This is a genomic window from Arthrobacter sp. JZ12, assembly GCF_035189165.1.
Classification (GTDB): Bacteria; Actinomycetota; Actinomycetes; order Actinomycetales; family Micrococcaceae; genus Arthrobacter_D.
In genome coordinates this window covers 2798741-3252253 of sequence record NZ_CP045246.1, presented here as the reverse complement: position 1 = coordinate 3252253, position 453513 = coordinate 2798741, and the positions used below count along the sequence as shown (strand labels likewise).

Here is a 453513-nt window from a genome sequence, read left to right as displayed (position 1 = left end):
CGGCCTTCCCCCGTCCGAAGGAACACATCCTGATGCATCCACCGCACGCTATTGAACAGCTTTCGGTCACCCAGAAGATCACCATGATGGTGAACCGCTACGAGGTGCGCGCAAGCGGACCTGACGGTGGGCCCGGCCAGCTCCTCGCCCTCGCGCAGCAGAAACGCGCAGCCTTCAAGGAGGAGGTCCGGTTCTTCTCTGATGAGTCCCGTCGTGAAGTCCTGTTCTCGTTCAAGGCGCGTCAACGGCTGGACCTTGGTGCAACCTATGACGTGCTGGATCATCAGGGAGCGCCCCTAGGCAGCTTCCGGAAGAACTTCGGTGCTTCGCTTCTGCGCTCAACCTGGCACCTCGAAGCGCAGGGCATCCAGGCTGTGGGTAGCGAACGCAGCCAGGGGGTGGCGATCGCCCGCCGCGTGTGGGAGATCGTGCCGTTCCTGGACGCGATTCCGGCGCCGTTCCTGTTCCACTTCGATTTCCGCGATGCTTCGGGCCAGTTAGTGCTCAGCTCCGAGCGCCGTCCCAGCCTGCGTGACCGTTACGACGTCTCTATCCCGGGAGCGCGCCTGGACTGGCGGGTGGCCGCCGCCATGGCCGTAGCGCTGGACGCGCTGCAATCCCGCTAGCCCGATCAGAATTGCGGACAGGAGCTGTCCGCGACCATCTTCCTACCACTACTTCGAGTACCTAGGGTCGATCCCATGACTATCATCCAGGCCGAAGGTCTGAAGAAGACATACTCATCGAAAAGCGGCCCGGTGCATGCGCTCGCGGGGCTCAGCCTCTCGGTTCCCGAGGGTACGGTCAAGGCGCTGCTCGGACCCAATGGAGCCGGCAAGACAACCGCGGTCAAGGTACTTACCACGCTCATCAAGCCGGATGAGGGCACGGCACACATCGACGGCATCGACGTAGTCCGAAACCCGAAAGCTGCCCGTCGAATCATCGGCGCGTCCGGACAGTACGCCGCGGTGGATGAGAACCTCACCGGGTTCGAGAATCTCGAGATGGTGGGCCGGCTCTACCACCTGGGAGCCCGCACCGCCCGCCAGCGGGCCCGCGAACTGATTGAGCAGTTCGAGCTGACCGAGGCCGGCAACCGCCCGGTCAAGGGTTTCTCCGGCGGCATGCGTCGCCGGATCGACCTTGCCGGCGCCCTGGTCATCAACCCGAAGATCCTGTTCCTCGACGAACCCACCACCGGTCTGGATCCCCGAAGCCGCCTTGCGCTCTGGGACATCATCAATCAGCTCGTGAACGCGGGAACCACCCTGCTGCTTACCACCCAGTATCTTGAGGAGGCCGATCACCTCGCCGATGAGATCTCCGTGATCGACGGCGGCAAGGTTATCGCCGAGGGCACCTCGGACCAGCTCAAGGCGCAGATCGGCGGTCACCGCATCGTCGTGACGCTGGTTGACGAGGCCGACGCCGGTGCGGCCCGCGAGATTCTTGGCCGCCACGGCGACGGCTCGCCTTCTGTCAATGACCGGACGGTTGAAGTGGCGGTGGTTGAGGGGCCGCGCGCGCTGCAGTACGTGCTCTCCGATCTCGGGGCTGCCAACATTCAACTGCACGACGCCGGAATGCGCCGGCCCACCCTGGACGACGTCTTCCTGAAGCTGACCGGTCATAAGGCTGAGGCTGAGGCGGCGAGGACCAACGCTGAAATGGAGAAAGCCAAATGACCGCCGTCAGCCAGTCGGCCTACCAGAGTGTCGGCACACCCTTCACCCAGCTGTTGTCGGACGGCTGGATTGCCACCCGCCGGAACCTGATCAAGATCAAGCGCGTACCCGAGATCCTGGTATTCACCATCCTCCAGCCCATCATGTTCGTGCTCCTCTTCAGCCAGGTCTACGCCGGGGCAATGAACGTGCCCGACTACGTGAACTTCCTGATGGCCGGAATCTTCGCGCAAACTGTTATCTTCGGGTCAACCTTCTCCGGTGCTGCCATGGCGCAGGACCTGAAGGACGGCATCATCGACCGTTTCCGCAGCCTCCCCATGAGCCCTGCCGCCGTGCTGATCGGCCGCACCAACGGCGACCTGGTCATCAACAGCATCTCCATGCTCATCATGATGGGCACCGGCTGGCTGGTGGGCTGGCGGGTGACTACATCCCTCGGAGGCTTCATCAGCGGCGTCCTGGTCCTGCTGCTCTTCTCCTACGGATTCAGCTGGGTCATGGCTCTACTGGGCATGAGCGTCCGCAGCCCGGAGGTCATCAACAACGCCTCCTTCATGATCCTCTTCCCCCTGACCTTCATCTCGAACGCCTTCGTGCCGATTCACACCCTGCCGGAGGTCCTGAAGAACATTGCCGAATGGAACCCGGTGTCTGCGCTTGTGGAGTCAGCACGGCAACTGTTCGGGAACACCAACCCCGAGTTTCCCGAACCCACGGCCTGGACCCTGCAGAACCCGGTCATTACGGTGATTATCGGCATCGTGCTGATGCTCGCCATCTTCGTGCCGCTGTCGGTACGGAAATTCACCTCCATCAGCTCCCGATGATCAGCCTCGATGCCGAACCCAACCCCGCCGCGACGCTTCCGCGATAGCCGCCGACCGCGTGTCCACGTCCAGCTTCCGGTAGATGTGCATCAGGTGGGTCTTGATTGTGGTTTCGCTGATGAATAGCTGACGGCTCATTTCGCGGTTGCTGAGACCGGCGGTCAGCAGCTCGAGGATCTCTGCCTCGCGCGGCGTCAATGCCGAGTTGGGCTGCTGCATGCGTTTGAGCAGCACTGAGGCAACCGGCGCTGACAAGGCGGCCTGCCCCCGAGCGGCGGCATGGATAGCCGCGTAGAGCTCCGCCGGCGTCGAATCCTTCAGCAGGTATCCCGTGGCACCCGCATCGATCACCCGAACAATGTCAGCGTCGGAATCGTAGGTGGTGAACACCAGGATGCGCACCGAGGGCGCCTCGGCAACGATCCTGCGCGTGGCCTCGATTCCGTCCAGGCCGGATCCGATGGCCAGGTCCATGAGGACCACGTCGGGGCGGAGGTCCACGGCAGCCCGCACTCCTGCAGCGCCGTCCGCCGCCTCTCCGACCACCGTCAGATCGGACTGGGTCCCGAGTATCGCCCGCAGGCCAGCACGAACCACGTCATGATCGTCCACCAACAGCACCGTGGTCATGCGCCCTCCTGCAGTGGCAGCCATGCCGTCACCACGGTGCCGTCACCCGGTTGGCTCTCCACGGTGAAGGTCCCGCCGAGCTGCTCCGCGCGCTGGCGCATGGCGCGAAGTCCGTATCCGTGGGTTTCAGCGGCCGCGGGGTCAAAGCCCCGGCCGTCGTCGAACAGGTCGAGGCTCACGCCGTCGGACAGGTAGGAAAGGGTGAGGACCGCGCTCCTGGCGCCTGCATGCAGTCTTACGTTGGCAGCGGCGCTTTGGGCGATGCGAAGAAGCGCGTGGTTGATTTCCGGACTCAGCGGGTACTCAACGCCTGTGACGTTGAGGTGCAGGCCCGGGATGTCCGCGGTGGCTGCGCGGAGGGCGTCCGTCAGGCTTCGGTGGTCAAGCTGCGGCGAGGTGAGGTTGTGAACCAGGTTGCGTGCTTCCACCAGGCTGCGCCGAACCGAGCGCGTTGCCTGCGTCACGTGGGCACGGGACGACGCCGGCTCTGCATCCCACAACTGATCCGCTGCCTCGAGCAGGAGCACCGACTGGGTCAGGTCCTGGGTGACCGTGTCATGGATCTCCCGGGCGAGGCGCTCGCGCTCGGCCAGGGCACCCTCACGCTGCTTGCTGGTGCTGAGTTCCGCCTGCGCTGCCGTGAGTTCATCAACGAGCTTCTGCCGAGCCAGGCTTTCCTGTTCGATTCGGTTGTAGACCGCCAGCATCAACGCTGCAACGGCCACCGGCCCGACAATGAGGGCGACGTCGGGACCTCCCGTGAGCCGGGCTAGGGCCGCGACCATGACCAGGACCACCACGATCAGGCATACGCTCGCCTGCCACCCGCGGAGGAGGTGCCGGCATGCAAAGAACAAGGGAAAGGCACACCAGACAAAGCTGGGTGCCATGAAGGCGAGCAGTCCCCACAGGACCAGCACCGCCATCAACCAGGCTCCGGCGTATCGACCTTGAGCCAGAAGCATGCTCCCTCCGGCATAAACGCATGTCAGAAGCAAGGACAGAGCCAACAGGAGAACCCACTGCTCATCCAGTCCGTGTGAGAGGAGGTAGCGGACCGCGGAGGTGAGGAGCAGCAGGTAGAAACCGGCGTGCATCCACCGCAGAACGGCGGCCTTGCCGTGCAGCTGCAGAGTCATGGGGAACCGATCGCGTAGCGGGACTGCTGGGATCTTACCCGCTGGGGGCGGGGAGAACGTCGTACGAATGGATGAGGCATGCCGGTCCGCCGGTGCGACGCGCCGGTCGCAGGCCGGTTGGGACACTTGGGGGAGTTCTCAACTAAGCCCTTCCAAAAGGATCGTCATGGCCACATCCAAGTTCTTTTCCGTCTCCCTCGCCTTCGCATCTGCTGCTGTGCTCGCCCTCGGCGTCACCGCCTGTTCGTCCACCGAGACGGCCACCGGCCAGGAGTCCGAACCTCCCGCAACGACCGCACCGGCCGAAGAGCAGGCGTCGGGGGAGTCTACTGCTCCTGCCGGAGAAGACTCCGAACAGGGTGGCGAGGCGGTCCTCACCACGTCGCGGCTGAGTGTCCAGGCGGCGATGCAGGCGGCGGAGGCCGCGCTGGCGCAGTGTCAGTCAGATGACCTTCCCTTCGTATCCGTAGCCGTCGTTGACCGGTTCGGTCAGGTCCAGGCCCTGCTTCGCGGGGACAATGCGGCGCAGCACACCGAGGATTCGGCGCGACTGAAGGCTTACACCGCGGCGGCGTTCGGCGCGAACACCTCCGAGTTGAGCGAGCGTGCAACGGGTGACGGCGCAACCATCCGGGACATCCCGGGCACCCTGTTCCTGCCCGGAGGTGTCACGGTGAGGGCAGGAGAGGCTCCCATCGCAGGAATTGGTGTGGGCGGGGCACCTGACGGTGCCGCCGATGAAGCGTGCGCCCAGGCGGGTCTCGACGCTATCGCGGATTCCTTTGACGGGTAGGCTGCGCGGCATCCTCTCCATGCTGCTCCTTGTGCTCGTGATTGTGGCCTGCACCCCACAGTCGGCGCCGTCGTCTTCACCAGCACAGACGACGACGCCGGCTCCCTCCCGGGCGGGAAGCCCACCTACCGCCGTGCCGCCGTCGTCCGCGGCACCGGTATCCCCACCGGAGCCCGCGCCCTCCAAGGTCCCGGCGCCCCAACCATCCAATCCAGCGCTCATAGCCGTCACCGATGCGGCAGGCGACTCGCTTCTGCTGGTGGACCCGGGCGACGCGGAGGAGCCAGTGGTTGGGAGCATCACCGTCGGGCAGGCGCCATGGGACGTGTATGCCACAGAAGGCATGGCTTTTGTCTCCACTGCGGAAGGTGTTGCCGTGGTCGATGTCGGGAAGCAGCGTCGAACGGCGCTGATTCCCTACCTCAACGCGCCCCAACGGTTGGCATACGGGGAATACAGACCGGGCGGAACCGGGATCGTTGCAAGTGCCGACGGGACAACTGCCTACGTGGCGGTACTCCGGACAGACGGCACGTCGGTGTTGGAGAGAATCGACGTCACCGCTGGACGAGTGACCGGATCGGTGGAGGTGGGCCTGCGGCCCTTCGATATCCTCATGTCGCCCGACGGGTCCGAGGTCTACACCGTTGACCACGATTCATTCAGCGTGCACGTTGTCGACACTGAGACGCTGAAGGCGCGGCGCATCGAGGTGGCTCCATTCGGCACCGAGGGAGGGTTGGCGTCCTGGGAGAAACCCCACTACGCCGCACTGGACTCCCGCGGACGCCTCCTGCTGCCTTTCCAGGGCCTGGTGCTCGCCGTCGTCGATCCCTCCAGCGGTGCGGTGGCGGTGGAGGAGATGATTGCCAATTCGCACGAGCATGGAGCGGCGCTCGCGGACGGCAGGCTGCTGGTGGTGGGAACCGGCCCGTTCGGCTCCGCGACGGGACAGCCGAACCTGACTCTCCGCGACCTGGGCACCGGGGCCGAACGGGTCCTGCCGCTGGACCGGCTGCATGAGAACGCGCTCGCCTGGACGGACCCCGCGTCCGGGCGGGATTACGCCCTGCTCTCGGGCGGATACACCAGGGACGGGTACTGGTCCGGCATAACCGTCGTCGATCTGCAGACTCTGGAGCTCCGGGAAATAGAGGTACCGGGAAGGCCACAGGCGCTCGCCGCCGTCGGTCATCCTTTCGACTGACACGGACCGGCGCAGGATCATCCCGCCGATCGGTGACCCGAAAAAGGAATCTTCCTAGGCTTGAAGTATTCCGAAAACTCCTCCTTCCCCAAGGATGCCCACCATGATCGAGGCAGCAGCGCTGACCAAACGCTATGGCGCCAAGACAGCCGTAGACCACATCTCATTCACCGTTAAGCCCGGCCGGGTCACGGGCTTTCTCGGCCCGAACGGAGCCGGCAAGTCCACCACCATGAGAATGATCGTCGGACTGGACAATCCTTCCGACGGCGACGTCCGGGTCAATGGGAAGCATTATGCGCAGCACTCGGCCCCGCTGAGGGAAGTGGGCGCACTGCTGGACGCAAAGGCGGTGCACACCAAGCGCAGCGCCTACAACCACCTCCGAGCCATGGCCGCCACTCACGGCATCCCCAACAGCCGCGTGAGGGAGGTCATTGAGATGACCGGCCTCGGGCCCGTCGCGAAGAAGCGGGTGGGGGGATTTTCCCTAGGTATGGGACAGCGGTTGGGCATCGCCTGCGCACTGCTCGGCGACCCCCACACCGTCATCCTCGACGAACCCGTCAACGGGCTCGACCCGGAGGGCGTGCAGTGGGTCCGGCACCTAGCCAAGGGCCTTGCTGCCGAAGGACGCACCGTCTTCCTCTCCTCGCACCTCATGTCGGAGATGGCACTGACCGCTGATCACCTGATTGTCATCGGTCGCGGCAGGATCATTGCCGATGCGCCGATCAGCGAGATTCTCGCCAGCCAGGGGCAGTCACGCACACGCGTGCGGGCTGACCGCCCGGGTGAGCTTGTCCGCGCCCTTGCAGCCGACGGCGTTTCCAGCCAACAGCTGGAACCTGAACTTCTCGAGATCACGGGTGCCGACGCGCGCCGCATCGGCGAGGTGGCGCTGGCGAGCCAGATCCTCGTCTACGAACTGACCCCGCTCCAGGCATCTCTGGAAGATGCGTACATGCAGCTCACCAGCGACGAGGTCGAGTACCAATCCCACAGTCTTCCGCTGGCCGGCGTAAGTGCCGGCACCGGCGTCGAGGAAGGTAAATAACCATGGCACACACCGCTACCGCAAAGGCTCCCGAAACAACCGCAGTGCGCAGTCTGCCAACAAACGGTCCGGGCGTGAACTTCCTGCGCGTCCTGAAGTCCGAGTGGATCAAGGTAACCACCGTGCCGTCCACGGTGATCCTGCTGTCCATCACGCTCGTGGTGATGGTGGGGCTTTCGGCCTTGTTCGCGTGGTCCATGGCCACCAGCGCAGCGTCCGCGGAGTCCTTCACCTCGTCCGACCCCGAGATCGCGGCTCAGCTTGCTGCCACCAACTATGGCGAACTCGCCCTGACGGCGCCGAGCGCCGGAATTATTTTCGGGCAGCTCCTTATCGCTTCGCTGGCCGTCGTCCTGATTGCCTCCGAATGGGGTACGGGCATGATCAGATCCACCATGGTCGCCGTTCCAACACGGATCCCCGCGCTGCTCGCGAAGAACCTGATCATCGCGGTCATTGCCTTCGTGGTCGGAGCCGGTGCCGCCTTCATCTCGTACTTCGTGGCCCAGCCGCTGCTCGCCCCCGAGGGCATCGACTTCGCCATCACCACTGACGGAGTGCTGCTGAGCATCATCAACACCGGAGCGGTCCTGGCACTGATGGCCATCATCGCTATGTCGATCGGAACGCTCCTGCGGAACACGGCGGGCGGAGTGGTTACAGCCATCGGCCTGCTCATGGTCCTGCCGATCATCGTCCAGATCTTCTCCGGTCTCGCAGACTGGATCCCCGACGCCGCACGCTTCCTGCCCAGCAGCGCGGGGGAGCAGATGGTTGCCCTGACCATCGCCGAGGACGCCCTCAACCAGTGGCAGGGCGCCCTGGTCCTGGGTGGGTGGGCGCTGGTCCTGCTGGTGATCTCGTTGGTCGTGACCAAGAAGCGCGACGTCTGACCAGTTCAGCGTTGCACACCCCCTAAGCTCACTCCATGAGTGAAAAAGCCTCGGTGAAGGAGACTGCGGAGCGAACGGCCGCGGTCTCCTTCACCGAGATCAATGCACGTCGGCTTGGTCCGATTCGCCGGTACTTCCGGAATCATCCGCGGGAGATGGACGCCGTCGTCGTCCTGATCTTCCTGCTTGCCAGCCTGCCGAATGTCCTGCTGCCGGTCGACAACGCGTTCGACGCCCGGAACCTCATTCCCATTGCGGCGGCCGCATTCTTCCTGGTCTTTCGCCGTACCCATCCGCTGGTGGTCCTCGGTCTGCTCTGCCTAATCGAACCCATCGCGCTCAGCCTTTCGGACGCCAGGTCCACCGTGGGCATCAGCATCTGGTTCTCGCTGTACGCGGTGGCGGTCGCCTACCCGCTACGGATGGTCATCTGGGCCTACGTGGTGGCCCTGATCACCTCGGTTGTGCCGCTCGCCTTCATTCCGAACGAAATCACAGAAGAGGCGCCCTACCTCATCTGGGTTGTCATGGGCTTCGCGGCGCTCTGGTACGTGGTGGCCGTGAGCGTCGGCGTCACCATTCGGCGGGAACGGCTTCATGAGAACGAACTGAGGGAGTGGGCCGAGCGCAACGCCGAGCTCGCTTCAGCGAACGAACGCAACCGGATCGCGCGGGAAATGCACGACGTCGTAGCGCACTCGCTTTCCGTGATGATCGCGCTGTCCGACGGCGCCGGCGTCGTTCTGAAGCGGGACCAGGACCGCGCGCTGGAAGTGCTCACCGAACTCTCGGCGACCGGACGCACGGCACTGGCCGACATGCGCAGGGTACTCGGCGTCCTCCGCGAGGGACCCGATTCGGCACCGCTGGCACCGGTTCCGGCCGGTGGTTCGCTCGCTGGTTTGCTGGAAGGCTTCCGGGCCGCGGGACTGCCGATCAGGGTCCAGCTCAGCGGTCCGGGCCTGCCGGAGGACACGGCTTTCCAGGTGACGGTGTACCGGATCATCCAGGAGTCCCTGACCAACGTTCTCCGCTACGCGAAAGCCGTGACCACCGTTGACGTGATGATCGCCAGGTTTGGCGAGATGGTGAAGGTGCGGGTGGCCGACGACGGCCGTGGTGCGATGGACACCGAACCCTCGGTCGGTACCGGGCAAGGCATCGCCGGCATGCGTGAGCGCGCGGCCATCTACGGTGGAACCGTGCGGTGCGGACCCGCCGCCGCAGGAGGCTGGGTAGTCACGGCGGAGCTCCACATTCCACAACAGATCCCTGAGGAGAAATCAGCGTGAGTGAACCGACCAGGGTCCTCCTGGTGGACGACCAACCCCTGTTGCGCATGGGATTCCGGCTCATCCTTGAGGGAGAGGATGACATGCGGATCGTCGGTGAAGCATCCGACGGGGCCGAAGGCACCCGGCTTGCCGAGAGCCTGCGGCCGGACGTCATCCTCATGGACGTACGAATGCCGATCATGGACGGCATTGAGGCGACGAGGCGCATCACCGCGTCCACCGAGTGTTCCCGAATCATCATCCTCACCACCTTTGACCTGGACGAGTACGCCTTCGCCGGGCTGCAGGCAGGCGCATCCGCGTTCCTGCTCAAGGACGTCGCCCCGAACGAACTGGTTCAGGCCGTTCGGGTGGTGGCCAGCGGTGACGCGGTGGTCGCACCCCGCGTTACCCAACGCCTGCTCGAAACCTACGTTCGCTCGCGTCCGGATACACCGAAGCCGCCGCGGGACCCGCTGCTTCAGGAGCTGACGCCCCGGGAACTGGAGGTTCTCGAGGCGATCGCTGAGGGACTTTCCAACGCCGAACTCGCGCACCGCTTCTTCCTCTCGGAAGCAACGGTGAAAACGCACGTGCGCCGCATTCTAACCAAGCTGCACCTGCGCGACCGCGTGCAGGCGGTTGTCTACGCATATGAAACCGGTCTGGTCGTCCCAAGCCAGGGGCTCGACTTCTAGCGCTCGGCTGAGGAACGGTCCCGGCTAGGTGAGATCGATGACGATCTTCACTTTCCCGTGGCTTTGGTGGCGGGCGGCCTCAACGGCTTGGGGGAGGTCCTCGAGGGAATACTGTTCTCCGAGGCAGTAGTCGACGTCGATCCTGCCGGCGCTGATGTCCCGGAGGGCGTCGCGGAAGGAAACCAGGCCCGGTTCGGCCTGCGTTGCGCCCGCCCACTGGATTCTGGCGACCTTGCGGAAAGCGTCGTACTGCGGAAACGGTGCGTTGCCCAGCCGCTCGGGGAAGCCAAAGAAGCCGACAACCCCGAGCATCCGCACCGCCGCGATTGCATCGGCCCTGCACTGGTCGTATCCGGCGGCTTCTATGACCAGATCTGCGCCCTCGCCTCCTGTTGCGGCAGCGACTGCATCGACGATGGATTCGTTGGGAGCGTGGACGATGATGTCTGCACCGAGCTCCTTTGCCACCGAAAGCCTTTCGGGGCTCAGGTCGGAGACAAGGATCTGTGCGAATCCGATCCTTTTCGCCAACTGGATGAAGAACAGTCCGGCAGATCCGGCCCCGATGATTGCGCAAGTACCCTTGGACCTCCCCTCATCCGGCCAGAACAGGCGCATGGCGTAAAGGGTGGTTCCGTATTGCTGAGCCATCAGGGCCTTGGGAATTTCGACGCCGTCCGGTACCGGGAGCAGGTAGGCATCAGGGATCAGCTGGTATTCCGCGAAGCAGGCCCCGTCGCGACCCATGGGCACTGTCAGCACACGGTCACCGGGTTCAAAGAGGGAGGAACGGCTCTCCGATACGGTGCCGATGCCTTCATGTCCCGGGTAGCCGGGGCGGCCGATAGCGGCGGGATTGTGGAAGCCGTCGAAGATGTTGTGGATGTCCGAGCCGCATATGGAGGCGGCTTCCATCCGTACAACGACCTGCCCCTCGCCGCGCGCCTCCGGTACTGGGAAATCGCCGACCGCGATCCTTCCGGGTTCCGGCATATACGCTGCTCGCACGGGCGCTCCTTGAAGAGTCGGGGTTCACTCCGCATCCCATCTTGCCCTAGCTGTCTCGACTTCTGGCTAGGCTTACCGGCATGACTGTCGCTCACGCACACATTGCTGATCTCGGGGCCTACGTCAGCGCCTCACCGTCAAGTTTTCACGCAGCACATGAGGGCGGTCTTCGTTTGCGTAAGGCGGGGTTCACCCAGCTGAATGAGCAGGATGCCTGGGACGGCGGGCCCGGCAAGTTCTTCGTGATTCGTGACGGCGCACTCATCACCTGGAACACTCCAGCCACGGCAACCGAAACCTCGGGATTCCACATCCTCGGTGCGCACACGGATTCGCCGTCGTTCAAACTGAAGCCGAAGCCGACCATCGGCCGGCACGGATGGCTCCAGGCCGGCGTCGAGGTCTACGGTGGGCCGCTGTTGAACTCCTGGCTCGATCGCGAACTCGCGTTCGCCGGTCGGCTCGTAACGCACGACGGCGCGGAGCACCTCGTGCACACCGGTCCGCTGCTGCGTTTTCCGCAGCTTGCGATCCACCTGGATCGCGCGGTCAACGAGGGGCTGAAGCTCGACAAGCAACAGCACATGAATCCCGTCTGGGGCCTCGGCGATCCCGCCCGGTCTGACCTTCTGCAGTTGCTGGCCGTCGACGCCGACCTGGATGCAGCCGACATCGGCGGGTTCGACGTCGTCGTCGCTGACACCCAGGAGCCGCGCGTTTTCGGGGCTGACGGCGAATTCTTCGCCTCCGGCCGACTGGACAATCTCTCATCCGTCCATGCCGGCCTCACCGCGTTGATTCAGTCGGCAAGGCACGACGCCGGTGACGCACCGATTGCGGTTCTTGCTGCTTTCGACCACGAGGAGGTGGGCAGCGGCTCGCGGTCCGGAGCGAGCGGGCCGTTCCTTGAGGACATCCTGCATCGCATTTCGGACGGACTGGGCGCCGATGCCGAGCAGCGGAGGCGGGCGCTCGCGTCGTCGTTCTGTGTCTCTGCCGACGCTGGCCATGCTGTCCACCCAAACTACGCCGAGCGACACGATCCCGCGAACCACCCCGTCCTTGGGGGAGGACCTCTCCTCAAGATCAACGCCAACCAGCGTTACACCACGGATGCGCCGGGCGCGGCTTTCTGGGCCCGGTTGTGCCGGGAGGCCGGTGCCTCCTATCAGGAGTTCGTTTCCAATAACGTCATGCCGTGTGGGTCCACCATCGGCCCGCTCACTGCAACGCGCCTTGGAATCCGCACTGTCGACGTCGGCGTACCGCTGCTCTCGATGCACTCGGCGCGTGAATTGTGCTCGGTCGAGGATCCGTACCAACTCACCCGGGTGGTGCAGCGGTTCTTTTCGACGGCACTGTAGTGCGGTTGTCCACAGTGGGTTCGGGGTGACCTGCCAGTTCCGGTAGACTTGATGAGGCCGTGTCGCCAAGGAACCGTTCGAAGTGAGCGGAGTCGGGCACGGACCAGCGCAAAAGAACCTCCTGTTGCGGAAGGACCGTGACCGTTTAGCCCAGAGGAGGTGGGTTCACAATGCGTGCATATGAACTGATGGTAATCATCGACCCCGATGTCGAGGAACGTACCGTTGAGCCAACCCTTGAGAAGTTCCTGAACGTTGTTCGCAACGGCGGAGGAACCGTGGACAAGGTGGACATCTGGGGACGTCGCCGCCTGGCCTACGACATCAAGAAGAAGTCCGAGGGCATCTACGCCGTCGTCAACTTCACCGCTACCCCGGCAATCGCTGCTGAACTTGACCGCCAGCTTGGTCTGAACGAGACCATCATGCGCACCAAGATCATCCGCCCCGAGGAGCAGAAGGTTTCTGCCGAGTAATTTCGGCGATAAAACCAGGTCCACAACCGTGGACCAGTGACCGTAGGAGGCACCATGGCAGGCGAGACCACAATCACGGTCGTCGGTAATCTCACTGGCGACCCGGAACTTCGTTTCACCCCGTCAGGCTCTGCAGTGGCTAATTTCACCATTGCTTCGACGCCGCGGACCTTCGACCGACAGTCCAACGAGTGGAAAGACGGCGAAACGCTGTTCCTCCGCGCGTCGGTCTGGCGTGAAGCGGCTGAGAACGTCGCGGAAACCCTCACCAAGGGAACCCGCGTCGTTGCACAGGGCCGCCTCAAGTCACGCTCGTACGAAACCAAGGAAGGCGAGAAGCGCACCGTCATGGAGTTGGAGGTGGACGAAATCGGTCCGTCTCTGCGCTACGCATCCGCCAAGGTGAGCCGTACCCAGCGCTCTGGCGGTGGCGGCGGCTTCGGCGGTGACAACGGTGGGTTCGGCGGTGGTTCCAACCAGGGTTGGGGCGGCCAGCAGAACCAGGGCGCTTCCCAGGATCCCTGGGGTGCGCCGGCCGGGGGTAACTCCTCCGGATGGGGCAACGGCCCTGACTCCGAACCGCCCTTCTAGGCCCTTCCAACGGAACGGGGCCGCAGCGGCACCGTTCCCACATGTAATACCCATCCCGCAGAACCGTTCTGCGGGCTCCACCAGACATAAGGAGCACCACGATGGCTAAGGCTGAACTCCGTAAGCCCAAACCAAAGTCCAACCCCTTGAAGGCCGCTGACGTTACCGTCATCGACTACAAGGACGTAGCACTGCTGCGCAAGTTCATTTCCGACCGCGGCAAGATCCGTGCGCGCCGCGTTACCGGCGTGACCGTGCAGGAGCAGCGCAAGATCGCCCAGGCAATCAAGAACGCCCGCGAAGTTGCTCTCCTGCCTTACTCCGGCGCAGGCCGCGGCTAAGGAAAGGGAACACACCATGGCAAAGCTCATTCTGACCCAGGAAGTCACCGGTCTCGGCGCTGCCGGCGACGTTGTCGAGGTAAAGAACGGTTACGCACGTAACTACCTTCTGCCCCGCGGCTTCGCACTGACCTGGACCAAGGGCGGCGAAAAGCAGGTTGACTCGATCAAGGCCGCACGCGCTGCCCGCGAGCACGCGTCGCTTGAGGATGCACAGCGTCAGGCTGCTGCACTCCAGGCCAAGCCGGTCAAGCTGACCGTCAAGGCCGGCGAGTCCGGTCGCCTCTTCGGTACCGTTAAGGCCGAGGACGTAGCGAAGGCTGTAGAGGCTGCTGGCCTCGGTTCGATCGACAAGCGCAAGGTTGAACTTCCGCCTCACATCAAGTCGGTAGGCAGCTACCAGGCCAACGTCCGTCTGCACGAAGACGTTGCCGCTGTGATCGACCTGGACGTAGTCGCCAGCTGATTGATCGCACGCCAGTGCTGAGAAAGCCCCTGCTCCCACGGGAGCAGGGGCTTTCTGCGTTCCTGCAACAGGCATCGGTGGTGAAGTTCTCGTCCACCATGTATCGATGACCGACGCGAGGAATTCTGGAGGTGGGACCTTTGTCGGGACGGTTCTGTTCTGGCTATGAGCGGAAGTATCGCAGTGAACAAAACGGGGAAAGCCAGCGATGCTGCCCCTTCACCCTCAGAATGCTGCCAACTTGTGGATAGTGAGTGCATAATTGGCCGTGCGTAGGCCCCTTTCCGGCATCTGTCAACACGAAAGCTGGGGGTGAATGTTGGTGAGAAGAAGTTTTTCTCCACAGCCTGTTCGAGACGTTTTCCCATGTCAGAGGACCATCGGGGATAAGTTTGGAGGGAAATCCACACAGCTATCCCCAACCTGTGCACACAACACGCCGACTAATTCTCCACTTATTCACACCCCCTGTGGATAACTCGCTTGGCAGGGGGCTCCTGGGGCACTAGCGTTGCCGGGTATCCCATACCGCGAAGATTGTCGGTGGCGGCTGATACCTATTGATTTGTCAGCCCGGATCGACTGCTCGCATGGGGGCGTTCGGTGTTTTGATTCGGGAAGTTTCGGAAGAAAGGCCGCACTCCGTGTCTTTGGCTCACGCAGATTCAGCAGAGGACACACGAACCCCGGATTTCTCCCGCACACCGCCTCAGGATCTGGTTGCAGAGCAGTCGGTGCTTGGCGGCATGATGCTCTCCAAGGATGCCATCGCTGACTGCGTGGAGGTGCTGAGGGGCGTGGACTTCTACCGCCCGGCACACGAGAGCATCTACGAGGCGATCATCGACCTCTACGGTCGCGGTGAGCCTGCTGATGCCGTGACGGTGTCGGACGAGCTCACCAAGCGCGGTGAGATCTCACGAATCGGAGGGCCTGCCTACCTCCACACGCTCATCCAGTCAGTACCCACTGCAGCCAATGCTGGCTTCTACGCGGAGATCGTCCGCGAGCGGGCGGTACTTCGCAGGCTCGTGGACGCCGGCACCAAGATCGTTCAGCTGGGCTATTCGAATGACGGCGAAGTGGATGACATCGTCAACGCGGCCCAGGCCGAGATCTACGCGGTTGCGGAGCGACGCACTGCTGAGGACTATGTCCCACTGAAGGACATCATCGAAGGCACGGTTGATGAGATCGAGTCCGCCGGGCACCGTGGTGAGGGAATGACCGGCGTGCCGACCGGTTTCTATGAATTCGATGAGCTTACCCAGGGCCTTCATGGCGGACAGATGATCGTTATCGCTGCCAGGCCCGCCATGGGCAAAAGTACATTCGCATTGGACTGGGCCCGATCGGCCGCCATTAAGCACAACATGACCACCGTCTTCTTTTCCCTGGAAATGGGACGGAACGAGATCGCCATGCGCCTGTTGTCCGCTGAGGCCACCATCGGTCTCCAGGACCTGCGTAAGGGCACAGTGAAGGATGAGCAGTGGGGCAAGATTGCCACCACCATGGGCCGGATGAATGACGCTCCGCTCTTCATTGATGACAGCCCGAATATGTCCCTCATGGAGATCCGCGCGAAATGCCGACGTCTGAAGCAGCGGCACGATCTCAAGCTCGTGGTGCTGGACTACCTGCAGCTCATGTCCTCGGGAAAGCGAGTGGAATCTCGCCAGCAGGAAGTTTCCGAGTTCTCCCGTGCGCTCAAGCTCCTCGCAAAGGAGCTGGACGTGCCCGTGGTCGCGTTGTCACAGCTGAACCGTGGTTCTGAGCAGCGAACCGACAAGCGGCCGATGGTCTCCGACCTTCGTGAATCGGGCTCGATCGAACAGGATGCGGATATGGTCATCCTGCTCCACCGTGACGACGTGTATGACAAGGAGTCACCCCGCGCGGGCGAGGCAGATGTCATCGTGGCCAAGCACCGTAACGGTCCCACCAAGACGCTGGTTGTCGGTTTCCAGGGCCACTACTCGCGCTTCAACAATATGGCGGCCGACACCGGCGGGTTCTGATTTCCGGTCAGGGAAGGCGGCTCGGCTTTAATCGGTGAGCCAGCCCGGCCCGTTCAGGGTCAAGCTCAACCGGGCTGAGCAGCACCGCAGGCCCGCGGTGAAGGGTCCCCGAGGAAGTCGGCCGGCAGCGCACGCCTCCGCGACCCCGCATGGCAGCGTGCGCACCCGGAGCCAGCATCCGGTCCATCCACGCGCACGGGTGGGCGGGTCGTCCACCGTGGAGCGTCACGCTGGAGCCACGGGACTCTAGCGTGAACTCCTGCCCCAGCAGCGGCGCCAATTCGGCGCCCCGCAGGATGACGTTGCGGCGGGTCAACATCGGATCAAAGGGTTCGGCGCCTAGCTCGGCGGCTATCGCCTCGAGCGCCTCCACGGCGAAAACGGTCACCGCCGCATCCATGTGCGCAGCCTTGCCGAAAAAGCGGTCTCCCAGGATGCCCTTCCCCTCGACCACTTCCGCCCGATCCGCATCAACCGTCGGCACGTCGGCCGCACCGTCCCGCGCCCGACCGAAATATGCGTGTCCGGGAGAAACCAGTAGGTGGAGGATCTCGACGTCGTACCGGTAGGAAGGCATGCACCCCACCCTAGCGACGACAAGCGGCCCCGCTACCCGCCGGCAACAGACTGGACGATCATCACCTCGGACCCCGGTGCAACCGGCGTGGCTAGCCCTTCCAGGCGACGGACGTCCTCCCCGTCCACATAGATGTTGACGTAGCGGCGCAGGGCACCGGTTTCATCCCGAATGCGCCGGGCAAAGACTGGACGCCCGTCGGACAGCGTGTCCAGCACATCGGCGACGGGCGTCGGAGCGTCGAGCGGGACATCCACAGACATCCTGTCCTCCACCAACGGCCGCAGCAGGGTGGGGATCAGGACCTTGACCGGGCTCACGGCGCCGGGGCGGGTACTGAGCCGACGACGACGGCGGCCCGCACGCACAACACGTCGGGCAGGTGGGCGGCCACTTCGGTGAAGCTTCCACCCTCATCCGCGCTGGCGTAGACGGAGCCACCGCGGGTACCGAAGTAGACACCCACCGGATCAGCCGTATCCACTCCGGCCGCGTCGCGCAGGACTGCATTGAACTCACCCGACGGCAGGCCGTTGTCCAACCGCGTCCAGGAGGCACCGGCGTCGTCCGTGCGGTGTACCGCGAGCCGGGCGTCAGGCGGGATGCGCTCGCTATCGGCCTTCAACGGGATGACCCAGGCCGTTCCGCCGCGCCGCGGGTGGGAGAGCATCACGAAGCCGAAGTCAGCCGGCAGCCCGTCCGCGATCGACTGCCAGGTCTCGGCTCCATCGTCGGACCGATACACGCCGTGGTGGTTCTGCGCGTACAGGCGCTGGGGGTTCTCGGAGTCACGGGCGATTTTGTGCACGCACTGGCCGAACTCAGGATTAGGGTCCGGCATGAAGTAGGCCGAAATGCCTTTGTTCCGCGGCTCCCATGACTGTCCGCCGTCCGTGGAGCGATAGACGCCGCCGGTGCTCATGGCCACATGAACGGTGTCATCCGCGGGGCTCGGGATGACCGTATGCGCCGCGGCGCCGCCAAAACCTGCTCCCCACTCGGAGCGGTGGGGGTGGTCCCAGAGGCCGCGGTTCAACTCGAAGTGCTGGCCCCCGTCGGTGGACTTCCAGACCGAGATGGGCTCACAACCTGCCCAAACCACTCCCGGGCGGTCCTCGGAGTCCGGCTGCAACTGCCAGACTCGTCCCAGCGCCGTCTCGTCGGACTCGGCGAACTTGATGGCGCCCTGCTCGGGCTCGGACCAGGTAGCGCCGAGATCGTCGGAGTAGACGACGGTGGGTCCCCAATGCCAATCCATCATCCCCACGAGGATCCGGGTGCGCCCGCCGCGGGTGTCAATGCCGACGCTCGGGATTTCCGACATCAGGTGGTGGGGCTGGGAGAGGGTCCAGTTCTTCCGGTCGGTGCTGGTGGCCATCCAGAGGCCCTTCTTGGTACCGATGGCGAGGAGGGTGGTTTCCATTAGTACTCGATTCGGGAAGGAGAGTGCGCTCGCCGCAAGGGCTCCGTTCCATCGCGGCACCGCATGTGGACACCGTAAACAATGGCACAGCCGTACCCCGCTGTACAGGGTTTTTGCTGGGTATGCTTCTGTCCCATGGCCGTGTACATCGACCCTCCACTTTGGCCCGCACACGGCACCGTTTTCTCGCACCTCGTCTCTGACACGTCGCTCACGGAACTGCACAGATTCGCAGAGAACGCCGGCATCTCTTCCCGCGCTTTCGACGTGGACCACTACGACGTACCGGCCGGACGCTATGACCAGTTGGTGAGGCTGGGGGCGCGCGAGGTCGACGGCGGCAGCCTCGTAAGAATCCTGATCAACAGTGGGCTGAGGGTGCCTGCACGACGACGACCAGACAAGGTTCGGACCGCCCTTCTCACCCGGTGGGAGCAGGCGTTGCCTGGTGAAACGAACGTCGGCCGTAAGTTGATGACGCGCTGGAACGAGCCGCACCGCCGCTATCACACGGCTGTGCACCTGCTGGATGTCCTTGAAGCCCTCGACACCCTCTTCTGCGAGAGGGACGACGCCGCCACCCGTCAACACGTACGCCTCGCCGCCTGGTTCCATGACGCCGTGTACGAAGGCAAGGCGGGTGCCGATGAGGAGCGCTCCGCAGCGCTGGCGGATGCGGAACTACGCGGGCTGGTGGAAAACCCTGAGGAGGTCGCGCGCCTGGTGCGCCTGACGGCCGGACACGCACCCGAGGAGGGGGACCGGGCCGGGCAGTTGCTCTGCGACGCGGATCTTGCGGTGTTGGGTGGCAGCCGGGCGGACTACAAACGTTACGCATCAGCCGTCCGTGAGGAGTATGCGCACATACCGGACGCTGATTTCACGCGGGGGCGGACCGCCGTCGTCGAACACCTCATTGCCCTCGACCCGCTTTACCGGACCGCCGAGGGCAGGCAGCGGTGGGGCGAGTCAGCGGAACGCAATCTGCGGGCGGAGCTGGCCGCACTCCTTCACGCAGGGCAATGACGCACAAGAAGGTGGCGCAGAAGAAGCGTGCCACGTACCGGCATGGGGACCTGCAACGGACATTGGTTGCGGCCGGTCTTGAACTGGCGCGGAAAGGCGGCCCCTCCGCCGTCGTTCTCCGGGAGGTCACCCGGCGCGCCGGGGTGAGCCCGAATGCCGCCTATCGCCACTTTGCCGACAAGCGCGCCCTGCTGCATGCCGTGTCCATGGCTGCGCAGTCAGAGCTTGCCCGTTCCATCGAGGCCGAACAGGCCGGAATCGGATCCATGGCGGACGACGGCGAGACCGCGAGGGCCAGGCTGCGTGCGGTGGGCGCGGGGTATCTGAGGTTTGCCCAGAAGCAGCCCGGACTGTTTCGCACGGCGTTTGCAGAGCACGTGGACCTCCGCGATGCTGCGACGACGAATTCCGCGGGGGAGAGCGGATTGACGCCCTTCCAACTGTTGACCACCGCACTGGATGGGTTGGTTGATGCGGGTGTACTGCCGGCCGAGCGCCGCGTGGGAGCGGAACTTCTTGCCTGGTCGTCGGTGCACGGGTTGGCGATGCTCCTCATCGACGGGCCGCTTCAGGGCCTGGACCGGGAGCAGCGGAGCTACGCCTCCGAGCGTCTTCTGGAGATGGTTGAGAAGGGCCTGTAATCCATCTGACAAAAATGTGACTGTGGCTCTTGCCACAGACGGTGAGATGGGCCACACTATTAGTACGTTCATTGAATGAATAAGGCGTTCAAGAAATGAACAGAAACCTAAAGGATTACAAAAGCTATTCACCGCCCGTTGTTCAAGCTCGGCGACTCTGGCGTCACCGGTCATGGACACGGCATAAGGAGTCATCATGCGCAGCCTGCAGCACATCATTTCCACCGCCCTCACCTACCGCCTGCACCGGGAACTTCCGGGCCGCACCATCAGCTCCTACGCAGCTGCCGACTGCGGACCGTACGGCGCTTCCGGGCACCTTAACTGCGCTCCGTGGGAGGGCCTCTACGTCGATACGAACGAGTAGTCCCCCGCTGCCGCCCCATCCTTCAGGCCGCACCAGGCGCCATCGAGAGGTGAACATGCCAGTCATCAGAGGAGTCGTCGAGCACGGCGACGCACGAGGACGAGAACTCGGCTTCCCAACCGCCAACATCCCCATCATCGGTCCAGCGCACCTGGACGGCGTCTGGGCTGGGACGGTTGAGTATGCTCCCGGCCGCCTTGCAGTGGCGGCAGTGTCGATCGGGTACCGCACCACCTTCTATACCGAGCACGGCCAGCGGCTGCTCGAGGCGTACCTGCTCGACTTCTCGGGCGACCTCTATGGACGGGAACTGACCGTCAACCTGGTGAGCTACCTACGTCCGCAGGTTACCTACACCACCGCGGAAGATCTCATTGAGCAACTGCATGAGGACGTGGTGCAGGCCCGCCTGTGGGCGGCGAACTATTGGCCGACGCTTGCGGCGGCATCGCCCCGGCGTGAGCTTCAGGGGACCCCGGCATGACCAGACCAACCCTTGCACCTGCCCGGCACGCGTTGCCCGCATGGGCAGTCCAGCGGGTAACGGCGGTGCTCGCGGCAGAATACCGAGAGGGCAGAAAGGCTACCGACGCTGCCCTCCTTGCCAGGCGGGCCGGCCTGAGCAAAAGCCTGACCCGGCGGTGCCTCCGGGAGATCACCCGGTCCGTATCTACTCGCTGATGCGGTGATGCCGGGTCCGCTCCCGGTAGCGCAGCACGTGTCCGCGCGCGAAAAGCACGACGGCGGCAATCACCAGGGCAGCACCGATCGCCAACAACACCCCGGCACCGGGATCGACGGGCTCGCTGCGCACCGCAGCGGTGGCAAATCCCGACATGCCCTGGGGAATGAACAGAGTGCTGAGGATGACCAGCGCTCCTCCCGCGATAAAGTGCCCGACCCCAACCTTCACGAACGTCCTCTCTGCAATACACCTGTTCATAAGCCTAGCGATGCGTGGGGCAAGTTCTAGGCTGGATCCCGTGACTTCCACTGTCCCCGATCGACGGCAGCTGAGCCGGTCCATACTCCGCCTTGCCGTGCCGGCCCTCGGCGCTCTCATCGCCGAGCCCCTCTTCCTCCTGGCGGATTCCGCCATCGTCGGTCACCTGGGAGTCAATGAGCTCGCAGGGGTTGGCCTCGCCTCAACGGTCCTCCAGACTGCCGTCGGCCTCATGGTTTTCCTGGCCTATTCCACCACTCCGGCCGTGGCGCGCTTCCTCGGTGCTGGACGGATGCAGGACGCACTGGCAGCCGGGCGCGACGGCGTTGGGCTGGCCCTGTTGCTGGGCCTGGTTCTCTCGGTGCTCGGCTGGGTTTTCGCGCCCGGCCTCGCCGGCGTGATGGGTGCAGAGGGGCAGGTCCATCAGTTCGCGGTGGACTATCTCCGGTTCTCAATGCCCGGCCTGACTGCCATGCTCGTGGTCCTTGCCGCAACGGGGGTGTTGCGGGGCCTGCAGGACACCCGGACGCCTTTGGTTGTCGCCGGTGCCGGGTTCGGAGCCAACATCGTGCTCAATTACCTGCTCGTCTACGGGGCGGGCTTGTCCGTTGCCGGGTCCGCTTTGGGAACCAGCATCGCCCAGTGGGGGATGGCGTCGGTCTACCTGGTCATCATCTTCCGCTTCTCCCTCCGGCACGGCGTTCACCTCACGCCTACCTGGGCGGGCGTGCGGGCCACTGCACGGGTAGGGTCCTGGCTGATGCTGCGAACGGCCACCCTGCGCATCGCAATCCTCGCCACGGTCATTGTTGCCACAGCCCAGGGTCCGGTGTCGCTCGCTGCGCATCAGCTGGTGATGACGGTGTTCACCTTCCTGGCCTTCGCGCTCGACGCCCTGGCAATCGCGGCACAGGCGCTGATCGGCAAGGAGTTGGGCGCGGGCAACCGGCCGCTCGCGCACGCACTCACCCGCACCATGATCCGCTGGGGCGTCGGCTTCGGGGTGCTCACGGGGGTGCTGCTCGCCGCAGCCGCGCCTTTCCTCGACTGGATCTTCACGTCCGACGAGGCGGTCCAGGCAGCCTTCTCCATGGGTCTGTGGGTGCTTGCGGCCTCACAACCCATCTGCGGGTACGTGTTCGTTCTGGACGGGGTGCTGATCGGTGCGGGCGACGCGCGCTACCTGGCGATTGCCGGCGTCGTTAATCTTGCAGCCTACGTTCCGCTGCTGGTCCTGGTGCACGCGGCGGATCTGTCCGGGGCGGCCGGAATTGTCTGGCTTTGGGTTGCCTTCGGTGTCGGCTACATGGTCGCGCGTGCGCTCACCCTGGGGTGGCGGGTTCGGAACGATGCCTGGATGGTTACCGGTGCCGCCTAGGACTACACTTGCAACGTCCGAATGAGCCGGGAGGGGCGGAAGTGAGTACGGGAGCTGCAGGAATACCGGCCTCGCCAGGCCTGTGGCGTGCCTTCCTGCTGCATTCCGCGGCAGCGGCCTGCTTCGGTCTGCTGACCATCTTCTGGGGCCAGCCTTCGGTGCACGTCATGTCTGTTGCCGGCGGGTTGTACTTCCTGGCCCTCGCGGCGGTTGTCCACCTGACGGAGCGAAGCCTTCGGGAACAGTCCGCAGTCCCGGCAGGGATGACCCGCATTGTCCCTGCCATGCTCGCGGTCGCAGGAGTGCTCAATCTGTTGATCCATGCGGACGCGATGTTCGCGATAACGGGTGCCCTGGCGCTGCTGCTGATGGGGGCAAAGGACGTTGTGGTGTGGTGGAGAATCCGCTCCGATCACGCCGCCGCCAGAGATTTCCTGTTGCTGGGCGTGGTGTCGGCTGTGACCGGCGGGCTGTTACCCGTGTTTCAGGCGCTGGGGGCGCACGCGCTCCTAGGCGTCGCCGGCGGTGGAGCTGTGATCACCGCCGTCGTCCTGGCCCTTGCCGCGCTCAGCTATCGGTACGATTCGCGTACCACCACCGGTCCAGCACCCCGCAGCAAGCCCGTAAACTAGGTTTCTACTGTTCGTAGAAGCCATGGAGGAGAAGGAACGTGTCCACGCAGCCCAAGGGCGTTAAGGGTCCGCTGATCTTCTCCGCCGTGCTCGCAGCCATCGCGGGAATCGCAACGATGGTCTTTTCCACCGGCGGTGGTACCCGGGAGCTCCGCATTGATCTGGGCCTGACCGCGGCCGGGATTGCTTTCATTGCGTCCCTCCTGATCAGCGCCCTTCTGCTGATGACGGAGAAGCCCAACGACGAGCACCTTGGAAAGGGGACGGGTATCAACCGCTCGTCCGCGAAGATCCGCGGCGGTGCGTCCAATCTGGACGAGCACGGCAGGCCGCGCGGTACCGACGCCAAGAACAACGACGACGACGCCCGCCCCTAGCAGAGGAGACTCGCCTTGGCCGTTCCGGAGATCAACGTTCTCGCCGTCATTTTGGCTGCGCTGTCAACCATGATCGTGGGAAGCGTCTGGTACGCGCCGAAGGTGTTCGGGAACTACTGGATGCGGGTCGCGAAGGTGACCCCTGGTGAGTCAAAGGATGCAGTAAAGCCCCTCCTTGTCACGCTGGTGGTCAGCTTCGTCAGCGCATGGGTGCTCGCCGGAAGCGCGGCCATCGCCCAGGAGTTCTACGGCGGCAACTTCCTCGCCAACACGCTCATCACCGCGTTGATCCTGTGGGCAGGTTTCACCGCCGCACGCTTCATCACGCACGACGCATTCGAGGGACGCCCGGTTGGCCTGACACTCCTCAACTGCGCGCACGAGTTGGTGACCTTTGTGGTGATGGCCTTGGTCATCGGCCTGTTCGGAATCAGCGCCGCCTGACTCTCCCTGGGGCTGGTCCGGCCCTCGCTAGCATTGATCCATGGCGCCGAACGTAAACATCACCGCAGATCCCGAAGCAGACCAGCTCCTGTCCGAAGATCCGCTCGCACTTCTGCTCGGAATGCTTCTGGACCAGCAGGTGGCCATGGAGACCGCCTTTGCCGGGCCGGCCAAGATCAAGAACCGTCTTGGCGGGTTTGATGCCGGGCTGATCGCCGGGTACGACGCCGATGCCTTCATTGAGCTCTGCCGTACACCGCCCGCTGTGCACCGGTATCCCGGAAACATGGCCGCCCGCATCCAGGCGCTCTGTCGAGCGATTGTCCAGGACTGGAACTCGAATGCATCGGACATCTGGACCGCCGGTGAGCCGGACGGGCCGGAGGTGCTGCGCAGGCTGAAGGCCCTTCCCGGTTTCGGGGAGCAGAAAGCGAAGATCTTCCTCGCCCTGCTTGGCAAGAGATACGGCTTCACGGGTAACGGCTGGCGTGAGTCAGCCGGCGCTTACGGGGAGGAGGGCAGCTACCGATCGGTGGCTGACATCACCGACCCTGAATCTTTGGCCAAGGTGCGGGAAACCAAGCGGGCGGCGAAAGCTGCCGCCAAGGAGAACAAGCGCTGATGTCATGAGCAACAGCCATGTTGACTCATAACGCCGCTACCCTCTAGCGTCATGACCATTAGTGGGGTTTGGTTATGACGTGAAGGGAAGCCGAATGAGAAGCGGCAGCACCATGGGATTGTGGATTGCTTTGACGTCGGCGGCCGCCTTCGGCCTGTCCGGGCCCTTTGCCAAATCCCTCCTGGAGATCGGGTGGAGCCCGGGAGCCGCCGTCGGCGTCCGGATCGGCGGCGGCGCCCTGGTGCTTCTGATCCCCGTGCTGCTGGGCCTGCGCGGTCGGTGGAGAACCCTCCGCCGCAACTGGCTGACCCTGGCCATCTACGGGGCAACAGCCATCGCGCTGTGCCAGTTCTTCTATTTCAGCGCCGTGCAAAGAATGTCCGTCGGGGTGTCCCTGCTGCTTGAGTACATTGCTCCCGTGCTTATTGTCGGCTGGCTCTGGCTGCGCACCAAGAGGACCCCGAGCACGTTCACGATCGTCGGGTCCGTCATCGCAATGGTCGGGCTGATGCTGGTCCTTGATCTCAGCGGTGACCAGCGGCTTGATCCACTTGGCGTGGTTTTCGGACTTGCAGCCGCTGTGTGCGTTGGAGTGTTCTTCGTGATGTCCGCGAAGGCGGACGATGACCTGCCACCTCTGATCATGGCGGGCGCGGGCATGGTGGTCGGCGCGGTTGTCATCCTGATTCTCGGCGTCGTCGGGGTGATGCCGTTCGCTTTCGAATTCCGTAATGTCCACCTGGCCGGCTGGCAGACGCACTGGATGGTTCCGATCCTTGGCCTGGTCCTCGTCTCGACGGCCTTCTCCTACGTCACCGGAATCTTCGCAGCGCGCAGCCTGGGCTCGAAGGTTGCCTCATTCGCCGGGCTAACTGAAGTGATGTTTGCGGTCCTGTGGGCCTGGCTGCTTCTCGACGAACTGCCCTCCGGGATCCAACTCCTGGGCGGTTCGCTGATCGTCGTGGGAGTCATCCTGGTCCGGATCGACGAGGGACGCCGGCGAACCGGTGCGGCTGACCCGCTCGACCAGCCCAACGTCGTCGAGCCCCTGCCGTCCGGCCCAGGCTCCTGACGTAACCGGCGAATTAACGGGATCAGCCCCCTCAACGGAACGTGGAGGGGGCTGAGTGGCCGTCGGGATTACTTGCCGAAGCGGCGCAGGCGCAGCGAGTTCGCCACCACCAGCACGGAGCTTGCAGCCATCGCGGCACCGGCCACCATGGGATTCAGCAGCCCGAGCGCGGCAACCGGGATGCCGATGGTGTTGTAGAAGAACGCCCAGAACAGGTTGGTCTTGATCGTTCCCAGCGTCTTCCGCGACAGTTCGATTGCCTGTGCAACCTGCTCCAGGCTGTTGCCCATCACAGTGAGATCCGCAGCCTCGATGGCGACGTCGGTGCCCGAGCCCATCGCGATGCCGAGGTCCGCCTGGGCCAGCGCGGCGGCGTCGTTCACGCCGTCCCCGGCCATGGCGACCGTGGCGCCTTCGGCCTGAAGCCGCTTCACGGCGTCCACCTTGCCCTCGGGCAGGACATCGGCCATCACGTCCTCGGGAGCGATCCCTACCTCCGCGGCAATCTTCCGCGCCACGGCGGCGTTATCGCCGGTGAGCAGCATGGGCCGCAGGCCGAGCTCCTTGAGCCGGGCGATCGCGCCGGCCGAGGATTCCTTCACGGTGTCCTGCAGGCTGACCAGCCCGGCCACCTCCCCGTCCACGGCCACCCAGATCGCGGTTGAACCCGCTTCCTGCTCCGCGGCCAGCGCGGCACGCTGCGCGTCGGTGATGACGACGTCGTTCTCTTCCAGCCAGCCGGCCCTCCCCGCGAGGACCGTGGCGCCCTGCACCGTTCCGCGAACGCCACCGCCGGAGGAGCTTACGAATTCGGTCACGGGAGGGTGGCCGGGTGCGGCGGCGGCGATCGCGTGCGCGATCGGATGCTCGCTGGCCGACTCAACCGCTGCCGCCAGTGTGAGCACCTCGTTGCGGCTGCGCGAACCCAGCACGACGACGTCGGTCACCGCTAGCCGTCCGCTGGTCACGGTGCCGGTCTTGTCGAGCACGATGGTGTCGACGGTGCGCGTGTCCTCCAGCACCTGCGGTCCCCGGATGAGAATGCCCATCTGGGCACCGCGGCCGGTACCGGTCAACAGGGCGGTGGGGGTTGCCAGGCCAAGCGCACAGGGGCAGGCAATCACCAGGACCGCGACGGCAGCGGTGAACGCGGCCTCCACGTCGCCGGTGAAGGCGATCCAGGCAACAAACGTGAGCAGCGCGAGAACCAGGACCGCCGGAACGAAGACTGCGCTGATCCGGTCTGCGAGGCGCGCTATGGGCGCCTTGCCGGTCTGGGCCTGGCTGACGAGTCGGCCCATCTGCGCGAGGGTAGTTTCACTGCCAACGCGGGTTGCGCGGACGATGAGGCGGCCCGAGGTGTTGATGGTTGCACCTGTGACGGTGCTGTCGGGGCCCACTTCCACGGGCAGGGACTCACCCGTGATCAGCGAGGTATCCACGGCGCTTCGCCCTTCGACCACAAACCCGTCGGTCGCGATCTTCTCCCCGGGGCGGACAACGAACTCGTCTCCGTGTACCAGGGACGACGCCGGCACCTTCACCTCGACCCGCTCACCATCGCGCTCGCGCAGCACGGTGGCATCCTTCGCGCCGAGGTTCAGGAGGGACTTCAACGCATCGCCAGCCCGTTGCTTGGCGTTCGCTTCCAGGTACCGGCCGAGCAGGAGGAAGGTTACGACGACGGCGGCGACCTCAAAGTAGAGCGCATGGCCGCCCATGTCCATCCCGACATGTTGGGTAATCATCGGGTCGGCGAGCAACTGGCCGAGTGAGAAGAGGTACGCCGCAATCACCCCGATGGACACGAGAGTGTCCATGGTGGAGGAGAAGTGCCGGGCGTTGATGGCTGCAGCCTTATGGAATGACCAGGCCGACCAGGTGACAACGGGGGTGCTCAACGCGAGCACAACCCATCCCCAGTGCGGAAACTGGAGGGCGGGAATCATGGAGATGAGGAAAACCGGCACCGTCAGGATTGCCGCCGTGATGAGCCGGGGGCGCAATTGGGAGGCCGTCCCGCCGTGGGACATGTGGTCGTGGGACTCGTCGTGTCCGAGGCCGTCGGCGGCCGGCTCGCCATCGACGGACGGCCCCGGCTGGTGCTGCGGCTTTTTCAGCTGCGCGGTGTAACCGGTGGCATTGACCACGTTGACGATTTCCTCGTCCGAGACGTGAGCGGGAACCGTCACGACCGCCGATTCGAGGGGCAGGTTGACGCTGGCCTCAACGCCGTCCAGTTTGCCGAGCTTGCGTTCCACGCGCCCCACGCAGGATGCGCAGGTCATTCCCTGGATGTCCAGTTCGATGGTCCGGGTAGCGTTTTGAATTCCGGCGAGCTGCGGTTCAGTGGTCATGATGGTCCTTCCATGCCGGCTGCGCGCCGGCGTCGTGCACTATGCGTCGTTGGAGACGACGACGTAGCCTGCTTCGGCGACGGCCTCGCCGATCTGCTCCGGATCGAGTTCGGTTTCGGATGTGACGGTCGCGGTGGAGATGCCGCCCTTGTTGAGGTCGACGGTGACGTTCTGGACGCCTTCGATCGCCGAAATTTCTTCAGTGACGGAAGAGACGCAGTGGCCGCAGGTCATACCGGAGATGCTGACAACGGTGGTGCTCATGGTTTCTCCTTCAAATTGGTGAGGGTTGGGCTGATGGCGGCGCAGTCAGCGCAACAGGCGGCTGATGGCGGCCGATGCTTCCTGCACCTTGTCGTTGACCGCCCGGGGGTCCCCGGTGGCCTGTGATTCGTTAGCGGCACCTACAACGCAGTGTGCAATGTGCTCCTCAAGGAGCCCGATGCTGACGGCGTGGAGAGCCTTGTTGACCGCTGAAACCTGCGTGAGGATGTCGATGCAGTACTTGTCTTCCTCGACCATCCGCGCAATTCCGCGGACCTGTCCCTCAATGCGCTTGAGTCGGCGCAGATAAGCTTCCTTGTCCGCCGTGTACCCGTGGTCCGTGGTTGTTTGCGTCATGAGTTCCTCCTCGATCACACTCACAAAGATATACCCATGGGGGGTATGCCGTCAAGTACCCCTAGGGGGTATCTTCGGGAACGCCCTAGTTAATGCCTTACGTTAGGTAGGACGACTGGAAAGGCACTTCATCAATGACTCTCAACCTCGAGGCCTGGCAGAAGCGTGTGCTGTTCGTCCTCTGCCTGGTAGCCATCGCAGGCCTGTTCGCGCTCGCCTTCACTGCGGGACGAGTAGCGGCCACCCCTCAGCAGCCCGGAACAAACAGCGCTGAGGCGGGTTTCGCCCGCGACATGCAGGTTCACCATGCACAGGCGATTGAAATGTCGCGCATCGTCCGTGACCGGACTGACGACGTCGTCATCCGCACGATCGCTTATGACATCGCGATGACCCAGCAACACCAAATCGGCCAGATGTACGGTTGGCTGGAGGAGTGGGGGCTGCCGCAAAGCACCGATGCCGAGCGGATGGCATGGATGGCTGGCAGCCACGGTGGACATGGAAATGGCCCGGAAAACATGCTGACGCAGGACGGACTGATGCCCGGCATGGCAACTCCTGAGGAGATGCAGGAGCTTTCCGAGGCGACGGGGGAGGACGCCGAGCGGTTGTTCCTGGAGCTCATGATCGATCACCATAGGGCCGGCGTCGACATGGCGCAGGCCGGCGTCGACCTGACCCAGGATCCGGAGGTACGCGCACTCGCGCAGAAGATGGCGGACGGACAGCTCATCGAAATAGTCGAGATGGAAAAGATGCTTGAAGGGCTCTAGCCTTACGGCCCGGTAGATTTAGACCCGAAACCTCGGAGAACAGAAGGAACAAGCGCGTTGAACAAGAAGCGAGCCCAGGAAAATGCGGACCGTCGGGCACGGTTGGCTGCAGTGCAGGCCCAGCAGCGGTCCAGCGAACGCAAGCGCAACAGCCTGATCTTCGGTGGCATCGCGCTCGTGATCGTGGCCATCATCGTCGCGGTGACCATCGTCATCGTGCAGCAGGTCCAGGAGAACAACCGCCTTGACGCGCTCGCCGAACAGGACATCGAGGGTGTCCAGACCATTGAGGTGACGTCCTTCGAGCATGTTCCGGGCACGGTCGAGTATGAGCAGGCGCCGCCGGTCGGTGGCGACCATAACGCCATCTGGACCAACTGCGGCGTGTACACGGAGCCAATCCCCAATGAGAACACTGTGCACTCACTGGAGCACGGGGCCGTCTGGATCACATACCAGCCGGACCTGCCCCAGTCTGAGATCGATGCCCTCACCGACCTCGTGGGAGACCGCAGCTACGTCCTCCTGAGTCCGTACGAGGGTCAGGAGTCCCCGGTCATGGCAAGCGCATGGGGCCTGCAGCTCGGCGTCGACTCGGCTGAGGACGAGCGGCTCGAGGCATTCCTGACCAAGTACATCCAGGGTGAGCAGACCCGCGAGCCAGGTGCATCCTGCAGCGGTGCCCTGGATCCCACCGCCTGACACCCCGCGCTCATTCGACACGCCCCTTATCCGAGCGGATAAGGGGCGTGTCCTGCTATTTGGACGACGCCGGGCGGAGACTCCAGTAGGCCAGCGTGGCCGCAGCCAGCATGAGTACCGATCCGATGCCGGAGGTGATCAACACTCCGCTGTCGAAGGCCGAGAAGGCCGACTCAAGAAGGGCTGTGCCGGCGGGCGCGGGAAGCTCTGCGGCCACGTTCACCGCCCCGCCCAGGGTTTCCGCCGCCGTCGTACGCTGCTCGCTGCCCAGCCCGGCAGGCAGGGCTAGGTGTTCCTGGTACGAGGCGAGCAGGATGCTTCCGAGCAGGGCCGTGCCGAAGACCGATCCCACCTCGTAGGCCGTTTCGGAGATCGCCGAAGCGGCACCGGCCTTTTGCGCGGGGACGCTGGACAGGATGAGGTCGTTCGAGACCGTCTCGGACGCGCCAACCCCCGCTCCCAGCAGGACGAATGCGGCGAGGAGGGAGCCCGCAGAGGCACCCTGCGCTGTCACCGCGACGAAGGCATAAGCGGCCGCCGAAAGCAGAAGCGCGGCCGGAACCACAACATGGGGCGCAAACCGTCGGGAGATGCGCACCACTGCCAGCCCCGCGGCGATCGTCACGAGGAGACCGGGCACGAGCACCACGCCGGCTTCGAGCGGACTATGGCGCAGCACCAGCTGGAGGTGCTGGGAAACGAAGTACAGGAAGCCCACCAGTGAGAAGATCGCCAGCAGGTTCACAAGCACGGCTCCCGTGAACGGGCGCACGGCGAAGAGCCGCACATCCAGCATCGGGTTGGACCGACCGAGCTGCCTCCGCACGAAGGCGGCACCCGCCGCAAGGCCAACGACGACGGCGGCGGCTACCAGCGCGGCCGGCTCACCCTTCGCGAAAGCTTTGATGGCGAAGACGATGGGCAGCATGGTGCCGACCGAGAGGATGATGCTCACGTAGTCGACGCGTCCCGGGTTCGGGTCGGATGATTCCGGCACGAGCATCGGGGTGACGGCGAGGAGGACAAGCAGCACGGGCACGGCCAGGAGGAATACCGACCCCCACCAGAAGTGCTCCAGCAGGACGCCTCCCAGTAGCGGGCCCAGGGCGGCACCTGCAGAAAAACCGGCTGCCCAGATCGCTACGGCGAGGCGGCGCTGGTGGCGGTCCAGGAAGATGTTGCGGATCAGGGAGAGTGTGGAGGGCATCAGCATGGCTCCGAAGACGCCCAGTCCAACGCGGGCTGCGACGAGCATCTCCGCGCTCTGCGCAAAAGCCGCCACCACGGAGAACGCCGCGAATCCCGTAGCGCCGATCATGAGCAGGCGGCGGCGCCCGTACCTGTCACCGAAGCTGCCCATAGCAACCAGCAGTCCAGCCAGCACGAGGGGGTAGCTGTCGATGATCCAGAGGAGCGTGGTCCCGCTCGTGTTGAAGGCAAGCGAGATCTCAGGCATGGCGAAGCTGAGCACCGTGTTGTCCACGGCTACCAGCAGTACCGGCAGCATGAGCGCGGCCAGCGCTATCCATTCGCGGCGTCCCGCCCGGGTATGGGAAGGCGCCTGAATGTTCAGGATGGGAGCAGTGTTCTTCTGGGTCACTCACCCAAGCTATACCGTCCAGCCGGTACAGTAAAGCGGCGGACAGCCCGTATGATGAACGTCATGGCCAGTGCCCGTGAGCGAATCTTGGACAGCTTCGAGAACATCCTGATCGAGGAGGGTGAGCGAAGTGCAACTATGGAATCGGTCGCGGCCGCAGCTGAGGTGTCCAAAGGCGGGCTGCTTTACCACTTCCGCTCCAAGGAGGCCCTGGTGGATGGGCTCGCAGATCGGCTTCAGGCCCTCGTTGCCAGGGACCGGGAAGCGATGGCTGCAGATCCCGAAGGTCCAGCACGCTACTACGTACGGACTTCCATGTATGAGAACAGTCCGCTGGATCGTGCCCTTGTGGCTATGGCACGACTGGCCCAGCAGGGGCACCCCAAGGCGCAGGGCACTTTCGCACTCATTCAGGAACAGTGGTTGGGTGCGCTTGAGGCCGAGTTGGGAAGCCGCGCCGTCGCACGCGCAGTCAAGCTGCTGGGGGATGGCCTCTACTATGACGCCGCTTTCTTCGCCGGGATGGCATCGGTGCGGCAGAGCGGCAAGGAGCTCCAGGAGGTCCTCGCGATCGTGGATCTGATCGTTCGGGAGGGAGCGCGGGCGGAGGGCTAACCTCTGGAGCGTTGTAGGTCTACGATGCTCCCATGACTCAGCGCCAATGGGCAGGACACGTTTTTGTCGGCATGAGCGTCGACGGAATGATCGCCAGGGCGAACGACGACATCGACTGGCTCACAGGTGATGCGGCGGGGGACGCCGAGAACCCGGACGAGTCGGGCTTCACTGAGTTCATGGCGTCCGTCGACCACATGGTGATGGGCAGGAGCACCTACGACATCGTCCGGGCAATGGATGAATGGTTCTACGGCGACACACCGGTCATGGTCCTCAGCACCACCTTGCAGGTGGATGATCCCCGGATCCGTATCATCCGTTCCCTCGATGAGGCAGTCTCCGCCCTGGATAATGACGGCGCACGCAAAGTGTACGTGGACGGCGGCAGGACAGTGCGGACCTTCCTTGCCGCCGGGATGATCTCGACCCTGACGCTCACGCATCTGCCTATCCTCATCGGAGAAGGAAAGCCCCTGTTCGGCGCCCTTCCAGGGGACGTCCGCCTGCGCCTCGACGGCGTCAAGAGCCTTGGCGGCGGGGCGGTGCAGACGCGGTACAGCGTTCTCTGAAACACCCTTGACGTAATGCGCCGTCAGGCATAACCTACAACCAAATGGTTGTACGTAAGCTTCCAGACCTCGAAGTCGACCGGCTGTTCCATGCCTTGGCCGACAGCACCCGCCGGGACATCGTCGTTCGGACTATTGTCGGCGAGCACTCGGTTTCGGCCCTGGCAGCGCATTACTCCATGAGCTTTGCGGCAGTCCAGAAGCATGTCGCTGTGCTGGAGCGGGCATCACTCGTCCGCAAGGAGAAGCGGGGAAGGGAGCAGATCGTGCGCGCCAACCGGGACGCCGTGGGGAAGGCGCGTCAACTGCTCGAGGAGTACGAGAACATCTGGCGCCAGCGGGTCGACCGCATAACCGACATTCTGGCAGAGGAAAAAGAACAGAAATGACGAACAGGAAAGGGCACCATCATGGCTGTAATAAGCAGCGAAAAGAACGTTGAGGCGCTGAGCCTGACGATCGTGGCCGAGTTCGACGCTGGCGTCGAACGCGTCTGGCAGATCTGGGAAGATCCGCGTCAGCTTGAGCGCTGGTGGGGCCCGCCGACCTGGCCGGCGACTTTCGAGACCCACGAGTTCCGGCCAGGAGGTGCGGCCGCCTACTACATGACCGGTCCCGAAGGGGAGAAGGCCCACGGCTGGTGGAAGTTCACCGCGATAGATGCACCACGGCGTCTGGAGTTCGACGACGGATTCGCCAACGAAGACGGTTCGCACGACGAGTCGATGGGTGAGACCCACGCCGTCGTAACTCTCGACGAACTCGACGGCAGCCGCACCCGGATGACTGTGATCTCACGTTTTGAGAGCGCCGAGCAGCTCCAGCAGATGGTCGACATGGGTATGGAGGAGGGGATGCGGGAGGCGATGGGCCAGATCGACGGCATCCTCGCGGAGCGTGCCAGCGTCTGAGCCCGTTTTGTGCCTTGCGCAGCGGTATTGGAAACGCTACGGCCCGGTCCCGCGGGACCGGGGCCGTAGCCGTTCTCACAGTGCCCGGTGCTGCTCCGCCTTGACGGCCAGCACTGCGCATGTCGCCTGTAACAGAATGCGCTGAGCCGTGCTTCCCATGATCATTTTTCCGACGGGTGACCGTTTACGCAGGCCGATGACAATAAGCTCCGCTTGATAGTTCTCGGCTGCTTCCAGAACCTCCTCGGCGGCATCGTGCCCACGCAGGGGCTGCACCAGCTCGTACCTGACCTTGGCTTCCTGAAGGCGTTGTTCGAGCGCCGCCACTTGCTCGGGTTGTGCATACCGGTTGTCGACAAGTGACTCACCGCGGGATGAGTTTAGGACAATGAGCTTCTCGTCCCGGCGGGATGCCTCTTCAATGGCGCTTGCGAAAGCTGCTTCACCTTCGGCCGTGGGAATGTAGCCGACAAGAATGCTCATGATAATTCTCCATCCTTTTTTCCGGTGGAAGAGTGCCTCGTCAGTGACGAGTCACTGTCAACGCGGCGAGAAGAGGAAGATCCAACGCTAGCTTCGTGGGCTGCCGAAGTTCTCGGTGTGACCATTGAAGCTTGAGTCTTATTGCTCCGTCCACGCTTCCACAGACGGGCAATGAAGGGCCAGACGAGCACGAGGAGGATGATGATGTACGTGCCGATGGCGATGGGCTCGCTCCACAGGCCGGAAATGTCACCGGCGCTCAGCTGCAGAGACTTCCGTAGTTCCTCCTCGACGCGGGGGCCGAGAATCAGACCAAGCACCAGGGGCAGAATGGGAAGACCGTAGCGACGCATAGCGAAGCCCAGTAGGCCCAGTACCAGCAGGATGACAAGGTCGAAGGCCTGCATATTGACGGCGTAGGCACCCAGCGTGGCAAAGAACAGGATGCCTGCGTATAGGTACGGGCGCGGAATTTGAAGCAACTTGGCCCAAAGGGGAGCTAAAGGCAGGTTGATCAGGAGGAGGAGCGTATTGCCAATAAACAGACTGGCAATGAGCGCCCACACGAGCTCTGGTTCACTATCAAAAAGGAGGGGCCCAGGCTGGATCCCATACTGAATGAAGGCAGCAAGCATGACCGCTGCCGTGGCATTGGTGGGCAGGCCCAGTGCGAGCATGGGGGTGAGGGTACCGGCTGCTGATGCATTGTTCGCCGCTTCAGGACCCGCAACACCCTCGATAGCTCCATGGCCGAACTCTTCGGGCCGCTTCGAAAGACGCTTTTCCGTCACATAAGACAGGAAGGTCGGAATTTCGGCTCCACCGGCGGGCAGAGCACCGAACGGGAAACCGTAGGCGGTGCCTCGGAGCCAGGGCTTCCAGGACCGCTTGAAGTCGTCCTTACCCATCCACGGGCGACCGACGGGAATGGTCTGCATCGGGTTGCGCCGAAGGTGGGCCGCAATCCACAGGGCTTCTCCAATGGCGAAGATCGCTACTGCCACTACAACAATATCCAGCCCGTCGCTGAGCAACGGTTGGCCGAAAACCAGCCGCTGCTGTCCGGAGACAGGATCGATACCGACGAGACCGATTGCCAGGCCGAGGCCGAGTGCTGCGAACCCGCGCAGTCTGGACTTGCCGAGCACCGCAGTGACAGCCAGCAGGGCGAGCAGCATAATGGCCAGGTAGCTGGGGGCGCCCAGGGAGACTGCGAAATCCACCACGACGGGCGCGAAGAAGACCAGGAGCGCAGTGCCGATAGTTCCAGCCACAAATGAGCCGATAGCGGCCGTAGCTAGCGCTTGGGCAGCTCGACCGGCTTTTGCCATCTTATGGCCCTCAATGGCGGTGATGACCGTCGAGGATTCACCGGGGGTGTTGAGCAGAATCGATGTGGTGGAACCGCCATACATGCCGCCGTAATAGATGCCGGCGAACATGATGAATGCACTCGTTGGCCCTAGGGCGTAGGTAACGGGAAGCAGCAGTGCTACCGCCATAGCCGGACCGATCCCTGGCAGCACGCCCACTGCTGTTCCAAGAATCACGCCGATGAAGGCATACAGCAGATTCATGGGGGTCGCAGCGGTCGCAAACCCCTCCATCAGAAGGTTGAGGGAGTCCATTTAGAGCACTCCTTCCAGTAGACCTGCGGGCAAGCGGATGCCAAGCCCGACGTAGAAGCCGTAGAACGTCCCCAGCGCGAGCAGGAGACTGACAATTCCATCTCGGATGTAGTGGCGGCTTCCCAGTGACCACGCGCTTCCCCAAAACAGGATGGTTCCCGAAATGACCCACCCCGCAAAGTCAATGAGCACGATATTGAGGATGAAGAAGGCCAGAAGAAGCAGGATGGTGCGCCAGTCACTGGGATGTGAGAGGTCAACATCCTCACCGCCCTCGGCCTCCCCCCGCCCGCCGCGGATAACGTTCACCGCGAGCAGGACTGCGCATACCAGGAGCAGGCCGCCGACGATGAAGGGGAGGGTCCGGGGGCCGACCGGATCGGTTTGCGAGACGGGAACATTGAGGCCCACTGCGTCAAAAAGAACAATGATGCCGACCGCCCCGAGCAGGGCAGCTATGCCCAGCTCGGAGCGGTCCACAGTCCGTGAGTGCAATGAGCTCACGCCAGGCCCAGTTCGCTCAGGACGTCAGAGACGCGCTGATCCTGCTCAGTCAGGAAGGCATCAAACTCCTCGCCGGTAAGGAAAGCATCGGTCCATCCGTTCGTCTCGAGAGCTTCCTGCCACTCGGGCGAAGCGTGCATTTCTTCCAGCGCTGCTATGAGTTCGTCACGGTCTGCCTCGGATACCTCAGGGGGAGCAACGATGCCGCGCCAGTTGGTGAAGACAAGGTCGATATCGGACTCCTGCAAGGTAGGCGCATCGACGCCCTCGAGCCGTTCCTCACCGCTCGTCGCCAGTACCCGGACTTCGCCGGAGGCGATCTGGTCCAGGAACTCGCCGGCGCCGGAAGCTGCGAAACCGAGCTTGTTCCCAAGGATTGCGGGAAGAAGGTCACCGCCGCCGTCGTAAGACACGAAGTTTACGTCCTTGGGGTCGATGCCGACGGCCTGCGCCAGCTGCATCGGAAGGAGGTGATCCGGGCCGCCCGGCGATGAACCTCCGCCGACCGCAACCTGCGAGGGGTCCTTCTTCCATGCTTCGACCAGATCGTCGATGGTCTGATAGGGCGAATCCTTCGAGACCATGATGGCTCCAGGCTCCTCGATGAGCTTGGCCAGAGGAGTCGTGTCGGTGAGCTTGGCTTCGGATTCGTTCGCGTAGCTCGCGCCGACAACGCCAAGTCCCATCAGCATCGCTAGGTCACCATTGCCCCGCTCGTTTACCGTTCGGGCAAGTCCCACCGTGCCGCCGGCGCCGGCAAGGTTGAATACCTCGATGCTTGACGCTATGTCGGTCTCTTCCATGACCTTAGCTGCCACTCGGGCTGTGGTGTCGTACCCACCCCCCGCTGTGTTGGGGACGAGTATGCGCAGGTCAGTGATCGGGCCGGCGCCCGCCTCACCCGAAGTACCAGCGCTCTGGTCGCCTCCGGTCACACCGCAGCCGGAGGCTACGAAGGCGAGTCCCGCTGCTGAAGCGAGCAGGCGAGCTTTCAAGGATCGACGCACGGGGTTCCTCTTCGTTGAGTAGGTATGCATGAATACAAGCTTGGGAAGGAGTGTGATGCGTGTCTCTCTTTTGTTCGCTGAATACATTGAGTTCATTGAGTACATGCCTGTTCAGGGTCTGCGGGCGGTTACCGTAGATAGCACGCCTTCCGCTTCCGGTCCTGGAAGCGAGAGGTGGAGGGCTCCAGCTTTCGAAAGGGCGTTCATGCAGCGGGCACCCATCAACAAACTTCTGAATGGGCGGGGCACGTCTCTTGCCAGCCAGTTCTTGGTGCTCCAGCTTGCGATTGTTTTCGCAGTGCTTATTGGTGTCTTGGCGATCTCTCTGGCCCAGTCAGCAGAGACGGTTGAAAGGGTGGAGGCAAGGCGCGCGCTCGCCGCTGCCGAAACGCTGGCGGCCCTTCCAGCTGTCCGGTCGTTGTTGCCGGCAGCTGAACCTCGAATGGGAGCAGCCCTTCCGGCTGCGGCTGAGTCGGTGCGCTCTATTTCCGAATCCCAGTACGCAATCTTGACCAAGCCCGACGGAACAGTCCTTACATCCCAGGATCCAGGGCAGTTGGGGTCGCCTCTTGAGCTGGGGGAAAGCGATGTCCGCGATGGGAGATCCTGGACGGGATTGGTCAAGCTCGGTGGCACTACATCCGTCGCGGCTCATGTACCGGTGCTGGACGAAAGGGGGGAGATAGTGGGTATCGCAGTTATTGGACGACGGTACCCTTCCCTTCTGGACCGGTTGGGGCAAGCAACTCCAGGCCTGATCACGTATCTGGGCGTTGCGAGCATCGTCGGCCTGGCCGGTTCGCTGCTGCTAGCCAGGCGCGTCAAGCGTCAGACACTCGGTATGGAGCCGGATGAGATAACAGGGCTGGTCGAACATCGGGAGGCCATCCTCTACGGAGTGAAGGAAGGCATCGTCGCCCTCGATCGCGATCACCGGATAACTCTCGCCAACGACGCTGCCAGAAGGCTTCTCCATCTACCGGCAGACTGCATCGGCCGCAACGTGGACAAGCTTGACATTCCACCCGACCTCCGGGTGATGCTCACTCAGGATCAATCAAGGCCGGACCAACTGGTTCTGGTCGAGGGAAGGATGGTTGCCTGCAATACGCTCCCTATTAGGACTCAATCCCGTGTGATCGGTTCTGTAACCACTCTTCGTGACCGTACTGAGCTCTCGAATCTTGAGGACGAACTTGGGGCGACGCGCATGATTACGAATACGCTGAGGGCGCAGACCCACGAATTCGCCAACAACCTCCATACCATTTCCGGTCTGATACAGCTGGGTGAGTATGACGAGGTGATCCGTTTCGTTGAGGGCGTCCGCCACAGTCGGACACGATTGCACGACGACGTCACTTCCGCCATCAAGGACCCGGCGGTGGCAGCGCTATTCATAGCGAAGGCAAGTCTTGCCACAGAGCGAGGCGTCAGTCTGAAGCTTTCGGAGGAGTCCTCCCTGTCCAAGATGGAGGAGGAACTGTCTCGGGACGTCAATACGGTCATGGGCAATCTCATCGACAACGCGATGGACGCGGCTGGCGCACTCGAGGGCCCGGTTGTGGAGGTCCTGATGGTGGAGGAGGCCGATCACATCTCCGTGACGGTACAGGATTCAGGGCCGGGGGTGCCCGCCGAACTCAGCGAGTCCATCTTCAGCCCCGGTTTCTCTACCAAAACATCGTCGCTGGAGCCCCTGAGAGATCGCGGGTTCGGGTTGGCGCTGGTGCGCCTCGTCTGTCGGAAACGCGGCGGGGACGTGCAACTCTACAATGACGGCGGCGCTGTCTTCGTCGCGACCCTGGGAAGGTAGGCCTCCGCATATGATCAAAGTGCTCATCATCGATGATGACTTTCTGGTAGCGAAGGTCCACGCCGGCTTCATCAAAAGAATCGCCGGCTTTGAGGTGGTCGGCGTAGCACATACGGGGAGTCAGGCTCTCATCAAGGTACGGCAGGAGCCTCCGGACCTGGTTCTCCTGGACATTCATCTGCCGGACATCAACGGCCTTGACCTGCTTCTGCAGTTGCGTGCAGCCTATCCGGAGCTGGATGTAATAGTTATCAGTGCAGCGCGTGAGGCGGAGACCGTGCGGAGGGCATTGCGGGGAGGCATTGTTCACTACCTCATCAAGCCCTTTTCCGACCATGAGCTGCTTGAGCGGCTGCAACATTACCAACTGACGTATCAGAGCCTCGACGAGATGAAGAAGGAGGCCGAACAGGCTGATGTCAACCGAATCTTCGGGGTCAGGCAACAGGGCCACCCCCTTCCGAAAGGGTGCAGCGCAGAGACGCTCCACCTCGTGGAAGGCCTTCTGCAACGGGTTGGCGCGGATCTGTCGGCGGCGGAAACAGCTGAAGCGCTCGGTACCTCGCGAGTCAGCGCCAGGCGATACCTCGAGTATTTAAGTGAGGAAGGAAGGGTCGTGGTACAGCTGCGCTATGGGGGCGTCGGGCGTCCTGAGCGACGATACCAATGGCGGTCCTCCCGTGCTTGACGTCATGCGGAAACGGTAGGGAACCGGCAGCAGCATGGACAGTGTGGAGCTTCTTCTTGAGGATTCCGTGGAGGAACGTCTCCGCGCAGACTGGGCCACCCTCCTGGAGGCCAACCTGCCCTCGCAGGCACGGCATGCTGCTGAATCCAACCGCCCGCACATCACCCTGTTGGCAGCGCCGGCAATCCCGGCCGATGCGGACGAGGTGCTCGCCGGCATTGCGCACTCACTACCCTTACCCATGGCCGTGGCGGGCCTGGTGATCTTCCGGACGGGACGGGGGCACGTTCTGGCGCGCCTCGGCGTCGTCAGTGCGGCGCTGATGCGCTTCCACCGGGAAGTCCACCAGGCGCTTGGTGACGTCCCACACATCGCCCCCAACTGCCTGCCCGATCGCTGGGTACCGCACATCACGCTCGCCCGCGGGCTCAGCGGGGAGCAGATCAGCAGGGCGCTCGACCTGTTGCCGGCGGAACATGGCCGTGTGGCGGTTACTTCACTGAGGCGGTGGAACAGCCGTGACAGAACGACGACGGCGCTCACCTCACGCTAGCAACGCTGTAACGCCAATCAGTGCGGGCACCGAAAGTGCCGAAGTAAGCACCACCACGTCGCGTGCCAGCGGGATACCCCGCTTGTAACGGCTCGCGAACAGGAAGGTGTTCTGCGCCGTTGGGAGCGTGGCCATCACGACGGCGCCGAACAGCTGGTCGCCTTCCAAGCCGAACGCGAATCGGGCCAACAGATAGGTGATCAGGGGCATGAGCAGCGTCTTGATCAGCGTTGCGACGATCACCTCAGTGCGCACGTCCCGGGCCCCCAGGGGACGACTGCCCCGCAAGGACATCCCGAAGGCAAGCAGAACCAGCGGAACAGCGGCGCCGCCAAGCAGGACCAGCGGCTCGTACACCGGCTCGGGAATTTCGACGCCGGTCAGCGCTACGAGCACACCTAGCAGGGAAGCGATGATCATTGGGTTCCGCACCGGCTGTGTGGCAATACGCGTGAACGATGCCTTCCCACCGGAGGCGATGTCCAGGAATCCTAGGTAGAAGGGAACGAGGAGGAGCAGCTGCACCAGGAGAACGGGCGCCACCGGTGTTGCATCCCCCAGCGCATAAACGGCTAGCGGGATACCGATGTTGTTGGCATTGACGAAAGAGCTCGTCATTGCTCCGACTGCCGTTTCCGCAGCTCGACGCCGGAACCAGATCCGGCTCAGCAAAACATAGACGAGGGCGGAGGACACCGCGGCCAGTAGCGCGATCGGTGCGAAGGCGGAGAAAACCGCCTCCAAATCCGACGTCGCGAGGATGGTGAACAGCAGGGCCGGGTTGGTGATGAAGAACGCCGTACGGCTAAGGACGCTGCCTGCGTCCCGGCCCGCAAGTTCAAAGCGACCGGCCAGATACCCCACAAAGATGACGGCGCCCACGATGGCAAAGCCGATCAATACCCCTGCCATCGAGGGACCCCGTCCTTCCGGGCGCTGCGCCCTGTCTTAGCTGAGGTGGTCCACCAGGGTGTCCGCGATGCCCGTGTAGCTCGCGGGAGTCAAAGCGAGCAGGCGCTCCTGCGCTTCGTTTGACAGCCCCAATCCGAGCACGAATTCCCGCATCCGGGCTGCATCTACCCTGTGGCCGCGCGTGAGGTCCTTCAGCCTTTCGTACGGATCCTCCATGCCGGGTGTGCCGGCGATCGCCTCTGCCCGCATGACCATCTGGATCGCCTCGCCCAGCACTTCCCAGTTCGCGTCGAGGTCCTCGGCAAGCACCGACTCTGCAACATTAAGTCGCTCCAGGCCTTTCGACACATTGGAGATGGCCAGCAGCGAGTGCCCGAAGGCCACACCGATGTTGCGCTGCGAGGAGGAGTCGGTGAGGTCGCGCTGCCAGCGGGAGGTCACCAGAGTGGCGGCGAGGACATCCAGGAGCGAACACGAGATCTCGAGGTTTGCTTCGGCATTCTCGAAGCGGATGGGGTTCACCTTGTGCGGCATGGTGGAGGAACCGGTGGCCCCCGCCACCGGAATCTGGGCGAAGTAGCCGATCGAGATGTAGCTCCAGACGTCCGTGCAGAAGTTGTGCAGGATCCGGTTGAAACGGGCTACATCGGCGTACAGTTCCGCCTGCCAGTCGTGTGACTCGATCTGGGTGGTCAGGGGATTCCAGGTCAGGCCCAGACCCTCCACAAAGTCGCGTGCAATTCCTTGCCAGTCAGCACCCGGTACCGAGGCCACATGGGCGGCGAATGTTCCGGTGGCGCCGTTGATTTTCCCGAGGTACTCCGTGCGGCGGATCCGCTCCAACTGGCGGCTCAGCCGATGCGCTACGACGGCGAGTTCCTTCCCAAGGGTGGTTGGGGTTGCCGGCTGGCCGTGAGTCCTCGAGAGCATCGGAACGGAACGGCTTTCTTCCGCCATGGTCTTCACCTGGTCAACGAGTGCCGATGCTGCCGGGAGCCAGATATTCTCAACGGCGCCCTTGACCCCGAGCGCGTAGGACAGGTTGTTGATGTCTTCGGACGTGCAGCCGAAGTGTACGAGCGCCTTCAGGTGACTGATGCCGATTGCCTCGAGGCGGCTACCGATGAAGTACTCCACGGCTTTGACGTCATGAACGGTGACCCGCTCGATCTCGGCAAGTTCGCTGACTGCGGTTCCGTCGAATGAGGTGACGATCTCGCGAAGGGCGGCTTCCTGTTCAGCGGTGAGCGGTGCCGTCCCCGGAAGAACGTTATTGCGCGTCAGATGAATGAACCATTCCACTTCCACGTGGACGCGGTCACGGTTGAGCGCCGCCTCCGACAGGTAGTCGACCAGGGGAGCAACTGCCGGGCGGTACCTTCCGTCCAGCGGTCCCAGGGCGATGGGGACCTGGTTTTCACCCTGGTGGAACAGAACGGACGCAAGGTTTACCCGGGAAGAAGGTGTGTGTGGCATAGGACCAATCATTCCACGGCCGCCACCCATTCCTACTTGCATGACCTTCCGCTCAGGGTCTCGATCCGCAGAGGGTTTTGCACATAGCAAGGGATGCGTGCGCCTCACCGGATGCTGGGACCTAGCGTTTCAAGGGAAACAAAAACCAGTGGAAGAGGTTGGGACATGTACTCCCGGGTGCCGGCGGCCCTGACTGAAGGGCAGGAATCCCTTGACTTGGTAGCTGGCTTCGCAAGGCAGCTGCACATGCACTCAGAAGCCATCGACGCGGTGCGGAACAGGCTTCGGGGGGCTGAGTACCTGGACTGGCAGTCCCCCGCTGGGCGCAACTTCTCCGGCTATCTTGCAGAACGGGGGGCGATGCTGGCGGCAACAGCAGCGGCGTTGAGGGAAGCAGCCTTATCGGTGGAAGCCTATGGAGGCGCTCTTGCTCAAGCCGAGAATCAGCGGGCGCTCGGCTGATGGGCTGGCAGCAGGATCTGGCGCCCGTTCTCACTCCGGTGGACGTGCCGGGAATCGCCTCCATCACCGGAGGCGCAGGCGGAATCCGATTCCAGTGGGAGGAGCTGGACAAGGGAGCGCACATCGTCGATGAAGCTGCTGCGGAACTGAGGCGAATCGAGGGCAGCGTCTCCCTGATAGATGCACAGTTGGGCTCGCTTCAGACAACATTGAATGGGGCGTTTCCGGCATTCCCGGGAATCGCGGCATCTTCGGGGGTCGCTGCACTCGAGGGACTCGGTGCAGTACGGCAGCGCATAGCCCAGGACAGCTCCGAACTTGTTGGCGTCGCGGACAAGATCCGGCTGAGCCGTTTCGGATATGAGCTGACGGAAGCGCTTGTATCTGAGGTTGTGGGTCGTGCCCGCAGCAGCCAGGAACTCTCGTTGCCCTTCATCTCGCCGCCGCTTTCCTTGCAGCACACGAGGACAGAGGAGACGGAGCTGGACGGCACGGTGGACAATCTGCTGGAACAGGCGGCACACGCCGGTGCTGAACCGGGAGCAGCACTGGAGGTGATCGAGGTGAACCGGGAAACGGGGGCGTCCTATGTAGTCGTGATTCCAGGTACAGAGGACACAAGTTGGGAGAATCCATTCAGCCCCGTGGGAATCGGCGAGGCCGCGCTGGGACAGAGCGAGCATGTCAACGACGCGGCGGTTCGTGCGCTCGAACAGGTGGGCGCCGAGCAGGGCGCCAACGTCATCCTGCTGGGATACAGCCAGGGCGGGATGCATGCCATGAACCTGGCCAACAGCGGTCCTCTTCAGGAGAAGTACTCCGTTGAGATGGTCGTGACGGCGGGGTCACCCGTAAGCCTTGAAGCAACCGCGGAGGAAACGCTCTACCTCCACCTTGCCCATGAGGAAGATGCCATCCCAAACCTCGATCCTCGACCTGCTCAGGACCGCACAAATCAGGTTTCCGTTGTTCTCGACCACAACGTTGAACCGCCGGTAGGAGAGCAGCCCCTTCTGGGTGCTTCCCACCGTTTGGGCAGCTACCAGGAAGGGGCTCGGGCAGTCGATGCCAGTGACCATCCCTCATTGGTGCCTATCACGTCCGCACTGGGTTCCGCTGTGGCCGGCGCATCCGCAAAACGCCACGTCTTCGAGGTGACCCGTCCACCCCTTATCGGCTCAGGACATCCTGGCGGGCAGCAGAGCCCCGGAGTCCCACAGGGCCCGGGCTCCCCGCAGGCCCCGGGGCCGAGATCTGCGCCGAGGGCGAAGACTAACGCTTCGTTCCTGTGACCGCTCCGACAACCATGGAAACCAGGCTGATGATGATCGCGCCCAGGATCGCGGTCCAGAAGAAGTCGTTCACGGTGAAGCCGATCGGAGTGAAGGACGTGAGCCAGGAGGTCAGCATCAGCATGGCCGCGTTGATGATGATCGTGAAGAGGCCCAGCGTCAGGATGGTGAGGGGAAGGGAAAGCAACGAGACGATCGGGCGGACCAGTGCGTTGACAAGGCCGAATATGAGGCCAACAAAACTGTAGGAAAGCACGTTCCCCACGGCGTCATTGCCGGAAGCCTCCACCGCGGCCTCCGAGCCGATCTCAATTCCCGGCAACAGCCAGGAAGCAACCCACAGGGCAACTGCATTGATTCCAACCCTCACAATGAACCGAAGCATGTCAACATGCTCGCACAATCCCGCCGGTAGGAGCCCAGCGGTTCAGCATCACGTTGAAGCCCGGTGCCGGCGCTTCGCCAGTACGCTTGAGCCCATGAGTGCACCGGACAAGCCCATCAACATTGCGGACGAAACTGCTGGGGACATTGCAGGCAACGAAGCCGTCGGCATCCACCCGCGCAGTGTCCTGGGACGCCTGCCGCGTTACGCCGCCGGGAAGCCGCCTGTAGTGATTGAGGGGCTTAGGAGCTACAAGCTCTCCTCTAACGAGAATCCGCTTCCCCCGCTGCCTGCAGTGCTTGAAGCAATCGGGAACCAGACTGCGGTCAACCGGTACCCTGACCCTCTCACCACAGCACTGCGAGGGGAGCTGGGCGCTTTCCTGGGCGTTCCTCCCGAGGACATTGTCACCGGGGCAGGTAGCCTGGGCGCCCTGAACCAGATCCTCGCTGCCTTCGCGGGGCAGAACGACTATGACGCGCCGGACGAAGTAATCTACCCTTGGCGCTCCTTCGAGGCGTACCCCATCTGCGTTGGACTGGCCGGCGCAATGGGCGTACAGATTCCGCTCTTGCCCGACTCTGCACACGATCTTGACGCAATGGCGGATGCGATCACTGAACGTACCCGCGTAATCCTCCTGTGCACGCCGAACAACCCGACCGGACCGGCCCTGACAGACGATCAGGTCCGCGGCTTCCTTGAGCGCGTTCCGTCTCATGTGGTGGTGGTGCTTGATGAGGCATATGTCGAATTCGTCCGGAAGCCCGGGGCGGTTGACGGGATTCAGCTCTATCGGGACTACCCCAACCTCGTGGTGCTGAGGACCTTTTCGAAGGCGCACGGACTTGCCGGCCTTCGGGTGGGTTATTCAATCTCACAGCCGGCACTTACCCAGCACCTCAGGGTCAGCGCCACTCCTTTTGCCGTCTCGCAGATCGCCGAACACGCGGCCATCACCTCGTTAAGGCACATCGAGGAGGTCCGGGAGCGGGTTCAGGCCATCGTCGACGAACGTACCCGGGTAGTCGAAGCGCTCCGCGGATGCGGCTGGGAGGTTCCGGAGGCCGAGGGGAACTTCATCTGGCTGGAACTCGGCGACACCACTCCTGAATTCGCCGCGCTCGCCGATCAGCAGGCGCTTTCGGTGCGCGCGTTCGGGGTGGAGGGCATCCGGGTCAGCATCGGAGAACCAGAGGCGAACTCACGCTTTATCGCGCTATGCAGGGCGTTCGTGGAGGAGCACGGGGCCCCTGGAACCCCGAAGAACTAGGTGCGGGGCAGCGTCCTCGCTACTCTTTAACGAGGCGCATGCACCTTAGTGCATGGAGGCGCCCTGTTTATGCTTCATTCGGAATATTACCTGTGAGGGACCAGAGTATGGGAACACCGCGCCTTCCGGCCGCCGAGTTTGACGCCGAGGAGCAGTCCGATGCGCGCCATCTACCGGATTTCGCGCGGGATCCTTCCGGGATGGTGCAGATGCTCACGGCGGACGGTGAGCTCCGGCAGTCAGACTTCGGCGGGTTCGCTCCGGCGGAGGATGAGCTTGCCGCGCTCTACCGCGATATGTACCTGATCCGTCGGTTCGATCAGGAAGCAACAGCCCTCCAGCGGCAGGGGGAGTTGGCGCTCTGGGTGCCGATGCGTGGCCAGGAGGCAGCCCAAATCGGGTCCGGTAGAGCTATGCTCCCGCAGGACTATGCGTTTCCCACCTACCGGGAGCACGGCGTCGCGGTTACCCGCGGTGTGGCGCATTCGGATCTCCTGAAGCTTTTCAGGGGCACCACGAACGGAGGATGGAACCCCAAGGATTCCAACTTCCACCTCTACACGCTTGTCCTTGCGGCACAGTGCCTGCACGCGGTTGGGTACGCGATGGGCATGCAGCGGGACCAGCGCGCCGAGGAGGCCCTTCCCAAAGCCGCAACCATGGCGTACTTCGGTGACGGTGCCAGTTCGGAAGGCGACGTTCACGAGTCCATGGTGTTCGCGGCGTCGTTCCATGCGCCCGTTGTGTTCTTCTGTCAGAACAACCACTGGGCCATTTCGGTTCCAACGGAAGTCCAGTCGCGGGTTCCGCTGGCCCACCGTGCACACGGGTACGGCTTCCCCGGCATCCGCGTGGACGGTAATGACGTGCTCGCAGTCCAAGCGGTCACGCGGTGGGCCCTCGAACGGGCGCGGAATGGTGGCGGGCCGGTCCTCATCGAGGCCTTCACCTACAGGATGAGCGCGCACACAACGGCTGATGACCCCACCAAGTACCGGCTTGCCGCCGATGAGGAGCAGTGGGTGTCGCGCGATCCGTTGACGCGCGTGGAGCGGCGGTTGCGCAATTCAGGCGTTGGGGAGGACTTTTTCGAGAGCCTGGAGCAGGAGGCAGTCGAGCTCGCGGCAGGTCTTCGCGCCGCCGTGCTTTCCATGGAAGCGCCAGGGCTCGAGCACCGCTTCGCGACCACGTACGCGGAAGCGCACCCGCTCCTTCAGGAGGAGCTACAGGCCTGGAAGGACTACGAGGCAGGTTTCGAGACGCAGGCAGGGGCGCACTAATGGCCGTCATGACCATTGCCAAGGCAATCAACGAAGGCCTGCGGGCCGCCCTCAATGCCCACCCCACCGCGCTGCTCATGGGTGAGGACATCGGCGACCTCGGCGGTGTCTACCGCGTCACGGAAGGGCTGAAGGCAGAGTTCGGGGCGGACCGTGTCGTTGACACGCCGCTTGCGGAATCGGGGATCATCGGGACGGCGATCGGCCTGGCCTTGCGCGGCTACCGCCCCATCTGCGAGATCCAGTTCGACGGGTTCGTCTTCCCGGCGTTCAACCAGATCACCACCCAGTTGGCCAAAATCCATGCACGCAGCGACGGACTCCTCACAGCGCCTGTTGTCATTCGCATCCCCTACGGCGGGGGAATCGGCAGCGTGGAGCACCATTCGGAGTCGCCTGAAGCGCTCTTCGCCCACACCGCCGGCCTGCGCATCATCACGCCGTCCAACCCCCACGACGCCTACTGGATGATCCAGCAGGCCGTCACGTGCGCCGATCCGGTCATCGTCTTTGAGCCGAAGCGCCGCTACTGGCTGAAGGGAGAGGTTGACGATGCAGCCGTTCCGTCGAGCCCCTTCCAGGCCGAAGTGCTGCGTGAGGGAAGCGACGCCACCATCGTGGCGTATGGTCCGCTGGTTCCGGTTGCGCTCGCTGCCGCCAATGCAGCGGCCGACGACGGCGCAAGCGTTGAAGTCATCGACCTGCGGTCCATTTCGCCCATCGATTTCGACACGGTCACCCGGTCGGTAGTGAAAACCGGGCGGCTGATTGTGGCGCACGAGGCTCCGACGTTCGGCGGAATCGGCGGCGAGATCGCCTCCCGCGTGACCGAGCGGGCTTTCCTGTCGCTGGAAGCGCCCGTGGCTCGCGTGGGCGGTTTCCATCTGCCTTATCCCACGGCGCGGACGGAGGAGCATTACCTTCCGGACATCGACCGCATCCTGCACTCCCTCGATACGGTGCTGGCCTACTAGAAGGACTCCCATGACGCTGAACACCTTCAACCTTCCCGACGTCGGCGAGGGCCTTACCGAGGCCGAAATCGTTCGGTGGCAGGTCCAGCCGGGCGCCACGGTCAAGGTCAACGACATAATCGTGGAGATCGAAACCGCCAAGTCGCTGGTGGAACTGCCCTCGCCCTATGCGGGGACAGTCGCCGAACTGCTCGTCCAAGAGGGCGAGACCGTGGAGGTGGGAACACCCATCATTTCGGTGTCCGACAACGCCGCCGATGCCTCCGGAAATACTGTCGACAATCCGCCGTCGGACGATCACATCCCCGGAGAACTGGTGACCCCGCCGCCGGCGGACGCTTCGCCGTCGTCAGCTGGAGAGAGCGCACCGCTCGTGGGCACCGGCCCGAAAGCCGACGCCGCCCGGCGCCGTCCTCGCAAGGACCGCGGACTCCGCATCCCCGCCGTGCCCTCCGCCGCCACCCCAACGACGACGGCGCCCGCCCCGTTGGCTGGGAAAGTCGCCGAAGTGCCGGCCCCCGGCACCCCCGCGCCAGCGTCCGGGCCGGCACGACGCGCCCTGGCGAAGCCCCCGGTCCGCAAGGCCGCCCGTGACCTCGGCATTGACCTGGCGGACGTTCCGGCCACCGGCGTCTCCGGGGAGGTCACCAAGCAGGACCTCCTGAGCTACCAGGCACAGCGTGACGCGGAGAAGGACCAGGCCCCCGGTTTCTGGGGTTCGCCGGCCCGCCCGCAGGAGGAGCGGATCGAGCGCATCCCGGTGAAGGGTGTGCGCAAGGCTACCGCCCGCGCGATGGTCGAGAGCGCGTTCACGGCTCCACACGTCAGCATCTTCGTTGACGTGGATGCCTCGCGCACCATGGAGTTCGTGAAGCGCCTGAAGACGTCGCGGGACTTCGAGGGCATCCGGGTTTCGCCACTCCTGATTCTGGCCAAGGCGGTCATCTGGGCGGCGGCTCGCAACCCGTCGGTCAATGCCACGTGGACCGACCAGGAGATCCTGGTGAAGCACTTCATGAACCTGGGTATTGCCGCCGCTACGCCGCGGGGCCTCATGGTGCCGAACATCAAGGATGCCCAGGACCTTTCCCTGCGGGAGCTTGCTTTGGCGCTCAACGAGCTTGCAACGCGGGCCCGCGCCGGGAAGACGCAGCCCGCTGAGATGCAGGGCGGCACCCTGACCATCACCAATATCGGTGCATTGGGAATCGATACCGGAACGCCCATCATCAATCCGGGCGAAGTGGCGATCGTGGCGTTCGGCACGATCAAGCAGAAGCCGTGGGTGCTCGACGGCGAGGTCATTCCGCGCTGGATCACCACCCTTGGTGGGTCCTTCGACCACCGCGTGGTCGACGGCGACCTCAGTGCCCGCTTCATGGCTGATGTCGCCTCGATCCTTGAGGAGCCGGCACTCCTCCTGGACTGATGCGTCAGTTCCGGGAGGAGCGCTCCTCGATGGCGGCGCGCAGGATGGGGGCCAGCCGGCGGATGCCTTCCTCGATCTCCTCGGGCGACACTGCGCTGAAAGCAAGCCGCAGCTTGTTGGAGGGTTCATCCGAGGGGGTAAAGGCCGCCCCGGGGATGAAGACGACGCCGGCGTCGATCGCTTGGTAGAGCAGAGGGTAGGTGTCCACTCCCTGCGGCAGTGTCACCCAGACAAAGAATCCGCCGTCCGGGCGGGTCCATGACGCGCCGTCGGGCAGGTGCTGTCCCAGGGCGCTGAGCATCGACGCGCAGCGCTCGCTGTACAGTTCACGGGTCTTGACCAGGTGGCCCTGCCAGTCGTACTCGGCCAGGTAGGCGGAGACCAGCATCTGCGTGAGCGGAGACGGGCAAAGAACCACGGCCTCACAGGCGAGGTAGAACCGTCGGTGGAGGTGGCGCGGCACGAGGGCCCATCCGAGGCGGACGCCTGGAGCGAAGATCTTCGAGAACGATCCGAGGTAGAGGACGTCGTCAGGGTGTCCGGCGCGCATGGGCGGCAGGGGGTTGCCGTCGAACCGCAGGAGGCCGTAGGGGTTGTCCTCGACGATCAGGATGTTGTTCTCGCGGCAGATCTCCACAATCCGTTGCCGGCGCTCGGCAGCCATGGTGATTCCGCTGGGGTTGTTGAAGCTCGGGATCGTATAGAGCAGTTTGATCCGGCGGCCCTCGGACAGCAGCTGCTTGATGCGTTGCTCCAGGCGGTGCGGATCGAGGCCTTCCTCATCCATCTCGATTGCCTGCACGTCGACCTGGTAGGCCTCGAAGGTGTTCAGCGCCCCCACGTAGGTGGGGTCTTCACAGAGGACCACGTCGCCGGGGTCGCAGAACACTTTCGCCGCAACGTCCTGTGCTGACTGGGAACCGGTGGTTACGACGACGTCGGCCGGGTCGGCGTCGAGGATCCCTTCGGCGGCCATTACGTCGCAGATCTGCTGGCGCAGCCGCTCCATGCCTTGCCCGCCGCCATATTGCAGGGCCTCGAGGCCGTGCTCGGCAATGATGCGCTCGGCTGTACGCCCCAGGTCATCAAGGGGTAGCGACTTCAAGTAGGGGCTGCCACCTGCGAGCGAGACGAGCCCCGGACGAATGGAGATGTCGAAGACGTCCCGCACTGCCGACTGCTTGATATTGGCTGCGCGCTCCGAAAACAGCAGCTCGTGCCGGTGAGCTGACTCTACGGCGCGTTCGAGGGCGGCTTCAGTTTCCGCGGGGAGCTGTGTCGATTCCAGTTCGTCCTGAGAAGTCACGCCTCGAGTCTAAGGGGCCGGTTGTCTAAGGGGCAACGAATGTTGTCTATATCCAGCCGGCCTGATGAGCCTTGTAACCGGCCTGGAACCGGCTTTCAGCGTTGAGCGCATCAAGCATCCCGGCAATGTGCCGCCTGCACGTGCGGACGTTGATATCCAGCCGCCGGGCAATCACCTCATCGGAATAACCTGCTGCGAGGCCCTTCAGGATGGCCTTCTGCGTGCTGTTCAACGGCGATGCTGTTTGGTCGTCCACCAGGAACGGCTCGCTCAGCTCCCAGGCGAACTCGAATAGCTGGGTGAAGATGTGGATGAGATGGGGATCGCGCACCACCAGGGCTGCTTTGTCATCATGCCTCAGTTGCCGAGCCACGAGGGCGAGCTTCCGGTCGAAGATCAGCATACGGAGGGGGACGCGGGGCAGGGCGCCGAACTTCCCTCCGCCTGCCGTGATGGCAGCGACCGCTTTCCGCGTAGGCACATGGTCCCGCGTGCTGATGTCGTAGAGCGTCTTGCGCTCAACGCCCTGGCCAAGCAACTCCAGATCCTTGCGGATATTTTCTTCCTGAACGTCCGCCGTCGACCCTTGTCCCGGTTGGGCGATGAGAACCTTCTCGGTGACGTCCCGCCCGTAATCTATCAATACGCGGTGGATGAGATGCGGATCCTCAAGGGTCTCCACAGACGAACTCGTGATGACGTTCTTCCGCGCTTCCAGGTAGGTGGGAACGAGAGTTGACAGTTCCCTTCTCCGCGCACTTATGCGGGCCTTCAGATCCTGCACGGCCCGCTCGTCGGCATCAACCAGGTCGGCGAGGGCAACGTCAGGCGAGACCGCCACAAACCCCTGACTGGAGTCACCCTGTTCGCTGAGAAGCTTCCGTTGAACCAGCGCTTCCATCGCCGAGTCGATCTCCCGTAGGGTGTACCCAAGCGCCTCCGAGGCTTCAGGCCTGCTCCAGCCTGGATGGCCCACTGCGTAGCGATATAGCTCAATGGATAAGCCGTCGAGCATCGGGTTTCCTTCCCGGGATCCGCCGTATTAGGGGTAGCCTACCCACCGGCGAACAGACGCCGTATCAGCCGGCTGTCCGGCTGCGCGATTTCTACCCCTGAAACCGCCGTGTAAAAACATGACATGTCCTATTAATGACACACACCTCCAGGCAGCACTGAATCTCGCGACTCATCGCAGTTAAATAGCGGAACTACGCGCTTTGGTAACCACTCGGGAGCCCCCCGCGCGCCGTGCCTTTTTGTGCTCCTGTCCTCATTAGGCCATGTCCTGAATAGGGCATCTCCCCAGCTGGACAAGCTCAGCCTCCGGCACAGATGCTGGATTCACCGGCTCGACGGAGAGCGGGACCGCGTCTCTTGAACCTGACGGAAGGGAACGTCTAAATGAAGAAGATCATCGGCGCAGCCGCCGGCCTCCTTGTCGCAGCAGCAGCTCTTGCGCCCGCAACTCCTGCTGTCGGGGCAGCGAGCTGGGACTGGCCGAAGACCATCTCCGCTAGCTGGGACTGGCCCAAGTAGTCATAAGCCCCTCAACGGTTCGGTTCCCCGACGCAGTGGAGCGCGAATCAACCCAAGACTCGCCCCAGCGGGTGTAACCAAAGCCTGAAGGAAGGATCCCATGAGTCAGCTGGCTGCAGTTCGAACCGCCTCACGAACAGCAAGCGGCACTCAATGGTGGCATCTCTCCACTCAAGCAGGCGGCTTCGATGTAGCGGACGGCATCATCGGAGACCTGGTTACCCCGCTGGTGGCGCAGGCCCGCGTACTGCGAGCCGACCGATGGTTCTACACGCGAAGTGTGGAACCGACTGCGGTTCAGGTGCGTCTGCACATCCTCGCCGAACCCGCCACCATCGATCGCCTGCAGGCAGTCCATCGGGTATTGCTGAAGCGGAACGAGTGCTCCCTCGCTTCCTTGCAGTCCAGACAGTCCGTATCAACCCCGGCAACGAACGGCTATTACCTGCGTGGGGTAGAGGAAGCTGATCCCCAGCTTGAGGCCGAACTTTTCAAGTACGGTGGCGTCGAAGGGCTGCAGTTGGCAGAGGAAGTATTTGAGCTTTCCTCCGAACTTGCTGCCTGGGGCACCCAACGCTTCGCGAAAATGCATAACCGCTCGGCGTTTGCCTCACTCCTTCTCTTTGACTCCGCCCGCAGCATGGTGAAGGGACCCCGCTCCGCCAGCTGGCCGGACCGCCGGCGGATCTCCTGGGACTATTACTGGGATAGCCATCTCAAGACCTGCACCCCAGACCTTGGAACCAGGGGTCAGGCAGTCCGGGAGGCGATGGCCAACCAGGTCAGCGCCAAGGCGCCGGCTTTCCAGGGCCTCATGGCTGCGACGGCTGCCGAATCCGCGGTTCACAACTGGCGCAGGCGCTGGTTCCGTGCAATCGATACTTACCTCTACCGGGCAGACAAAGCCCGCGTGAGCCGCAGCGCCCAGCATCTGACGGTGCACCAGGCACACATGACCTTGAACCGACTCGGGTTTACTTCCCGCGAGGAAGCAGTACTGGGGCTTTATGCCCGGACTTGGAGCGCTGAACGCGAGCGGGAATTGTTCAACCGGAATTGACCCTCCCACACGCACCGTCGTCAGACCAGGACGGGAAAGGAAAGTCCAGCATGGCACACAACAAGGACGTCATTCTCGCCGCTGACGAGCAGGACCTCAGCGAAGCCCTCGGCTGTTCGCCGGATACCGTCGAAAACCTACGTGGAATGGGCGTGATCGCCTCCCAAGGTGAACTGTGGGAAGTGGGCGCTGCACGTGATTACCTGCGGGACGCGGCATGGGCGGACAACCTGTGGCGCTGACGCTGCCGCCTACTTCGCGTCGAGGACGCCTCCGTCACGCAACCTGCTGATCAGGGCACTCAGCTCCAGACGCAGGGTCGTGCTTTTCTCCGCGAACAGGTCGTCCTCAAGCTTCCGGGCTTCGGTAAGGACCGCGCGCCCGGCTCCGGTCAGGGAATACTCACCCGCAGCCGCTGCTACAAAGCCGGGGACCTCGAGCTCCGCGAGTGTTCCCTCCGTTGTTGGAACTGACAGCAGGCACTGGCTGGCCAGCGCCGGTGCCGATGCTCCAGGCAGTTCGGCCAGACCACTGAGCACGGAGAGGCCGAGTGGGGTGAGGCCGAGGCCAGCGAGTTCAGACTCAAGGTGCTGCTGGATGAAGTGCGCCGCCGTCGTAAGCATGAGACGTGTTGACTGGGTGTCCACCGGCGCATTGCCGGGCGTCTGGACGCCAGGTACAAGGTGGGCGGCAGAAACGGAATGGGAGGAGGCGGTCGGGTCCAACGGGCTGGCCATGGTGTCCTTGGGTGCGAGGATTCAGAGGCCGCTGCTTGACCGATCCACGATCATATTACGGCGCGGCAACCCTACAAATTCGGCTGAAAACACCGCTGGCTGTCAGGACAATCGCTTGGGCACCTAGGGTTGGAACATGGGAGAGATACGCACCGCGCTCATCGGGTTCGGCTTGGGAGGCCGGGTTTTTCACGCTCCGTTCGTGAACTCGAATCCCCGCTACGTGCTCAACGGAGTCGTTACGTCAAATGACGACCGCATCGCGCAGGTGGAGGAGCGCTACCCCAATGCGCGGATCTTTCGGACGGTCGATGACCTTTGGGGAAAGATAGGCGACTTCGACCTGGTGATCGTCAGCACTCCTCCGAGCAGCCACACGCAACTGGCAGAGCAGGCCTTGAGGCTGGGGGTCGCCGTCGTTGTCGACAAGCCCTTTGTGGTGAGCGCGGCAGATGGCGAGCGGCTCATCAACCTGGCGCGCGAAGAGGACAAGCTGCTGACCGTGTTTCAGAACCGCCGCTGGGACGGCGACTTCCTGACCGTCCGGAAGCTGCTGGAGGAAGGCAGGCTGGGCACCGTTCGACGGTTCGAGTCACGTATGGAGACTTACAAGCCGCTGGTCACCAAGCCCTGGAAGGCAAGTGCAGGACCGGCGGAAGGCGGGGGAATCCTGTTTGACCTCGGGCCGCATCTGATCGACCAGGCGCTGCAGCTCTTCGGCGATGCCGAACTTGTGCACGCCGAAAGGGCAGCGCACCGGGAGCAGGAGGGGCCGGACGACGACGTGTTCCTCGCCCTTCGCCACGCGTCAGGGGTGATCAGTCACCTCTGGATGAATACCCTTGCCCCGCAAGCGGCCCCCCGCTTCCGGGTCACCGGGTCCGCTTCCGCCTACACGAAATGGGGCACGGATGTGCAGGAGGCCGCCGTCGACGCCGGGATGCTGCCCACCGACCCCGGATACGGGGTGGAGGACAGGCTGGCCTGGGGCCTGCTCGGCTTCGATCATGAAGCAACCAAGTTGCCCACCGAGAAGGGCAACTATCCCGCCTTCTATGACCTGCTGGCATCAGCACTGCAGGACGGCGGCCCGGTACCGGTGGATCCGGTCGACAGCCTGCGCGCGCACCGGATCATCGAGAAGGCGCACTCGCTCCAGGCAGGCTAAACCAGCTGCCGCCAATCCTCATTGAGCTCCAGGCCGTGTGCTTCTGAAACCGAACGGTGCGTCACCGCACCACCCGCGATATTCAGTCCGTGGGCCAGTGCGGGCATGGTCTCAAACGCCTCCCGAACGCCGCGGTCGGCGAGGGCCACCGCATACGGCAGGGTGACGTTGGTCAGGGCGTAGGTGGACGTGTTCGGAACGGCACCGGGCATGTTGCCCACGCAGTAGAAGAGCGACTGGTGCACCGTAAAGGTGGGGTCCTCGTGCGTTGTGACGTGGGAATCTTCAAAGCAGCCGCCCTGGTCGACGGCGATGTCCACCAGCACGCTGCCCGGCTTCATGCGCGCAACCATGCTGTTGGTGACCAGCTTCGGCGCCCGCGCTCCGGGGATGAGCACCGACCCGATCACGAGGTCCGCATCGAGCACGGCCCGCTCGATTTCGAAAGCATTCGAGATGATGGTCTTGATCCGGCCCGCATAAAGCGCGTCCAGTTCACGCAAACGCGCAATGTTGATGTCCAGTACCGTGACATCAGCTCCTGTTCCTACCGCCATGGCAGTGGCATTGGTGCCGGCAACGCCCGCGCCAAGCACCACCACCTTGGCCGGCCGTACGCCAGGCACGCCTCCCAGGAGCAAGCCGGGACCGCCCGACGGCGCGGTCATCACCTGTGCGCCGACCTGCACCGAGAGCCGGCCTGCGACCTCTGACATCGGCGCCAGGAGGGGCAGTGCCCTTCCGTCCTGAACTGTCTCATAGGCGACGGCGGTGACGCCTGCTTCCAGCAGCGCGTGTGTCAGTTTCGGCTCGGCCGCGAGGTGGAGGTACGTGAACAGGATCAGGCCCTCACGGAAACGGGGGTATTCCTCAGCAATCGGCTCCTTGACCTTCATCACCATCTCAGCCCGCGACCACAGGTCGTCGGCGGATCCGACGATCTCGGCACCCGCCTCTACGTACTCTTCATCGGTGATGTTGGAACCGACACCGGCAGATTTCTCCACCAGGACAGTATGTCCGTGGGTACGGAGCTCATGGACGCCGGAGGCCGTGATAGCCACGCGGAACTCGTTGTTTTTCACTTCTTTGGGAACACCGATGATCACGGTTTTCTCTCCCTCGGTCAGAACCGGCTTGTGGCCGGTTGCGCTAGGTGGAGCCTGATAAGTACAGGATACGAGGATCGCAGGTGGCGCAAGTCACAGCTGTTCGCTCCCCGATCGTCGCTGGCCGGCGAGCCACTCCTCGATCGCTTCACGGCGGATGCGGCGGTGGGTTCCGCGGTATTCCACTGGGATGACGCCGGCGTCCGTCAGGTTTCGAAGGTAGGTGTGGGAGATTCCAGCGGCTTCAGCCGCCTGGGAGGTGGTGAGGGTGTCCGCGACGGACGCGACGGTGACCGCATCGCCGGCCGCCATTCGCTGTAAGAGGTCGACGACGGCGTCGCGCACCTCGCCCGGAAGCTTCACCGCGGTGCCGTCCACGAAAACCGTGACGTCGTCACTCTCACCCAGCGCGCGCAGAAGGCTACTGCGCTGCGACTCGGGAAGGGCGGAAGCGGAGCGGGATCGTGATCGGGTCATAGCGCTAATTCTGCCGAGATCGGGACCAATCCGCGCGATTTACGATACGGAGAACTTCCGTTATTCGAATTCCAACGGTATCGTTATGGAACCTTAACTAAGTCACCTTAGTTGCTGCTTACCAAAAGTATCGCGGTTGGACGGTGGACAAACAATGACGATTATCAATCCGGACCATCGAAGTACCACGCGGCCTTCAACCGGCCAGTTGGCCGAACGAGACAGTGCAATGCCGTGGTGTGAACGGTGTGGAACCGACGAGTTCCTGATCTACGAGGACTTTGTTCCGGCCCGCGTTTCCGCCGAAGGACGTGACCTGATTCCAGCCAGTGTCAGCTACTCCTGCTCGGTCTGCGGATCATTCAACGGACACCAGGTTCCTCCGATGTGGAGCCCGCCGCACTGGTTCTGGTACAGCTGACCAGGCTAGTACGAAACAAAACCCCCGCCACTCGCGGGGGTTTCCGCTTTAAGACCGTTTGGCTCGAGTCCAGGCTAACAAATCGGCCAGCGGCCAGGTTGTGATGATGCGCTCCGCCGGCACCCCGTTCCGCTCGGCGCGTTCCGCGCCGTACTGCAGGAAGTCCAATTGTCCGGGCGCATGTGCATCGCTGTCGATGCTGAAGAGGCAGCCGGCGTCGAGGGCGAGTTGGATCAATTCATCCGGCGGATCCTGGCGCTCCGGCCGCGAATTGATTTCAACCGCAACATCATTCTCTGCGCAGGCCGCGAAGACACGCTTGGCATCAAATTCCGACGGCGGACGCTGGCCACGGGATCCCTGTACTAGACGGCCTGTGCAGTGACCCAGAACGTTGGTGTGCGGATCGTGGATGCCTCCCAGCATCCGCTTCGTCATGGTCCGGCGATCGGACCGCAGCTTCGAGTGGACGCTGGCCACCACGACGTCCAGGCGATCGAGCATCTCGGGGGACTGGTCGAGGGTGCCGTCCTCCAGGATGTCCACCTCAATGCCGCTGAGCAGGCGGAAACCGTCGTCGTTGTTGATCTCCTCGACCACCGTGAGCTGCTCGGTCAGGCGCTCCGCGCTGAGGCCGTTGGCGATCTTCAAATTGGGTGAATGGTCCGTGAGGGCCAGGTACTCGCGCTTGAGGGCGCGTGCGGCGTCGGCCATCAGGGCAATGGGACTGCCGCCGTCGGACCAGTCACTGTGGCTGTGAAGGTCGCCGCGGAGGAGGGCGCGGAGACCGGAACCGGCGAGCTCTCCGGAGGACCGCTCACGGAGATTCACAAGGTAGGAGGGAACACCTCCCTCCAACGCCTCGGTGATGACCTCGAACGAGCGGGCGCCGATGCCCTTCATGCGCTTCAGGCGGCCGTCACGGGCCCGCTGTGCCAGGTCATCCGGGTCAAGGTCGGCGATGGTGGCGGCAGCGCGCCGGAAAGCCTGCACCTTGAAAGTAGGCGCCAGTTCCCGTTCCAGCCAGAAGGCGATCTCGTTGAGTGCGTCTACGGCATCCATAGGCCTATCTCACCACGATCAGGGAGTCCGGGCTCCCGTCATGCAGTCCTGATACTGACGGGTCCGGCGTCAGGCTGTCGCCTCGTCCGCATCATCCTCCGACTGCCCGCCGGAGGCAGTGAAAACCACCTTCTCCATCAGTTCAGCAATCCTGTCCCAGTGATGGCGTTTCATCAGCCGGTGCAGCTCAGCGGAGGCCGGCTGACCCGCCCGCCCCTGCAACTTCCTGCAGGCTGCAGCGAAACCTTTTGCATCATTGTTGAGGTCGACCACGGAACCGAAATCGGTCACGACATCCGGCACGCGCGTTGACACCACTGGAAGACCTGCGGCCAGGTACTCAAGGGTCTTGGTGGGGCTGATGGATTTTGTCGACTCATTGAGGGCGAAGGGCATGAGGGCAACATCGAGTTGGGACATCTGGTTGGGCAGCTCCCTATAGGGCTGCTGACCGAGATAGCTTATGTTCGGTGCCTGTGGCAGGTCCGACTCGCTGATCTTGCAGACGGGTCCAATCATGCGGATCTCCCAATCGGGCAGTTCCGCCGCGAGGTCTGCGACGAGGCCAAGGTCGAGCCGCTCATCGAGAACTCCCACGTACCCCGCCGTGGGCCGCCCCCGCCCTGCCTGCGCTCCTGAACGGGCAACGGCGTAGTGCTCAGTCGCCACGCCACTGGGTACAAGATGGGCATCTTCCCTCCCTTGTTTCACGACGGACCGGTGGAGCGACCTGCCTCCGGCAAAGACGACGTCGGCCTTTCTCAGGGCCTGGCGCTGGCGCACCAGAAGTTCAGGGGCTGCGTCCTTGAATGCTGCAAGGTCGTCCATGACGTCATAGACCAGAACCGTGGGCTGGAGAGCCAGTGCTGCTTCCAGCGCAAGCGGCGTATAGATCCAGACCACCCGCTCGCCCTCAGGCTCACCAATAAGTCTGGGAAGCTGCTCCAGGTAGTAGGGCATGACCTCGTCGAAGAATCCCACATGCCTGCCCTGCTCAGGGATCTCCAGCCAGACCCTGGTCAGTCCGTCAACCTCACGGGTGTTGAACCGGATCTCACTGGTTCCGCCCGCAGGGGTGAGCGGTTCTTCGATGAACCACGTTTTCCGGGTGGCAGTACCTCCCAGGCGTGACACGAGTTGCTGTGGCCGCTGCCAGACCCAGTCCCACCTAAGGTGTGACAAGACGATGAGTTCACTTTGCATCGACAATCCTCAGTTCCATTCGGGTGGTTGTTCGGGGGAGGCTGGCGCCGATGTCGGTGGCGGGGGGTTCAAGCCACTCCCAGTGCGCCATTTGGGGAAGATACCCCTCGAGCCAGGTGGCGACCGGTTCCTGTAGCCGGTAAGCCGGAAGGTCCAGTGACCGGGCGCCGCCTGCTGCCAACGAATATGAGGTGGCCATCACCGATGCGCGCCGCTCGAGGTTGTCGTCGAGCCAGTAGACCCCCACGGGATCGACATGTCCCTCGCATCGGAACAACAGGGAGTTCCAGTCAGTGGAATCGATCACGGGGAACCAGCACAGGCCCTCCAGTGGCACCCCGCGCGCCTGTGCGGTCTCGCACTGTTCAAGGACGTATTTGAACCAGGTTGCGCGGTCGGAGGTATGGCCCCTGACGTTCGTCTCGGAGATCATGCAGGGAAGCCCATAACGTTCCCAGTACTGTTCAATCTGGTCGGCCAGGGCGACGGGCGTGCGAGTAGGAGTTGAGCCGCCCTCGATAGAGAAGTTCCACTGGCAGTGCGCGTAGTAATCGAGGCCAAGAACGTCGACGAATCCCGGCGTCATGCCTTTCAGAGCCGCGCCTCCCATAGGTTCGAGGTCGCGCCCGAGCTGGCTGTCGTCGTCGTAATCCCTACCGAGGAAGGCATCGAGGACCATGAAGCGCCGCTGGTTCGCCATCGTGGCGTAGAACTGTCCCGGCGCGTCGGAGCCGGTATGGAACTCGCAAGTGTCCACCCAGACATGGCGGGCATGCGGAAGCAGAGTGCGGTACACCCGGCTCGCTTCGGCTACCGCCGGCAGTACGTTGGCGATGAGGTTGACGAAGCTTTGGAGCCCCGAGTGGTAGGGCGGCCAGATGCCCTCGTGCCCGCAGAGGAAAAGCGTGGAGAACGGCTCATTGAAGAGGGTGTATTCCTCGATCCACGGATATCGCCGGGCAAAGGCCTCGGCATACCGAAGATACGCCTCTCCGAACCGGGGATCGGCGAACCCTTCCGAGAGCCAGCTGGGGTAGCTCGTGTGGTGGACGAGGTCGACGATGGGGCGGAAGCCCTTCTCCCGGAGGTGGTGGAGCACTTCGTCTGTCGAGGACCAGTCATAAGTGCCCTCCGTCTCCTCGATCCGGTGCCACCGGATGGGATACCTCAGGCGAACGATCCCGCAGTTGCTGAGCAAAGCAAGGTCTTCGCGCCACCTGAGGTCGTGCTCCGTGGTTTCGAAGATGTCCCGGTTGTGGGCAGGGAGGAAGGTGCTCTCAAAGCCACCGATTATTTCGATCGGCGGGAATTCGTCAGTTTTGGACACTTTGCTTCCCCAATTCCTCGTAGACGATGTCGAGCAGCTCCGCGGCGCGCAGGTTCAACCGTCGTGATTCGTCGAGGTCGGCGTCTAGGCGCACCATCTCGGTCTTGAGTGCCTGCAGTTCCTGTCTTAACTCGGAAACCTGGCTCGCGATGTCGCGTTCTCTGCTCCTCCCGACCCGCAGTTTTTTCATTGCTTCTCCTTCCGCACGACGACGCGCTGTCGTATCTGTCCTGTTCCCTGCGCGTGCCGGGAGTCCTCGGGGGCAACCCTTTCCTCGTGCTCGACCGCCAGTCCGTAACGGTGAAGTTGAGCTTCGAAGCGGTTCCAGTCCACAGTCTCCGAAAGGGAATCAGCTGACGGATCTCCTGGATCGCCCGTCGTTACCTCGAAGATTCCTCGGCTTTCATTGCTACGCAGGAGATGGCTGACCAAATCAAGCGTCGTATCCCAGCCCAGTGGGCTCAGGGCATCGAAGAGGGAGTTCGCATAGACGTTGACCGCCTCGTCGATCGCGGCACACTGCTTTCGCAAGTTGAGGGCGTTACGTGCCATGTTCAGGTTCGCGAGCTCGAACCTGAGGGAACCTGCGGTAGCAGGCTGGTGTGTCCGGGCATTGTGGATGGCCGGGCGGCTGAAATCCACGGCAAGAACGTTCAGTCCTGAAGCAGCGAGGAATCTTGCGTCAGATCCCAGCCCGCAGCCCAGTTCAAGGACTGCCGATCCTGGCCGGAAGACCTCGAGTGCCCGATGGCTGAGTCCGGACTCCTGATTGGCCAATCCCGCATCGATGGCTGCGCGGTGGCGGTCTTCCCAGTTCTCCCGGTTGACGTCGAAATGGTTGAGCCACCAATAGAACCGGCGGAAGGCAGGCGGTGGCGTGACAAAGGTGAATGTGGGATCGGGAATTCGCCAGCCCGGTCCGTAGATTGCCTGCAGCAGTTGTTCGGGCTCCGCGGGACCGGGAAGCATGCGCCCATTCACTGACAGCTGCCTGACAGGAAGGATCTTAACCTGATCTGCGCGCTCCCTTGCATGGAAGGTGCCGTAGAACCATCCCGAGCAGACGAAGTAGCTGAAGATATCAATGTAGAAACGATCGGTGATCGCACCTCCCGGAAACATCAGCTGTAAGTGGCCGCTTGAGTGCCGTACCACCTCATATCCTCGGGAGAGCAGCGTCCGTTCCATCCTGAAACTCTCGAGGGCGACGTCGGACGGGTTTTCGTGACTGCTGAGGTAGGCGAGATCGGCGTCGTCGTCGTTCGCCATGATCCTGCCGTTGCGAACCGGGCCCAACAGCGTCCCACCGGTTACGAACAGGTCAATGCCCAGGGTGTCGCGAACGACAGCGATCAGGTGTTCGACCTCGTCAAGGACCTCCTCCACCAAGGCGGCGTCCCTGCCCTCGAAGGAACGGGCAACCCGGCCCCATTTGTTGACCACCTGCGGCAGGCCGGTTCCTGGTTCAGTGAGGTAAAGCTCCTCGGGATTGTCATCGAAGCTCACCAGCCGCTCATTGATCAGGGGGACGCCGTTGCGCTCGACGGCCAGCGTTGCCCGTCCGGTGAGCCGTTCCGCCAACGCAGGGGGCCACTCAACCGACCAACTGTGAGCCGTCGCTGCTTCATCCGGTGCCTTGAATGTCCAGATCCGTCGACCTGCAAGCAGGAGTGAGAGCGGTTCCCCTTCGGGAACCACCACATTCGAGATCATCAACCGCTGCGAATCTGCCGCCAACGACCCGTTCAAAGGACGGATTCCAGTTCGGCCGATAGTGGATCCGTTGCCGGCAGGCGCACGTCGAAAACCTGACCTGTTGACTCGGAGCCCAGTACCTTCAGGGCCGATCGCGCCACCGTAGCCGCCTGCACCAACGTGCCCTCCTCCTCAATCCCGAACGCCTTCTCGCGCATAGGCGTCGCCGTTCGGCTGGGACTGATGCAGTTGACCCGGATCAGGTCTGGTCCCCATTCGTCGGCCAGCGCCTGGGTGAGATTCACCAGGGCGGCCTTGGTGGCGGAGTAGACGGTGTATTTGGCACGCCCGCGGGTATAAGAGCTTGATGAGAAGAGCAGAAGTGAGCCGTGCGACTCACTCAGGTAGCGGTGAGCCTCTTGAGCTACCACGAACGCCGCCATGAGGTTCACGCCAACGTCATGCTGCAGCTGATCATCACTCAGCGTGACCAGTTCGCCCACGGTCAAAACGCCGGCTGTAAGCACCACGTGGTCGATCTTCCCGAAGCGGGCCGCTGCTGCAGCCAGCGCCCGCCGCACCGAAGCCCGGTCCTCAACAAAGGTTCCGCTTCCGGTTCGGCTATGGCAGATGACGTTGGCCCCCTCCGCCTGCAACTGATCGGCCAGTTCGGCTCCGATGCCCGAGCTGCCGCCCAGCACCATCACTACAGCCCCATCAAGGCTCGAGGTGGGCAGCGGCACCGACCCGGCTTCCGTAGTTCGGTGCTTCAGTTGGAAGAGCTTGTCCGCCAGGTGTATGTCGATGGGGTGAGTGATTTTGATGTTCGCCTCGTGACCCGGAACCACGAAGATCGGGACTTCGGGCAGATATTTGAGAACAACGCCGCAGTCATCCGTGGCCGCGAAGCCGGGATCCTGGTGCGCCAGGTGGTAGGCACGCGTGATGGTGCCGTGCCTGAAAGCCTGCGGAGTCTGTCCTCGCCTCAGCGAGGCACGTGGTGGTATGGCTCGGACAATGTCGTGCTCGTCCACTTCGATGATGGTGTCGGCAGAGGGAATTGCGGTGTCGACGGCGGCGTAGGTGTCCAGGGCATCGACGCAAGCCTTGATGATGTCTGAGTCGATGAGCGGGCGGACGGCGTCGTGGAACACCACCTTGGTGTTCGGGTCACTGATCTGCTGAAGCGCGAGGAATGACGTTTCGTTGCGGTCGTGTCCCCCTGCAAGGATTTGGGAGATTTTGAGGTATGAGGCGCTGGGCAGCAGCTCTTTGGCCCGTTGGACCCAGTGGGGATCCATCATCACGATCACTTCGTCGATGAAGTCGCAGTTCTGGAAGATTCCGGCCGTGTATTCGAGGCTGGTTTTGCCCGCGATCGGAACAAACTGTTTGGGAATGTCGAGGCCCATGCGGGTCCCGATGCCACCGGCGAGGATGACTCCCACAGTCCGCACGGCAGTCACTGGCCGGCCAGGTTGCTCCTTCGAGAGAGCTTCAACGTCTGCCATGGTTCCACCCTCCTCCAGATGACCTAGAGAAGGTAAGGATACTTATCAACTCGGTGGTGCACCAGCAATCAGGCCCTTTTTATTTCATGCCCCGTTTACTTGATGTTTGGGAGACGTCCGCTTCTAATCGCGCGCGATCAAATCAGGTGTGTAGTGCATGACGGGCGGCCGTCTCGACCTCTTCCCAGTGCTTCTTCCACTCTTCGGCGGTGCGTTGCGGCATATTGGGATCGTTCTGGCCACGGCCGGTGGAGCCGTCAACGAGTTCGCGCAGGATATCGGCGTGGCCCAGGTGCTGCGCAGTCTCCACGCACATGTGGACCAGGATCTGCTGCAGGGTTACCCGGCGCCGTGCCGGGCTCCACCAGGGAACCTCTCCGACTGCATCAAGCGGCAGCGCTTCGATGGTTGCGTCGGTATGGGCAGCGGAGAAATGATGCAACTCGATAATGTCTTCCCGGCTCTCCTCGGCGGTGAGCCAGAGGTCGGCTTCGGGGGCAGCGTCGTCTTCGAACCAGGGAAGGTCCCGCCCGCTGGGCCTGCCGAAAACCTCGCCAAAGTAGCCCAACTGCACGCTGGCAACGTGCTTCACCAGACCCAGGAGATTGGTTCCCGTGGGGGTGAGGGGGCGCCGCGCGTCGTAGTCCCCGACGCCGTCGAGCTTGGCCAGCAGATCCTCGCGACGCAGGCGAAGGTAACGGTGCAGTACCTCTTTGTCATTCATGCAAGCACTCTACTTCGGCGTAATCTCGCGACGCATGATCCAGCGCACGCGGCCGGCACTCGTGGCTTTGGTCTCGGCGACCCTGTCGAAACCAACTTTCTCGAAGAGTGAGGTGGTACCGACGAAGGCAAGGGTGGTGTTCACGCGCGTGCCTTCAGCGTCCACCGGGTATCCCTCGATGGCAGGAGCGCCATAGGAAGCGGCAAACTCCACTGCACCCTCGAGAAGTCGGGTGGCAACCCCACGACGGCGGTACCCGGCCTTCACCACGAAGCAGATGACGCTCCAGACGGGAAGGTCATCCACCTGCTGGATGGTGCGGGAATGGGTCAGCCTTCCCATGCCGCTCCGGGGGCCGACGGCGCACCAACCCACAGCCTCCTCACCGAGGTAGGCAAGGAGCCCGGGTGGTGGATCTTCGGCGCACAGCTCTCGCATGCGGCCCTCGCGGCCCCCTGCTCCGAGCGCGGCGAGTTCGGAGGAAGCCAGACGTGCCGAAAGGCACCAGCAGGCGCCGGCTCCGGGCGTTTTCGGTGCCAGGAGGGAAGCGACGTCCTTGAACCTGTCCGCGGTTGCGGGATGGACCTCAAGGGTCATGGACGCATGATACGCCTCGCTGCTACTTCGCGGTCCGGCGAGGACCGTTGAGCACCGTTAGGACCGGCGGGCCCCTGCACCGATCCTGTAGCCGCTGCCCTTGTGCTCGTCGGGAAGCTTATCGCCTCTGCCGAACAGCTTGTTCCGGAGAGTCCCGGGTGCATATTCGGTCTGGTAGGCCCCACGCTTCTGCAGTTCGGGCACCACGAACTCCACGATGTCCTCGAAGGTGCCCGGAGTGATGGCGTAAGCGAGGTTGAAACCGTCGACGTCGGTCTCGTCGACCCAGGAGATAAGCTCCTCAGCGACTTCAGCACCGGAGCCCACCATGCGCGGTCCCAGCCCACCGATGCTCGCGGATTCGGCGATGTCACGCACAGTCCAGGGCCTGCCGTCGTCGTTCGCCTTCTGGAAGTTTGCGACTGTCGACTGGATCGCGTTCGACTTCACTGACCCAATAGGGTCGTCGAGGGAGTATGCCGACAAGTCGATACCCATCCAGCCCGACATCAGGGTCAGCGCGCCCTCGTTGCTGGCGTACTGCTTGTACTCCTCGTGCTTGGCGTGGGCCGCTTCGCTGGTTCCAGCGGTGATGACGGTCAGCAGGGTGTAGATCTTCACTGCGTCCCGCTCCCGCCCTGCTGCTTCGACGGCGTCCCGGATCTTCTGCACCGTTTCCTTGAGGATGGACTTGGTTGGCGAGGCTACGAAGATGGCTTCTGCGTTGGCCGCCGCAAAGTTGATTTCACGGGCGGAGGCGCCGGCCTGGTATATCACCGGTGTGCGTTGGAGGGATGGTTCGCTGATGTGAATCCCGGGGACTTTAAAATACTTTCCCTCGTGCCGGATCTCGTGAACTTTTCCTGGGTCGGTAAAGGTGCCGCTCTCTCGGTCGCGGATTACGGCGTCGTCCTCCCATGAACCCTCGAGCAGCTTGTAGACCACCTCAAGGTACTCGTCAGCATGGTCGTACCGCTCGTCGTGCTCGAGCTGGTCCTCGTTGCCCATGTTCCGCGCCGCAGACGGCAAGTAGCCAGTCACCACGTTCCAGCCGAAGCGGCCGTTGGTTATGTGGTCGAGAGTCGAAAGACGGCGGGAGAACGGGTAAGGGTGCTCATAGGCTGTGCCTGCCGTGACCCCGAACCCGAGGTTCTCCGTGACCAGGGCCATCGCCGACACCAGGAGGAATGGATCATTGACCGGAACCTGGGTGCCCTCGCGCAGGGCCGAGGCGTTGGAGGATCCGTAGGTGTCGTAGGTGCCCAGTACGTCAGCGATGAAAAGGCCGTCGAACAGACCCTTCTCCAGTGTCTGCGCCAAATCAACCCAGTAGCGGATGTCCTTGTACCGCCATGACTGGTCCTCGGGGTGGCGCCACATGCCGGGGGACTGGTGTCCCACGCAGTTCATATCGAACGCATTGAACCGGATGTGCCGGCCCTGTCGGTCGGTGGTTGCCATGGTTCTCCTTCGAAGCTGACGCCTTTTTCCCAGTATGGGTGCCGGTCGGAGAGACGCAGAAAGATGCGCAATGTGAGGTAAGAAATGGATACGGCGCTCGAGGCAGGAAGCGCTCGAGCGAAGAACTTTCAGGCCGTACTCTGCACGACATGCCGTTCCCACTTGGGCCTACGCTTCATTCGGCTGGGTGGCTGTCAAAATTTTCCCTGGAAGCACAGCCAAGCGGGAGGTTCCTCACATGACTGCTCTAGACAACACAGCAAGCCGGCTCAAGGCCATTCTTTCCGTTCTGGCCGAGCGGCCGGGCGAGTTCCTGAAGGGCGCGGACGTGCTGGCCGCCGCCGTCGATCGCGTACCGCTGAGCGAATGGGAAAGCGAACCGCTGAGCGCGGGAGTGCCCCGCGGCGTGAAGCGCCTGTCCGCGGCGACCGCCACCCTGGTCAAGGACGGACTGCTCCTCAAGAGCCGCGCCGGCTGGAGCCTCACCGAACAGGGCATGCGTGCCGCGGCCGCTCCCGCAGCCGTCGCGATCGCCGGCGACTTCGGGCACCGCCTCGGCGCCGAGGACTGGGAGCCTGCGGCCGACCAGGTTCAAATGGCCTACAGCCCCGTCTCCCAGCGCTGGGAGCTGACGGTTCAGCTTCCTGCCGGCTTCTACCAGTACAAGATCGCAATCGACCGCTCGTGGGAAGAAAACTACGGCGCATTCGGCGAGCGGAATGGAGCCAACCACGAGCTGCACCACGCCGGGGGCGTAGCGACCTTCCGCTACGATCACGCCTCGAAGAACGTCGAGGTCTCCGTCCTGGACGGCGCCCTCATCTAATTTCCGCTGCCCGGGGGCGAGCCGTCAGCTCTCCTCGTCCCCGGGTTCCCGCACAGGGTTTTCGCGGCCGAGTTCATCCCAATGGCCCGAGTTGTCAGCAGCGTCCTCGGGCTTGTCAGCGGAATCATTTCCGCCAACGTAGGCAGCCGGAACTGCACCCGCAGCGTGCGTTCCCTGCTGTTCCCGGATGTTCGCAGCTCCACCTGCCTGCGGGCCTGACTCCAAAATGTCCTCTCGGGGATCGTCGTTCTGCAGGTCACTATCCTCGCGGTTTCCATCAGTCATGCCTTCCATTGCACACCATGGGACCGCCAAGCGAAACCCGGCTGGAGACAGAGGGCGACGTCGTCGAGCAGGTTAGTTGCGCGGCGCCAGTGCTCCCGGAGAGAGGGAGATAGGACTTCCCCTCTCGGCTCCGAACGACGCCTAGAGGCTACTGGGCTAGACGGCGATAGAGATGTACTGCTTCTTGAAGTCCTCGTGAATTTCCCAGACGCCGCTCCAGCCATTCGGGATCAGGACCATGTCCCCGGCCATGTGGTCAACCCGTTCGCCGGTGTCGGAGACCAGGGTTCCCCTGCCTTCCAGGACCAGGATCACCTCGTTGACGCCATCCCGCGCAGTCTTGAAGCTTCCAGGCGAGCACGCCCAGAACCCGATGTCCACACTGCTGCCCTTGACCGTCAGGGCGTTGTCCGTGGCGTCCGCGGGTTCGGTGCCGTCGATGGCTGTTGGTTTGAGCACCAGATCCGCCAGCGACAGGTTGTCGACGGACCGGAGGACTTTTACTTGAGGTGTGGTCATGACATCGAACATACAACGATCGTTCTGAGGGGCAGTAACGGCCGTTGCGCTGCAGTGAAACAGAGGAACATACCGGGCGCTGTCGTTGTTATACATAGCAATGACGATGCCCCAGGAACTCGACCTGACCACCATCTCTCCTACCCGTCTCTGGGTCCCCAAACACGTGATGATCACGCGGGCCGCAGCCGATCTTCCACACACCGCTGAGATCATCCGGCGTTGCGAAAACGCCGGCGTCGACGACATCCGGATCCTTCCCGGCAATGCGCTCACCGGCCTTCGCGGCGCCACCGAGCGCGAAACTTACGCGGCTGCGAAGAACACCCTCGCCGTCGTCGTTGCCCCACCGAGCGCCCTCAAGCCGCAGCCGATTCCGCCGAGCGCCGACTGGCGCATCGACCTGGCCAAGGGCTGTCCCGCGCACTGCCAGTACTGCTACCTTGCGGGATCACTGCAGGGCCCGCCGGTCACGCGCGTGTACGCCAACATCGACGACGTGCTGGAGGGCATACGCACCCACGCCGACCGAGGTTCCGTCACCCGCGGCACGCTCGAGCGCGGGGGTGAAGGCACCACCTTTGAGCTGTCCTGCTACACCGACCCACTCGGTATCGAGAGCGTGACGGGATCCCTCGCCGCCGCGATCTCGCGCGTTGGAGCAGGTGAGTTCGGCCCGGACGTTTCCCTGCGCTTCACCACCAAGTTCGACGACGTCGGTGAGCTGGTGACGCTCGATCACGGCCGTAGGACTCGCATCCGGTTCTCGGTCAACGCCGCTGAGGTGGCCAACCGGTTCGAGGGCGGCACGGCACGCATGCCCGCCCGCCTCGCCGCTCTCCGCGCGGTGGCGGAGTCCGGCTACCGCGTGGGTCTGACGATCGCTCCCATCATGCCCGTGCCCGGCTGGCAGGAACAGTACGGCGCACTGCTTGACGACGTCGCCGCGGCCGTCGCCGGGATCAGCAACCTCGACCTCACGGCGGAGATCATCACCCACCGCTTCACCCCGGCGAGCAAGGAGGTGCTGCTGGGCTGGTATCCCAGGACCAAGCTCGAGATGGACGAGGACTCGCGAAGCCAGAAGCGCTCGAAGTTCGGCGGCGTGAAGTACGTGTACCCGAAGCAGACCATGAACGAAATGCGGGCGTGGTTTACCGCGGAGCTGGAACGGCGCCTGCCGGCCGCCCGGCTCCTTTACTGGACCTGATCAGCTACTGGGCGTGACCGGGAGCTCTGTTGGTTCGCGGTTGGTGGTCCGGCCCTACGCCAGCACGTCCTTGGTGCTGAATCGCCCATAAGCAAGTGCACCGAACACCACGATGTATCCGGCCTGCAGCAGCCCGTTCGCAAGGAACGAATCCCACACGATCGGATCCCGCAACAGGTCGGCGAACCCGAGCCAGTAGTGGCTGAGCAACCACGGGTGAATCCACTCAAGCTGCGGTAGTTGGTCCACGACTTGACTGACCACGGACACCACAACCGTGGCCGCCATGGCTCCAACCGGCACATCGGTGAGTGTGGAGATGAAAAGTCCGACGGCGCACAGCCCCAATAGCGACAGCGTCACGTACAGGCTCACCAGGGCCACCCGGCCGATCGCCTCGGGCACACCGATCGTGGTTCCGGAGAGCAGGGTAACCGGACCGATCGGGAACAGCAGGGACCCCATGATGATGCCCACGAGAGCCACGGTGAACGTTGCCGCCAGACAGAAGACGATAGCGCCGATGTACTTCACCAGCAGCAGTCGCGCCCGCGCCACCGGAGCCATGAGCAGGTAGCGCAACGTCCCCGTGCTGGCCTCACCTGCGACCGTGTCTCCCGCAACCACCCCTATTGTGAGCGGCAGGAACAACGGGATGGCCACTATGGTGGCGACGACGGCCACGAAGAGTCCGTTCTGGCTTACCTGGTCCAAGAACGCCGGACCCCTCCCGCGCGGAGGCCCGGAGGACAGCTTCACGGCCACCGCGATCAGTATGGGAATGGCGGCCAGCGCGGCCAGCATCGCCCAGGTACGACGACGGCGGAACAGGACCGACAGCTCCGAAAGCATGAACCGGAGTCCGGTAGTTCTGCTGCGACCAGGCGCTCGTGATGCCGGAGAGGATTCAGCGGCTGGGGGAGCGCTGTCACTGGACAACATCGAATCCCTCCCCGGTCAGAGCCACGAACAGGTCCTCCAGACCGGCCCGCTCAGTGGTGAAACCGTCCACTCGAACGCCCGACTCCACCAGCTCGCGCACCACCTGATTGGGAGCCAACGACGCCGGAAGGGTAGCGGTGACGGTGTTGGCCGGCGCGCCGTCGTCGTCGGGGTTCATACCCAGGCGGCTCAACACCGAATGCGCCTTGTGCGCGTCGGGAGTGGTCACGCGGACGCGAGGTTCGCCGGCCCGGCGGAGCTCGTCCAGGCTGCCCTGCGCCACCAGCGATCCAGCGCTGAGCACAGCGACATGCGAACACATCTGCTCTACCTCCGCCAGGAGGTGGCTGGAGACGAACACGGTGGTGCCTTCCTCGGTGAGGGAACGGACCAGATGGCGGATCTCGCGCGTTCCTTGCGGGTCGAGCCCGTTGGTGGGTTCGTCGAGGACAATGAGATCGCGGTGGGTAAGCAGCGCGTTGGCGATTCCGAGGCGCTGTTTCATGCCCAACGAGTACCGGCCCACCTTTTTTCCGGCGGCCTGCGACAGCCCCACCCGTTCGAGCGCTTTCTCCACCCGCTGGCGTCGCGTGGCCGGCGAGACGAAGCGGTCGGCGGCGTCGAGCCGGAGAAGGTTCGCGGTTCCGGAGAGGAAGGGATAGAAGCCGGGGCCCTCGACCAGGGCACCGACCCTCGGCAGCACCTGCTGACTCGCCTTCGGAATGGACTCACCCAGGACGCGGACGTCGCCTGAGGTGGGATAGGCCAAACCGAGGAGGATGCGGATTGTGGTGGTCTTCCCGGACCCGTTTGGGCCGAGGAACCCGAACACTGAACCGCGCGGGACCGCCAAATCGATGCCGTTGACCACGTTCCGTCCGCCCAACCTCTTGGTTAGGCCTGCGGTCTCGATGACGAGCTCTGCCGCCCCGCTCACTGCTGCGCGGCTACTGCCTGCAGACGTTCAGGGGTGACGGACCCCGCGAGGATCCTGCCGTCGTCGGTGATCAGCACGTTCACCAGCGTTGTGGACACGAGCCGCCCGCTTTCCACCGGGGTGCTGAGCTGCGCGAGCTCGTCCGGGATTTCCTGCTGCCCAGCGGCGAGGACGACGACGGCGTCCCAGCCTTCCCCGATCACGGTCGGCTTCTCGCCGTCCGGCTTCTGGTGCTCGTGCGAGCGCTGGTGCTCGCCGTGGTCCTCGGGCTCGATTTCCGTGACGGTCGCTCCCTCCGGCGGGGTGAAAGTGAAGAGGCCCGCGTCCGGTTCCGCGTAGCTGATGTCGGTGAAAGTGGAGCTGAAAGCGGGATCGCTGCTTCCGTCCGCGGTCACGGTGACACCGAGCGGGAGCCCCGTTTCGCCGTCGACGGCGACGCTCACCGCCTGCACGAGGGTATCGGCTGATCGGGGAGTAAGGACAAGATCGTAGACCGCGCGGCCGGCCACCATCCGGTCGGAACCAACCGTGACTTCGGTGGTGGGATCAATTTTGGCGAGCAGGCGGTCGGCGAGGTCATTCGGTGCGGAGGTGCCGGCGTCGTGCTCCTGGTGGTCCTCGATGACGGCGTGGAAAGCCTCGTTCTCGTCCGAGTTGTAGTACCAAAGCTCGTTGCCGTTGCGGATAACGTTGCGTTCGTCAAGCTGGTCGAGGACCTGCAGGCGGGCCTGGTCCTTGCCGCTGACGAAGACCTGCGCCGTGTGGGACCCGGTAAGAAGTTCGACGGCGGCGCTCGCGGGCGATGTTTCGCTGTCACCGTCGCTGTTGCTGCCGCTGCCGCCGACGCCGCCACCACCGACGCTCCCGCCGAGTGCGGACAGGTCGGGCAGTCCCAGGTTTGAGGTCTGTTCGACGGTGCCGGAGAAGGCGTCCACGCTCTTGTCCCGGACAAGTTCGAGAACTTCGGCAGCGGTCTTGTCGGGAAGGTCGACTGCCGCGTTGGCCGTGAGGGGCACAACCAGCGCCGCCGCTCCGATCGCCCCTGCTGCGACCGCCGCAGGCATCCACTGCCGCCACGGGTTCTGCCCTGTGCGAGTCATCGCGAACTTCCTCGTTCTGGTGATGCCGGAATGGGTTCTGCGCGCAACGGTACACCCGGAACCTGAGAATTCGGTCGGAGTTTGCGCGCGGGAAAGGGCTGACAGAGAGAGAATTCCTGCATGACCTTCTTCGGCAATCCGGACTTCTACAGGAGAAGAGCTGCCGTCTACGACAGCATGGTGGGTTCACCTCTCTACAACCGCGTCGCCTGGGGAACGAAGCCTGAGCAGTTCGTCGAATTCGCTGCACGGGCTTTCGGGTCCGCTGACGGCCCGTTACTGGAGGTTGCGGCCGGGACGGCGTCGGCAACGAAGGTGCTTCACGTCGCTAGCCGCCGAACCACGACACTTGTGGACGCAGCTGCGCCGATGCTTCAGATCGCCGAACGGGCAATCGCGGTTGCGGCCGGCGGAACGGTACCGGAACGCATCCACTTCGAATGCCGGGACATGCTTGAACCCGCGTCCGGAACGAGATACCAGACGATTCTCGGCCTTGGCCTGCTTCACCTGGTTGACGACGTCCCCCGGCTGATCGACGCGCTGCTTGATCAGCTCTCGCCCGGCGGAACACTGTTCCTTTCCAGTCTCTTCCGCGGTTCCCGTCGCTCGGCCGCGTATCTGTCGTTGCTGCACCGCTCCGGCGAAGTGGTCACACCGCGCTCACTGGAAGAACTGCGGCAGGAAGTTTCGCGTTCATCGGCGTCGAGCGCCCGGATAACCAGTGAGGGGAGCATGGCCTACGTGGAAGTGAGCCGGGAGTAGGCGAAAGCGCCACAATGCTAGCCTCCCGGGACGAACCGCTTAGCCAGGGCCTCTGAACCGCGGGCAAGCAGCGTGACGTCGGCGCCGACCAGGATGAACGACGCCCCACGGTCAAGGTAGTGCTGCGCCGTATCGGGATTGAAGGCGTTGACGCCGGCCGGCTTCCCGGCCCGCCGCGCGGCCTCAAGACAATATTCGACGGCGGCACGCACCTCCTCATGCTCCTGCTGACCCAGCAGGCCCATGGTCGCGGACAGGTCGGCCGGGCCGATGAAGATTGCGTCCACCCCATCAACTGCGAGGATGCCCGAAACGGCTTCCACCGCCGCAACGGACTCGATCTGCACTGTCACGCTGATCGTGTCTGCAGCGGTAACAAGGTAGTCCGGCACCCGGTTCCATCGGGCGGCGCGGGCCAGTGCCGAGCCGACGCCGCGGACCCCCTCCGGCGGGTAACGGGTTGCGGCAACGGCCGCCTCCGCTTCTGCAGCCGAATGCACCATGGGAATCAACAGGTTCTGCACGCCGACGTCCAGATACTGCTTGATCAGCACGGTGTCGTTGACCGGCGGGCGCACCACCGTGGACACCGGATAACCGTGAATGGCCTGCACCTGGGCGAGGACGGATTCGAGGCCGTTGGGACTGTGCTCGGCATCCACCAGCAGCCAGTCCAGTCCGGCACCGGCACATAACTCAGCCACCAGCGGACTCCCTGAGCACACCCACATACCGGCCAGGGGGCGGCCCGAGGACGCCAGCACATCGCGGAAGGTCGGCTCTAGCGGAAGTGGCATGTCACTGCTCCCAACGGTCCGTAGTCGGCGTGCACTGTGTCGCCCTTCTGCACCCAGAGCGGGCGCGTGAAGGATCCGGCGAGGATGATGTCCCCGGCGGCCAGGCCGTCGTCGTGCGCGGCGAGCTTGTTGGCAAGCCAGAAAACACCGGCAGCGGGGTGGTCCAGCACCCCGGCGGCAACGCCGGTCTCTTCCACGATCTGGTTCCGGTAGAGGATGGCGGCCACCCAACGGAGATCGACGGCGTCGGGCCGCACCGGCCGACCGCCCACCACCATGGCGCCCATGGCGGCGTTGTCGGCGATGGTGTCCACGATGGTCCGGCCCTCCATCTCGATCCGCGAATCGAGGATCTCAAGGGCCGGCACCACATAGTCAGTGGCGTTGAGGACGTCGAACAGCGTGCAGTCCGGCCCCTTCAGCCTGTGCTTCAACACGAACGCCAACTCGACCTCGACGCGCGGGTGGGTGTAGGCGTCCCACTCGACGTCGCAGCCGGTCTGGAACACCATGTCGTCGAAGATCGCGCCGTAGTCCGGCTCGGTGATGCCGGTGGCCGCCTGCATTGCTTTCGAGGTCAGGCCGATCTTGCGCCCCAGCAGAGTGCGGCCCGCTTCCTCATGACGACGCCGCCACAACTGTTGGACGGCGTAGGAATCCTCCACCGTCATCCCGGGATAGCGGGCGGTCAGCAGGGGAACCGGTGTCCGCGTGCGCGCGGCCTGGAGTAGCTCGTCGGCGATGGCTTCAATCGTCTGGGCATCCAGCATGGTCAGAGCTGCGCCCCCAACTTGAAACCCTGTCCGGCGTCGGACCCGCTACCCGCGCCGGGTTCACGCGTGTAGGAGAACCCGTCGGCGCCCACGGTGACCGCCATCTCGCTTTTCTCCTCGCGCTCGATGACCGGTTGCGGATTGCCATCGAGGTCCAGGACCAGGGATGCCTCGGTGTACCAGGAGGGGACCACTGGGTTGCCCCACCAATCGCGGCGCTGATTGTCGTGGACGTCCCAGGTGATGGTTGGGTTATCCGGGTCCCCGGTGTAGTAGTCCTGCGTGTAGATCTCGATACGGTGCCCATCCGGGTCGAGGATGTACAGGTAGAACGCGTTCGACACACCGTGGCGGCCAGGACCACGCTCAATGCGGTCGCTGATCCGCAGAGCACCCATCTTGTCGCAGACCTGAATGATGTTGTGCTTCTCGTGGGTGGCGAACGCGATGTGGTGCATGCGCGGTCCGTTGCCGCCGGTCAGGGCAGTGTCGTGAACCGTCTGCTTGCGGTGCAGCCACGCGGCGTAGGTGACCCCGTCGGAATCCTGAATGTCCTCCGACACCCGGAAGCCCAGGTCTTCCAGATACTTGCGGCCACGGGGCACGTCCGGTGTGACCTGGTTGAAGTGGTCCAGCCGAACGAGTTCGCCGGCCGAGTACAGGTCGTAGCGCTGGGTCAGTCGCTCCACGTGCTGCACCTCGTAGAAGAACTCGTACGGGAAGCCCAGGGGATCCTCGACGCGAACGGAGTCTCCGACGCCCTTGGTGAAGCCCTCCCGGCGGCGTTCAACACGGCAGCCCAGCTCGCGGTAGTAGGCCTCGGCGGCGTCCACCCCCTCCGGGGACCTCACCCGGTAGGCCAGAGCGGCGACGGCGGCGATCGGTCCCTTGCGAAGCACCAGATTGTGGTGGATGAACTCCTCCAGCGACCGCAGGTAGATCGCCTCGTCGTCTTCCTCAGTCACGTGGAGGCCGAGGACATCGACGTAGAACTCCCGGGAGCGGGCCAGGTCCGTGACCACCAGCTCCATGTATGCACATCGGACGATGTCAGGAGCCGGAAGGTTGGGGGTGGGTACATATTCCGTCATGGCGCCTCTCTCCTAGCCTTCGTTGCCGGCGGCGTCATCGATCCGGCCGAACCGTGGGGTGTGGACGGACCCAAGCGTGACGTGGACTGCCTGCTGGTCCGTGTAGAAGTCGATTGAACGGTAACCTCCCTCGTGGCCGAGGCCGGAGGCCTTCACCCCGCCGAACGGGGTGCGCAGGTCGCGCACGTTGTGGCTGTTGAGCCATACCATCCCGGCCTCAACGCTCTGGGAGAAGTTGTGTGCCCGGGTGAGGTCGGAGGTCCAGATGTAGGCGGCGAGTCCGTAGCGGGTGTTGTTCGCCAGAGCCAGCGCCTCGTCGTCGTTCTCAAAGGGAGTGATGGTCACGACTGGACCGAAAATTTCCTCCTGGAAGATGCGCGCCCCGGGGTTCACGTCGGCGAACACTGTCGGCGCAATGAAGTTGCTGTTGGTCAGCCCAAGGGGCAGGTTGTCCGGGCGCCCGCCGCCGGCCAGTAGCCGGCCCTCGGACTTCCCGAGCTCCACGTAGGAGGCAACCTTCTCGTAGTGCTCGGGGTGGACCAGCGCGCCGACCTCCGTCTTCGGATCCTGCGGGTCACCGACCACAATGTTCTTCGCGCGCGCTGCGTACTTCTCGCAGAACTCGTCGTAGATGGGACGCTCCACCAGGATCCGTGAACCCGCCGTGCAGCGCTCGCCGTTCAGGGAGAAGACACCGAAGAGTGCGGAGTCGATCGCGGCGTCCAGGTCGGCGTCGGCGAAGACCACGCAGGGGGACTTCCCGCCGAGCTCCATCGACAGACCCTTCAGGTTCGCCGCAGCGTTCCGGAAGATCGTCTGTCCGGTGGTGGTTTCGCCGGTGAAGGAGATCAATGGGACGTCGGGATGCCGGACCAGCGCATCGCCGGCTTCCTCCCCGAGGCCGTTCACGAGGTTGAAGACGCCCTTCGGCACACCGGCGTCCTCGAAGATCGAGGCCCAGAGGGTGGCGGACAGCGGCGTGAACTCGGCCGGCTTCAGGACAACGGTGTTACCGGTTGCCAGGGCGGGCGCAAGCTTCCAGGACTCCAGCATGAACGGCGTGTTCCACGGAGTGATGAGTCCGGCCACCCCGATCGGCTTCCGGTTGACGTAGTTGATCTGAGAGCCCGGAACCTTCATGGCGTCGTCGAACTGGGCGACGATCAGGTCGGCGAAGAAACGGAAGTTCTCGGCCGCGCGCAGAGCTTGGCCGCGGGCCTGCGTGATCGGCAGTCCGGTGTCGAAGGTTTCGAGTTCGGCGAGCCGGGCCTCCTGCGCCTCGACAGCGTCGGCGATCCGGTTCAGTATCCGCGAGCGTTCACGCGGCTTCAGCCTCGGCCAGGGGCCGTGGAGGAATGCCTGGCGCGCGGCTGCGACGGCGGCGTCGATGTCTTCCTTCCGGGCCGCCGCCGCAGTGGCGTAACTGGTGTTCGAAACGGGATCCAGCACGTCAAAGGTCGCTCCGCTGATGGAGTCGACAAGCTGGCCGTTGATGTAGTGCTGAAGGTGGGTGGGCAGGCTATGCGGCAGGAAGCGGGTGCTCTCAGGTGCTGGGGACGTCATCGTTCTCCTCCTGGCTCTCGTGCGGAATGTCCTGGCGGGCAGTCGAAGCCGCCTGCGTCAGGTAGGCGTCAAGGGTGGCGGCGCGGTGTCTCCGGGCGGCGCGTTCAATGATGTCCGCTTCGGCATGAGTTTCGATCAACTGCAGCAGTTCGTCGTGTTCGCGAACCGATTCGCGCGCCCGCCCGGGCACGAAGCGGAAGGTCGACGACCGCAGCGTGGCCAGCCGGTTCCAGCCGCGGTGCACGAGGTCCAGGATGTGTGGATTCGGGCAGTGCTCGAAGAGGACACTATGGAAGTCCTGGTTGAGCACGGTGAAGCGCACCGGATCGAAATGCTCAAGGCATTCGCGCATCTTTCCGTTCAGCTCACGCGCCCGGTCGATGGCCGCCGCATCCAGATGAGGTGCCGCCAGGGCGGTTGCCGCTCCCTCCACGATGCTGAGGGTCTGCATGGTGTGCAGGTACTCGGTGGGATCGATGCCGGATACGGTGGCGCCGATATTCCGCTCGAACGTCACGAGCCCTTCGGCCTCCAGCCGCCGGATCGCCTCCCGCACGGGTACCACGCTGCAGCCAAGGTCTACGGCGATTTTCGCGAGCACCAGGCGGTATCCCGGTGAGAAGGTGCCTTCCAGGATCCTCGCCTTGATTGAGGTGTAGGCCTGCTCGGACTTACTCGCAGCCTTTGCGTCATTCGCTTCCCGTACGATGGCGGAGCCCGCCACGGCGATGTCAGCCACCTGCCGGTCCTTCCGAATTTCGAGCTGCCGCCCACTCCCGGTACTTCGCGCGCCATTCGGCGTTCATCGGGAAGAGACCGTCCACGCTTTTGCCCTGCCGGACCATCTCGTAGATGAACTCCTCCTCCTTTTCCTGCTCGATGCCGGCGTCTGCTACCTCTTCCGCGAGTGCCGGCGGGATCACGACGATGCCATCGGCGTCGGCAACGATGATGTCGCCGGGCTGGACGGTGGTGCCCCCGCAGGCGATAGTTCCGTCGGTTTCCCAGGGGATGTGCCGGCGACCGAGCACAGCCGGGTGCGGATTCGCGAAGTAGACGGGCATATCAAGGTCGGCGACAGCTGAAAGGTCCCGGACGCCGCCGTCCGTGATTATGGCCGCCGCTCCGCGAACATGTGCGCGCAGTGCGAGGACGTCGCCCACAGTTCCCGCGCCCTTCTCTCCGCGGGCCTCGAGAACGAGGATCTCGCCGTCGTTCACGGAATCTATGGCACGCTTCTGCGCGTTGAAGCCCCCGCCGTGGGAGTCGAAAAGGTCTTCGCGGTTTGGGACGAAGCGCAGGGTGCGCGCCGTGCCGACCACCCGACGGTCGGATCGGGTGGCCTGCAGGCCGTCGATGGTTACGTTGTTCAGCCCGCGCTTGCGCAGTTGCGAGGACAGGGTGGCGGTAGCGACACTTCCCAGTCTCTTCCTGAGCTCCGGCGCCAGGGCCGGTTGGCGAGGGGGCAGTCCGGCCGCCTGCCGGGAGCCGTAGGCTTCCTCCCGCTGCGTGTCATCGGTCCTGGGCGTGGCACCGAAGGCGGCGAACGGCGTCGTTCCTTCCATCACCCGAGTGGTCAGCCTGCCGCTGCTGTAGCTGCCGGCGGTGACTTCGATTTCGATGACGTCGCCCGGCTGCGCCACGGACGCACCGGCCGGGGTGCCGGTCAGGATGATGTCGCCGGTCTCCAGCGTGAGAAGTTGTGACAGGTCGGCGACCAGTTGCGCGAAGGGGAAGAGGAGGTCCTCGGTTGTGTCATCCTGCGTGAGTTCGCCGTTGTGCCAGGTGCGGATGCGGATGGCCGAGGGGCCGACGTCGGCAGCGGGAATGAGCGAAGGCCCGACAGGGGTGAAACCGTCGCCACCCTTTGAGCGGAGGTTTGAGCCCTTGTCGGCATGCCGCAGATCATAGACGCCGAGGTCGTTGCCGGCTGTCACCCATTCAACGTGGTTCCAGGCTTCCTGGAGACTTACACGCCGGGCGGGAGCGCCGATGACGAGCGCTATCTCGCCTTCATACCCGAGCAGCTCGCAGCCGGCGGGGCGTTCTACCGTGCCTGGCGCGTCGGGTGATCCCAGTGCGAGCGACGACGGCGGCTTGAGGAAGTACGACGGCTGGTCGGGCGTGCGTCCGCGCTGGGCGGCGCGGCTCGGGTAATTGACGTGAACGGCGATCACCTTGCGGGTGCGTGCGAGCAGTTCGGCGCTAACGGGCGGGGCGGAGCCCATCGCGGTCATTGCTTCCTCATCTCGCGTCTTTGGGAGTTCGAGCTGGAAATGTACGAAATCGTATACGCTGAGTCTGGGGTGTGAGCTGGACCACGTCAAGCTCGTTGTCACTCCGGAACGCGGGTTTTACAGTTCTCGTGTACGGCTCGTGTGTCAGCTGTTCGAATCACAACGAAGTGAGTGAGCAACCGTGCATTTTCACCATCACGGATACGTCTCCGGAGACCCCCGGATTCAGCCGGTCTCGGGCACCGGCGTCGACCGGCCTGAGGAATTGCCCGCCGAGGTGGACGTCCTCATCGTCGGCACCGGCCCGGCAGGAATGCTTGCGGCGGCGCAGTTGTCGCAGTTCCCGAGCATCACCACCCGCATCGTGGAGCGGCGTTCGGGCCGGCTGGCCATCGGGCAGGCGGACGGAATCCAGGCCCGCAGCGTGGAGACCTTTCAGGCGTTCGGATTCGCCGAGCGCATCGCAGCGGAGGCATACCGGATCACCGAGATGGCGTTCTGGAAGCCGGACCCGGCCGATCCGTCCCGGATCATCCGCACCGCCCGTCCCGTCGATGACCCCACCGGGATCAGCGAGTTCCCGCACCTGATCGTCAACCAGGCCCGGGTGCTCGACTACTTCGCCGAGTTCATGGCGCATGCGCCTACCCGGATGACTCCGGACTACGGACTCGAGTTCCAGGACCTGACTGTTGCCGACGGCGGCGAGTACCCAGTCACTGTGCACCTGGTCCACAGCACCGGTCCCCGCGAGGGCACTGAGCGTACACTCCGCGCGAAATACGTGATCGGGGCCGACGGCGCGCGCAGCCGGGTGCGCAAGGCCATCGGCTGCACGTTGGCGGGAGACACCGCGAATCACGCCTGGGGGGTCATGGACGCCCTCGCTGTTACGGACTTTCCCGATATCCGGCTTAAGTGCGCCATCCAGTCCGGCGCCGGAGGCAGCATTCTCCTCATTCCGCGCGAAGGGGGCCATCTCTTCCGCATGTACGTGGACCTTGGCGAAGTGCACGGCCACAACACCCGCGACATCCGAAGCACCACGATCGGGCAGATCATCGAGAAGGCCAACAAGATCCTGCACCCCTACACCCTCGACGTCCGGAACGTCGCCTGGCACAGCGTGTACGAGGTGGGGCATCGGCTTACTGACCGGTTCGACAACCTCCTTCCCGAAGAGGTCGGAACGCGTACACCGCGGGTCTTCATCACCGGGGATGCCTGCCATACGCACAGCGCCAAGGCTGGGCAGGGAATGAACGTCTCCATGCAGGACGGCTTCAACATCGCCTGGAAGTTGGGCCACGTCCTGGAGGGCCGGAGCCCTGAAAGCCTGCTCTCCACGTACTCGGCTGAGCGGCAGGTCGTCGCCCGGAACCTGATCGACTTCGACCGGCAGTGGTCCTCGATGATGGCCAAGAAGCCCGAGGAGTTCGACGACCCGACCGAACTGGAAACGTTTTACGTCCGCACCATGGAATTTCCGGCCGGGTTCATGACGGAGTACGCGCCGTCGATGATCGTGGGTCAGTCCGTGCACCAGGAATACGCCTCGGGTTTCCCGGTGGGCAAGCGCTTCAAGTCTGCACCGGTGGTTCGCGTCTGCGACACCAATCCGCTGCACCTTGGACACCAGGCGACGGCGGACGGGCGATGGCGCGTCTACGTCTTCACCGACGAGCCGCTGCCGGGAAGGGATTCTTCCGCCTCCCGTCTCGCAGACTGGCTGGCGGAGTCGCCGGAGTCCCCGCTGGCCTTTACGCCGGAGAGTGCCGATCGGGACGCCTGGTTCGACGTGAAGGTGATTTACCAGCAGAACCACCAAAGCATTGATATCAATGCGGTGCCTCCAGTGTTCAAGCCGGTCGTCGGGCCGTTCAGGCTCACCTACTACGAGAACGTGTTCGCGCTCGATCCTAGCGCCGACATCTTCGAACTGAGGGGGATCGACCGCCGAGGGGCCGTCGTCGTCGTGCGTCCCGACCAGTACGTAGCCAACGTGCTGCCGCTGACTGCAACGAAGGAACTGGGGGCGTTCTTCGCGGGCGTACACGGCGCAGCCGTGACCGCCGGCAGCAGCTAGGCGGTCCCGGTTCCCATGGGAAGCACTTCGACGGCGGTGCGCTGGGCTGCGAGGCCGGCGCTGTAGCGGTCCAGATAGCTGCTGAAGCCGGCGACGTCGGCTGCGTCGGGTTCCGTGGTTTCGAACACTGCCTCGCCGAACACGTGCTTCCGCAGGTAACCGTCGAGGTCGAGTTCGTTGCCTGACGCATTCGCCGAGGCGTAGGACGCCAACACAGCGATTCCCCACGATCCGCCCTCGGAGGCCGTCGCGGCCACGGAGACGGGTGCGGCTAGGGCGCCGGCGAGGAACCTCTGGGCCACGCCGGCGGTGCGGAACATGCCGCCGTGGGCGAACATCTGGTCCAGTTCCACGCCCTCCTCAGCAAGCACGCGCATGCCCAGGGCCAGAGTGCCGAACACCCCGTAGAGCTGTGCGCGCATGAAGTTCGCGAGCGTAAATTCGCTGTCCGGCGTGCGCAGGAAGAGCGGCCTGCCCTCGGTCAGTTCGGCGATCGGCTCACCGGCGAGGTGGTTGTAGGCGAGCAGGCCGCCGGCGTCGGGAGCGCCGTCGAGCGCTTCACGGAAGAGGGTGCTGAAGACGGTGTCGGAGTCCACGGGCGCTCCGGAGGAGGAAACCGCGCCGGAGGCCGCAGCGAAGCGGCTGAACAGGCCTACCCAGGCAGCAAGTTCGCTGGCGCCGTTGTTGCAGTGGACCATCGCGACCGGGTCGCCGGCCGGGGTGGTGACCAGGTCGAGTTCGTGGTGAACGCGTTCCAGCGGACGCTCCAGCACCACCATCGCGAAGATGCTCGTGCCGGCGCTGACGTTTCCGGTGCGCGGCGCGACGGAGCAGGTCGCCACCATGCCGGTGCCGGCGTCGCCCTCCGGCGGGCACAGTAGGGCTCCGGGCTGCAGGGTGCCGGTCGGATCGAGGAGTTTCGCTCCCTCAGCGGTGAGGTCCCCGGCCGGTTGTCCTGCAGCGAGCACTTCCGGCAGCAGGCCCCTGAGCTTTAGGCCCGGCGCGCGCTCTGCCACCAGCTCGTCGTAGCGGGATAGCAGTTCGGCGTCGTAGTCGTTGGTGGCCGAGTTGATCGGGAACATGCCGGAGGCATCGCCTACGCCGAGGACCTTGCGGCCGGTCAGTTCCCGATGCACATATCCGGCCAGGGTGGTGAACGAACCGACCTGTGGAACATGCGGCTCGCTGTCCAGGATTGCCTGGTGCAGGTGGGCGATGGACCAGCGCAGCGGGATGTTCACGCCGAACAGGTCCGTCAGTTCCGCCGCAGCCGGGCCGGTGTTCGTGTTGCGCCAGGTGCGGAAGGGAACGAGTAGATCATCTGCTTTGTCAAAGGCGAGATAGCCGTGCATCATCGCAGAGACGCCGATCGCGCCAAGGCGCTCCAGCCGGGTGCCGTAACGGCGTTCGACGTCGGCGGTCAGGTCCGCATAGGCGGCCTGAATGCCTGTCCAGACGTCCTCGAGGGAGTAGGTCCAGAGTCGGTCGACCAGTTTGTTCTCCCAGTCGTGGCTGCCCACTGCCAGCACCACGGAGGGATCCTCGCCGATCAGGCAGGCCTTGATGCGCGTGGACCCGAGCTCGATTCCGAGGGAGGCACGGCCGTCGGCAATAACGTCCTTGGGATCGGTCATGAAAGGGTCTCCTTGGTCGAGGGGTCACGGCTATTTGTGCTGGTCAACTGCCTTGGAGGCGTGCGGCGTAGACCGATTTGTGCTGACCCTCACAGCTGTTGCTCCGTCGAGCATAAGGCGTGTGCCGCGAAATGTGACCGTTCTACAATGTTGTTTCTTTCTTTGACCGGAGCGAAATTTCAGCTTGCGCGTTGGGTAGCTCTATCGATGGCGAAGCGCTGGTCGCAGCGGTTAGATTGAGCGGGCAGGTCTGGGGGAAGCGACAGCCGAACGGTGGGGGGCGAAGGTTTGTCTGAGCGTGAAACTAAAGGTGGGGCTCGGCGTAGGGGAGAGCCACACCGAAAGCCCTATTACAAGCGCTCCGCGGAGCAGGAGAAGGCTCAACGCAGGCAGGCTGCGGCTGAAGGCAGCGGGCCGATCCTGAAACGGAGGGGTTACTACCGACGCGCCGTCGAGGAGGACGCCGCCCGTCAGGGACTCACCGTTGAAGAATACGGAGTCTACAAGGGGTCATCCGGCAGCCTCGTCAAGCCGGTCAATTCGGCCGGAGGGCTGCTCGCCATTTGCCTTCTCATGAGTTTGTTCACCCTGTTCTCGCTCGTGTCCGTAGTCATGATCTTTGTTACGGGCGACGATGTGGAGAGTTGGGGCGAGCTGATTTTCGGTCTGGTGATGGTTTCCATCCTCCTCCCCTGGAGTTGGCGGTACTACTACGTCGAACGTCGCGCGGAGCGGCTCCGCAGGGAGCACGGCAAGACGTTGATCCGGCCTGAATGACGCGCGCGAGTCAGCTCGCTTTGGTCGTTTCCCTGAACTGCCTCAGGACGCCATCGAGCACGTCGAGCTGTTCTTCGCGGAACAGCTGCTCTGGGCCGGCAGGGGCAAGGCTGTTGAAAGGGGACTCGTACAACTGACCGACGTCCATCACCCCGTTACGGGTGAGATGCTGGACGATCATGTTGACGAAGTCGAGCTGTGCCGCCGTGAGCGTGGTTCCGGCGATGAAGTCCGCCATCGCCTCCTTCACGGCGTCGGGTTCAAGTCCCACCAGCGAGCGTACGAAGTAGCCCAATCCTTCGGAGGCGGCCCGGTCCAGGTCTTCCCGGGATCCGGCGCCGCTTTCCAGCAGTAGACGTTCAAGCTCCTGAAGATCGAGTTCGGTCAACGGACGGTTTCTGCGGAGGCGTTGGATGGTGGCGTGGTCCATCTTGTCGGCCAGATATGCGCGCACCTTGTCGCTGTACCGCGCTATGTCCACGGGTCCCTGGACGTCAGGAAGGTCGACCTCACGCACTTCGCCGAGTACGTCCTCAAAGCGTGTGTAAACCACCTTGCGCCGCTTCTTCTCAATGAGGTGGACCAACGGGCGGAGCTTTCGGCGGATCTCCTCCAACCAGATGGGGGACGCAGCCTCCCAGTGCAACGGATTGAGGACCTCCTCGATCAGTGGAAGCTGCGCGGCAATCGCCGGGATGGTGGTTTGATCCTGTAACGCGGAGGCGATGTCGATGATCTTGCGTTGCAGCGAGGGAAGCTTCGCTGGTTCGGTGAGGAGCGCCAGTTGAGCGCTGAACAGGAGCTGATCGAACCGTTTTGCTTCCTCGGTGTCGGCCGGTGCAGTGATCACCGCGAGATCACTGACCTGTCCCTCAAGCACCTCGACGTCGTGCGGATCAAGACTCTCCCACGTCTCCTTCTGCGCGAATCGGTCCACCTGCTCCAGCCGGGGCCGCACCCGAAAATTCTCGCGGGGCAGGTCCCGCACTCCAGCGTGGAGTGCGTCCCGCAACGAGGTGACATAGTCGCCGTCGTACTCGCTGTACTGCAGTGCCTGAAGCAAACGGACGCGGGTTACAAAAGTGCGCTGCGCGAGCGGTTTGGCGAGTTGCCCTTCCGAGAGTTCAAGCCCGGCATTGAAGAATTCGGCGTTGCGGCACAGGTCGAAGATCAGGAAATCCTGCTTGTGCTCACCCGGGCCGTACAGATCAGGGGATAGCCGTGTTCCGCGTCCCACCATCTGCCAAAACTTGGTCTTGGATCGCACCAGCTTGAAGAAGACCAAATTCACTACCTGCGGCACGTCGATGCCGGTGTCCAGCATGTCCACGGAGATAGCGATGTCCGGCTTCCCATCGGTCTTCCCGAAGGACTCGATGAGCGTGGAGGCGTAGTTCACGTCGTACGTGATGACCTGGGCGAGCTCTCCCTTCTCGCCCGGATAATTCACATTGAAGCGTTGCTCGATGAAGCGGGCGTGATCGTTGTTCCGAGCGAAGATGATCGTCTTGCCGATTCGATCTCCGCCGGCCACGCGATGACCGCGTTCCATGAGCACCTGGAGCGCCTTGTCTACCGTGTCCTGGTTGAAAAGCCACTTGTTGACGACGGCGCGATCCACCTCGTCCGGTATCTCACCGTCTTCGTCCCATTCCTTGGAGTCCCACTCATCCTTTTCCTCCTCGCTCAGATCCTCGTAACGGATCCCCTCATAGGGAAATTTGAGCGGTACTTCAATGATTCGCGGAGGTACGAGCCAGCGGTCTTCGATCGCTTTATTCAACTCGTAGGCGAAGGTGGGGACGTTGTCCTCGATGCCGAAGAGGGCGAAGGTGTTGCGGTCGACGTCGTCGGTGGGTGTGGCCGTGAGGCCGATGAGGAAGGAGTCGAAGTAGTCGAAGATTGCTTTGTACTTCTGGTACACGGAGCGGTGTGCCTCATCGACAATGATCAGGTCGTAGTGTCCGATGCCGTACCGTTCGCGGTTCACCTTGCCATCACCCACGGTCTCATCGATCAGATTCATCATGGTGGGGTAAGTGGCGAGGTGAATGCGGCTGTCGGCGACTTTGTCCCGGCCGAGAACCTCCGGAGCTGAACCCGGCAAGTGAGTCTTGAACGCCTTGGCCGCCTGATCGACCAGCGCGACGCGGTCGGCGAGGAACAGTACTCGTTTCACCCAGTTGGACTTCATCAGCAGGTCGGCCAGCGCGATCACTGTACGGGTCTTACCGGTTCCGGTGGCCATCACCACCAGTGCAAGGCGCTCGGCGTCGTTCTCGAAGGCCTGCGTGACGGCGCGGATTGCCGCGTGCTGGTAGTCGCGCTCCACTATTGAGTTGTTGATGACAGCCTGCGCAAGCGGCTTCCGAGTGCTTCGGCGGTCCATCATGAGCTGCAACTGGTCGCGGGTATGGAAGCCCTGGACCTTACGCTCGGCGTAGAAGGCGTCATCCCAGATGTAGGTCTGGTAGCCGTTGGTGAAGTAGATGACCGGTCGCTGGCCGAAGCGGCGTTCCAGGCAGTCGGCGTAGAGGCGGGCCTGCTGCCTGCCGTTGTGCGGGTCCTTCGAGGTGCGCTTTGCCTCGACGACGGCGAGCGGGAGACCGTTGGACCCCCACAAAACGTAGTCAGCCGCGCCCTTGCCTGTGAGGGTTCCGGCTGCAGTTGGCATCGTGTCGACTGGAAATTCGCGTACGTCCGGGGCGGTCAGGTCCCACCCGGCCCATTCCAACTGCGGATCAATCAGATCCGTTCTGGTGATGCCTTCGTTGTAGTTGTGCGTGTCCGGTTCGTGCCGTCGCTGCGCGGTAACTAGCTTGATCTGCTCGCGCAGCTCCTTGAGTTCATCTTCGAGGCTGGCTGTCTGCTGGGTTGCCTCGGCCAGTTTGCGGTCGCGTTCTTCCAGATCCTTTGCCAGCTTCGCGACCTGCTCGGCGGTTTTGGGTACGACGTCGGTGGGCTGGCTCTCCGTCGCTTGTCCCGGTTTGGGTGGGACCGGCATTGGCCGGCGCTGCGGGCTGAGGAGTGCGCCGTCGAAGGTGAGCCCCGGCGTCGGGCGGTTTCGTTCTTCCCGGGAGTAGCGGTGCGCGAGCCAGAAGCAAGTTTGGAAGAGTTCCCTAACGATCGCGTCCGCCGTCTGTGGGCTCATGGGGACGTTGGTGTGGACAGCCTTATTCGCGACTTTCCGGATGGTGTGCATCTTGTCAAGGAGTCGCTCGCCGGCCAGCCGCTTGAAGGAGGGCTCATTGAGCATGCCGTTGAGGTCGTCTTTGTACGGCTGATTGAGGGAGGTATCTGCGGTGAAGATCCACTGCAGGGTGAACTCAAGCGTGCGGCGACAGTAGAGGAGAGAGGTGCGCGGGTCGATGCGGGCGAACCGTTCGGCGCTGTGTGCTTCCTTGGCGATGTCCGGCCATTCGGCGCGCAGGAACGCAAAGTTGCTCGGCGTCTTAGCTGCGTCCCCCACTAGCGCATCCTCTGTGACTCAGATGTAGGCATCGAACCCGGCCGACTCATTCAAAGCACGATGCTGAAACTGGCTAGCAAAGGTCGATAATGGTCGAGGTTCACTTGAAGACGATAGCAATTGGGGGAGAACCAGTGAAGAAGACGTCAACCTACCTGGCTGTTGCGACCGCCGTTGCCCTGGCTACAGGCGGGTGCGGAAATACCGAGAGCCTCGGTCCAGGATCTGAAAGGGATCCGGCTCCGCAGAGGGAGTCGGCCTCGGTTGCAGCGCCCGAAGAGGCGCAGGAAGAAGCAGCGGAGGAGTTGGAAGCGGACGAGGCGGAAGCTTCAGACGAGGAATGGCGCTTCGTGGAGGAGTTTGCGGAGCCGTTCGTCTGGGAAGAGGGAGGCGTGCGTCTCTCAGTTACCGGGATCGGAATCACCGACGCTACATCTCCGGAGGTGCCAGCAGAGGTGTCAGAACTCCTTGGTGAGGAAACCCAGGCCGTTGTCGTTCTCGAGATGACCGCTTCGAACGACACCGGTCAGGTTGTCAACTTCTTCCCTGGACAGGGTTCCATTCAATTGCTGCGCGAACAGGTTGATGCAGAGTTATTCCTAAGCGATTCAATCGCAGGAAACGATTGGCGGGATGGAGTGGATGGAGACGGCCAAGTCTTCTGGTCGCTGCAGAACACCCCGTTCAAGGAAGCGGTAGAGGCTGGGGAACTTACGTTCGTAGCCGGTGGGGCATCCTCACAGGAATTCGCGACCATTACCGACGATGTAGAAATAACTGTTACCTGGGGGTAACCGGCGCCGCTTGCGAGACTGCCGGAGACCCGAGCTTGTGCTCCTGATGTTGCCTACTGAGCCAGGAGCACAAGCCTCTTATTCGAAGTAGTCCTCGTCGAGGTCGACGACGTCATAGGTCTGCTTCACCTGGACGCCTACCCGGTACTTGATCATCAGGTTCACCAGTCTGACGCTGTCGATCAGGATCACGCGCGACGGAATACCTGCTGCATAGCTTCGCGCGTGGTCCGTGAAGCTGCTCGTTGTTATGAACACCCCTCTAGACGCACCCGCGCCGTGCAGTGCGCCGACGAATGCCTGGATAGTTTCACGACCGACGTTGTTGCCGTCCTTGTACCGCTTCGCTTGAATGTAGATCTGGTCCAGCCCGAGAGCGTCCTGGTCGATGACGCCGTCGACGCCGCCGTCGCCCGTACCGCCGATCCGCTTCCCGCGCTGTTCTGCTCCCCCGTAACCCATCTTGAGGAGCAAATCGACGACGGCTTGCTCGAAAAAGGCTGGGTGGCTGTCCCTCAGTCGCTGAAGCAATTCGTCACCGACCTTCGCATGAATCTTGTCTACGCTGTCTTCGATCTGCTCAACGGGGTCAAGGTCCTCGATGAGGCTGTCATCGGGCTGCTGTTCCCTCCCGGAAGACGCCTTTGCGGTCTTTGGCCAGAATGGAGCAAAGAACGCATGAGCTTGGGAATAGTCCATCCCGTTTGGGTGCTGCGCATACCACGCACGGCCAGCTTCATTAATCTCGTACTCACCACGAGTTGGACGCGATAGCAGTCCTGCTCTCATGAGGTGGCTGAGCACCCATCCCATCCGTTGCTCGTATCGCAGATTGCCCTTCTTGAGACGCTCCCCCCGAGCAGTCTCGCTCAAACCCGCAACATCGGCTGCTCGACTGAACAATTCCCGTCGGTGATAGCGCTTGCCGTCGGACAGAACCTCCAGCACCGGCGCTAGAAGCGCAGGCCAGATTGGGACCTCAGTGGTCTCTGAATCGGCAAATGGTTCGGTCATCAAAGTTCTCCTTTGAACGCGCGGTGTTGAAGAGAGGCGAAGAGAGCGTCTAGTTGTGAGAGTTGTGCGCGATGGTGCTCTTTCAAGCGCTCGACGGCGGTGACGCGGTCTGCGAATTCACGCTGCAGCTCTATTGGGGGCAAAAGGAGCGGAAATGCGCTCAGCTGAGTCTTGTTGATTGACGCTATTCCAGTCGTTTGTTTCGCCGATCGCAGGAAGTATGCCCTTCCGCGATCGCTTCCGGTGAGCCAGTTGAGGAACAGTGGGTGGAGACAGTCGCTATCGGTCACACGGACACGAAAGACGTGGTTTTGATGTATCGCGATGGGCAACTCTTCATTCCAGAGTGTGCCTCGCCCAAGTTTGTCGGGATCGCCACCCTCGGTGAGCAGAAGGTCGTGATGGCGGAGCTGAAGACGTTCGATCTCCTCGTCAGTCGCATCAATGGTTTTCACAGCGTTCAAATCCAAGCGTTTGTCCTGGACGTTCGAAACTGCGAGATAGGGAACCTTCCGGAGCTTTTCGGCCTTCGTGCGCCGTCCCTTTGTTATCCCGGAAACGACTTCAGCGAATCTTGAGAGTGGGCCCGCCCCCCAATCCGGTCGGCCGTTGTTCAGGTCCCCGAACATTTCATTGAAGATTGATTGACGGAGGGAGTCGAGGTGGGCGAGGGCTTCGTGGCGCTTAGCGCGGAGTCCATCGGCCTTGTCTAAGATCGCCGCGATGCGCTGCTGCTCGCCGAGAGGCGGAAGCGGGAGTCGTGAACTTAAGACGACACTGTCGGAGACTGCTGGATAGCTCGCGCCAGTTGCCTTCCGCACCATGTCATCGATGAACTGAGGGGATTTAACCCAGTGGAAGGCATAAGACGCTTCGAGTTGATGCGGGTTCGGCCGAACCACGCAAAAACCAGTTGAACCGATGGATCCGTCCAAGTCTGTAGGTACGCGAGCAACTCCATTCAGATTCGGTCGAACTGTGGATATGAGAATGTCATCAGTACGAAGAACTTGCCTGGCGCGGCTCGGTGCTTTCTGGCCGCTAAGCAATTGAGGGTTGACGATGGCCTTCGCTGACTGATCTACGGCGCCCAAGTCGATATAACAAAATGACTCTTGTGGGGATCCGGCTGGGTTCCTCCTTTCAACCTTGCAAACCACCTCGCCAAACGGAACCATCCTCACTTGAGCAGGTCCTTCAACTCGGTCAGCCCGTCGGCTATCTCCTTCTCGAGAACCTCAAGCTCCCCGATGATCTCCTCCGGTGCCTTGTGCTCGATCTCGTCGTACTCGACCTCCTTGTACCGGTTGAGGGAGAGGTCGTAGCCATTTTCAGCGATTTCTGACTTGGGAACGAGGAAAGACTGTTCAGTTCGCGCCCGCTCTGCTTCCGTCGTCGTGCGCTGCTTGTACCGCTCCAGGACGTCGGGCAGGTCGGAGGAAGCCAAGGGAGTGCGCTTGTCGTCGAGGCTGAAGCCGTCGGACTTCACGTCGTAGAACCAGACGTTTTCGGTGCCGCCGGAGTTGGTCTTGGTGAAGAAGAGGATTGCGGTCGAAACCCCGGCGTACGGCCTGAAGACGCCGGAAGGGAGTTTCACCACGGCATCGAGCTTGTGCTGCTCGACCAGGAGCTTGCGGAGGTCCCTGTGGGCCTTCGAGGAGCCGAACAGGACGCCGTCGGGCACAATAACCGCCGCCCGTCCGCCGGGCTTGAGCAGGCGGATGAAGAGGGCGAGGAAAAGCAGTTCGGTCTTCTTTGTCTTGACCAAGCTCAGGAGGTCCTTGGCCACATTTTCATAGTCGAGGCTTCCGGCGAACGGCGGATTCGCGAGGACCAGGTGGTACTTCTCTTCCTCGGCCGAATGCAGATCAGCCAGGGAATCGCGATATGTGATCACCGGGTTCTCAACGCCGTGCAGCAGCATGTTCATGGAGCCGATGCGGAGCATGGTGTTGTCGAAGTCGTAGCCGTGGAACTGCTCGTGGTGGTAGAAGTCCAGCTGCTGCTTGTTGGTGAGCAGGTCAGGGTTGCTCCAGAGATGCTCCGCTGCCCGGACTAGGAAGCCGCAGGTTCCTGATGCCGGGTCACAGATGACCTCCAACGGCTGAGGGTCGGTCATCTGCACCATGAGGTCGATGATGTGACGCGGCGTGCGGAACTGACCGTTGGTGCCGGCGGTCGCGATCTTGGAGAGCATGTACTCGTACAGGTCACCCTTGGTGTCCCGGTCCGTCATGTCGATGTCGTCAATGATGTCAATGACTCGCTCAAGGACGCCGGCATTCGGGATGGTGAAGCGGGCGTCCTTCATGTGATGGCTATAGGTGGAGTCCTCACCGCTCGATTGGCGCGTCAGTTCCTCCCTAAGGAAGGGAAAAATGTGCTCTGAAAAGAGGGTGTACTTCTCGTCCCGCGAGAAGTTCTTGAACCTGGTCCAGCGCAGATCTCGGTAGCTTCGGCCCCGAGCATCATTGCCTTCGGGGAAGATTGGCTTGGCAATCGGCTTGCCGGTCCTGTTGGCGCGGTTCTCGAGTGACGTCTGCTCCTCGTCCAGCCGCTTGAGGAACAGCAGATAGGTGATCTGCTCTATGACTTCGAGTGGGTTCGAGATGCCGCCCGTCCAGAACGTATCCCAAACCTTGTCTACCTGCGCGCGCACTGTCCCATTGATCACCGATCAAGCCTAAGTTACGTCTGCACATCTTCACCGGTAGCCCGCCGTGCCAAGCCAGTATCGTCGACATTGTGAAGCTCCGACTTCTGGCACCCGATGACGAAGCCGCAGCAACTGCTGCGCACGCCGAGCTCCTTCGCGAGAACTTCGAGTTCCTGCTGGCCTACCGAACAGGTATGGAGTGGCTGGACTACCTCGCTCAGACGGAGGATGCGCGGTTCGGAAGAAACCTCCCGGAGGGTTGGGTGCCGGCAACGTTTCTGGTGGCCGACGTGGACGGTGGTCTGGTTGGCCGGGCGTCCATTCGGCATGAGCTGAACCAGCACCTCTTCGAGGTAGGCGGGCACATCGGCTACGCTGTCCGTCCCCAGTTCAGAGGACGGGGCTACGCGACGGAAATGCTCCGGCTCGCGCTCGGGGAGGCGCGATCCCTCGGAATCGCCACCGCGCTGCTGACATGTGACCCGGACAACTTTGCTTCCCATGCTGTGATCGAGCGGAACGGCGGTGTCCGGGAGGTGAACTCTGCGCCAATTTCTCAGGACAAACTGCGCTACTGGATTCCCACCTGACATCGATTCCACGCGGTATCTCGCGCTCGCGCAGACTCCGTGATTGAAATGTGATTGCGAATTGCAGGATTGCAATACTCTCGGTTTTGGGTAAGCTTCATAGTCCAAACTTGGCTAGTGTCGATGAAGGAGTTGTAATGCAAAGCAAATTCACACTGACGCCGACCGAACAGTTCCCCGAGGACCTCGAGGTTCTGGGTGACGAAGAAGTTCACGTCCTGCACAGCAGGATCCGGCGCCAGATGGACGCCGAGTATGGGGCCGGGTGGTTCTCCTGGGAGACCGAGATGCGTCTCGACGAAGTCCGGGAAGAGCTGAATCGACGGGAAAACGGCGACGTTGCACGCATCGGATGGGAACAGCAGGCCAGGGTCCTGAACGCAAGCTAGCCGGAAAACCTCGCTGCAGTACGCTAAGGTATCCAAATCACGAAGTGGCAGGACACCGCTTTGGAACTACGGCGGTGCCGCTTGAGGAGGCGGCAGTGGAGAATAATATGGACCTTGCTAATTGGCCGACAAATCGACTTTTGAGTACCGCTGCACGACTAACCGAGAATACCGAGACAAACCAGTTCCGCAGTCTCGGTATTACACAGGCGGGCCTCACCGCCCTTCGGGTGCTCTCGCAAAGAAAAACCATGAGCCAATACGGACTGGCACGAAAACTTCGGGTCAGCCCTGACACGCTGATCAAAGTACTGGACCGGCTTGAACGAAGCGACCTCATTACAAGAGATGGAAGCCCGCATGATCCGGAGGGCCAACACCTTCGAATCACCGTTGATGGGCGCATCCTCCTAGAGCGCGCCGACCTTTTGGAGGAGGAGCAGGAGCGCACCCTGGGCTCTGATCAGCAGTTGCGCGCCGAACTCATTGCGCGCATTCAGGCATTGGGCATCGAGACTGCCCCCCAGCCGGCTAAGCCGGCGCTCAAGCTGGTGCCGAAACTCGAGGACGACGACGATTCCTCGCACTCATCCGCGGCCGGCTGACTCAGGCTGGTTCGCAAGAACCCCGCGTTTCCGTTAGCAGTTTTGCCATCCGATAGGGTTCGACCGCTATCGGATGGCAAAGCCGCTAACGCACGGCAGAAGCGCTCCCTTGCCACACATTGGGAAAGCGTTTACCGTCAAGGGCATGCCCTTTCAGCCGCCGGCCCTGTCGATCACCCATGCCGGATGGGACAGCCCGCTCACTCGGCCCCGCATGGCGAGCGACGTCGACATACGGCCCGGCCTCAGCCTCACCAATCGCAGCATCCTCCGCGATGGTGAGCCCTGGATCCCGATCACCGGCGAGATCCACTACAGCCGCCAGCCGAGGCATCGCTGGGAAGACGCACTCCGGCTGATGAAGGCCGGCGGAATCACCGTCGTGGCCACCTACGTCTTCTGGATCCACCACCAGGAACAGGAAACGGCTGAACCTAACTTCGAGGGCAACCTGGACCTCGCTGCCTTCGTTGAGTTGTGCCAGGACATCGGCCTCGACGCGATTCTCCGGCTCGGACCCTGGTGCCACGGCGAGGTGCGGAACGGCGGCCACCCGGACTGGATAGTTGAGGCCGACTACCCGGAACGAACCAATCACCCGGCCTACCTGAAAGCAGTGCGCACCTGGTTCGGCGCAGTCGGCCGGCAGGTGGCGCACCTCTGCGGCGATCAGGGGCCCATCATCGGCATCCAGCTCGAGAACGAGCTCTACGACCAACCGGACCACATCCTCGTCCTGAAGGACATCGCCCGAGAGTCCGGCCTCTTTGCCCCGCTTTGGACGGCGACCGCCTGGGGCAGCGCGGACGTCCCGGTGGGGGAGGTGTTCCCGCTCTACGGCGGTTATGCGGATGGTTTCTGGGTGGACAGCGACCAGGGCTGGGACGAGAGTTTCCAGGCCCACTTCACGTTCTCCCACCAGTGGGACGACCCGGGCATCGGCAAGGATCTGTCCGGAGATAAGTGGACCGGCGTCGTCGGCGCAAAACACCCTGACTTCCCGGCGGCAACCTGCGAGCTGGCCGGCGGCATGGCGAGCGCGTATCACCGCCGCCCCACCCCGACGGCACGTGACATTGCCGCCGTCGCCCACTGCAAACTGGGCAGCGGGTCGACCTGGCAGGGCTATTACATGTACGTGGGCGGCACTAACCCACGACGCGGGCTGCAGGAGTCGCAGGCCACCGGCTATCCCAATGACATGCCGGAGCTCAACTACGACTTCGGCGCACCCGTCGGAGCACACCTCCAGACTCGCGAGAGCTACCACCGGCTGCGGAACCAGCACTCTTTCCTGGCCGCCTTCGGTTCCCGGCTCGCCGCCATGAACGCCACCATCCCTGGAAACAACGACGACGGCGCGCTCCGCTGGTCCCTGCGCAGCGACGGTTCCAGCGGCTTCGTCTTCATGAACAATCACCGGCCATACGAGCCGCTGCCCGCGCGGGCCGACGTCCGCTTCGACATCACCCTCGATAACAGCAAGGTCACCTTCCCGCACCGCCCCGTCACGATCCCGTCCGGTGAGTTCATGTCCTGGCCGGTGGAGCTGGAGGTGGCAGGCGTCGTCGTGCGCTGGGCGACTTTGAACGTCCTCACGCTTCTCGAGGCCGAGGCCGAGGGCGAGGGCGAGACGCCCGTCCTGGTGCTGGCAGCCAATGACGGCGTCGACGCACACCTCGCCGTACCTGCCGGCTATTCCGTGTCGGGCCATGCGGCACATCCGGTCGACGGCGACCTCGTGTTGGAAAACCTCGGCCCAGGATTCGTCACGCTAACCAGCGACGAGGGCGCGCAGCTGCGTGTGTTGGTCCTGACTGCGAGCCAGGCTCTCCAGGCCTGGACCCCGGAAGCCGGAGGTCGACGGCGCCTGGTGCTGTCGTCCGCAGATGTGATCGAGCGTGAGGATTCGCTGACTGTACTCGCCGCGGAATCGGGATGCCTTTCGATCTTCCCGGCGGCAGGCACACCGGACGACGACGGATTCTCGCACCATTCGTTCGATGTCACCGACGAGGAGTGCGAGATCAGGCTCGAGCAGGTGGCTCCCGCGTCAGCTCCGTCCATCCGGCCAGTGCGTGTACCCGGAAGGGCCGCGGCGCCGGAGGCAGAGGACTTTGCTGAACGTGCGGCCCGTTACACGGTCACCATCGCAGGCACCGCCTCAGCGCTCGAGCGCTCGCTGCTCCGGGTCGAGATCGTCGGGGACACCGCGTCGTCGTCGTTCGACGGGCGTGAGGAGGACGTCTTCTGGACCGGCCAGGCATGGGATATTGACATCACTCCCTACGCCGCGACCGCCCGCAGGGAGGTGGCGCTGGCCGTCTATCCGTTGACGGACGCGACGCCGGTGTGGCTGCCACCGAAGGCAGCGTCAGTTCATGCCGCATTGACGCAGCCGACGGCGACTATCACGGGCGCGCGCGTGCTCACCTTCCGCGAGGTCGAGGTCCTGGGCGCCGATCGGTGGGTTGCTGTCTAGCGTCGTCGAGCCACGGTGCTCGTGCTTCCCCGCGAATCAGCAGGGAAGCGGGGTGATGTTCTGCGGCTTGGGATCGGAGGCCAGACGGGCGTGCGTCTCGACGTCGTACCGGTCCACCCCGTACCGGAGCTTCGCCCGTTCGATACCTTCCCGCTGGAAACCCGTCCGTACGGCGACCCTGCATGACGCAGGATTGTCCACGCGGTGGCTCAACTCGAGCCGGAAGAGTCCTTCGGAAAATGCCCACTCCGCGGCAGCGGACAGGCCCCTGGTCACCAGGCCGCGGCCACGGTAATCAGCGCTGAGCCAGTAGGAAACCCAGGCCGTGCCATGGTTAAACTCCATGGAGGTCACGCCGATGTCGCCGACGGCCACGCCGTCAACGGCAATTGCGAAGTGGCGCGCGGAGGCGCTTTCCAGTCCCACCTGGTTCTCGATGTACTGCCGACACGCATCGAGCTCGGAGAGGTCATCCTTCCCAAACTGAAGCCGGAGGTCGTCACTGGCGGCAACTGCCCGCTGGAGGGCAGGGGCATCATCCAGCGTCCAGCGTCGCAGGACTGCGTCTTCGGTATCTGGCACCTTTGTGTACTCCCTGCTGACTGTCGACTGGCGGGCGTCTCTGGACCGGTTGGCGACCCTTCACAAAGATAGCAAGCTTGCTTATGATCGTACTCACAGGTTCGCCTGTTTCTGCCGGACCTGTGCATTCGCAAGTCAATTACGCAGGAGGGGACTGAATCATGACAACAGCACGCGACATCATGACCGGCGGCGCTGAATGCATCGGTGAGAACGAAACCCTTGAACAGGCAGCGCGCAAGATGAAGGACCTGGACGTCGGATCTCTGCCCATCTGCGGCGAGGACAACCGCCTGAAGGGCGTGCTGACCGATCGCGACATCGTGGTGAAGTGCCTGGCGGAAGGCACAGACCCACGGCAGGTCAAGGCAGGGGAATTGGGCCAGGGCAAGCCGGTGACCATCGGGGCCGACGACAGCATCGAGGAGGCCATCAAGACGATGGCTGATCACCAGGTGCGGCGCTTGCCTGTGATCGACGGACACGACCTGGTGGGAATGCTCAGCCAGGCTGACATCGCGCGCAACTATCCCGAGGAGCGCGTGGGCGAGCTAGTCGAGCTTATTTCCTACTGACTGCCGCCCTTCAGGCTGACTCACATTGCCAAGGGAATTCGACGGGAAAGGCGCACCATGAGCACAGAGGGCAATGACATTTTCACGGCGAACGACGCCGACCGGCTTGAGCAGCAGGCCGAGGTGGCCGATGACTCCGTCGAGGAGGATACAGGGGAGACTCTGAATCCGGCGGCGCGGGAGGCCAACGAGGCGGACGTGGTGGAGCAGGCACTTCCCGTCTATGGGGACGAGGACTATCCGCGCGGACCCATCGACGAGGAGCCGGTATAGCCGCACCCTGCCTGCACCTCCCGAAAGCCGGGGTAGCTCGTCAGCTGCCGTCGACGTCGTACTGGAGGGCGAGCATGCCGTTCTCGAAGCGGCGGCTCCCCTCCAGACGCAGGTTAAGGCGCATATTGCTGGGGAAGAAGCTTTTCCCGCCTCCGATAATCGTGGGTACCAACAGCAGGTGGACGCAGTCGATCAGCCCTGCACGGAACGCGTGGGAGGCAAGCAGGGGACCTGCAATGTTGATGTCGGCAGTTGCGGTGCGCTTCAGGTTTTCCACGAACGCCGGGTCGAACGTTCTCTGCAGGATGGTCCTGGTGGTTTTCACGTCCTCAAGGCGCGTTGAGAAGACAACCTTGTCCGCAGCCTTCCAGATCCCGGCGAACTCTTGCGACTCCGGCGAGTCTGCGGCCGTCGGATCGTTCTCCCACGCCTCCATCAACTCGTAGATCCGCCGCCCGTACAGATACGTTCCTACGTCGCGTTCCTGATCATTGATGAAGGCGAGCACCTGCTCGTCCGGCACAGCCCAGTCGAAATTGCCTGATGTGTCGGCAACGTACCCGTCCAGAGAGCCGATCATGGAGTAGATCAAGCGCGCCATCCTGCCATTGGACATCAGCCCGAGCAGAAAGGGAAGCGATCGGCTACGTTAACCGCATGGAAAACGGGACGCGAGGGGGCGCCGCGGGAGATCGCACGAATCCGCACTCGGTAACCCTGCGATTCCTGGCCGCCCCCACGGATCTGGGGCACAGCGGTTCGGTCGACGCCGGCACGGTGCTGGAATGGGTGGACAAGGCAGCGTACGCCGCCGCCGTCGGCTGGGCGAAGACGTATTGCGTCACCGCCTATGTGGGCAACATACACTTCGCTGATCCTGTCAACGTCGGCGACCTTGTCGAGGTCGAAGCGACCATCGTGTATACCGGCAAGTCCTCCCTTCATATCCGCACCGTTGTGTCTTCCCGCGATGTCCAGGGCAGCGAGGCAACCATGCGCAGCCAGTGCCTGGTGATCTTTGTCGCCGTGGGGCAGGACGGTAAGTCCGTACCGGTGCCATCCTTCGAACCTGTCACTCTGGAAGAGATTGGATTCCGCGACCAGGCGGTGGCCCGCATAGCGGTGAGAGATGCCATCGTGGCTGAAATGAGCGGGCAGGAATACACCGACGCCGGAACTGCCGAACGTGTAGTTCTGCGGTTCCTCGCAGCTCCCACGGATGTGAACTGGGGCGGCAAGGTGCACGGCGGCACGGTGATGGACTGGATTGATGAGGCCGCTTACATCTGTTCCACGCGCTACTGCGGAAGGGACACTGTTGCGGTCTTCTCCGGGGGAGTCCGGTTCTATCGGCCGCTACTGATCGGCGACCTCGTTGAGGTGGAAGCCCGCTTGGTCTACACGGGCAACAAGGGGATGCATATTGCTGTGCATGTTCGTTCGGGCAGACCGACCGGACGTGAGATGCAGGTAACCACCTACTGCCTGACGGTGATGGTGGCCCGGGATGAAACGGGGACAGCGGTGCCCGTACCTCGGTGGGTTCCGCAGTCGGATGAGGACAAGCGCCTCGAAGCCCATGCCCGGACCCTGCTGGAGATTCGCGGGAGGGCCCCGGGCAGTACACTCCCAAGTCATCTCACCGGTGAAATTCAAGCTACCGGTCAGTAACCGAATGACGGTATGATGAATTACTCAATCCACTTCGCCCGGGGCCACCGCCACAGGGCACCCCTTATCACCGGTACCCACACCGCGGGCTTATCCGGTTCACGACGTGAAGGATGCTGATCCCGTGGGCAATTTTCCGGGCGCGCACAGGCCCCTCTACGAGGTAAAGGCCAATCTGTTCAAAGGCCTTGCCCATCCAGTGCGGGTGCGCGTGCTGGAACTTCTCTCCGCTTCGCCGGACGTATCGGTGACCGACCTCATCGCCGATATGGGCGTTGAGGCGTCACGTCTTTCCCAACATCTGTCAGTCCTGCGCACCCATCACCTGGTGGTGTCCGAGCGCCGCGGCAGCCAGGTCTTTTACAGCTTGGCTTATCCCCGTGTTGCGGACCTGCTGGCCACGGCTAAAGCACTACTGGCGGAGGTCCTCGAAACTACGCAGCAACAACTGCAGGATCCGGAATGGGGACCCGCAGGAGATGAAACGGTAAGTGCCGTGCCGGTTGCCGCCGTCGAAAGTTAAGCGCAGCTGGATCAAAGGGGCTGCGGTAGACGGGTGGGCAACAGGGCCAGCGGAAGTTAAGCCGAGAGGCGCTGCTTGCCGTAGCGTGCGTGGGAAACGCGGGCTACCGGCTCCGACATGTCGTGGATGTGGCCCGTTCCCGCGCTCTCGCGGACAGCCGTGATTGCTGATACGGCGTCGCCCTTGCAGCCATATCCAGCCGAAGTAACCAGAACCCGGCCGCGCTCATCCAGAAGCTGGAAGCGGTACAGCTTGTCGGAGCCCATGAAAATCTCGAAATTTCCCGCCATTTGTGTCTCCCCCCGGAGTGTAGAAGGTGCCTCGTTGCACCTTGATGAATTTAAGGTTTCATCAATCCGCTAACTTGGGAAGGAATGTGACGCAGAATAACTTTTCGGTTACGAGGCGGTTCTAGTCACATTGCGCTCCGACGGCTCGGAGCATCCAAAAGGTCCGCCCATCCCTGCCCCGCCAGCCACTGAGCGCATAGCGCGGTCCACTGCGCCGGTTCGGCTTCGTCACGCGCCAGGCCGAGACCGTGGCGGCCGTGCGGAAATACATGCACCTCTGCAGACACACCCTGCTGGGCCAGGGCGCCGGCGTACGCGTAAGTGTTCTGGACCGGGACGGCCTCATCGTCTGCAGTGTGCCAGAGAAAGGCGGGCGGCGTCGCCGCGGAGACGTTGAGTTCGGGAGACATCATCTTGAGCAGGTCCGACGACGGCGAGGGACCCAGCAAGTTGTCGATGCTGCCCTGATGTGCCGAGTGGGTGAAGGACACCACGGGATAGCAGAGAATCGACAGCGCCGGCACCGCGTCGAGAACGTCCAGGCGGCTGTCTCCGCACGGCACCGCCGTGGAGAGAGTAGCGGCAAGGTGACCCCCGGCCGAGAAACCCAGCACTCCCACCCGTGCTGTATCCACTGCCAACCCGTGCACACCGCCGCGAATCTGCAGCATCGCCTCTTTGGCGTCGAGGAGCGGAGCTGGGTGGGTGTGCGGTGCAACCCGGTAGTGCAGCACAAAGGCGTGAATGCCCAGGCCTGCCAGCCATTCACCCACGGGTTCCGCCTCGTGCGCTGAGGTCTTGCCGTAGCCGCCACCGGGCAGGACCAGCACGGCCGGGCGGGCCACCGTCGGGTCGCCGGCTGCGGGAAAGTAGGTCAGACCGAGGTCGTGGGATTCGGGCATAGGATCACCGTACTTCGTACCGGAAGCGCTATCGCGCAAGGAAGCCGGCAACTTCAGGCGCGAGGGAGGCGCCGACGTCGTACGGTGTCCGCTTGGTGCCCTTGACCGCGAAGGAGTGGTCTGCGTCGGGCAGGTAGTGAAGTGTGGCCTGTTCGCCAATCCTGCTCACTACGCTGTCCAGCAGGTCCTGCCGCGCGAAGGCGTCATTGCTGCCCTGCAGGAACAGCATGGGTACAGGGATGCCGTATAGGTGCTCGTCCCGGAGGTTCTCGGGTTTGCCCGGCGGATGCAGCGGGTAACCCAGGAAGATCAGGCCGGCAGATTCCATTCCTTCGGCAACAGCCATGGAGGCCATCCGGCCGCCGAAGGACTTTCCGCACGCCCAGAGAGGTTTCCCGTCCGCCCGCTCCCGTGCCTGGCGCATGACTTCACGCCAGGCGGCCACGGCCTTGGGCGGGCGATCCGGGAAGCGCCTGCCCTGCTCAACGTAGGCGAAGTTGAATCGAAGGGTGGCGTAACCCAGCCCGTTCAGGGCGTCACTGAATCCGACGAGGAAGGGGTGGTCCATGCCAGCTCCGGCACCGTGCGCGATTACTACGGTTGCCGCCGGCGAATCGGGCCGAGCGTACGCGGCCGAGATACTTGTCTCGTCGACCGGGACCGTGAAGCGTTCAGTGGGCGGGTTCATGGTGCCGTAATTGCAGCGCTCCTCAGCCTTCCTGCTCGCGCCGGTTCAGTTCGAGGTTGACTTCCTCAAGGCGCGCTTCGGTCTCAGGGTCGGGGAGGCCATCTGCATACTCGGCCTCCAGTTCGCGGTGGATCCGGCTGTTGAGTATCTCCACCTCAGTGTCGTTCAATGCGGTCAAGTCCTCCGGAAAGGGTTCTTCCGGGGATATCTTGTGGTTCGATTCCATGGGTGCCTTTCGGCCTACAGCGGTTCTCTCCGCAGTGTAACCATGGTCTAGCTTTTTTGCGCCACCGCGTACGAAGGAATTCGCAATGAACGCGTCCAGTCGTAAGTTTCGAGGCCGGCAGGAGGTCGCCCGACCGGGTCGAAGCGAATGTCGCCTCCCCGAGTGCCCCTCTCGTGAGCGTCGCTTACGCTTAGGCGCACGGTGGCGAACCGTGTCCACGGCCCGCGCAGGCGGCTGTAGTGCAGACCCCACTGAAGTTCGCCCGTGAAGTTGCGCAGTTGCGACAGTCGGGTGACTTCAGGTCCGGGGCCCTCCCGCCGGGCGGCGATCAGCACCGGCCCGCCCGCTCCCCTGAAAGGCATGATCGAGGTGAACGGGCCATCCAGTAGTGTACGCCGGGGCCGCAGCAGGAACCGGGTGGGAAAGCTGTACCCGGTGGTGGAGAGGAGGATGTCGGCGTCACCGACGCGCAAAGCCAGCCCCACGACGTCGGGCATGCTTTCCGGAAGCCCTACCGATCGCGAGATGCGGGCGGTCACCTCCTCGGTTCCGTTCGAATCCATCCAGTCCTCGCCGCTGAAGACGCGCGTGTGCACCAGTGTTCCCTGCAAAACTACGCCGCTGCGGTGGATGGGACGATCCGGCCGGAACAGCTTCAGGACAGCGAAGACCGACTTGAACGCCTGACCTCCAGCCCTGGCGGCGAGCGGCAGAAGTTTCATGAGCGCACCTGGGCCAGCAGGCCCTTCTCCTCAACCAGCGGAACGGACAGGGACTTGTACCCGTGGTCCCCGAACAGGACCGTCACGACGTCGTTCTCGTATCCCATCACCACGCCCTCGCCCCATTCGTCGTGCCGGACTGTGCTCTGCAGCGGAAACGGCTGGTGCCCGGCGTCGTCGTTCTGCTCGGCGGCGCGGCCGGATTCGCAGTTGTCACAGGCATCACACAGCCCTTCCCGTTCCTCACCGAAGTAGCCCAGCAGGAATTTCCGCCGGCACCCCCGCTGCTCTGCATACTGCCGCGCCATCTCGACGCGGGAGCGGTCCACCTCCTGCCGCCGCTTCTGGTGGTCAACGACGTCGTCAATCACCTTTCCGTCATCCTTCGCCACCAGACGGTAGGCCCCGCCGCGCTCGCGGACAGCGTCCACCTCAACCAGCTGGTTGAGCAGGCCGGACAGCTTGCGCTGAGTCATTCCGGCGGCTTCCCTGATGCCCGGTGCGTCGAGCGGACGATCGGCCTCGCGAAGCGCCTTGAGCACCGATCGCAGGCCCTCCTCCTGGACGGACTTCGCTGCGAAGTACCGCCGGATTCCCAGGTCCTCCGGCCGGTAGTGGAGTACGACCTCGGCCGGCTCGCCATCGCGGCCGGCCCGGCCCACCTCCTGGTAGTAGCTGTCCAGGGAGTCCGGAATGTCGGCGTGGACAACGAATCGCACGTCGGGCTTGTCAATGCCCATGCCGAACGCGGTGGTGGCAACCACGACGTCCAGCTCGCCCGCCTGGAACGCCTCGTGTAATGCGTTCCGGTCGGACTTGCTGCGGCCGGAATGATACGCATCAACCCGCAGCCCCGCTTCGCGGAGCTCCTCCGCGTAGCGGTCGGTCTCCTTGCGGGTGGCCGTGTAGAGCAATCCCTGTCCCTCCAGGGCGGTTACCTGCTCGACGACGGCGCGTTGCTTGTCCCGCGCGGACTCGTATTGCCGGACGCTAAGGTGCAGGTTGGGGCGGTCGAAGCCCTCCGCGACGACGACGGCGTCCTTCAACCGCAATCGCTCCAGGATCTCCTGGCGCACCGGCGGGGAAGCGGTCGCGGTCAGCGCGATAACCGGACGCTTCAGCCGCTCCACAAGCGAGCCGAGCTGGAGGTAGTCGGGCCGGAAATCGTGGCCCCACGCGGACACACAGTGCGCTTCGTCGATGACCAGGAAGGAAACGTCCAGTTTCTGCAGCCGCTCGGCGACTTCCTCCCGTGCCAGTTGCTCAGGTGCCAGAAACAGGAACTTCGCCCGGCGCTCCTCGTCGGGGTCCTCGGCAGCAGTCCAGGCTTCCTCAATCTCACTTTCTGATGCGGCGGAGTTCAGCACCCAGGCCCGCAGATCGCCCAGGGCGGTGTTGATCGCCTCAACCTGGTCGCGCTGGAGCGAGATCAGGGGAGAGACGACGACGGCGACGCCCGGAGCCGCCATTGCCGCCACCTGGTAGATTGCCGACTTCCCATAGCCGGTGGGGAGTACGCCCAGGACGTTCGCGCCGTCGTCGGCTGCTTGCAGGGCCTTGCGCTGTCCGGGAAGAAGCGTGTCCAGGCCAAAAAGCTCCCGGGCAGTTTCCGTCAGTGCTGCTCTCATGCTGCTTCCGCTTCCGCCCGGAGGTTGTTCCGCCTGGTCACGGCCGAACTGACGAAGTACAGGACCACGCCGACGGCGATCAGGATGGCCGCACGAAGCCAGATTTCCGCGGACTGCTGCGTCAACAGCACAACGCAGGACAGGACTCCCAGGACCGGAACTACCGCTGGGACCCGGAAGTGTTTGAGTTCAACAGTGTCCCTGCGCAGGACAAGTACAGCGACGTTGGTGCTGATGAAGACAACGAGGAGGAGCAGCACCACGGTCTCGGCGAGGGATGCGAGATCTCCGGTGAGCGTCAGGACCATTGCGACTGCCGTCGTCGCGATGATGGCCACCCACGGGGTGCGACGGTTGGGCAGCACCTTTCCCAGAGCGGAGGGCAGCAGGCCCTCTTCCGCCATGCCGAAGGTGAGCCTGCTGGCCATGATCATGGTGAGCAGGGCTCCGTTTGCCACGGCCACGAGGGCAATGAGGCCGAAGAGCCATGGCGGTACTCCGAAACCGGTGGCGTTCACGACATCGAGCAGGGGAGCGCTGGAGCCGGCCAGTTCATTTGCGGGTAGTGCCGCCGCTGATGCAAGACCGATGAGCAGGTAGACAGCTCCGGCCGTAGCGAGTGCTCCGAACAGCGCCTTCGGGTAGACACGGGCCGGTTGCCGCACCTCTTCGGCCACATTCGCGGACACTTCAAATCCCACGAAGGAGTAGTAGGCGATGAGCGACGCTCCCAGGACGGCAAGGCCGGGATTGACGCCCGTGGGAAATTGCGAAATCTGTGACGGGTTTCCGCCGCCCTGACCGAGGAACAGCGCGACCAGGACGATCACCAGCACCAGGCCGGAGACCTCGATGACTGTCATGACCACGTTGCTCCGGACTGATTCCTTGATCCCCCGGGCGTTCAGCAGCGCCAGCAGCACCAGGAAGACGACGGCGGCCCAGGTGGGAGGCACCGTGACGAACGAGGAGAGGTAATCCCCGGTGAAGGCGAGGGCAAGACCGGCAGCACTGGTGACTCCGGCTGCGAGCATGCAGAAACCCACCAGGAAGGATATGAATGGAGCCCGGAAGGCCCGCTTGGCAAAGACCGCCGCACCACCGGCCTTCGGATACTTGGTGACAAGTTCGGCGTACGACCCTGCCGTCAGCAGCGCCAGGGCAAGGGCAACGACGAGCGGTACCCAGATGGCTCCGCCTACTTCCGCTGCGATGACACCGACGAGCGCATATACACCCGCTCCAAGAACGTCTCCGAGTATGAAGAGATATAGGAGCCTGCCGGAGATTCCCTTCCGCAGCTTGGAGGGAGATGCAGTTTCGGTGGTGGTCATGCTCGGATCCTAACGGAATAGTAAGCCTGCTGTGCATTTCGGGCTAGGTGGGCTCACTGCCGGCCGGCGGAAGATCCGGGTTCAGTGGTTCAAGGCGTGGGTCTTCGGCGGTCCAGACCTGGAGCACCGCCCAGGTGACCGCGGCGATGGGCACTGAGAGTACCGCTCCCACGATGCCTGCGAGAATGGTTCCCGCTGTCAGCGCCAGCAGGATCACCAGCGCGTGCAGTCGAAGGGCATTTCCCATCACGATCGGCTGCAGAAGGTCACCTTCGAGTTGGTTCACAGCGACGACGACGGCGACCACAATGAGCGCGACAATCGGCCCATTCGCCACGAGTGCCACCAGGGCGGCGAGGATTCCGGCAACCGTTGCCCCGACGAGCGGAATGAAAGCGCCGATGAAGACGATCATGGCCAGAGGGATAGCCAGCGGGACCTGGAGAATCAGCAGGGCGACACCGATCGCAACCGTATCCACGAGCGCCACGATGGCCGTTCCCCGAACGTATCCGCCGAGCACCTCAAGCGTGCGGGTTCCCGAGCGTCGCAGCTTCCGCTCACGCTCGCCGCTGAAGGGCCTCAGGAAGAACTCCCAGATCTTATTGCCGTCCTTGAGGAAGAAGAACAGGATCACGATCATGAGGGTGGAGCCGGCCAGGAATTCGGCCACCACCGAGACTCCGGAGATCGCGCCCGAGCGGAACTGCGCGCTGGTGGCGTAATCAATGACGGCGGTGCGCGCCTCGTCGAGCTGCTCCGGTGCGATGGGGAATGGGCCGCTGGTGAGGAAAGCCTGCAACTCGTCCAGGCCCTCTGTCGCGGCGGTAATCAGTTCATCGGCCTGGTTGCGAACCGAAACCACAATGACGGTGATGATTGCGCCGAGCACAACGAGCAAGGCAAGGAACGCAATCGCGGTTGCCAGGCCCCCAGGGACGCCACGCCGTCGCAGCATGTTTACGAACGGGCCGATGGCGGCGGCAAGAATCAGCGCGATGATGACCGGGATGACCAGTAGGCGGATCTGGAGCAGGGCGTAGACGGCCACCACCACCAGGGTAAGTATCAGGAGGATCTGCGCCGCACGCGACGCCGTTCGCCCCAATCCGTCCCGCCAGGGACCGGATCGCTCTTGCATCGGATACCGGCTGGCCATGTGCTCCCCTTCCCGGTGCGGGCAACGTGGTGCTGCCGACACTAGCTGGTAAGCATACTGTGTATTTTTGCAGCCGCGCTTGGTGCGGGCCATCCGCGCTTCCCGTGAAGGGGGAGCGTACGCCTTGCCCTTGACGCTGCGTCAACCTCTACGGTGGTTAGCGGAAGGGAGATCGACCATGGACCGCTCGATCCAGGAAGTGTCGCGGCTTGCGGGCACCACCAGCCGCACGCTCCGCCACTACGACCGCCTTGGCCTGTTGCCTCCCTCCCGGATCGGCGGCAATGGTTACCGCTATTACGACGACGACGCGCTGGTCCGCCTGCAGCGGATCCTGCTGCTGCGCGACCTGGGGCTGGGGCTTCCTGCCATCGCGGAGGTGCTGGGCCGCAGCACCGAACCGGTGCGTGCGCTCAGGAAGCATCTGGAGTGGCTGAGACAGGAGCAGGACAGGTTGGCGCGGCAGGTGGCGTCCGTATCGCAAACGATTGAACGACTGGAAGGAGGTGAGGAACTAATGGCAGAAGACATGTTCGACGGTTTTGACCACACGCAGTACAAGGACGAGGTGGAGGAACGGTGGGGCAAGGAGGCTTATGCGGCTTCAAACCGCTGGTGGAACGGTCTCGACGCTGACGAACAAGGGAAGTGGAAGGCGCAGACCGCGCAGCTCGGCGCTGACTGGACCACGGCCGCACAGCGCGGCATTGCCCCCGACAGCCCGGAAGCGCAGGAGCTGGCACAACGCCACTATGACTGGTTGGCCGGTGTGCCCGGACTGCCGTCGTCGGGCAGCGGGCCCGGGAAGGAATACCTCGTAGGCCTTGGCGAGATGTACGTTTCGGACGACAGATTCGCTGCGAACTACGGTGGCCGACAGGGGGCGGAGTTTGTGCGCGACGCATTGCGCATCTTCGCTGACCGGTCCCTTCAGCGGAGACCGTAAGGTGCTGGTATGACGTTCATTTCCGGGCATGACCGCGCTTGGTCCGACGAGGCAATCCGGCGGATCGAGGCGGAGGGCAATCGTTCTGCAGACACCCACCTGCTGGCGCTGCCCGTCCCCGAGGGCTGGGGAATCGATGTCTACCTGAAGGATGAGTCGACGCACCGCACCGGAAGCCTCAAGCACCGGTTGGCGCGTTCCCTGTTCCTCTTCGGTCTGGTCAACGGGTGGATCCGCGAGGGGACGGTCATCGTTGAAGCCTCGAGCGGCTCCACGGCCGTGTCCGAAGCCTACTTCGCCCAACTGCTTGGGCTGCCGTTCGTTGCAGTGATGACGCGCTCCACGAGCCGGGAGAAGGTTGCGCTGATCGAGCAGTACGGGGGCACCTGCCATTTCGTGGACGATGCTTCCGCGGTGTACGACGCCGCGGAAGCGATCGCCGCGGAAACGGGCGGACACTACATGGACCAGTTCACGTACGCGGAGCGGGCCACTGACTGGCGTGGCAACAACAACATCGCCGAGTCCATCTTCCGGCAGATGGAGCATGAACGGTTCCCCGTACCCGAATGGGTAGTGGTGGGTGCCGGGACGGGTGGCACCAGCGCCACCATCGGGCGGTACCTCCGCTACAACCGTTATCCCACCCGGCTGGCCGTGGTGGATCCGGAGAACTCGGCCTTTTATCCAACCTGGGCGGGAGGCACGGCTGCGCTCGGGCGGCCTTCCCGGATCGAGGGAATCGGGCGCCCACGGCCGGAGCCGAGCTTCATTCCCTCAGTCATCGATTCGATGATCCAGGTGCCCGATTCTGCCTCTGTGGCTGCCTCCCGCCACCTTCGCGCGCTCACCGGCCTGTCTGCCGGTCCTTCGACGGGAACGAACCTGTGGGGTGTTTGGCAGATCGTTGCAAAATTAAGGTCCGCCGGTCGGCGCGGCAGCGTGGTCTCCATCCTGTGCGATGCGGGAGAGCGCTACGCGTGTTCGTATAACGACGACGGTTGGCTCGCTGACCGTGGTCTGGATCCGGCCGGGCCGCTCGCCGTGCTCGAGGAATTTTTCGAGACCGGGATCTGGCGCGGACATCCACCAACCGGCAACTAACTATCGAGGAGTTTCAATGGGGCAGCTACTCAGGGTCCAGAATTTCACAGTCTCCCGCGACGGGTTCGGCGCCGGCGAGAATCAAAGCTGAGCGGCCCTTCGGGGACGCTGATCCCTGGGCCCTGATGTGGTGGGCAGGAGACACGGCCAGCTGGCCCAACCGTACCGACCCAGGGGGAAGCAGGGGTCTCGACGACTACTTCACCCGCGACTTCACTCACAATATCGGCGCCGAAATCATGGGGCGCAACAAGTTCGGGCCCGTCCGCGGCCCCTGGGAGAACGAGGACTGGAGCGGATGGTGGGGAGAGGAGCCGCCCTTCCACACGCCGGTGTTCGTCCTGACACACTACGAACGGCCTTCGTTCACCCTTTCCGATACAACCTTCCACTTTCTGAACGCCGAACCGGCTGTTGCGCTTAAGAAGGCGCGGGCGGCGGCAAACGGGAAGGACGTACGGCTGGGCGGAGGTGCCTCAACTATCCGCGAGTTCCTCGACGCCGGCCTCGTTGACACGCTGCACGTAGCAGTTGTCGACGTCGAAATCGGTGCCGGAGTCCGCCTGTGGGAGTCACCGGAGGAGCTGTCCGACCGCTTCCACCACGAGATCGTGCCAAGCCCCAGCGGCGTGGTGCATCATCTCTTCTGGCGCCGCTAGGCGCTCTGCTGCCGCTCCCTTACCGCTCCTCCCCGCGCCCCACGGCTGTGCCGTACCGCTGTACCCTGAAAAGGCAGAAACTTGCAGGAGCAGTGATGTCAACGGACGAGAACTCTCTGGCACGGGAGGCCGCGGACATCGCGGAGAACGTGTCGGACCATAAGGCGCTGGATGTCGCAGCGCGCTTCGGGTTCGCCGTCCTTGCGGTAGTCCATATCCTCATCGGTGCCATTGCCCTGCAGATCGCGTTCGGCGGAAACGGCGAAGCCGAACCAACGGGTGCCCTCGAGCAGTTGGCCGGAGGTACCTTCGGCCCTTGGACCATGTGGGCCTGTGCGCTCGGGTGCTTTGGGCTGGCCGCTTGGCAGCTGAGTGAAGCAACCCTGCGGGCGCGGCACCTCCCCACCGGGGAACAAATCTCGAAGACGATCTCGTCCGGCTCCCTCAGCATCATCTACGGTTCGATGGCCTTCACGTTCGCACGCTTCGCCTTCGGCGGACGGAGCGACTCCAGCGAATCCACTCGCGACTTCACCCAGTCCATGATGGGCTCGCCGTTCGGTGTCTTTGTCATCGTCGCGGTCGGCGGAACCATCTTCGGAATCGGGGTGTACTTCGTCTTCAAGGGAATCCTTCGCAAGTTCCGGCCGGAGCTGCGGCATTTTGAGGACACCAGGCGCGGGGCGCTGATCGAAGTGCTGGGCGTGGTGGGGCATGTCGCCAAAGGTCTTGCACTCATCCTGGTCGGGATCCTGTTTGTTGCTGCTGTCATCACACATGACCCGGAACGGTCAACGGGCCTTGACGGCAGTCTCAAGGCGCTCACGGACCATCAATTCGGCATTCCGCTGCTTATCGTTATCGCCGTAGGCCTGATCTGCTACGGAATTTTTGCACTGGTGCGTTCGAAGTTCGGGCGGATGTAGCGCCGGGTCAATCAGGGCGGAGGCCGCCAAGGCGTAGAACGGCGCGGAGGCCGTCGTCGTCCCCTGTCCACAGGCGAGCCAGCAGTTCCGGCCCCGTGCGGCGGATGACTGTCCGGAGCGCAAGGGCGACAATAATGACGTCGTCGGCATAGCCAAGAACGGGAATGAAATCCGGCACGAGGTCAATCGGCAGGATCAGGTAGACCAGCAGGCCCGCAATGAGCAGCCGGACCCCGCCGGGTACCTCCCGGCTGGTCGCCAACGAACGGCAGAGGCGCAGAAGATCCGGAAGCAGGCGCATGGCGCTGCGCATACTCGCCGTCTCGGGATGCCGGCGGGCATACAGGAAGAGCGCGCCCAGCGCCACGGCGTACAGCAGCAGCAATCCGCCGAGGATGGCCAGCACTGGTTCCCACCACATGGCTCCAACCCTATGCTCCGCGCCAACGGGAATGAGCGGCGGTAATCCTCTCGCGGTCACCGAACAACCCGGGTGGCCACACCCCGTCTGGATAGCGAGTGCAACCCTAGTGCTGCCGCCTAGCGCTGCCTGACTCCGTCTGCCCAGACGCTCAGCACGTTGTATTCCTCGTTCAGTAGGACAAGGTCTGCAGCACTACCGGAATCGAAGCTCCCGAGATCGCGGCGGCCCAGCACGCCGGCCGGGGTGGACGTCAGCGCCTGGACCGCTGCTTCAGGAGAAAGATCCAGCAGGGTGATCGCATTCCTCAGCGCCGAGTCCTGGGTGAGGGTTGACCCCGCGATGGTGTCGGTTCCTGCGAGCATGGCGCGGCCCGCCTTCACGGTAACCTCCGCGGCGCCCAGGCGGTAGCGGCCGTCGCCCGCTCCCGTCGCCGCCATGGCGTCCGTCACGAGTGCAATCCTGCCGGGGGCGGCGTCGAAGGCCAACCGTGCGACCGAGGGGTCCACATGGACGCCGTCGAGGATGATCTCGAGGGCCGCGGACCGCTCACGGAACGCCGCCATGACCGGGCCCGGCGCACGGTGGTGTATCCCGGCCATGGCATTGAAGGCATGGGTAAGCAGCGTGGCACCCCGGGCGAAGGCTTCACGGGTGAGCTCGAAATCAGCATCGGTGTGGCCGACCGCCACCGTAACTCCGGCCGCTACGAACTGCTCGATGGCTGACAGCGCGCCCGGCAACTCAGGCGCGATCGTCACCTGGCGAAGGGTTCCCCGCGCTGCCTCCAGCAGCCCGGCGACGGCCGACGGGGTGGGGTCCAAAAGATGGGCAGGGTTGTGGGCGCCGCAACGTGAGGGTGACAGGAAGGGCCCTTCCAGATGAGAGCCGAGAATCAGGGGGTCCGCATACGTCAGTTCGGCGATCCTGCCCAGGCTGACGCGCAGTTCGTCCAGCGGTGCGGCGACAAGACTGAGCACGGATCGGGTGGTTCCGTGGGCGCGATGCACGGCAAGGGCCGCTTCGATGAAGCCGTGGTCCGTGTCGAACGAGTGGCCCCCGGCGCCATGGCAGTGAAGGTCGATGAAGCCCGGCAGCAGGACGCGGGCACTGCCATCGACTACTTCGCGTGCGGGGTAGGAGCGCCAGGCGGTGCCGGAACCGGAGGCAAGGATCCTGCCGTCACAAACCGCAACCCACCCGTCCTCCACCGTGGCACTGCCGGTGACGAGGCGGCAGGAATGCACGATGAGGTCGCAGTTCGGTTCCGCTGCGCTTCGATCCGGAGAAAGCTGGCTGTCGCCCTGCGTCATCTGGCACTTCCAGCCAGGGCCCTGGGGCGGATGGGAACCGTCAGTACCGCGAGGCTGACGATCACCAGGGCGATCCCGATCCAACCCGCAGCCGGCAGCCGCTCACCCACAATGACGACGGCGAGGATCGCCGCAACGACCGGCTCGGCCAGCGACAGGGTGGTTGCGGTACTCGCCTTCACCCGTGCCAGTCCGAGACCGAAGAACACGTACCCCAGGAACATGGGGACCAGCGCCATGTAGGCGCCGACGGCGAAGTTGTTCCACGATGCAAGCAGCGGGGCGCCGGTAACCAGGAGGACCGGCATCAGCAGCAGGCCGCCTACTCCGAAGATCCCACCCATAGCCACCCGGGAGGGAACGCCGCCCTGCATGGTGCGGTGGGCAGCCCACGAGTAGAGGGCATAAGTGGCTCCCGCGAGCAGTCCCAGCAGGATCCCGAGGGTGGGATTCCCGCCGTCGGCCGTTCCATATGCCGGTTCGGCTATGGTCAGCAGCGCCACGCCGGCGAGCCCGATGCCCGCCCCCACAACCCAGCGCGAACTCAGTATGTGCCGGTCGATCACACGTTCAATGACCGCTGAGGCGATTGGCGCGGAGCCGATGGACACCACGGTTCCCACGGCCACGCCGGCCAGGTGCATGGAACTGTAGAACGCCAGCGGGTAGATAGCCACGGACAGTCCGCCGAGCGCGACGATGGCCCACCGCCGTCGTAATCCATCCCAGGCGCGCTGAAGTTTCGGCCCTGCGATGGCAGCCTGCAGGAGGCCGCCCACCCCCATCGCTGCTGCGCCGATGGCCAAGGGGCCGACGTCGGGAGCGAAAGTGGCCGCCGTCCCGGTTGTTCCCCAGAGCACCGCCGCGATCAGCACAAAGATCGCGCCGAGTCCGGCGCCGGGGGATGAAGTCACACCAGAAGCCTAACGATTGGGCCGGCCCATCGGCGTGTCCGCAGGCGGAGTGGGCGGCTGCCGGAATTGCAAGCCCTACAGTTCAACTCGACGCATCATCGCCACCTTTCTCGTCTCCAGGGGGAACCGTGAAATCTGCTGCTCTTGTTGTGCTGCTTTCGGGCATGGCGATGGGTGTTTCGGGCTGTTATGTGCTGGACACCAGCGTCGTTGAACGTGACGAGGCCGGGCAGGTGACGGAAGCGACCGAATTCCACGCTTCTTCCATCAGCGTGGGCGATTGCGCGAACTATCCGGACGAGCGCCAGAACGCCGACGCGGAGGAGGGCTATAACTTCTCGGAGATCACCGTGCTGCCCTGCAGCGAGAAACATGACATGGAAGCGTACGCCGCAACGGACCTTCCCGACGGCGAATTTCCCGGTGAGACCGAACTGTGGGTGCAGGCCGACGAATTCTGTTTCGACGAGTTCGCCGACTTTGTGGGCGCGCCCTATGAGGAGTCCTCGCTCTACTATGAAATCTTCACATCCACCAAAGCCGCATGGGGGTTCGACGGCGACCGTGAGATCCTGTGTCTCCTGGCCGGCCAGGAGGGCGAACTGCTCACCGGCAGCATGAAGGATACGGGACGCTAGCGGCGCTCAGCCCGCGCCACTGCGACCCGGGCCGAGTTGAACCGCAGGGTTACCGGCTCGTCTCCGATCACGACGGCGTCAAGGGGAGCCAGCACCTCGCCGCCTGCCGTCTCGGCATTCCCGCTGATTACGACGACGGCCGCCACAGCCCTCCCGAAAGTCACCTCGCCGTCCAGCTCATGCACATCGAGGGTGCCGGTTCCGCACTGGCGGTTGATCATGAGGTTGATCGCGGTGGCCGGCCCCTTGGGCAGCTCGACCGTAACGTCGGCCTCCCCCGGGAACCTTTCCGGCCGCCTCGGGGCAACCTCGCGCGCTACGCCGTCGACGGTCAGGAGGACGGGCCCGGGCGTGGCGATCAGGAAGATCCGGTCCAAAGACGGGAACGTCGAGAAGGCTGCGTCCTCCGTCAAATCGGCCAAGCTGAGCCGCCACAGGCGGCCCTGTCCGGCGTCGAGCGCGGGGCCGGTTGTGATTTCGCGCGTGGTGCCTGCCCCGTTCTTCCAGGGAAGGCGAGGCAGGCTGTCCGTGCGGACCAAAGAACTGGATTGCATAACCAGCAGTGTGCCTCAGACCCGGTTCGGGGAACCAAGATCAACCGGCTCCTCGTCCATCAGGTAGGCGGCCTCGGAGTGTGCCGCCATGTCGATGCCCCGCAGTTCGTCCTCCTCCTGGATACGCAGTCCGACCGCCAGGTCGATGCCTTTCGCGATCATCCAGGTAACAGCAAAGGAGTACACGAGGACCGCAACGGTCGCCAGGGTCTGGACTCCTAGGAGCCCGATGCTTCCGCCGTAGAAGAGACCGTTGACGCCGTTGGGGGCCTGATCCGTCGCGAAGAAGCCGATCAGCAGCGTGCCAATGATGCCGCCGATGAGGTGGACACCGACGACGTCGAGCGAGTCATCGTAGCCCAGGCGGAACTTGAGTTCGATGGCCAGTGAACAGACGGCACCGGCGATAAGGCCGATTGCGAGTGCACCAAGGGGGCTGACGGCGCCGCAGGCCGGCGTGATAGCCACGAGCGCGGAGATCAGGCCGGAGGCTGCCCCCATACTGCTGGCACTGCCCAGCCGGATGCGTTCAACGAGGGTCCACGCGAGCAGGCCTGCGGAAGCGGCCACCGCAGTGTTGAGGAACACCACGCCTGCTGAATGCCCCGCCGTCAGCGCGGACCCGGCATTGAAGCCGAACCAGCCGGCCCAGAGCAGTCCGGCTTCCACCAGTACCAGCGGAGGGCTGTGCGGCTTGGCGTGACCGGTCGGCCAGCCTGCGCTGCGGCCGAGGACCAGGGCGAGAGCGAGTGCTGCGACACCGGCGTTCATATGGACGGCGAGTCCGCCGGCGAAGTCGACGGCGGCGAGATCGTTGACGATCCACCCGCCGATCACGGCACCGTCACCCGAGTCGAAAGCAAACACCCAGTGAGCGACAGGGAAGTAGACCAGCGTTGCCCACAGCGCGGCGAAGGTCATCCAGGTTCTCGGCATGGTTCGTGAACTCTATGTACTCAATGAATTCAACTTACTTATGGTTGTGGCCCTCACTCGATCTTGGAAGTCTTCAATTCGTCGGGCGATACAAGTCCCCGACTGACAAAGGAGTCGCATGAAAGACGTAAATCGGAGAACAGCTTTAGCCGGAATTTCTGCGGCGGCCGTCGCAGCCTCTGTCGCCCACGCCACGGCTGCCCACGCCACACCCGGTCGACCAGGTATGCCGAAAGAAGTGCGGATGACGTGGTTCGGCATCAGCAACTGGCATTACCAGATCGGTGAACTCGGTATCGTCCTGGATGGTGCGGTTGGATTCCCAGCCGCAGAACCCAACCCGGAAGTTGTGCAGAAAGTGCGCGGAGCACTGGAGCAGAAGGGGGCCATCCAATACGTTCTGCTTGGGCACCAGCACGGAGACCACTCAGTTGACACGCCAGAATGGGTCAAACAGACAGGCGCCACTCTGATCGCCTCCGCTAACGCCTGTGCAGAGGCGGCGGCCTACGGAATTCCGGCTTCTCAATTGCAGCCAGTGAAGGGAGGGGAGCGGTTTCAGCTCAGCCCCTATGTTGAAATGCATGTAGTGAAATGGGTGCACAGCGTCCGCGTCGGCGCAACGAGCCCGGCAGACGGAGGCATCGAGACGTTTGGATTTGTCTTCAAGGTGCAGACCCCCAGTAAAATCCTGACCCTTTATGTTTCGGACAGCGGCGCCGGGGGCCCGGAACTGACTAAAGAGCACGTCGTCAACGGGGAGAATCGGGGAGCGCCACTGAGCAACCTCGGCAAGGCAATGCGCGCGGCCGACCTCCAGACTTTCGAAGTGTGGCAGCCCGGCCCCGAATCCCGGCTCGTCACCCAAGCCCGCGTCCTCGTACCTACGTTCCGCCCGAAGTACTTGATGCCGCACCATCTGGGGGCACGAGGGGGATTCAACCTGTTCGGGGGCCTGCATTATGGCTTTCAACCGGAAGAGGTCCCGAAACTCATGTCCGTACTGAATGACTTCAATGTCCCCCTTGTGGCGCCCGTCAACTATTTTGACGCGTGGGCATATGATCGCGATGGGCTCCGCTCCGTCGACAACTCGGAGATGAAGATATCTTTGGGCCTACCGGCCTCCGGTCCAGGACCGAATCCCCAAGGACCTAACCCCCGAACGGGAGACATGGAAGGACCTGACGACTAAGCCGGCCTCCTGAGGTGTGATCGCTGTAGGCCCTTCGACCATCGCTGCGCGAGATTGCAGCTGTCTAAAGATCGCAACCGGTGCTCAGACAGTGAGTCCCATCATGAATCCCTCTGCAACCCGGTCCAGCGTCGATACCGTCTCCGGCCTGCTGGACAACCTGTCCGGCATCGGCAGGGACGTCCGGCGCGGCGGCTATACCCGTCCCGTCTTCTCCACCCCCGAGACCGACCTGCGCAGCTGGTTCATCTCCCAGGCCGAACAGCGTGGACTGGATGTAACCACCGACCGCAACGGGATCATCTGGGCCTGGTGGGATACGGACTCCGGGGTGCGCACCGACGCCGTCGCGACCGGCAGCCACCTCGATTCGGTACAGGGAGGCGGTGAATTCGACGGCCCGCTCGGCGTGGCTTCCGCACTGGTGGCTGTCGACATCCTGCGCAGCCGGGACATCAGGCTGCGCAGGCCGCTTGCCCTCGCCGTTTTTCCCGAGGAGGAAGGTTCACGCTTCGGCGTCGCGTGCCTGGGATCGCGGCTGCTCACCGGGGCGCTCGACCCCGATAAGGCGAGGAATTTGCGGGACCCGGACGGTAATACCTACGCCGACGTCGCTTCCGCGGCCAGCCAGGACCCCCGGTTCCTGGGCCGGGACCCCAAGACGTTGGGCCGGCTCGGCGTTTTCGTCGAACTGCACGTGGAGCAGGGCAGGGGACTGGTGAACCTGAACCAGCCTGTTGCCGTCGGATCTTCCATCCTGGGCCATGGCCGCTGGAAGCTGTCTGTCCACGGACAGGGAAACCACGCCGGAACCACGCTCATGAGCGACAGGCGGGACCCCATGATCGCGGCGGCGAAAATCGTGGTCGGCATCCGGGACACGGCACGCAACTACCGGGGAGCCCGTGCCACCGTGGGGCGCGTGCAGCCGGTCCCTGGCGGAACCAACGTGATCGCCTCACGCGTGGACCTCTGGATCGACGTCCGCCATCCGCGCGATGACATCACCGCCACCCTTGTGGAGTCGATCCACCTCAATGCACAGGTGCTCGCTGCCGAAGAGGACTGCACGGTGACCTTCGATACCGAATCGCTCAGCCCCACCGTGCACTTCAACCCACGGCTGGCCGACCGTCTCAGTTCGATGCTGCCCGGCGCACCGGTGCTCGATACAGGGGCCGGCCACGATGCGGGAGTGCTCGCCGCCCACCTGCCCACCGCGATGCTGTTTGTGCGTAACCCGACGGGCATCTCGCACTCCCCGGAGGAAGGGGTGGAGGACCAGGACGCTGGAGCCGGTGCACTGGCGCTCGCTGATGTCCTGGCCGGACTGCTGACGGAAGAGGGGGATGCGGCATCACCACGCTGAGGGCCATCTATGATGGCGGGACACCCGAAACTTCAGCTGGGTCGGCTGCGGGCCCACTCGCGGAAGCAACAGCGGAACCGGCTGCGGAAACGACTGCGGAAACGATTCCGGAAAAGAGAGGCATGACTGCGGAGAATCCCGAACCGGGCGGAGCGCCTGAAAAGCTTGAGCGCATCATTGCCGGACAGCTCCGTCACTACCGGACCGCGAACTCACTCTCCGCGGCCGAACTCGCTGCAAGGACCGGGCTGTCCAAGGCGATGATCTCGAAGATCGAGACGGCCAGCACCTCGTGTTCCCTCACCACCCTGCAGCGGCTTGCTGACGGCCTGCAGATCCCCGTCACCGCGCTTTTCCGCGGCGCGGACACGGACCGGGACGCAACCTTCACCCGCAGCGGCCAGGGCAGCCTGACTGTTCGCAGCGGTACCCAGCACGGCCATGAATACCGTGTGTTGGGTACCCTCAAAGGCCGCAGTGATGCCATCGAGCCCACGCTTGTGACCCTCACCGATGCGTCGGACGTCTTCCCGCTCTTCCAGCATCCCGGAACCGAGTTCATCTACATGCTCTCCGGGAAGATGGTTTACGGGCACGGCGCCTACGAGTACACCATGGAGCCCGGCGACTCACTGCTCCTGGACGGCGAGGGTCCGCACGGACCGCTGGAACTGCTGGATCTGCCGATCCAGTTCCTGGCGATCGCCGCGAAGTAACCCGCGCTGCCTGGGCCGGGAACTGAACCGGCCCAGGCAGCAACCTCCGGTTGGAAGCTACTCCGGCCTGGCCGCCTCGCGCAGCAGACCGAGGCGCAGCGTGCGCGCAGTCTCGATATGCCGGCGCGCGATGGCACGGGCTTCATCAACACGCTGGTCCGCTATGGCATGCACCATCGCCTCATGCTCATCCAGCGCGTCATTCCACCGGTTACCGACCGACAGCGTGGAGCGGGGAGTGTGAATCAGGTGGGTCGACATCCTGTCGAGCAGGTCCTGAAGAACCCTGTTATGGGCGGCCGAGCAGACCGCGGCATGGAATTCCATGTTGCAGCGGACACGCGTGGGATCGTCGGGTGAATCCAGTTGCCTGTCCCGCTCGACGAGCCCTTCAAGCTTGAGTATGTCGGCGGTGCTTCGGCTTCGCGCAGCCTGCCCCGCCGCTTCCTCTTCCAGCATGATCCGCAGGTCGTAGATCTGGATGACTTCCTGCGGATCGATCTGCGGCACCTGCAGTCCGCGGGCTGCCCGCTCCAGCAGGCGCTCGTGCTGCAGGCGGCTCAGCGCCTCCCGTACAGGTGTACGGGAGACGCCGAACCGCTCGGACAGTCCGACTTCGCGAAGCGCAGTCCCCGGCGGATACGTTCCGGCGAGGATTTCGCTACGGAGCACCCTGAAGATGGCCTCACCATCGACCCGAGCCGGCGCGTTGGTCAGCTCAGATTGCGGACTGTGCCCGGAGTGATGGGGGGTCACTTCGAGGCGAGCTGCCGCAGGACGTACTGCAGGATTCCACCGTTCCGGTAGTAGGCCGCTTCACCCGGGGTATCGATACGGAGGACAGCATCGAAGACGATGTCCTGTCCGCCGTCCGCCGGGGTGGCGGTCACGGTGACAGTCCGCGGCGACGGACCGTCATTGAGCGCGGTAACGCCCGACACCGCGAAGGTTTCGGTTCCCGTCAGTCCCAGGGAGTCGGCGTTCTGGCCCTCGGGGTACTGCAGCGGAAGGACGCCCATGCCGATCAGGTTGGACCGGTGAATGCGCTCGTAGCTCTCGGCAAGGACGGCCTTGACGCCCAGCAGTGCGGTGCCCTTGGCTGCCCAGTCACGGGACGAGCCCGAGCCGTATTCCTTGCCCGCCAGGACAACCAGGGGAGTGCCCGCCGCCTGGTAGTTCATCGCGGCGTCGTAGACAGCTGCCTGCGGCGCACCTTCCTGGCTGAAGTCGCGGGTGAAGCCGCCCTCTACGCCTTCGAGAAGCTGGTTGCGGATCCGGATGTTGGCGAACGTGCCGCGGATCATTACCTCGTGGTTGCCGCGGCGGGAGCCGTAGGAGTTGAAGTCCTTGCGGTCCACACCGTGCTCGAGGAGGTAACGGCCGGCCGGCGTGTCCGACTTGAACGAACCGGCAGGGGAGATGTGGTCGGTGGTGACCGAGTCTCCGAGCTTGAGCAGAACGCGCGCGCCTGCAATGTCCTCAACTGGTGCCGGTTCCGCCTGCATGCCCTCGAAGTATGGGGGCTTGCGCACGTAGGTGGACTCAGGATCCCACTCGAAGGTTGCGCCCTGCGGGGTGGGCAGCGAACGCCACCGCTCGTCGCCCTCGAAGATGGTCTCGTAGCTGGACCGGAACATCTCGTTGTCGATCGACGCGTCGATGATCTGCTGGACGTCGTTCGGGTTGGGCCAGATGTCGCGCAGGAAGACGTCATTGCCGTCGTCGTCCTGGCCCAGCGGTTCCTTCTCGAAGTCGAAGTCCATGGAACCGGCAAGCGCGTACGCAACCACAAGCGGAGGCGAGGCGAGGTAGTTCATCTTGATATCCGGGTTGATCCGGCCCTCGAAGTTACGGTTGCCGGAGAGGACAGCGGAGACGGCGAGGTCGGCGTCATGGATCGCCTGGGAGATCTCCTCCTCCAGCGGTCCCGAGTTTCCGATGCAGGTGGTGCAGCCGTAGCCCACGATGTAGAAGCCGAGCTTCTCCAGGTAGGGCACGAGTCCGGACTTCTCGTAGTAATCGGTGACCACCTTCGAGCCCGGTGCGACCGAAGTCTTCACCCAGGGCTTCGATGTGAGGCCCTTCTCGACGGCGTTGCGCGCCAGGACAGCGGCTGCCATCATCACCGACGGGTTCGAGGTGTTGGTGCAGGAGGTAATCGACGCGATGGTCACCGCACCGTGATCGAGCTGGAAGCGCCGACCGTCAGCCATTTCGACGTCGATTGGGCTGCTTGCCCGCGGCGACTCGACTTCGGTGTGGGTGACCAGGTGGTGCTCGGCGTCCTTGGTCTTGGTGTCGGATTCCGTGTAAGCGGGCGGGTCGGAGGCCGGGAAGGTCTCTTCAAGGGCCTCGTTAACCGTTGCGCCTTCGGCTTCCACGCTCTTGTGAACGTAGTCCTCAAGGTCGGAGCGGAACTGTTCCTTGGCGTTGGTGAGGTCCACCCGGTCCTGCGGGCGCTTCGGTCCGGCGATGGACGGAACGACCGTGGACAGATCGAGCTCGAGGTATTCGGAGTAGGACACCTCGCGGGAAGAATCGTGCCAGAGGCCCTGCTCCTTGGCGTAGGCCTCGACGAGGGCGACCTGTTCCTCGCTGCGTCCGGTGAGGCGCAGATACTCAACGGTGACGTCATCAATAGGGAACATCGCTGCGGTGGAGCCGAACTCGGGGCTCATGTTGCCGATGGTGGCGCGGTTGGCCAGCGGTACCTCGGCCACGCCCTCGCCGTAGAACTCGACGAACTTGCCGACGACGCCGTGCTTGCGGAGCATCTCGGTGATGGTCAGTACGACGTCGGTCGCGGTGGCGCCGGCGGGAATCTCACCGGTGAGCTTGAAGCCGACAACGCGGGGGATGAGCATGGATACGGGCTGTCCGAGCATGGCTGCCTCGGCCTCGATGCCGCCGACACCCCAGCCGAGCACGCCCAGGCCGTTCACCATGGTGGTGTGCGAGTCCGTGCCCACGCAGGTGTCCGGGTAGGCGCGGAGTACCTGGCCATTCTCGGTATCCACCGATCGCGTCATGACGGTGCGCGCAAGGTGCTCGATGTTGACCTGGTGCACAATGCCCATGCCCGGGGGAACAACCTTGAAGTCGTCGAAGGCGGTCTGTCCCCAGCGCAGGAACTGGTAACGCTCCCCGTTGCGCTGGTACTCGATCTCGATGTTCCGCTCGAGGGCTCCGGCGTTGCCGAAGAAGTCGATCTGCACGGAGTGGTCGATCACCAGTTCGGCCGGCGCAAGCGGGTTGACGCGCGTGGGGTCGCCGCCGAGTTCCTTGACAGCCTCGCGCATGGTGGCGAGGTCCACCACGCAGGGAACGCCGGTGAAGTCCTGCATGATGACGCGTGCGGGAGTGAACTGGATTTCGGTGTCGGGCTGGGCGTCAGCGTCCCAGTTGCCGAGTGCCCGAATGTGATCTGCGGTGATGTTCGCGCCGTCTTCGGTGCGCAGCAGATTTTCGAGCAGAATCTTCAGGCTGTAGGGCAACCGGGCGGAGCCATCAACAGCATCGAGACGGAAGATTTCATAGTCCTTGTTTGAGACATTCAGCGTGCTTTTGGCGCCGAACGTATTCACAGAGCTCATTGCGGTCCTCTCCTGTGGTTTCCTGCCGACTTATTCTAATCACATCAGGAATCTTTGTATACAAAGGTACACACTTGTACGCGGGAGGGTTCGCCTAGGCGTCCCAGATGCCAAGCCGACCGCACATGCCGAAGGCGCGCGGCTCCGGCCGCGGAACAGCGCGTACGACGGCGGCGGCCCTCAAATGCGAGGAGTCTCCGGCCGCCAGCGCGGCCAGCTGCGAGCGGGTGGTCTCGACGTCGGACAGCACGGTATCCGACCACAGGGCGGTCCACTGCTCCACCCGGGGCTGCACGAGAGCCGCCGCCGCGGCGTAGAACTTCTCAAGCGGTCCGCGGTCGCCCTCTTGCAGTGCGCCCTGCAGCACCTGGTAGCCCTCGATCGCGAGGTCGCGCCGTCGTCGTGCTGCTTGGGCGCGTTGCGCCTCGCTGCCGTCCGGGAGGGTGAAGGCTTCCCGGTAGCGGTCGACGTCGGACACTATGTCCAAGGGAAAGGTGAGGACCGCGTCCCCTGCTTCCGGCAGCCCGGAGTTCTGCATCACGGTGAGGATATGCAGGTCACCGTGGTTGATCAGGCGGTGTACCGTGCCCGGACTGAACCAGAGCACGGAGCCCGCGTTGAGGGAGTCCCTCGCGAAACCCTCCGAGGACAGCGTGTGCACCTCGCCCGAGCCGCCCACCACAACGTAGCCCTCGTTCGACACCGTGTGCAGGTGCGGGGTTCCGCCGTGGTGGCCGTCGCTGGTCTCCCAGTCGTAGACGCGGAGGTCACTGATGCCTACGGCCCCCGGGAAAGCCGTCTTGCCCGGACGGGGCGTGTTCACAGCGCGGCGCCCTTGGCAATCCGTTCAACCTCGTCGCGGCCGCAGATGCGATCCACGAAGACGTAGCGGTGCTGCAGGCGCAGGGATTCGCCCGGGGCCAGTGAGATCTCCTCGTCGAAAGCCGGCGAGGGGGCCAGCGCCGCGAACGGCTCGCTTCGTACGAACCACTTCAGCGGAACCGACGACGACGACGTGCCCGCCATCGCGACGATGGTGGCGCCGCCGTCGAGCTCGTCATGCTGCCCCGCCAGGGCAAGCCACGGGCCGGAGGTTCCCATCAGGGCTTCGCCCTCGCCGCCGTCCGGACCGAGGATGGTGCAGCCGGTCCAGCTGCGCGGGCCGCGCCAGAAGAACCCGGTGTAGCCCGCGTTCGGGCGGCCATGCGTGGTGGGGCTGCCCAGTTCGAGCTGACGGTCAGAGACGTTGGTCAGCTCAGTGCTGAAATCCAGTTGCCACGACTGCTCCTGCAGGTCGACGCCGGAGAACACGGTCTCCCGCTGTTCGGTGATCCACCGCTCGCCCGAGGAGTTGCGCCAGGTCAGCGTTTCCGCCACGGACACCCGGTCAGGCGCGGTGGAAAGGGTGGAGAACTCCTCGTGCTCGATGGAGCCAAGGTTGTCGCGCCACTGGTAGTCGGTCTCCGGAGAGAATGTCGGTCCACCCCAGAAGTTCTGCCCGGAGATGTGGGACCAGGTCATCTGCAGGCCCTTGTGCCAGCGGTGGTCCCACGGCCGGAAGCCCGTCAGGGGTGCTCCGCTCAGCGTGCGCAGGGGGTGCAGGTAAGGTTTCGGCGCCTCGGAGCGGGTCGCCGGCGGGATGAAGACGTAGGTGGCGAGGTCGACTGATCCGCAGGAGAGCACCAACTCGCTGTTGTTCGGACGTCTCAGCTGCAGCTCAGGCACCGGCTGTCTCCTTCAGGATGGGGGTAGTCCGGGAAATTTCGTGCGGTGAACCATTCATGGACCAGTAAAACGGATTCTCCCGGGTCAGGTCACCACGCTTCACGCGCCGTCCGGTGATTGCCGACTCATACAGCCCGGCAGCGAGCTCCAGAACCCGCCGCCCGTCGGAGCCCGAGGCCGCTGGGCGCTCTCCCCGCTCCAACGAGGATACGAGTTCCTCGAGCTGGACCTCGTGTGAACTGCCGAGGTCCTGGGTGGGTGCCCAGGCCGCAACCGACTCCGGGTTTGCGTGCGGCGCGGGCGTCCACTTCCAGTGCGAGTTGTTGTACCCGTACAGGTGCTCCACCTCAACGGTCGCGTCGGCGAAATCGAACCGGAGGTAGCTTGTTTCCCGCGGCGAGAGAACGCTGTTCACCACGGAGACGATGGCACCGTTCGCGAACGTCACGTGTGCGAAGGACACGTCCTCCGTCTCCACATCGCGGCCCAGCGTCCCCATGGTTGCGCTGACCTCGGTCCAGTCCCCCAGGAGGGACAGCAGCAGGTCCATCTGGTGTATGCCGTGTCCCATGGTGGGCCCGCCGCCCTCGGTTTCCCACTTGCCCCGCCACTCGACGTCGTAATAGGCGGCGTCCCGGTACCAGAGGGTGTGGCAGATGCCCACCAGCGGTGCCCCTAGGTCACCGTCGGCGATTTGCCGACGCAGTGCCTGGGCAGCTGACCCGAATCGATGCTGGAATACATAGGAGGCGTAGGGGCCGTTCTCGCCCTCGTGGGTGAGAATCTCGTCGTACTCGGCAAGGGAAAGCGTGGGCGGCTTCTCGCACCAGACTGAAGCGCCGGCGTCGAGCGAGCGGATGACGGCGTCTGTGTGCGAGCCCGGGGGAGTGCACACCAGCACGAGGTCCGGGCGGACCTGCGCCAGCATCTCGCCGATCTCCCCGAAGGAGTGCGGTGCGCCGAACTGGTCCGCGACCTCCCGGGCGCGGCCGGCGTCCATGTCCACGACGGCCGCGATCTCCACGCGATTACCGAGCGACTGCAGCGCCGGCAGGTGCCTGCCCTGTGCGATGCCTCCGGCTCCCACGACGGCGGTGCGGATGGGGGTGGTGCGAGGTGCCACTGGTCAATCCTTTGGTTCAGATGGTGCTCAGGGACTTGTTGGGCTGGTAGTGCTGCGTTTGCGCGGTTCGGCGCACCGCCGCTCGGATCTCGGCGAGTGTTGCGTTGTTTCCGAGTGCTCCGTTTGCGCGCGCCTGCACCAGGACGTTGCCCAGGGCGGTCGCCTCGACCGGCCCCGCCACGACCGGCAGGCCGGTGGCGTCGGCCGTGAGCCGGCACAGCAGCCGGTTCTGGGATCCGCCGCCCACAATGTGCACGACGTCGATGGGCCGGCCGGCGAGCTCGGCCGCCTGCCGCAGCGTGCGGGCGTAGACGAGCGCGAGGCTGTCCAGGATGCAGCGCACCACGGCGGCCTCGGACTCCAGGGCCGCATCGGCCGCCGCACGGATGCGGGCCGGCATGTTGTCGGGGACGATGAAGTCGTCGGAGTCAGCGTCGATGACCGGGCCGCCGTCGGGGAGGAGTTCGGCTTCAGCGAGGACAGCTTCCAGCGTCACCGAAGGACCCCACTCGCGCAGGCATTCCTGCAGTAGCCATAAGCCGCCGCAGTTGCGCAGGTAGCGGATAGTGCCGTCGACGCCGCGCTCGTTGGTGAAGTTTGCGGCACGGCCGGCTTCGCTCAGGATCGGTTCAGCGAGCTCCACGCCCACCAGCGACCAGGTTCCCGAGGAGATGTAGGCAAAGTTCGGCGACGAGGCGGGAACAGCTGCGACGGCCGACGCTGTGTCATGGGAGCCGACAGCGACGACGGCGGTCTCGGCACTCAACCCTGTCTCTGCCGCAATCGAGGGCAGCAGCGTGCCGAGCGTTTCACCCGGTTCGATAAGCGAAGGAAACAGGGTGCACGGAATCTGCAGGGCGTCGAACAGCTCCGCGGCGAAGCTGCCGGTGGACGCATCGAGCAGCCCGGTGGTTGAGGCATTGGTGACCTCGCAGCGGCGCTTGCCGGTCAGCCAGAAGCCCAGCAGGTCGGGGATCAGCAACGCCTGGCCGGTGAGGGAAGGCTCAGCGGCCAGTTGGTACACGGTGTTGAATGGCAGGAACTGCAGGCCGGTGAGCTCATACAGGTGCTCGAAGGGCACCCGCTGGTGCACCTTCTCGACCGCGGCGGCAGTGCGTCCGTCGCGGTAGCTGTACGGCAGCGCGGCCAGGTTGCCGTCGTCGTTCATCAGGCCGTAGTCCACAGCCCAGGTATCGACGCCGATGCTAACCACGCGCTCGCCGTTCGTTTCCGCCCGCTCGCGGGCGAGGGTGAGGCCGCGCAGCACTTCCGCGAAGAGGGCACGGATGTCCCAGCGGAGGGCGCCGTCGATCTCCTGTACCCCGTTGGGGAAGCGGTGGACAACTTCGAGGGAGGGGCCGTCGGCGCCCATCCGGCCGAGAATGACCCGGCCGGATGAGGCGCCGATATCGACGGCGGCGTACACGTCGTGGACAGGGCTCAGCACGTTGGGCATGCTGCTATCGCAGGAAGGCGGCGGCCACACCGGCGTCGACCGGTACGTGCAGGCCGGTGGTGTGCGACAGTTCGGCCGACGTGAGCACCGCGGTGGCGTTGGCTACGTGCTCGGGCAGGACTTCGCGTTTGAGGAGGGTGCGCTGGGCGTAGTACTCGCCGAGCTTCTCTTCCTCCACACCGTAGACAGCGGCGCGCTTGGCACCCCAGCCGCCGGCGAAGATGCCGGAGCCGCGGACCACGCCATCGGGGTTGATGCCGTTGACCCGGACGCCGTGTTCGCCGAGTTCTGCGGCGAGGAGGCGGACCTGGTGGGCCTGATCGGCCTTGGTGGCCGAGTACGCGATGTTGTTCGGTCCGGCGAAGACGGAGTTCTTGGACGAGATGTAGATGATGTCCCCGCCCATTTCCTGGTCGATGAGGACCTTCGCGGCGGCCTTCGAGACCAGGAACGATCCCTTGGCCATGACGTTGTGCTGCAGGTCCCAGTCCTTCTCCGTTGTCTCCAGCAGCGGCTTGGAGATGGACAGGCCGGCGTTGTTCACGATGAGGTCCAGACCGCCGAAGGCCAGGACGGCGGCGTCGACTGCTTCCTGGACCTGCTCGGGGTTGGTGACGTCGGCCTGGATGCCGATCGCGACGTCGGGGCCGCCGAGTTCCTCGGCGACCTTCTCGGCGTTCTCGAGGTTGAGATCGGCGATGACCACGCAGGCACCTTCGGCGGCGAGGCGGGTGGCGATGGCCTTGCCGATGCCCGATGCCGCGCCGGTCACCAGAGCGATGCGGGTGGCGTGTGACTTCGGCTTGGGCATGCGAGCAAGTTTGGCCTCCTCGAGCGCCCAGTACTCGATGCGGAACTTCTCGGACTCATCAATGGGGGAGTAGCTGGACAGTGCCTCGGCGCCGCGCATCACGTTGATCGCGTTGATGTAGAACTCACCGGCCACGCGGGCGGTCTGCTTGTTGGCGCCGTAGGAGAACATTCCGACGCCGGGAACCAGCACGATGGCAGGGTCGGCTCCGCGCATGGCCGAGCTGGCCTCGTCCGCGTGGCGCTCGTAGTAGGCGGCGTAGTCCTCACGGTACTCCCTGTGCAGTTCCTTCAGGCGCTGCACGGAGTCCTCGACGGAGGCGTCTGCGGGCAGGTCGAGCACCAGCGGCTTGACCTTGGTGCGCAGGAAATGGTCCGGGCAGGAGGTGCCCAGCCCTGCCAACCGCGGGTGTTCGGAGGCTGCGAGGAAGTCCAGGACTCCGTCGTCGTCCGTGAAGTGGCCTACCTGCGCCCGGTCGGTCGAGGCGAGGCCGCGGATGACGGGGGCGAGGGCGGCAGCCTTGGCACGGCGCTCGGCGGGGGCAAGAGGTGCATAGCCCTGCAGCGGCTCCCCGAACGGGTTGGGGCGGCCATTCTCGGCGATGTACCGTTCAGCGGTTTCGATGATCCAGAGCGAGTTGTTCTCTGCCTCGTCGGAGGTTTCACCCCAGGCAGTGATGCCATGGCCGCCGAGAATGGTTCCCACTGCCTGTGGGTTCTCCGCCTTGATCGCCGCGATGTCCAGGCCAAGCTGGAATCCGGGGCGGCGCCAGGGCACCCACACCACCTTGTCGCCGAAGATCTTGGAGGTCAGGGCTTCCCCGTCCACGGCGGTAGCGATAGCGATACCGGAATCCGGGTGAAGGTGGTCAACATGGGCTGCGTCGACCAGTCCGTGCATCGCGGTGTCGATCGACGGCGCTGCCCCGCCCTTGCCGTGAAGGGTGTAGTCGAACGCGGCCACCATCTCGTCCTCGCGGTCCAAACCCGGGTACACGTTGGTCAGGGCACGCAGGCGGTCCAGGCGAAGCACGGCGAGACCCTGTTCCTTCAGGGTGCCGAGATCGCCGCCGGAGCCCTTCACCCAGAGCAGCTCCACATTTTCGCCGGTAACGGGATCCGTGTCGGTGCCCTTGGCGGACGTGTTGCCGCCGGCGTAGTTGGTGTTGCGCTTGTCCGCGCCGAGACGGTTGGACCTAACGATCAGGTCCTGGACTGTGGTGTTTACGTTGCTCGCTGCAATTGCGCTGTTTTCCATCTTTACGCGCCCCATCCTGCCTGCTGACCACCCTGGCGGTCCGCATTGATCTTTTCCTGGTAGCCGCTGGCAGCGTAGGCCGCCATCGGGTCCGCGGGAAGGCCGCGGGAATCACGCCACTGGGCAAGTGCCGGGCGGACGTCGGTGTAGAAAGCGTCCATGAAGACGGCGTGCGCGCCGAGGACGTCGCCTGCTTCCTGGGCTTTGGTGAGCGCGTCGCGATCGACGAGGAGCGCACGGGCTGCCATCTCCTGGACGTTGAGCACAGAGCGGATCTGTCCGGGGATCTTTTCCTCGAGGTTGTGGCACTGATCCAGCATCAGCGCAACCTTGCTGGAGGGCTCGAGGGCACCGCCGCGCGCCACTTCATACATGATGCGGAACAGCTGGAAGGGATCCGCTGCTCCCACAATCAGGTCATCGTCGGCGTAGAAGCGGGAGTTGAAATCGAAGGAACCGAGCTTCCCGAGGCGGATCAGCTGCGCCACAATGAACTCGATGTTGGTGCCGGGAGCGTGATGGCCGGTGTCCAGGCAGACCATGGCCTTCTCGCCGAGGGCGAGGGTGTGCGCGTAGGAAGTGCCCCAGTCCGGAACATCGGTGTGGTAGAAAGCCGGCTCAAAGAACTTGTACTCGAGCACCAGTCGCTGGTCATCGCCCAGCCGGTCGTACACCTTCTGAAGGGAGTCGTGCAGCCAGTCCTGGCGAGACCGCATGTCACCCTGGCCGGGGTAGTTGGTTCCGTCCGCGAGCCAGATCTTCAGGTCCTGGGAACCGGTCACGTTCATGACGTCGATGCATTCGTACATGTGGTCCAGTGCCTTGTTCCGCACAGCGGCGTCGCTGTGGGTCAGGGAACCGAACTTGTACATGTCGTCCTGGAAAGTGTTGCTGTTGATCGTGCCCAGCTTGATGCCGAGTTCCTGTGCGAAGTCGGAGAGCTCGGAGTAGTTCTCCACCTTGTCCCAGGGGATGTGCAGCGCCACAGAGGGCGCAAGGCCGGTCAGCTCGTTGACCTTGGCGGCATCGGCAATCTTCTCCTGCACAGTCCGCGGCGTGCCGGGGGTCTGGAACACCTTGAACCGCGTTCCGGAGTTGCCGTAGGCCCAAGAGGGCACCTCGATAGCCAGCTGCTCAAGGGTTGGCGTGATGCGGCTTAGGTCAACCATGATTCTTCTCCATCTACAGCTGCTGGCATCCGGGCCGGCGCGCGTCGTCGTTGTTTTGCACCGACTCTTCACGCACCGTAGAGGCGCTTGAGTGGAGAGTCAGCAGATGAATCAAATAATCAACTATAAGTTGAATCGATTCATTAGCACGTTTCAAAGGTATCCTTGGCGACAGGTGGTGTCAAGCAATTCCTTCCGTCCGTGCTTTCGCGGACTTTGCACCACAGAACCCGCTCAATCACAGGGAACGAGGCCTACCGATGGTCAGTATCAAGGATGTTGCCGACCAGGCGCAGGTGGCAGTCGGCACGGTGTCCAACGTGCTCAACAACCCGGAGCGCGTGGCCGACAAGACGCGTGAACGGGTGCTCAATGTGATCGCCGAGCTCGGCTTCGTCCGCAACGACGCCGCGCGTCAGCTCCGGGCGGGGCTTAGCAGGACCATCGGCTTGATCGTCCTGGACGTGAGCAACCCGTTCTTCTCCTCGCTCGCCCGCGCAGCCGAAGACCGCGCGGCGGAGTCGGACAGCACCGTGCTGCTGGGCGACAGCGGGCACGATACCGGACGCGAGGGCAGGTACCTCGACGTGTTCGAGCAGCAGCGGGTCAAGGGAGTGCTCATTTCTCCGGTGGGAAACGTGGATCCGCGGCTGGAACAACTGCGGGCGCACGGCGTTCCCGTGGTGCTGGTTGACCGCGTGGACCCGCAGCGCCGGGTGAGTTCGGTGTCCGTTGATGACGTGGCTGGCGGCTACATGGCTGTGAAGCACATGCTTTCCCGGGGCCGGCGGCGAATCGCATTCATCGGTGCGTCAACTGAGATCCAGCAGGTGGCGGACCGTCTCGCCGGTGCCCAGCAGGCGGTTGACGAGTACCCGGAGGCATCGCTGGAGGTGCTTGAGGCTGAGGCGATGACCGTTTTGGCCGGCCGCGCCGTCGGCGAGACGCTTGCCGGGCGGAACCGCGAGCAGCTCCCGGACGGAATCTTTTGCGCCAACGACCTCCTGGCGATTGGCGTCATGCAGGCGGTGCTGCTCATTCGCGGTCTGCGCATACCGCAGGATATGGCGCTCATCGGCTATGACGACATCGACTTCGCGCAGTCCGCCGTCGTGCCGCTCTCGACCGTGAGGCGGCCCACCGAGCTGATGGGGCGTACCGCCGTCGAACTCCTGTTGGAAGCCATTGAGCAGAAGCCGGCCGAAAGCCGCCAGGTGATCTTCCAGCCCGAACTCGTCACGCGCGGAAGCACCCTCTAGTTCCCCTCGCGGAACTCTGGTTCAGCGAGCGCGGGTGCCGTAAAGTGTGAAACGATTCACAATGGACCTAGAAGCCCGAGGACAACCCGCTCGAAGAGGAGAACCATGGAACGCGTCTGCTTCCAACTACAGGTGAAGCCCGACCGCCTGGAGGAGTACAAGGAAAGGCATGCCGCAGTGTGGCCCGACATGCTGCGTGCTCTGAAGGACACGGGATGGAACAACTACTCTCTGTTCCTTCGTTCCGACGGGCTGTTGATCGGCTACGTGGAGTCCGAGGACTTCGCCGCCGCACAGCGCGCTATGGCCGAAACCGACGTCAACGCCCGGTGGCAAGCCGAGATGGGCGAGTTCTTTGTTGAGCTCGAGGGCCGCCCGGACGAAGGGTTCGTGCAGATTGAAGAGGTGTTCCACCTCGAAGACCAGTTGGGCCGATGAGCCCGACGACCCGCACACTGCGCGCCGCCATCCTCGGTACTGGTGCTGTTGCCCACCTTCACGCCGAAGCTCTTCGACGTATCCACGGCGTCACCGCTGTCGCCTCCGCTGACCCCAGCGAGGAGCGGGTCCGCGACTTCAACACCCGGCACGGGATTCCGGCCGGGTACGGCAGTCTCGAGGAGCTGCTCGCGGCGGAGGCAGTCGACGTCGTGCACATCTGCACGCCGCCGGCCGGGCATGCCGAGCAAACCGCTGCCGCGTACGACGCCGGTGCTCACGTGATCGCCGAAAAGCCGCCAGCGCTGTCGCTGGCCGAAGTGGACCAGATGCAGGAGGCGGCGCATGCCGCTGGGCGGCAGCTCGCCGTCGTCTTCCAGCAGCGGACAGGAACCGCGGCTACGCATATTCGGAACCTGCTGCGCTCCGGCGAACTTGGACGCCCGCTGACCACGGTGTGCCACACACTCTGGTACCGCGGAACGGAATACTTCGAGGTGCCGTGGCGCGGGACGTGGGAATCCGAGGGCGGCGGCACCACTCTGAGCCACGGAATTCACCAGATCGACCTGTTGGCCTACCTGCTCGGCGAGTGGAGTTCGGCAACCGGTCAACTGTTCCGGCTGGACCGGGGCGTGGAGACGGAGGACACCTCCTGTGGAGTGGTCGTGTTCGAGAGTGGGACGGTTGCTTCGGTCCTGACCACCGTTCTGGCGCCCCGGGAGTCCAGCCTCATCCGCATCGACACGGAGCACGCCACCATCGAACTCGAACACCTCTACGGGCACAACCATGCGAGCTGGAAGATCACCCCGGCCAGGCACATCAGCGCGGAGCGGGCGGCGTCATGGGCGCTCCCCGGAGATGAGGTGCCGAGCGGCCATGACGCGCTGCTGTCGGAAGTGTACAGCGCACTGCTTTCGGGAGCCGATGTTCCCCCGGTTGCAGCCGCACCGACCCGTGCCATGGAAATAGTGGCGGCGCTCTACGCCTCAGCGGGTACCGGCCGCCCCGTCACGCGCGCAGAGCTCTCCGGCCCGGCCATCCGCGGAAGCATGCGTGCTCCCGTGGTCGACCTGAGGCAGGCCCGATGAGCGCGCCGCTCCTGGTCGATCCGCTCGGCGGGCCCACCGACCCTACCGTGATCCGCAATGAGCAGACCGGGCAGTGGTTTATGTTCTACACCCAGCGTCGCCCTGCTGACCCCGGTGCGGGCGTGGAATGGGTGCACGGCAGCAGGATCGGTGTGGCCATGTCCGACGACGGCGCACGCTGGGACTATCACGGCGTGGTGGACGGGCTGGACCCGGACGGCGAAAACGGAGTGAACACACACTGGGCCCCTGAAGTGGTGTGGGACGGGGAGCGCTACCACATGTATCTCTCGTGGATCCGCGGCGTTCCCGGGGCATGGGCCGGCCACGAACGCCGGATCGCCCATCTCACGAGTTCGTACCTTTCCGACTGGCAGCACCAGGGTTTCGTCGAGCTGAGCTCGAACTACGTGATCGACGCCGCCCTCGCCCGGACTGCCGACGGGCAGCTGCGCCTCTGGTACAAGGACGAGGCCGACCATTCCACCACCTGGGCCGCGACCAGCACCGACTGGCAAACCTGGCGCATTGAAGGGCAGGTGATCGGCGGCGACCCGCACGAAGGGCCCAACGTTTTTGAACTGGGCGGCTGGTTTTGGATGATCGTCGACGAGTGGCGGGGCCAGCGCGTTTACCGGTCCGACGACGGCATCGGCTGGACCGCACAGGGCCTCATCCTCGATCGGCCCGGCACCCATCCGGAGGATCGGCAGGTGGGCCGGCATGCCGACGTCGTTGTCTGCGGAAACCATGCTGTGGCGTTCTACTTCACGCACCCGGAGTGGGCCGGGAGCAACGACGTCGAAGTCCAGAGCGGCGCGCTGCGGCGCTCGGAGGTGCACCGCGCCCGGTTGTGGGTGCGCGCCGGTGTACTGGTCTGCGACCGGGACGTCCCGGCCGACGAGCCGCTCTGAACGGAGGCCGGACCCTTCCTATGCTCGGCTATGTTTTGACTGACAACAAAATAAATACGCTCGTAACCATGGCACTTTCCGTCACTTGGCCTTTTACTGGTTAATAAGTTGTCGATCACAACATTTCCTCGCTGGCGTGGATGTGGTGTCCTCGACGGCCGAACAGCTGGAGTCCGCCCTGCGACTCCCGTGCTGGGACAGTCAAAGTAGAAGGAGCGCAATGAAGCGATACATCAACCCGACTCTGCTCGGCGTGCTTGGAGCGGCGCTGGTGGTTCCGGCGCTGGCCATGGCGCCGGCCCAAGCCGAACCGGTCTCGACAGGGGCGGAGGCGGTTGAAGACTACGACGTGCTTGTCGTCGGAAAGACCACCGGCTTCCGCCACAGCAGCATCGACGAGGCGACGACGGCAATCATCGCCCTCGGCGAGGCGAACGGGTTCACCGTGGACGTTTGGGACCCGCCGACCACACCGAGGAATCAAGGCCAGCCCGAGCGTACGCTGCCCAGCACTCCGTTCACGACGGCGGCGGATCTTGCCAAGTACGAGACCATTGTTTTCGTTTCCACGGTGGATGGCACCAACAACCTCGATCCGGCGAAACCGACGCTGCTCGACGAGGGTGAACTGAAGGCATTCCAGGGTTACATCCGTGCAGGCGGCGGCTTCGCCGGCGTCCATGCGGCGACCGATTCAATGCACACCATCCCCTGGTACAGCGAGCTCACGGGCGGCGGTGCGCGGTTCGTCAGCCATCCTGCCCAGCAGACGGCAGTCCAGGTGGTTGAAGACGGCACCCACCCTTCGACGGAGCACCTGTCGGAAACCTGGACACGCTTCGATGAGTGGTACAACTTCACGCAGAGCCCCCGCGATGCAGTGCGGGTCCTCACCAACCTGGATGAGGGTACGTACAACCCAGGAGGCAACGCGATGGGCGCTGACCACCCGTTGTCCTGGTGCCACAACTTCGAGTCTGCCCGCTCCTGGTACACCGCTGGAGGGCATACGGAAGCGTCGTACACGGACCCGGTCTTCCTGGAACACCTGCTGGGCGGGATCGCATGGTCGGCCGGCGCGGTAAGCGGCGGCGGTGACTGCGTCACCTGGGGTGAGGTCGAAACCCTGACCGCAGGCTTGCTCGCTGAAGGAGACATCTCGGCGAAGGCTGCCACCCAGGTGGCGAAGCAGCTTGAAAAGGCAAAGGAGTTCGCCGAAGCCGGCCTGCATGCCGATTCCGCAGCCAAGCTCAACGCAGCGGCGGCCCAGGTCTACGCTCACGTCGAGCGTGATTCCGAAGCGTACGATCAGCTGCTCGAGAAGGTTGAGGACCTCCAGGTCTGGCAGAGCGAGCTGGACTAGGGGCGGTGCCTGCCGCACCGGCTGCCGAACTGCGCCGGTGCGGCAGGAGCCGTTCCACCGCCCGCCGCGGCGGAAGTAAGAATCCGCTGCCTGCGCACCAACCGCCGGTGCAACAGAGCAGCGGCTCAAGAACTACGAATCAACCCTGAAGGGCCGACGATTCCCTTGAAGCATCCTTCACGCCCCTCCTCCAAGACGCGTTTTCTTGCCGCAGCCGGCGTGGCCGCCGTCGTCGTAGCGTTAACTGGTGCCCTCGCCGCAGGACAGCCGGGTACAGAACAGAACGCGCCCGAACAAGGGTCCATTCATGCCGTAGCTGAACAAATGGCGGCGCAACAGGCCGATGACAGGGCTGAGCTCAACGCCGACCTTGCTGCAGCCGGCGAAGAGGCACATGCGCACATCGCGCACGTGCTGCAGGAATTCGCTTCCGCTGTGCCGGTGGAGGGGACCGGCAACTCGAACCCGGCGGGCCTTGACGAAGTGAACGCGTGGCATTCCGAACTTGCGCTCGCGACGTCTGCCCTGGAAACCGTCGAAGACGGAACAAGCGATCAGACGGTTGTTCGCGAGTCCTTCATCGGTGCTGCCCAGCTGCTTCACGCAGCAACCGATGGGTACAAGCAGCTCCTGACCGTGCACCCGGGAGAGCGGGAAGCCCTCACTGCAACCGTGGGCGCGCAGCGCGACGCCGCGGTACGTCTCTGGCAGGCCGGTGCAGCCCAACTCGACACCCTTACCGTCGGCTCGGGCGGAGGGCACGTGCACCTCTTCCTGGCACCGGACGGTGACCCTGATGCCGTTCCGCTCGAGTTCCGGGAGCCGGAAGGTCACGGCTCCTAAGCGCTCGTCCACAGCGGGACTATCGCTGGGCCAGGCGCGCCCAGCGGGGAAGTGTGCTGGTTCACATTGACCTTGGAAAAACCTTGACCTTCGCCGAGCACTTCCCCTAGCGTTGAGAAAGCGTTTTCCCTTGAAAGGATTCAAAGATGAACCCGCGCTATCGATTCATCCCCGTTCCGGCAACGCTCGCCCTGAGTGCAGCCCTGATCGCAGGAGGCGGGGGAGTTCCCGCCGCCGCAGCTCCGGCTCCGGATGCCGCCCCAGGTATCCAGCTCGAACACCTCGACCGCGGCCTTGTTGCAGCCGCCACTTCCGAAGGAACCTTCCTCAGCTGGCGCCTCCTCGCCACGGAAGTCACTGGCGCAGGCGACACCGGCCAGACCGGCGCCGACTTCGCCGTCTACCGCAACGGCGAAAAGATCACCACGGTGACCGACAGCACCAACTACCTCGACCCCGACGCCACGGAGGGCGCCACCTACTCGGTTGCCGCCGTCGTCGACGGCGTTGAACTGGACCGCAGTGACGAGGTGAGCCCCTGGGCACAGGGATACACCGAAATCCCGCTCCAGAAGCCGGCCGACGGTGTCACTCCGGTAGGGCAGAGCTACACCTACAACGCCAGCGACATGAGCCTCGGCGACGCCGATGGCGACGGAAGCTACGAGTACGTAGTGAAGTGGGAGCCCAATAATTCCAAGGACGTGTCGCAGGTGGGCTACACCGGCAACACCTACATCGACACCTACACCCTCGACGGGACGCTGCTGCACCGGATCGACCTCGGCGTGAACATCCGCTCCGGCGCCCACTACACGCAGTTCATGGTCTACGACTTCGACGGCGACGGCCGCACCGAGTTGATGATGAAGACCGCGCCGGGCACCACCATCACCAAGTACACCGACGGTGTAGCCGGCGAACCCGAGTACATCACCCTGCCGGCCGACGACGTCGCCGCGGGCTACAGCAACACCGACGACTACCGGCTCTCGGCGGAGGGCTACTACGAGCACGTGGTGAATATGTTCGCCACCTGGCACGAGCACCCTGAGGTTGTGGCCGGCAACTGGCCCGCGACGCTCGAGGAAGCGTTCGGCATCGAGCAGCGGTACGAGTACCCGTTGTCGGACGCCGATGCGCGCGCCATGGCGGATTACTTCATCGACGTCTACGCACCGTCCCGCAGCACGCGCAACAACCTGCGCGCCTTCGAGGGCTTCATCCTCAGCGGTCCCGAGTACCTGACCGTGTTCGACGGCGCGACCGGCGACGAACTGCAGACCGTTGACTACGAGCCGGGCCGCCACGACGACGGCCTGATGTGGGGCGATTACGCCATGAGCCGGATCGAGCCGGGCAACCGTGTGGACCGCTTCCTTGCCGGCGTTGCCTACCTCGACGGCCAGCGTCCCTCCGCGGTGTTCGCCCGCGGCTACTACACCCGCTCCACCCTCGTCGCCTACAACTGGGATGGCAAGAACATCTCGAAGGTCTGGAACGTCGACAGCGGCTGGACTCCCATGACCAACCCGTTCAATGACGGCCCGCACGGACGCCTCGGAACCGACCCCGAATTCGGCTCGATCACCACCCAGGGCTTCCACTCGCTCAGCGCGGCAGATGTCGACGGCGACGGCAAGCAGGAAATCGTCTACGGCTCGGCCACAATCGACGACGACGGCTCGCTCCTCTACAGCTCGTTCGACACCATGCCCGCCGGCAGCGGCAACCCGGGTGCCGAGGCCGGCCTGGGCCACGGCGACGCAATGCACGTGACTGATATCGACCCCAACCGTCCGGGCCAGGAAATCTGGACCGTTCACGAGGGCGGCCAGTGGGCTCCCTACGGTTCCGTCCTGCGCGACGCGGCCACCGGTGAACCGATCTTCGGCGCCTACTCCGGCCGTGACACCGGCCGAGGCATGATCGGCGACGTCCGTACGGACGTCAGCGGAATCGAGGTCTGGGCCAGCATGCCGGGCGGCTCTGACGGATCCGGACTGCTGTCCTCCACCGGTGAGCAGCTGGAAGGCCGTACCCCCGGCACCAACCAGAGCATCAAGTGGGGCGCGGACATGACTACCCAGCTGGTCAACGGTTCGGGCAACTCGACGGTCACCATCGATGACTGGACCCGCGGGCGCGTGCTGACCGCCGAAGGAACCCGCACCAACAACGGCACCAAGGGCAACCCGGCACTTGTCGCGGACGCGTTCGGCGACTGGCGCGAGGAGTTGTTTGTCCGCACGGCGGACAGCTCGGCCATCCGCGTGTACCTCAGCACCGAGGTCACCGGCCACAAGCTCACCTCATTGATGCACGACCCGCAGTACCGCGCCGAGGTGGCCCGCCAGAACACCAGCTACAACCAGCCGTCCTACACGAGCTACTACTTCGCCTCGGACATGGACTTCGCCAACGTCCCCGTTCCGGACACCTGGACCCCGGGTATCGTCGCGGACCTGCAGGGCATGCTGGAGGAGCTCGTTGAGAGCGGCGATGTGGCCGGACCGGTCGCCAAGCAGCTCGAAGCCGCACTGGCCCAGGCCCGTGAGGGTGTTGAGCAGGGCAACCTCGGTAACGTCGGCAAGGCGATGGACCGCTTCGTGAAGTTCCTGGACCAGGGCAAGAAGCCGGACGTTGTTTCAGACTCTGTCCGCGCCATCCTGGGCTCCTCAGCCCAGACGGTGCTCGGCATGGTCCGGTAGCCGCACCGGAGATTCTCGTAGATCTGGCGGGTCGGGCATGTGCCGGGCCCGCCATCTCTCTGCTCAGAAGTTACGCAAGGGCTAGACGTCGTTTCGGGTGAAAGCGGCGGCGCGGACAACGTCGTCGTTCTCCAACCCCGCGCCCAGCGCACCGCCTACGGTCGCCAGCGCCGCCGTCAGCAGGCTGAGCTGCGCGTATTCCGCCAGTCCCACCGGCTGACCGACGACGGCGGCAAAGACACCCGAGTCCACGAGCAGCACCGCTGCGAGGAACGATAGGACAAAGAGCGCGCCGAAGAAGGTCACGACGCCGATGACCACCGTCGCCGTCGTAGCCAGGTTGAAGAGGGCCACCTGCTCGCGCTCGATCCGGCGCCGCGGGCGCTCCCAAAGATCCGCCCCGATCATCAGCGTGAGCGTCACGGCGCCCACGGCGAGAAAGGTCAGCAGCACGAGCCGCCAGGGTCCGTAGGCCGTCGCAAGCATCCACAGGTCGCTGGTTGCCAGCGTCACGACGCCGGCAGCGGCCGCCGCGGTCAGCGCGCGGGACAGGCTGACGGCCAAGCGCCATGGCCGGTTGGCAAGGATGAGCCCGAGCAGCACCCGTGCATTTCCTGCAACCACCCGACCCGTGAAGGACACCGGGTTCTCCTCGGCGCGGTCGGGCAGGTCGTCAGCCATCTCACGCGCCCTGCGTGCCCGGTCGGCGGGTTCATCGTCCTCGTCCCAGCCGGCGAGCGGACCGACCAGCCGGGCAACCGCCGTCGTGATGCTTTCCCGCCGGCCGACCGCGCGCAGTGCCGGCAGGGCGACCAGGCCCACCTTATGAACAGGACTGATTTGGGTAAGCACCGGCTTGCGCCCGCTGCGCAACGCAAGGTCGCTCAAGACGACGGCTAGGTCCCAGTCCTCGTCGAGCAGCCTGTCCCGGGCGGTTTCGAGCAGTTCGGACGGCGCTGCGCCGTCGAGGGCCTCGGTCTCTACCTCCAGGCGCCAACCAATGCCCGGGTGCGACTCGCTCAGAAGCCGGGGCAGGGCCTCGCCAATTTCCTGCCTGGACTCAGCATCCAGGCTCGGCGGGACAACGACGCCGAGGGTCAGGACGGGCTTGTCGGTCGGCTGCGGGGATGGCGAAATTTCTGACGGCGATGTTTCTGACACCGGTCAATTTTCGCCGCATGTCGTGCGTAGGCCGAAATCGGAGGTTGCACGAACACCGCGGATCCGTTGCCTCGGCTCAGAAGGGGTGCGCCGCCGCAGCCCAACGGGAGCGAGGGCAACGGATCCGCGGGCCAGGCGCCGGGTGTACCAGTGCAGACGTCTCACGCGGCGCTACACGGAGGCGAACATCTCCCGCTGGAACCGGATGGCCGCCTCGCTCTGCAGTGCGCCGCCGTGTTCGTGTCCGTTGTAGGGGTAGACGTTGATCGACTTTGGACCGGCGTAGGCGTTGTAGGCCGCGTAGACGCAGGACGGGGGGCAGATGTCATCCAGCAGCCCAACCGAGAACAGCGCCGGCATGCTGGCGCGCGCGGCGAAGTTGACGCCGTCGAAATAGCTGAGGGTGGAGAAGATCTCCTCCTCGCGGCCGCGCTGGACGCCGAGGTAGCGCACCAGCTCCCCGTACGGAGCTGTGTCCACAATTTCGGTAGCGCGACGGATGTGGGACATGAACGGCACATCCACGACGGCGGCGATCGGCGCGGTCTCAAGCACCGTGGGTGCCAGCGCCGCCGAAGCAAGCGCGATTGCCCCGCCCTGGCTGCCGCCTGAGATCAGGACACGGGACGGGTCCACGAACGGGTGGGCCTGGGCGGCCTCGACCGCCCGGACGGCGTCGGTGAACAGGCGACGGTAGTAGTAGGTCTCGGGTGAATCGATTCCCAGCGTCAGGTGTCCGCCGAAGTGGGGCCCGCTGACTCCGGGATCGGGGGTGTCGCCGCTCCTGTGCCCCGCTCCCTGCCCGCGCAGGTCCATGACAAAGTGCGCGACGCCGGTGCTAGGGATTGCGGTCCACTCGCCGAGAAGGCTCCGACCGCCGCCATAGCCGATGTAGGTCACCACGGTAGGAAGCGGTCCGGCGGCAGCCCGGGGACGCAGCATCCACGCCTTGATCGGGTGGCCGCCATAGCCGGCGAAGGTGGCGTCCTCGGTGATGAGCTCCGAATAGCCTGCGTCCACCTCCTCATACCGGGCATCGAGATTGAAGGACGCCGCTTCAGCGAGCGTCTTTTCCCAGAAGGCGTCGAAGTCAGCGGGCTCGGTGCGTTCAGGCGCATATTGCTCCAGCTGCGCGAGGGGAAGGTCAAACTGCGGCATTGCGGTAGTCCCTTGGCTCGGATGGTCTCGGAAGTATCACAGATCACATTATTCTAGGAGTAGGTCTTGCGCCTTGAGACGATTCAATTTAGTCTCGTTGGAGAGCGCTTTCCGTGACGTACACCACTGTACCAGCGGCTTGAAGAGCTTCACCTCATATCTGAGCCGTTCCCAGGAGGACAAAGATGTTCAATAAATTCTCACGACGTGCCGGGTCCGGCGTCGCGGTGACCGTTGCGGCAGCGCTCATGCTGACTGCCTGCGGCGGCAACGGCGGCGGCGAGGCGGGCGGCACGCCTGATCCCAATGAGGAAGTGACTCTCAACTTCACCTGGTGGGGCAACGAGGACCGTGCCAAGCGCTACGAGGAGGCCATCGCACTGTTCGAGGAAGAAAACCCGAACATCGACGTCAACGGCACCTTCATGGACTTCCCTGCCTATTGGGAGAAGCGTCAGACCGAGGCAGCAGGTGGCGGCCTGCCCGACGTCATGCAGTTCGACTACAGCTACCTGCGCCAGTACGGCCAGAACGGACTGCTCCTCGACCTCAACGACTACATCGGTAACGGCCTGACGACGGACGGCATCGACGAGACTCTGATGGCCACCGGCAAGCTTGAGGACCAGACCCTCGGCGTTCCCACCGGCTACAACGCCTGGTCCCTCTTCGAAAACCCGGCCCTGATCGAGCAGGCCGGCGTCGAAGGCTACGAAGGCGGCACCTCCTGGGAAGAGTACGAGGAGTACATGGCAAGCGTCAGCGACGCCAGCGATGACATCTGGGGCGGCACCGACTACACCGGGCGTATTCAGAACTTCGAACTCCAGCTTCGCCAGGAAGGCCGCGAGCTCTTCACCGAAGACGGCCAGCTCAACTTCACCCAGGAAGAGCTCGCTGAGTTCTGGAGCAGCACTGCTGATCTCCGCGAAAGCGAGGCAGTAATCCCCGCCCGCACGCTGGAGGAAGTCCTGCCGAAGTCCGGCTTCGGTTCCAACCTCACTGCAAGCGAGATGACCTGGTCCAACTTCATGGGCGGCTACCTCGGTGACACGGGCGCTGAAGACCTGAACATCGTAGCTCCGCCCACCAGCGACCCCTCCGTGAAGGACCTCTACCAGAAGCCCTCCATGCTGCACGCCGTGTCGGCCGGGACCGAGCATCCTGAGGCTGCTGTCGCTTTCGTCGAATTCCTCATCAACAGCCCTGAGGTCGGCAAGATCTTCGGCGCATCGCTTGGCGTTCCCGCTTCGGAGACCGCTCTCGAGGGCGCCGCACTCGAAGGCCCGGAGCTCGAGGTCAAGGAGTACCTGGACTCAGTCGCTGACCGCATCGGCGAACCGCCCGCAGCTCCGGTTGTCGGCTACGGCGCGCTCGAGAACACCTTCCTGACCCTGGGCACCTCCATCGGTCTCGGATCCGTCACTCCTGAAGACGCTGCACAGCAGTTCTTCGACGAGGCCGCAGTCACACTCGCCGGCTGATCATCGACCCGAGTTATCCCTGTTATATAGGAGCAGTTCATGACAACGGGATCGGCGCACGCGCCAACTAAAACCCGCACTACCGCCGAACCCGGCACCCGTCCGGCGGGCAACCGCCGGACGGGTGGTCAGCCCAAGCGCAAGGGCAGCAAGGAATACCTCCGGCAGGAGAACTTAATTGGTTACGCATTCCTGTCGCCGTGGCTACTGGGGCTCTTCGCACTCACGCTGGGGCCTATGCTCTTCTCGCTGTACCTGGCGTTCACGGATTACAACATCTTCACAGCCCCCGAGTGGTCCGGCCTGGCCAATTTTGAACGCATGGCCGGTGACACGGTTTTCTGGGGATCAGTCCAGATCACCCTGATCTACGTACTGGTGGGAACACCGATCAAGCTCGCTGCGGCTCTCGCCGTGGCTATGCTGTTGAACTTCAAGTCGAAGGGCACCGGGTTCTTCCGCTCGGCGTTCTACGCCCCCAGCCTTATCGGTGCCTCCGTCTCGATCGCGATCGTCTGGCGGGCCATGTTCTCCGCAAACGGCCCCGTAGACAGCGGACTCAGCCTCTTCGGAATCAACCTCGGCGGCTGGGTCGGCGTTCCGGCCCTGATCATGCCGATGATGATCCTCCTCGCAGTCTGGCAGTTCGGAGCCCCCATGGTGATCTTCCTGGCGGGCCTGAAGCAGATCCCTGCCGAACTCTACGAAGCAGCTTCCGTGGACGGCGCCAAGGCAGGACGCAAGTTCCTCAGCGTCACACTGCCGATGCTCTCGCCGGTCATTTTCTTCAACCTGCTGCTCGAGATGATCGGTGCCTTCCAGATCTTCGCATCCGCCTACATCATCGGTTCGGGCACCGGCGGCCCCGCAGGCGCCACCAACTTCTACACGGTCTACCTGTACACCCGCGCTTTCACCAACAACCAGATGGGCTACGCCTCGGCCATGGCCTGGGTACTGCTGGTAGCGGTAGGCATTCTCGCTTTTATCCTTTTCCGCACCTCCAAGAGTTGGGTGCACTACGGAGGTGACTCCCGATGACCACCATGAATATTGGGTCAGCAACCGGGTCCGACAAAAAGGCCGTCCAGCCCACACGCGGGCGGCGCCAGAGCACCCGAAAGACCGTTGCCACGGCGGTCTGGATCGTAGGCATCCTCCTGCTCACCGCCGTCGTGCTCTATCCGCTGGTCTGGATGATTTCCGCTTCCTTCAAGCCCAGCGCGGAGTTCGGGTCAAACCAGGGCTTCCTGCCCGAAAATCCGACCTTCGACAACTTCATCAAAGTGATGGAGGGCGTTGCGGGTATCCCCACCTGGAAGTTCTTCTGGAACTCCACAATCCTGGGTATCGGCGCCGTGATCGGCACCGTTATTTCGTCCTCCATGGCCGCGTACGCATTCGCCCGCCTGGACTTCAAGGGCCGGCCGATGCTCTTCGCCATGATGATCGGAACGCTCCTGCTTCCGTTCCACGTGCTGATCATTCCCCAGTACATGATCTTCAGGAACCTCGGCATGGTGGACACGTTCTTCCCCCTCCTGGTCGGCAAGTTCCTTGCCACCGAAGCATTCTTCGTCTTCCTGATGGTTCAGTTCATCCGCAATCTGCCCAAGGAACTGGACGAAGCAGCACGCATTGACGGCTGCGGGCACTGGCGGATCTTCTGGTCCATCACCATCCCGCTGATCAAGCCGGCGCTCATCACCTCCTCGATCTTCGCGTTCATTTGGAGCTGGAACGACTTCCTCGGCCCGCTGCTCTACCTGAACTCGCCTGACAACTACCCGCTGCCGCTCGCCCTGCGCGTCTTCAACGACCAGACCAGCGGCTCCGACTACGGAGCAACCGTGGCCATCTCGGTCCTCGCGCTGCTGCCGGTGATGCTGTTCTTCATCATCTTCCAGCGGTTCCTCGTGGACGGCGTTGCCACCCAGGGCCTCAAGGGATGACACCCCGCAACCTCCGCAAGCGGCGCGAACGGCCCCTGCCAGACGGTTCCCAGCTCAAGTGGCCGGGAGCCGAGGGGAAGTTCGCGCTGTTCGCGGAGGTTCTCTGGCTTGGAGTCCTGACCGCGGTTGGCGGCCTCCTGCTCATCACCCTTCCGGCGGCAATCGTTGCCTCCACGCGACACCTCCACCGCTACCTGCTTGCTGAGCGGTCAACGATTGGGCAATGGCGGTCGGACTTCGTCGCGGCACTTCGCACCGGCTGGATCGTGGGGCTTGCGACGACGGTGCTCGCCGTCGTCCTGATCTTCAACCTCCTGCTCTCCGGGATGCAGATCCTGCCCGGCTGGCAAGTGGTCTTCGGTGTCGGGATCCTCGCCCTCACCGCGCTGGCGATCCTGCTGCTGCAGTCAGCCGTTCGATGGACCCCGCACAAGGGATGGCGCGAGGCCGTCCGCGAAGGTCTGGCCAGCTTCACCAGTGATCCGGGGGCGATTGTTCCGCTGCTGATCGCGCTGGCGCTGACCGTCGTCGTGACCTGGCAATTGCCGCCGTTGTTGGTGCCAGGGCTGGGTTGCCTGATGTTTGCGGTGCTCGTGGTCAAGGAACGCGAGCGCCGGTAGCAGTACCTCTCCGAATCCGCAGCACCTCTCCAAACTCTCTTCGAAAGGAACACCACCGTGCACTACGGCGGCGATTACAACCCTGAGCAGTGGCCGGAAAGCGTTTGGACGGAGGACGTCCAGCGGATGCGGGAAGCGGGGGTGACCATGGTCAGCCTCGGCATCTTCGCCTGGTCGCGGATCCAGCCCGCCGAAGATGTCTACGACTTCGAGTGGCTGGACAGGGTGATCGACCTCCTGCACACCAACGGAATCGCCGTCGACCTGGCCACCGCCACGGCGTCGCCTCCGCCGTGGATGACGGTCGCCTACCCGGACATCCTCGCCGCCGACGAGAACGGTGCGCCCTACTGGCATGGCAGCCGGCAGCACTACGCGCCGTCGTCGCCGTCGTACCGCCGCCTTGCCTCCGCGCTGGTCCAGCGCATCGCCGAGCGGTATGCCGACCACCCCGCGGTGGTCCTGTGGCACGTCAACAACGAGTACGGCTGCCACATGAACCTCGACTACTCCGACTCCGCACGGGACGCCTTCCGTGTATGGCTGAAGCGGAAGTACGGAACGTTGGAGGAACTGAACGCTGCGTGGGGAACGTGGTTCTGGGCCCAGCACTACGAGTCCTTCGACCACATCTTCCCGCCCCGCAAGGCGCCTTACAGCCACAACCCCGGCCAGTTGCTCGACTTCCGCCGGTTCACTTCCGACATGCTGCTCGAGTGCTACCGGATGGAGCGGGACATCATCCGCGCCGCCGGGGCCACCCAACCGGTCACCACAAACTTCATGGGCGCATTCAAGCCCGGAAACTACTGGGAGTGGGCCGCGGAGATGGATGTCATCTCCGACGACTGCTACCCGGACCCCAATGAGGCCGAGTCCTTTCGCGCCGGTGCTTTCCAGCGTGACCTCATCCGGTCCTTCAAGCCCGAAACGCCGTGGCTGCTGATGGAACAGTCCACCAATGCCCTCAACTGGCGGCCGACGAACGCGCCCAAGGCACCGGGCCAGATGCAGGCACTCAGCATGCAATCCGTGGGCCGCGGCGCTGACGGCATCCTCTTCTTCCAGTGGCGGCAGTCGCGTGCCGGTGCTGAGAAGTTCCACTCTGCGATGCTGCCCCACGCCGGAACATCGACGCGTACCTGGCGCGAAGTGGTTCAGCTGGGCGAGGACCTTGCAGCCCTGCCGCAGCTTCCAGTAGGCGCGCGAGATGCCCGTGTGGCCATCGTCTTCGACTGGGAGAACTGGTGGGCCATCGAAAACCCCGACCACCCGGTGGTGCTGGACTACGTCGAATGCGTGCAACGCTGGTACTTCGCGATTCACCGTCAGCACGTTCAGGTGGACTTCGTCCGCCCGACGTCGGACCTCTCCCAGTACGCCGTTGTTGTTGCCCCGCAGCTCTACCTGCTGACCGCCGACGGCGCCGCCAACCTCACGCGCTTCGTCGAGGCCGGCGGGCACCTGCTCGTGTCGGCCTTCAGCGACGTTGTTGACGAATACGACCGCTTCCGCGAGGGCGGCTACCTCACCCAGCTGGGACCGGTGCTCGGAGTGACCCTTGAGGAATTCGGTGCCCTCGTACCGCCGAACTCCGACGGTCCCGGCCAGCGCACCGCACCGGTCACGCTGGGTGGGAACACCTTCGACGGCCTCTACTTCGCCGAGGAGATCGCCGCGGTCGGTGCGGAGGTTCTCGCGACCTTCAGCACCGGCCGCACCGAGGGCATGCCCGCCTTCACGGCGGCCACCGCCGGTGCCGGCCGTGCCTACTACCTCGCAACCGTGCCCGACGACGACGGCGCGCGCCTAGTGACTGCGCACGTGTTCGCAGGTGCCGGCGTCGTGCCCGTCCTTGAGGGCCTGCCCGAACAGGTGGAGGCGGCCCAGCGGGGCGACGTGGTGACCGTGATCAATCACGGAACCGACGCCGTCGCGGTCGAGGTGTCCGGCACCGACCTGCTCACGGGCGACGCCGTGGACAAGGTTCACCTGGAGGCCTACGGATACGCGCTGGTGCGCCGGGGCTGACTTCCGCCGGTTAGCCGCGCGTCTTGGAATCGCTCATGAGGGCTGATTCCCGCTCGTTCGCGGGCATCGGCGCGTCAAGGAATGGAACCACCAGTTCCAGCACCAGGGACGGGCGGCTCAGGCCGAAGAAGTGGGTGGTGCCCGGGAGCACTGCAAGCTGGGAGGCGGGCACGCCCTCGAAGTCGCCGTTCACGTCCCCGCCGCGCAGCTGAAGGAATCGGACGGCGTGCTCGAGGTGCACCATGTCGCAGTCACCGACGGTGATCAGGGTCGGCGCCTCGATGGCCTTAATCTGGTCCTCGGACCAGCCGGAGTTGCCGTTGTCGAAGCAGACCAGTTTGTTGAGCAGGTCCTGCAGTTTCTCCGGGTTCGGCGACTTGGCAAGGTAGTCCGCCTCCATTGGGGTGCCGGCGATCATGTCCACGGTCATCTCCTCCATGGCGCCCTGGTCCTCACCCCGGTCGCCGGAGGGGTCGAAGGACACCGACGATACGACGATTTTCCGCACCAGTTCGGGGTACTGGGTCGCGAGTTCGATGGTTACCGCACCGCCGATGCTGTAGCCGAAGACATCCACCTTGCCGATGCCCAGATGATTCAACAGCCCGGCGACGTCGGATGCCAGTCCCGCACTGGTCAGCGGGCGGTCTGCATCCCCTGTCCTTCCGTGGCCCTGGAAATCCGTGGCGATCACCTTCCGGGATTGGGCCAGCCCCGGGATGAGTCCGCCGAATTGGAGGTCGATATTGAACAAGCCGCCGTGCAGGAGGAGAAGCGGAACTCCTTCTCCGTCACCGTGGATCTCGTAGTACATGTCGAGCCCGCTGACGGGGGCATATCCGGTGATTGGTGTGGTGGCGTTCATCGTGATGCTTCCTTTCGTCGGTCCAGCGGTTTCTGGATTCGCTTGGTAGACGGGACTCGCTCCGAAGAATCATCGGTCCCGTGAAAGCCGATGACCACGGATCTGCCCTTAGGCTGGGTGCGACCACACAATGGAGAGTGAGTACACCCATGCCGAGCGCCCGCACAACGGTTCCGCCCAGTTCAGCCCCCACCCTGCCCGACGAAGGCCACGTGTCCGCAGCCGTAGCCGACGTTATAGCCCAACGGACAAGCCATCTCTTCGGGCTCATGGGCAACGGAAATGCGCACCTAATCAGCCGGCTTACCCGCCGCGGCTTCCCCTTCACGTCAGCACGCCACGAGTCGGCAACCGTCGCGATGGCCGACGCCTACTACCGCGCCACCGGACGGATAGCCGTGGCAACAACCACTTACGGTGCCGGCTTCACCAACGCCTACACCACCCTGGCGGAGGCGCGGATCGCCCGTATCCCGCTGGTGCTGGTGGTGGGGGACGCGCCGTCCGCCGGGCCCCGACGCTTTGACATCGACCAGGCGAAGGCAGCCGAAGCGCTGGGCGTGACCACGCTGGTCGCTACCCAACGGAACGCCGAAGCCATCACCCACCGCGCCTTCGATCTTGCCCTGCAGACGGTGCAACCGGTCATCGTGTCCATCCCGTACGATCTCGCCACGGCGCCGCTCGCCCGACCGGAACACGAACCAGAACGCGAACTGGAACCGCTCCCCGCCAAGCAGCCGTGGCCCCCGAGTGACGCCGAGTTGGACCGGGTGGCGGCGCTGCTCTCCGCCGCCCGGCGTCCGGTGGTCATCGCGGGAAGGGGAGTGGTGCTGGCCGACGCCGCCCGGCCGCTGAAGGAGCTCGGCGACCGCCTCGGAGCACTTTTCATGACGTCGGTCATGGCAGTCAATGCGTTCGACAGCGAGTGGGACCTTGGTGTCGCGGGCGGCTTCACCCGCCGCCACCGGCTCGAGGTGGCCCGGCAGGCCGACGTCGTCCTGGTGATGGGTGCCAGCATGAATATCTTCCAGACCCGGTATGGGACGTTGTTCCCGCCGTCGACCAGGATCATCCGGGTGGACAACGAGCCCCAGGAAGAACACCCGATCGCGGTGGACTACATCCGCTCCGACATCCTGCCCTTCATCGAGGGGCTGCTCGAGCGCGTTCAGCCCTCGTCGCAGCCTTGGCGGGACGCTGTTCCGGAAGTGGCCGGCGAGGAGTTCCGATCTTCCCGTCCGATCGAGGATCCGATGGAGTTCGGCCCGGACGGCCGGCTGAATCCGCGCGCGGTGGTCGCCGCCCTTGACCGGATCCTGCCGGCGGAACGCTCGGTGGTGATGGACGGAGGGCATTTCATCGGCTGGGCGCCCATGTACCTTTCCGTCCCCGACCCTCACGCGATGATCCTGGTGGGAACCGCGTTCCAGTCAATCGGCATGGGGTTCGGATCCGCCGCGGGCGTCTCGGTGGCACGACCGGAACGCACCACCGTGCTGGTCAGCGGCGACGGCGGAGGGCTAATGGGTCTCGCCGACTTCGAGACCTTCCTCCGCGCCACACGCAGGGGAGTTGCGGTGGTCCTGAACGACTCCGCCTACGGCGCGGAGCTGCACCAGTACGCCGCGAAGGGGCTGCACGATCAGGCGATGCTGATCGAGGAAGTGGATTTCGCCGCCGTCGGGCGCGCTTTGGGGGCCAGCGGCTGCAAGGCGCGCTCGTTGGCGGACCTTGGGGCGCTTGAGGAGTGGCTTGCCACGCACGACGACGGCGTTTTCGTTCTCGACGTCGCCATCTCCCAGCAGGTGGTTGCTGAATTCATGGCCGAGTCGGTGGCTCTCACGAAGTAGGAAGAAAAGTGAGTGGACGGCCGGCACCACTCTGCCGGCCGGCCGCTCGGTTCCAGACCCTGCCGGCCCTACTCCCTGCCAAGGACGACGGCGGTCACCTCGCCCTGCTTCACGGTCACTTCGAAGCGGGTGACGGTTCCGTCGGGTGAGGGTACCGGCACGACGGTACGGTGTCCTTCCGGGACGGCGAATGCCCTGAATTCGACATTGGCGGCCCAGTCATAGTCCGGCCGGGTGGACACTGTTCCCAGCGGCAGCACCGTGCCCGGCCGAACGAACAGCGCGGCCTCCATCACCGAGAAGGAGCGGGTGTGCCAGCGGGGCCCTTCGAGGGTTTCCCCGGACTCGAGATGCGTCCACGTTCCGTCGGGCAGGTAGAAGGCGTGCTCCCCGCCGGCTTCCAGAATCGGTGCAACCAGCAGATCGCTGCCCAGCATGTACTGCCGGTCCAGCTGGGAGCACCCCGGATCGTCCGGGAACTCGAGAACCATGGGCCGCATGACCGGTGTCCCGAACGAGTAGGCCTCCTCCGCCGCGGCTGCCACATAGGGCATGAGCCGCATCTTCAGCTCCGTGAAGTGGCGCAGCACGTCCACCGACTCCTCATCCACGAGCCATGGCACACGATAGGAGTTGGAACCGTGCAGCCGCGAGTGCGAGGACAGCAGCCCGAAAGCGATCCAGCGCTTGAAGATCTCAGGCTCCGGTGTGCCTTCGAACCCGCCGATGTCATGGCTCCAGAAGGCAAAGCCCGACGACGCCAGTGACAGTCCGCCACGCAATGATTCGGACATCGCCGCGAAGGTGGATTCACAATCACCGCCCCAGTGCACGGGCAGTTTCTGCCCGCCGGTGGTCGCCGACCGGGCGAAGAGCACGGCTTCGCCCTCGCCGAGTTCCTTCTCGAGGAGCTGGAAGACGGCCTCGTTGTACAGCTGGGTGTAGTAGTTGTGCATCCGCTGCGGGTCCGAGCCGTCATGCCAGACGACGTCCGTGGGGATACGCTCCCCAAAGTCGGTCTTGAAGGAATCGACCCCCTGTTTAAGCAGCGCCCGCAGCTTGTCCTGGTACCAGAGCACGGCGTCGGGGTTGGTGAAGTCCACCAGGGCCATGCCGGCCTGCCAAAGGTCCCACTGCCACACGGACCCGTCCGGCTTGCGGACCAGATAGCCAAGCTCCCGGCCCTCCCGGAATAGGTGCGAGCGCTGGGCGATGTAGGGGTTGATCCAGACACACACCTTCAAATCACGTTCGTGCAGGCGGCGGAGCATACCTTCCGGGTCCGGGAACGTCGCAGGGTCCCAGATGAAGTCGCTCCAGTGGAAGGCCCGCATCCAGTGGCAGTCAAAGTGGAAGACGGACAACGGCAGATTCCGTTCCGCCATTCCGTTGATGAAGGACATGACCGTCTTCTCGTCGTACTCTGTGGTGAATGACGTCGACAGCCACAGACCGTAGGACCAGGCCGGAATGCGGGCAGGCCTGCCGGTCAGCGCGGTGTAGCGGCGGAGGATCTCCTTGGGCGATGGCCCGTAGATGACGAAGTACTGGAGCCGCTGGCCCTCCACGCTGAACTGCGTCCGGGAAACGACCTCCGATCCCACCTCGAACGAGACCCGTTCCGGATGGTTCACGAACACCCCGTAACCGGAGTTGGTCAGGAAGAACGGAACGTTCTTGTACGCGAGGTCGCTGGACGTTCCGCCGTCCTCATTCCAGACGTCCACGGACTGGCCGTTCTTCACGAAGGCTCCGAACCGCTCGCCGAGCCCGTACACACTGGTTCCGACGCCGAGGGTGAGCTGTTCATGCACAAAGGACCGGCCGGCGTCATCGGTGATCAGGCCGACGCTGCGGGGCACCGAGCTGGTGAGCAGGCGCCCCTCGCCCGTGAAGTCGACGTTCCAGTCCGCACCCAGGCTGACCGATGCTGTCAAGGGGCCGGAGGTGATCGAGGCCTGTGTCTCGTCCACCGTAACGTCGACCGCGGGATCACCCTCCAGTACGTCGAAATGCGGTCCCTGATTTAGCGCGCCCTGGAAGTGCTCGATCGTAACACCAATGACCCCCTCGAGCGGCGAGGAGAAGCTGACCGTGATTTGCGGACAGTTGAGCGCGTCACCGCGTGCGTTGATCGGGCGCGTAGGAGCGTAGACCTCCAGCCCGGCCGGCGTGGTGACGACGTCGACGACGTCGCGCGGATGCAGCGCTGTAAGTCCCTTGCGGTACATCCAGTACCCGTCAGTGAATTTCATGACTTCCTTTGGATTGATGCGGAGAAAGAACGTGGTGGAAAGAAAAAGCTGGTGCGGCGGTTAGTGATCCGAGAGTGTCGAAGCGCTTCTCTACAATCACCGAGAAAGACCAATGTCGCGGGTCGAAGCGTGTCGAAGTTAGGATGGGCCGATGGCCACCATGAACGACGTCGCACGTGCGGCGGGAGTATCACTGAGTACCGTTTCCTACGTGCTGAGTGGTAAACGGACCATCTCGGAGGAAACGCGGCAGGCCGTCCTGGAAGCCATCCGAAAGCTCAACTACAGCCCGCACTCCGGCGCCCGTGCCCTGGCCTCCAACCGGTCCAACGTGCTGGGGCTGATGGCGCCGCTGCGGGCGGACGTCAACGTCAGCGTGGTCATGCAGTTCGTTGCTGCCGTCGTAACGACCGCCCGGACCTTTGACCAGGACGTCCTGCTGCTCACCCAGGACGACGCCGGCGGGCTGGAGCGTGTCACGTCGCAGTCCATGGTGGACGGCCTCCTGATGATGGACATCGAGGCGCGGGACTCCCGCATCCCGCTCCTGGCCCGGCTGGGCAAGCCGGCCGTGCTGATCGGGTTGCCGGATGACCCGCACGGCCTCAGCTGCGTCGATTTCGACTTCGCCGCAGCCTCCCGCACCGCCGTGCGTCACCTGTCGGAGCTGAACCACATCCGGATCGGTTTCATCGGGTCTCCGCCGGCCTCCCTCGAACGCCACGCCACCTACGCGGACAGGGCACGGAAGGGGTTCACCGAAGCATGCGCGGCCGCGGACGTCGGTTCCGTCCTGCGTGCGTGCGAAGCGACTGTCCCGGCCTTGACCGAGGCGCTCGACGCGGTCCTCGGTGGTGATGATCCGGTCACGGCCCTCGTGGTGCATAACGAGGCGCTGCTGCCGCTGCTGCCCCAGGCGCTGGCCTCGCGCGGCTTGCGCATCCCTGAGGACCTCTCGGTGGTTGCCATCGCGCCGGAGGACGTTGCGCTCGCCGCAGCGAAGCCGTGGACCGCAGTGTCCATTCCGGCACATGACATCGGCCGCGCGGCCGTCGAAATGGTGATGGACCGCCTCAACTCGGACAAGCCGGTGGAGGTCCGGTTGATTGTGCCCAGCCTGGTGCAGCGGGAAACTACCAGCGCCCGCTGATCGGCACAATTGGTTCATCCCTTCACCGCCCCGATCATTACGCCCTTCGTGAAGTGCTTCTGCACGAACGGGTAGACGAGCAGGATAGGAACCATCGCAAGCACGATGACCGCCATCTGCAGTGCCAGTGACGCCGCTGCACCCTGTCCGACGTCGATCTGGCCAGGGACGGTGACCCCCTGCAGCACGTAGGAGCGAAGCACCACCTGGAGCGGATTCTTCGCGCTGTCGTTGATGTAGAGGACCGCGTTGAAGAAGGCGTTCCAGTAGCCCACTCCGTAGAACAAGGCGATGACGGCGGTGACCGCCTTGGACATCGGAAGAACGATCTGGGCGAGGATCCGCCATTCGCTGGCGCCGTCAATGCGTGCGCTGTCCAGGATTCCCCGGTCGATGCCCATGAAGAAGCCGCGCAGGATGATGATGTTGAACACCGACACCGCGGTGGGCAGGATCAGCGCCCAGTAGGAGTTGATCAGTCCCAGCCCGGAGACCAGGAGGTAGGACGGGATCATCCCCGCGCTGAAGAACATGGTGATCAGCAGCGTGAACAGCAGCGGCGTGTGGGCAAAGGAGCCGGGCCGGGAGAGGCCGTAGGCGCACAGCACTGAGACCACCATGCTGAGCAGCGTTCCGACGACGGTAACTCCGACGCTCACCAGCACCGCCCGGGTCACGACGCCGCCGCTGATGATCTGCCGGTAAGCGTCGAGGGTGATCTCGCCGGGGACGATCACGAGTCCGCCGGCCTGGGTGATGGTGGCTTGTGAGGAGAGACTGGTCAGCACGATGGTGTACAGCGGACCCAGCACCGCGAGCACCACCAGCGAGAGCAGGACAACTTTGCCCGCCTTGGCAATGGCGCTCGGCTCTTCTTCCCACACCGGCCGGGCGGGAGGGGTACGACGACGCGCGGCCGGCTTGATGATCGTTGTCATGACTTGGAATACACCCCGTTTTCACCGAAGAGATGCGCCACCTTGTTGGCGGCGAGGATGAGCGCCAGTGAAATGACACCCTTGATGAGTCCTGCGGCGGCCGCATAACTCCAGTCACCGTTTTGGATGCCTGTGTAGTAGACGAAGGTGTCCAGAACTTCTGCGGCTTCGGCGCCGACGGCGTCGCGCTGCAGGATCAGCTGTTCGAAGCCAACGGTCAGCGCGTCGCCGAGCCGGAGGATGAGAAGCAGGATGATGACAGTGCGCAGCCCGGGAAGGGTCACATGCCACATCCGCCGCCAGCGGTTCGCGCCGTCGACTGCTGCCGCTTCGTACTGCTCGGGGTCGATCGCTGCCAGGGCGGCGAGGAAGACGATGATGCCCCACCCCGCGTCCTTCCAGACCGCCTGGGAGGTGATCAGGAACAGGAAGGTATCCGGGTTGGTCATGATGTCCATGCCGTCCCAGCCGTTGGCCCGAAGCGTCTGGCTCAACAGGCCTGCTCCGCCGAGCAGTTGCTGGAAGACCGAGACGACCAGCACCCACGAGAAGAAGTGTGGGAGATAGACGATCGCCTGGATGGTGGCACGCAGCGCCGGCCGTATCAGTGAGTTCAGCAGGAGCGCCAGCGCAATCGGTACGGGAAAGAAGAAGACCAACTGGAAGCCGGTGATCACGAGGGTGTTCCGGACAGCGTTCCAGAAGTCCGGGTCACCGAAGACCCGGCCGAAGTTGTCCAGGCCCACCCAGGGGCTCGAGGGGATCCCGATGAACGGGGAGTAATCCTGGAAGGCGACCACGTTCCCGAGCATGGGAATGTAGGCGAAGACAATCAGGAGGATGACGGCGGGCATCGTCATCAGAATCAGCGTGCGGTCCCGGCGGAGGCGGGCACGGACGCCCAGCTTGCGCCGGACTGGACGAGAGGCACCCGGCGGGGAACCGCCGTCGGGCCCCGCGTTCCGCTGCCGGTCACTGGCGAGATCAGTTGTGGTCATCGCGGTTCACGCCTAGGCGGTGAGGAAACCGGCGTAGAACTCGCGGAGTTCGTCGCCGCCGTTGCGCTTCCAGGTGGCGAGCTCGGCGTCGAGATCCTTCAGGGACTTCCGACCGCGCGGAATGTCCTTGGCGAGGTCGTCGAACGGGGCGCCCAGCGAACCGAATTTCGGCGGTTCCTGGATCTGCATGCCGAAGAAGGCATCCTCCTGGACGTACTCCGCCTGGCGGGCTTCCCACTCGGTCTTGGCCTTGACGAAGCCGGGGTATTGGACGTGTGAGTTCACCGTCGGAGGGCTGACGAGGAACTGGTAGGTGCTGGTGACTTCCTGGCGGCCGAGCTCAGTCATCTGCGGGATGTTGTTGCTGTCCCGCTCGAAATGCTTACCCTCGACGCCGTTGTTGATGAGAAGGTGCTCCTCGGTGCCGAACGGTGCCGCCATGAAGTTCGCCAGGGCCAGTAGTTCCTCGACCTTGGCTGTGTCCTCGGTTTTCTTGATGAAGCTGAAGATGCCCGCCGGCTGACCGCTGTAGAGCACTGGATCGCCGCCGTCGGGCGCGAAGAAGTCCATGGGCTGCATGACGAAGTCCGGATTGCTCGGAAGCACGCGTCCCAGCGCCTCATGCCAGCCACCCACACCGTCGACGGTCATGAGGGTTGCGCCGGACTCGAACCGCGGCTTTGCCTGCTGGGAGTTGCCTGCGACGGCGTCGGGGTGGACCACGCCGGCGTCGAAGAGTTTCACCATCCATTCGAGCGCCGCCCGGTATTCCTCGGTTTCGAACTTGTGGACCAGCCCGCCGTCCACGACCTTCCACTTCGGCACCACTCCGTACATCAGCTGGGCGCCGTTCCAGATATCCTCCGAGCCCCAGCGGTTCTTTGCGGGGTCGGTGATCTCCTTGGCGATCGTGAGGTACTCGTCCGCGGAGCGGGGCTGCTCCAGGCCGAGCTCGTCGAAAAGGTCCTTCCGGTAGAAGAACGCATCGTTGACCAGCGGCGTCGGCATGGGCAACCCGTAGAGCCCGCCTTCGAAGCAGCTGTACTTCCAGGCGGCGGTCGGGATGTTCGCGAGGTTCGGGTACTTTTTGACCTTGTCTCCGGCGAGGTAGGGGGAGAGGTCGGTGAAGAGGCCCTTGGCGGCCTGTCCAAAGCGGGGCGGAATGTTCCACGAAGGGATAACCACCCAGTCGGGAACATCCTTTGGGGAGGCGAGCACAGTCTGGATCTTGTCGCCGTAGGTGTTGCCGTCGTTCGCCTGGAAGTTGATGGTTGCCCCGAGGCGTTCGTTGACTGCCTGGTAGTAGGCGTTATCCGGCAGTCCGCGGGGGATCGCCCACCAGGCGGGGGTCATGGCCGTGTAGGTTCCGCCGCTGCCCGGAGCTTTCGCAACGGACTTCACCAGGTCGGTCGGGATGCTGGTGAAGCCGGGCGTTGAACCCTTGACGCCCGGGATGTCCGGTTCGACCAGGTTCAGCGGAATGTGGTTCGGCACCAGCTTTGCCACGCTCTCCGCCAGCCCTCCGGCCGTCGTCGCCTGTGGTGCTGATGATCCTGCGCTGCAGCCGGTCAACAGCGTCGGCGAGGCCGCGAAGAAGGCGGCTCCGCCTAGCAGTCCCAGAAAGGACCGGCGGCCCAGCGGTTTTCGGGCGACGGCATCGGGAAAAGCATCGGGAAAAGGGTTGGGGCGGTTTGAAGAGACTGGCATCTGGTTCACTCCTTTGTGTCCAAGCGCGCCGCACGGCGCACGGATAGCTGCGTCGAAGGTGCGCTCGTCGGCATGTCAGTCAGTCGAAAGTGTCGAAGCGCTTCGACGAACTCCCACGCTAGGGCATGTCGGGAAAAGCTGCAAGGGATTTTGTGTTGCGCGTCACAACGGTTGCTGTCAGCATGGTGGGCGGACCGCGCTGTGCAAGCGCTTAAACAACAACCATCGATCGGAAACCGCCGCCGTGGCCGAAACCACCCCCTCTCGCACTCCCGAAAGCATCATCGCTGCCCTCACTGTTCCGGAGAAGATCTCGCTGCTGCACCAGCATTCACCCGAGATCCCCGCCGCCGAACTTGCGTCCTTCCACACTGGTGCGGAAGCAGCGCATGGCGTCGCCTGGCTCGGGGAAGCAACTGTCTTTCCGCAGTCCGTCGGGCTGGCTGCGGCGTGGGATGAAGAACTGTTACACCGAATAGGCGGTGTTGTCGGCAGGGAGATGCGCGCGAAAAAGGCGTCCGATCCGACCGTGAGCCTGAACGTCTGGGCTCCGGTGGTCAATCCGCTGCGGCACCCCCTCTGGGGGCGCAACGAGGAGGGCTTTTCCGAGGACTCCCGGCTTACCTCGCAGCTGGCGACAGCCTACTGCGAGGGGCTCAAGGGGGATCACCCTGGGCAGTGGCTTACGGTGCCCACGCTGAAGCACTTCCTGGGCTACAACAACGAGATCGACCGCAACGTCACCTCAAGCCAGCTTCCCGCTCGGGTCCTGCACGAGTATGAGCTTCCTGCCTACCGGTCGGCGATCGAGTCCGGTGCCGTCGGGGCCGTCATGCTGTCCTACAACCTCGTCAACGGACGCCCGGCGCATGTTTCCGACCTTGTTGGGGGTCACCTGCGGACGTGGCGCAACGGCGATACGCTGGCGATTGTCACGGACGCCGGCGCGCCGTCGTCCCTGTTCACGGCCGAGAAGTACTTCGAGGACGGACCCAGCGCGTACGCGGCTGCGCTGCAGGCCGGCGTCGACAGCTTTACCGACGACGGCGACAACCCGGCGCCGTCGATCGGCTATCTCGAGGAAGCGCTGGAGCGCGGGCTCATCTCAATCGGGGACATCGACACCGCGGTACTGCGCCTACTCACGCTCCGCGAACGGACGGGGGAGTTCCTGCCCGGCGGCGGGGTCTACGGGTCCATCTCGGCTGACGAATTGATGGCCCCCGGCCACGGTGCCCTTGCCCGGGAAGCCGTCCGTAGTTCGGTGGTGCTGCTTCGCAACGCAGGCGTGGGGGGTGCACCGCTTCTTCCGTTGGGAGAGCAACCCGGAACCGTTGCGGTGATCGGTACACTCGGCTCGCGCGTCCTGACTGACTGGTACAGCGGCACCCCGGCGGACCCGGTGAGCATCGTTCAGGGGCTAAGCGAGCGCTACGGGAACGTTGTTGACGAAGACGGAGTCGACGTCATCGCCCTGCGCAGCACCCGGACCAACCGGTACCTCTCTGTGCCGGAGGGTTCCGCGGCCGTCACCGCGGCAGTCGCCGTACCGCAGGAGGCCGAGTCCTTCCTCCTGAAGGACTGGGGCGGCGGCGAGTACACCCTGCAGTCGCAGGCGAATGACCGCTTCGTCTCCGGTGAGACAGGGTACCTGCGGGCCACGGCGGACCGCGTCGGCGGGTGGGTCGTGCAGGAGACCTTTGCCCTGCACCGGGCCGTGGACGGATCGGTTGCGGTTCGCCATATCGCCTCAGGCAAGTGGCTCCGCGTCGAGGAAGGCACGGGCAGCGCGGCTCTGGTTACGGGTTCCGAGCAGGACGCCGACCGGTTCTGGCTGCGGACGCTGCGTTCCGGTGCCGAAGCGGCGCGCGAGGCCGCGGCGTCGGCGGATGTCGCCGTCGTCGTTGTTGGAAACGACCCGCATCTGGGCGGCCGGGAGACACTTGACCGCTCCACATTGGAACTGCCGCACAGCGAGCAGGAGCTCATCAGGACGGTCCGGGAGGCCAATCCGCGGACGGTGCTGCTGATTGTTTCGTCCTACCCCTACGCGCTGGGAGAGTTGGCGGATACGCCGGCAATCGTCTGGTCCTCACACGGCGGCCAGGCACTCGGTGGTGGGCTGGCGGATGTCCTGAGCGGCGACCACGAACCGCGCGGGCGCCTGACCCAGACCTGGTGGGCACGCGATGCGGACCTGGCGGACATCCTGGACTACGACATCATTGAAAGCCGCTCCACCTACCACTACAGCACCGCCGAACCCCTGTATCCGCTGGGGCATGGGCTGGGCTATAGCGAGGTGGAGTACGTTTCGGCTGAGCTGGCGGGTGAAGTCCTCACGGTCACGGTGTGCAATGCCGGGCAGCGCCCCATCCATGAACTGGTCCAGGTCTACGCGACCGCCGACCGGGCCGGCTACCCGCGGCGGAACCTGGTGGGCCATGCGCGGATTACGCTGCAGCCGGGAGAACTCGGCTCTGCCGCCGTCCCCGTACACGTTGAGAGGCTTGCCACCTTCAGCCCGGCTGCGGGAAAGCTGATCGTGGAACCGGGGGAGTACACCCTGCTGGTGGGCCGTTCGGCGGAGGACCTGCCCCTTGCCGTGACGCTGGATGTGGACGGGGAGCCCGGCCCGGCGCGTGCTCGCGGTACGTGGCTGCGCGCCGAACTCTTCGATGAATCGTCCAACGCGCTGTTGGTGCCCGAAACACCGTTGGAAGGCACCGCCGTCACTATCGCAGACCCCAAGCTGCAGCGTGCTGCGCTGCTCTACCGGGGCTGGGAGGGAGCCCTGCCAGGATCGGTCACGGTCAACGTAGTGAGGAGTTCGGGTGGGAGGCTGAGCGTGCAGTTCGCTGGCCCGGGCGGTACCTGGCGGGAACGCGGCTCCGTGCCGGTTGCGGCCGGCGCTACGGGGAAGGTTGATGTGCCGCTGACCGTTCTCGATGGCGTCGACGAACCGGGGACAATCCGGTTGGTGCTCGAGGGAGCTGTGACGGTCAGCGACCTTTATGTGCCCTGAGAACTACTTCTCGTCCGGCGCCGATCCCTCATTGCGTTCGTGCTCGCCGGGGTTCCGATCCTCGGTGCGGCGGCGGAACATTCGGCGGGCCGGGCCCACCCAGGACAGGATGAGCAGGACGGTGAAAAGGTGGTTAGCCATTCCGCCGAGCACCTGGAACGGAACGATCTGCACCAGCGCGATGATGACCAGCGCGCCCAGAAGCAGTGTCTTGATGGCCTTCAACGCCTGCGGGCTCAGTGGGCGCGGCCATACGAACATAGCGGTGACGTCGCTCCCGCTGGCGTCGTTCCTGCTGTTGGCGCGTGGCATTGGTATCCCCTTTCCGCTTAAGGCTATCGCGGGTGGGATCGGGCGTGCAGGTGCTCGCCTGGGGGCCCGCTTTTGGTCGTAGTGTTTACTGTCGCAATGCACCTGCCGTTGGATTACGACGACGCCCGTTGCGTAAGGTTCTACGTATGGCCCCCCTTCGCAATAGCCGCGCTGCCGCGCTTCCCGCCAAGTTGTCCCGTTCCTGGCTGCTCGCTTCGGCGGCGTCTGAAGCGAACTTTGCGCCGGCACTGGCCTCGGAAGCGGACTCGGTTGTCTTCGATATCGAGGATGCCGTTCCCGCCGAGTCCAAGGCGGAGGCCCGCGAGCGGGTAGTAGAGGCCCTCTCCACCGGAATGACCGCTTGGGTGCGCGTGAACGGCATCGAAACGGATTACTGGGCAGACGATCTGGCGGCCCTCTCCAAGGCGCCGGGTCTGCGTGGGATCATGCTCGCAATGACCGAGAAGCCTGAACAGGTTACTCACACCGCCATGCGACTGCAGGCCGGCACTCCGGTGCTGGCGCTGGTGGAATCGGCACTTGGGATCGAGAATGCCACTGCAATCGCCAGTGCCCCGGGTACCTTCCGGCTCGCATTCGGGGTTGGAGATTTCCGCCGCGACACGGGTGCTTCCGATGACCCGATGGCCCTGGCATACGCCCGCGCCAAGCTCGTGGTCGCCTCACGCGTCGGCCAGCTTCCGGGTCCGATCGACGGCCCTTCGGTGGGAGCCCTCGGCGAGGATCTGCTCTCCGCATGCAAGGTCACAGCCTCGATGGGCATGACCGGCAAGCTTTGCCTCATGCCCGAAGCGGCGGACACCATCAACAAGGGACTCTCGCCCAGCGAGTCCGAGATCCAGTGGGCGCATGAGCTTCTGGACGCACATGCTGCCGGGGCCGTTGTCGGCGACGGCTCATACCTGCCGCGTCTTGCCCGCGCCCAGAAGATCTCGGCGCTCGCCGACTCCTACGGACTCTGGAACGCCTGATTCAGGGAGGGCCCAAACGGGCTCAGACGCAAAAACGCCGGTTCGTTGCAGGATCGTGGGGTTCACCCAACGATCCCGCAACCAACCGGCGACTTTGTTGCTGAGGTACTACCGGCGCACGCTGCGACGACGGCCCGCCATGCTTTCGGCAACGCCGATGAGCAGGACGGCTGCGATCACTGCGACGATGAAACCAAGAACGTTCAGTTCGAAGATTCCGCCAGTGTGGAATAAGCTGGCGACCAATCCGCCGATTACCGATCCGGCAAGTCCCAGCAGCAGGGTCGCAAGCAAGCCCAGGTTCTGCTTGCCGGGCTTGATGAGCCTGGCAAGCGCCCCAATAATCAATCCGGCGATGATAAAGCCAATCATGATGCCTCCTTCAGGTGTGAGTGGTACCTTCCCGAAGACACTAAGCCTGCTTTGCTTTTTTAAGCAACTCGGGGTCAGCGTCCCGCCGGAGGAATTGTGGTGTCTGCGGCGGTGTCGGCGAGCTGCGGTTGCCACCAGTCCGGGCCCCGCAGGTAGTGACTCGCCGTGAAGCCCGCCGCTTGTGCCACTGTCATCTGGGGGCGGTCAGGGGAATGGGCCGATCCCGGTCCGCTGTTGTGGAATTCGTGGAATCGCGCGTCCCGCCAGGAGAAGCCGCTCATATCAGTCCAGGGCGCGCTCTTGATATGGGCGCCGAGGTGACTGTCCCGCACAAGAACCTGGGCAATCGCCTGGGGATCACCGCTGGGGTGCCACGGCCGTCCCAGATACACGGTGGCCCGGGCGGCCGCCGACTCAAACCGACACTGGTCGAAGAGGTAACCGAACGGGAACACCTGGTTGATACTCCCTGCAGTGACATATCCGTTGTTGGATGAGGAGCCCCGATTCAGTGACTGGATGACGCAGCGCTGGAAGACCGCCGTGGCCCGCCCGAAGATGAAGTCAACGTCTCCTTCCACGTAGCTGTCCACAAAGAAGTGCCGCGACACCGTGGAAGCGTTCGGCGTATTGACCAGCAGCGAATCCTGGTTCCCCAGTACCCGAACACCGTTGAAGACGCAGCGGTCGCCTGTGACATGCAGCGCTACTGCCTGGCGGTTTCGGATGTGGGCATTTGCGGCCTCATCAAAATCATTGCTGAAGGTCAAGTTGCGGGCTTCGAAATCGGAAGCGTCGATCCTGACCGAAGCGCTTCCGCTAGTCCCGTAGGTGCCCGACCCGTCGGGCTTCGACGTTCCAGAGGCGTTGTTGTAGACGAGCACGACATCCGAAGACGAACTGCCGGTCCCGCGGAAGCTCACCAGCGGCTTGCTCCGGGGTACCAGGATCAGCTCGCGGTATTCGCCCGGCGCTATCCGGATCTCATGGCGGGTACCCGCATTCTCGGGAACGGCGTCGACTGCCGCCTGCACACTGGAGAACCGGGCACCGGGACCCACATCCAGAACCACCGGCTGATCCAGCGGGCGCTCCGAAGGCCAGAAGATCCCTGCGAACAGGCTCTCGGCGTCCACACCTCGGAAGGCGGGCCTGGCTGAGGCGAACCCGAGCTCCTGTAGACCATGGGCTACAAGTCCGGCGACAGCCAGCGCTCCCTCCGCGCGGAAATGCGTGTTGTCCTCGACGCCATCCGGGTACTGCTGGAACTCTCCCGGGGCGGCGTGAAGGAACATGCTCCTGGTCCCCTCAGGCCCGAGTTCCTGCCACAGGGTCAGGGACTGCTCCTCCAGGTCGATCAGCGGAGTGCCGGTTGCGGAAGCAAGCTCCCGCATGGCGGCCGGATACTGCCCATGGCTTCTGCGGGCGTTGCCCGCCGGGTCGAACCTGCGCCGTTCCACCGGAGTCACAAGGATGGGAAGAGCTCCGGCAGCACGGGCACCGTCGATGAAACCCCGAAGGTATTCCTTATAGGTGCTTCCCGGCAGCGTGCCCCGGGCGGGGTCAGTGACCTTCTCGTCATTGTGGCCGAACGAGATAAGGAGATAGTCGCCTGGTGCGAGGAGCGAAAGAGCCTCCGCTGCCAGACCCGAGTCCGTATAGCTCTTCGAAGAGGCGCCCGAGAGCGCAATGTTCACTACCCGGCTGCCGGAATTGAGGGCAAGCGGGAGGGCCTGTCCCCAGCCCGCCCGGGGCAGTTCCCGATGAGCGTACGTCGACGCGGTGGAATCTCCCACTACGTGCAGGGTCGGTTGACCGGCGCCCGGTGTTGCCTGCATGGGTTGCAACGCCGCGGCGGGCGAGGCTCCAAGTGCCAGTATTCCGGCGGCCCCGGTGATACCTGTCAGGACCGTCCTTCGACTGACGGTGTGCGCCCGCTTCACTCGCTACCCTCCGCTGTGAACACCGGTCCCACATTGCCCTTCAGGATGGACGGCACGGCCTGGGCGGGATGGACCAGCGTGCGCAGGACGGGCTGCCAGGAGGTGTCTTCGGCCAACTGCTTATCGGCAGGAGCGCTCGCGTTGTACGCCTCGCGCAGGTCCACCACCTTGCCGTTGATCGTGTTGTCGATCGTTGTGATGCGCGTTCCCTTCCAGTGGGCGATGATCTCCGAAGGATCGATGTCCGAAGTCAGCGAGAACGCGTTCGCTTCAGCCCAGAGGTGGGAATCGAAGCCTGCGCCGAGGCTGTACTGGTATGGGATCCGCGACTCGTCGTTGACCACGAAGTGGTTGTTGTAGGCGTCGACCTGGCCGAACCTCAGGCGCGGGGCGCGCTGGCCCACGTTGATGAACTCGTTGTGGTGCAGGGTGATGCGAAGCTTTCCCGGGTCGCCGCGGCCGGGGGAGTCGGTGGATCCGATCAGCATGAGCTTGTCCCGGTCCGCAAACCGGTTGTAGGACACGGTGATCAGGTCAGAGCCGTTGGTCATGTCGATTGCGCCGTCGTGCTGCTGGAACAGGCGGCCAAAGTAGACGGGGGCCTCGTCGTCGTAATAGGGATCATCGGTGTAGGAGTTGTGGTCCATCCAGACGTTGGTGGTGCCGTTGATGATCTGGACCATGTCGTATTCGCTGTTCCAGTTGCCCGAGCTGCCGTCGGTGGGGTCCCACTGGGGGAAGCAGTCGATGACTCCCTTGTGGTGCAGGTTTCGCACAATGACGTTCGTTTCACCGCTGATACGCAGCGAGAGTCCGTTCAGTGTGGCGTCCGAGGTGGCGCCAACAATTGTGGTGTTGCTCGGTACGTCGACGAGCATCGTTGCCCGCTGCTTCTGGGCTGCGCGGTTCCGCGCGTCTTCGAGTTCGCCCTCGGGTTCGCGGTCCCACCCCCAGGTCTCCGGGCTGTACGCAGCGAGGTAGGCGTCGATCGAGTAGCCCGTGCCCGCCGCATAGTCGTCGCAGGAGAGGGGGCTGCCGGCGTCGTCCGCGTTGCCGAGCAATTCACCGTGAACGCGGATGATCTTTTTCTCGTCCCCTGCTTCGGCGAAGGCGGACTTCAGTTCGGCGCGGGTGTCGACGTCGTAAATCCGGTGCGCGGCAGCGCCGGCACCGCCGGTGGTTCCATTGCCGGCGGAACCCCAGCCGTCCCCTGCTGGAAGGGTCTGCTGCTCCAGGGGACCGGACGCTTGAAAGGACGGCGGTGCGGCATGGGATGGTGGAGCCGCGGCGACCGGCGGGGCGGCAGTTGCGGCCAGCGCGGCCGTGCAGAAAAGCGCAAGGGCAGGGCGAATCAAACTCACTGAGTTTCTCCTCATTGAGATGGAAGTGAAGGTTCGAAAGCTTTCTTGGCAGCGCCTCGACGAGGGCCGCCCCCGGTGGAGCCACTCTAGGAAAACGTTTTCTCGAATGTCAACAGGGCGACTGCAGCGGGCCGGGCTGTGCTACTGTCGGGCGGCTCCGGTAGTCCCGCGCTGCCGAAGCTCCGGCTGGAAGGTGGAATGGGCGGGCGCGCCTTCGCCGTTGCCGAGCAGTCGGTGCATCTCGTGCCAGGCCTGCTCACCGATCTCGGTGATCGGCACAGCTGCGGTAGTGAGCGGCGGCGTGGTGAAGTTGGCGAACGGAATATCGTCGAACCCGGTGACGGAAATGTCGCCCGGAACGTCGAGGCCCCGCTCATGCAGTCCGCTCAGCAGGCCCATCGCAACGAGGTCGTTGAACGCGAGCACGCCGGTCACGCCGCTATCCAGAACGGCGTCCACCGATCCGTGACCGGCCTCGAAGTTGGAGCCGCCGGGCAGGATGGTCAGGTCGATTGCAGGGTTGTCCACGCGGAACTTCTCCAGTCCGAGCAGGCGGGCCTCATTGGATACGCTTCGCTCAGGACCGGCAAGGAATGCAAGCTTCTGGTGTCCCAGCTCCACCAGGTGCCGCGCGAGGTCCTGGATCCCCTGGCCGTAGTCAACGATCAGGCTGGGTGTGCCCGGATCCGGCGAGGTCCGGTTGACCAGCACCAGCGGCCGCAGGGAGGGGAGCAGCGCCTCCAGTTCCGCGTCATTCATACGCGGCGCACACAGCACGACGCCGTCACAGCGCCTCCGTGCCTCACCCGCCAGGATCGACTCCTCGCTGGAAACCTCGGAGGAGTCGGCAATCAGCACCCGATAACCGTTCTGTGCCGCTGCCCGGCTTACGCCGCGGAGCATCCCCTGGAAGGTCGGGTTCGCAAGGTCGGGGACGACCACACCGATGGTGTCTGTCTTGCCGAGGGCAAGGCTGCGCCCGACGGCGTTTGGCTGGTAATTCAGCTCTGCCGCGGCTGCCTTCACACGGGCCGCGATGTCCGGATCCACCGAGAAGTTTCCGTTCATGACCCGCGAGACCGTGGCCAGCGAGACCCCTGCGCGCTTTGCCACGTCGGTTATGCCGACCCTTCGGTTGGCTGCTTTCCTGGCCATCTTTCCTCGCTCGGATGGGGATCGACGCTACCCGCAGAACATGGTTGACTGCTGCGCCGATCTGTTGATACAAAGCATATAACCTTTTCCAGAAAACGTTTTCTCAAAACGTTTCCGAATCTTCCCAACGGTGTCTCATCATCGACGATGCCGGGAACCGAAGGAGCCCCATGAGCACCGCCCCGCAAGCCCTTGCCACGGAAGAGTCTTCCGCCGTGGACGCCAAACGGAACAGGCTGGCGCTGATCGGCACGGGCTCACGTGCCGAGATGTATGTCCGCGCAGCCCTTGGTGATCATGCCGCCTCAGCAGAGTTGGTCGCCATCAGCGACACGAATCCGGGACGGGTGGACTACTACCTCGGCCTCGCGTCTGAACTGTCCCCGTCCACACAGGTAGACAGCTTCCTCCCGGCGGACCTGACCCCTTACATCCGGGACAACAGCATCGACCGCGTCATCGTGACCACCCCCGACTTCACCCACGCCGACTACATCGTCGAGGCGCTGGAGGCGGGAGCCGACGTCGTCGTCGAAAAGCCGCTCACCATCAATGCCGAAGGCTGCCGCCGTATCTGTGAGGCGATCGAGCGGACCGGGCGCGACGTCGTCGTCACCTTCAACTACCGCTACTCGCCGCGCAACAGCGCGCTGAAGGAAATCATCCAGAGCGGTGCCATCGGCACCGTCACGTCGATCGACTTCAGCTGGATGCTCGACACTGTCCACGGCGCGGACTACTTCCGCCGGTGGCACCGGCAGAAGAAGAACTCCGGTGGGCTCCTGATCCACAAGGCGTCCCACCACTTCGACCTCGTGAACTGGTGGATCGATGACGTCCCCGAGCGGGTGTTCGCCAGCGGCGGCCTGAAGTTCTACGGCGACCGGAACGCGGCCGACCGCGGCCTGTCCGACCGTCCGGAGCGAGGCACCACCGACTCCGCGAACGATGATCCTTTCGCCCTCGACCTGCGCGAGGACAGCAAGCTCAACGACCTCTACTACGCCAACGAACACCACGACGGCTACCAGCGGGACCTCGACGTCTTCGCCTCCGGTATCACGATCGAGGACAACCTGGCTCTGGTGGTCGACTACCGGTCCGGTCCCACGCTGAGCTACTCGCTCAATGCACACAGCCCCTGGGAGGGTTACCGGGTGGCGGTCAATGGAACCGCAGGGCGGGTTGAGCTCGAGGTCGTGGAGCGCGCCGCGGTGTCGGCCAGCACCGACAAGAAGAACGTGGTCGATCCCAGCGCCACGCCCATCGAGGAGGAAGACGCCGTCCGCGTGAACGGCGAGCGGCTGGTCCTCCAGCGCCACTGGGAGGAGGCGGTCGAGGTGCCGATCGTGAACGGCGAAGGCGGGCATGGCGGCGGCGACGCACTCCTGCTCACCGACCTCTTCGAGGGCCCGGGCGATGACCCGCTCGGCCGGCCGTCCGGCTACCTTGACGGTCTCCGCGCGGTCGCAGTTGGAATTGCAGGCAATGCTTCGCTCGAGTCCGACCTTCCCGTGCGTATCACGGAGCTAGACCTCGGCGCAGACCTCGCTCAGGACAGGCAGGTGCGTCGTGGCTGAGCGCGCACAGACCACCGTCCTCGTCACGGGCGGATCCGGCCGGCTGGGCCGCAGCGTGGTGACGGGCCTCGCAGAGGCGGGGTACGACGTCGTCTCCGTAGACCGGGCGCCCGTCCACGACGGCGCGTTCCCGGCCGGAATCCGCCAGGAAGCCGCGGATCTGCTGGCGGAGGGCGAAGCTCACCGCGTCATAGCAGCCTGCGCTCCCGACGCCGTCGTCCACCTGGCTGCCATCGCCGTACCGTTCAGCGCCCCCGAGGACGTCATCCTGCAGACCAACTGCCGCCTCGCCTTCGCGGTGATGGCGGCGGCAACTGAACTGGGCGTTGGCAGGATCATCACCGCGAGCAGTCCCACCGTGCTCGGTTACGGATCGCCGGCCGGCTGGGTACCCGAGTCCTTCCCGCTGAATGAAGAGACCACTCCGAAGCCGTGGAATGCGTACGCGCTATCGAAGCTGCTGGCCGAGGAGACCATGCGGATGTTCGCCGCTGCCCAGGGCGATCGGCTTCGCTACGCGGCATTCCGGCCCTGCTATGTCATCTCTCCCGAGGAATGGGAGGGAGCGCTAACCCAGCAGGGGCACACTGTGCGCGAGCGCCTCGACGATCCCGCCCTCTCCGCGCCAGCTGTCTTCAACTACGTGGACGCGCGGGATGTGGCGGACTTCCTCGACGTGCTTCTGCAGTCGATGGACCGCATTCCTAACGCTGAGACATTCTTCGTGGGGGCGGCCGATGCGCTGGCGCGGAAGCCGCTCTCCGAGCTAATCCCGCAGTACCTGCCGTCCGCCGGTCCTCTAGCTGCCGGCCTCACCGGCTCCAGCCCCGCCTTCTCCGTGGACAAGGCGCGGCGCCTGCTCGGTTGGGAGCCCCGCCGCAGCTGGCGCACTGAGCTGGTGGACTCCATACCGGAGTCGGCAGACCCTCTCTTAATCCCCGCAATCCAGGAAGCAAGGTAATCATGCAGTTCGATGGAGTGCTGTTTTTCCCCGTCACACCCTTTTCGCCGTCCGGTGCAGTGGACACCGCCAAGCTGCGCGAGCACATTGAATCGCGGCTCGAGTTTGGCCCCGGCGGTGTCTTCCCCGCCTGCGGCACGGGAGAGTTCCACGCCCTGGACATCGACGAGGTCCGCGCCGTAGTAAGCACCGCGGTGCGTGCCGTTGACGGCAGGGTTCCCGTCATCGCAGGTGCCGGCGGGCCGCTCGGCCATGCCCGGGCTGCGGCACGGGCCGCGGAACAATCGGGCGCGGATGCGCTGCTCGTGCTCCCGCCGTACCTGGTGAAGGGTCCCTCGGACGGGCTGGTGGCGTACGTCGAGGACGTCGCAGCCGCGTCCAGCCTGCCGGTGATCATGTACCACCGCGCCAACGGCTCCTTTACTACGGACGCCGTCACCCGCCTCGCCGCGAACCCCAAGGTGATCGGCTTCAAGGACGGGGTGGGCGACGTCGGCCTCGCCCAGGAAATCGTCTCCGCGGTTGCCGCCACCGGCCGCACGGACTTCCAGTTCTTCAACGGTCTGCTCACGGCCGAGCTCAGCCAGGGAGCCTACCGCGGGCTTGGCATGCCGCTGTACTCCTCCGCCGCTTTCGCCATGGCTCCCGAAATCGCTACCGCCTATCACCGGGCGTATATCGACAACGATGAAGCAGCACGGCTCCGCCTGCTGGAGGGCTTCTATGCGCCGCTGGTCCGGCTTCGGGACCAGACACCGGGCTTCGGTGTCTCGCTGATCAAGGCCGGCCTGCGCCTCGACGGGTTCGACGCCGGCTCGGTCCGCCCGCCGCTGGTGGATCCGAGCGAAACCCAGCTCGTAGAGCTCAAGGGAATCCTCGCTGCAGGCCGGGAGCTCGTGGGTTCATGAGCCCGAAGATCACGGCGTTCGAGGCGAGGCTTATCACTGTGCCGCTGGCCCGGCACTGGGGTGCCGACGTACCCGAGAACCACTTCCTTGCCACGACCGTCACCGCGGACGACGGCGCGGTGGGGCACGGCTTCTCCTGGACGCCCACCATCGGTCCGCAGGCTGTACTGGCACTTCTTGAGCATGACATTGCACCGTTTGTCGTGGGCCTGCCGGCACAGCCGGAAGCGGTGTGGGACCCGCTGTGGGTCCGCCTTCACGAGGCAGGTGGAGGCGGGCTGACCACTATCGCGATGGCCGGCGTCGACCTTGCCCTCTGGGACCTGGCCGGGCGCCAGGCCGGTTGTTCGGTGCCGGACTTGCTGGGCCGCCGTCGCGATGTCGTGCCTGTTTACGGCTCCGGAGTGAATCTGCATTACAGCCTCGAGGAGCTCGTTGACCAGGCACAGCGCTGGGTGGCCGAGGGCCGCCGGGCCGTGAAGGTCAAGGTCGGCAAGCCGGACCTGCGTGAGGATGCCGAGCGCATTGCGGCGGTGCGGGAGGTGATCGGACCCGACCGGGCGCTGATGATCGACGCGAACCAGCGGTGGGACCTGCCCACCACCCTGCGCGCGCTGGACCGGCTGGGCGAGTACGGGCTGCACTGGCTCGAGGAGCCGATCCGGGCCGACGACCTGGCGGCCTACCGCCGGTTGCGGAAGTCCTCCCCGGTGCCGATCGCGCTCGGTGAGAACGTGCACACCATCTACCGATTCCGCGACTTCATCGAGGCCGACGCCGTGGACATCATCCAACCGAACATCGTCCGCGTGGGAGGGATTACGCCGTTCCGGCGGATCGTGGAACTGGCCCGGGCCAACAGCATCGCCGTGGCGCCGCACCTGCTTCCGGAACTTTCCGGGCAGCTGGCTTCCACGCTGGCGGAAGCGGCGTGGGTCGAGGCGATCGACGGTGCGAGCTTCAGCGAGCTGGGCATCCTTGCCGGGCCCTCGCCGGTGAGCGTTACGGACGCTGGCCTGTCGGTGACCGGGCAATTAGGCCTGGGTTTGAAGCTCACCAACCCCTAACCCCACATTGATCCGGCAGGACACACCCCTTATGCACGCTCATTAGGGGAGTGTCCTGCTAAATCAAAGGTCCCCGGAATATAATCCTAAGTACATGCATTTGCATGTACACGCGTCGACCGCAGCGGCCGACAGGAACTCCGGAGGACCACAATGACAGCGCACACCACCGGGCTGCACCATGTCACCGCCATCGCCGGCGACCCGCAGGCCAACGTCGACTTCTATATCCGCGGGCTGGGCCTTCGGCTCGTGAAGAAGACGGTCAACTTCGATGACCCGTCGACGTATCACCTGTACTACGGGGACGACGCCGGCCGCCCCGGATCGCTCATGACCTTCTTCCCGTGGGGCAAGGTGGCGCCGGGACGGATCGGTTCCGGTCAATCCACCACCACCGCGTTCTCGGTCCCGCAGGGCAGCATCGGCTGGTGGCAGGACCACTTCCGCTCGCTCGGCGTCGAATCCGTCATCGACCGGACCTCTTCCAACGAGGAACGGCTCTCGCTGCGCGATCCGGACGGACTGCAGTTGGATCTGGTTGCCTCCTCGACCGCCGACCCGCGTAACCCCTGGGACTCCTCCTTCGTCCCCGCCGAGCACGCCGTCCGCGGTCAACACTCGTCGGTGCTCACCGTGGCCAACCCCGAACGCACCCTCCGCGTACTCACCGAGGACCTCGGCCTGCGCATCACCGACTCCGGCCCCGACCGCACCCGTCTCGAAGCGGGCGACGGCGGTGCAGGCAACATCGTGGACGTCGTCGCGGACCCCTCCGGGCCCTACGGCCTGGTGGCCGGTGGCACCGTGCATCACATTGCCTTCCGGGTCCCTGACCGTGCGACTCAGGAACTCTGGCGCCAGGACCTCGTCGAGCGAGGCTTCAACGTCACGGCCATTCTGGACCGCCAGTACTTCACGTCAATCTACTTCCGGGAGCCAGGGGGAGTACTGTTCGAGATTGCTACGGACACCCCGGGCTTCAACGTCGACGAGCCGCTGCTCGAGCTTGGCCGCTCCCTGAAGCTTCCGCCGTGGCTGGAGCCGACCCGCGAGGACATCGAGATGTCCGTGGCGCAGATTGATGTGCCCCAGGAGAACTTTGTCCTCAATAACGACGACGACGACGCCCCGCAGCCCTCCGGGGAGCCCTCCTGATGGGATCCATCCGGCTGACAGAGTGGCCCCACCTCTACCGCGAGGGTTCGCCCGGTGCTCCCGTGCTTCTCATGTTGCATGGGACGGGCTCCGATGAGCACGATATCGCTGCGCTCGCCCCCGAGCTTCATCCCGAGGCCGCGGTACTCGCACCGCGCGGTCGCACGCAGGAACACGGCGCGCGCCGGTGGTTCGCCCGCCGTGCGGAGGGTGTGTTCGACGTCGACGACGTGATCGCGCGCGCCGGTGAACTCGCGGACTTCATCACCGAAGCGCGCGAGCAGTACGGGCTGGAGGGCAGACAGCTCGTCGCGGTGGGCTTCTCGAACGGCGCCAACATTGCACTGGCCACCGGCATGCTCCATCCTGATGCCGTCGACCGCGTCATCGCCTTCTCGGGCATGTACCCGTTCGGGGACCGGACGCTCGACCTGGCTCTTGCGAACAGTCGGTTCCTCACACTCAACGGGAAGTCGGATCCAATGGCGCCGCTGGCCAGCGCCACGCACCTGGTGAGTGAGCTGCGACGGGGAGGGGCCGACGTCGTGCAGGTGCTTCGTGAGGGTGGGCACGGTATTGACCGCTCCGACCTGGCTGCCGCCGTCGACTGGCTCCGTAGCCTTTAGATCTCCAAGGTTGCGGGGCGCAGCCGGCCGTTCACCTCGACGGTCGGCCAGCGCTCGTCGACGCTGAGCACCTGGACGCCGCTGCTGGTCACCAGGACGGTGTCCTCGATCTTCACGCCGGGCCCGGACGGGTTCCAGGTGAAGGCCTGGTTGAGGACCACTGCGTCGTCGGTCTCCTCGGTTACGCGCGGATCGCGGCCCGCGTAGCCGGCGGGGCCGCCCTGGTGGTGCAGCCGCCACTGATCCGGACCGAACCCGTGCGCGTCGTAGGAGCGGCGGATGGTGTCGAAGATGCCGTTCAGCCGCGCACCGGGGACCGTTGCGGCGAAGATGTCCGACTCAACGGCCGCGATTCGCGCTTCCGCGTCGAGCTCCGCCTCAGTCGAGCCGTCGAAGCGCACCCACCGCGTCACGTTCGCGACCATGCCGCGCCGACGTGCGCACACCACGGCCATCGCGCGCCGGCCCAACGGTGACGACGTCGGAAGCGGGTGCCGGAACGATGAACGCGCCTTACCGTTGCACAACAGCACCAGCGGTTCGGCTCCGAGCGCGATGACCCGCGATGCCAGTTCGGCGGCTACGTCGCGTTCCCGGGTATGCGGCCGGCTGGCGGTTAGCACGTCGGTCATCGCGCGCGCCACCTCGCGGTTCAGCCGCTCGTATTCCGCCACCTCAACCGGCAACAGCGACTGGCGCGCCGCCCGCAGTTCCCGGCGCACAGCTGCCTCCGGCAGCGGCTCTGCCGGCACGATCCGCCGGGCCACGTCGATCAGCGATCCGTACCAGGGCACGGGATGAACGACGACGTCGGCCGGCACCTCCTCCCGGAGCAGCCTGTCCGCCTCGTTGTTGAAGGTGATCAGGTGGTCGCCTTCGCGGTCCACCAGCAGGGCGGCGACGGGATCACCGGCGAGGCTGATGTGCAGGCGGCTACCGCCGAGGTACCAGGTCATGGCCGTGTTGGTGGTCAGCAGCAGTGAATCGTGCCCGGTTTGATCCAGGATGTCCAGAACCCTGCTGCGCTTGGCAGCCCGTTCATCGGCAGGATTTGAAACCGCTGCGTCCGCGATGTCACCGGCAAGAGGCGTGGTGGTGGTCATGACTGCCTTTCTTCCGCCACGAGGGAGCGGACTGCGTGGGGATCGAGGATCCCGTCCGCGACAAGTATGGTGACGGCGCGCGCCACCGGAGCGGTGGGGGTTGTGGTGATCGCTGTGTCCCAGGCAAGGGCAAGGCCGACGCCGGGATAACCCTCGGAGCGAACGAACCAGGGGTCTGTAGCGCCGTCGTCGGGCAGGAAAATCAGAGAGGCGGGCTTGCCTTCAAAGAGGCCCTGCCAGCACAGCCAGTCGGAGACGGTGCCGTGAACGTCTGCCTCACCGGCGGCCTCGGGAGTGGTGATTGAGACATCCGCGCATCGGGGCAGACGCCAGAAGAAGCCGCCGTATCCGCCGCCTTGCCGGCCGTTGGATCCCGGGCTGCCAAGCGAGATGGGGCGATCGACGGCGGGCGTGAGCGCGAACTCGATCCGGAGCGCCCAGACCGTGTCGCCGACGCCGCGCCAACTGATCCGGCGCGCTTCGGAAAGCAGTGGCGACCCGTCCGGCGCGTTCCAGCGCAGGGTTTCCTCCAGCGCATCGCCGGCACGGGTGATTCCGGTGCGCGTGACGGTCCCGTGGTCGGGGCGCCAAATGTAGCCCTGCTCCTCGCGGCGATAGGTCCGGCCGCCCCAGAAGTTGACGCCGTCGACATCCTGGAGCGCCACGCCGACGCCCAGGTGCCACACATGGTCGGCAGGGAAGTGGTCGGTCACTACCACGCCGGCCCGCGTCGTGGCCGGATGCAGGTACGGACGGGGTGAGAGCAGCGGTGAGACGGTGGCCCCGTCACGGTAGCGGCCAAGTTCCTGCCCGTCGAGGACAACCGGCAGGGACGACGACGGCGGCGCATCCGCCCAGCCCGGGTCCAGTTCACGGAAGGTCGCCTGGGCGAGGCAGGCCCGCTGCAGCAGGTCTTCGATGTCCCGGACAACGGGGTGGGCGTCGTCGCCCTCGCCCTGCCAGGTGACGAATGCAGAGTCAATGGGCTGAGGCGGTGGAGCCAATCGAATTGCATCGAGCACACGCATGAACGCGCCCGATGACGACAGCGGGCTCAGCAGCGGGACGCCCTTCGTGCGGTGCTCCAGGAGGTTCTCCAGCAGGTTGGTTCGGCTGAAGTGCTCGGTGACGGTGCCCTGGGCCGTGGTGATTTCAAGTTCGTCGTCGGTGTAGTACAGGACGGCGGTTCCCTGTGTGCCGTGGAGCGTCACGGTTGGGCGCGTTTGCTCCGCGGCACACAGGGTGAGTGCGAGCGTAACCACGGTTCCGGCGGCAGTGCGCAGCCGGATAGCCGAGGTATCGTCACACTCGATGTCGTGGGCCCGGTACAGGTCCGTCTCGACGGTAGCCACGTCGGACGCTTCCCGTGCACCGGCCACACGGAGGGCGGTAGCAACCGCATGGGCAAGGGGGTTCGTGGCCACGCCGTCGACCACGTCCACACCGTCCAGCGTCCGCTTACCCGCCCAGCGGGACCGCGCGAAGTAGCCGCGGGACCGTACCCAGGCACCCTTCGCGCTGACGCCGCGCACCGAACCCAGCGCTCCCGACGCCAGGAGTTCGTCGATCCGGTCCAACGCCGCCGATCCCAAGCTCTGGAACCCGGTCTGCACCGCAACCCCGGCGCGCTCCGCCGCAATCAACAGCTCTTCATACTGGGGCATCGAGGCAACGGGCGGCTTCTCGACGTACACATCGGCTCCCGCCCGGATCGCTGCGAGGGCGGCCGGGGCGTGGGCCTGGATGGGGGCGGCAATAACGACGACGTCGGGCGGCGCCCCCGCAGACAGCAGCTCGTCTACGCTCCCGTACACTGAGACCGCGCTGTCCACCGCGCCCTCGGCCGGCGGCCGGGGGTCGGCGACCGCCACCAGCCGAGCACTCCCGATGGCCTCCAGGCGCCGGAGGTTGTCGAGATGCCTGGCACCGTAACCGTGAACGCCGATCAGCGCGACGCGGGGCGTGACGCTGTAACCGTTCCGGTCGGCGGCATCCGCGGGCTCGTTCAGGAGGTCCAGAGGGCGGGTTGCGGGGTCGAGCATGATCGGGATCCGTTCCGAATGATCAGCCTGCGCTGATCATTCCTTCAATTTCGGTGGTCATCTGTTCCGTGGCCTCGGCGGGAGTCAGCTTGTCGAACAGGACTTCGGAGGCATAGCGCTTGACGACGTCCTGTACACCACCGGCTCCCACGGGGGAGGGCAGCGGCGGTTCGGCCATGTCGGGCCGGATCTCGTCGAGGAAGTTCACGACGGACTGGTCGTTCTCGTCGAGTTCCGGTTCGATCGCTTCGGCCATGTCGGGGTTCGCGGGCACGCCGCGGTCCACGAGCATCTTCTTCGCGGCGTCCGGGTTGTTAGCCAGGTAGTTCACGAACTCGGCTGCTGCTTCCTGGTCGTCGGACTGGCTGGAGATGGACCAGTACATGGAGGCCTTGTAGTACATGCCGTTGTCGTCTGCCTCGCCGTTGTGGGAGGGGAAGCGCAGCATCGCCACGTCGCTGCCGCTCGCCTCGCGGAGTGCGGACAGCTGGTTGGACCAGTACCAGCCCATGGCTGCACGGTTGGTCGCGAAGCCTCCAGCTTCGAACGAACCCGACATTTCCTCGGTGTAGCGGGCAGCGCTCGGACCGCCGCTGTCGCGGACGGTGAGCAGATGCTCAAACCAGGACTCAACGTTCTCGGGTGAGTAACCCACCTTGCCGGGTTCGGCGTCGTCGTACAGGTTTTCGCCCTGCTGGCGGAGCCAGACCCTCAAGTCCACGTCCTGTGCCCCGTAGTCGGTGCCGACAATGTCACCGCCGAGCTTCTGCTGCAGTTCTTCCGAGATCCGGTAGTAGTCGTCCCAGGTCCAGGTGGTGTCATCGGGAACTTCCACCCCGGCCTTGGCGAAGAGATCCTTGTTGACCATCAGCACATACGCGTTCTGGCCGGTGGTGAGTCCGTATAGCCCGTCCTCATAGCGGCCCAGGTTCAGCGCCGCGTCGTCGAACTTGGAGGTGTCCAGTGCGTCGAGGGTGCTGAGGTCGGCCAGCGCGCCGCGTCCGGCGTATTCCTGGAGGTACTTCTCGTCCATGGTGATGACGTCGGGGGCATCGCGCCCCGCCGTCGTTGTGGCCAGCTTGTCCCAGTACCCGCTGAAGTCCGAGTATTCACCCTCGATGGTGATGCCCTCATTCTCGGCCTCGAACATGTCGATGATCTCCTGGTTGGCGACGTGGCGGGGGTCGGAGCCCCACCAGGAGAAGCGCAGGTTGCTGTCTCCGCCGGCGCTGTTGCCTCCGCTGCCGCCGCTGCCACAGGCACTCAGCGTTGCGCCGAGCACCAGAACGACGGCGGCCGCCGTGAGGGTGCGGGTGGATCGAGCGAACTTCTTCATTGAATCTCGTCCTGTCTGTGCTTGGTGGGTTGGGGTTGGCTCCGGGTGGTCAGCCGGCGCTGATCATGCCTTCGATCTCGGCGGTCAACTGTTCCGTTGCTTCAGCCGGCGTCAGGTTGCCGAAGAGGACCTCGCCGACGTAGCGGACGATCGTCTCCTGGACGGTTCCTGCGCCGATGGGGGAGGGCTTGGGCGAGTCGGAAACCTCGGGCTCGATCTCCTCGAGGAACGAGACGACGGTCTGCTGCGCCTCGTCGAGCTTCGGCTCGATGGCGGCTGCCATGTCCGGGTTGGCCGGGACGCCGCGGTCCACGAGCATCTTCTCTGCGGCGGCGGGATCGTTCGCCAGGAAGTTCACGAAATCGGCGGCAGCGGCCTGGTCGTCGGACTGGCTGGAGATGGACCAGTACATGGAGGCCTTGTAGTACATGCCGTTGTCCTCGGCGTTGCCGGTGGGGGAAGGAACACGCAGAATCCGGATGTCGTCGCCGGTGGCCTCGCGGAGGGCTCCCAGCTGGTTGGACCAGTACCAGCCCATCGCGGCCTTCTTGGTCGGGAAGTTCTCTGCCTCGAACGTGCCGGCCGCGGCCTCGGTGAACTGCGCTGCTGTTACTCCACCGCCGGTGTCGCGGACGTGCAGGAGGTGCTCGAACCAGGACTGCAGGGTCTCCTGCGAGTAGCCCACGGTTCCCGGCTCGTCCTCGCTGTAGAGTTCCTCGCCGTTCTGGCGAAGCCAAATGCGCAGGTCGCCGTCGAGAGCGCCGTAGTCCGTCCCCTTGATTTCCCCGAGCTTCTCACTGATCTGGGCCGAGATTTCGTAGTAATCGTCCCAGGTCCAGGTGCTGTCGTCCGGGATCTCCACTCCGGCTTCAGCGAACAGATCCGCGTTGACCATCACCGAGTAGGCGTTCTGCCCGGTGCTAAGGCCGTAGACGCCGTCCTCATACCGTCCGAGGTCCAGTGCCGCTTCCGGGAACTTGGACAGGTCCAGGTTCTCGAGTTCGGTCAGGTTGGCCAGGGCACCGCGTCCCGCGTACTCCATGATGTATTTCTCGTCCATGGTTATTACGTCCGGGGCGTCGCGTCCCGCCGTCGTCGTTGCAAGCTTGTCCCAGTAGCCGGAGAAATCGGAGAATTCACCGGCGATAGTCACGCCTTCGTTCTCGGACTCATAGATGTCGATGATTTCCTGGGTTGCTTCGTGACGCGGGTCCGATCCCCACCAGGAGAAGCGGAGGTTGCCGTCACCGGCGGCTTCGCTGCCGCCGTTGCCGCAGGCTGCCAGCGACGCTCCGAGGACCACAGCGAGGGAGGCTGCAGTGGCGAGGCGCGCAGGACGTGGGAACTTCTTCATTGAACTTCTTTCCGATCTATAGATTCTTGTCGGGGTGTGGCTGGTGTCTGTGCGTATTGGTTTGAATTACTTGATGCCGGTGGTAGCGATGCCCTTGACCAGGTACTTCTGTCCGAAGAGGAAGACAAGGAACACGGGCAGTAGCGAGACGATGGACATGGCGAACATCGAGCCCCACGAGGAGGTTGCTGTGCTGTCCACGAAAGAGCGCAGGGCGACGGGCACGGTGTACATCTCCGGGTCGGTGAGATAGATCAACTGGCTGAAGAAGTCGTTCCAGGTCCAGATGAAGGTGAAGATCGTGGTGGTCGCCAGGGCCGGCATCATGAGCGGAAGGATGATCCGCGTGAAGATCCTTACGTGACCGCAGCCATCGATGCGGGCAGCCTCATCCAATTCCCTCGGCAGGCCGCGGATGAACTGCACCATGAGGAACACGAAGAACGCGTCCGTTGCCAGAAGCTTAGGCAGCACCAGCGGGATGAAGGTGTTCACCCAGCCGAGCTCCGAGAAGATGATGTACTGCGGCACGATGATCACGTGGATCGGCAGCATGATGGTCATCAGCATGATGGCGAAGAGCAGGTTCCGACGCCGGAACTTCAGCCGGGCAAAGGCGTAGGCGGCCATCGAACAGGACACCAGATTGCCGATGATGGATCCGATCACCACGATCATTGAGTTGATCATGTAGTGCCCGAACGGCGACTGGAGCGCGTTCCAGCCCTCGGTGTAATTGCTGAACTCGAACGACGTAAGCCAGAGGCCGGCTTCGCGGAAAATGACGTCGTTGGGCCGCAGGGAGCTGACCAGCATCCACAGCAACGGGTAGAGCATGATGATGCCGAAGGTCGTGAGCGCAATGTGCTTCAGGAGCCTGCGTCCTGCGCTTCCGCTCAGCTCCTCGTTCTTGTTCCGCCGACGTGCCGGCGGGGCAGCAGGAGCTTTCTGTTCAGGAGCCGCTTGGGACTTCCTTGTCCGGGGCTCGATATTAGTCGTCATAGAACACCCACCATTTCGAGGCGATGAAGTTGATGAACGTGAAGGCCGCGATGATGAGCAACAGCAGCCAGGCCATGGCTGACGCGTAGCCCATGTTGAAGTTGCCGAAGCCCTGTTGGTACAGGTACAGCGTGAAGAACATGGTGGAGTCGGCCGGCCCGCCGGTTCCGCCCGAGACCACGAAGGCCTGGGTGAAGGACTGGAAGGCGCCGATGATCTGCAGCACCAGGTTGAAGAAGATGATGGGCGTGAGCAGCGGTACCGTGATCGAGGTGAACTGGCGGACCTTCGAAGCGCCGTCCATGGCCGCCGCCTCGTAGTACATGGAGGGGATTTGGCGTAGGCCGGCCAGGAAGATGACCATCGGAGCGCCGAAGGTCCAGACGTTGAGGACCATCAGGGTGCCCAGGGCGGTGGAGGGGTCGGCGATCCAGCCTTTGCCCTCGATCCCGACCAGCGCCAGGACCTGGTTGATCAGGCCGGTGGTGCCGAAGATCTGTCGCCACAGTACGGCGATTGCCACCGAGCCTCCCAGGAGGGAGGGAAGGTAGTAGACGGAGCGGTAGAAGCTCAGGCCACGCATGCCCCGGTCCAGGATCAGCGCGAGCGCCAGTGCTGCGATGAGCTGGAGCGGAACGGAGACGAAAACGTAGAGGAACGTGACACCCAGCGAGTTCTGCAGTCGGGTGTCATCAAACATCCGGAGGTAGTTGTCGAAGCCTGTCCATTCGGGTGTCTGAAGCAGGTTGTAATCGGTGAAGGAAAGATACAGAGACGCGGCCATGGGGCCGATGGTGATCAGCACCATGCCGATCAGCCATGGTGCAAGGAACAGATACGAGACCCGTTCCTCTTTCTTCTCCGCCTGGGTCAGCTTCCGCTTGGTGCGTGGCTCCTTCTTGAGCCTGGACATTTCAGTCAACGCTGACATCGGCGGTCCTTTCCGCAGTCGCGCGGCCGCGTGCCGGTATGTCGGCGCGCGTGCTGTTCGCAAGCTTCATGGGGAACCTCTTGTTGGGGTCGTAGGGCCGTACTTTCGTTCGCTGAGAAAACGCTTTCTCGCGATTGCACTTGACCCTAGTGTGTGATGTGGCGCACGTCAAGGAAAACGTTTTCTCGCCGTCAAACGCCCCGTCACACGGGCTTAGCGGCGGCGGCGCAGGCTGAGGAAATCCAGTGCTTCCTGAACCATTGCGGCGGTCACCACGTGACCGGCGTCGTGCCAGGAGCCTGTGTACTGATCCGGTGTCCCGGCAGTAAGGGCGGCGAGCCTGGTGTCGGCGTCGCGCATGCCCTGAAGCGTGAACAGTGGATCGTGCGAGGCGAACTGCACAAGGTAGCGGCAGGCCGGGTTGAGCCGGACGAGGTCCGGCCAGTCGAAAGCGGCCGGAAGCCCGGGCGTCGCAAGCAGCCAGGAGTGGGTGTCCGTGTGCGTGGGGAAGAGGCCCTTGAAGGTGGTCATCATGCAACTTACGACGGCGGCACTCACCTGGGGTGCCAGGGCCGAGAGCACGAGCGCGCGGCCGCCGCCGCCGGAAAAACCACCGATGGCGACCCGGTTTGCATCTACCTCCGGCAGGGACTGAAGGAGTTCAAGTGCAACAAGGTCCTCGAACGCCACCATGCCCGCGTAGCTGGTGCCCAGGAGGCCCGCGGTCTTGGCGACCGTGTGTTCGTGCAGTGCTGCGGCGGCGTTGTACTCCTCGGCGGGGGTTGGTTGGATTCCTTCCTCCCGCCAGAGCGCGCGACGTGCGGCCATTCCCTCCGCAACTCTCGCCGGCGCCGGATGGAGGGGAAAGCGGCGGCTGCCCCATGTGAAGGAGTCGTGTACCAGGACGGCGAATCCGGCCCGTGCTATGTCATTTGCCAGGGCCCGCCCGGAATAGAGGTTCTCCTGGACGGCACGAACCTCCGCAGCAGTGTCTTTTCCCCGGTCGACGAGGCGCTCGGCTCCCAGCCACTTGTTGCCGCCATGGCAGTGCAGCCACAGCACCCCGGGCAGGGGCCGTTCGGCGTCGGCATGATCAGCGGGAGTGAGCAGGTAACCCCGTGTCGGCGGACCATAGGGAAGCTGCCACTCAAGCTCCTGGATGCGCACGCCGTCAACCAGGCTTCGGTCGCGGGCGGTGAGTTGCGGCGTCGGAATTGGTGCCGGAACGCCGAGGGCCCGTGACAGCAGCTCGCTGTCGGGGCTGAACCCGGGATGTCGGCCAAGCCGGCCCACGGCGCCCGGCCAGTCCTCGTACCCTGCGATGGGGCTGGGCGTGCTCATGAGCCTTCAGGGGCGAAGGAACCGGGCCAGTCCTGGAGCCGGATCCTGCTGATGCGCCGTACTTCGCCGAGGGTTGACCACTCATCCCGCCCGAGCCGTGCCAAAGGGCGGAGTGAATCGGGGCGGGGGTGGTCGTCGTCGAGCACGTCCTCGCGGATGGCGGCGTGGACAACCTCGCCCAACACGAGGGTGCAGTTGCCTACGGGCACAAGGCTATGTAGTCGGCACTCCAGTGCGGCAGGGGATTCGCGCACCCTGACCGTGCTCACAAACTTGCCGTCCTCGCGGTGCAGGCCAACGGCGTCGAACTCGCTGACCTCCGGGCCGAAGGGTGTCCCGGTGGCGTTGACGCGCTCAAAAAGATCCTCGGATGTGAGGTTAACGGTGAACTCGCCGGTGGCACGGATGTTGCGCAGCGAGTCCTTCTCGCCCACCGAGGTGAACTGGATGACCGGGGGGTCCGTTGAGGCCACCGTGAAGAAGGAGTGCGGAGCGAGGTTGTCCACGCCGCTCTCCGACCGGGATGAAACCCAGGCGATGGGTCGGGGAATCACGGTGGCCGTCAACAGTTTGTAGAAAGCTGTCGCCGACAGCTGGTCCCGATAGAAGTCCCTTCGCATGCACCGAGCCTAGGACAACAGTCCGTCCAGGCGCTCGTAGCCCTCGCTCATGCCGTACTCCATACCGGATTGCGCCATGCCGTCACGTGCCTCGAGGGTGGGGTAGACGGAGTGGCCGATAAGCTTGGAACGTCCCCCGCCGAGGTCCTCGAACGTCATGAACTCGATGCTGACAACGTCGGGGTAGCCGTCAAACTCGAAGGTCTGGATGGCGAATTCGTTCTCCCGGACCGTGTGGAAGACGCCTGTGAAAACGTACGGCTGGCCGTCAGGGCCGATATGCGTGTAGCGGTAGCTGCCACCGGTGCGGAAGTCGTAGTGGTCGAGCTGGATATTGGTGTTCCTCGGCCCGAGCCACTTGCTGATCATTTCTGGATTGCGGTGTGCTTCGAAGACTGCCTCAACCGGGAAGTCGAACTCCCGCTCAAAATCGATGAAGGGAACGCCCTCCGGCACGGAGAGCTTCAGGGGGTTGCTCATGATTCATTCCTTGGGTGCGCGGCTGAAGCCTGCTTGGCTCGCCTTTGATTCGAGTATGTTGTCGAGTGCGCGGAACTGGCTCTCACGGACAAGCCTGTACTGGTCAATCCACGCTGTGAGCGCTTCCAGCCGGGCGGGGTTCAGGTGAACGGGTCTGCGCTGCGCGTCGCGTGAGCGCGTCACCAGTTCAGCCTGCTCCAAAACCCGGATATGCCTGGAAACTGCCTGTTTGGTGATTTCGAAGGGCTCGGCCAGTTCGTTGACCGTTGCAGGCCCACGGCTGAGGTGGGCAATGATCCGGCGACGGGCTGGATCTGCCAGGGCCATGAAGGCCTTGTCCAGAAGCTCGTCGTCCGTCATGATCAACCTGCTTGTTTATCAATGAATTGGTTGATTACAACTCTAGACCTGTCCCTGACAGGTGACAAGGGTTTTTCCTAGCCTTTCAGCAACTGCTCAAGAGTCAGGGGAGGTCTCCCGGTCAGCTCCTCGACCGCCGTCGTCGGTTGCGCCAGCTGCCCCGACGCGATGGCGGTGTAGGTGCTGACCCACGCGTCGAGTTGCCACTGCGGAACCCCGTAGTGCGCCCGGGAGGCATACGCCTCCTCCACGGTTTCCTTCTCGTAGCGCGTTGGCCGGCCGGTGACGCGGGTAATCACCTCGGCTGCCTCGGCGAGCGACAGTGCTTCCGGTCCGGTCAGGTCGTAGCTGCGCTCTTCGTGCGCGCCCGGTTCTTTCAGTACGACGACGGCGGCGCGGGCAACGTCGGCGCGCGCGACGGCGGCCACCCGCCCATTCCCTGCAGGTCCGCGAAGGACTCCCTCCTCGCCGGCGAAGAGCGGGAGGACATCGAGGTAGAAGTTGTCGCGAAGGAAGGTGAACTTCATACCTGAGTTGCGGATGTGTTCCTCAGTGGCCCAGTGGTCCCGCCCCAGGGTGAAGGTGGCATCGGGGGCAGCGGCGAGGAAGGAGGTGTAGATGATGTGCTGCACGCCCGCCTCTGCGGCGGCGTCGATGAAGGTCCGGTGCTGGTCTACGCGGTCCTGTGCCTCGGCGCCGGACACCATGAAGAGAACCCGGCTGCCGCGAAGTGCCTCCACGGAGGCCGCCTTGTCGGCGTAACTGGCCGCTGCGACTGGAGCTCCGGGCAGCTGCGGCGCCCTGGCTAAATCCCTGACGACGAGCGTCTGCTCATGGCCGGCTTCGGCAAGGGCGCGTGCCACGGCACCACCCACGTGGCCGGTTGAACCTGTCACTGCAAGCTGAGGAGTCATGTTGGACGCAGCGCCGGCTCTGCTGCGGATATTCCGGGCGCTGGATATTCCGAATTCACCGCCGCTTTCCTTGGCCGACACGTGGGAGACCGGCCGCCGTCGTCCTTGATCCCTACCGTGGAGCAATGTCCAGGCTATTTGTGGCGATCGGCGACTCCTTCACGGAGGGAGTGGGGGATTGGGACCCCCGCTATCCCAACGGTGTACGCGGCTGGGCGGACCGCGTGGCGAAGCAGCTCAGCAAGCAGGATCCCACCTGGCGGTATGCCAACCTCGCCATTCGCAGCAAGCGGCTGAGGCAGATCATTGATGAGCAATTGCAGCCAGCCCTTGACCTGCGTCCCACCCTGGTGAGCGTTTACGCCGGAGGCAACGACATCCTTGAGCTGCGTACCAGCATGACTCCATTGATGGAGAGTTATGAGGAGATGGTCGCGCGGATCGCCGCAGCCGGTGCGCGCCCCCTCCTGTTCACGGGTTTTGATGTACGGCTCCATCCGGTGCTGGAGCCTATGCGGCGGCGGAATTGGATCTACAACGAGCACGTCCGCCGCATCGCAGAGACCTACAATGCGCTGCTGGTCGATTACTGGTGCTTCGACGAGTATCACGACCCGCGCTACTGGGATTCCGATCGGCTCCACATGTCACCGGCCGGCCACAAGAACATGGCAGCACACGTTCTGCGGGTCATGGGCGTGGACCATACGCTCACGTCGAAGCCGCTGCGTCCCCGCCAGCGTCCCACTATGACCGAACTGGTCCGCAAGGAATCGGTCTGGCTGCGCGAATGGGTCATTCCGATGTTCGGGCGACGCCTACGCAAGATCACCCTCGGGGACCACCTCCAGCCGCGCTGGCCTGAACCCATTCGGCCGGCCGACGGCCTCAAGCGGCTGGCAGCCGCGCGCGAAGCGCTCCTGGCTCCGCAGGACTAGCGGCGGGACCCGACGACGGCGGGAAGCCGCCTGTCGCTTCAGTCCTTCAGCGGGTCGTGGCCCCAGTTCATCAGGGAGTAGCGCCACTTCGAGTGTTCGATGTCCGACGACGGCTTCTGCGCGAGGTGCCGGTGAACATAGCCCACCACCTTTCGCATGTGTTCCGCGTCGGAATCGCTGAGGTCAGCTTTCTTCGTTCCCAGGATCTTGATGATGCGGCGCCCTGACGCGTGGCCGACCGATTCGCCGCCGTCGTCCTTCTGGCCCACCTCCTGGGACTCTTCGGTGTCGAGCCACTTCTCGAGCTCTGACGCGGTCATGTTGACTGCGTCCTTCCAGTCCTTCCAAACCTCGTCAACTGCGGTGCTGTCGCTCATGCCTTCTCCTGCCCTCGTACACTGGATCTACTATGGGTTTCATCAACAAGTACCGTGTCCCGATCGTTTGGCTTCTGGTCATCGCCATGGTTGCGTCCATCGGGGCCGGCTTCTTCGCCACGATCTTCTAGCCCGGCATCCCGCGCTACCAGAGCCGACCGGCGTCGGGAGCCTGGATCCGCAGCCACCGGTATCCGTAACCAGGCAGTTTCACCTCGAGCTCATCGCCGACCGAGATGTCTGCCATGGTGTTCTCCAGCAGCTCGGTCAGCACCCCTCCGCCGTCGGGCACGTCGCCGTCCTTGAGTTTCACGGATACTTCCGCGGGTTCAGCCGCGAAGTTGTGGAAGAGGAACAGGGAATGATCCTCCCAGTCGCAGCGGTGGGCGAGCACGGACGGGACGGGCGTATCGATCAGGCTGAAGGTGCCCCAACCCAATTCCGGGCACTCTCGGTAGCGGCGGATCAAAGTGCTCATGAATGACAGGAGCGACGACGGATCGCGGCGTGCGTCCACCACGTTCACCGACTGGGGCCCGAACTCGCCCTGCACCAGCGGAGCCACTAGTTTGTCTGGCGGGGCGGCGGAAAATCCGGCGCTTTCCTCGTGCGTCCACTGCATAGGGGTGCGAACGGCCATCCTGCCTTCCGCCGCGAGGTTCTCGCCCATCCCGATCTCCTCCCCGTAAAAGAGCACGGGGGTGCCGGGCAGGGAGAACAGCAGTGAGTAGACCATGCGAATGCGCTGCTGGTCGCCCGCAAGCATCGGCGGAAGGCGGCGCTTGAGCCCGCGGCCGAACACCTGCATGTTCTCCTCGGGGCCGAAGGCATCGAACACCTCCCGGCGTTCGGAATCCAGCAGTTTGTCGAGAGTCAGTTCGTCGTGATTGCGGACGAAGGTTGCCCACTGGTTGTCGCCGTCGATGGCGGGGCGGTCGGTGATAGTGCGGGCCAGGGGTCTGGCGTCACCGCGGGCGAGGGAAAGGTACATCTGCTGCATGGACACGAAGTCGAACTGCATGTTGAGCTCATCCGCAGCGTCCCCGAAGAAGGCCACCTGCTGCTCGTAGGGGAGGTTGACTTCCCCCAACAGGACGGCGTCGCCGCTCCGCCTCGACAGGAACCGGCGCAGGTTCCGGAGGTAGTCGTGCGGGTCGCCGGCCGGTGAATCCAGGCCTTGCGTTTCCAGGAAGAACGGCACCGCGTCCACGCGGAACCCCGAAAGCCCCAACTCCATCCAGAAACCAACCGCCTTGGCGATCTCGTCGCGGACTTTCGGATGAGCTACGTTCAGATCCGGCTGGTGCGAGTAGAAGCGGTGCATGTACCACTCGTCCGTCTGCGGGTCCTTCGTCCAGATCGAGTTCTCCTTGTCCGGAAAGACCACCTCGGCCGAGGTGTCCGGGGGCGGGTCCGCGCGCCAGACGTAGAAGTCGCGGAAGGGGTTGTCCTTCGAGGACCGTGCCTGCTGGAACCAGGGGTGCTGGTCGGAGGTGTGATTGACCACCAGGTCCGCAATCACCCGCATGCCCCGGTCCTTCGCGGTGCGGACAAACTCCACCAGGTCGCCGAACGTACCCAGGCGTCCATCGACGCCGTAGAAGTCGACGATGTCGTAGCCATCGTCGCGCTGCGGGGACGGATAGAAGGGCATGAGCCAGACACAGGTAACGCCGAGTTCGGCCAGGTAGTCCATCCGCTGGGCGGCGCCGGCGAAGTCTCCCACGCCGTCGCCGTCGGAATCACAGAACGTCTCGATGTCCAGGCAGTAGATAACGGCGTTCTTCCACCACAGGTCGGAGGTGTCGGTGATGCGCATCAACGCACCTCGGGCAGCACATGTTCGGCGAAGGCCTCAATGAAGGGCTTCTGCTCGGTGCCGACAAAGTGCAGGTACAACTCGTCGAAGCCCAAATCGGCGAACTCCCGCAGCCGCTGCGCATGCACGGCAAGATCGGCGGAGATCTGGACCGTACTCTGCAGTTCGTCCTCCGGCAGGTTCCGTGTGGCTTCCTCGAAATCGGAGGGACGCTTGAAGTCCCAGATTTCCGGCGGGGTAAGGCAATTTGCGGACCACTGGGCGCGTGCGATTTCCATGGCCTCGTCCTCGGTTGGGGCCCAGGACAGATGGACCTGAAGGATGGCCTTACCCTGCCCGCCGTTCTCGCGGTAGGCCCGGATCATGTCTGTGAGTTTCTCATGCGGCTGGTTCACGGTGACCAGTCCGTCTGCCCACCGTGCGCTCCTCGCGGCGGTCTCCACACTCACGGCCGGAGCGATCAGGTGCGGTTTGATCTCAGGAGCGTCCCAGAGTCGGGCCTGCTCCACCGTGACCAGGCCGCGGTGGGTGACCTCCTCGCCGTCGTGCATCCTGCGGATGATGTCCACGCACTCCTCGATGCGCTGCTGGCGTTGCTCCTTTTCGGGCCAGGGGTCTCCCGTGATGTGCTCGTTGAGGTTTTCTCCGCTGCCGAGCGCCGCCCAGAAGCGACCCGGGAACATGCTGGCGAGCGTTCCGCTCGCCTGGGCGATGATCGCGGGGTGGTAGCGCTGGCCGGGGGCAGTCACGACGCCGAAGCGAAGGCTGGTGGTGGCCAGCGCAGCTCCCAGCCAGGACCAGGCGAACCCGGAATGCCCCTGCACGGCGGACCAGGGTTCGAAATGGTCGGAGCACATGGCCGCGTCGAACCCCGCCTGCTCGGCCAGCTGCACATCGGCGAGGAGTTGGGCGGGAGCCAGCTGCTCGTGTGAGGCGTGGAAACCGATGGTCGTCATGAGCGCGCCTTTCCGTCGAAGTGCCCTTGAACGTCCCGGACGGTCCGTCCTAGTGTGATCAATACGCGTGTGATCAGTAGGCTTAGCATTTGCTATCGAGCCTAGCTGTACCGCAGGTGGCCCTCAAGGGTGATATCCGACTTACGCCTATCAGGAGGAAATCATGACCGACCAGTACACCTTCCAGAATCCGGTAACCCGATTCCCCGAGATCTCGCCGCCGAAGCAGGATCAGCCCGAGCCGGGCCTTGACCGTGACCTCGAACCGCAGAGCGACCGGGGTGAGCAGTCGTACCGCGGGACCGGCCGCCTGGAGGGCAGGAAGGCACTGATCACCGGGGCCGATTCGGGTATCGGTGCCGCCGTGGCGATCGCCTTCGCCCGGGAGGGCGCCGATGTCGCGTTGTCCTACTTGCCCGAGGAGGAAGCTGACGCAACCGAGATCGCGGGTCTTATCGAGGAGTGCGGGCGCAAGGCCGTGAAGCTCCCCGGTGACATCAAGGACGCGCAGTTCTGCAAGGACCTTGTGACCCAGGCGGTCGAGGGGCTCGGCGGGCTGGACATCCTGGTCAACAATGCCGGAAAGCAGATTGCCGTTGAGAAGCTGGAGGATCTCGACGACGAGCAGTTGGACCACACGTTCAAGACCAACATCTACTCGTTCTTCAGGATCACCCGCGAAGCCCTGCAGTATCTGCCTGCCGGGTCGAGCATCATCAACACAACGTCAATCCAGGCGTACAACCCCTCGCCCACGCTGCTGGACTATGCAAGCACCAAGGCTGCGATCAACAACTTCACGAAGGGCCTGGCCCAGCAGCTGGCTCCGCGGGGCATCCGGGTGAACGCGGTTGCTCCGGGCCCATTCTGGACGCCGCTTCAGGTTTCCGACGGTCAGCCGAAGGAAGAGCTGCCGGAGTTCGGCAAGAGCACTCCGCTGGGACGTGCGGGGCAGCCCACTGAGCTGGCGCCGGCCTACGTATTCCTGGCATCGCCCGAATCGAGTTACGTGCTTGGTGAGACGCTCAACGTCAACGGTGGTAGCCCCACGCCGTAGGCGTCTTGCCTTGAGTTGGCAGGACACGCCCCGAATGCTGCCGCAAAAGGGGTGTGTCCTGCGAAATCAACGAGACCCGGAGTTGTTCCGGGATTAGGTAGACCCGGAGTTGTTCCGGGCGGGACCGCCTCAGTCGGGGAAACGGACGGTCCCGCTCGGGGGGCTCTGGCTAGCCAGTGCCAGCGGGTTTGGACGGTGGTCTCGGGCCGTCTGCTACCTGCCTGTTCAGGATGACTGACGCACCTTTGAAATAACTTGGGGCTGAACGTCAGGAAAATAAGTTTGCTTATCACTTCCCATGTCTCGGCGGCCGGGGATAGGTTCGAAACACTGGCTCCGAGCTCTCCAACCCGTACAGATGAGTTGGCCGTTCAGGCCCGGAGCCGCTTCAATGCGGAGGTTTCCCCGTGTTTTTCCATAAGCAGGAACTGCAATTCAAATCCACCCCAGACAAGCCCGACGCCGTCTACGCAAGGAAGCTGCAGGAGGTCCTTGGCGGCCAATACGGTGAAATAACCGTAGCCATGCAGTACAGCTTCCAGGCATGGAACACCCATATCCCAGGCAAATACCGGGATCTGCTCTTTGGTATCGGCGCTGAGGAGTTCGGGCACGTTGAGATGCTGGCGACCATGATCGCGCAGCTCCTGGAGAAGGCGCCCCTCGGAATTACGGAAGACGCCGTACAGTCCGATCCGGCGATTGCCGCCGTCGTCGGTGGAACTGACATGCAACAGGCGATCGTTGCCGGCGCCGGTGCCCGGCCGGTGGACAGCATGGGCAACCCCTGGCAGGGCAGCTACATCACGGCGAGCGGGAATCTGCTCGCGGATTTCACCGCGAACGCCAATGCGGAGATGCAGGGGAGGCTGCAGGTCGCCCGGCTTTACCACATGACTGATGACCACGGTGTCCGGGACATGCTGAAATTCCTTCTCGCGCGGGACACCATGCACCAGAACCAATGGCTGGCCGCAGCGCGTGAGCTGCAGGAGGAGAAGTCGGAGAACCTTCCGGTGCCGAGCAACTTCCCCCTCAACAAGGAGGAGCGCGACGTCGCGTACCAGTACCTGAACTTCTCCGACGGCCAGGCGGCCGCCGAGGGATCGTGGGCTTCCGGCCCCACCCCTGACGGGCATGGCGAGTTCTCGTATCACAACGGGCCAACAACCTCTGCGCCGATGCCACCGCCGACGCATCCCGATTCCCGGTTCTACGGCACAACCGAACTGCCGAACACGGTAGAGAAGATGGCGGGAGCAGTACAGGACAAGCTCCACAAGGAGTAGGTCGCGGTACCGGCTTCAGTGAGGCCCGCGGCGCTGCTGGTGCCGCGGGCCTTGCCGCGTATGCAGGCTTAGCTCCATAAACAGTAGGCTTAGTACTATCTGAGTGAGGGGGACGACGACGTCGGCCACCAGTTAGGAAGGCTTGCCATGAGAAATCCACAGGCCCGGGGGGCCGCGAGTGATGCGCTGTTGAACCTGCTGCCGCAGGAGCCGAACGCCGAAGGCGTGCAGGTCCTGGCCGATGCGGTACAGAAGAGCCTTGAGGGCAGCGACGGAATCCTCACGGACGAAGATCTTCAGCTGACCCTTTTCTGCCTCTACGAACTGCATTACGGCGGCATCGAGGGAGCGCACGCGGACTGGGAGTGGGAGCCGGAACTCATCGGCATCCGCCGACGGATTGAGCGGGACTTCGAATCTGCCCTGCGTGCCGCCGTCGAACTTCCACCGCTTGAAGCGCATGATAGCGACGCCGTTGCTGCCGTCCTCTTCGAACTCACCTCCGCCGACGGCGGACCGAGCGTATCCCGCTTCCTGGCCAAGAAGGCCACTTTGGAGCAGGCGCAGGAGTTCCTGATCCACAAGTCGGTTTACCAGCTGAAGGAAGCCGACCCCCACACCTGGGCCATCCCCCGGCTGCGGGGCCGGGCCAAGGCCGCGATGGTCGAGATTCAGGCCGACGAGTACGGCGGCGGGCGACCAGACCGGATGCACTCGGCTCTTTTCGCTCGAACCATGCGCGGCGTTGGACTGGCCGACGACTACGGCCACTATGTTGACGCGGTTCCCGCGCTCACCCTCGCCTCCACCAACATGATGTCCCTGTTCGGCCTGAATCGACGGTTGCGCGGCGCCATCGTGGGGCACCTCGCCGCCTATGAAATGACCTCATCCCAGCCCAACCGGTTCTACGGCAACGGCTTCCGGCGGCTAGGTTTCGACGAGGACGTCACCTGGTACTTCGACGAACATGTCGAGGCCGACGCCGTCCATGAGCAGATCGCCGGCCGCGACCTCGCCGGTGGCCTGGTCGAGGCCGAACCTGAATTGCTGGAGGACGTCTACTTCGGGGCAACCGCCGCGTTGGCGCTGGACGCAATGCTGGGTGAACACATCATCGGCAGCTGGGAGAAGGGCGAGTCCTCACTGCGCACAAGCGCTGCCGCAGCGGCATGAGCCGGCCCGCCGCCTCCTACGTCCTGCCGCTGAAGTGGACCACGGACAACGGGATCGCGGCGCTCGCCGACTACCTGGGTGAGGTGGCCGGCTGGGCCGAGGTGCTGGTGGTCGACGGCTCGCCTGAGGAGCGTTTCGCGCGCCACGCCGCAGTGCTTCCGCCCGGCGTCCGCCATCTCCGCCCGCGCTTCACCTGCAGGAACGGGAAGGTTGCCGGCGTGCTCACCGGCCTCGCCGAGGCCTCCTTCGAGCGGGTCATCATTGCCGACGACGACGTCCGGTACACCGAGGCAGCTTTCCGGCAGGTTGTCGGGTTGCTGGCAAAGGCCGACGTCGTGCGTCCGCAAAACTACTTCCTCACCCTTCCTTGGCACGCCCGCTGGGACACGGGACGGGCGCTGCTGAACCGGGCGCTTGCTTCCGACTACCCAGGGACGCTGGGCGTGCGGCGTTCCGTTCTGTCGGCGACCGGCGGATACGACGGCGACGTGTTGTTTGAAAACCTCGAGCTCATTCGGACCGTGCGGGCTGCCGGTGGGAAGGAATTTCGCGCGGACTCCGTCTTCGTGGGCCGGATCCCCTGCTCAGCCGGGCACTTCCGCTCCCAGCGCGTGCGCCAGGCGTACGACGACTTCGCCCAGCCCGCGCGCCTCCTGCTTGAACTCGCCTTACTGCCCGGACTGGCTGCCCTGTACCGACGCGGCGGGTGGCCTGCCCTCGCGGGGGCTGCCGCCGTCGTCGTAGGCCTGGCGGAAACGGGACGACGACGGCGGGGCGGCACCGCTGTCTTCCCGCCCACCGCGGCGCTGTGGGCGCCGGCATGGGTGGCCGAGCGCTCGCTGACGGTTTGGGCGGCGCTGGCGCTGCGCCTGACGGGTGGGGTGCCGTACGCGGGCAGCCGGCTGGCCAAGGCGGGGAACACAATGGGCAGCTTGCGGCGCAGGCACAAAGCCATTCGCGTTGCGGGAAGAATGAATGAGCCGGAGGGAGACAGGTTATGGCAGGAAAAGACCGCATAGCTGAACCGTGGGGTACCCGCACGCCCTATGCGGTGGGTGAGGAGTGGCCCGTCCGAGTTGATATGCACCTCGAGGACGGTGTCACCGCCGACGAGGTGGACCATTGGGTCCAAACCGCCTCGATCCTGCACTCCAACGGTGATGCCCTGGACATCGCAGTGAAGGATGACCGCATGGTGGGGGTGCGGGGACGGGCGGAAGATCGCGTGAACCATGGTCGCCTCGGACCAAAGGACCTCTACGGTTGGCAGGCCAACTCCTCACCCGACCGTTTGACCCGGCCGCTCATGCGCAAGCGCGGCAAGCTCGTGGAAACCGACTGGGACACCGCGATGGAACTCATCGTGAAGCGGACCAACGAATTGCTCGAGGAGCAGGGCTCCAGTGCGATTGGCTTCTACACCACCGGGCAGCTTTTCGCTGAGGAGTACTACACGCTGGGTGTTCTGGCACATGGAGGCTTGGGAACCAACCATGTGGACGGCAACACGCGCCTCTGCACAGCAACCGCTGCCGCCGCACTGAAGGAGTCGTTTGGATGTGATGGCCAACCGGGCTCCTACACAGACATCGACCATGCCGACGTCATTGCGCTGTATGGGCACAACATGGCCGAGACGCAGAGCGTGCTCTGGACACGAATCCTGGATAGGTTGGCCGGACCCAATCCGCCGCAGATCATTTGCGTGGACCCCCGGATGACGCCCGTCGCCAGGGTAGCCACTGTGCATTTGGCTCCCCGACCCGGCACCAACGTTGCCCTGATGAATGGCTTGCTGCACGAGATCATCGGGAACGGCTGGATCGACCGGGACTATATTCAGGCGCACGCGGTGGGCTACAGCGAGCTCGAGCAGCGCGTGAAGGAGTACCCGCCGGAGGTTGTCGAGACGATCTGCGACGTTCCCGCCGAAAAGATCCGGGAAACAGCGCGCATCATCGGGAACGCCGAGCGGCTGCTTTCCACGGTGCTTCAGGGTTTCTACCAGTCCAACCAGGCAACGGCTGCGGCTGTTCAGGTGAACAACGTCAACATCATCCGTGGCATGCTGGGCAAGCCGGGTTGCGGAGTACTCCAAATGAACGGGCAGCCCACCGCCCAGAACACCCGCGAGTGCGGCGGTGACGGTGACCTTCCCGCGTTCCGTAACTGGTCCAACGACGCGCACGTGGAGGATCTCGCCCGGGTCTGGAACGTTGATCCCATGGCAATACCGCACTACTCACCGCCCACACACGTCATGCAGATGATGCGTTATGCGGAGGACGGTTCCATCCGGATGCTCTGGGTGAGCGGCACCAACCCCGCCGTCTCTCTGCCGGAACTACGGCGCATCCGGTCCATCCTCACCCAGAAACGGCTGTTCCTGGTGGTCCAGGACATCTTCCTCTCTGAGACCGCCCAACTGGCCGACGTCGTGCTCCCCGCCGCCACTTGGGGCGAAAAGACCGGTACCTTCACGAACGTGGATCGTACCGTTCATCTGTCGGAGAAGGCCGTTGATCCGCCAGGAGAAGCGAGGCCGGACCTCGACATCTTCCTCGACTACGCCCGTCGCCTGGACCTTCGTGACAAGGACGGACAGCCACTGATCAAATGGCACGACCCCGAGTCCGCGTTCGAAGCCTGGAAAGAGTGCACACGCGGCCGTCCGTGCGACTACACCGGCATCACATATGAGAAGCTCCGCGGTGGTTCCGGGATCCAATGGCCCTGCAATGAGGAGAACCCACAGGGATCCGAACGCATTTACGAGGATGGAAAGTTCTGGAGTGCACCCGAATACTGCGAAAGCTACGGGCGGGACCTGGTGACCGGTGCACCGCTTGAGCCGGACGAATACAAGGCGCTCAACCCGGAAGGGAAGGCAATCATCAAGGCGGCCGGCTACCTGCCGCCCCATGAGGTCCCGAGCGAAAAGTTTCCGCTGCAGCTCATCACGGGCCGCACTCTGTACCACTTCCACACCCGGACCAAGACCGGTCGTGCTCCGCAGTTGCAGGACGCCGCACCCGAGGTTTGGGTCGAGATGTCGGATGGGGACGCCCGCTCCCACGGCATCAGGGAGGGCGATCTCGCCAGGATCACCACCCCGCGCGGCTCCGTCGAGGCAAAAGTAAGGATCAGTGGCATTCGACCGGGGGTGCTGTTCCTTCCGTTCCACTACGGCTACTGGGACACCGACGCCGGGCACAAGCCGGTCAAGGCCGGCAGGGCAGCCAACGAACTCACGATCACGGACTGGGATGCGGCGTCGAAACAGCCCATCTTCAAGACTGCAGCGGCCAGCATCAGGAAGATCAAGCTGGGCAGCGGGCCCTCATCGGCACCAACGACGACGGCATCCGCTCCCGTCCGTCCCATTGGTTGGGAGACCACCGGGTCACACAACGTCGAGGTGCAGGAAAGTCTTTATGAAGCAGGCGAGGGAGGAAGCAGATGAAATTGGGGCTGGTACTGCACGAGCTGCACCGCTCGGAGAACGACCTCGCGCTCGAGCTGCTGGAAGCGTCCGAGCGGCACAAAGTGGACCACGAGATCTATCACGTCGCTCGCGACCTCGCAAAGTGGTCGCAGGACCATGTACGCGCAATTGCGGAAATTGGCAAACAGTACGGTCAAGACCTCGATCCGGAGCCGCGCCACGAGTTCAACCTTGCTGAGAAAATCCGGGAAAGGGGAAGCGACCTCCTCGGGCGAAAGAGTGCTCCAGCTTTGCTGATGCTGCGCGACCTCCGGGAAATCTACATGAAGGCCTCGGGCGTTTCGGTTGATTGGGAGATGCTTGCGCAGGCCGCGCAGGGGATCAAGCACACTGATCTGCTGGATGTGGCCGCGCGATGCCATCCGGAGACCCTGCGGCAGATGCGGTGGGCCAACTCGATGCTGAAGGTGAACTCCACCCAGATCCTGGTCAGTTAGCGGTTGTCGTCCATGGCCTCGTAGTCCGCATGGTCCACCTTGCGATGGAAGCGCATGCCGGCGAGTCCTCCGAGCACCGCTCCGGCAAGGGCGGCCAGGAGTGCTACAACGACGGCGATGATGCCCGCCGTGGTCAGCGTGCCCTCATTCAGCGGGAGGCGGGGGAAGCTGTTCAGGTTGGCGAGGACGTCGAACTGGGACCCGAAGATGAGGCCCAGAACGGCAACCAGGACGGCGATGATGATGGCCCACAGCCACACCGCAATGCCCTGCTTCGCGCCGTTGAACCGCGCCATCCTGCCGGCCACATATCCACCGCAGTAGTAGGCGATCAGCAGGATCACGAGCAGGATAATCGCGCTCGTGATTCCAACGCTCTGCGGATTCTCCGACGCCTGGTTGGTCGCTTCATTGATGTTGGTGCCGGTGGACAATCCGAAGGCCGCTCCGGCAGCTGCAACGAGCGCCGTGAGGATGACGGCCATACCGGTTGCGGTAAGCCAGCCGAAGAAGGCTGAGCCGAACTTCATGCCGCCGAAGGTTTCCTTTTCCCTCTGGCGGAGCGCGTCCCGTTCGGCTGCCGCGGGTACGGGGGTGACGTCCCGGTCGCGGTCGTAGTCACGGTCGTAATCGCGGTCCGCGTCGGGGTCGAGGTCGCGATTACGGGTACGACGGCGGTCGTCGCCTCGGGAGCCCGACACCGGAACGGCTGCGGTCTGATCGCCCCGGTAGTCATCGCGGTTATCGTCGCGGTCGACGTTCAGCGCCCGGGTCTCGGTATCGGACGAGCGGTCGTAGTAATCGGACGAACGGCCGCCGTCCGGAACAGCCGACTCGTCAACGTGCCTGGCGCGATCGTCCCGATCATTGTTTCCTGCTGCTGTGCTCACTGGTGCCTCCCGATTTCAGGCCCTAAGGCGACTTCCTAAGCAACCTTAGTATTTCAGTACCGGTGTTACAAGGGTGTAACTGCGGATGCAAGACTGGGCGCATGGACCTGGAGATTGTTGTCACCGTGCTGTGCGGCCTTGCGATCGGAGTCGGCGTGGCAGGAGTTGTTGTTCCTGTCCTTCCCGGCAGCATCCTCATCATCGGCGCCCTGCTGGCCTGGGCGCTGACCGTGACCAGCGGCGCCGGTTGGACGGCTCTCGGTGTCGGCGGCTTGTGCGCGTTGGCCGGACTGCTGGCCGGGATCATCCTTACGGGGCGCAGACTCCGGGAGCGCAGGATCCCGGGACGGTCCATAACCATTGGACTGGTGTTGGGCGTGGTGGGCATGTTCGTGATTCCGGTGGTCGGCCTGTTTGTCGGCTTCACCGCTGGGCTGCTGCTGAGCGAAACTGCGCGGCTGCGTGATCTGAGGTCGGCTGCCTCGTCCAGCGTGGCCGCGCTAAAGGCCATGGGCCTGGGCATTCTCGTGGAACTGGCCCTTGCCTGTGCGGCGGGCAGTGCGTGGATCATTGCAGTCTGGGTGCACTTCGCCACGCGCTGACCGGCCCTACTGCCGGCCGGGGAAGGTTACTGCCGGACGAAGCGCCCGAGGGCCTCGAGTTGCGCCAGCCGGGACTCGGGCTTCAGGTACATCATGTGTCCGGCCTCGTGGTAGTGGTGTGTGATGCGCTCGCGTGCTGCGTCGTCCAGCTTCATGTGCGCAAAGACGTACTCGGCCGCGAAGTGGGGAGTGGCGCCGTCGTGATAGCCATAGTCGACGTGCACACGCAATGCCGTGTTGTGAACCATCAGCCGCTCAAGCACGTCGGCCACGTCGACCGGAGCGCCTTCGAAGGTTCGGTAGCTCCAGGGTTGTACCCGGGCGGTGAGAATCTCGTAGGGCAGGTCGTTTTCATACCCGAGTTCCGCACGCACGTAGTGGTTGATTGCAGCGGCAAACGGTCCGGTAATCGCCCGCATGCTCGGATCGTCGGTGGAGCTGGAGGACTGCAGGTTCGCGGGAGGTGCGGTGAAGCGGCCATCGATCCGCCCCACCACCAGGCCCTCTGACCGCAGTAGTTCCGCCGCGAACTCGTGGTAAGCCCAGCGCAGGTTCGTGCGCCGAATGAACCCCTCGTCGAGGGTGGTGATGGCACTGAGGCGGCTCACGGCGTCGTCGTACTCCGCCAGAGTAAGGCGGGCGCCCTGGGTGAGGGCGTAGCCGAAGTCCCGGCTTGCGTACTCCTCGGCTTCGCTGACGACGTCGGCCAGTTCCCTGCCGGGGTGCCGGCCGTGATAGTGCGCAATCGCCGCGTAGGTGGGCAGATGCAGCGCGTAGGGGACATCGCTGCCGGGGAAGAAGCGCAGGGTGGACATGTTGAGCACGGTCGAGATGAGCCCGAGGCCGTTCACGGCCATCCCATAGGCGTCGAACAGGCGTCCGGCTACGGCGACGGCGCGAAGGGTGCCGTAGGACTCGCCGACAAGGTACTTGGGCGAGAGCCAACGGTTGTTGCGCGTTGTCCAGAGGCGGATCACCTCGGCGACAAGGTCGCGGTCCTCGATGAAGGCGTGAAACTCGTCGGTTTTTCCGCCTTCGACCACCCGGGAGAAACCCGTGCTGACGGGATCGATCATGACCAGGTCGCTATGTTCCAGAAGGGTTTCGGGGTTGTCCACCAGGCCGAAGGGTGGGGGAGTCATCGCTTCGACATCGCCTGCATCAACGCGCCGCGGACCCAGGAGGCCAAGGTGCAGCCATACCGAGGAGGAACCCGGTCCACCGTTGAAGGCGAAGGTGACCGGGCGGTTCCCGCCGTCGTCCTTGGTATAGGCAACCACGAAGATCTCGGCCTTCGGCTTGAAGCCCTCGGACTTTCCATCCTTGGTCTCCTCCCGGCGCAGGACGAGCCGCCCCGTCACGGTGGTGTACGCGAACCCGGAGGGCGAGGTGTGCTTGCGCGTCACGAAGTCGTCGCTGACTTCTTTCACCGCTTCAGGTGCTGTTTCCTCAGTAGTGGTGTCTTCAGTTGCAAACTCTTCAGCCATAGAGAGGAGCCTAGCGGTAGTTGTGGGAAGCAACTACCCCTTGCGGGACGCGCCTACCGAAGGTGGGGAATCTGAAGCCCAGACCTGGTGCTGTTCAGGGCGGGCGAAAAACAGTGCGGCGATCAGTCCGATCACAACAACCGCGCCTGGCAGCAGCAGTGACTCTCCCATCGCAGCGGCGTAGCCGGCGTCCTGTCCAGCTCCTTCTGTGCCGCCGTTGGCGACCAGGCGTGCCTGCATCATTGCGGCGATGCCGGCACTGCCCACTACCGCGCCGACCTGGCGTGTGGTGTTGTAGACGCCGGAGCCGGCTCCAGCGAGAGTCGGAGCTAGGTTGCGCGTTGCCGTCAGGGATACCGGCGCCCAGATTCCAGCGCTGGACAGGCCGACCAGTGCAAGGGGAAGCAGCAGCATCCAGATGGGAGTCTCCGGCCGAAGCAGGGCGGCAAGCCAGAACAGCGCCGCCGCCATACCGCTGAATCCGAAGATGGCCATGTACTTGGGGTTGCCCCGCTGAACCAGCTTTCCAACGAACGGCGCCAGAGCCCCGGAAATCACAGCCATGGGCGTGAGTAATAGAGCGGCCTCAGTGGGAGTGAGATTTCGGACGTTCTGTGCGTAGAGCATCAGCGGCAGGCTCATGGTGGTCACCGTGAAGCCCATGGAGGAGATTGCGGTGTTAGCAAGAGAGAAGTTTCGGTCGCGGAAAAGCTTCAGGGGGACGAGGGGCTCCCTGCGATTGAATCGCTGCCAGACGATGAAGCCGGTGAACAGCAAGGCTCCCGTGATGATGAGCGACCACACGGAGACAGGGCCGGCAATTGGCCCCCAGTTGTAGCTCTCTGCCTCCTGCAGCCCAAAGACCAGGCAGAACATGCCGGCGGCGCTGAGGATAACGCCGAGGAAATCAAAGCTGTGGCTCGTGGTGGAGAGCTTGGGCACCAACCGGTACGCAAGCAGCAGTCCGACGACGCCGACTGGCACGTTCACGAAGAAGATCCACTCCCAGCCGAGGGAGTCCACCAGCACGCCGCCGAGGATGGGGCCGACGAGCGTGGCTATCCCTGCCACTGATCCCCAGAGGCCCATGGCCGAGCCCCTGCGCTCGGGTGGGAAGATACGGGTGATGACGGACATGGTCTGCGGAGTCATCACCGCGGCTCCCAGCCCCTGCAGCACCCGGGCGACGATGAGCAACTCGATTGTGCCGGCGACCCCGCACAGTGCACTTGAGACAGTGAAGACGGCCAGCCCGATCAAGTACATCCTGCGGGGGCCAAAGCGGTCGCCCATTCGTCCCGTGATCAGGAGCGGAACGGCATACGCCAGAAGGTATGCGCTGGTGACCCAAACCGCACTGTCAATGTCGGCCTGAAATCCCTCCATGATGGCCGGCGTGGCCACGGACACGATCGTGGAATCCACCAGGATCATGAAGAACCCGATCACGAGCGACCACAGGGCCGGCCAGGCCCGGATTTCCGGCGCGGGGGATTGCATTACTCGAGCGTACAACTGTGCTCTGACGTTTGGTTCTTCAAGCTGAAGCTGCGGTATCTTGGATCGTGCGGGGCCTTAGCTCAGTTGGTAGAGCGTTTCGTTCGCAATGAAAAGGTCAGGGGTTCGATTCCCCTAGGCTCCACTTCCATGACACATCCGGCGGCGCTCCCGCTCCGAATTCCTTGGGTCCAACCCGTAGGAAGGAGGCAAGGTGTCACCCACGGAACCCTGGACCACGGAACGGCTGCTGACAACGGCCGCCAGGCTGGCCGAGAACGCCTGGAACGATCGGCTGCTCGCCATCGGGATCACTCACGCTGGCTTGGTCACGCTGCGCACAGTCGAAGCCTACGGGCCGTTGCTGCAGATCGAGCTGGCGGAGCAGCTCCACGTCACCGCCCAAACCGTTGGAAGGACACTCGCCCGCCTCGAGCAGCAGGGACTAATCATTCGCTCGATCCCGGACGGTGACCGGCGGGCATTCCTGGTCGATCTGACGGCGCGGGGTCGCATCAGGCTCGCCGAGGCGGAGAAGGGGGAAAGGAGCCTCATGGCTGAGCTGGAGCAGGCATCGCCGCAGTTGAGGAACTTGCTCATGAAACTCGTCGAAAGGCTGCTGCCGGTCAAAACGGCGACAGATTCATGACAAAGTGGAGGCGCCGCACAATGATCCGTGCGGCGCCTCCACTTTGGCTTGTCGACTACGGGGTGTTCTAGCTTCCCTGTACGTTCGACTTCGCGTCCTGCGCCCGGTCCTTCACATCGGAAGCCGCGCTGGCGCCTTCCTCCTTCACCGTGTTGGCAGAGTCGGTAGCAGTCTCCTTGACCGAATCCACGGCCTGCTGCGCGGGCTCCTTCATGTCCTGCGCAACCTGCTTCGCGGCGTCCTGGACCTCGGAAACCAGCGGCTGAGCCTTCTCCTTGACGACTGCAGCGGCTTCCTTCTCCTTCTGGCTTGCCGGGATGAGGGAAGAAGCCAGCAAGCCTGCGCCGAAGGCGATGAGGCCCGCGGCCAAAGGATTGCCCTGGGTCTTTGCCATTGCCCGCTGCGGCGCGTCCTGGACAGCACCCGATACCGAGCTGCCGGCGCTGGAAATGCTGTCCCCGGCGCTGTGAAGAGCGTCGCCGGCGCCGTGCGCCCGGTCCTTGGCAGAGGACTTGGCGTCGTGAGCCGAGCCCATCACCTTGTCCTTGACGTTGCCGACGGCGTTCTTCACCTTGTCGGTTTGCCGCTGGGCGATGTTCGACGGGCTTACCTTGTCGGCAACTGCGTCGACGTCGGCTCCGAGCTCGCGGCGGGTGCGTTCGATGTCCGCGCGGATTTCATCAGGTGTCTGGTTCATGGCGTGTGATCTCCTGGTTTCAACGTAGGCGGAATTTCCTTGGCTGTCTCAGCGGTCTGCGGCATGCCCTTGATCGACTTCATTTCTTTCTTTCCCCGAAGTGCAAGGATCGCGGCGATGATGCCCCAGATCACTGCAACAATCACGGAAGCCCAGCCCAGACCGAGCGCGTCGATCTCAGCGAGGCCCCACATGAGGGCCAGGGAAAGGAAAAGAAGGACAAAATGCCCGGCGACGGCGGCGCCGCCGAACATTCCAGCGCCCTTTCCGGCACGGGTACCCGACTCGCGCAGCTCAGCTTTTGCGAGCTCGAGCTCCTGGCGCATCAGGGTTGAGAGATCACGGGTGACCTCGCCCAGCAGCTGGCCAAGAGACGCGTTCGATCCGCTATCCGGTTCGGGGCCTGCGGATGCCTGCGCTACATGCGATCCGTGTGGATGTGCTTCGGTCATTAGCGGAAGTCCCTCCCGGTCTCAGTGTCCGGAACGCCAGGCTGCGCGAACGGAGTGGTCGGGTTGACCGTGGGGGTGGTGGTGGGCGGTGCGACCGGAGGAGTCTCAACGCCGGCACCGTATCCGGGGGCACCCGTCTGGTAAGCAGGAAGGTCAGTGCCGTATTCGTCCGGAACCGGCGGGTAGGTAGCCACGTGCTGGCCGCCGCCGGTTGTACCCATGCCGCCGCCGGTAGACGGCGAGCCGCTCGAATCGGATCCACCGGCGAGGCCACGGGTCAGTCGTCCCGCAAGCAAGCCGGCTCCGGCTGCGATTAGGAGGAATGCACCGGGACGGCGACGGGCGAAGCCGGTTACCTCATCGAGGAGGGAGCCGGGGTCGCGGCCTTCCAGCCAGGACGCGGCGCTTCCGGCTCGCTGGGCTACCTGCTGCACGAGCTGCTGCGCCGGGCCGCCCTCGGAGCTCTGCGCCATCGAGTTCAGTTCGTCGCTGATGGAGCGCAATCCGTTGGTGACCCGCTGCTGCTGGGTGCCGGCCTGGCTCTTGATGTCGGACCCGAGCTGCCCAACAAGATTCTTGGCCTGAGTGCCTGCTTCCTGCGCAACGTTCTTTGCCTCGGAACCAGCGGTCTGCGCGACGTTCTTGGCTGCGCCCAGCCCTTCCCGGCCTACATCCTTGGCCTCATCCTTCGCAGTGGAAGCAGTCGACTGTCCCTCGGAGGGGTAATTGCCCGCGCTCGGAGTTGACGAAACCAGTGGGTCTTCTGACCAGTTCTGTGTGCTCATAATGACTCCTTGTATCGATGTGGAAGACTCCTGGAAAGTAAGTCATCGCGTTTACACAATAAGCATGCTTACCATGTGACCACAAGACCATAACAGAAGCTGATGTTCTGCTGGAGCCCTGCCGGCCCCGCACATAGCAAGTGAGCTTAGTATTGGGAGAGAACTCACGGAAGGGCGCTCAGGAGGCTCCATGACTGCACCGAACGAATCGTCGCGCAGCGACGAGGTACAGATTGTCGCTTGCCCGGACGGGCCCCTTTTGGTCAGGGGAGAAGTTCCCATCGTCACCACTGATGGGCAGCCGGTGCCTCGCCGTCGGAAGACTGTTGCTCTGTGTCGGTGTGGGGCATCCACGATCAAGCCCTACTGCGACGGCACCCACAAACTGATCAACTTCAAGACGGAGCCCGTACTGCCCGACGGCGTCTGAATCTGCTCAGGACCTTCGTGCCGTGTCAGGCACCCAATAGGCACCAATGGGCAGACAAGATGAAACGAAAGTCGCCGGTATCGCTGTTTGAGCGATACCGGCGACTCTCTTATATGGGGTTCACCAGGACTTTGACGATTACTCGGCTATGTACAGCCCGCTCCAGCCCCGGCCGATCTGTTGGGACCCGCTGAATCCGCCGGATCCATTGCCCTTGTACAGGTGCAGGTTGCCCTTGGCGTCGCGTGCAAGCAGATCCGCATGTGATTCCGATCCCCAAGGACCTGGACCGGCAAAGGCGGTCATGCCGTTCCAGCCGGACCCGGCCTTCGATTTGGTGAGGAAGCCGCCTCTCCCGTTTCCTGCGTACAGGTACAGCGCCCCGTCGGAGTTGCGGGCGATCAGGTCCGGCGCTTCATCGCCGTTGAAGTCGCCGGTCGAGAACAGGGCGGTCATACTGCTCCAGCCCTGACCGATTTGGGCCTTGCTGCTCCATCCGCCCTTGCCGTTTCCGGGATAGAGGTAGAGTGCTCCGTCGGCCGTACGGGAGAGAACGTCGGGGTAGCCATCTCCGTTGAAGTCGCCCGGAGTCACGAGGGCCGTCATCACGCCCCAACCGCTTCCGATCTGGATGCCGGACTCAACCTTGCCCGTGCCCGTGCCCTTGTACAACCAGAGCTTTCCTGAGCGGTCGCGGGCCATGATGTCGGCGGAACCATCTCCGTCGAAGTCACCGGGCAGGAGGATCATGTCCATCACACCCCAGCCGGTACCGATCTGGGACTTCGATCCGAAGGACCCCGTGGCGGTGCTTGGGTACAGCCAAAGCCGGCCGTCTGCGTCACGGGCAACCAGGTCAGGATTGCCGTCGCCATTAAGGTCGGTACGTACCGCCGCAGCAGCGGGTTCCGGCTCGGGTGCAGGCGCCGGTGCCGGTGCTGGAGCAGGAGCAGGTGCAGGTGCGGGTGCGGGAGCCTGCGTGGTCGTCTTGCCGGGGATGGTGCCCGATGCGAGGAACATTGCGCCCCAACCCGAACCAACGGTGCGGCTGGCAGAGAAGCCGCCGGCACCGTTTCCGGTGTGGAGCCACAGGCTGCCCGAGCTGTCGCGGGACAGCACATCGGAGAATCCATCACTATTGAAGTCGCCGGCGTCCACCACCGCTGTCATCGCGTTCCAGCCGCTTTTGACCAGGCTGCGTGACCCGAAGGAGCCGGTACCCGTACCCGGGTAGAGGTAGAGGTTTCCGGAGTCATCGCGGCCAAGGAGATCGGACTTCCGGTCGCCGTTGAAGTCCCCAGGGCTGGTCATGGCCGTCATGACATTCCAGCCGGTGCCCGCCTGCGTGCGGGTCTTCCAGCCGCCCGCGCCGTTGCCGGGGTAGAGGAACAGCGACCCGTCCGCGGTGCGAGCCAGGACATCGACGCTGCCGTCGCCGTTGAAATCGCCGGGTGTGACGATCTCGGTCATGACATTCCATCCGCCGCCGATCTGCTCACCGGCACGTACGCCTCCAGCGCCATCGCCGGCGTAAAGCCACAAGCCGCCGGAGCTGTCCCGGGCAAGAATGTCGGAGAGGCCGTCGCCGTTGAAGTCACCCGGCAGGAGGATCGAGGTCATGCCGCCCCAACCCGACCCGATCTTCACCCGAGCCTGGAAGGCTCCGCTGGCGTTCGTCGGGTACAGCCAGAGCTGGCCGTAGGAGTCCCGCGCCACCACGTCCGGGTTGCCGTCCTTGTTCAGGTCCGAGCGGTCGGTGCCGATCGAGTTGGCATTGATGGTGATGGAGGCTGCGGAATCGGAGACCGAGTTGATGCGGACGGTGGTTCCGGCATGGGTAGTGAAGGTGCTGCCGGCCGGCCACGCCGTGTTGCTCGCGTAGTAGCCGGAGTAGGGCAAGGTGGACGGCATAAGGATGAGTGACGACGCCGGCGTAAGGCCGCCGCTCTGCACGATCTTCACGCCGCGGTTACCGTTCAGCGCAAGGTTCCTGTCGAAGCCGACAGGCACTCGCAGTTCCAGGTAGTAGCTCTCCCGGCTTCGGGGATCCGTGAACTTGATGGCACGGTAGGAGGCGGTGCCTGCCCAGGGCCGCAGGGTGTAGGTCTTGCTTCCCGAGGCAACCCCGACGTCGAGGATCTCGTCTCCCCGGCCGAAGCCGCCGTAGTCCCAGAAGCTTGAGCTGATTACGGGGGTATCGGTCCAACGCGAGATGCCCATGAGGTCGGAGGTGTCTCCGTAGTGGCGGATCGAGCAGCCGGTGCCGGTGAAGCTGGCCGTGTCGGACTGTCCGCCGGTGCACTGCAGTGAGTCTGCGTGCATGAGGCCGAGGACGTGCCCAAACTCGTGGGTGAGCACGTTGGTGGTGAAGTTGCTCACCTGGGGCATCAGGATGCGGCCGCTGGTGCCGTTGCTGCTCCATCCGTAGCCGAGGTACCCCTCCTTGAGGGGCGTAGGGATGAAGACCACCAGCGCGGTGTAGGGGCTGTAAGTCCACTTCAGCTCCGAGGTCACCCTGTTCATGATGACGTCGTAGGAGTCGGTGGATTTCGCCGCCGATTTGTGGTTGACCACCCGCGACGCAACCGACATGGAGAGCCGGTTGTTGGACATGCTCTTCCAATAGGTGCTTGAGACCTGAACAGCATCCTCAGCGGTAGCGAACGGAACCGTCGCGGTACTGTCGGCAAGATCCACCGTCACCAGCCGCACCTTGATGTCGCCGGCGCGCGAGAGAGTCCCGCCGGCGCCAAGCGGAGCCACCGAGGCCCCTTCAACGGAGTCACCGTGGGCGTGTTCGTCGGTAACAGTGCCTTCGTAAGTGTGGTCCGGGTAGGACGGGATGCCACCAGGGAAGAGCTCTGCCATTTCAGCAGCCTGGTCGTGCGTTTCCGTATGGTCGTGCGCTTCCGGGCTGGGCTGGGCCTCCTGGGTGGCGGCCGGCGTCGTTACCTCCTGGGTTGTGGGCGGCGTCGCGACGGTTTCTGCCGACGCCTGGGTCGGCCCTGTCGAGAGGCTGGCCGCAAGGAGCAGGACGCCGGTGAAGGCAGCAGTGGCACGCTGAAGTAAGAGCATGAAGATCCTTGATGGTGCGAGCAACGTAGGGCGCGCTGCAGATCCACCGGATCAAACAGTGCCGAGCCGCCGCCTGTAAGCGCCGACCCTCAATTGGCCCGCATCAAGTATAGATTTGGCATTCGCCGGAAAATCGCCGGAAAAATGCCTAGGATTTCCCAAGGATCCTCAGTTTTTCCTCAGCAGGAGCACAAGATCCAATTGCGCAGTTTCGCGGGTGAATTTCCAGGGAATTGTTTGATTGCGTCGTTTTGCAATTCCCACATGAAATTAGGAAGCGTTTCTGCTGAGGCGGATCACTCCCGGACCCGCGGCAGGTCGGCGTTCAAGGGGAACGACGACGGCGGGCCGGGGCATGACGGTTGGCCGGTTCATAGCCATCTGGGCTGCAGCAAGCAGGAAAACCGGGATGGAGAGCAGGACAAACGTCATCAGCGCGTACACCGCAAGGATCGCGTGAATGGGGGAATGGAAGAGGCTGGCGATGAACGCAGCGCTGCCCAGCCAGGTCCACAGCCAGAAAAGCACAACGGCGTAGATTGCCGTTCGGGCACGCCGATATTTCAACGGATAATGCACCCGCCGACGCTTCATTTTATTTTGACCCCCAGGTCTCACGGATCTCGCACCCGCGAGTCACTTCATGATGATAAGGCCCGGAAGGGTTTTTGTCGCCTGGCAGTCCGTCTTTCGAATAAGTCGGGCGGCCAGGCGACAAAGAAACTACAGAAAGCGGACGTGATCCGGTGTGAGGTCTGTTACGCGGGTAACTCCCAGCAATTGCATAGTCCTCGAAATCTCCTTCTCGAGAATGGCGATGGTCCGGTCCACTCCGGCGCGTCCACCGGCCATCAGGCCGTACAGGTAAGCGCGGCCGATCAGCGTGAAGTCGGCTCCGAGGGCGAGCGCAGCCACAATGTCGCCGCCGCTCATGATGCCGGTGTCCAGCATGATAGAGGTCTTGCCCTTCAACTCTGCGGCCACCTCGGGCAGCAACCGGAGCGGAATGGGTGCCCGGTCCAGTTGGCGGCCTCCGTGGTTGGACAGGACAATCCCGTCGGCGCCATGGTCCACAACCTTCCTGGCATCATCGAGGGTCTGAATCCCCTTCACCACCAGGTTCCCCTTCCAGACTTCCCGCAGCCAGTCCAGGTCTTCGAAGGTAAGGGTGGGGTCGAACATGGAGTTGATGAGGTCAGCAACGGTGCCGGAGTAGCGGTTGAGCGAGGCGAAGGCCAGGGGTTCGTGGGTCAGGAAGTTGAACCACCATGCCGGACGGTAGGACGCGTCGATGACGGTCTTCAGTGTCAACGCAGGAGGAATTGTCATGCCGTTGCGCACGTCGCGCAGACGAGCGCCTGCCACGGCAGTGTCCACAGTGACCATCAGGGTGTCGTTGCCGGCCTTTGCTGCGCGCTCGATCAGTTCCAGGGAACGTTCCCGGTCCGTCCAGAGGTAGAGCTGGAACCAGTTCCGTCCCGCCGGGGCAGCCTGTGCCACGTCCTCGATCGAAGCGGTGCCCATGGTGGAGAGTGTGTAGGGGATGCCTGCGGCTTCGGCCGCCTGCGAGCCCGCGTACTCGCCTTCAGACTGCATCATTCGGGTAAAACCGGTGGGCGCAATTCCGAACGGCAGGGCAGATTCCTTGCCTAGCACCGTGACGGAGGTGTCCACCTTCTCGACGTTCCTCAGGATTCCAGGACGAAATTCCAGATCCAGGAAGGCTTCGCGCGCCCGGCGGAGAGTAATTTCTGCTTCTGCTGCACCGTCTGTGTAATCGAACGGAGCGGTGGGGGTTCGCCGCTTGGCGATCGCGCGCAGGTCTCCGATGGTGTTGGCGCGGCGAAGCCGTGCGCTCTGGCTGAAGTCCGGCCTCTTGAACTGCATGAGCGGAGCGAGGTCTGCAACTTTGGGAACTCGGCGTTTGAGCGCTGCGGGGGAATAGGACATGGGAAACCTTCTGTAATCCGATGTGGTCCGACCACAGTACCGATATGTGGTCAGACCACGCAAGATACACTTTTCGACATGCGCACCCATCAACTAGTTCAGTCCTGGCTCGAGGAGCAACTGTCGGCCGGCCGGCTGGCGGTGGGGGACCGCCTGCCGGGTGAGCGTACCGTCGCTGAGCAGCTGGGCATCTCGCGCGCTTCCGCCCGGGAAGGCATACGGGTTCTCGAGGCAATGGGTGTTGTCCGCGCCGGCGTCGGGTCCGGCCCAGCCGCGGGTACCGTCATTACAGCCAATCCGGGCGCTGCCCTCGGTGCTGCGTTGCGATTGCATATGGCGTCCTCACACTTGCCGGTGGAGGACATTGTTCAGACGCGATTGCTGCTGGAGACCTGGGCCGCCGCACACGCGGATGCCTCCGCTCCCGCCATGGAGGACGCCGGGGCCCTCCTGGGCGCCATGGACACCTCAGCGCTCGATGAGAAGGAATTCCTGCGCCTCGACGCCCTGTTCCACGTGGCGCTCGCCGAGGCAGCCGGCAACATCCTCATCGGTGCCATGATGTCCTCGCTGCGCGAGTCAATTGAGGGCTACACGCTGCAACTGACCCGCAATCTCCCGGATTGGCCTGTTACGTCGGCACGCCTCCGCGCTGAGCACCGGAAGATCCATCAGGCGATAAAGAACGACGACGGCGCGCTCGCCGCGCGCCTGATCGCCCGCCACATCGAGGGCTTCTACGAGGAAGCAGGCATTTAGGGCATCTACGACATCTAAGGCGACTAGGACTCGACCCGGGGATCCTGGACAGCCTGAAGGGGGCTCTGGCTCCGGGCGATCCGCTGTGGCTCGGCCAGTTCCTCGATTGCCGCCCGAAGATGCGCCCGGAGCTCAGGGGAGAGCAGCGCCTCATCCGAGACAAGGGTGCGTTCAATGTCGCGCCCCTTCTCCAGGGTCTCCAGGCCCTTCTGCGTTATCCGCACGGTCTGGCTACGTCGGTCGTCATCCCCCCGGGTCCGCTCGATATGGCCCCGGGACTCGAGCCGGTTGAGAGTCTTGCCGATCGTCTGGGCCTGCACATGGACCAATTCGGCCAATTGCGCCTGACGCAGCGGGCCCTGAGTGGCCAGTACGGCCAAAGCCGTGAAACCCGCGTGAGTGACGTCCAACTCAGCCAGGCGTTGGTTCCATGACTGCTCTACCAGCCGCGCTGCCGTCGTGAGGAGTCGGCCAGTCGACCAGGTTGAAAGATCGGGCATGCGCTCTTCACCTTCCCTGCCGAACGTTTATCCAACTAACCATCAGCTTACTTATGATTAGTCGTGAATCAACCGTGCAACCAGCGAAAGGGGGCTGTCAAGCCTGACGCGAGAGGGAAAGATAAGCGCTGGAAACAGCCTCTGCCGCGTCTGCGGCGTACCGTCCGGCGTCGTTCATGGCCGCCTCAACAGAGGGCGCAATATCGGCGAGGCTGCGCGAACCGAGCACCCCGTGACCCTGTAACGCGGCCTCCGACAGGGTGATCCGGCCAGCCACGGCAAGTACCGGAAGGCCGAGTGCCAGTGCCCGATCCGCCAGGCCCAACGGCGCCTTGCCGAACTCGGACTGGCTATCGAGCGATCCCTCGCCGGTCACCACAAGGTCCGCAGCTGCCAGCTTGGCGTCCAGTCCCAGCAGGTCGGCAACAAGATCGAATCCGGGTTCCAAAGCGGCCGCGGTGCAGGCGATGAAAGCGGCAGGGAATCCGCCAGCCGCACCGGCACCCGGGCGCTGGACATCGACGCCGGTGGCCTCCATGAGGACCTGTGCCCAACGCACGAGCGCCGCATCCAGCTCTTCGCGAAGACCTTGATCGGCACCCTTCTGGGCGCCGAAGACATGCGCGGCGCCGTCGGGGCCGTGAAGCGGATTCTGAACGTCGACCGCAATACGCAGGCGAACATCCCTCAACCGGCGGTCCAAACCGGAAAGATCAAGCCGGGCCGCCCGCGCCAGCGCGAGCCCGCCGAGCGGCAACTCATCTCCGTTGCTGTCCAGGACCTTCGCCCCAAGTGCTCTTAACGCACCGGAGCCGCCGTCAGTCATGGCGGAGCCGCCCACGCCGAGCACGATTTCGGTGGCACCGGCGTCGAGCGCGGCGGCGAGGAGCTGGCCGCTGCCGAAGCAGTGCGCGGCAGCCGCCGTTGCCGGCGTCGGGGTGACGAACTCAAGGCCGCTGGCGCGGGCGGTTTCAATTACGGCGGTTGTGCCGGTCAGGGCCCACGAAGCGGTGACCGTGTCATCAATTGGTCCACGCACCGTTGTTTCCTGCTGCACGCCGCCCGTGGCAAGCACCGCCTCGAGGGTGCCCTCTCCGCCGTCGGCGATGGGTTGGGCGGTGATCTCCGCCTCGGGAAGTACGCGCAGAATACCTTCGGCCAGAGCGGCGGCCGCGCCGGCCCCGCTCAGGGTGCCCTTGAACTTGTCGGGTGCGATCAGAATTTTCATTTATCTGCTCCTGCTGATTCACGGATCAGGACTTCGCCCTGGATGGGGCCCTGTTCGCCCTGCTCCGGGTTGAGAGCCAGATTCGCTGCCAGTTCGCCCAGCTGTTCCAGCGGCAGGCGCACGGTTGTCAGGGCGGGTGAGAAATCGCGCAGGGTGGGGATGTCGTCGAAGCCGGTGACGAGGGCGTCAGCCGGAACATGGGCGCCGACGTCGCGCAGGCCGGCAATGGCGCCGATGGCCATGACATCGTTGACGGCCAGCAGGCAGATGCCGCGCTCGCCGTGGAGCTGCTTCCAGCATTCCTGCGCTGCCTCGTAGCCGCCCTCCCGGGTGAAGGCACTGCTGACGACGGCGGCTGCCTCCAGTCCGGCTGCCTTCAATGAATCCGTGAAGCCGGCAACCCGCTCCCGTGCGGTGTTGAGCTCCGGTGGTCCCGCCAGGATGGCGAACCGGGTGAGCCCGCGGGAGACCAGTTCGGAAACCAGCGCCGCCGCCCCCTCGGCATTGCCCACCCGGACCGTGGATCCGGACCCGGGCGATCCGCCGATCGTGACGACGTGTCCGCCGTTCTGCTCGTACCGGGCCAGTTCACGCTCAAGCTCCGGGTCCGCGTGCGCCCGCCGTGAACCGGCGAGGATGATCGCGTCCGTGCGATGCGAGGCGAAGGCGCTGACGGCGTCGCGCTCTGCTCCTTCGGAAGGATCGGTGCTGGCCAGCAGCACCTGGCGCTGGTATTGGCGTGCGGCGTGCTGCACACCTCGGGCGATCGATGAGAAGTAGGGATCTGAGATGTCGTGGACCACGAGGCCCACCAGCCCGGTGGAGGACCGCGCCAGAGCCTGGGCCTGCGCGTTGGGTACGTAGCCGAGCTCAGCAGCGGCGGCTCGGACACGTTCAGCGATCTCCTCCGCGGGTCGGCGCGACGATCCGTTGAGTACGCGCGAGGCGGTGGCCAGCGAGACGCCGGCATGGCGTGCGACGCCGGAGAGGGTTACTGCTGCCACCGGGCTCCTTTAGGTGCACCCCCGCTGAAGAGCAGATGGCAGTTCCTGATCGAATGCCGGAGCTACGCATCTGCAGGACGCGGGAGGGGTTGACGTGGTCTGTGTCACTACCCTATATTGGAAAGCGCTTTCCACCAACTTTCAAAACCCTTCGGGAGAGAACGTGACAGAGACCAAGACCATCCGCATCGCGATGAATGGCATCACCGGCCGGATGGGTTACCGGCAGCACCTGGTGCGCTCCATCCTGCCCATCCGCGAGCAGGGTGGCGTCACCCTCGCCGACGGAACCAGAGTGCAGGTCGAGCCCATCCTGGTGGGCCGCAACGAAGCGAAGATCCGCGACCTGGCCCAGCTGCACAAGGTTGAGCACTGGACCACCGACCTGGACGGGATCATCGCCGATCCCACGGTCGACGTCGTCTTCGACGCCTCCATGACCTCGCTGCGTGCCGCCACCCTCAAGAAGGCCATGGCCGCCGGCAAGCACATCTACACCGAGAAGCCCACCGCCGAGACCCTCGCCGAAGCCGTTGAGCTCGCCCGCATCGCCCGTGAAGCCGGCGTCACCGCCGGTGTCGTCCACGACAAGCTTTACCTGCCGGGCCTCGTCAAGCTGCGCCGCCTTGTGGACGAAGGCTTCTTTGGCCGCATCCTGTCCCTGCGCGGCGAGTTTGGCTACTGGGTGTTCGAAGGCGATCACCAGCCCGCACAGCGCCCGTCCTGGAACTACCGCAAGGAAGACGGCGGCGGCATGACCACCGACATGTTCTGCCACTGGAACTACGTCCTCGAGGGCATCATCGGCAAGGTCAAGAGCGTCAACGCCAACACCGTCACCCACATCCCCACCCGCTGGGATGAGCAGGGCAAGGAATACAAGGCAACGGCCGACGACGCCGCTTACGGCATCTTCGAGCTCGAGACCCCTGCCGGTGACCAGGTGCTTGCGCAGATCAACTCCTCGTGGGCAGTGCGCGTCTACCGCGACGAGCTGGTTGAGTTCCAGATCGACGGCACCCACGGTTCCGCTGTGGCCGGCCTGAACAAGTGCGTTGCCCAGCAGCGCGCACACACTCCCAAGCCCGTCTGGAACCCGGACCTGCCCGTCACCGAGTCGTTCCGCGACCAGTGGCAGGAAGTTCCCGCGAATGCAGAGCTGGACAACGGCTTCAAGCTGCAGTGGGAGGAGTTCCTGCGCGACGTTTCTGCCGGGCGCGAGCACCGCTTCGGTCTGCTCTCCGCAGCCCGCGGCGTGCAGCTGGCCGAGCTCGGCCTGCAGTCGTCCGCCGAGCGCCGCACCCTTGACATTCCGGAGATCACGCTATGACCTCGCTCTACCTGCCCACCGCCCAGGGCTCGCTGGAACGGTATGAGCTCGCGGCACCCAGCGCCTGGGCCAAGCCGACTGCGCCGCTCACGGCACGCCATGCGTACGCCGCAGCGCACGTCATCCCTGAAGTGACCGCCGACAACACCCCTGGCGCCCCCGCCGTCCTCGACTGGGACCGCACTCTCAACTACCGCCGGGAACTGTGGTCCTACGGTCTCGGCGTTGCCGACGCCATGGACACCGCCCAGCGGGGCATGGGCCTGGACTGGGCGGCCACGCAGGAACTGATCCGCCGCTCGGGAGCTGAAGCTGCCGCCATCGTTGGTTCCAACGCCCCGGCCACCAGCGGCAAGACCGTCCGCGACCTGCTCGCCTGCGGTGCCGGCACCGACCAGTTGGACCTGGCTACCCTGCCCACAGGCCGTGCCGGCCTGAACGCCGTCGTCGAGGCCTACCGCGAGCAGATCAAGGTGGTGTCCGACGCCGGCGCGAAGGTCATCCTGATGGCCTCCCGCGCGCTCGCGGCAGTGGCGGAAGGCCCGGCGGACTACAAGTACGTCTATGGCATCCTCCTGGCCGAGGTCGATGAACCGGTGATCCTGCACTGGCTCGGCACCATGTTCGACCCGGCGCTCGCGGGCTACTGGGGCAGCGACGACGTCGACACCGCCACCGGCATCTTCCTGGACCTCATCCGCAGCCAGCCCGGCAAGGTGGACGGCGTGAAAGTCTCCCTCCTCGACGCCGCGCATGAGACGTCACTGCGCGCGGCCCTGCCTGAGGGCGTCCGCCTCTACACCGGCGACGACTTCAATTACCCCGAACTCATCCACGGCGACGGAACGCACTACTCGGACGCCCTGCTGGGCATCTTCGCGGCGATCTACCCGGCCGCTTCGGCGGCGCTGCAGGCGTACGACGACGGCAACGGCGACCGCGGTCGGGCCATCCTGGACTCCACACGCGACCTGGGCAAGCACATCTTCAGCTCGCCCACGTTCTACTACAAGACCGGCGTCGCGTTCCTGTCCTGGGTGAACGGGCACCAGCCCGGCTTCCAGATGGTCGGCGGCCTGCACTCCGGGCGCTCGGTGATGCACCTTGCTGACACCTTCCGGCTGGCGGACAAGGCCGGCCTGCTGGTCGACCCGGAGGTAGCCGCGCACCGCTTCGAGTGGCTGCTCGCAAGCTACGGAGTCGGCGCATGAGCCGGCTCTCGCTGAACACCGCGACCACCAAGAACATCACGCTTGCCGAGGCGGTGGCGCTGTCCACGGACGCCGGGCTCTCGCACATCGGCGTTTGGCGTGACCGTGTTGCCGAAGCGGGCCTGGACAAGGCTGCCCGGCTCATCTCGGAGGCCGGCCTGAGCGTCTCCAGCCTCTGCCGGGGAGGCTTTCTCACCGCGGCAGACGAGGAGGGACAGGCTACCGCACTCGCCGACAACACCCAGGCGATCGTGGAGGCCGCGACGCTGGGCACGCGTGAACTGATCATGGTGGTCGGCGGTCTTCCCGCCGCCGGACCCCTGATCGGAGGTCCTGCCGTCGATCCTTCCGCACCGGGGGCCAAGGATGTTGCCGCCGCCCGGCAGCGTGTCGCCGACCGTATCGGCGAGCTGGTGCCCGTGGCGCAGGAACACGATGTCCGGCTCGTGCTCGAGCCGCTGCACCCGATGTACGCGGCCGATCGCGCCGTGCTGTCCACGCTCGGCCAGGCCCTCGATTTGGCGGCGCCGTTCCCCGCGAAGACGGTTGGCGTCGTCGTCGATACCTTCCACGTGTGGTGGGATCCCGCGCTCGAAGCGTCCATCCAGCGGGCAGGCGCGGAGGGGCGCATCGCCTCCTACCAGGTGTGCGACTGGAACCTCCCGATCGCGGCCGACGCGCTGCTCTCCCGCGGCTACATGGGGGACGGTTACATCGACTTCGAGACGATCACGCGCTGGGTCGCAGCCACGGGCTATGACGGCCCGGTAGAGGTGGAGATCTTCAACCAGGAGATCTGGAACTCGCCGGCGGCCGAGGTTCTTGCCACGGTGAAGGCCCGCTATGAGTCGCTCGTGGAGCCGTACCTGTAAGGCGTCCTCGTTCAGGGCGCCAAACGCGCCGGAAACGTGCAGCTTCGTGGGTTAATCCCCACGAAGCTGCACGTTTCCGGCGTTTTTGCCCTGACCGTCCGGGCTGCTTTACGAAACCGACGGGGTTTAGGCTATGGCGCATGAGTGGAAGCGACGTACTGACAGAAGCGTTCGGCCGCATTCCTGACGCGGTGGCCAACGCAGTGGACGGGCTCGACGCCGGCCGGCTCGCCTACCGCCCGGCCCTTCCTGACGGTTCCGGCGCGCGCGGCAACAGCATTGCCTGGCTGGTGTGGCACCTCGCCCGGGTGCAGGACAACCACGTGGCCGACGCCGCCGGTCGGGACGAACTCTGGCTCGCCGACGGCTGGGCGGACAGGTTCAACCTCGGCCTGCCACGTGAGGACACGGGCTACGGGCATGGTTCCGACGACGTCGATCGGGTACAGGTCGAGGCGGACCTTCTCGTGAACTACCACCGCGCTGTACATGAGCGGACATTGAACTTTGTACGGGACCTGAGCGAGACGGACCTAAACCGGATCATCGACACGTCCTGGGACCCGCCGGTGACACTGCGGGTGCGGCTGGTCAGCGTCATCGAGGACTGCATGCAGCACGCGGGCCAGGCGGCTTACCTGCGGGGACTCCTGGCCTGAGGTCTTCCTGGTTGGCCGGACCTCCGCGCCAAGCCTGGGAATCCGATGGCTTCGCGCGGATGGCGGGGCATTGAAGCGGCCGGTTCGGCGGCAAGGCAACGGATCCGCGGGTTAACCGCTGTTGGCACGCTTATGGCCGGAGCGCCATCCAGAACGTCCGTCCCTACAGCCCTGTGACGCGCAGGGTGATGTTGAGCCGTCCGTTGAGTCCGAGCGCCGAGTCGGCGGTCCCTGAGAAAGTCTTCATCACGCCGTGATACGCGAAGCGTGACGGACCGCCGAACACGAACAGGTCGCCGGATTCCAATCGTACGTCGGTCCACGGCCGGCCCCTGGACTCAGTGTTTCCGAACCGGAAGAGGCAACTGTCTCCGATGCTCAGTGACACAACCGGTGCGGAGGACTGTTCCTCCTTGTCCTGGTGCATGCCCATCTTCGCCGTCGAATCGTAGAAGTTGATGAGCGCCGCATCCGGCTCGTAGCTCTCGTCCCGCTCTCCGTAGGCGGTCTCAACGGCATCGCGCCCCAACCCGGCCAACCACGAAGGAAAGGGAGCGACCGGGGCGCCGCCGACGTCGTCCGCTGTCCGGCTGTAACGATAGGGCATCCAGTGCCAGCCGAGGCAGACAGTCTGCACGGACATCTGCGTCCCGTTCGGCATGCGAGTGTGCCGCATCGGCACCGGACCCTGCGCCCACTCGCGGCACGCCTGGACAACGTCGCGCTGGCGTTCGGGATCCAGCCACTCCGGGACATGCACCGCACCGGGCGCGACGACTACGGGTTCTCGGGGAAGCAGGGAGCTCATGGCTCCATTGTGGGGGTTCCCATTGTCAGTGCCGGCGGGCAGATATACGCTCGCCTCGTCCGGTCCCCTTGCACAAGGAGTTCCCATGCCCGCTCGCGAAGCCTTCCCTGACGGAGTGCCCTGCTGGATCGACCTCGCCAGTTCCGACATGGCGAAGGCGGTGACCTTCTATTCCACCCTGCTCGGTTGGGACGCCGAGGACATGGGGGAGGAGTACGGGCACTACACAAAGTTCTCCAAGGATGGCCGAGTGGTTGCGGGACTCATCGGCAACACGGAGGGCTCGGGATTTCCTGACGGCTGGACCACGTACTTCGCGGCCGGTGATGTGAATGCTCTCGCGGAGAAGGCGGCGCTCGCGGGCGCCGAACTGCTTGGGCCGCCGTTCACAGTGTCAGACCAGGGCAGTGTGGCGCACGCCGCGGATCCCTCGGGCGCAACGTTCGGGCTGTGGCAGGGCGACAAACTCCTCGGCTTCGAGGCGCACGCCGAAGAGGGTGCTGCGGTGTGGCACGAGCTTGCCACGCGGCAGTACCAGCAGTGCCTTGAGTTCTACCGGCGGATCTTCGAATGGGAGACCCGGGTGGAATCGGACTCGGATTCTTTCCGCTACACCACGGGGCTTGTCGACGGCGAGCAGGAGGCAGGCATCCTGGATGCCAGGACCTTCCTGCCGGAGGGGGTGCCGTCGGCGTGGACGGTGTACTTCGGCGTGAAGGACACCGACGCTGCTGCCGCCCGGGTCCGTGAGTTGGGCGGTACGGTGACGGATGACCCGATGGACTCAGCGTACGGCCGGGTATGCACCGTGACGGACCCCACCGGAGCAGCCTTCAGGCTGATCTCGGTCTAAGTTCTAAGTTCTCGGTTCGACGGCCCGGTCAAACGCGTTCAGGCACCGCTCGAGCGCCGGACGCGGGTCGAAGGCATAGGTTCCGTCACCGAAGAGTTCGAAGGTGAAGTAGCCGTCGTATCCGGCGCGCTCAAGCTCGGCTACGTAGGTTCCGAGAGGGAGGTCGCCGTCGCCCCAGGCGAGATGCCCGGTTGGGCATCCGTCGATTAGATGGACGTGGCGGATCAGCGTATCGAGGTTCCTGACGTAATCCTGCACTGTCTCACCGGCTGCAGCCATGGCAACAGTGTCCAGTACCGCTCCCAGATTGGAAGCGCCGACGTCGTCAATCATCCGGCGCAGGGCTTGTGAATCGTTCACCAGGTTCGATTCGACCCGCTGCAGCGGCTCGAGCACACAGTCCACGCCGAGTGTGGCTGCATACGAAGCAATCTCACCCAACGCATCCACGGACCGCCGCCAGGCGCGCTGCAGATCCTCATCCTCGAAGCCGCGGCCGGGGGTCAGAAAGAGCAGAGGCGCCTGCAGTTCGTTACACACCTGCGCTGCCCTGCGGAACAGAGCAATGCTGTCATTTCTCAGCCAGTCGACGGGGGAGGCGATATTCACCGGATACATCACCTGCTCGACGGTCACACAGTGGGCTTCGAGCTGCCGATCCGAAAGCTGACGGCGGACGGCCCGGATGGCAGCGTTATCCAGTTGCGGGATGTGGAACTGCGGGGCGATTCCCCATAGCTCCAGCTTCCGGCGACCGAGGGCGGCCATGTCGTCCAGGAACACGTCGAACGGTCGATGCTGGTAGGAGAAGTTCGAGCCCAAGACCCGCTCCGTTGGTATGGCTACGGAGTGCTCCGGCTGATTCGTTCCCAATTCACTTTCCAATGCCGTCTGCCAGCCCTTTCACGAAGTAGCGCTGGCCGAGGAAGAACAGCAGCACTACGGGGATTGCCGCGATAACCATGCCTGCGAAGACCACCGGATAGTCCGTCCCGTGCTTGCTCATGAGACTAGTGAGGCCCACCGGCAGGGTCTGCACGCCGGTCCCGCTGGTGAAAACCATCGCGAAAAGATACTCGTTCCAGGCGAACAGGACGTGCAGGATCACGGTCGAGACGAGGATCGGCTTGCACATCGGCAAAATAATGCGCCAGAACGTTGTCCACTGGGAGGCTCCGTCCACTTCGGCCGCTTCGTCGATTTCTCGCGGAAGATCGATCATGTAGGCCCGGATCAGGAACGTGGTGAAGGGGATGCGGAACGCTGTGTAGAGGATGAGCAACGCCCAGAAGGTGTTGTAGAGACCCAGGCTTTGGAACATCTTCACGAGCGGAACGAGTGCTACCGCCGGGGCCAACATCAGCCCGCCCAGAATCACTGTGACTACGGCTCTGTTGAAGGGAAGATTGACGCGTGTCAGCCCGTAGGCAGCCCAGGCGCTGATGAAGACGGTGGCTATCGTCGACGTGACCGTCACGAGGACGCTGGTCATCAGATAGTTGCTGACTCCCCGGTTCCAGGCGTCTGCATAGTTCTGCCATTCCCAGCTGATAGGAAGGGCGAACGGGTTCCCGAACAGCTCGGCATTCTGTTTGAAGCCGTTGAGGACCATCCATAGAAGCGGGTAGACCACCACGACAACGAGGCCGAGCAGGAAGGTCCACATGAAGACCCGGAGGATGCTCCCAAGGAAGGAGATGCGCGTTACCATTCCACTCTTCTCCTGTGCGTGATCCAGAGTTGTACGAGCGCGATGACGAGAGTGACGAGGAAGATCACCATGGCAATCGCTGCAGCGTAGCCGAAGTCGTTACGGACAAATCCGCTGCGGTAGAGCCATGTCCCGAGGACCTGGGTGGAGTTGTTGGGGCCGCCGCTGGTCATCACCATCACCTCGTTGAAGACCTGGAAAGCACCGGAGATGGTGACGATGGTCATGAGGCCGGTCATTTCCCTCACCAGCGGGACCGTTACCGTGAAAAAGCGGCGGATGGTGCCGATCCCGTCGATTGCGGCAGCCTCGTAGAGCTCGGACGGGATTCGTTGGATGGCCACGGCAAACAGCAGGGTGGAGTAGCCGAAGCCTTGCCACTGACTCATCGCGATGACCGACATCATTGCCGTGCTTTCCTGGCCGAGCCAGGGCTGGGCAAGAGCCCCGAACCCTACGTTCTTCAAGATGAAGTTCAGCAGGCCGAGGTTGGGCTCGTAGATGAAGTAGAAGAGGAGCCCTGCCACGGTTAGGGAGATGGCGGAGGGGACGAAGTACACGGCGCGAAGCGCGCGCCGCCAACGTTCCCTGCGTACGCTTTCGATGATTGCTGCCAGCACAAGCGCCGCACAAACCTGGAAAACGATGGAAACAGCGGCATAAAGAACGTTGTTGCCGAGGGCACTCCAGAAGATGGGGTCGTTGATTAGCTTGGCATAGTTATCGCCGCCGACGAACGTCTGACTGCCGCTGTAGATATCCCACTCGAGGAAGCTGAACCCGAAGTTCTGAACGAGGGGAAGGTAAACAAACACTCCGAGGGTGAGCAGCGCCGGCAGAACCCAGGTAAAGCCAAGCACTTTCCGAAAACCGGATTTGCGTGAAGGCGTCTGCTGAACGGGCGAGGGGTTTCCGGGCACCCGCGCCCGTCTGGTGCGGGTGCCCTCAACAGTCAGCATGGCCTACTTCGCCGCATTCGAAGCGTTGCGGACGCTTTCGAGGACCTGTTCAGGTGTCGAGCTTCCACTGATGATGGCTTCTCCGCCGGCGAGCCAGGCATCCGCAACTTCCGGAACAGTTACTGTATCCAGCCAAACGACAACCTGTGAGGCGTTGTTCACCTGATCAATCCCTGCATGGACTACTTCGCTGGAGGTCTCCGGCGTTACCGCACCCACTACGGCGCTGGGCTGGCCGTACGGCGGAGAGGAGAGCGTGGCCGCATTCTCAGGAGCGGTTACAAACTTCATGAAGTCGACCGCAAGGGCCGCCCGGGGCGACTTCGCGTTGATGAGATACCCCTCCGGTGAGCCCTCGATCGCCTCCGGATCTCCTTCGGCGCCCGCGGGTACAGGCAGCTTGAAAATGCCAAAATTCTCAGGGGTGAGGGCGTTGCCGTCGGCGGTCACCGTGTCGAATTCGAGGATCTCCTGGTAGTACATGGCCGCAGATCCTCCGGCTAGTGCCTCCTGCGCCGTGGTGTAGAGAACCCCGTTAGTGCCTTCTCCGCTATCCGTGCACTCATCGACGAGCGTCTTGAACTGCTCCAGCGCGGCCACGTACCCCTCATGGTTGAGTTCCGCCGTTTCCGGTGCGAAGTCCGCCTGCAGCACCTCAGCGGGGACGTTGTAGGCAAAGAGCTGCTGAAGATAATGCAGTCCCGGCCAGCCGTCCTTATTGCCAAAGGCGATTGGTTCATAACCGGCTTCCCGGAGGGGCTGGCAACTCTCGATCAATTCCTCGAAGGAGGTGGGAACCTCCACGCCGGCCTCCTCGAAGGCGGTCTTGTTGTACCCCATGAACTTGCCGTTGTTATAAAGGGGGATCCCGTAGTACTTGTCGTTGTACTTGAAGGCGTCCAGAGAGGCCTGTCCGAAGGTATCGCCCCATTCCGTTCCCGGTGCGATGACATTCGTGAGGTCAGCGGCAAGCCCTCCGCCGACGAAGTTCTCTGCCCAGTCACCGGTCCAGCTGAAGTAGATGTCGGGGAGGGCTCCGGATGCAGTGAGTGTCTTGGTCTTGTCCTTGATGCTCTGATCCGTCTCCTGAATCAGCTCAATCTCCACCTCGGGATGAAGTTCCTTGTACTCTGCGGCGAGGTCTTCGAAGTAGGGCTGCAGCGGTTCACCCGCGAACTTGGTCAGGATGCTCAAGCTTCCGGAGAACTCGGGCTCGGCCCCAACGTCCGCAACCGCGGTGCTCGACTGTCCCGCGCACCCGCTGAGGCCGAGCGCTGAAACCATCAGGAGCGCAGCTGCCGCCAGGGAATTTCTTCTCTGCATGGTGGTCCTTCGTGTGAAGTAGCGGACCGACAGAGCCACATCCGTGAGTCATCGAATCCGCCTTTGGATTGTGAGAGGTACTGCGTGATTTCGATGACTATACCCAGCTTCTGGTACCGGTACCAGACCTTTTTCAAACTTTCTTTGAGGGGACGCTTGGGTCATTCTGGCTGGCGGAGCCGGGCCGCAGTCGAGGCTGAGAAAGTGCTCTATTGCCGATGAAACCGCTACTTCGTCTGCTCAGCAACTCTGCGCCTCCACCCCTTGACGGCGTCTCAGGTGATGTGCCAGCATCGGTCCCACTGCTGATACCGGTACCAGCTTCCGATCGGCATTCCACCTCCTCCACCCCTTTCCGAAAGGAAGATGATGCTCGGTTTTGACGAGTCAGCATTCCGCAACCAAATCGCCAGCGCAGTGTCCCTGCGGCCTCAGATCGAGGAACTAGTCACTACGATCACCGCTGATGGACTGAGCAATCTTTTCCTGATCGGCGCCGGTGGAACGTATGCCGCGATGTGGCCTTATGAGCACCTGGCACGCCGCCTGTCGACGCTTCCCGTGAGGGCAGTGATAGCGGCGGAGCTCATCGAATCAGGCGACGCCTCGCTCGGTGAGAAGTCCGTCGCCGTCTTTGCCTCGGTCTCCGGGACCACGGACGACAGCCTTCGCGCAATCCAGTACTGCAAGGAACGCGGTGTTCATACAGTTGCGCTCACGGGATACCCCGACTCGCCCATTGCACAGGCAGCTGATTCCGTCCTGATCTCGCAGCCCAAGACGTGGCCCTTCGATATGCAGATGCTCCTGTTCATGACCAGGCTGCTTTCCGAGCGCGGAGAATTTGCCGGGTATGAGAAGTTCGCAGACGAGCTGGCGCAGCTTCCTCAGGTGCTGGTCGACGTCGCAACGCAGGCAGAGCCGGAGGCTGCCGCCTTCGCGGAATCTCACGCACAAACGGACTATCACTTCCTTGTGGGCGGCGGAAACCTGTGGGGCTTCACCTACCTGTACTCCATGTGCATTCTCGAGGAGATGCAGTGGTTGCGGACCACCCGCGTACACAGCGCCGAGTTCTTCCACGGTTCGCTCGAGCTGCTAGAGAAGGACACCAGCGTCATCATCTTCCAGGGGGAGGATGAGACGCGCGCCCTTACTGACCGCGTCGAGAAGTTCGCACGGCGCGTGTCCGACGACGTCACCGTCCTCGATACCCGCGACTACCCCCTTGAGGGCATCAGTGAGGAATTCCGGGGCCTGCTGGCGCCGGTGGTTCTGGACACGGTTACCGGCCGCATCAGCAAGCATCTTGAGCGTGTGCGCAACCACTCGCTCGATCTGAGGCGCTACTACCGGGTGGTCGAGTACTAGATTCCGACCCCGATCGGGCGCCTGTTTCGTGAAGCAGGCGCCCGGTCTTACGCGCATCGATCAGTCAGAGCAGCACAAACACTTAGGCCAAGCACAGAGGGCGGCTATGAAGCACATGCAGCACCAAACGGAGTCAGGCTCATGAAGGCTTTGGGTTTCGGGGACAACATCATTGACCGTTACCTGGATAGGGGAATGGTGTATCCCGGCGGGAATTGCGTCAACTTCGCGGTATTCGCCCGCAAGCTGGGTGTGGATGCGGCCTACCTGGGGGTCTTCGGATCGGACGAGCACGCTCGCTTCCTCCGTGATTCCATCCGGGCTGAGGGCGTGGACCTGTCGTGCTCGGTGACCAAGGATGGATCGAGCGGGATCTCGACCATTCGTATCGTCGACGGCGAAAGGGTGTTCGGCGGTTGGAACGGCGGCGGTGTGACGGTCAGTGATCCGTTGGAACTGGACGAAGCCCTGCTGGGATACGTCGCCGGCTTCGACCTGGTTCATTCGAGCGTCTATTCCAGGTCCGAGCGCGAGTTACCCAAGGTGCGGCGCAGCGGACCGCTTGTGAGTTTCGACTTTTCAAGCGAAGAGGAATTCCGCACGGCTGACTACCTGGCCGCGGTCTGTCCCTCGGTCGACCTGGCGCTGATCTCCTGCTCCGACCTTGCGGCCTATGATGCCGAGCACCTCCTGTCCGAGCTGGTGCGGCAGGGAGCAGGGCTTGCCCTTGGGACCTGCGGAGATTCCGGAGCCATCGTTTTTGACGGAGAAAGCTACCTCCATGCGCCGGCATCACCCCTTGAGCCATCACAGAGCCCCATAGACACCATGGGGTGCGGAGATGCCTTCCTCACCGCATTCGCAGTCACCCTGTTCGGTCTGGGATGGAGCAGGACCGCGCCTCCGCAGGAAGCTTCGCTCCGCGAGGCCCTGCGTGCCGGTGCCGACTTCGCCGCGCAGCAGTGCCTGGTGGAGGGCGCGTTCGGGCACGGGGCGGCCGATTCCGGCTTGTCGGTTAGCATGTGACATGCTGATCCGGGTGTGCCAATCCGTCAACAGAAAAATGATCTGAATGGCTGCAGAACGCGACCGCAGCGTAGCTCCTCCCACTATTTCCGAGGTTGCCGCTGAAGCAGGTGTGGGCCGGGCATCAGCTGCCCGCACCCTTGGAGGATACGGGTACGTTAGCCCGGAACTGCGGGAACGAGTACTTCAGGCTGCAGAAAAGCTGGGGTACAGGGCCAACGCGCTCGCCCGAAGCATGTCCACGGGTGTCAGCCACACCCTCGGCCTCATCGTTGCGGATATCGGCAACCCGTTCTTCGCGGGGGTTACGCGTGGCATCAGCGACTTTTCGCGCTCTCGCGGATTCGACACCATTGTGCTCAGCACTCACGAGGACCTTGAGGAAGAGAAAGTTGCAGTGGGCGTGCTCATGGACAAGCGCGTCGACGGAATGATCATTGCCTCGGCCGCCGTGGCTCGCGGAGAAGTCGCGCACATCCAGGACGCCGTTTCACGCGGGATCCCGGTTGTCCTGGTCGACAGGGCTGTGGAGCACCTGGCTCTCGACTCCGTGGTCATCGACAACCGTGAGGCAAGCAGGCGTGCCGTCAGCCACATGATCGAGCGCGGGCACCGGCGGATCGGGTTCATCTGGGGTCCGGCCGTCAAGAAGCCGATCACGACGCGGCGCGCCCTCACCGCGGCCGCTTCGCAGAGCCTGTGGACCGATGGAGAGCGGTTGAACGGGTACCTCGACGCGCTGGACGACGCCGGAATCCCGTTTGACGCCGACCTCGTGATGACCGAACCAAAAACGGAAGAAAACGCGACGGCCGCCGTCGCCCGGATGCTGGCCCTCGAGAATCGGATCACCGGAATCTTCTGCACCGAAACGGACGGCATGACTGGAGCCCTTCGCGCGGTAAGGTCCAGCGGGCTCCGCTATCCCGCGGACGTTTCCTTGATCGGCTTCGACGATAGTTCCTGGGCGGCGGTCATGGACCCGCCCCTGACCATGATCGAACAGCCAATGCTGGAGCTCGGTGCCCGCGCAGCCGAAACACTTCTGCACCAGATCGATGGCGCAACCCCGAGCGGCAAGATGCATACCCTGGAGACACGCTTCATCGAGAGGGCGTCGGTGGCGCAGTGGCGTCCCTGATGCGTGCCCTAGCCGGAAGTTTCCCGCAGATAGTGCAGTTGGGCGGCCACCGACTGCTCCGCCGCCCGGCGAACGGAAGGGTCGACGTCGGCATACACCCGGTCCGCGACCGCGCCGACACTGGCCTCACCCGCAGTGAGCCCAAGGGCGAGCAGCGCCGCCCTCACCTGGTCCAGCCGTTCCAGCCGATGCGAACGGTACGAGCGGGCGGCGTCGGCAATGCCCGGGAGGGCCGGCCCGTGCGCCGGGAGCACAGCGGCGTTTCCAAGACCTTCGAGCAGGTCGAGCGACCGCAGGTATTCGCCCAGGGTGCCGTCCGGGTAGCTGAGCACCGTGGTTCCCCGGCCCAGCACAGTGTCGCCGGTCAGCAGGGAGCCGGAGGGGCCGTCGTCGGGGAGGAAGAAGCACACCGAGTCGGCGGTATGGCCCGGCGTCGCCAGCACGTTGATCCGCACGCCCGCTGCCGAGATGGTCTCTCCGTCTAGGAGAGGCGGCCCGCCGTGGGACTGAGCCGGGTCCAGCGCCCGCACGGGCGCTCCCGTCAGCTGGTGAAAGCGCGCGCTCGCCTCCGTATGATCGCGATGGTGGTGGGTTATGAGCACCAGTTCAACCGGCCCGGAGGATTGGAGCGCTGCAAGGTGCACATCATCGAGCGGTCCGGGGTCCACAACCACCACGGAAGGTGCTTCCGGCGCCCCAATAAGGTACGAGTTGGTTCCGTCCAGGCTCATCGGTCCCGGGTTGGGGGCCAGCCGAAATCGGGTGAGTGGGCTGCTGACCTGCAGTGCGGCGTCGTGCCCGTCCACCCGCTAGCGGACCGTCTCGCGGACCTCGCCGAACGGGACCTCGGGGGAGACCTCGGCCTGAGTGTCGGGTCCGAGGTTGGTACTGATCAGAACACCGTGCTCGCCGCCGGCGACTGACTGCTTGAGGACGGGAAGTACAGCGTTGGCCGTGCTCTCGTCCAGGGTGTCCAGGTAGGCGCGGTAGGCCTTGGGAAGATCTGCGTAATCCGTCATGGTCCCCAACCTACGCTCGCGTGCGGCGCTCAACAACCGCTGTACCTCTTCGTCCGAGACCTGCGGGAAACTGCGGTAGGCGCTGCCCACTGCGGGCAGGTTCGGCGCGCTCCAGGGGCTGACCAGCTGATCCACTTCGGGTCCGACGGCGTCCATCGCCGAGGCGAGGAACACCGGTGCAGCGGCGATCACCCGCTCCGCCCCGCTCTTGCGCACTGCCGCGACGGCGGCGCGCATGGTTGCGCCGGTGGCTACGCCGTCGTCGACCACAACCACCGCCTGGCCTCTGACCGACAACGGTTCGAGTCCGGCCCGGTACAGGCGCTCGCGGCGTTCGAGCTCCGCCTGTTCCTGTGCGGCGACCCGAGTGAACGCTGCATCTGCACTTCGGATATCAGCGAGGACACGCACGTTCCGCACTGTCTCCAGGGTCCCACCGATTGATGCGATGGCACCCATCGCGAGCTCCGGATAACCCGGCACGCCAACCTTCCGGACCATGACCAGATCCAGGGGTGCAAGGCAGGAATCGGCAACCACGGCGGCTACCGGAACACCGCCCCGGGGAAGGGCGAGCACGAGGGGATGAACGCCGTGCAGCACCGGCTCGAGCACGTCCGCGAGATGCCGCCCGGCGTGCTCGCGGTCGGCGTAGCGGTCACTTTCACGCATGCGTGGCATCTGCTCCCCCGGTGGGCCGACAGGTCTTTTCTTCGAGCCCAGAGAATGATAGACCGTAAGTAATCTTATCATTTTCGCCCATCTGCAAGCCGAACATGAAAGAGGTACGCCATGGCTGAGCGCGGCAACACCACCCACGGTCCACATGTGGACGACCAGATGAAACACGAGACGCAGGGCTTGGTGCAGGGGGGCCATCACACCCGCGCCGAAGACTGGCGGGAAACCGAAACGATTGACGACGACGTCGACGTCCCCCTTGAGGAAGCGCCCGTTTACGAGCGCCAACCGAATCAAGGCAACACCGGCGATGACACCGACACCGACGACGCCACAACCGACGAGGAGGCGCAGTGACAAGCTCCCTGCACGCGCTTGGAGATCTCTACAGGAAGTCCGGCCCCTGGGTCACCGTGTACACCGATGCGAGCACCGGAACGGTCGACTCCCTGCACGCGGACGATGTGCGGCCTGACAACATCGCCACCGCTCTGGAGGAGGCTGGAGCGTCCAAGGAGGATCGGCGCGCTGTTGCCGACGCGCTGCGCACAACCGCGAAGGGTTTGCCTGATCCGGTGGCCCGCCTGATCGTCGTCGCCAACGGCACCGTGGAGCTCGACGAATTCCTCCCCGGCGAGCTTGCGCTGCCCGAGTTCACGGCGGTCAACGAGGTTCCGAACCTGTGCCCTCTGCTCTGGCACCGGCCGGATGACTTTGCCTATGTAGTGGCCGAAGTGGGAAGGGACGGCGGCGAGATCCACCTCCGACGCGCCAACGGCCTGTCCGACGACGACATGATGCACGTGGAAGGCGAGACCGAGAACATCAAGAAGGTTCCGAGCGGCGGCTGGTCTCAGGGCCGCTACCAGCACCGGACGGAGAACATTTGGAAGGCCAACGCAGGCGATATCGCCGGCGAGATCGACCGCGTTGTCCGCAGCAACAAGGCGCGGTTGCTCATCGTGGCCGGCGACATTCGGGCGCGGAATCTCGTGGCTGAGCAACTCAGTGAACAGTCGAAGGAGATTCTGAGCGTCGTCGAGAGCCATAGCCGGACGGAGGGCGCCGACAAGGAAGCCTATGCGCAGGAGATCGAGAAACGGGTGGCAGAGTGCATCGCACGGCGGCAGGAGCAGTTGCTGGAGCGGTTGAACAACCAGAAGGGCCGCAGCAATCCGGAGGCTGCCGAGGGCATCGGCCTGGTGGTTCCGGCGCTGCAGCAGGCGCAGGTTGACACGCTCCTGCTGGAGACAGCGGGCCTGAACGGGCAGCGTCTGCTGGCATTGGGATCGGAGCCGTGGACCGCCTTCGTCGACGGGGAAACCGCCGGGGCGCCGGTACTGGGGGAGGTGCCAGCGCCGTCGTCGTTGTTGCGGGCAGCCGTGCTGACCGATGCAGAGGTGGCGCTGTTCCCCTCGGGCGCGCTCGACGGCGGCCCCGTGGCGGCGCTGCTGCGCTGGCCCGTTGGCCCCACCGTTCCCACAGCCGGCTGATGGGGGACCGGCTGGTAGCGGACGCAATAGTCGAGCGGTTGACTTCGTGGGGGGTCAACCGGGTCTTCGGATACAGCGGTGACGGGATCAACCCGGTGCTCGGCGCGCTTCGGCGCGCCGGGGCGCCGGAGTTCATCCAGGCGCGCCACGAGGAGAACGCGGCCTTCATGGCAGTGGGCCACGCCAAGTACACCGGGGGCGTGGGCGTTGTGCTGTCCACGCAGGGACCCGGCGCCGTCCACCTGCTCAACGGGCTATACGACGCACGGATGGACAGCGTCCCCGTGGTGGCCCTGGTCGGCCAACAGAGCCAGACGGTCCTGGGATCGGCGTACCAGCAGGAGATCGACCTGCAGAGCTTGTTCAAGGACGTGGCGGCTGAGTTCCGGCAGCAGGTGAACAGCCCCGAGCAGGCTCCCATGGTGCTGGACCGCGCCTTCAAGGCGGCCCTCGCCACCCGGTCGCCCGCCGTCGTAATCCTTCCGCACGATGTGCAGCAGGAGCCGGCAACCGAGCCCGGGCACGAACACGGCGTCGTTCCTTCCGCGCCCCTTTGGAGCCCGGGAACCGTAATGCCCCGGGAACAGGACCTGCACGACGCCGCTGCGGTCCTTAACGCCGGATCAAAGCTGGCGCTGCTGGTCGGGCAGGGTGCGCGGAACGCGCAGGAAGAGGTGGCTGCGCTCGCGGAGAAGCTGGGCGCTGCCGTCGTCACCAGCCTCCTGGGCAAACCGTACGTCGACGAGACGCAGCCCTGGGCGGCTGGGACCATGGGTCACCTGGGCACTACCGCCAGCGGTTGGGCGATGGGTTCCTGCGACACGCTGCTGATCGTGGGCTCGAATGATCCGTGGACGGAGTTCTATCCGCCGCCGGGCCAGGCGCGCGCCATCCAGATAGACAGCGACGCCAAGGCGATCGGCAACCGCTACCCGGTGGAGGTTGCGCTCACCGGTGACGCAGCGGAATCCCTCCGGGCGTTGCTGCCCCTGGTCGACGAACGCATCGGCTGGCGCTCCGACGTAGAACGCCACGTGGATTCGTGGCGCCGGCTCAGCGAGGCCCGGGCGATGGTGGCGGCGGAGCCGGTAAATCCGGAGCGCGCCGTCCGGGAGCTGAATGGTCGCCTGCCGTCCGACGCGCAGGTGGCGCTCGACGTCGGCAGTTGCGTCTACTGGTACGCCCGCCAGCTGCACCTGCCGGCCGGCGTGCCCGCCCACCTCTCCAGCACGCTGGCCAGCATGGGCGGCGGAGTGCCCTATGGACTCGCGGCGAAGCTGGCCTCGCCCGAGCGGCCGGTTGTGGTGCTCAGCGGTGACGGCGGGTTCCAGATGACCGGGATGGCCGAGCTGATTACGGTCAGCAGGCTGTGGCGGTCCTGGGCCAACCCGGTTTTCGCAATCTGCATCCTCAACAACCGCGATCTCGCCGAGGTGACCTGGGAACAGCGCGAGACCGAAGCCGAGCCCCGATTCGCTGATAGCCAGGCCCTTCCCGATGTGGATTACGCCGGCTACGCGAAGCTGCTGGGCCTGGACGGTCTGCGGGTGGAGACGCCCGACGACGTTGGACCGGCATGGGAGCGGGCGCTCGCCGCCGACCGGCCATTTGTGCTGGACATCGTCACCGACCCGGACGTTCCCCTCCTGCCGCCGTTCCCTGCGGGTAAGTCGCTCGCGGAGTCCATGGAGGAGGGCCTCGCTTCGGAGGGGAACGCGCACGCGCTGGAACTTCTCCGTGAGTACCTCAGGCTCGAGGAGGAACTCAGCTAATTCCACCCGGTTGAGCGCCTGGACGGTTGCGCCGGTGGTTCCGGAAGGTGAGCAGCAGACGGTGCGCGGTAATCACGAGGGCGAGCCACGCCAGCCCGAGTGTCCACGCCACCGCCACGTCTGTTAGCCAGTGGTGCCCCAAATAGACGCGGGTGAGGCCCATGACGAAGGCGAAGACCACGGCGACCGTGATGGTGAGCGCTCGGGTTCGCTTGCGCCGCTGACGAAGCATCAGAAGGTACGCGACGATCCCTGAGAGAACCACCGCGTTGAGCGTGTGACCGCTGGGGAATGACGGCGACAGCTCGAAGGGAGGAATGGCGAAGTCGGTGTCAGGCCGGAGTCGGCCGATGGCGTCCTTGCCGAGGACGGTCATCAGCAGTGATCCCGCTGCGCCCACGCCCATCAGGATGAGCGGTGTGAAGGACCGCCGCACAAGGGTGAGCGCGAGCGTTACTGTCCCTGCGAGCACGGGCATGCCGACCGGACCGCCGAGATGCGTGAACGCTGTCGCCGCCCCGTTGAGCCAGGGTGACCGGACGTCGATTGCTGCATCCAGCGCGGGCTGGTCGAGCGAGGCAATGCCGTCCCGGTCCGCTACCGCTTCGTAGACCTCGGCCGAAGCGACAGTAAGCGCGACGGCGCCGCCGATGCCCACCACAAGCAGAGCCAGCAGTGCCCAGCGGTGACCGATCCACTTTGCCAGTTGCCGGACGCAGGCGACCAGGAAGCTGCCGACCGGCGTCTGCCACCGGGTGAGGTCGCGTGTTCCGACGTGGGAGTCCTCATCCTCCGGATCCTGGAATGCCATCCCTCGACGATAGCAACGTGGGGAAAGGTACGCAGGACAGCGGGCGCTCGCCGGCGGGGAATCAGTAGGCTGGGCGACATGACTTCGAGTGCTGGAGACCTGCTCCGCGGCCTGGCGGTCTTTCCCGACGGGATGCGTCCATTCGACCCGGGGTCGGCCCCTGAATCTCCCCACGACCTGTTCCTGCGGTGGCTGGCGGCCGCGATCGACGACGGCGTTCCCGCTCCACACGCAGTGGTGCTTTCCACCGCCGACGGCGACGGCTGCCCGGATGCCCGGGTAGTCGTCCTGCGGGACCTGGACGAGGGCGGCTTCTCCTTCGCCACGAGCAGCGACAGCCCCAAGGGCCGCCAGTTGAACGCCACCCCTCACGCGGCGTTGACCTTCTTCTGGCAGGCCGCCGGTCGGCAGATTCGGGTAAGCGGCCCCGTTACGCCCGCCTCGGCGGAAGAGAACGACGCCGACTTCCGCCGCCGCCATCCCGCGGCACGCGCGCTCGTGCTTGCAGGGGAGCAGAGCGAACCCATCCTTGCAGGCGAGTCGGTGAGTGCCGCCGTCGAACGGGAACTGGATGGAATCGAGGGCAGGGGTTCAGCGACGTGGACTGTCTACAGGGTCGCGCCCGAACGGATCGAGTTCTGGCAGGCTGATGCCGACCGGCGCCATACCCGCCTGCGTTATGTGCGAAGCGGCGAGGGCTGGCGCAGGGAGCTCCTCTGGCCTTAGTCCAAATCAAAGGGGGTCAGTGGCCGAAGGAGTCGGAGTCTGCGATGTCGCTTTCGCCGGTATCCATCGCGCTGAGCGAGCCAACTTCCTCATCGGTGAGTTCAAACCCGAACAGGTTGATGTTCTGCTTGATGCGCATGGGATTGGATGACTTGGGGATCGCGACGAGTCCCAGCTGAAGATGCCAGCGAAGCACGATCTGTGCCGGAGTCATCCCGTACTTGTCGGCAAGCTGATCGATCACCGGGTCCTGCAGGAGTGCGCCGCCCTGGCCGATGGGGCTCCAGGACTCAGTGACAATGCCGTTTCGGGCGTGGAACTCACGCAATTCGGGACGGGTATGCCTCGGGTCCAGCTGAATCTGGTTGACGTCGGGAACGAGGCCTTCATCCAGAAGCCGCTGCAGGTGGTGAGCTTTGAAGTTGGAGACGCCGATGGCGCGCAGCAGCCCTTCCTCACGTAGCGCCGCAAGGCCCTTGACGGCGTCCACGTAGCTGTCCTGTGCCGGGTTTGGCCAGTGGACCAGCAGCAGATCGATGTAGTCGACGCCCAGCTTGGCCGCACTCAGTTCGAAGGCTTGCCGAACGCCGTCGGCACTGTGCCATTTCTTGTTGAACTTGGTGGTGATGAACAGCTGTTCGCGACTGATGCCCGAGCGGCGGATTCCTTCACCCACGCCGGCCTCGTTGCCGTAATTCTCGGCGGTATCGATCAGCCGGTACCCGGCGGCGATGGCCTGCTCGACGGCGGTCGCAGCCTCATCATCCGTCAACGGCCAGGTGCCCAGTCCGAGTACCGGAATGGATGCGCCGCTGAGCAGTTCGATGGTGGGTGCCACTGCATGGGTCATGGTTTTCCTCCTGGTGGAATCCTGATTTGAGCCTTGCGTTCTCCCCAGCTTTGTAGTCCGAACGGTGACGCGTCAATCCGCCCCCAGCAGCCGGAGCCGAACCTGTGGTGCATTCCCGTTGTGGCGAGCAGACTAGGGACGTGAGCCGACTTTCGAAGCCGTGGGTGTTGCACGTGGACCTCGACCAGTTCATCGCGGCTGTCGAGGTGCTGCGTAGGCCGGAGTTGGCAGGCAAGCCACTGATCGTCGGCGGACGTGGTGATCCCTCCGAGCGGGCCGTCGTCTCAACCGCTTCCTATGAGGCGCGGGCTTTCGGCGTCGGATCCGGTATGCCGTTGCGCGTCGCCGCCCGCAAGGTGCCGGACGCCGTCATCCTGCCGGTTGATAACGAGACGTACATCGCTGCTTCCGAAAAGGTGATGGCGACGCTGCGCGAACAGGACGGCGCAACGGTTCAGGTGCTGGGTTGGGATGAAGCCTTTGTCGGCGTCAACACCGCGGACCCGGAGGCGTATGCGAGGCAGCTGCAGGCAGCGGTGCTTGAGCGCACCGAATTGCGCTGCAGCGTGGGAATCGGCGACACCCTGGTGCGGGCCAAGGTTGCCACCGGCTTCGGCAAACCCGCCGGTGTTTTCCGGCTCACAGTGGACAACTGGCTGGAAGTCATGGGACACCGGCCCACCATCGAGCTCTGGGGAGTGGGACCAAAGGTTTCCCGAAGACTGGCAGGGCTGGGGATCACTACCGTGGCACAGCTTGCGGCAGCGGATCCGGCGGGGTTGGTGGGAGAGTTCGGCCCGAAGATGGGCCCGTGGTACCAGCAGTTGGGACGCGGGGATGGTGAACGCGTCGTGGATGACGCACCCTATGTCGCCCGCGGCCACAGCCGGGAGACCACCTACCAGCAGAACCTGACCGAGCCCGCCCAGATCGAGGAAGCGCTCCGGGAGCTGGTCGCCCGGGTCCTGGACGATGTGGCTGAAGAAGGACGCCCGGTGGTCGGACTAACACTGAAGGTCCGCTACGCTCCCTTCCTCACCAGAACCTATGCCCGCAAGATCCCGGAGACCTCAAGCCGGGAGTCCGTTCTTGAGCAGGCTCTGAGCCTTCTCGGCAAGGTTGAGTCGGGGAGGCCCGTCCGATTATTGGGCTTCCGCGCGGAAATGGCCCTGCCGGAAGACTCCCGACAAGGCCATACACCCACCCGCAGCGGTTGGTGAGTACTAGGAGACGCTGGCCGCTTCCGTCCGCCTGGATACGCCGCGGACCGCTTCATCGAATTCAGCCTCGATCTGTGCGTTCGGCTTCCAGGTGAGCCGGCTTACGACGACGGCGACCACCAGGTTGGCGGCGAATGCCGGCACAATTTCGTACAGCTGATCCGCAAGCGGCGAATTGCCCCAGGCGAAGACGACGACGGCGCCAACCACCATTCCGGCGAGCGCTCCCTGGGTGGTCAGCTTCCGCCAGAACAGCGAGAGCAGGATGGTCGGACCGAACGACGCTCCGAACCCTGCCCAGGCGAAGGCAACGAGGGTGAGGATGGAGTCGTTGCGGCTGGAAGCCAGCATGATGGCGACGACCGCGACGATCAGCACTCCGAGTCGGCCCAGGAGCACTCCTTGCTTCGGAGTTAGGGTCTTGCGCGAAACCATGTTGTACAGGTCCTCCACGAGCGCCGATGAGCAGACCACGAGCTGTGAGGAGATGGTGCTCATGATTGCAGCGAGGACAGCGGCCAGCACCACTCCGGCCACGAAGGGGTGGAAGAAGACCTGGGACAGTTCAAGGAAGACTGCTTCCGGGTCGCCCAGGGCGAGCTGCGGGTTCTGCTCGAAATACGCGATACCGACCAGCGCGGTGAGGACGGCGCCGAGAACGGTGAGGATCATCCAGCCGATTCCGATTCGGCGGCCGGTTGCCGCATCCCTCGAAGAACGCATGGCCATGAACCGGACGATAATGTGCGGCTGTCCGAAGTAGCCCAGACCCCATGCCGCTGCCGAGATGATGGCCAGGACCGAGCCGCCGGCAACGAAGTTGAGCATGGCGGGATCGACCGCGCGGATGGAGTCGACCATGCCACCGAATCCGCCGACCTGGAAGAGCCCGATCACAGGCACGACGATGAGCGCAACCAGCATGAGGAGTCCCTGCGCGACATCGGTATAGGTTGCGCCCATGAAGCCGCCGAACAGTGTGTAGGCGATGGTCACTCCCGCAACCAGAATCATGCCGAGCACGTAACTGGAGTTGAAGGAAGACTCGAAGAACACTCCGCCGGCCACCATGCCGGAAGAGACGTAGAAGGTGAAGAACAGGAGGATGATGACTCCGGAGACCACACGGAGGACGCGCGAGCGGTCTTTGAGTCGGTTCTCGAGGAAGCTGGGAACCGTAATGGAGTTGTTCGAAACCTCGGTGTAGCTGCGTAGCCGAGGTGCCACGATCTTCCAGTTGACCCACGCGCCTATCGTTAGTCCAATGGCTATCCAGATCTCGACCAGCCCCGACAGGTAAATGGCTCCGGGAAGTCCGAGCAGCAGCCACCCGGACATATCCGACGCACCGGCGCTGAGCGCGGCGACGCCGGGCTTGAGTCCGCGGCCGGCGAGCATGTAGTCATCAAGGTCGGACGTTCTCCGGTATGCGTACCAGCCGATTCCCAGCATGGCGAGCATGTACAGAGCCATGGCGAAGTATTGCCAGGTCTGGTCAGTCATGGGTTCCTCTCATAGTTTTTCTTGGAACTGCCTGAGTGCAGCGGCCCACTATTCCAAGGCGCCATGGGTTTGGCCAATAAGGTGATCCAAGTCACAAAGGTGCGCTAAGTTACCCTGCGGTAACATGGGGCGATGCATCTGATCCTACGAACCCTGTGGATTCTGCTGACCTCCCGACGCCGTTCGCCCGTGAGTATCTGGGACTTATCCTCGCTTCGACTCCGGGTCCAGCTGACGGATATCGACATCGCGCTGCACGTGAATAACGGCATGTATCTGTCGTTGATGGATCTGGGCCGCTTCGACCTCATGATCCGCAGCGGCGTGTGGGCGCAGATGAGGCGGCGGGGTTGGAGTCCGGTGGTGAACGCGGAGACAATCACCTTCCGTAAGTCGCTGCAGTTGGGTCAGCGGTACACCGTGGAAACGCGCATTGTCGGCTTTGATGAGCGCGCAATCTATTTTGAGCAGCGCATGGTGCACGACGGCGAGATCTACGCGCGTGCCCACATCGCCACCCGCTTACTAGGGTCGGGCGGACCTGTGTCCAACGAGGAGATCTTTGAGGCGCTTGGGCAGCCTCCGGCGGACATGGTGCTGCCGGAATGGGTGCATGATTGGCGCGGTTCTACAGCACTACCGAGTACTCGGAAGCCGGCCCCGCACGCCTGGTTGCCGTAAGCGCTACATTCCGTTCATGATTGCGCTAGCGACCACGAAGATCAGCACGGCCGCGATGACCACCACAATCCCGGTGATCATGAGGTTGCTGACCTTCCTTTGACCCTTCGGCGAGAGTGAGTGGTCGTCGTTGTGTTTGTGATCCGGGCTCTGACTCATGACTTTCCCTACTCTCGAAGCGGTTCCTCCCCATCCTAGGAAGTCCAGGCGTCAATGGGAAGTGTACTTACTATTTCTCAACGGTAGTTCCGGTGCAGGTTCTCCCTTCGGGAAGAGGTTGTCGGTGGGTCGGCAATCCACGGCCCGGTCCCCTCGGACTGATCGAGGATGCCCTCTTCCAGCCAGGTGTGCTGACCGTCCAGGACGGTTCGCGCAAGCCGCGTGTCGTCGTCGTCGGTGTTCTTCCACAGGTCCGTGAAGAGCTGCTCCACCCGGAGGCGGGACTGCCGACAGAAGGCGTCCGCAAGATCTATCGCCTCTTTCCTGCCCCCGCCCGCAAGGTGGGAGGCATGGGCGCAGGTTGCGGCCATCGCAAAGAGCTCAGCCCCGATATCCACAATCCGGGCCAGGAATACTTGTCGGTGCTCCAGCTGGGCCTGCCAGCGCGCCATCCCGAGGAAAGTGTGTCGGGCAAGCCGCCGCGATGCGCGCTCGGCGTAGCGGACCTGGCGTGCCAACCGCCCGAACTCGCCGTAGGAGCGGGGGTCCAGCCCCGGACCGGCAACCAGCTTGGGCAACCATGCCGCATAGAAGCTGCTCGCGCCAACGGCTGCCTGGGCTTTGGCACGCAGGTCGGCGTCGGGCGAGGCGAGATCACCGGCGGCAGCGAGGTGGGCATCGACCGCTTCACGAGCGATGAGCAGATGCATGATTTCCGAGGAGCCCTCGAAGATCCGGTTGATGCGCAGGTCCCGGAGCTGTTGCTCGGCGGGGACTGCCCTTTCCCCTCTAGCCTTCAGGGATGATGCTGTCTCGTAGCCGCGGCCGCCGCGAACCTGCACCAGCTCATCCGCCACGCGGCACGCCATCTCGCTGCACCACAGCTTGGCGAGCGCTGCCTCGATACGGACATCCTTCTGGCCGGAATCGGCAAGCGCGGCTGACACTTCGAAAACGGCTTCCATCGCGAAGCCCGTCGCTGCCATGAAGGCCAGCTTCTTCGCGACGGCTTCGTGTTTGCCGATGGGGCGGCCCCACTGCACGCGTGCATTCGACCACTCCCGCGCAATCTTGAGCGACCACTTGCCGGCTCCGGCGCAGTTTGCCGGGATGGAGAGACGGCCGGTATTGAGGGTGGTCAGGGCAATCTTCAGGCCCTGCCCCTCCTTCCCAAGGCGCTGCGCCTGCGGGATGCGTACGTTCTCGAAGCTGGTGACCCCGTTCTCGATTCCGCGCAGGCCCATGAACGAGTTGCGGTTCTCCACCGTGACGCCCGGGCTGTCCGCTTCTACCACGAAGGCGGTGATGCCGCCCGGGGCTCCGTCGTGCGGCGGCACCTTCGCCATGACGACGACGAGCTCGGCAATCACTCCGTTGGTGGTCCAGAGCTTGCTGCCGTTCAGGACGTAGCATTCGTCGCTGTTGTCCCAAACCGCAGTGGAACTCAGACGGGCGGGATCCGATCCGACGTCGGGCTCGGTGAGCAGGAATGCCGAGACCGCGCCTGCCGCGCAACGGGGGAGGTATTCGCGTTTCTGTTCGTCGGTCCCGAACATGCGAACAGGTTCCGGGACTCCAATGGACTGATGGGCCGAGACCAGGGCGCCGAGGCTGGGATGGACGGTGGCGATCAGCATGAGCGCCCGCCCGTAGTAGGCCAGGGACAGTCCCAGGCCGCCGTACTCGCGCGGGATCTTGAGTCCGAAGACGCCCAGTTCCGCGAGCTGGCGGAGGTAGGCGTCCGGCACCAGCGCGTCCCGCTCGATCACCTGGCCATCCATGCCGGCCAGCGCGGTCGTGAGCTTCGCGAGGAACTGCTCGCCGTCGTCGTATCGGGCTTTCCCGGGGGCGGGGTGGGGGTGGATCAGCGAGATGTCGAACCGGCCGAGGAAGAGGCCCTTGGCGAAGCTGGGGCGGTTCCACTCGGTCTCCCGGGCCGCCTCGGCAACCTGCCGCGAGGTGCGCTCGTTGACCTGTTCCTGAACTGTTTCGGCGCTCATGGCAGCCCCCTAGAACTGTGGGTTCCGCCAGCCGGAACCCGGCCCTAGGTTAATGCTACTCCCCAGTAGGAAAACGAATCCTAGTCTGCTGAAAGACGTTATGAGAACGAGCTTTATGGTTTCCCAAGAAATGCCCAAGGAGTGACCCTCACTCTTGGGGAATCGAGGCCGGTAGTAAGCCAGGTTTCGATTTCACAAAGGGAGCTCTGAAATGTCCAACCATCAAACCCCGGTGGCCCAACCAAAGGGCCGCCGCGCACTTCGTCTCACATCATCTGTCCTTTCCACCGCAATGCTCATCACCGCACTTGCGCCCCTTGCGGCGGCTCCGGCTCAGGCCGCCACTGCCGAGATGGGCCCCATCAGCACTCTGCACGGCTACCCGGAGTGGTTCGGCGACGGCACCGTCAGACTTGCGCTGTGCTACGAGGCAGGCAAGGGTTGCCTGTCCGAGCCGCCCAACCCGGAACTGGCGGCCTCCTACCCCGACAACTTCCCCGATGAGTCCTTCTGGTTCCAGGCGTCAGCCACGTTGGGCTCCGGTTCCTATGAAGCGGCACTCGAGGCAGCTCATGCCAACGAGGCCGTCATTCCAGGTGACCAGATTGGCTTTGGCCGGTTGCGGTTCCGCTTCGAGGGGCTTACTCCCGGCGGTAGCTACACGATCACGCACCCATACGGCGTGCATACCTTCACCGCCGACACAGTAGGTGTCATCAACCAGACCATTGATAACGGCTGCCTGGAGACGCCCTGCGATTGGAACAGGGTCGGCGCGGCCTTCCTTGGAAACTACGCCGTCGGCACGACGGCAACCTTCCTGCGGCAGACCACCGCCCCAGCTGGAACCATCGGCGATATCAACACTGCCCGCACTGTGACGGGAGCCCCGTCCGGAAACAACAGCGTTTCCATCGTGGGTCCTGGGGTGAACCAGACCACCAACCTTTTCAACGTGCAGGGCCTGATCTCCACTCATGTTGACGGTGCTCCGTCTACGCCGAACCTGGATGATCTGAGTGATTCCGGCCGTTCCAACGCCGACAACATCACGAACGACACCACACCTACGCTGTCAGGTACCGCGACTGCGGGGGCCAATGTTGAACTCGTGGTCGATGGAGTGGCAACCGGCGTTTCCACAGTTGCCTCCGCCACCGGGACGTACTCACTGACACCGGCAACGGCGCTCACCAACGGGAACCACAGCGTCCAGGCAAGGATCGTCACGGACGCCACAACCGGTGCGGTCGCTGCCTCCGGAACCCTGCAGGTCACCATCGACACAGCTGTCCCCGCAGCTCCGACCTTCCAGAGCACGCCGTCGAACCCGACTGCGAGCAATACCCCGTCGTTCACCTTCAGCGCCGAAGCATCGGCTGCCTTCGAGTGCCAGTTGCTGCCGAGCAACTCACTCTGGCGCGCATGCACCTCGCCGCACGCCTATGACGCCCAGGTGAACGGGACCTACACCTTCAACGTCCGTGCGACGGACATCGCCGGCAACGTGAGCGCGAACGGTTCGTACACCTGGCAGATCGGCACGACGGCTCCGCCGCCGACCAACACCGCCCGGCAGAAGGACATGAACGGCGACGGTCGTCCCGACCTCGTGGCTCGGGATGGCGCAGGAACCCTGTGGATGTACCCGTCGACGTCAACGGGCGGTTTCGGCACCCGAATCCAGATGGGTACCGGCTGGGGCGGCATGAACACCATCCTGCAGCCCGGTGACCTGAACAACGACGGACGTTCCGACGTCCTGGCCCGCGACACCTCCGGTCGCCTCTGGCTCTACACGGGTACCGGAACCGGCAGGATCAACGCAGGCGTTCAAATCGGTGCCGGCACCAACTGGGGCGCTTTCAACTCCTTCGTCACTCCGGGCGACTTCAACGGTGACCGTCGTGCAGACCTTCTGGTCCGCGATGCTGCCGGCGCATTGTTCCTTTACCCAGGAAACGGTGCGAGCGGCTTCGGTACACGCACCCAACCCGGCAGCGGCTGGGGAGGATTCACCTCGCTGGTAAGCACCGGTGACTTCAGTGGTGACGGTCGCTCCGATGTTCTGGCCCGGAACTCCTCCGGAACCCTGTTCCTCTACCGCGGCTCCGGAAGTGGCACCTTCGCCGGTTCAGCACAGGTTGGAACCGGCTGGAACGGATTCCACCTGGTCGGCCCTGGTGCCTGGGGCAGCGCTGACACCCGCGCTGACGTAGTCGCTCGCGACAGTGCCGGCGCCCTCTGGCTCTACCGAGGCAGCGGCACCGGAACCTTCTCGGGAACGCGCGCCCAGATCGGCAGCGGCTGGGGAGCATTCACCATTGCACAGTAGGACGCGATTGAAAGACCCAACCAAGTAGCAGAAGGTCCCCTTCCGTCAGCGGGAGGGGACCTTTCGCGTGTCGAAAGGTGAATCACACGTTCCAGCAAGCAAGCTCCCAAGGATTGTCCAAGGAATGCGGAGCACCCTGTTGGGACCGAGACCGGAAGCGAACGGGCCTCCGGTTCGTCAATAAGGGAGCTCTAAAATGTCCAACCATCCTTATGCGGTGGACCCACCAAAGGGCCGCCGCACGCTTCGCCTCACCTCCTCTGTTGCTACCAGCGCACTCCTCGTTACGGCACTCGCACCTCTTGCGGCCGTACCGGCGCAAGCCGCCACCGCTGAGATGGGCCCCATCAGCACCCTGCACGGCTACCCGGAGTGGTTCGGCGACGGCAGCATCCGGCTTGCGCTGTGCTATGAGGCAGGCAAGGGTTGCCTGTCCGAACCGCCCAACCCGGAACTGCCAGCTGCGTACCCCGACAATTTCCCCGATGAATCCTTCTGGTTCGCCGCCTCTGCAGACATCGGTACCCTCGGATCCTACGAAGCAGCGCTGGAGGCAGCCCATGCCAATGAGGCTGTCATTCCAGGCGATCAGATCGGCTTCGGCCGGTTGCGCTTCCGTTTCGAAGGTCTACAGGCAGGCGGCAGTTACACCTTCACGCATCCCTACGGCGTTCACACGTTCACCGCCGACGACGAAGGTGTCATCAACGAAACCATCGATAACGGTTGCCTGGAGACGCCCTGCGACTGGACCGGGGTGGGCGCAGCCTTCCTCGGTGACTATGCAGTCGGCACCACGGCAACCTTCCTACGGCAAACCACGGCCCCAGCCGGCACCATCGGCGATATCAACACCGCGCGTGCTGTAACAGGCGCCCCGTCCGGTAACAACAGCGTGTCCATCGTTGGGCCCGGAGTGAATCAGTCCACCACCCTCTTCACGGTGCAGGGCCTGATCGCCGACGTCGTTGATGGTGCACCATCGACTCCGAACCTGGACGACTTGAGCGACTCCGGCCGCTCGAACGCCGACCACATCACCAACGACACCACTCCCACGTTCTCCGGTACAGCGACCGCCGGCGCCAATGTTGAACTGGTAGTTGATGGAGCAGCGACCGGTGTCTCGGCTGTAGCCTCCGCTACCGGAGCATACTCGTTGACTCCTGCAACGGCCCTCACCGACGGCGGACACCGGATTCAGGCACGAATTGTCACGGATGCGACTACAGGGGCAGCCGCTACCTCCGGAACCCTGCAGATCACTGTAGACACTGCGGCCCCCGCAGCTCCGTCGTTCCAGAGCACTCCGTCGAATCCGTCGGCAAGCGCGGTACCGTCGTTCACCTTCAGCGGCGAGGCTTCGGCTTCGTTCGAGTGCCAGCTGCTGCCGACCAATTCGCTCTGGCGTGCATGCACCTCCCCGCACTCCTATGACGCGCAGGTCAATGGCAACTACACCTTCAACGTCCGGGCAACGGATACTGCCGGCAACGTAAGCGCCAACGGAACCTACGCCTGGCGGATCGGCACCGGTACCACCACACCTCCTCCTGCCGGCGGAACGGCCGACCAGAAGGATATGACCGGTGACGGCAACCCCGACCTCGTGGCGCGTGATTCCGGTGGCCGGCTCTGGATGTACCCGTCAACTTCGGCCGGTGGCTTCGGCACCCGCGTCCAGATCGGTACCGGGTGGGGAACCATGAACGCTATCCTGCAGCCGGGCGACTTCGACGGTGACGGACGTTCCGACGTCGTTGCCCGTGACACCTCCGGACGGCTCTGGCTCTACAGCGGTACCGGTACAGGCAGGATCAATGCCGGCCGCCAGATCGGTACCGGCTGGGGCGGCATGACAGCGCTCGTGACTCCAGGTGACTTCAACGGCGACAGCAGGGCAGACCTGCTCGCTCGCGCATCCACCGGCGCTCTGTACCTCTACCCGGGCAACGGCACAGGAGGCTTCGGCACCCGCACCCAGCCGGGCAGCGGCTGGGGAGGTTTCACCTCGCTGGTCAGCACCGGCGACTTCAGCGGTGACGGGCGTTCGGACGTCATCGCCCGAAACTCCTCCGGAGCCTTGTTCCTCTACAGGGGCTCCGGCACCGGCACCTTCGGAACCTCAAACCAAATTGGAACCGGCTGGAATGGCTTCCACATCGTTGGGCCGGGAGCCTGGGGTACCGCAGATTCCCGCAGTGACATTGTCGCCCGCGACGGCGCTGGAACTCTCTGGCTCTACCGCGGCAGCGGCACCGGCACCTTCTCCGGAACCCGTAGTCAGATCGGCACCGGCTGGAGCACCTTCACCATCGCGCAGTAACACGCTCCTTGGCACAAGGAGTCCGCTCCACTCCAACTGAATAGCTGATGGTCCCTTCTCACTACGGTGGGAGGGGACCATCAGCTTGCAAGCACAAATCCCACTCACCCAATAGATTAGGAAGATGGCTGAGCTTACTCCCCTTGCCCAACTTGCCGCTCAACATCACGTCGGAACCACCTTCAAGGGCTGGGACGGCAGTACCCAGACGGTCAGCGATGACACCCTGGTTGCCGTCCTCACCGCCCTCGGTGTGCCCTGCCGGAATGACGACGACGTCGCCTCCTCCCTCCGAGCTGCGGAACTGGCGCCGTGGCAGCGCACGCTGCCTTCCGCCGTCGTAATCCGCGAGGGCGACGTCACCGAAGTGCCGGTCAACGCACCCGAAGGTGCTGACGTGTCGGTTCAGGTAGTTCTGGAGGACGGTACCCGGCAGCAGTTGCAGGCCGAGATGACCCACGCCCGCGAGGTCGGCGACGACACGGTGGCGCGGTGGGCCGTGAACATCCCGACAGACCTGCCCCTCGGCTGGCACATCCTCTCAGCGACGGTCGGCTCGCAGGAAAGCACCTGCGCGCTGGTCATGACGCCACGGAAACTGTCGACGGCGGACCGGCTCACCCGGACCTGGGGCCTGATGGCGCAGCTGTATTCGGTGCGATCGGCGTCCTCGTGGGGCGTGGGTGATCTGCAGGACCTGGCGCAGCTTGCCGAGGTGGCCGCGGACAAGGGCGCCGGCTTTGTGCTCATCAATCCGCTGCATGCGGCACAGCCCAAACCGCCGGTCGAGGCCTCGCCCTACCTGCCAAGCACGCGCAGGTTCTTCAATCCGCTCTACCTGCGAGTCGAGAACATCGACGAGTACGCCGGGCTGTCCGACGCCGATGCCCAGCTGCTCCGCAAGCTCGCGGAAGGTTTCCAGGAGGCCAACCGGAGTGCCGAGCGGATCGACCGTGACACGAGCTATGCGGCGAAACTGCAGGCTCTCGAGCTGATCTACTCAGTCCAGCGCACACCCCAACGCGAGGAGGCATTCCAGCGGTTCCGGCAGGAGTCGGGACCTGGACTGGGACGCTTCGCGCTCTGGTCCGCGCTCGCCGAAACGCTGCCCGAGGGCTCGCCGCAGTGGGAAGATCCTCAATACCTGGAGGGTCAGCAGACCGAGCTTGCCGGGCGGATTACCTTCCACGAGTGGCTGCAGTGGCTGTGCGACGAGCAGCTTGAAGCCGCGCAGCGCGCCGCCGGCCAGGCCGGGATGAACATCGGAATCATGCACGATCTCGCGGTTGGTGTGCACCCGGCCGGCGCCGACGCCTGGACCCTGAGCGATGTCCTTGCCTCCGGCATCAGTGTCGGCGCGCCCCCGGACATGTTCAACCAGCAGGGTCAGGACTGGGCCCAGCCGCCGTGGCACCCGGAACGGCTCGCCGAGGCCGGATTTGCGCCCTACCGTGACATGCTGCGGACCATCCTCCGGCATGCGGGCGGCATCCGCATCGACCACATCCTGGGACTGTTCCGGTTGTGGTGGATCCCGAAGGATTCGATGCCGGGCGACGGCGCCTATGTGTACTACGACCACGAGGCGCTCATCGGGATCCTCGCGCTCGAGGCAGAGCGGGCGGGCGCCGTCGTCGTCGGTGAGGACCTGGGCGTCTTCGAGCCGGGCGTCCAGGAGTACCTGGCCGAGCGCGGCGTGCTGGGCACGTCCATCCTGTGGTTTGAGTACGACGACGAAACTCCCCGCCCGGCTGAGCAGTACCGCCGGGCGTGCCTCACCACGGTGACAACCCATGACCTCCCGCCCAGCGCCGGTTACCTGACGGGCCGGCACGTAGACCTGCGTGAGGAGTTGGGGCTCCTCAGCAGGCCGGTCGAGGAAGAGCGTGAGGCCGACCGGGAAGCGCAGGACGGCGTCCTGTCCCTGGTGCGGTCCTCAACCGGCCTAAAGCCACAGTCGGTGCAGGAGACGGTCGAGGCGATGCACGCCTTCATCGCTCAGACCCCGTCCGTCCTGCTGGGAGTTGCGCTGACCGACGCCGTCGGCGAGGAACGCACCCAGAACCAGCCCGGCACTACGGCCGAGCAGTATCTCAACTGGCAGGTCCCGCTGGCCGGACCCGACGGCGTCGTACTCGTGGAGGACCTGCCAGGGCTGGCACGGTTCGACTCACTGGTGCGGGCGATCCAGGGGTAGCTCATCGCAAAAGCGCCGGTTCTGCCCTACCTGGCACACGGCAAAAGCGCCGGTTCTGCGCAGGATCGTGGGGTCATCCCTACGATCCTGCACTTTCCCGGCGCTTCTGGGGAGGGAGCGGCGCTTTTGGAGCGTCTGCGCGGCGCAGCTGCTACCAGCGGGAGTGGACGGCTTCCCGGAAGTACCGGTCGTAGATGTCCTGGACAGCAGGCGTAAGGTCTCCGCCTAGCGCTGCCATGCCGGCAGCTTCGGCGTTGGCGCGGGCCTGTTCCGGTGAGCGAGCGCCGGGGATGACGGTGCTGACACCGTCCTGCGCCAGGATCCAGGCGAGGGCCGCCTGGGCGGTGCTCACGCCGTCGGGCACGTGGTTGCCGAACTCCTCGACGGCTGCCAGTCCGGTCTCGAAGTCGACGCCGGAGAAGGTCTCCCCGACGTCGAAGGAGGAGCCGTCGCGGTTGTAGTTGCGGTGGTCGTTCTCGGGGAACGCCGTTTCCTTGCTGTACTTGCCGGAGAGCAGGCCTGAGGCGAGCGGAACGCGCACAATGATGCCGACGTCGGACTGCTTGGCCGCCGGCAGAACCTCGTCGAGAGGCTTGAGCCGGAAGGCATTGAGGATGATCTGCACCGTGGCGGTGTCGCCGCGGCTGATGGCTTCGAGGGCTTCTTCGGTCCGCTCGACGCTCACACCGTAGTTGCGGATGGCACCTTCGGAGACGAGGGTGTCCAGGGCGTCATAGACCTCGGCGTTCGAGTACACGGGCGTGGGCGGGCAGTGCAGCTGCACCAGGTCCAGGGTGTCCTGGCGGAGGTTGCGGCGGGAACGGTCGATCCACTGCCGGAAGTTGGGCAGGACGTAGTTCTCGGGGACCTGGTCGACGCGTCGGCCCATCTTCGTGGCCACGGTGATGTCGAGTCCCGGGTTGTCCTGCAGGAAATCACCGATTGTCTGTTCACTGCGTCCGTCGCCATAGACGTCCGCGGTGTCGAAGAAGTTCACTCCGGCGTCAACTGCTGCTTCCAGGACGGCCGTGGCCTGCGAGGGATCAACGGACCCCCAGTCCGCGCCGAGCTGCCAGGTCCCGAGGCCGATGACTGAAACGTTGCGGGCGGTCTTGCCGAGAATGCGATTTTCCATCCTCCGACTATAGGGCCCTGCCCGTGCCCGTGCGGCCCTGCCTACATCAGCGAGAGGGCGAAGGCGAGCACAAACCCGGCTGCCGTGCTCAGCGCGACCGCGGGCCCGCCGTGCTCGTACGCCTCGGGCATGAGGGTGTCGGCGAGCGACGCGATCACCGCGCCTGCCGCAAAGGCCAGCGGGAGGGAAATGGTCTGGGGGTCGGCACCGGACAGTGGGCCGGCACCGATTACGACGGCGGCGACCAACAGTACCGCGCAGATGGTCCAAAGACCGAGGATGCGGCCCTTCTTCATGCCCTGGCTGCGCATGGACGAGGATCCGACCAGCGCTTCCGGGAGGTTCGATACGAAAATGGCGGCCAGCAGCGCCAACCCGCCGCTGCCCTCACCGAGCGCCACCCCAAGGGCGACGTTCTCCGGAACACCGTCAAGGGTTACGGCAGCGAGCAGGGCCAGACCGGCAGCCCCACGCTTGGAAGCGCTGGAGGCCCGCTGGTCTGACGCAGCTGCATCGGTGTCGAGTTTCGCGCTGCCCTCGTACTCATCGGCCGGGACGTCCTGGTCCTTGGGCTGCGCCCACTTGTCGAGCAACGCGCTCAGGACGGTGAAGACAACCGCGCCGACCAGAAGACCGATGATCGCGATAGGCAGGCCGCCGTGCTCGTACGCATCAAGGAACAGTTCGAACGCCAGTGCCGTGATGAGGGAGCCGGCGGCGAAGGACAGCAGGATTGCGAGCACGCGCTTCGGCAACGAGAAGCGGATCCCGATCAGGGACCCGATAATCAGCGGCGTGGAGGCGATCAGCCCGAACACGAGGGAGGTGCCCATGGCGAAAGTATAGGAGTGTCAGGCGGTCCGTGGGTGCACAAAACCCGCGGATCCGTTGTGTCGACGCCGATGCCGGAGCGTCGACGCCGCTACCTTTGCGGGCAGGCAACGGATCCGCGGGTCTGGGGCGAAGGAGTGCCTAGACGGTTGCGGGCACCTTGGCCGTCGGTACCGCGTCCTTGGCGGGGAACGACGGCGCGTTCACGCCGGCCATCTCCTCCATGACACGCACAACCTGGCAGCTGTAGCCGAACTCGTTGTCGTACCAGACGTAGAGCACAAGGTTCGTGTCGTTGCAGATGGTTGCGAGGCCGTCAACGGTGCCTGCGCGGCGGGATCCCACGAAGTCGGTGGAGACGACGTCGGGTGAGTCGATGTAGTCGATCTGCTTGCGCAGTGTTGAGTGGAGCGACATGCTGCGCAGGTAGTCGTTGACCTCTTCCTTGGTGGTCTCCTTCGCCAGGGTGAGGTTGAGGATGGCGATCGAGACGTCCGGGGTAGGCACACGGATGGAGCTGCCGGTGAGCTTGCCGGCTAGCTCCGGCAGGGCCTTGGCCACGGCCTTGGCGGCACCGGTCTCGGTGATCACCATGTTGAGGGCAGCGGAGCGTCCGCGGCGGTCGCCCTTGTGGAAGTTGTCGATCAGGTTCTGGTCGTTGGTGAAGGAGTGGACCGTCTCCACGTGGCCGTGCACCACACCGAACTCTTCGTTGATGGCCTTGAGCACCGGCGTGATCGCGTTAGTGGTGCAGGAGGCGGCGGTGACGATGGCGTCATCCGGGCTGATGTCCGTGTGGTTGATGCCGTGGACGATGTTCTTCAGGCCGCCCTTGCCCGGGGCGGTCAGAAGGACGCGGGCAACGCCCTTGCTCTTCAGGTGCTGGCCCAGTCCCTCTTCGTCGCGCCAACGCCCGGTGTTGTCCACAACAAGGGCGTCATTGATGCCGTAGGCCGTGTAGTCGATGGATGCCGGGTCATCCGAGTAGATGACCTGGATCCGCACGCCGTTGGCGGTGATGGTGTTGGTTTCCTCGTCCACCTGGATGCTGCCCTCGAAGGAGCCGTGGACGGAGTCGCGGCGAAGCAGGCTGCCGCGCTTCATGAGGTCGTTCGCGGCACCCTTGCGGACCACGATCGCGCGCAGGCACAGGCCGTGCCCGCCGCCTGCCTTCTCGATGAGCAGGCGGGCAACCAGGCGGCCGATGCGACCGAAACCGTAGAGAACGACGTCGGTGCTGCGGCGCTCGTCGGCGCCCCGCTTACCGACGACGTCGGCCAGTTCTGCCCGGAGGAAGTTCTCGAGGGAGGTCTCTCCGGCCTCAGCCTTGTACTTCTGGGCGAGGCGGGCGACGTCGATGGAGGCGGCTCCAAGATCGAGTTCGGCGAGGACACCGAGCAGGGGAGCGGTCTCCTCGAGGAGCAGCTCCTCCTTGCTCATGCGGCGCGCGAAGCGGTGCGCCTTGAGGATGCCCATGGTGGACTTGTTGATGAGGCTGCGCCCATGGATGCTGGTGACCACGTTGTTTTCGCGGTAGAGGCGTCCGATGAGGGGAATCATCCCCTCGGCGAGGGCCTCGCGGCTTATCCATGCGTCGCGGGTGACTGAAGGGTTGTGATCCACGCTGATCGGTCCTTTCTCTCGCCGGTTGCCCGGCGTTGCTCCGGCGGGCTCGATGGACGCGTGCGCGTTCGGCCAACCGGCATTGGTTTTTCAGGTTTCCGCGAGATGCGGCCGACATCGAGAGCCCCGATGATGGCTGCGGCGATGCATTCAGGATAGCTGTCGGACCCTTTGGAGCGGCCCTGATGCCGGGATCTGTGACCAATGACATAACACGTGAGCGGTCACAAAAAGGGGCGGTTACACAGGGGAAGCTGGGGTGCACCCCTTGTCAGGGGGCCCCTTCTCAGGCGGCCGACTCGGCAGTGGTACCGGGGCGCAGAGTGGCGATCGCCACCGCCGCCGCGGCGAGCAGTACCGCTGCCGCGACCAGGAGGGCCGTTCCGTATCCGGCGGTGAGGGCCGCGCCGTCGTTCATTCCCGCGTTGCCGGGCAGGGCCGAGGTGGTTGCGGCGACCGTAGCCAGCAGTGCGAGCCCGAGCGCCACGCCGATCTGCTGGGCCGAGTTCAGCAGGGCCGAGGCGATGCCGGCCTTATCCGCGTCGACCCGGTACACCGCGGCCTGGGTGAGGGCGATAACCGCCAGCCCGAATCCGAGCGCCAGGATCAGCATCGCGGGCGCAAGGTGCAGCCAGTAGCTCGAATCGACTGCGATGGCGGAGAGCCAGAATGCTGCCACAGCGCTCAGGAGCGCCCCCACGGAGGCAATCGCCCGAGCCGGTACCCGTAGGAGTAGCTTGGGTGCCCCGCCCGCACCCAACACCAGTCCGACGGCGAACGGCAGCCACGCAATACCCGTCTGGATGGGGCTGTACTGCTGCACCTGCTGGAGGTACAGAGTAATGACGTAGAGCGTGCCCATTGGGCCGATTGCCAGCAGCAGCACGGTTACGTACGCACCGGAGCGATTGCGGTCCCCGAATAGATCGAGCGGCATCAGGGGATGCCGGCTACGTGCCTGTGTGCTGATGAAAGTCGCGAGCAGAACCGCGGAACCGGCCAGGAGGATGAACAGGGTGGGATCTGCGAAGCCCGCCTCACCGAAACGCGTGATCGCGTACACGAGTAGCACCATTCCGCCGGTGCCCAGTGCAGCGCCGATGATCCCGAGCCGTCCCGGGTGGCGGTCGGCGGCGACGAGAGTGCGGGTCCCGAGGATCACCAGCAGCCCGATGGGGATGTTGATGAAGAACACCCAGCGCCAGCCAAGGGTGTCGGTCAGGAACCCACCCAGCAGTAGCCCCACCACGACACCGAGTGCGGACATCGTGCCATACAGGGAAAGGGCCGTGTCCCGCGTCTTGCGGTCGGGGAAGGTTGTTGTGATCAGGGCGAGTGCATTCGGCGCAACCAATGCAGCGCCTATTCCCTGTACGGCCCGGGCGCCGATGAGCATAACGGCGTTCTGGCTCAGTCCGCCGAGTAGCGAGGCGGCGATGAAGATCGTTAGTCCAAGCTGCAGGGTTCTTCGTCGGCCCCATAGGTCACCCGTCCGGCCGCCCAGCAACAGGAGCGCGCCGAAGGAGAGGATGTACGCGTTCACGATCCAGGGCAGATGGACCGAATCGACGCCGAGTTCGCGCTGGATGCTGGGTAGGGCGATATTCACAATCGAGTCGTCGAGCACCAGCATCAGCTGTGCAGTGGCGATCACGAGTAGGGGGACCAGTGCTCCCCGTGTTTTGACTGCAGTGGTCATATTGCGTTTCGCTCCGAATGCATCGGTCTGTATACCCCCAAGGGGTATCTGGGTCGGAAACAAAATACCCTGCGGGGGTATAGGCGTCAAGCTGCCACCTCCTGCGCAGGAAGGGTGGCCCCCGGCCCCTGCACGAGAGTCGCTCAAACTGGAGCAGCGAGCGAAGCAACCGGTCGACGGCGTGCTCCAGCGGTTTCCGGGATATGTTTCAGCAGCCCCTGTCTGGGGTACCTCCCTCGGACACGTGTTGCGGTGGACGCATGCATCGGATCGGGAACGACAATATTCGCAGGCGAGACGAAGGAGATGACCATGAGTGTGAAAGCACAGGTAGTCAGGAAGACGGTGGAGGTGAAGGGAACGCCGTTGTCTTACCTTGAAGCAGGCCGCCCGGACGCACCACCGCTGCTCCTTCTGCACGGCACGTTCTGGAGCCGCGTATGGCAGCCTGTCCTGCCTTCATTGGCAAGGGAATTTCGCTGCCTGGCGTTGGATTTCCCCGGCTTTGGGTGCAGCGAAGGGGAGCTCGACGTCGAGTCGGCCAACATCCCGTCATTGGCAAGGGTGGTCGAGGACGCGGCGGATGCGCTCGGCCTGAATGATTTCGCTGTAGCGGCACACGATATAGGTGGGGGAGTAGCCCAGCACTTGGCGGCTTATTCCGGCCGGGTGACAAGGTTGGTGCTGGTCAACGCTGTGATGTTTGATTCCTGGCCCGTGCCGGCGGTTGCGCGGTTCCGTGATCCGATTCTCCGTGCGGACACGAGTCCCGAGGATCTGCTGGCGGCGCGAACCGAGTCGATGCAGCTCATGACGGAACGGCACCTCGGTGCGGACGAAGTGGACGACTACGTCTCTCCTTGGCGGAGCCCGGCCCGCGCCCGCTCATGGATGGCAATGGCAGGCGCCGCAGATCCGCGTTACACCCTTGACCTGCTGCCGGCCCTGGCGGCCGCATCCGTGCCGACGAGGTTGGTCTGGGGCAGGGATGATGACTTCCAGAAAGTGAGCTTCGCCCGCCGCTACGCCGCCGAGATACCCTCAAGCGACCTGGTTGAAGTAGCGGGCAAGCACATCCCAATGGAGGATTCCCCGGAGGAAATCGCAGCGGCCATGCTCGACCATCTGCTTGGTGGCTAGGGCGCTGTAGCATTGCCTCGCCCGTGGGCCCTGGGCGCAAGGGGTTGGCGGTAAGGTGCGCGGCCTCCCCTACTTTCGGCGCGGTCCTGCCCCTTTCGCCTGTGCTGTGTGGGTGAGTGTCATGAGCAGGACTCCGCCCACAAGGTTCCCGGCGCCAACCAGCAGTATGTGCAGGGCCAGTTCGGGATAGGTCACCTGGGCGCCAAGCCATAGCCCCGCGAGCAGATGTAGTGCGGTCACAACGACATGGTCGAAGGCACCCAGCGCGAGGAAGACACCTGCAAGATACGCCAGAGCGATCCGGCTTGCCGAAGAGGTCACGGCGTGAAGCAGGTACGACAGCAAAGTCAGCAATGTTCCGGCTGCAACTGCGCGCATGAACGTCGCGGGCCCACTCTTCCCGTTGATTTCTTCGGCCATGCTGGAGAGAACCTGGTGTGCGCCGGAAGGCAGAGCGCCCTCAACCACGAAAACGGCGGCCATCACGGCTCCGCCTAGTAGGTTGAGAAGCAGGATGAGGCCCCACAGCCGGGCCAGGCGTACCCAGGCCGCTGATTGTCGACGGTCGATCGCCGCTGCCACTGGGCCAAAGAAGTTCTCAGTGAACAGTTCCGAGCGGCCGATGATGAGGAATACCAGCCCGATCCCGAAGGCCAGGGCTCCGACAAGCTTGCCGGGTCCTACACCCATTGCAGGTTCCACAAGGTGCTGGGCGGTCGCCAGCGCAACAATCCCGAAAACGATCGTCACACCGGCAATGAAACCGGTCGATATCTGTTCGAGCGGCGGCATGAACAGCCTGCGCTCGCCCTCTTGTTTGGCGCGATTGTAGATTTCGGTAGGTGTGGCCTCTGCCATGGGCTTGCAATGCCTTTCAGGTGTCGGACTGGCTCGATTGGAAGGTGCCACGCACTCCCTTGATGGCGGACCCGTTGCCGAATTTGTCCCCAGGAATAACGCTGAGGGAAACATTGGTTTCAAGCACCACCGCGGCTATCTGAGAGAGATCTCCGGAGCCTGTCGAGCGCACAGCCTGCAAAACCTCCGATTCTGTGATGCGATTCCGGCGCAACTCATCTCCGTTCAGTTCGCCCTCAAGAAGGAGCGCCACCGGCTGGGACGTTATGACACCGCGGGCTCCGGGAACTTGTGCCGACGTCCAGGCGACGATCATCTGCATATCAGGACCCTCAGGACCTCCGGCCACGAGTCAAACCACATACTTCTTCCCCGCCCCTTCAGCTGCGTCTCTAAACGTAATTCGACAGTACGCTTGGCACTTTTGGTTCGGCCAGCCTTGGCACGGCTTGGGCCTGTGGAAGTTGCATAGACTCGAGCAGTGAGTGAGGCAGCCGAATTCATCGACGCCGCCCTCCAGCGGGAGGCGTCCTGGGAGCGGGCTGACAGTCTGAACGCGAACGACGACGGACTGCGCTACTACGGCGCCTCCGTCGGCGTCGTTCGGGGTACGGTGCGCGACGCCCTGCGGAAGTTCCGCGGCATGGACCGGAAGGCCGTCCTGTTCCTCGCCGCAGAGCTGTGGTTCGAGCCGATCTTCGAGCGGCGACTGGCCGCCGTCGTGCTGTTGCAGTCCAACGTGGCGCTGCTGCGTCCCTCCGACCTTGCCCGGCTGGAGCGCTATGTGCGGGAGGGGCGGCGTGAGACGCTCGTCGATCCGGTAGCGGTCGACGTCGTTGGTCCGCTGGCCGCCCGCCTCACCGAACCGGAGCGCGCCCAGGCGGAGGCGGTGCTGGACCGCTGGGCGCTCAGCCCTGATCCTTGGCTCTGCCGCGCCGCCATGCTGGCGCCCCTGCGGGAGCTCCGCTCAGGGGGCGGGGACGCGGAAGCCTTCCTGCGGCGGGTGCGCACAGCCCTTGAGAACGACGAGGGCGTGGTGCGGGACGCTCTTGGCGTGCTGTCGGAGGAGCTGGGCAAGCGGCGGCCGGACCTGGTGGGGGAGCTGCCCGGTTAGCCTGGGCGTAGGGGCGGGTAGAGACGACGATCAGTGAACTTGATATCTGCGAAGGACACGTGAAACGGTCGAAGCAGTTCAATATCGCGAGGGGGACCCATGGACGAGGCAGGTGCTGCTCCGCTCATCGTGGCGATGGTCTTCTTCATCTGGATCGCAATTCTTTTCACCGGTTTTTCGGTGATGCTGAGGAACGATGGACTATCGCGCAATGGAGCGCTCGGTATCCGCACAAGAGCGACGATGTCCTCCGATGCGGCATGGAGTCGGGGACAAAAAGCAGGTGCCCCGTGGGTATTGGCGGGGGCTATCGCCGCAGTGGCTGCTGCCGTAGCCGGCCTGGCGGCCCTATTCCTGACCGGGTTTGAACCTTCTCAAACCGTCAACGCGGCGATCATCCTGTCAGGCTTCGCGCTGGTCATCGCAATGATCATCACATCAGGAGTCACAGCCTCCAGGCCCCAAAGAATCAGAACGAGGTCATCTAGGGCGGTCGTGCTCGTTCAAAACGGTGCTCCCACCAGCCCACCGGCAGCCACATGTCGGGCACCTGATATGCCAATCATCCGAACCCCAAATCTCAATCATCAGCCCAACGTCTTCGCCACTCGACGAGCACCGCCTGCTTGCTTCATCGTTTTTCTGAATGTCCATCAACTCCGCCCTCCAATAATTGATTTGCAGCACTTGCCGCTCTGTTCAAGAAAGTACAGCCACCCTCCGACACGAGGTACTGCGCGTCGGTGCCACGTCTGGTGAACTGACTGAACAGCAGGGGGTTCGCCTTGCAACAGAAGATTTCATATGCCCATCTGGCACGGGGGGGGAAGGAATGGAGGCATCGCGGCGGCTCCTCTTCGAGAGGCTGGAGCAGCCTCGCTCCGCGTGGTGTTCGCCCATAACGTGGGCACTAGCGGTGCAGGCGTCGGACAATGGACTCGTCCACAAATCCTTCGATCCGGGCAGCGAGGTCCACGGAGGGTTCAGTTGACGTGAGGTACCTGGTCTGGGTGCCGGTTCCCTCAAGAAATCCGTCGGGGTCGTCGAGTTCGACGCCATGCTCGAACAGCAGCCGTACGGTGCCGTTCGCCTGAGGGTAGATCGCACACACCAGTCCGGCTCGCGGGTGACGGTAACCCACACCGTTCCAACCCTTGTAGACCCGTTCCGTGAATTCCGGCTCGGCGCGCATCACCTGCTGGCGCAGCCACAGCGCAACAGCCTCTGTTTCGGGAGGCCAGCCCGCGAGGAATGCCGACACTTCGTCCGACGGTTCAAGGCTTCCCTCGGTCATTGACCCTCCTCGGTGGTGCCTGTGTTGGGGTGCCTTCCGGTATAGCGCGTGGGGAACTCACCAGCAAGAGCAGTCTTGATTGACCGTGTTCGTTTCGTCCATCAAGGGGGCTTCAACCGATGTAATGGATTTTTGACCACTGACAGCAGTCCGCGGATATCCGGTCCCGGACCGTGCCGCCTCGAAGGAATCTCGTGACACAGCCAGTCGTTGCCGCCGTCCTCACTGATGATCCGTGCCGCGCCACGGAGCTCGAATACTCGCCCTTCCGGTTCTGGGCAGAAGCTACCGAGGAGGAACGCGGCCGGCAGAGCCGGGTGCAGGAGGTGCTGTCTCGACGCGAGAACCACAGGCTGGGGGAGCAGTGCTTCCTCTCGGAGCTTGCTTCTGTCAGTTGTGACGAGCTGGAACTTGGCGATCGAACCTACATCGCCGCCGGTGCCTATGTCTCGGGCACGCTGGTGACCGGCAGGGACTGCACCATCAACCCGTACGCCGTCGTACGCGGTGCAGTGCGCATGGGTGACGCCGTCCGGATGGGAGCACACACCTCGATCCTCGGCTTCAATCACACGATGGAGCCCGACAAGGAAGTGTTCCGTCAGCCGCTGACCTCGAAGGGCATCACCATCGGCAACGATGTGTGGATCGGTTCCCACGTCGTCGTACTGGATGGGGTCACCGTCGGTGACCGATCCGTGCTGGCCGCCGGTGCGATCGTGACCAAGGACGTCCCAGCGGGAGCGATCGTCGGTGGAAATCCGGCCCGCGTCCTTCGCTGGCGGGTTCCGGAACTGGCAACCTCCGCGGCTCCGGTTTCGGGTACGCCCAGTTTGGGTGTCCGCCTTCGTGGCTTCGGCGACGAGGCCCGCCAACGGGCCGAACCCATCCTGCAGCGGGCGTGGAATCAGGACAGCGGTCTTTTCGACGATCGGCCGGGCACCCCGGCGACTGTCCGTGCCCAGTGCGACGCTGTGGAGATCGCAGACTTGCTGCTGGGAAGAGCACCCGACCAGCTACCGGTCGATGACCAGATCGACCGGCTCCGGTCCTGGCAGGACTCCCAGACCGGTCTCTTCGTGGAGCTTCGCCCGGACGGATCGCTCGGAGCGCCGCCCACCACACTGCTGGAGGGAGCGCACAACTACTCGGTCCTCAGCGTTGGCTATGCGCTCGATCTCCTGGGCAGTTCGCTTGCCGCGCCGATTCGGATCGTGGCCGACGCCTCGCCTCAGGACCTGGTTGCAACCCTCGACTCGCTGCCCTGGCGCACCGATGCCTGGCGTGCAGGGCACTGCGTCGACATCCTTGGAACTGCCATGATGTGGAACCAGCGCAAGGGAGAGGGCGGTGTCGCTGGTACGCGCGAGGCACTGTTCGGTTGGCTACTGACCCGGGCCGACGCCGGCACCGGGCTATGGGGCAGCAGGACCCCCGATGAAGGACTGCTCCTGCCGGTCAACGGCTACTACCGCGCATCACGTGGAACCTTCGCCCAGTTCGGTGTCCCGGTTCCGCATCCCGAGCAGGTAATTGACTCAGTGCTGCAGCACGCCCGGGACCAGCGCTATTTCCGCCCGGACAGGCGGACCGCCTGCAACGTGCTCGACGTCGCCCACCCGCTCTGGCTGACCCGTAATGCCCGCTACCGCTCTGACGAAATCACCGCGCTTGCAACGAAACTCCTCGCTGACGCCCTAGGACACTGGACTCCGGAGGGCTTCAGCTTCCGCGCCGCGGGCACGATGAACCGCGGTCTGCCCGATACCGTTCCGGGCCTGCAGGGCACGGAAATGTGGCTCGCCATCATCTGGCTGCTCGCCGACCTCCTGGGAGTTTCGGAGAGTCTGGGCTACCGTCCGCGCGGCGTTCATCGGCCTGAACCCGCTCCGGGCCTCACGCTCAGCTAACCCGGCGGCGCTTCGGAAACGGGATCCGGTCCAGGTCGTTCGCCGCGATCACGGTCGTGCCGGGCGCGACGGCGGAGGCCTGCTCCTGCAGCACTCTCACGTCCGGGTAGCGGGACGAGAAGTGGGTGAGCACCAGGGTGCCCACGTTGCCCTTCGCGGCGAGCGCGCCCGCCTGCCCGGCGGTGAGGTGCAGGTACTGGGCGGCTAGGGCGTCGTCGTCGTTGCTGAAGGTGGACTCCGCGACGAGGAGGTCCACGCCGTCGGCAAGCGCGTCAGCGCTGTCGCACTCGGCCGTATCCATGACGAAGGCGAAGCTTTGGCCGGGACGGGGCACGCTCACGTCCTCGAGCGTGATGTCCCCGAGCCTGCCCTCCTGCTGGAGGCGGCCGACGTCGGGCCCTGTGATCCTCGCCTCCGCCAGGCGATCCCGAAGGAGCGTCCGCGACGCCGGCTCGGAGAGCCGGTACCCGAACGCCTCAATCCGGTGGCGCAGCGGCTGCACCTCGAGGCCGTCGGCGATGGCGCCGGCCGAGCCGTGTGGTTCCAGGCGGAGGTCAAGGCCGGGAGTTGCGAGTGAAACCAGGGCACGGACGGCCGAGTCCCCTGACGCGGGATAGTGCAGATGGACGGGGTGGTCCACGCCGTCGAGCACCATACGGGAGAGGACCCCCGGCAGTCCGAAGCAGTGGTCGCCGTGCAGATGGGTCAGGCAGATGCGGGTGATGCTGGAGGCTGAGACACCCGCGAACGTCATTTGCCGCTGCGTGCCCTCGCCCGGATCGAATAGCAACCCCTCACCGTCCCAGCGCAGCAGGTAGCCGTTGTGGTTGCGCGTGCGGGTGGGAACCTGCGAGGCGGTGCCGAGGATCACGAGTTCGCGCATGGGTCCGAGTCTGCCATCAATGTGATCTGCTAGGTGCGGGCGTCCCGAAAGTCTCCGGCCCGCAGAGGTCTGTGAGCGAGTAACGTGGTGCGCGTCAGGCAGCGTCAAACAGGGGAGGACTGCGTGAACAGCGACACGAACGACTTTGAGGACGACGTCAGGGACGGCCTGCACAACGCCCAGGCCCCGATCCCGCGTGACGTCGACCAGGGCAGCGAGGGCAGCGACGAGGCCAGCGGCACCAAGCTGGGTGTCAACGAGGCGGCCGGCCCCGCCGAGGAACAGGATAAAGAGGACGACGACGACCGGGACCTGACCACGGACATCAGCCCCAGCGACTAGGGCTCGCCTCTACGCCTGTGCGGCCGCAGTTTCCTCCGGCGGCGCCTCGAACATTCGCCAGCCTTCCTTGCGGAAGAGCGGTGTTCCCAGCGCCAGCACGACGACGGTGAGCACCACTGCGCCCAGCATCACCATGGACATGGAGACTGAATTCCCGCCGAGGACACCCACCAGCGGGCTCACGATGCCGGCTACCCCGGACTGCAGTGCGCCGATGACGGCCGCCGCAGTCCCGGCCATGTGCCCGTAGGACGCCAAAGCCAGCGTGGAGGAGTTGGGCGGGATCATCGCCTGGGCAAAGAGAACCAGCCAGATTCCGGTGATCAGGCCGAAAACGCCGCCGGCCCCGGTGACGCTCAGGACAACCAGCAGCAGGGCAGCCGCCAGCTGCGCCACTGACGCCACCTTCAGGATCCGGGCAGGTGCAACACGGCGGACCAGCGCCGCGTTCACTTGCGCGGAGAGAACAAGAGCCACTCCGTTCAGTGCGAAGATGAGCGCGAACTGGGCCTCACCCACGCCGTACTCCTCCTGGAACACGAACGGCGAACCCACCACGTAGCTCATGATGACGCCCAGGCCGAGGCCGGGAATCACGGCGAGGGACATGAAGTGAACGTCCTTGAGCAGATGCCAGTAGCCGCCAGCGATATGCCGGACGTGACCCGGACGGCGACGATCGAGGGGCAGCGTCTCGGGCATCCAGCGCCACACGATGAGCACGAGGACGGCTCCGATCAGCGCAAGCGCCCAGAAGACGGCCCGCCACTGCCAGACCCCGGCGATCGCCTGGCCAACCGTTGGAGCGAAGAGCGGCGCCACCCCGATGACCAGCATGAGGCGGGACAGCAACCGGGCGGCGTCGGAGCCTACGAACCGGTCGCGGATGACGGCGATCGCGACCACGGCGGACGCCGCGTTGAAGAAACCCTGCAGGACGCGCAACAGTATGAGCGTCCCGATGTCCGGCGCGATCGAACAGAGAACCGAGACGATCACGTGCAGAGTGATGCCGATGATGAGGGGCAACCGTCTACCGAACCGGTCGGACAGCGGCCCGATGACAAGTTGCCCGACCCCTCCGCCGAGCAGCATGCCGGACAGCGTGAACTGAACGGCGGCCTGGCTTGCCCGCAGGTCCTCAGCGACCGCCGGAAGCGATGGCAGGTACATGTCGGTGGTGATTGCGGGGAGGGCAGCGAGGGCTCCGAGCATCAGGATGTACTTGATGCCGGGAACGTAGCGGGGAGTGGGGGCAGGGTGCATAGGGGTGTCGCGCACCCGCGCAACTCTAGTCCTGTCGGAGGTCCTGCGGGAGGGGTTATTGAAACGTTACGGCGCATTGCGTCGCGGCCGCGGAACATCACCTGAACGGACGATGAGGTTGTGCCGCTGGTCAGTCCCACTCTGTGCCGCTGGTCTGTGCCGCGGTTAGTGCCGCTGGTCAGCGCCGCCGGTTAGTGCCGCTGGTTCGCCCGAAGCGCTACCGGATCCACAATGGTCCACATCTCGTCCCGCATCCACCAGAGCCCGGTGGCCTTTCGTTCGGCGCGGGTCGCGAACCGGTACCGGAACATGCGTGCCCGGACGTACTTCGGCGGCTTGCCGTCGAACGGGTCGTGCCGGATCAGTTTGAGGATCTTTGGATCCGCCTGCAGAAGTTTGATGAGCAGGGGAGTGAACCACCCGCCGTCGGACCCCAAGGCCAGGAACCACATCAGCCAGTCCAGACGGAGGTGGTAGGGGGCATACTGCCGCGGAATGCGGGCGGGGTTGCCCGGCTTTCCCTTGAACTCGTATTCCAGCCAGCGGGAGCCGGGCCCGCCGTCGTCGAGCGTGCCCTCGACTATCACCTCGTTGCGCACTTTGGTGACTGATCCGAAAGCACCGTATGCGTTGACCAGGTGAAAGCGGTTGAAGCTGGCGTTCATCAGTTGCCGCTTGGCGAACAGGTTCAGCAGCGGCTGCCAGCTCAGCCACGCGATGAACGCGGTCAGGAGGACGACGACGGCGCTGAACCAGACCGGCGTCGTACCGTAAGCGGGGGCAACAGTGAAGCCCAGCGCTTCGTAGAAGGAGTCGGGTACCGCGCCGAAGGCGAGCACGATGGTGATCCAGTTGAGCCAGGCGAAGTTCCCGGAGATCACGAGCCAGGCCTGGGTGACGATGATGATCAGCGCCGCAACGCCGGCGATGGGCTGCGGCGCGAACAGGAAGAACGGAACCACCAGCTGGGTGAAGTGGTTGCCGGCCACCTCCATGCGGTGCAGGGGTTTGGGCAGCAGGTGGAAGAAGCGGCTTGCCGGGTTGGGCATCGGCTGGGTCTCGTGGTGGTAGTACAGCGCGGTGAGGTCGCGCCAGGAACGGTCGCCGCGCATCTTGATCATGCCGGCGCCGAACTCGAGGCGGAACACCAGCCACCGGATGATCAGGAGGACAAGGAAAGGGGGAGCCACCTCGTTGGAGCCTAGGAACGCAACGAGGAAACCGGCTTCCAGGAGCAGGCTCTCCCAGCCGAATCCGTAGAAGACCTGCCCGATGTTCACGACCGACAGGTACAGCGCCCAGATGATGAGGAAAGCGAGCATGGGTACCCATGGCGGCCCGGCTTGCGGCAGGCCAACGACCAGGAGCGCAGCGATAGCCGCCCCCACCCAGCAGACGGTCAGGAGTAGGCGGTCGGAGTACCGCCAGCGGAACAGGGTGGGACCCGCCCGCTTGCCTGCGCGCTCAATGAACCGGGGCGCCGGCAGGAGGCCGTTCTCGCCGAGCAGCGCCGGAAACTGGTTGATGGCGGAGATGAAGCCGATCAGGTAGATGGCCGCAACCCCGCGCTGCAGGATCTGTCGCCCGACCTCGTACCCCTCGGCGTCGAGCACGCCGCTCAGCCACTCCATGGTTCAACCATTCTCCCGGCTCGCGGGGCAGTCAAGGGTTACGATTTTCCTGTCGCCGACGGTCGGTCGCGCATTATCTGGGGGATCATCATGAAGGCATCGCTCGTTACTTCCTGCCTGCTCGGAGCGGCTTTGCTGCTGACCGGTTGCAGCGGTTCGGATGAACCTGTTGAGGCAGAGTCCTCTTCGGGTGGGGCAGCGCCGGTCAGCTCTCCGGCCTCCTCGCCGGCCAGCTCGCCCGCCAGCGACAGTACGACGCCGGCACCCAGTGAGAGCGCGACGCCGGCACCCGCCTCCTCCGCCGAGTCGGTTGCCGCTCCCACCAAGGCGGAGCTTGAGGCGCGGATCACGGCGCTGACGGATGCGGTGGGGGAACCGTTTCAGCTCGTTTCTGCGGAGCAGATGGCTGCAGGGCTCGAGATCTCCCAGGCAGCGATGGAAGGTGCCGACGTGCAGCCCGCCGAGTGCAGGGACCAGGCCATCGGGAACCTGGCCGCCACGGGTGACTTCGCCGCAGACGCTGTGACCGGGGTGGGCGCTGCCGACGAGTCGGGCGGCTACCTGACCGTTACCGTGCTGGACGGGTCGACCGAGGAAGCCATCCAGCAGGGATTCGATGTTAACCGCAGCGCGCTCGAGAAGTGCTCCGAGATGACGGCAGTGGTTCAGGGGAACACACTCACCATCAGCACGGAAGAGTTGCCGCAGGACCAGATCGGTGAGGAGACGTTTGCAGCCCAGGCGACACAGACCATGGGATCCACTCCGGTCTTCCACAATCTCGTGGTCACCGCACATGGGAACGGAGTGATCGTCGCAGTGCAAGCCCTGAGCCAGACGGAGCTCGACGGCGCCATGCAGGATCGGTTGGCCGACCTCGCCACGCAACTGCTCGACCCCGCGGTCTCCTAGATCTTTCCCGGCGCGTCGCGATAGCGGTCTTGCCATTCGTTAGCGGTCTGCCCCTAACGGATGGCCAGACTGCTAACGCGCCGCAAAACCGCTATCGCGCGAGACATCTCAAGTCAGTCATTCAAACGAGTAATCAAAATTGAAAGGGAAGCCCATGGAAGCAGTAGCAGCTCTTGCCCAGTGGACGTTCGTGGCAGAGTGCCCCATTCCAGCCGACGTCAGCCAGTTGCTGGTCCCGGGCGAGACCCCGGTTGCCGCCTATAAGACGTTCCGGGATAGCGCCATCTTCACAGACAGGCGAATCATCGTGCGTGATGCCCAAGGTCTCACTGGCAAGAAGGTCGAGGTGTACTCACTTCCCTTCTCGTCAGTGAATATGTGGTCCTCGGAGAATGCCGGAAGATTTGATCTCGACGCCGAACTGGAGCTGTGGACCCGAGCGGGACACATCAAGATCAAGGTTGGCAAGCAGGTTGATATTCGTCGCCTCGACATGCTGATCGCTCATTCCGTGCTTCGATAAGCGCCGTCCATCGCGCGTCGCGATAGCGGTCTGGCCATCCGTTAGCGGTCTGCCCCTAACGGATGGCCAGACTGCTAACGCGCCGCAAAACCGCTATCGCGAGGGAGTCTCGCGGGACTCCGCCGGGCGCGGCGCGATCACGATCGACGTGACCTCCTCCAGTTGGGGAGCGCCGTGGTTCCCTTCACGTACGACGCCGGTATCCCACCTCAGCTTCAGACCCTCCTCGGTTACTTCCAGGCTTGCGAGGTTGTTGTCAAACCACGGCTTCTTCAGCGTCGACCAGTGAAACGGCGTCCGGGGTACGAACCGGGAGAGAAATCCGCCTACCGGCCCGGCAACACGGGTGGACATCACTGCCGCAACCCAGCGCAGGGCGGGCCGCAGCGGATTCCGGATGGGGGAGCAGACGGCCTGCAGCACCCGCGACTGCATAGGTTGGTCCACTTCTTCGATGTAGGAGAAGTGGACATCTCCGGAGAGGAAGGTGACCGTCTCCGGCGCGGCGCCACGCTCACCCTGGGCTACTTCAGTTGCCATGGTGGCGACGGCGCGGAAGCTCGCGGGAAACGCAGCCCAGTGTTCAAGATCGATGGCCTGCCGGATCCGTTCGCCCAAAAGCGCAAGCCGCTCGCCCCACCGTCCATCCGCGAGCACCGCGTTCCAGTCCTCGATGTGGTGCAGCCCCCGCGGAAGGAGGAACGGCAGTGACGTGGCCACGAGGAGGTGGCGCCGTCCGCCCTGCATCCGCTCATCCAGCCACTGCAGTTCCTTGCGGTCGAGCATGGACCGCTGTCCCGGCTCAAGAACCCTCGCCGCCCGCGAGTCCAGGACGATCAGACGGACATCGCCGTAATCGCGGCAGAAGCTCCAGCGGTAGCGCTCTGGATCTTGGTCCGCTTCTTCCACAACGGCTTCCAGGATTGGGGCCAGTTCGAACTCCTCGGGCCCTTCGTGTGAAACCACGGCCTGCCAGATCTCATCAGCGGCCCGATCCTCGGGCGACAGGTTCCCCAGGTGCTGGTACACCCAGTAGGAGGCAAGGCCGGACACGATGCGGTCCCGCCACCAGGGAATGGTCTCGACCTTCCGCTTCCACAGCAGGGAAGAGTTCCAGTCGTCTCGGATGTCGTGATCGTCGAAGATCATTGCGCTGGGCACTGTCGAAAGAAGCCACCGGATTGCGGTTCCGTTCCACGCGATGCGGTAGATCTGCGTGTACTCCTCGTAGTTGCGCAGTTCGGCGTCGAGGCGGGTGCTGATCCCCCGGTCATCGCGGATCAGCTGGAGCATCTCGCTGCTGGGGATGTCGGCGTAGACCTGGTCGCCGAGGAAGGCGATAAGGTCGGGCCGATTTTCCTCGTCCCGTTTGGCAAGATCCAGCGCGAAGGCCAACAGGGAGTCGACGCCGTGCGTCTTGTGGGCCGCCAGATCGTTGACCTCGCTTGTCCTGCAGGACCCGTAGGACATCCGGAACGGCCGGTCAGAGGTAAGAGTCCGAATCGCCGGAGCCGGAAAGGGTGAACCCTCCTCGGGCCACACCTGCTCGCCGTCGATCTCGACTGTGTACGGGAGGGTTGAACCCGGCTCCAGTTGATCGAGTTCGACGAGCGCATAGTGGTGTCCGTGTACCGAGAAGGTGTCGGCCTGCCAGGAGCGGCCGCCGGCGTGCACCACAACCACAGCTCTGGATTGCGTCTCCACCCAAACGCTCGCGGAGGTCTCGTCGACGAATCGCAGCATGGGGCCGAGCACCAGGGAGCTGTCCATATCTCTTTTCTACCCGTGGGTCGGGCGGTAGCGCCATTGGCAGGGGGCGGGTGAGGGCGCGTTGCCGCCGTCGTTATCCATCGCCGGGGTTGAAAGGTAGCACGGGATGGCCGTAAAGTGCAGGTAAATGAATTACGTTCATTTAGTGACCCACAACATCCCCCGGCTTCCGGATATGACGGTGCAGTCATCCGGATCCCCAACATCCGAGGCAAGGCAATGACACTGACTCTTTTGAGGCCGCGCACCACGCGAACCCTCCCGACCTTCCTGGGCGGCACAATTCCCGAGGACTCATGCGCGCCGCGCTGTGAATACTGCTCCGGCCCGGAGACTGACTAGCCGTGGTGACCTTGAGCGAAACAAGACGACGGGCAGTCCGTAAGGAGCGGCTCGAAGCCTCCACCGGAACCCACTGCCCAAGCAGCGGGTTCTGGCTGGCCGCAGGCGCAGATAACTCCCTGCGCTACATCAGTCAGGGAACGCTGATGCCTTCCTGGAACGGCGTTCCGGTGACTTGGACCAGGAGCGAGTCCGAAAAGTAAGTCGAGTGATTCCCGAGCCGGACTGCGGCCCGGGACGGTAGCGTGTTGCTCATGGCAACGACGCTCACGGAACCCCGGTCCCTTGTCTCCGAACTGCAGTCCCGCGGAGTCGCGGACGCTCGGGTTGATGCCACTTCCCGCGCCATCTACTCGAGCGATGCCTCGCTCTACCGGATCCAGCCGACCGCCGTGGTCTTCCCCCGGCACATCGACGAAGTCCTTGCCACGCTCGAGGTCTGCCGGGAGCGCGGCATCCCGTTCACCTCGCGTGGGGCAGGCACGTCGATCGCCGGCAATGCGATCGGCCCCGGCGTGGTGATCGACTTCAGCCGCCACCTCACCCGCGTTCTGGATTTCGACGCCGGAAGCCGCACCGCCGTCGTCGAACCCGGTGCAGTCCATGCAGCACTACAACAGGTTGCGCTCGCCAACGGATTGCGGTTTGGCCCCGACCCCTCGACGCACAACCGCTGCACTGTCGGCGGAATGATCGGCAACAATGCGTGCGGTTCCCGTGCGCTCGCGTATGGGCGGACCTCAGATAACGTCACCGGCCTGGATATCGTTACCGGCTCAGGAACAAGGCTGAAGCTGGGAGCCGGGGACACGCCGTCGTCACCGGAGACGGACGCGCTGCGCTCCCTGGTCGCAGCCAACCTCAGAACCATTCGCACCGAACTCGGCCGGTTCGGCCGCCAGGTGTCCGGCTACTCACTGGAACACCTGCTGCCGGAGAACGGATTCGATCTGCGTCGGATGCTGGTCGGCACCGAGGGGACGCTCGCCGTCGTGCTTGAAGCCGGCGTCCGGCTGGTCAAGGACGCGCCGCACAAAACGATGGTGGTCCTCGGCTTCGCGAACATCGGTGACGCGGGCGACGCCGTTACCTCTGTCCTGCCCTTCAAGCCGACCGCGTGTGAAGGCCTTGACTCCCGCATCGTCGAGGTCGTGCGCTCGAGGAAAGGCCCGCAGTCGGTGCCCGAGCTGCCCGGCGGGGCGGCCTGGCTGTTTGTCGAAATCTCAGGCGACGACGCCGGTGAGGTCGCCGACCGTGCCGCCCGCCTCAGCCGAATTGAAGCCGCCCGCCACGCGCGAGTCATCACCAGTCCCGACCAGGCCGCCGCGCTCTGGCGCATCCGCGAGGACGGCGGCGGGCTTGCCGGCCGCTCACCGGCAGGGGCGCCCGCCCACGCCGGCTGGGAAGACGCCGCGGTTCCCCCGGAGCGGCTCGGCGACTATCTGCGCGAGTTCGATGAGCTGTTGCTGACACACAACCTCACCGGCTTCCCGTTCGGTCACTTCGGTGACGGTTGCGTACACGTCCGCCTGGATTTCCCATTCCAGCGCGACGACGGCGCCGCCGCCTTCCGTTCTTTCCTTACCGATGCCGCACGGCTGGTGGCGTCCTACGGAGGGTCGCTGTCCGGCGAGCACGGCGACGGGCGCGCCCGCAGCGAACTGTTGCCGTACATGTACTCGCCCGAGGCCCTCTCGCTGTTCGGTCAGGTGAAGGGGATCTTCGACCCGCATAACATTCTGAACCCCGGTGTCCTCATCGACCCTGAGCCCCTCGACGCTCACCTGCGCGTGGCCGAAGCCGGCCCGCTGCGTACCGGTCTGGCTTTCGGCTACGAGCACGACGACGGCGACTTCAGCCAGGCGGTCCACCGCTGTACCGGGGTGGGACAGTGCCGCGCAGCGCATCGGGACAACAGGACGGTGATGTGCCCCTCCTACATTGCGACCCTCGAGGAGAAGGACTCCACCCGCGGCCGGGCGCGTGCGCTGCAGGAGATGATCAACGGCAGCGTTACGGGGGGAGCGCGCCGAAGTGAACCCAACTGGCGCGCGCAGGAAGTGCACGAGGCACTGGACCTGTGCCTCTCCTGCAAGGGGTGCGCTTCGGACTGCCCGACGGGGATCGACATGGCAACCTACAAGTCGGAGGTGCTGCACCAGAGCTACAAGGGGCGGATCCGGCCTGCGTCGCACTACTCCCTGGGGTGGCTGCCCAAATGGGCGTCAATGGCCTCCGTGGCACCAGGCGTGGTCAACGCGCTGACTCGCCTGCCCGGACTGGGGAAGCTGGGCCTGCGGGCGGCGGGCGTTGACCCGCGCCGCAAGATCCCCGCCTTCGCCCCGCACACCTTCCACAAATGGTTCGACGGCCGACCGTCCGCAACATCCGCGGGGGAACGCCCGCCCTCGGAGGGCAAGCACGGGAAGGTGCTCCTCTGGGCCGACTCCTTCACCAACTACTTCACTCCAGAGGTCGGCAAGGCCGCGGTGCGCGTCCTTGAGGATGCCGGGTACAGCGTCGTCGTACCGGAAAAGCCCGTGTGCTGCGGCCTTACGTGGATTTCAACCGGTCAGCTCGATACGGCACGGAAGAAACTCCGGGAATCGGTTCAGATACTGCAGGAGTACGTTGACCAGGGCATACCCGTTGTCGGCCTCGAGCCGTCCTGCACAGGTGTGGTCCGCTCCGATGCCGTTGAACTGCTCAGCCGAGCTGAAGCAGGGGGTGTCGCGGGCGGAACCTTCACACTGGCCGAGCTGTTGGCCAGAACCCCGGGATACACGCCGCCGTCGCTCGAGGGCACGACAGTGGTGGCGCAGCCGCACTGCCACCACCACGCGGTGATGGGCTGGAGTCCGGACGCGGCACTCCTGGCGAGCGCCGGGGCGACTCTGCAGAAACTCGGAGGCTGCTGCGGGCTGGCCGGCAATTTCGGTGTTGAGCGGGGCCACTATGAGGTTTCCGTCGCGGTGGCCGAGCAGCAGCTGCTGCCGGCGGTCCGCGCGGCGGCGGATGACGACGTCGTGCTGGCCGACGGTTACTCGTGCCGGACCCAGCTTGAGGACCTCAGTGAACGGAGAGGAATCCACCTCGCGCAGCTGCTGGCTGGCCGGCTATAGGCGCTGCTGCACCCTTGATGGTGTGTGCGTACAGGCCTACCGTTGAACCACAGTCCGATCCGTCAGGGGTACAACATGGCAGAGCTTCGCATCGAACAGTGGTGGGTCTTGCTGGATACCACCGACAAGGAATGGTTCCGGGAAAACCTCCGGGCAGAGCTGGTCGATCCTGATGCAGCCTCGGCCGTTCGTGAAGCCGGCGGACCGGATCTCTCCGGGACCACTTTGTCTTCGCGGGACTGGGACTTCATCGAGATCCAGTCGGAGTTTGTGGACTGAACCTTCGCACGCAGTGCGACCGGCGCTACTTCTTCTGCCGGCGGCTCCCGCCATGCCAGTCTTCCTCCACGCCGGGCTCGGCGTCAGGAACACCGAAACTTGCCAGCTGCGGACGCTCACGCAGGCTCCGCTTCAGCTCAGCGAATCCGGGAAATTGAGCCAGCCCCACCACGTGATCCCACAGTTGGGCGGCCTCGCTGCGTGAGGGCAACCTACTGATCACCGGTCCGAAGAACGCCACGCCCTCCGGCGGCTGGAAGTGGATGATCGGAGTGCCGACATCCTTGCCGGTACGCGAAAGCGCTTCATCGGTTTCGGCCTGGATGGCGACATCGAAAGAGGCGTCGTCAAGCGCATCCGCCAGCGACAACGGCAGACCCGCCTCCTCAAGGATCGGCTCAAGGAACTCACGGGTACCGTGGTGTCCCGTGGCGCCGGACTGGGATGCATCCTCCCGCACTGTATCGAAGATGTGGGCGCCAAGCCGCGCGTAAAGCGCGCCGACGGCGTCGGGCCCGTGCTCCTGCCGCGTGCGGGCCGCAACGCGCAGCAGGCGCAATCCTGCGGTATGCCCTGCCTCGTACCCTTCGGGGAAATGAGAGTCATAGTCGATCGACGCGTTGAGCAGGCGCAGCGAGATGAACCGCCACTCGACCGAGTAATCCCGCTCCTCCATCACCAGTCGGATCCATTTGCTGGTCATCCAGGCGAAGGGGCAGACGGGATCGAAGTAGAAACGGATGTCCGCGTTCCAGGCGGTATCAGCGATCATCTGGCCACTATAGGCGTATAGGGGAGGTCTATCCGAGGTGGACCGCGCCGTCGTCGTCGACCTGCCAGCCAGGATTGTGGGCGACTTCCCAGATGACCCCGTTGGGGTCCTGCACGTGCGCGTGGAAGATGCCGCCGAAGCGGCTCTCCTGCGGTTCCTTGAGTACGACGGCGCCTGCCGCCCGCAGTGCCTCCACAGACTTCCGCACGTCCTCAGGGCTTGCAACGTTATGGGACAGTGTGACGCCGGAGACCGGTGGAGGCACTTCCCGCCCGAGGTCCTCTGCGAATTTCCCGGCGTCGAACAACCCAAGGAGCAGCCCAGGGGCGACCTGGTAGAAGAGGATTTCACCGGGAACGTCGAGTGCCGCCTCCCAGTCGAGGCCGTCCCGATAGAAGGTACGCGCGGCGTCGAGATCTGCGGTAGCGAGCGTGATGAAATGCAGCTGCTGGTCCATGACCGGAGCCTAGACGGTTCAGCGCGGGCGGACCAGGTACCGCTCGCGACCATCCGCACCCCGATCAGCGGCGTCTTGCCGAGGAAAACCGCTGGTACTTGATGCGCTGTTCCTCCGCAGCCAGGGCGCGGAGTTGTTCCTCAATTCCAGCGCCGAGGTCACGGGTTCACTCGACCGAAGCATGCGGGGACGCGGAAGCTGGTTCCCACCCGATCGCCGGGGCCACGTGCTCGGCGATGTTGCCGAGCAGCTTGGCGTTGTAGTCGACTCCCAGTTGGTTAGGGACGGTGACCAGGAGGGTGTCCGCGGCGCGCACGGCCTCGTCACGGGCCAGTTCCTCGGCGATGCGGTCGGGCTCGCCGATGTAACTCTTGCCAAAACGGGACATGGCGCCGTCGAGCACGCCCACCTGGTCCCGCGTCTCACGGAGTGCGCTGAGCGCGAAGTACTGGCGGTCTTCGTCGTCGGCAATCGGAATGACGCTGCGGCTCACCGACACCCGCGGTTCGAAGTCATGACCTGCTTCGGTCCACGTGTCGCGGAACATGCGGATCTGCTCGGCCTGCAGTTGATCGAAGGGAACGCCGGTGTCTTCTGTGAGCAGGGTTGAACTCATCAGGTTCATGCCCTGCTCGGCAGCCCAGACCGCCGTCTTCCGTGTCCCTGCGCCCCACCAGATGCGCCGTTCCAAGCCCGGGGAGTGCGGCTGGATGGGCAGCAAACCGGCACCTTGCCGCGGATCGGCCTGGGCGATCCCCGCTCCGGTGATTGCGTAACGGAAGACCTCTGTATGCCGACGTGCCATATCGGCGGGCTCTTCGCCGTCGGCCGGTACGTAGCCGAAGTTGGCAGCTCCGTTGAGGGCCGGCTCGGGGGATCCCCGGCTGATGCCCAGCTGCAGCCTGCCGCCGCTGATCAGGTCCGTCTCCGCTGCTTCCTCAGCCATGTACAGCGGATTCTCGTAGCGCATGTCGATTACGCCCGTGCCGATTTCGATGCGCGAAGTCCGCGCAGCAACCGCGGCCAGAAGGGGGAAGGGCGCGGCCTGCTGCCGGGCGAAGTGGTGCACGCGGAAGAAGGCACCGTTGATGCCCAGTTCCTCGGCCGCCTCAGCGAGTTCGATGCCCTGCAGCAGGGACTCGCGGGCGGTGCGGGTACGCGAGCCGTCCACGGGTGACCAGTGGCCGAAGGAGAGGAATCCTATTCGCTTCATATCCGCGACAACCACGGACGACGGCGGCGCATTCCACCGCTACCGGTTCAAGGCAATCGAGCGGTAGCGCTCCAACACCTCCGGCGTCGGTGCTGCTTCAACGTGCTCGACGTCGTTGGTCTGCCAGGTAGGCAGCGCGCCGGTGAGGGCCCCGGCCGCCTGGCGGGCAGCGCCGTCGGCCACGTACTCTCCCGGGCTGGGAACCACGACCGGCAGGCCGAAGATGCCCGCCACTGACTGCCGTAGTGCCTCGGACCGCGCGCCGCCGCCCACCAGGATGAGGCGCTGCGGCTTCACCCCGGTGTCCGTGAGGGCCTTCAGCCCGTCCGCGAGCGAGCAGGCGATGCCCTCGATCGCTGCGCGGGCGAGGTTCTCAGGCGTGTAGTTGGTGAGGGTCAGGCCGTGCAACGACCCGGTGGCATCCGGCAGGTTCGGCGTGCGTTCCCCCGAGAAGTAGGGGATCAGGGTGAGGCCCTCGGCCCCGGCGGGAGCCTTGAGGGCCAGCCGCGAGAACTCCTCGTGATCCACGCCGAGCAGCCGGGCAGTCGCGTCGAGCACCAGCGTGGCGTTGAGGGTGCACACCAGCGGCAGATAGTTGCCCGTCGCGTCGGCGAACCCGGCCACCAAACCGGTCGGGTCCGACGTCGGCCGGTCGGACACCGCGAACACGGTGCCCGACGTGCCCACCGAGACGACGACGTCGCCCTCCACCGCGCCGACGCCCAGAGCGGCGCCGGCATTGTCACCGCAGCCCGCGGCGATGACCAGTCCGTCCGGCGCCTTGCGGGAGCCGGACGGATCGAGCACCTCCGGAAGGATGGGCGCCTGGCCGAGAGTGGCCTCGAGGACTTCGGCGAGGTACCCGTCGGAGGCGGACCAGTAGCCGGTGCCGGAAGCATCGGACCGGTCAGTCGCCAGGGCTGCCAGCCCCTCCAGCCCGGATCCCGGCCCGTGTCCGGCGAGGCGCCAGCTCAGCCAGTCGTGCGGAAGGCAGACGGCGGCGGTGCGGGCAGCGTTCTCCGGCTCGTGTTCAGCCAGCCAACGCAGCTTGGTGGCGGTGAGCGAGGCCACCGGCACCGTTCCCGTGGCCTCCGCCCACCACTGGGCGCCCCGCTCCGCCGTCAGTGTCGCTGCCGCCTCCGCCGAGCGCGTGTCATTCCACAGCAGGGCGGGGCGGACCACCTCGCCCGTGCTATCCAGACACACCATCCCGTGCTGCTGGCCGCCGACCGAGACGGCGGCGACGTCGTCGAACCCGCCTGCCGCCTCGATCGCCTCCTGCAGGGCAGACCACCAGGCATCCGGGTGTACCTCGGTGCCGGCAGGATGCCTGGCCGAACCGCTACGTACAAGTTCGCCGGTGTCGGCGTCCCGGATGACCACCTTGCAGGACTGAGTGGAGCTGTCCACTCCCGCGACCAGTGCCATGACTTTCCTTCCGATTGTGGGTGCGCGCTTAGGAACGTGCGCCGAGCAGGTGCTCCATAGCCAACTGGTTCAGGCGGATGAACGCGAAGGAGCGCTCCGAAGCCTTGACGGCGTCGAAATCCTCGAAGGATGCGCGGTCGGCGAGCAGGTCCGCGGTGCTTTCGCCCGCTGCAAGCGTGGGCTCTGCCAGTTCGACGACGCCAGCCGTCTGCAGCGCTTCCTGTACTTCCGGATCGGCGCGGAAGGCAAGGGCCCGCTCCTTGAGAAGGAGGTACATGGCCATGTTGGCGCGTGCGGACTCCCAAACGCCGTCGTAGCCGTCGGTGCGGGAGGCCTTGTAGTCGAAGTGGCGGGGACCTTCGTAGCGCGGACCGCCGTTGGGGAAGCCGTTCTCGAGGAGGTCAACCGTGAAGAAGGCGCTGGAGAGGTCGCCGTGGCCGAAGACGAGGTCCTGGTCGTACTTGATGCCCTTCTGCCCGTTGAGGTCGATGTGGAAGAGCTTGCCCGCCCAAAGCGCCTGCGCAATGCCGTGGGTGAAGTTCAGGCCCGCCATCTGCTCATGGCCGGTTTCAGGGTTCAGGCCCACGATGTCGCCGTGCTCCAGCTCGGAGATGAAGGCCAGGGCATGTCCGACGGTGGGCAGGAAGATGTCGCCGCGCGGTTCGTTCGGCTTGGGCTCCAGAGCGATGCGCAGCCCGTAGCCCTTCTCCTTGATGTAGCCGGCTACCGTGTCCACGCCCTCCCTCATGCGGTCGAAGGCTGCGGCGAAGTCCTTGGAGCCGTCGTACTCGGCTCCTTCTCGGCCGCCCCACATCACGAAGGTCTCGGCACCCAGCTCGGCGGCGAGATCAACGTTGGTGAGCACCTTGCGCAGGGCGAAGCGACGGATGGACCGGTCATTGCTCGTGAAGCCGCCGTCCTTGAACACCGGGTGGCTGAACAGGTTGGTAGTGACCATCGGAACCTTGAGGCCGGTCTCATCGAGTGCGCCCTTGAAGCTGGCTAGGATGCTCTCGCGCTCCTGAGCAGTGGCGCCGAAGGGGACCAGGTCGTTGTCGTGGAAGGTGATGCCGTAGGCGCCGAGCTGAGAGAGACGGTGAACGGCCTCGACGGGATCCAGCGGAGCGCGGGTCTCGGTTCCGAATGGGTCGGCGCCGGTCCATCCGACGGTCCAGAGCCCGAAGGTGAAACGGTCAGCGGGTGTGGGCTGGGGGGTCATGCGTACTCTCCGATGAGTTGAAGTAATAAGTTCGTGACTAAAACATATAGCCCTGCTGGTGGAACCGTCAATGGTCGATAAGGTCAGGTTTCGTTCATCCAGTGCTAAGTTTGCGTTCAGTACAAAAGGAGGAGTGGGGCATGGTTGAGCGGAGTGGGACGGAGGAACTGCGCCGTCGAAATCTCGCCGCGGTTCTGGGCGCGGCGCACCGGCACGGACCGCTGACCAGGGCTGCGCTGACCTCCCGCTCGGGATTGACCAGGTCTACAATCGGCGCGCTGGTCGGGGAACTGGCCGGACTCGACTTGGTGTACGAGACGGACTCGGGTGCCGCGCGCGTTGGCAGGCCGAGCCCCCTGGTTCACGCCAACGAGCGCGTTGTTGCCCTCGCTGTCAATCCCGACGTGGACGCCGTGACGGTCGGGATCGTGGGGCTCGGAGGGAAAGTGCACCGTCGCATCCGCTACCAGACACAGGCGATTCCGTCGCTCACCGAAGCAGTCAATATTACCCGGGCCGTAGTGGAAGGCCTATCCGTCGAGTTGGCAGGTTTCGACCACATCGCCGGCGCCGGCCTGGCAATCCCGGGCCTGGTCAATGCAGCCAGCGGCCAGGTGCGCCTTGCGCCGCATCTTGGCTGGTCCGACGTCGACGTCGTCGAGCCTTTCCAGCGTGCCCTGGACCTGCCGACAGTAGCCGCGAACGACGCAACGTTAGGCACCCAGGCGGAGAGCATTTTCGGTGCCGCGGCCGGGTACGACCATGCGTTGTATCTCAACGGCAGTGCGTCCGGAATTGGTGGTGGCGCCATAGTGAACGGAATGCCTCTCACGGGAGCGTCCGGATATGCCGGTGAATTCGGGCATATGGTCATCCGTCCGGACGGAACCCCGTGCCACTGCGGACGGCGTGGTTGCCTCGAGACCGAGGTCAATCTTGAGCGCTTGCTCGGAGTCCTGAACCTCGAGCAGGCCGACGCCGACCAGCTCGAGGAGGCATTGAGCTCGGACGGGTCACTTCCTGCCGCTCGGGAAGTGCGCCGCCAGACTGACATGCTCTCGATCGCGCTCAGCAACCTCGTCAACGCATTCAACCCGCAGGCCATTGTGCTGGGCGGGTTCCTTGGCGTTCTGCTGGCCGCAGGTGGTAACCGGCTCGCGGAAGCTGTCCGGAGGGAACCCGTGGGCGGGCTGGGTTCGGAGGTTCGGGTGGAGCGGGCGGCGCTCGGGAGCGAACTCCTGCTGGTGGGCGCTGCAGAGGCGGTGTTCGCGGAACTCCTCGCCGAGCCACGGGTCATCCGCCGCGCGAGCGCCTGAGTCGTACGCCGACCGTAACGCCGACGGAAGCCACCGTCACGAGCGCCAGGGCCACCAGTTCACGTGCGCCAAGTGTCTGCCCGAGAACCAGCAAACCGGCCACGGCGGCCATGGCCGGGCCCAAGGCCGACAGCACCCCGAAGACCCGGGTGGACAGCCGTCGGAGGGCAAGCATCTCCAGGGCATAGGGGAGTGCGCTCGACAGTAGGGCAACCGCGACAAAGACGGGCAGGACCAGAGGGGAGCCCAGCACTCCGCCGGCTGCTGCCGTCGTGCCGAACGGCAACGCGAGGACCGCGCCGATCGCCATGGACACCGCCAGGCCGCCAACACCGGGAACCAGCTTCCCTACACGGGCGCTCGCAAGGATGTAAAGCACCCAGAACGCGCCGGCACCGAGCGCGAAGAGTATGCCGGGCAGGGGGAGGTCGCCGCCGCCGTCGGCCCCGAGAAGAAGGACCCCCGCGAACGCCAACAGCGCCCACAACGCGTCGGCGAGGCGGCGGGTCTGCACTAGCGCCAACAACAGGGGGCCGGTGAATTCGAGGGTGACGGCCACGCCGATCGGGATGATCCCGATGGCCAGGTAGATCAGGCTGTTCATTCCGGCAAGCGCCACGCCCAGCACCGCGGCGGCCGCCCACTGTTCGCGCTTCCAGGATCCGACCCGCGGGCGCACAGCGGCCAGGAGAATGAGCGCGCCGAAAAACAGGCGCAGGAGCACGGCGCCGGTGGGGCCGACGGCGTCGAACTGGGTGCGCGCAAGCGCGGCCCCGAATTGGACGGAGAGCACAGCCGTGATCATCAGGGCGGGGGCCGGGACGGAGACTTGAGGCACGCATACATTCTGTCGGACCGCATACCCGCTACAGGATCACCACTCGGAGTTGATGTACTTCGTGGTGAGCTTGGTGATGGTTGCGGCACCGCAGTCCTTGACCTGGGGAAGCGCGTGGGCCACGGCATCCAGGTTGCCGCGTTTCAGGTTCGACTCCAGGTCGCCAGCCAACTCGGCCAGCCTCGAGGCGCCAACCATTGACGAGGAAATCCGCACGCTGCGAATCGCCTCGTGTGTTGCGTTCGTGTCCCGGGAACGCACTGCTTCAACCAGGCGGAGGTACCGCTCGTCCCAGAAATCCACGAAGTCCTGCACAAAAGTGTGCGCAGGGCCCGGATCTCCGAACTCGTCTTCGAGTTGGTGCAGCACCTTCAGGTTCACAAGGGGCGGACGCTTGTGTTTGGACATGGCGCTCAGGCTACGGATCCGAGCATGGGAAAAGACGGGGGCCAAATTCGACGTCACCCCACGTCTCATTCCGTAGTCAACCTGCATCGAGCGGGCGCTTATAACCACCTCGCCTCCGGCGAAAGGTTATAAGCGCCCGCCCGATTGGTCTTTAGGCAGTTGCGTGGGCGGGTGCGGACGCGCGGAAGCGAACGACGCCGTCGGCCACCACGAGCGCGGGCTGGTTGGTAAGGAGGCCCTCCGGGTCCTCATTTAGGGGGTTCGTCTCGAGAACCACGAAGTCGGCCAGGTAACCTGCCGCGATACAGCCTGCCTGGTGCTCGGCCCGGCAGGAGTAGGCGGCGTCCCGCGTGGCATGCTGCAGGGCGTCTTCGAGCGGCAGGGCATACTCGGGCAGGTTTGCGGGCAGCGTCGGATCGAGGGCCGACTTGCGGGTGGACGCGATGTACATGTTGGGCAGTGGATAGTGCGGCGCGGTGGGGGCATCGGTGCTCAGAGCCAGTGTTGCGCCCGCGTCGGTGAACTCGGTCCACGGGAAGCCACGGTTGATCCGGTCATCGCCGAGCATGGCGCGCCAGTTTTCCTGAATCGCCGGGTCTGCGTGGACCGGCTGCATGGAAGCGACAACACCCAACCGGGCCAGCCGCTTCACGTTCTCCACCGTCACGGTCTCGAGGTGTTCGATGCGGTGGCGCCGATCCCGTTCGCCGTTGCGGCGGAACGCCTCCTCCAGTGCGTCAAGGCCAATATCCGAGGCCTCGTCCCCGATGGCATGGATCGCGATCTGCAGCCCGGCGGCGTCCGCTGCGGCCACCACCGGAGTGAGGGCCTCACGGTCCCAGATCGGCTGCCCCACGGTGCCGTCGAAATACGGCTCCTTCATGGCCGCAGTGCAGCTGTCGATCACGCCGTCGAGTACCAGCTTGATGCCTACCATCTGTAGTGAAGGGGTATTCACCCGCTTCGCAAGGTCGGCCGCGTGGGCAACCTGGCGGAGGTTCTCTGCCGTGTTGCCCCGGTTGTGCACGAACCAGTGGCCCTTGATGCGCAGCGGCAGGTTTCCGTCATACCGTTCCAGTGCCCGCTGGAACGCCGCCAGGTCGTCGTCACCGACCGCCATGTCGACGGCGCTCGTGACCCCGCAAGCGAGGTAGTGGCTGAAGACGCTCTCCAGCCATGAATCACGGTCGGCGTCGGTCGCCTGCCGTGCGAGTGCGGGCCACACAATCTGTTGCGCGGCCGTCTCCAGCAGCAGCCCTGTTGGCTCGCCGTCGGGATCGCGGGCGATGGTGCCGCCAAGTGGATCCTCTGTCTCCGCGGTGACGCCCAGCTCCTCAAGGGCTGCGGTGTTCACCCACACCGAGTGCAGGTCGTTGGCGTCCAGGTAGACCGGGACGTCCGGCACTGCGGCGTCGAGCATCTGCCGGGTCGGCTGCCGCCCGTTCAGCGCGCTGTAGAGCCAGCTGCTTCCTAGTATCCTGGGCGCGTCCGGCTTCGCCTCCCGTTCTGCCCGCAGCGCAGCCTGGATGTCTTCGAGGGATGCCGCCTCGCGGAGTTGTACCTTTTGCAGCGACTGGCCCAGCATCAGCAGATGTGAGTGGGCGTCGATGAAGCCGGGGAGGACAAAGCGTCCCTCAAGCTTCACCTCGGTCACATCCTGAGCTGAGGTAACCTCCCCTGTCCGGACTTCATGGATGCGGTTTCCCTCAACCGTGAAGGAACCCTGCACCACACCCTCGGGCGTGAGTATCAAGGCGTTGGTGTAGAGAGTGCGGTTTGTAGGCACGTCGAATCCGTTTCGGTAATTAGGCAATGGCGGCTTTGGGGAAATCGTTCTCGGGTGCGGGGCTCGCGTATCCGGCGCGTTCCACCCGGCGGGACAACCGGGAAATCAGCGTCAGGGGCACCAGTACCAGGAGGGTGATGCCGCCGAGGATCACGCCAAGGGCCTGGAAGCCAAGTGCGCTCGATACGGCGGTCCCGAACAGCGGCGAGAAGGAGGATCCCACCAGGTATACGCCCAGGATCGGTCCTGACCACCGGCCGGTGGGATCGAGGGCCGCGGAGATTGCGATGACATAGAGGAAGGCGACGATGTAGATGGTGTTCCAGGCGATGATCACCACCAGGTAGGTCTGCGGGTCGGTGATGAACCCGGAGGCAATCTTGAGGGCTGCCCCGGCGAGGAGGGCAACAACAAGAGGTGCGGTTCGGCCGATCTTCGGTCCCCAGAGACTGATGATGGCGGAAGCCAGCAGGCCGCCCAGTGTGGACAGGCTGAGTACCAGCCCCATCCCGGTTTCGTCGAGGCCCGCCTGCTGCTCGCCCATCACGGCGGCAACTGCCCACAGGGAGTCCTCGCCGAGGGCCCACACCGCGAAGCAAGCCAGGAGGCCGAAGCCTGCGATCATCTCAAGTCGGGATGGGCGGCCGGACGCGGGTGATGCCTGGACCGTGCTGGGCACCGGCTGTGCCGGGCTGGCGGGCAGCCAGTGCACGACGGCGAGTGCCACCAGGGCGAGGCCGGCGAGGATACCGAATGCACTGCCCATGGCGATGCCGACGGCGGGAATGATGAACAGCACGATGGCGACGATTCCGCGGTTTGTGAATCCGCTGATTCCCGAGGCGCGGTCCGGGTTACGCAGTGCTGCCAGCGCAGCACCGCCTGCTGCTACTGCGCCCCCGCTGCCGATGCCGGCCAGGACAATGCCGATACCGGCGACGAGGGGGTCGGGGACGATGGCGGCAGCTCCGAAACCGAGCGCTGCGAGGGCCAAGCCCACGCGGGCAACGAGGTACCGCCCGTTCCGGGCCGTCCAGCGTGAAGTGGCGAGGCAGGAGAGGGCGGAAAGCAGGAGGCATGCGGTCATCAGGGTGCCCGCGCCGGTGGCGGAGTAACCGAGGTCTGCAAGGGCGAGGATCATCACCGGGATGAGGTTCGCGGTCATGAACCCGACGACGCTGATACCGAAGGTGGCGATGGCGCGGGTGATGGTCAGGGGAACGCGGGTCCCCTCGTGATGGGCTGTGTTAGTCACGGCTGCCCCGATCAGTAGTAGTGATGGTCGTCACTAACGAACGACGTTCGTTTTAGTATGGGGTCGACGACGCCATCAGTACAAGGGTTTTTGAAAGCCTTTCAGTTAACTTTTTGTTTCACCTGTGTTTCGATGCCCGAAATCAGTATCTCAAGCCCGAATTCGAAGGCGTCGGCCACCCTGTTGGGTGCCGCAGCTGAGCCGGCTACGGCGCGGGTGAGGGCTGGGAACTGATCTTCGGAAACGTGCCAGACCTCGGCTGGCGCTGACGCGTCCAGCGCTGCCCCGAGTGCAAAGTAGTCGATCGTCGAGATGGCAGCACCGATTCTTTCGGCAGGAAGGCCCGCGCGCTCCAGCGTCAACGCCAGATCCTCGTACATGCCTATGACCTCCGGCGCCTGCACCGTTTGGGTTACCAGCAATGGAACCAGGTGTGGGTGCTGTGCAAAGCGGTCCCGGTATGAGCGAATGAGGGTGCGGGCGGCGTCCTGCCAGGACTTGTCGGCAACGGATTCGGAGGGGAGGGAGCTGAAAAGATGCGCGCGCAGCAGCTCGACGATGTGTTCCCGGCTTTCGATCCGGTTGTACAGCGACGACTGGCTGACGCCCAGTTCCCGTGCAATCCGCGGGAAGCTGAAGTCGCCGCTCTCGTCGACGAGCTTTAATGCCGCCTCGACGATTCGTTCAATGGAGAGGAGCGTTGACCGCGGTCGTGGCATGGAACCCTCTTTCTGTGTTCGTCCTGGCCTGCTTACCTGTGGCTTCCGGCCCGCAGCCGTTCGAGCTGTGCCCGAAGGCCTTCGATCAGCGCCTCGAGGCCGGCGTCGAACGCGTCATCGGCGTTGCTGCGCCCGGAAGGAGCGGTTGCGCTGTCGGTCACCGCGGCCGTGAACAGGGGGAAGTCGGCGGCGAGGGCGCCGGGGTCAAAGATGTTGGTCGGCGCTGAGACGTCCATGGCCGAGCCGTAGATGAAGGACTCAACCGCCACGATGGTTGAGATGACACGTTCCCGTGGCCAGCCCCCGTCGAGCAATCCGCGCGTTACGTCCTCATACATGCGCAGGGTTTCGTATGCGCCTCCCACCGGCATGACCGCGATGACGGGCACCAGCGGGGCATGCGATGCGAAGGCCTCCCGGTAGGACCAGGCCCACGCGCGAAGAGCGTCATCCCACGGTTGGGTCTGGAACGCCCGGGTGTTCACCAGTCCCATGAGGTGGTCCTGGACCCAGATGAGCACGTCCTTCTTCGACTCAACGTGGTTGTACAGCGCTGACGGCGCAACCTTCAGGTGTTTGGCGAGCGCAGCGATGGTGAAGCCCTCGTACCCAGCGGTTTCCAGCAGCTCCAGCGTTGCGGTGGTGATGCTCTCCCTGGTCAGGACCTTGCTAACGGGCCGGCCGGCACGGCGGGGTGCGTGCCCACTGGCAGCCTGGTTATCCAACGCCATGCTCAGTCCCTTCTGTCCTGCGGAAACGTCCGCGGGCTTTCCAAACTTTGCCCTCTCCTCTACAGTAATCGGAAATAAATGAATATGATTCATTTTGTAGCGTGGCTCATGCCTCGCGGAGAGGACACCATGAGGATTATCGAGAGCGACGTCGTCGTCATCGGCGCCGGTCCGTCCGGCCTGACCGCGGCGAGGGAGCTGCGCAGAGCCGGCCACACCGTCACCGTTCTTGAGGCACGTGACCGCGTGGGCGGCCGCACCCACACCGACGTCATCGATGGCGCAGTACTGGAAGTCGGCGGGCAGTGGGTTTCCCCTGACCAGACCGCGCTGATCGGGCTGCTCGACGAACTTGGCATGGAGACCTACTCGCGCTACCGCGAGGGCGAGTCGATCTACATCGGCACCGACGGAAAGGCCGTCCGCTACACCGGTGAGATGTTCCCGGTGAGCCGCCGCACCAGCGCCGAGATGTCACGCATGATCGACACACTGGATGAGCTCGCCGCGAAGATGGACCCCAAGGCGCCCTGGGAGCACCCGCAGGCCCGCGAGCTGGACACCATCTCCTTCCACCACTGGCTGCGACAGCAGTCCGACGATGAAGAGGCCTGCAACAACATCGGCCTGTTCATCGCAGGCGGCATGCTCACCAAGCCCGCCCATGCCTTCTCTGCGCTGCAGGCCGTCCTGATGGCCGCCTCGGCAGGGTCCTTCTCGAACCTCGTTGATGAAGACTTCATCCTCGACAAGCGCGTAGTCGGCGGTATGCAGTCCGTATCCGAGCGCATGGCAGCGGAGCTGGGGGACGACGTCGTACTGGGCGCCCCCGTGCGCACGCTGCGCTGGTCCGAGGAAGCGGACGGAACCACGAGCGTGACCGCCATTTCCGAGACCGTCACCGTCAACGCACGCTACGCCGTGATGGCGGTTCCGCCGAACCTGTATTCCCGGGTCTCCTACGAGCCGCCGCTTCCGCGCCGGCAGCACCAGATGCACCAGCACCAGTCGCTTGGTCTGGTCATCAAGGTACACGCCGTCTATTCGACGCCGTTCTGGCGCGAGGACGGCCTGTCCGGCACCGGATTCAGCGCCGGGTCGATTGTGCAGGAGGTGTATGACAACACCAACTACCAGGACGAGCGGGGAACCCTCGTGGCCTTCATCTCGGATGAGAAGGCTGACGCTATGTTCGAGCTCTCCGAGGAGGACCGCCGTCAGCAGATCCTCGAGTCGATCGCCGCGTTCCTTGGGCCGAAGGCGCTGGAGCCTGAGGTGTTCTACCTGTCCGACTGGGGCTCCGAGGAATGGACCCGCGGCGCCTACGCGGCGAGCTACGACCTCGGTGGTCTTACCCGGTACGCGAAGCACCAGCTGACCCCTGTCGGTCCCATCTATTGGTCCAGCTCCGATCTCGCGGCCGAGGGCTACCAGCACGTTGACGGTGCCATCCGCATGGGCCAGCTCACCGCCCAGAACATCACCACGGCGCTTTCGAAGCAGCGCGCCCTGATCGGTTAAGGCAACACTGTGAACGCAACTGTGAGCAGCACACCCAATACGGAAACCCTCACCGCTACAACGATGCCCGCCGAGTGGGAGCAGCACGAGCGGACCTGGATGGCGTTCCCGCCGGCCAATGACACCTTTGGTGCGCCCGGCAGCGAATCGCTGGAGTGGGCACGGACGGCCTGGACCCGCGTTGCCCGCACTATCGCCCGCTACGAACCCGTAACGGTGCTCGCGGATCCGGCGGATGTCGAGATCGCTCGGGAGATGCTGGGCGCAGGCATTCCGGTTCAGTCCACTCCTCTCGATGACGCCTGGATGCGCGACGCCGGGCCCACCTTCGTGCACGATGCGCAGGGCTCCGTCACCGCCGTCAACTGGATCTTCAACGGCTGGGGCGCGCAGGACTGGGCCGAGTGGGGCAAGGACGAGAAGGTGGGCCGGGCCGTAGCGGAAGGCGCAGGAGTGCCGGTGCAGGACAGCACGCTCGTCAACGAGGGCGGCGGCTTCCACGTCGACGGACGCGGCACCGTCCTGCTCACGGAAACCGTGCAGCTTGATCCGGGCCGCAATCCCGGCGCCACGAAGGAGTCGGTGGAGGCCGAAATCCACGCCCGGATCGGCACCAGGCACGCCATCTGGCTTCCCCGCGGCCTGACCCGGGACTATGAGGAGTTCGGCACGCGCGGACACGTGGACATCGTCGCCTCCTTCACGCCGGACGGGTCGGTGCTGCTGCACCGCCAGGACGACGCCGCGCACCCGGACTACGACGTGACCCGCTTCCTGCGCTCCGAACTGGAGAAAGCGGTCGACGCCGAGGGCCGTCCCCTGACCATCATCGACGTACCGGCTCCAAAGGTGGTCCGGGACGATGAAGGTTTCGTGGACTACTCCTACATCAACCACTACGTGGGCAACGGTGTGGTGGTGCTCTGTGCCTTTGATGACGCGAACGACGCCGTTGCGGCCGACATCCTGTCCCGCGCCTACCCCGGACGGGCCATTGAGCTTGTCGATGCCCGTGACATCTTCTCCTTCGGGGGTGGTATCCACTGCATCACGCAGCAGCAGCCGGCCGTGCGGTCAAGCCCGGAAGCCGCCAGCGCAGGAGAACGCTGATGGGATTCGACGTCGTCGAGAAGGGCATCGCGGAGCTTCGCGATGCCCTGGAAACGGGAGCCGTCACCAGCGAGGAGCTCGTTTCCGCGTACCTGGACCGAATCGCTGCCTACGATTCGGACGGCATCCGCCTCAATGCCCTCGTGGTGATGAACCCGGACGCACTGGCCGAGGCCCGCGCATCCGATGTGCGCCGCGCACGCGGCGAGCTGCTTGGTCCGCTGGACGGCATCCCCTATACGGCCAAGGACAGCTACCAGGCAAAGGGGCTGACCGTCGCCGCCGGGTCACCGGCGTTCAAGGACCTCGTAGCGCAGCGGGATGCCTTCACCATCGAGCGGCTTCGCGGTGCCGGGGCAATCCTGCTCGGGCTGACCAACATGCCGCCCATGGCAAACGGCGGCATGCAGCGCGGGGTTTACGGGCGTGCGGAAAGCCCGTACAACGGCGACTACCTGACTGCAGCCTTCGCCTCCGGCTCCTCGAACGGTTCCGGAACGGCAACCGCGGCGAGCTTCGCGGCCTTCGGGCTCGCGGAGGAAACCTGGTCGTCAGGGCGGGCTCCGGCGTCGAACAACGGACTGTGCGCCTACACGCCGTCCAACGGTGTCATCTCCGTCCGGGGCAACTGGCCGCTGGTACCCACAATGGACGTCGTTGTTCCGCACACCCGAACAATGGCGGACCTGCTCGAGGTCCTCGACGTGATCGTCGCCGACGACGCGCAGACCCGCGGCAACTTCTGGCGTGCCCAGCCGTGGATCGCCATTCCGCCCGCTTCCGAGCTGCGTCCGCCGTCGTACCGGAAACTGGCTGACGACGGCGCCACTTCCCTGCGGGGGAAGCGCATCGGCGTGCCGCGCATGTACATCAACAAGGACGACGACGCCGGCACCGCACCTTCGCCCGGCATCGGCGGCCCTACAGGCCGCAGGATCGAGACGCGGGACTCGGTGATCGACCTCTGGGAAGCGGCTCGCAAGGACCTGGAGCGGGCCGGAGCCGAAGTGGTCGAGGTGGACTTCCCCGTAGTGTCCAACTACGAGGGTGACCGCCCCGGCGCGCCGACCGTCAACACCCGCGGCCTCATCAGCCCGGAGTACCTGCACAGCGAGATTGTGGACCTGTCGGCCTGGGCCTGGCATGACTTCCTGCAGGCCAACAACGACCCGAACCTGAACTCGCTGGCCGACGTCGACGGTGCACAGATCTTCCCGCATCCGGAGGGTGCGTTGCCCGACCGGTACACCGGTTTCGACGACGACATCGCGGAGTACCCGGAGTTCATCCGCACACACCCGAACCTGCAGCTGACGGACATCCCGCATTTGGAGGAAGGGCTGCGCGGGCTCGAGGAGACCCGGCGACTGGATCTCCACGACTGGATGGACGAGAACGGACTCGACGCCGTCGTCTTCCCGGCATCGGCCGACGTCGGGCCCGCAGACGCGGACACCAACGAGGCGTCAGCCGAGCTGGCCTGGCGCAACGGCGTCTGGGTTGCCAACGGGAACCTCGTGCCACGGCACCTGGGCATCCCTACAGTCACCGTGCCACTGGGCATCATGTCCGACATCGGGATGCCGGTAGGGCTCACGTTCGCGGGCAAGGCCTACTCGGACAGCGAGCTGCTCCGGCTGGCCGCAGCGTTCGAGTCGACGGGCCGTCGCCGGGAAGCACCTCCGCGTACGCCGGCGCTCTGAGGTTCGGCAGGGTCGCCCGGTCCGGCGTGCCGGGAGCAGCCGGGTCGCCGCCCCGGCGAGCTCCCGGCGCTAGTCTGGGACAGGTGAGCAAACAGCGCGAGGGGACCGCATGAACAGCATTCCGAATCCGCTCGAGGACCTGACTCTCGGCGAATTGCGGCAGCGGACCAGCCTGAAATGGCGGACCTACCCGGAAGATGTACTTCCGCTTTGGGTCGCAGAGATGGACGTGCGGCTCGCTGAGCCCGTGGCCCGCGTCCTGACGCATGCCGTTGCTCGCGGCGACACCGGCTACCCCTACGGGACGGCCTACGCTGAGGCGCTGGCCGCCTTTGCCGAGCGCCGGTGGCGCTGGTCGGGAGTGGACCCTGCCCGCACGGCCCTCGTTCCGGACGTCATGCTGGGCATCGTCGAGGTCCTGCGGCTGGTCACTGAACCCGGATCAACCGTGGTCATCAACACCCCGGTCTACCCGCCGTTCTTTGCCTTCGTGGAGCACAGCGGCAGGAAGGTGCACACGGCATCCCTGAACGACGCCGGGCGCGTGGACCTCGATGCCCTGGAGGAAGCGTTTCGGGCAGCGCGGGCCCAGGGCGAACAGGTTGCCTACCTGATCAGCAATCCGCACAACCCGACGGGCGTGGTCCACACTCGGGCTGAGCTCGAAGGAATCGCTGCGCTCGCCCGTACGTACGGAGTGCGCGTGGTGGCCGACGAGATTCATAGCCCCCTGATCCTGCCGGGCGCCGAGTTCACGCCGTACCTGAGCGTGGCCGGGGGAGAGGATGCGTTCGCCGTCGTGTCCGCCTCCAAGGCCTGGAATCTGGCGGGACTGAAGGCGGCGCTGGTCGTGGCAGGCCCGGAGGCGGCAGCGGACCTGCGCCGGCTGCCCGAAGAGGTGGGGCACGGACCCAGCCATCTGGGGATCCTGGCGCACACGGCGGCCTTGAAGGAGGGCGAACGGTGGCTTGACGCGCTCATCGGCGGACTCGCTGCCAACCGCGATCTTCTGCGGTCGCTGCTTGCCGAACACCTGCCTGACGTCGGCTTCCGGGCGCCGGAGGGCACCTACCTTGCGTGGCTCGACTGCCGCCGGCTCAGCGCGCACTATTCCGACGGCGAAGCCTCACCCGGCGTGGTCTCCGACCTGGCAGGGCCTGCGCGCTTCTTCCTCGACCACGCCCGCGTGGCGCTCAGCTCGGGGCATGTCTTCGGGGAAGGGGGAGCGGGGCATGTGCGCCTGAACTATGCGACGTCGTCGTCCATCCTCACAGAGGCGGTTGCGCGGATGGGAGCCGCTGTCGCTCGCAGCGAACACGCCAGCGGACCGCGGTAGCTGCGACCTAGAATTGTCGGGTGAGCAATACCGAACAGGGCATCCTGATGTACGGCGCCGACTGGTGCCGCGACTGCATCCGGACCAAGAAGCAGCTCAACGAGCTAGGCGTGAACTACCGCTACATCGACCTTGTGCAGGAGCCGGACGCAGCCTCGGAAGCCCAGAACATCTCGGGCCGGACCAACATCCCGGTGGTGGTGTACCCCGACGGCAGCCACCAGGTTGAGCCGCTCAATTCGGACGTCGAGGCGAAGCTTCGCGAACTGCACCTCATCGGCTAGCAGCAGGCGCTACCTTCTTCTTGCGCCGGCTGAACTTGGTCAGGGCCTCGACCACAAGGTCATGGTCCTCCATCTGGGGCAGCCCCGACACCGTGGCTATTGCCACCGGCCCGATCCCTTTCACCTGAACGGGAAACGCGCCGCCATGCGCGGCGTAGACCGCCTGGTCGAACCAGGCATTGTCCTCGATACGCCCGCCCGACACCCTGCCCCGCAGCCCCACCAACAGCGACGGCGCCGCATAGCGCTCGGCCGTACGGGCTTTGCGTTCGACCCAGGCGTCGTTATCCGCAGTGGCGCCGGGCAGCGAAACGTGGAACAGGACGTGATTACCGCGCCGTATATCGACGGCGACAGGCAGCTCCCGCTCGGTGGCCAGCTCGACGATAAGCAGGCCGAGCGACAGCGCGTCCTCCTGGCTGAACCTGATGAGCTGAAGCTTTCGGACTTCTTCTTCCACGCGGCTGATCAGCGCTTCAAGTGCTGCCGCAGGCTGCTCTCCGGCAGCATCCGGATCGAATCCAACCACAGCTTCCTGAATGTCGGTCACGCTGAATCTCACTCCCTGGCTCAAAACGTAAGTCTCGAGCCTATCGGATGCCGTTCCGGTAACTTGGACTCCAGTTGCGGGTCTCGATCAGCTCGCGGAAGCTGATGCACAGAGGAAGCGGTGGAATGACTTTTTCCAATCGGGGATTCAGGCGTGGCCTGGTTCGTGCGTTGTGTTCGACGGCGGCCGTGCTGGCACTGCTTGGAGCGGGGGTGAGCGCGGGAACGGCAACTTCGCCGGCCGGGTCAGCGGAAGCGAGCGGATCGGCGGAAGCACCCACCGAGCTGGCCGAAGGCCGCTATTTCGGCGCTGAACTGGAATGGTCCACCGCGGATGCCGGATCCTACAGCGAGGATGTAGGGATCTCGCCGTCGTTCCTGACCAGGCCGTTTGCGTATCCGCTCGATGACACCCTGAAGGAAGACCTGCGCAGCACGGCACAGCAGGTCGCCGAGATGGGGGCGCTCGCCGTCGTCACGCTGGAGCCCTCCGTTCCACTGGGTGAGCTCACCGCGGAGGACGCCGAACAGCTGGCGGAGGTGCTGCAGGACGCCGGCGAGGAGTACGGCACCGCGTTCTTTATCCGCTTCGCCCCGGAGATGAACGGCACCTGGTTTGAGTGGGGGCAGCAGCCCGAGGAGTACGTCGCCGCGTTCCGGACCGTCGCGGAGGTGGTGCACGCGCAGGTTCCGTCCGCGGCCATGCTGTGGGCGCCGTCGTACGCGTCCGGCTATCCCTTCACCGAGGCGTACGGTGCGCTGGACGAGCGCGGCGAAGGAACGCTTGAGGCGTTGGACACCAACGGCAACGAGCTGGTCGACTTCGGCGACGATCCGTACGCTCCCTACTATCCCGGTGACGACGCCGTCGACTGGGTGGGCCTGACCATGTACCACTACGGCAGCTACCAGCCGGGCCGGGTCGCCGAGAACGACGACGACCGCGACTACTCCGGTTCCATCGTCACCTCGGTGCTGCCGGAGGAGGATAAGTTCGCGACACAGCTTGAAGGGTCTTACGGCCTTCCGCCGCAAGCCCCGCAGGTCAACTTCGCCAAGGAATACGCGGCGGAACGCGGCAAGCGGTTCTTCATTCAGACTGCCGCACTCTACGACCCTGAGGATCCGGATACCGCCGACGAGGTTGAGATCAAGACGGCGTGGCTGAACCAGCTCTTCGACCCCGCGATCGCCAAGGAGTACCCGGAGATCGGGATGATTGCCTGGCTCGAGGACGTCCGCACTGAACCCGAGGCCGAGGACCGCACGGTGGACTGGAGGCTCGGAGGTAACGAGGAGGTCGCCGAGGTATTGCGTAACACCCTCGAGCGATCTGCGGGTTCTCCGGAGACAATCCTGGCTCCCGTTGTCGAGCCCTACGCGGCAGAAGAAGCGGCTGAGGAAGATGCGCAGGCTGGTGCCGAGGGCGCCGGAGGTGAGCCTCGCGGCCTGGGCACCACCATCTCGGCCTCCGTCGCCGCGCTTGCCGTCGGGGGTGTGATCGCGTGGCTCCTCGCCATGGTGATTCGACCGAACAAGCCGCGCGGCAACTGACGCTAGCTAAGCGACGCGCGCTTTAGTCCGTCTTCGGCAGTTCGTCCTCCAGCGACGGGTAGGACGGCTGCGCGCCTTCGCCTCCCACCGAGAACGCGCCTACGCGCACAGCCAGCCCGACGGCGTCGGGCAGTGAGTCTCCCGCTGCCAGGCGGGCGGCGAGCGCGCCCACAAAAGCGTCCCCTGCGCCTGTGGTGTCCACCACCGGGACTGACGGCGCGGGAATCTGAACGACGCCGGACGCTGTGGCTAGCAGCGCCCCGGCGCCGCCGATCGTAATCACGACAGATGGGAAACCGCACTTGAGGAGTGCCTGCGCTGTCTCCTCGAAGGATGCCGGAGCCGGTCCTCCGTTGAGCTGAGCCAGCACCAGCGCCCCCTCGTGCTCATTCACCACCAGCGGGTCCGCGCGCAAAAGTGTTTCGGGATGCAGGTCGATCACCGGCGCCAGATTGATCAGCACGCGGCCACGCGCCGTCGTAACCGCAGCGGTGACCGTCGATGCCGGAATTTCGCCCTGCAGCACCAGCACGCCGGCGTCGGCGATGATGTCCGCGTGGGTGGCAATCAGTTCGGGAGTCACGAGCGCATTGGCGCCTGGGATCACAACGATGCTGTTCTCCCCGGCGTCATCGACTTCCACTATTGCAACCCCGGTAGGTGCGTCCATTCGCTGAACGGCATTCGTGTCCACTCCCGCAGCCTTCAACCCGGAAAGCGCGACGTCAGCGTAGGCATCCTGCCCGACGGCACCGACCATCGTGGTGGGGGCGCCAAGTTTCGCCGCAGCGACGGCCTGGTTGGCGCCCTTCCCGCCTGGGAACACCGTCATCGATCGCGCCAACAGGGTCTCGCCGGGCTGTGGACGGCGTTCGAGGGAAACGACGAGGTCCACGTTGATGGAACCGAGAACGACGACGCCGGGCAGCTGAGTGCTCATGCTGCAGTTCTACCCGCAGTGTGCCCTCTTTCACAGGCGACTGTAGTCTTGGCCGGTACGTTCTGCAGTGAAGGAGAGCCAAATGGACTTTGCGATGGAAGCAATCCGGGACGAAGTTGTCCGGCGGAACCCTGGAGAGACGGAATTCCACCAGGCAGCGAACGAGGTTTTCGAATCCTTGGCACCGGTGCTCCAAAAGCACCCGGAGTTCGTAGAGGCGTCCATCCTGGAGCGGATCTGCGAGCCGGAGCGCCAGATCATTTTCCGCGTTCCGTGGGTCGATGATGCAGGCAAGGTGCAGATCAACCGGGGATTTCGGGTGGAGTTCAATTCCGCGCTCGGCCCCTACAAGGGTGGCTTGCGCTTCCATCCCTCGGTCTATCTGGGAATCGTGAAGTTCCTGGGTTTCGAGCAGGTGTTCAAGAACGCGCTGACCGGCATGCCGATTGGAGGTGGCAAGGGCGGCTCCGATTTCGATCCCCGCGGCCGCAGCGACGCCGAGGTGATGCGCTTCTGCCAGTCATTCATGACCGAGCTTTACCGGCACATCGGCGAGTACACGGACGTTCCCGCTGGTGACATCGGCGTAGGCACCCGGGAGATCGGGTACATGTTCGGCCAGTACAAGCGGATCACCAACCGGTACGAATCCGGCGTTCTCACCGGCAAGGGAATCGGCTGGGGCGGCTCGCTGGTGCGGCCCGAAGCTACCGGCTTCGGTGCGGTCCTGTTCGCGAAGGAGATGCTGGCAACCCGCAACCTGACGCTCGACGGGCAGCGTGTGGTGGTTTCCGGTTCGGGTAACGTCGCACTGCATGCCATTGCCAAGGCGCAGTCGCTCGGTGCCCAGGTGGTTACCTGCTCGGACTCCTCCGGCTACGTCGTTGACGAGCAGGGTATCGACGTCGAACTGCTCAGCGACATCAAGGAGAACCGGCGCGGACGGGTGAGCGACTACGCGAACGAGCGCGGCTCCGGAGCTGTCTTTGTCCCCGGCGGATCCGTGTGGGACGTCGACGCGACCGTCGCTCTTCCGTGCGCCACCCAGAATGAGCTCGACGACGTCGCGGCTAAGCGACTGCTTGAACGCGGCCTGGTTGCCGTGGCCGAGGGGGCGAACATGCCGAGCACGCCGGAAGCGATCGAGCTGTTCCAGGATGCCGGGATCCTCTTCGGCCCCGGTAAGGCCGCCAACGCCGGTGGTGTTGCAACCTCGGCGCTGGAAATGCAGCAGAACGCAAGCCGTGACGCGTGGTCCTTTGAGCACACCGAAGAGCGGCTCGAGCAGATTATGGCGAACATCCACGAGCGCTGTGCAGCCACCGCCGACGAGTATGGACTACCCGGCAATTATGTGGCGGGTGCCAACATTGCGGGGTTCGTGCAGGTGGCAAACGCAATGCTGGCGCTGGGGGTTGTCTAGGGCAGCTAAGCTCGGTTCTTTCATCCTGTGCAACTGCACCGCCTGAAGTTGCATAGGATGAAAGTATGACGCCGAATGCAACGACGACCGGTGGCAGCTCGGAAGCCGTTTCGAAGACCCCGAACATGCGCTCCCTGACGCGTGCGCTCGAAATCTTCGCGGAACTGCAGCGCTCGGAGCGTCCGCAGCGCCTGAGTGACCTCTCCAAGGCGTGCGGGATGAGCCTGCCGACCACACTGCGCATCCTGCGCGTTCTGCAGGAGTTCGACATGGTCAGCCAGCAGGACAAGGCCTATCGGATAGGGCCCGCGGCCGTCCCCGCCGCCCGCAGCTTCCTGGAACTCGATCCACTTGTGGTTGCTGCGCGCCCCGTGCTTCAGCAGTTGGCTTCGCAGACCGGGCTGACGGCTTCCCTGCACACCCGCCTCGGCTTCGAGCGCGCACTCGTGCTTCGGCACGACGGCGATGCGCCCCTCCGCTACGATCACCCCCTTGGCAGACGCCTTCCCCTCACCATGGGTGCGGCAGGCAAGATCCTGATTGCCGCCGCCGATGACGACGAATTGGCCAGGATCGTAGGCGCGGCCATCGCGCTGGGCTACGAGGAAGAGGGCTTCACCACGCGCACACTGCGTGAGCGGTTGCCCGAACCGGGAGTCGATTTCGCCCTGTCCCTCGACGAAAGGTCGACCGGCGTCCTGTCTGTGGCTGTTGCCGTGCCGACGCGGGTTGGCCCCGCGAGTGAATCAGTCGCTCTCACGGCCCCCGTAGAAGCCGCTGAGGAGGGCCTGCTCCTGTCCTGTGTGCCGGAACTGCGACGGGCAGCGGCCCGGGTCTCGGAATCCCTGAAGACTTCCGTCTACTGATCCTCGTGTGGTGCTAATCACGCCCTCGAAGAGCGTAATTTGCGCTCTTTTCCGTTGACTGGCACTTGGAAAACGTGCCAACATTTCACATAACGTAAGCAGTTTTCATTCTGTGAAAGATACTTGTAACCATGACAACGAAGTCACTCTTGGAACCCGCCCCTGAGGCAGAAGTTTCCACCCAGAAGTCCGCCGGTCACGTCATCGTTGACACCCTGGTCGCCCACGGCATCAAGCGCGCGCACGTCGTTCCGGGAGAGAGCTTCCTCGACGTTCTCGACGGCCTTCATGATTCCCCGATCGAGACCATCGTCTGCCGCCATGAGGGCGGTGCAACCTACATGGCCGAGGCCGACGGCAAGATGAACCAGCTGCCCGGCATTGCCATGGTCACCCGTGGCCCTGGTGCAGCGAACGCGCACGTCGGCCTTCACACTGCGTGGCAGGATTCCACCCCGATGGTCCTCTTTGTGGGACTGATTCCCTTCGCCCACCGCGACCGTGAAGCCTTCCAGGAATTCGACATCAAGGCTTGGTTCGACACGGGCGCCAAGCGCGTCATGGTCCTTGACCACGCAGAACGCGCCTCCGAAATCGTTGCCGAGGCACTCTTCGCCGCAATGAGCGGCCGGCCGGGTCCGGTCGTCATCGGCTTGCCCGAGGACGTCATCCGCCAGGAGATCCCGGCCGAGCTCCACCCGCCGATTCCGGTAGCCAGCGGCGGCATGACCACCGTCGACGCCGACGCCCTGGCCGAGGCGCTGGCCGCTTCCACCAAGCCGCTGTTCGTCACCGGCGGCAACGACTGGACCCAGGAGGGCGCCAGCCAGCTCACCGCCTGGCTGGAGAAACACTCCATTCCTGCCGCGGCAGAGTGGCGGACCGAGGGCACCGTGCCTTTCGACTCGCCGTCGTACGTTGGACCGATCGGTTACGGCCGCCCCCGCCCCACCTACGACCTGCTCGAAGAGACCGACCTGCTGATCTTCGTCGGCACCGTCCCGGGCGACGTGATCACTGACGGGTTCCTCTGCCGCCAGGACTGGAACAAGAAGAACTTCCTGATCACCATCGACCCGTCCCTGCGCGGACGGTCCGGTCCGGTGTCCTACCAGATCGTAGCCAAGCCGGACGTGTTCGTTCGCGACCTGGCGAAGATCGAACTGCCGGTCAAGGAGGAGTGGAAGGCCTGGACGGCGAAAATGCGCCACGAGCAGGAGGCCTTCTCAACCCTGCCCCCGGCTACTCCCACGGACGGCCAGGCACGCATGGACACCCTGATGGCCAACCTGGTGCCTACCCTGCCCGAGGACGCGATGATCACCCTTGGAGCGGGAGAACACACTAACTGGGCCCACCGTTACTTCCCCACCCAGCGGTACGCGTCGATGATCAGTGCCCGTAACGGCTCCATGGGCTACTCGGTTCCCTCGGCAGTTGCAGCGTCCCTGGAATATCCCGGCCGACGCGTGGTCACTATCGCAGGTGACGGCGAGTTCCTCATGAATGGCCAGGAACTGGCCACTGCCGCCCAGTACGGGGCAACTCCGCTGGTGGTGGTCATGGACAACCAGGAGTACGGCACCATCCGCACCCATCAGGAACGGCACTACCCACACCGTGTCTCCGGCACGCAGCTGAAGAACCCTGAGTTCGCACTCATGGCGCAGGCATTCGGCGGCTTCGGTATCAAGGTGGAGAAGGACAGCGAGATCCCCGCGGCCATCGAAGCTGCGCTCAAGGCAATCGATGAGGACGGCGTCTTCGCCCTCATCCACCTCGTGGTCGAGCAGAGGGTCAAGGCCTACTAGGTCCTGCGCCACCCTCGTACTCGCCCTTCCAACTCCCCACTCTTTCCCGCACTACCGCGCATAGAACGGAACTGAACCATGTCTGTCCCCGCACTGACCGAGCTTGAACTGCTTGACTCTGTCCCCACCGGCCTGCTGATCAACGGCGAATGGCGGCCCTCCACTACCGGTAAGACCTTCGACGTTGAAGACCCCGCGACCGGCAAGGTCCTGCTGAGCATCGCGGATGCTTCGGCTGAGGACGGCAAGGCCGCCCTCGACGCCGCCGCCGCAGCGCAGGACTCCTGGGCGAAGGTCCCGGCCCGCGAGCGCGGCGAAATACTTCGACGGGCATTCGACCTGGTCACCGCGCGCGCCGAGGACTTCGCGCTGCTCATGACCCTCGAGATGGGCAAGCCCCTTGCGGAAGCCCGCGGTGAGGTTGCCTACGCCGCCGAGTTCCTGCGCTGGTTCTCGGAAGAAGCCGTACGTGCCTTCGGCCGCTACTCGGTGGCACCGGACGGCAAGACCCGAATCCTGGTCACCAAGAAGCCGGTCGGCCCCTGCCTGCTGATCACGCCGTGGAACTTCCCGCTGGCCATGGCAACCCGCAAGGTTGCTCCCGCCGTGGCCGCCGGCTGCACCATGGTCCTGAAGCCCGCCAAGTTGACCCCTCTGACCTCACAGCTCTTCGCCGCGGTCATGCAGGAAGCCGGTTTGCCCGCCGGCGTTCTGAACGTCATCTCCTCCACCAGCGCCGGCGCGACCACCGGCCCGCTGATCAAGGACCAGCGCCTGCGCAAGCTCTCCTTCACCGGCTCCACCGAGGTGGGCCGCCGCCTGCTTTCGGATGCCTCTGAGACCGTCCTGCGCACCTCGATGGAACTCGGCGGAAACGCCCCGTTCCTGGTGTTCGAAGACGCGGACATCGACGCCGCAGTGGCCGGAGCCATGCTCGCCAAGCTGCGCAACATGGGCGAGGCCTGCACCGCTGCCAACCGGTTCATCGTCCACGAGTCGGTTGCCGCTGAGTTCGCCGACAAGTTCGCGCTGAAGATGAAGGAAATGACCATCGCCCGCGGCACCGAACCGGACTCCAAGGTGGGCCCGCTGATCGACGCCGAAAGCCGCGACAAGGTTCACGAGCTGGTGTCCGACGCCGTCACTTCCGGCGCGCAGGCAGTGGTGGGCGGTGCCCCCGTGGACGGACCGGGCTACTTCTACCAGCCCACCGTGCTGACCGGAGTCACCGAAGGATCCCGGATCCTGTCCGAGGAAATCTTCGGACCTGTGGCCCCGATCGTCACCTTTGCCACCGAGGACGACGCCGTGCGGCTGGCCAATGCCACGGAGTACGGCCTTGCCGCCTACGTCTTCACCAAGGATCTCAACCGTGGAATCCGTATGGGGGAGCGTCTCGAGACCGGCATGCTCGGCCTCAACGCCGGTGTCATCTCGAATGCAGCCGCGCCCTTTGGCGGTGTGAAGCAGTCGGGCCTCGGACGTGAGGGCGGACTGGAAGGCATCGAGGAGTACCTCTACACCCAATACATCGGCATCGCGGATCCCTACGCGAGCTAGCGTTCGGGTACGCGCTCTAAACGACGACGCCCCCTTCTTTGGATGTACGCATCCTAAGAAGGGGGCGCTGTCATTCGCGGGACTATGTCAGTGCGCGGGTGATTTCCTCAGCTGCGTTATGCAATTCAGTGATGTTCTCGGACAGCTGGGACTTCAGCCGCTCAGTCGGGCCCTGTACCGTCACTACGCCGATGAGGACGCCCGCATCGCGCACAGGACAGCCGATGGCGAAAAGACCTTCTTCAAGTTCGTTATCGAGAAGCGCATAGCCCTGTTCGCGGACCTGCTTCAGTTCTTCCATCAGGGCGTCGCGGCTGGTGATGGTGTGCTCAGTTAATGCCTCAAGTGTGTCAGGAAGGGTAGCGGCGATCTTCTCGTCGCTTTGTTCGGCAAGAATGACCTTGCCGGTGGCGCTCGCATGCAGCGGGTAGGTGCCACCGAGGTACTGGTGTGAGGCGCTCAGATAGCGGGTTCCGGAGGCCTCGGCGATGACCACATGATCGGTTTCACCCTCCGCCCTGACGATCACGAAGCTCAACGTCTCGTTGACCTTCTTTGCGTACTCATCGAGGATGGGCTGCGTGCGGGAGACCGCTGCGGCAAAGGGGTCGGCAAGCCTGCCCAAATGTGCGACCTGCCAACCCAGCATGTAGCGGTTGTCGGTGCGTTCAACGAAGCCGGTGTGCTCCAGGCTCAGCAGCAGGCGGAAAGCTGTGGGCCGCGACATTCCCACAGTTTGCGCAAGCTCGGTGACATTGATGCCGTTGCGGTGGCGGCCGAGTTCACGCAGCAGCAGAGTGGCCTTCACCACCGATTTGTTAATAAGGTCAAACGGCTCCTGGCTGCCCGATGAGCTCCCGGCCTCGTCTGCGTCCATCGATGATGCGCCTCGTCCCAGTGCCATTTCGCTCCGCTTCGCCGTCCGAGTCGGGCTGATCCTGCCCTTTTCCTTACCCTTCAATCCTACGCGCCGGTACTGATCGAACCAGCCGTTCACAATGTGACCAAGCTCTTGACAGTGAGTTTCGTTACATCATAGATTGAACGCAGTGTTCAAAAATGAACTGTGAATGAACCAAGCCGCCTATAGCTCGGCACGAGTCCAAGGAAGCACCGCTGCCATGAAGAATGAACCCCTGAGCCTTTTCGCCTTCGACGTGTTCGCTCCCTCGCACCTGACCTCCGGGTCCTGGCGCACGGAAGGCGACCAGGGTTACCGCTACACCGATCTGCAGTACTGGACGGGGATTGCCCAGAAGCTTGAGAAGGCCGGCTTCGACGGCATCTTCTTCGCTGACAACGTCGGCTACCACGACGTGTACCGGGGCAACGGGGATGCGGCTCTGCGCGACGCTGCGCAGATTCCGATCAACGACCCAACCGTACTGATCAGCGGGATGGCCGCAGTGACCAAGCACCTGACCTTCGGCGTAACCTGCTCGGCAACCTACGAGCCGCCGTACCTGCTCGCGCGCAAGTTCAGCAGCCTGGACCACCTCACGGGCGGCCGCGTGGGCTGGAACATTGTGACGTCCTACTCCGAGGCTGCTGCCCGGAACCTGGGCAAGGAGCAGCAGCTCACTCCGGCCGAGCGTTATGACATGGCTGACGAATACATGGACGTTGTGTACAAGCTCTGGGAGAGCTCCTACGAGGAAGACGCCGTGGTCCGCGACGTCGAATCCGCGACCTACATCGATCCCGCCAAGGTGCACCAGATCAACCACTCGGGCCAGCACTTTACGGTCCCGGGCTTCCATCTGTGCGAGCCGTCCCCGCAGCGCACTCCCGTTCTTTTCCAGGCCGGCTCCTCTTCCAGGGGCATGGAGTTCGGCGGTAAGCACGCCGAAGCTGTCTTCATCCAGAGCACCTCCGTGGAAGGCGCCAAGCGCACCTCGGCAAAGCTTCGCCAGGCCGTTTCCGACGCAGGGCGGGATCCGCGCGATGTCAAGATCATCATCCTGCTCACGGTTGTCGTTGCACCCACGGATGAGGAAGCCCAGGCGAAGTACCAGAAGGCAGTCGATAACGCACCGGTCGACGCGATCCTCGCCCGTTTCAGCGGCTGGACCGGCATTGATATGTCCGAGTATGAACTGGACACCCCGCTGCGCTCTGTCGGAACGAAGGCCGGCCAGTCGATGGTCGACATGTTCTCCAAGGCGGACCCGGACCGCGACTGGACCCCGCGCCAGATCGCAGAGTTCCTGGCTGTCGGCGGCACCGGATGCACGATCGTGGGCTCACCTGAAACCGTTGCTGCCGAACTGCGCCGGTGGCGGGATGAGGCCGACATCGACGGTGTCAACCTGAGCTACACCACCAAGCCCGGCGGCTGGGAAGACTTCATCGAGTTGGCGCTTCCGCTGCTCCGTGAGCAGGGCATCGTCGCCCCCGCCCGGTCCGATGATGAGGCGCCCGTGACGCTGCGGGAGAAGCTCTTCCCCGGCCACAAGTACACCCTGGAGGGTCACCCTGCAACCAGCCAGCGCGCCCGCAACCTCAGCGAAGCAAGCCGCTAGGTCCACCGCCCCAACCGCTACTGCAACGAAAGATACATCACATGACTGAACAGACTGACGTCGTCGTCATCGGTGCCGGTCTTGCCGGCCTGATCACCGCCCGTGAACTGGGCAACCGCGGTCACGAGGTGGTTGTCCTGGAAGCCCGTGAGCGCCTCGGCGGCCGCGTGTACACCGAGCGCCGCCTGGACCAGAACCTCGAGCTTGGCGGGAACTGGCTGCACTGGACCCAGCCGCACGTGTGGGCTGAGGTGACCCGGTACGGCCTTGAGGTTTCCCGCGGGCCGCGTTCGGAGGAGACCTACTGGCTGGCCGGCGACGAAGTCCGCCGCGGCAACCTGGATGACTTCATGAACCTCATCGACCCCGGCATGACCCGGGTCCTCGAGGACACCATGAAGTGGCTGCCCCGCCCCGACGCCCCACTGACCAACCCGGACCTGGCCGAGGTTGACCAGTACAACCTGCAGGAAATGCTGGACAAGCTGGACCTGTCCGTGGATGAGCGCAACGCCAACGAGGCCGCCTGGGTGGGCCACTTCAACGCGCCGCTGGATCAGTGCGCGTACGTCAACGCGCTGCGCTGGACCGCCGGGTCCTCCGGGCACTGGCACCTGATGCACGAGGCCTCGGCCATCTTCCGCCTCAAGAACGGCAATGACACCCTCGTCAAGGCCATTGCGGCCGACGCCGACGCCGACATCCGCCTGAACTCCCCGGTCACCTCCGTGCGCCACACCGACGACGGCGCCACCGTCACCTACGGTGACGGTCGGGAAATCACTGCCAAGAAGGTTGTCATCACCCTTCCGCAGAACATTCTCCACAAGCTTGATGTCCAGCCGGCGCTCTCCGAGGGCAAGCTCGCCCCGAGCCGGGAACGCACCGCATCACAGGGCGTGAAGGCCTGGATCCGGGTCAAGGGACCCATCAAGCCGTTCTTCGCCTACTCCGCGCAGGACAAGCCGCTCTCGGTCATCCGCACCGAGTTCGTCAGCGACACCGACGCCGTGCTGGTCGGCTTCGGCGCCGACGCCAACCGCATCGATGTCACCGACCCCGAGCAGATCCAGGAAGCCATTCGCGTCTGGCGCGACGACCTCGAGGTTATCGAGGTCACCGGCCACAAGTGGGGCGAAGACCCGTACGCCGAGGAGACCTGGCAGATCCAGCGCCCCGGCCAGCTCACCAAGTACCACGCAGCACAGCAGGCCAGCGAAGGCGCACTGCACTTCGCCAGCAGTGACATTGCGAATATCTGGGCAGGCTTCTTCGACGGCGCCATCGAATCCGGTCTGCGTGCCAGCCGCGATGTCGATGCAGAGCTGAAGGCACAGTCATGAGTGTTAACGCTCTTGCTGCGCGGCCCATCAGTTCTGACACGTACCGCGCGGTCATGCGCCACCTGCCCACCGGAGTTGCCGCGGTCTGCTCAACGGACCGGACCACCGGCGTCCAGAACGGCATGATCGTCGGGACGTTCGCCTCCCTCTCCATGGAACCGGCGCTGGTGACCTTCAGCGTTATGGATTCCTCCACCAGTTGGCCGAAAATTGCGGACGCCTCGACGTTCAGCATCAGCCTGCTGGCGGAAGACCAGCAGCAGGTTTGCCGGGCGCTTTCGTCGAAGGGCGAGGACAAGCTGCGCTCAGTTGCCTGGTCAGAGTCCGAGTGGGGCAACCCGCACATCCAGGGTGCCCTGGCCTGGTTCGACTGCCGCGTAGAGCAGCAGTTCGTGGCAGGTGATCACATTGTGGTCATTGCGAGCGTCATCGACATGGCGCACAGTGAAGGCTCACCCCTGATTTTTCATGGTGGCCGCTTCGGCAGCTTCAGGGAAAACCTCATTCCGTCCTCCTAGCCAGGGCATCGTCGCCCAATCAGAGACCCGTAAAAGGAATCCTCATGGACATCACCCCATCCTCGGAAATTACGCCGGATAACGACATCACGCCCGCCTACTATCGGCAGGTACTAGGCAAACTTCCGACCGGCGTTGTAGCCATCACCGGAACCAACGACGACGACGAGAAGCTTGGCCTGGTTGTCGGTACATTCCAGTCCCTCTCGCTGGAACCGCCCCTGGTCATGTTCTGTGTTGACAAGGGCTCCTCGAGTTGGCCGAAACTGCGCAAGCTGCAGAAGTTCACTGCGAACATCCTCTCTGACGATCAGGTCAGCATCTGCCGGTCGCTGTCGCGAAAGGGCCCCGAAAAGTTCTCAGGCATTCCCTGCACCAAGGGTCCTCTCGGAACGCCGCACCTGAACGGTGCTACTGCGTACATCGACTGCGTAGTGACTGCGGAAGTAGTAGTCGGTGACCACTACATGGTGGTTGGATCCATCACGCACATGAGTGAAGGCGACGGAAGCGCCCTGATCTTCCGGGGCGGCAAGTTCGGCAAGTACCTCCCCATTGAAATCCCAGCGCCGGCGCAGCCGGTACAGTCGGCTTCGGAGCCCGCAAGGAGTGCATCATGACCCGTCAGACAACTATCCTCAATGCGTGGAACCGTGCGTGGGGTGACGGGGACCTGACCCCCTTCGAAGAGATGCTCAGCCCGGACTACGTCCGCCGCTCCAAGTCCGGCAGCGAGGACTATGCAACGCTTCGAAAGACCATTGAAGCAACGCATGCCGCTTTCCCGGACACCACCACGGAGATCCTGCACATTGTGGAGGACGGTGCTACAGCTGCCATCCACTGGCAGACCAAGGGTACCCACCAGGGTGAGTTCATGGACGTGCCTGCCACCGGTCGCAGCGTCACGGTGACGGGGGCCTCGTTCCTCCGGTTCGAGGACGACAAACTGGCCGAGGAGTGGGTGGTCTGGGATCCCCGGGAGCTGCTCTCCGCTCTCGGCATCTGGCACCTGGGTTAGCGGCAACTTCTAGGTCGCGGTGCCTGCCTAACCGCCCGCCGCACGACCAGCGCCAAACCTCCGGCCCTGGGGACGCTCACGTAGCCCCCAGGGTCGGAGCCGTTTAAGCAGTGAAATAGAAGGCTGGCGCACTCGAAAAGAGGAACGGCGTCGTGCTGGCCCTCAAGCCGGCACGACGCCGTTCCTCTGGACTTGCGGGTGTACCCGCTAGACCCGGGCTTCCGCAGCCTCAACCGTGCCGTTGATGCGGCGATTGAGGTGCCAGGGGTTGCTGTCCTGGAGCGGCTGCGGGAGCAGCTCCTGAGGGAGATTCTGGTACGCCACCGGGCGCAGGAAGCGGTTGATGGCAAGTGTGCCAACGGACGTGCTGCGTGAGTCCGAGGTGGCCGGGAACGGTCCGCCGTGCACCATCGCGTGACCAACCTCGACGCCGGTGGGCCAGCCGTTGACAATGATGCGGCCAACCTTCTGTTCCAGAAGGGGAATAAGTTGAGCTGCCGTCGCGTAGTCCTCTTCGGTCAGCTGGAGCGAAGCTGTGAGCTGGCCTTCGATACGTGCGGTGGCCTCCATGAGTTCTGCCACGGAGCCGTAGCGGATGACCAGCGAAGCTGCACCGAAAATCTCTTCATGCAGAACGTGGTTGGTCACGAAGTCCTCCACGCGGGTACCGAAAATAGCCGGCGCCGGGGCGTTCTCGGTGGACCCGGCGGTGCCTTCTCCGATCACCGTCACATTATCGGCGGAGCGAAGATTCTCGGTTCCGGTGCGCCAGGAGCCGGCGATACCTTCGGTCAGCATGGTTTGGCCCGCGCAGGCGCTGACGGCGCGTCCGACGGCGGCGGCGAAGCGGTCGCCCGCTTCACCGACAGGGGCGAACAGCAGCCCGGGCGAGGTGCAGAGCTGCCCGGAACTTCCTGTCACCGATGCCACGTACTGCTGAGCGAGGGCATCGATGTCACCCTTGAGGGCGCCCTCGAAAACGAAGACCGGATTGAGGGACGACATTTCGGCGTAGACCGGAATCGGCTCCGGACGCGCCGCGGCGGTGCGCATCAGGGAAACGCCTGCGGCCTGCGAACCCGTGAAACCAACAGCTTTGATGTGTGGATCGGCCACCAGTGCCTGCCCGATGCTGGCACCCGGCCCGTAGACCAGCGAGAAGACGCCGGGGTGCAGATTGAACTGCTTGACAGCCTTAGTGATGGCCTGACCGACAAGCTCACCCGTACCCGGGTGTGCATTGTGGGCCTTGAAGACCACAGGGCAGCCTGCGGCCAGTGCAGAGGCCGTGTCACCGCCGGCGGTCGAGAAAGCAAGCGGGAAGTTGCTGGCACCGAAGACGGCAACCGGTCCGAGTGGGATCTGTCGCTGGCGGATGTCGGCACGGGGGAGCGGAGTGCGGTCCGGGATGGCGGGATCGATGCGGACCCCGCGGAAGTCACCCTGGCGGACAACCTCGCCGAAGAGCCGCAGTTGGCCCGTTGTGCGCTTGCGCTCGCCCTCGATCCTGGCGGTCGGGAGACCGGTTTCCTGGCAGGCACGCGTGATCAATTCGTCGCCCAGGGCTTCGATATTGTCCGCGATAGCGTCCAGGAATGCGGCGTGCGTTTCGGGATCGAGAGTACTGAAGGACGGGTACGCTTCGGCTGCGGCCGCTGTCGCAGCCTTCAACTGCTCTGCGGTGAGCAGCGAGTATTCCGGCGTCAGAGCTTCGTTGGTAGCTGGATTGAATCCGGCCGTAGTCGGGCCTTCGCCAGCAACGGACTGGCCGGCGATTAGGGAATGTCCGGTGAGAGTCACGGTTTCCTCCTAGGGTAATGGGTTCAGAATGTGAACACCATATTCAATTTTATGTGTACCCTAGGTCACAGTCAAAGGCCGCAGGGCATCGCTTCGTAATGTTGATCACGCCTTGACTCGCCAGTGTGCTCAATGTCATATTTGACCACCGTGTTCGGTGAATGAACATCCCTCGTTCCTTCGCCAGCGCTCATGATGGCGCTCTCTTGACGTACAAGCAATTTCCAGACAAGGAAGTCACAGTGCAATCTACTGTTTCCCGCCGCTCTGAAGACGGGTCCAAGCCGCAACTCGGAACGGACCCGAAGAAGAGCCGGTTCCTAATCAAGCTCAGCGGCGTGATCGCCGGTGGCATGTTCATCGACGGTTTCATCCTTGGTGGAATCGGACTTGTCATTCCTGCAATGACTGCCGATCTTGGCTTGTCATTCGTTTGGCAGGGCCTCATCGGTGCTTCAGCCCTGATCGGCATCTTCCTTGGTGGGCCCCTTGGCGGCTACTTCGCCGACAAGTTCGGCCGCAAGCCGATGTTCATCATCGACCTGGCCATCTTCCTGGCGGGCTCTGTAGCGCAATTCTTCGTTACCGATGAAATTCAGCTCTTCATCATCCGCCTGCTGATGGGCATGGCGATCGGCGCGGACTACGCGATTGGCTGGCCGCTGTTAGCCGAGTTCGCTCCTACGCGTTTGCGCGGCAAGCTCCTGGCCTTCCAGGAAGTGGCCTGGTACGTCGGGTACCTTCTCGCCTACGCCGTGGGTTACTACATGTCCTCCGCCCTGAGTGCCGACTGGCGCATCATTTTGGGCATGAGCACGGTTCCTTCCCTCATCGTTTTCCTGCTCCGCCTCGGAACGCCGGAGTCTCCGCGCTGGCTGATCAGCAAGGGACGCGTTGAGGAAGGACACGCCATCGCCCGTGAGTACATGGAAGAGGCGGAAGTGGAGGATGTGATCCGCGAAGAAGTGCGAAAGACCAGCGTCTGGCGACTGTTCTCACCCCAGTACCGCAAGGCCACAGCATTTGTGTCCATCTACTGGGTCTGCAACGTCACGCCCTACTTCGCGATCGCGACCTTCGCGCCCATCGTCCTGGAAAGCTTCGGGCTTGAGGACGGACTGACCGGCGCCCTCCTGCTGAACGGGTTCGTGGTTGCCGGCGCCCTTGCCGCCATGTTCCTCATCGAGCGGGTCGGACGCCGCAAGCTGGCCATTCCGCCGCAGTGGATCGGCGCCGCCGCGCTGATTGTCATCGGCCTCTTCGCTCAGGTATCCCCGCTGATCATCCTGACCTGCTTCATTCTCTTCTCCTTCGCCAACGCGGTTTCCACGGCCCTGACCGGGGTTTACCCGGGAGAAGTTTTCCCCACCGAGATACGCGGTGCCGGGGTCGGTTTCGCCACTGCCGTGTCCCGTATCGGTGCGGCGGCCGGAACCTTCATTCTGCCGCTGTCGGTTAGCGGCCTGGGTGTGGGCGTCACGATGCTCATCGCGGCGGGCATCTGCGTGATCGGGGCTGTGATCTCCCAGATGTGGGCTCCCGAAACGAGGGGCATGAGCCTCAGCGAGGCGTCAGCCTCCGTCTAAATCAGTAACAGAACTGGTAGGTCCGCAGGATCCGTGGTCCCTGCGGACCTACCAGCGAACATCGTGGAAATCACCAGCGAACAAAGGAGTTCGATCAGGATGACCGGAGAAGTACTCACTGCAGCTCGCACTGAGGCGGGCGTTGACTTGCCCAAAACGATGGAAGCCGCAGTCCTCACGGGGCACGGCGGACTTGACAAGCTCGAATACCGCACCGACGTCGCCGTTCCCCGGCCGGGACAGGGCGAGGTACTCATCGAGGTGGGCGCCTCTGCCATCAACAACACCGACATCAACACCCGTATCGGCTGGTATTCCAAGGCAGTCTCCTCGGAAACCAACGCGGGCGGAGCCGCCGGTTTCGAGACAATCACCGACGATGACGCCGCGTGGTCCGGTCAGGCGCTCACCTTCCCGCGCATCCAGGGTGCTGATGTGTGCGGACGGATCGTCGCGGTCGGCGACGGCGTGTCTTCCGAGCGAATCGGCGAGCGGGTCCTGGTCCGCAACATGCTGCGCACCTACGTTGATTACCGTCCCTACGAGTGCTGGACCTTCGGCAGCGAGTGCGACGGCGGCTTCGCCCAGTTCACGGTAGCTCCTTCCCGCGAGACGCACGCCGTCAACAGCGACTGGAGCGACGCCGAACTGGCGGCCATACCGTGTGCCTACTCGACGGCCGAGAATATGCTGCACCGCGCCGGTGTGTGCACCGGTGAGCGCGTTGTAGTCACCGGTGCATCCGGGGGAGTAGGCCTTGCCGCGGTCCAGTTGGCCAAGCGCCGTGGCGCCGTCGTAATCGCAATCTGCTCACCTGAAAAGGCGGAGCAGGTCCTGGCCCAGGGCGCGGACCAGACCCTTGACCGAGGTGCGGACATTGTGGCTGCACTGGGGAAGAACTCGGTCGACGTCATCTGCGACATCGTGGGCGGGCCCAAGACCTCAACACTCCTGGATGTGCTGCGTTCCGGTGGCCGGTATGCAGTTGCCGGGGCCATCAACGGTCCCATTGCCGAGATCGACCTGCGCACCATCTACCTGAAGGACCTTACGCTCTTCGGCTGCACCTTCCAGGACGACGAGGTCTTTGAAAACCTTGTGCCCTACATCGAGGCGAATGAGATCCATCCCGTAGTCTCCAGGACCTACCCGTTGGCCGACATCGCAGTTGCACAGGAGGACTTCCTGTCGAAGAAGCACACCGGCAAACTTGTCCTCCTTCCTCCTGCTGCCGGAACAGCAGACTCCCGCAACGCCTAAGGGACGGAAATCCAGTATGAAGATCGAGCGCATTGAACTGTTCCAGGTAGACCTGCCCTACTCCGGCGGCCTCTACCACCTGTCCGGCGGCCGCACCTACGAATCCTTCGACGCGTCGATCGTCAAGATCACGGCAGATGACGGGACGGTGGGCTGGGGCGAAAGCACTCCCTTCGGCGCCACCTACGTGGCTGCGCACGCGCTGGGCGCGCGCGCGGGCATTGCCGAACTCGCCCCTGCGCTGCTTGGCCGCGACCCGCGCCAGGTTGACCGCAACTACGACCTGCTCGACGCCACCCTGGTTGGACACAACCACGCGAAGGCGCCGCTGGACATCGCCTGCTGGGACATCTTCGGCAAGTCCGTGGGTCTGCCTGTCTACGAACTGCTGGGCGGATCCACCGGCAAGCCGCTCACCATGATGTCCTCGATCCACACCGGGGAGCCCGAGGAAATGCGTGCGCGCGTCGCTGACCACCGGGCCCGCGGCTACCGCGGCCACTCAATCAAAATCGGCACTGCCGACAGCGACGGCGGCCCCGCCCTGGACGCCGAGAGGATCCGCGCGTGCCTGGCTGACCGCCAGCCGGGTGAATTCTTCTTCGCCGACGCCAATGGCGGAATGACTCCGGAAACCGTGCTTCGCATGCAGGCCATGCTGCCTGTCGGAGCCGACTTCGTGATCGAGGCTCCCTGTGCCACCCGCCGCGAGACGCTGTCACTACGGCAGCGGTGTCTCTACCCGATCATCCTCGATGAACTCATTCAGCAGGACGAAGACGTCATCTGGGCCATCGCCCAGGATGCTGCCGACGGTATCAACCTGAAGGTTTCGAAGTCCGGTGGCCTCACGCCCGGACGCCGGCAGCGGGACATCGCCCGGGCAGGTGGGCTCACTGTGAGCGTGCAGGACACCGTTGGTTCCGCGATCGCTTTCGCAGGGGTTGCCCATCTTGGCGCGACCGTTCCCGAAAAGCAGCTCCGCTGTGTCCTCAACACCGCTGACATGGTGACCCTTGAGACCGCGAAATTCGACTTCATTCGACGCGACGGCGGAATCCTTCCTCCGGAGCGTCCCGGTCTCGGTCTTGACGTCAATGAGGATGTCCTGGGCGATCCGGTAGCAGTATGGGGTAACTGAGTGGTTCAACCGGCCCGCTTGACCGGCTGGTAACGGGAACGGTCCGCGGTGTCTCCCCTCCACCTGGAGGGGAGACACTCTGCGCTGAAGAGATCAAACCGAATCGTGGAATCGAGGACGGAACGTGAACGGATCCGAGAATGAAATCGGCGTCGACCGCAAGCTAACGAGCTACGGTGACCCGGGCTTCAGCAAGTTTCTTCGGCGCGCCTTCCTGTCCTCGGCAGGTCTGGACGCTGAAGACCTCAAGCGACCGGTTGTCGGAATCGTCAATACCTCTTCGGACTACACAACCTGCCACCGGGACATGCCTCAGCTCATCGAGCATGTGAAGCGCGGTGTCCTTGAAGCGGGAGGGTTGCCCTTTGTCTTCCCCGTGATGTCCCTCGGGGAGATCCTCACCAACCCCACCACCATGCTTTTCCGCAACCTCATGGCCATGGAGCTCGAGGAGCAAATCAAGTCCCAGCCCATGGACTCGGTGGTGCTGCTGGGCGGCTGTGACAAAACCGTGCCCGCTGAGCTCATGGCGGCGGCCAGCGCCGACATTCCTGCCATCGCACTCGTTGTCGGCCCCATGTCCGTCGGGTCCTACAAGGGCGAGCGGCTGGGAGCCTGCACTGATTGCCGTCGAATGTGGACCGACTACCGTGGCGGGAAGATCGACGAGGCGGGTATCGGCGAGGTGAACCAGGAATTGGCTCCCACTGCGGGCACCTGCATGGTGATGGGAACCGCCTCCACAATGGCCTGCCTGGTCGAGGCCATGGGAATGTCCTTGCCCTACGCCGGCACCGCACCGGCGGTGTCGGCGCAGCGCCTACGGCTGGGCGTTGAAACCGGACGCCGCGCCGTCGAAATCGGACTGTCCGGCCGCCGCCCATCAGAGATCATGACCGAAGGCGCCTTCCGGAATGCCGTGACGGTTCTGTCTGCCATTTCCGGCTCCACCAACGCCGTCATCCACCTCACCGCCATCGCGCGGCGGCTCGGACTGAAGCTCTCCCTGGAGGACTTCCACGAAATTGCATCCAGTGTCCCCCTCCTTGTCGACTGCAAGCCGGCGGGCAGGAACTACCTGCCGGACATGCACCGCGACGGCGGCGTCCCGGCCTTGCTGAGGACCCTGGCGCCGATGCTGGACCTGAGCGTCACCACCGTCACGGGTGAAACCCTTGGCCAGGTGCTAGAGGCCCATACCGGTCCGGAGGACTGGCAGGACACCATCCGCACCCTTGATGACCCGCTCGGACCGGAAGGTACCCTTGTCACCCTGACCGGTTCCCTCGCTCCCGGGGGTGCGGTACTCAAGGCGGCGGCTGCATCCCCAGATCTGCTGGTCCATGAGGGGACCGCCTGCGTCTTCGACTCCCTGGAGGATGTCGAAGCGCGGCTGGACGATGAAAAGCTGGGACTCACACCCGACCACGTCCTGGTGATGCGGAACATCGGTCCCGTTGGTGCAGGGATGCCCGAAGCCGGTTCCATACCGATTCCCAAATACCTCGCAGCACAGGGTGTGCGCGACATGGTTCGTATCTCCGATGGGCGGATGAGCGGCACCGCCTACGGCACCATAGTCCTTCACTGTGCTCCGGAAGCCGCCCTGGGCGGACCCCTCGCTTTGGTGCGCGACGGCGACCGCATCCGTCTCGATGTACCCAACCGCACTGTGGACCTCCTGGTCGACGAGGAAGAACTGGAGCGCCGGCGGGCCGACCTTGTTCCCCGCCCGCTTCCGGAACGCGGTTGGAGCAGGCTCTATGCATCTACCGTCGTCCAGGCCTCCGAAGGCGCCGACCTTGATTTCCTCCAATCATGAGCTTGGACCGTGAGGAGGGCGTGAGGGAGCTTGACGGGAAAGTAGCCCTGATTACCGGTGGTGGGCGGGGCATCGGGAGGGGTGTCGTCGACCGGTTCCTGGAGGAAGGCGCACAGGTGGCGATTGTCCAGCGCCAGAAACTTGAGCCGGTGCTTTCCGGACACCCCCTCGTTCTGGGTATCACCGCCGACATCGCTGACCCTCAAGCCATCACCGAAGCAGTGGAGCATACCGTTGGGCACTTCGGCGGCATCGACATTCTCGTCAACAACGCCGGGATGATGTTCGAGCGCAGCATCGAGGAGATCCGGCTCGAGGAGTGGGACCGCATGATGGCAGTGAACCTCCGCGCCCCGTTGTTGCTGACCCAGGCGGTCCTGCCGCACATGCGACGGCGCGGGGGCGGAAGCATCATCAACATCGGTTCGATCGAAGGTCTTGCCGCCAACCCGCAGCATGCCGCGTACTGTGCGTCCAAGGCAGGAATCCACGGGATGACACGGGCGGTTGCACTGGATCTCGGTGAGGCGGGCATCCGCTGCAACGCCATCGCGCCGGGGTGGATAGCCTCCGATTTGAGCGATGACTATCTCGCGTCCCAGCCTGATCCGGATGCTGCCCGGGAGGCGCTCAACAGGCTCCATCCCGTCGGCCGATTGGGCCTGCCGCTGGATGTCGGAAATCTGGCCGTCTTCCTGGCGAGTGACCGCTCAGGCTTCCTGACCGGGGAAGTGATAGTGCTCGACGGCGGCAGAACCGCCCGGCTACCCCTTCCGTTTTAGGGAGGCAGTTTTGGGTGCTTCTGCCGGAGCGCCTGCATTCCGAGTTCGTCGTTGATGGGAAAGTGGGGGACCGATGGCTGTCTTGGCTGACATCGCCGGCTGGCTTGGTGCGGTGCTGGTGCTGGGCGGATATGCCGCATTCTCGCTGGGCTGGATCAGGAACGGAGTGCTGTTCCAGAGTTGCAATCTGTTCGGTTCGGCCGGACTTATCGTGAACGCGTTCCACAACGAAGCCTGGGCCTTCGTGTTGCTGAACGGCGTATGGGTCTCCATTGCGGTAGCGGCCTTGGCGCGGCTTGCCCGCGCTAAGGCGGCACCAGCCATGCCCACGGCGCCGGCGCCGACGCAAGTCAAGTAACGCCCACTCGGCTTGCTGCGTTCAATAGATGAACGCTACGTACAAAATTTTGTAAAACACTTGTATTGGTTTGTGATCTAGCCCACAATGAACAGTACGTTCAATTTGCGACTAGGCCATTACCGGCTGATGGGGAGGACGAAGGCGTTCTCTCTTGTTTCCAAGAGTCGAAAGAGATTTCATGAGCACTGGATACATTCCAACCGACGCAGAGGTTTCTGCGGAAATCGACGCAGAGCTTTCAGAGGTGACCGGGGCGCCGCCGGTTGACTGCACTGACCATCTGCATCATGCCGAAGCTGAAGAGGCGAAAATCCTCACCGAACTCAAGGACGGCGTGGAGTCCCGACGTCGAACCTGCGGTGGGGCCTGCGAGGCCTCGACAAGACCATCTTCGCCGTCACAGGTGCCCTGGTTCTCGCGTTCGTTGTCTGGGGATTCGCGGACACGGAAAGCCTGTCGACCGTATCCCAGGGCGCGCTGAACTGGGTGCTGGCAAGCACGGGGTGGATCTTCGTCCTGCTGGGCAGCCTGTTCCTTCTGTTCGTGATCTGGGTAGCGGCAGGGCGGTTCGGGCACATCCCGCTGGGCAGGGACGGCGAACGCCCCGAGTTCCGCACCTCATCCTGGATCGCCATGATGTTTGCGTGCGGAATGGGCATCGGGCTCATGTTCTACGGTGTAGCCGAGCCGCTGTACCACTACATTTCCCCACCGCCGGCTACGGCCGATGGGCAGACGCCTGAAGCAGTGGAAACCGCAATGGCCACCACCATGTTCCACTGGACGCTGCATCCCTGGGCCATTTACGCAGTAGTAGGTTTAGCGATCGGCTACAGCACGTTCCGCATGGGGCGTAAGAACCTGATCTCGGAAGCCTTTGTGTCCCTGTTCGGGCGCAAGGCAATGAATGGCGTCGGTGGAAAGTTCATCAACATCCTGGCGATCTTCTCCACGCTCTTCGGATCCGCAACGTCACTGGGCATCGGAGCCATGCAGATCGGAAGCGGCCTGCAGTTCAACGGAGTGGTTGGCGAGGTCAGCACCTGGCTGCTCGTTGCGATCATTGCGGTGCTGACGGTCTGCTTTGTTGCCTCGGCCGTCTCCGGCCTGGAGCGGGGTATCCAGTACCTCGCCAACACCAACATGCTGCTCGCCATTGTGCTCGCGATCGTGGTGTTCGTGGTCGGCCCCACGCTGTTCATCCTCAACCTGATTCCGACGGCGCTGGGAGCCTTTGCCGAGCAGTTCCCCTCAATGGCTGCCCGTACTGAGGCATCCGGAGACGAAGCCATGCGTCAGTGGCTGTCCGGCTGGACTGTCTTCTACTGGGCTTGGTGGATTTCCTGGACGCCCTTCGTCGGCATGTTCGTCGCTCGTATCTCCCGCGGACGCACCATTCGTCAGTTCATCACCGGGGTTCTGGTAGTTCCCTCCCTGGTCTCGGTGATCTGGTTCGCGATCTTTGGTGGAACAGCTATCGACATCCAGCGTCAGGCTGATGCCACCAGCGACCCCTCCGACGGCATCGCACAGATCGTGGACGGCGTTCCCACCATCTCGTTCGACGGCGCGCTCTTCGCGATGTTCAACAACCTCAACGTTCCGCAGGTGGTCACGATCGGGTTGGCCGTCCTTGCGATGGTGCTCACGTCCATCTTCTTCATCACGGGAGCAGACTCGGCGTCAATCATCATGGGCTCCATGAGTTCACGGGGCACGCTCGAACCCTCCAGGCCCGTGGTGGTGTTCTGGGGCACGCTGATCGGAGCCGTCGCTGCCGTGATGCTGCTCGCAGGCGGAGACACTCCGGCTGAAGCGCTGAGTGGCGTGCAGCGGATAACCATCGTTGCGGCCCTGCCCATCGTGCTGATGATGCTGGGCATGGTCATCGCACTCATCAAGGATCTCTACAAGGATCCCGCTTACCTTCGCCAGCGGCTGTCGGAGTCGGTGATCCGCCGCTCGATCCGCGCTGCCGTGGACGAGCATGGGCACCAGAAGTTCACGCTGGCCACCCGGGAAAGCACTGAACCGTACACCGCTGAGATGCGGGCGATTGATGCGACGGGCGCTGGACAGCCCATCTATGCCGGGCCCGACGGCAAGCCCGATCGTCAGGGCAGGCGCCGCAAGGATGAGGGCACCGCCCAGTAGTCCTGGATTATTCCCTCAACCGAATAACCAGAGAGTAAGCAGAATGGCCCCTCGCGTGGGGGCCATTCTGCTTTATTCAGGCCAGATGGCTGCCTCAGATAACAGCTGTTCCGCGGAAGCAGGTGGTGGTGGCGCCGCCCACCCAGACGCCGCCGTCGTCGTCGGCGGTCACCGAAATGTCGCCCGCCCTGCCCAGCCTTGTCCCCTGCGAGACGCGGTAGCTGCCGGCCACCGCGCCGGAACCGGTGAGCCACTGGCCTACCGAAGCGTTCATGCTTCCGCACACGGGATCCTCCGAAATGCCGACGCCGGGCGCGAAGGTGCGCATTTCGAAAGCGTAGGGTGAACCCTCCGGGTGGGCGCCGATGGCGCCGATCATCGCCGTCGGAATCTGCGAAAGGTCCGGTTCGAGGTCCAGCACCTCCTGCGCAGTGGCCAGGCGGATGACCGCCCAACCCGGCCCGTTGTCCACCCACTGGTGGGAAAGGACCTGGCCGGACTCAATACCGAAGGCCGAGACGATCTGCTGCAGGTAGCCGTCCTCAAGTTCGCCCGTGCGCTGCGTGGCGGGAGCAGCGAAGGACAGGGTTCCGTTGCCGCGCTTCACCTCGATGAGGCCGGCGGCGCACTCCTGGATGATGCGGTCGGAGCGCTGGGGGATGCCGCCGTCGTCGAGCCACGCATGCGCCGAGCCCAGCGTCGGATGGCCGGCGAAGGGCAGCTCACCGCCCGGAGTGAAGATGCGGACCCGGTAGTCGGCGTCGGGATGGCCGGGCGGCAGGAGGAAGGTGGTCTCGGAGAGGTTGGTCCAGCGGGCGACGCGCTGCATGGCGTCGTCACTCAGTCCGGTGCCGTCCAGGACGACGGCGACCGGGTTGCCCAGGTAGGGGGTGCGGGAGAAGACGTCGACCTGTGCGAACGGGCGGGGAGAAGTCATGGGACAGAGTCTGTCAGAACGTGGGCGCCAACGGCACAAGGCAGCGGGCACTAGGCAGCGGGCACTAGGCGGCGGGCACTAGGCGGCGGGTGCGGTCTCGGCGGCTGCCTCCGCATACGACGCTGACACCCGTTTGTAGACCGGCGTCAGGAATGCCAGCAACGCCGCCGCGATGATGACGATTCCCGCGACCAGGAACACCAGCCCGATGCCCCGGGAGGTGCCCTCGCCGAGCAGCGGGGCAAGCTGGGCGGCGCCTTCGGTGGATCTGGCGTAGGGGATGATCCAGAACTGTGCGATGGGGGCAATCAGGAACGCGGTGATGGGAGCGGCGGCCGACTCGAACGCCATGGCCAGCCCGAACACCCGTCCCTGGCGGGGCAGCGGCACCACCCGCTGGATGACCGTCTGCTCCGCGGCCTCGATGAAGGGGATCAGCACCAGGTACAGCCAGATTCCGGCTATATAGAGCCACGCCCATTCCCGGATCGTGAAGACCGCGCCGATGATTCCCATGACGACGACGGCAAGCAACATGGTGCGCAACGGATTGGGCCCGAGGCCGAACTTTCCGATGAGGGCGCCGCCCGCGATGAATCCGGTGGAGCCGAGCGCGAATAACGTTCCCCACATTTCCGCTGAGAACATCTCAAGTCCGTACGGGTCCATCAGCGCCATGTACACGCCGCCCACGAAGTTGTTGAACGTAGAGAACATGATCAGCGCGAACAGGCCGGAGATGGCCATGACGGCGGCGTAGGAACCGCGCAGGTCGAAGCCGCCGTGCGCATCGGAGGCGGCCGCGCGGATCTCCTCGGGCAGGCGCAGCGTGAGCAGGTGCACGAACGCCAGTGCCGTCAGCACAAGCGCGACGACGATCGTCCAGCCCATGCCGAGCAGCCCCACGGACAGCCCGGACAGGACCGAGGTGATGATGAACATAATGCCCTGGACCATCCCCACCAATCCGTTGGCATTCGCCCGTCGGTCCGGTTCGATCAGGATGGTGACCGTCGTGGAGAGGGCAATGTTGCGCATGTTCTCCACGACCGCGCCGATCAGGATGATCACCGTGAACACCCAGAACCACGGCTGGGTCAGGTCCAGCAGGTTCTCCAGCGGCGTGAGCAGGTACAGAACGCCGGAAATCATGAACATCACCAGGGTGAAGCCGCCGGCGAAGCGCATCACGGAGAGCTTGCGGTAGCGGTCCACGAAGGTTCCGAAGCTGACGCTCGAGAGGGCGATCAGCAGCATGTAGGCACCGCCGATCACGCCCGTTGCTATCACGTTCCGGGTCTCCAGGTAGGCCCAGAAGGTCAGGGCGAACCACAGGTAACTGGTGGTGATGTTGGCAACGGCGGTGTTCACCAGGATTCCCATGAAGGTGCGGAAGCGCTCCGCCGGACTTCGCAGGGAGGTGTCGATTTCGCCGTCAATGAGCTCTGGGGATTCGGGATCCTGCCCGGTCATGCGCCCCAGTGTACTCCCGGCTGCACTCGCCGTACCGGGTGGGTGCTAGTAGCTCCCGGAGGCCCCGCCGCCGGGCGATAGTTCCGTCAGAAGGATGACTTTGCCGCGGCCGGGAGGCGCAGGAGGGCCAGGGCGGCCGCGATCACCAGGACGGCGGCGATCATGCTCACCCCGGGGTAGCCGGTGAGTCCCATGACCGGTCCGGCCGCGGCGCTGCCCACGGCTCCGGCAAGCGACATGGTGGCGTCGGAGAAGCCCTGCGCCGGCACCCGGTCCGGGACCGGAAGGGAGGAAACCAGCAGGGTTGAGCCGGCGACGGTCGCCGCCGACCAGCCCAGCCCCAGAAGGATTAGTCCAGCGGTGACCGCAGCCATGTTTCCGGCGAAGGGCCCGGTGAGCGCCATGGCGAGCACCAGCACAACCATGCCCGCAAGCACCATGCGGGCAGCACCGATCCGGTCGGTGAGCCAGCCCATCACCGGCGACAGCGCGTACATGCCTGCAATGTGCAGGGAGATCGTGAACCCGATGAGGGCTATCGTGTCGGGGCGACCCGCGGCCTCACCCGCGTGATGCTGCATATGCAGCGGAGTCATGGACATCACTGCGACCATCACAGCGTGGGCTGCTACGACGGCGATCACCGCACCGAGCGCCGTCGGATGCTTGCGTACGATTCGCCAGCCGGCCCGCCAGGATCCGTTCCGGTCCGCTCCGGAAGCCGGCGTGCCGCTGGGGGCGGGGCTGTCACCGTCGAGCTCGCGTCGGGTGAGCAGCGGGTCAGGTCGGAGGAAGAGGGCCACGATCAGTGCGCCGACCACCATCCCCGCCGCGGAAATAAGGAACGGGCCCGCCTGCGCGGGGATGCCGATCCAACCGGCAAGGACCGCGCCCGGTCCCACCATGTTGGGCCCGGCTACCGCGCCGACGGTGATGGCCCAGACCACCAGGGAGAGGTCACGTCCGCGGTGCTCGGGCTGGGCGAGGTCGGTGACGGCGAAGCGGGCCTGCAGGTTCACCGCGGAGGCGATGCCCACCAGGAACGACCCGGCCAGAAGCATCGCGAACAGCCCGGTCACCACAGCGCCCACCATCAGGAAGGTTCCGACGACGGCGGCAGCAAGACCCGTTGTCAACGCAACCCGGCGTCCCCTCGCCACCGCGAGCTGGGAGAGCGGAATGGCAGTGAACGCCGTCCCGAGGGTCAGCGCGGTGTTGACCGCACCTGCCCAGGCCTCCGAACCGGACAGGTCCACGGCAAGGATCGAACCCAGGGCAAGGGTGGACCCGTTGCCCAGGCCGGAGAAGACCTGCGCTACGGAAAGAGTCCGCACGGTGCGGGTTTGTACTGCACGGTTTACGGGCACAACGGTATTCATAGCGGTTGGAGGACTCCTGGGGAAGCAGTGGGATGCACTTACTGTGCTGTCATTGGTTTATGCAGTTCAACCATGACAACATCACGGGCGCCTGGCTGGCCGAGGAACTGGTCAATCTGATGGAACAGGACCGAAGGAAAGCAAGCGATGTCGAATCGCTGCTGGAACGGTTCCTGTTCAGCGGGCTCAGTCTCGGCGCCTCAGACGTTCGTGACCTGGAGGACTGGGCGCGCCAGCTCCGGACAGCGTTCGAGGGGCCGGATGTGGAGCAGCGCTGCAACGCGGTCAACCGCCTGCTGGACCGGGGAGTTCGACGGGTCTACCTGAGCTCCCATGACGGAATGCGTCCGCACATGCACTTCGCCGATGCGGGGGAAAGCGTTGTTGACCGGGTGCGCGCAATGACGGCGGGCGGCCTGGCGGTGTTCCTGTCGGAAGCGGGCGGACACCGGATGGGTGCCTGCGCCGAGAGCAACTGCCGTCGGGTCTTCGTGGACACCAGTCGTGCCGGCCGCCGAGCCTACTGCTCAGCTCGCTGCGGCAACAAGGACGCAGTCCAGCGATATAGGGACCGCACCTCCCAGCGGAAGGCATCTCCTCCATCTCCTACCCTTAATCGGTGACCGTTCTCGATGCCGTCCTGGCGTTCGCTGTTGTTGCCGGCCTGCTGACCCTGGTACCCGGGCTCGATACCGCCCTGGTTCTGCGATCCGCACTCACCCGCACCCGGTCCTACGCGTGGGCCACCGCGCTCGGTGTGGCCACCGGCGCCATGACGTGGGGCGTTGCTGCTGCTGTGGGCATTTCGGCGCTGCTGGCCGCTTCCGAGATGGCGTACCGCGTCCTGACCATGGCGGGCGCCGCCTACATGATCTGGCTTGGCGCCTCGATGATCTGGAAGTCCTTCCGCCGTGGGAGTCTGCAGCATGGTCCAGCCGGTGTCGCAGCGCCGGCAGCAACCGGTTCTTCGTGGCAGGGGTGGCTCATCGGAGCCGGGACAAACCTGCTCAATCCGAAAGTGGGCGTCTTCTACATAGCCACCATCCCGCAGTTTCTGCCGGATGGGAGTGCGCCACTGCTGATGGGGGCCGTGCTCGCCGGCGTGCATTGCGTGCTGACCATGGCATGGTTCGCAGCGCTGATCGTTGGCGGCGGCTATGCACGACGATGGCTGTCCAACCCCAGGTCGCTGGCGGTCATCGACCGGCTTACCGGACTGGTACTGGTTGGTTTCGGCGGGAAGCTGCTTGGGGACGGCCTGCCGTCGCGGGCCTGAGCTGCTCCTCCACCTGGTCCAGGACGCTGAGTAGAGGGCCGTCCGCGTTGATCCGATTGAAGCGGGCGAAGTCCGGCAGGCTGAGGTATCCGTCCCGGTAGGCGCTGAGGTGAGCGAGTGTTTCGCTGTCAGTACCGCGCCTCGCAATCCTTCGGTGTGCTTCCTCAACGCTGACGTCCAGGAACAGCGCAACGTCAGGTGCTGGCAGCAATCGTTTCAGCACGGCAAGAAAGCGCGCCGGAGGCAGACCGCGTGCTGCCCGCAGCGCCTGCTGGCAGGACAGGTCCCGGTCCATGATCACAACCCCGTCGAAAAAACGCGCCCGCAGCTGGTTCAGCACCACGTTGAACAGGCGGATGGTGGACTCCACCGCATCCAGCGTCCGCGGTGAAAGGGTGAGGCCGAGCCGTTCTGTCCAGCCCTTGATCAAGCGACGCCCGGAGTAGTTGGCGAGCACGAGCGTGGGCACCTCCGGTGCCAGCAGGTTGCCGAGCGCACGGGCCACAGTGGTTTTGCCCGAGCCGTCAATGCCCGTCAGTACGACGACGGTGCTGCGGCGGGCGCGCCTGTCACCGGGGGAGGCGGAGGATGTCATACCTCTGTTCTACGCGAGCGAACTATGGCGACTCTTGGCTTTGGCTGTACGCGAGCTGTGAACGGGCGGTCTGGGTCTAAACTTCTGCGCCTCCTGGCCGGCCCGCATTGCCCAGGTTGTCGTATGTGGGATCCCGCTCCTGCGGCGTGTTGCGAGGCGACACGGGGTTTGGGCTTCAGAAACCGGGCAAACCGGTCCGCGAAGGACTCGGCCTCGCCCGGTTCTGTCTCGAAGTCGCGGCTCGTAAGCTGGGATCCGGACACGACGACGGGGGCTTTCAACATGGCAGGTGCAGCGGTCACCGAGACCTCAGTGGACGAGGTGCTGGCCGAACTGGCCGCCCTCGAGGATCCCCGGATCCGTGAGGTGAACCAAAAGCACGGTGACGACCACGGCGTGAACCTCACCAAACTCCGGGCAGTAGCCAAGCGACTGAAGAACCAGCATGCGCTGGCTCGGAAGCTGTGGATCACCGGGGACTCGGCTGCGCGGTTGTTGGCACTCCTGATCTGCCGGCCGAAGGAGTTCACCCAAAACGAACTCGATGCCATGTTGAGGGACTCCCGCACGCCGAAGGTGCAGGACTGGCTGGTGGGATACGTGGTGAAGAAGTCGCCGCACGCCGAGGACCTGCGCCGGTCTTGGTTCGACGACGCAGATCCCATGGTGGCCAGTGCCGGTTGGGCCCTGACCAGCGAACGCGTGGTCAAGAAGCCCGAGGGCCTGGACCTGAAAGGGCTGCTCGACATCATCGAAGCGCAGATGAAGGGCGCGCCGGAGCGGCTGCAGTGGGCCATGAACACGTGCCTGGCGCAGATCGGCATCGAGCACGCCGAATATCGCGTACGCGCCCTAAAGATCGGTGCACGGCTCGAGGTACTCAAGGATTACCCCACGCCGCCGGGATGCACGTCCCCCTACGCACCCATCTGGATCGGCGAGATGGTGCGCCGCCAGAGCGCGAAGTAGAGGCTCAGCACCAGCGGGCGGTGAGCCGCCTGTGTTCCTCTGCGGTGATGGCAAGCAACGAACCGTGCCGCGCACGAGGCGGCAGGACGGCGTCGTGCACGTGCTTCCAGGTGCGCAGATCCGGGTCGGCGGCTTCAAACAGGTGGTAGCCGCTGAGGCCGAACTCGTCGATCAGCAGCAGCGGCGCTGAACCGTCGGGAGGAAGCACGACGGCGGGACCCTCGCCCTGCCGGATGTCGCCTTTGCCGACGGCTATGACCCACGGCTCGAAGTTCGGGTCGAGGAGGCTGCGGCCGCGCTCGATGAAGACGTGGGCCTCGTCCTCGGGGCTCTCAGCGGGGCGGGAGGTGGCCGAGAAGCGGTAGCGCCATTCGCCGACCTGCAGGAACGTCACGTCGATGACAGATCTGCCCAGGTCGAGGTACAGCACCGGGGCGGTGAAGCTGGAGAAGTCAGTGGTCTCGGCGACGAACATGCGCTGGTAGCCCCCGCCCACCTCGGCCGTGTTCGGAAGTGAGGACGCGAAGAAGACCAGCCAGGCGTCCCGCTCGTCGGACCAGAAAGCCTTCGGTGCCCATGCGTTGCCCGCGTTCTCCCAGGCGATGGGAACCAGGCGCGGCCCGGACCACGTGATTAGGTCATCGGACTCCCACACCAGGATCGAACGGCTGCCGCGGTGCTCGGCCCGGTCCCAGTCGCCGTCCGCGGCAACCCGCAGGTCGGTCGCTAGGACCACGAACCTGTCACGCCGGTGGTCTCGCAGAATGAACGGGTCGCGGGCGCCGCGCTCGCCGACGTCGCTGACGAGAACCGGGTTGCCGCCGTTGAGGGGCGTCCAGCTCTTCGCGTCGGGGCCTGCGTTCACGGCGAAGCGGACCTGTTCGCCGTCCGCTTCTGTTTCGGGCGTGAAGTAGGCGAAGAGCCAGTGCTGGGACGCGGCGTCGTCGTCGTTCAAGCGGGCGGCAGGGGCGGGAGTCCTGTCTTCATTATGCCGGGAAGCGCTTTCCCGGCCCTCGTAGTTCTGGGGCGCGTGCCGAATTGCCCGGGTTCTTCGGCGCTACGGTCTGCGAAAGCGGCGTGTCGCGGCCTGACACGCTGGTTCGGTCGCAGAAGGCGGGCGAATTGGCCCGGCCACGGCGGCCGAGCAAGCCGCCAAGCCATGCCGACGACGACGGCGCACTCACCTGCCGGCCTCCGGCTGAGGAGCACAGGCGGTGACGAAGCGGGCAGCACCGCTGCCCCGGAACCGGTCGCCGTCGACCTGCCGCCCGGACACGGCGAGGAGAAGGTCAAGAGCCGGACCGGCGACGTCGTTCCCGTTCCCCCACGCCGCACCGGACGCGCTGTCCATCAGCCGGAAGCCTGCCGCCCGCTCGCGCCCTCCGCCGAAGGAGACAGGTGTGCGCAGCTGGTACCTAAGGGCCCGGGTGACCGCACTGTCTGGGTGGTGCCCGGGAATGCCCAGCGGACGGCGGATGTCCTCGCCGTGGACCACCGCCTCCACCAACCGGGTAGCGAGGTTGGCCGGGGGAGTGCGGGTGAGGCTCATCGCGTCCTGGAGCGCGGCAAGTGTGTCCTGCGGGTCTGCCTGCTTAGTCCGCACGATGCCGAGGTCGTTAGCGCGGTCGAAGTTCCCACGCGCGGCAATCATGTCGTGGACGAAGGAGAGCCGGCTGGTGCGTGCGGTGTCGACCAGGTGCGCGACGACGTCGTGCACGTCCCAGCCCGGGCAGAGCGAAGGCCGGCTCCACTGCTCCGGGGTGAGGGCCGACAGGTCCTCAACGAGGCGACGGCGTTCGGCATGGACCAGTGACCAGATTTCTGCTGAGTCCCCCATGCCCACAAAGCTACGTCATGGGCCGAGCAGGAAGTCAGCCCCGTTCTTCGAGCAGATCTCCCTGAGTTGGGACAGGAGTGCATCGCTGAGGGGGATTCCGGTCTGCACCCGCTCCGCCCGGGTCTGCCGCTCAATATCTCCGGGCACCAGGACGGGTCGATCGGGGGAGGCCGGCGGTTCTGCCCGCAGCGTATCGAGGATCTGCGAAACGGACTGTGCAAATTGCGCCGGCTCGCCGAAGGAGGCCGGATTGATGGCGAGGCAGAAGTGTCCGATGTTGTCGGCGTCGTCCGCGTCCTTTAGCGGCGCGAACGCGGCGCCGGCCAGTGCGCCCGCGAGGATCTGCACCATCAGCGCCAGCCCGAAGCCCTTGTGGCTGGCCAGCGGCTCGGTGCCGCCGAGGGGAGTGAGGCCGCCGTGTTCCTCGTTCCGCAGGTAGGAGTAGGCGAGGGCGGAGTCCGTCACCGGTTCGCCGTGCTCGTCGACCGCCCAGCCGGCGGGTAGGTCCTGCCCCAGGTAGTCGTACACCTTGACTTTGTTAACGGCCACCGTGCTTGTCGACATGTCCAGGACAAACGGCGCGTCGGGGTCGCTGCTCGGTGCCGCGAAAGCCAGGGGATTGGTGCCGAGCAGCGGCCTGGTGCCGCGGGTGGGAACCACCGCCTTGGTGCGCGTGGTGGTGGTGACCAGCCCGATCAGACCCGCATCCGCCGCTATCCGGGCGTAGTAGCCGGCCGCGCCGAAGTGGAGGGACCGGCGCACCACCACCACTCCGACGCCGCTCTCCCGAGCCTTCCAGATAGCCAGTTCCATGGCGCTCACCATGGTGGGATGGCCCAGGCTGTTTCCACCGTCGACGACGGCGGTGGCGCCCGTCCTCATGGTCACTTCCGGCTCGGTGCGGGTGTCCAGTTTGCCCTGATCGATGAGCCGCTGGTAGCTGGGCAGCATTGAGATGCCGTGCGAATCGACGCCGGAAAGGTCCGTTTCAACCATGACCTCCGCCGTCGTTTTCGCCTTGTCCTCGGGCAACCCCCACGCATTAAGGATTGCGAGGATCTGTGCTCGCACGGTGTCTGCCGGGTAGAGGGTCATGAGGTGCCTTTCGTCGTCGAACGGGTCTTTTTCATTCAAGCGGGTCATCCCGGCGCAGTCGATGGGGTCAGCCGCCGATCCTTGCCTCCAGCCGGGATCAGCTCTAGCGTCTACCTCACCGTGACGCTCGGGCCGCGGCCTCATTCGTGATCGGTTGGAAGAAGTAGGGCCATGGAGATCGTGCTGTGGATTGTTGGGGGGCTGCTGGCCGCGGTATTTCTTGCCGCCGGGCTCATGAAGATCACGCAACCGAAGGGCAAGCTCGAAAGCTCACAGGGTTGGGTAGAGGACTTCAGTCCCGGCGCGGTCAAGGCGATCGGCGTCGTCGAAGTGCTCGGTGCGCTCGGCTTGATCCTGCCGGCGGTGACGGGGATTGCGCCCATCCTGGTTCCGGTGGCGGCCACGGGGCTTGCCCTGTTGATGGTGGTGCAATGATCACGCACCTGCGGCGGGGTGAGAAGCAGATGGTTGTGGGGAATGTTGTCCTAGCAGCGCTCGCAGTGTTCGTGGCGCTCGGGCGGTCCGGGGCGTGGGCGTTCTAGCGGCACGAGTGTCAAAGCTGCTCTGAAGTTACCCGCCGGTCGTTCCTCCGCGCGGCCCCGTTCGTTCAGGTTCGCGGCCCCAACTGTTTACCCGGGGTAACTACTACTGGTGAGCGCACCCCGTCCGTGACATGAGGATCACCATGCCCAAAACACCCCCACTTCGTCGTGCCTTCACGACGGCCTTGCTCGCCGCCACCGCGGCCGCCGGGCTCACCGTCCTGCAGCCGGTCCAGCCGGTTCAGGCCGCACCGGAAGCCGAGCCCGCCGCGACGGCGGAACAGATTTCCAGCTTCACTCTCGGCGTTCTGCCGGACACCCAGTTCTACTCGCGCTACGCCACCTCGGATGAGGGCCGCCAGTTCCAGGCCCGCTACGGCACGGAACCGTTCTCCGCGCAGACCGGCTGGCTCGTTGATGCCCAGGACGAACTGGGCATTCCGTTCGTGACCCACCTTGGCGACGTCGTCGATCAGGCGAACAAGCCCCAGCAGTGGGAAGTGGCCGACGCCGCGATGAAGGTTCTCGAGGCGGGGAACCTTCCTTACTCGGTGCTGGCAGGTAACCATGACGTACTCTCGCCCTGCGAGGGTGGGGAGTGGTGCTCGGAGCTCAACCGCAACCTGAACGCCGAGCCCTTCCCACGCACCTTCTCGAAGACCCGCGCGGCGAACCAGGCGACTTTCGGCGGGCGGGACGCAACGGGCTTCCACGAGTACCACGTGTTTGAGCGGGAAGGAGAGCAGTACCTCGTGCTCGCCCTCTCCTGGCAGGCATCCGACCAGGGAATGGCGTGGGCGCAGGAAGTCATCGACGCCCACCCCGGCCTTCCCACGATCCTTACCAGCCACCAGATTCTGAACATCGGCACTGACGGTGTCACCGCCGTCGACACCGCTTTCGGCAACAGGCTGTGGGACCGCCTCATCGCGAAGAACAACCAGATCTTCATGACGCTGAGCGGTCACCATCACGGCAACGCGCACCGCGTCAAGATGAACGACGCCGGTGCTCCCGTTCTCCAGGTCGTCAACGACTACCAGATGGCGTACCAGGGCGGGAACGGCTACCTCGGCCTGTACGAGTTCGACTTCACCAACTCACAGATCCACGCAAACCAGGTATCGCCCTGGGTGGTCCAGAAGCCCGCAGAGACCGTCACCGAGTTCGACCAGGCAGTCCTCACCGGCGACAATGAGCAGTACTCTGTTCCCTTCGATCTGACCAAGCGCTTCACCGAGATCGATGCCACCTTCACTGCTCCGCCGGCGGACCACACCTCGTACTCCCGGCGCGCAATCGACATGCTGCTGGAGAACTGGACCGAACCCGAGCGGCCAGACGTCACACCGCCGAGCAACCCGGAGGACTACTTCACCACCGCCAACACGGTGGCGCACTGGCGCTTCGACGGGAACGACGGCGACGTGTTCCCCGTGGGCGGCACGGTCACCGACCTGACGGGCGACAACCCGCTCACCCGCGCACCGCTGATTAACGGCGCTGAGGAGGTCGACGTCACCATCTCGAGCGATGCCCACCGCCTCGCCCCGTCGCAGACGAGCATGTGCTTCACCAACACGGACCGCCGCACCGACCGGCTCAGCTACCTCGCCACGGCAGCATCAGCACCGCTGAATGACAACCGGTTTGAAAACGGCTACACCGTCGAAACCTTCCTCAAGATCGACCCAGACTGGACATACGACGGCCACCGGTGGATGACCGCGCTGGCCAGCGGCGGCACCCGCGGCGGATCCGTCGCCGACCGCGAGCTCGCCCCGTTTTTTGCCGCGATCTCCAGCCTGCGTGAGGTCCAGTGGAGCGTGAACGGCCAGGGCGGTGCCAAGACCAACTGGTCCGGCGAGATCATGCCCAACCAGTGGATCCACGTTGCAGCAGTCAATGACCCAAGCACCCGCACCACCACGCTCTACGTCGACGGCGCACCGGTTCTCCGCAACACCAGCGACATCCTTGGTATCAACACCCACGCGGACCTGCCGTGGATGCTCGGCGCCGGTACCGAGTGGGGCACCCCCTCCGCCGGTTGGTTCGGCTGCATTGGCGAAACCCGCATCGTGGAGCAGCCGCTGAGCTCGGACCAGTGGCTGACCGCACGCGCCGAGGTTCCCTCCGATCAGACCGGCAAGGCTGCCTTCTCCGACGACTTCGAGCGCGCCAACGGTGAGCTCGGCGCCGATTGGAAGGTCACCCGAGGTGGATGGGCCGTCGTCGACGGAACCGCCCGCAACACTGCCCCGTCCGGCCTGGACAACCTCGCTATTGCCGGCGCGCAGGAGCTTGGGGACCACTACACGGTCTCGTCCACCGTCTCCGTTGCGAACCTCAACAACCCGCGCCAGTGGGTGGGCCTTGCCTCGAACGTCCATGGCGAAGGCACCGACGACCAGGGTTACTACCTGCTCCGCTTCGCCCCGAACGAGGCGTCCGACACCGGCCGCTGGCAGTTCGCGCGGGTCGATGCTGGCCACCGCATCACCGGCCTGGCACCGATCAGCACCTACAACCACCCGCGTAACGAACCCGTCGTGGTCACGCTGACCCGGGAGGGCTCCCAGCTCACCGGAACGCTGTCCACCACCGATGGCACCGAGATCATGAGCGAGACCTACACCGTTCCGAGCACCTCCGGTCACGCAGGCGGTCTCGCTGCGCTCTACTCGAACACCGGCGACACCATTGCGGACAACTTCCGCATCGCGACGTCCGCTGACGCCTCGGCGCCGGAAGCGCCCGCCGCACCGTCGCTGGCTGTTGCCGGCCGGGATGTCACCGTTCGCTGGTCGGCTCCGGAGTGCGGCGGCGGCTCACCGCTCACCGGTTACACGGTCACCCTGACCGGTCCTGAGGGCGATACGGTCCGGGACCTCCCGGCCGACGCTACCTCCGTGGTGTTCGAGGGCCTGCGCGCGGGGGACTACACCGCTACTGTCACCGCGGTGAACTCGCTGGGCTCGTCACCGGTGTCGGCAGCGCCCGGGCCAGTGACGGTTCAGCCGGAGCTGCCGTCCGTAATCGCCGAAGCCCCCGCACTGCGGATGGACGGCGACTCCCTGTTGGTCACCTGGGTTGCCCCGGAGAACGACGGCGGCGCTGCGGTCACGGAGTACGTCATCGAGCTGCGTGCCGCGAACGGCCGCACGACGGTGATCTCGGTCGATACTGCCGATCCGGCCTTCACCGATCCGGTGTCCGGATTCCGGATCACCGACTACACGAACGGCCGCTTCACGGCGACTGTTGCTGCGGTGAATGCTGCAGGTCAGGCGGACGCCTCACCTAGTTCAGCGGCGACCACCGTTGCACCGGGATTGGGCGTTGCCGCAGGGCAGCGCTGAGCTGACTGACTGAAGCAGAAGGGCCGGGTGCGATTGCACCCGGCCCTTCTGTGTATAGCGGATCGTCCATAGGGAGGGCGCATATCGCTATGTTGTGGACCGGTGTCGGAGACCTAGATTTGGCGCATTGGAACAATTCAATTCCCTGTTTGCAGTGCAAAGGAGCATGTCATGTTCGGCAGCCATTTCTCTCGCCGACGGTCGGCGCTGGCCGCATCGGTAGTACTCGTCCTCGCCGGCGGCCTAGCAGCCTGCAGCCCGGGAAGTGAAAGTTCCCCGGCCGCACAGGAAGGTCCCGTGAACATCACCTTCCAGTCCTGGGTGCCGAATATCGACAAGGCGGTGGACGCTTACAACGCCTCGCAGGACGATGTGAACGTCACTCTGGAGACCATCACCGCGGGTCCCGATGGCGGGTACGCCAAGATGCTATCGGCCGTTCAGGCTGGTAACCCTGCCGATGTCGTCCAGCTTGGGTACGACGCCATCCCGGACTTCCTGGTCAACGACGCACTCGAAGACATCACCGAGTACGTCGGCGACCAGGAGGACAAGTTCGTCCCCTGGCAGTGGCAGACAGGCGTCTTCAACGACAGCGTCTACGCAGTTCCGCAGGCCAGCGGACCTCTCGGCCAGTTCTACCGGAAAGACATCTTCGACTCCCTCGGCATTGAGTACCCGACAACCTGGGATGAGTACTACGAAGCCGCAAAGAAGATCCGGGCTTCTGATCCCGACCGATACATCACCGCATTCGCCTTCAACCAGGCGCCCTGGCTGATCGGTCTGTCCCAGCAGGGAGGCGGAAACTGGTTCACAGCGGAGAACGATGCGTGGACGGTGACCATCAACGACGACGAAACGCTGAAGGTCGCAGAGTTCTGGCAAAAGATGATCGATGAGGATCTTGTGAAGATCGAAGCGGACTTCTCGAGCGAATGGAACGCGGACATTCAGAACGGCAACGTGGTCACCTGGATCTCGGGATCCTGGGCCGACGCGATTCTTCGCGGTACCGCTCCGGACACCGCCGGCCAGTGGGCAGTTGGTGCTGTGCCTCAGTGGGAGGCCGGGGACAACGTCTCGGCAACCTGGGCCGGCGGTTCAGCTAGCGCAGTGCTCAAGGGATCGGCCAATCCGAAGGAAGCCGCTGAATTTGCAGCATGGCTCAATTCAGACCCGGAAAGTGTCAGCATCCTGACCAGTGTGGGCGCGGGCTGGCCGGCTATTGCCGATACCGGATCCATCAAGTCTCTTCAGGACGATCCGGAGGTCTTCGCCTTCTACGGCGGCCAGGACATCTGGGACGTGTTCGCAGAGTCGGACAAGAACGTCGACAACACCTGGCAGTGGCCTCCGCTGTCTTCGACGCTGTTCGCTTCACTCAGCGACAACGTCAAGACTGCCGTCGAGAGCGGAACGCCGCTGACCGGCGCTTACGAGAAGACGCAGGACGAGATGAGCACTGCGCTCAAGGACAAGGGAATCTCGGTCAATTGAGTCAGACCCGAACGGTGGGGCGGGTTTCCCGCCCCACCGCCGCCCCAACATTCCAGAACAAGAAGGCAGCACCGTCCCGAGGCAAGTCCCGGCGGCACTCCAACTTGGCACTTGTGGTCTTGGTGCTGCCCTTCGCCGCCATGTTCGCTGCGTTCTTCATCGCGCCGATCATCTATGCGATCAACGACAGTCTCTTCTCCACGAAGGCATCCGGGCTCGGTTTCGGAGCACCTGAGAAGACCTTTGTTTTCCTCGATAACTACGCCGCAGCCCTGAGCAATCCCTCTTTCATCGCAAGCCTCGGACGGCTCCTGGCATTCGCGGCAATCGAGGTGCCGCTGATGGTAGTCACGGCAGTCGGGCTTGCTCTGCTCATCGACTCGGCCAGCGCGCGGTTCCCCCGGATCTTCCGGGTCATCTTCTTCATCCCGTACGGCGTACCGGGCGTGATTGCGGCATTGCTGTGGGGCTTCCTGTACATCCCGGCAACGAGTCCGATCCTGCAGGTCCTGTCCTCAGCGGGCATCAGCGTGAATCCGCTGGACACGAACAGCATCCTGTTCGCGATCGCGAATATCGCGCTGTGGGGCTTCGCGGGCTACAACATGTTCATTCTCATTGCAGCGCTGAATGCCATCCCCTCCGAGTTGTTCGAGGCTGCAAAAATCGACGGGGCGTCGGAGTGGGCCATCACGTGGCGCATCAAGCTGCCGCTCGTTCGCCCCTCAGTCATCCTCGTTACCGTCTTCACCATCATCGGCACTCTGCAGCTCTTCGTTGAGCCGCTTGTTCTCCGGCCCTTGACCACCGCAATCAGCTCCGACTACACGCCGAACCTCGCCGCGTACAACCAATCCTTCTCCCAGGGCAATCCGAGCCTCGCCGCAGCTATGGCCGTAATCGTCGCCGTACTAGGTTTCGCCTTCTCCTTCGGATTCCTCCGGCTTGTAAACCGCAAAGGAAACCGCGCGTGGTAACTCAGAACCGCCCCATTCGTCAGCCGCTGACCAGCTCGATCGCAATCAATTCTGTGCTTGTCATCGCCGCCCTGTACTTCCTGCTGCCGATCCTCTGGGTTCTCGTTGCGGCAACCAAGAGTCCGGGGGAGCTCTTCAGCAGTTTCGGGCTGTGGTTCACCGACTCGCCCCAGGCCTGGCAGAACCTCCTGAACGTCTTCACCCAGGACGGCGGCGTGTTCAGCACCTGGGTGCTGAACAGCATCCTCTACTCCGCGGTCGGCGCTTTGGTCGCGACCGTGTTGTCGGCTGCCTGTGGCTATGCGATCGCGAAGTATGTGTTCAGGGGGCGGGAGCTGTTGTTCTCGATCATCCTGGGTGGCGTACTCATCCCCGCGACAGTCATCGCCCTCCCGCTCTACTTCCTCCTCAACGCCGTGGACCTCACCGGCACGTACTGGTCGGTCCTGCTGCCGAGCATGGTCAGCCCCTTCGGCGTGTACCTCGCGCGAATCCACGCCAATGCCGCCGTCCCGGACGAGGTCATCGAGGCCGCCCGCATCGATGGCGCGGGTGACCTGCGAATCTTCGGGGCGATAGCGACCCGCATGATGTCGCCGGCGCTTGTGACCATCTTCCTGTTCCAGTTCGTCACCATCTGGAACAACTACCTGCTTCCGTTGGTCATGCTCAATGAGACGAAGACATTCCCGCTGACGCTCGGGCTCACCCTCTGGAACTCCCAGACACAGCGCGATCCGATGTTCTACCAACTTGTCGTCACGGGCTCGGCGCTGTCGGTAGTCCTGCTGGTGGCACTCATGATCGGGCTTCAACGGTTCTGGAGAGCGGACCTGACGGCAGGCGCAAGCAAGGGATAAGCAGAGTCAGCCCTTTCGCTCGGCTCGATACGCGGAGGGGCTCGACCCATGTACGCGACGGAACTGGCGCGAGAAGTAGAACTGATCATCCATGCCGATCTCGCGTCCAATCTGTGCGACCGACAGCGTGGTGGTGTCCAGCAGCAGCCTCGCCCGCGCCATCTTCAGGGCGAGGTGATGCGCCAGTACTCCTCCTCCTGTGGCTTCCCGGAAGAGCTTGCTCAATTGCGACGACGACACTCCGACCAGTGCCGCGAGGTCAGGAACCCGGATACTTCCGTTGATGCGCTCCTCAAGGAACCGCATGGCCTGTTCGAGGGGCGCGCCGCGTTCCGGGGATCGACGATCCACCGCCAGCAACGCCAGGAGACGCCACGCCAAACCCGCCGTGGCGATGAGGCGGGCAGGGGACTGGTCACGTTCAAGTTCGGTGATGATCTCGTCCAGGATTGCGATGAGCCGGTCGACGGCGACAAGCCGGATGAGGGGACGTTCTTCACTGATGCCCGCTTCCTCGATGAGCTCGGGCACATCCGTTCCCCGTACATGACACCACCAGATGGTCCAGGGGTCGGTAGCCAATGCTCCATAAGCGTGAGGCGTCCCGGTGTTCCCGGGAAGGACCACCGCGGTTCCCTTCTCTACTTGGCTCCGGATCCCATCGACCTCGACCCATCCGCTACCGGCAACGCAGAGCATGACGATCGTTTCCGGCGCACCAGAGGGCCGACGCCGCCCGTGACTTTCAGCGCGTGGGAAAAAGCCCGCGTCGGTGACCACCATGCGCCGCGTCACCGGGCGGCTTATAGCGTCCCGAATGAGGGGCCGGGGTACCACGACCAGGCGCTGGTGGTCGAAACCTGTGGCGCGTTCGACTGCCGGCGCTTCGAAATCGGATCGTCCATGCATGCCTCATTATGTGCCATGGTGAACCATCTCCCGCATTTCTAGAGTTGGTGTTGTGACCCACGCCAATGACGCCAAGAGTTCAATCTCTCTTCCTCCTGCACCCGCCGACCAGCAGGCACTGCTTGACGACGGCGGTGTTGCCTGCTGGAGCGAACCCGTAACCATTGATACCTACGAGCCGGAGGAGCCGGACGAGTACCCGCTGTTCCTGGACCGCCGGGTGTATCAGGGCTCAAGCGGACGGGTCTATCCCATTCCCTTCACCGACCGGATCTCCACGACGAAGCGACCGCGTCTGTGGCAGGCCGTCCATCTCGAGAACCAGTGGATCCGGTTGATGATCCTGCCCGAGCTGGGCGGACGCATCCACATCGGCTATGACAAGACCAGCGACTACGACTTTTTCTACCGCAACAACGTCATCAAACCCGCGCTGGTGGGCCTGGCCGGTCCCTGGATCTCGGGCGGAGTTGAATTCAACTGGCCCCAGCACCACCGGCCGGGCACCTACCTGCCGGTGGAGACCGCCGTCGAACGTTCCGACGACGGGACCGTGACCGTGTGGCAAAGCGACCTTGACCCCCTCCAGCGCATGAGGGGGAGCCACGGCATCCGCCTCAGCCCGGACGGCTCAGTGATCGAGGTGGCGGTTCGCCTCTATAACCGCACCGACCTGCCGCAGACCTTCCTCTGGTGGGCGAACGTCGCAGCCCGCGTGCACGAGGACTACCAATCGTTCTTCCCCACCGACGTGAACTACGTCGCCGATCACGCGCGCCGGGCGATCACGGCCTTCCCACGAGCGGACCGGCCGTACTACGGCGTCGACTATCCCGCCCTGGCGAGCGAAGCAAATCCGGACGCTGACCGCATCGACTTTTACAGCAACATCCCCGTTCCCACCTCGTACATGATCACGGATACCCGCGATGACTTCTTCGGCGGGTACGACCACCGCGCCCAGGCCGGCTTCATCCACTGGGCCGACCGCTCGATCGCCCCCGGCAAGAAGCAGTGGACCTGGGGCAACGGTGCTATCGGCCGAGCCTGGGATCGCCTTCTGACGGACACGGACGGCCCCTACGTCGAACTCATGGCCGGCGTCTTCACCGACAACCAGCCGGACTTCAGCTACCTGGCCCCCGGCGAGACCCGCACCTTCAGTCAGTACTGGTACCCCATCCACGCCATCGGGCCGGCGCATCAGGCAACCCGTGATCTCGCTGTCTCCCTTTCATCCGAGACCGGCAACCCGCAGGCAACGGTCGGCGTGGCAAGCGCGAAGGTGCTCGACGGCGCGCGGATCGTCCTCGAGAGGGAGGGAGTCGTGTTGTGGGAGACCGCTGCCGAGCTCGCCCCCGGCGCACCCTTCACCTCTGATGCGCTGATTGACGACGGCGGGCCGGGCCTGACGTTGCGGGTGCTGCATCAGGGGAGAGAACTGATTTCCTGGACGGTCCCCGCCTCCTCGGCAGACGCGACCGAACCGTGGGTGGCAACTGAGCCACCGCAGCCGGCGGACATACCGTCAAGCGACGAGCTGTACGTCACCGGCACCCACCTGCAGCAGTACCGGCACCCCACCCGTTCGGCTGTCCCTTATTTTCAGGAAGTGCTCGACCGCGACCCCAACGACTACCGCGCGTGCCTTGCCCTAGGGGACTGGCACCACCGCCGCGGCGAATACACCGAAGCCCGTGACCTTTACGAGCGCGCGCTCGCGCGGTTAACCCGACGGAATCTCAACCCACCGACGGGAGAGGCTCATTACAGGCTCGCACTGCTTGCAGAGCGCGAGGGGCACCTGAGTGAAGCCCGAATTCTGTTCCGCAAAGCCGCTTGGGACAAGACTTGGGTGCATTCGGCACGGTTGGGGGCAGCGCGAGTTTCGCTCCGCGCCGGCAGGCCGCTGGAGGCACTGGAATCGGCACGCAGCGCCGAGGCCCAGGACGTGCTCAGCCCGGGACCGCGGCACGTGATGATTGTTGCGCTGCGGCAGCTCGGCAGGATGGCGGAGGCCACGCACCTCCTCGAACGATGCCTCGCGGATGACAGGCTGGACCCCGTGGCGCAGGCGCTCGCCGGCAGTCTCGCCCCATGTGACCCGCGAACGGTCCTCACGACGGCATGCGAGCTCTGGCGCATGGGCGATTCCGTCACCGCATTGGAACTCACCGCTCGACCGCTCGCCTCGACGCTGAACACCTTCGGGAATCAGGAGCCGCTGCGGCACTACCTCCGGGCTCACTGGCTCGAATCCGCGGGGGAAAGCGGCAAGGCATCGTCCGAACGGGAAGAAGCGCGCGCTAGTGACACCACGTATGCCTTTCCCTCCGGTCTCGACGACTACGATGCGTTGACTACAGCCGTCGCCGCGGAACTCCTGGACCCGGTGGCGCACGCTCTCCTGGGTTCCTGGCTTCTTGACGCGGGGCGCATCGATGAGGCGGGCCGCTCACTTGAGCGTGCACGGCACCTCGGATCCACCGACGCCGTCGCCTGGCGCAACGCAGCCATCGCAGAGGTCAATGGACATGGATCGATCACGGAGGCCCAGCGCTTCTTCGACCACGCCCTGACGCTCCGGCCAGGCGACCCGCGACTGGTTTTCGAGCGCGCCCTTCTGGCCGCACTCGCGAACGAGCCACTGGAAGCCCGCCTGGCCGCCATCGAACAGTACGGTCCGGCGGTCCTGATCCGCGATGATCTCGCCCTGCACTATGTGAACCTGCTGGTCGACGCCGGACGCTCCGTGAAGGCGCTGGCGATCATGCAGGAGCGCACGTTTCAGCCGTTCGAAGGCGGGGAGGGCGAGGCGCTCGCCGCCTACGACCTCGCATCGATCGCCGTTGCGCGCGCACTCATCGTGACTGATCCTTTCGCAGCCGCAGACCTGCTCACCGCGGGTATCGAGGCTCCGCTCAACCTCTCCGAGGGACGGCACCCGGCCGACAGCCTCGCCGAGCGCTACGTGCTCCTCAGCGAAGCACTCGAAGCGATCGGGAAGGACGCTGAAGCCCGGGACGCACTCAAGAAGGCGTGCGCACAAAACGGTGCCCTCGCCGTCGGACGTGCGGTTGATGAGCAGGACTACTGGAGAGGTGTTGCCCACCTCTGGTTGGGGGAGGAGCAGACGGCATCCCAGGTGTGGGCTGAGTTGGAGGCTCGGGCTGCCGAGCTGGAAAGCGTGGGCCCCCGCGTGGACTACTTCGCTACGTCGCTGCCAGAATTGCTGCTCTTCACCCGGCAGCCTGAGGCTGAACAGGTGCTTCTGGCCGGTCGGCTGAGGGCGCTCGCCGAGCAGGGGCGCACCCTGCGCATCAGGGAAGGAATTGCACGATGAACGAGCGCTACCTCGGGTCAGGGACCATCGACTCCACCAATTCCGGTCTGACCGGCCCTATGCCCGAGCACCTGCCGGACCGGTTGACCGTCTGCCTCTGGGACTTTTCCTGGTACACCCGGGCCGAGGAGGGCGGACCCTATGCCGACCTCGACGCCGCCTGCGCCGAGACCGCGGCGCTCGGCTTCAACGCGATCCGCATCTGTGCGGCGCCGCTGCTGCTTTTCGGGGACTTGGGTTTGGGCGGGCTCTCGCGGTCGCTGGAGATTGAGGGCCTCGGCGCCGCTCCCGGCGGAGGGTTCTACGGGCAGCGCACCCGCTGGTATGACACCCCCGGCGGCTACACCGTGAACCTGCAGGACCGTCTCCTGGAGCTGTTCGAGTCGGCGGCGCGGCACGGTCTCGTCGTCGTGCTGGCAAGCTGGGAGTACCAGCAGAGTCCCGCGTTCGCGCGGTCCGAGGAGTGGTTCCGGGCTATCGACCGGGTGCCGCTGGAGGACCGGTATGCGGTGCTGACGGCCGCTTGGGACCGGCTCATCGGTGCAGTGACCGAGGCCGGCCACCGGGAACGGATTGCGCTGGTGGAGCTACACAATGAGGTGGACTTTTCGATCCTTCCGGCACTGCACGACGGCGGCAGCGAGGCGGTCGTGCGCCTGCAGGAACAGCATACGGACCTGCTGGTCACAGCCAGCTTCGGGAAGCCTCCGCACCTGACCATGCATGAGCTGCCGGACGTGCTCGGCGCCGCGCAGTTCCATATCTACAGCTACGGTGTGCTGGACGCGCTGCAGAAGCGGATCGATATCCGGTCCGAAAGGAGTGCGGGCTTCCCGAATGCCGAACTGCAGGCCCTGCTGATGCAAGACGCTCCCACTCCTGCCGAATACGGACGGCCCGCCGAATGGAAGTACGAAGCCACGGTGGTCACGGACCAGATGGTGTACGGGTACGACTGGGTAGACCCCGACGCCTGGGACACCTGGCTGTACAACGAATACGGCGCCTATCGGGAGGTTATGCGTCGGGAGATCGAGTCCAGGGTCATCGCGGTTGCCGGCTGGGCTCGCTGGCAGCAGCTTCCGGCAGTGATCGGTGAGGGGTGGATCGGCTACACGCCGCTGAACGGCACCTTCGAGGAGGGCCCGATCGGGAGGGAGTTGGCCGAGCACGGCATTCGCACCGCCCTGGAGCACGGCGTGTGGGGGATGGTTTTGGGGTCCAACGCGGCGCCGCATCATCCGATGTGGTCCCACAGGGACTGGATTCAGCGGACGAATGCCATGATCCTCGACTACGCATGATCCTGGACAACGGCAGGGGCGTTGGCTAGGAGGCTGCAGAGGGGCTGCGTGTAGGGAAGATCTCAAGGATTCCCACGAGGAGCACATCCCGGCGTCGATAAAATTGGATGGTACTTTCGCGCATTTTGATAGGGAGCGGTTCCATCCAAACAAGTAGTGCCCCAGTGGCCACGCCGGTCAGGCACAGCAAGCTCGAAGATGTCCTCGGGTTGCTGGTTGGCACCTTTATCGTTTCCCTCGGACTCTTCCTTCTCAACAGCTCCTCGGCCGTGACAGGCGGAACGGCGGGTCTGGCACTCCTCCTCAACTACGGCATCCCGGTTCCGTTCGGCGTGCTGTTCCTGGCCATCAACCTGCCGTTCTTTCTGCTTGCGATCCGCGGGAAGGGGTGGAGCTTCGCATTCAGAAGCGGGCTGGCCATCCTCCTGGTTTCGGCCTTCTCCTATCTGCATCCGGCCGTCGTCGACCTGCCCGCAATGAACACCTGGTACGCGGTGCTTGCCGGCAATGCGCTGTGCGGGGTGGGCGTGCTCATCCTGTTCCGCCACAACTCGAGTCTGGGTGGCTTCAACATCGCCGCGCTCATCCTGCAGGAGCGGTTTGGCCTGCGCGCGGGGTACGTGCTGATGTGCCTGGATGCCGCCGTCGTGCTGGGATCCATGCTTGTTGTCCCTCCGCTGAATGCGCTGGTGTCAGCGGTCGGAGTGGTCCTGCTGAACCTCATCCTCGCTTTGAACCATCGCCCGGGCCGGTACCTGGGGGCGTAGGTCGCGTCCGAGGTAGACCGAGTCCGGATCGTCCGTATAGATGCCGAAGCCGGGCACAGGTTGATATGCGGCCGACCGGTATAGCGCCAGAGCCGCGGGTTGCTGCTGGTTCGTCTCGAGGACCATGGTCCGGACGCCGGCTGCCGCTGCTGATTCCTCCAGCCAGCTGAGCATCGCGCGCGATCTGCCGTAGCCGCGGTGAACCTCGACGACGTACATCCGCTTGAGCTCGGCCTGCCCGTCGTCGCGGAGGCGCCAGCCGCCGATGGCGACGGGTTCGTCGTCGACATAGCCCACCGCGATGGTGCCGCGGGGTGGCGTGAATTCGGCGGCGTCGACGGGGGTTTCATCGCGTGAGCCGTAGATGCGGACGTACTCGGACTGCAGGCCTTCGATAAGGGCAGCCACTTCTGGAGAGTCGTACGGGACAGCGACGATTTTCATCATTCAAAGCCACCTTCGTGAGGAGGATCGCCCGGACGACGGGCGGCGTGGGTCGTTGTTATGGGCACGGACGAGGAAAAAGGTACCTCCCGGGCGCTGTTGAGAGACACTGCAGTGATCAACGCAGCCCTAGGCACATCAGAAGGGCGAGGAAAGGCATTTTGTCGATCTGCGGATCAAATGGGGCGTCCAGTTCTGCGAGATATGCTCTGCCGCTCCCGAGATAACTTGCTTCAAATCTGGACCTATCTACTTTGTGACTAATTAGGTCGCCCGCGTATTAGGGTGGAACCGTGGACCCCTCAAGCGCATTGAATGTAGTGGAGATAGTTCTTCGCAACGCAATTCGCTTCACCTTCTCGTCCGATTGGGTGGGAAAGGCTGGCGCTCCAAGCCAAGAGACTCTGGCCGAAAGGCAGGCAACAGAGGTCGCTAAGTGCAAGGGGGCGGTTGTGTCCAACGACCTCCTCGACTACACCATGACCTATGAGCTCACCGACTTCGTCGAAAAGAACTGGCAACATTTCAAACCAATCTTCCTTGATTTCGGGAGGATCCGTGAGTTCTTCAGAATCGTGAACGCAATTCGGAACACGATCGCTCACAACCGTTCGCTCCTGCCCTTCGAAGAACATCTCATCTTGGGTATCGCAGGACAACTCGCCAATCAGGTATCACTTTTTCTAGGAAGCGCGGATTTGTCCGGACATTACTACCCCTTGATCGAGTCAGCGCGTGATTCCTTTGGCCAGGAAGGCGCCCAGTGGAAGGTGCAGCCATACGTGGAGTCATTCGTACGTGTCGATGTGGGCCAGCGTGTGGTTCTGAAGGCACGTGCCGTGAGTGCGCGCGGAAAGGGTGTTACCTGGTATGTGTCTAGCCCGTCTACAGGCAGATCGCTACGCGACACTGATGGAATTTGGACCCAGAAAGTGGGTGATGGGGAAGACCTGGAGTTTGCGTACACTTTTTCTGAGAAGGACATCCGGGAAGATTGCGCGCTTCGTCTCATCTTGGTTGCGGATTCGAAATACCATCGCTACGGAAGCGAGTTTCAACAGACGGATGGACCGTTTGATGACAGTCTCTATTTCTACTACAGCGTTAATCCACCGTTGGAAGAGTGAGACTTCCTTCCCGGGTCGAAGAAGCGCAGTGCCAAATTCCGAGCACAGTGCGCCGTTCCTTCGCTTAGAGCCTCGTTCTCCACTAGTCAGTGTTTCGCCCAATCAGCAAGAAGCGTAGAGTGCCGAGCATGGCCGGCACACTGACACGTCCCCGTAACGGCAAAGTCCTCGCTGGAGTCTGTGCGGCGCTGGCCGCAGGGTTCGGATTGCCCAAGTGGCTCGTCCGGCTGGGCTTCATCATCTTTGGGCTGGTGGGAGTGGGCGAGCTCGTCTACATCATCCTGTGGATCATCCTGCCCAAGGCGAATGCTTGAGCGCCGCCCAGAGCCCTCTTCGTGAGGCGCTCGCCCAGAGGGTCCGCGGCATATTGAGCTCCCAGCAGGACGTGCGGGAGAAAAGCATGTTCGGTGTCCTGTCCTTCATGGTGGATGGCCGGTTGGCGGTCGCGGCCGGCAAGGACGGGAGCCTGCTGGTGCGCACCGATCCTGCAGACTACGACGACCTCCTCAAGCGAGGAGGCGAGCCCGCCTACATGAGCAAGGACCGGCTGATGGGCCCGGGCTGGCTCACCGTGCCAAGCGCCCGGCTGGAAGGCGACGAAGAGCTTGAGTGGTGGGTCGGCGTCGGTCTCGCATCTAAAAGCAGCGGAAGCTGACTGCCCTCGCTACGGTGCTTCCAGAAATCCTGAACCCCTAGCCTGAAGCTCCCCTTCAAGGAGGCGGATCGCCTTCGGCCCCACCCCGTGGATGGCGAGCAGCTCCTTCGTCGTCACCTGAGTCAGGTGCTCAAACGTCGTGTACCCACTCAGCGCGAGTGCTCGGCGTGCGGTGCGTCCGATCGCCTGCGGGTACTCGGTAGGTACTGGAGAATCTTCTGGCGGCATCGCGCTCCTCGTTCTGTTTGGCCCCCGACACCGTCATCCGGTGAGGGCGGGTGTACGGCGCAGCCACCATTCCCCGACGGCGACGTGCATAGTGAACGCTAGCCAGAACGCTATGCCGAACATCGTCGGGTCAGGTTCGCCCGGCGATGTCCCGCCGGAGGTTGCCTGCTCCACACCCTCGAAGATACCCACCCAGATCCTGATGGTTCCGATACCGATGGCGACGGCGAATGCGCGAATCATCCAGCGCCGGTGTTGCCGTACGTCATCACCCCGGATGGCCCGGAACGCGAGCACGAGGCACACAAGGAACCAGCAGCCGAACACGACCGTCGCGACCGCTTCAGGCGCTCCCGCCCAGGCATACGGCACGCCGAAGAAGAGCGCGAAGAGTCCGGAGATCAGCGCGCAGGTAAGCAGGACCCGACCGAGCCGCCGATGAAAGTTGTAGTGCCGGGTGCGGAACCGCCGCGACAGCTGCAGCGGTGCGCCCAGCAGGTAGACGAGTCCCGGTGCTATGTGAACGTATGCCAGCCAGGGGTGGGCGACGTACCGCCTAGCGAAGTCGTTCTCGGTGGGCTCGGTGCCCGCGAGGATGTTCGGCCAGTCGACGGCGATCCGAACCGCCGCGGACACCAGGACGATGGCGACCAGTAGGCCGATCGCCACCGCAGTAGGTCTCACGAGCCGCGGCCTTGCGGTCGAGATTTTCTCAGCCACGAGAGGATTGTGGCACCGCGTGAGTTAGGCGTAAAGGACTCAGCGGTTCACTGATGACCGCAGAGTCGCGGCGTTCCGCACAGCGTTCCCGCCGCCGTCGTTATTGAAGTAGACGTACACGTCCTTGCCGGAGCCATGCCATTCCCGGATCCGGTCCGCCCACCAGCCCAGGTCCGCGTCCGAGTACGAGCCGGCATACAGGTGCCCATGATCCGGGCCATGCAGCCGCGCGTACACAAATGGCGCGGTCGCCCGCAGAACGCAGGGGAGACCAGCTCCGCTCATGACGGTGTAGGCGGCCTGGTGCCGTTCGAGCAGCGCGTACACGGCGTCGTCGTGCCAGCTGGGATGGCGGAATTCGACCGCCACCCGGATCCACCAGGGCAGCTGGGACAGGAAGTAGTCCAGGCGGGCGTCGTCGCGCTCCGTCCCCGGCGGAAGCTGGACGAGCAGGACGGCGCGGCGGTCGCCCAGCTCGTGCCAGCAGCGGGCGATCCGCTCGATCCACACCTCCGGCGCGTACAGCTTCTTCGCGTGGGTCAGCCCGCGGGGTGCCTTCACCGACAGGGCAAAATCATGGGGAAGACGACGGCGCCACCCGGCGAACGTCGTATCCCGCGGCCAGCGGTAGAAGCTGGCGTTGAGCTCCACCGTGTCGAAGCGGGCCACGTAGGAATCGAGCCGCCGCGCCGGGGGAGTGCCATGCGGGTAGCAGACGCCGTTCCAGTGGTCGTAGCTCCAGCCGGAGGTGCCGATGCGGATTTCGCTCACGCTCCACAGTTACACATCGCGTCATCTTGACGCCCATGGAACTCCGTCTGCTTACACTGGGCTCAGGTCATGAGTGCCAGCAGATAGCCCCGGCTTGCTGGCCGGCAACCCTCCAACCGCGGCGGGGTGCCCCGGGTGAAGACCTGGCCGTCCGGCGAAGTGTCGGGTGGCAAGCGCGGCCCGTGGTGCTTCGAGCATGCCGGGCCCTGATTCCAGGAGACTTCAATGTCCAACGGTTGGTCCTTTGAAACCCGTCAGATCCACGTAGGCCAGGAGCCCGACGCCGCCACCGGCGCACGCGCCCTGCCCATCTACCAGACCACGTCGTTCGTCTTCCCGACCGCCGAGAGCGCCGCGAACCGCTTCGCGCTCGCCGAGATCGCGCCGATCTACACCCGCATCGGCAACCCGACCCAGGACGCGGTCGAGCAGCGGATCGCCAGCCTGGAGGGCGGCCTGGCTGCCCTGCTGCTCAGCTCGGGGCAGGCGGCTGAAACCTTCGCGATCCTGAACATCGCCGAGTCCGGTGACCACATCGTCGCCAGCCCCAGCCTCTACGGCGGCACGTACAACCTCTTCGCGCACACGCTGAAGAAGTTCGGCATCTCCGTCACCTTCGTCGAGGATCCCGACAACCTCGACCAGTGGCGCGACGCCGTACAGCCCAACACCAAGCTCTTCTTCGCCGAGGCCGTTTCCAACCCGCGCCAGGACGTGCTGGACATTGAGGGCGTCTCCCGCACCGCGCACGACGCCGGCGTCCCCCTGATCGTCGACAACACCCTTTCGACGCCGTACCTCATCCGCCCGCTTGAGTGGGGCGCCGACATCGTGGTGCACTCGGCCACGAAGTACCTGGGCGGCCACGGCGCGGCGATCGCCGGAGTCATTGTCGATTCCGGGAAGTTCGACTTCGGCGCCGATCCTGAGCGCTTCCCCGGCTTCAACACGCCGGACCCCACCTACAACGGCCTGGTCTACGCCCGTGACCTGGGCGAGGGCGGCGCACTCGGCGCGAACCTGTCCTACATCCTCAAGGCGCGGGTCCAGCTCCTGCGCGACCTCGGCTCGGCGGTCTCGCCGTTCAACGCCTTCCTGATCGCCCAGGGCCTCGAGACCCTGAGCCTGCGCGTGGAGCGTCACGTTGAGAACGCGGAGAAGGTGGCGCGCTGGCTGGAGGACAGGGACGACGTCGTCGCCGTCGCTTACGCGGGGCTGCCCTCAAGCCCGTGGTACGAGCGCGGACGCAAGTACGGTCCCAAGGGGACCGGCGCCATCGTCGCCTTTGATCTGGCCGGTGGTGCCGAGGCGGGCAAGCGCTTCGTGGACGCGCTGGAACTGCACTCCCACGTGGCGAACATCGGCGACGTGCGCTCGCTGGTGATCCATCCGGCGTCGACCACGCATAGCCAGCTCTCAGCCGAGCAGCAGGCCGTGGCCGGCGTACGGCCGGGACTGGTCCGGCTGTCGGTGGGCCTGGAGCACATTGATGACATCCTGGCCGACCTCGAGAACGGCTTCCGGGCGGCGAAGGAAGCGTAAAGAAATCCGCCACCAGCAACAACGGTACGAACGAAGAAACGGAATAGCTTTCATGACACTTGACCGCATCCACACCACCCATGCCGGCTCGTTGCCGCGTACGCCTGAACTGATTCAGGCCAACGCTGCGCGGAGCTTCGCCGAGGATGGCTTCACCCTGGAGCGGACGCCCGAGTTCGAGGGCCTGCTCACCGCCGCCGTCACCGACCTGGTGCAGCGCCAGAAGGACCTGGGCATCACCATCCCCGGCGACGGAGAGTACGGCAAGGCAATGTCCAACCCGGTGGACTACGGAGCCTGGTGGACCTACAGCTTCCAGCGCACCGCGGGCCTGGAACTGACGGACTTCAACCCGATCCTCGCTGAGCCCGTGCGCAGCGAGCCGGGTGCGGTTCGGCTGACATCGTTTGCTGACCGTCGTGACTGGACCCGATTTGCAGATGCCTACCAGGATCCGGACAGCGGGATCCAGATCGGCAAGAATGCGACGGCGTTCCCGTCCGCTACCGGGCCGATCTCCTACACGGGGCAGGATGCGCTCGCCAGCGACATCGCGAACCTGAAGGCGGGCCTGAACGCTGCGGGTCTGTCCACCGGCTTCATCACGGCGCTGTCGCCGGGATCTGCCAGCCGAATCGGCAACGAGTACTACGCCACTGAGGAAGAGTTCATCTACGCGTGGGCTGACGTGCTGCGTGAGGAGTACAAGGCGATCGTCGAGGCGGGCCTGACCGTGCAGATTGACGATCCGTCGATCGCCGAGAACTGGGACCAGATCAACCCTGAGCCCAGCGTCGAGGACTACCAGAAGTTCACCCAAATCCGGGCAGAGGCGCTGAATTACGCCATTCGCGATCTGCCTGAGGAGCAGGTCCGCCTGCACATCTGCTGGGGATCCTGGCATGGACCGCACACCACGGACATCGAGTTCAAGGACATCGTGGACATCGTGCTGGGTATCAACGCAGGCTCGTACTCGTTCGAGGCTGCGAATGCCCGCCACGAACACGAGTGGGCGCTGTGGCAGGACACGAGGCTCCCGGCGGGCAAGGTGTTGGTTCCCGGCGTCGTTTCCCACGCGACCAACGTCGTCGAGCACCCCGAGCTGGTGGCCCAGCGCATCGAGCGGTTTGCCTCGCTGGTCGGTCGCGAGAATGTCATCGCCTCCACCGACTGCGGTCTGGGCGGCAGGATCCACCCGCAAATCGCGGCCGCGAAGCTGGAGTCCCTTGGACGAGGTGCGCAGCTTGCGTCGGAGCGTCTGTTCGCGAAGTCGGGGACGCTGGTCTAGCTCCGGTTCATGAGCGTTGGCTCCGGCAGGACGAGTCTGTTCGACACCCTGCCGGAGCCGGCCTGAACAGAACCGTGCTCTGGAATCCGACTGGAAACGCGGCCTACAGTCGGATCACTATCTGCTGCCATCGGGCAGCCGGGCACTGCTGCGGGTAAGGAAGCCATGGCCGGAAACACCAGTTCCAACGAGGATGAGCGGAAGACGCCGACCGTTCTTCGTGCGCTCCGCAGCACTACAGGCAGGGAGAGCACCACTTTCGGTTTCTCCATCCTGGTCACGGTCACCTTCGGGCTCCTCCAAGCCACAGCGGGCGCTCCGAACGTGCCCGAAATCTTCCTTTACGCGACGGGCTCAGTCCTGTCCTTCACCGTGCTGGAAGGGCTTCTCTCCAAGGGGTTTACGCGGTCCATGCCTCAGCACTCGACCATCACCCAAGCCCTGGGCACCAGCATGAATCTGTTCTCAGTGCTGGCCGGGATGGGCGTGGCTCTCCTGCTCACCCTTCGGTTGGACGGCAATTGGCTCTGGAGCCTCGCGCCGTTCGCCGCGGCAGTCGCCTACCTGCTTATGGAGAGCATCGAATCGGCGCTGGCGGAGAGGGTCCTTGTTGCTGCCGGACACAGGGAGGCTTCCCGCGTCGAGCCCTGAGCCGATTGGCCAGACGGAAGTAGATACAGGGCTTTTGTAGTCTTCCGCGCGCAGCCTCGCCGGTCTAAGTTGAGTCCATGCGAGCGCTTCGCCTCTGGGCGGTCATGGCCACATGGGCCATGGTGGTGTTCGGGATAGCCGCTTGCTCGCCGGCGTTTCCGCTGTCTCCCGACCAGGCGCTGGACGCGAGCACGATTAAACAGGAACTGGCCGACCAGGACTATGAGGCACACCTGCAGGCGCTGCAGGACATTGCCGATGCCAACGACGGGAACCGCGCGGCCGGCACCTCAGGGTACGAAGAATCCGCACAGTACGTCGAGGAAGTTCTCCGCGAGGCGGGGTACGAGCCCGTCCGGCAGCCCTTCACCTTCCGGAAGGGACGCGACGACGAGGAGGTCCAGTCCTTCAACATCCTGGCCGACACCGGAGGCAACGAGAAGCACACGATTGTCGTGGGCGGCCACCTCGACTCGGTGGACGAGGGCCCCGGGATCAACGACAACGGTAGCGGCATCGCGGCGATGCTTGAGGTTGCCCGGTGGATTGCTGCCTCGGACACACCCCCGGCCAACCGCGTCCGGTTCGCGTTCTGGGGGGCGGAGGAGCAAGGTCTTGAAGGGTCCGATCACTACGTCGATGAGCTGTCCGGCAGCGAGAGGGACCAGACGGCACTGAACCTGAACGTGGACATGGCGGCTTCCCCGAACGGTGGGCGGTTTGTGCACGACGGCGATGGGTCGGACTTCGGCGACGATCTCCCCGAGGGTTCGGCCCAGATTGAGAGGGTCTTCCTCGAGTACTTTTCGGCCGTGGGTCAGGACGTTGAACCCACATTCTTCGACGGCGGTTCCGATTACGCCGCCTTCGAGGAAGAGGGCATTCCCGTAGGCGGCCTGTTCTCCGGCGACGTCGGGGTCAAGACACCTGCAGAAGTCGAGGCGTTCGGCGGGGAAGCGGGGTCTGCCCACGACCCGTGCTATCACCGGAACTGCGACACCATCGACAACGTGGACCTGGATCTGCTGGCCGACATGGCGGGAGCGCTTGCCTACGCGACGTGGGCGTTCGCGGTTGCCTCCCCGGCAGACGATTGAGGGGAAGACCTGCCCGTTGAAGCAGGGCCGTGGTCGCGATCTCGCCGGGCGAGACAGTGTGCTTCAGCCGGCTATCGAAGACTTCCCTGACAGGCGAGTGCGGGTGCGTCTTGTTGCAGTTGCGATGAGGCTCTCCAGCGGCCCGTGATCGTGGATTCTTCGCCACAGAGAAGCGAAGAGGGCGGCGACAGCGATCTGGACGATGAGGGAAGCGTCGGATTGGTCTTCCAAGAAGCCGGTTGCGAGGATGATGAGGTGTGCCGAGTAGAGGGTCAACGTCATGCTGCCCATAGCGACCAGCGGCATCAGCGGCTCCGTGGTGAGGCGGGCGAGGAGCAGTATCAACCCTAGTGCGGCGATGGATGTGCCGGTGGTGTTCACCATTTCCAGGATTGTGGTCGAGTAGGGCGCAACGACGGCGTGCCACCACAATGAAGTGGTTGGCAGATACTCTTCAGGCCCCCAGATCAGCATCTCGTCGATGATGTCGGCGCTCATTTCGGGTGACGACTCCAGCAAACGGCTCATCCCTCCGAGCGGACCCAGGAGAACGACCGAAAACAGCCAGCTGGCGATCGTCAGAATCAGGCCGGTCAACGCCACGCGGATCTGTACCATGCGGGAGCTGAGGTCCAGTCGACCGAGGGCCAGCCCGGCGCAGAGGTAAGCCATGTACGGCAGAGCAGGATACTCACCGGTCAAGAGCAGTTGACTGAAGAGCACATCGGGTTCGGTGAAAAGTGTTGTGAAAGTAGGATCGGAACCAGGTTCCGGCAAGAAGTCCCGCAGAGCCTGCACAGCGAGCGGGCCCACCACCGCCAGGCCCGCGGCAAGGAAAGCCAGTGATTTGGCGGAGAGTCGAAGCAACGGGATCGCCAGCATAAACATCACGCCGTAGTAGGCCAGAATGATCGACGGCGGCGTATCGATGTAAGCGATCGAGAGCCCCAGGGCTGTGATGAGACCGGCACGGACCGCGACCGACCATCGAGTGGCCCTAAGCGCAGGGCCTTTCACCGGGTGCTGGCCTCCGGAGATAAAAGCGAGCGACACTCCCGCCAACAGGGCGAACAAGGCGGCCGAATGGCCGGCGAATATTGTCCACAAAACAGTCGGGCCGTCGTCGTCATTTGTGCCCGAGAGAATATGGATGATCATTAGCCCGACCAAGGCGACACCGCGTGCTGCATCGACCCCGAGCATCCGGGTCCTTTTCACAGCGCCAGAGAACCGCATCTAATTCTCCTCTACTCATACTGCCTAGCCGTCAACCGCTACTAGTCCAGCAGGCTGCGCTATGCCTGAGTTATAGGAGTCCTGTGAGTTTGCCGTTAACAACCGCCAACATATTGACCGGGCCTTCACCCCGCTGCCGACTAGTTGCTAGGGAACCCTTGAACCATTTTTCGCAAGAGGGAGAATGCATCCATGACCTCGGACACGTGGGGCTCGATGATGGCGCACTTGCCACTATTGCGGCGCTTCGATGGGTCTCGGGTGCGAGCTTTGGTGGTCGATGATGAGCCTGCGCTCTCTGAGGTGATGAGCTCGGTACTCAGACTGTCGGGATGGGACGTTACGGTGGCAGCGGACGGCCTTTCTGCTGTTCAACTTGCCCAGCGGTTCCGCCCGGATGTTCTGGTGCTGGACGTGATGCTTCCTGGGCTGGACGGTGTTGAAGTCCTACGCAAGATTCGGGACCACGATCCCAACATTGCCGCGCTTTTCCTGACCGCGAAGGGGCGCGTGGAGGACCGAATCACCGGCCTCACTGCAGGAGGCGACGATTACGTCACGAAACCCTTCAGCCTGGAGGAAGTCGTCCTGCGCTTACACAGGCTGGTTCAACGCTCAGGGATCACCGCCGCTGACAACGTCAGGCTGGTAGTTGGTGACCTATCCATGAATCTGGATACGCGTGAAGTCAACCGTGCCGGCCAGGACATTCAGCTAACAGCAACCCAGTTCAACCTACTCCGTTTCCTCATGGAGAACTCCCGGCACGTCCTGAGCAAGAGCCAGATCATGGACCATGTCTGGGACCACGGCTTTGACGGCCAACTGAACGTCGTCGAACTGAACATCTCTTACCTGCGGAAGAAGATCGATATGGGCCGCGAACCCATGATTCATACCGTGCGCGGCGCCGGATACGTACTCAAGCCAGCAAAGGAAAGTCATGGAGACTCCGGCGGCTGAGCCCTTAGGGGCTGCACAAAAGGGGAACTCTCCCTCCCGCTGGAAGGTTTCCTCGTGGAAACTGCGGACTAAGTTGTCGGTGTTGACCCTGCTCCTACTCACCGCGATATGCAGTGCGTTGGGCATTCTTGGCTACGCCGCGGTGAATGTAATCCTCACCCAACAACTTGACCGCGAACTGCACGAGGCCTCGAACCGAACGATCAGGTTTGGAGACCCCATACCCCGGCGGACATCACAGGTGGAAAGGGACGCTCTGCCCAATCAAGGCGCAGGCACGCTCAGCGCCTACCGATCCGATGGTGAAGTCTATTTTTCCGCGCTGTACTCCATCGATGAGGAACACGAGGATCTACCGCCTGCAGACATCCCAATAATCAACAGTCTGCCCGAAAGCAGCGAGCCCGCGGAGCGCTTACTGTCCGTAGGCCGGTACCGCCTGATCGCTGTGGATGACACGGAAGGGGACATCCTCATAACAGGACTGCCTACAGCTGATAGAGACGCCACCTTGAATTCACTGGCAAGCGCAATGGCCGGCATTTCCCTAGCAGGGCTTATTGTCACCGGACTCTCAGCGGCATTCGTCATCCGCCGAACTCTTCGCCCCTTGGATAACCTGTCGAAAGTAGCAACCAACGTCGCCGAATTACCCCTCGATGTGGGGGAAGTTGTATTGGCTGCACGTGTTACCTCAGGTTCCCCTCAAACCGAAGTGGGCAACATGGGACACGCCTTCAATAAAATGCTCGATCACGTTGCCAGTGCCCTCAACGCTCGACAGCGCAGCGAAACGCAAGTCCGTCAGTTTGTGGCAGATGCCAGCCATGAGTTGCGCACACCTTTGGCTGCGATCCGAGGCCACTCCGAGCTGATTCGAATGACAGAACACCTTGGGCCAAAAGGCGACGCTTCACTGCGGAGGGTTGAATCCGAGACTCAAAGAATGACCACCCTCGTTGAAGATCTGCTCCTCCTCGCCTGGCTCGATGAGGGCCACTCCGCGGTCGATGAGGACGTCGACATAACGGAACTCATCATCGAGGCCGTAAGTGACATCCGGATTACCGCTCCTGAGCAACAGTGGAGCGTGCATCTCCCCGAGGAGCCCGTCGTCATCCGCGGAAATGCAAATCACCTGCGCCAAGTCCTCATCAACCTCCTCTCCAACGCGCACAAGCACACCAGTCCTGGAACCACTGTCGTGACAAGCGTGACCATGGAGAACGATCAGATCAGGCTCACGGTGACCGACGATGGCCCCGGCATTCCGCCCGAATTCCTCGACCACGTCTTCTCCCGCTTCACCCGTGCCGACAAAGCACGAACCGGCGGGCACGCGACGTCAGGGTTGGGATTGTCTATAGTCGACGCAATCGTTCGTGCTCACCAAGGGCAGATCACTGTGCACAGTGAACCGGGTAGCACCAGCTTCACCGTCCGTCTTCCAAAGGGCACGAACTCCGCTCATCCCCGGTCGATATCGCCAGATGCGTCCAGCACAAGGGGTGCCTAGTCGCCGAGAGGGAGGAACCGCTTCGAGTTTTCATTAGGTAACCCGGCACGTAAATGGCCAGCGGCGGCTGGCTCCACGATGATTCACCGGAAGGGCAGCCGTCACCGTGATCTTGTTGTCCAGGATCAGGTTGTGCCCCTCGTGGGCCCCCTCGAATGTGAGCACGCTCTTAATTGGACGTCATCGACTCCGGGTTAGACCTGATTGACTAGTTGCTTGCTAGGCAAACCTGCGTCGTTCAAACTTCCGCGGCATCAATGGCTGCGGTCGGATGTCGAGATCAGAAGCCGGAAACCACCTCCGCAGAAGTCCGCGGACTCGGCGGCCGCAGTGAGCGTGGCCGGTTTCCAGTGATTAAGACCGAAGTGCCGGGCAGTGCTCAGCGCTTCAAGTCGCAGGTACTTTTCCACGCCGGTAGGTCCACCCTCAGAATAGAAGTCCGCAATAGCAACGCTCTTCTCATAGAGCAGCTCAACTGCCTCTTCCGAATAGACCGTACCCAACTGGAAATGGGCGAAGTGTGAGACGAGAACTCGAAAGGTTTTGTCCGGTAGCCCGGACGCTTGCACGATCTCGAATGAAGGAATAATGCCGTCGCCAACTTCCAAGGTTGCCCGCAGGAAGGGCTCTGATCCTGGAAGCTGATCGAGGTAGGCGTGGATGAATGCAGGATCCCCCAAGTCAGTCTTGTACAGCTGGTCCTTTCGCTTGTTGCAGACGCCGCAGACGGGAACCAAGTTGACTGTGAGAGCAGCAAATTCGGGGAATAGCTGCTTAGGAAGATAATGATCGAGCTCGCTCGTGGGGCGGAGACCACACAGACAGCAAATCCTGCTACGCGCCAAGATTTTTGCACCATCATCAACGAGCGCGCCTGATCTCAAAACCTCGTAATTCGACCGGACTTTCTGGGCTGTATCGTCATCGTCGATGACAGTCGCCAGGCTGCAAAGTTCCCCGAGCTTGTACTGGATGTAGGCTCCAAATACAGCCTGCCTGACATTTACGAGCACGGTCGCAATATCGCGGTTCCGGCGTGCTCGTAGGCGGTCATAAAGGTCGCGTTCGTCGATCACAGGCGGTGTAAGAGTCCTCATCTCGTTCGCGAAGCACCTCTGGCGCGCAGAGCTAGAGCTCGGGCCTGACTGCTGAGCCCTAGGGGAAACAGTTGCTCGAGCTCATCATGGCTCAACTTCTGTGCGAGTTCGCGAATCACAGTACGGTAGTCAGACACAGAGTTGTCGAGTCCGAACGCCTCATGCGTAAGTTCGCCGAGCCCGGCTCCGAACGTTTCAAGCTGAGGGTCAACAGCGCGAATGGTACTGCCGAACCTCTCAATCACCTGCACATCTTTGGCAGGCACCTCTTGAAGGACGACTGGACTGTGAGTGGCGATAATCGCGAATGAATCGAAGCCGTCTAGAAGTTTTTGAGTTCCCCGCAGGAGGGCTGCTAAAAGGGAAGGATGCAAATGTGTTTCTGGCTCGTCGATTAGAACTAGAGAGCGATTACGAAGATGTGCGCCCAGCTGAACGATGATGTTGATCACAATCTTCTGTCCGGCGCTGAGCATCCCCAATTCTTCGTCAGGTAACTCACCGACGGTAACCCATTTTGATAAGCTCAAGCCTGATCGTCCGAATGAAGGGTCCAGTTCGAGGTCTCTGAGTGCTTGATTAAGTGCGCTTGCATCGCGGCTGCAGGCTAGGCGGAAAGCGTCTGAAAGCTCGATAGTCAGCTCGTGAATCGATTTCAGTTGGGAACTAGCTTGGCCATTTTCTAGGCGGCGGAGTCCACAATAGGTGTATCCAAAATACGTTGTTACGGGCTGGTGATCAGCGTCGCCGCCTCCGTTGAACGTATGGCCAGCCGATGGAGGCAGTTCAAAGGTATCGAACGCGCTATACGAGACCGCCAGGACAGCGCTGAACAGACTTTCACTTCCTCCATGATTCTCCGGAGATTGTCCTACCTTACTTGTTGCCCTCGCTAGGTCGGCGAGTAACCGCGTCTTGCCAACGCCGTTGTAGCCGATCAAAACCTTACAACGTCCGGGAAGCACGTCTGAGTCATCAAAGTCGAAACGGATCTCTGCATCGAGCTCACGGCTTCGATGAGTAAAGAACATTATTCCTTCGGAGGGTTCCGTTCCATCGAAGAGCGAGCTTGCGGAAGCAAGAGTGTGCTCGGCCTGTCCGAATCGGAGTAGCGACTTATTCCAGCCTTCTTCGCCTTCAAATGTTGCGGCTATCTCCTTATCCGTCGCGGCATCTCGGATCGATCGCAGGAAGACGACTCGCTCTTCTTCAGCAAGAGCAGTCAGCTTCTCGTAGAATTCGATGTCTTGGCCGAGCGAGCAGTAATCGCTGCCCAGCGCTTCGAATTCATTGGCTTCGAACGTTGTCGGGCCCGTCCGCTGTCCAGCTCTGAGGATCTTGACAAGTCCAAGGTCGACTGGGTCGCCGACCGGGCGCAGCAATTCCGCTTCGAAGGAAGTTTTGAACGTGAAGTCGTCCCACGAGTTGCGCCTTAGTAGGACGAGGGTCTCATGGGGCGGTTTGCTGACGGCTCCGAAACCGTCGATCACGCGAAATTTCACTCGCTGCCTCCCAAAGGGGTTTATATTGCAAATACGAGCCGGAGCGCCGCTCTAAGAGAAGATGGACACCTGAACACCTATCACTCGTCAATCATAAATGGAGTGGCAGCCAACCAAAGAAGATCGCGGTGGGAACCGGGATAGAGAACGCAGCGATCGAGTAGAATTAGACCGCGAAGGAAGCAAATCGTTTCATACTTCCTCGCTCCTGCCGATCGACACTTGCAGTCTCCTCTTGTCCCAGCGCCTATGGTGAACTTGTGACCATTCAGAATGATGCTGGCTACGGGTTGGCCCACCCCATCTATCTAGATGTGCAAATGATGTTGAGTTTTCTTGCGCATCTTGAAGGCGGAGTTTCGGTCTCGGAGAGCGAAAGGACCACTGCCACTGGGGCTCGTGAGCGATTTCTGAAGGCTCGTGGGGGAATTCGTGCGAAGCTCTTCGCGATTGGTGACGCGAACTTCGAAGGCGAAGGGAGCCAGCAAAATCGGGACGAAACCCAGGTTGAATCTCAAACGGAACGACATCATACTGAGGCGAGCCTCTTCAACCTGCTATATGACTACCTGACCGAAGATGGGAAAACGATTCGCCTTGACGATCCCGGTCAGCTCACTGAAGTGCAGAATGGGCAGTTGGTAGAGTTTTCTGGTGAGTTCCTAGGGAACCCAATTGAGAATGTCCTTGCGTTCTTCGATGCGTTTCTGCCCTATATCGAGGAGGATGAGCCGGCGAAGGTCGAACCTGCGCCTACGGTTCAGACTAGAGCTCAAAAGAGTCGCTCTGGCAATCCCGCAGTCAAAGCCTCGACACAGCATCAAGTCCAGCAACCAGTCGTCGAGGAGAATCCTTCGGAAGAGGGCATTCGTGTGTTGCGGCGGATGAGTCAAGATATAAAGTCAGCGCCTGTCCACGATCTTCTGTTTCGGACCGAACACGAGCTCGAAGCCGTGGTCACGGTGGCTTCGCTTTACTACTCCGCCACCACAACTGAGCATCTGCGCGCTGGCGAGTTCCGCGTCATCGGAAAGGTGACCAGAGTGCTGGAGGAAGGCCAATCCATAAATCTGATGCGAAGAACAGTTCTTGGAGTGGCAGGACCTGCCTTGGCGAACGACGTTCTCAATTCGGTTACGAACTCAGATGACTTCAATCTGGACGTTCCCGACGCGATTGTGAGCGGACCGGCTATACAGGTGCTTCCCATGGCTATCTTCATTTGAAGGCTCTCCCGAAACACCGTCAAAAAGGCGAACACTAGGGTGTGCCGGAATGGCTCCGATGCCGCCCACTTTGGCTTGACTTGTCAGCAACGTACTCGATGGGCGACTATGTGTATTTTTCACCTTCCTCGGTGGCAAGATCAGGCGCGGGCAAACTGAGGAGGGTGACCTGGCCGTTCAGCACTCGACCGTGCCAGACAAGCCCTCCCAAATATAGCGCCCTCCCAAGACAGGCATCACCGCACGCCTGCCGATTTAGATCGCCCGGGAAAGAGCTGTTGGACCAAGGTGTTTCTCCAGACTCGATCAATGAGCTAATCGACGATGGCGTGTTGGCGGGCAAGAGTCACCTCTTCTGCTTCCCAAGCCTCTCGGAATCTTGCCTTGTCTTGAACAGGTGAGCAAGGGACACGCCACCGTCGATGCGACCTGGTCGGCGTGGTCTATCAACGCAAGCTCCCCGGGACATCCGAAGACCCAGCGCTCACCGGAACGCTTGCGTACCCGTGATCTTGTTGCCCAGGATCAGGGTGTGCACCTCATCGGTGCCCTCGTACGTGCGCACGCTCTCCAGGTTGTTCGCATGCCGCAGCGGCGAATAGTCCAAGGTGATCCCGTTGCCGCCGAGCATCGCCCGCGCCTCCCGGCAGATCTGGATCGCCTCGCGGCAGTTGTTCAGCTTCCCCACAGAGATCTGCCACGGTTCCAGCGTCCCGGCATCCTTCAGCCGTCCGGTCTGCAGGGCGACCAACGTTCCCTTGTTGATCTCCAGCGCCATGTTCACTAGCTTCTGCTGCGTGATCTGATACCCGGTCAGCGGCTTGCCGAACTGCAGACGCTCCTTCGAATACGCCAGCGCCGCCTCGTAACTGTCCCGCGCAGCACCCATCGCACCCCAGATGATCCCGTACCGCGCCTCGTTCAGGCACTCGAACGGCCCACGCAGCCCCTTCGCGTTCGGCAGCATCGCCGACTCCGGCAGTCGCACGTCCTCAAGCGTGATGTCGCACTGGATCGACGCCCGCATCGACAGCTTCTGCGTGATTGCGGTCGCCGTGAACCCCGGCGAGTCGGTCGGCACCACAAAGCCGCGGATGCCGTCGTCGGTCATGGCCCAAATGATCGCGACCTGTGCAACCGTTGCCAGCCCGATCCACCGCTTGGCACCGTTGAGCACCCAGCCGTCGCCGTCGCGCCGGGCGTTGGTGGTCATCGACCCCGGATCGGACCCCGACCCCGGCTCTGTCAGCCCGAAGCAGCCAATCACCTCGCCCTTGGCCATCCGCGGCAGCCACTCGTTCTTTTGCTCCTCGGACCCGTGCTTGGCCAGAGCGCTCATCGCCAGCGACCCCTGCACACTCACGAACGTCCGCAGCCCCGAGTCGCCGGCCTCCAGTTCCATCGCCGCCAGCCCGTACTCCACCGAGCTGCGGCCGGGGCAACCGTACCCCTTGATGTGCATGCCGAGCAGCCCCAGTTCCGCCATCTTCGGCACGATCTCCAGCGGGAACACCGCATCCTCGTACCACCCGGCGATGTTCGGCTTGATCTCCGACTCCACAAATGAGCGGACACGCGCACGCAGCGACAACTCCTCCTCAGACAGGAGCGAGTCAATGGACAACAGGTCAACAGTCATGGTTCTTACTTTCCCGTCGAGGTGGAGGTGGTGGTGGACGTGGGGGAGACAGACGCAGGGGAGAGCGACGCGAACGCCGCGCCGTCGTGCTCGCCGAGCAACGGCGGCAGGCGCCGATAGCTGGCTGGGGTTTCGGACAGATGGATCGGGTTGGCGACCTGGTGGCTGGTGCGCGGGCCGGCGTCGTCGTTCATCACGACGGCGGGATCCAGCCCTAGCTGCCCAGCCAACTCCAGCGCCTCCTTGATGGAGTTCACCTTCCCGGCCGGCACGCCCTCGGCGGACAGGACGGCGGACCACTCGGCGGCGGGCCGCCCGGCCAGCTGCTCCTCGAGCAGCGCCTTCAGCTCGACGCGGTGCGCCACGCGCTCCGTATTGGTCCGGAACCGGTGGTCCTCAGCCAGCCGCGGGATCCCGAGGATCCGCACCAGCGCGCCGAACTGCCGGTCGTTCCCCACAGCGACGGCGAGCGGCCCGTCTGCGGTGCGCAGCGTCTCGTACGGCGCGATCGACGGATGCGCGTTCCCCATCCGCTGCGGCGCCTCGCCGGTGGCCAGCGTGCTCGACGCCTGGTTCACCAGCCCCGCCAGCAGCGACGACAGCAGGTTCACCTCAATCCGCTGCCCCCGCCCGGCCGCGTCCCGGTGCCTCAGCGCCGCCAGAATTCCGACGACGGCGTTCTGCCCGGTGAGCACGTCCACCAGGGCCACGCCCACCTTGCTCGGCTCCGAATCACGCGACCCGGTGACGCTCATCAGCCCGCCGACCGCCTGCACCAGGAGGTCGTACCCGGGAAGGTGGGCTCCCGCCGTCGCACCGAATCCGGTGATGGAGCAGTAGATGAGGTCGGGCTTCTCGGCGTGCAGCGTCTCGTAGTCCAGCCCGAACTTCTTCATCACGCCGGGCCGGAAATTCTCGATGACGACGTCGGCGTTCAGCGCCAGCTCACGCGCCCGGTGGAGTCCCTCGTCAGTCCGCAGGTCGCAAACCACCGAGCGCTTGTTCCGGTTCACGCTCGAGAAGTACGTGCCGACGCCGTGCGCGTCGACCGGCGGCGTCCACGACCGCGTGTCATCCCCGGCCGGGCTCTCCACCTTAATGACGTCCGCTCCGAAATCGGCGAGCATCATCGACGCGTACGGTCCCGCCAGCACGCGCGAGAAGTCCGCCACCCGGATGCCCGCAAGGGGACCGGCAGCTCCAGAGGTGCCCATCGGCGTCGTCTCCTTACTTGCTAGTACGTTCACTTGGCAGGACACGCCCCGAAAGGTGCCTATAAAGGGGTGTGTCCTGCCAACTCAACGAGGGGGTTCACGGCCCCTGGACAACAGGATTGGTCAGAGTGCCGACGCGGGCCACCCGCGCCTCAGCGACGTCTCCCGGCTTGATGTGGATCGCGCCCGGTGTGCCGGTGGAGATGATGTCGCCGGGGTACAGCGGCATCACCTTCGAGTGGAAACTGATCAGGTACTCGGGGCTGTAGCGCATGTGGGAGACGGTGTTGGCCCGCAGCACCTCGCCGTTGACCACCGTGGACACCTCCATGTCTGCGAGCATTCCGTCGCCCACCGCCTCGGCCAGCGGCACAATTCGCGGCCCGAACGAGAAGAAGCCCGGGAAGTTCTTCGACCGCGTCAGGAAGCGCGGATTCCGCTGCAGGATGTCCTCGGCCGTCTGATCCAGCACGGGCACGACGCCGGCCACATAGTCCAGCGCGTCCTCCACCTCCACATTGCGGCAGTACTTTCCGATGACGACGGCGACCTCCGCCTCCGCCGTGGTCCGCTCGCTCTGCGACGGGATGGGAATATCCTCGCCGGGGCCGATGACGGTGTGGTCGCCCTTGATGAACGACGCCGGCTCCTCCGGCACACCCTCGGACAGATCGGACGCGTGCTCCACGTAGTTCAGCCCGATGCCCCACAGCATCCGCGGATGCCGGTAGGGCGCACCGTACTCGACGGAGGCAGGGTCCCGGAAGGTATCGTCGTCGGCCGTGAGGGCAGCGGACTCAAGCTGGTCCAGCAACCCACCGGTGAGCACATCGCGGATGTCGCCGTGGAACCCGGGAACCAGTTCGAGGACCAGCGCCAGTCCGCGGGACGGATGTACCACCGCGGCGACCTCGGAATCGCCCTCGCGGATCGCGCACAAGTGCAGGGTGTTCTTCATCAGTAGCTCCTCACCAGTCCGCCGTCGCAGCGGATCTGCTCACCGGTCACGTATGCTGCGCGCTCGCTCGCCAGGAAGGCGACGACGGCGGCAAACTCCTCCGGCTTGCCGTACCGGCCCGCGGGGATAGTCGCCTCAGAGGACGCTCGCGCTTCCTCCGGGGTCTTGCCTGTCCGCTTCGCCGCGGCGGCATCCAGCGACGCCACCCGGTCGGTGTCGATCCGGCCGGGCAGCACCATGTTCACGGTGATCCCGTCGGCGGCGACCTCGTTGGCAAGAGTCTTCAGGTACCCGGCCAACCCCGCGCGGCCGATGTTGGACAGCGCCAGGTTCGGCAGCGGGCTCTGGATTCCGGAGGAGCCGACGGCGACAATCCGCCCCCAGCCCCGCTCCCGCATCCCGGGCAACACCAGTGACACGAGCTTGATGTGCTGCAGCAGCAGTTGGTTCACGGCGGCCAGCGCCTGTTCATCCGAGACGTCGACCGCCCCTCCCGGAGCCGGCCCGCCGCTGTTGAGCACCAGCACATCGATCGGCCCGAACGCCTTCTCGGCCTCCTGAACCAGTCGCTCGGGCGCACCGTCCTCGTTCAGGTCCAGTCCGATTCCGACGGCGGACGGCAGCTTCCCGGCCTCGGCCTGCACCACGTCCTCGCGGCGGGCGGCGAGCACCACGTTGGCGCCCTCGTCTGCCAGCGCCTGCGCGATGGCCAGCCCGATGCCGGAGCTCGACCCCGGCACCAGCACGTTCTTCCCTTTGAGTCCGGTATCCATCTAGGCAAGCTCCTTAACAGCGTCGAGGTGGGCGTCAATCATGTCGGCAAGCTCAGCAGGCAGCGTCGGTGCGGGCGGCCGGACCAGCGCCTCGGCGATGATGCCGCGCCGCTTCAGGATCTCCTTCCGCAGCGCCAGGCCGATCCCGGGCTGGCCTTCGAAGTTCGCCAGCGGCAGCCACGGTGCAAAGGCGTCGCGGGCAGCGCGGAAGCCGCCGTCGTCGTGCGCGGTGATGGCAAGCTGCAGCGCTTCCGGATGGGAGAAGCCGGTCATGGCACCTGCCGCGCCCGCGGCGAGTTCATCAAGCAGCCCGACGCCGCCCAACCCACCGAACACCGGCACATCGGTAGCCCTCGTCAGCGCGGCGATCGCCGCAGCGGTCGGCGGCGCCTCCGACTTCACGGCCGCGATGAACGGACACCGTTCGACTACGGCGAGGATCTGTGCCGTGCTGATCTTCACGCCCGAAGCGACCGGGTAGTCCTGCAGCACGATGTCGGCGCCGGTCGCGTCGTGGACGGCGGTGAGGTGCTGGACCAGGACGTCCGGCTGCGGAGTGTTTGCCTGCACCATCAGCGCCGCAAGGTTCGGCCCCGCGGCGTTGACCGCCGTCCGGCCCTGCTCAATCGCAACCGCAGTTGTTCGCGAGGACAACCCGACGACGACGGGCGTCTCACCGGTCGCCTCCACCACCGTAGAGATGGCGAGGATCTGCTCGCCGGTATCGAGCGTCGCGCCCTCACCGAATACCCCGAGCACCACCATGCCGGTGGCGGGGATGCGCGTGTACAGCTCCACCTCGCGGGTGAGGGACTCGGTGTCGAGGGCGAATTGCGGCCCGGTGAACGGCGTGGCCAGCACGCCCCAGAGGCCCTTCTTCAGATGCGTCATGCAGTTTCCTTCCGGTCGGAGGCGGCAACTTCAAGAACTTCGGCGACGATGTGCTCGGCGATAGCCAACGACGACGTCGCAGCCGGCGACGGCGCATTCCGCACCGCCAGCACGGAGCCGTGTCGGGTGATGCGGAAGTCGTCCACCAGCGATCCGTCGCGGTCCAGCGCTTGGGCGCGGATGCCGCTGGGGCCGGGAACGACGTCGTCGATTGTCAGTTCCGGCACGTACTTTCGCGCCTCGTTCACGAACCGGCGCTTGCTCAGGGAGCCCAGCATTTCGACGGCACCGGTGCGCCAGTGCTGCTTGGCGAAGGCTCGGAAGCCGGGGTAGCCGACGGCGTCGCCCAGGTCGCGCGGGGACACCGTGCCCCAGCCGTACGCCTCGCGGGCCAGCGCCAGCACCGCGTTGGGGCCGACCATCACCTCGCCGTCGGTCCGCGGGGTCAGGTGCACGCCGAGGAACGGATAGCGCGGGTCGGGCACCGGGTACACGAGGCCCTTCACGAGCGAACGCTTCTCCGGCTTCAGCAGGTAGTACTCGCCGCGGAACGGGACGATCTTCGGGTCCTCCTTGTCGCCCGCCAGCTTGGCAACGCGGTCCGACTGCAGCCCGGCGCAGATGATCACCGAGTCGAAGATCTCCCAGGTCTCGGTTCCGTTGTGCCGCCCGGTCACGAGCGTCTCATTGCCGCGGGTGGTCAGCCCGGTGACCTCGAAGCCGGTGTGCACAGTGCCACCGGCGGTAACGACGTCGTCCGCCAGCGCGCGCGTCACCGCCCCGTAGTCAACGATCGCTGTGGAGGGGGAGTGCAGCCCGGCGACGCCCTCGACGTGCGGCTCGATTTCCCGAAGCTCATCCCAGCCGATGATCCCCACACCCGGGACGCCATTGGCCCGGGCGCGGTCCAGAATGCCGCCCAGCCGGGATTCCTCCTCGGCGTTGCGGGCGACAAGTACCTTGCCGATTTCGTCATAGGCGAGGTTACGCTCGCCGCAGTACTCCTTCAAGAGCCCCACGCCCCGCCGGCACAGGGTCGCCTTCAGGGACCCGGGAATGTAGTACAGGCCCGCGTGCACCACGCCGGAGTTGCGTCCGGTCTGGTGGGCGGCGAGTTCCTGCTCCTTCTCGAGCACCGTCACCTGGGCATCGGGCTGCTGCTGCAGCAGCCGGCGCGCGACGGCGGTCCCCAGGATACCGCCGCCGATGATCCCGTAGCGGGTGGCTGTCATGAAGTCTCCTTGACCGAGGGGGTGAAGCGATTGCGAATCGAAAATAGGTTAGGCACTGGAAGTCCTCTTGATTTGCGGATCATTCGGCGTGCGATGCGGAAGGTCAGGGCGGCCGCCAGAGCGACGACGCCGGCCACCACCCAGGCGGTGGAGTACGACGTCGCGCTCACCAGCAACCCGAACAGCAGCGGCCCGCCGGCCGCACCGAGCGAGAGCCCGGTCTGCACCACGCCGGTGGCGGAGGCGGCCGCCAGCCGGTTATCGCGGACGACGGCGAAATGCAGGAGCCCCGGCCATGTCCAGCCCGCGCTGTACGCCAGGAGAGTCCCGGCAACCATCAGCGCCGGCGTTCCGACACTGAGCAGCAGATAACCGACGACGCCGGCCACCAGCAGGTTGGCCATCAGTACGTAGGGGCTGCGGGTGGGCATCCGGTCCATCAGAGTGCCCAGCAGGATCCGGATCCCCAGTCCGAGCACCGCGGCGCCCGCGAAGATTAGACCCGCAGTGCCCGGCGCGATGCCCGCCTGCACCATTGAGTCCACCAGGAACACACCGAGCGACGTTGCAGCCGCAGCCGCCAGCCCCGCACCGATGGTCAGCACCACCAGGCCGCCGCGGGGGGTGCCGCGGTCCCTTGCTTCGCCTACCGCCGTCGTGGTTCCCTGCGCCTGCCCCCGAAGAAGGGCCCACCCGGCCAGGCACAGTGCCAGCACGGCGCCTGCAAAGAACGCGTACCGCCAGCCGAGCACCAGTGCGATGCCGGGAACGGCCAGCCCGCCCAGCAGCGACGCCGCCGGGATCGACGACTGCTTCACACCGAAGGCCAGGCCCAACCGGTTGCTGCCGATACTCCGCGAGATACCGAGGTTCGCCGAAGGTTGTGCGGTGGCGTTGGCCAGTCCGCCGATGAACAGGGCAGCCACCAGGACAGGGAAAGTAGGGGCTGCACCGGCACCGGCCAGAGCCACGGTGGCCAGCGCGGCCGAGAGAACCATGCCCCGTCCGGCACCCATTCGCTGCACAACCCCGCCCAGGGGACGGGCGAGCGTCCCGGACACCGCAAACAGGATTGCCGCGGCGATGCCCATCTGCGCCGGCCCCAGGTCGAGGTCGTCGCGGATCTGTACTGCCAGCGCGCCCAGCAGGAACGCCGGCAGTACCCCGGTGGTGGTGACGGAGACGGCCTGCAGCAGGGTGGTGACAGGCCGTCCGGACAGCGGTTCGGTCACAGCACGCTCACGAGGCGGTCCTGGGCGCGCGGGTCTCCGCCGCCGTCGTCGTGGCGTCCTTCGTGCTGTCCTTGTGCTTGTGCTGATTTCTCTTCACCCGGATCACATGCAGCACCAGCCCGACGGCGATCAGCGCCGCGCCGATCCCGATGTACATCGGCTCCATCACCAACAGCGGCAGCGAACCGAGCCCGATCAGCACGCGCTCGACGACGTTGGCCGGCCCCAGCACCCAGCCGCCGGTGGCGACGGCAAGGGCAGCGACGGCGACCGCCGAAACAACCAGCGCCAGCAACACCGTGCCGACCCCGCCCTGCATCAGCAGGCCGATGCCCGGGCCCGACAGCACGAACACGAACGGCACCAGGAATGCCGAAAGCGTGTACCGCCAGGTGAGCCACATGGTCTTGATCGGCTTGCCGCCGGTGATGGCCGACGCCGCGAACGGGCTGAGCGCGGTGGGCGGGGACACTTCGCTGAGGACCGAGTAGTAGAAGATGAACATCGCCGCTGCGAAGGCGGGCACCCCGACGTCCTGCAGGGCAGGGCCGATGATCACCCAGGAGATGATGAAGCTCGCTGTCACCGGAACTGCCAGGCCGAGCAGGATCACGGAGATCGCCGAGAACAGTGCCGTAAGGAACAGTGAGCCGCCGGCAAAGTCCACAATGATGTTCGCCAGTTTCAGGCCCAGGCCGGTCAGCGTCATGATGCCCACGATCAGGCCCGCCGCGGCCATCACGGGAATGACGGACAGCGCGCCGTGCGCGCCGGCAGCCAACGCCTCCCAGATCCGCTTCGGCGTCATCCACGATTCGCGGTCGAGGAAGCTGAGGATGAACGCCAGGATGGTTGCGTAGACCACTGCGCGGAACGGCGTCATGCCCAGGGCCATGAACACCACGATCGCGATCAGCGAGCTGAAGTGGTAGCCGAAGCGCAGCAGCAGCTTGCCCACCGGCTTGGTCTCGATGTCCACCGCGTGGGTCTTGAACTTACGGGCGTCCATCTCGATGGCCAGGATGATGCCCAGGTAGTACAGCAGCGTGGGGATCGTGGCCCAGATCAGAACCTCGAGGTAGGACACGTTCAGCAGTGCTGCGATGATGAACGCCGCAGCGCCAAGGGTCGGGGGCGACATGATTGCGCCGATACCGGCCGCAGCCAGCACACCGCCGCCGTGTTCCTTGGGATAGCCGGCCTTCTTCAGCAGCGGCCAGGAGATACCACCGAGGGTGACGGTGGTGGCAACACCCGATCCGGACACGGTGCCGAGCAGGAAGCCGGCCAGGGTCACGGTACGTCCGGGCCCGGACTTGGACTGCCCGAACGCCGAGAAGGACAGATCAATGAAGAACTTTGTGGCACCGGATGCCGTCAACACCGCGCCATAGATGGTGAAAAGGATGATGTAGGTCGCCGCAACGTCCGTAGGCACACCGAACAGGCCCTGCGTGCCCATCACGTTGTGGCCCACCAGCCGGATCCACCCGAACGACGACGTCTGGAACGGGTCCGGAAAGTAGGGACCGAAGTAGGCGTAGGCGAAGAATCCGAGCACCACAATCGGCACCAGGATGCCCACCGTCCGGCGGCATGCTTCGAGCACCACGAGGATGGCGATCGTGCCCATGATCAGGTCGAGGTAGGTGGGGATGATGGCGCGGCGGAAGAAGCCGTCCCAGTCGCTGATGATGTAGGCGAACGGAACGGCGGCGACGACGGCAAGCACCCAGTCGGCGATGTGCGGGTTGTCAGCCTTGCCGGCTTCACGGTCCTTGTCGGACCTGCCCCAGCCGCGGTACACCAGGAACGTCATCGCCAGGCCGATCATCAGGAACGCCGGCAGGTAGAACTGCGTGGCCATCGGGTTGAAAACCCAGTACAACCCGAACGCGGACAACGCCACACCGACGATCTTGATAATCAGGTCCGGCTTTCCGCTGGTGTGCCGCGCGGGTTTTTCGGCTTCGAACTCGGCGATCAGCGCCTCTTCATCGATGGCGACGTCGTCGGTGTCCGGGTCTGGTGAGCCCTTGAGGGTAGGCGCCGGGCTTGCGGCGTTGGATGCCTCAGCCCGGTGGGAGCCTCGCTCGGTCATTGGGTCTCCTTGATGTTCAACACAACGTATGGATTGTCGTTCCCCACAAGCTCCCACAGCTCAAGCGGTGGTTCTCCGGGAACGTGGAGGGTGCGCTGCCCCAGGTCTGTGGCAGCGATCGAGAGGGTCTGGAAGACAGCCGGACGGTCAGGGTTCGGCGGGACCACGTAGTTCCGCCGGTCCTGATCATCGGCCGGGACAGGGGTGCCGGGAACGGCGTAGTACTCCTCGAGGACGGCGAGCTGGTCGGCTGCGATCTCGACCAGCCGGAACGACCCGTCCCCGAGCACCTCGTAACGCTCCTCGGCGAGCGTCTGATAGATGGAGTTGCGGTAGCTCACCGCGAAGGTGGTGCCGGCCAGCGGCACCTGCGCCAGCCCGCCGTCGTCGTTCATCACCGCCAGGTAGCGCCGGGGTTCACCGGCGCTGCCCGCGCTGCTTCCTCCCAGCGTGCCCAGGCTCGCAAGGATTACGACGACGGCGGCCAGCTTGCGCATCTCGCTGATCGGCCCTTTTCCTGGCTCGCCTTATCCTGCCGAGTCGAAGTAGGCCTGGGCGCCGGGGCAGGTCTCGACGAAGGGGACATCAGCTGCGGTGGCAGGGTCCATCTCCTCCGCGGCGGGGTGCACCTGGACGAGCTGATCCTTGTTGTCGAAGAGCGCGGCAGTGATGTTCTGCTGCAGCTCCTCGTCCATGCTCTTGGAGGCAACGAGGATGTTCGGCGAGGCGATGACGGGAATAGCTTCGGTCTGGCCCTCATAGGTCTCCGCGGGGATCTCGCTCTCGACGTAGTACTCGCCGTACTCCTCGGCCATCGGTGCTGCGTACTCGCCGATCGGGATGATCACCATGTCGCCGTCCGCTGCCAGGTCGATGAGTGCACCGGTGGGCAGGCCGCCAGACCAGAATCCGGCGTCGATGGTGCCGTCACGGAGCGCGGCCACCGTCTCGGCTACACCGAGCTGGCGGCGGTCGATGTCCGTCTCGGGGTCCAAGCCCGCGGCTTCCAGCGTGCGCAGCGCTGCCACTTCGGTTGCCGAGCTGGGTGCACCCACGGAGACAACCTTGCCGCGCATGTCCTCGATGGACTGGATGCCCGTGCCCTCGACCGTCACGGTCTGCAGGTAGTTGTTGTAGATGTTGCCGAGGGAGCAGATCTCCAGGGGCTGGCCCTCGAAGTCATTGACGCCTTCCACGGCGTCCGCGACAACGTCGCCCACCGAGAACGCCAGTTGTGCGGCGTTGCTCTGGATGAGCAGCATGTTGTCAACTGACGCGTTGGTCTCCTGGACGGTGGCATCGTAGCCCTCGACGTTCTCGCGGATGACGGTCGCGAAACCGCCGCCCAGCGGGTAGTAGACACCGCCGGTGCCGCCGGTTGCGATGGAGAGGGTACCGCCGTCGCCGCCCTCCGCGCCGCCTCCGCCTTCGCCACCGCCGCCGTCGGTGACGGGGCTGCCGCAGGCGCTCAGGAACAGTGCCGGTGCAAGGATCGCGGCGGCAACGATGCGCGGTCCGCGAGCCCTGTTGGTGGTGCTGGTCATGGATTTCTCCCTTGATCTTCAGTGATGGGTTGATGTGAAGCGTTGTCGGCCGGTGCGCCCGCACCGGCCACGGTCAGAAGTCCTGCGAGGGTGCGGTAGTACCCCGTGAGGATTGACACCTCGGTCATTCCGTCCAGCCCGAGGTGTTGCCGGGCAGCGGAGTGGGTCCGTTCGGTGATGCCGTTCTCCGCGAGCAGTTCCCGGGTCAGCGCCAGCGCTGCCTTCTCTGGATCCGACGCGCTCGCGGGTATTTCCCCGGCTGCAATGCGGTCCAGCTCCTCATCGGTAACGCCTGCCTTGAGAGCGACGCGGCTGTGGGCGTACCACTCGTACTCGGAGTTCAGTGCGGCGGCGACTGCGCAGATGACGAGTTCCCGTGTGCGGTCGGTCAGGCCGCCGCCGAAGCGCAGCGCGGCGCCCAGGGCCTGCACGGCGTCACCGATCCGAGGAGCGAAGAGCAGTGCATTGAAGGGACCGGCGAGGGTGCCGTCGTCGTGCCGGATGGTGAAAGGGCCGTTGGCGCGGGGGCCGGCAGTGAGGGTGTCGTAGAGCTCCTTCTGGGCTGCGGACAGGGAGTCCGGGAGCAGGAGCGGGAAGGGGCTGGTCAGATCAGACAAGGGTCCGCCCTCCATCCACGTAGAGCACGTGACCGGTAACGAAGGCCGCCTGGTCGGAGGCCAAGAAGAGAACGGGCCCGGTCAGGTCATTTACGGTGCCCAGCCGTCCCGAGGGAACCAGCGAGGTGTAGTGTTCCCGGACTCCGGGCCTGTCGAGGTGTGCTCGGGTGAGGTCTGTTTCGGTGTAGCCGGGGGCGATCGCGTTGACCGTGACGCCATGCGGTGCCCACTCCCGGGCCATGACGCGCATGAGCTGGTTGATGCCGCCCTTGCTCGCGGCATAGGGTCCGTGGTCGGGGTGAGCGAGGAGACCCGAGACGGACGAGCAGTAGACCTGGCGGCCCCAGCCTGCCTCAACCATGTGCCTGCCGGCGGCTTTGCCCAGGCGGAATGCGCTGGAGAGGTTGATGTCGAGCGTGCGCTGCCATTCGTCGTCGTCGGTGTCCAGGAGGGGGACGCGGGAGTTGATGCCGACGGCGTGAACCAGGACATCGATGCCGCCAAGGTCCGCGGCGGCCTGTTCGACGGCGTCCTCGCATCCCTGTTTCGTGGAGAAGTCAGCCGTCAGCGAGCGCTCGTGCTGCTCAAGCCGGGAGGAGTCGATGTCGGCGACGAGTACCTGTGCCCCCGCCGCGGTGAAGGCTCCTGCGCAGGCCTCACCAATGCCTCCGGCGCCTGCGATCAGCACGCGCCGTTCAGTGAGTCCGAGCCAGTTCTCCACGAAGAGCGATCCTCTGTTTCGTCGTTGAAAGTAGGTCGTTGAAGCGAGAGTTATTGGAGATTGTATACAAATCCTGCATCTAGTGTAACCGCGGTCACACTGAAGTTACCAGAGGTAACTGACGATGGAGGTTACAGTTTTGCGGCGATCGGCTGCCGTCGGCTGCTACGGGAACTCTTTGGGACCGTCTACCGAGAATCGAGGAAGGCTCGCAGGGCGTCGACGGCGTGGTCCCGGTGCTCGTCCAGGTGCTTGACCAGGCGTTCTGCGTCGCGCGCGGCAAACGCGTCGATGATCAGGTTGTGCTCCGCCTCCACACGTTCCCGGTTGGTCGGGGTTCCGTAGTAGACAAAGCGGTAGGTGTCCGTGGCGTCCCAGAGCACCTGGATGAGCTTCTCAAGGCGCGGCATTCCGGACGCTGACAACAGCACGAAGTGGAACCGGCGGTTGGCTTCCGTCATGGGAAGGATGTCGGCCGCCGCGCTGGCGTCCTCCACCTCGCGGGCGGCATCCTTCATCGCCTGAAGCACAGAACTGTCCGCGCGTTCGACGGCGGCGGAGGCTGCTTCCGTTTCCAGCAGCTTGCGGATGCGGTAGACCTCCAGCAGGTCCTCGAGGGATAGCCGGGCTACCTTGAACCCGCGGTGCGGTTCGTAGACGATCTGGCCTTCGCCCTCGAGAATCTTGAAGGCTTCGCGCAGGGGTACCCGGCTTACGCCGAGGCGTTCGGCCAGCGCGTCCTGGCGCAGCGGCTGCCCGGGTTCAACCTCGCCGGCGATGATCATGCGGCGGAGCTCGGCAAGGGCGAAGGCCTGCGCGGTGGGTGGGCGTTTGCCCGATGTGCCGGCCATGCCGTCTGCCTCCTCGTCGAGTTGCCGGTGTTCCGCGGTGGGTGCTGTCGACTCTAGTTCAACACACCGTCAGCCCCGCTCGACGGGCGGGAACCTTAAGCCAGGCCTGCCGCGGAGGTTTCTTGAGGAAACCTTCGCCGCGCTTCTCCGATTCTCTTGAGGATGGTGGTTCACAGTGGATATGACGCCGGACGAGTTTCCCGACTTAGACGGCCGTCCCGAGTTTTGCCGAACCGCAGCGTCGCGTGATCCGGTGATTATGCTCCTCCGGGCCGGACCGTTCGCCGGCCCGGAGGTTATTTGTTTGCCAGAGGTTAGGAGCGTACGCGATGACCTGGCTGAAGCGGAGCCTGCACCGGGAGTCCCGGTCGGAGCCGGCATCGGCTGTGCCGCCGGTGGAATTTGTGCCCCGCAACCTGCCTGTCCATCAGCCTGAAGCGCTTGCCAAACTTGCGGACGAGCTGCCCAACCGGGAGGACGCGCTTCGCTACCGCGACAACTTCGCCAGGCTCCTGCCCGAACGCCTGGAGAGGCTCGCGATGGGCCTTCGAGCGCGGGACTACGAGGTTGCCACCTCCACCCTGCTGACTCTCAAGGTGGGGTCAACCATGGTGGGCGCACCCCGGCTGCAGCACGTGGTGCGCCAGTGCCTGGCCGATTATGAGCAGGACTCCACGGTCCCGCTCCTGCCCGCACTCAGGCGTGAGGCCGAGACCTTCCTGGCCTACCTGGCCAATGAAAGACCTGGCCGGTGAAAGCAACGAAACCTGCAGCTAGCGGAAGCGCAGTTAGCCGATCGGAACCAGCCGGTACCCCACGCCGCGGACCGTCTTGATGTAGCGGGGATCCCGTGTGTCTTCGCCGAGCTTCTTCCGCAGATTCCGGATGTGGACCTCCACCAGGTGGTGGTCGTCGGTCCAGCCCTCACCCCAGACACGTGCGAGGAGGCTCTCGCGGGTCCACACGCGCCGCGGCCCGGTGATCAGCGTTGCGAGCAGATCGAACTCGATTCGGGTCAGCGGCAGTTCCTCGCCGTGAAGGCGCGCTACGCGCCCGTCGATATCCACCGACAGTGCGCCATGCTCGACGACGGCCTCCCCGTCCTGCTCAGCCGCTGCCGGCTCGGGAGCTCCTTCGGCGGGCGCGCCCTGCTCCTGCATGGACCGTGGGCGGCGGAACATCGCTCCGACGCGCGCGCGGACCTCGCGCGGGCTGAACGGTTTGATGATGAAGTCGTCAGCACCGATCTCAAGTCCGACCACGCGCTCGATCTCCTCGACGCGCGCCGTGATCATGACAATGTAGGCGTCGGTGACCGGCCGGATCTGCCGGCATACTTCCATGCCCTCAAGGTCCGGGAGGTTGAGGTCCAGGGTGACCAGGTCCGGCTGGTGTTCCTGGACAAGGTCGATGGCTTCCTTGCCGCTCGCGGTTTCGATGATCTTGAAGCCGATCATCGACAGCGTCAGCGCGAGGAGCTCGCGGATGTCGGAATCATCCTCCACCACCACGGCTGTACGCTCAAAGGATTCAGTTGCCATACCCAGTACCTTGCCAGAATCGGGCCCACAAGTGGGAACGTGGTTCGTTTTTTGTGCTCATGCCCGCGGGAGCTCCACGGTGACTGTGGTCCCGACACCCAGTTCGGACTCCACGGAGAGCTTTCCTCCGTGCCGTTCCACGGCTGCGGCCGTGATGGACAGGCCGAGTCCCGTCCCGGGTATCTCGGCCGACACGGAGTTCGAAGCCCGGTAGAAGCGGGTCAGCAGGTGAGGCAGTTCGTCCGGCGGGATCCCGATGCCGCTGTCCTCGATCATCACCCGGACGGTCTCGCTGTCCGATGCAAAGCGGGCGGTGACCGATCCGCCGTCGAGCGTGAACTTGACCGCGTTGGACAGCACATTGACGAAGGCCCGGGCCAATAGCTCCCAGACCCCCAGCACTTCCTGTGTGTCCGGGGCCGGGAGGACCAGGACCTTGACGTTCTTGGCGCCGGCGATTGGAAGCAGGTCGGTGGCAACGGTGTTGAGGAGCTGTTCGATATCGATTCGTGCCGAGCCCAGTTCAGTGCCGGCGTCGAGCACCGACAGGGCGAGCACGTTCTCCACGAGTGTGCTCAGGCGTTGGCCGTTGCGTTCGATGATTCCGAGCATCCGCTGAGCCGGACCAGGAAGGTCGCCGGCGTCCCCGTCCTGGAGCAGTTCCACATAGCCGAGGATCGAGGACAGCGGGGTGCGCAGCTCGTGGTGCACAGTTGCCACGAAGCCGTCCTTGGCGGCGTCGAGCTCCTGCAGGCGTTCGACCACCTGCTGCTGGGCGAGAATCAGCTCGCCCTGGACCATGCCGTACGCGAGGTTCCCGAGTAGGTGCTGCAGCAGGGCGATTTCGGCGCTGGTCCAGCGTCGCTGACCGCGGTCGGCGACCAGCCAAAAGAGCCCGAACGGGCGCGCGCCCTCTCCGACAGGCAGTACCAGGCCGCTTCCTCCGAAGGCATCGATCCGGGCCTTCAAGCCGGGCAACTGTCCGCGCAGATGCTCGGGAAGGCCGTCGCTCTTTCCATCCAGCACCGCCAGCGAACCGGAAGCCTTCCACAGCTCGCTACCGAGCTTCTGCAGTTCCTCGCTGTACTCCCCGACGTCCGGGGCCGCCACCATGCCTTCACCGCTCTGCCAACGCGACGACGTACACGTCAGCCGGGTGTCATCGAAGATGAAGAGGGTGGCCGTTTCAGCGTCCATCGCTTCGCCTACGCCCCGAAGGGCCAGCTCGACCATCTCGGTCGGTGAATTCGTATGACGGATCTCGTCCGAAATCCTTCGTACCCGCTCACGCAGATACGCCGATTCCGTGCGGCGTGACATCCGCAACTGGTTGCGGTGGATTGCTGTGTGGACCCGGTGCACCAGCTCATCGGCAGTGAAGGGCCGCAGCAAATAATCGCTCGAGCGCATCGCCAGTTCCGGGTGGGAGGTGACCTGCTCCGCCGAATCGACGGTCAACACCACCGGGATATCGCGCGGCAGTAGGTGGTCCGCTTCCTTTGCGATGGTCGAGAGGTACTTCAGGGCAATATCTCCACCAACGACGGCGACGTCCGCCGTACTCACACGGGCTGTCTCGATCGCGTGGTCGACTTCGCTGAGGGTGGCGACGTCGAACCCCGCATTCCGGAGGCTGTTCGCGACTTCGTCGAGTACCTCGAGATTGGAATCGACCACCAGGGCCCTGCTTGCAGCAGCTTCGGACATGCCGGTTGCGCCCACGCGTCTGGATCCCTTCGTCCGGATTATCTGTCCCATACGTTAACCCGCTGCGCCCGAGTCTATCGACGTGCCGGATTCCGTGCTGAGATACAACTGTAAGATCAGGCAACCAGTAGCCCTGGCAATGACCCTGGCGAAGACCCTGGCAATGACTCTGGCAATGAGAGGTTCGCACGTGCGCCGTGGCACCAACCTTCCCCGCATGGGGGACTTCAACCAGAGCGTCATCCTTGACGCCATCAGGCGCTCCAGCGAGGGGCTCAGCCGGGTGGAACTGGTTGAGCTGATCGGTCTGTCCCCGCAGGCCGTCTCCAACATTACGCGCCGCCTGCTGGCCGAGGAGCTCATCGTCGAGGCCGGCAAGGCGGGTTCCGGTCCCGGAAAGCCGCGCACCATCCTGCGGATCAATCCCTCGGGCCGCTTTGCGATCGGAGTGCACCTGGACCCCGCCGTCATGACGGTCCTGCTGATGGACCTGATGGGAGTGGTGCTTCAACGCCGGGTCCGGGAAACCCCGGTGGAGACCGAGCCGGCCCGAATCATCGAGATCATTGCCGATGAAGTGCGGGCGCTGATCGAGGAGTCTTCAGTCGATCCCGCCCGTATCGAGGGCATCGGGGTAGCGCCTCCCGGGCCGATCGACCAGCCGGCGGGCGCCGTCGTCGACCCTCCCCTCCTGAGGGGGTGGAGCCGGGTGCCGCTGCGGGACGCGCTGGCCGAGGCCACGGACATGCCCGTCTTCGTCGAAAAGGACGTCACGGCCGCGGCTGTTGCGGAGATCTGGGCTGGCGGCCACGAGAGCACCCGCAGTTTCGTCTTCGTCTATATCGGCACGGGTATCGGCAGCGGCATCGTGGTTGACGGCGAGGTGTTGCGCGGGACGTCCGGGAACGCGGGCGAGATCGGGCACATCGTCACGGATTCAAACGGACCCGAATGTTCATGCGGCATGCGCGGCTGCATTGCCGTCACGTGTGATCCGCAGTCGTTGGTGCGCGAGGCCGAGGCCCTCGGCGTCCTGAACGGGGAGCGCCACCGCAACGGTGACGTGGCGGACGGGCTCCTGCGGCTGTGCGCCATAGCCGAGGAGGGCAACGAGCTGGCGAATGAAATCCTCGACCGGGCCGCCGTCCGTACCGCCCGAGCAGTCTCCGTGGTCACCAACCTCCTGGACGTGGACCGCGTGGTTTTCGGGGGGCCGTTCTGGGAGCCGCTGGCGAAGCGCTACTTGGAAGTGATGCCGTCGTCGTTGCCGAGTTACCGGGCCGCGCGAAGCATCCATCCGCTGGAACTCGTGTCAACCAGAATCTCCGACGACGTGGCCGCCGTCGGCGCCGCCTGCCTGCTGCTTGAACAGACGCTGGGTCCCCGGGCCGAGCGCCTCATGCTCGCCCAGTGAGCGGCCAGGCACAGACCGTTGTGGCTTAAATCCAGTCGATGTACTATTCCCGGTAACGGCAAGTCTCCCGATGCCGGTTTCGAAGGAGAAACTATGCGCGGCGCCTCACAAACCCTTTCAGCAGCGGCCCTCGTCGCACTCCTCGCACTCAGTGGCTGTGCGTCGGGCGGCGGTGGCGGCACCGATGATGCAGGCGGGGAAACACTCCGCATCATCTACCAAAAGACCGGCGATGAATCACCGCTGGACACCCTCATGCAGACCACCAAGGAACAGTTCGAGGCAGCCAATGAGGGCGTGACCGTCGAACTCGAACCGGTCGAGGGCACCGACGAGGACTACAACACCCGATTGGCACTCTCGCAGCGCTCGCCGGACACTGCTCCCGACGTCTTCTACGAGGACACGTTCCGCCTCCGTTCCGACGTTGAGGCCGGCTATCTCCTCAACCTGGACGAGCACCTGGCGGGCTGGGACGAGTGGGACAGCTTCAATGAGGCGGCAAAGGAAGCAGGCAAGGCCGACGACGGCAGCACCTACGCGGTGCCCCTGGGCACCGACACCCGCGTGATCTGGTACAACAAGCAGGTCCTTCAGGACGCCGGCGTCGAGGTGCCCTGGCAGCCCGAGAACTGGGACGACCTGCTCGAGATGGCCCGTGCCGTGAAGGAATCCCAGCCCGACGCAGTGCCGTTCAGCATGTATGCGGGAACAGGCACCGGCGAGGGCACGGTCATGCAGAGCTTCTACGAACTGCTGTACGGAGCCGAGGACGGCGGGCTGTACGACGAATCGTCCCAGAAGTGGATCGCCGGTTCCCAGGGATTTGTTGACTCGTTGGCCTTCCTGAAGACCCTCTACGACGAGGAACTCGCCGTAACGCCTGCCGAAGCGCTGGATCCGAACGTCTGGCAGACAGTCATCGGCACCCTGCTGCCCGAGAACCGGATGGGCGCCACCGTCGAAGGTTCCTACGCGCCGTCGTTCTGGCAGGAAGGCGGGCAGTTCGCGTGGCCGGAATACGGAGACGTCATGGGGGTTGCGCCGTTCCCCACGCAGAACGGCCAGGAGCCGGGCGCGGTGAGCATGTCCGGCGGCTGGACGCTGGCCATCGGTGCCGGAACTGAGAATCCGGACCTCGCATTCGAGTTCCTCACCACCGCGATGAACCAGGAGAACCTGCTCTCCTACACCATCGACAACTCACAGATCGCAGTACGCACGGACATTGCCGAGGCTCCCGAGTACCTCGAGGCCAATCCGTTCGTCGGCGCTGTATCTGAAGTGGTGGACGTGACGCACTATCGCCCAGCCACATCGAACTACGCCGAAATCTCCACCGCGATCCAGGAGGCCACGGAAGCCGTGATTACCGGCGGCGCTACTCCTGAAGAAGCGGCAGCAACCTACGACGAGACGCTCAAGTCCATCGTCGGCGAGGAAAACGTCGTGGAGGGATAGCCATCTCGTCCACGGTGACGTCCAGGGGCTCGTCGTCCGGCGTTCAGCGCCGAACCCCGCGGAGGACCAACAGACAGGAGCGGGAGCGCAACGGACGGGCCTCCCGCTCCGCTTCGTGGTTCTTCCGATCCGCGCTGAAGCTGGTGCCGCTCGCGCCTGCCCTCATCCTGATCGGGATCTTCCTGGCCGGACCGATCGTGTGGTCCTTCTACGGGTCCTTCACCAACGCAGCCCTGACCGGAGTCAACGCAAAGAACCCTGAGTGGATCGGACTCGACAACTACACAGCGCTGTTCTCCGACCCGCTGTTCCCGCAGTCGCTGCTGCTCACCGTCGTCTTCGTGCTCGTTTCGGCCGTGATCGGACAGAACTTCCTCGGACTGGGGCTGGCGCTCCTGATGCGCAGGGCGCATCGGGTGGTTGCCGCCGTCGTCGGTGTTTGTGTTGTGGCGGCCTGGGTGCTGCCGGAGATCGTGGCCGCCTTCGTGGCGTACGCATTCTTCTTCCGGGACGGGACCCTGAACCAGCTCACCGGGCTGGCGGGTCTTCCCGCGGTGGACTGGCTGTTCGAGCATCCGATGCTCGCGGTGATTCTTGCGAACATCTGGCGCGGAACGGCGTTCTCGATGATGGTGTACCAGGCAGCGCTGAATGACGTGCCCAAGGAGGTCACCGAGGCCGCCGAAATCGACGGTGCCGGCCGCGGGCAGACCCTGCTCTTCGTGACCGTGCCGATGATCCGGCGCAGCATCGCCACCAACCTGATGCTCATCACCCTGCAAACACTCGCGGTCTTCACGCTCATCTACGTGATGACGGCCGGCGGGCCCACCAACCGCTCCACGACGCTGCCGATCATGGCGTACGAGGAAGCCTTCCGCTACAGCGATATCGGGTACGGGACGGCCATCGCCGTCGTCATGCTCATCATCGGTGCCGCCTTCTCGCTGGCCTACATCCGGCTGCTGCGGGAGAGGAAGGCGTCATGACCGCTTCAACGGGCACGACGACTCTATCGGGCACGACGGCGGCGCGAGCGTCGGGCAGGCGGCGAGGCGCGCCCAGCTGGCTGGCCAGCGCTGTCCTCGCACTGATCGGACTGTGCTTCGTGGTCCCGCTGAGCTGGCTGGTGCTGGCGTCACTCGATGCGGAGGCCACTTACGAGACCCAGGTGCCGTCATCGTTCTCGCTGGCCAACTTCACCGAGATCCTGACGCCGGAGCAGACGTTCGGGCCGCTGCTCAACAGCGTGATTCTCTCGGGCGGATCCGCGGTGATCACGGTGATCGCGGCTGTGCTCGCGGCGTATCCGCTGTCTAGGTTCAACACGCGGTTCAACCGGCCGTTCCTCTACACGGTGCTGTTCGGGACGTGCCTGCCGATCACCGCGATCATGGTGCCCGTGTACAGCCTGTTTGTGCAGCTGAACCTGCTCGATTCGCTCGCCGCGACGACGTTCTTCATGGCTGCGACGTCGCTGCCGATGGCCATTTGGATGACGAAGAACTTTATGGATTCGGTGCCCGTGTCCCTGGAGGAGGCGGCGTGGGTGGACGGCGCGTCCGCCATGAAGGCGCTGTGGCACGTGGTGGTGCCGCTGATGCGTCCCGGGATCGGCGTGGTGTTCATCTTTGTCTTCATCCAGGCATGGGGGAACTTCTTCGTCCCGTTCATCCTGCTGTTCTCGCTGGAAAACCAGCCGGCCGCCGTCAGCATCTTCCGGTTCTTCGGGCAGTTCGGAACCGTTGCCTACGGTCAGCTGGCGGCTTTTTCCATCCTGTATGCACTGCCTGTCATAGTTCTGTACGTCCTCGTCTCGCGCGTGTTCGGTGGCTCATTTGCCATGTCGGGCGCCCTGAAAGGCTAGATCCATGCACGACAACCGGCTCCTGGTCGAGGCCCGAATCCTGCGCTTCCTCACCGAGCGGCTTACCCCCGCCGTCTGGCCGGTCGGCGTTCCTCTGGAAGTTTCGATGTGGCAGGCGCCGGGGGAGCCCGTGCCGTTTTCGCAGGCGGTGCTGGAGCGGTTCGAGCCATTCGTCATCGGATCCGTCTGGGGGCGGCCGTGGGGGACCACGTGGTTCCGCTTCGCCGGGACCGTGCCCGAGGAATGGGCCAAGAAGGACGGGTTAACCGTCGAGGCGGTAGTGGACCTCGGCTTCACGACGACGATGCCCGGGTTCCAGGCCGAGGGGCTGGCCTACGCGCCCGACGGCACGGTGATCAAGGCGCTTGAGCCGCTGAACATGTGGGTGCCCCTGGATGCGAAGCCGGGTGACGCCGTCGAGTTCTATGTGGAGGCGGCGTCGAACCCCAATGTGATTGAAGGGTTCGACTACCAGCCCACGCCGCTGGGTTCGCTGTCCACGGCCGGATCCGCTGCTCTTTACACCTTCCGCCGGGCTGATGTAGCGGTGTTCGACCGGGAAGCCTGGGAGCTGGGGCAGGACATCTGGACGCTGAACGGGCTGATGCACGAGCTGCCCGTCGATCTTCCGCGGCGGCACGAGATTCTGAGGGCCCTCGAGAAGGCACTCAACGCCGTCGACCCTTCCGACGTTGGGGGGACGGCAGCCGCCGGCCGGGCGTGCCTGGCCGGTGTGCTGGCGTCGCCGGCCTATGCCAGTGCGCACCGGGTGCATGCCGTTGGCCACGCGCACATCGACAGTGCCTGGCTCTGGCCGGTACGGGAGACCGTCCGCAAGGTGGCGAGGACGTTCTCGAATGTGCTGGAGCTGATGGAGCGGAACCCGGACTTTGTCTTCGCTGCGTCGTCGGCGCAGCAGTATGCCTGGCTGAAGGAGCACTATCCGTCCGTCTTCGAGCGGGTGGCTGAGAAGGTCCGGTCGGGGCAGTTCGCGCCCACGGGCGGTATGTGGGTGGAGTCCGACACCAACATGCCCGGTGGTGAGGCCATGGCACGGCAGTTCGTGGCTGGGAAGCGGTTCTTGCTCGAGAACTTCGGGGTTGAGCCGGAGGAAGTGTGGCTGCCGGATTCGTTCGGGTATTCGGCGGCGTTGCCGCAGATCGTGCGTGCGGCCGGGTCCCGGTACTTCCTGACGCAGAAGATTTCCTGGAATGAGACGAACCTCTTCCCGCATTCCTCGTTCGCGTGGGAGGGCATCGACGGAACGAAGGTGTTCACGCACTTTCCGCCCGTTGATACCTATAACTCTGAGCTGTCGGGAGCGGACCTTGCCCGGGCACAGCGGCACTATCGGGAGAAGGGCGTGGCCAACACGTCGCTGGTTCCGTTTGGCTGGGGCGACGGCGGTGGCGGTCCCACCCGCGAGATGTTGGCTGCGGCCGAGCGGACGGCGTCGTTGGAGGGGTCACCGACGGTGAAGCTGTCTTCGCCGGCACGGTTCTTTGAGGAGGCGTCAGCGGAGTACCCGGAAGCTCCGGTCTGGTCGGGGGAGCTGTATCTCGAGTTCCACCGGGGCACGTACACGTCGCAGGCCCGGACCAAGCATGGAAACCGTCGGTGTGAGCACCTGTTGCGGGAAGCTGAACTGTGGTGCTCCGTGGCGGCGGTGCGGAGCGGATTCGCTTATCCCTATGACGAGCTGGAGACCGCCTGGCACACCGTCCTGTTGCAGCAGTTCCATGACATCCTGCCGGGCTCGTCCATCAACTGGGTGCACCAGGAAGCTGAACGGAACTATGCGGCGGTCGAGGCGAAGCTGGAGTCGCTTATCACGGCGGCGTTGAGTGCGCTGTTGGGTTCGGGATCCGCGACCGTTGCCCTGAATGCCGGTCCGTACGGTGTCGATGGCGTGCCGGCGCTGGGAGGTGCGGGCGTCGGAGGCGAGAGCGCTGGGGGCGCAGGTGCGCTGGAAGGTGCGGTGTCGTCGTCGTCGGCTGGTTTCGAGCCGCGGCCGGTGGGTTCCGGCTGGGTCTTCGAGAGCTCATCGTTGCGACTGACGGTCGACGAGAACGGCCTGTTCACCTCACTGGTGGCCGGCGGGCGTGAGGTCATTCCGGCGGGGTTGCGGGCGAATGTGTTCCAGTTGTTCCGGGATACGCCGAACCAATGGGATGCCTGGGACATCGACGAGCATTACCGGTTCAACGTCACCGAGCTTGTGGATGCGGCCGCGATTGAGGCCGTTGGTGCGGTGTTGCGGGTGGAGCGGGTTTTCGGGAAGTCGCGGTTGGTGCAGCGGATCTCGCTCAGCGCTGACGGTACGGCGGTGGACCTGTCGATCGAGGCAGATTGGCACGAGCAGCAGAAGCTGCTGAAACTGGCGTTCCCGGTAGAGGTGTTGTCTGATACGGCGTCGTCCGAGATCCAGTTTGGGCATATCCGTAGGCCTACGCATTCGAACACTTCGTGGGATTCTGCGAGGTTTGAGACGGTGGCGCATCGGTGGACGCATGTGGCGGAGCCGGGGTTCGGTGTGGCGTTGGCGAATAACTCGACGTACGGCTACGACATCACGCGGGCATCTTCCCCGTCAGGTGTCCCTTATACGTTGATGAGGGCGTCGTTGTTGCGGGGACCGCTGTTTCCGGATCCGCAGGCGGATCAGGGCGCGCATTGTTTCGAGTTCTCGTTGAGGCCCGCGTCTGGGATTGCTGAGGCGGTGGCTGAGGGATATCGGTTGAACCTTCCGTTGCGGAGGGTGTCCGGTGTTGAGCTGACATCGGTGGAGCCGATGGTGACGGTGTCCAGTCCGGCGGTGGTGGTTGAGGCTGTGAAGCTGGCGGAGAACCGTAGCGGCGATGTTGTGGTTCGGCTGTACGAGGCGTTTGGTGGGCGGGCGTCGGCTCAGGTGGTGCCTGGGTTCGAGTACTCCTCGGTTGAGGTGACGGATCTGCTGGAGCGGGAGGTGGAAGCGGGGTGCCTGGGGGTGACCGACGGTGTCCTCGGTGACCGCGGCCTGACGCTTTCGCTGCGACCGTTCCAGTTGGTGACGTTGCGCTTCCGGAGGTAGCCCGCTGTCGGCTGGACGCTGGGGCCGGGGTTCCCCTGCCGCGTCGTCAGTGCCACGATGGTGGCCATGAGCGAAACATCCCAGGAAGACGACCACGGCCACGACGCACGCTCCCGTCCTAAGACTCCTGACGAGACCAGCGGTAACCAGGATCTGCAGGCTCTTTCCCATCGGCGTCAGGACGCCGAGGAGAAGCTGAACGAGCGCCACGACGGAGACCACGAACAGGCTTGACTCCGTCGGTGCTGTGGCGCCGCCACGTTGCCGAGTACCAACCAGCGAACAGCAGGACGATGAGCATCACGTCAACCGCATCGCCGCCGTAGTACATCAGTTGGGCGCCGATCCGTGCATCAGCCTCTTCAACACCGGCAGGCGGGTTGGCGTACAGCCATTTCGCGAGGATTGAGTGCACCGCGATAAACACGATGAGCACCGCTGACCGCAGGCGCATCGACGTTGGATGGGGATTGGGATCCACTCCTACCAGCGACGCCGCGAACACATAACCGGCCAGGAGAATATGGGCATGCACGAGTGCATGAATCACCGGCGACGCGTGCATCAACGGGTAGAGATCCGTGGCGTACAGAGCCCACAATCCGCCACCGTTGAGCACCAGCGCAGTCACGGGATGCGCTGCAACGCGTACCAAGGGGGACCGCAGCATACGGGCTAGGGCCTTCGCGGCCGGAACCGGTAAAGCGCGCAACCCCACGGTTATCGGCCCCGCCAGCACGAGGAGCACGGGGGCGATCATCCCAAGCAGAAGATGCCCCGTCATGTGGGCTGTGAAGCTCGAATGGGCAGCCTCGGCCACCGGACCAACAAGCCCAGCACCGGCGGCCATCAGGCCGAGATACCAGAAGAGCGCACGGTGAACCGGCCACCGGCCGCGCTCGCGCGCCACCCACAGCGCCATCCCATAACCACTCGCGGCGGCGGTGAGAACAACAAGGATTACGACGTCGGACGCCGGCCAACTGAGTGGACCGGACGAGGCGGCGCCATGATTCAGGTGGTCCATCACACGCGTGCCCGGGCATGGCGGGTCCGCCATAGGACGAAGGCGCCGAGCAACAGGACTATTACCGCAGAGCCGATCCATACGACGTCGTACAGCAGCAGGTCCACGTTGTAGCGGATCTGATGGATGCCGAGGATCTTGTGGTTGAGCACGCCGTCCAGCAGTTGAAATAACCCAACACCGGCCAGCACAGCACCCGTCCAACGCGCCCACACCACTTCAGCGCGGCGACGCACGTCGGCAAGCAGGAACAGGCCCCAGATGGTGATGAACCAGCCGAACGCGTGGAAGAAACCATCGACGGTTAATGCCACCTCTGTGGTGGAGAGGTCATAGAAGTGATGCCAGTGAAGGGCGAGGTGGAAGATGAACAGGTCGATCATCGACGCCGCGATGCCGCATCCGAACAAGAACCCGGAAAGAATGGTGCCGCGGTCCGGCTCGAGGCTCGAGGCGTTCTCGGGAGGCTTCACAGTGGACATACGTCTCCTTAGGTCCCGTCTTTCTGCGTCCACATGAAGTAACCCGTCGCTGCGATGGAGAGGGCGAAGGGAATCGCCAGCAGGACCGCAGCGGTTTGCTCGTTCGCAGCGATCAGCAGAGCAGCGCCGAAGAGGAGGGCTGCCCCAAGCCAACGAGGCAGAACACCCGAGCGGAGGATGAAGATGCCGATCAGCACAAACCCCACAATCAGCAACAACATCCCGGTCACAACAAAGTAGGGCATGCCCCCGAAATCCCCGCCATGGAGCAACACCTGAATCGACACGCCTCCAAGAAGGACAAGGAACCCTGCCGCGGCGAACAGGAGCCCGGATTGCACGGTTCGAGGCGACCGTCCTGAACGCCGCGCAACAAGGATCAGGCCAATGACGCCCACTGCCACCAGGACGGCCGACACAGCCTGCAGGCCGGTGACTAAACCAGTGGCCTCCCGCATTGCCCTCACGCTGCATTCGTCTCCGATGCATCCTTCCGGAGCCAGCGAATGAAGCACCACACCCGACGCAGACAGCAGACCGCCCAACATCGCCGCAGGCCCGGCCCACCGCGGGAATCGTTGGGTCGTCGTAGTTTCAGTTCCCGAAGTCATCAAAGACCACCATCGAATAAGGAGACCCGGTGCAAAGGCTTCCCCATAGTCACCCGCTGTCGAGCGGCCGTCAAGGGTCGGCTGCAGTGTATCCAGCCCAATAACGACGGCGGCACGCACCGTGGATAGCCGCGCACCCTTTCCTGCAAGCGAAGACGCAGTTTTCGGTCACCCAGGGCAGTATTCTCCAATGTCTTTCCAAGATCCGATGGGTAGCTTTATGCTCACCTTTACCTTGGAGATGGCTGATCATCGAGGGGTCGAACGTTACAACGCCCGGGCCTTTGGCAGCCCAACCGAAGTTCCCCCCACGCTTCCTTCGAGCGTCCTGGACGTCCGCACTCCGGCGGACTCGAAAGGTGAGTTATGCGTTCCTCACTCCGCGCCTTCGCCGCAGCAGCAATCACAGCCGTAGCCGTCAGCTCCGTTGGTCCCGTCGCCGCAACAGCGGCACCTGCCGGCGACGAACAGCAGTCGCGCTACATCGTCCGGTATGCGCCGGGCACAGACGTCGCAGCCGCGGCAACCTCCCTTCGCAAATCCGGCAAATCGGTCGGCAAGACCTTCTCGACCGCCGTGCGCGCAGCCGTCGTCACCACGACGCCGGCACAGGCAGCTTCGCTCGCTGCTTCCCCGAACGTCGTTGCAGTGGAGAAGGACATGCCCGTCCGCATCTCGGCCACCCAGACCAACGCTCCGTGGGGGCTGGACCGTAGCGACCAGCGCGCCCTCCCGCTGTCCACCACCTACACTCCGCCGTCTGCAGGTTCCGGGGTGAATGTGTACGTCGTGGACACCGGTGTCCTTGCCTCGCACACCGACTTCGGAGGCCGGGTGGCGGTGGGTTTTTCAACGATCGCTGACGGGCGTGGGTCGTCGGACTGCAACGGTCATGGAACCCATGTGGCCGGCACCGTCGCCGGAGCAAAGTACGGCATCGCGAAGTCCGCAACTGTAGTCCCTGTCCGGGTTATGGCTTGTGACGGTGGCGGATTCACGTCGGACGTCATCGCGGGCCTGGACTGGGTGGCTGCCCATCACGCGGCCGGCACTCCCGCCGTCGTAAATTTGAGCCTCGGCGGCGGTGCAAACTCAACCGTCGACGCAGCGCTGCAGAACGTCATCAACGACGGCGTGACGGCGGTAGTTGCGGCCGGAAATGAGACCGCCGATGCCTGCGGAAGCTCGCCCGCACGCCTTGCTGCCGCCCTGACTGTTGCAGCCAGCGACTCGTCCGATCGACAGGCTCCCTTTTCGAACTTCGGCTCGTGCGTTGACCTCTATGCGCCCGGCGTGGGTATCGCGTCGGCGTACCACACGTCGACAACGGCGGTCGCGTCCCTGTCCGGTACCTCGATGGCGTCACCGCACGTTGCCGGCGCGGCAGCGCTGCTGCTTTCCCAGAACCGGTCACTCACTCCCGCCCAGGTCGCATCCAGCATCAACGGAAGCGCCACCCCCGGAGTAATCTCGGCAGCCTCCGCCGGTACCGCGAACCGGCTGCTCTTCACCGGCACCGCAACTGGTACGGGGACCGTTACGACGGCGACCAAGCCTTCCGCAGCCACGCGCGTGACCGCGACTGCCGGCAGCAGGTCCGCGAAAGTCAGCTGGACCAAGGGTAGTGACGGCGGCTCACCGCTGACCGGCCAGACCGTCCACGTCTACTCGGGCACCAGCAGGATTGCGTCGCTCTCGGTAGGGGCATCGACCTCCAGCGTTACCATCTCCGGTCTTTCGTCCGGGCGGTACTACTCGTTCAGTGTGGTAGCCACCAACAAGCTCGGCAGCAGCCCTGAGTCGGCACGGTCCAACACGGTGCGGGTGTACTAGGGGGTCCGACCGGCCAACTCCTGGCGAAGCAGTAGCCACATAGACCCGTTGCCCGGGTGCAGAACCGTTGCCCAAACGCCACGGCCTCTGCACCCGGGCAACGGGTTTGTGCCTGAGGAATTAGGTGGAACCTGGCACGACGACGCCGGGCAGCTTCCACAGGCCCACAGCCGGACCGCCACCACTGAAGGTGACAGCATCGGCGTCCCAGGCAGCCTCGAGATGGCCGGAACTCCAAAGGTTAGATGGGGTACCGATGCCGCCCAAGCCGAGCAGCGTCAACGGCAGGCGCACACCTTCAAAGCCAGCCCGGGCGGCCACCACCAGCACCGACTCTGAAACGTGCTCACGGATGAACGCGAGCACGTCGCCCTTCGCGTACAGCCAGCGCAACCCGCCGAAAACCAACGCCGAAATGTCCCGGCGCAACTGCCCAAGGGAGGCAACGGCGTCGTACTGGTCTGTGTGGGCCCGCGACAGGGAGTCCCACGGCATCGGCGTCCGCGAATGCTCACCGTTGACACCCTCAAGGCCAAACTCGTCGCCGGCGAACAGGGTGGGAATCCCGGGCATCGAAAACAGGATTCCCAAGCCCACGAGTTGGCTGCCCGGGATCATGACCGTCGCCGCACGCGCGGTGTCGTGGGTATTCACCGCAATCATGTTCTGCGTCCGCACCTGCCATGGAAACGCCGCAGCGAACACGGAATGAAGCTCAACAAACTGCTCTGCCGGAATCCGATTCGGGCCGGGCAGGGGAGTCCCGAAGAAGTTCACCTGATCAGCAGAGTCACCAGCTAACCACTGCCACAGCGGCCGCGTGAAGTTGGAGTACGTCATGGCGCCATGCCAGGTGTTGCCGTCGAAGTCCGCGGCCGCATCGTTGGCGGACTCGGCAAGCAGTAGCGCATCGGGCTTCACCGAACGCACCGTGTCGCGGACCGCCTGCGCAACCGAACGGTTCAGGTCGACGTCGCCATGACGGCCGGTCATATTCGCAACATCTATCCGCCAGCCGTCCAGGTTGAACGGCGGCTGAAGCCAACGCCCCACAACTGAATCGGGACCGCTCACGAAGCGCTCCCGAAGCGCCTGGGAACGCCAGTCCAGCTTCGGCAGGCTCGGCACCCCGAACCAGGCCGCATACTCGGAACCGTCTTCCGAAAAGTAGTAGAAGCCCGCCTCCTGCGATTGCGCGTCGGTCTGCGCCAGCCCGAACCACTCGTGCGCGTCACCGGTGTGATTGGTCGTCAGATCACCGATCACCTTCAACCCGCGGGCATGGGCGGCAGCAACCAACCGGATCAGTGCCTCGTCCCCACCCAACACTGGGTCGACCATCGTGAAGGTCGACGCGTCGTACCGGTGGTTGGACCGTGCGGGAAAGAACGGCGTCAGATAGAGCACCGTCCCACCCGTCGACGCGATGTGGTCCAGCCGCTCGGTAATCCCGTCCAGATCTCCGCCGTAGAACTGGTATGGCGTATCGACGCCGGACGCCTGCACGGGTTCATCCCAGTCACACGGCACTGCCCAGTCGGGGACCTCGCGGGAGGAAGCCGCTGCCGACCGGCCGAACCGGTCTGGAAAGATCTGGTAGATCACCCCACGACGGGCCCACTCGGGCGCCGGTTCGAAGCAGGTCAGACGGAAGTCATGAACGTCCGGAGTGTCCCGCTCAAAATGCCCTTCCGCGTTGAGCCAGTGCCAGGCGGAGCCGGCAGCGTCCGCCACTTCCAGCAGGAACCGGTACTGGGTCACTGGGTTCACCAGCGTGAGCGATGCTTCCCACCAGTCCCAGCCGTCGTCGTCGGAACCAGGCGGCGAACCGGGCACTGCAAGCAATGAAGCCGAAAGCAACGACGCCTCGTCGTAGTGCGGCTCCGCATCCCGCAGGGACCGCACAAACACCCGACGTACGTCCCCGTACGCACGCGGCACCCGGATCCGGACCGGCACCACCGAACCCAGCACCGGCGCGGCAGGAACGTACAGCGCCGAACCGTCGTGGTGGGGGAGGACGAACATCAGCCCTTCACCGAACCGGCGGCAAGCCCGTTCACGATGTACTTCTGCAGGTAGAGGAACAGTGCCATCACTGGCAGCGCGGCAAGGACGGCTCCGGCGGCGAACACGCCCCAGTTTTCGGACCGCTGCTGCCCGACGTAGGAATACAGTCCGACCGCGAGTGTCTGGCTGTCCGGATCCGTGAGCACCACGCTCGCAATCACGAACTCGCTGCTCAGGCCTATGAAAGCCAGCAGCCCCACGACCGCGAGGATCGGAGTGACAAGCGGCAGGATGATCGTGAAGAACACCTGGACGTGACTCGCACCGTCAATGCGCGCAGCCTCATCGAGCGACGCCGGAATGGTGTTGAAGAACCCGTACATGAGGTACGTGTTCACCCCGAGCGCTCCGCCGAGATACACCATGATCAGCCCCAGCTGGCTTCCCAGCCCCAGCCACGGCACCACATCGGTGATGAAGTTCAGCAGCAGGAAGATTGCGACGACGGCAAGCAGCTGCGGAAACATCTGCAGGATGAGCAGCGACAGCAGGCTGACCCTGCGGCCCCTGAACCGCATGCGGCTGAAGGCGTACGCGGCAAGCGCACCCAGGAAGACTGTCGCCACAGAGGTTACGACGCCGATCACCAGCGTGTTGAGGAACCACTTGCCGAAGGGGCGGTTGGGATCGCTGAACAGCTGCTGGAAGTTGCCGAAGTCGATGCGGCTGAAGAGAACGTTGGACCCGGCCATCGTCCCGGTTGAGTTGAACGCCGCGGACAGCACATAGAGCAGCGGGAAGACGGCAAAGGCGGTGGTGAGGACACCCACCAGGTGACGCCAGCCCTTCTCCCGGAACCAGGCTCCGAAGGACTGCTTGCGCTGGGAGGGGGTTGCCGGCGTCGTGCCCGTTGCTGTGTTGTCCAGGAGTGTCTCGGTAGCCATTAGTGGATCTCCTCAAGGGCCTTGGTCTGCCGGAAGCTGATGATCGAGATCGCGGCAACGATGAAGAAGATGACGATGGAGAGGGCGCTGGCCAGGCCGTAGTCACGCCCCACGCCGCTGCCGAACGCAACCTCGTACACCAGGGTGATCAGGATGTCTGTGGCACCGACGTTCACTGTGGTGTCCGGAAGCCTCGGACCGCCGTCCGTAAGCATGTAGATCACGTTGAAGTTGTTGAAGTTGAAGGCAAAGCTGGCGATCAGCAGCGGTGCTACGGAAACCAGGAGGAGCGGCAGCTTGATGGAGGTGAAGATCTTCCACGGGCCGGCGCCGTCCATGCGCGCAGCCTCGTTGACGTCTTCGGGCAGTGACTGCAGGGCGCCGGTGCACACCAGGAACATGTACGGGAAGCCGAGCCACAGATTCACCAGGAGCACGCTGAACTTTGCGAGCAGCGGATCGGTCAGCCATGGAATGTTGGCCCCGCCGAAGAACGTATTGTTCACATAGCCGAACTCGGGGTTCAACAGACCCGACCACACCAGGCCCGCCAGGAACGCGGGGAAAGCGTAGGGCAGGATCATCAGGATCCGGTAAATCTTCTTCCCGCGCAGGTTGGGCAGGTTGAACGCGTTGGCGAGGAACAGGCCCAGGGCGAAGGTGGACAGCACCGAGACCAGGGCAAAGGTGAAGGTCCAAAGCGTGACCTCCAGCAGTGGTCCGCGGATGTTCTCATCGGTGAAGGCCTTCGCGAAGTTCGCGAATCCGACGTCGATCTTCCAGCCTGTGCTCAGTTCCTCGCCGTCCTCGGAGACAAACGTGCCCTGCCCGGAATCCGCGTAGGTGGTCCCGGTCTCGGTGTCGGTGAAGGTGTCGGCGGCCTCGTCGTATTCGAGCGTGGGGCTGAAGACGTAAGCGGTGGAGCCGTCGCTCGTCTTCAGCGTGCCGTCATCGGGATCGTCGGAGAACGGGACGCTGAGTGCGAGGATATCGGCCTGGTTGGCGAGAACCTCGTTGAACTGCAGGGTGCGATAGCCGTCGAGGCCGGTTGCCTTACCGGTGCCGTCGGTTGCGGCGTTCGACACCTCCTCCAGGGGTTCCTCCGCGCTGCCGATGCTGACCCCGCCGTCGGGATCCGTGGCCAGGAAGTGGAACTCATTGTCCTGTTCGAGGATGGTGACGCGATAGGCGGGGGAGTCCGGCACCCGCTGCTGGGCGGCCGACTGAATCGCCGCAATAGCGTCTTCCTTGGTGCTGTTGTGGCCGTCACCGTAGTTGGTGAACGCGACGTAGCCGCTGAAGACCATGACGAAGACCTGGAAGATCAGCAGGAAGAAGACGCCGGGAGCCAGGTATTTGGCAGGCAGCCCGCCGCGTCGCAGGTAGATCCAGTTGATGAGCAGGGTGACGCCGGCCGCCAGGACCAGCACCGCCCACTTCTCCTGCAGGAACAGGACTATGAGGACGTAGACCGCAAAGGCGTCGACGAGGCCAAGCAGGATGATCTTCGCCAGAAGGCCGGCAAGGGAGTCGGAGGGCCGAAGGGTGCGGGGCTGTTTCCGCGTAGGGGTGCGTGTCAGTTCGGTGGTGGGCATGGGCCGAAGCTTTCGTTCAAAGCAGTGCAGGAGAGAGGCTGTGCACCGGATAAATGGTGCAGAAAGGTAAGCCGTTGCGGGCCGGAATTGTCGTCGGCCCGCAACAGCTGCTCAGGGACTAACTACCCGGCAGAGATCTTCTGCTCGATGTTCTTCACCATGGCCGGCCAGGCTTCCTCCGGCTTAGCGCTGCCCTTGATGAGGGCGAGCTGGGTTGAACCCCAGTCAGCCCAAACTGCCTGCATCTCGGGGACAGACGGCATGGGGACGCCGTTGGCGCCGATCTCACCGAAGGCTTCGACGATCGGGTCCGACGCCGCCTTCTCGAAGGAAGCGGTGAGTGCCGGGGGACGGCCGCCCACCTCGAACATGGCGTCCTGTGCCTCTTCGGTGGTCAGGTAGTTGACTACGAACTCGTTGGCCGCAAGCGCGTTGGAGCTCTGGGCTGAGATGAAGTAGCCGTTCACGCCGATGAAGGGCTGTGCGGGCTGGTCGCCGACTGTCGGCAGCGGATCCACGGCGACGTTGATGCCGGCCTCCTGTGCCGCACCCACGTTCCACGGACCGGTCAGGAAGTACGGGGATTCTCCGGCGTTGAACTTCTCCTTGGCGATGTCGCCGGTGATGTTGGAGTTCAGGATGCCGGAGCCGGCATCACCCCACTCAACAAGCTTCTTGGCGAATTCGACGCCGTTCGGCTCACCGAGCAGGAGCTTGGACGCGTCGTAGCTGCCGTCCTCGTTCTGCGCGAAGACCGGAACGCCCATCGAGGTCTGGAACGGGTACATGTGGTACGGATCGGCCTGCTTGGGATCCAGTCCCACGAGGAACGGGAACTCCGCCTCGCCTGCTTCGACGGCTGCCTCACCGTTCTTGACCACCTCGTCGAACGTCCCGACGGGCTCGGGCACGAGGTCGGCATTGCGCAGCAGGGCAATGTTCTCAATGGCGTAGGGGACGCCGTACAGGTTGCCCTCGTAGGACATCGCCTGGATTGCAGACTCCTGGAACTCGGAGGCCTTGTCGCCGAGCTCGATCGGCGCCACAACGCCGTTCTCCACGAAGGTGCCGATCCAGTCGTGCGGCCCGACGATGAGGTCGGGACCGTTTCCGGTGGGCACCTGGGTGATGAAGTCATCCCGAACCGCCGCAAAGTCCTTCACCGCGAGATCGATCGCGATTCCCGTGTCTTCCTCGAACGATGCGGCGATGTTCTCGAGCGCAGGCGCGCGCTCGGCGTCAACCCACATGGTGAGGGTGGTCGAGCCGCCCTCGGCGAGATTGGTTGGCGCGGCCGATTCACCCGTAGCGGATTCGGTGGATCCACCGCCGCACGCGGTCATCGCCAGTACCGCGACGGACATCGCGGCTGTAGCCAGGGTCCGGCGGGTCAGGAGTCTGGGTGTTTGCACCTTCATTGGTGAACCTTTCTGTGGCGCCACGAAGCAGCCCAGCGCTGGGCAACGCACTGCGTGACGGGTAAGAGTTGAGACCTTTGCGGATAGTGCCTGATGCCCTTCGGAGAGCTCCGGAGGGTGAGGCACACCACATCGTAAGCGTTTGCGATCCGGATGTTCAAGGCAGGACTCGCGAATGTTGAAAAGTCCCACGTCAGCCCGCAAATCAAGAGAACAGCCGCCCAAATCATCGCTGTAAGCGCTTCCATTTCTGGGGAGCGCGTGGTTACATGTTCCGCATGCCTAACGCTTCATCCCTGGCTCCTGCTGTGTCCGTACTGCCCACAGCACTCACCTTCCAGGAACCCCTCCACACCAAGCACAACGACGACGACGCTTGGTGGCGCTCGTCGGTCATCTACCAGGTGTACCCGCGGTCCTTCCGCGACTCGAACGGCGACGGCACCGGCGACCTCGCCGGCATCACCGCCGAACTTCACCACCTCGCCGAACTCAGCATCGACGCCATCTGGCTGTCGCCCTTCTACACCTCACCGCAGCGCGACGGCGGCTACGATGTCGCCGACTACTGCGATGTCGACCCGATGTTCGGCACGTTGGAGGACTTCGACGCCCTCGTTTCCCGCGCAACCGCGCTTGGGATCAAGATCATCGTCGACCTCGTACCCAACCACTGCTCCAGCGAGCACCCGCTGTTCAAGGCCGCCCTGGCTGCCGGGCCGGGTTCCGCCGAGCGGGATCTGTTCATCTTCCGGGACGGAACAGGGCCCGACGGCGCCCTTCCGCCGAACAACTGGCAGTCCCACTTCGGCGGCTCCGCCTGGACCCGGACCCTGCACGACGACGGCACCCCCGGCCAGTGGTATCTGCACCTCTTTGACTCCTCCCAGCCCGACTTCAACTGGGACAACCCGGCGGTTCACGAAGAGTTCGAACGGATCCTCCGCTTTTGGCTTGATCGCAACGTCAGCGGGTTCCGCGTGGACGTCGCCCACGCCCTTGTTAAGGCCGAGGGGCTGCCCGACTGGCACGGGCGCCCCGACGGCTGCTCCACTGAGGACTACCCCGGTCACCTCGCCCCGATGTTCGGTCAGCAGCCTGTCCACGACATCTACCGCCGCTGGCGCAGCATCCTCAACGAGTACGACGGCGAGCGCATCCTCTGCGCGGAAGCTGTGGTTGATCCCCTCCCGCGCATGGCGGAGTGGGTGCGCGCCGACGAGATGCACCAGGCATTCAACTTCGCCTACCTGAACCACCCTTGGAGCGCCGAAGCTATCCGCACCATCGTCACGGACTCACTGCAGGCATTCGACGGCGTGGGTGCCCCCACCACCTGGGTGCTGAGCAACCACGACGTTCCGCGCCACGCTTCACGATTCGCGCTGGAGGCGGCGGCCCAGTCGGGTGACGGCGCAGAACCGGATCACGCACTGGGATTGGACCGTGCGCGAGCCGCTTCGCTGGCGATGTTCGCCCTTCCCGGCGGCATCTACCTCTACCAGGGCGAGGAACTGGGACTTCCGGATCACCACACTATTCCAGACGAACTGCGCCAGGACCCAACCTTCATCCGCACCGGCGGGGAGCGCGTTGGCCGTGATGGATGCCGTGTTCCCCTTCCATGGCAGTCGGACGAACTCCTCTATGGCTTCGGATCCGCAGAGTCGGGCTGGCTGCCCCAGCCCTCGGACTGGCACGGTCTCGCCCGCGATGCCCAGTCCGCAGACCCCTCCTCGACCCTCAACCTTTACCGCGAGGCGTTGGCCCTCCGGAAGGAACTGCGACTGGGTGCAGGGTCCCTGAGTTGGGCGGCAGACTACGAGGGCACCGATACGGTGGCGTTCCTCAACGGCGATGTCCTGGTGATCCTCAACATGGGAGAATTCGAGACCTATCTACCGTCGGGAACCGTCCTTGCAGCGAGTCATCCGGACGCCGGCGCCAATGGCGCCCTGGCTCCCAACCGCTGCGTCTGGTTGAGGGTCGCCCGTTCAAGTTCGATCTAAATTCCGTTTGCGCTGAGGAGGACACCGTGGTGGGCATCAAGGACGTTGCCGCACTCGCCGGCGTATCCACCGCCACGGTGTCCCGTGCGCTCAGCGGAAACGGCCAGGTCTCCGAGAAGGCCCGGCTGAAGGTACTGGAGGCAGCGAAACAGCTCGACTTCGTCCCGTCCTTCTCGGCATCTTCCCTGGCGTCAGGGCGGAACCGGAATGTCGGCGTCGTGGTCCCGTCTGTGAACCGCTGGTACTTCTCGCAAATCGTGGACAGCGTGGCGGCTTCCCTGCTCGACGCCGGCTATGACCTCACGCTCTATAACGTGAGCGATGGCGCCGCGCACCGTGATCGCGTGTTCTCCGAGTTCCTGCTGCGCCAGCGCTGCGACGGCGTCATTTCGGTGGCGCTGCAGCTGAGCACATCCGAACTGGACCAGCTGCACGCGGTACAAAAACCGATCGTCGGCATCGGCGGCCCCCTGCCCGGCGCCGACACGATCAGCGTCAACGAGTTCGCAGTTGCGCAGTTGGCAACCGAGCACCTCATCAGCCTGGGGCACACGCGGATCGCCTATATCGGCGGACAGGAAGACACAGCCGTGGACTTCAACATCTCAGAGGGGCGGCGCCGGGGATACGAAGTAGCCATGGAAGCTGCAGGGCTCGAGGTTCTACCCTCCTGGGTGGGCCACGCCGACTTCACCATTCCCGGCGGCTACGCCAGCGCCAAGCACCTGCTGGGTCACCCCCGGAACCGGCCAACCGCCGTCTTCTGCGCCTCGGACGAGATGGCGATCGGCACCATCGTCGCCGCCCGCGAACTCGGAATCCGGGTTCCGGATGCCCTGTCCGTGATCGGAATCGATGGACACGATTTGGGCGAAGTCTTCGGACTGACCACCGTTGCCCAGTTCCCGGCCTTGCAGGGCGCCCGCGCGGTGCAACGGATGCTGCAGCGGTTCACCGGCCCGGCCGAAGCTGACGAACGCACCAACCACACCGCTCACACCGAGATGATCATCCGCTCGAGCACATCCGCTCCACCGGAGAGCTGAAGCACCTCCACAACGCATCGAGCGGTCGGAAATAACCTCCCAAAGGGGGTTTGTGGTTATTTCCGACCGCTCGTTTACGGCTGAGGGAGCGTTACTCCGAACGGTTGGTCTGAGTCGCGAGGGTGTCCCAGAACGAGGTGTCGGCGGTCTTGATGGAACCGTCGGCGATCGCACGTACCGTGGCATCCAGCGTGGTCACGGTCTGCTTGATCAGGTACCCGTTGCTCTTCTGACCGAGAACCGCGCCCTCGTTGAAGTGGTCGGACATGCCGCGCATCTCGAACAGCAGCGTGGAGATGCCGTACTCGACGGCAATTCCGTTGCGGCTGATGGTCTCTGCCGAGCCGCCCGCGTACTTGCCGAGGTGGCCCCACCCGGTGGAGTCGACGGCGTCGAACACTACCGCGCCAAGCTGCTTGGAGCCTTCCAGAACTTCCGGCGCAACGTTCTGCGTGGTGGGGTGCAGGATCGAGCCGGACACCAGTTCGCCGTCGCGCTCGCTGCTGGTGCCCTGGTGGTGCAGGTCGATCATGTAGTCGATGTCGTACTTGGCCATCACGTTGTTGTGCAGCGCCTGCGTCTCCGGCTGGATCTTGTCCACGTGGTCGCGGTTCAGGTCCACGCCCACTGCGTTGTACCGGGTGAGGTGGCGGTCCCCGCTGGCGATGTAGTCATCAAGCGAGAAGTCCACGTCGCCCATCGCGCCGTCAGGGTTGAGCATCGGCACCACGAGCACGTTCACGCCGTCGAGCACTCCGCCGGTCTTGCCGGTGCCCAGGTGCTTGATGAATTCAAGCGCACCCTCGGTGGTGAGCTGCTCATTACCGTGCTGCTGGGTGAGGAAGAGGATGGTCGGGTTATCCGGGTTGGTGATGTACTTTGCGAGGTACAGATCCCGGCCCTTCACGGACTGACCGATAACCTCAAGTTCCATCGCATCCTGCTTGGCATCCTGCGTTTTCAGGTAGTCAACCATCTCATCGTAGGTGCGGAGGATGGAGGTGTTGATGGTTTCATTGCCGTTGTAGCCGGGCCCTTCACCAACACCGAAGCTCGGTGTGGCGACGGCTACGGATGAGATGGTGAGTGCGCCGGCGAGTGCGGCAGCTGCGAGTGATTTCCTCATGGTGAAGTGGGTGCCTTCCTGTAACTGAACGGTGATTGAACGGGTGTGTTCTAGAACGACGCCGGGATGGTGCCGGCGTAGTCCGTGCTGTAACCGGTAACCGGCGCGTGCGGGATCGCATCCCAGGTTTCGGGATCCACTTGCTGGACTTCGCCGGTTGCGAGACCGGAGAGGAGGCTCTTCATGGCCAGAACGTTCTGCTGGATACTCTTTCCGCGGGCCTTCTGGCCGAGTGATCCATCGCTGGTGTTGCCCGACGTCTCGAAGAACACCACCGGATTCGAGTGTCCGGTCGGGTTCATTCCCTGATAGTTGAGGCCGAGCATCATGGCCGAGACAACCCCGCCCTTGATATCGATCTCGAGGCTGTTGCCCACCTGGTAGCGGTCCATCGTGATGTAGCCGTACTGCGACAGTTCCTGGAAGACGTAGCCGTGCATCTGCCGGGTCAGTACGTCGTAGGCGCCGTCCTTGATGGTGGGAAGGGTGGGGCCTCCCGGCGCAAGGGAGATGCCGAGGGACAGCGTGACGTCGTCGCCGGTCCCGTACTGCTGCTTCAGGCCCTGGTGGTGGATGTCGATGCCGTATTCCGGCTGCACCATGGTCCAGTACTCGTAGAACGCGAGTGATTCATCGGCGGCAAAGCGATCCGCCGTCCAGTCCCGGTTCAGGTCGATGCGCTGCTGCTGTCCGGCTGAGTTCAGCAGCGGCTCTCCGGTTGCATCGTCGTACAGGACGGTCTGGCGGATGTTCATCTCGCTGCCGTCAGGGTTGTACATCGGGATGAAGTGGATGGTGAAGGCGTCCCGGATCGCTTGGTACTCAGCAGATCCATTAGTGCCCAGGTCCTTCAGGAGCGTCAGAATGGATTCCGTTCCGTAGGGCTCATTGCCGTGAATCCGGCCCTGAATCCAGATCTCTTCGGGCCCGCTTCCGACGGTGGCTACATAGAGGTCCCGTCCCTGCTCGCTCTTGTTGACGGTGGTGCCGGCCTCCTCAAGCGTGAAGACGTCCACGGGATAACGACTGGTGCGTTCGAGCTTGGTCAGCTCGGTGATGGTGTCGTCATAGGTCAGGATGCTCGCCGTGCTGGTGTTTCCCTCCGTGGAAGGAAAGTTTGCGACGGCGGCAGGACCGGTGAGGAGCGGGGCTGCCAGTACGGCGGCACTCAGCAGTGCGAACCGTGCATGGCGGGGTAGGGCTTTTCCCATGGTCGTGAACCTCCGGGGGTCTCAAGGAGTGGTGTCACGACGTTACTTGCGTTAAGCAACTTACTGGTGAGTATGCCCTGAAACTGGGCCAATATCGCGCTGCCATCTTGACGAGCGGGTGCCGGTGGTTTAAATGCCGGTGGGCGAGGCATCTGCCTCGCCCACCGGAACGGTATTGCGGTGCTTGCTATGGTGCCTGGACCGTGGCGCTTTCCGGCTCTCGGGCGGCGTCGGCGCCGGCAGCAGCCGCATCGGCTGTGCCTTCTACCACGGCGCAGGTACCCGTGACGGGATCTATGGTGGTGGGATCGACAGGAGCGCCGGTCACCGGATCGACAGGAGTTCCGGTCACCGGGTCGATGACCGCATCACAGACACCAGGGTCGGCGGTGGCTGCCTCGGTGGGTGTAATGGTGGCCGTCGGCACCGGGTCACTCGGAGTGGGATCGCTTGGGGCCGGGTCACTCGGTGCTGGATCGCTTGGCGCCGGGTCGCTTGGTGCCGGTGGCTCCGGCGTCGGATCGGCCGGGGGCGCAGGCGTCGGATCCGCCGGGGGCGCAGGCGTCGGATCGGCCGGGGGCGCAGGCGTCGGATCGGCCGGGGGCGCAGGCGTCGGATCGGCCGGCGGCACAGGCGTCGGATCAACCGGGGGTGTTGAGGTGGCCGGTGGTGTCGAGGTGGCAGGTGGTGTGGGGTCCGCCGGTGGTGTTGAGGTGGCCGGTGGTGTCGAGCTGACTGGCGGCGTGGGGTCGGGCGACGTGGACGTGCCCGGCGTGGGCTTGGTGGTGGTTCCCGGCGTGGCCGTGGAAGTTCCGGGCTTTGACGGTGAGGCCTGCGGAGCTGGGCTAGTGCTCGGTGAGGACGAAAGACGCGGCTTGCCGGACGACGGCTTACCCGAGGCCGACGCCGTGGAGGACCCCGTCGACGGACGCTTTCCAATTGCGGACGTTTCGGCATCCACCCGCGATGGCGATTTGACCGCTATGGGGTGAATGTCACTGCCGCCGGAGGCAAGGTAGGCAACCCAGGCGGTCTCGCCGTCGGGCTCGTTGCCCGTACCCGGAGTGAAGTTGACGAGCGACGGCATGCCAACAGGACCGCTGCCGTTCAGGGAGATGAGCTTCCACTGGCTTGGGTTGGTGTGCTCGCCGTTCAGGATGGTTTCGAAGTGCAGGTGGCAGCCCGTGGACCAGCCTGTGGTGCCAACGGTGGCGATGACCTGCCCGGCACCAACGCGGTCGCCGGTCTTCACAGCAACGCCTTCAAGATGGTTATAGGTGGTGACCAGGCCGTTGCCGTGATCCACCTCGACGCGGTTCCCGCCACCCCAGGGATGCCAGCCGGCGGCCCGGACGGTGCCGGCGTCGGCGGAGAAAACTCGCGTGCCGCAAGGGGCGGCAAAGTCCTGGCCGGAGTGGAACTCGCCGTGCTCGCCGGTAATCGGGCTGGTGCGCAGGCCGAAGGGCGAACTCGGCGTCAGGAACTGCAGCGGTGCAATCAACATGCCCTTGCCCGGGCGCTCCATGGTGCCGGCAGGTTCGGCAGGGGAGCGGTCAGGGCCGGAGGAGACGCTGCCGCGCCCGCTGCCGCCGGAACCGGAACCTTCCACACCGGGAATGACGCCGCCGGGCACCAGGGAGTCGCTCTTGCCGTAGGGTGCGAGGATCTCTGCCGGTTGCAGCAGCTGCTCACCAACGAAACCGGTGGGTGCGGAGTGGGAGTCGGAATTAGCGGCGCCCGCTGACCCCTGGGCGAGGACGGTTCCGTTAGAGCTGACGGTGGAGGAGAGCGGCGTGCTGCCGGGGTACCCGAATGAGTAGATAACTGCCAGTGCAAGGCAGACGCCCATTCCGGAACGGACCGCCGTGCGGCGGGATCGTAAAACGTGGCGGCCGGTGGTTGGCCTGACTTCGGTCACGGATGGCTCCCCATGTTTTCCCCTGGTAAAGGTCCAATACAACGAAACCCTCACTGAGGAATTCGAAACATTCGGCCTTTGCTAGGTGCCCGGCGAGGGCTCTATTGCTGTGGCCGACATTCAGACTATCGGCCCAAATGTCTTGTAGATAGGGTGCTCCGTGTCTCTTGTGGAAACCTTGAGTGAATCCATCGCGGGCGCAGTCAACTGCGCAAGAATGGCGTCCTTACTGCGGTGCTATGACGTTCCAGGCGTCACAGACAACAGCCCAACGCCGCTCGGTAAACGGACCCAGCAGTTCGCCGTCGTTGTCCACGCCGAAGCCGTCTCCGTTCACAGCGGTGATTTCCACGGTCTGTCCGCGGCCGATCCGCACATCGCTGCGACGTGCGTGGTCCCCATCCTTCAGGCCGAGTGCGTAACCCACCCTGGCCGCCCGACCCACTGATTCCCACAGAACGACGTCGACGGCGCCGTCGTGCGGGTTTGCGTTCGGTATGAGCCGGGCGCCTCCCCCGACTGTGCCGCCCAGGCCCAGCGCTGCCATCAACAGCGGGCTCGAACCGTCATGAAGCAGTTCACCGTCCACCCGTACGCTCAAGTTCCAGCCAGGGGAACTTATGCCGGCTGCGAGGGCACCGAGCGGGTAACCAAGCTTTCCGAGCCGGAATCGGGAGAGGGCCTTCTTGACGGAAGCGCCCTTCGCAGCCGCTGCCGCGCCAATCCCGACGTGCACCGCATTCACCGTGATGCGGTCTCCGCTGATCAGTAGCTCCATGCGTCTCGACCGACCGGACAGCACGCATGCGGCAGCCTGCAGCGCATCGAGCGGAATCTCCAGCGACCGGGCAAGGTCATTTCCCGTGCCCACCGGGACGATTCCGATGGGACCGGCATCCAGCAGCATCCCCTTCGAATACAGGCACTGCACCGCAGCGTGAATAGATCCGTCTCCGCCCAACAGGATCAACTGCCTGTCCTTCAGCTCGGCGAGGGTTCGGTCGAGTTCGGCCAGGTCCTGCGTTTCCGCGAGCTCAAAGGAGGTGCCGCGGCGCCGCGCGGCGGAGGAGAGGAAAGCGGCCACTGCATCGACGGTGCGCCGGTTGGCTGTTCCGGCTGATGCGTTGACGATTGCCAGCATGCCCTGACTGTGCACGGGTGCTCTTGCCTGTTGAAGGGATTGGGACAACTCGCAACACAATAGTACGAGCGGTCAAGCAGCGGCGAGGGCCGCCGTCGTACCGTCCGTGGCACGCAGCAGGTCCAGCGGGGACAGCTCGATCTCCAATCCGCGTCTGCCTCCGGAGACGAGGATCGTCTCGAAGGTCAGCGCCGATTCGTCCAGGACCAGCGGACTGCGCTGCTTCTGGCCCAGCGGAGAAATCCCGCCGACCACGTAGCCTGTCCGCCGCTCGGCGGCCGCACGGTCGGCCATGGATGCCCGCTTGCTCCCGCAGGCCGCGCCCATGGCCTTCAGGTTCAGTGTCCGGTTGACGGGTACGACGGCGACCGCCAGCTTCTGCCCCACATCCACCATCAGCGTCTTGAACACCCGGGCGGGGTCCACCGCCAGCTTCTCGGCGGCCTCAGTTCCATAATGCTCGGCCGCCGGGTCGTGGACGTAGGAGAGGATTCGGTGTTCGATGCCGAGCTTGCCCAGCAGCACTGTCGCCGGCGTTCCGGCTGATGCTTCCCGGCGCGCCACTAGCTCGGCCGTCCCGTCGGACCCTGTACGGCACGGTCCCGCCCGAGCGATTTCGCCTCATAGAGTGCTGCGTCGGCGGTGGCGATAATGGCGTCGAGGTCAACCGATCCAGGCTCGATGGATGCGATCCCATAACTGACCGTCGGCGGCCTGATGTTACCGGGGAGGGCCGTGCGGGCCAGTTGGGCGCTCATCTGGCCCACGATCGTCTCGGCGCGGTCAGGGTCGGCGCCCGAAAGCAGGATGATGAACTCCTCCCCGCCGTGCCTGCCCACCAGGTCGGTGGACCGCACGGTCCGCTCGCAGGCGGCGGCAAAAGCCTGGAGCACCAGGTCTCCGGCGGCGTGTCCATGAGTGTCGTTCACCGCCTTGAAATGGTCGAGATCGGCCAGCACCAACGCACCGTGCGTGCCGCGGTCCTTCATCCGCTGCAGTTCGTTCACCGCCAGATTGTGAAAGCCGGAGCGGTTCAGGAGCCCGGTCAGGTCATCCCGGGCAGCACGCTGTTCCAGCTCGTGAGTCACCTGCTCATTGCTCAAAGCCGCCATGCTGAAGGACACAACCACCAGCAGCACAAGGGTGATGAGCGTAGTGATTGCCGAGTCGAAGTAGAGGGCGAAGTTTGGTCCGTCGGGTCCCTCGGCTAGGAACACCACCCACCGGCAGAAGTAGAACACCGCGAGCAGTGCCGATGCGGACGCCAGCGGCCTTTGCACGCGGCTGTAGGAGCGCCTCAGTCTCCAGAGCTCAGCGGAAGTCAGGGCGAAAAACAGGGTCATGAAGCCGAGGAAGAACGGCCCGCCCGACCAGTCATTTGCGGCGGGGTTGTCCAGTGCGCTCACCACCAGCGTCAACACCGGCGCGGCCGCCATCTGCCATGGACGCGGGCCTGCCGTGCGCAGCGTCCGGGCGCCGGCCCAGACACTTGCCGACCCCAGGACCAGCAGCACGTTCCCCAACGGGTTTGCCCAGAGCTGGTGGACGGTTCCGTCGAGAAGGTAAGCGGCCGACCCGGTCAGGAAAAGGGCCAGGGCAACACACCACCAGGCGCTGTATACGGACCTCGTGTGCCGGAAAGTGACGAAATAGAACAGGGCCAGCAGGGTGAGAGCGATAATTCCGAACGCGACTCGCAGCGAGGTTGTATCAAGGAATTCCATGGGGTCCCCAGCCGTGTCGTGATTGGCACAAGTATTTCATTCCGCTCGACCGAACCGCCACGTGGTCTCCGGGAGTATCTTTAGGCAAGACTTCCACACCGAGAGGGGCCCCTTGTGCTCAAACTCTTCGAGGGACCCAGCATCATCTACACGGTTCTTGGCCTCGTTGTCTTTGCCGCAGCCCTGCTGCCCAGGCTGCTCCGACGGGCGCCCATATCCATGCCGATGGTGTTCCTCGCCGCGGGTGTGCTTGCCTTCGCGCTGATCGACTACCTGCCCACGCCTGATCCCGTGAAGTACGAAACCGCAACCACGCACCTGACCGAGGTCTGCGTGATCATCTCCCTCATGGGCGCCGGATTGGCACTCGACCGGCCCATCGGCTGGAGAACCTGGTCGACGACGTGGCGGCTGCTCGCCATCGTCATGCCGCTGTGCATCCTGGTGTTCGCAGTGCTCGGCTACCTGTTCCTGGGCCTCGGCATCGCCAGCGCGATCCTCATCGGGGCAGCACTGGCGCCGACGGACCCTGTCCTCGCCTCGGAGGTTCAGGTGGGCGAGCCGGCCGACGGCGAGGAGGGTTTCGACCGGGAGGACGAGGTTCGGTTCGGGCTCACGAGCGAAGCCGGCCTGAATGACGGCCTGGCCTTCCCGTTCGTCTACCTGGCCATCACGATCAGCCTGGCGGGTGCCGGAGCCTCGTCGCTTTCGTGGCTGCCCCAGTGGTTTGCGGTGGATGTACTGTGGCGTATCGGCTTCGGCGTGCTGCTGGGATACGGCACCGGCAAGCTCCTGGGACGCCTCTTCTTCTCCTCGCGCCGGGAGTCCTTCCGCCTGTCGAATCACTCCGAGGGATTCGTGGCGCTCGCTGCGACCTTCCTCGCGTACGGGGTTACCGAAACCTTTGAGGGATACGGCTTCATAGCCGTGTTTGTCTGTGCCATCACCATCCGGGCCGCTGAACGCGACCACGGCTTCCATCGCGTCCTCCACAGCTATGTTGAACAGCTTGAGCGGCTGCTGTCGGTTGTGATCCTGGTGCTTCTGGGCGGAGCCATCGCGCGCGGCCTGCTGGAGACTATCGGCTGGACCGACGTCGTCCTCGCCCTGGTCCTCCTGATCATCGTGAGGCCGCTTGCGGGCTTCATCGGGCTGCTTGGCGGGCCGCCCGGCGTGCGCGAGAAGGTGGCGCTTGCCTTCTTCGGCGTTCGCGGAATCGGCTCCCTGTACTACCTGGGTTACGGCCTCAGCAACGGCCAGTTCGATGCGGAAGCCAACGAGGTCTGGGCGTTCGTCGGCCTGGTGGTCGCACTGTCGGTAGTGCTCCACGGCGTGACCGCCACGCCCGTCATGCTCACTTTGGACCGGCTTCGCAGCAGGAAGGCGGGCAAGGACGACCGCGATTCGAACGTCCACGTCTAGGAACTCACGGACTGCCGTCCTCGTCCAGCGACGTGCCGCTAGTCGGTGACGAACCCGACCAGGCCCGCGCCGTCGTCGTGCATTTCCGCCTCCACGTTCTCAACCCACCCCGGAGTGTCTCCCGACTGCAGCCATTTCAACAGCTGATCGACCGAGGACTGCGGTCCGGCGGCGACCACCAGAACCGATCCGTCGGAGCGATTGGTGGCCGAGCCGACCAGGCCCAGTTGCTCCGCCTGCTGCCGCGTGCGGTACCGGAAGCCCACTCCCTGGACCTCGCCGGTGACGACGGCGGTCAGCCGCACCCCGGTCATGCCATCCCCGCAGTGCGAATCCCGGAAGGGCGGATGTTCAGCGACTCGACTGCCGCTTCCCTGGAAGCGTCGACGGCGAGACGCACCGTCTTTGCCACCTGCTCCGGCTGGATCCACGCGCCGGGGTTGTAGTCCTTGCCCTCGTACTCGTGGAGTTCGCGCTGCATGTCGGTGGCCACCCGGCCCGGGTGGATGGAGCAGACACGTACACCGTGAGGACGTTCCTCCTCGCGGAGTGCATCGGTCAGGGCGCGTAGCGCGAACTTGGTGCCGCTATACACTGCGGAGCTCGATCCCGAGGTGAACCCCGAACCCGAATTGATGGCAATAACCTGTCCGCCCGCTCGGCGGAGCGCGGGCAGCAGCAGCCGGGTCAACCTCGCAACGGCGAAGACGTTGATCTCGAAGCTCTCGCGCCAGGCGTCGTCGTCGAGGTCCGCCACGGCACCCATCCGCAGCACGCCCGCCGAGTGCACCAGCACGTCCAGGCTTTCGATGCCGGCGACGTCAGCTTCGGCCACCTGGCGTACATCGACCGCGAACGGCTCGGCCGACGGGTACGACGACGCCAGGGCCTCAAGCTCGGAGCGGTCACGCCCGCCGAGCAGCAGGTGGTGGGTAGTGGCGAGTTCGTCGGCGATGGCACGGCCGATACCGCGGGAGGCGCCGGTGATGAGGGCCGTGGGCAGCGGCGTCCGTGGGAGCGGGCTTGAGGAAGTCATGGGTTGAATCCTAGTTCCCCCTAGCGCTGCCGCTTCCGGCGTGGCAGGGTGGAAAACGTTTCCCGAAACTTCGCGAGGAGAAATTGCGCTGATGCAGTACACCCATCTGGGCCGTTCCGGTCTGTCCGTTTCCCGGCTCTGCCTGGGCACCATGAACTTCGGCACCAAGACCGAGGAAGCCGACTCGCACTCGATTATGGACGCGGCCCACGCTGCCGGCATCAACTTCTTCGATACCGCCAACGTTTACGGCTGGGGTGCCAACAAGGGCCGCACCGAGGCCATCATCGGCCGCTGGTTCGCCAAGGGCGGTGGACGCCGGGAGAAGACGGTCCTGGCCACCAAGCTGTACGGCGACATGTCCGAGTGGCCTAACGACGGACGGCTCTCCGCACTGAATATCCGCCGCGCACTCGATGCAAGCCTGCGGCGGTTGCAGACCGACTACATCGACCTGTACCAGTTCCACCACGTTGACCGGAACACTCCCTGGGACGAAATTTGGCAGGCCATCGAGGTGGCCGTCCAGCAGGGCAAGATCCTGTACTCGGGCAGCAGCAACTTCGCGGGCTGGCACATCGCCCAGGCGCAGGCCGCTGCCGCCCGCCGGAACTACACGGGACTGATCAGCGAGCAGTCCATCTACAACCTGCTCACCCGGACCGTGGAGCTTGAGGTGCTGCCCGCCGCGCAGGAGTACGGGCTGGGCATCATTCCATGGTCACCGCTGCACGGCGGACTGCTGGGCGGGGTGCTGAAGAAGGAGAATGAAGGCGTCCGGCGTCTGGAGGGCCGCGCCGCCGACACACTCGAGAAGCACCGCGACCAGATCCAGCGCTACGAGGACCTCGCAGACCAGTTGGGTCACTCGCCGGCCGACCTCGGCCTGGCCTGGCTGCTGGCGCAGCCCGCCGTCACCGCGCCGATCATTGGACCGCGCACCCAGGACCAGCTCGACGCCGGCCTGGCCACCCTTGAAATAAAGCTCGACGACGACGCCCTGGCAGCGCTGGACGACATCTTCCCCGGGCACAAGACAGCCCCCGAAGACTACGCCTGGTAGGCACCATGAACATCCTCTGCATCGGCGGAACCGGCGTCATCAGTACCGCGGTGGTGGACCGGACGCTTGCCCAGGGTCACTCCGTGACCATCCTGAACAGGGGGAGCAGCAGCGAGCGGCCGCCTGCCTCCCGAGCGGAGGTGGTGACGGCGGATATCCGCCGGCCCAGCGAGGTGAGGGCGGCCCTTGGGGACCGAACCTTCGACGTCGTCGTGGATTTCGTAGCCTTCACCTCCGAGCATGTGGCGACCGACATCGAGCTCTTCAGCGGGCGCACCGGGCAGTATGTGTTCATCAGCTCGGCTTCGGCGTACCAGAAGCCGCCGGCGTCGCTCCCCATCCGGGAATCGACGCCGCTCCGCAACCCGTACTGGGAGTATTCGCGCGAGAAGATCGCGGCTGAGGACGTGCTGGTGACCGAGTACCGGGAGCGTGGCTTCCCCGTCACGATCGTCCGCCCGTCGCACACCTACGACCACACCAAGATCGCCCTCACCGGCGGCTGGACCGACATCGCGAGGATGCGGGCCGGGCGTCCTGTGCTGGTCCACGGCGACGGTACTTCGCTGTGGACTCTTACCCACAGCACCGATTTCGCGAAGGCTTTCGTTGGGCTGCTCGGTCTTCCGCAGGCGATCGGTGACAGCTTCACGATCACTTCCGATGAGTTCCTGCCCTGGAACCGGATCTACCAGATCTTCGCGGAGGCGGCCGGCGTTCCGGAGCCGGAACTGGTGCACGTCGCGTCGGAGACAATTGCGGCAGCAATTCCGGACATCGGGCCGCAGCTGCTGGGCGACAAGTCCCATTCGGTCATTTTCGACAACTCGAAGGTGAAGGCGTTGGTGCCCGACTTTTTCTGCACTACCCCTTTTGTTCACGGCGCCCGGGAGATTCTTGCCTGGTACGACGCCGATCCGCGCCGGCAGGAGGTAGATCCCGAACTCGACGCGCAGTTCGACAAAGTGATCGCCGCCGCACGGTCGCATGGCTGAAGCTCAGCCGGGGCCTGTCCTTAGTGCGACGTCGGAAAGCGTGAGAGCAGCTGCTCCAGATGGCGTCTTTCCTCCGCCGTGTAGGTCGCTGTGGCAAGGGCCTGGGTAAGCTGTGCAACCTGGGCTGAAAGGGCGGGCTCGTGTTTTCCGTGGCGGTCGTGCCAGGACACCTCAAGGACGAGCTCGATCATGCGGGCCATCACGGCTGGGTCCTCGCTCCCGTACAGGAGAGGCTGGCGCAGTGCCAGGTCGAGCAGGTCCTCGAGGGTGGGGAGCTGGAGTATGACCCTTCTCTCGCCCCGCTGGTCCGTCAGAACCCGCGGCCCCGGGTTCCGGCCAACGAGGTGGCAGAGCAGGCTCGAAAGATGACTCAATGCATGTATGGCCGTTGTGGGGTCGTTGATTCCCGGTGAGAGGGCGCGGGAGGCAACATCGACCAATTGGCGGAAGCCGAACGCAACGTCCTGGGCGCTGGTGCGTTCATCTTCGATGAAGATGGATGCGTTGATTTTCCCGCTCAGTTCTGTCAGCACCTCCGCGTCCGGCGAGCCTGCTGCCTGTGTCCAGACGGTCGCTATCGGAACTCCGCGAATAAGGGAAGAACCCAGCGGCCTGTCGAGCCGCACCACAGCGTCGGCGGAGTGAGCTGCCCTCACCAAAGCCCGCTCATCCAATCCGGTGAGGAAACCCGACCTCTCGGCTTCGACGTGCTTGATGGAATCCCTGGGTTCAGGAATTGAGTGCAGTTCATCCTTGGATTCGGGGAAGACAGCGTTGATCGTGTCATTCGTTTCGGCATGCACGCGGGAGAGCATCGTTTCCACGCGGAGTTCACGGGCAAGATGGGCGAGGAACAGCACGAGCGCCATGACGCTGGAGATGGCAAGACCGAATGCAAGGGTGACGGAGATTTCAGGAACAAACTCCCCGCGATCGTTCTCGGCCGTGCGTATGGTGCGCAGAACGGTCAAGGCGTAGGCGAAGGAAGCAAGGAACAGCGCCAACGTCCCATGGACAAACCGATCTGCCGTAAAGGTTCGCAGAAGTCGTGGCGAGAACTGGCTGCTGGCCAGTTGCAGGGTCACTACTGTCAGGGAGAAGGTCAGGGACGTGACCGTGATGAGCGACCCCGCGATCACTTCGAGGATGGACCGGGCTGCTTCAGGTCCGCCGCCGAACAGCCAGGCTGATACGGACGGGGGCAGAGACCCGGACAGCGCAGTGTCCATCATCGGCAGGTAGACGCCAAGACCGACGGCTACGGTTACGGCCAGGGCAGGCACCGGCCACAGCTGAGTCTGGAGAGCTTCCTTCAGACGTCTGCTTCGTCGGTTCACAGGATCATCCTCCACTGAGGGGCGGAAAGGATTCTACTGAGTGTTGATCTGCTTGCAGGTGCGCTGAACCGCCAACTACGGTGAATGGGAAGCACACTTACTAGGAGACGCCGCATGGAAGTGCCCTTTATTGTCTGGATTTTGACTGTCGCAGGAATCGTGGGGCTGCTTCTGTTCGATTTCTTTTTCCACGTTCGCAAGGCGCACACGCCTTCACTCAAGGAAGCCAGTGTCTGGTCCGCGATCTACGTGGGGATCGCGCTGCTCTTCGGGGTAGGAGTGCTGGTGTTTGCGGGCCCGGATTTCGGTGCCGAGTACTTCGCCGGGTACATCACCGAGAAGGCGCTCTCCGTGGACAACCTGTTTGTCTTCCTGATCATCATGACAACGTTCAAGGTTCCCCGGGCGGACCAGCAGAAGGTGCTGTTGTTCGGCATCGTCTTCTCGTTGATTGCACGCACCGGCTTTATCTTCCTGGGTGCTGCCCTCATCAACTCCTTCGCCTGGGTCTTCTATATCTTCGGGCTGATCCTCCTCATTACCGCCGGCAACATCCTCAAGCCCAAGAATGTCGAGGAGGAAGAAACCTTCTTTGTGCGCGCGGCAAGGAAATTCCTGCCCGCCACAGAGCATTACGACGGCGACAAGCTCTTCACCATCGAGGACGGCAAGAAAGTCCTTACCCCGATGCTGCTGGTCATGGTGGCCATCGGCGGCACTGACATCCTCTTCGCGCTGGATTCCATTCCCGCCATCTTCGGCCTGACACAGAGCGTCTTCATCGTCTTTACGGCCACGGCCTTCTCCCTGATGGGCCTGCGTCAGCTTTACTTCCTCATCGACGGACTGCTGGACCGGCTCATCTACCTCTCCTACGGGCTGGCTGCAATCCTGGGCTTCATCGGCATCAAGCTGATTCTGCACGCGCTGCACGAGAACAATGTCCCGTTCATCAACAACGGCGAGCACGTTGAAGTTGTCGAGATCTCCACTGGCCTGTCCCTGAGCGTGATACTCGGCGTCCTGATCGTCACGGTGGTGGCGTCCCTCCTGAGCCCCAAGGGGAAGGCAAAGAACCTCATCTCCGGTGCCCGCCGCCACGCGATCTACTACTTGGACCTCAACTACGAGACCGATATCAACGAGCGGGAGAGGATCTTCAACCGGATGTGCGCCGAAGAGGAGATGCTGCGAAAGCAGCCGGAGAAGTACAAGAGGTTCATCCGCAACGAAACCGAGTTCATGGCCTTGCTGAAGCGTGCCCATGAGGAGCACGAGGCAGCCTTGGAGCGGGAACCTTCACGCTAGCCGGCATTCCGGAGAGCACGGAACGACGGCGGGTCCCCGCATTGCGGGCCCGCCGTCGTCGTAGCGTCCAGTCTTTGTGGTGGGGAATGGGCCGCTAGGCGGCGAGGCCGGTGGCCGGATCAGGGGCCGAGTCAGTAGGAACGGAAACTGGAACAACCGCACGGATCTGCCAAATGGCGTACTCGTCGGCGTGGAGGATGGCCCGTTGGCCATCAGACTCGTCACGGATCCAGACAACGCCCAGGCCGGGAGCAGTGTCCTCGACCTTTCCGCGGTAGTGGATCTCGTTGCGCAGGTGTGCTTCGATCTCATCGCCCCGGCGCAGGACGCCGAGGTCTCGGATGCGGGTAATTTCAGTGGGAGTAAGCAGAGGCATTGCGGCTCCTTGAAGAGAAGGGAACCGGCTTTCCCGCCGGTAGTTAAAGCATTCCGCCGGTGTATTGCGGGCGAGTTTCGGTGCTGTTATTTCTTCCGGGGAAACTGGAATAGTGCTCGACACCCATTAGTTACACGGAAATGGCCAAGATTTACGCGCTGCACGAAAATCCCGAATGGTTTCCGCCCTTCGCCCGCGCCTTCGAGCAGGAAGGCCTCGAGTTCGAGGAGATGCTGCTGACGGACGGTGCCCTTGAGCTGGACTCGGTTCCACCCGAAGGGATCTTCTGGTCCCGGATCAGCGCTTCTGCCCACACCCGGAACCACAACCTGTCAAAGGATTATGCCCGCGCGGTGCTGTCCTGGCTGGAGGCGCACGGGCGCCGGACCGTCAACGGGCGGCGGATCCTCGAGCTCGAGATGAGCAAGGTGGACCAGCTCACCGCCCTCAAGGCCGCAGGGATCGATACGCCCCGGACTGTTGCCGCGATCGGGCGCCACCGTATCCTCGAGGCGGCTCGGAGGTTCGAGGCCCCCTTCATCACCAAGCACAACCAGGGCGGCAAGGGGCTCGGCGTCAGAGGATTCGAGAGCCACGAGGAGCTGGCGGCCTATGTGGCCTCGGACGAGTTCGAGGAACCGCAGGACGGAATTACCCTCGTGCAGGAGTACATCCAGGCGGCCGAACCGGTTATCACCAGGGTGGAGCTGGTAGGCGGCGAATTGATCTACGCGATCCAGGCCGACACTGCGCGCGGCGGGTTCCAGCTCTGCCCGGCTGACGCCTGTGCCATCGATGCGGAAACCGGCAAGCCGATCATGCCACCGGGTGCAACGATTGAACCTGTTGCGGACCAGCAGCTGTTCAGCCTTCGCCGCGACTTCGACCATCCGATCATCGGCAAGTACATCGAATTCGCGCGGCGGAACAACATCGAGGTCTGCGGAATCGAGTTCATGGAAACAGCCGACGGGCGACTCCTCACCTATGACGTGAATACCAACACCAACTACAACGCCCTTGTTGATGCAGAAGCACCGCGTTCCGCGCCCCGGGCGCTCGCACGGTACCTGGCGCGAATTGCCAGCCCCGCGGCGTCGTTCGCGGTGTAGCCTCGGAAGGAAGTCAGCCCTGAACGGGTACGGAACCAGCACGGAGGCACAGATGCCCAAGGTGACGAAATCAGGCAAGGTCAAGACTGAGGAGCTGCCCAGCACCCTGCAGCGGTCGGACAAGAAGGCGCAGGAAACCTTCGCCAAGACCCTGGACTCAGCGGAGGAGACCTACGGCGAGGGTGAGCGGGCGCATCGGACCGCATACAGCGCTCTGAAGCACACCCACGAGAAGGTCGGCGACCACTGGGAGAAGAAGGACAAGAACGGCCCGTCCGACAAGCAGGCCGAGGGCGGCGCACGCACCGGAAGGGAAACCGCCGGGGGAGTGGACGCGAACGCCTCCAAAGAGCACCTGTACGAGGTGGCGAAGCGCCTCGACATTCCCAAGCGCTCCACGATGAACAAGGAAGAACTCGTGGAGGCAATCCAGAAAGCCAACGATCGGGAAACCCGCAAGGCTCGGGACTAGCTATTACGCAACACAAGCATTTCGTAATGTTTGGAGGGTAGGTTAGCCTTACTTTCGTATCGTTCCGACGGTCCGTTCCCGTCACGAAAGTCAAGGATTCCCATGGCCCCCACACGTCTGCGCGGTCTTTTGGCTGCGGCTGCAGTCGCGGTAATGTCCCTCTCCGCCTGCTCGACAGGACCCGCCGGCGGCGGCTCCGAAGCAGCCGGCGCAAATGAGGCCGGCTCTGCCGACGCCTTCCCGGTCACCATCGAGCATGCCTTTGGGGAGACCGTTATCGAGGAGAAGCCCGAGCGCGTTGCAACCGTGTCGTGGGTGAACGCGGACGTCGCGCTGGCACTCGGCGTGGTGCCGGTGGGTATGCCGCTGGATGACTACGGCGCAAACGAGAACGGCTCCACGCCCTGGAAGGACGCCAAGCTCGAGGAACTCGATGCTGCTATCGGCTCCGAGAACGCGCCCGTGCAGTACTCGGAGACGGATGGGATCGCCTTTGATGAGATAGCTGCCACCAACCCTGACGTCATTCTCGCGGCCTACTCCGGCCTGACCGAAGAGGAATACAACACGCTGAGCGAGATCGCTCCGGTGGTGGCCTACCCGGACGCCGCGTATGGCACCGCCTGGCAGGACTCCACGACGATGACGGGTGAGGCTCTTGGCCTTACCGAGGAAGCCGAGAAGCTGGTCGCCGACACGGAAGCCCGGATCGCGGAGGCCGCAGCTGAATATCCGGCCATCCAGGGCAAGTCCTTCATCTTCGGCAACCTCGAACCGGCCAGCGCCGAAGGCGTGAACATTTACACCGAGGGCGACAACCGACCGCGGTTCCTGACGCAGCTTGGCATGGAGTTGGCCGCCGTCGTTTCCGAGAACACCAAGGGTGAAGAATTCTTCTTCCCCTGGTCTGCCGAGCGCGCGGATGAGCTCGAGTCCGACGTGTTCGTCACGTGGGTTCCCGACGACGCTACGAAGCAGGCTATCGCCGACGACCCGCTGCTCGGCCAGATTCCGGCTGTGAAGTCCGGTGCGCTGGTGGCCGACGCCGATAACACGCTTACGCTTTCGATCTCGGCTGCAAGCCCGCTCAGCCTGCCCTGGGCGCTCGACAAGTGGCTGCCAATGATCAATGAAGCTGCCGAGGCGGCTGACGCAGCCTGACCCAAACCGACAAGAAGGGCACTCCTCCGGACTGCCCCTTCTTGCATCAACGTTGCGAACTGCCTCCTGATGCACTGGAATGGTAAGGGTACTTGTTATTTGGCCGGTACTAGCTGGTCATGGCGACGGACAGGAGAGGCATCATGGATCCGCTCGGTATGGAGGAACTACAGACAGCCATCGCGTGGGATGCGAACGGGGAGAAGCTGGGCAACGTCACGCAGGTGCACCTCGACGGCATCTCCGGACGGCCCGCATGGATCACGGTGGGCCTCGGATTGCTTGATTCCAGGGAGCACTTCGTGCCGCTGACCGGAGCGCGGCTCGACGGCGACAACCTGTACGTGGCTGTCTCACGGGACAAGATCAAGGACTCGCCTGACTTCAAGTCGGTCGAAGGGCTGAGTGCAGAGCAGGAAGACGAGCTGCGCACGTATTACCGCGCCTGAGCCAGTGAACGTCAAAGGCCCGGACTGAAACAGTCCGGGCCTTTGCCGTGCAACTTAGCTGAAGAGGCCTGCTATGTACCCTACGAAGTACAGCAGGCCCAGAAGCACAAAGATGCCGATGAGGACCAGCCAGATCCGGGACGCAGCCTTGCCCGGTGCGTCCTCTTCGTGCCCCTGCGTCATGTTGGTGCTGCCTTCCGCGGGAGGAGTCTCTCCGGGAGGCACCCCGCCGCCCGGTTCAAGGCCCGTGATGTGTTCCTTCTCCGGATCCGGGTTTTGGCTGCTCATGACTGCTCCTCTCCGGACGAATCCGACTTGTTGGAAGTACGTGGGGTCCAGGACATGGTGATGTCCGCGCCCCCGGCTGTTTCGGTGACGTAGAGATGAAGATCCTCACCGTAGAGGTTCTCGTGCTCGACGACGTCACCGGCCTCTTCTGCCATCTCGACCAGCCGGCTGATCGCTACTGACATCGCCCTGCCCCAGTCGTGCGGGTGCTTGCTGTCCGACTCCTCCGTGACGGAAAACTTCTTATCTGCCATACCTACTCCTCACTGCCCAGTACGGCGCGTGCGGGCTGCAGCGCCATTGATAAGCAAGCTTTGTAGTGATTCCGGTCCCACATTAGCAGGAGGCTCAGGAGGAAGCGTCAGGAGAAGTAGACCCCGATACGGTTGCCCGCGATCTCCTCGATCCGAATGTCGATGTCGTAGATCTCGCGCAGCAGGGACGTATGCATCAGTTGCGCGGGAGTGCCCTCGTGGAGAACAGCTCCATCGCGCATCGCGATGATGCGGTCGGAATAGCAGGAGGCGAAATTGATGTCATGGATGACAAGAACCACGGTCTTGCCCAATTCGTCCACCGTCCGCCGCAGCATGCGCATCAGGTCCACCGCGTGCTTCATGTCGAGGTTGTTCAAGGGTTCATCGAGCAGGATGTAATCGGTGTCCTGGGCCAGGACCATGGCAATGAAGGCACGTTGACGCTGTCCTCCGGACAGTTCATCGACAAATCTGTCCGCGAGGAGGCCGAGGTCCAGGTAGTCCAGCGCACGTTCCACGTGGGCGCGGTCGTCAGGGGTGGGGCGGCCCTGGTTGTGCGGGAACCGGCCGAAGCCCACGAGGTCCCGGACAGTGAGGCGGACGGTGAGCTGGTTCTCCTGGCGCAGGATAGCCAGCTTCTTCGCCAGGGTATTGCTCGCCGTCGTCGTGATGTCCATGCCCTCGATCACCACAGAGCCGCTGTCCAGCGGGAGCAGCCGGCTCATCAGCGACAGCAGGGTCGATTTGCCGGCGCCGTTTGGGCCGATGATCGACGTGATCCCTCCCGGAGCAATGCCGGCAGTGACGGAGTCGACGACGGTGGTTGCGCCGAACGCCTTGGATACGCCATTCAGCTGGATCATTTGACCGAACCTTTCAGGAGCAGGGCGATGAAGACGATCCCGCCGATGAATTCAATGACGATGCTGAGCGCCGTATCGAAGCCGAAAATCCGCTCAAGGGTCAGCTGGCCCCCCAGAAGCGCGATGGCGCCCAGCAGCACCGCGATGGGCAGCACATACCGGTGTCGGAACACCGAGCAGAGTTGGTAGGCGACAGAAGCGACGAGCAGTCCGAAGAAGGTGATGGGGCCCACCAGCGCCGTGGACACAGCAACCAGGACGGAGCAGATCACGAGGACCTGCGTAACGGTCGTCCGATGGTTCACCCCAAGGTTGACCGCGGTTTCGCGCCCAAGGGCCAGCACGTCGAACCGGTTGCGGATGCGCCAGCCGGCGATGCTGGCCGCAAGGATGGTCAGGGCGGAAACCCCCAACAGGGAGGAGTCCACATTGTTGAAGCTCGCGAAAAAGAGGTCCTGGAGGACAACGAACTCGCTGGGATCGATCAGACGCTGCAGGAGCGAGGAGATCCCACGGAACAGCGTGCCGAAGACAATGCCGACCAGAAGCACCAGGTGAAGCGACTTCCCTCCGCCGACGAAGAGCCACCGGTAGAGCAGCCAGGAGAAGCCGACCATCAGCACCACTTCCAGAATGAAGCGCGTGCCCGCTCCCATCGTCATCAGCGCCTGCGTGCCGATCGTGAAGGCAAGGAACGTCTGCAGAAGGATGTAGAGCGCGTCGAACCCCATGATCGACGGCGTCAGGATTCGGTTCCCTGTGACAGTCTGGAACAGCACGGTGGAGATGCCGACGGCGTAGGCGACCAGCAGCATTGCAGCAACCTTGTTGGCGCGCAGCGGCAGGACGTACCCGAGGTTTCCCTTGAGGTCGATGGTCATGAACGTAACCACAAGCGCAGCGACGGCGACGCTAAGGATGAGTATCCAGGTGCCGGGGCCGAGGGTTTTCAGGGGAGTTCGCCGTCGTGCCCTTACTGCGGCGGGCAGGGTGTCAGGCGACATTACGGCGGCTCCTCAGCAGCAGGTACAGGAAGGTGGCCGCTCCCACCACGGACAGGACGGTGCCTACGGGAATCTCATAGGGGTACCGGATGAGCCGGCCGAGGATGTCGCAGACCAGGACGAGTCCCGCTCCCAGCAGCGCAACCCAGGGTACGGACCGGCGCACGTTGTCGCCGATCAGCATCGACACAAGGTTGGGCACCACCAGGCCGAGGAAGGGGACGGCGCCGACCGTCACCACGACGACGGCGCTGATAAGCGAGACAAGCACCAGACCCAGGGCCATCACGCCGCGGTAGTTGAGCCCGAGGTTGGTGGTGAAGTCCTTTCCCATCCCGGCCACGGTGAAGCGGTCCGCCGCGATGTAGCCCACTACGGCAAGGGCCCCCACCAGCCAGAGGAACTCGTAGCGGCCGGCAAGTACACCTGAGAAGTCGCCCACCATCCAGCTGTTGAGGCTCTGCAGAAGGTCGAACCGGTAGGCGAAGAACGTGGTGACGGCCCCGACGATGCCGCCCAGCATGATGCCGACCAGCGGAACCACCAGCGTGTTGCGCAGCGGAACGCGCTGCAGGATCAACAGGAACAGGGCGGTGCCGGCGACGCCGAAGACGGCCGCGACTCCCATTTTCGCGAGCAACGGGGCCGCCGGCACCAGTATGGTGACGACGAGGATGCCGAGCATGGCTGACTCGACCGTTCCCACAGTGGAGGGCTCAACAAACTTATTGCGCGCCATCAACTGCATCAGGAGGCCGGCCACGCCAAGCGCGATCCCGGTCAGGAGGATGGCGAGCGTACGCGGAATCCTGCTGATGAGCAGGATGCGGCCCGCCGTGCCGTCGGAGGAGTCCGAGAGCAGGGTGGAGATCGAGACGTCACTGACCCCGATGAAGAGGCTGGTGATGGAAAGAACGACGACGGCGAGCACCGCCAGGGCGGGCAGCAGCAGGACGCGGCGGCGCGGCGTCGTCGGCTGGGTATCCGTTGGAGAGAGTTCGGTGATCATGGGAGGAGCGGTGCCGGCCACCCTGCGGGTGGCCGGCACCAGCGGCTCAATGGATGTGAGTTAGCCGGCCAGCGCGTCGTTGACCGAGGAGACCATGGCCTCAACGTTGCCCAGGCCGTAGCCCACGAGGTACCAGCTCGCAGCATCCAGGTAGACAATCTGGTCGTTCTGGGCGGCGGTGGTGCCGTTCACAAGTTCGTTGTCGAGGACTGCCGCAGCGGCTTCGCCGGACTCGCCCAGGGCTGCATCGCGGTCGATGACGAACAGGTGGTCGGGGTTGGCCTCGGCGATGAACTCGAAGGAGACGGACTCGCCGTGGGAACCTTCGGCCTTGACGTCCGCGGCTGTCTGGACACCGAGTACGTCATGAATCAGGCCGAAGCGGGAGCCGGCGCCGTAGGCAGTGATTTCGCCCGCGTTGGTGAGTATGACCAGCCCGGTTCCTGCATTCTTCGCGTTCTCGTTGGCCTCACCGATCGTCGAATCGATCTCGGCGAGCCGGTCGGCAACGGCGTCTTCCTGGCCGAAGATCTCGCCGAGTGTGGTGCTGATTTCCTTGAAGCTTTCGATCGGGGCAGCCTGGTCGACGCTGAGGTCGATGGTCGGGGCGATCTCGCTGAGCTTGTCGTAGGAATCTGCGGTGCGGCCAGAGATGATGATGAGGTCCGGCGCACCGGCAGCGATTGCTTCAAAGTCCGGCTCCTTCATCGAGCCGATCTTGGTGTATTCATCCGATGCGTAGGCCGCCAGGGACTCGGGGAATGCCGCTTCGGGAACGCCGGTCACGTCGACGCCGAGGCTGTCCAGCGTGTCCAGCGCTCCGAGATCGAACGTGTAGACGTTCTCGGGGTTGGCCGGGACCTCGGTGGAACCCTGTGCATGCTCAACGGTAACGGTGGCAGAGGAGTTGGTGCCCTCCGTTGTGCCGCCGGAGTTGCTGTCGGCGTCAGCGGATCCGCCGCACGCTGAAAGGGTCAGGGCAGCCGTCGCCAGCGCGGCGAGCACGCTGAGCTTTCCGGGATTTTTCACGAAGAGACTCCAAGGATGGATCGGATGGGGAACCGGCCGGCCCGGTATTAAGTAAGGTATGTCTTACCTAATTCGAAAACCAAACCCACCGAGCGTGTACTGCGTCACATCGGTAACAGAGATGGTGCGCCGGGAAGGGACTCTCCTTGAGGATCAAGGAGGACTTAGATGGAGGGAATGCCGGGGATGCGGTTCTCCCGGAAAGCGTCCACGAACAGAGCGTGATCGTCGCGGACTTTACGCGCGTAGTCCAGCGAGAATTCCAGCAGGTCTTCGATGAATTCCTCCCGCCGCCCTTGAGTCACATCCAGGATGGCCCGTTCTGTCTGGAAGTTCACAAGATCCTGGTCGCTGTCCTCGTCGGAGGCACAGTGCACTTTCGCCGTCGCCTTACCCAGGTCGACAAGCACCGGACCGATTTCGTCCGGCTCCGTCAGTGCGTCCCACCGTAGGTCGGCCTTGTAGGGGGAGAGTTCATCCACAACGAAGCCCACGCCGTCGATCGTGGTGTAGCCGAGGAATGAATCGGTGTGTACCTGCAGGGCCCGCTGGCTGATTACTGTGCGGTGCCCGTCGTGCTTGAAGTAGGAGCGCACCCGTTCATCGGTCACGATGCGGCTGGGCGCAGCGACATTTCCCTGCTTCATCGAGATGATGATGTCGTTCTCGAGCGCCTGGTTGTAGCCCTCGATCAGAACGTTGTAGGCGGGCAACCCGGCGCTGCCGATCCCGAAACCCGTACTGCCGACAATGTCCTTCACGTAGTAGAACACCTGCCGCGCCGACTTCTTGTCCTTCGGAATTGTTCCAAGGTAGTCCTCAAAGGCCGCGTTGACTTTGGCGTACTCCTCCTCGTCGAGATGCCGGGTATTCCTGCTCCGCCGGAAATGGCGCTCGTGGTCCTCCACCAGGGTCATGGCATCGAGGAGGTCCGTGCGCCTCGCTGCTCGCGCCGTCAGCAGCACGCCGTGAATAGCGCCCTCGGTGCTCGAGAGGTGCAGGCCGAAGTCGTCATGGCCGACGTCGTCGTAGTGGCCGACCTGGTCCAGGTAGGCGGACAGGTAGGTGCGGATCAGGGAACGGACAGCCTCCTCGGGGAGCGCCTTCTGCCAGGCCAACAACGCGAGCGAGGCGGTGAACCGCCGAAGGTCCCAGGAGAAGTGGCCAAGGTAGGCCTCGTCGAAGTCGTTGATGTCGAACGCCAGTTCCCCCGTACTGCTCATGTACGTACCGAAGTTCTCGGCGTGCAGGTCGCCATGGATCCAGACCCGCGCGGTTCGTTCATCCGCCCAGCGGTCGTTGAGATCCTTCATGTCGCAGTAGAAGAGGCAGGCGCTTCCACGGTAGAACGCGAAGGGGTCGGCTGCCATCCTGCGGAACTTGGTGCGGAAGCCCCGGGGGTCGGCCTCCATGAGGGGCTTGAAGGCATCCACGAGGGTGTCCGCGATGAGCTTTTCGCGGGCATTTCCCATGCGTTTTTCACGGGTATTCCCCTGGACGGCGCTGTCTGCCATTGTGCAAGTGTAGGGCCGTAACCGGCAGGCGCGGCAGGGCGTAAGCTCGAACCATGACCCCTCCGGCGCGCCTCGATGCTCGACCCCGCCTGGCGCCGGTCATTCCGGCGGCGCTGGTGTCTGTTTCCGGGTTCCTCACCTTTGCACTTGAACAGCGCTTCGCCGGGTACGCGGTGCTGGCGCTGGCGCTCGCCGCAGCGTGGTTCTCCGGCCGGGGGGTCGGAGATCGGGGAAGTGGCCGGGGGCGGTAGGCAACTCCCTGCTCCGGGACCTGTCCTGCCTCGCCATCGGGCTGGTAATTATCAGCGCTGTCCCCATCACCACTGACATCAGCTTCAGCCATATGGCGATCATGGGCACTGCGATGGTCCTCGCAGTGGGCGTTCCCTACACACTGTCGCGGTTCGTCTTCCGCGATCACGCCATTCGGTTCCCCGTGCTCACCGGCCAGAAATGGAACCGCACCGAGCGCTGGTACCTGCTTGCCGTCGTCGTTATCGGGTACCTGGTGCTGCCTGTGTACATGGTCCCCACCGGGGTCTATGAGAACTGGCCCGCGGCGTCGTCTCCGAGCACGATCTCACGACTGTTCCTGGGCACCAACGTCCTAGGGATCTGGGACGAACTGTTCTTCATCTGCACCGCCTTCACGCTGCTGCGCAGGCACCTGCCCGAGTGGCAGGCCAATGTGCTGCAGGCAGTGCTGTTCACGTCGTTCCTATGGGAGCTGGGCTTTCACGCCTGGGGTCCGCTGCTGATCTATCCGTTCGCCCTTGTGCAGGCGTGGATCTTCTCCCGGACCAAGTCGCTCAGCTACATCGTCAGCGTGCACCTGCTGTTTGACTTCGTGCTCTTCCTGGTCCTGCTCCATGCACACAACCGCGAGTGGTTCGCGTTCTTCCTCTACTGAGCCGGTGCCTGATCGGAAGCGTCGATTTGGAGGAGCCCGGGGGAGGTTTGAGACGGTAGGGTCATGGACCTTCTCGAGATGATTGCTCCCTTCCTTGCCGTGGCAGGCGCCGTTTTCGCCGCCGTCGTGCTGGCCTGGATCATCCGCCGGGTGGCGGCCCGCGCACTCCGGAAAGTGCCGGCCGTCCGCGAGGCAACCGGCAAGGTCCGCGGTCCGCTGCAGGCGGCGCTGGCCGTCCTTGGTGCGCGGATTGCCCTGGGCGCAACAGCGTCCGACGCCGGTTGGTTCCCGCCCGTGGACTATGTCCTCGTGCTCGCGCTCATAGTCACGCTCACCTGGCTGCTGGTGGCGGTGCTGTCCGTAATCGAGACAGTCGTGCTGCGGCACTACGCGGCTTCAGGCCGGGACCACCGGTTGGCGCGCAGGCTCACAACCCAAATCATGATCGCGCGCAGGGTGGCCGTTGCGGTCATCATCACCCTTGCCCTGGCCAGCATCCTGCTCACCATTGACGAGGTACGCGCACTCGGTGCCGGCATCCTCGCTTCGGCCGGCCTGATCTCGATCGTTGCGGGACTCGCGGTGCAGAGTTCGCTGACCAATGTCTTCGCCGGTGTCCAGCTCGCCTTCACGGACGCCATCCGCGTCGATGACGTGGTCCTAGTGGAAGGCGAGATGGGAACCATCGAGGAAATCACCATGACCTATGTTGTGGTGCAATCGTGGGACGAACGCCGGCTCATCCTTCCCTCCACCTACTTCACCTCCACGCCCTTCGAGAACTGGACCCGGCGCCGCTCGGAGCTGCTCGGCACCGTGGAACTGGACCTTGACTGGCGGGTGCCGATCGAGGCCATGCGCACGCGCCTGCAGGAAATCCTCGACGGCTCGGAGCTATGGGACGGCCGCAACGGGAAGCTGCAGATCACCCAGGCGACGGACGGCCTGGTCCGCGCACGGATCCTCATCAGCGCCGCCGACAGCGGCGCGCTCTGGGACCTGCAGTGCCTGGTTCGCGAGCAGATGGTCGGGTTCATCCAGTCCGGTTTCCCGGAGGCGCTGCCACGGCAGCGCTGGGAGGCGGTGCCGCCGTCGTCGGCTTCTGCTTTTTCACAAGCCGACGACGACGTTTCGCGCGGCTCCCTGCACGACGACCGCCTCTTCACACGATAGATTTTCCTTCAGCAGCCAACGACGGGAGAAGGCGTGAGCGCGGATCAGACGGAGCACCGGTTTGTCCTGCGCCGTGACGACGGGTTCGTTCGGGTGGAGTGGAACAGGGGCGTCACGGTAAGTGAGCGGGACGCACGGGAGCTGGTCCAGCGGCTCGAAGAAGTCAACCCTGACGTGTGTGAGCCGATGGTGGCGATCCTGAATTCGATGGTCTCGCTCGATGCCGCGGCGCTCGCCATCCTGGCAAACGACCTCAACGTGTCGGCACTGGCGATTGTGGGACCGACGGCAGTGGACCGAACAATCGCCCAGTACTTCAGGGAGGTTCACCAGCCGGCCTTCCCCACGCGCTACTTTCCGGCCGCGGCCGCTGCGATCGATTGGCTTCGGACTCCGGGGCATTCCAACTGATAATCCAGTGGGGGGATTTGGATATGACAACTTCATCCGGCTGGCAGCCGCGCTTCGACCTGACCGACGAGGGCGACTTCCTGCGGCTCTGCTGGCATCCAGGGGTTCAGATGGAGCTCTCCGATGTCCAGGCGAGTGTGTCAGCGGTTGAGTCGGTCTCCCTGGACTGCAAACGCCCACTGTTGGTGCACATCGACGCTGTGAGCGGCATCAGCACCGAGGCGAGGGAGCTGCTCCTCGAGGAAACCTGCTCAAGCCGCACCGCGGTGCTGGGCTCGGATGAGGTGGCCAGGGTCATGACTGCGTTCAACTACCGTGCCGCCACGCCCAGCCGGTACTTCTCTGACGAGGCCCAGGCCCTCAGCTGGCTCCTCGGCCCGGAGCCGGAACCCGGCGCTTGAATTCATCCGCTGCTGTTCAGTTCGCTCACAGCGCTCACAGCGCTCACAGCGGTCACAGCGGTCACAGCGGTCACAGCGCTCACAGCGCCTTCAGCGCCTGGGCAATAGGAACCGACGACGCCGCCGCCCACGCCTGGGGGCGGCAGGACGCCGGATAGGGCACCGGCGGCCAGACTTCCGACGCCGCGTGCCCGGCGAAGAGCTCGGGCAGCCGCCAGTTGAAACCTTCGGCCGCCTTGAGGAGACCTGCGGCTAGGGCGGCGGCTTCCTCGGCGAAGCCGTCCTTGAGGAGCCCGCTGATGATCATGCCCGTGTCGTGGCTCCACACCGAGCCTGCGTGGTAGCGCGTGGGCCAATAACCGCCGTTCGTCGTCGACACCGTCCGAATTCCGTAGCCGGAAAACATGGTGGGATCCAGAAGACGGCGTGCGACCAGCGCCGACTCCTCGGCATTCAGGATGCCGGTGCCGAGCAGGTGGCCCATGTTGCTCGCTACTCCGTCAACGGGCCGCTTCGAGGCATCCAGCGCGATGGCCGGGTACGGTCCCTCGCGGTCGGTGCACCAGAACTGCTCGCGGAACCGTTCCTGGAGGGTGTGCGCGTACTGCCGCCACTCCTCGCCGCCGGGCCGGCCGAGGGCATCCAGCAGCGCCGCCCCGCCAAGTGCTGCCTCGTACGCATAGGCCTGGACTTCCGCAAGTGCAATCGGACCATCTGCCAGGGATCCGTCATGCCAGCGGATTGAGTCGCCGGAGTCCTTCCAGCCCTGGTTGGCGAGGCCGTGTCCGCTCTCGTCGAGGTACTCGAGGAAGCCGTCGCCGTCGGAATCTCCGTGGTCCCGCAACCAGGCAAGCGCACGCTCAAGGTTGTCCAGGAGGTCTATGACCTCCGGCTCCGGCAGGCCGGCCCGCCAGGCGTCGTGAAGCAGGCAAATCCACAGCGGCGTGGCGTCGATGGTGCCGAAGTAGACAGGGGGAAGCGAGATGCCGGAATTCCCCTCGGTGAAGGACAGCGTGCCACGGCGGACCTCGTGCAGGATCTTCCCCGGCTGTTCCGCGGTGTCCGGATCCGTAAGCCGGCCCTGCCGGGCCGCAAGTGCGCGGAGGGTGCTTCCGGCCAGAGCCTGGTCGATGGGCAAAAGCAGGCGCGCAGAGATGAGCGAGTCCCTGCCGAACATGGTGAAGAACCAGGGCGCACCCGCGGCGAGGAAGCTGTCGTCGGGCCGGTCGGCCGAGGCCATGCGGAGGCTGTTCAGGTCCGAGATCGAGCGGTTCAGGAGCCGCTGCAGAGCATTGCTTTTGACTGCGGGAGTTTGCAGTTCCGCTCCGCGCGGCGCAACCATCGGTGCGCCTGCATCCGACACGGTGAGCCGCCAGTCCAGTTCGACGGCGCCGCCCGGCGCCACCTCCACCTGCCAGGTGAGGGTGACGCGGTCGCCGTCGTACTCAATTTCCGCTCCGGGTGCCTCGAGTGCCGCGATCGTGTCCTCATCCCTCCAGTTCCACCGTGAACTGGACAGTGAGAGTCCCGACTGGCCCGCGGTGCCGGACTTGACCCTCTCCATTGGAGCGTTGTCGGCCTCCAATACCAGGCTCACCAGCTGCTGCACGGGAACGTCGAACGCGGATTCCAAGCGGAGCCGCTCCGCTACGCCGGATGCATCAGCGCTCCGGCTGCGGATCAGGTGCAGGAGGGGATCGGCTACCTGCGACTCCACCCTGACGAAGTGAAGGTAATCGATCCGCCGGGTCGAACGGACCTGCGTGGAGACCCAGTCCGGCTCCCGCCCATTGACCGTCAGGACAGCGGAGCGGATGACTCGGTCATCACCGCAGGAGATGCCCTGCGCGCCGTCGTTCCGGATTTGCCCGGTGGGATCGGCCCACGCCTGGATGGGAGCGCTGAAGACACCGGTGAGATCGTGCAGGTAAGGTTGGAGATAGGACACGGGGGCAGGGCGGGGAGGAGCTAGCGTCCGGAGCGCAGGCTGGGGGATGCGTTCACGCCGTTCTTGAAGGCAAGGCCCTCAATGACTTCGCGCACTGCAGCGACGGAAGACCGGGTGGGTTCCCAGCCCAGCAGCGTGCGCGCACGGTCAGTGTTCATCACGGGTGCCTGCGCCGCCATATCGATCCACCCCGGGTCCGTGGCCTGGAGGTGCAGCGACCACGACGCCGACACCACCGCCCGAAGCACCGGAACCGGCAGGTCGAAGACACGCTTGGCGCCGAGCAGGCCGCCGAGTATGCGAGGGTTCAGCACAGGATCCGCGGCTATGTTGAAGGCGCCAGAGGCGCGCTGGTCGATGATCCGCCAGTAGGCATCCGCCATGTCCGCGGCGTGCACTGCCTGGAACACCAGTTGCGACGGGATGGGGAGGATGGGCAGCGCCAGCTTGTTGAGGATGAACTTGGGGACGAGCGGGCCGAGGAAGTACCGGCCGATCTCGTCTCCAGCGTCGGCCTGGAAGATCAGGCCCGGGCGCACCCGCGCCACAGGAATTTCCGGGAAATCGCGTTCGAAGGCGTCGAGGAGATCCTCCTGGGCCGCCTTGTGCCGGCTGTAGTGCGAGGTTGCGATGCCGCCGGTGGGCCAATCCTCGCTCACCAGCTGATCCTTGCGCGCCGGACTGTAGGCGCCTACCGAAGAGGCGCAGACGAAGTGCCTCACACCGGCGTCGGCCGCGGCCTGCAGCGCGTTCTCGGTGCCCTTGACGTTGGTGCGATGCATCGCTTCCTCGTCCCGGTTGGGCTGGATTGCCCAGGCAAGGTGCACGACGGCGTCGGCCCCCTTCAGTGCGGAGGTGAGGCTGTCGCGCCCCGCGTCGGTGCCGACGTCGGCGGTGTGCCACTCAACCCCGGCGTAGGGGTGGTGCTCGAGGGAGGGCTGACGACGGGAGACCCCCACCAGTTCAATGCCCGGGTTCTCTTCGCGGGCCTGCTGGAGCCTGCGCAGAAGCGCCGTGCCCACGTTGCCTGTTGCCCCTATGACGGCGATGCGCATGCGGACCCTCTCGATCGATTTGGAAGCCCTGGACCCTGAAATCCACACTAAAGCCTCGACCCCTTATTGCAATAGTAAGTATCCTTATGGTTCGGTGGGGAAAGGTGATTCTGAACCGGAGGTAGAAACGTGAGCACTAAAGATCCCGCGAAGGCGGATTCGGCAGAGGAAGCCACACAGGCGAAGGCAGCCTCAAGCCCGCACCCCGATGACTCCCGAAAGCCGGACGATCCGACTGACATCGCAAAACCGGCCTGGGGATACATCTTCAAGCGGACCATCAACGAATTCAGCAAGGACCAGTGCACGGACCTCGCGGCCGCGCTGACGTATTACGCGGTCCTTGCCATCTTCCCGGCGCTGCTGGCGCTGGTGTCCATCCTCGGCCTCTTCGGCCAGGGCCAGGCAACCACGGATGCCGTCCTAAACATCCTGTCGAGTGTCTCACCCGACGCTGAGCAAACCCTTGAACCGACGGTGCAGCAGTTGACCTCGTCAAGCGCGGCGGGCTTTACCTTCATCATCGGTCTGGTCGGCGCCATCTGGTCCGCATCCGGATTCGTTGGTGCCTTCTCCCGCGCAATGAACCGCATGTACGAGGTTGAGGAGGGACGTCCCTTCTGGAAGCTCCGCCCCACCATGCTGCTGATCACTGTTGTGGTGCTGCTGCTCGTCGTGCTGATGGCACTCCTGCTGATCCTGTCCGGCCCGATCGCTGAGAGTGTGGGAAATGCCATCGGCCTCGGTTCCACCGCGGTGACAATCTGGAACATCGCGAAGTGGCCCGTCATGGTGTTCTTCGCCGTACTGATGATCGCGGTCCTCTACTACGCGGCTCCGAACCTGAAGCAGCCCAAGTTCAAATGGGTGAGCATTGGTTCCATCATCGCCCTGGTGGTCCTGGCGCTGACCACGGCTGCCTTCTCGTTCTACGTTGCCAACTTCGGAAACTACGAGCGAACCTACGGTGCAATCGCGGGCGTCATCATCTTCCTCCTATGGCTGTGGCTGGCGAACCTGTCGCTCCTCTTCGGTGCAGAGTTCGACGCCGAGCTGGAACGTGGGCGCGAACTGCAGGCCGGCATCAAGGCAGAAGAAACCGTGCAGTTGCCGCCGCGTGACACCAAACAGGCTGACAAGAAGCGGGACAAGCACATTGAGCTCGTCGACCGCGGTCGGGAGCTCCGCAACGAGTACGGCCGCGACAAGGCGAACCGGTAAGGAGGCGGAAAATGACTTCCATCGCAGACATGATTCTTGCCCACCCCAGGCCCTCAGGGCACCTGCAGGCCGGAGACCTGGCAGCTGCGATCGAGGCGTGCCTCGACTGCGTGGCTACCTGTGGCAGCTGCGCCGATGCCTGCCTCGGTGAGGAAGGTATCGAGGACCTGCGGCACTGCATCCGCACCAATCAGGACTGCGCGGACATCTGCCTGGCCACAGCGCGCATGCTGCAACGGCAGGGAGGCCATCATCCGGCCGTCCTGCGGCCACTTCTGGAGGCCTGTGTGCAGGCGTGCCGGAACTGCGCCGAGGAGTGTGAACAGCACGCCTCGATGCACGACCACTGCAGAATCTGCGCTGAAGCCTGCCGACGGTGCGAGGCATCCTGCATGGCGCTCCTGCAGAGCCTCGGCAGTTAGGGTGAGCGCATGAGCGAATCCCAACACAGCACCAAGGGCGCCTACGTCAACGAAGGTGAAGAATTCACGCGGGACACCAACTACATCGAAACGCGTATCACCCGGGATGGTGCCGACGGCTTCCCGGTCGAACCGGGCCGGTACCGGCTGATCGCCGCGCGCGCGTGTCCCTGGGCTAACCGCTCGATCATCGTGCGGAGGCTCCTGGGCCTCGAGGACGCTATCTCCCTCGGAACGCCTGGACCCACCCATGACAAGCGGTCCTGGACCTTCGACCTCGACCCTGATGGCAAGGATCCTGTCCTCGGGATCGAACGGCTGCAGGACGCCTATTTCAAGCGCGACCCGCAGTACTCCCGGGGCATCACGGTTCCGGCCATTGTCGATGTGCAAAGCGGCGCCGTTGTAACCAACAACTATCCGCAGATCACGTTGGACTTCTCAACCGAGTGGACCGAGTACCACCGCGAGGGAGCGCCGGAGCTGTATCCGGAAGATCTGCGGGAGGAAATCGACGCCGTCAACAAGCGGGTGTTCACGGAAGTGAACAACGGCGTGTACCGGTGTGGTTTCGCGGGTTCCCAAGAGGCGTATGAGGAAGCCTACGATCGCCTGTTCACCGCTCTGGACTGGCTGGAGGAGCGGCTGACGGAACAGCGGTACCTGGTGGGAGACACCATCACCGAGGCGGATGTGCGGCTATTCACCACACTGGTGCGCTTTGATCCCGTCTATCACGGTCACTTCAAGTGCAACCGCAACAAGCTCACCGAGATGCCGGCTTTGTGGGGCTATGCCCGCGATCTCTTCCAGACGCCCGGCTTCGGTGACACCGTGGACTTCGATCAGATCAAGAAGCACTATTACGTGGTCCATGAGGACATCAATCCCACCCGGATTGTGCCAAAGGGTCCGTCACTTGAGAACTGGTACACCGAGCACCAGCGCGAACGGCTCGGGGGACGCCCCTTCGGGCGCGGCACACCGCCGGCTCCGGCCTCCTGATCTCCGGAGCTTTCGTGCAGCTTCGGCAGCTCGGCTGAGCACCGGGTCGCCGAACTGCGCGAAAGCCACGGAAATAGCGAACAGAACCGTTTCCTAATGCTTGTCACCATAGGCTAGCCTTACTTAAGTTCGAACCGACCCCGGTACCGGCTTGAGGAGGCGCGCATGGCACTGGATGCCCCTGCCTCCTCGCCTGCCCTCAACCATCGGCGTCGGCGTCCCCTGCATGGGGGTAGGGTTCTCCTGTTCGTCGCGTGCCTTCTTGTACTGTTCCTCGCCGGGATCGCGTCCCTGGCGATCGGTGCCCGCGCAATCAGCATTGAGATCCTCCTGCAGGCACTGACCCAGTTCGATCCGTCGAACGGCGACCACGCCGTCGTACTTTCGCGACTGCCGCGAACGGTACTCGGCCTCCTTGCCGGCGCCGCTCTTGGACTTGCCGGAGCTGCCATGCAAGGCGTGGCACGTAACCCGCTCGCCGATCCCGGGATTCTCGGCGTAAACTCAGGCGCCGCGCTCGCCGTGGTGATCGGTATCTTCGTTTTCGGCGTCACCAACTTCACCGGGTACATCTGGTTTGCGTTCCTGGGCGCGACGGCGGCTGCCCTGCTGGTCTACGCCGTCGCCAGTCTGGGACGTGACGGCGCCACTCCCGTCAAGCTCGCCCTCGCCGGCGCCGCGCTCTCAGCCGGGATGGTTTCCCTGGCCAACGCTGTGCTGGTTTCCAGCAGGCAGACCTTCGATACCTTCCGGTTCTGGCAGGTGGGCACCGTATCCGGACGAGGCTGGGACGTCATCGGGCCACTGATCCCGTTCCTCGCCGTCGGCATCATCCTGACCCTCCTCACCGGCAAGGTGCTCAACAGCCTGTCCCTTGGTGACGACATTGCACGCGGACTGGGCCAGAACGTTGTGCTTGCCCGCGCGCTCACGGCACTGGGCGTCGTCATTCTCTGTGGCGCGGCCACCGCGGCAGCGGGACCGATCGCCTTCGTCGGACTGGTAATTCCGCATGTGGTGCGCGCGTTCACCGGGCCCGACTACCACTGGATCCTGCCCTTCTCCATGGTCCTGGCGCCGGTTCTCCTGTTGGTGGCCGACGTCGTGGGACGGATTATCCTTCCCCCGGGCGAGGTGCAGGTTGGGATCGTCACCGCGATCATCGGCGCCCCCGTATTCATCTGGCTGGTCCGACGCCGGAAGCTGGCTGAACTGTGAGCGCCGCGACCCGCACACCTGCTCCCGCTGCCGCAAATGCGGCTACCCCGGGCTCGGCCTTTGCCAAGCGCCGCAAAGTACGCGCCCAGCGCGCGGTCAAGCTCGGTGCGCTGGTCTTCCTCGTGATCCTTTTCAGTTCCGTCACGCTGCTGCTCGGCCGCTACACCGTCACTATTCCGGACTTCTTCCGGATCATCGGCGGCGCGGACATCCCGGGGGCCAGCTTCATCGTGATGGAAAACCGCATCCCGCGCGTCCTCATCGGCGCCATGATCGGTGCGGCCTTCGGGGTGGCAGGAGCCATCTTCCAGACCATGCTCCGCAACCCCCTAGCCAGCCCGGACATCATCGGCATCAGCTACGGAGCAAGCGCGTCCGCCGTCCTGGCCATCGTCCTGTTCGGGGCCTCCGGGCTGCCGCTCGCCGGCTGGGCCATGGTGGGAGCTTTGGTAATCGCGCTTGCCATCTACGCCATCTCGAAGCGCGGGGGAGTGGCAGGCTATCGGCTGATCCTCGTGGGGATCGGGTTCTCGGCCGTCCTGCAGTCAATCGTGAGCTTCCTGCTGACCCGCGCCGACATCAACCTCGCGTCCGAGGCCCTCGTCTGGCTCAACGGCTCGCTGAACCAGAGCAACTGGGAGCGGTTGACCGTCCTGGCGCTCGCGCTCGCGGTCCTGGTACCCGTCGTCGTCGTGCTCTCCCGGCCCCTTCGCGGGCTGGAACTCGGTGACGATGCCGCAGCCGGCCTGGGAGTCAGCGTGGAGCGGTCGCGGCTCGCGCTCGTCGTCACCGGGGTGCTGCTTGCGGCGGTTGCGACGGCGGCAGCCGGGCCCGTCTCCTTCATCGCTTTCCTCTCCGGGCCGATCGCCCGGCGCTTCCTCGGCGGTCACCGCCCGCTGCTCACCGCAGCGCTGGTCGGCGCGGTGATTGTCCTCGGCGCCGATTTCGTGGGAGCCAACCTGATCCCCGGGGTTTCCCTGCCGGTGGGAGTGATCACGGGCGTGCTCGGCGCACCGTTCCTCCTCTGGCTTCTTGCCACATCCAACCGATCCGGCCAGGGAGGCTGACATGAGGTTGAACGCCAAGGACCTGACCCTCGCCTACGACAACCGGACGGTGGTCGAGGGTCTAACCGTCGAGCTGCCTGAGGGCAAGGTGACCGTGATCGTGGGCGCAAACGCCTGCGGCAAGTCGACCCTGCTCCGCGGGCTGGCGCGTCTCCTCAAACCCGCTTCAGGAACCGTGCTGCTGGACGGCAAGGACATCCACTCCCTCTCGACCCGTGCCGTGGCAAAGACGCTGGGCCTGCTTCCGCAGACGCCGGTGGCGCCGGACGGTATCGCCGTTGCGGACCTCGTGGGCCGCGGCCGCTATCCCCACCAAGGCTGGTTCCGCTCCTGGACCCCTGACGACGACGACGCCGTCGCCGCCGCAATGCGCGTCACCGACACCCTTGAACTGGCCGACCGCAACGTTGACGAGCTATCCGGCGGCCAGCGCCAGCGAGTCTGGATCGCCATGGCACTGGCGCAGCAGACTGACATTCTCCTGCTCGACGAGCCCACAACCTTTCTCGACGTCACGCACCAGGTCGAAGTCCTCGACCTCATCACCGACCTCAACAGCCGCGCGGGAACAACCGTGGCGATCGTGCTGCACGACCTCAATCTCGCCGCCCGGTACGCCGACCACCTCATCGCGATGAAGGGCGGTCGGATCGTGGCGCAGGGGATGCCGTCGGAGGTTGTGACTGAGAAGACTGTGTCCGAGGTCTTCGGACTGGATTCCCGTGTGATCGAGGACCCGGTGTCCGGCACGCCCATGGTGGTGCCTATCGGACGCCACCACTCTCGCACGCAGCAGAAACAGCAGAACGAGGACCCCCGGCAACGCCCCGGATTTCTACCGAACCCGCAGGACGGGCTATCCGCACCCATCATGGAGGCAGCATCGTGACCGACGTCAGCACAACCCGTCCTACCCGCCGAACCGCCGTACGCGGCGCATCGGCGCGGGATGCCGGAAAGCAGGCTTCGGCCTCAAGCACGACGCCGGCCATCCGCGCCTTCAACGTCGAGGTGCGCCGGGTGGAGGCTGTAGGAGCGAACTTCCGCCGGATCACCTTCGGGGGTGCCTGCCTTGAGGACTTCGGCGTCCAGGGGCATACCCTGGACCTCCGCATCAAGGTTCTGATTCCTCCGGCCGGCAGGGAGTGCATGGATGTGGGCGCACTCATGGACGGAGCCGGCAGCGGCTGGTACCAGCAGTGGCTCGCCATCGATGCGGCCGAGCGCGGTGCCATGCGCACCTACACCGTCCGGGAATCACGGTGCGACCAGGACGTGCCCGAGCTCGATGTTGATTTTGTGATGCACTTCGACGCCGACGGCAACGGCGGCCCCGCCTCCCAGTGGGCCGCGGCAGCAGCGCCGGGGGACCGCGTCTGGGTCATCGGGCCCAACGTGCACGCCGCCACCTGCTCAACCGCAGGAGCCTACGGAGGCATCGAGTGGCGTCCGGGGCTGGCGCAGAACGTCCTGCTAGCCGGCGACGAGACCGCTGTTCCTGCCATCAGCGCCATTCTTGAGTCGCTGCCGGAGGACATCCGCGGGCACGCTTTCCTTGAGGTGCCGGACGGTTCGGACTGCCAGGACATCCAGACCCGGTCCGACGTCGGCATCAGCTGGCTGGTCCGCGGTGGACGCCCGCACGGTGAACTGCTCGACGCCGCCGTCCGCCAGGCTGTGAAGGTTCCCGGCTGGGTTTCATTGGCGGCTCCGTTCAGGGTGAGCCTCGGTGCCGACACACCGTCCGGCCAGGCGCTTCGTGCGGCTGCGAACGGCGCCGCCGGGCCGGAGCCGGAGGAGATCGACATCGACACGACCATCCTGTGGGAAACACCGCAGCTCCTAGACGCCTCGGCACTCGACGGCTCCCTGAACCCGGACAAGCCCTCGGGCGCGCTGCCGTTCTACGCGTGGATCGCCGGCGAGGCCGCCGTCGTCCGCGGTCTGCGGCGCTACCTGGTGCGCGACGTCGGAATCGACCGTAAGCAGGTCGCGTTCATGGGCTACTGGCGCCAGGGCAAGGCAGAGGGCTAGGGAGAGTCTTTTCGAAAGGTGCATGCAGTGCATGCACCTTTCCGGAGGCGGCCTACCCCCTTTAGGACTACGGTGTGGGGTTCGTAAGGATCGCCGGGTCCTTCTTGCCGTAAGGCATGCGCAGCTTCAGCGACTGCGGTTCCACGCGCAGAGCCATGTGTGTGCCCTCGCCGTGGGTGTCGCCGTCGAGCTCAATCTCGAGCGGGCTGCCCACAACCTCGATCTCCGCGGACTTGCACTGGAAGTACTCGAGTGACGGATCCTTGCCCTTGCCCCTGGCGATGAGCTTGCCTAGTACCGCAAACCAGCCGAAAGCGCCGCTGGGGGCGACGGTCATGATGTCCAGGAGTCCGTCGTCGAGCTTGGCGCCCGGGAAGATCTCCAGGCCGCCCATGATCTTGCCGCAGTTCCCACCCATGACGCTGCGCAGGCGGCGGTTGATGCGGCGCTTGCCGTCCAGCGTGATGCGCACCCTCGAAGGCTTGCCGGGCAGATTGCGGATGCCGGCGTCCACATAGGCCAGCCAGCCCACCCGGTCCTTCAGGTCGTCCCGGGTGTTGGCCATCACCGCAGCGTCGAACCCGAGGCCGGCCATCACCAGGAACACGTGGGCGTCCTGTGCGCGGTCCATATTCACGTACACCACGTCGATGAGCCGCTCGGTGCCTCCCAAAGCCGCTTCCACTGCACCGCGGGGATCGTCCACCGCGATGTCCAGGTTGCGTGCAAGCAGGTTTCCCGTACCCAGCGGCAGGAGACCGAGCGCGGTCTCAGTTCCCGCGAGCTCTTCGGCCACGCAGCGGACGGTACCGTCACCGCCTGCGGCAATAACGACGTCGACTCCTGCCTTGAGAGCCTCCCTCGCCTGGCCGTGGCCCGGGTCTTCGACGGTGGTCTCCAGGAAGAGGGGTTTCTCCCAGCCCTTCTCGAGGCTCAGTTCGGTGACGATGGCGCGGATGTCCACATCCGTGGGCTTGACCGGGTTCAGGATGACTGCGGCGCGCTTCACCCTCCGCTCCGAATGTTCCTCGGTACGTGCTTCTGACTCAGTGTCCGGCAAGGAAGCCATGGGTATTCTCCTGGTGAGATGATTTCGTAACCGAGCTTAGCGTCTGGACACCTGGGCGTGTGCCCGTCTGTACGCGGGCATATGCTGGGTGGGCCAAAACCGCGTTCCGCGGGATTGCAGAAGGAGGAGTTATGACCAAGGATCAGGACGAGTCCAGCATCAACCCTGCCAACGCGCAGGAAGCCATCGCGCAGGAAGCCAACGGGCAGGAAGTCAGCGCGCAGGAAGCCAGCGGGCAGGAGGGGGAGCGGCGGGACAACCTGGGGCAGCAGGGCAACCCCCTCGGCGGCTCGCCCACTTTCCCGGACCCTGCGGGCACCCGCCCTACCGGTGACGCCACCGGGTTCAACGGCTCCTACACGGAGACCGAGCACCACACCCAGCGCGAGTACGACGCCGAGAACCAGCACCCCGAGTCCCAGAAGGAGGACTAGGCGGTTGGATAGTTCGGCGGCAAGCGGCGAGTTCGGGCAACGCTACGTCGCACTCGGCGATTCCTTCACGGAGGGCGTGGGGGACTGGGATGAGCGAAGCCCCAATGGTGTCCGCGGCTGGGCCGACCGCGTTGCAGAGCAGCTGATTCTCGCCGACTCGTCCTGGGGCTACGCCAATTTGGCCATCCGCGGGCGCAAGCTGCGCCAGGTGCTCGACGAGCAGGTCGACGCGGCGCTCGCCCTGAATCCCACCCTCGTCACGATCTACGCGGGCGGTAACGACATCCTGCGACCCCGCATCGACCTTGATGCGCTTCTGGCGGACTACGACGCCGGTATCTCCCGTCTTCGCGGCAGCGGTGCGGCTGTGGTTCTCTTCACCGGGTTCGATTCCTCCAAGTCCGCGGTCTTCGGCAAGACGCGTGGCCGCACCGCCATCTACAACGAACTCGTGCGGGAGATCGCCGACCGTCACGACACCGAACTTGTGGACTACTGGCGACTGCGTGAGTTCCAGAACTGGGATTACTGGGACACGGACCGGATGCATATGGCTACCTCGGGACACACCCTGATGGCAGTGCGGGTCCTTGAGGTGCTGAAGTCCGCCCACACCATCGAGTTGCCCGAGCTGGAACGCCGTCCCGCCCTGTCCCGGCTGGCGCAGCTCCGCAAGGACGCAGCATGGGCACGCGATTATCTTGGCCCCTGGGTGGGAAGGCGACTGCGGAGGCAGTCCTCCGGGGACACCCTCAAGCCGAAGTATCCCACTCTGACCCAGCCGGTCTGGTGCCGGGAAACATCAGGCGTATCCCGGGCGGGTCTGGAAGAATGACTGCCATGACAGGCACCCGGTGGCTCACACCCTCGGAGCGGCAGGCCTGGTTGGCACTGTACGCCGTGACCACCATGCTTCCGGGAACCTTGGACGCGCACCTGAACCGGCGTGCCCGGATCACCCTCTTCGACTACCACGTGCTCGCGATGCTTTCCGAAGCGGAGGAGAGCACCCTGCCCATGAGCGAGCTCGCGGCGCGATCCAACGCTTCGCTGTCCCGCCTGAGCCACGTGGTCACCAAGCTCGAGGGCCGCGGCTGGGTCCAGCGGAGCCAGAGCACCCGGGACCTTCGCGTCACCACGGCGTCCATCACAACCGAGGGCCTCCAGAACCTGCAGGGGCTCGCGGAGGAACACGTGGAGTACGTCCGGTCCATGGTGTTCGACGGGCTGGATGAGCAGGACGTCGCGGACCTGGAGCGGGTGGGCAAGAAGATTCTTGCTCGGCTGGACAACTCACACTGGATCCTCCGCCAGTCGATGGAGGCGAAGCCGGTATCGAACAACGCGGAAGTGCACAGTGTGGAATCCAGCAGCGTGGATTCAGCAGTGGAATCGAACAGCGTGGAAGTGAACCGAGTATGACAGCTCCACCATCAGTCCTGGCCGTGATCCTCGCCGGCGGCACCGGAGGGCGCCTTGGCGCCCTCACCGACCGCAAGGCCAAACCCGTGGTGCCGGTGGGCGGCACGTACCGGCTCATCGACATTCCGCTGTCCAACCTTCATCACAGCCACATCCCTGATGTCTGGGTGGTGGAGCAGTACCAACCGAAATCGATCAACGACCACCTTGCTAACGGAAGACCGTGGGACCTGGACCGAACCAACGGCGGACTGCGGGTCCTGCCGCCGTTCCAGGGCGAGCACGGTGAGGGCTTCGCGGAAGGCAACGCCGACGGCCTCTACCGGCAGGCGGAGTTCATCCGCGAATTCGCACCGGACCTGGTTCTGGTGCTCAGCGCAGACCATCTCTACCGGCTCGATTACCGCGATGTCGTCAGCACCCACCAGCGCACCGGAGCGGCGCTCACCATGGTGACCACCCGCTTCGACGGCGACGCTTCCCAGCACGGCGTAGTCGAGGCGAAGGACGGGCTGGTCACCGGTTTCGAGTACAAGCCGGAAAAGCCGCGCACCGACCTGGTGGCTGCGGAAATCTTCCTCTACAGCGCGGACGTCCTGCTGGATACGCTCTCCGAGCTGAAGGAACGGGATGGGCAACTGGAGGATTACGGAGACCAGCTCATCCCGCACCTGGTTGAGAACGCGAAGGTGGCCGAGCACCGGCTCGAGTCCTATTGGCTGGATCTAGGCACCCCCCAGAACTACCACCGCGCGCACATGGACCTCCTGGCCGGAGAAGGCCTGGACTTTGACAACCCGGAATGGCCAATCCTCAGTGCAAGCCCACGGCGGCTCGGCGCCTACATCGGCGACGGCGCTGATATAGCTTCCAGCCTCATCTCACCCGGAGCGCGCGTCGAGGGGACGGTCCGGCACAGCGTGATTGGACCGGATGCGATCGTCGAGGCGGGCGCCGTCGTCGTCGACTCAGTGGTACTGGACCGGGTCCGGATCCGGTCCGGGGCAGAGATACGCACCGCCATTGTCGATTCCGAAGCCGAGGTCCCCGCCGGCCGCAAGCTGGGCGAGGACGGAGAAGTCACCGTGGTCAACGGGGACGGACGGAAAGACCCCCAGCAGGGCTGACTGGCCATCCGGCTGCATGGGCAATTGGTCTTAAACCGTGCCAGCTCCTAGAATAGAGGGGCATCAGTTGGCGAAGCGTGCGCAATCGCTCCGGTTTGCGGGATTTTTCCTTCCCGAGGGCCGGTAGTTAGGGGCTCAGGTTGCGCAGGATAGCGCGTCCCAAGCGGCTTCAGCCGCCACATACGGGCGCCGCTGATTGCTTTCCATGGCAGGTAGCACTGGCTGTTTCCTGTTTTATTCAATCATTGGAGGATCGTCATGGCAGCTCACTGCCAGGTGACTGGGGCCGAGCCGGGCTTCGGGCACAGCATTTCGCACTCGCACCGCCGCACCAAGCGTCGGTTCGACCCGAACATTCAGAAGAAGCGCTACTGGGTTCCGTCCCTGCGCCGCAACGTAACGCTGCAGGTTTCCGCCCGCGGCATCAAGACCATCGACGTCCGCGGAATTGACGCCGTCGTCGCCGAAATCCAGGCGCGGGGAGTGAAGCTCTAATGGCCAAGGACAAAGACGTACGTCCGATCATCAAGCTGAAGTCCACCGCCGGCACCGGGTACACCTACGTGACCCGCAAGAACCGCCGCAACGACCCGGACCGCATGGTTTTGAAGAAGTACGACCCCAAGATCCGCAAGCACGTCGAATTCCGAGAGGAGCGCTAAACACATGGCTAAGAAGTCAAAGATTGCTCGCAACGAGCAGCGCAAGGTCATTGTTGAGCGCTACGCGGCCAAGCGCCTCGAGCTCAAGAAGACCCTTGTGGACGAAAACGCAACCGACGAGGCTCGCGAGGCCGCACGTCTGGGCCTGCAGAAGCTTCCCCGCAACGCTTCGCCGGTCCGCCTGCGCAACCGCGACCAGATCGATGGACGCCCCCGCGGCACCATCCAGAAGTTCGGCATCTCGCGCGTTCGCTTCCGCGAGATGGCACACCGTGGCGAGCTGCCCGGTGTCTCCAAGTCGAGCTGGTAAGCATCCGGGACTGCTGAGCGCAGCATCCTGAGAATCGGGACGGCAACCGAAAGGTTGTCGTCCCGATTGCTTTAAGCTCTCCTGTCCATGTTCCGGGAACGCCGGACCTGCCGATGCGGCGGGACCGATGCAGCTGGATCGCCCCGATTCCGCTAAATATCGGGCGGAACCCCCCTGAATCTGCGGGGTTATGCGGTTGAAGCTGGTAGGTTTTCCTCCAGAAGCTTCGCCAGAACGGTGAGGTTCTGATCAATCCGTACGAGTCCAGGAGGACAAACATTGGCTAAGAAAGAGACCAAGAACCGCAGTGAACTGGTTGCCGAGGTAGCAGCGAAGGCTGACACCAGCCAGACTGCCGTGAACAACGTGCTCGATGCCCTGTTCGAAGTTCTCGCTTCCTCCGCCAAGGATGACGTCAAGGTCAGCATCCCGGGCTGGCTGGCAGTGGAGCGCACGGAGCGCGCAGCCCGCACCGGCCGCAACCCGCAGACCGGCGAAACCATCGAGATCGCAGCCGGCAGCAGCGTCAAGCTGACCGCAGGCTCCAAGCTCAAGGCTGCCGTCAAGTAAGTCTTCGGATTCGAGGGCTGTCACCGGTCGGTGGCGGCCCTCAATCTGCTTAACGTGCACCCGGCGCATGTTGCAGCCGTGTGTCCCGCCACCTTAGTTGGCCGTAGTTCTACTGCGGGTAGACAATGGAAGGCGTGGCCACAACAACGAACAAGTCCAGGCCCGGCTCTGCCGGCGCTACGGCCAAGCCCGAGGTCAGGACAGCCTGGCTGGTAGCTGCGGCCGCCGTCGTGCTTGTTGCGGTGGTGCTTGCCCTCGCCTTCTCAGGCGCGGCTGCCCCGCGGCAGTTGAGCGACCCTGGGGCGCTCACCCGCTGGGGGCTCCCGATTTCCAAAGCGGTGCACAACATCGCCGTCGCCGTGGTGATCGGCTCGCTGGTCTTTGCGGTGGTCATCCTGCCCCGCCGCGTCCGCTCGCGGAGAGAAAATGCGCGCGACGACGCCGCTAATGGCGCAGACGAGGATCCGGCCTTCGCGCGGGTCATGGCGATGGCGTCCACGGCCGCAGTGGTCTGGACGCTCGCTGCACTGGCCGTCCTGGTGCTCACCTACTCCGACGCCGCCGGACTTCCCCTGAGCAGCGATCCCAGCTACACGCAGGGCCTGGCCTCCTACCTCACCGACTTCGACACCGGACGCGCCTGGCTGTCCACCACCATGATTGCGGCGGTAGTCGCAACCATGACCTTCGGGGCAAGGTCCAGCCTGTGGCTCGGACTCACCCTCCTGCTGGCCCTCGGCGGCCTGATCCCGATGGCGCTGATCGGCCACTCGGCCAGCGGCGACGATCACAACGCGGCCGTGAACTCGATCGCCCTGCACCTGGTGGGCGTCTGCCTCTGGGTAGGTGGGTTGATTGTCCTCGCCGCGATCGGCGGGAAGCTAGGCAAGCAGACTACGTCGGTGCTGCACCGCTACTCGGCTCTTGCCGTCTTCGCGTTCGCACTGGTCTTCTTCTCCGGCCTCATCAACGCCAGCCTCCGTATCGGCAGCCTCGCCCAGCTCGGCTCCGAGTGGGGGCTGCTGGTGACCTTCAAGGCGATCGCCACCATCCTGCTCGGCGGCATCGGCCTGATGCACCGCCAGTGGATCATCCCGCAGCTGGACACCAACATGTCGGCCCGGCGGGTGCTGTGGCAGCTCATCGCCGTCGAGCTTGCGATCATGGCCGCCGTGTCCGGTGTAGCAGTGGCGCTGGCGCGTACGGCTCCGCCACGCTCGGAGGAACTGGCGTCAGACGCCAGCCCCGCGCGTATCCTCACCGGCTACGAACTGCCGCCGGAGCCGACGGCGATGCGCTGGCTCACCGAGTGGCGCCCGGACTGGCTCTGGATCACCTTTGCGGTGACGGTGGGAGTTGCCTACATCCTCGGCATGCTGAAGCTGCGCCGACGGGGGGACTCCTGGCCGGTCCTGCGCCTCATCTGCTGGCTCGTGGGCCTGATCGCCCTCACCTACTTCACGTCCGGAGCGCCGGCCATCTACGGCATGGTCCTGTTCAGTGCGCACATGGTGGACCACATGGCCCTGACCATGGTGGTTCCGCTGTTCCTGGTGCTCGGCGCGCCGGTGACGCTTGCGCTGAAGGCGCTCTCGCCGCGCCGCGACGGAAGCCGCGGAATCCGGGAATGGATCCTCGTGATCGTCCACTCCCGCTTCTCGGCGGTCGTGACGCATCCGATCTTCGCCGCGGCGAACTTCGCGGGATCGATCGTTGTGTTCTACTACTCGCCGCTGTTCGGCTTTGCCCTACGGGAGCACGTGGGCCACGAGTTGATGATCCTGCATTTCCTCCTGACCGGATACATCTTCGTGCTGAGCATGATCGGCACCGATCCTGTGCCCCGGCGCGCGCCCTACCCGCTCCGCCTTCTGCTCCTCTTCGCCACCATGGCGTTCCACGCCTTCTTCGGGGTGGCGCTGACGGGCAGCACGTCGCTGCTGCAGGCCTCCTTCTTCGGGAACATGGGTCGCGAGTGGGGCCCCTCTGCCCTTGAGGACCAGCAGATCGGCGGTGCAGTCACGTGGGGCATCGGTGAGGTGCCCACGCTGCTGCTGGCCATCGGCGTCGCAATCATGTGGTCACGGAGCGATGCACGGGAGTCACGGCGCAAGGACCGTGCCGCAGAGCGGAATAACGACGCCGACCTCGCGGCTTATAACAAGATGTTCGCCTCGCTGGCGGAGCGGGACCGTTCCCGCGCCGCCGGCCCGTCACGCCCGCCTGCTGCAGCACCGCGTTCAACCCCACCAGGAGAATCTGAATGACCGAAACCCCGCTTCGCGTCGGCTACCGCGTCCGCGCTTCCGAGCTCGTCGGACGCAACTGGCTCAACACGGGCGGCCGGCAACTGGCCCTCGAGGACCTCCGCGGGAAGATTGTCCTGCTGGACTTCTGGACCTTCTGCTGCATCAACTGCCTGCACGTGCTGGACGAGCTGAGGCCGCTGGAGGCCAAGTATTCGGACGTCCTGGTGACGGTCGGCGTGCACTCGCCGAAGTTCGAGCACGAGGCCGACCCAGTGGCGCTCGCTGCCGCCGTCGAGCGGTACGAGATCCACCACCCGGTACTGGACGACCCCGAGCTGGAGACCTGGCAGGCGTACACCGCCCGCGCCTGGCCCACCCTGGTGGTCATCGATCCCGAGGGCTACATCGTGGCTCACCTCTCGGGTGAGGGCCACGCCGCGGGCCTGGAGTCACTCGTTGAGGAACTCGTTGCCGAACATGAGGCAAAGGGTACGCTGCACCGCGGGGACGGGCCGTACGTTCCCGCCGAGCCCACGGCCGGGGACCTTCGCTTCCCGGGCAAGGTGGTCGCCCTGCCCGCATCCGGCACATTCCTGGTCGGCGACAGCGGACACCATCGGCTGGTGGAGCTGGAGGCCGACCTCACCACGGTGCGGCGCACCATCGGGTCCGGCACGCGCGGTTTCGCCGACGGCGGGCCCGAGGACGCCCAGTTCAATGAGCCCCAGGGCCTGGCCCTCCTGCCGGCGCACATTGCGCGCAGGGCAGGGTACGACGTCGTCGTGGCCGACACTGTGAACCACCGCCTGCGCGCGGTGTCACTGGAAACCGGCGCGGTGGCCACCATCGCCGGCAACGGGATCCAGAGGTTGCTCGACGCGGGCAACCAGGTCAAGGCGCGCCCGGTCGAGTTGCAGGAGGCCTCACACGACTTGGGCGGCGACGCAGAGGACATTCCGGAGGATGCCGCACCGCGGCTCGAAGACACCTTCCTCGGTACGGATGCCCTGAACATCTCGCTCTCCTCTCCCTGGGACGTCATCTGGTCGACCACGCTGGAGCGGATCGTGGTGGCGATGGCAGGCACGCACCAGATCTTCACCGTGGACCCGCTGACGGGTGCGGTGGACATCCTGGCCGGTACCGGCCTGGAGGGCCTGCTCGACGGCGATGCCACCGCCGCGTGGTTCGCGCAGTCATCCGGGCTGGCCGAGGATGCGCATGGGAACATCTGGGTTGCGGACTCGGAGACGTCCGCCCTGCGCGTGCTGAGCTTCCTCACCGTCAACGGCAGGAGCCGGATCCAGGTGCAGTCGGCCATCGGCACCGGACTGTTTGACTTCGGCTTCCGGGACGGCGACGCGGCGCAGGCGCGGCTACAGCACCCGCTGGGCGTCACGGCATTGCCGGACGGATCCATCGCGATCGCCGACACCTACAACGGTGCCGTGCGCCGGTACGACCCGGCCACCCGCCAGGTCTCAACCCTCATGCGCGGTCTGGCCGAACCTTCCGACGTCCTGGTTGACCAGGCGCCGGTCGAGGACGGCGGCGAACCGCTGCTGATCGTCGTGGAGGCGAACAGGCACCAGCTCATTCGCGTTCCGATTCCGAAGGAAGCGCTCGCGGTCGATGAAGGTGCGTCCCAGACGCAGCGTCCCAAGACCGCCGTGGTTCCCGGTGCCTTCGGCATCACGGTGCGTTTCAGCGCACCGAAGGGCCAGAAGCTCGATGACCGGTGGGGCGACCCGACGCAGTTGAAGATCTCATCTTCGCCGGAGTCACTGCTGGTGTCCGGCGGAGGCACCGGGATAGGTCTGCAGCGGGAGCTTGTACTGTCCGACGAGGTTCCCGAGGGCGTCCTTCATATCACCGCCCGGGCGGCGGCGTGCGACGGTGAGCCGGGCGGCGAGATTCCGGACCACGCGGCGTGCCACCTGTACCAGCAGGACTGGGGCATTCCGGTCAACCTCAGCGCGGACGGGGAAACCGGGCTGACGCTGGACCTGCGCGGGCTGGACTGACGCCCCGTACTGCCTGACGCCTAGTACTCGACGACCGGCGTTACGGTGATCTCTTCGTCGGTCACGGCCAGGCGAGCCGTGAACCCGAACTCCTGCGGGAGGTCCACGGGTTCAATGACGCCGGTGAAAAGGTCCTGCAGGCTCGTCTTGAGCTGGACCGTGCCTGTCAGCGGGGAGATCACCCAGCCGCCGTTGAACGGTTCGATCTTCGCGTCGGGATACTGCGTGATGCTCCAGGTGATTGGCCCTGCCACCCGGCGCTCTGTCTCGAAGCCGAACGGGCAATTGGTGGGTTGGAAGACTGCCTGCTTGGCGCAGCCGTCCAGGAAAGTCTTGAGCTGCGCGTTGACGGCTTCCCTGAGCGCGGGAGTGGCAGCGGTTTCCAGATTCACGTTGCCCGGACCCCGTTGCCGGTCAGTCACAGCCACGGTCTGCGCAGGGGCGGCGAAGAATTCACTCGTGTAGTGCGCTTCGATTTCTGCGGGATAAAAGACGGCGAAGCGGTTCCGTCCCTCGGGCATCAGCACACGGGTGCCGTTGAGTGTTGCCTCGTTCTGGTTGATGACGGAGACCTCGACCGTGGGCAGCGTGGCCGGCACAAACTCCCAGCGGCTGAAGAACAACCATTCGGTCCCGGTCTTTTCCAGAAGCATGGGTGTTGTGTGTTCGGCGCCGTCGATGGTGTAGGTGACGTCCACCTGGGCTCGGTTCCCACCGGTGGAGACGGGCTGCGCGACCGTAACATCCTCCATCCCGGCCGCTGCGCGCTGCAGGGCAGGGCCGTCCAGAAGAGCCGCGTTGGCGTCCGGGACCGTGGCGTTCAGCAGCCCCAGCGCCCGTTCGCCCTCGCCCTGCCGCAGCGCCTCGAGGTAGCTCTCCACTTGCTGGTGGGGCCCGAAGACCTGCGTGTTGACCAGTGTGACGGTGGTGATGGCTGCTGCGATCGCGAGCATCAGCCCAAGCAGCCAGGCGGCCAGGACTCGTATGACTCGGGACGATTGCACGGTCCTACGTTACCGAATGGGGCTGAAAGCCCTGCCAAATGATGACGACGCCGGCACTTACGCAAGTGCCGGCGTCGTTCCTGGGTGCTGGGAATGGCAGTGTGGGCTTGCCTGTCAGCTTGCCCTCTCAACCTGCCCTGTCAGCTTGCCGCGGCGTGGCTGCCTCCGCTGCTGCCGGCGGGCTGTGCCGAACGCGCGTCATCGCTGTTGCGGGCTGTCGCGATCTCTTCAGCTCGCTGCTCGCTCGCCTCGGCAGTGAGGGCTGCTCCTGCTTCGGCGTCACGCGTAAGGTTTTCACCGGTTTCGGCGTCGAACAGGTGGAGCTTGCGGGTGTCCACCCAGATCTCCGCCTCCCGGCCCCCGCGAATGCGGCTGGCAGCATCGAGGGTTACGACCACCTGGGGCCGCAGCTCATCGGCGTCCATGTCGCGCGCAAGGTTGTTCAGCAGCTCCCGAACCTCGGGTGAGGGATCGAAATTGATGTAGCCGTATTGCTCGTTGCCCAGCCACTCGGTGTGCGTCAGGGTTGCCCTGAATGTCGAGCCGTACGGCCGCTTGGCTTCGTCGACCAGCTTGGCGTCCTCGAAGAACTCAGGGCGGACGCCCACCAAAACCACCTTGTGCCCGGAGGCCTTCGCGATCCGGTCCTCGGGGATCTCAAGATCGCCGAGGGAGGTCCGCAGCTTGCCGTTCTCAATGGTGGCAGGCAGGAAGTTCATCGAGGGGGAGCCGATGAAACCCGCAACGAAGAGGTTGACCGGCTGCTCGTAGAGCTCGCGCGGTGAGGCTATCTGCTGCAGCACGCCCTTCTTGAGGACGGCTACCCGGTCTCCGAGGGTCATAGCCTCCGTCTGGTCGTGGGTGACGTAGATGGAGGTGGTGCCAAGGCGCCTCTGCATCTGAGAGATCTCAGAGCGCATCTGTCCACGCAACTTAGCGTCGAGGTTGGACAGCGGCTCATCGAACAGGAACGCATCCGCGTGGCGGACGATGGCCCGCCCCATGGCCACGCGCTGCCGCTGGCCGCCGGAGAGGTTCGCGGGCTTGCGCTGCAGATGGTCGGTCAGCTCAAGGGTGGCCGCCGCCTCCGTCACCAGCCGCTGCACCTCATCCTCGCTATGCTTGCCCTTTGCCAGACGCAACGGGAAGGCAATGTTCTCGAAGACCGTCAGGTGCGGGTAGAGCGCATAGTTCTGGAACACCATGGCCAGGTTGCGGTCACGCGGGGCTTTGGAGTTGACCCGCTCACCGTTGATGTAAAGGTCTCCGGAGGTGATGTCCTCCAGGCCAACAATCATGCGCAGCAGGGTGGACTTTCCGCAGCCGGACGGGCCCACCAGGATGATGAACTCGCCGTCCTCGATGTCGATGCTGACATCATTGACGGCGGGAAAACCGTCGCCGTACTGCTTGACGATGTTCTTCAGCGTTATGGAAGCCATGTTCTTCTGATCCTCTTTCCTCAGTCTCTTCGGTTCTTAACCCTTGACTGCGCCCTGGGTCAGGCCTGAAACGATCTGCCGCTGGAACAGCAGGACCAGCAGCACAACCGGGATGGTCACTATGATTGCCGCCGCCGAGATGGCGCCGGTCGGGGACTCGAACTGCGAAGCGCCCGTGAAGAAGGCGAGGGCCGCCGGCACAGGTCGGGCGGCCTCGGTCGACGTCAGTGAGATGCCGTACACGAAGTCGTTCCACGCGATGAAGAAGGCGATGATCGCCGTCGTAAAGACGCCCGGAGTGGCCAGCGGAACGATGGCCTTGCGGAATGCCTGCCACGTGGTGGCGCCGTCCACCTGCGCTGCCTGCTCAAGTTCCCACGGAATCTGGCGGAAGAATGCCGCCAGGGTCCAGATGGAAATGGGAAGGGTCAGCGACAGGTAGGGAATGATCAGGCCCAACCAGGTGTCGTACAGCCCGATGTTCCGCCACAGGTTGAACAGCGGCGTCACGATCGAGATGACCGGGAAGATCGACACGGCCAGCGCCGTGGTCAGGATGAGCCGCTTACCCGGGAAATCCAGCCGGGCGATGGCGTAGGCGCACAGTGTCGCCAGCACAACGGCGATGGCCGTCGCGATAAGCGAAATGCCGATCGAGTTCCAAAGCGCGGTAAGGAACAGTTCCTGGGCGTCGCCGACCAGGATCTGTTCGTAGTTGGCCAGCGTCGCCGCACCCGGGGAGGGGAGGAAGCTGCCGTTGGTCAGGTCACCGGCCGACTTGAAGGAGGTGGCAAGGATCGAGGCCACCGGGAACAGTGCGTAGATGAGGACAAGGATGGAGATGATCGCCCAGATCACCTTTTGCTTACCGGTCGATTTCTCCTTCATCGCTTACCTCCTGTTGATCCGGAGAGGTCCACCTTGAACACCTTGATTGCTATGAAGCTGATCAGGAGGACACAGGCGAAGAGCAGCACAGATACTGCTGAGCCGAGTCCCAACTCCAGTCGGGTAATGGACGTTCGGTAGGCCAGGAGCGAGAGCACTTCCGTGCCGTACTGGCCGCCGGTCATGATGAACACGTTGTCGAATATTCGGAAGGCATCCAGTGCACGGAACAGGACCGCCACCATGATGGCCGCCTTCATGTTCGGGATGATGACCTTGCGCATCTGCTCCCACCAGGTTGCGCCGTCCACCTTCGCGGCCTCGGTCAGCTCATCGGGTACCTGTGCCAGTCCGGCAAGGAGGAGGAGCGAAATGAACGGGGTGGTCTTCCAGATCTCGGAGGCCATGATCACCGGCAGCGCCGTGCTGGCCTGTGCGAACCAGTTGAGGTCCGGATCGATCCCGGGCACCCAGTCGAACCAGCTGTTCACATAGCCGGAGCTGATGTCGAAGGCGTAGAACCATGCGTACGCGGAAACCACCGTGATGATGCCGTAGGGCACGAGGATGGCTGTGCGGAGCCAGCCCCGCACTGCCTTCAGCGCCCGATGCATGACCAGCGCCAGCGCGAAGCCAAGCACCAGTTCGACGGCGACGGTCACCAAGGTGATCAGCACCGTAACCGCGAGGTCCCGCCACCACACCGGGTCGCTGAGGATCGTGACGTAGTTCTGGAACAGGACGAACTCTCGTTCGTCCGGGGCTGTCAGCCTGAATGCGTACAGGGAGTCGAAGAATGCCTGGAGGATGGGGTAGAGGGTGACGGCCAGCATGATGACAAAAGCCGGCCCCGCGAGGATCCAGCCCAGGCGCCGCTCGGCCTTGGCGCGGTCGCTGTAGTCGGTGTTCTTGCCGTTGGCCTTCATTGCCTCCGGGTTTTTGGTGATCGTGCTGGTCACAGCAGTCTCTCCCCTCTCAGCACGGCGGTGATGAAGTCCGCCGATTGCTCCGGTGTGGTTTCCGGCTCAACCTGTTCCGGGGGCGTCCAGGTCTGCTGCAGGCCGCTCGAAATCTCGTTGTAGAACCGGGTTTGCGGGCGGGGCGCCGCAAGTTCCAGGGATTCACGGATGGTTTCCGCCATCGGGAACAGCTCTTCGATCTGCGGATCCTCATAGGCTTCCGAATTCGACGGCGGATTGCCGTTGGTCAGGAAGTACTCGGTTTGGTTCTCCGGCTGCACAATGCACTCGATCGCTTGGTACGCCAAGTCGGGTGCATCGCTGGCGGCCCCCACGCCGAGGTTGATACCGCCCAGCGGGGGAGCGGTCTCCTGGCCTTCTGCTACCCGCGGGTAGAGGGCCCAGCCAATGTCGTCGAGGACGGACTGGTCGAGGGTGCCGTCCTCCACCGCGCCCTGCGTTGCAGGCCAGACGAACGGGTAGTTGACCATGAAGGAACCGGTCTCGCCCTGGAACAGCGTCAGCGACGTGTTTTCCGTTGAGGTTGCCAGGCCTGGGCCTCCCAGTCCCTGATCACCGATCGTGCCGATGATGCGCGCAGCTTCACGCCCGGCTTCGCTCTCGATTCCCAGTTCAATCTCGTCCGCGGGAGCTTCGGGGTTCTCCAGGATCGTCCCGCCGGCCGACTCGACAAGCGAGTTGATCCACACCGTCATGGACTCGGCCTGCGATCCCTGGACGCCAAGGTCCAGTTCCTGGGTTGAGGCGACCTCGATGAGTTGGTCCCAGGTGACGGGTTGGGACATGTCCAGACCTGCTGCCTCCGCAACGGATTTGCGATACCAGAGAATCTGCGTGTTGGCCCAGAACGGTACGGTGACCAGCTCGTCCTCGTAGGTTGCGCCGGCCAGTGCACCTTCGAGAGTGTTCTCGGTGGTGCTTGTTGCGACGTCCTCCGGGACCGGAGCCAGGAAGGTGGCCAGTTCCGGAACGAACGGCGGGTCGATGCTCATGATGTCGAGGGAGTCGTCCCCGGCTGCGAGGCGCCGCGCCAACTGCTCCCGCTGAGCCGCCGCGTCGTTCGGAAGCAATGAGGTCTCGATGGCATACTCGCCGTTTGCTTCCTCGGTGCAGCGCTGGGCAATTTCCGCCTGGCCGCCGGCGTCCGGGTTGATGTACCACGTCAGTGTTGGCGTACCCGAGTCGCCTGGCCCACATCCCGTGAGCAGAACTGACGCCAATCCCATTGAAGCTGCAAGCGCAGGCCCGGGACGCTTCCGGATCCGCCCTTCTTGCTGTTTGATCCTGCGATCTCCCGGCATACGTACCTCGCCTCCACATCGAGCCTGCACGATTCGGCCCTCCGACCATTTATGGGAGGACCTAAGCAACCTTATCTTTTTGACCCTAAGGCCTGACGGAGAAATTCGCTAGGAACGATGGACGTTTGATGCTCGCTTTCTTCTCCGAATGGCGTAAATGCCGAAAGATACGAATTCGGGAAAAGAAATGGCTCCGCGGGAAATCCCGCGGAGCCATTTCCGATGCTGCTGCTGCCCGTTAGAGGACGGCTGCGTTGTTCAGGGCGAAAGGCGGACGCTGCAAACCCTCGGTCAGGCCTTCGGCCGGGTCATTGCCCAGTTCAATGATGCGGTTGTCAGCGTTCACGTGAACGACCGTGGGCACGTAGGAACGCGCCTCTTCGGTGGTCATTGCTGCATAGGTGATAAGGATGACGGTGTCGCCCTCATGGACGAGATGGGCCGCGGGTCCGTTGATACCAAGGACGCCGGAGCCCCGCTCGCCGGCGATCGTATATGTCTCAAGGCGGGCGCCGTTGGTGACGTCCACAATCGAGACCATCTCACCGGGCAGGATGTCCGCTGCCTCGAGGAGATCGAGGTCGACTGTCACTGAACCCACGTAGTGAAGGTCTGCGTGGGTGACCGTGGCGCGGTGGATCTTGGACTTGAACATTGTGCGATTCATCAGCGTCAATTCTACGCGGGCACACCCCGGCGTGCTATGTGTGCTCAGGCACGCAGCTGAGCAGACGTTTCTTTCTTCTTTGTACTTCCGCTTGTACTTCCGCTTACGCGTCCGCGGACTTTCGGAGGGCACGGCCAAGAATGGCCGAGGTCAGTGTTTCGACAAGCTCCTGGTTGGCGAGGGGATTGCTCTGCAGGGTGAAGTCCACATCGCCCAGTTCGGGTAGGTTGAACCGGTTGGAGACCTGAACCAAGTCCTCCGGAATCAGGGACTGGGGGAAGACCGCCAAGCCAATTCCAGCCCGGGCGGCTGCAAGAACCCCGTTGATCTCGCGCGTGTTGCAGGTGATCCGCCAGGTCCGGCCCGCCTTCTCCAGCGCCTCGATCGCCATCTGCCGGCTGAGGCTGGGGGCCTGGTAAGCGATAAGGGGTACGGGTGCGCCGTCGTCGAGCGTTGTCTTGCTGTGGCCCGCCCAGACCAGGCGGTCGCGCTGCACCAGGGTGCCCTCGCCCGTGCCGGCCATGTACTTGATAAGGATCAGGTCCAGCTGCCCGGCACGCAGCCGGCGCAGCAGCGGCGGGCTCTGGGTCACCGTCAATTCGAGGTTGATCTGCGGATAGAGCTGGCGAAAGTGCCTGAGGATGCGGGGCAGCTGGGTGATGGCCAGGTCGTCGGCGACGCCGAAACGAAGCCGGCCCCGCATCGCTGACCCCGAGAAGTAGCTCATCGCCTGCTCCTGGGCTGCGAGGATGGTCCGCGCGAATCCTGCCATGGCATCACCGTTGTCCGTGAGCCGCACCTCCCGGGTATCCCGGGCGATGAGCGTTCGCCCGGCGGCCTTCTCCAGTTTCCTCACGTGCTGGCTGACCGTCGGCTGGCTCAGGCCAAGGCGGGCAGCAGCTCCGGTGAAGCTGCGGGTTTCCGCAACCGCCAGGAAGGATTTCAGTTGAAGCGAATCGAACATCATTCCTCCTCCTACGGGGAAAGCCGCCGCCCCTTCCCCACCAAACATTATTGCGCTTCTCAATAGTACTTATAGGCTCGATCGCTGTTCCTAATGAATTCCCTGCTGACTAGCGTGGAAAGCAACCCCGATCCCCTTACTCAGGAAGCTTCCTTTGGCACCCCCACCGCCCTCCGCGCCGGCCGGAGATCCCACGCTGACCGCACCCATTCCTGTCATCGCCCAGCGCCCGGCCTGGCGCGACACCTTCATCTCGCTCCGGATCCCCAACTTCCGCCGCTTTGCCGTCTCCCACCTGATCGCCGTTGTCGCGATGTGGATGCAGCGCATCGCCCAGGACTGGATGGTGCTTGAGCTTTCCGGCTCAGTGACCGCCGTCGGAGTAACGGTGGCGCTGCAGTTCGCTCCAATGCTTCTTCTCGGTCCGTGGGGCGGAGTGGTGACCGACCGCTACTCCAAGCGCACGCTCCTGATCATCACTCAGAGTGTCGCCGGCGCAATGGCGGCATCCATGGCGGTGCTCGTGCTGACCGGGCTGGTACAGGTGTGGCACGTTTATGTGATTGCGTTCGTGCTCGGACTTGCCACGGTGGTGGACGCGCCGGCGCGGCAGGTGTTCGTCAATGACCTCGTGGGAGGGACATACCTGCGCAACGCGATCAGCCTCAACTCCTCGATCTTCCAGTTCGGAGCGATGGTTGGACCTGCGGTCAGCGGAGCGCTGATCGTCGCTGTGGGAGGCGGATGGGCGTTCGCCATGAACGCGGTTGCCTGCTCCTACACAGTATTGACGCTGTGCAGACTGCGGACCGACCAGCTGAACAGCGTTGCCCCAGCGCCACGCGCCCGCGGGCAATTGCGGGAGGGCGCCCGGTACCTCATCCGTAAGCCGACCATCCTGTGGAGCACCGTGTCAGCGGGCTTCGTCGCGGTGTTTGCCCTGAGCACGCCGGTGCTGATGGCTGCATACGCCGACGACGTCTTCGAGTCCGGTCCGGGCGGGTACGGCCTGCTCAACACATCGCTGGCGGCGGGCTCCCTGGTGGGCGCGCTTGCCTCCACACGACGGGGCGCTCTCCGGCTGCGGGGAGTGCTCGGCGGCATGAGCGCCTTCGGAGGTTTCATGGTTATTGCGGCCTATGTTCCGGACCAGTTCCTCTTCAGCGTCCTGATGTTCTGTGCAGGGATCGGCAGTCTCTGGTTTATCACCGGAGCCAACCAGTTGGTTCAGGTGTCCACCAACCTGGCGATTCGTGGCAGGGTCATGAGCCTGTACATGATGGTGCTCATCGGCGGGCAGGCGTTGGGAGGTCCCATGATCGGATGGTTCGCCGAGTACCTCGGCGCGCAGTTGGCAATGGTGATTGCCGGAGGTGTGCCGGTGCTGGCTGCGGGAGCCATCGCGCTGCTTCTGGCCCGCAGGGGAAAAAAGTCCGTTTGATGTGGAGGAGAGCGGGCGACGGGAATCGAACCCGCGTATCGAGCTTGGGAAGCTAGCGCTCTACCATTGAGCTACGCCCGCATGCGGCCTGGGCCGCTTGATCAACACTACCGCATGGAGGAGCAGCTCTGTGCAGCACGCCGGGGTGTGTGGAACCAGTGGAGGCTATCAGCAGGTCTCGCTCCCTGGCCCTTCATCATGTCGCTCGGAAGCAGCATCCCTCACCCTGTCCAGTAACTCCTTCCAGGGCCCCTGCACCGCGCTCTCGGTGACTGTGACCTCGCGATATCCAACCGCGAAGTGGTAGACAAAACGGTCCCGCTGTACGTCTTCGGAGCCCTCCTGCGGTGCGTGCTCCAGCAAGGGCAACCACCGTTCCTCCGCCTCGGACGTGCTGATCTCGGCACTCCAGGTGCGGGTCAGTCCGGCGAAACCACCGGACCGCGACACGACAATCCGCATCACAGCACACCAACCTCCTTCCACGCATAACGCACCGCTTCGACCTCTGCTGACCCGTCACCGAAGCGCCGCCGGGCGGCGTCGACCGTGACCTGCGCAAACTGCGCGAAGTCGCAGTCGACGGGCACCTGACCGCCGGTTGCAGTGTCGTACCAGATCTGGCCGGCCGCCTCCCAGGCATTGCCGCCCAGACGGGTGGCAGCAATGTAGAAGGCATGGTTGGGGATGCCCGAGTTGATGTGGACACCACCGTTGTCCGAGGTGGTCTCAACATAGTCCGCCATGGTGGCGGGCTGCGGGTCCTTACCCAGCACGTCGTCGTCGTACGCGGTTCCCGGCGCCTTCAGGGAGCGCAGGGCGCGCCCCTCCACCTGGCCCGTGAAGATTCCTTCGCCCACCAGCCAGGATGCCTCATCGGCGGACTGACCCAGCAACCGCTGTTCCACAAGCACGCCGAACACGTCCGAGATGGACTCGTTCAGCGCCCCGGACTGGCCCTGGTAGCGCAGGTTGGAAGTGTACTGGGTGAAGCCGTGCGCGAGCTCGTGCCCGATAACGGTCAGGGAGGCGGTGAAGCGGCCGAAAATCTCGCCGTCGCCGTCGCCGAACACCATGCGGGTGCCGTCCCAGAACGCGTTGTCGTAACGGTCGCCGTAGTGCACGGTGGCATCGAGCGGAAGACCGGCGTCGTCCATCGAGGACCTGCCGTACTCCTCATCGAAGAGCGCGTAGGTGGCACCGAGGCCGTCGTAGGCTTCATCCACCGCGGCGTCACCGGTAGGAGTGTCTCCCTCGCGGCGCACCGTCTTGCCGGGCAGGGATTCGCTGCCGCCGGCATCCGCTATGGTTCGCCGAAGGGCGAGAACGACGGCGGTGCCCGGCCTGCGCGGGGAATCGGACGGCGCCTCGGCACGGGCGGAATGAATTGGATCCAGTTGGACGAGCGCCCGACGTGCGGCAGCAGCGGCAACCTGGTGGGCCGGGTCCTGCAGTTCGGCGAGCCTCGCCAGCAGGTACGGCGGAACGATGGTGCAGTGGACAGCTCCGCGCTGGGCTGCGTACTGGGCTCCGTACTGGGGGAAAGTGCTCATATGGCCTCCTGAGGTTGCTTCCAACGTAGTGCGCCCCTCTGACAGTTCTCAATGGAATCGACGGACAGGCGCGGTCCTGCTGGCTACGCTGAAGCTATGAGCGTTGAGCGGAACACCCGCCGGCTGGAGGACGGCATCCAGCGGGACTTCTCGGGGAAGATGACGTACGGCTCGTACCTTGCGCTGGATGAACTCCTCTCCGCCCAGCACCCGGTCAGCAGGCCGGAGCACCACGACGAGATGCTCTTCATCATTCAGCACCAGACCTCCGAACTCTGGCTCAAGCTGGTCCTGCACGAACTGCGCGCGGTGCGGCGTCACCTCCGCGACGATGACCTTCGCGCGGCGATGAAGGGGATCGCACGGATCAAGCACATCCAGCGTTCGCTGACGGAGCAGTGGTCGGTGCTCGCCACGCTGACGCCGTCGGAATATGCCGAGTTCCGCGGCGCGCTGCAGGCGGCCAGCGGTTTCCAGTCCTACCAGTACCGCGCCGTGGAGTTCCTGCTTGGCAACAAGAACGCCGGGATGCTGCAGGTGTTCGAAAGCGACCCGTACGCGCACGGGCTCCTCGCCGGACTGCTCGCGGAAACCAGCATCTACGACGAGTTCATCCGGTTCCTCTCCCGCCGCGGCTACCGCATTCCGGAGGCGCTGCTGAACCGTGACGTGACGCACGCTCACGAGTTCAGCCCCGAACTGGTCCTTGTCTACAAGGAGGTCTACGAGCACGCCGCGCAGCACTGGGACGTGTATGAGGCCTGCGAGGAACTGGTGGACCTGGAGGACAATTTCCAGCTGTGGCGCTTCCGGCACCTGAAGACCGTTGAACGCACCATCGGGCAGAAGACGGGGACAGGCGGCTCAAGTGGTGTGGGGTTCCTTCAGAAGGCCCTCGAGCTGACCTTCTTCCCGGAGCTCTTCGCGGTGCGGACTGAGATTGGTCGATGAGCGGCCGATGAGCGGCCGATGATCGGTCGATGAGCAATCAATAGGGAAGCGCCACTGCCCGTACGGTATTTTTAGACGGTGCTGATCTCCGACCGCGACATCCGAGCCGAAATCGACGCTGAGCGCATCACCCTGGACCCCTACGATCCCGGGATGGTTCAGCCCTCGAGCGTGGATGTGCGCATCGACCGCTTCTTCCGCCTGTTCGACAACCACAAGTACGCCCACATTGACCCGGCCGAAAACCAGCCGGACCTGACGCGGCTGGTGGAAGTGGCACCGGAGGAGCCGTTCATCCTCCACCCCGGGGAGTTCGTACTCGGCTCCACCTACGAAATGGTCACGCTGCCGGACGACATCGCCGCCCGGCTCGAAGGCAAGTCTTCGCTTGGGCGTCTGGGCCTGCTCACGCACTCGACCGCCGGCTTTATTGATCCGGGTTTCTCCGGCCACGTGACGCTGGAGCTGTCCAACATGGCCACGCTGCCGATCAAGCTGTGGCCGGGCTCCAAGATCGGCCAGCTCTGCTTCTTCAAGCTCACGTCCCCGGCTGAGCACTCCTACGGCTCGGGCCGGTACGGCAACCGCTACCAGGGCCAGCGCGGCCCGACGGCGTCGCGCAGCCACCTCAATTTCCACCGCACACGGATCAGCGAGGGCTCCGCGGGATAGCCTGCGCGGACTGTCCGCGCTGTGTGAGTGCGCCTGGTTCAGTACGTCACGCGACGCCTACGGCGCGGGTACGACGGCGGGAGCCACCTTTGCGGGCGGCCGGACCGGCAGCAGCACCAGCAGGCCGGCCAGCAGTACAGCGAGGATCCCGAGAATGCCGAACCGCTGTTCGCCGAAGACGCCGATGAAGAGCGAGAACAGCGCCGGTGCAAGGAAACTGACTGCGCGTCCGGTTGTCGCGTACAGCCCGAACATCTCTCCTTCCTCACCCTCTGGGGCGAGGCGGGCCAGGTAGGCGCGGGACGATGCCTGTGCCGGCCCCACGAACAGCGTCAGGAGGAGGCCGAACACCCAGAACGTGGTGTCACCGGTCCAGGTAGTGCCGAAGAACCGGTACGTGGACGACCCCAGCACCAGCACCATGGTGCCTGCCACAAGCAGTCCGATAAGGGACACGATGATCACGCGCTTGGGCCCCACCCGGTCGTCGAAGAAGCCGCCGATCACTGCGCCGATTGCGGCGACCACATTGCCGACGATCGCGAACAGGATCACCTCGCTGAGCTCGAAGCCGAAGGTACCGGCGGCGATCACGCCGCCGAACGTGAAGACCGCGGCCAGCCCGTCGCGGAAGATGGCGCTGGCCAGCAGGAAGAAGATGGTGTGCGGACTGGTGCGGTAGATCGCCTTGATCCGCCGGAACAGCAGGGCGTAGGACGCGAGGAAACCCAGCCGGTCGGCGTTTCGCTGCCGGGGCACCTCGGGCACCGCGAACATCACCGGAAGCGCGAAGGCCAGGAACCATAGTGCGGAGAACACGGCGACCAGCCGGATGTTCAACGCGTCTTCGGTGCTCGATCCGAACCACTCGGCCACGGGCTGGACGAAGGCCACCAGCACAATGACGAGCGCCACGATACCGCCCACGTATCCCATCGCCCAGCCGAAGCCGCTGATCCGGCCGATGCTGGCCGGCGTCGAAATCTGCGCAAGCATCGCGTTGTAGTTCACACCGGCGAACTCGAAGAAGATGTTGGCGGCAGCGATCAGGGCTACGCCAAGGATGAGCAGCTCGGGACGGGGGAAGACGAAGAAGCAGAGCGCTGTGAGCACCGCAACGGCAAGGCTGTTGATGCCGAGCCAGAGCTTCCGGCGGCCTCCGACATCCGAGCGCTGCCCCGTCACCGGCGCCAGGACGGCGATGAGCAGCCCGGCGGCCGCCAGCCCCCAACCGAGCACCTCTGACGCGTAGGCTTCTCCGCCGAAGGTCTCAGAGGTGAGGTAGACCGTGAACACAAAGGTGGTCATCACGGCGTTGAATGCTGCGGAACCCCAGTCCCAGGAAGCCCAGGCGAGCACTGGGCGGGACAGAAGGCGCCCGGAGGCAGCGGGGGATTGGGTGCTCATAGGGTGCATGCTATCCGGTGCCGAATAACAACAAGTTCAGGACAACGGTTTATTCCGCGTCGGCCGGCATTAGGCCCGTCGCTGAATACGGGAGGGCCCGAGTATGCCTCCGATAGAATGTACTTACGCCCTTGACCGTCAGCTGACCGTCTCGCCTAGAGAGATCAGGAGATCATCGTGCTAATTGTGCTCATCGCCCTTTTCGCGGTGGCCACAATAGCGCCACCGATGTTCCGCAGGTTCGGCCGATCGGTCTTCTATCTGCTGGCCGCTGTTCCGGCCGCCGGGTTCGTCTGGCTCCTCCTCACGTTCCGCGGCTACCTGGATGCCGACCAAACAGCCGTGGGCGAACCGAATGCGCCGCCGTCCGTCGTTGTTCCCTGGATTCCCGAGCTGCAGCTGGAGCTCGCCTTCCGAATGGACGCGCTTTCCGCTGTGCTCAGCATCCTCGTCCTGGGCGTGGGATCGCTCGTGCTCTTCTACTGCGCGCGCTACTTCAAGCAGGACGATCCGAACATCGGCCCCTTCGGCGCCCAGCTTCTGGCCTTCGCCGGTGCTATGTTCGGCCTCGTCATCGCTGATGACCTGATTCTGCTCTTCATCTTCTGGGAACTGACAACGGTTCTTTCCTACCTCTTGATCGGGTACTCCCGCCACCGTCTTTCCGCACGGCGCGCCGCCCTGCAGGCGCTCATCATCACAACCCTCGGCGGCCTGGCGATGCTGGTGGGACTGATCCTCCTCGGGCAGACTGCCGGGACCTACCGGCTCTCGGAAATCCTCGCGCAGGCAGGCACGCTTACCGGCCCGGTGGTCGGCACCGCGCTGGTGCTGATCCTGATCGGCGCCCTTTCCAAATCCGCACTGGTTCCCTTCCACTTCTGGCTGCCCGGCGCCATGGCTGCGCCGACGCCGGTGAGCGCCTACCTGCACGCCGCAGCCATGGTGAAGGCAGGCATCTACCTTGTGGCGCGTTTCGCCCCCGGATTCTACGAGCATCCGCTGTGGGCGCCGATCGTTCTTGGCTTCGGTCTGGCCACCATGCTCCTTGGCGGCTGGAACGCGCTGAGGGAGCACGACCTGAAGCTGCTGCTCGCCTATGGAACGGTCAGCCAGCTCGGGTTCCTCACCATGGTGGTTGGACTCGGCGGGCAGGAGGCTGCGCTCGCCGGACTGGGCCTGCTGATGGCCCACGGGTTCTTCAAAGCCACTCTCTTCCTGGTGATTGGCATCATCGATCACCAGTCTGGTACCCGTGACATCCGGAAACTGTCCGGGGTGGGACGGTCCGCGCCTGCGCTGGCAACAGTTGCCGTGCTCGCTGCCGCTTCGATGGCCGGCGTCCCGCCGCTGTTCGGGTTCCTGGCCAAGGAATCCGTTCTCGAAGCCTTCGTCCACCATGCCGAAGAAGGCGTGCTTGGCGTCGTCGTACTGGTGGGCATCGTGCTCGGCTCCATGCTGACCTTCGCCTACAGCGCCCGCTTCATCTGGGGCGGCTTCGCCCGCAAGTCAGGACAGCCCACTCCGTTCGAGCGGGAGGCGCCAACCTTCCTGCTGGCGCCGGCCCTCCTGGCCGTCGCATCCGTGGTCTTCGGCCTGCTGCCGGGGCCGCTGGACGCCGTGATCCAGCCGCACCTTGCACTGTTCCCGCAGGAGGAGAAAGCTCCCCACCTGCTGCTCTGGCACGGCGTCACGCCCGCGCTGTTCCTGTCCCTGCTGTCCATCGCCGGCGGTGTCGCGCTCTTCCTCCTGCGGGAGCGGTTCGAACAGCTGCAGACCCGCCTCGACTCCGGCCTTGAAGCGGAGCAGACCTACCGGAAGACCATCGGCGTGCTTGACGACGTCGCCGTCTGGCTCACCGGACGAACCCAGCGAGGCTCGCTGGTGTTCTACCTGTTCGTCATTCTGTCCATGGCGATCATCACGCCGCTGACGGCGCTGGTCCTCTTTGACGCGCCCACCCCTGACAGGTGGCACCTGGCCGACTCTCCCGCCCAGCTCATTGCCGGCGTCGTGATCATCCTGGCCGCCATCAGCGCGCTGCGCGCCAACAAGCGCTTCATGGCCGTCATCATGGTGGGGCTTACCGGATACGGAATCGCGCTGATCTTCGCGCTGCAGGGCGCGCCCGACCTGGCGCTGACACAACTGCTCGTCGAGACGATCGTGATGGTCGCGTTCGTGCTGGCGCTGCGCTCGCTGCCCGCGCGCCTCTGGCAACGCGAGCCCGGGCGGAAGTACCGGCTGCTGCGCGCGGTGCTGGGCCTGTCCTTCGGCGCGGTGATGGCGGCGATCGCGATGTCGGCGATGGCCTCCCGCGTCGCGGAACCCATTTCGCTGGGCTTCCCGGAGCTCGCCTACAACGACGGCGGCGGGGCGAACATTGTCAACGTCACCCTTGTGGACATCCGCGCGTGGGACACCTTCGGTGAGATCAGCGTCCTCGCCATCGCCGCCACCGGCGTGGCCAGCCTGATCTTCATCCGTGGACGCGGCGATGCCCGCGTACGTGCCGACGGCGTCAAGAGCGGCAGCGTGGACCGCTACCGGGAACCGATGAACGAGTACGGCCGCGAGGCAGCGGCCCTTGCCCTGGCGAAGAAGTTCGCCACCTCCGCGCGGGACGCGTGGCTGGTAGCGGGCCGCACACTGGCGCCCGAACGGCGTTCCATCATCTTCGAGGTTGTCACCAGGCTGCTGTTCCACTCGATCATCGTCTTCTCCATCTACCTCCTTCTCGCGGGACACAACCTGCCCGGCGGCGGTTTCGCGGGAGGGCTGCTGGCAGGCCTGGCACTCACCATCCGCTATCTTGCGGGCGGACGTTTCGAGCTAGCCGAAGCCACGCCGATCAGCGCCGGGCTCCTGCTGGGCGGGGGGCTCGCCCTGGCGTCCCTGACTGCGATCGTCCCGGTCTTCCTCGGCGGCGAGGTGTTCCAGAGCGCCATCATCGAGTTCACCTGGCCGGTGTTCGGCGACATCAAGTTCGTAACCTCCACCATGTTCGACATCGGCGTGTACCTGGTGGTCGTGGGCCTGGTGCTCGATGTGCTCCGCAGCCTCGGCTCCGAGATCGATGAACGCAGTGCGGGCAATGGCACGGACGGTTCCGCCGCCGCAAACATCCCGATGATCGACGAAGCCCCGGAACCGGAAGAAGAGGTTGTCCGATGAGCGTCAACATCACGCTGATCGTCATCATGGGCGCACTCTTCGCGGCCGGCATCTACCTGCTGCTGGAACGCAGCCTGACCCGAGTTCTGCTGGGCCTGATCCTGTTGGCCAACGGAGCCAACATGCTGCTGCTGGCATCGGGTGGTTTTGCCGGAAGGGCTCCGCTCTACGCGTCGGTTATTCCTGCCGAGGAATACAACGATCCGCTGCCGCAAGCCCTGATCCTGACGTCGATCGTGATCTCATTCGCCGTTACCGCCTTCATGCTCGGCATCATCTATCGCTCCTGGGTCCTCGGCCGCCAGGACGAGGTGCAGGACGACATCGAAGACCGGCGGGTGGCGTCGCAGAGCAGCTTCGATGCAGAGGACGACGCAGAGATTCCTATCGAGACCACCGAATTCACACCACAGGAAGAAGCAGAGGAAGCTCCCGGTTCGCAGGGCCTGGGCATCACGTCGAAGGGAGGTCGGGACTGATGAACGTTGCACATCTTGCGCCTCTGGCGGTCCTGCTGCCGATCTTCGGCGCAGCCATGGCCTTCGTCCTGATTCGCCATTCCCGGTCACAGCGGGCAGTCAGCATCACCACGTTGAGCGTGACCCTGCTGATCGAAGTCCTGCTGCTGATGGAGGCAAGCACCGAGGGTGCCTCGGCCGTGTTTGTCGGAAACTGGGCCGCACCCTTCGGCATCACCATGGTGGTGGACGAGTTCTCCGCGCTGATGCTGGTGGTGTCTTCCGCCGTCAGCCTTGCCGTGCTCATCTACGCCACGGGGCAGGGCATGACGGACGGAGACGAAGACGGGCCCATCTCCATCTTCCATCCCACCTACCTGATCCTGGTGGCCGGGGTTTCCAACGCATTCCTGGCCGGCGACCTGTTCAACCTCTACGTCGGCTTCGAGATCCTGCTGACGGCGAGCTACGTGCTGATGACCCTTGGCGGCACCACGCCGCGAATCCGTGCAGGCGTGACCTACGTCGTCGTAAGCGTGGTCTCATCGATGCTGTTCCTGATCAGCATCGGCATGATCTACGCCGCCACGGGCACCATCAACATGGCTGACCTGTCGCTGAAGCTGGCGGACATCGACCACGCCACACAAATGATGCTGCACCTGATGCTGCTGGTTGCGTTCGGGATCAAGGCTGCGGTGTTCCCGCTGTCGTTCTGGCTGCCCGACTCCTACCCGACCGCTCCAGCCCCCGTCACCGCGGTGTTCGCGGGCCTGCTCACCAAGGTGGGCGTCTACGCGATGGTGCGGGTGGAGACGCTGCTTTTCCCGGGCGACCGCATCAACACGCTGCTGATGGTGGTGGCGCTGCTGACCATGATCGTCGGAATCCTGGGCGCCCTGGCCCAGTCGGACATCAAACGTATGCTCTCCTTCACCCTTGTCAGCCACATCGGCTACATGGTCTTCGGGCTGGCGGTGTCCACCGTCGTCGGCCTGGCTGCCGCCGTCTATTACGTTGCCCACCACATCATCGTGCAGACCAGCCTGTTCCTGGTCACCGGGCTCATCGAGCGGCGGGGAGGCACCGCAAACATGGACCGGCTCGGCGGACTGGCGAAGATCTCGCCCCTGCTGGCAATGCTGTTCTTCGTCCCGGGCATGAATCTGGCGGGTATACCGCCGTTCTCGGGCTTCCTCGGAAAGCTCGGACTGCTGCAGGCAGGCGTGGAACTGGCAACGCCGGTGGCCTACGTCCTGGTAGGTGGAGGCGTGCTGACCAGCCTGATCACCCTGCTGGTCATAGCGAGGGTCTGGAACCGCGCCTTCTGGCGCAGGCCGGAGGACGCAACCCACCCGGACCCCATCCTGCTCGCACAGCGCGAGGACGGCTCCGCCATCCGCACCTCCGGACGCGTTGTGGGGCACACCGAGGGGCGCTTCGCCGGCCGGAAGCCCGTCAACCTGCTTCCGCGCACCATGGTGGGGGCAACGGTGGGGCTGGTGGCACTGGGCGTTTCGCTCACCGTCTTCGCGGGACCGCTGTTCTCCCTCAGTGATCAGGCAGCCGAGCAGATGCTGGAGCGCACCCCCTACATCGACGCCGTCCTCGGCGAGGGCGCGACGGCGGCGGCCCAAACTACTTCGGCAGGAGTAGCGCCGTGACAAGACAACGTATCCCACTCCGGGTGGAACTGCCGCTGCTGATCTGGCTGGTGCTGGTCTGGGGAGCCCTGTGGCAGGACTTCAGCCCGGGCAACCTGCTCTTCGGAGCTCTCATCGCGTTTGTGGTGGCGAACCTGCTGTACCTCCCGCCCGTGGAACTGAGCGGGCGGTTCAACGTCCTCTACGCGGCGGGCTTCGCAGGCCGCTTCCTCTACGAACTGGTGTTGGCAAGCCTCCAGGTCTTCTGGTTGGCGCTCACCCGCGGGCCCCGGCTCAAGAATGCAGTGGTCGCGGTGAAGCTCCGCAGCCCGTCCGACCTGCTGGTCACTGCCACCGGCCACGCGATCTCCCTCATCCCGGGATCCCTGGTGGTGGAAGTGGACCGTTCCACCTCCACGCTCTACCTCCACTGCCTGAATGTGGCAACGGATGACGACGCCACGAATATTCGGCGCGGGGTCCTCCGCACCGAGGAGTGGCTCATCCGGATCATGGGCACCCGCGAGGACCTCGCACTCCTCAAGGCGGAGCGGGAAGGCATCCCCGCGGGCGCCCAGGGCAGCGGAGTCGAAAGCAGCAACGGAAGGGAGGCGGAATGAGCGTACTAACAGGAGTCACGGCGGGCATCATCGCGGTGATCCTCGGGATCGCTGCCCTC

429 protein-coding genes, 2 tRNA genes, 4 pseudogenes and 1 riboswitch (1 of these 436 running past the window's edge) are annotated in these 453513 nt (G+C 64.3%); of the genes and pseudogenes, 218 read left to right on the top strand and 217 right to left on the bottom strand.

Going from position 1 to position 453513, the window contains the following annotated elements; translation table 11 throughout:
- Positions 1-32: 32 nt before the first annotated feature.
- From GC088_RS15185 to GC088_RS15175, 3 genes are all read left to right on the top strand, one after another.
- Complete coding sequence (locus GC088_RS15185) at positions 33-626, top strand: LURP-one-related family protein (RefSeq protein WP_323959835.1); 594 nt, start codon at positions 33-35, stop codon at positions 624-626.
- Between the two features lie 75 nt (positions 627-701).
- Positions 702-1688: an efflux ABC transporter ATPase subunit, DrrA-related gene (locus tag GC088_RS15180; protein ID WP_323959834.1), complete on the top strand. Its 987-nt coding sequence runs from the start codon at positions 702-704 to the stop codon at positions 1686-1688.
- The gene (locus GC088_RS15175) at positions 1685-2518 is read left to right on the top strand and encodes an ABC transporter permease (RefSeq protein ID WP_323959833.1); all 834 of its coding nucleotides are present in this window, start codon (positions 1685-1687) and stop codon (positions 2516-2518) included. The genes GC088_RS15180 and GC088_RS15175 overlap by 4 nt, the downstream gene beginning before the upstream one ends.
- On the opposite strand, the gene GC088_RS15170 is transcribed toward GC088_RS15175, so the two are convergent.
- Together GC088_RS15170 and GC088_RS15165 are read right to left on the bottom strand one after the other, a co-directional pair.
- On the bottom strand, positions 2519-3148 hold the full coding sequence (locus tag GC088_RS15170; RefSeq protein ID WP_323959832.1) for a response regulator: 630 nt from the start codon (positions 3146-3148) through the stop codon (positions 2519-2521). It lies immediately after the preceding gene.
- Entirely contained in the window at positions 3145-4287 is a 1143-nt protein-coding gene (locus GC088_RS15165) for a sensor histidine kinase (RefSeq protein ID WP_323959831.1), read from the bottom strand. Before GC088_RS15165 ends, GC088_RS15170 begins: the two co-directional genes overlap by 4 nt.
- Before the next feature lie 166 nt (positions 4288-4453).
- Here GC088_RS15165 and GC088_RS15160 point away from each other — a divergent pair, with 166 nt between their 5' ends.
- The 6 genes from GC088_RS15160 to GC088_RS15135 all read left to right on the top strand — a co-directional run bounded on the left by GC088_RS15160 (position 4454) and on the right by GC088_RS15135 (position 10209).
- Complete coding sequence (locus tag GC088_RS15160; RefSeq protein WP_323959830.1) at positions 4454-5080, top strand: GlcG/HbpS family heme-binding protein; 627 nt, start codon at positions 4454-4456, stop codon at positions 5078-5080.
- Positions 5025-6287, top strand: coding sequence for a hypothetical protein (locus tag GC088_RS15155; protein WP_323959829.1), 1263 nt, complete (start codon positions 5025-5027; stop codon positions 6285-6287). The genes GC088_RS15160 and GC088_RS15155 overlap by 56 nt, the downstream gene beginning before the upstream one ends.
- Positions 6288-6390: 103 nt before the next feature.
- Entirely contained in the window at positions 6391-7344 is a 954-nt protein-coding gene (locus GC088_RS15150; RefSeq protein ID WP_323959828.1) for an ABC transporter ATP-binding protein, read from the top strand.
- Between the two features lie 2 nt (positions 7345-7346).
- A complete protein-coding gene (locus GC088_RS15145) occupies positions 7347-8237 on the top strand; it encodes an ABC transporter permease subunit (protein ID WP_323959827.1) in 891 nt (296 codons plus the stop codon).
- Between the two features lie 35 nt (positions 8238-8272).
- Positions 8273-9529, top strand: coding sequence for a sensor histidine kinase (locus GC088_RS15140; protein ID WP_323959826.1), 1257 nt, complete (start codon positions 8273-8275; stop codon positions 9527-9529).
- A 47-nt stretch (positions 9530-9576) separates the two neighbouring features.
- Positions 9577-10209, top strand: a complete 633-nt coding sequence (locus tag GC088_RS15135) for a response regulator (RefSeq protein ID WP_416377543.1) — start codon at positions 9577-9579, stop codon at positions 10207-10209.
- 24 nt (positions 10210-10233) lie between these two features.
- Here GC088_RS15135 and GC088_RS15130 read toward each other — a convergent pair whose 3' ends face one another.
- Positions 10234-11217, bottom strand: a complete 984-nt coding sequence (locus GC088_RS15130; protein ID WP_323959825.1) for a zinc-binding dehydrogenase — start codon at positions 11215-11217, stop codon at positions 10234-10236.
- An 80-nt stretch (positions 11218-11297) separates the two neighbouring features.
- Here GC088_RS15130 and GC088_RS15125 point away from each other — a divergent pair, with 80 nt between their 5' ends.
- The 6 genes from GC088_RS15125 (at position 11298) to dnaB (ending at position 16476) form a co-directional block, all read left to right on the top strand.
- Complete coding sequence (locus tag GC088_RS15125) at positions 11298-12581, top strand: M18 family aminopeptidase (protein ID WP_323959823.1); 1284 nt, start codon at positions 11298-11300, stop codon at positions 12579-12581.
- Positions 12582-12751: 170 nt separating this feature from the next.
- Positions 12752-13057 carry a 30S ribosomal protein S6 gene (gene rpsF / locus GC088_RS15120; RefSeq protein ID WP_323959822.1) on the top strand — a complete coding sequence of 102 codons (306 nt, stop codon included), beginning with the start codon at positions 12752-12754 and terminating at the stop codon, positions 13055-13057.
- A gap of 54 nt (positions 13058-13111) precedes the next feature.
- Positions 13112-13648, top strand: a complete 537-nt coding sequence (locus tag GC088_RS15115) for a single-stranded DNA-binding protein (RefSeq protein ID WP_323959821.1) — start codon at positions 13112-13114, stop codon at positions 13646-13648.
- Positions 13649-13749: 101 nt separating this feature from the next.
- Positions 13750-13989: a 30S ribosomal protein S18 gene (rpsR, locus tag GC088_RS15110; protein WP_005273147.1), complete on the top strand. Its 240-nt coding sequence runs from the start codon at positions 13750-13752 to the stop codon at positions 13987-13989.
- Positions 13990-14005: 16 nt separating this feature from the next.
- The gene (gene rplI, locus GC088_RS15105; RefSeq protein ID WP_323959820.1) at positions 14006-14455 is read left to right on the top strand and encodes a 50S ribosomal protein L9; all 450 of its coding nucleotides are present in this window, start codon (positions 14006-14008) and stop codon (positions 14453-14455) included.
- Positions 14456-15099: 644 nt separating this feature from the next.
- A complete protein-coding gene (dnaB, locus tag GC088_RS15100; RefSeq protein WP_323959819.1) occupies positions 15100-16476 on the top strand; it encodes a replicative DNA helicase in 1377 nt (458 codons plus the stop codon).
- 7 nt (positions 16477-16483) lie between these two features.
- Here the strand turns inward: dnaB and GC088_RS15095 are convergent, their stop codons facing one another.
- Genes GC088_RS15095 through GC088_RS15085 form a run of 3 tightly spaced genes read right to left on the bottom strand, consistent with a single transcriptional unit; the run spans position 16484 to position 18476 of the window.
- Positions 16484-17053 (bottom strand): MOSC domain-containing protein, encoded by a 570-nt coding sequence (locus GC088_RS15095; protein ID WP_323959818.1) that lies wholly within the window; start codon positions 17051-17053, stop codon positions 16484-16486.
- 32 nt (positions 17054-17085) lie between these two features.
- Complete coding sequence (locus GC088_RS15090) at positions 17086-17373, bottom strand: MoaD/ThiS family protein (protein ID WP_323959817.1); 288 nt, start codon at positions 17371-17373, stop codon at positions 17086-17088.
- Positions 17370-18476, bottom strand: a complete 1107-nt coding sequence (locus tag GC088_RS15085) for a WD40/YVTN/BNR-like repeat-containing protein (RefSeq protein ID WP_323959816.1) — start codon at positions 18474-18476, stop codon at positions 17370-17372. The genes GC088_RS15090 and GC088_RS15085 overlap by 4 nt, the downstream gene beginning before the upstream one ends.
- Positions 18477-18611: 135 nt before the next feature.
- On the opposite strand from GC088_RS15085, the gene GC088_RS15080 reads away from it, so the two are divergent.
- The 5 genes from GC088_RS15080 to GC088_RS15060 all read left to right on the top strand — a co-directional run bounded on the left by GC088_RS15080 (position 18612) and on the right by GC088_RS15060 (position 21191).
- Positions 18612-19502, top strand: a complete 891-nt coding sequence (locus tag GC088_RS15080) for a DUF4031 domain-containing protein (RefSeq protein WP_323959815.1) — start codon at positions 18612-18614, stop codon at positions 19500-19502.
- Positions 19499-20143: a TetR/AcrR family transcriptional regulator gene (locus GC088_RS15075; RefSeq protein ID WP_323959814.1), complete on the top strand. Its 645-nt coding sequence runs from the start codon at positions 19499-19501 to the stop codon at positions 20141-20143. The genes GC088_RS15080 and GC088_RS15075 overlap by 4 nt, the downstream gene beginning before the upstream one ends.
- 196 nt (positions 20144-20339) lie before the next feature.
- Positions 20340-20510, top strand: a complete 171-nt coding sequence (locus GC088_RS15070; protein ID WP_323959813.1) for a hypothetical protein — start codon at positions 20340-20342, stop codon at positions 20508-20510.
- 55 nt (positions 20511-20565) lie between these two features.
- Positions 20566-20994 carry a riboflavin kinase gene (locus GC088_RS15065; protein WP_323959812.1) on the top strand — a complete coding sequence of 143 codons (429 nt, stop codon included), beginning with the start codon at positions 20566-20568 and terminating at the stop codon, positions 20992-20994.
- Positions 20991-21191, top strand: coding sequence for a hypothetical protein (locus tag GC088_RS15060; protein WP_323959811.1), 201 nt, complete (start codon positions 20991-20993; stop codon positions 21189-21191). The genes GC088_RS15065 and GC088_RS15060 overlap by 4 nt, the downstream gene beginning before the upstream one ends.
- Here GC088_RS15060 and GC088_RS15055 read toward each other — a convergent pair.
- Positions 21181-21423 (bottom strand): hypothetical protein, encoded by a 243-nt coding sequence (locus GC088_RS15055; RefSeq protein ID WP_323959810.1) that lies wholly within the window; start codon positions 21421-21423, stop codon positions 21181-21183. The two genes, GC088_RS15060 and GC088_RS15055, sit on opposite strands and share 11 nt — an antisense overlap.
- Before the next feature lie 61 nt (positions 21424-21484).
- On the opposite strand from GC088_RS15055, the gene GC088_RS15050 reads away from it, so the two are divergent.
- From GC088_RS15050 to GC088_RS15025, 6 genes are all read left to right on the top strand, one after another.
- A complete protein-coding gene (locus GC088_RS15050; RefSeq protein ID WP_323962106.1) occupies positions 21485-22831 on the top strand; it encodes an MATE family efflux transporter in 1347 nt (448 codons plus the stop codon).
- A 41-nt stretch (positions 22832-22872) separates the two neighbouring features.
- Positions 22873-23463 (top strand): hypothetical protein, encoded by a 591-nt coding sequence (locus GC088_RS15045; RefSeq protein WP_323959809.1) that lies wholly within the window; start codon positions 22873-22875, stop codon positions 23461-23463.
- 38 nt (positions 23464-23501) lie between these two features.
- Entirely contained in the window at positions 23502-23840 is a 339-nt protein-coding gene (locus GC088_RS15040) for a hypothetical protein (RefSeq protein WP_323959808.1), read from the top strand.
- A gap of 69 nt (positions 23841-23909) precedes the next feature.
- Positions 23910-24284, top strand: coding sequence for a DUF1761 domain-containing protein (locus tag GC088_RS15035; protein WP_416377542.1), 375 nt, complete (start codon positions 23910-23912; stop codon positions 24282-24284).
- Positions 24285-24324: 40 nt separating this feature from the next.
- A complete protein-coding gene (locus GC088_RS15030; protein ID WP_323959806.1) occupies positions 24325-24906 on the top strand; it encodes an HhH-GPD-type base excision DNA repair protein in 582 nt (193 codons plus the stop codon).
- A gap of 94 nt (positions 24907-25000) precedes the next feature.
- A complete protein-coding gene (locus tag GC088_RS15025) occupies positions 25001-25978 on the top strand; it encodes an EamA family transporter (protein WP_323959805.1) in 978 nt (325 codons plus the stop codon).
- A gap of 68 nt (positions 25979-26046) precedes the next feature.
- Here GC088_RS15025 and GC088_RS15020 read toward each other — a convergent pair whose 3' ends face one another.
- The 3 genes from GC088_RS15020 to GC088_RS15010 are packed head-to-tail and all read right to left on the bottom strand — an operon-like array spanning position 26047 to position 28956.
- Positions 26047-28335, bottom strand: a complete 2289-nt coding sequence (locus GC088_RS15020) for a heavy metal translocating P-type ATPase (RefSeq protein WP_323959804.1) — start codon at positions 28333-28335, stop codon at positions 26047-26049.
- A gap of 39 nt (positions 28336-28374) precedes the next feature.
- Entirely contained in the window at positions 28375-28599 is a 225-nt protein-coding gene (locus GC088_RS15015; RefSeq protein ID WP_323959803.1) for a heavy-metal-associated domain-containing protein, read from the bottom strand.
- A gap of 45 nt (positions 28600-28644) precedes the next feature.
- A complete protein-coding gene (locus tag GC088_RS15010) occupies positions 28645-28956 on the bottom strand; it encodes a metal-sensitive transcriptional regulator (protein ID WP_323959802.1) in 312 nt (103 codons plus the stop codon).
- A 134-nt stretch (positions 28957-29090) separates the two neighbouring features.
- On the opposite strand from GC088_RS15010, the gene GC088_RS15005 reads away from it, so the two are divergent.
- Together GC088_RS15005 and GC088_RS15000 are read left to right on the top strand one after the other, a co-directional pair.
- Positions 29091-29732 (top strand): DUF305 domain-containing protein, encoded by a 642-nt coding sequence (locus GC088_RS15005; protein WP_323959801.1) that lies wholly within the window; start codon positions 29091-29093, stop codon positions 29730-29732.
- Positions 29733-29789: 57 nt separating this feature from the next.
- Positions 29790-30434 carry a thioredoxin-like domain-containing protein gene (locus GC088_RS15000; RefSeq protein WP_323959800.1) on the top strand — a complete coding sequence of 215 codons (645 nt, stop codon included), beginning with the start codon at positions 29790-29792 and terminating at the stop codon, positions 30432-30434.
- Between the two features lie 55 nt (positions 30435-30489).
- Here GC088_RS15000 and GC088_RS14995 read toward each other — a convergent pair whose 3' ends face one another.
- Positions 30490-32034 carry an MFS transporter gene (locus tag GC088_RS14995; RefSeq protein WP_323959799.1) on the bottom strand — a complete coding sequence of 515 codons (1545 nt, stop codon included), beginning with the start codon at positions 32032-32034 and terminating at the stop codon, positions 30490-30492.
- Between the two features lie 63 nt (positions 32035-32097).
- Between GC088_RS14995 and GC088_RS14990 the strand changes: the two genes are divergently transcribed.
- Genes GC088_RS14990 through GC088_RS14975 form a run of 4 tightly spaced genes read left to right on the top strand, consistent with a single transcriptional unit; the run spans position 32098 to position 34132 of the window.
- Positions 32098-32649 (top strand): TetR/AcrR family transcriptional regulator, encoded by a 552-nt coding sequence (locus tag GC088_RS14990; protein WP_323959798.1) that lies wholly within the window; start codon positions 32098-32100, stop codon positions 32647-32649.
- A 32-nt stretch (positions 32650-32681) separates the two neighbouring features.
- Positions 32682-33221, top strand: coding sequence for a dihydrofolate reductase family protein (locus GC088_RS14985; protein ID WP_323959797.1), 540 nt, complete (start codon positions 32682-32684; stop codon positions 33219-33221).
- 44 nt (positions 33222-33265) lie between these two features.
- A complete protein-coding gene (locus tag GC088_RS14980) occupies positions 33266-33610 on the top strand; it encodes an ArsR/SmtB family transcription factor (protein WP_323959796.1) in 345 nt (114 codons plus the stop codon).
- A 21-nt stretch (positions 33611-33631) separates the two neighbouring features.
- On the top strand, positions 33632-34132 hold the full coding sequence (locus GC088_RS14975; RefSeq protein ID WP_323959795.1) for an SRPBCC family protein: 501 nt from the start codon (positions 33632-33634) through the stop codon (positions 34130-34132).
- Positions 34133-34207: 75 nt separating this feature from the next.
- Here the strand turns inward: GC088_RS14975 and GC088_RS14970 are convergent, their stop codons facing one another.
- The 4 genes from GC088_RS14970 to GC088_RS14955 are packed head-to-tail and all read right to left on the bottom strand — an operon-like array spanning position 34208 to position 37784.
- Complete coding sequence (locus GC088_RS14970; protein ID WP_323959794.1) at positions 34208-34615, bottom strand: universal stress protein; 408 nt, start codon at positions 34613-34615, stop codon at positions 34208-34210.
- On the bottom strand, positions 34612-36243 hold the full coding sequence (locus GC088_RS14965) for a tripartite tricarboxylate transporter permease (RefSeq protein ID WP_323959793.1): 1632 nt from the start codon (positions 36241-36243) through the stop codon (positions 34612-34614). The genes GC088_RS14970 and GC088_RS14965 overlap by 4 nt, the downstream gene beginning before the upstream one ends.
- On the bottom strand, positions 36244-36747 hold the full coding sequence (locus GC088_RS14960; protein WP_323959792.1) for a tripartite tricarboxylate transporter TctB family protein: 504 nt from the start codon (positions 36745-36747) through the stop codon (positions 36244-36246).
- Positions 36744-37784, bottom strand: coding sequence for a Bug family tripartite tricarboxylate transporter substrate binding protein (locus GC088_RS14955; protein WP_323959791.1), 1041 nt, complete (start codon positions 37782-37784; stop codon positions 36744-36746). Before GC088_RS14955 ends, GC088_RS14960 begins: the two co-directional genes overlap by 4 nt.
- 175 nt (positions 37785-37959) lie before the next feature.
- Between GC088_RS14955 and GC088_RS14950 the strand changes: the two genes are divergently transcribed.
- The 3 genes from GC088_RS14950 to GC088_RS14940 are packed head-to-tail and all read left to right on the top strand — an operon-like array spanning position 37960 to position 40811.
- The gene (locus GC088_RS14950; RefSeq protein WP_323962104.1) at positions 37960-39570 is read left to right on the top strand and encodes a sensor histidine kinase; all 1611 of its coding nucleotides are present in this window, start codon (positions 37960-37962) and stop codon (positions 39568-39570) included.
- Positions 39571-39580: 10 nt separating this feature from the next.
- On the top strand, positions 39581-40258 hold the full coding sequence (locus GC088_RS14945) for a response regulator (protein WP_323959790.1): 678 nt from the start codon (positions 39581-39583) through the stop codon (positions 40256-40258).
- Positions 40259-40301: 43 nt separating this feature from the next.
- Positions 40302-40811: a 2'-5' RNA ligase family protein gene (locus tag GC088_RS14940; RefSeq protein WP_323959789.1), complete on the top strand. Its 510-nt coding sequence runs from the start codon at positions 40302-40304 to the stop codon at positions 40809-40811.
- Here GC088_RS14940 and GC088_RS14935 read toward each other — a convergent pair.
- Positions 40803-41723 (bottom strand): AEC family transporter, encoded by a 921-nt coding sequence (locus GC088_RS14935; protein ID WP_323959788.1) that lies wholly within the window; start codon positions 41721-41723, stop codon positions 40803-40805. The genes GC088_RS14940 and GC088_RS14935 overlap by 9 nt on opposite strands.
- Before the next feature lie 36 nt (positions 41724-41759).
- Positions 41760-43199 carry an adenylosuccinate lyase gene (gene purB / locus GC088_RS14930; RefSeq protein WP_323959787.1) on the bottom strand — a complete coding sequence of 480 codons (1440 nt, stop codon included), beginning with the start codon at positions 43197-43199 and terminating at the stop codon, positions 41760-41762.
- 246 nt (positions 43200-43445) lie between these two features.
- Here purB and GC088_RS14925 point away from each other — a divergent pair, with 246 nt between their 5' ends.
- Positions 43446-43661 (top strand): hypothetical protein, encoded by a 216-nt coding sequence (locus GC088_RS14925; RefSeq protein ID WP_323959786.1) that lies wholly within the window; start codon positions 43446-43448, stop codon positions 43659-43661.
- Complete coding sequence (locus GC088_RS14920) at positions 43661-44953, top strand: hypothetical protein (protein WP_323959785.1); 1293 nt, start codon at positions 43661-43663, stop codon at positions 44951-44953. Before GC088_RS14925 ends, GC088_RS14920 begins: the two co-directional genes overlap by 1 nt.
- Here GC088_RS14920 and GC088_RS14915 read toward each other — a convergent pair.
- On the bottom strand, positions 44934-45338 hold the full coding sequence (locus tag GC088_RS14915) for a phage holin family protein (protein WP_323959784.1): 405 nt from the start codon (positions 45336-45338) through the stop codon (positions 44934-44936). The two genes, GC088_RS14920 and GC088_RS14915, sit on opposite strands and share 20 nt — an antisense overlap.
- A gap of 94 nt (positions 45339-45432) precedes the next feature.
- Here GC088_RS14915 and GC088_RS14910 point away from each other — a divergent pair, with 94 nt between their 5' ends.
- From GC088_RS14910 to GC088_RS14895, 4 genes are all read left to right on the top strand, one after another.
- Positions 45433-46611, top strand: coding sequence for a histidinol-phosphate transaminase (locus GC088_RS14910; protein WP_323959783.1), 1179 nt, complete (start codon positions 45433-45435; stop codon positions 46609-46611).
- A gap of 107 nt (positions 46612-46718) precedes the next feature.
- On the top strand, positions 46719-47891 hold the full coding sequence (gene pdhA / locus GC088_RS14905; RefSeq protein ID WP_323959782.1) for a pyruvate dehydrogenase (acetyl-transferring) E1 component subunit alpha: 1173 nt from the start codon (positions 46719-46721) through the stop codon (positions 47889-47891).
- Positions 47891-48865, top strand: coding sequence for an alpha-ketoacid dehydrogenase subunit beta (locus GC088_RS14900; protein ID WP_323959781.1), 975 nt, complete (start codon positions 47891-47893; stop codon positions 48863-48865). The genes pdhA and GC088_RS14900 overlap by 1 nt, the downstream gene beginning before the upstream one ends.
- A 10-nt stretch (positions 48866-48875) precedes the next feature.
- On the top strand, positions 48876-50294 hold the full coding sequence (locus GC088_RS14895) for a dihydrolipoamide acetyltransferase family protein (RefSeq protein WP_323959780.1): 1419 nt from the start codon (positions 48876-48878) through the stop codon (positions 50292-50294).
- 4 nt (positions 50295-50298) lie between these two features.
- On the opposite strand, the gene GC088_RS14890 is transcribed toward GC088_RS14895, so the two are convergent.
- Together GC088_RS14890 and GC088_RS14885 are read right to left on the bottom strand one after the other, a co-directional pair.
- Entirely contained in the window at positions 50299-51600 is a 1302-nt protein-coding gene (locus tag GC088_RS14890; protein ID WP_323959779.1) for an aminotransferase-like domain-containing protein, read from the bottom strand.
- A gap of 46 nt (positions 51601-51646) precedes the next feature.
- The gene (locus tag GC088_RS14885; protein ID WP_323959778.1) at positions 51647-52615 is read right to left on the bottom strand and encodes a helix-turn-helix transcriptional regulator; all 969 of its coding nucleotides are present in this window, start codon (positions 52613-52615) and stop codon (positions 51647-51649) included.
- Between the two features lie 386 nt (positions 52616-53001).
- Here GC088_RS14885 and GC088_RS14880 point away from each other — a divergent pair, with 386 nt between their 5' ends.
- The 3 genes from GC088_RS14880 (at position 53002) to GC088_RS14870 (ending at position 54438) form a co-directional block, all read left to right on the top strand.
- Complete coding sequence (locus tag GC088_RS14880; protein WP_323959777.1) at positions 53002-53136, top strand: hypothetical protein; 135 nt, start codon at positions 53002-53004, stop codon at positions 53134-53136.
- Between the two features lie 100 nt (positions 53137-53236).
- Entirely contained in the window at positions 53237-54196 is a 960-nt protein-coding gene (locus GC088_RS14875; protein WP_323959776.1) for a lantibiotic dehydratase C-terminal domain-containing protein, read from the top strand.
- Positions 54197-54246: 50 nt separating this feature from the next.
- Positions 54247-54438: a hypothetical protein gene (locus tag GC088_RS14870; protein WP_323959775.1), complete on the top strand. Its 192-nt coding sequence runs from the start codon at positions 54247-54249 to the stop codon at positions 54436-54438.
- Positions 54439-54447: 9 nt separating this feature from the next.
- On the opposite strand, the gene GC088_RS14865 is transcribed toward GC088_RS14870, so the two are convergent.
- On the bottom strand, positions 54448-54933 hold the full coding sequence (locus tag GC088_RS14865; protein WP_323959774.1) for a MarR family winged helix-turn-helix transcriptional regulator: 486 nt from the start codon (positions 54931-54933) through the stop codon (positions 54448-54450).
- A gap of 136 nt (positions 54934-55069) precedes the next feature.
- Between GC088_RS14865 and GC088_RS14860 the strand changes: the two genes are divergently transcribed.
- Positions 55070-56101, top strand: a complete 1032-nt coding sequence (locus tag GC088_RS14860; protein WP_323959773.1) for a Gfo/Idh/MocA family protein — start codon at positions 55070-55072, stop codon at positions 56099-56101.
- On the opposite strand, the gene ald is transcribed toward GC088_RS14860, so the two are convergent.
- Positions 56098-57210: an alanine dehydrogenase gene (ald, locus tag GC088_RS14855; protein ID WP_323959772.1), complete on the bottom strand. Its 1113-nt coding sequence runs from the start codon at positions 57208-57210 to the stop codon at positions 56098-56100. The genes GC088_RS14860 and ald overlap by 4 nt on opposite strands.
- A 93-nt stretch (positions 57211-57303) precedes the next feature.
- Positions 57304-57687 carry a helix-turn-helix domain-containing protein gene (locus GC088_RS14850; RefSeq protein WP_323959771.1) on the bottom strand — a complete coding sequence of 128 codons (384 nt, stop codon included), beginning with the start codon at positions 57685-57687 and terminating at the stop codon, positions 57304-57306.
- A 154-nt stretch (positions 57688-57841) separates the two neighbouring features.
- On the opposite strand from GC088_RS14850, the gene GC088_RS14845 reads away from it, so the two are divergent.
- Positions 57842-58108, top strand: coding sequence for a hypothetical protein (locus tag GC088_RS14845; protein ID WP_323959770.1), 267 nt, complete (start codon positions 57842-57844; stop codon positions 58106-58108).
- A 48-nt stretch (positions 58109-58156) separates the two neighbouring features.
- Here GC088_RS14845 and GC088_RS14840 read toward each other — a convergent pair whose 3' ends face one another.
- From GC088_RS14840 to GC088_RS14800, 9 genes are all read right to left on the bottom strand, one after another.
- Complete coding sequence (locus GC088_RS14840; RefSeq protein WP_323959769.1) at positions 58157-59170, bottom strand: PHP domain-containing protein; 1014 nt, start codon at positions 59168-59170, stop codon at positions 58157-58159.
- Between the two features lie 69 nt (positions 59171-59239).
- The gene (locus tag GC088_RS14835) at positions 59240-60373 is read right to left on the bottom strand and encodes a glycosyltransferase (protein WP_323959768.1); all 1134 of its coding nucleotides are present in this window, start codon (positions 60371-60373) and stop codon (positions 59240-59242) included.
- Complete coding sequence (locus GC088_RS14830) at positions 60363-61700, bottom strand: family 1 glycosylhydrolase (RefSeq protein ID WP_323959767.1); 1338 nt, start codon at positions 61698-61700, stop codon at positions 60363-60365. Before GC088_RS14830 ends, GC088_RS14835 begins: the two co-directional genes overlap by 11 nt.
- Positions 61687-61890 carry a DUF6752 domain-containing protein gene (locus GC088_RS14825; RefSeq protein ID WP_323959766.1) on the bottom strand — a complete coding sequence of 68 codons (204 nt, stop codon included), beginning with the start codon at positions 61888-61890 and terminating at the stop codon, positions 61687-61689. Before GC088_RS14825 ends, GC088_RS14830 begins: the two co-directional genes overlap by 14 nt.
- The gene (locus tag GC088_RS14820) at positions 61887-63401 is read right to left on the bottom strand and encodes a class I SAM-dependent methyltransferase (RefSeq protein ID WP_323959765.1); all 1515 of its coding nucleotides are present in this window, start codon (positions 63399-63401) and stop codon (positions 61887-61889) included. The genes GC088_RS14825 and GC088_RS14820 overlap by 4 nt, the downstream gene beginning before the upstream one ends.
- Before the next feature lie 44 nt (positions 63402-63445).
- Positions 63446-64906, bottom strand: coding sequence for an SDR family NAD(P)-dependent oxidoreductase (locus GC088_RS14815; RefSeq protein WP_323959764.1), 1461 nt, complete (start codon positions 64904-64906; stop codon positions 63446-63448).
- Between the two features lie 142 nt (positions 64907-65048).
- Positions 65049-65630 carry a DinB family protein gene (locus GC088_RS14810; RefSeq protein ID WP_323959763.1) on the bottom strand — a complete coding sequence of 194 codons (582 nt, stop codon included), beginning with the start codon at positions 65628-65630 and terminating at the stop codon, positions 65049-65051.
- Between the two features lie 9 nt (positions 65631-65639).
- Positions 65640-66227 carry a GNAT family N-acetyltransferase gene (locus tag GC088_RS14805; RefSeq protein WP_323959762.1) on the bottom strand — a complete coding sequence of 196 codons (588 nt, stop codon included), beginning with the start codon at positions 66225-66227 and terminating at the stop codon, positions 65640-65642.
- 57 nt (positions 66228-66284) lie between these two features.
- Positions 66285-67688: an LLM class flavin-dependent oxidoreductase gene (locus GC088_RS14800; RefSeq protein WP_323959761.1), complete on the bottom strand. Its 1404-nt coding sequence runs from the start codon at positions 67686-67688 to the stop codon at positions 66285-66287.
- Positions 67689-67926: 238 nt separating this feature from the next.
- On the opposite strand from GC088_RS14800, the gene GC088_RS14795 reads away from it, so the two are divergent.
- Complete coding sequence (locus GC088_RS14795; protein WP_323959760.1) at positions 67927-68514, top strand: pullulanase X25 domain-containing protein; 588 nt, start codon at positions 67927-67929, stop codon at positions 68512-68514.
- Positions 68515-68538: 24 nt separating this feature from the next.
- Here GC088_RS14795 and GC088_RS14790 read toward each other — a convergent pair whose 3' ends face one another.
- Together GC088_RS14790 and GC088_RS14785 are read right to left on the bottom strand one after the other, a co-directional pair.
- A complete protein-coding gene (locus tag GC088_RS14790; protein ID WP_323959759.1) occupies positions 68539-68799 on the bottom strand; it encodes a hypothetical protein in 261 nt (86 codons plus the stop codon).
- A 156-nt stretch (positions 68800-68955) separates the two neighbouring features.
- Positions 68956-69318 (bottom strand): cupin domain-containing protein, encoded by a 363-nt coding sequence (locus tag GC088_RS14785; protein WP_323959758.1) that lies wholly within the window; start codon positions 69316-69318, stop codon positions 68956-68958.
- A gap of 106 nt (positions 69319-69424) precedes the next feature.
- Between GC088_RS14785 and GC088_RS14780 the strand changes: the two genes are divergently transcribed.
- Complete coding sequence (locus GC088_RS14780) at positions 69425-70528, top strand: spore photoproduct lyase family protein (RefSeq protein ID WP_323959757.1); 1104 nt, start codon at positions 69425-69427, stop codon at positions 70526-70528.
- A 54-nt stretch (positions 70529-70582) separates the two neighbouring features.
- On the opposite strand, the gene GC088_RS14775 is transcribed toward GC088_RS14780, so the two are convergent.
- The 3 genes from GC088_RS14775 to GC088_RS14765 form a co-directional block, all read right to left on the bottom strand.
- Positions 70583-71380: an ABC transporter permease gene (locus GC088_RS14775; RefSeq protein WP_323959756.1), complete on the bottom strand. Its 798-nt coding sequence runs from the start codon at positions 71378-71380 to the stop codon at positions 70583-70585.
- Between the two features lie 76 nt (positions 71381-71456).
- Entirely contained in the window at positions 71457-72407 is a 951-nt protein-coding gene (locus tag GC088_RS14770; RefSeq protein ID WP_323959755.1) for an ABC transporter ATP-binding protein, read from the bottom strand.
- Positions 72404-73507: a LolA family protein gene (locus GC088_RS14765; protein ID WP_323959754.1), complete on the bottom strand. Its 1104-nt coding sequence runs from the start codon at positions 73505-73507 to the stop codon at positions 72404-72406. The genes GC088_RS14770 and GC088_RS14765 overlap by 4 nt, the downstream gene beginning before the upstream one ends.
- Before the next feature lie 120 nt (positions 73508-73627).
- Between GC088_RS14765 and GC088_RS14760 the strand changes: the two genes are divergently transcribed.
- Positions 73628-74272, top strand: a complete 645-nt coding sequence (locus tag GC088_RS14760) for a methyltransferase domain-containing protein (protein WP_323959753.1) — start codon at positions 73628-73630, stop codon at positions 74270-74272.
- A gap of 17 nt (positions 74273-74289) precedes the next feature.
- Here the strand turns inward: GC088_RS14760 and GC088_RS14755 are convergent, their stop codons facing one another.
- The 6 genes from GC088_RS14755 to GC088_RS14730 are packed head-to-tail and all read right to left on the bottom strand — an operon-like array spanning position 74290 to position 80733.
- The gene (locus tag GC088_RS14755) at positions 74290-75069 is read right to left on the bottom strand and encodes an HpcH/HpaI aldolase family protein (protein WP_323959751.1); all 780 of its coding nucleotides are present in this window, start codon (positions 75067-75069) and stop codon (positions 74290-74292) included.
- A complete protein-coding gene (hpaH, locus tag GC088_RS14750; RefSeq protein ID WP_323959749.1) occupies positions 75054-75839 on the bottom strand; it encodes a 2-oxo-hept-4-ene-1,7-dioate hydratase in 786 nt (261 codons plus the stop codon). The genes GC088_RS14755 and hpaH overlap by 16 nt, the downstream gene beginning before the upstream one ends.
- 2 nt (positions 75840-75841) lie before the next feature.
- Entirely contained in the window at positions 75842-76933 is a 1092-nt protein-coding gene (gene hpaD / locus GC088_RS14745) for a 3,4-dihydroxyphenylacetate 2,3-dioxygenase (RefSeq protein WP_323959748.1), read from the bottom strand.
- A gap of 12 nt (positions 76934-76945) precedes the next feature.
- Complete coding sequence (gene hpaE / locus GC088_RS14740; RefSeq protein WP_323959747.1) at positions 76946-78496, bottom strand: 5-carboxymethyl-2-hydroxymuconate semialdehyde dehydrogenase; 1551 nt, start codon at positions 78494-78496, stop codon at positions 76946-76948.
- A complete protein-coding gene (locus tag GC088_RS14735; RefSeq protein WP_416377475.1) occupies positions 78477-79235 on the bottom strand; it encodes a GntR family transcriptional regulator in 759 nt (252 codons plus the stop codon). The genes hpaE and GC088_RS14735 overlap by 20 nt, the downstream gene beginning before the upstream one ends.
- Positions 79228-80733 carry a fumarylacetoacetate hydrolase family protein gene (locus GC088_RS14730; RefSeq protein WP_323959746.1) on the bottom strand — a complete coding sequence of 502 codons (1506 nt, stop codon included), beginning with the start codon at positions 80731-80733 and terminating at the stop codon, positions 79228-79230. Before GC088_RS14730 ends, GC088_RS14735 begins: the two co-directional genes overlap by 8 nt.
- 181 nt (positions 80734-80914) lie before the next feature.
- Between GC088_RS14730 and GC088_RS14725 the strand changes: the two genes are divergently transcribed.
- Positions 80915-82819 (top strand): FAD-binding monooxygenase, encoded by a 1905-nt coding sequence (locus GC088_RS14725; RefSeq protein ID WP_323959745.1) that lies wholly within the window; start codon positions 80915-80917, stop codon positions 82817-82819.
- Here the strand turns inward: GC088_RS14725 and GC088_RS14720 are convergent.
- Complete coding sequence (locus GC088_RS14720; RefSeq protein WP_323959744.1) at positions 82816-84453, bottom strand: xylulokinase; 1638 nt, start codon at positions 84451-84453, stop codon at positions 82816-82818. The genes GC088_RS14725 and GC088_RS14720 overlap by 4 nt on opposite strands.
- Before the next feature lie 288 nt (positions 84454-84741).
- On the opposite strand from GC088_RS14720, the gene GC088_RS14715 reads away from it, so the two are divergent.
- Positions 84742-85230, top strand: coding sequence for a hypothetical protein (locus tag GC088_RS14715; protein WP_323959743.1), 489 nt, complete (start codon positions 84742-84744; stop codon positions 85228-85230).
- Between the two features lie 10 nt (positions 85231-85240).
- On the opposite strand, the gene GC088_RS14710 is transcribed toward GC088_RS14715, so the two are convergent.
- Entirely contained in the window at positions 85241-88699 is a 3459-nt protein-coding gene (locus tag GC088_RS14710) for a DEAD/DEAH box helicase family protein (RefSeq protein ID WP_323959742.1), read from the bottom strand.
- Positions 88700-88788: 89 nt separating this feature from the next.
- Between GC088_RS14710 and GC088_RS14705 the strand changes: the two genes are divergently transcribed.
- Positions 88789-89493: a hypothetical protein gene (locus tag GC088_RS14705; RefSeq protein ID WP_323959741.1), complete on the top strand. Its 705-nt coding sequence runs from the start codon at positions 88789-88791 to the stop codon at positions 89491-89493.
- Between the two features lie 78 nt (positions 89494-89571).
- Here the strand turns inward: GC088_RS14705 and GC088_RS14700 are convergent, their stop codons facing one another.
- The 4 genes and pseudogenes from GC088_RS14700 to GC088_RS14685 form a co-directional block, all read right to left on the bottom strand.
- Positions 89572-90192 (bottom strand): restriction endonuclease, encoded by a 621-nt coding sequence (locus GC088_RS14700; protein WP_323962100.1) that lies wholly within the window; start codon positions 90190-90192, stop codon positions 89572-89574.
- A gap of 75 nt (positions 90193-90267) precedes the next feature.
- Positions 90268-90507: pseudogene (locus tag GC088_RS14695) on the bottom strand (winged helix-turn-helix domain-containing protein); the annotation flags it as partial.
- On the bottom strand, positions 90507-91442 hold the full coding sequence (locus tag GC088_RS14690) for a restriction endonuclease subunit S (RefSeq protein WP_323959740.1): 936 nt from the start codon (positions 91440-91442) through the stop codon (positions 90507-90509). The gene GC088_RS14690 and the pseudogene GC088_RS14695, both read right to left, overlap by 1 nt.
- Positions 91443-91687: 245 nt before the next feature.
- Positions 91688-93181 (bottom strand): type I restriction-modification system subunit M, encoded by a 1494-nt coding sequence (locus GC088_RS14685; RefSeq protein ID WP_323959738.1) that lies wholly within the window; start codon positions 93179-93181, stop codon positions 91688-91690.
- A gap of 71 nt (positions 93182-93252) precedes the next feature.
- Here GC088_RS14685 and GC088_RS14680 point away from each other — a divergent pair, with 71 nt between their 5' ends.
- The 4 genes from GC088_RS14680 to GC088_RS14665 all read left to right on the top strand — a co-directional run bounded on the left by GC088_RS14680 (position 93253) and on the right by GC088_RS14665 (position 97229).
- Positions 93253-93753: a GNAT family N-acetyltransferase gene (locus GC088_RS14680; protein ID WP_323959737.1), complete on the top strand. Its 501-nt coding sequence runs from the start codon at positions 93253-93255 to the stop codon at positions 93751-93753.
- Positions 93754-93890: 137 nt separating this feature from the next.
- Positions 93891-94142 (top strand): hypothetical protein, encoded by a 252-nt coding sequence (locus GC088_RS14675; RefSeq protein WP_323959736.1) that lies wholly within the window; start codon positions 93891-93893, stop codon positions 94140-94142.
- A 251-nt stretch (positions 94143-94393) separates the two neighbouring features.
- The gene (locus GC088_RS15520) at positions 94394-94747 is read left to right on the top strand and encodes a MarR family transcriptional regulator (RefSeq protein WP_416377474.1); all 354 of its coding nucleotides are present in this window, start codon (positions 94394-94396) and stop codon (positions 94745-94747) included.
- A 145-nt stretch (positions 94748-94892) separates the two neighbouring features.
- Entirely contained in the window at positions 94893-97229 is a 2337-nt protein-coding gene (locus GC088_RS14665; protein ID WP_323959734.1) for a beta-galactosidase, read from the top strand.
- A 36-nt stretch (positions 97230-97265) separates the two neighbouring features.
- Here the strand turns inward: GC088_RS14665 and GC088_RS14660 are convergent, their stop codons facing one another.
- Positions 97266-97811: a GNAT family N-acetyltransferase gene (locus tag GC088_RS14660; protein ID WP_323959733.1), complete on the bottom strand. Its 546-nt coding sequence runs from the start codon at positions 97809-97811 to the stop codon at positions 97266-97268.
- A gap of 161 nt (positions 97812-97972) precedes the next feature.
- Here GC088_RS14660 and GC088_RS14655 point away from each other — a divergent pair, with 161 nt between their 5' ends.
- Positions 97973-98386, top strand: a complete 414-nt coding sequence (locus GC088_RS14655) for a CBS domain-containing protein (protein ID WP_323959732.1) — start codon at positions 97973-97975, stop codon at positions 98384-98386.
- Positions 98387-98443: 57 nt separating this feature from the next.
- Entirely contained in the window at positions 98444-98659 is a 216-nt protein-coding gene (locus GC088_RS14650; protein ID WP_323959731.1) for an Rv3202a family protein, read from the top strand.
- A 40-nt stretch (positions 98660-98699) separates the two neighbouring features.
- Here GC088_RS14650 and GC088_RS14645 read toward each other — a convergent pair whose 3' ends face one another.
- Positions 98700-99260 carry a dihydrofolate reductase family protein gene (locus GC088_RS14645; RefSeq protein WP_323959730.1) on the bottom strand — a complete coding sequence of 187 codons (561 nt, stop codon included), beginning with the start codon at positions 99258-99260 and terminating at the stop codon, positions 98700-98702.
- Positions 99261-99316: 56 nt separating this feature from the next.
- Here GC088_RS14645 and GC088_RS14640 point away from each other — a divergent pair, with 56 nt between their 5' ends.
- Both GC088_RS14640 and GC088_RS14635 read left to right on the top strand, forming a co-directional pair.
- A complete protein-coding gene (locus GC088_RS14640; RefSeq protein WP_323959729.1) occupies positions 99317-100330 on the top strand; it encodes an acyl-CoA thioesterase in 1014 nt (337 codons plus the stop codon).
- A gap of 106 nt (positions 100331-100436) precedes the next feature.
- Positions 100437-100853 carry an ArsR/SmtB family transcription factor gene (locus tag GC088_RS14635; RefSeq protein ID WP_323959728.1) on the top strand — a complete coding sequence of 139 codons (417 nt, stop codon included), beginning with the start codon at positions 100437-100439 and terminating at the stop codon, positions 100851-100853.
- Positions 100854-100909: 56 nt separating this feature from the next.
- On the opposite strand, the gene GC088_RS14630 is transcribed toward GC088_RS14635, so the two are convergent.
- The 8 genes from GC088_RS14630 to GC088_RS14595 form a co-directional block, all read right to left on the bottom strand.
- Entirely contained in the window at positions 100910-101143 is a 234-nt protein-coding gene (locus tag GC088_RS14630; protein WP_323959727.1) for a YegP family protein, read from the bottom strand.
- A 125-nt stretch (positions 101144-101268) separates the two neighbouring features.
- Positions 101269-102045 carry an alpha/beta hydrolase gene (locus GC088_RS14625; RefSeq protein WP_323959726.1) on the bottom strand — a complete coding sequence of 259 codons (777 nt, stop codon included), beginning with the start codon at positions 102043-102045 and terminating at the stop codon, positions 101269-101271.
- Positions 102046-102073: 28 nt separating this feature from the next.
- Entirely contained in the window at positions 102074-102733 is a 660-nt protein-coding gene (locus tag GC088_RS14620; protein WP_323959725.1) for an alpha/beta hydrolase family protein, read from the bottom strand.
- A gap of 22 nt (positions 102734-102755) precedes the next feature.
- Positions 102756-102959, bottom strand: a complete 204-nt coding sequence (locus tag GC088_RS14615; RefSeq protein ID WP_323959724.1) for a hypothetical protein — start codon at positions 102957-102959, stop codon at positions 102756-102758.
- A gap of 47 nt (positions 102960-103006) precedes the next feature.
- Positions 103007-103681 carry a hypothetical protein gene (locus GC088_RS14610; protein WP_323959723.1) on the bottom strand — a complete coding sequence of 225 codons (675 nt, stop codon included), beginning with the start codon at positions 103679-103681 and terminating at the stop codon, positions 103007-103009.
- Positions 103678-105309: a RecQ family ATP-dependent DNA helicase gene (locus tag GC088_RS14605; protein WP_323959722.1), complete on the bottom strand. Its 1632-nt coding sequence runs from the start codon at positions 105307-105309 to the stop codon at positions 103678-103680. Before GC088_RS14605 ends, GC088_RS14610 begins: the two co-directional genes overlap by 4 nt.
- Positions 105306-106643, bottom strand: a complete 1338-nt coding sequence (locus tag GC088_RS14600) for an APC family permease (protein WP_323959721.1) — start codon at positions 106641-106643, stop codon at positions 105306-105308. Before GC088_RS14600 ends, GC088_RS14605 begins: the two co-directional genes overlap by 4 nt.
- A gap of 43 nt (positions 106644-106686) precedes the next feature.
- Positions 106687-107784 carry an AI-2E family transporter gene (locus tag GC088_RS14595; RefSeq protein ID WP_323959720.1) on the bottom strand — a complete coding sequence of 366 codons (1098 nt, stop codon included), beginning with the start codon at positions 107782-107784 and terminating at the stop codon, positions 106687-106689.
- 196 nt (positions 107785-107980) lie between these two features.
- On the opposite strand from GC088_RS14595, the gene GC088_RS14590 reads away from it, so the two are divergent.
- From GC088_RS14590 to GC088_RS14575, 4 genes are all read left to right on the top strand, one after another.
- Positions 107981-108748 carry a MerR family transcriptional regulator gene (locus GC088_RS14590; protein WP_323959719.1) on the top strand — a complete coding sequence of 256 codons (768 nt, stop codon included), beginning with the start codon at positions 107981-107983 and terminating at the stop codon, positions 108746-108748.
- 9 nt (positions 108749-108757) lie between these two features.
- Positions 108758-109852 (top strand): PLP-dependent cysteine synthase family protein, encoded by a 1095-nt coding sequence (locus tag GC088_RS14585; protein WP_323959718.1) that lies wholly within the window; start codon positions 108758-108760, stop codon positions 109850-109852.
- A gap of 125 nt (positions 109853-109977) precedes the next feature.
- Complete coding sequence (locus GC088_RS14580) at positions 109978-110511, top strand: dihydrofolate reductase family protein (RefSeq protein ID WP_323959717.1); 534 nt, start codon at positions 109978-109980, stop codon at positions 110509-110511.
- Between the two features lie 95 nt (positions 110512-110606).
- Positions 110607-111437 (top strand): DUF1206 domain-containing protein, encoded by an 831-nt coding sequence (locus GC088_RS14575; protein ID WP_323959716.1) that lies wholly within the window; start codon positions 110607-110609, stop codon positions 111435-111437.
- 7 nt (positions 111438-111444) lie between these two features.
- On the opposite strand, the gene GC088_RS14570 is transcribed toward GC088_RS14575, so the two are convergent.
- The 3 genes from GC088_RS14570 to GC088_RS14560 form a co-directional block, all read right to left on the bottom strand.
- Positions 111445-111858, bottom strand: coding sequence for a YkvA family protein (locus GC088_RS14570; protein ID WP_323959715.1), 414 nt, complete (start codon positions 111856-111858; stop codon positions 111445-111447).
- Between the two features lie 119 nt (positions 111859-111977).
- Positions 111978-113171 carry an N-acetylglucosamine-6-phosphate deacetylase gene (gene nagA / locus GC088_RS14565; protein WP_323959714.1) on the bottom strand — a complete coding sequence of 398 codons (1194 nt, stop codon included), beginning with the start codon at positions 113169-113171 and terminating at the stop codon, positions 111978-111980.
- Positions 113168-114085: a DMT family transporter gene (locus GC088_RS14560; protein ID WP_323959713.1), complete on the bottom strand. Its 918-nt coding sequence runs from the start codon at positions 114083-114085 to the stop codon at positions 113168-113170. The genes nagA and GC088_RS14560 overlap by 4 nt, the downstream gene beginning before the upstream one ends.
- 128 nt (positions 114086-114213) lie before the next feature.
- Here GC088_RS14560 and GC088_RS14555 point away from each other — a divergent pair, with 128 nt between their 5' ends.
- A complete protein-coding gene (locus tag GC088_RS14555) occupies positions 114214-114723 on the top strand; it encodes a septum formation family protein (RefSeq protein ID WP_323959712.1) in 510 nt (169 codons plus the stop codon).
- On the opposite strand, the gene GC088_RS14550 is transcribed toward GC088_RS14555, so the two are convergent.
- Positions 114720-115277 carry a HutD/Ves family protein gene (locus tag GC088_RS14550; protein ID WP_323959711.1) on the bottom strand — a complete coding sequence of 186 codons (558 nt, stop codon included), beginning with the start codon at positions 115275-115277 and terminating at the stop codon, positions 114720-114722. The genes GC088_RS14555 and GC088_RS14550 overlap by 4 nt on opposite strands.
- A gap of 15 nt (positions 115278-115292) precedes the next feature.
- Positions 115293-116213, bottom strand: a complete 921-nt coding sequence (locus GC088_RS14545) for an ammonium transporter (protein ID WP_323959710.1) — start codon at positions 116211-116213, stop codon at positions 115293-115295.
- 118 nt (positions 116214-116331) lie between these two features.
- Here GC088_RS14545 and GC088_RS14540 point away from each other — a divergent pair, with 118 nt between their 5' ends.
- The 3 genes from GC088_RS14540 to GC088_RS14530 all read left to right on the top strand — a co-directional run bounded on the left by GC088_RS14540 (position 116332) and on the right by GC088_RS14530 (position 119493).
- Complete coding sequence (locus GC088_RS14540; protein WP_323959709.1) at positions 116332-117408, top strand: MBL fold metallo-hydrolase; 1077 nt, start codon at positions 116332-116334, stop codon at positions 117406-117408.
- 103 nt (positions 117409-117511) lie between these two features.
- Positions 117512-118777 (top strand): allantoate amidohydrolase, encoded by a 1266-nt coding sequence (locus GC088_RS14535; RefSeq protein WP_323959708.1) that lies wholly within the window; start codon positions 117512-117514, stop codon positions 118775-118777.
- A gap of 122 nt (positions 118778-118899) precedes the next feature.
- The gene (locus GC088_RS14530) at positions 118900-119493 is read left to right on the top strand and encodes a helix-turn-helix domain-containing protein (RefSeq protein ID WP_323959707.1); all 594 of its coding nucleotides are present in this window, start codon (positions 118900-118902) and stop codon (positions 119491-119493) included.
- 57 nt (positions 119494-119550) lie between these two features.
- Here the strand turns inward: GC088_RS14530 and GC088_RS14525 are convergent, their stop codons facing one another.
- From GC088_RS14525 to rhaI, 8 genes are all read right to left on the bottom strand, one after another.
- A complete protein-coding gene (locus tag GC088_RS14525; RefSeq protein WP_323959706.1) occupies positions 119551-120249 on the bottom strand; it encodes a GntR family transcriptional regulator in 699 nt (232 codons plus the stop codon).
- Positions 120246-123086: an aconitate hydratase gene (locus tag GC088_RS14520; RefSeq protein ID WP_323959705.1), complete on the bottom strand. Its 2841-nt coding sequence runs from the start codon at positions 123084-123086 to the stop codon at positions 120246-120248. The genes GC088_RS14525 and GC088_RS14520 overlap by 4 nt, the downstream gene beginning before the upstream one ends.
- Before the next feature lie 94 nt (positions 123087-123180).
- Positions 123181-123909 carry a cupin domain-containing protein gene (locus GC088_RS14515; RefSeq protein WP_323959704.1) on the bottom strand — a complete coding sequence of 243 codons (729 nt, stop codon included), beginning with the start codon at positions 123907-123909 and terminating at the stop codon, positions 123181-123183.
- The gene (locus GC088_RS14510; protein ID WP_323959703.1) at positions 123906-124811 is read right to left on the bottom strand and encodes a DUF6807 domain-containing protein; all 906 of its coding nucleotides are present in this window, start codon (positions 124809-124811) and stop codon (positions 123906-123908) included. The genes GC088_RS14515 and GC088_RS14510 overlap by 4 nt, the downstream gene beginning before the upstream one ends.
- On the bottom strand, positions 124804-125934 hold the full coding sequence (locus tag GC088_RS14505; RefSeq protein WP_323959702.1) for a Gfo/Idh/MocA family protein: 1131 nt from the start codon (positions 125932-125934) through the stop codon (positions 124804-124806). Before GC088_RS14505 ends, GC088_RS14510 begins: the two co-directional genes overlap by 8 nt.
- A gap of 16 nt (positions 125935-125950) precedes the next feature.
- Positions 125951-127390, bottom strand: a complete 1440-nt coding sequence (locus tag GC088_RS14500) for a rhamnulokinase (RefSeq protein ID WP_323959701.1) — start codon at positions 127388-127390, stop codon at positions 125951-125953.
- Between the two features lie 4 nt (positions 127391-127394).
- On the bottom strand, positions 127395-129473 hold the full coding sequence (locus GC088_RS14495) for a bifunctional aldolase/short-chain dehydrogenase (protein WP_416377473.1): 2079 nt from the start codon (positions 129471-129473) through the stop codon (positions 127395-127397).
- Entirely contained in the window at positions 129461-130627 is a 1167-nt protein-coding gene (gene rhaI, locus GC088_RS14490; protein ID WP_323959699.1) for an L-rhamnose isomerase, read from the bottom strand. The genes GC088_RS14495 and rhaI overlap by 13 nt, the downstream gene beginning before the upstream one ends.
- Before the next feature lie 260 nt (positions 130628-130887).
- Here rhaI and GC088_RS14485 point away from each other — a divergent pair, with 260 nt between their 5' ends.
- The 7 genes from GC088_RS14485 to GC088_RS14455 all read left to right on the top strand — a co-directional run bounded on the left by GC088_RS14485 (position 130888) and on the right by GC088_RS14455 (position 139249).
- Positions 130888-131886 carry a LacI family DNA-binding transcriptional regulator gene (locus GC088_RS14485; protein ID WP_323959698.1) on the top strand — a complete coding sequence of 333 codons (999 nt, stop codon included), beginning with the start codon at positions 130888-130890 and terminating at the stop codon, positions 131884-131886.
- 105 nt (positions 131887-131991) lie between these two features.
- Positions 131992-132324 (top strand): L-rhamnose mutarotase, encoded by a 333-nt coding sequence (locus GC088_RS14480; protein WP_323959697.1) that lies wholly within the window; start codon positions 131992-131994, stop codon positions 132322-132324.
- Positions 132321-133418 (top strand): Gfo/Idh/MocA family protein, encoded by a 1098-nt coding sequence (locus GC088_RS14475; RefSeq protein WP_323959696.1) that lies wholly within the window; start codon positions 132321-132323, stop codon positions 133416-133418. Before GC088_RS14480 ends, GC088_RS14475 begins: the two co-directional genes overlap by 4 nt.
- A complete protein-coding gene (locus GC088_RS14470) occupies positions 133415-134332 on the top strand; it encodes a glycoside hydrolase family protein (protein WP_323959695.1) in 918 nt (305 codons plus the stop codon). Before GC088_RS14475 ends, GC088_RS14470 begins: the two co-directional genes overlap by 4 nt.
- A 220-nt stretch (positions 134333-134552) precedes the next feature.
- Complete coding sequence (locus tag GC088_RS14465; protein WP_323959694.1) at positions 134553-135695, top strand: ThuA domain-containing protein; 1143 nt, start codon at positions 134553-134555, stop codon at positions 135693-135695.
- A 165-nt stretch (positions 135696-135860) separates the two neighbouring features.
- Complete coding sequence (locus tag GC088_RS14460) at positions 135861-136538, top strand: hypothetical protein (RefSeq protein ID WP_323959693.1); 678 nt, start codon at positions 135861-135863, stop codon at positions 136536-136538.
- 146 nt (positions 136539-136684) lie between these two features.
- The gene (locus tag GC088_RS14455; RefSeq protein WP_323959692.1) at positions 136685-139249 is read left to right on the top strand and encodes a rhamnogalacturonan lyase; all 2565 of its coding nucleotides are present in this window, start codon (positions 136685-136687) and stop codon (positions 139247-139249) included.
- Between the two features lie 81 nt (positions 139250-139330).
- Here the strand turns inward: GC088_RS14455 and GC088_RS14450 are convergent, their stop codons facing one another.
- A complete protein-coding gene (locus GC088_RS14450; protein WP_323959691.1) occupies positions 139331-140410 on the bottom strand; it encodes a hypothetical protein in 1080 nt (359 codons plus the stop codon).
- A 171-nt stretch (positions 140411-140581) separates the two neighbouring features.
- Complete coding sequence (locus GC088_RS14445) at positions 140582-141568, bottom strand: acetylxylan esterase (RefSeq protein ID WP_323959690.1); 987 nt, start codon at positions 141566-141568, stop codon at positions 140582-140584.
- Positions 141569-141753: 185 nt separating this feature from the next.
- On the opposite strand from GC088_RS14445, the gene GC088_RS14440 reads away from it, so the two are divergent.
- The 5 genes from GC088_RS14440 to GC088_RS14420 are packed head-to-tail and all read left to right on the top strand — an operon-like array spanning position 141754 to position 147655.
- Positions 141754-143052, top strand: a complete 1299-nt coding sequence (locus GC088_RS14440; protein ID WP_323959689.1) for an ABC transporter substrate-binding protein — start codon at positions 141754-141756, stop codon at positions 143050-143052.
- A gap of 39 nt (positions 143053-143091) precedes the next feature.
- The gene (locus GC088_RS14435) at positions 143092-144093 is read left to right on the top strand and encodes a carbohydrate ABC transporter permease (protein ID WP_323959688.1); all 1002 of its coding nucleotides are present in this window, start codon (positions 143092-143094) and stop codon (positions 144091-144093) included.
- On the top strand, positions 144090-145004 hold the full coding sequence (locus GC088_RS14430; RefSeq protein WP_416377472.1) for a carbohydrate ABC transporter permease: 915 nt from the start codon (positions 144090-144092) through the stop codon (positions 145002-145004). Before GC088_RS14435 ends, GC088_RS14430 begins: the two co-directional genes overlap by 4 nt.
- Complete coding sequence (locus GC088_RS14425; RefSeq protein ID WP_323959687.1) at positions 145001-145624, top strand: hypothetical protein; 624 nt, start codon at positions 145001-145003, stop codon at positions 145622-145624. Before GC088_RS14430 ends, GC088_RS14425 begins: the two co-directional genes overlap by 4 nt.
- A gap of 57 nt (positions 145625-145681) precedes the next feature.
- The gene (locus GC088_RS14420; RefSeq protein WP_323959686.1) at positions 145682-147655 is read left to right on the top strand and encodes a beta-galactosidase; all 1974 of its coding nucleotides are present in this window, start codon (positions 145682-145684) and stop codon (positions 147653-147655) included.
- A 10-nt stretch (positions 147656-147665) separates the two neighbouring features.
- Here GC088_RS14420 and GC088_RS14415 read toward each other — a convergent pair whose 3' ends face one another.
- Complete coding sequence (locus tag GC088_RS14415) at positions 147666-148520, bottom strand: alpha/beta fold hydrolase (RefSeq protein ID WP_323959685.1); 855 nt, start codon at positions 148518-148520, stop codon at positions 147666-147668.
- Between the two features lie 137 nt (positions 148521-148657).
- Between GC088_RS14415 and GC088_RS14410 the strand changes: the two genes are divergently transcribed.
- Complete coding sequence (locus GC088_RS14410; RefSeq protein ID WP_323959683.1) at positions 148658-150373, top strand: thiamine pyrophosphate-binding protein; 1716 nt, start codon at positions 148658-148660, stop codon at positions 150371-150373.
- Between the two features lie 68 nt (positions 150374-150441).
- On the opposite strand, the gene yicI is transcribed toward GC088_RS14410, so the two are convergent.
- Entirely contained in the window at positions 150442-152628 is a 2187-nt protein-coding gene (yicI, locus tag GC088_RS14405) for an alpha-xylosidase (protein WP_323959682.1), read from the bottom strand.
- A gap of 151 nt (positions 152629-152779) precedes the next feature.
- Between yicI and GC088_RS14400 the strand changes: the two genes are divergently transcribed.
- A complete protein-coding gene (locus GC088_RS14400) occupies positions 152780-153778 on the top strand; it encodes a LacI family DNA-binding transcriptional regulator (RefSeq protein WP_323959681.1) in 999 nt (332 codons plus the stop codon).
- A gap of 14 nt (positions 153779-153792) precedes the next feature.
- Here the strand turns inward: GC088_RS14400 and GC088_RS14395 are convergent, their stop codons facing one another.
- From GC088_RS14395 to GC088_RS14385, 3 genes are read right to left on the bottom strand one after another with little or no spacing between them, the layout of a single operon-like run.
- Positions 153793-154716 (bottom strand): carbohydrate ABC transporter permease, encoded by a 924-nt coding sequence (locus GC088_RS14395; protein WP_323959680.1) that lies wholly within the window; start codon positions 154714-154716, stop codon positions 153793-153795.
- Positions 154713-155714 (bottom strand): ABC transporter permease, encoded by a 1002-nt coding sequence (locus GC088_RS14390; RefSeq protein WP_323959679.1) that lies wholly within the window; start codon positions 155712-155714, stop codon positions 154713-154715. Before GC088_RS14390 ends, GC088_RS14395 begins: the two co-directional genes overlap by 4 nt.
- 12 nt (positions 155715-155726) lie before the next feature.
- On the bottom strand, positions 155727-157421 hold the full coding sequence (locus tag GC088_RS14385; protein WP_323959678.1) for an extracellular solute-binding protein: 1695 nt from the start codon (positions 157419-157421) through the stop codon (positions 155727-155729).
- A gap of 244 nt (positions 157422-157665) precedes the next feature.
- On the opposite strand from GC088_RS14385, the gene GC088_RS14380 reads away from it, so the two are divergent.
- On the top strand, positions 157666-160446 hold the full coding sequence (locus GC088_RS14380) for a glycoside hydrolase family 3 C-terminal domain-containing protein (RefSeq protein WP_323959677.1): 2781 nt from the start codon (positions 157666-157668) through the stop codon (positions 160444-160446).
- Between the two features lie 3 nt (positions 160447-160449).
- On the opposite strand, the gene GC088_RS14375 is transcribed toward GC088_RS14380, so the two are convergent.
- Entirely contained in the window at positions 160450-160758 is a 309-nt protein-coding gene (locus GC088_RS14375; protein ID WP_323959675.1) for a hypothetical protein, read from the bottom strand.
- A gap of 146 nt (positions 160759-160904) precedes the next feature.
- Between GC088_RS14375 and GC088_RS14370 the strand changes: the two genes are divergently transcribed.
- Positions 160905-161750: an HpcH/HpaI aldolase/citrate lyase family protein gene (locus GC088_RS14370; RefSeq protein WP_323959674.1), complete on the top strand. Its 846-nt coding sequence runs from the start codon at positions 160905-160907 to the stop codon at positions 161748-161750.
- Positions 161751-161858: 108 nt separating this feature from the next.
- Here the strand turns inward: GC088_RS14370 and GC088_RS14365 are convergent, their stop codons facing one another.
- The 4 genes from GC088_RS14365 to GC088_RS14350 form a co-directional block, all read right to left on the bottom strand.
- Positions 161859-162122: a GlsB/YeaQ/YmgE family stress response membrane protein gene (locus tag GC088_RS14365; RefSeq protein WP_323959673.1), complete on the bottom strand. Its 264-nt coding sequence runs from the start codon at positions 162120-162122 to the stop codon at positions 161859-161861.
- A 74-nt stretch (positions 162123-162196) separates the two neighbouring features.
- Positions 162197-163918, bottom strand: coding sequence for a pectinesterase family protein (locus GC088_RS14360; RefSeq protein ID WP_323959672.1), 1722 nt, complete (start codon positions 163916-163918; stop codon positions 162197-162199).
- Positions 163919-164061: 143 nt separating this feature from the next.
- Entirely contained in the window at positions 164062-165426 is a 1365-nt protein-coding gene (locus GC088_RS14355; RefSeq protein WP_323959671.1) for a pectate lyase family protein, read from the bottom strand.
- Between the two features lie 141 nt (positions 165427-165567).
- On the bottom strand, positions 165568-166581 hold the full coding sequence (locus GC088_RS14350) for a LacI family DNA-binding transcriptional regulator (protein ID WP_323959670.1): 1014 nt from the start codon (positions 166579-166581) through the stop codon (positions 165568-165570).
- Between the two features lie 170 nt (positions 166582-166751).
- Between GC088_RS14350 and GC088_RS14345 the strand changes: the two genes are divergently transcribed.
- The 6 genes from GC088_RS14345 to GC088_RS14320 all read left to right on the top strand — a co-directional run bounded on the left by GC088_RS14345 (position 166752) and on the right by GC088_RS14320 (position 172881).
- The gene (locus GC088_RS14345) at positions 166752-168161 is read left to right on the top strand and encodes a Gfo/Idh/MocA family oxidoreductase (protein WP_323959669.1); all 1410 of its coding nucleotides are present in this window, start codon (positions 166752-166754) and stop codon (positions 168159-168161) included.
- On the top strand, positions 168154-169122 hold the full coding sequence (locus GC088_RS14340; RefSeq protein ID WP_323959668.1) for an NAD-dependent epimerase/dehydratase family protein: 969 nt from the start codon (positions 168154-168156) through the stop codon (positions 169120-169122). Before GC088_RS14345 ends, GC088_RS14340 begins: the two co-directional genes overlap by 8 nt.
- A gap of 2 nt (positions 169123-169124) precedes the next feature.
- A complete protein-coding gene (locus tag GC088_RS14335; RefSeq protein ID WP_323959667.1) occupies positions 169125-170030 on the top strand; it encodes a 5-dehydro-4-deoxyglucarate dehydratase in 906 nt (301 codons plus the stop codon).
- Positions 170027-171097, top strand: a complete 1071-nt coding sequence (locus tag GC088_RS14330; RefSeq protein WP_323959666.1) for a mandelate racemase/muconate lactonizing enzyme family protein — start codon at positions 170027-170029, stop codon at positions 171095-171097. Before GC088_RS14335 ends, GC088_RS14330 begins: the two co-directional genes overlap by 4 nt.
- A gap of 153 nt (positions 171098-171250) precedes the next feature.
- Positions 171251-172255 carry a ring-cleaving dioxygenase gene (locus tag GC088_RS14325; protein WP_323959665.1) on the top strand — a complete coding sequence of 335 codons (1005 nt, stop codon included), beginning with the start codon at positions 171251-171253 and terminating at the stop codon, positions 172253-172255.
- On the top strand, positions 172255-172881 hold the full coding sequence (locus GC088_RS14320; protein WP_323959664.1) for an alpha/beta hydrolase: 627 nt from the start codon (positions 172255-172257) through the stop codon (positions 172879-172881). Before GC088_RS14325 ends, GC088_RS14320 begins: the two co-directional genes overlap by 1 nt.
- Here the strand turns inward: GC088_RS14320 and GC088_RS14315 are convergent.
- From GC088_RS14315 to GC088_RS14265, 11 genes are all read right to left on the bottom strand, one after another.
- Positions 172878-173984: a M24 family metallopeptidase gene (locus GC088_RS14315; RefSeq protein WP_323959663.1), complete on the bottom strand. Its 1107-nt coding sequence runs from the start codon at positions 173982-173984 to the stop codon at positions 172878-172880. The genes GC088_RS14320 and GC088_RS14315 overlap by 4 nt on opposite strands.
- Positions 173981-176026: a DUF6807 family protein gene (locus GC088_RS14310; protein WP_323959662.1), complete on the bottom strand. Its 2046-nt coding sequence runs from the start codon at positions 176024-176026 to the stop codon at positions 173981-173983. The genes GC088_RS14315 and GC088_RS14310 overlap by 4 nt, the downstream gene beginning before the upstream one ends.
- 22 nt (positions 176027-176048) lie before the next feature.
- Positions 176049-177362, bottom strand: a complete 1314-nt coding sequence (locus GC088_RS14305; RefSeq protein WP_323959661.1) for an ABC transporter substrate-binding protein — start codon at positions 177360-177362, stop codon at positions 176049-176051.
- A 49-nt stretch (positions 177363-177411) separates the two neighbouring features.
- Positions 177412-178716: an ABC transporter substrate-binding protein gene (locus GC088_RS14300; protein ID WP_323959660.1), complete on the bottom strand. Its 1305-nt coding sequence runs from the start codon at positions 178714-178716 to the stop codon at positions 177412-177414.
- Between the two features lie 66 nt (positions 178717-178782).
- Complete coding sequence (locus GC088_RS14295; protein WP_323959659.1) at positions 178783-179718, bottom strand: carbohydrate ABC transporter permease; 936 nt, start codon at positions 179716-179718, stop codon at positions 178783-178785.
- Positions 179708-180649, bottom strand: a complete 942-nt coding sequence (locus GC088_RS14290) for a carbohydrate ABC transporter permease (RefSeq protein WP_323959658.1) — start codon at positions 180647-180649, stop codon at positions 179708-179710. The genes GC088_RS14295 and GC088_RS14290 overlap by 11 nt, the downstream gene beginning before the upstream one ends.
- Positions 180650-180862: 213 nt before the next feature.
- A complete protein-coding gene (locus tag GC088_RS14285) occupies positions 180863-181990 on the bottom strand; it encodes an acetylxylan esterase (RefSeq protein ID WP_323959657.1) in 1128 nt (375 codons plus the stop codon).
- Positions 181987-182610, bottom strand: coding sequence for a flavin reductase family protein (locus tag GC088_RS14280; protein ID WP_323959656.1), 624 nt, complete (start codon positions 182608-182610; stop codon positions 181987-181989). Before GC088_RS14280 ends, GC088_RS14285 begins: the two co-directional genes overlap by 4 nt.
- A 9-nt stretch (positions 182611-182619) precedes the next feature.
- Entirely contained in the window at positions 182620-183090 is a 471-nt protein-coding gene (locus GC088_RS14275) for an SRPBCC family protein (RefSeq protein WP_323959655.1), read from the bottom strand.
- A gap of 3 nt (positions 183091-183093) precedes the next feature.
- Positions 183094-183450 (bottom strand): ArsR/SmtB family transcription factor, encoded by a 357-nt coding sequence (locus GC088_RS14270; protein WP_416377471.1) that lies wholly within the window; start codon positions 183448-183450, stop codon positions 183094-183096.
- 77 nt (positions 183451-183527) lie between these two features.
- Complete coding sequence (locus tag GC088_RS14265; RefSeq protein WP_323959654.1) at positions 183528-184364, bottom strand: SDR family oxidoreductase; 837 nt, start codon at positions 184362-184364, stop codon at positions 183528-183530.
- Between the two features lie 125 nt (positions 184365-184489).
- Between GC088_RS14265 and GC088_RS14260 the strand changes: the two genes are divergently transcribed.
- Entirely contained in the window at positions 184490-185302 is an 813-nt protein-coding gene (locus GC088_RS14260; RefSeq protein WP_323959653.1) for an SGNH/GDSL hydrolase family protein, read from the top strand.
- A gap of 38 nt (positions 185303-185340) precedes the next feature.
- On the opposite strand, the gene GC088_RS14255 is transcribed toward GC088_RS14260, so the two are convergent.
- The 3 genes from GC088_RS14255 to GC088_RS14245 form a co-directional block, all read right to left on the bottom strand.
- Entirely contained in the window at positions 185341-185679 is a 339-nt protein-coding gene (locus tag GC088_RS14255) for a DUF3140 domain-containing protein (RefSeq protein WP_323959652.1), read from the bottom strand.
- 145 nt (positions 185680-185824) lie between these two features.
- Complete coding sequence (locus tag GC088_RS14250) at positions 185825-187498, bottom strand: alpha-amylase family protein (protein WP_323959651.1); 1674 nt, start codon at positions 187496-187498, stop codon at positions 185825-185827.
- Entirely contained in the window at positions 187498-188454 is a 957-nt protein-coding gene (locus GC088_RS14245; protein ID WP_323959650.1) for a TIGR03885 family FMN-dependent LLM class oxidoreductase, read from the bottom strand. Before GC088_RS14245 ends, GC088_RS14250 begins: the two co-directional genes overlap by 1 nt.
- 163 nt (positions 188455-188617) lie before the next feature.
- Between GC088_RS14245 and GC088_RS14240 the strand changes: the two genes are divergently transcribed.
- The 6 genes from GC088_RS14240 (at position 188618) to GC088_RS14215 (ending at position 195918) form a co-directional block, all read left to right on the top strand.
- Positions 188618-189511, top strand: coding sequence for an SDR family oxidoreductase (locus tag GC088_RS14240; protein ID WP_323959649.1), 894 nt, complete (start codon positions 188618-188620; stop codon positions 189509-189511).
- Between the two features lie 407 nt (positions 189512-189918).
- Entirely contained in the window at positions 189919-190800 is an 882-nt protein-coding gene (locus GC088_RS14235) for a manganese catalase (RefSeq protein WP_323959648.1), read from the top strand.
- Between the two features lie 147 nt (positions 190801-190947).
- On the top strand, positions 190948-191976 hold the full coding sequence (locus GC088_RS14230; RefSeq protein WP_323959647.1) for an iron-containing redox enzyme family protein: 1029 nt from the start codon (positions 190948-190950) through the stop codon (positions 191974-191976).
- Positions 191973-192995, top strand: coding sequence for a glycosyltransferase family 2 protein (locus GC088_RS14225; RefSeq protein ID WP_323959646.1), 1023 nt, complete (start codon positions 191973-191975; stop codon positions 192993-192995). Before GC088_RS14230 ends, GC088_RS14225 begins: the two co-directional genes overlap by 4 nt.
- Positions 192974-195439: a molybdopterin oxidoreductase family protein gene (locus GC088_RS14220; protein ID WP_323959645.1), complete on the top strand. Its 2466-nt coding sequence runs from the start codon at positions 192974-192976 to the stop codon at positions 195437-195439. Before GC088_RS14225 ends, GC088_RS14220 begins: the two co-directional genes overlap by 22 nt.
- Positions 195436-195918, top strand: a complete 483-nt coding sequence (locus GC088_RS14215; RefSeq protein ID WP_323959644.1) for a hypothetical protein — start codon at positions 195436-195438, stop codon at positions 195916-195918. Before GC088_RS14220 ends, GC088_RS14215 begins: the two co-directional genes overlap by 4 nt.
- Here GC088_RS14215 and GC088_RS14210 read toward each other — a convergent pair.
- Positions 195915-196808 (bottom strand): hypothetical protein, encoded by an 894-nt coding sequence (locus GC088_RS14210; RefSeq protein ID WP_323959643.1) that lies wholly within the window; start codon positions 196806-196808, stop codon positions 195915-195917. The two genes, GC088_RS14215 and GC088_RS14210, sit on opposite strands and share 4 nt — an antisense overlap.
- 101 nt (positions 196809-196909) lie before the next feature.
- Between GC088_RS14210 and GC088_RS14205 the strand changes: the two genes are divergently transcribed.
- Positions 196910-197410: a DUF456 domain-containing protein gene (locus tag GC088_RS14205; RefSeq protein ID WP_323959642.1), complete on the top strand. Its 501-nt coding sequence runs from the start codon at positions 196910-196912 to the stop codon at positions 197408-197410.
- Between the two features lie 26 nt (positions 197411-197436).
- On the opposite strand, the gene GC088_RS14200 is transcribed toward GC088_RS14205, so the two are convergent.
- Positions 197437-198897: a S10 family peptidase gene (locus GC088_RS14200; RefSeq protein WP_323959641.1), complete on the bottom strand. Its 1461-nt coding sequence runs from the start codon at positions 198895-198897 to the stop codon at positions 197437-197439.
- Between the two features lie 33 nt (positions 198898-198930).
- Positions 198931-200397: a DHA2 family efflux MFS transporter permease subunit gene (locus GC088_RS14195; RefSeq protein WP_323959640.1), complete on the bottom strand. Its 1467-nt coding sequence runs from the start codon at positions 200395-200397 to the stop codon at positions 198931-198933.
- Between the two features lie 69 nt (positions 200398-200466).
- Here GC088_RS14195 and GC088_RS14190 point away from each other — a divergent pair.
- Both GC088_RS14190 and GC088_RS14185 read left to right on the top strand, forming a co-directional pair.
- Positions 200467-200539: transfer RNA gene (locus GC088_RS14190), tRNA-Ala, on the top strand.
- Between the two features lie 69 nt (positions 200540-200608).
- On the top strand, positions 200609-201043 hold the full coding sequence (locus GC088_RS14185) for a MarR family winged helix-turn-helix transcriptional regulator (RefSeq protein ID WP_323959639.1): 435 nt from the start codon (positions 200609-200611) through the stop codon (positions 201041-201043).
- A gap of 67 nt (positions 201044-201110) precedes the next feature.
- Here the strand turns inward: GC088_RS14185 and GC088_RS14180 are convergent, their stop codons facing one another.
- The 3 genes from GC088_RS14180 to GC088_RS14170 are packed head-to-tail and all read right to left on the bottom strand — an operon-like array spanning position 201111 to position 202977.
- A complete protein-coding gene (locus tag GC088_RS14180) occupies positions 201111-201740 on the bottom strand; it encodes a DUF3618 domain-containing protein (RefSeq protein WP_323959638.1) in 630 nt (209 codons plus the stop codon).
- On the bottom strand, positions 201737-202192 hold the full coding sequence (locus tag GC088_RS14175) for a phage holin family protein (protein WP_323959637.1): 456 nt from the start codon (positions 202190-202192) through the stop codon (positions 201737-201739). Before GC088_RS14175 ends, GC088_RS14180 begins: the two co-directional genes overlap by 4 nt.
- Positions 202192-202977 (bottom strand): hypothetical protein, encoded by a 786-nt coding sequence (locus tag GC088_RS14170; protein ID WP_323959636.1) that lies wholly within the window; start codon positions 202975-202977, stop codon positions 202192-202194. Before GC088_RS14170 ends, GC088_RS14175 begins: the two co-directional genes overlap by 1 nt.
- Before the next feature lie 190 nt (positions 202978-203167).
- On the opposite strand from GC088_RS14170, the gene GC088_RS14165 reads away from it, so the two are divergent.
- Positions 203168-203407: a CDGSH iron-sulfur domain-containing protein gene (locus GC088_RS14165; protein WP_323959635.1), complete on the top strand. Its 240-nt coding sequence runs from the start codon at positions 203168-203170 to the stop codon at positions 203405-203407.
- A gap of 138 nt (positions 203408-203545) precedes the next feature.
- Here the strand turns inward: GC088_RS14165 and GC088_RS14160 are convergent, their stop codons facing one another.
- The 3 genes from GC088_RS14160 to GC088_RS14150 all read right to left on the bottom strand — a co-directional run bounded on the left by GC088_RS14160 (position 203546) and on the right by GC088_RS14150 (position 208432).
- The gene (locus tag GC088_RS14160; RefSeq protein WP_323959634.1) at positions 203546-206482 is read right to left on the bottom strand and encodes an FG-GAP-like repeat-containing protein; all 2937 of its coding nucleotides are present in this window, start codon (positions 206480-206482) and stop codon (positions 203546-203548) included.
- A gap of 270 nt (positions 206483-206752) precedes the next feature.
- Positions 206753-207061, bottom strand: coding sequence for a hypothetical protein (locus GC088_RS14155; protein WP_323959633.1), 309 nt, complete (start codon positions 207059-207061; stop codon positions 206753-206755).
- Between the two features lie 144 nt (positions 207062-207205).
- Positions 207206-208432, bottom strand: coding sequence for an alpha-hydroxy acid oxidase (locus GC088_RS14150; protein ID WP_323959632.1), 1227 nt, complete (start codon positions 208430-208432; stop codon positions 207206-207208).
- A gap of 78 nt (positions 208433-208510) precedes the next feature.
- Between GC088_RS14150 and GC088_RS14145 the strand changes: the two genes are divergently transcribed.
- Positions 208511-209191 carry a FadR/GntR family transcriptional regulator gene (locus GC088_RS14145; protein ID WP_323959631.1) on the top strand — a complete coding sequence of 227 codons (681 nt, stop codon included), beginning with the start codon at positions 208511-208513 and terminating at the stop codon, positions 209189-209191.
- A gap of 23 nt (positions 209192-209214) precedes the next feature.
- On the opposite strand, the gene GC088_RS14140 is transcribed toward GC088_RS14145, so the two are convergent.
- From GC088_RS14140 to GC088_RS14130, 3 genes are all read right to left on the bottom strand, one after another.
- Positions 209215-209691, bottom strand: coding sequence for a MarR family winged helix-turn-helix transcriptional regulator (locus tag GC088_RS14140; RefSeq protein WP_323959630.1), 477 nt, complete (start codon positions 209689-209691; stop codon positions 209215-209217).
- Between the two features lie 97 nt (positions 209692-209788).
- Complete coding sequence (locus tag GC088_RS14135) at positions 209789-210919, bottom strand: glycerate kinase (RefSeq protein WP_323959629.1); 1131 nt, start codon at positions 210917-210919, stop codon at positions 209789-209791.
- Positions 210916-211923 (bottom strand): LacI family DNA-binding transcriptional regulator, encoded by a 1008-nt coding sequence (locus GC088_RS14130; protein ID WP_323959628.1) that lies wholly within the window; start codon positions 211921-211923, stop codon positions 210916-210918. The genes GC088_RS14135 and GC088_RS14130 overlap by 4 nt, the downstream gene beginning before the upstream one ends.
- Before the next feature lie 193 nt (positions 211924-212116).
- Between GC088_RS14130 and GC088_RS14125 the strand changes: the two genes are divergently transcribed.
- From GC088_RS14125 to GC088_RS14110, 4 genes are all read left to right on the top strand, one after another.
- Positions 212117-213253, top strand: a complete 1137-nt coding sequence (locus tag GC088_RS14125; protein WP_323962094.1) for a Gfo/Idh/MocA family protein — start codon at positions 212117-212119, stop codon at positions 213251-213253.
- Positions 213250-214464, top strand: coding sequence for a dihydrodipicolinate synthase family protein (locus GC088_RS14120; protein WP_323959627.1), 1215 nt, complete (start codon positions 213250-213252; stop codon positions 214462-214464). Before GC088_RS14125 ends, GC088_RS14120 begins: the two co-directional genes overlap by 4 nt.
- The gene (locus GC088_RS14115; protein WP_323959626.1) at positions 214461-215336 is read left to right on the top strand and encodes a sugar phosphate isomerase/epimerase family protein; all 876 of its coding nucleotides are present in this window, start codon (positions 214461-214463) and stop codon (positions 215334-215336) included. The genes GC088_RS14120 and GC088_RS14115 overlap by 4 nt, the downstream gene beginning before the upstream one ends.
- Before the next feature lie 140 nt (positions 215337-215476).
- Complete coding sequence (locus GC088_RS14110) at positions 215477-215995, top strand: mycothiol transferase (RefSeq protein WP_323959625.1); 519 nt, start codon at positions 215477-215479, stop codon at positions 215993-215995.
- 163 nt (positions 215996-216158) lie between these two features.
- Here the strand turns inward: GC088_RS14110 and GC088_RS14105 are convergent, their stop codons facing one another.
- Positions 216159-216803: an alpha-ketoglutarate-dependent dioxygenase AlkB family protein gene (locus GC088_RS14105; RefSeq protein WP_323959624.1), complete on the bottom strand. Its 645-nt coding sequence runs from the start codon at positions 216801-216803 to the stop codon at positions 216159-216161.
- 85 nt (positions 216804-216888) lie between these two features.
- Between GC088_RS14105 and GC088_RS14100 the strand changes: the two genes are divergently transcribed.
- On the top strand, positions 216889-217656 hold the full coding sequence (locus GC088_RS14100; RefSeq protein ID WP_323959623.1) for a VOC family protein: 768 nt from the start codon (positions 216889-216891) through the stop codon (positions 217654-217656).
- Between the two features lie 3 nt (positions 217657-217659).
- Here the strand turns inward: GC088_RS14100 and GC088_RS14095 are convergent, their stop codons facing one another.
- From GC088_RS14095 to GC088_RS14080, 4 genes are read right to left on the bottom strand one after another with little or no spacing between them, the layout of a single operon-like run.
- Entirely contained in the window at positions 217660-218529 is an 870-nt protein-coding gene (locus GC088_RS14095) for a sugar phosphate isomerase/epimerase family protein (RefSeq protein WP_323959622.1), read from the bottom strand.
- A gap of 1 nt (position 218530) precedes the next feature.
- Positions 218531-219367, bottom strand: a complete 837-nt coding sequence (locus tag GC088_RS14090; protein WP_323959621.1) for a carbohydrate ABC transporter permease — start codon at positions 219365-219367, stop codon at positions 218531-218533.
- Positions 219361-220326, bottom strand: a complete 966-nt coding sequence (locus GC088_RS14085; RefSeq protein WP_323959620.1) for a carbohydrate ABC transporter permease — start codon at positions 220324-220326, stop codon at positions 219361-219363. Before GC088_RS14085 ends, GC088_RS14090 begins: the two co-directional genes overlap by 7 nt.
- Positions 220327-220329: 3 nt before the next feature.
- Entirely contained in the window at positions 220330-221649 is a 1320-nt protein-coding gene (locus tag GC088_RS14080; protein ID WP_323959619.1) for an ABC transporter substrate-binding protein, read from the bottom strand.
- Positions 221650-222018: 369 nt separating this feature from the next.
- Between GC088_RS14080 and GC088_RS14075 the strand changes: the two genes are divergently transcribed.
- The 3 genes from GC088_RS14075 (at position 222019) to GC088_RS14065 (ending at position 225187) form a co-directional block, all read left to right on the top strand.
- Positions 222019-223020 (top strand): SIS domain-containing protein, encoded by a 1002-nt coding sequence (locus tag GC088_RS14075; RefSeq protein WP_323959618.1) that lies wholly within the window; start codon positions 222019-222021, stop codon positions 223018-223020.
- 141 nt (positions 223021-223161) lie between these two features.
- Complete coding sequence (locus GC088_RS14070) at positions 223162-224046, top strand: PfkB family carbohydrate kinase (RefSeq protein WP_323959617.1); 885 nt, start codon at positions 223162-223164, stop codon at positions 224044-224046.
- A 46-nt stretch (positions 224047-224092) separates the two neighbouring features.
- Positions 224093-225187, top strand: coding sequence for a LacI family DNA-binding transcriptional regulator (locus tag GC088_RS14065; RefSeq protein ID WP_323959616.1), 1095 nt, complete (start codon positions 224093-224095; stop codon positions 225185-225187).
- An 8-nt stretch (positions 225188-225195) separates the two neighbouring features.
- On the opposite strand, the gene GC088_RS14060 is transcribed toward GC088_RS14065, so the two are convergent.
- Both GC088_RS14060 and GC088_RS14055 read right to left on the bottom strand, forming a co-directional pair.
- Positions 225196-225918 carry an MBL fold metallo-hydrolase gene (locus GC088_RS14060; RefSeq protein WP_323959615.1) on the bottom strand — a complete coding sequence of 241 codons (723 nt, stop codon included), beginning with the start codon at positions 225916-225918 and terminating at the stop codon, positions 225196-225198.
- A gap of 78 nt (positions 225919-225996) precedes the next feature.
- Positions 225997-226878, bottom strand: a complete 882-nt coding sequence (locus GC088_RS14055) for a phosphoribosyltransferase (protein ID WP_323959614.1) — start codon at positions 226876-226878, stop codon at positions 225997-225999.
- 120 nt (positions 226879-226998) lie between these two features.
- Here GC088_RS14055 and GC088_RS14050 point away from each other — a divergent pair, with 120 nt between their 5' ends.
- From GC088_RS14050 to GC088_RS14040, 3 genes are read left to right on the top strand one after another with little or no spacing between them, the layout of a single operon-like run.
- Positions 226999-227244: a hypothetical protein gene (locus GC088_RS14050; protein WP_323959613.1), complete on the top strand. Its 246-nt coding sequence runs from the start codon at positions 226999-227001 to the stop codon at positions 227242-227244.
- Positions 227241-228380, top strand: coding sequence for a baeRF2 domain-containing protein (locus tag GC088_RS14045; RefSeq protein WP_323959612.1), 1140 nt, complete (start codon positions 227241-227243; stop codon positions 228378-228380). Before GC088_RS14050 ends, GC088_RS14045 begins: the two co-directional genes overlap by 4 nt.
- Positions 228380-230152, top strand: coding sequence for a thiamine pyrophosphate-requiring protein (locus GC088_RS14040; RefSeq protein ID WP_323959611.1), 1773 nt, complete (start codon positions 228380-228382; stop codon positions 230150-230152). Before GC088_RS14045 ends, GC088_RS14040 begins: the two co-directional genes overlap by 1 nt.
- On the opposite strand, the gene GC088_RS14035 is transcribed toward GC088_RS14040, so the two are convergent.
- A complete protein-coding gene (locus GC088_RS14035) occupies positions 230145-230963 on the bottom strand; it encodes a phosphatase PAP2 family protein (protein ID WP_323959610.1) in 819 nt (272 codons plus the stop codon). The genes GC088_RS14040 and GC088_RS14035 overlap by 8 nt on opposite strands.
- A gap of 78 nt (positions 230964-231041) precedes the next feature.
- On the opposite strand from GC088_RS14035, the gene GC088_RS14030 reads away from it, so the two are divergent.
- Entirely contained in the window at positions 231042-231689 is a 648-nt protein-coding gene (locus GC088_RS14030; RefSeq protein ID WP_323959609.1) for a pyridoxine/pyridoxamine 5'-phosphate oxidase, read from the top strand.
- Between the two features lie 16 nt (positions 231690-231705).
- Here GC088_RS14030 and GC088_RS14025 read toward each other — a convergent pair whose 3' ends face one another.
- Positions 231706-232539: an aldo/keto reductase gene (locus tag GC088_RS14025; RefSeq protein WP_323959608.1), complete on the bottom strand. Its 834-nt coding sequence runs from the start codon at positions 232537-232539 to the stop codon at positions 231706-231708.
- A 164-nt stretch (positions 232540-232703) separates the two neighbouring features.
- Between GC088_RS14025 and GC088_RS14020 the strand changes: the two genes are divergently transcribed.
- Positions 232704-233759: a DNA polymerase IV gene (locus tag GC088_RS14020; RefSeq protein ID WP_323962092.1), complete on the top strand. Its 1056-nt coding sequence runs from the start codon at positions 232704-232706 to the stop codon at positions 233757-233759.
- Positions 233760-233762: 3 nt separating this feature from the next.
- On the opposite strand, the gene putP is transcribed toward GC088_RS14020, so the two are convergent.
- Positions 233763-235262 (bottom strand): sodium/proline symporter PutP, encoded by a 1500-nt coding sequence (gene putP, locus GC088_RS14015; RefSeq protein WP_323959607.1) that lies wholly within the window; start codon positions 235260-235262, stop codon positions 233763-233765.
- Between the two features lie 132 nt (positions 235263-235394).
- On the opposite strand from putP, the gene GC088_RS14010 reads away from it, so the two are divergent.
- Entirely contained in the window at positions 235395-235943 is a 549-nt protein-coding gene (locus GC088_RS14010) for an acyl-CoA thioesterase (RefSeq protein WP_323959606.1), read from the top strand.
- A 3-nt stretch (positions 235944-235946) separates the two neighbouring features.
- Here GC088_RS14010 and GC088_RS14005 read toward each other — a convergent pair whose 3' ends face one another.
- On the bottom strand, positions 235947-236102 hold the full coding sequence (locus tag GC088_RS14005; RefSeq protein WP_323959605.1) for a hypothetical protein: 156 nt from the start codon (positions 236100-236102) through the stop codon (positions 235947-235949).
- Between the two features lie 77 nt (positions 236103-236179).
- Positions 236180-238102 (bottom strand): acyl-CoA dehydrogenase family protein, encoded by a 1923-nt coding sequence (locus GC088_RS14000; RefSeq protein WP_323959604.1) that lies wholly within the window; start codon positions 238100-238102, stop codon positions 236180-236182.
- Positions 238103-238313: 211 nt separating this feature from the next.
- Between GC088_RS14000 and GC088_RS13995 the strand changes: the two genes are divergently transcribed.
- From GC088_RS13995 to malQ, 3 genes are all read left to right on the top strand, one after another.
- Positions 238314-240437 (top strand): FG-GAP-like repeat-containing protein, encoded by a 2124-nt coding sequence (locus GC088_RS13995; protein ID WP_323959603.1) that lies wholly within the window; start codon positions 238314-238316, stop codon positions 240435-240437.
- Positions 240438-240633: 196 nt separating this feature from the next.
- Complete coding sequence (locus GC088_RS13990) at positions 240634-242763, top strand: FG-GAP-like repeat-containing protein (RefSeq protein WP_323959602.1); 2130 nt, start codon at positions 240634-240636, stop codon at positions 242761-242763.
- Positions 242764-242887: 124 nt separating this feature from the next.
- Positions 242888-244960: a 4-alpha-glucanotransferase gene (gene malQ / locus GC088_RS13985; RefSeq protein WP_323959601.1), complete on the top strand. Its 2073-nt coding sequence runs from the start codon at positions 242888-242890 to the stop codon at positions 244958-244960.
- Between the two features lie 151 nt (positions 244961-245111).
- On the opposite strand, the gene GC088_RS13980 is transcribed toward malQ, so the two are convergent.
- The 4 genes from GC088_RS13980 to GC088_RS13965 all read right to left on the bottom strand — a co-directional run bounded on the left by GC088_RS13980 (position 245112) and on the right by GC088_RS13965 (position 250248).
- Positions 245112-246095, bottom strand: a complete 984-nt coding sequence (locus GC088_RS13980) for an aldo/keto reductase (RefSeq protein WP_323959600.1) — start codon at positions 246093-246095, stop codon at positions 245112-245114.
- Positions 246096-246136: 41 nt separating this feature from the next.
- Complete coding sequence (locus GC088_RS13975; protein WP_323959599.1) at positions 246137-246928, bottom strand: ZIP family metal transporter; 792 nt, start codon at positions 246926-246928, stop codon at positions 246137-246139.
- 139 nt (positions 246929-247067) lie between these two features.
- Positions 247068-248513 carry a glyceraldehyde-3-phosphate dehydrogenase gene (locus tag GC088_RS13970; RefSeq protein WP_416377541.1) on the bottom strand — a complete coding sequence of 482 codons (1446 nt, stop codon included), beginning with the start codon at positions 248511-248513 and terminating at the stop codon, positions 247068-247070.
- 322 nt (positions 248514-248835) lie between these two features.
- Positions 248836-250248, bottom strand: a complete 1413-nt coding sequence (locus tag GC088_RS13965; RefSeq protein WP_323959597.1) for an MFS transporter — start codon at positions 250246-250248, stop codon at positions 248836-248838.
- 312 nt (positions 250249-250560) lie between these two features.
- Between GC088_RS13965 and GC088_RS13960 the strand changes: the two genes are divergently transcribed.
- Positions 250561-251388, top strand: coding sequence for an alpha/beta fold hydrolase (locus GC088_RS13960; protein WP_323959596.1), 828 nt, complete (start codon positions 250561-250563; stop codon positions 251386-251388).
- 69 nt (positions 251389-251457) lie between these two features.
- Here the strand turns inward: GC088_RS13960 and GC088_RS13955 are convergent, their stop codons facing one another.
- Both GC088_RS13955 and GC088_RS13950 read right to left on the bottom strand, forming a co-directional pair.
- The gene (locus GC088_RS13955) at positions 251458-252246 is read right to left on the bottom strand and encodes a formate/nitrite transporter family protein (RefSeq protein WP_323959595.1); all 789 of its coding nucleotides are present in this window, start codon (positions 252244-252246) and stop codon (positions 251458-251460) included.
- 16 nt (positions 252247-252262) lie between these two features.
- Positions 252263-252568: a YetF domain-containing protein gene (locus tag GC088_RS13950; RefSeq protein ID WP_323959594.1), complete on the bottom strand. Its 306-nt coding sequence runs from the start codon at positions 252566-252568 to the stop codon at positions 252263-252265.
- A 159-nt stretch (positions 252569-252727) separates the two neighbouring features.
- Between GC088_RS13950 and GC088_RS13945 the strand changes: the two genes are divergently transcribed.
- Positions 252728-253360 carry a DNA alkylation repair protein gene (locus tag GC088_RS13945; RefSeq protein ID WP_323959593.1) on the top strand — a complete coding sequence of 211 codons (633 nt, stop codon included), beginning with the start codon at positions 252728-252730 and terminating at the stop codon, positions 253358-253360.
- Positions 253361-253459: 99 nt separating this feature from the next.
- The gene (locus GC088_RS15515; RefSeq protein WP_416377470.1) at positions 253460-254119 is read left to right on the top strand and encodes an SdpI family protein; all 660 of its coding nucleotides are present in this window, start codon (positions 253460-253462) and stop codon (positions 254117-254119) included.
- 151 nt (positions 254120-254270) lie between these two features.
- Here GC088_RS15515 and GC088_RS13940 read toward each other — a convergent pair whose 3' ends face one another.
- Entirely contained in the window at positions 254271-254654 is a 384-nt protein-coding gene (locus GC088_RS13940; protein ID WP_323959592.1) for a DUF1801 domain-containing protein, read from the bottom strand.
- 629 nt (positions 254655-255283) lie between these two features.
- Here GC088_RS13940 and GC088_RS15510 point away from each other — a divergent pair.
- Positions 255284-255448 (top strand): annotated as a pseudogene (locus tag GC088_RS15510) (DapH/DapD/GlmU-related protein); the annotation flags it as partial.
- A 1108-nt stretch (positions 255449-256556) separates the two neighbouring features.
- On the opposite strand, the gene GC088_RS13930 reads toward GC088_RS15510, so the two are convergent.
- A complete protein-coding gene (locus GC088_RS13930) occupies positions 256557-257447 on the bottom strand; it encodes a ribonuclease Z (protein ID WP_323959590.1) in 891 nt (296 codons plus the stop codon).
- A 123-nt stretch (positions 257448-257570) separates the two neighbouring features.
- Between GC088_RS13930 and GC088_RS13925 the strand changes: the two genes are divergently transcribed.
- The gene (locus GC088_RS13925; RefSeq protein ID WP_323959589.1) at positions 257571-257789 is read left to right on the top strand and encodes a hypothetical protein; all 219 of its coding nucleotides are present in this window, start codon (positions 257571-257573) and stop codon (positions 257787-257789) included.
- A gap of 9 nt (positions 257790-257798) precedes the next feature.
- Here GC088_RS13925 and GC088_RS13920 read toward each other — a convergent pair whose 3' ends face one another.
- Positions 257799-259070 carry a multidrug effflux MFS transporter gene (locus GC088_RS13920; protein ID WP_323959588.1) on the bottom strand — a complete coding sequence of 424 codons (1272 nt, stop codon included), beginning with the start codon at positions 259068-259070 and terminating at the stop codon, positions 257799-257801.
- Positions 259071-259246: 176 nt separating this feature from the next.
- Complete coding sequence (locus tag GC088_RS13915) at positions 259247-260686, bottom strand: lipase maturation factor family protein (RefSeq protein WP_323959587.1); 1440 nt, start codon at positions 260684-260686, stop codon at positions 259247-259249.
- Positions 260687-260776: 90 nt separating this feature from the next.
- Here GC088_RS13915 and GC088_RS13910 point away from each other — a divergent pair, with 90 nt between their 5' ends.
- Both GC088_RS13910 and GC088_RS13905 read left to right on the top strand, forming a co-directional pair.
- Positions 260777-261598 (top strand): hypothetical protein, encoded by an 822-nt coding sequence (locus GC088_RS13910; protein WP_323959586.1) that lies wholly within the window; start codon positions 260777-260779, stop codon positions 261596-261598.
- A gap of 154 nt (positions 261599-261752) precedes the next feature.
- Positions 261753-262121, top strand: a complete 369-nt coding sequence (locus tag GC088_RS13905) for a PH domain-containing protein (protein WP_323959585.1) — start codon at positions 261753-261755, stop codon at positions 262119-262121.
- Between the two features lie 93 nt (positions 262122-262214).
- Here the strand turns inward: GC088_RS13905 and GC088_RS13900 are convergent, their stop codons facing one another.
- Positions 262215-263891, bottom strand: a complete 1677-nt coding sequence (locus GC088_RS13900) for an alkaline phosphatase D family protein (RefSeq protein ID WP_323959584.1) — start codon at positions 263889-263891, stop codon at positions 262215-262217.
- 596 nt (positions 263892-264487) lie between these two features.
- Between GC088_RS13900 and GC088_RS13895 the strand changes: the two genes are divergently transcribed.
- Positions 264488-267355: an FAD-binding and (Fe-S)-binding domain-containing protein gene (locus tag GC088_RS13895; protein ID WP_323959583.1), complete on the top strand. Its 2868-nt coding sequence runs from the start codon at positions 264488-264490 to the stop codon at positions 267353-267355.
- A 75-nt stretch (positions 267356-267430) separates the two neighbouring features.
- Entirely contained in the window at positions 267431-267634 is a 204-nt protein-coding gene (locus tag GC088_RS13890) for a hypothetical protein (RefSeq protein ID WP_323959582.1), read from the top strand.
- A 25-nt stretch (positions 267635-267659) separates the two neighbouring features.
- Here the strand turns inward: GC088_RS13890 and GC088_RS13885 are convergent, their stop codons facing one another.
- The 5 genes from GC088_RS13885 to xylA all read right to left on the bottom strand — a co-directional run bounded on the left by GC088_RS13885 (position 267660) and on the right by xylA (position 272723).
- Positions 267660-268406 carry a mycothiol-dependent nitroreductase Rv2466c family protein gene (locus tag GC088_RS13885; protein ID WP_323959581.1) on the bottom strand — a complete coding sequence of 249 codons (747 nt, stop codon included), beginning with the start codon at positions 268404-268406 and terminating at the stop codon, positions 267660-267662.
- Positions 268407-268434: 28 nt separating this feature from the next.
- Complete coding sequence (locus GC088_RS13880; RefSeq protein ID WP_323959579.1) at positions 268435-268863, bottom strand: VOC family protein; 429 nt, start codon at positions 268861-268863, stop codon at positions 268435-268437.
- 166 nt (positions 268864-269029) lie between these two features.
- Positions 269030-270076 (bottom strand): LLM class flavin-dependent oxidoreductase, encoded by a 1047-nt coding sequence (locus GC088_RS13875; protein WP_323959578.1) that lies wholly within the window; start codon positions 270074-270076, stop codon positions 269030-269032.
- 39 nt (positions 270077-270115) lie between these two features.
- Complete coding sequence (xylB, locus tag GC088_RS13870) at positions 270116-271504, bottom strand: xylulokinase (protein WP_323959577.1); 1389 nt, start codon at positions 271502-271504, stop codon at positions 270116-270118.
- Between the two features lie 28 nt (positions 271505-271532).
- Positions 271533-272723, bottom strand: a complete 1191-nt coding sequence (xylA, locus tag GC088_RS13865) for a xylose isomerase (protein WP_323959576.1) — start codon at positions 272721-272723, stop codon at positions 271533-271535.
- Positions 272724-272863: 140 nt separating this feature from the next.
- Here xylA and GC088_RS13860 point away from each other — a divergent pair, with 140 nt between their 5' ends.
- On the top strand, positions 272864-274039 hold the full coding sequence (locus GC088_RS13860; protein ID WP_323959575.1) for an ROK family transcriptional regulator: 1176 nt from the start codon (positions 272864-272866) through the stop codon (positions 274037-274039).
- On the opposite strand, the gene GC088_RS13855 is transcribed toward GC088_RS13860, so the two are convergent.
- The 6 genes from GC088_RS13855 to GC088_RS13830 all read right to left on the bottom strand — a co-directional run bounded on the left by GC088_RS13855 (position 274017) and on the right by GC088_RS13830 (position 279776).
- Positions 274017-274877 carry an EamA family transporter gene (locus tag GC088_RS13855; protein WP_323959574.1) on the bottom strand — a complete coding sequence of 287 codons (861 nt, stop codon included), beginning with the start codon at positions 274875-274877 and terminating at the stop codon, positions 274017-274019. The genes GC088_RS13860 and GC088_RS13855 overlap by 23 nt on opposite strands.
- Positions 274878-274913: 36 nt before the next feature.
- Positions 274914-275285 carry an Hpt domain-containing protein gene (locus GC088_RS13850; protein WP_323959573.1) on the bottom strand — a complete coding sequence of 124 codons (372 nt, stop codon included), beginning with the start codon at positions 275283-275285 and terminating at the stop codon, positions 274914-274916.
- Positions 275286-275436: 151 nt separating this feature from the next.
- Positions 275437-277071 (bottom strand): amidohydrolase, encoded by a 1635-nt coding sequence (locus tag GC088_RS13845; protein ID WP_323959572.1) that lies wholly within the window; start codon positions 277069-277071, stop codon positions 275437-275439.
- 19 nt (positions 277072-277090) lie between these two features.
- Positions 277091-278326, bottom strand: a complete 1236-nt coding sequence (locus GC088_RS13840; RefSeq protein ID WP_323959571.1) for an MFS transporter — start codon at positions 278324-278326, stop codon at positions 277091-277093.
- A gap of 101 nt (positions 278327-278427) precedes the next feature.
- Positions 278428-279045, bottom strand: coding sequence for a TetR/AcrR family transcriptional regulator (locus tag GC088_RS13835; RefSeq protein ID WP_323959570.1), 618 nt, complete (start codon positions 279043-279045; stop codon positions 278428-278430).
- 32 nt (positions 279046-279077) lie between these two features.
- Positions 279078-279776: a TetR/AcrR family transcriptional regulator C-terminal domain-containing protein gene (locus GC088_RS13830; protein WP_323959569.1), complete on the bottom strand. Its 699-nt coding sequence runs from the start codon at positions 279774-279776 to the stop codon at positions 279078-279080.
- 129 nt (positions 279777-279905) lie between these two features.
- Here GC088_RS13830 and GC088_RS13825 point away from each other — a divergent pair, with 129 nt between their 5' ends.
- From GC088_RS13825 to GC088_RS13805, 5 genes are all read left to right on the top strand, one after another.
- Complete coding sequence (locus GC088_RS13825; RefSeq protein WP_323959568.1) at positions 279906-281297, top strand: flavin monoamine oxidase family protein; 1392 nt, start codon at positions 279906-279908, stop codon at positions 281295-281297.
- Between the two features lie 63 nt (positions 281298-281360).
- Positions 281361-282407 carry an agmatine deiminase family protein gene (locus tag GC088_RS13820; RefSeq protein WP_323962091.1) on the top strand — a complete coding sequence of 349 codons (1047 nt, stop codon included), beginning with the start codon at positions 281361-281363 and terminating at the stop codon, positions 282405-282407.
- Positions 282407-284110: an amidase gene (locus GC088_RS13815; protein WP_323959567.1), complete on the top strand. Its 1704-nt coding sequence runs from the start codon at positions 282407-282409 to the stop codon at positions 284108-284110. Before GC088_RS13820 ends, GC088_RS13815 begins: the two co-directional genes overlap by 1 nt.
- A gap of 109 nt (positions 284111-284219) precedes the next feature.
- On the top strand, positions 284220-285446 hold the full coding sequence (locus GC088_RS13810) for a MalY/PatB family protein (RefSeq protein WP_323959566.1): 1227 nt from the start codon (positions 284220-284222) through the stop codon (positions 285444-285446).
- A gap of 47 nt (positions 285447-285493) precedes the next feature.
- Positions 285494-285730: a glutaredoxin domain-containing protein gene (locus GC088_RS13805; protein WP_323962089.1), complete on the top strand. Its 237-nt coding sequence runs from the start codon at positions 285494-285496 to the stop codon at positions 285728-285730.
- Here the strand turns inward: GC088_RS13805 and GC088_RS13800 are convergent.
- A complete protein-coding gene (locus tag GC088_RS13800; RefSeq protein WP_323962087.1) occupies positions 285720-286271 on the bottom strand; it encodes a heme-degrading domain-containing protein in 552 nt (183 codons plus the stop codon). The genes GC088_RS13805 and GC088_RS13800 overlap by 11 nt on opposite strands.
- Positions 286272-286405: 134 nt before the next feature.
- On the opposite strand from GC088_RS13800, the gene GC088_RS13795 reads away from it, so the two are divergent.
- Positions 286406-287833, top strand: coding sequence for a glycosyl hydrolase (locus tag GC088_RS13795; protein WP_323959565.1), 1428 nt, complete (start codon positions 286406-286408; stop codon positions 287831-287833).
- A 22-nt stretch (positions 287834-287855) separates the two neighbouring features.
- On the opposite strand, the gene GC088_RS13790 is transcribed toward GC088_RS13795, so the two are convergent.
- Positions 287856-288773, bottom strand: coding sequence for a ribokinase (locus GC088_RS13790; protein WP_323959564.1), 918 nt, complete (start codon positions 288771-288773; stop codon positions 287856-287858).
- Between the two features lie 82 nt (positions 288774-288855).
- On the opposite strand from GC088_RS13790, the gene gdhA reads away from it, so the two are divergent.
- The 4 genes from gdhA (at position 288856) to GC088_RS13770 (ending at position 294433) form a co-directional block, all read left to right on the top strand.
- On the top strand, positions 288856-290196 hold the full coding sequence (gene gdhA / locus GC088_RS13785) for an NADP-specific glutamate dehydrogenase (protein ID WP_323959563.1): 1341 nt from the start codon (positions 288856-288858) through the stop codon (positions 290194-290196).
- Between the two features lie 65 nt (positions 290197-290261).
- Positions 290262-291062 carry an IclR family transcriptional regulator gene (locus tag GC088_RS13780; RefSeq protein WP_323959562.1) on the top strand — a complete coding sequence of 267 codons (801 nt, stop codon included), beginning with the start codon at positions 290262-290264 and terminating at the stop codon, positions 291060-291062.
- Positions 291063-291193: 131 nt separating this feature from the next.
- Positions 291194-292873, top strand: a complete 1680-nt coding sequence (locus tag GC088_RS13775; RefSeq protein ID WP_323959561.1) for a thiamine pyrophosphate-dependent enzyme — start codon at positions 291194-291196, stop codon at positions 292871-292873.
- A 78-nt stretch (positions 292874-292951) separates the two neighbouring features.
- Positions 292952-294433 (top strand): NAD-dependent succinate-semialdehyde dehydrogenase, encoded by a 1482-nt coding sequence (locus tag GC088_RS13770; RefSeq protein ID WP_323959560.1) that lies wholly within the window; start codon positions 292952-292954, stop codon positions 294431-294433.
- An 82-nt stretch (positions 294434-294515) separates the two neighbouring features.
- Here the strand turns inward: GC088_RS13770 and GC088_RS13765 are convergent, their stop codons facing one another.
- A complete protein-coding gene (locus tag GC088_RS13765) occupies positions 294516-295337 on the bottom strand; it encodes an IclR family transcriptional regulator (protein WP_323959559.1) in 822 nt (273 codons plus the stop codon).
- Positions 295338-295554: 217 nt separating this feature from the next.
- Here GC088_RS13765 and GC088_RS13760 point away from each other — a divergent pair, with 217 nt between their 5' ends.
- From GC088_RS13760 to GC088_RS13740, 5 genes are read left to right on the top strand one after another with little or no spacing between them, the layout of a single operon-like run.
- Positions 295555-296955: an LLM class flavin-dependent oxidoreductase gene (locus tag GC088_RS13760; protein WP_323959558.1), complete on the top strand. Its 1401-nt coding sequence runs from the start codon at positions 295555-295557 to the stop codon at positions 296953-296955.
- 41 nt (positions 296956-296996) lie between these two features.
- Positions 296997-298298 carry a flavin monoamine oxidase family protein gene (locus tag GC088_RS13755; RefSeq protein ID WP_323959557.1) on the top strand — a complete coding sequence of 434 codons (1302 nt, stop codon included), beginning with the start codon at positions 296997-296999 and terminating at the stop codon, positions 298296-298298.
- Entirely contained in the window at positions 298295-298816 is a 522-nt protein-coding gene (locus GC088_RS13750) for a flavin reductase family protein (RefSeq protein ID WP_323959556.1), read from the top strand. The genes GC088_RS13755 and GC088_RS13750 overlap by 4 nt, the downstream gene beginning before the upstream one ends.
- A 44-nt stretch (positions 298817-298860) precedes the next feature.
- On the top strand, positions 298861-299436 hold the full coding sequence (locus tag GC088_RS13745; protein ID WP_323959555.1) for a flavin reductase family protein: 576 nt from the start codon (positions 298861-298863) through the stop codon (positions 299434-299436).
- Entirely contained in the window at positions 299433-299837 is a 405-nt protein-coding gene (locus tag GC088_RS13740) for an ester cyclase (protein ID WP_323959554.1), read from the top strand. The genes GC088_RS13745 and GC088_RS13740 overlap by 4 nt, the downstream gene beginning before the upstream one ends.
- A 207-nt stretch (positions 299838-300044) precedes the next feature.
- On the opposite strand, the gene GC088_RS13735 is transcribed toward GC088_RS13740, so the two are convergent.
- Positions 300045-301637: an aldehyde dehydrogenase (NADP(+)) gene (locus GC088_RS13735; protein ID WP_323959553.1), complete on the bottom strand. Its 1593-nt coding sequence runs from the start codon at positions 301635-301637 to the stop codon at positions 300045-300047.
- 242 nt (positions 301638-301879) lie between these two features.
- Between GC088_RS13735 and GC088_RS13730 the strand changes: the two genes are divergently transcribed.
- The 7 genes and pseudogenes from GC088_RS13730 (at position 301880) to GC088_RS13700 (ending at position 310743) form a co-directional block, all read left to right on the top strand.
- On the top strand, positions 301880-303223 hold the full coding sequence (locus GC088_RS13730) for an MFS transporter (RefSeq protein WP_323959552.1): 1344 nt from the start codon (positions 301880-301882) through the stop codon (positions 303221-303223).
- 99 nt (positions 303224-303322) lie between these two features.
- A complete protein-coding gene (locus GC088_RS13725) occupies positions 303323-304483 on the top strand; it encodes an alcohol dehydrogenase family protein (RefSeq protein WP_323959551.1) in 1161 nt (386 codons plus the stop codon).
- Between the two features lie 16 nt (positions 304484-304499).
- Positions 304500-305624 carry a mandelate racemase/muconate lactonizing enzyme family protein gene (locus GC088_RS13720; RefSeq protein WP_323959550.1) on the top strand — a complete coding sequence of 375 codons (1125 nt, stop codon included), beginning with the start codon at positions 304500-304502 and terminating at the stop codon, positions 305622-305624.
- 124 nt (positions 305625-305748) lie between these two features.
- Positions 305749-307446, top strand: a complete 1698-nt coding sequence (locus GC088_RS13715; protein ID WP_323959549.1) for a dihydroxy-acid dehydratase — start codon at positions 305749-305751, stop codon at positions 307444-307446.
- Positions 307443-308228 (top strand): SDR family NAD(P)-dependent oxidoreductase, encoded by a 786-nt coding sequence (locus GC088_RS13710; RefSeq protein ID WP_323959548.1) that lies wholly within the window; start codon positions 307443-307445, stop codon positions 308226-308228. Before GC088_RS13715 ends, GC088_RS13710 begins: the two co-directional genes overlap by 4 nt.
- 73 nt (positions 308229-308301) lie before the next feature.
- Positions 308302-308586, top strand: a complete 285-nt coding sequence (locus GC088_RS13705) for a CBU_0592 family membrane protein (protein ID WP_323959547.1) — start codon at positions 308302-308304, stop codon at positions 308584-308586.
- 181 nt (positions 308587-308767) lie between these two features.
- Positions 308768-310743, top strand: a pseudogene (locus GC088_RS13700) (BCCT family transporter).
- Between the two features lie 94 nt (positions 310744-310837).
- On the opposite strand, the gene GC088_RS13695 reads toward GC088_RS13700, so the two are convergent.
- From GC088_RS13695 to GC088_RS13685, 3 genes are all read right to left on the bottom strand, one after another.
- Entirely contained in the window at positions 310838-311680 is an 843-nt protein-coding gene (locus tag GC088_RS13695; RefSeq protein WP_323959546.1) for a PhzF family protein, read from the bottom strand.
- Positions 311681-311758: 78 nt separating this feature from the next.
- On the bottom strand, positions 311759-313153 hold the full coding sequence (locus GC088_RS13690; protein WP_323959545.1) for an MFS transporter: 1395 nt from the start codon (positions 313151-313153) through the stop codon (positions 311759-311761).
- 86 nt (positions 313154-313239) lie between these two features.
- On the bottom strand, positions 313240-314532 hold the full coding sequence (locus GC088_RS13685) for an MFS transporter (RefSeq protein ID WP_323959544.1): 1293 nt from the start codon (positions 314530-314532) through the stop codon (positions 313240-313242).
- Positions 314533-314591: 59 nt separating this feature from the next.
- Between GC088_RS13685 and GC088_RS13680 the strand changes: the two genes are divergently transcribed.
- Both GC088_RS13680 and GC088_RS13675 read left to right on the top strand, forming a co-directional pair.
- Complete coding sequence (locus GC088_RS13680) at positions 314592-315155, top strand: CGNR zinc finger domain-containing protein (RefSeq protein WP_323959543.1); 564 nt, start codon at positions 314592-314594, stop codon at positions 315153-315155.
- A complete protein-coding gene (locus GC088_RS13675) occupies positions 315152-315808 on the top strand; it encodes a LysE family translocator (protein ID WP_323959542.1) in 657 nt (218 codons plus the stop codon). The genes GC088_RS13680 and GC088_RS13675 overlap by 4 nt, the downstream gene beginning before the upstream one ends.
- Here the strand turns inward: GC088_RS13675 and GC088_RS13670 are convergent.
- Positions 315741-316403 carry a nucleoside/nucleotide kinase family protein gene (locus GC088_RS13670; RefSeq protein ID WP_323959541.1) on the bottom strand — a complete coding sequence of 221 codons (663 nt, stop codon included), beginning with the start codon at positions 316401-316403 and terminating at the stop codon, positions 315741-315743. The genes GC088_RS13675 and GC088_RS13670 overlap by 68 nt on opposite strands.
- A 282-nt stretch (positions 316404-316685) precedes the next feature.
- On the opposite strand from GC088_RS13670, the gene GC088_RS13665 reads away from it, so the two are divergent.
- The gene (locus GC088_RS13665) at positions 316686-317372 is read left to right on the top strand and encodes a DNA alkylation repair protein (RefSeq protein ID WP_323959540.1); all 687 of its coding nucleotides are present in this window, start codon (positions 316686-316688) and stop codon (positions 317370-317372) included.
- Positions 317373-317376: 4 nt separating this feature from the next.
- Here the strand turns inward: GC088_RS13665 and GC088_RS13660 are convergent, their stop codons facing one another.
- The 3 genes from GC088_RS13660 to GC088_RS13650 form a co-directional block, all read right to left on the bottom strand.
- Positions 317377-318327, bottom strand: a complete 951-nt coding sequence (locus tag GC088_RS13660) for a glycoside hydrolase family 43 protein (RefSeq protein ID WP_323959539.1) — start codon at positions 318325-318327, stop codon at positions 317377-317379.
- Positions 318328-318552: 225 nt separating this feature from the next.
- On the bottom strand, positions 318553-319209 hold the full coding sequence (locus GC088_RS13655) for a maleylpyruvate isomerase family mycothiol-dependent enzyme (RefSeq protein ID WP_323959538.1): 657 nt from the start codon (positions 319207-319209) through the stop codon (positions 318553-318555).
- A 15-nt stretch (positions 319210-319224) separates the two neighbouring features.
- Complete coding sequence (locus GC088_RS13650; RefSeq protein WP_323959537.1) at positions 319225-320352, bottom strand: Ldh family oxidoreductase; 1128 nt, start codon at positions 320350-320352, stop codon at positions 319225-319227.
- 123 nt (positions 320353-320475) lie between these two features.
- Here GC088_RS13650 and GC088_RS13645 point away from each other — a divergent pair, with 123 nt between their 5' ends.
- From GC088_RS13645 to GC088_RS13625, 5 genes are all read left to right on the top strand, one after another.
- Complete coding sequence (locus tag GC088_RS13645) at positions 320476-320739, top strand: DoxX family protein (protein WP_323959536.1); 264 nt, start codon at positions 320476-320478, stop codon at positions 320737-320739.
- A 250-nt stretch (positions 320740-320989) separates the two neighbouring features.
- Positions 320990-324208, top strand: a complete 3219-nt coding sequence (locus GC088_RS13640) for a fibronectin type III domain-containing protein (protein ID WP_323959535.1) — start codon at positions 320990-320992, stop codon at positions 324206-324208.
- Positions 324209-324379: 171 nt separating this feature from the next.
- Positions 324380-325708 carry an ABC transporter substrate-binding protein gene (locus tag GC088_RS13635; protein WP_323959534.1) on the top strand — a complete coding sequence of 443 codons (1329 nt, stop codon included), beginning with the start codon at positions 324380-324382 and terminating at the stop codon, positions 325706-325708.
- Positions 325705-326685, top strand: coding sequence for a carbohydrate ABC transporter permease (locus tag GC088_RS13630; protein ID WP_323959533.1), 981 nt, complete (start codon positions 325705-325707; stop codon positions 326683-326685). Before GC088_RS13635 ends, GC088_RS13630 begins: the two co-directional genes overlap by 4 nt.
- Entirely contained in the window at positions 326679-327545 is an 867-nt protein-coding gene (locus tag GC088_RS13625; protein WP_323959532.1) for a carbohydrate ABC transporter permease, read from the top strand. Before GC088_RS13630 ends, GC088_RS13625 begins: the two co-directional genes overlap by 7 nt.
- Positions 327546-327551: 6 nt before the next feature.
- Here GC088_RS13625 and GC088_RS13620 read toward each other — a convergent pair whose 3' ends face one another.
- On the bottom strand, positions 327552-328454 hold the full coding sequence (locus GC088_RS13620; protein ID WP_323959531.1) for a helix-turn-helix domain-containing protein: 903 nt from the start codon (positions 328452-328454) through the stop codon (positions 327552-327554).
- Between the two features lie 52 nt (positions 328455-328506).
- On the opposite strand from GC088_RS13620, the gene GC088_RS13615 reads away from it, so the two are divergent.
- From GC088_RS13615 to GC088_RS13605, 3 genes are all read left to right on the top strand, one after another.
- Positions 328507-331797, top strand: coding sequence for a DUF5107 domain-containing protein (locus GC088_RS13615; RefSeq protein WP_323959530.1), 3291 nt, complete (start codon positions 328507-328509; stop codon positions 331795-331797).
- Positions 331794-333101, top strand: a complete 1308-nt coding sequence (locus GC088_RS13610; RefSeq protein ID WP_323959529.1) for a cellulase-like family protein — start codon at positions 331794-331796, stop codon at positions 333099-333101. The genes GC088_RS13615 and GC088_RS13610 overlap by 4 nt, the downstream gene beginning before the upstream one ends.
- Before the next feature lie 107 nt (positions 333102-333208).
- Complete coding sequence (locus GC088_RS13605; RefSeq protein ID WP_416377469.1) at positions 333209-333868, top strand: YitT family protein; 660 nt, start codon at positions 333209-333211, stop codon at positions 333866-333868.
- On the opposite strand, the gene GC088_RS13600 is transcribed toward GC088_RS13605, so the two are convergent.
- Positions 333794-334315, bottom strand: a complete 522-nt coding sequence (locus GC088_RS13600) for a GNAT family N-acetyltransferase (protein ID WP_323959527.1) — start codon at positions 334313-334315, stop codon at positions 333794-333796. The two genes, GC088_RS13605 and GC088_RS13600, sit on opposite strands and share 75 nt — an antisense overlap.
- Before the next feature lie 290 nt (positions 334316-334605).
- On the opposite strand from GC088_RS13600, the gene GC088_RS13595 reads away from it, so the two are divergent.
- From GC088_RS13595 to GC088_RS13585, 3 genes are all read left to right on the top strand, one after another.
- Positions 334606-335439 (top strand): hypothetical protein, encoded by an 834-nt coding sequence (locus GC088_RS13595; RefSeq protein ID WP_323959526.1) that lies wholly within the window; start codon positions 334606-334608, stop codon positions 335437-335439.
- A gap of 128 nt (positions 335440-335567) precedes the next feature.
- Positions 335568-335753 (top strand): PspC domain-containing protein, encoded by a 186-nt coding sequence (locus tag GC088_RS13590; RefSeq protein ID WP_323959525.1) that lies wholly within the window; start codon positions 335568-335570, stop codon positions 335751-335753.
- Complete coding sequence (locus GC088_RS13585; RefSeq protein WP_323959524.1) at positions 335750-336094, top strand: TfoX/Sxy family protein; 345 nt, start codon at positions 335750-335752, stop codon at positions 336092-336094. Before GC088_RS13590 ends, GC088_RS13585 begins: the two co-directional genes overlap by 4 nt.
- A gap of 9 nt (positions 336095-336103) precedes the next feature.
- Here the strand turns inward: GC088_RS13585 and GC088_RS13580 are convergent, their stop codons facing one another.
- The 3 genes from GC088_RS13580 to GC088_RS13570 are packed head-to-tail and all read right to left on the bottom strand — an operon-like array spanning position 336104 to position 337813.
- The gene (locus GC088_RS13580) at positions 336104-336322 is read right to left on the bottom strand and encodes a helix-hairpin-helix domain-containing protein (RefSeq protein WP_323959523.1); all 219 of its coding nucleotides are present in this window, start codon (positions 336320-336322) and stop codon (positions 336104-336106) included.
- Positions 336323-336355: 33 nt separating this feature from the next.
- Positions 336356-337042 (bottom strand): DUF2306 domain-containing protein, encoded by a 687-nt coding sequence (locus tag GC088_RS13575; RefSeq protein WP_323959522.1) that lies wholly within the window; start codon positions 337040-337042, stop codon positions 336356-336358.
- A gap of 39 nt (positions 337043-337081) precedes the next feature.
- The gene (locus GC088_RS13570) at positions 337082-337813 is read right to left on the bottom strand and encodes a DUF72 domain-containing protein (RefSeq protein WP_323959520.1); all 732 of its coding nucleotides are present in this window, start codon (positions 337811-337813) and stop codon (positions 337082-337084) included.
- A gap of 65 nt (positions 337814-337878) precedes the next feature.
- A riboswitch (SAM riboswitch) is annotated at positions 337879-337995 on the top strand.
- Positions 337996-338038: 43 nt separating this feature from the next.
- On the opposite strand from GC088_RS13570, the gene GC088_RS13565 reads away from it, so the two are divergent.
- The 4 genes from GC088_RS13565 to GC088_RS13550 all read left to right on the top strand — a co-directional run bounded on the left by GC088_RS13565 (position 338039) and on the right by GC088_RS13550 (position 342394).
- A complete protein-coding gene (locus tag GC088_RS13565; protein WP_323959519.1) occupies positions 338039-339355 on the top strand; it encodes a bifunctional o-acetylhomoserine/o-acetylserine sulfhydrylase in 1317 nt (438 codons plus the stop codon).
- Positions 339356-339407: 52 nt separating this feature from the next.
- Positions 339408-340646 (top strand): cobalamin-independent methionine synthase II family protein, encoded by a 1239-nt coding sequence (locus GC088_RS13560; RefSeq protein WP_323959518.1) that lies wholly within the window; start codon positions 339408-339410, stop codon positions 340644-340646.
- 165 nt (positions 340647-340811) lie between these two features.
- Complete coding sequence (locus GC088_RS13555) at positions 340812-341297, top strand: hypothetical protein (protein WP_323959517.1); 486 nt, start codon at positions 340812-340814, stop codon at positions 341295-341297.
- Positions 341298-341374: 77 nt separating this feature from the next.
- Complete coding sequence (locus tag GC088_RS13550) at positions 341375-342394, top strand: M20/M25/M40 family metallo-hydrolase (RefSeq protein WP_323959516.1); 1020 nt, start codon at positions 341375-341377, stop codon at positions 342392-342394.
- 63 nt (positions 342395-342457) lie between these two features.
- On the opposite strand, the gene GC088_RS13545 is transcribed toward GC088_RS13550, so the two are convergent.
- On the bottom strand, positions 342458-343597 hold the full coding sequence (locus GC088_RS13545) for a heparan-alpha-glucosaminide N-acetyltransferase domain-containing protein (RefSeq protein WP_323959515.1): 1140 nt from the start codon (positions 343595-343597) through the stop codon (positions 342458-342460).
- A gap of 225 nt (positions 343598-343822) precedes the next feature.
- On the opposite strand from GC088_RS13545, the gene GC088_RS13540 reads away from it, so the two are divergent.
- A complete protein-coding gene (locus tag GC088_RS13540) occupies positions 343823-344593 on the top strand; it encodes a response regulator transcription factor (RefSeq protein WP_323959514.1) in 771 nt (256 codons plus the stop codon).
- A complete protein-coding gene (locus GC088_RS13535; RefSeq protein WP_323959513.1) occupies positions 344574-346109 on the top strand; it encodes a sensor histidine kinase in 1536 nt (511 codons plus the stop codon). Before GC088_RS13540 ends, GC088_RS13535 begins: the two co-directional genes overlap by 20 nt.
- Positions 346110-346363: 254 nt before the next feature.
- Here the strand turns inward: GC088_RS13535 and GC088_RS13530 are convergent, their stop codons facing one another.
- Both GC088_RS13530 and GC088_RS13525 read right to left on the bottom strand, forming a co-directional pair.
- Positions 346364-347185, bottom strand: a complete 822-nt coding sequence (locus tag GC088_RS13530) for an HNH endonuclease (protein WP_323959512.1) — start codon at positions 347183-347185, stop codon at positions 346364-346366.
- A gap of 17 nt (positions 347186-347202) precedes the next feature.
- Positions 347203-348708 carry an AAA family ATPase gene (locus GC088_RS13525; protein ID WP_323959511.1) on the bottom strand — a complete coding sequence of 502 codons (1506 nt, stop codon included), beginning with the start codon at positions 348706-348708 and terminating at the stop codon, positions 347203-347205.
- Positions 348709-348968: 260 nt separating this feature from the next.
- Between GC088_RS13525 and GC088_RS13520 the strand changes: the two genes are divergently transcribed.
- Positions 348969-349934, top strand: coding sequence for a DUF6414 family protein (locus GC088_RS13520; RefSeq protein ID WP_323959510.1), 966 nt, complete (start codon positions 348969-348971; stop codon positions 349932-349934).
- A 484-nt stretch (positions 349935-350418) separates the two neighbouring features.
- Here the strand turns inward: GC088_RS13520 and GC088_RS13515 are convergent, their stop codons facing one another.
- The 13 genes from GC088_RS13515 to GC088_RS13455 form a co-directional block, all read right to left on the bottom strand.
- Complete coding sequence (locus GC088_RS13515) at positions 350419-351573, bottom strand: acyl-CoA dehydrogenase family protein (protein ID WP_323959509.1); 1155 nt, start codon at positions 351571-351573, stop codon at positions 350419-350421.
- A gap of 5 nt (positions 351574-351578) precedes the next feature.
- A complete protein-coding gene (locus tag GC088_RS13510; protein WP_323959508.1) occupies positions 351579-352787 on the bottom strand; it encodes a CaiB/BaiF CoA transferase family protein in 1209 nt (402 codons plus the stop codon).
- A 97-nt stretch (positions 352788-352884) separates the two neighbouring features.
- Entirely contained in the window at positions 352885-353745 is an 861-nt protein-coding gene (locus GC088_RS13505) for a fumarylacetoacetate hydrolase family protein (RefSeq protein WP_323959507.1), read from the bottom strand.
- Positions 353745-354518 carry an SDR family oxidoreductase gene (locus GC088_RS13500; RefSeq protein WP_323959506.1) on the bottom strand — a complete coding sequence of 258 codons (774 nt, stop codon included), beginning with the start codon at positions 354516-354518 and terminating at the stop codon, positions 353745-353747. Before GC088_RS13500 ends, GC088_RS13505 begins: the two co-directional genes overlap by 1 nt.
- Positions 354519-355409 carry a dihydrodipicolinate synthase family protein gene (locus GC088_RS13495; protein WP_323959505.1) on the bottom strand — a complete coding sequence of 297 codons (891 nt, stop codon included), beginning with the start codon at positions 355407-355409 and terminating at the stop codon, positions 354519-354521.
- Positions 355406-356641, bottom strand: a complete 1236-nt coding sequence (gene lhgO, locus GC088_RS13490) for an L-2-hydroxyglutarate dehydrogenase (RefSeq protein WP_323959504.1) — start codon at positions 356639-356641, stop codon at positions 355406-355408. The genes GC088_RS13495 and lhgO overlap by 4 nt, the downstream gene beginning before the upstream one ends.
- Positions 356638-357873 carry an MFS transporter gene (locus tag GC088_RS13485; RefSeq protein WP_323959503.1) on the bottom strand — a complete coding sequence of 412 codons (1236 nt, stop codon included), beginning with the start codon at positions 357871-357873 and terminating at the stop codon, positions 356638-356640. Before GC088_RS13485 ends, lhgO begins: the two co-directional genes overlap by 4 nt.
- Positions 357874-357880: 7 nt before the next feature.
- Complete coding sequence (locus GC088_RS13480) at positions 357881-359974, bottom strand: TRAP transporter permease (RefSeq protein ID WP_323959502.1); 2094 nt, start codon at positions 359972-359974, stop codon at positions 357881-357883.
- Positions 359971-360471, bottom strand: coding sequence for a hypothetical protein (locus tag GC088_RS13475; protein ID WP_323959501.1), 501 nt, complete (start codon positions 360469-360471; stop codon positions 359971-359973). The genes GC088_RS13480 and GC088_RS13475 overlap by 4 nt, the downstream gene beginning before the upstream one ends.
- 30 nt (positions 360472-360501) lie before the next feature.
- Complete coding sequence (locus GC088_RS13470; RefSeq protein ID WP_323959500.1) at positions 360502-361518, bottom strand: TAXI family TRAP transporter solute-binding subunit; 1017 nt, start codon at positions 361516-361518, stop codon at positions 360502-360504.
- Positions 361515-362135 carry a carboxymuconolactone decarboxylase family protein gene (locus GC088_RS13465; RefSeq protein WP_323959499.1) on the bottom strand — a complete coding sequence of 207 codons (621 nt, stop codon included), beginning with the start codon at positions 362133-362135 and terminating at the stop codon, positions 361515-361517. The genes GC088_RS13470 and GC088_RS13465 overlap by 4 nt, the downstream gene beginning before the upstream one ends.
- Positions 362128-362856 (bottom strand): SDR family NAD(P)-dependent oxidoreductase, encoded by a 729-nt coding sequence (locus tag GC088_RS13460; RefSeq protein ID WP_323959498.1) that lies wholly within the window; start codon positions 362854-362856, stop codon positions 362128-362130. Before GC088_RS13460 ends, GC088_RS13465 begins: the two co-directional genes overlap by 8 nt.
- Positions 362857-363044: 188 nt before the next feature.
- Entirely contained in the window at positions 363045-363707 is a 663-nt protein-coding gene (locus GC088_RS13455) for a GntR family transcriptional regulator (protein ID WP_323959497.1), read from the bottom strand.
- Between the two features lie 329 nt (positions 363708-364036).
- Here GC088_RS13455 and GC088_RS13450 point away from each other — a divergent pair, with 329 nt between their 5' ends.
- Entirely contained in the window at positions 364037-364462 is a 426-nt protein-coding gene (locus tag GC088_RS13450) for an Hpt domain-containing protein (protein WP_323959496.1), read from the top strand.
- Between the two features lie 33 nt (positions 364463-364495).
- Here the strand turns inward: GC088_RS13450 and GC088_RS13445 are convergent, their stop codons facing one another.
- A complete protein-coding gene (locus GC088_RS13445; RefSeq protein ID WP_323959495.1) occupies positions 364496-365248 on the bottom strand; it encodes a winged helix-turn-helix domain-containing protein in 753 nt (250 codons plus the stop codon).
- 57 nt (positions 365249-365305) lie between these two features.
- On the bottom strand, positions 365306-367006 hold the full coding sequence (locus GC088_RS13440; RefSeq protein ID WP_323959494.1) for an ATP-binding response regulator: 1701 nt from the start codon (positions 367004-367006) through the stop codon (positions 365306-365308).
- A gap of 124 nt (positions 367007-367130) precedes the next feature.
- Here GC088_RS13440 and GC088_RS13435 point away from each other — a divergent pair, with 124 nt between their 5' ends.
- The 5 genes from GC088_RS13435 to GC088_RS13415 all read left to right on the top strand — a co-directional run bounded on the left by GC088_RS13435 (position 367131) and on the right by GC088_RS13415 (position 374767).
- Positions 367131-368369 carry an ROK family transcriptional regulator gene (locus tag GC088_RS13435; RefSeq protein ID WP_323959493.1) on the top strand — a complete coding sequence of 413 codons (1239 nt, stop codon included), beginning with the start codon at positions 367131-367133 and terminating at the stop codon, positions 368367-368369.
- Positions 368370-368462: 93 nt separating this feature from the next.
- Positions 368463-369830, top strand: coding sequence for an extracellular solute-binding protein (locus GC088_RS13430; RefSeq protein WP_323959492.1), 1368 nt, complete (start codon positions 368463-368465; stop codon positions 369828-369830).
- 134 nt (positions 369831-369964) lie between these two features.
- Positions 369965-370819, top strand: a complete 855-nt coding sequence (locus GC088_RS13425; protein WP_323962085.1) for a carbohydrate ABC transporter permease — start codon at positions 369965-369967, stop codon at positions 370817-370819.
- Positions 370816-371697: a carbohydrate ABC transporter permease gene (locus GC088_RS13420; RefSeq protein ID WP_323959491.1), complete on the top strand. Its 882-nt coding sequence runs from the start codon at positions 370816-370818 to the stop codon at positions 371695-371697. The genes GC088_RS13425 and GC088_RS13420 overlap by 4 nt, the downstream gene beginning before the upstream one ends.
- A gap of 4 nt (positions 371698-371701) precedes the next feature.
- A complete protein-coding gene (locus GC088_RS13415; RefSeq protein ID WP_323959490.1) occupies positions 371702-374767 on the top strand; it encodes an alpha-mannosidase in 3066 nt (1021 codons plus the stop codon).
- Positions 374768-374885: 118 nt separating this feature from the next.
- On the opposite strand, the gene GC088_RS13410 is transcribed toward GC088_RS13415, so the two are convergent.
- Genes GC088_RS13410 through GC088_RS13400 form a run of 3 tightly spaced genes read right to left on the bottom strand, consistent with a single transcriptional unit; the run spans position 374886 to position 376734 of the window.
- Positions 374886-375827, bottom strand: coding sequence for a cytochrome c oxidase assembly protein (locus tag GC088_RS13410; protein WP_323959489.1), 942 nt, complete (start codon positions 375825-375827; stop codon positions 374886-374888).
- Complete coding sequence (locus GC088_RS13405; RefSeq protein ID WP_323959488.1) at positions 375794-376276, bottom strand: DUF2243 domain-containing protein; 483 nt, start codon at positions 376274-376276, stop codon at positions 375794-375796. Before GC088_RS13405 ends, GC088_RS13410 begins: the two co-directional genes overlap by 34 nt.
- An 8-nt stretch (positions 376277-376284) precedes the next feature.
- Positions 376285-376734: a hypothetical protein gene (locus tag GC088_RS13400; RefSeq protein ID WP_323959487.1), complete on the bottom strand. Its 450-nt coding sequence runs from the start codon at positions 376732-376734 to the stop codon at positions 376285-376287.
- Positions 376735-377253: 519 nt separating this feature from the next.
- Between GC088_RS13400 and GC088_RS13395 the strand changes: the two genes are divergently transcribed.
- Complete coding sequence (locus GC088_RS13395; RefSeq protein ID WP_323959486.1) at positions 377254-378720, top strand: S8 family serine peptidase; 1467 nt, start codon at positions 377254-377256, stop codon at positions 378718-378720.
- Between the two features lie 120 nt (positions 378721-378840).
- On the opposite strand, the gene GC088_RS13390 is transcribed toward GC088_RS13395, so the two are convergent.
- The 4 genes from GC088_RS13390 to GC088_RS13375 form a co-directional block, all read right to left on the bottom strand.
- A complete protein-coding gene (locus GC088_RS13390) occupies positions 378841-380748 on the bottom strand; it encodes a glycoside hydrolase family 13 protein (protein WP_323959485.1) in 1908 nt (635 codons plus the stop codon).
- Positions 380748-381674, bottom strand: coding sequence for a sugar ABC transporter permease (locus GC088_RS13385; protein WP_323959484.1), 927 nt, complete (start codon positions 381672-381674; stop codon positions 380748-380750). The genes GC088_RS13390 and GC088_RS13385 overlap by 1 nt, the downstream gene beginning before the upstream one ends.
- Positions 381674-383269, bottom strand: a complete 1596-nt coding sequence (locus tag GC088_RS13380) for an ABC transporter permease subunit (RefSeq protein WP_323959483.1) — start codon at positions 383267-383269, stop codon at positions 381674-381676. Before GC088_RS13380 ends, GC088_RS13385 begins: the two co-directional genes overlap by 1 nt.
- A gap of 122 nt (positions 383270-383391) precedes the next feature.
- Entirely contained in the window at positions 383392-384687 is a 1296-nt protein-coding gene (locus tag GC088_RS13375) for a sugar ABC transporter substrate-binding protein (protein ID WP_323959482.1), read from the bottom strand.
- A gap of 278 nt (positions 384688-384965) precedes the next feature.
- Between GC088_RS13375 and GC088_RS13370 the strand changes: the two genes are divergently transcribed.
- The gene (locus GC088_RS13370) at positions 384966-386696 is read left to right on the top strand and encodes a glycoside hydrolase family 13 protein (RefSeq protein WP_323959481.1); all 1731 of its coding nucleotides are present in this window, start codon (positions 384966-384968) and stop codon (positions 386694-386696) included.
- Positions 386697-386725: 29 nt separating this feature from the next.
- Positions 386726-387742: a LacI family DNA-binding transcriptional regulator gene (locus tag GC088_RS13365; RefSeq protein ID WP_323959480.1), complete on the top strand. Its 1017-nt coding sequence runs from the start codon at positions 386726-386728 to the stop codon at positions 387740-387742.
- 91 nt (positions 387743-387833) lie between these two features.
- Here GC088_RS13365 and GC088_RS13360 read toward each other — a convergent pair whose 3' ends face one another.
- From GC088_RS13360 to GC088_RS13335, 6 genes are all read right to left on the bottom strand, one after another.
- Positions 387834-388868, bottom strand: coding sequence for a M14 family zinc carboxypeptidase (locus GC088_RS13360; protein WP_323959479.1), 1035 nt, complete (start codon positions 388866-388868; stop codon positions 387834-387836).
- Between the two features lie 50 nt (positions 388869-388918).
- Positions 388919-390079, bottom strand: coding sequence for a M14 family zinc carboxypeptidase (locus GC088_RS13355; RefSeq protein ID WP_323959478.1), 1161 nt, complete (start codon positions 390077-390079; stop codon positions 388919-388921).
- A gap of 187 nt (positions 390080-390266) precedes the next feature.
- Positions 390267-391997: a M23 family metallopeptidase gene (locus GC088_RS13350; protein ID WP_323959477.1), complete on the bottom strand. Its 1731-nt coding sequence runs from the start codon at positions 391995-391997 to the stop codon at positions 390267-390269.
- Between the two features lie 226 nt (positions 391998-392223).
- The gene (locus tag GC088_RS13345; protein WP_323959476.1) at positions 392224-393138 is read right to left on the bottom strand and encodes a diacylglycerol/lipid kinase family protein; all 915 of its coding nucleotides are present in this window, start codon (positions 393136-393138) and stop codon (positions 392224-392226) included.
- A gap of 72 nt (positions 393139-393210) precedes the next feature.
- Positions 393211-393702 carry a Cys-tRNA(Pro) deacylase gene (ybaK, locus tag GC088_RS13340; RefSeq protein WP_323959475.1) on the bottom strand — a complete coding sequence of 164 codons (492 nt, stop codon included), beginning with the start codon at positions 393700-393702 and terminating at the stop codon, positions 393211-393213.
- The gene (locus GC088_RS13335) at positions 393702-394862 is read right to left on the bottom strand and encodes a GGDEF domain-containing protein (RefSeq protein WP_323959474.1); all 1161 of its coding nucleotides are present in this window, start codon (positions 394860-394862) and stop codon (positions 393702-393704) included. The genes ybaK and GC088_RS13335 overlap by 1 nt, the downstream gene beginning before the upstream one ends.
- Positions 394863-394976: 114 nt before the next feature.
- On the opposite strand from GC088_RS13335, the gene GC088_RS13330 reads away from it, so the two are divergent.
- Entirely contained in the window at positions 394977-396284 is a 1308-nt protein-coding gene (locus GC088_RS13330) for a cation:proton antiporter (RefSeq protein ID WP_323959473.1), read from the top strand.
- Between the two features lie 38 nt (positions 396285-396322).
- Here GC088_RS13330 and GC088_RS13325 read toward each other — a convergent pair whose 3' ends face one another.
- Together GC088_RS13325 and GC088_RS13320 are read right to left on the bottom strand one after the other, a co-directional pair.
- A complete protein-coding gene (locus GC088_RS13325) occupies positions 396323-396598 on the bottom strand; it encodes an acylphosphatase (RefSeq protein WP_323959472.1) in 276 nt (91 codons plus the stop codon).
- Positions 396595-397320 carry an SDR family oxidoreductase gene (locus tag GC088_RS13320; RefSeq protein WP_323959471.1) on the bottom strand — a complete coding sequence of 242 codons (726 nt, stop codon included), beginning with the start codon at positions 397318-397320 and terminating at the stop codon, positions 396595-396597. The genes GC088_RS13325 and GC088_RS13320 overlap by 4 nt, the downstream gene beginning before the upstream one ends.
- Before the next feature lie 91 nt (positions 397321-397411).
- Here GC088_RS13320 and GC088_RS13315 point away from each other — a divergent pair, with 91 nt between their 5' ends.
- Both GC088_RS13315 and GC088_RS13310 read left to right on the top strand, forming a co-directional pair.
- Complete coding sequence (locus tag GC088_RS13315) at positions 397412-398383, top strand: aldo/keto reductase (RefSeq protein ID WP_323959470.1); 972 nt, start codon at positions 397412-397414, stop codon at positions 398381-398383.
- A gap of 5 nt (positions 398384-398388) precedes the next feature.
- Positions 398389-399378: an SDR family oxidoreductase gene (locus GC088_RS13310; RefSeq protein WP_323959469.1), complete on the top strand. Its 990-nt coding sequence runs from the start codon at positions 398389-398391 to the stop codon at positions 399376-399378.
- A 20-nt stretch (positions 399379-399398) separates the two neighbouring features.
- Here the strand turns inward: GC088_RS13310 and GC088_RS13305 are convergent, their stop codons facing one another.
- A complete protein-coding gene (locus tag GC088_RS13305; RefSeq protein WP_323959468.1) occupies positions 399399-400715 on the bottom strand; it encodes a DUF2254 domain-containing protein in 1317 nt (438 codons plus the stop codon).
- Positions 400716-400829: 114 nt separating this feature from the next.
- On the opposite strand from GC088_RS13305, the gene GC088_RS13300 reads away from it, so the two are divergent.
- On the top strand, positions 400830-402023 hold the full coding sequence (locus tag GC088_RS13300; RefSeq protein ID WP_323959467.1) for a TerC family protein: 1194 nt from the start codon (positions 400830-400832) through the stop codon (positions 402021-402023).
- 94 nt (positions 402024-402117) lie between these two features.
- Here GC088_RS13300 and GC088_RS13295 read toward each other — a convergent pair whose 3' ends face one another.
- A complete protein-coding gene (locus GC088_RS13295) occupies positions 402118-402399 on the bottom strand; it encodes a hypothetical protein (RefSeq protein WP_323959466.1) in 282 nt (93 codons plus the stop codon).
- Positions 402400-402539: 140 nt separating this feature from the next.
- On the opposite strand from GC088_RS13295, the gene GC088_RS13290 reads away from it, so the two are divergent.
- From GC088_RS13290 to GC088_RS13275, 4 genes are all read left to right on the top strand, one after another.
- Positions 402540-403511 (top strand): ATP-grasp domain-containing protein, encoded by a 972-nt coding sequence (locus GC088_RS13290; protein ID WP_323959465.1) that lies wholly within the window; start codon positions 402540-402542, stop codon positions 403509-403511.
- A gap of 52 nt (positions 403512-403563) precedes the next feature.
- Complete coding sequence (locus GC088_RS13285; protein ID WP_323959464.1) at positions 403564-403983, top strand: ChaB family protein; 420 nt, start codon at positions 403564-403566, stop codon at positions 403981-403983.
- A 102-nt stretch (positions 403984-404085) separates the two neighbouring features.
- Positions 404086-405144, top strand: coding sequence for an iron-siderophore ABC transporter substrate-binding protein (locus GC088_RS13280; protein ID WP_323959463.1), 1059 nt, complete (start codon positions 404086-404088; stop codon positions 405142-405144).
- A 143-nt stretch (positions 405145-405287) separates the two neighbouring features.
- Complete coding sequence (locus GC088_RS13275; protein ID WP_323959462.1) at positions 405288-405593, top strand: PRC-barrel domain-containing protein; 306 nt, start codon at positions 405288-405290, stop codon at positions 405591-405593.
- A 54-nt stretch (positions 405594-405647) separates the two neighbouring features.
- On the opposite strand, the gene GC088_RS13270 is transcribed toward GC088_RS13275, so the two are convergent.
- The 7 genes from GC088_RS13270 to GC088_RS13240 all read right to left on the bottom strand — a co-directional run bounded on the left by GC088_RS13270 (position 405648) and on the right by GC088_RS13240 (position 411557).
- Positions 405648-405881, bottom strand: coding sequence for a DUF6480 family protein (locus GC088_RS13270; protein ID WP_323959461.1), 234 nt, complete (start codon positions 405879-405881; stop codon positions 405648-405650).
- Entirely contained in the window at positions 405878-406135 is a 258-nt protein-coding gene (locus GC088_RS13265) for a hypothetical protein (RefSeq protein WP_323959460.1), read from the bottom strand. The genes GC088_RS13270 and GC088_RS13265 overlap by 4 nt, the downstream gene beginning before the upstream one ends.
- Positions 406136-406242: 107 nt before the next feature.
- Positions 406243-407001, bottom strand: a complete 759-nt coding sequence (locus tag GC088_RS13260) for an iron ABC transporter ATP-binding protein (RefSeq protein WP_323959459.1) — start codon at positions 406999-407001, stop codon at positions 406243-406245.
- The gene (locus tag GC088_RS13255) at positions 406998-408005 is read right to left on the bottom strand and encodes an iron chelate uptake ABC transporter family permease subunit (RefSeq protein WP_323959458.1); all 1008 of its coding nucleotides are present in this window, start codon (positions 408003-408005) and stop codon (positions 406998-407000) included. The genes GC088_RS13260 and GC088_RS13255 overlap by 4 nt, the downstream gene beginning before the upstream one ends.
- Positions 407995-409014 carry an ABC transporter permease gene (locus tag GC088_RS13250; protein ID WP_323959457.1) on the bottom strand — a complete coding sequence of 340 codons (1020 nt, stop codon included), beginning with the start codon at positions 409012-409014 and terminating at the stop codon, positions 407995-407997. The genes GC088_RS13255 and GC088_RS13250 overlap by 11 nt, the downstream gene beginning before the upstream one ends.
- A 60-nt stretch (positions 409015-409074) precedes the next feature.
- Positions 409075-410043 (bottom strand): siderophore ABC transporter substrate-binding protein, encoded by a 969-nt coding sequence (locus tag GC088_RS13245; RefSeq protein WP_323959456.1) that lies wholly within the window; start codon positions 410041-410043, stop codon positions 409075-409077.
- A 164-nt stretch (positions 410044-410207) separates the two neighbouring features.
- Entirely contained in the window at positions 410208-411557 is a 1350-nt protein-coding gene (locus GC088_RS13240) for a DUF2252 domain-containing protein (RefSeq protein ID WP_323959455.1), read from the bottom strand.
- A 53-nt stretch (positions 411558-411610) separates the two neighbouring features.
- On the opposite strand from GC088_RS13240, the gene GC088_RS13235 reads away from it, so the two are divergent.
- From GC088_RS13235 to GC088_RS13215, 5 genes are all read left to right on the top strand, one after another.
- Positions 411611-411808, top strand: coding sequence for a hypothetical protein (locus tag GC088_RS13235; RefSeq protein ID WP_323959454.1), 198 nt, complete (start codon positions 411611-411613; stop codon positions 411806-411808).
- Positions 411809-411900: 92 nt separating this feature from the next.
- Entirely contained in the window at positions 411901-412467 is a 567-nt protein-coding gene (locus GC088_RS13230; protein WP_323959453.1) for a CPBP family glutamic-type intramembrane protease, read from the top strand.
- Positions 412468-412530: 63 nt separating this feature from the next.
- Positions 412531-413640, top strand: a complete 1110-nt coding sequence (locus GC088_RS13225; RefSeq protein WP_323959452.1) for a mechanosensitive ion channel family protein — start codon at positions 412531-412533, stop codon at positions 413638-413640.
- A gap of 33 nt (positions 413641-413673) precedes the next feature.
- Entirely contained in the window at positions 413674-414051 is a 378-nt protein-coding gene (locus GC088_RS13220) for a DUF7793 family protein (RefSeq protein WP_323959451.1), read from the top strand.
- A gap of 23 nt (positions 414052-414074) precedes the next feature.
- Positions 414075-414452 (top strand): DUF7793 family protein, encoded by a 378-nt coding sequence (locus tag GC088_RS13215; RefSeq protein WP_323959449.1) that lies wholly within the window; start codon positions 414075-414077, stop codon positions 414450-414452.
- Between the two features lie 79 nt (positions 414453-414531).
- Here GC088_RS13215 and GC088_RS13210 read toward each other — a convergent pair whose 3' ends face one another.
- Both GC088_RS13210 and GC088_RS13205 read right to left on the bottom strand, forming a co-directional pair.
- Positions 414532-416400, bottom strand: coding sequence for a glycogen debranching N-terminal domain-containing protein (locus GC088_RS13210; protein WP_323959448.1), 1869 nt, complete (start codon positions 416398-416400; stop codon positions 414532-414534).
- 20 nt (positions 416401-416420) lie between these two features.
- Positions 416421-417455, bottom strand: coding sequence for an NAD-dependent epimerase/dehydratase family protein (locus GC088_RS13205; RefSeq protein ID WP_323959447.1), 1035 nt, complete (start codon positions 417453-417455; stop codon positions 416421-416423).
- Positions 417456-417584: 129 nt separating this feature from the next.
- Between GC088_RS13205 and GC088_RS13200 the strand changes: the two genes are divergently transcribed.
- Positions 417585-418676: a YihY/virulence factor BrkB family protein gene (locus GC088_RS13200; RefSeq protein WP_323959446.1), complete on the top strand. Its 1092-nt coding sequence runs from the start codon at positions 417585-417587 to the stop codon at positions 418674-418676.
- Between the two features lie 53 nt (positions 418677-418729).
- On the opposite strand, the gene GC088_RS13195 is transcribed toward GC088_RS13200, so the two are convergent.
- Positions 418730-419005: a hypothetical protein gene (locus GC088_RS13195; RefSeq protein WP_323959445.1), complete on the bottom strand. Its 276-nt coding sequence runs from the start codon at positions 419003-419005 to the stop codon at positions 418730-418732.
- Between the two features lie 102 nt (positions 419006-419107).
- On the opposite strand from GC088_RS13195, the gene GC088_RS13190 reads away from it, so the two are divergent.
- The 5 genes from GC088_RS13190 to GC088_RS13170 all read left to right on the top strand — a co-directional run bounded on the left by GC088_RS13190 (position 419108) and on the right by GC088_RS13170 (position 424422).
- Positions 419108-420103: a glutathione S-transferase family protein gene (locus GC088_RS13190; protein WP_323959444.1), complete on the top strand. Its 996-nt coding sequence runs from the start codon at positions 419108-419110 to the stop codon at positions 420101-420103.
- 165 nt (positions 420104-420268) lie between these two features.
- Positions 420269-421321: a FecCD family ABC transporter permease gene (locus GC088_RS13185; protein WP_323959443.1), complete on the top strand. Its 1053-nt coding sequence runs from the start codon at positions 420269-420271 to the stop codon at positions 421319-421321.
- The gene (locus GC088_RS13180) at positions 421318-422388 is read left to right on the top strand and encodes a FecCD family ABC transporter permease (protein ID WP_416377468.1); all 1071 of its coding nucleotides are present in this window, start codon (positions 421318-421320) and stop codon (positions 422386-422388) included. The genes GC088_RS13185 and GC088_RS13180 overlap by 4 nt, the downstream gene beginning before the upstream one ends.
- A gap of 1 nt (position 422389) precedes the next feature.
- Positions 422390-423277: an ABC transporter ATP-binding protein gene (locus tag GC088_RS13175; RefSeq protein WP_323959442.1), complete on the top strand. Its 888-nt coding sequence runs from the start codon at positions 422390-422392 to the stop codon at positions 423275-423277.
- Entirely contained in the window at positions 423274-424422 is a 1149-nt protein-coding gene (locus GC088_RS13170; protein WP_416377467.1) for a siderophore-interacting protein, read from the top strand. Before GC088_RS13175 ends, GC088_RS13170 begins: the two co-directional genes overlap by 4 nt.
- 67 nt (positions 424423-424489) lie before the next feature.
- On the opposite strand, the gene GC088_RS13165 is transcribed toward GC088_RS13170, so the two are convergent.
- Positions 424490-425491: a diacylglycerol/lipid kinase family protein gene (locus GC088_RS13165; RefSeq protein ID WP_323959441.1), complete on the bottom strand. Its 1002-nt coding sequence runs from the start codon at positions 425489-425491 to the stop codon at positions 424490-424492.
- Between the two features lie 131 nt (positions 425492-425622).
- On the opposite strand from GC088_RS13165, the gene GC088_RS13160 reads away from it, so the two are divergent.
- The 10 genes and pseudogenes from GC088_RS13160 to GC088_RS13115 all read left to right on the top strand — a co-directional run bounded on the left by GC088_RS13160 (position 425623) and on the right by GC088_RS13115 (position 434289).
- Complete coding sequence (locus GC088_RS13160) at positions 425623-425925, top strand: hypothetical protein (protein WP_323959440.1); 303 nt, start codon at positions 425623-425625, stop codon at positions 425923-425925.
- Positions 425926-425929: 4 nt separating this feature from the next.
- Positions 425930-426760: an SGNH/GDSL hydrolase family protein gene (locus tag GC088_RS13155; RefSeq protein WP_323959439.1), complete on the top strand. Its 831-nt coding sequence runs from the start codon at positions 425930-425932 to the stop codon at positions 426758-426760.
- 5 nt (positions 426761-426765) lie between these two features.
- A pseudogene (locus GC088_RS13150) lies at positions 426766-427242 on the top strand (MarR family winged helix-turn-helix transcriptional regulator); the annotation flags it as partial.
- A gap of 101 nt (positions 427243-427343) precedes the next feature.
- Entirely contained in the window at positions 427344-428474 is a 1131-nt protein-coding gene (locus GC088_RS13145) for a glucose-1-phosphate adenylyltransferase family protein (RefSeq protein WP_323959438.1), read from the top strand.
- Between the two features lie 258 nt (positions 428475-428732).
- A complete protein-coding gene (rpmB, locus tag GC088_RS13140; RefSeq protein WP_026545364.1) occupies positions 428733-428969 on the top strand; it encodes a 50S ribosomal protein L28 in 237 nt (78 codons plus the stop codon).
- Positions 428969-429136 (top strand): 50S ribosomal protein L33, encoded by a 168-nt coding sequence (gene rpmG, locus GC088_RS13135; RefSeq protein ID WP_078026306.1) that lies wholly within the window; start codon positions 428969-428971, stop codon positions 429134-429136. Before rpmB ends, rpmG begins: the two co-directional genes overlap by 1 nt.
- 4 nt (positions 429137-429140) lie before the next feature.
- A complete protein-coding gene (gene rpsN, locus GC088_RS13130; protein WP_323959437.1) occupies positions 429141-429446 on the top strand; it encodes a 30S ribosomal protein S14 in 306 nt (101 codons plus the stop codon).
- Between the two features lie 279 nt (positions 429447-429725).
- Positions 429726-430016, top strand: a complete 291-nt coding sequence (locus tag GC088_RS13125) for an HU family DNA-binding protein (protein ID WP_323959436.1) — start codon at positions 429726-429728, stop codon at positions 430014-430016.
- A gap of 125 nt (positions 430017-430141) precedes the next feature.
- Positions 430142-432283: a bifunctional copper resistance protein CopD/cytochrome c oxidase assembly protein gene (locus GC088_RS13120; protein ID WP_416377466.1), complete on the top strand. Its 2142-nt coding sequence runs from the start codon at positions 430142-430144 to the stop codon at positions 432281-432283.
- Positions 432280-434289 carry an NHL domain-containing thioredoxin family protein gene (locus GC088_RS13115; protein ID WP_323959435.1) on the top strand — a complete coding sequence of 670 codons (2010 nt, stop codon included), beginning with the start codon at positions 432280-432282 and terminating at the stop codon, positions 434287-434289. Before GC088_RS13120 ends, GC088_RS13115 begins: the two co-directional genes overlap by 4 nt.
- A gap of 20 nt (positions 434290-434309) precedes the next feature.
- On the opposite strand, the gene GC088_RS13110 is transcribed toward GC088_RS13115, so the two are convergent.
- From GC088_RS13110 to GC088_RS13080, 7 genes are all read right to left on the bottom strand, one after another.
- The gene (locus GC088_RS13110) at positions 434310-435293 is read right to left on the bottom strand and encodes a hypothetical protein (protein WP_323959434.1); all 984 of its coding nucleotides are present in this window, start codon (positions 435291-435293) and stop codon (positions 434310-434312) included.
- A gap of 140 nt (positions 435294-435433) precedes the next feature.
- Positions 435434-436735: an ABC transporter ATP-binding protein gene (locus GC088_RS13105; RefSeq protein ID WP_323959433.1), complete on the bottom strand. Its 1302-nt coding sequence runs from the start codon at positions 436733-436735 to the stop codon at positions 435434-435436.
- A 36-nt stretch (positions 436736-436771) separates the two neighbouring features.
- Positions 436772-437623 (bottom strand): carbohydrate ABC transporter permease, encoded by an 852-nt coding sequence (locus GC088_RS13100; RefSeq protein ID WP_323959432.1) that lies wholly within the window; start codon positions 437621-437623, stop codon positions 436772-436774.
- The gene (locus GC088_RS13095; RefSeq protein ID WP_323962077.1) at positions 437620-438549 is read right to left on the bottom strand and encodes a carbohydrate ABC transporter permease; all 930 of its coding nucleotides are present in this window, start codon (positions 438547-438549) and stop codon (positions 437620-437622) included. The genes GC088_RS13100 and GC088_RS13095 overlap by 4 nt, the downstream gene beginning before the upstream one ends.
- A gap of 29 nt (positions 438550-438578) precedes the next feature.
- Positions 438579-439829, bottom strand: a complete 1251-nt coding sequence (locus GC088_RS13090; protein WP_323959431.1) for a sugar ABC transporter substrate-binding protein — start codon at positions 439827-439829, stop codon at positions 438579-438581.
- 313 nt (positions 439830-440142) lie between these two features.
- Entirely contained in the window at positions 440143-440571 is a 429-nt protein-coding gene (panD, locus tag GC088_RS13085) for an aspartate 1-decarboxylase (protein WP_323959430.1), read from the bottom strand.
- A 103-nt stretch (positions 440572-440674) separates the two neighbouring features.
- Positions 440675-441535 (bottom strand): LysR substrate-binding domain-containing protein, encoded by an 861-nt coding sequence (locus tag GC088_RS13080; protein ID WP_323962075.1) that lies wholly within the window; start codon positions 441533-441535, stop codon positions 440675-440677.
- A gap of 154 nt (positions 441536-441689) precedes the next feature.
- Here GC088_RS13080 and GC088_RS13075 point away from each other — a divergent pair, with 154 nt between their 5' ends.
- Entirely contained in the window at positions 441690-442976 is a 1287-nt protein-coding gene (locus tag GC088_RS13075; RefSeq protein ID WP_323959429.1) for an MFS transporter, read from the top strand.
- A gap of 10 nt (positions 442977-442986) precedes the next feature.
- On the opposite strand, the gene GC088_RS13070 is transcribed toward GC088_RS13075, so the two are convergent.
- The 3 genes from GC088_RS13070 to GC088_RS13060 form a co-directional block, all read right to left on the bottom strand.
- Positions 442987-443057, bottom strand: a tRNA-Gly gene (locus GC088_RS13070).
- An 87-nt stretch (positions 443058-443144) separates the two neighbouring features.
- The gene (locus GC088_RS13065; RefSeq protein ID WP_323962073.1) at positions 443145-443438 is read right to left on the bottom strand and encodes a protealysin inhibitor emfourin; all 294 of its coding nucleotides are present in this window, start codon (positions 443436-443438) and stop codon (positions 443145-443147) included.
- Positions 443438-444529, bottom strand: coding sequence for a M4 family metallopeptidase (locus GC088_RS13060; RefSeq protein WP_323959428.1), 1092 nt, complete (start codon positions 444527-444529; stop codon positions 443438-443440). Before GC088_RS13060 ends, GC088_RS13065 begins: the two co-directional genes overlap by 1 nt.
- A 96-nt stretch (positions 444530-444625) precedes the next feature.
- Between GC088_RS13060 and kynA the strand changes: the two genes are divergently transcribed.
- Together kynA and dcd are read left to right on the top strand one after the other, a co-directional pair.
- Positions 444626-445480 (top strand): tryptophan 2,3-dioxygenase, encoded by an 855-nt coding sequence (gene kynA, locus GC088_RS13055; protein WP_323959427.1) that lies wholly within the window; start codon positions 444626-444628, stop codon positions 445478-445480.
- Positions 445481-445558: 78 nt separating this feature from the next.
- Positions 445559-446152 carry a dCTP deaminase gene (dcd, locus tag GC088_RS13050; RefSeq protein ID WP_323959426.1) on the top strand — a complete coding sequence of 198 codons (594 nt, stop codon included), beginning with the start codon at positions 445559-445561 and terminating at the stop codon, positions 446150-446152.
- Between the two features lie 57 nt (positions 446153-446209).
- Here dcd and GC088_RS13045 read toward each other — a convergent pair whose 3' ends face one another.
- Positions 446210-447559 carry an MFS transporter gene (locus GC088_RS13045; protein WP_323959425.1) on the bottom strand — a complete coding sequence of 450 codons (1350 nt, stop codon included), beginning with the start codon at positions 447557-447559 and terminating at the stop codon, positions 446210-446212.
- A 177-nt stretch (positions 447560-447736) separates the two neighbouring features.
- Here GC088_RS13045 and GC088_RS13040 point away from each other — a divergent pair, with 177 nt between their 5' ends.
- The 5 genes in view from GC088_RS13040 to GC088_RS13020 are tightly spaced (each overlapping or abutting the next) and all read left to right on the top strand, a layout consistent with a single transcriptional unit that may run on beyond the window.
- Positions 447737-450733: a Na+/H+ antiporter subunit A gene (locus GC088_RS13040; RefSeq protein ID WP_323959424.1), complete on the top strand. Its 2997-nt coding sequence runs from the start codon at positions 447737-447739 to the stop codon at positions 450731-450733.
- Positions 450730-451212: a Na(+)/H(+) antiporter subunit C gene (locus GC088_RS13035; RefSeq protein ID WP_323959423.1), complete on the top strand. Its 483-nt coding sequence runs from the start codon at positions 450730-450732 to the stop codon at positions 451210-451212. The genes GC088_RS13040 and GC088_RS13035 overlap by 4 nt, the downstream gene beginning before the upstream one ends.
- Complete coding sequence (locus GC088_RS13030) at positions 451212-452855, top strand: Na+/H+ antiporter subunit D (RefSeq protein WP_323959422.1); 1644 nt, start codon at positions 451212-451214, stop codon at positions 452853-452855. Before GC088_RS13035 ends, GC088_RS13030 begins: the two co-directional genes overlap by 1 nt.
- Positions 452852-453454 carry a Na+/H+ antiporter subunit E gene (locus GC088_RS13025; protein ID WP_323959421.1) on the top strand — a complete coding sequence of 201 codons (603 nt, stop codon included), beginning with the start codon at positions 452852-452854 and terminating at the stop codon, positions 453452-453454. The genes GC088_RS13030 and GC088_RS13025 overlap by 4 nt, the downstream gene beginning before the upstream one ends.
- Positions 453451-453513 carry the 5' portion of an MrpF/PhaF family protein gene (locus GC088_RS13020; RefSeq protein ID WP_323959420.1) on the top strand. 210 nt of this gene lie beyond the right edge of the window, so the window shows 63 of its 273 coding nt (coding positions 1-63); its start codon is at positions 453451-453453; its stop codon lies beyond the right edge, outside the window. Before GC088_RS13025 ends, GC088_RS13020 begins: the two co-directional genes overlap by 4 nt.

Excerpts from the sequence above, each read along its gene's own strand:
- GC088_RS13965 (WP_323959597.1), bottom strand. The coding sequence starts at position 250,248 with ATGACCACTGCAGTCAAAACACGGGGAGCACTGGTCCCCCTACTCGTG.
- GC088_RS13335 (WP_323959474.1), bottom strand. The coding sequence starts at position 394,862 with ATGGAATTCCTTGATACAACCTCGCTGCGAGTCGCGTTCGGAATTATC.
- GC088_RS14865 (WP_323959774.1), bottom strand. The coding sequence starts at position 54,933 with ATGGCCAGCCCGTTGGACCCGACCGCCTCCTCCCATTCCGTTTCTGCC.
- GC088_RS14245 (WP_323959650.1), bottom strand. The coding sequence starts at position 188,454 with ATGACGACCATCGGTTTCCACGCCTCACACGAGCAGCTGGCTCCCGCC.
- GC088_RS14385 (WP_323959678.1), bottom strand. The coding sequence starts at position 157,421 with ATGCCAGTCTCTTCAAACCGCCCCAACCCTTTTCCCGATGCTTTTCCC.
- GC088_RS14590 (WP_323959719.1), top strand. The coding sequence starts at position 107,981 with ATGGACCGCTCGATCCAGGAAGTGTCGCGGCTTGCGGGCACCACCAGC.
- GC088_RS13205 (WP_323959447.1), bottom strand. The coding sequence starts at position 417,455 with ATGCGCATCGCCGTCATAGGGGCAACAGGCAACGTGGGCACGGCGCTT.
- GC088_RS14765 (WP_323959754.1), bottom strand. The coding sequence starts at position 73,507 with ATGACTCGCACAGGGCAGAACCCGTGGCGGCAGTGGATGCCTGCGGCG.
- GC088_RS13105 (WP_323959433.1), bottom strand. The coding sequence starts at position 436,735 with ATGGCTTCCATAACGCTGAAGAACATCGTCAAGCAGTACGGCGACGGT.
- GC088_RS14625 (WP_323959726.1), bottom strand. The coding sequence starts at position 102,045 with ATGCCCGAATCCCACGACCTCGGTCTGACCTACTTTCCCGCAGCCGGC.
- GC088_RS13435 (WP_323959493.1), top strand. The coding sequence starts at position 367,131 with ATGAGAGGTTCGCACGTGCGCCGTGGCACCAACCTTCCCCGCATGGGG.
- GC088_RS14615 (WP_323959724.1), bottom strand. The coding sequence starts at position 102,959 with ATGGAATCGAACCACAAGATATCCCCGGAAGAACCCTTTCCGGAGGAC.
- GC088_RS15175 (WP_323959833.1), top strand. The coding sequence starts at position 1,685 with ATGACCGCCGTCAGCCAGTCGGCCTACCAGAGTGTCGGCACACCCTTC.
- GC088_RS14425 (WP_323959687.1), top strand. The coding sequence starts at position 145,001 with ATGACACCCCGCAACCTCCGCAAGCGGCGCGAACGGCCCCTGCCAGAC.
- GC088_RS13640 (WP_323959535.1), top strand. The coding sequence starts at position 320,990 with ATGCCCAAAACACCCCCACTTCGTCGTGCCTTCACGACGGCCTTGCTC.
- GC088_RS14005 (WP_323959605.1), bottom strand. The coding sequence starts at position 236,102 with ATGAGTCAGAGCCCGGATCACAAACACAACGACGACCACTCACTCTCG.
- GC088_RS15065 (WP_323959812.1), top strand. The coding sequence starts at position 20,566 with ATGCCAGTCATCAGAGGAGTCGTCGAGCACGGCGACGCACGAGGACGA.
- GC088_RS14795 (WP_323959760.1), top strand. The coding sequence starts at position 67,927 with ATGACTGCTCTAGACAACACAGCAAGCCGGCTCAAGGCCATTCTTTCC.
- GC088_RS13495 (WP_323959505.1), bottom strand. The coding sequence starts at position 355,409 with ATGACGCATCTGAAGAAGGGCCTCTGGGGCGTGCTGGCCACGCCGTTC.
- GC088_RS15160 (WP_323959830.1), top strand. The coding sequence starts at position 4,454 with ATGGCCACATCCAAGTTCTTTTCCGTCTCCCTCGCCTTCGCATCTGCT.
- GC088_RS14645 (WP_323959730.1), bottom strand. The coding sequence starts at position 99,260 with ATGGCGCGCTTGATCTACTCCATGATCGGCTCTCTGGACGGGTACGTT.
- GC088_RS14000 (WP_323959604.1), bottom strand. The coding sequence starts at position 238,102 with ATGAGCGCCGAAACAGTTCAGGAACAGGTCAACGAGCGCACCTCGCGG.
- GC088_RS14230 (WP_323959647.1), top strand. The coding sequence starts at position 190,948 with ATGAGAAATCCACAGGCCCGGGGGGCCGCGAGTGATGCGCTGTTGAAC.
- nagA (WP_323959714.1), bottom strand. The coding sequence starts at position 113,171 with ATGACGCAGGGCGACAGCCAGCTTTCTCCGGATCGAAGCGCAGCGGAA.
- GC088_RS13470 (WP_323959500.1), bottom strand. The coding sequence starts at position 361,518 with ATGACCAGCACCACCAACAGGGCTCGCGGACCGCGCATCGTTGCCGCC.
- GC088_RS13300 (WP_323959467.1), top strand. The coding sequence starts at position 400,830 with ATGGAAGTGCCCTTTATTGTCTGGATTTTGACTGTCGCAGGAATCGTG.
- GC088_RS13290 (WP_323959465.1), top strand. The coding sequence starts at position 402,540 with ATGGCCAAGATTTACGCGCTGCACGAAAATCCCGAATGGTTTCCGCCC.
- GC088_RS13510 (WP_323959508.1), bottom strand. The coding sequence starts at position 352,787 with ATGGGCACCTCTGGAGCTGCCGGTCCCCTTGCGGGCATCCGGGTGGCG.
- GC088_RS13725 (WP_323959551.1), top strand. The coding sequence starts at position 303,323 with ATGACCGGAGAAGTACTCACTGCAGCTCGCACTGAGGCGGGCGTTGAC.
- GC088_RS13255 (WP_323959458.1), bottom strand. The coding sequence starts at position 408,005 with ATGTCGCCTGACACCCTGCCCGCCGCAGTAAGGGCACGACGGCGAACT.
- GC088_RS13400 (WP_323959487.1), bottom strand. The coding sequence starts at position 376,734 with ATGCGGGAGGCCACTGGTTTAGTCACCGGCCTGCAGGCTGTGTCGGCC.
- yicI (WP_323959682.1), bottom strand. The coding sequence starts at position 152,628 with ATGAAATTCACTGACGGGTACTGGATGTACCGCAAGGGACTTACAGCG.
- GC088_RS14370 (WP_323959674.1), top strand. The coding sequence starts at position 160,905 with ATGGCCCCCCTTCGCAATAGCCGCGCTGCCGCGCTTCCCGCCAAGTTG.
- GC088_RS14110 (WP_323959625.1), top strand. The coding sequence starts at position 215,477 with ATGAGTGGAAGCGACGTACTGACAGAAGCGTTCGGCCGCATTCCTGAC.
- GC088_RS13095 (WP_323962077.1), bottom strand. The coding sequence starts at position 438,549 with ATGAAGGCCAACGGCAAGAACACCGACTACAGCGACCGCGCCAAGGCC.
- GC088_RS14080 (WP_323959619.1), bottom strand. The coding sequence starts at position 221,649 with ATGCAGAGAAGAAATTCCCTGGCGGCAGCTGCGCTCCTGATGGTTTCA.
- GC088_RS13405 (WP_323959488.1), bottom strand. The coding sequence starts at position 376,276 with ATGTCCACTGTGAAGCCTCCCGAGAACGCCTCGAGCCTCGAGCCGGAC.
- GC088_RS13810 (WP_323959566.1), top strand. The coding sequence starts at position 284,220 with ATGAACAGCATTCCGAATCCGCTCGAGGACCTGACTCTCGGCGAATTG.
- GC088_RS14125 (WP_323962094.1), top strand. The coding sequence starts at position 212,117 with ATGAATGGCATCACCGGCCGGATGGGTTACCGGCAGCACCTGGTGCGC.
- GC088_RS13685 (WP_323959544.1), bottom strand. The coding sequence starts at position 314,532 with ATGAATACCGTTGTGCCCGTAAACCGTGCAGTACAAACCCGCACCGTG.
- GC088_RS14480 (WP_323959697.1), top strand. The coding sequence starts at position 131,992 with ATGGAACGCGTCTGCTTCCAACTACAGGTGAAGCCCGACCGCCTGGAG.
- GC088_RS15020 (WP_323959804.1), bottom strand. The coding sequence starts at position 28,335 with ATGACCACTGAACCGCAGCTCGCCGGAATTCAAAACGCTACCCGGACC.
- GC088_RS13710 (WP_323959548.1), top strand. The coding sequence starts at position 307,443 with ATGAGCTTGGACCGTGAGGAGGGCGTGAGGGAGCTTGACGGGAAAGTA.
- GC088_RS13440 (WP_323959494.1), bottom strand. The coding sequence starts at position 367,006 with ATGGGACAGATAATCCGGACGAAGGGATCCAGACGCGTGGGCGCAACC.
- GC088_RS14105 (WP_323959624.1), bottom strand. The coding sequence starts at position 216,803 with ATGAGCTCCCTGCTTCCCCGAGAACCCGTAGTCGTCGCGCCCGGTGCG.
- GC088_RS13580 (WP_323959523.1), bottom strand. The coding sequence starts at position 336,322 with ATGCCGCCAGAAGATTCTCCAGTACCTACCGAGTACCCGCAGGCGATC.
- GC088_RS13215 (WP_323959449.1), top strand. The coding sequence starts at position 414,075 with ATGACAACTTCATCCGGCTGGCAGCCGCGCTTCGACCTGACCGACGAG.
- GC088_RS13500 (WP_323959506.1), bottom strand. The coding sequence starts at position 354,518 with ATGGATACCGGACTCAAAGGGAAGAACGTGCTGGTGCCGGGGTCGAGC.
- GC088_RS14825 (WP_323959766.1), bottom strand. The coding sequence starts at position 61,890 with ATGAAAAAACTGCGGGTCGGGAGGAGCAGAGAACGCGACATCGCGAGC.
- GC088_RS13265 (WP_323959460.1), bottom strand. The coding sequence starts at position 406,135 with ATGGCAGATAAGAAGTTTTCCGTCACGGAGGAGTCGGACAGCAAGCAC.
- GC088_RS14540 (WP_323959709.1), top strand. The coding sequence starts at position 116,332 with ATGAAAGACGTAAATCGGAGAACAGCTTTAGCCGGAATTTCTGCGGCG.
- hpaD (WP_323959748.1), bottom strand. The coding sequence starts at position 76,933 with ATGACGGAATATGTACCCACCCCCAACCTTCCGGCTCCTGACATCGTC.
- GC088_RS14350 (WP_323959670.1), bottom strand. The coding sequence starts at position 166,581 with ATGGCCAGGAAAGCAGCCAACCGAAGGGTCGGCATAACCGACGTGGCA.
- GC088_RS14900 (WP_323959781.1), top strand. The coding sequence starts at position 47,891 with ATGGCCGTCATGACCATTGCCAAGGCAATCAACGAAGGCCTGCGGGCC.
- GC088_RS14475 (WP_323959696.1), top strand. The coding sequence starts at position 132,321 with ATGAGCCCGACGACCCGCACACTGCGCGCCGCCATCCTCGGTACTGGT.
- GC088_RS14255 (WP_323959652.1), bottom strand. The coding sequence starts at position 185,679 with ATGAGCGACAGCACCGCAGTTGACGAGGTTTGGAAGGACTGGAAGGAC.
- GC088_RS14595 (WP_323959720.1), bottom strand. The coding sequence starts at position 107,784 with ATGCAAGAGCGATCCGGTCCCTGGCGGGACGGATTGGGGCGAACGGCG.
- GC088_RS13100 (WP_323959432.1), bottom strand. The coding sequence starts at position 437,623 with ATGAAGGAGAAATCGACCGGTAAGCAAAAGGTGATCTGGGCGATCATC.
- GC088_RS15035 (WP_416377542.1), top strand. The coding sequence starts at position 23,910 with ATGATCGTGGGAAGCGTCTGGTACGCGCCGAAGGTGTTCGGGAACTAC.
- GC088_RS13720 (WP_323959550.1), top strand. The coding sequence starts at position 304,500 with ATGAAGATCGAGCGCATTGAACTGTTCCAGGTAGACCTGCCCTACTCC.
- GC088_RS14885 (WP_323959778.1), bottom strand. The coding sequence starts at position 52,615 with ATGCTCGACGGCTTATCCATTGAGCTATATCGCTACGCAGTGGGCCAT.
- GC088_RS13430 (WP_323959492.1), top strand. The coding sequence starts at position 368,463 with ATGCGCGGCGCCTCACAAACCCTTTCAGCAGCGGCCCTCGTCGCACTC.
- GC088_RS14115 (WP_323959626.1), top strand. The coding sequence starts at position 214,461 with ATGAGCCGGCTCTCGCTGAACACCGCGACCACCAAGAACATCACGCTT.
- GC088_RS13950 (WP_323959594.1), bottom strand. The coding sequence starts at position 252,568 with ATGCAGATGATCGTCGCCTGGACGTCGGCACAAGTTCCCGGAGCCCGC.
- GC088_RS13560 (WP_323959518.1), top strand. The coding sequence starts at position 339,408 with ATGACACTTGACCGCATCCACACCACCCATGCCGGCTCGTTGCCGCGT.
- GC088_RS14720 (WP_323959744.1), bottom strand. The coding sequence starts at position 84,453 with ATGACCGATCCCAAGGACGTTATTGCCGACGGCCGTGCCTCCCTCGGA.
- GC088_RS14950 (WP_323962104.1), top strand. The coding sequence starts at position 37,960 with ATGCAGCGGGCACCCATCAACAAACTTCTGAATGGGCGGGGCACGTCT.
- GC088_RS13315 (WP_323959470.1), top strand. The coding sequence starts at position 397,412 with ATGCAGTACACCCATCTGGGCCGTTCCGGTCTGTCCGTTTCCCGGCTC.
- GC088_RS14400 (WP_323959681.1), top strand. The coding sequence starts at position 152,780 with ATGGCCACCATGAACGACGTCGCACGTGCGGCGGGAGTATCACTGAGT.
- GC088_RS13885 (WP_323959581.1), bottom strand. The coding sequence starts at position 268,406 with ATGATCGCTGATACCGCCTGGAACGCGGACATCCGTTTCTACTTCGAT.
- GC088_RS14630 (WP_323959727.1), bottom strand. The coding sequence starts at position 101,143 with ATGGCGGGAAATTTCGAGATTTTCATGGGCTCCGACAAGCTGTACCGC.
- GC088_RS13740 (WP_323959554.1), top strand. The coding sequence starts at position 299,433 with ATGACCCGTCAGACAACTATCCTCAATGCGTGGAACCGTGCGTGGGGT.
- GC088_RS14550 (WP_323959711.1), bottom strand. The coding sequence starts at position 115,277 with ATGCAATCCAGTTCTTTGGTCCGCACGGACAGCCTGCCTCGCCTTCCC.
- xylA (WP_323959576.1), bottom strand. The coding sequence starts at position 272,723 with ATGACCCCCCAGCCCACACCCGCTGACCGTTTCACCTTCGGGCTCTGG.
- GC088_RS14030 (WP_323959609.1), top strand. The coding sequence starts at position 231,042 with ATGACTTCGAGTGCTGGAGACCTGCTCCGCGGCCTGGCGGTCTTTCCC.
- GC088_RS13805 (WP_323962089.1), top strand. The coding sequence starts at position 285,494 with ATGTACGGCGCCGACTGGTGCCGCGACTGCATCCGGACCAAGAAGCAG.
- GC088_RS13310 (WP_323959469.1), top strand. The coding sequence starts at position 398,389 with ATGAACATCCTCTGCATCGGCGGAACCGGCGTCATCAGTACCGCGGTG.
- GC088_RS14305 (WP_323959661.1), bottom strand. The coding sequence starts at position 177,362 with ATGAAGAAGTTCGCTCGATCCACCCGCACCCTCACGGCGGCCGCCGTC.
- GC088_RS13770 (WP_323959560.1), top strand. The coding sequence starts at position 292,952 with ATGTCTGTCCCCGCACTGACCGAGCTTGAACTGCTTGACTCTGTCCCC.
- GC088_RS14875 (WP_323959776.1), top strand. The coding sequence starts at position 53,237 with ATGAGTCAGCTGGCTGCAGTTCGAACCGCCTCACGAACAGCAAGCGGC.
- GC088_RS14365 (WP_323959673.1), bottom strand. The coding sequence starts at position 162,122 with ATGATTGGCTTTATCATCGCCGGATTGATTATTGGGGCGCTTGCCAGG.
- GC088_RS13380 (WP_323959483.1), bottom strand. The coding sequence starts at position 383,269 with ATGCCCACCACCGAACTGACACGCACCCCTACGCGGAAACAGCCCCGC.
- GC088_RS15165 (WP_323959831.1), bottom strand. The coding sequence starts at position 4,287 with ATGACTCTGCAGCTGCACGGCAAGGCCGCCGTTCTGCGGTGGATGCAC.
- GC088_RS14610 (WP_323959723.1), bottom strand. The coding sequence starts at position 103,681 with ATGAAACTTCTGCCGCTCGCCGCCAGGGCTGGAGGTCAGGCGTTCAAG.
- GC088_RS14545 (WP_323959710.1), bottom strand. The coding sequence starts at position 116,213 with ATGCCGAGAACCTGGATGACCTTCGCCGCGCTGTGGGCAACGCTGGTC.
- GC088_RS13145 (WP_323959438.1), top strand. The coding sequence starts at position 427,344 with ATGACAGCTCCACCATCAGTCCTGGCCGTGATCCTCGCCGGCGGCACC.
- GC088_RS13185 (WP_323959443.1), top strand. The coding sequence starts at position 420,269 with ATGGCACTGGATGCCCCTGCCTCCTCGCCTGCCCTCAACCATCGGCGT.
- GC088_RS13240 (WP_323959455.1), bottom strand. The coding sequence starts at position 411,557 with ATGGCAGACAGCGCCGTCCAGGGGAATACCCGTGAAAAACGCATGGGA.
- GC088_RS15085 (WP_323959816.1), bottom strand. The coding sequence starts at position 18,476 with ATGGAAACCACCCTCCTCGCCATCGGTACCAAGAAGGGCCTCTGGATG.
- GC088_RS13960 (WP_323959596.1), top strand. The coding sequence starts at position 250,561 with ATGAGTGTGAAAGCACAGGTAGTCAGGAAGACGGTGGAGGTGAAGGGA.
- GC088_RS13780 (WP_323959562.1), top strand. The coding sequence starts at position 290,262 with ATGACGCCGAATGCAACGACGACCGGTGGCAGCTCGGAAGCCGTTTCG.
- GC088_RS13030 (WP_323959422.1), top strand. The coding sequence starts at position 451,212 with ATGAACGTTGCACATCTTGCGCCTCTGGCGGTCCTGCTGCCGATCTTC.
- GC088_RS14035 (WP_323959610.1), bottom strand. The coding sequence starts at position 230,963 with ATGGCATTCCAGGATCCGGAGGATGAGGACTCCCACGTCGGAACACGC.
- GC088_RS13590 (WP_323959525.1), top strand. The coding sequence starts at position 335,568 with ATGGCCGGCACACTGACACGTCCCCGTAACGGCAAAGTCCTCGCTGGA.
- GC088_RS14840 (WP_323959769.1), bottom strand. The coding sequence starts at position 59,170 with ATGGATGCCGTAGACGCACTCAACGAGATCGCCTTCTGGCTGGAACGG.
- GC088_RS15155 (WP_323959829.1), top strand. The coding sequence starts at position 5,025 with ATGAAGCGTGCGCCCAGGCGGGTCTCGACGCTATCGCGGATTCCTTTG.
- GC088_RS13270 (WP_323959461.1), bottom strand. The coding sequence starts at position 405,881 with ATGAGCAGCCAAAACCCGGATCCGGAGAAGGAACACATCACGGGCCTT.
- GC088_RS14175 (WP_323959637.1), bottom strand. The coding sequence starts at position 202,192 with ATGACCGAAGCACATCCACACGGATCGCATGTAGCGCAGGCATCCGCA.
- GC088_RS14755 (WP_323959751.1), bottom strand. The coding sequence starts at position 75,069 with ATGCCACTTCCGCTAGAGCCGACCTTCCGCGATGTGCTGGCGTCCTCG.
- GC088_RS13225 (WP_323959452.1), top strand. The coding sequence starts at position 412,531 with ATGGACCTTCTCGAGATGATTGCTCCCTTCCTTGCCGTGGCAGGCGCC.
- GC088_RS15180 (WP_323959834.1), top strand. The coding sequence starts at position 702 with ATGACTATCATCCAGGCCGAAGGTCTGAAGAAGACATACTCATCGAAA.
- GC088_RS15080 (WP_323959815.1), top strand. The coding sequence starts at position 18,612 with ATGGCCGTGTACATCGACCCTCCACTTTGGCCCGCACACGGCACCGTT.
- GC088_RS14760 (WP_323959753.1), top strand. The coding sequence starts at position 73,628 with ATGACCTTCTTCGGCAATCCGGACTTCTACAGGAGAAGAGCTGCCGTC.
- GC088_RS14895 (WP_323959780.1), top strand. The coding sequence starts at position 48,876 with ATGACGCTGAACACCTTCAACCTTCCCGACGTCGGCGAGGGCCTTACC.
- GC088_RS13820 (WP_323962091.1), top strand. The coding sequence starts at position 281,361 with ATGCCCGCCGAGTGGGAGCAGCACGAGCGGACCTGGATGGCGTTCCCG.
- GC088_RS13930 (WP_323959590.1), bottom strand. The coding sequence starts at position 257,447 with ATGCGCGAACTCGTGATCCTCGGCACCGCCTCGCAGGTTCCCACCCGC.
- purB (WP_323959787.1), bottom strand. The coding sequence starts at position 43,199 with ATGCCACACACACCTTCTTCCCGGGTAAACCTTGCGTCCGTTCTGTTC.
- GC088_RS14330 (WP_323959666.1), top strand. The coding sequence starts at position 170,027 with ATGAGCCCGAAGATCACGGCGTTCGAGGCGAGGCTTATCACTGTGCCG.
- GC088_RS14700 (WP_323962100.1), bottom strand. The coding sequence starts at position 90,192 with ATGGACTATTCCCAAGCTCATGCGTTCTTTGCTCCATTCTGGCCAAAG.
- GC088_RS13880 (WP_323959579.1), bottom strand. The coding sequence starts at position 268,863 with ATGGACCAGCAGCTGCATTTCATCACGCTCGCTACCGCAGATCTCGAC.
- GC088_RS15030 (WP_323959806.1), top strand. The coding sequence starts at position 24,325 with ATGGCGCCGAACGTAAACATCACCGCAGATCCCGAAGCAGACCAGCTC.
- GC088_RS14220 (WP_323959645.1), top strand. The coding sequence starts at position 192,974 with ATGGCAGGAAAAGACCGCATAGCTGAACCGTGGGGTACCCGCACGCCC.
- GC088_RS14800 (WP_323959761.1), bottom strand. The coding sequence starts at position 67,688 with ATGGCAACCACCGACCGACAGGGCCGGCACATCCGGTTCAATGCGTTC.
- GC088_RS14850 (WP_323959771.1), bottom strand. The coding sequence starts at position 57,687 with ATGACCCGATCACGATCCCGCTCCGCTTCCGCCCTTCCCGAGTCGCAG.
- GC088_RS15140 (WP_323959826.1), top strand. The coding sequence starts at position 8,273 with ATGAGTGAAAAAGCCTCGGTGAAGGAGACTGCGGAGCGAACGGCCGCG.
- GC088_RS14965 (WP_323959793.1), bottom strand. The coding sequence starts at position 36,243 with ATGGACTCCCTCAACCTTCTGATGGAGGGGTTTGCGACCGCTGCGACC.
- GC088_RS14085 (WP_323959620.1), bottom strand. The coding sequence starts at position 220,326 with ATGCTGACTGTTGAGGGCACCCGCACCAGACGGGCGCGGGTGCCCGGA.
- GC088_RS14375 (WP_323959675.1), bottom strand. The coding sequence starts at position 160,758 with ATGCCACGCGCCAACAGCAGGAACGACGCCAGCGGGAGCGACGTCACC.
- GC088_RS13395 (WP_323959486.1), top strand. The coding sequence starts at position 377,254 with ATGCGTTCCTCACTCCGCGCCTTCGCCGCAGCAGCAATCACAGCCGTA.
- xylB (WP_323959577.1), bottom strand. The coding sequence starts at position 271,504 with ATGGCACTGGTCGCGGGAGTGGACAGCTCCACTCAGTCCTGCAAGGTG.
- GC088_RS14465 (WP_323959694.1), top strand. The coding sequence starts at position 134,553 with ATGAAGCGATACATCAACCCGACTCTGCTCGGCGTGCTTGGAGCGGCG.
- kynA (WP_323959427.1), top strand. The coding sequence starts at position 444,626 with ATGAGCGTTGAGCGGAACACCCGCCGGCTGGAGGACGGCATCCAGCGG.
- GC088_RS14495 (WP_416377473.1), bottom strand. The coding sequence starts at position 129,473 with ATGGGGCGCGTAAAGATGGAAAACAGCGCAATTGCAGCGAGCAACGTA.
- GC088_RS14300 (WP_323959660.1), bottom strand. The coding sequence starts at position 178,716 with ATGAAGAAGTTCCCACGTCCTGCGCGCCTCGCCACTGCAGCCTCCCTC.
- GC088_RS14310 (WP_323959662.1), bottom strand. The coding sequence starts at position 176,026 with ATGCTCGACCCCGCAACCCGCCCTCTGGACCTCCTGAACGAGCCCGCG.
- GC088_RS13375 (WP_323959482.1), bottom strand. The coding sequence starts at position 384,687 with ATGAAGGTGCAAACACCCAGACTCCTGACCCGCCGGACCCTGGCTACA.
- GC088_RS14160 (WP_323959634.1), bottom strand. The coding sequence starts at position 206,482 with ATGCTCTTACTTCAGCGTGCCACTGCTGCCTTCACCGGCGTCCTGCTC.
- GC088_RS13230 (WP_323959453.1), top strand. The coding sequence starts at position 411,901 with ATGGCGATCATGGGCACTGCGATGGTCCTCGCAGTGGGCGTTCCCTAC.
- GC088_RS13635 (WP_323959534.1), top strand. The coding sequence starts at position 324,380 with ATGTTCGGCAGCCATTTCTCTCGCCGACGGTCGGCGCTGGCCGCATCG.
- GC088_RS13690 (WP_323959545.1), bottom strand. The coding sequence starts at position 313,153 with ATGACCGGGCAGGATCCCGAATCCCCAGAGCTCATTGACGGCGAAATC.
- GC088_RS14860 (WP_323959773.1), top strand. The coding sequence starts at position 55,070 with ATGGGAGAGATACGCACCGCGCTCATCGGGTTCGGCTTGGGAGGCCGG.
- GC088_RS14665 (WP_323959734.1), top strand. The coding sequence starts at position 94,893 with ATGCCCTTTCAGCCGCCGGCCCTGTCGATCACCCATGCCGGATGGGAC.
- GC088_RS14040 (WP_323959611.1), top strand. The coding sequence starts at position 228,380 with ATGGGGGACCGGCTGGTAGCGGACGCAATAGTCGAGCGGTTGACTTCG.
- GC088_RS14430 (WP_416377472.1), top strand. The coding sequence starts at position 144,090 with ATGACCACCATGAATATTGGGTCAGCAACCGGGTCCGACAAAAAGGCC.
- GC088_RS14295 (WP_323959659.1), bottom strand. The coding sequence starts at position 179,718 with ATGACGACTAATATCGAGCCCCGGACAAGGAAGTCCCAAGCGGCTCCT.
- GC088_RS13775 (WP_323959561.1), top strand. The coding sequence starts at position 291,194 with ATGACAACGAAGTCACTCTTGGAACCCGCCCCTGAGGCAGAAGTTTCC.
- GC088_RS14070 (WP_323959617.1), top strand. The coding sequence starts at position 223,162 with ATGAAGGCTTTGGGTTTCGGGGACAACATCATTGACCGTTACCTGGAT.
- GC088_RS15060 (WP_323959811.1), top strand. The coding sequence starts at position 20,991 with ATGACCAGACCAACCCTTGCACCTGCCCGGCACGCGTTGCCCGCATGG.
- GC088_RS13455 (WP_323959497.1), bottom strand. The coding sequence starts at position 363,707 with ATGGCCGGCACATCGGGCAAACGCCCACCCACCGCGCAGGCCTTCGCC.
- GC088_RS13035 (WP_323959423.1), top strand. The coding sequence starts at position 450,730 with ATGAGCGTCAACATCACGCTGATCGTCATCATGGGCGCACTCTTCGCG.
- pdhA (WP_323959782.1), top strand. The coding sequence starts at position 46,719 with ATGGGAACACCGCGCCTTCCGGCCGCCGAGTTTGACGCCGAGGAGCAG.
- GC088_RS13515 (WP_323959509.1), bottom strand. The coding sequence starts at position 351,573 with ATGACTGTTGACCTGTTGTCCATTGACTCGCTCCTGTCTGAGGAGGAG.
- GC088_RS14280 (WP_323959656.1), bottom strand. The coding sequence starts at position 182,610 with ATGCGAAGGGACTTCTATCGGGACCAGCTGTCGGCGACAGCTTTCTAC.
- GC088_RS13260 (WP_323959459.1), bottom strand. The coding sequence starts at position 407,001 with ATGATCCAGCTGAATGGCGTATCCAAGGCGTTCGGCGCAACCACCGTC.
- GC088_RS13415 (WP_323959490.1), top strand. The coding sequence starts at position 371,702 with ATGCACGACAACCGGCTCCTGGTCGAGGCCCGAATCCTGCGCTTCCTC.
- GC088_RS14575 (WP_323959716.1), top strand. The coding sequence starts at position 110,607 with ATGTCAACGGACGAGAACTCTCTGGCACGGGAGGCCGCGGACATCGCG.
- putP (WP_323959607.1), bottom strand. The coding sequence starts at position 235,262 with ATGACTGACCAGACCTGGCAATACTTCGCCATGGCTCTGTACATGCTC.
- GC088_RS13165 (WP_323959441.1), bottom strand. The coding sequence starts at position 425,491 with ATGGCTTCCTTGCCGGACACTGAGTCAGAAGCACGTACCGAGGAACAT.
- GC088_RS14270 (WP_416377471.1), bottom strand. The coding sequence starts at position 183,450 with ATGACGGACGACGAGCTTCTGGACAAGGCCTTCATGGCCCTGGCAGAT.
- GC088_RS15150 (WP_323959828.1), top strand. The coding sequence starts at position 6,391 with ATGATCGAGGCAGCAGCGCTGACCAAACGCTATGGCGCCAAGACAGCC.
- GC088_RS14815 (WP_323959764.1), bottom strand. The coding sequence starts at position 64,906 with ATGGCAGACGTTGAAGCTCTCTCGAAGGAGCAACCTGGCCGGCCAGTG.
- malQ (WP_323959601.1), top strand. The coding sequence starts at position 242,888 with ATGGCTGAGCTTACTCCCCTTGCCCAACTTGCCGCTCAACATCACGTC.
- GC088_RS14090 (WP_323959621.1), bottom strand. The coding sequence starts at position 219,367 with ATGGTAACGCGCATCTCCTTCCTTGGGAGCATCCTCCGGGTCTTCATG.
- GC088_RS13385 (WP_323959484.1), bottom strand. The coding sequence starts at position 381,674 with ATGGCTACCGAGACACTCCTGGACAACACAGCAACGGGCACGACGCCG.
- GC088_RS13160 (WP_323959440.1), top strand. The coding sequence starts at position 425,623 with ATGACCAAGGATCAGGACGAGTCCAGCATCAACCCTGCCAACGCGCAG.
- GC088_RS15075 (WP_323959814.1), top strand. The coding sequence starts at position 19,499 with ATGACGCACAAGAAGGTGGCGCAGAAGAAGCGTGCCACGTACCGGCAT.
- GC088_RS14145 (WP_323959631.1), top strand. The coding sequence starts at position 208,511 with ATGCGCACCCATCAACTAGTTCAGTCCTGGCTCGAGGAGCAACTGTCG.
- GC088_RS13420 (WP_323959491.1), top strand. The coding sequence starts at position 370,816 with ATGACCGCTTCAACGGGCACGACGACTCTATCGGGCACGACGGCGGCG.
- GC088_RS15145 (WP_323959827.1), top strand. The coding sequence starts at position 7,347 with ATGGCACACACCGCTACCGCAAAGGCTCCCGAAACAACCGCAGTGCGC.
- GC088_RS13325 (WP_323959472.1), bottom strand. The coding sequence starts at position 396,598 with ATGACCGGGGTGCGGCTGACCGCCGTCGTCACCGGCGAGGTCCAGGGA.
- GC088_RS14215 (WP_323959644.1), top strand. The coding sequence starts at position 195,436 with ATGAAATTGGGGCTGGTACTGCACGAGCTGCACCGCTCGGAGAACGAC.
- rpsF (WP_323959822.1), top strand. The coding sequence starts at position 12,752 with ATGCGTGCATATGAACTGATGGTAATCATCGACCCCGATGTCGAGGAA.
- GC088_RS14435 (WP_323959688.1), top strand. The coding sequence starts at position 143,092 with ATGACAACGGGATCGGCGCACGCGCCAACTAAAACCCGCACTACCGCC.
- GC088_RS13320 (WP_323959471.1), bottom strand. The coding sequence starts at position 397,320 with ATGACTTCCTCAAGCCCGCTCCCACGGACGCCGCTGCCCACGGCCCTC.
- rpsR (WP_005273147.1), top strand. The coding sequence starts at position 13,750 with ATGGCTAAGGCTGAACTCCGTAAGCCCAAACCAAAGTCCAACCCCTTG.
- GC088_RS14135 (WP_323959629.1), bottom strand. The coding sequence starts at position 210,919 with ATGAAAATTCTGATCGCACCCGACAAGTTCAAGGGCACCCTGAGCGGG.
- GC088_RS14805 (WP_323959762.1), bottom strand. The coding sequence starts at position 66,227 with ATGACCCTTGAGGTCCATCCCGCAACCGCGGACAGGTTCAAGGACGTC.
- GC088_RS13555 (WP_323959517.1), top strand. The coding sequence starts at position 340,812 with ATGGCCGGAAACACCAGTTCCAACGAGGATGAGCGGAAGACGCCGACC.
- GC088_RS13670 (WP_323959541.1), bottom strand. The coding sequence starts at position 316,403 with ATGACATCCTCCGCCTCCCCCGGTGACAGGCGCGCCCGCCGCAGCACC.
- GC088_RS14605 (WP_323959722.1), bottom strand. The coding sequence starts at position 105,309 with ATGAGAGCAGCACTGACGGAAACTGCCCGGGAGCTTTTTGGCCTGGAC.
- GC088_RS14655 (WP_323959732.1), top strand. The coding sequence starts at position 97,973 with ATGACAACAGCACGCGACATCATGACCGGCGGCGCTGAATGCATCGGT.
- GC088_RS13535 (WP_323959513.1), top strand. The coding sequence starts at position 344,574 with ATGGAGACTCCGGCGGCTGAGCCCTTAGGGGCTGCACAAAAGGGGAAC.
- GC088_RS15005 (WP_323959801.1), top strand. The coding sequence starts at position 29,091 with ATGACTCTCAACCTCGAGGCCTGGCAGAAGCGTGTGCTGTTCGTCCTC.
- GC088_RS14060 (WP_323959615.1), bottom strand. The coding sequence starts at position 225,918 with ATGAGCCTGGACGGAACCAACTCGTACCTTATTGGGGCGCCGGAAGCA.
- GC088_RS13665 (WP_323959540.1), top strand. The coding sequence starts at position 316,686 with ATGGCAGGTGCAGCGGTCACCGAGACCTCAGTGGACGAGGTGCTGGCC.
- GC088_RS14225 (WP_323959646.1), top strand. The coding sequence starts at position 191,973 with ATGAGCCGGCCCGCCGCCTCCTACGTCCTGCCGCTGAAGTGGACCACG.
- GC088_RS14785 (WP_323959758.1), bottom strand. The coding sequence starts at position 69,318 with ATGACCACACCTCAAGTAAAAGTCCTCCGGTCCGTCGACAACCTGTCG.
- GC088_RS13480 (WP_323959502.1), bottom strand. The coding sequence starts at position 359,974 with ATGACCGAGCGAGGCTCCCACCGGGCTGAGGCATCCAACGCCGCAAGC.
- GC088_RS14325 (WP_323959665.1), top strand. The coding sequence starts at position 171,251 with ATGACAGCGCACACCACCGGGCTGCACCATGTCACCGCCATCGCCGGC.
- GC088_RS14570 (WP_323959715.1), bottom strand. The coding sequence starts at position 111,858 with ATGTGGTGGGAACCAGTGCTGGCCATCCTCGGCGGATTGCTGCTGCTG.
- GC088_RS14415 (WP_323959685.1), bottom strand. The coding sequence starts at position 148,520 with ATGAACGCCACCACACCAATCACCGGATATGCCCCCGTCAGCGGGCTC.
- GC088_RS15095 (WP_323959818.1), bottom strand. The coding sequence starts at position 17,053 with ATGCCTTCCTACCGGTACGACGTCGAGATCCTCCACCTACTGGTTTCT.
- GC088_RS13955 (WP_323959595.1), bottom strand. The coding sequence starts at position 252,246 with ATGGCAGAGGCCACACCTACCGAAATCTACAATCGCGCCAAACAAGAG.
- GC088_RS15010 (WP_323959802.1), bottom strand. The coding sequence starts at position 28,956 with ATGACGCAAACAACCACGGACCACGGGTACACGGCGGACAAGGAAGCT.
- GC088_RS14250 (WP_323959651.1), bottom strand. The coding sequence starts at position 187,498 with ATGCGCATCACCGACACCTCCGACCTGTGGTGGAAGAACGCCGTTATC.
- GC088_RS13090 (WP_323959431.1), bottom strand. The coding sequence starts at position 439,829 with ATGGGATTGGCGTCAGTTCTGCTCACGGGATGTGGGCCAGGCGACTCG.
- GC088_RS14520 (WP_323959705.1), bottom strand. The coding sequence starts at position 123,086 with ATGAGCTCTGTGAATACGTTCGGCGCCAAAAGCACGCTGAATGTCTCA.
- GC088_RS14845 (WP_323959770.1), top strand. The coding sequence starts at position 57,842 with ATGACGATTATCAATCCGGACCATCGAAGTACCACGCGGCCTTCAACC.
- GC088_RS13450 (WP_323959496.1), top strand. The coding sequence starts at position 364,037 with ATGACCTGGCTGAAGCGGAGCCTGCACCGGGAGTCCCGGTCGGAGCCG.
- GC088_RS14240 (WP_323959649.1), top strand. The coding sequence starts at position 188,618 with ATGACCGACCAGTACACCTTCCAGAATCCGGTAACCCGATTCCCCGAG.
- GC088_RS13410 (WP_323959489.1), bottom strand. The coding sequence starts at position 375,827 with ATGGCGGACCCGCCATGCCCGGGCACGCGTGTGATGGACCACCTGAAT.
- GC088_RS13600 (WP_323959527.1), bottom strand. The coding sequence starts at position 334,315 with ATGATGAAAATCGTCGCTGTCCCGTACGACTCTCCAGAAGTGGCTGCC.
- GC088_RS14485 (WP_323959698.1), top strand. The coding sequence starts at position 130,888 with ATGGTCAGTATCAAGGATGTTGCCGACCAGGCGCAGGTGGCAGTCGGC.
- GC088_RS14675 (WP_323959736.1), top strand. The coding sequence starts at position 93,891 with ATGCAAAGCAAATTCACACTGACGCCGACCGAACAGTTCCCCGAGGAC.
- GC088_RS14810 (WP_323959763.1), bottom strand. The coding sequence starts at position 65,630 with ATGAATGACAAAGAGGTACTGCACCGTTACCTTCGCCTGCGTCGCGAG.
- GC088_RS13550 (WP_323959516.1), top strand. The coding sequence starts at position 341,375 with ATGCGAGCGCTTCGCCTCTGGGCGGTCATGGCCACATGGGCCATGGTG.
- GC088_RS14600 (WP_323959721.1), bottom strand. The coding sequence starts at position 106,643 with ATGACCACCACCGAAACTGCATCTCCCTCCAAGCTGCGGAAGGGAATC.
- lhgO (WP_323959504.1), bottom strand. The coding sequence starts at position 356,641 with ATGACAGCCACCCGCTACGGGATCATCGGCGGCGGTATCCTGGGGACC.
- GC088_RS13390 (WP_323959485.1), bottom strand. The coding sequence starts at position 380,748 with ATGTTCGTCCTCCCCCACCACGACGGTTCGGCGCTGTACGTTCCTGCC.
- GC088_RS13235 (WP_323959454.1), top strand. The coding sequence starts at position 411,611 with ATGACCCCTCCGGCGCGCCTCGATGCTCGACCCCGCCTGGCGCCGGTC.
- GC088_RS14990 (WP_323959798.1), top strand. The coding sequence starts at position 32,098 with ATGGCCAGTGCCCGTGAGCGAATCTTGGACAGCTTCGAGAACATCCTG.
- GC088_RS14345 (WP_323959669.1), top strand. The coding sequence starts at position 166,752 with ATGAGCACCGCCCCGCAAGCCCTTGCCACGGAAGAGTCTTCCGCCGTG.
- GC088_RS14100 (WP_323959623.1), top strand. The coding sequence starts at position 216,889 with ATGCCCGCTCGCGAAGCCTTCCCTGACGGAGTGCCCTGCTGGATCGAC.
- GC088_RS14910 (WP_323959783.1), top strand. The coding sequence starts at position 45,433 with ATGAGTGCACCGGACAAGCCCATCAACATTGCGGACGAAACTGCTGGG.
- GC088_RS14955 (WP_323959791.1), bottom strand. The coding sequence starts at position 37,784 with ATGCATACCTACTCAACGAAGAGGAACCCCGTGCGTCGATCCTTGAAA.
- GC088_RS15125 (WP_323959823.1), top strand. The coding sequence starts at position 11,298 with ATGACTGTCGCTCACGCACACATTGCTGATCTCGGGGCCTACGTCAGC.
- GC088_RS13345 (WP_323959476.1), bottom strand. The coding sequence starts at position 393,138 with ATGCTGGCAATCGTCAACGCATCAGCCGGAACAGCCAACCGGCGCACC.
- GC088_RS14580 (WP_323959717.1), top strand. The coding sequence starts at position 109,978 with ATGTGGTGGGCAGGAGACACGGCCAGCTGGCCCAACCGTACCGACCCA.
- GC088_RS14880 (WP_323959777.1), top strand. The coding sequence starts at position 53,002 with ATGAAGAAGATCATCGGCGCAGCCGCCGGCCTCCTTGTCGCAGCAGCA.
- GC088_RS13475 (WP_323959501.1), bottom strand. The coding sequence starts at position 360,471 with ATGCGCAAGCTGGCCGCCGTCGTCGTAATCCTTGCGAGCCTGGGCACG.
- GC088_RS15025 (WP_323959805.1), top strand. The coding sequence starts at position 25,001 with ATGAGAAGCGGCAGCACCATGGGATTGTGGATTGCTTTGACGTCGGCG.
- GC088_RS13060 (WP_323959428.1), bottom strand. The coding sequence starts at position 444,529 with ATGAGCACTTTCCCCCAGTACGGAGCCCAGTACGCAGCCCAGCGCGGA.
- GC088_RS13655 (WP_323959538.1), bottom strand. The coding sequence starts at position 319,209 with ATGGGGGACTCAGCAGAAATCTGGTCACTGGTCCATGCCGAACGCCGT.
- GC088_RS13115 (WP_323959435.1), top strand. The coding sequence starts at position 432,280 with ATGACCGAAACCCCGCTTCGCGTCGGCTACCGCGTCCGCGCTTCCGAG.
- GC088_RS15135 (WP_416377543.1), top strand. The coding sequence starts at position 9,577 with ATGGGATTCCGGCTCATCCTTGAGGGAGAGGATGACATGCGGATCGTC.
- GC088_RS14010 (WP_323959606.1), top strand. The coding sequence starts at position 235,395 with ATGCATCTGATCCTACGAACCCTGTGGATTCTGCTGACCTCCCGACGC.
- GC088_RS13175 (WP_323959442.1), top strand. The coding sequence starts at position 422,390 with ATGAGGTTGAACGCCAAGGACCTGACCCTCGCCTACGACAACCGGACG.
- GC088_RS14290 (WP_323959658.1), bottom strand. The coding sequence starts at position 180,649 with ATGTCAGCGTTGACTGAAATGTCCAGGCTCAAGAAGGAGCCACGCACC.
- GC088_RS14050 (WP_323959613.1), top strand. The coding sequence starts at position 226,999 with ATGGCTGAGCGCGGCAACACCACCCACGGTCCACATGTGGACGACCAG.
- GC088_RS13915 (WP_323959587.1), bottom strand. The coding sequence starts at position 260,686 with ATGGAGTGGCTGAGCGGCGTGCTCGACGCCGAGGGGTACGAGGTCGGG.
- GC088_RS14395 (WP_323959680.1), bottom strand. The coding sequence starts at position 154,716 with ATGACAACGATCATCAAGCCGGCCGCGCGTCGTCGTACCCCTCCCGCC.
- GC088_RS13910 (WP_323959586.1), top strand. The coding sequence starts at position 260,777 with ATGAAGGCATCGCTCGTTACTTCCTGCCTGCTCGGAGCGGCTTTGCTG.
- GC088_RS14970 (WP_323959794.1), bottom strand. The coding sequence starts at position 34,615 with ATGAGCATTCTTGTCGGCTACATTCCCACGGCCGAAGGTGAAGCAGCT.
- rpsN (WP_323959437.1), top strand. The coding sequence starts at position 429,141 with ATGGCTAAGAAGTCAAAGATTGCTCGCAACGAGCAGCGCAAGGTCATT.
- GC088_RS14650 (WP_323959731.1), top strand. The coding sequence starts at position 98,444 with ATGAGCACAGAGGGCAATGACATTTTCACGGCGAACGACGCCGACCGG.
- GC088_RS14500 (WP_323959701.1), bottom strand. The coding sequence starts at position 127,390 with ATGCCCAACGTGCTGAGCCCTGTCCACGACGTGTACGCCGCCGTCGAT.
- GC088_RS13760 (WP_323959558.1), top strand. The coding sequence starts at position 295,555 with ATGAAGAATGAACCCCTGAGCCTTTTCGCCTTCGACGTGTTCGCTCCC.
- GC088_RS13940 (WP_323959592.1), bottom strand. The coding sequence starts at position 254,654 with ATGACCGAGGGAAGCCTTGAACCGTCGGACGAAGTGTCGGCATTCCTC.
- GC088_RS13295 (WP_323959466.1), bottom strand. The coding sequence starts at position 402,399 with ATGCCTCTGCTTACTCCCACTGAAATTACCCGCATCCGAGACCTCGGC.
- GC088_RS13860 (WP_323959575.1), top strand. The coding sequence starts at position 272,864 with ATGGTTGAGCGGAGTGGGACGGAGGAACTGCGCCGTCGAAATCTCGCC.
- GC088_RS14445 (WP_323959690.1), bottom strand. The coding sequence starts at position 141,568 with ATGCCGCAGTTTGACCTTCCCCTCGCGCAGCTGGAGCAATATGCGCCT.
- GC088_RS14870 (WP_323959775.1), top strand. The coding sequence starts at position 54,247 with ATGGCACACAACAAGGACGTCATTCTCGCCGCTGACGAGCAGGACCTC.
- GC088_RS13755 (WP_323959557.1), top strand. The coding sequence starts at position 296,997 with ATGACTGAACAGACTGACGTCGTCGTCATCGGTGCCGGTCTTGCCGGC.
- GC088_RS14275 (WP_323959655.1), bottom strand. The coding sequence starts at position 183,090 with ATGAGCAACCCCCTGAAGCTCTCCGTGCCGGAGGGCGTTCCCTTCATC.
- GC088_RS14320 (WP_323959664.1), top strand. The coding sequence starts at position 172,255 with ATGGGATCCATCCGGCTGACAGAGTGGCCCCACCTCTACCGCGAGGGT.
- GC088_RS14730 (WP_323959746.1), bottom strand. The coding sequence starts at position 80,733 with ATGACCGCGATGGGCTCCGCCCCGCCCGTTAGCGCCGAACTGCTCGCA.
- GC088_RS15515 (WP_416377470.1), top strand. The coding sequence starts at position 253,460 with ATGGACGAGGCAGGTGCTGCTCCGCTCATCGTGGCGATGGTCTTCTTC.
- GC088_RS14530 (WP_323959707.1), top strand. The coding sequence starts at position 118,900 with ATGACTGCGGAGAATCCCGAACCGGGCGGAGCGCCTGAAAAGCTTGAG.
- GC088_RS14180 (WP_323959638.1), bottom strand. The coding sequence starts at position 201,740 with ATGAACCAGACACCTGATGAAATCCGCGCGGACATCGAACGCACCCGC.
- GC088_RS14925 (WP_323959786.1), top strand. The coding sequence starts at position 43,446 with ATGCACTCAGAAGCCATCGACGCGGTGCGGAACAGGCTTCGGGGGGCT.
- GC088_RS13905 (WP_323959585.1), top strand. The coding sequence starts at position 261,753 with ATGGAAGCAGTAGCAGCTCTTGCCCAGTGGACGTTCGTGGCAGAGTGC.
- GC088_RS13045 (WP_323959425.1), bottom strand. The coding sequence starts at position 447,559 with ATGAGCACCCAATCCCCCGCTGCCTCCGGGCGCCTTCTGTCCCGCCCA.
- GC088_RS14285 (WP_323959657.1), bottom strand. The coding sequence starts at position 181,990 with ATGAGCACGCCCAGCCCCATCGCAGGGTACGAGGACTGGCCGGGCGCC.
- GC088_RS14835 (WP_323959768.1), bottom strand. The coding sequence starts at position 60,373 with ATGCAAAGTGAACTCATCGTCTTGTCACACCTTAGGTGGGACTGGGTC.
- GC088_RS15185 (WP_323959835.1), top strand. The coding sequence starts at position 33 with ATGCATCCACCGCACGCTATTGAACAGCTTTCGGTCACCCAGAAGATC.
- GC088_RS14170 (WP_323959636.1), bottom strand. The coding sequence starts at position 202,977 with ATGAGCACACAGAACTGGTCAGAAGACCCACTGGTTTCGTCAACTCCG.
- GC088_RS13830 (WP_323959569.1), bottom strand. The coding sequence starts at position 279,776 with ATGGCGTTGGATAACCAGGCTGCCAGTGGGCACGCACCCCGCCGTGCC.
- GC088_RS14265 (WP_323959654.1), bottom strand. The coding sequence starts at position 184,364 with ATGACTCCTCAGCTTGCAGTGACAGGTTCAACCGGCCACGTGGGTGGT.
- GC088_RS14165 (WP_323959635.1), top strand. The coding sequence starts at position 203,168 with ATGACTGCACCGAACGAATCGTCGCGCAGCGACGAGGTACAGATTGTC.
- GC088_RS13545 (WP_323959515.1), bottom strand. The coding sequence starts at position 343,597 with ATGCTCGGGGTCGATGCAGCACGCGGTGTCGCCTTGGTCGGGCTAATG.
- GC088_RS14640 (WP_323959729.1), top strand. The coding sequence starts at position 99,317 with ATGGAAAACGGGACGCGAGGGGGCGCCGCGGGAGATCGCACGAATCCG.
- GC088_RS14075 (WP_323959618.1), top strand. The coding sequence starts at position 222,019 with ATGCTCGGTTTTGACGAGTCAGCATTCCGCAACCAAATCGCCAGCGCA.
- GC088_RS13695 (WP_323959546.1), bottom strand. The coding sequence starts at position 311,680 with ATGACTTCTCCCCGCCCGTTCGCACAGGTCGACGTCTTCTCCCGCACC.
- GC088_RS13610 (WP_323959529.1), top strand. The coding sequence starts at position 331,794 with ATGAACGAGCGCTACCTCGGGTCAGGGACCATCGACTCCACCAATTCC.
- GC088_RS13565 (WP_323959519.1), top strand. The coding sequence starts at position 338,039 with ATGTCCAACGGTTGGTCCTTTGAAACCCGTCAGATCCACGTAGGCCAG.
- GC088_RS13620 (WP_323959531.1), bottom strand. The coding sequence starts at position 328,454 with ATGCATGGACGATCCGATTTCGAAGCGCCGGCAGTCGAACGCGCCACA.
- GC088_RS14390 (WP_323959679.1), bottom strand. The coding sequence starts at position 155,714 with ATGACCACAACTGATCTCGCCAGTGACCGGCAGCGGAACGCGGGGCCC.
- GC088_RS14440 (WP_323959689.1), top strand. The coding sequence starts at position 141,754 with ATGTTCAATAAATTCTCACGACGTGCCGGGTCCGGCGTCGCGGTGACC.
- GC088_RS14775 (WP_323959756.1), bottom strand. The coding sequence starts at position 71,380 with ATGCTTTCGGAGCTGTCGGTCCTGTTCCGCCGTCGTCGTACCTGGGCG.
- GC088_RS13445 (WP_323959495.1), bottom strand. The coding sequence starts at position 365,248 with ATGGCAACTGAATCCTTTGAGCGTACAGCCGTGGTGGTGGAGGATGAT.
- GC088_RS13790 (WP_323959564.1), bottom strand. The coding sequence starts at position 288,773 with ATGAGCACTCAGCTGCCCGGCGTCGTCGTTCTCGGTTCCATCAACGTG.
- GC088_RS14025 (WP_323959608.1), bottom strand. The coding sequence starts at position 232,539 with ATGACCCATGCAGTGGCACCCACCATCGAACTGCTCAGCGGCGCATCC.
- GC088_RS13065 (WP_323962073.1), bottom strand. The coding sequence starts at position 443,438 with ATGCGGATTGTCGTGTCGCGGTCCGGTGGTTTCGCCGGACTGACCCGC.
- GC088_RS13975 (WP_323959599.1), bottom strand. The coding sequence starts at position 246,928 with ATGGGCACCTCCCTCGTGTTCGGGCTGATCGCCTCCACGCCGCTGATT.
- GC088_RS13895 (WP_323959583.1), top strand. The coding sequence starts at position 264,488 with ATGGCAACGACGCTCACGGAACCCCGGTCCCTTGTCTCCGAACTGCAG.
- GC088_RS14935 (WP_323959788.1), bottom strand. The coding sequence starts at position 41,723 with ATGGCAGGGGTATTGATCGGCTTTGCCATCGTGGGCGCCGTCATCTTT.
- GC088_RS13765 (WP_323959559.1), bottom strand. The coding sequence starts at position 295,337 with ATGGCACTGGGACGAGGCGCATCATCGATGGACGCAGACGAGGCCGGG.
- GC088_RS13645 (WP_323959536.1), top strand. The coding sequence starts at position 320,476 with ATGGAGATCGTGCTGTGGATTGTTGGGGGGCTGCTGGCCGCGGTATTT.
- GC088_RS14585 (WP_323959718.1), top strand. The coding sequence starts at position 108,758 with ATGACGTTCATTTCCGGGCATGACCGCGCTTGGTCCGACGAGGCAATC.
- GC088_RS14455 (WP_323959692.1), top strand. The coding sequence starts at position 136,685 with ATGAACCCGCGCTATCGATTCATCCCCGTTCCGGCAACGCTCGCCCTG.
- GC088_RS13995 (WP_323959603.1), top strand. The coding sequence starts at position 238,314 with ATGTCCAACCATCAAACCCCGGTGGCCCAACCAAAGGGCCGCCGCGCA.
- GC088_RS13360 (WP_323959479.1), bottom strand. The coding sequence starts at position 388,868 with ATGAGGAAATCACTCGCAGCTGCCGCACTCGCCGGCGCACTCACCATC.
- hpaE (WP_323959747.1), bottom strand. The coding sequence starts at position 78,496 with ATGACGTCCCCAGCACCTGAGAGCACCCGCTTCCTGCCGCATAGCCTG.
- GC088_RS14120 (WP_323959627.1), top strand. The coding sequence starts at position 213,250 with ATGACCTCGCTCTACCTGCCCACCGCCCAGGGCTCGCTGGAACGGTAT.
- GC088_RS13900 (WP_323959584.1), bottom strand. The coding sequence starts at position 263,891 with ATGGACAGCTCCCTGGTGCTCGGCCCCATGCTGCGATTCGTCGACGAG.
- GC088_RS13355 (WP_323959478.1), bottom strand. The coding sequence starts at position 390,079 with ATGGGAAAAGCCCTACCCCGCCATGCACGGTTCGCACTGCTGAGTGCC.
- GC088_RS15070 (WP_323959813.1), top strand. The coding sequence starts at position 20,340 with ATGCGCAGCCTGCAGCACATCATTTCCACCGCCCTCACCTACCGCCTG.
- GC088_RS14790 (WP_323959759.1), bottom strand. The coding sequence starts at position 68,799 with ATGACTGATGGAAACCGCGAGGATAGTGACCTGCAGAACGACGATCCC.
- GC088_RS14055 (WP_323959614.1), bottom strand. The coding sequence starts at position 226,878 with ATGCGTGAAAGTGACCGCTACGCCGACCGCGAGCACGCCGGGCGGCAT.
- rpmB (WP_026545364.1), top strand. The coding sequence starts at position 428,733 with ATGGCAGCTCACTGCCAGGTGACTGGGGCCGAGCCGGGCTTCGGGCAC.
- GC088_RS14335 (WP_323959667.1), top strand. The coding sequence starts at position 169,125 with ATGCAGTTCGATGGAGTGCTGTTTTTCCCCGTCACACCCTTTTCGCCG.
- GC088_RS15170 (WP_323959832.1), bottom strand. The coding sequence starts at position 3,148 with ATGACCACGGTGCTGTTGGTGGACGATCATGACGTGGTTCGTGCTGGC.
- gdhA (WP_323959563.1), top strand. The coding sequence starts at position 288,856 with ATGGACTTTGCGATGGAAGCAATCCGGGACGAAGTTGTCCGGCGGAAC.
- GC088_RS14985 (WP_323959797.1), top strand. The coding sequence starts at position 32,682 with ATGACTCAGCGCCAATGGGCAGGACACGTTTTTGTCGGCATGAGCGTC.
- GC088_RS13875 (WP_323959578.1), bottom strand. The coding sequence starts at position 270,076 with ATGAAGCGAATAGGATTCCTCTCCTTCGGCCACTGGTCACCCGTGGAC.
- GC088_RS13080 (WP_323962075.1), bottom strand. The coding sequence starts at position 441,535 with ATGTTCGATTCGCTTCAACTGAAATCCTTCCTGGCGGTTGCGGAAACC.
- GC088_RS13705 (WP_323959547.1), top strand. The coding sequence starts at position 308,302 with ATGGCTGTCTTGGCTGACATCGCCGGCTGGCTTGGTGCGGTGCTGGTG.
- GC088_RS14260 (WP_323959653.1), top strand. The coding sequence starts at position 184,490 with ATGTCCAGGCTATTTGTGGCGATCGGCGACTCCTTCACGGAGGGAGTG.
- GC088_RS13680 (WP_323959543.1), top strand. The coding sequence starts at position 314,592 with ATGCAGTTCAACCATGACAACATCACGGGCGCCTGGCTGGCCGAGGAA.
- GC088_RS13250 (WP_323959457.1), bottom strand. The coding sequence starts at position 409,014 with ATGATCACCGAACTCTCTCCAACGGATACCCAGCCGACGACGCCGCGC.
- GC088_RS13825 (WP_323959568.1), top strand. The coding sequence starts at position 279,906 with ATGAGGATTATCGAGAGCGACGTCGTCGTCATCGGCGCCGGTCCGTCC.
- GC088_RS13835 (WP_323959570.1), bottom strand. The coding sequence starts at position 279,045 with ATGCCACGACCGCGGTCAACGCTCCTCTCCATTGAACGAATCGTCGAG.
- GC088_RS14920 (WP_323959785.1), top strand. The coding sequence starts at position 43,661 with ATGGGCTGGCAGCAGGATCTGGCGCCCGTTCTCACTCCGGTGGACGTG.
- GC088_RS13540 (WP_323959514.1), top strand. The coding sequence starts at position 343,823 with ATGACCTCGGACACGTGGGGCTCGATGATGGCGCACTTGCCACTATTG.
- rhaI (WP_323959699.1), bottom strand. The coding sequence starts at position 130,627 with ATGGTTGACCTAAGCCGCATCACGCCAACCCTTGAGCAGCTGGCTATC.
- hpaH (WP_323959749.1), bottom strand. The coding sequence starts at position 75,839 with ATGCTGGATGCCCAGACGATTGAAGCCATCGCCGACGAGCTACTCCAG.
- rpmG (WP_078026306.1), top strand. The coding sequence starts at position 428,969 with ATGGCCAAGGACAAAGACGTACGTCCGATCATCAAGCTGAAGTCCACC.
- GC088_RS13605 (WP_416377469.1), top strand. The coding sequence starts at position 333,209 with ATGGTACTTTCGCGCATTTTGATAGGGAGCGGTTCCATCCAAACAAGT.
- GC088_RS13795 (WP_323959565.1), top strand. The coding sequence starts at position 286,406 with ATGACTTTTTCCAATCGGGGATTCAGGCGTGGCCTGGTTCGTGCGTTG.
- GC088_RS15015 (WP_323959803.1), bottom strand. The coding sequence starts at position 28,599 with ATGAGCACCACCGTTGTCAGCATCTCCGGTATGACCTGCGGCCACTGC.
- GC088_RS14195 (WP_323959640.1), bottom strand. The coding sequence starts at position 200,397 with ATGCAATCCCCCGCGCCGGAAATCCGGGCCTGGCCGGCCCTGTGGTCG.
- panD (WP_323959430.1), bottom strand. The coding sequence starts at position 440,571 with ATGAATCGCACAATGTTCAAGTCCAAGATCCACCGCGCCACGGTCACC.
- GC088_RS14975 (WP_323959795.1), top strand. The coding sequence starts at position 33,632 with ATGGCTGTAATAAGCAGCGAAAAGAACGTTGAGGCGCTGAGCCTGACG.
- GC088_RS13120 (WP_416377466.1), top strand. The coding sequence starts at position 430,142 with ATGGAAGGCGTGGCCACAACAACGAACAAGTCCAGGCCCGGCTCTGCC.
- GC088_RS13190 (WP_323959444.1), top strand. The coding sequence starts at position 419,108 with ATGAGCGAATCCCAACACAGCACCAAGGGCGCCTACGTCAACGAAGGT.
- GC088_RS13890 (WP_323959582.1), top strand. The coding sequence starts at position 267,431 with ATGGCAGAGCTTCGCATCGAACAGTGGTGGGTCTTGCTGGATACCACC.
- GC088_RS14780 (WP_323959757.1), top strand. The coding sequence starts at position 69,425 with ATGCCCCAGGAACTCGACCTGACCACCATCTCTCCTACCCGTCTCTGG.
- GC088_RS14140 (WP_323959630.1), bottom strand. The coding sequence starts at position 209,691 with ATGCCCGATCTTTCAACCTGGTCGACTGGCCGACTCCTCACGACGGCA.
- GC088_RS14205 (WP_323959642.1), top strand. The coding sequence starts at position 196,910 with ATGGACCTGGAGATTGTTGTCACCGTGCTGTGCGGCCTTGCGATCGGA.
- GC088_RS14470 (WP_323959695.1), top strand. The coding sequence starts at position 133,415 with ATGAGCGCGCCGCTCCTGGTCGATCCGCTCGGCGGGCCCACCGACCCT.
- GC088_RS13280 (WP_323959463.1), top strand. The coding sequence starts at position 404,086 with ATGGCCCCCACACGTCTGCGCGGTCTTTTGGCTGCGGCTGCAGTCGCG.
- GC088_RS14915 (WP_323959784.1), bottom strand. The coding sequence starts at position 45,338 with ATGCTTCGGTTCATTGTGAGGGTTGGAATCAATGCAGTTGCCCTGTGG.
- GC088_RS13275 (WP_323959462.1), top strand. The coding sequence starts at position 405,288 with ATGGATCCGCTCGGTATGGAGGAACTACAGACAGCCATCGCGTGGGAT.
- GC088_RS13850 (WP_323959573.1), bottom strand. The coding sequence starts at position 275,285 with ATGTCCAAACACAAGCGTCCGCCCCTTGTGAACCTGAAGGTGCTGCAC.
- GC088_RS14315 (WP_323959663.1), bottom strand. The coding sequence starts at position 173,984 with ATGACCACCACCACGCCTCTTGCCGGTGACATCGCGGACGCAGCGGTT.
- GC088_RS13815 (WP_323959567.1), top strand. The coding sequence starts at position 282,407 with ATGGGATTCGACGTCGTCGAGAAGGGCATCGCGGAGCTTCGCGATGCC.
- GC088_RS14065 (WP_323959616.1), top strand. The coding sequence starts at position 224,093 with ATGGCTGCAGAACGCGACCGCAGCGTAGCTCCTCCCACTATTTCCGAG.
- GC088_RS13505 (WP_323959507.1), bottom strand. The coding sequence starts at position 353,745 with ATGAAGAACACCCTGCACTTGTGCGCGATCCGCGAGGGCGATTCCGAG.
- GC088_RS13750 (WP_323959556.1), top strand. The coding sequence starts at position 298,295 with ATGAGTGTTAACGCTCTTGCTGCGCGGCCCATCAGTTCTGACACGTAC.
- GC088_RS13745 (WP_323959555.1), top strand. The coding sequence starts at position 298,861 with ATGGACATCACCCCATCCTCGGAAATTACGCCGGATAACGACATCACG.
- GC088_RS14535 (WP_323959708.1), top strand. The coding sequence starts at position 117,512 with ATGAATCCCTCTGCAACCCGGTCCAGCGTCGATACCGTCTCCGGCCTG.
- GC088_RS14705 (WP_323959741.1), top strand. The coding sequence starts at position 88,789 with ATGGTCGAGGTTCACTTGAAGACGATAGCAATTGGGGGAGAACCAGTG.
- GC088_RS14980 (WP_323959796.1), top strand. The coding sequence starts at position 33,266 with ATGGTTGTACGTAAGCTTCCAGACCTCGAAGTCGACCGGCTGTTCCAT.
- GC088_RS14945 (WP_323959790.1), top strand. The coding sequence starts at position 39,581 with ATGATCAAAGTGCTCATCATCGATGATGACTTTCTGGTAGCGAAGGTC.
- GC088_RS13370 (WP_323959481.1), top strand. The coding sequence starts at position 384,966 with ATGCCTAACGCTTCATCCCTGGCTCCTGCTGTGTCCGTACTGCCCACA.
- GC088_RS13285 (WP_323959464.1), top strand. The coding sequence starts at position 403,564 with ATGCCCAAGGTGACGAAATCAGGCAAGGTCAAGACTGAGGAGCTGCCC.
- GC088_RS13980 (WP_323959600.1), bottom strand. The coding sequence starts at position 246,095 with ATGGAAAATCGCATTCTCGGCAAGACCGCCCGCAACGTTTCAGTCATC.
- GC088_RS14150 (WP_323959632.1), bottom strand. The coding sequence starts at position 208,432 with ATGTCCTATTCCCCCGCAGCGCTCAAACGCCGAGTTCCCAAAGTTGCA.
- GC088_RS15520 (WP_416377474.1), top strand. The coding sequence starts at position 94,394 with ATGAGCCAATACGGACTGGCACGAAAACTTCGGGTCAGCCCTGACACG.
- GC088_RS13990 (WP_323959602.1), top strand. The coding sequence starts at position 240,634 with ATGTCCAACCATCCTTATGCGGTGGACCCACCAAAGGGCCGCCGCACG.
- rplI (WP_323959820.1), top strand. The coding sequence starts at position 14,006 with ATGGCAAAGCTCATTCTGACCCAGGAAGTCACCGGTCTCGGCGCTGCC.
- GC088_RS13650 (WP_323959537.1), bottom strand. The coding sequence starts at position 320,352 with ATGACCCGCTTGAATGAAAAAGACCCGTTCGACGACGAAAGGCACCTC.
- GC088_RS15115 (WP_323959821.1), top strand. The coding sequence starts at position 13,112 with ATGGCAGGCGAGACCACAATCACGGTCGTCGGTAATCTCACTGGCGAC.
- GC088_RS14620 (WP_323959725.1), bottom strand. The coding sequence starts at position 102,733 with ATGAACCCGCCCACTGAACGCTTCACGGTCCCGGTCGACGAGACAAGT.
- GC088_RS14200 (WP_323959641.1), bottom strand. The coding sequence starts at position 198,897 with ATGGCTGAAGAGTTTGCAACTGAAGACACCACTACTGAGGAAACAGCA.